The organism is Chlamydia felis Fe/C-56 (assembly GCF_000009945.1).
In the GTDB taxonomy this organism is placed as follows: domain Bacteria; phylum Chlamydiota; class Chlamydiia; order Chlamydiales; family Chlamydiaceae; genus Chlamydia; species Chlamydia felis.
Genome location: NC_007899.1, coordinates 403,422 through 864,794 on the forward strand (window position 1 = coordinate 403,422; position 461,373 = coordinate 864,794).

The following is a 461,373-nucleotide window of genomic DNA, read 5'->3' on the forward strand; positions in this document are numbered from 1 at the left end:
AACATTATCTAAGACAAATGTACGAAATACGTATCCTTTGATTCCTTCAGGAGCTGAAACAACGTAGTAGTCTTTACTTTCACCGATAACGGCGATGTAGTCACCTTTGGAAAGTTCTTTAACAATGGAACTATCAACATGAGGAGCTAAACGCAAGCGCACCCGATTTCCTTTGATTTCTCCCGTAAATGGAGCAAAGGAAGTTTTGTCTGTTTGCACAACAGGTGTCTTTGAAGAAGAAGATGCAGCGTGTAAACTTGCTGAACCTATTCCAGACCCGATGGCAAACAAAAGCATAGAAATCGATAACGTTCGCATGCTTTACTCCTACAATGTGTTCACATTAGAAATCGATACAAGGATGTGATCTAGTCCTCTAGGGGATGCTTCCCCTAGAAAAAAGAATTATATCGACTGCAGTGAAAAAGTCAATTATCTTACCAAACGAGCTGAACTAGGCTATGCATTAAGTATAGAGAACAGCTTTTACATGTTCACAATTTAACTTGCCACAGGTACATCCAATAGGTGTTCCTAAATATACGCTAAACTGTTCATTTGGATTTAAAGGATCGGTAACAAGATAAAGTTTATTTCCACTTTGACTAATATCCCATGTGCGGAAAGATAAATCTTGATCGGACACTGTTGCCTCTTCTTCTTCACTAATGGCTCTACCAATCTGGCAATGCATACAGTTGCAATGAGGCTCTGCTTTAGGCAGAAGGTTTTGATTATTTCCTGCTAGCGTACGAATCATGGTAACCATTTTTTCTAAAACATCCGCAGGCGCATCGGGATGATCTTTATGCTCGGGAATATGCTGCAAGATCATTTCCATGGGGCTAGCTCCAGAAAATAGCGGAGACATGAGGGTGTTAGGTGAGAACATTTGAATGTCGGTATCTTTAGATAATTGCTGAAGTACGTTCATTAACATACCCAGCTTGTCATCCTCTCGACCGGATTCAGTGCGGAGCGCTTGAGAAGATTCTAGATGAAGAAGATGCTCCTGGAAAGCAATATCGATAATAGCTTGGTCTAAATTGGGAATGGAAATAGTTTTCCCATCAATTAAATGTAATTTGAGGGTGGCCTGTCCCTTAACTTCTCCTTCCTGAGATTCAATAAAGGCTATTTGGTTCCATCGTGCAGAAATATAAGGAGGGATGCAAATCAATTGGTCATTAATTTTCACTTTCATGGCGACCTCCAATGGTAAACTCTACTGTTATTGCTTAAACGTTATTGTAGAGGAGCTTTGTTTTTTTTGACAATCGAATTAGCAGTTGTTGTTGTTGATTGCTAGTTTCTAGCTTAACCTCTTGAAGGTGTTAAGCAATTTTTCTTTGTTTGGCGGAATAACAATAGAGTTTTTTTTACTTAGAATTATATAAAAGGGTCAAGAGGTTTCTAATAAATTTTTGTCAATATAAGCACAGATTTTCAGGGTATTTATTCGCGCATTTTCTGAGTTTTATTAAGAAAGCTATTTTCAGATATAAAGTGTCTTGATTGGGGTAGGAGCCCTGTTTCGTTAGGAGTTTGCTAAATGAAGAAAACAATGGTCATTGATACGAGTGTATTTATTTATGATCCTGAGGCCCTATCATCTTTTGAGAATACGAGAATCATCATTCCTTTTACGGTGATTGAAGAGTTAGAATCGTTTGCTAAAGATCGTGATGAGTCAGCAAAAAATGCTTCGCGAGCTTTGAGCAACATTCGTTTATTGCTTGAACGGTCTGGCAACCACGCAGAGGGCATATCTCTTCCTAATGGTGGTGAGTTGCGTATAGAAGTTTCTTCCATTGCCAACCTAGCTAATGATGACAAGCGTAGAAAACTCCTCACGCTAGAATTACTACAAGTGATCGCTCAACGTGAACCTATGGTTTTCGTGACAAAAAGTCTAGGACGTAGGGTGCGAGCCGAAGCTTTAGGAATAGAAGCTAGAGATTACGAGAACAAGAGATTTTCTTTTAGATCATTGTATCGTGGGTATCGCGAGTTAAAAGTCTCCGCTTCCGATGTAGAAAATTTTTATACACATGGGTATTTAGATGTTTCTTTGGATATCGCTCCATCACCCAACGAGTACTTTTTTATTTCTGGAGGAGAGAATTATTTTGCTCTAGGTCATTATCACGATGCTGAGGGAAGAATTGTTTCCTTAAAAACTCTTCCAGATAAAATTTGGGGAATCAAACCTTTAAATACTGAACAAAAATGTGCCTTGGATCTTCTTTTGCGAGACGACATAAAATTGGTTACTCTTGTGGGACAGGCAGGATCAGGAAAAACAATTCTAGCTTTAGCGGCAGCTATGCATCAGGTGTTTGATAAGGGGAATTATAATAAATTATTAGTAAGTCGTCCTATTATTCCTATGGGAAAGGATATAGGATTTCTTCCAGGGCTTAAGGAAGAAAAACTTCTACACTGGATGCAGCCTATCTATGACAACATGGAATTCCTTTTTAGTATTAATGGTATGGGGGATTTTTCCGAGGCTCTGCAATCTTTAATGGAAGCTAAAAAATTAGAGATGGAAGCGCTCACCTATATTCGTGGAAGGTCTTTGCCAAAAGTATTTATGATTATTGATGAGGCTCAAAACCTCACGCCCCACGAGATTAAGACAATTATTTCCCGAGCAGGAAAGGGAACCAAAATTGTTTTAACAGGAGACCCCACGCAAATCGATAGTTTATATTTCGATGAAAACTCCAATGGTTTGACTTATTTAGTAGGTAAGTTTCACCACCTATCTCTTTATGGCCATATGTTCATGACGCGTACAGAACGATCTGAACTTGCTGCTGCTGCTGCAACTATTTTGTAGCTTGACAGTTTATCAGCCTAAGAGATCATAGAGTTCTTCTTTTGCAGTTTTTGGGGGAAGAAGGGGTTGCTTTGTGGGATCAATATCTGAAGATGCTGGTGTTATATTTCCGCATACCTTCTTAAAGTAGCCCATAACCAAATGCAGCACTTTGAGAACAGCTTGGTAAATAATTAAAAGGCCTTTGATTCCAAAAAGTTCAAACCAGGCATCCTTGCGAATTCTTGGCAAAACTTCGTTGATTTCTAGGCATGGGGAAATGGAGCATATTGCACTATAACCTCCAGTCGGGAGTAGCACGGCTGTTTCAATACGGGAAGTTCCTAATAATGCGCGCGTTCCTGTAAAAGTACTAAAAATTGGTAGATAGCTTAAGAAGGATTCGAAACGATAATGATCCAGCAATCCGTTTGGAGTATGTTTGTGTCGGATTACTAAAACCGTTTGTTGTGTAAATCTCATACTTTTCTTAAGCTTGTATAATTGTGAGGTTTGAATAAAACTATTACTCAAAAACAAGTTTTTGAATAGATACTGATGAAAGTCCGCATGTGATTCAAGAAATTATTTATTTTTTTGATAAAGAATGAAATGGAGCCGCAATACGGAACTTCTAAATAGTCGGGGAAATGGAGGTGGAGAGACTCGAACTCTCGTCCTTGGTAAACTCCCTGCTAACCTCTACATGCTTAGTCCCTAGTAGTAATACATTGAATTTCCTCAGCTAAGAACATCTATGGAAACCAACGACTCTCAGTGATCTCGAATAAACCTCCTTGAGAATTAGAGAAGGTGAATTCCAACCAGATAGATGACGGCACTTCACAAACCTCTGGTGGAGTCCATGAGTACCGGGTTATCTAGAAGTTATCTAAATAACAACTTGTGCTAATTAAGCAGCTAATCTTTCCTGAGTTAGGTCAGAGAAACTGATAATTTCGCATTCAGCCTTAGGTTCGGCATTTATTGTTTTGTCGGCTTTTTAGGAGGCCAGCCAACGCCCTCCGCATGCAATTAACACTTTATTTCCAAGTCGAAACCTATACACCCCCAGAATATATTTTAAGTTTTTCTTCGCTTTTGTGCAATTTAAGTATCCCTCTATTTTAAATGTTGTCAAGAGAAGGAGAATTTTTCTCAAATTCGAGGGGAATGTGGACGAAAACCAGGGAAATCTTTATTTTGGAGGAGATTTTACATCTATAACGCACGCAATAATTAGAGCATGAATACAGAGGGTGAAGGAAGCAAGGAAAGCCTTGCTAACCGAGAAGAAAAAATATTGGATTTTTGGAAAACACAAAATATTTTTCAAAAATCGTTGAAAAACAGAGAAGGGAAAACCCTGTATTCTTTCTACGACGGTCCGCCGTTTGCTACAGGTCTACCTCATTACGGCCATCTTCTTGCAGGGACAATCAAAGATGTTGTTGGGCGTTTTGCCACCATGGATGGGTATTATGTTCCTAGGCGTTTTGGTTGGGATTGTCATGGTGTTCCCGTAGAATATGAAGTGGAAAAATCCTTAAATCTCACGACTCCAGGAGCAATTGAGGACTTCGGTGTGGCGAAGTTTAACGAGGAATGTCGAAAGATTGTTTTCCGTTATGTGGATGAATGGGAGAGTTACGTAACTCGTTTGGGAAGGTGGGTAGACTTTGCCTCTACGTGGAAGACCATGGATGCTTCATTCATGGAAACCGTCTGGTGGGTATTCCGTTCTCTTTATGATCAGGGTTTGGTTTATGAAGGAGTTAAAGTTGTTCCCTTCTCCACCAAATTAGGCACACCTTTATCAAATTTTGAAGCAGGTCAAAATTATAAAGAAGTTGACGATCCTTCTGTAGTCATTAAGTTTGCTTTGCACGGAGATCCTGCATCTTTATTAGTATGGACGACAACACCCTGGACTCTGGTGTCTAATATGGCAACTGCAGTGGGTCCTGAAATTACTTATGTTCGTATTGCTGATAAAGCTTCCGGAGAACAATGGATTTTAGGCCAAGGATGTCTTGAACGCTGGTTCTCAGATGTAGATTCTTATGAAGTTTTAGAAAGCTTTCCAGGAACAGCTCTAGTTGGAAAAAGTTACGAACCACCCTTTAGCTTTTTTGAACATAAACGAGCAGAGGGGGCTTATAAAATTCTTTCCGGCTCATTTGTAGAGGAGAGTGAAGGAACGGGAGTTGTCCACATGGCTCCTGCTTTTGGTGAGGCAGATTTCTTTGTCTGTAAGGAGAATCGGGTTCCTATAGTCTGCCCCGTGAATAATCATGGTTGCTTTACTGAAGAGATTCCTGAGTATCAGGGGCAGTACATTAAGAGTTGTGATAAGGGAATCATCAAGTCTTTAAAAAATCTTGGAAAGGTTTTTTATCATGGCACTGTGATGCACCGCTATCCTTTCTGTTGGAGAACGGATACTCCATTAATTTATAAAACAGTGAATTCTTGGTTTATTTCTGTTGAGAAGATCAAGGATAAAATGTTGCGAGCGAATAGGAAGATCCACTGGGTGCCAGAGCACATTAAAGATGGTCGTTTTGGCAAGTGGTTAGACGGAGCTAGGGATTGGGCAATTAGCAGAAATCGTTACTGGGGCACTCCAATTCCTATTTGGAAAAGTAAGGACGGAGAAATCTTAGTGATAGGCTCTATAAAAGAGCTTGAGGAGATTACCGGAACGAAGGTCTCTGATCTACATTGTCATTTTATTGATCAGTTAAAAGTTGAGAAGGACGGAAAGTTATTCCAGAGAGTGCCTTATGTGTTTGACTGTTGGTTTGATTCTGGAGCGATGCCCTATGCCCAAAACCACTATCCTTTTGAAAATCAGAAGGAAACAGAAGCTGCTTTCCCTGCTGATTTTATTGCGGAAGGTTTAGATCAGACTCGAGGATGGTTTTACACTCTTACTGTAATATCCTCAGCCTTATTCGATCAGCCAGCCTTTAAAAATGCGATAGTCAATGGTATTGTTTTGGCTGAAGATGGCAACAAGATGTCAAAAAGGCTAAATAACTATCCCAGCCCTATAGGGATCATGAATACCTATGGAGCTGATGCTCTACGGCTGTACTTATTAAACAGTGTTGTTGTGAAAGCCGAAGATTTGCGTTTTTCTGATAAGGGCGTTGAATCTATTCTTAAACAAATCCTCCTACCTTTAACAAATGTATTATCATTTTTCAAAACTTATACGGATTTATACGGTTTTGATGCGGATATGTATGGTAAGGAAGAGATTGCCTATAGTGAGATTGACAAATGGATTCTCTCCGATCTCTATACTGTCGTTGGTAAAGTTCGTGAGAGCATGAACTCTTACAATTTAAATACTGCCGTAAGCCCATTTGTCTCTTTTATTGATGATCTAACAAATTGGTATATTCGCCGTTGTCGTCGACGTTTTTGGGAATCTGAAGATACTCCCGATAGAAGAGCAGCTTTTGCTACACTTTATGAAGTGCTTACAGTTTTCTGCAGGGTGATTGCTCCCTTTATTCCATTTATCTCTGAAGATATCTATCAGCAGATCAAAACAGACAAGTCCGAAGAATCCGTGCATCTCTGTGATTTTCCTCATGTTGATCTTGCTAAGGTATTTCCAGATTTAGAGCAGCGTATGGGAGATGCTCGTGAGATTGTTGGCCTAGGGCATTCTTTACGTAAAGAACATAAGTTAAAAGTTCGTCAGCCTTTAGCCCATTTCTATATAGTGGGTCCTAAAGAAAGATTGGATGAATTGGCTTCTTTTGAGCAGCTCATTGCAGAAGAGCTTAATGTAAAAAATATTGTATTTTATAAAGAGACGCCAAGTTTTGTAAAAACAACCGTAAAACCTAATTTCCGCTCTTTAGGTAGAAGAGTAGGAGAGAAGATAAAGGATGTGCAAAGAGCTCTTAGTACTCTTTCTCAAGAACGAATACAACAGTTACTAAAACAGCAATTTATCTCTCTTGATTTAGGTTCCGAAGAAATCACTCTAAGTATTGATGATATATTGATTTCCTGGGAAACAGATCCCGGATATGTTGCACGTAGTTCTTCTTTGTTTACTGTTGTGCTTGATTGCCAATTAACTGAAAGCCTTATTGTTGAGGGGATTTCACGAGAACTAGTGAATAAAATTAACACAATGCGTCGTAATCGTAAGCTTCATGTTTCAGATCGTATTGTTTTGCAAATAAAGACATCCGAAGATGTTGAAAAGGCATTTTTACATTACGAAAATTATATTTGCGAAGAGACGTTAACTACTCAATTTGAGTTTACAGATGCTGTTGAGGGAGAGGAGTGGGATATTAATGGTCATCCTACGGTTATCTCCCTTAAGATTGCCTCCACATCAAACTAAAATGCCAAATTTTTTAGTAAGTGTGAAAAAGAAGACTCCTAGTTAACAAGGGTCTTCTTTTTATTGTTTTTTCTCATTCCTTGGAAATAAACGTCGGTGTCTTTGGTAGTACATGTGTCCAAAGAGACAGATAAAGAATCCCAGGGCCAAACCGTTAACTAAGTAACCTGGTAACGTGGTTGGAGCGGGAACATTTTTTAAATGTCCAAAATGACCCAAAGGCCAGAAAATCCATAAAGGTGACCCTAAAAGATTTTCTAAAGGAACAAAACCAAATTCTCTACTGTCGGCACTCATTGGGTAATTATCTCCCAAAACCAAGACATGGCCCTCAGGAATTCGTATTCCAAAATTGCGAATAAACTCTGAGAATTGTTCTAAATCTTGAGGTGGCGGTCCTCTATCGATAAAACCTATGTAGGGACGTTCTTCTGAAGAAGCTTCCTGTTTAGCTTTCTCAGATTCTACGAATTTTTGCAAAGCAGGATCATTTTTAATGAAAATCGGGGAGTCCATAACATAGAGATTCCCTTGATTATAGAATGCATAACGGCTTGGTAAAGGATTGTATTTGGGATTTTTAGGAATGAAGAAAGAACTAAAATTAATGCCACAATTGAACAAATCAATGACTTGATTGTCATTTAACTGCATTAATGCATGCGTCGGTTTTAGCTTCTGGCGCATGCCTCCAAAACCTATTTTATAAGCTTCTCCTTTTGAATACTCATAACAACCGTTATCGACTCCAGGGAAAGGAAGTGCAAAAAGTTTAGCAGTTCTCTCTGCACCCGGAGCAAATGGCTGATACTTGTAGGCAACACCGTCAGAAATAATAAATCTTGAAGTAGTTAAATTGTTCCTAATAAGATGGATGTGCTCTTGTCGTAAAGGAAGAAGCGTTTTCATGGGTTGGATTGTAGGAACTATCTGATTGTTGTAATGTTGAAGATGGGGCTTAGGATAGGAAACATTTGGAGTATGACATATTTCTAGGTATGTTTGAGCTGTTGGAGTCTGCAGTGTATGACATAGGCTAGCTTGTTTGTGTGTGAGAATGCGCACCATTGCGTAGTTGCCCATTCCAAAAAGATCAGAATAGCTAACAGGAGAGGGATGAGGAGTTTTTAATCCATTGGGGATGTCATTATGCCAGGCATTATTGTGGAAAAATTTCCCATAGGTGCCTTCTTGAGGTAGGGAAATCTTCCCGCAAGGTTGATTCATTTGCTTAAAATAAGCAGAAGATTTATCGCTATTTACGATTTCTACAGAGCCATCAAAAGATATATAAGGAACGTGATAGAGATTCTCAAGTCCAAAAGTCGTGGGGAAATGAATAATTTTGTTATCTTTATCTAGGCCGTAAATCTTCCCTCCATAAAAGTAGAGAGTGTCTCCGGGTTTCCCCATGCAGCGCTTAATATAACGTTTTTTCCCCGGAATGAATCCAAAATACTTGGTATCGGAGTTGGGGATGGGCAGGTCGCCAACAGTAAAAACTACAAGCCCCCCGCGAGTTACAGCTTCGGGGCGAAATCCCCAGGGTTTTTTATTAAAAGGAAAATGTAGGCCAAATGTTGTTTTAGAAACAATCATCCGGTCTTGTTCTAAAATAGTTGGTCGCATGGATCCAGTAGGAACTTCATAAAGTTCAAACCAAAATTGGCGAATAAGAAAAGCTACAACAGCAGCAAAAAGAATGGCTTTAGTGAGTTCCCAAGACTTTTTGGCAAAAGATGCTGGGTAGTGCTTCGCAAATTGTTGCGCTTGTTTTGCAAGTTGGCTTGCAGTTTCTTGATCTTGTTGAAAGATGGCATCTTCAAGTTGTTCCAATAACGTTTGCAGTTCTTTTTTAGATTCGGGGTGTTGAGAGAGTTTTTTGTTTTTAAGTAATTGATAGGTTGAACGAAGTACTTGACGACTTTTATTTAAGGAATATCGATATTTCATGAAGATGCCTAAAGAAACTCTTAATTACTTTCTGAGTTTGATTTTTCCCACATTTATTGGGAAATCGAAAAGGGCGTGTCCCTAATCGAAGTTATGGCTATACTTAGCGCATCTAAAATAGACAAAAGCTATACGCATATTTTAATTGTAGTGTTAAAAATTAAAATACGAGCGTCTAAAAAGCCTTGGTTACTATTTTACTGTATTAGATTTTTCAATCAAAAATATTTTCTAGACAGGTTTAAGAATTTGGTGTTTTTCAAAATTTCATCTAAAAAACGTCTAGGAGTTATGTTAGCATAGGTTTTGCCTGTCTGATTTATTCCTTAATATTCGGAAGACTATAGGAATAAGGAGATACGGCGTTATGACCCACATCTATTGTTCTTAAAACAATCGTTCCTTTCGGAGTTTCTATACTAGTCCATAAAGGGAAAACAGAAATTTCTGGGGCTGTAAAATACATTAGCACATTTTTCTCTGATAAAACAGAAGAGTCCTTAGGCCATTTTGCATGCCAAGCTTGCGCAGGCGCTTTAACTGAGCCATTTCCTTCTATAGTAATTTTAGGGGACCATGGACTTTGATTGTTCCCCTGTTTTTTTATTAAATGCGCCGGAGCTTCGTTTAAAGAAAGTTGTAGAAGGGTAACGAACATAGGAAGATCGTTCGTTTGCATGCGACGCAATTCTTGGGTTTTGGGGTTCAAACAAAAAATACATATGTCTTGTTTTGTCAGGGAAATTAAAAAAATTCTTCTAGGTGAAAGGAGCTTATTAATTAGACTTTTCCACGGAGTGTTTTGTATTAATGCGCGGTCTTGTTGAGATAAATGTGGAAATTCTGTCATTTCTATCCACATAGATTCCGGAGACGCAGATTTTACAAACAAAAAAAACTTTTGAGAGCCCTTGCTAAAAACCGCATAGTCTCCAGTTTGAGCAAGAAAAATATTCTTTTTTAAAGAGTGTGAAAATTCCGAGAAAGCTGAACAGGGAAAGAGAAAAATCACTAAAACAAAAAGTCTTTGGAACAGAGAAGATAAGCGTGTTTTTTCTTGCTTTTTCATAAGGTATTTCTGTACACTTTTCCTTTAGTATTTCATAATGTGTTTCCCACATACCATAAGATGGTGATTTTGGAGTTGTCAATATGAAAAAGAACACTCATCTTGACTACAAGCAAGTTTTATTCGTAGATTCTTCTACGGGATATAAGTTTGTTTGCGGATCTACATATCAAAGCGATAAGACGGAAGTTTTTGAAGGACAAGAATATCCTGTGTGCTACGTCAGTGTGTCTTCTTCTTCACATCCTTTCTTCACAGGAAGTAAGAGATTAGTGGATGCCGAAGGCCGGGTAGATAAGTTCTTAAAACGTTACAGTAATGTAAAGCCTGCGCAACCTGTTCAAGTTGCTGAAGAACCTGTTGCCAAAGGCAAGAAAAAGCCTTCACTAAAGAAAAAGAAATAGTCTTCTCTTTTTAAGTTTTAATGTTTTTATAAACACGTTGTCATTCTCTATTTTAATTGGGTATTGAAGCGTGTTTTTTTGTGTAAAGCTTTAATCTGAAATATTCACGCCTTATGACAAACATATTCTTACACCCACACCCACAAATAGCTGTTAGTAATTTTTGTGTGTTTGCAGTGACTCATATTGATTGGGTGTGATAAAACTATAACTCATGGTACTGATTTGCAAAGCAATCAAAGGCTTTGCTTGCAGTCATTTGATCCGAAGATGCTTTTGTAGTATCGCTGTGAAAGCTTCCATTGGCGGCTACGAGCCCCCAGAAGTTAAATAATTTGAATATAAGAGCTTCTCGTTCTCAAGTCGAGAAGTTTGTCAGAAACTCTCGATTGAGAAGTGGTGCATGGAAAAAAAGATTCTAGAGTATTTGAAGCGCCTAGAGGAAGTGGAAGTTAAGATTTCTGATCCGGAAATTTTTAATAATCCTAAAGAGTATAGTAGTTTGAGTAGGGAGCACGCACGTCTTACTGAATTAAAAAACGTGTATGATAAGGTTTTAAGACACGAAAAAATTCTCAATGATGATAAACATGCTCTGGCTCAAGAAAAAGATCCTGAGATGATTGCAATGCTAGAAGAGGGTATTCAATCAGGAAAATCTGAAATTGAAAAGCTTTATAAAATTTTAGAAAATTTATTGGTGCCACCCGATCCAGATGATGATTTAAATGTGATCATGGAATTGCGCGCGGGTACAGGAGGAGATGAGGCGGCCCTGTTTGTGGGGGATTGTGTGCGGATGTATCATCTGTATGCTTCTGCTAAAGGATGGAAATATGAAGAGCTTTCAGCTTCTGAATCTGATATCGGCGGATATAAAGAATATGTCATGGGTATCTCAGGAACTGGGGTAAAGCGCTTGCTTCAGTATGAAGCGGGAACTCACCGAGTTCAAAGGGTCCCCGAAACCGAAACTCAAGGACGTGTTCATACGTCTGCGATTACTGTGGCCGTATTGCCAGAACCAGCAGAAGACGATGAAGAAGTCTTTGTCGATGAGAAAGATTTAAAAATAGACACTTTTAGAGCTTCCGGCGCTGGCGGCCAGCACGTAAACGTTACAGACTCAGCAGTAAGAATTACTCACTTGCCTACGGGTGTTGTTGTTACTTGTCAGGATGAACGTAGTCAGCATAAAAATAAAGCCAAAGCTATGCGTATCTTAAAGGCTCGTATACGTGATGCTGAGATGCAAAGACGTCATAAAGAAGCTTCGGCTATGCGCTCGGCTCAGGTGGGTAGTGGAGATCGATCGGAAAGAATTCGCACCTATAACTTCTCGCAAAATCGCGTGACCGATCATAGAATAGGCCTTACTCTGTACAATTTAGATAAAGTTATGGAAGGGGATTTAGACACCATTACTTCAGCATTAGTTAGCCACGCTTATCACCAGCTCTTTCAAAATGGAAACGAAGAGAATTCTTAGCAAAGCTTCTGCATATTTAAAATATCATGGCGTTGCTTTCTCCGATAGAGAGGCTTCTGATATTTTGATGGATTTTCTTGGAATAAGTTCTCGGGCGCAATTAGCGTCTGTAGTTCTAGATGCAGATTCTTTAGAAACTTATTGGAAACGTGTTCAACAAAGGGCAGCGCGAGTCCCTACGTCCTACATTCATGGTAGCGTGAGTTTTTTAGGTCTGCATTTAGATGTGGATTCTCGCGTGCTTATTCCTAGAATGGAAACAGAATTGCTTGCTGAGCGGATCATAAAGTATTTAACCCAGCATCCTCATATTCGGACGTTTTATGACGTGTGTTGTGGTAGTGGGTGTCTAGGATTGTCTGTAAAAAAATATTGTCCTGAGATTCAGGTTGTTCTTTCAGATATTTGTCCAAAAGCTGTGGCTGTAGCTAAGGCAAATGCTTCTATAAATAATTTAAAAGTGGAAATTCTTCTTGGGGACTTATTTTCTCCCTACTCTTATCCGGCAGATGCTTTTGTCTGTAATCCGCCCTATCTTTCTTTTAGTGAGATCATGTACGTGGACCCTGAGGTGCGTTGTCATGAACCATGGAAAGCTTTGGTTGGAGGAAGTTCTGGAGTCGAGTTCTATGAAAGAATAGCTCAAGATTTAGACCTTGTTTTATGCCCCGGAGGTGTGGGATGGTTAGAAATTGGCTATCGGCAAGGAGAACTAATAAAAAAAATTTTTGCAGGCCGTGGTGTTTCTGGAACTATATACCAAGATCTCTCAGGTTGCGATAGGATTTTTTTTCTTGAAAATCAAGCAAGTGATGCTGTATCCTCATGAGATTATTCTTGATTTTTGCTGAGTAGATGATCAGTTCTTTATCGCAAAAACTATCCTCGATTTTTTCTTCGCTGATTTCCTCTCGTAGAATTACTGAAGAAAACATATCTGAAGCGATCCGAGAAGTCCGCTTGGCTTTGCTAGATGCTGACGTGAATTACCATGTCGTTAAAAGTTTTATTGCTAAGGTAAAGCAAAAAATTCTTGGAGAGGAGGTGTGGAAACACGTTTCCCCCGGACAACAGTTTATACGACATTTACACGAAGAATTGACAGAATTGCTCATCAGTAGTGAAGCTGATTTAACGACTTCAGGAAACCCTGGAGTGGTTTTGCTTTGTGGTTTACAGGGAACAGGGAAAACTACGACATGCGCTAAACTCGCAGCTTATGTTCTAGAGAAACGTAAGGCAAAGAAAGTGTTGGTTGTTCCTTGCGATTTGAAGCGCTATGCAGCAGTAGATCAATTAAGAAATTTGATTTCAAAAACCAAAGCAGAGCTGTATAATAGCGAAGCGCAAGACCCTGTAAAGGTTGTTTCTCAAGCTTTAGATTATGCAAAACAGAACGGTCATGATCTTGTTTTAATTGATACAGCCGGTCGATTGCATGTGGATGAGGCTATGATGGAAGAATTGGCTTCCATACAAAAGGCCTCTAAATCCTGCGAAAGGCTATTTGTAATGAACTTGGCTATGGGGCAAGACGCTGTTACTACAGCCAAAGCATTTGATGATTGTTTAGATCTTACTGGAGTTATTATCTCCATGACGGATGGCGATGCTCGCGCAGGTGCTGTTCTGTCAATGAAAAGTTTATTGGGAAAACCAATAAAATTTGAAGGGTGTGGTGAGAAAATCCAAGATCTTCGACCTTTTAATGCGGAGTCTATGGCGGATCGCATTTTGGGTATGGGAGATACTATGCATTTTGTTCAAAAAATGCGCGAATGTATCTCAGAGGAAGAAGACGAAGAACTTGGGAAAAAGTTAATAGAATCGACCTTCACTTATGAAGATTACTATAAGCAAATGAAGGCGTTTCGACGTATGGGTCCACTCAGAAAGCTTATGGGGATGATGCCAAGTTTTGGTGGCATGAAACCTAGTGATAAAGAGATTGCGGACTCCGAAGAACATATGAAAAGAACAGAAGCTATTATCCTCTCTATGACTCCTCAAGAGAGAAGTGAAAAGGTAGAGTTAGATATGAGCCGCATGAAAAGAATAGCGGCTGGCTGCGGATTGACTTTAGGTGATGTAAATCAGTTCCGCAAGCGTATGATGCAATCTAAAAAGTTTTTTAAAAATATGAGTAAAGAAAAAATAGAACAAATGAAAAAGAAAATGTCTGGAGGAAACCTGTGGCGTTAAAAATTCGTTTACGACAACAAGGGCGAAGAAATCACGTAGTCTATAGATTAGTACTTGCTGACGTAGAGTCTCCTCGTGATGGTAGATACATAGAATTGTTGGGTTGGTACGATCCTCACAGCACAGTGAATTATCAATTGAAAAGCGAACGGATTTTTCATTGGTTAAATCAAGGCGCCGAACTTACAGAGAAAGCTGCTGTTTTGATTAAACAAGGAGCTCCGGGGGTTTACAGTGAATTAATGGCTAAGAAAATGACGCGCAAGGCTGTTATGTGCCAAAAACGCCGTGCTTATCGCCAACGTCGTTCTTTAAAAAGAGCTGAAACCGCACAAGCTGTTTCTAAATAATTTTTAGGATTATGGGATGGAGATCGATATACTTTCTTTATTCCCAGATTATTTTGATAGCCCTTTGCGATCCAGTATTTTGGGTAGGGCTATTAAGAACGGGCTGTTGAAAATCCAATCCAGAGATATACGAGAATTTGGGTTGGGGAAATGGAAACAGGTAGATGATGCCCCTTTTAATAATGATGGAATGCTTCTTATGGCAGAGCCTGTGGTGCAGGCAATAAGATATGTTAAAAGAAGAGAATCCAGGGTAATTCATCTTTCACCACAAGGAGTGCCTTTAACAGCTCAAAAAAGCCGAGAATTAGCAAAGTGCTCACATTTGATATTCTTGTGTGGACACTACGAAGGCATTGATGAAAGAGCCTTAGAAATTGAAGTGGATGAAGAGATAAGTATCGGTGATTATGTATTAACTAATGGGGGAATTGCTGCCTTAGTTGTAATCGATGCCCTATCTCGTTTTATTCCCGGAGTTTTGGGAAATCAGGAGAGCGCAGAAAAGGATTCTCTAGAAAATGGGTTGTTAGAAGGACCTCAATATACACGTCCTCGAGTGTTTGAAGGTAGAGAGGTTCCTCAAGTGCTTCTTCAAGGAGATCATCAAGCAATTGCTCGATGGAGAAAGCAAGTAAGTTTAGATAGAACCCGGGAAAGACGGCCTGATTTATATGTTCGCTATCTTTATGATCGAGAGAGTGAGGATGTTCCCCAGATGGAAGCCGATCCAAAGCAGTCTGCCTTTGAAGGAGAGTGTGCTGTAGTTTTGGATGTTGAAAACATAAATCGGTCAAAAAGATTTTATTCTAAGGTATTTAAATCAAATCAGCCTATTGGTGATAAGCTATACATCCCAGGGAAAACGCAGATGGTACTACATTTGCAAGAAGTGGGGTTAAAAAATAAAAATACAGCCGTTTTGTCGCTTCGACTAGATTGTGAAAACGATTTTTATAGTTTTTTAGGACGATGGAAAATGCTTGGAGGGACTCTAGAACAAGCTGACGATCGTGGAGCGGTGAGATTAGTTCGTGATTTTGACGGCCATTTATGGGCAATCTCTTGCAAAAAGGCAAAATAGAAATAGAGAATTTAGGTGAAGTATATGGGGAACTTAATTAAGGAATTGCAAGACGAACAACTTCGAAAAGAAGATTTGGAAGATTTTCGTGTTGGAGACACCATTCGTGTAGCTACAAAAATTGTGGACGGTGGTAAAGAACGTACACAAGTATTTCAAGGTACTGTGATGGCTCGTAGAGGTGGCGGAGCAGGAGAAACCGTTTGTTTGCACCGAGTAGCTTATGGCGAAGGTATGGAAAAGAGTTTCTTACTTCATAGTCCTAAGATTGTAGGTATTGAAGTAGTGAAACGTGGTAAGGTTTCTCGAGCTCGTCTGTACTACTTGAAAGGTAAGACTGGTAAGGCTGCTAAAGTTAAAGAGTATATTGGTCCTAGATCTTCTAAAAAATAGTTATAGCTATTGAATCTAGCTGATTCCTGATTTTATTTAAGACATACCGATCTATGCATACCCTAGTTGAAGAACAGCTGTTTTTGTCTAAGACTATCTTTGAAGAAGAAGTTTTTAGTGAGGGCTTTTCCATTATAGCTGGTGTAGATGAGGTCGGTCGAGGCCCATTAGCAGGACCTGTGGTTGCGGGAGCCTGCATTCTTCCTCGAGGAAAGATATTTGCCGGAGTGAATGATAGCAAGAAACTTTCCCCCAAGGAAAGAGGCAGAATGCGCGATATTCTTGTGAATGATCCGGATGTATATTATGGAATCGGAGTTGTCTCTGTAGAAAGAATAGATGAGATCAATATCCTTGAAGCGACCAAGGAAGCTATGGCAGTAGCTATAGCCAATCTACCTGTTCATCCTGATTTTCTTCTTGTGGATGGTTTGCATCTGCCCCATAAGATTCCTTGTAAGAAGATTATTAAAGGGGATTCAAAAGTAGCCTCCATTGCTGCAGCATCGATTATAGCTAAAGAATATAGAGATGATTTAATGCGAGAGCTTCACCAGCGTTATCCTGATTATGGTTTTGATAAGCATAAGGGTTACGGTACTGCTGCTCACTTGGCAGCATTGAAGGCTTTCGGTCCCTGTGATTGTCATAGGAAGAGTTTTGCTCCCATAAGGCGCAGGTAGTCTGATATTTTATGAAAGATAAAGTTAGTTTCCCCTTTTCTCCCGATCGACCTCTGTGTGTACCGAAGCTATTTACTATTAGTGCTCCTGCCGGAGCGGGGAAAACTACGCTAGTGCGTATGTTAGCAGAGGAATTCCCGGATTCTTTTCAAAAAACTGTGTCATTAACAACGCGATCGCCTCGTCCTGAAGAAGTTCACGGTGTAGATTATTATTTTGTTTCTCAAGAAGAGTTTCTGAAACGATTAGATAGTGGTGATTTTCTAGAATGGGTAGCTCTTTTCGGAGAATATTACGGAACTAGTCGTTTAGAAATTGATAAAATTTGGAAATCTGGAAAACACGCGATTGCAGTGATTGATGTGGAGGGAGCTTTAGCTTTACGGAGTAAAATTCCTACCGTGACTATTTTTATTTCCGCTCCCTCCCTGGAAGAATTAGAAAGGCGTTTAAAACATAGAGGATCTGAACAAGATGCTCAAAGACAAGAACGGTTGCAGCACAGTCTCATAGAACAAGCTGCTTCCAGTAAATTTGAATACGTCATTATCAATGATGATTTGGAAAAATCTTACGAGATTTTGAAAAGTATTTTTATAGCAGAAGAACATAGGAACGTATTATGACCAACAAAGATCGTTTAACCAATGAAAAGTTAAACCAATTGTTTGAAAGCCCATTTAGTTTGGTTAATTATGCAATCAAACAGGCAAAAATCAGGATAGCAAAAGGCGATGTTCGTTCTTCTAATGCTGCTATTGAGGCTTTGGTTTTATTAGAAAGAGACGGCGTGCAGGCTGATTTTGCAGAAGAAGATGTAGAAAATATCTCCGCTCCCGTTACTGAAAGAAAAAGAGAAAGTTCTACTTCAGGAAGAAGAAAAGATCCTTCAGCTTATACATGGAGTGATGTGAAATAATGCCTTCGCGAGTTCTGATTACCTCGGCATTACCTTATGCTAATGGACCTTTACATTTTGGACATATAGCCGGGGCCTATCTACCCGCAGATGTCTACGCTAGATTTCGTAGGTTATTAGGGGACGACGTCCTTTATATTTGTGGTTCTGATGAGTATGGAATCGCAATCACACTAAATGCCGAACGCGCAGGTTTAGGCTACCAAGAGTATGTGAATATGTATCATAAGATACATAAAGATACTTTTGATAAATTGAAGATTTCCCTCGATTTCTTCTCACGTACAACAAATCCTTTTCATAAAGCCCTTGTTGAGGATTTTTATACGCAGCTGAAGTCCAAAGGTCTTATAGAGAATCAGACTTCTCTTCAGTTATACTCTGAAGAAGAAAACCGTTTTCTCGCAGATCGTTATGTAGAAGGTACGTGCCCTAGATGTGGGTTTGATGGAGCTCGTGGTGATGAGTGTCAAAAATGTGGGGCTGACTATGAAGCTACTGACCTAATACATCCACGATCTAAATTGTCAGGATCCGAACTCGTTCTGAAAGAGACAGAACATGCCTATTTTCACTTAGAACGCATGGTCGAACCTTTATTGGATTTCATAGACAAGAGCTATTTACCAGAGCATGTCCGAAAATTTATTGTAGATTATATAAAGAATTTACGCCCACGCGCCATTACCAGAGACCTATCTTGGGGAATTCCCGTTCCTGATTTTCCTAATAAGGTTTTTTATGTCTGGTTTGATGCCCCTATTGGTTATATTAGTGGGACTATGGATTGGGCGGCATCTGTAAATAATCCTGAAGCTTGGAAAGACTTTTGGTTGGAAGAGTCTACAGAGTATGTACAGTTTATAGGGAAGGATAATATTCCTTTTCATGCTGCGATATTTCCCGCAATGGAACTGGGACAGAGTATTCCTTATAAAAAGATGGATGCCCTAATATCTTCTGAATTTTATCTTCTTGAAGGAGCACAATTTAGTAAATCCGAAGGGAATTACATAGATATGGATGCCTTTTTGGATACCTATTCTCTTGATAAATTACGTTACGTGTTGGCGGCAACAGCTCCAGAAACTTCTGATAGCGAGTTTACCTTCTTAGATTTTAAAACACGCTGTAATTCGGAACTTGTGGGTAAATTCGGGAATTTTATTAATCGTGTTCTTGCTTTTGCTGAGAAAAATGGATTTAAGGAATTAGTATATTCCGAGACACTTTTAGAAGATAAAGATAAAAAGTTCCTAGATGATGCGCAAAGAATCGTTCAGGAAGCTCGGGAGCATTATAGTAAGTATAGTTTGCGCAAGGCGTGTTCTGCGATTATGGAGTTAGCGGCATTAGGAAATATATACGTTAATGATCAGGCTCCATGGAAATTGCTTAAAGAGGGATTAGCCCATCGTGTAGAGGCGGTACTCTTTTGTGCATGCTACTGTCAGAAATTGCTGGCGTTGATTTCTTATCCTATTCTTCCTGGAACAGCTTGGGAAATATGGAATATGTTATCTCCAAAATCTTTGGATCTTGTAAATCAAGACAAAGATCGAGTGAAAAACCTATGGAATTCGGAATTTTTCGATGTTTCTGATGAGGTTTTTTCACTAAAAACGCCACAGCTGTTATGTGCGATTGTAGATTAGGCTTTCTTATTCGTGAAAATGGGCAAGCTTGATATTGGGTTGGGTAAGTTGCTCAAGAGCTTGCCCAAGTCCTGTGCAGCGGTGTTGTACCTTATCGTTTCTTGTAGCTATAGCAATAGCTTTTTTTGTTCCTACTAAGACAACAAGCTGCTTTCCTCTCGTAATGGCGGTATAGAGAAGATTCCTATAGAGCATCATGAAGTGGGACGTGTGTATGGGAAGGATAATACAGGGGCTTTCGCTTCCTTGGTATTTATGTACTGAGGTAGCATAAGCTAAAACGAGAGCATCAAGCTCCGAGAATGAGTACACGACGTACTTTCCTTCCATATTGACTACCACACGTTTGTTTTCAAAGTTAATCATAGAGATGTAGCCGATGTCTCCATTGAATACCTCTTTATTATAATTATTGCGGATTTGCATAACTTTATCTCCTACGGCATAGGAATGAAATCTACCGTGAAGAGTTGCTTGCTTTGGGTTTAAAGCTGATTTTAAAACCTTATTGAGATTATGAATTCCCAAAATGCCTTTTTTCATGGGGGCGAGAATTTGAATATCTTTAGGATAGATGTGGTATTTCTTCGGGATAAATTGTGTGACTAGATGAACAATATGATCCACGGCTTCTTGAGGATCTTCTTTTTGGAAAAACAGGAAATCCTTACGGCCTGATTCAGAGTGGAGTATAGGAAACTCGCCCGCGTTGACTTTATGAGCATTGGTAATAATATTAGAATCATGTACCTGACGAAAAATCTTATTTAGCTTCGTTACAGTAATCTTTCTAGAATTGATAATATCTTTGAGGATGTTTCCTGGGCCGATACTAGGTAACTGATGAACATCTCCAATGAATATAACGATAGCATGATCGGGAAGTGCTTTTAGAAAATGATACAACAGATATGTATCCATCATTCCCGATTCATCAACTATGATAAGATCGCAATCTATTGGGTTTTCATAGTTTTTTCGAAAAGATCGGGTTTTAAAATCGTACTGTAGTAGCGCATGAATAGTTACCGAGTGCTTGCCAGTAATTTCTGTCATGCGTTTAGCTGCTTTCCCTGTGGGAGCAGCTAAAATGATTTTATAGGTAACCTGCTCGAATATCTTTAGTATTGATTTAGTAATGGTACTTTTTCCAGTTCCTGGTCCTCCGGTAATGATATGGATTTTCTCTGAGAAACACGCGCGAACAGCCTCTTTTTGATTCTGCTCTAGATGAAGGTTTAGGTTATTCTCAACCCATTGAATGGCTTTATTTCCATCTATAGAGCGGATTTTTCTTGAGGAAAATAAGATCCTTTTTAGATCAGAAACCACAGTCTTTTCCGCAAGGTAAATATGCTTTGTCCATACGTGTGGGGTGGTTTCCAACTCTTGAATATGTAAGATATTTTTCTCTTGCATAAGATGCACTTGAGAAATAATCTCTTCAATTTGTATGAGTTTTTCTGGAATATCTTGATTAAGGAGTTTTTCTACAGCTTGAGCGAGACCTTGTAGAGGATAGCAAGTATGTCCATCTTCTTGAAGTTCTTCAAGGGCATGTTGTATTCCTGCAAATAATCGACTTTGCGAATTTAAAGGCACGCCTAGGCGTGTTGCAATAAGATCCGCGGTTTTAAATCCGATTCCCTCCATTTCTCTAGCTAAAAGAAAAGGATCTTCACAGATTTTCTCTATAGCGTGCTCTTTATACTTTTTAAAAATTTTTACACCGTAGTGGATAGCAATATCGTATTGCTGTAGGAATAGCAATGTTGTTCTAAGATCTTTTTGTTCACGAAGTTGTGCGCAGAGATTGTCGCAGCGGTTTTTGCTGATTCCAGGAACTTCTATTAATCTTTCGGGATGATTATCGAGGATATACGCAGTGTCATTTTGGAATTTTTCGAGGATTTTTTCGGTAATTTTTGGTCCGATACCCTTGATAAGCTTAGAGGTAAGGTAATTGATTATACCTCGATTATCTCGCATTTCTTGAGAATCACAGCTATATACTTGGAAATATTGTCCTAGATTAGGGTTTTCGGACCATTTTCCATATAAATGTAGCTGCATGCCAATCTGTAGAAAAAAATCTGGGAATTGGCCTTTTATGACAACGAGCGTACCCTTATAAGGTATTCTTATACGTGCAACGGTTTCCTTTGAATCGTGATCTTCAAAAAGTACGCCTTCTAATTTTCCGGAAATTTTCTCCATAGAATTCTTAAAATCTACTTTCGGGGGACGAGTGTCGTAGGAGAATGAACTGACGTGTTCCCACAATCACAACTTATGAGATTCGGGGGTGTGACTTTTTTCAATTTGCTTGCCTCCTAGGGCAACGCCAGCTACTCTTCTCCAATATTTTGGAGACTGAAAAACTCCCTAGTGCTTAAGCGTAATAATGCAAGACGCCTATACACTAGTGTTGCCAATGTGTCCATAAGAACACTTACGTAGTTTCTTTTCTCTCACTAAGATGTCCGCACTATGAATTTTGTTTCGTACTTTCAAACGCGAGATTTTAATTTAATCTTTATCAAGTTTTGTTGATTAAGATAGTAAGGTGAGTGTAGCTGAAGCTAAATTTTTTATTCGATGAGTATTTTTTTAGGATGAGCTTTTATTTTTAGAAGGAGAAAAGCTTCTGGGCTTTCTAAAAAAGGATGTAAGATGAGAAGAACGTGTTAATCTTTGAATGCATTCATGGGGTGAAGCTTGATTAGTCCGCAGAGGGAAGAATCTTGGATTCTTCTGTTTCTTTTTTGTTCGACTTCCTTCCGAAAAGAATTAGACAAATAAGGCTTCCTCCTAACATTAGAAAAATACCAATACCTTCTTGTAGTGTGGGCAGAGTCTTTTCATAAAGGTAGGATAAGATTAGTCCAAAAATCGGTTCAAAGATTAGCAAGGCTCCTAAAAGAGCTGGGGAGAGGTGTAGGCTGGCCTTATTCCATGCCGTAATGGCTAGTGACGAGGAGAATATTCCCATAGCGGAGCAGAGAACAATGAATAAGACTCTCTCTGTTGTGGGGGTATGAGAAATAAAGGCTCGAGCAATATGTGTAATGCCCAGACTATCGAAAATGACGATCAGAGGTAGACAAATCACTAGTGAGGCTATTCCTAACATTACACACCACAAATCTGGGGAAATGTTAGGGTTTCTTTCCAGGAAGTCATAATTGCAGATAATGTAGGCAACCCAAATGCCTGTGGAAGCTATCACACAGGAGAGACCCAGGAAATATTGTAGTGGGTTTGCGACTGTTGTTGAATGAAATTCTGAAACATTGGTTAGGACGACTCCAAGGAATATTACGGAGCTAATAGTAGAGAGTAGGGTGTAGGAGAGTTCTTTTTTCTTTATATTTGAATGAAAGAGGACAGCTATAGGAGCCAATCCGGCGATGATAATGGTTATTACGGAACCTATGTAACGAATGGCTAGGGTTACGCCAAAGTAGTAAACTATGTCTACGAGGAAGGCCCAAAGGAATCCTTGAGCCCAAACAGACCAAGAAGTATTTTTAAAGATATTTTGTCTTTTCCAAAGAACAGAAAACAGAGAAAAAATCCCGAAAATGGTATAACGGGTTAAGACGATATCAAGTTCGTGAAAAGATCCTAACAAATTTGGGATTACAAAGACTATTCCCCAATAGAGGCAGGCCAGAAGGCTGTGGAAAATTCCTAAAGGAACACTACGAGCTTGTTTTGTTTGGGAATTACTAGCAAACATATCGGCCTGAGCAAAATTAAATGGTTTTTATAGGCAGTACAAGAGATATTTTGCCATAAATAACATTTTTAATGAATTAAACACTTTATAATACTTGGGACATTCTAATCCAAGTATTAATCTTAAGTTTTTTATTTTCTATGAGAACCAAAATACTTGTTTACTCTGATGAGGGAGTTTCTCCTTATTATTTGCGCCATTTGATTCGCTGGTTAAGAAGCAGTCTTTCCTCTGAGGAAAATTTGAAAATCAGCCTTGTGGATGGAAAGTTCCTGCTTTACGATCCTTTATGGGAATTTACAGCAAGACTGCTAATTATTCCTGGGGGGGCCGATCGCCCTTATCACGGAACTTTACACGGCTTGGGAACTGCTAGGATCGATAATTATATTCGTGAGGGGGGGAATTATTTAGGGATTTGTGCTGGAGCTTATTTTGCGTGTAAGAGCTTGGGTTTTAATGAGCCCGATGGTTCTTTTTATGTTGCTGATAGGGGATTGGGTTTTTTTCCTGGACGGGCTTTAGGCCCCGCCTATGGTAAGGTTTTTTCTTATACAAGCCCGATAGGTGTTCGAGCCTCTCCTTTGCTTTTCTCTGATCTTAATGCTAAGGGATGGGCTTTATTTAATGGAGGTCCTTATTTTGAACATGCGGATGCTTACTCAGAAATTTGCATAGAAGCACGGTACGAAGACCTTCCTAATCAGCCTGCTGCGATTATTTCTCGAAGATTAGAAAAAGGGTTGGTTATTCTTTCCGGGTTACATATAGAGTATCTTCCTGAGCATTGCCATATGTCAGAGGATAATGTAGTAAAAACACGTGAAATTTTAACAGATGCTAGAGTGTTGAATCAGTATCGTACGTCTCTTTTATCACGTTTATTGAGCACAGAGATGTCTATAAATGTGTAATAAGCATAGTTGTTAAAGAAAGATAACTGAGAATAATAAGCTGAGAGGGGAAATTTCTGAACAAAACTCAGCCATAGAGCTTGCTTTCTTCTATGCCGTATGACCTAGTAAACAAAACTCCGGAGGATGGGTTCGAACCAACGACCAATGGATTAACAGTCCACTGCTCTACCGCTGAGCTACTCCGGAACATCCTTAAAGAAAACAATTTTAAGTGAAATAGCAAAAAAGTCAATAGGTTTTCTGTAAAAATATGTTCTTGAGAAGAGGCATAGGCGGGATTTATTTAACTAGTGTAATTGAAAGAGGGTAAGCGTGTTAGTTCTTTTTATTTCTAATGAAAGAAAAGCTCTCTAACAAACCCAACAATTTCATCAGTAGACTTTTTTGAAGATCTCGTAGTCTCTGGTTCGATCTCTATTAATACGGGGTAAGCAGAGTTGAAATAGGTATGAGATTGGTTAGATAAGGCTTTAACAATATCTCCAGGGACATTTACGTGATATAAACTTTCTTCTACGGCTAGGTAGAGAATTGAGGTTAGTGCTGTGGCAAGGTTGGGCAGAGATTTGTTTTTACTTACGTTGCTATGGAATTCTAAGGACGGTACGGCAAGATAGGGAATTTCTTTATTATTTGATTTTATTCCGTGAAGGCGGGTGTTTACGAATAGGCAGCGTTTAATTAATACGGGAATATCATCAAATTTTGATGAAAAGGAGGATGATGAAAAAGGCAAAGTATTTTCCTGACTTTGCGGAGTAAAGTTTTTCCATAGTAACGACCAATTAGTTTTTGATGACTGATTGTCATAGGGAAGTATGGTGAAGTTTGCTCCATGAACCAGAAGATCCGAGATCTCTATTTTCTTAGATAGAAGCATGGAAACAAGAGAAAAACGTAGGTTTATATATTCGATTTCCAAGGCGTAGGGGAAGCGTTCCGATGGCATGGGATTGTGAATACATAGGTGACGAATTTTTATTCCTGAAGTTCTAGGAGAAACTCGTCCTACAGTCACTTGAGTATGTAATTTTTTAGATAACCAATGCTCAACAATGCTTTCTTTACGAATCCAAAAGTAAGCGGTAATGCAAAAAGCTAATAAAAATAAATTCTTTAAAAGTTTAATCATGCATGATGAGACTGTTTATCTTAGTTTATAACATAGATGAAGAAAGAAATATTAGAAAATAGAAAAGGTCTCCTTTCTTTTTTGAGATAGATGAAAGGAGACCTTATAACGATAGAGAGAAAGTTCTCTAAATTAGGGATTAATAATCCATACCTGCGCCTGGCATTGCTGGAGCAGAAGAGGATTTGTCTTCAGGAATGTCAGCAATTAAAGCTTCAGTTGTTAATAGAAGTCCAGCTACAGAAGCTGCGCTTTCTAAAGCACAACGTGTGACTTTAGTTGGATCGAGAATTCCTGCTTCGATCATGTCGGTGTAAGCATCGCGTAAAGCGTCGTAGCCTTCGTTAGAAGAACGTGCAAGCACTTGTTGACAGATGATAGCACCTTCTTTACCAGCATTTGCTGCGATTTGCTTTAATGGAGCAGACAATGCTTTAAGAACAATACGAGCTCCAATTTGCTCATCTTCGTTTGTGAGAATAGGAATGAAAGCTTCTAAAGTAGGGATACAACGAACTAAAGCTGTACCACCACCAGGTAGGATACCCTCTTCAACAGCAGCAAGAGTTGCGTGTTGAGCGTCGTCTACTCTGTCTTTTTTCTCTTTCATTTCGATTTCAGTAGCAGCTCCTACACGGATTACAGCAACGCCTCCAGAAAGTTTTGCTAAACGTTCTTGGAGTTTTTCTTTGTCGTAATCGGAGGTGCTATCTTCGATTTGCTTTTTAATATTTTCGCATCGAGCTTCGATGTCTTCTTTGTTTCCAAGGCCTTCAACAATCGTTGTATCTTCTTTGGAAACAATGACTTTCTTAGCTTTTCCAAGCATGGATAAAGTTGTGTTCTCAAGCTTCATCCCAAGTTCTTCGCTGATGAGTTGACCGCCAGTTAAGATAGCGATATCTTCTAACATAGCTTTCCTTCTATCTCCGAATCCAGGAGCTTTTACTGCGCAAACTCTGAATCCAGCGCGTAGCCTGTTTACTACTAAAGTAGCTAGAGCTTCACCTTCGATATCTTCAGCGATGATAAGTAGGGGACGTCCAGATTCTGCTACCTGTTGTAAAACTGGAAGGAAGTCTTTAATTCCGGAAATTTTTTTGTCGTAGATAAGAACAAGAGATTCTTCTAAAACACACTCTTGTGTTTCAGGATTTGTTGTGAAGTAGCTGGATAGGTATCCTCGGTTGAAATTCATACCTTCGACAACATCAAGAACAGTTTCGAAACCTTTAGCTTCTTCAACAGTAATAGAGCCGTTTTTGCCCACTTTTTCCATGGCTTCGGCGATAAGATTTCCGATTTCAGCGTCGTTATTAGCAGAAATAGTTGCTACTTGAGCTATTTCTTTGTGATGTTGTACGGGTTTGCTAATTTTTTTGATTTCATCGACAACAACTTTAACAGCTTTATCGATTCCTCTTTTAAGGTCCATGGGATTAGCGCCAGCTGTTACGTTTCTTAATCCCTCACTGTAGATAGCTTCAGCAAGAACAGTAGCAGTTGTGGTTCCGTCACCAGCTTTATCAGCAGTTTTGCTAGCGACTTCTTTAACCATTTGAGCTCCCATATTTTCATGTTTGTCTTCGAGCTCAATTTCTTTGGCGACAGTTACGCCATCTTTTGTAACTTGAGGAGATCCGAAGCTTTTATCAATAACCACGTGACGTCCTTTAGGACCCAGGGTTACTTTTACAGCTTCTGCGAGAGTTTTAACTCCCTTGTGGATTTTCTTTCTGGCGTCTTCGTTATATTTAATATTTTTTGCTGCCATTGTTTTTATGCTCCTTAACTTTTTGCGATCTATAAATAATTATCTATCTTAATTGAGAACAGCCATAACTTCGCTTTCTTGAACAATGACGTACTCTTCACCTTCGATGGTAAGCTCTTGTCCTGCGTATTTGTCTATTAAAACAATATCGCCAACTTTAACTTCGAAAGGTAGGATTTGACCATCTTTATCGCGCTTCCCTGTTCCTAGGGCAAGCACTTCTGCTCGGTCTTGTTTTTTCTTTGCTGTATCAGGTAAAATGATGCCGCCGTGCGATGTGGTGTCCTCTTCCTCTCTTTTCACTAAGATTCTATCTCCCAAGGGCTTAATCTTGAGGGCCGTTGCTTGATCTGACATGTTATAAGCTCCTTATGTTTTATGTTCTAAGAGACTTTGTCGTTTCTCGAAGACGATAGCAAAGTCCTCTGTTTTTGGCAATGATTTTAGCACTTAATAATATCAAGTGCTATTTTTTTTAGTTGTTTCAAATTAAAGATGATAACTCTTGAATTTTTCTTTCGATAAAACAAAAGGCCTTGTGAATGGGCTCACTTGTAGTCATATCTAACCCAGATTTTTTTAAGATTTCTAACGGGAAGTCGGAGCCCCCGCTTTTCAAGAAGCTAAGGTAAGAGCTAAGGACATTATCTTCTTTAGAAAGAATTTTTTCCGCAAAGCATAGAGCCGCTATGATACCTGTAGCATATTGATATACGTAGAAAGTGTAATAAAAATGAGGAATTCTAGCCCATTCTATACTGGATAGGGTATCGAAAGTTATGATTTCTCCGTAAAACTCTGTTTGCAAGTTTTTATAAGTTGTGGATAAAAACTCTTCTGTTAGAGGAATCCCTTGTTCTGCTGCAGAATGAGCCTCATATTCAAAAGATGCAAATAGAACCTGACGAAATAGGGTGGCAAAAATCGTGTCTAAGCATCTTGTCAGAATAGCAATTTTTTCTTCTTTTGAAGAGCTATTGTGAAGCAGAGCGTCCATAAAAAGCATTTCATTGAGCGTAGAAGCTATTTCAGCAAGGAAAATAGGATATTGTGCGTCATGGAAGGGTTGGTTATTGCGGCTGTAATAAGAGTGCATGCTATGACCACCCTCGTGGGCAATTACAGACACGTCATACAGGGTCCCTGTGTAGTTTAACAAAATATACGGATTACTGTCATAACATCCGGAGGAATATGCTCCAGAGCGTTTATTAAGATTTTCGTATTTATCTACCCAGCCATCGGTAGTTAACCCTTTTCTCAGAATATCAACATACTCCGTGCCTAGTAGAGAAAGACTGTCGCAAATAAGATTGACAGCTTCTTCATAAGAATACTTTTTCTCTTTTGTCTGATTTAAAGGAGCATATACATCGTAAAAATGAAACTCTTTTAAATTTAGAGCTTTTTGTTTTAAGGAGTAGTATTTGGTAATTAATGGAGTATGCTTTTTTACTATATCAATAAGATTTGTATAAACTGTTGTGGGAATATTATTATGGTATAATGCTGCTTCTAAACACGAGCTGTATTTTTTACTTTTAGCATAAAACCAGTGCGCTTGGATTTTGCCATTAAGTAGATTTGCAAATGTATGTCGGTAATTGTGATATCTTTCACTTTGTCCTAGGTAGGCAGTTTTTCTTAATTCTCTATCTGGAGAGCTCATGTATAAGGATGCTAAAGCATGAGATAGAGGATGAGAGTTTCCTTCAGAGTCTGTTGCCTCCCCGAAAGGAATTTCTGAATCGCTTAAAGAAGAGAAGGCTTTGCTTGCTACTTCAAGGGGAGCAGATGCTGAGGCTAAGATTTTTTCTTCTCCAGGAGTTCCTGTGTGAGTGGAAAGTCTAAAGATTTTTTCTAAATAGAATCTATAAGGAGATAAACAAGGAGCAGATAAATGCTGAGCTATGACAGACTCTGGAAGAGAAATTAAGGCGGGTTGTATCCAAGATATCTCTTCAGAAAACAATGTATATAAGTGTGTTATAGATTTAAGGTCAGCTGTTGCTTCTTGATTTGTAATTTCTTGATCATGAACAAGATGGGCATAGGTGTAAAGCTTGTCCAACTTTCTCTCAATAGAAAGCAATTTGACTAATAATGATAACAGAGACTCTGAATTCTCGATTTGATAATGGTTGGGCTCTAAATCTGGCCATGTTAAAGATCTGTCTGTTTTTAATTTAAAAGAGTCAAAATCTGCCTTCCATGCATCTCTACTTGGATATAGAGAAGTAATATCCCAACAGTCTTTAGGGGAAATTTGGTGTCTTGGGAGAACTTCTTTCTTGTCTAGGTCTACGGTCATGATAATCTTTGTATTTTTGGTCAGAAAGAAATTACTATAAAGAAAGAGCTAAGAAAAATCCAAGAAGGATCGTGAGCATTTTTATAGGTTAGAAGGGGTTGCAAGTGTCTATAAATATTGCAGGAACGGGCAGTTGTGCTTGTAAATGTTCAGCAAGAGCCTTTGGTCCTACTTTTTCTGTGGCTGTATGTCCAAAGGCTAGAAAATGGATGTGATTTTCTAAAGCTGCGGACCACGCAGGTTCATCAAAATTTCCTGTAATGAAACAATCGATTTGAGCAAGGATAGCGGCTGAAAGCTCTTTATAAGCTCCACCTGAAATTAGTGCTGCGGAGGAAACTGTTTCCTTGCCTCCAAGAGCTTTAGCTTTTATTGGTGCTTGGTAGTAGTTCGAGAGCTTATCTATCAAAGTTTCTATGGATATCGGAGAAAAAGATCCTTGGACTCCAAGATAGGGTAGAGAACTTCCAAAAGGTTGAAGATTTTTCCACTTTAAATCGTGGGCTACTTTCCAATTGTTTCCAATGCTTGTATGAGCATCTAGGGGTAGGTGGTAGGCGATTAATTGTACATCGTGCTTAATAAGATACTGCATTCGATTGTATAACATTCCTGTAATGGGGTAAGGAGAACCTTTCCAGAATAATCCGTGATGGACAATCAAGACGTTAGCATCGTTATCAATCGCTGCGTGTATTGTCGCTAAATCTGCAGATACTCCCACGGCAATTTTTTGAACAACTATCTGAGGGTTTCCTACCTGCAATCCGTTGGGACCGTAGTCAGAAAAAGATTCTGGAGACAACAGAGTGTTTAAGTGAACAAGAAGATCCGCGACTTTCATATTGCATCACAAGCATTATTTAGAATGTACCATTAATTCATAAATAAAAATTCCTTGCAATCGTTACCAGGTGAGTTAGGTAGTGGGTATAAGCAGAAGTTTGGTTTGAAAGTGCTTTGGAGCATGGCTCATATATACTGGGGTTAGCTTTGGCTTTATTTCTCTATTTTTTCTGTGTTAATTGAATCTGATTAAAATTATTTCACGACAAAACAACAATTGGATTATTTATTAATAATTTAGTAAAATGTTTGCGCTCATTTATAAAGGGAGGATATTTCTAAAGTTTCCCCGCTATTTGAGAAGACGAGTCTATAACTCTGGTTGATATTCTTAGGCGGTGGTGATGAGTTTATTGAAAACATATTCTTGTGATGTCGGTTCTTTCTGCATTCGGGGAAATAATTCTTCTTTTTTAGAAAAACGAGTATGCAAAGGGGTTTTGCTTATAGGAAAAGTTGTCTTTGCCTCTCTTTCTATAGCATTCGCTTCGGTTCTTATTTGTGGGCTGACGGAGCCAGTATTTATTGTGGGTTTAGCATTATCTCTCGCCCTGTTGGCTATAATGCTTTCCATTCAAATATATGGCTATGCAAAGTATCAGAGGTTGGGGACTGTTCATAAGCCCGCCTTGGATTTAAATTACAAAGCCAGCCCCATCCCAGGACATATTCTTTATACAATAAAGCGGTGCTATCCTGATACAGTTCTCCAAATATGTTTAAAGCAGAATTTAACTATTCAGGAGGTGCGCCTTCTTATAGATGGATTGATTCAGGGTTATGTCTTAGAAAATTATCTTCCAGATTTTCAAGAAAAGATTCGAGATGACTATGAGGGGGTTAAAGTAGATTGTCAGTCCTTTTCTATGACTCCTTTGGATAATGTTTTACTTTGTGAATGTCCTTTTTATTTTATAAAACAGTTCATTGACTTGGGTCCTAAAGAGTTTCCAGAGGCAAAAAATTTGCCTCCGGAAATTTACTGGATGTCTCGTATGGGACTATCAGAAAACTCAAGTACTGTTTTTCATCCAAGTATTTGGCTGTTATCCCGCATTGTATCAGAAGTCGAGTATCAGACTCTTCTTAATCACGCTAGAAACAATACTTGGGATCAAGCACAAGATTTAGTGGCAGATTTGAAAAGACGCATGAAAGCTTTCTTAAAAGAAGATTTAGGCCACGTAGTCTCGCAAGCAAAAGTAAATCTGAATTTGAGTATAGGATCTTGTGATTGGTTGTTTCGCTTATGTACACATGGTGTGTGCTGGGAGCAATTGAGGTTGTTTGAATTTGTGCATTTCGGATTTATCAGTTTCATATCGAATTTAGAGCAACAATCCGGGGAGAGCGGTTTTTTAGCTCAAAGCACGGCCTCTGTTTATCCTTATCTTTTTGAATCACAAGAAAACTTTGATCCTGGGGTTGCTCTACTTTCTTGGAGGGAATGGGTAGAGAATTATACAGCAGCAGGAGAAAAAGATAGACAATGTGGAGCGCGTCAGGGTATTTTAGCCATTTTAAAAAAATGTAGTAAGAATGCCGCTTTAAAAGAACGTCTTGATGAAGAGTTGTCAGCTATTTCCGCGTCATCGAATTGATTCCGGTACTCGAGATATGTGTTTAGATCTTAAGTTTTTGGAATTCTCTTAATGGATCTCCGCCTCCTTGATTGACTTAAATTCTGTGTCAGAGGATCTACCTTTTGTGTGTTGTCTTTTTGGGTTTTTAAAGCACGGTTTCCTATGGCTGCATACAGTTTTCTCTATACTCTCTTTAATAATCTCTTCGGTTCTTGTGGGGGGGTATGTTTTTATCAAAGATAGATTTGCGAACTGAGAGGGAGGTAGTTTTCCTTAGGACTTTTTGTTTTTTAGGGATTCTTTCCTTGGGGAATTTATGGGACTGTTGTTGGAGAGAATGCTGTAACTAACACGTGTCCCGTGCTTATTACATGTTATTGTTCAAGCTTCTCTTTGTTTATTAGGTACAGGCGTAAGATCAGGTGCCAGACGAGGATAGAGTCTTTCTTTATTTTTTTTGTTCGCGAAAACTGTCAGTGCAAACGCGTAGTAATTATACATCTAGCCATATTAAAAAACCCTTCTTGCAGTTTAATGAGGTCGATTGCTTTTATCCTGTTGTAATGGATACATCCATATTTGACCTTGCAGTTGCCATTGTATTAATATGCCTCAGGCTTTTAGTTTTTATACGAAAATATAGAGATTGTGTGAGCCAAAGGATGGAGAGAAGTAAAGAAATAGAGGTGTTGTGAAAGAAGATCCCTATTTAGATGTGAAAAAGCGTTTAGCTCGTGAAGCAGCAGCTTTAGTAACTTCTGGAATGCTTGTGGGACTGGGAAGTGGTTCTACATCTAGAGAATTTATTAAAGCTATTGCTGAAAGGTTGGCGAAGGAAAACTTAGATATTTGTGCGGTAGCTTCTTCGCAAGAGTCTTATTCTTTAGCGAGTAGTTTAGGAATTCCCCTGATTGATGATGAAAATTTTACTTCTGTCGATCTTGTTGTTGATGGAGCCGATGAGATAGATCCCCAACTGCGTATGATTAAAGGTGGTGGAGGCGCTATTTTTAGAGAGAAGATTCTGTTGCAATCGAGTCAACGACGTTTGATACTTGCTGATGAAAGTAAAAGTGTTAAGGTTTTAGGGAAATTTGGTCTTCCCGTAGAGATTAGTCCTTATGGTAGATCTTCTATTATAGCTGCCTTAGAAGCTATAGGATATTTGGGAAATTTAAGAAAGAATTCTCGAGGGGGATTTTTTATCACCAATAATGGAAATTATATTTACGATATTCATACACCGAATATATATCCTCATCCCGAGGAAGATCTTTTGAAGCTGTTACAAATTCATGGTATTATTGAGGTCGGGTTTGTTATAGCGAATGTTGAGGTATGGTTTGGTTATACCAATGGTCAGATTTGCAAAGAGAACACCGGCATAGTATGAGTATAGAGAAAGAGCTGCTCCAGGATACCCCTTTAGTTTTGCTTAACTTTTATAAGTTAGTAAGCTTTTGTCACTACGCAGGGATTATCCTTGGTACCGAAGAGAAAAAGTTTGCGATATACGGGCATGCCTCTATGGGCCAGGCTTTTCAAAATTCTGATCCGGCACATTTTTCTTTATCGAGACCGCTGACTCACGACCTTTTAAATTTTGTTTTTTCGGGTTTTGATATCCATGTATTGCGTGTAGTTATAAGTGACTACAAAGATAATGTTTTCTACACACGTATGTTTTTAGAACAAAAACAGGGAGATTTTCTCTATATCACCGATGTTGATGCTCGTCCTAGCGACAGCATTCCTCTAGCGCTTATACATAAAATTCCTATTCTTTGTGTGAAGTCTGTATTTGATGCTGCCGTAGCTTATGAAGAATAAAATAAAATACCACGGTATCTTATGGAAAAAATTCCCTATGCTATTTTAGAGAAAGGTTCGTTATTATTAGCCTCTCCTGATACTGATCAGGGAGTATTTGCTCGTAGTGTAATTTTACTATGCGAGCACAGCCTTAATGGTTCCTTTGGGCTAATTCTAAATAAGACATTAGGGTTGGAGCTTGCTGACGATATCTTTTCTTTTGATAAAGTAACAAATAATAACATTCGTTTTTGCATGGGAGGCCCTCTACAAGCAAATCAAATGATGTTGTTGCATTCATGTTCAGAAATTCCTGAACAGACTTTAGAAATCTGTCCTTCTGTATATTTGGGAGGGGATTTATCTTTTTTGCAAGAGATTGCTGCTAGTGATGCTGGACCAATGATCAACCTGTGTTTTGGGTATAGTGGTTGGCAAGCAGGACAGCTAGAAAGAGAATTTTTAGATGGCAATTGGTTTTTAGCTCCTGCAAGTTATGATTATGTATTCATGGATAACCCGGAAAACCTGTGGTCTAAGATCCTTAAAGATTTAGGCGGAAAATACGCGTCTTTATCAACAGTTCCAGAGAATCTTTTTCTAAATTAACTTGGGTTATTTATTTAATCCCTAGCGAGTCTTTTCCTAGGTTTTAAAATGGCTATGGCTCAGAATAATCCCGGATTTAAATAGGGGATTATTATGCCGGTTATTGATGAGTCAACAATGACATATGCTGAAGCTTGTCGCTATTTTCCTGGAGGAGTCAATTCTCCTATACGCGCTTGCCTTCCCGTGAGGATTGTTCCTCCTATTGTTTCTAGCGCCTGTCGTGATATTTTCATAGATAGTTTTGGAAATAATTTTATAGATTTCTGCGGATCTTGGGGATCGTTAATTCACGGTCATAGCCATCCGAAAATTTTAGATGCTATTTGTAATGCAGCATCTCATGGAACCTCTTATGGACTTACTTCCGAAAATGAAATTTCTCTAGCATCTACCCTGTTTTCCTGTTTGGATCTCGAGGATTATAAATTGCGATTCGTCTCTTCTGGTACAGAAGCGACAATGACTGCCGTACGTCTTGCCTGCGGGGTTACAAAATGCTCAATAATTGTTAAATTTTTAGGTTGTTATCATGGACACGCCGATGTCTTGTTAAAGGGGATTTCTGTAGATGAGAATAACCTTCAAAATGTTGCTCACATTGTGGATACCTATTTCGCCGGGCAGCCCTGCTTACCCCTAACTTTAATTTTACCTTACAACGATGTGATGATTTTTGAAGAAGTCATGCATCAGATAGGAGAACGTGTTGCTTGTGTGATTTTTGAACCTATCTGCATTAATATGGGCGTTATTCTTCCAAAACATGGATTTATTGAGAGTATTTTAGCTATGTGCCGGCGTTATTCAGCTTTATCCATTATGGATGAAGTTGTTACTGGATTTCGCATGGGAATTCGAGGTATGCGGTCTATAATGGATGTAACTGCCGATATTACTGTATATGGGAAAATCCTAGGTGGGGGGATGCCTGTTGCAGCGCTTCTAGCGCATCAAAATATTATGGATCATTTGCTTCCTTTAGGCACGGTATTTCAAGCAGGCACTCTTTCCGGGAATCCTGTTGCTATGGCTGCAGGAAAAGCCTCTATAGAGCTTTGTTGTGAACCCAATTTTTATTCTAAATTAGAAAATCTGACAGAAGGATTCTTATCTCCTATAGAAGAAATAATTCGTTCTAAAGGATTTCCTGTATCTTTAGTAAGATCTGGTTCTATGTTTTCTTTTTTCTTTAGGGATACTCCTCCTGCTAATCTTAGTGAGGTGCAACAATGCGATCAGGAAAGATTTGGGTTATTTTATCGCCAGGCGTTTTCTCTAGGAGTGTATTTGTCCCCCGCCTCTACTGAAGCGAGCTTTATTTCTTCTGTACACAGTAGAGAAAATCTAGCCTATACGCAAAATGTGCTTATTGATAGTTTGGTGAAATCTTTCGACAACGTTTAAGGTAAGGGATTTTCTCAAGGTTTTGAGGATACTGACATGGAGGCAAAAAAGCGTTCTCGTATTTTCCGCATACTTTATACATTTCCTTTGGAATTAGGTAGGTGGATGGGATTTACCTATGCGGTAATCAAAAGCTTTTCATGGAAAAAGAGCTTATTACGATCGACAAGCATGCAGGGTTACGATATCGGAGTGGCTTCTTTGCCAGTAGTTATGCTTACTGGAGCAGTTACAGGTATTGTTTTAGCCTTGCAGTCCTATTATCAATTAGGAATTCATGGCTTATCCTGCGCTATAGGATTTTTTGTTGTAAAAAGTATTTTGGTGGAGATTGGTCCAGTTCTTACTGCACTTGCTCTTTCGGGAAGAGTAGGGGGAGCAATCTCCGCCTTTTTAGGCACCATGCGCATGACAGAACAAGTGAGCGCTATGGAAACTTTAGGAGTGAATCCTTTAGAATATTTTGCTCTTCCTAGAATCATTGCGGGTATTATTGCCATGCCAGCTTTAGTCATTGCTGCGGTATGGGCTGGGATCTTTTGTGGGTATTTGCTGTGTCGTTGCGCATTTCAATTACCCGCGCATGTGTATTTACACATGGTATCGGGAAATGTATTGATATCCGATATTGTAATGGTCATTGTTAAGTCTTTAGTATTTGGATTCATTATCACATCTTTGGCTTGTTATCAGGGGTTAGGAAAGCATTGCCGTATTATGGATGTGGCAAAGGTAACCACAGCAGGAGTTGTAACTTCGTACATTTCCATTTTATTTGCAAATTGTGTGATTACAACATTTTTTCATCTTCTAGGCTACTAGGGGGAGGGATATGGTAGAGCCCTGGATTTCTGTAGATCGGATTTATAAGAGTTATTACGATAACGAAGGTCAGGGTCATACGGTATTACATGGGATTTCTCTCCAGGTATTTCCTGATGAATTGTTAGTGATTTTAGGGAAATCCGGAACAGGAAAAAGTGTGCTTCTTCGTCATATTATGGGACTAGAAGTCCCTGATTCTGGAAAGGTGCGTTATGCCAAAGAACTCACATATAAAGGGCGTTTAAAAGACCTCACCATTAGTATGGTATTTCAAGGGGGAGCTCTTTTTGATTTTCTTTCTGTTAGAGAGAATGTTGCCTTCGGTCTTCATGCTTATAATGAACGTTATAAGGTGTTTTCTCAAGGAGAGATAAATGCTAAAGTAAATCAGGCTTTATCCAATGTGGGATTAAGTTATGCTGCAGATTTTATGCCGAATAAGTTGTCGGGCGGTATGGTGAAGCGAGTCGCTTTAGCGCGTTCTTTAGTCTATTCTCCAAAACTTGTTCTTTATGATGAGCCTACGGCTGGTTTGGATCCTATGACAAGTCGAGAAATGACGCAGTTAATTTTTCGATTGCGTAAGGAGCAAGGAATTGGAGGGATTGTCATTACTCATGATATTACATTAGCGTTAGCTCTTGCTGATCGAATTGCAATTCACCATCAAGGAACCATACCGCGTATCTATACAAAGGAAGAATTTATACAGACAAATGATGCTTTGGCGAGGCAATTTTTTGCCGGACAGTATTATGAAATGCCGATTAAGGAGGGCTAGTGTCTAGAGAAGATCGTAAAGCAATATTTTTTGGATTATTTCTTTGTATAGGGATTCTCGGTTTGTTTTCTATAATGTTATTCACGCCAAAGAGTCGAGGTAATGGAAAGCAAGAAATCCATGTGGCCTTCACCCATATTAGTGGAGTGAGCAAGGGAATGAATGTTTGCTTAGCTGGTAAGGTCGTCGGTTCAGTGGCTTCCGTGCATAATATTATGGATAAGGGCATTGTTGGAGATTCTGGGCAATTATATTGCTATGAGTTGGTCTTGAAAATTGACTCAGGAATTTCTTTATATAAAGATGACACTTTTGCAATGTACTCTCCCAAGATCATAGGAGAATCTATTGTGAATATCATTCCGGGAAGGATAAGAGATGAAAATAACCGTCTTTATGCTCAGGATTTAGTCTATGGTAATAATATTGATCCCATAGAGAAGTTAGTCCAATGTGTGGACAGGGCGGACAAGGTCTTGGGAAAACTAGAAGAAGAAACCTCGAACGTTTATTCTAAATTATTGACTTTGCTTGATGAAGAGAAGGATGCTTCTTTAGTGAAGCAAGCGCGATTGGCAACCGAGTCAATACATAAAAGTGCTGATAGGCTGTCAGAATGCTTGGGGAAGGGGCGTGTTGAACGTATCGATGGATTAATGAATGATTGCCGAGACATTGCCTCCAACGTTAAAAATTACGGATTATTATATCAATACAACTCACGGTGGAAAAAACAGCAAAAAGCTAAAGATAAGAAAAAACTGAGTGAGGAACAACAACAAGTTGCTCTGGAAAATAGGTAGATTTTTTGTTTTCTCTATGCAATGAATAAAATGTTTTCAGCAGAGTGTTAAGGCTGTTTTATGGATAAGATTTCGGATGCGGTAAGCGAAGCTCTAGAAAAAGCTTTTGAGCTCGCTAAATCAGCAAAAAATCCTTATGTAAGTGAAAACCATTTTCTTAAATGTCTTTTAGAAAATACTGAGTCATTATTTTATTTGATAATAAAAGACATACAAAGCAACCCCAAATTACTTATTACTGCAGTGGACGAGGCCCTTTCTCTAGAGCCCTCTGTTGTCAGTGGAGATGCTATGCCTAAGCCTTCTCCAGGGCTACAAAGTCTACTTTTAGATGCTAGGCAAACGGCTAAAGATCTCGGAGATGAGTACCTTTCTGGAGATCATGTACTCCTAGCTTTTTGGAAATCCAATAAGGAGCCTTTCGCTTCTTGGAAAAAAACGGTAAAAGTATCCTTAGATGATCTCAAGAAACTCATTATTAATATAAGGCGTGGAAATCGTATGGACTCTCCTAGCGCAGAAAATAATCTTCGGGGCCTAGAAAAGTATTGTAAGAACTTAACCTCGTTAGCAAAAGATGGAAAATTAGATCCTGTGATTGGTAGGGACGAAGAAATTCGTCGTACAGTTCAAGTTTTATCACGAAGAACTAAAAATAACCCCATGCTTATAGGTGAGCCTGGAGTTGGGAAAACAGCAATTGCTGAGGGGCTGGCCCTGCGTATTATTCAGGGGGATGTGCCAGAAAGCTTAAAAGGTAAACAGCTCTACGTTTTGGATATGGGAGCATTAATTGCCGGAGCAAAATATCGCGGAGAATTCGAAGAGCGCTTAAAAAGTGTGCTTAAAGATGTAGAGTCTGTGGATGGTGAGAGTATTTTATTCATTGATGAAGTGCATACTCTTGTAGGTGCTGGAGCTACTGATGGTGCTATGGATGCTGCAAATTTATTAAAGCCCGCTTTAGCAAGAGGTACTCTGCATTGTATCGGAGCTACAACTCTTAATGAATACCAAAAATATATAGAAAAAGATGCCGCTTTAGAACGGCGTTTCCAGCCTATTTTTGTAACAGAACCTTCTTTAGAAGACGCCGTGTTTATTCTTCGCGGTCTTCGTGAGAAGTATGAAATTTTCCATGGCGTGCGTATTACTGAGGGAGCATTAAATGCTGCCGTTCTTCTTTCTTATAGATATATTCCCGATCGTTTTCTTCCAGATAAGGCGATTGACTTGATAGACGAGGCTGCAAGTTTAATTCGCATGCAAATCGGAAGTTTGCCCCTGCCTATCGATGAGAAAGAGCGGGAACTCGCTGCTTTGATTGTTAAGCAAGAAGCCATAAAACGTGAAAAAGCTCCTTCATATCAAGAAGAAGCGGAGGCTATGCAGCAGTCTATAGATCAGCTTAAGGAAGAGTTGGCAGTTTTGCGTCTGCGTTGGGATGAGGAGAAAAAACTTATCTCAGGCCTTAAGGAGAAAAAGAATTCTTTAGAAAATATGAAGTTTTCTGAAGAAGAAGCTGAACGCGTTGCTGATTACAATCGTGTAGCAGAGCTACGCTATAGTTTAATTCCTGCTCTTGAAGAAGAAATTCGTCAAGATGAAGAAGCTTTAAATCAAAGAGACAATCGCCTTCTTCAAGAAGAAGTGGATGAGCGTCTTATTGCTCAGGTAGTGGCAAATTGGACAGGAATTCCTGTTCAGAAAATGTTAGAAGGCGAAGCCGAGAAGCTTCTCGTTTTAGAAGAGTCTTTAGAAGAGCGCGTTGTTGGTCAGCCATTTGCTATTGCAGCTGTTAGTGATTCTATACGTGCTGCCCGTGTAGGACTTAGTGATCCTCAACGACCTTTAGGAGTTTTCTTATTTTTGGGGCCTACGGGAGTGGGGAAAACAGAACTTGCTAAAGCTCTCGCAGATCTTTTGTTTAATAAAGAAGAGGCGATGGTACGCTTTGACATGACCGAATATATGGAAAAACATTCCGTATCCAAATTGATAGGATCGCCTCCAGGTTATGTAGGTTACGAAGAAGGGGGAAGTCTTTCTGAAGCTTTACGTCGACGTCCTTATTCCGTCGTGCTGTTTGATGAAATTGAAAAAGCAGATAAAGAAGTATTTAATATTCTCTTGCAAATCTTTGATGAAGGCATTCTTACGGATAGTAAAAAGCGTAAGGTAAATTGTAAAAATGCCTTATTCATTATGACTTCAAATATAGGTTCTCAAGAACTTGCCGATTACTGCGCTAAGAAGGGAAGAGAGGTAAGTAAGGAGACTGTATTATCGGTAGTTTCCCCAGAATTAAAGAAATACTTCAGTCCAGAGTTTATCAATCGTATTGATGATATTCTTCCTTTTGTTCCTTTGAATACCGAAGATATTGTAAAAATTGTCGGTATTCAGATGCGTAGAGTGGCTCAACGCTTGTTAGAAAGACGTGTAACATTAACTTGGGATGATTCTGTGATACTCTATTTAAGTGAGCACGGTTATGACAGTTCCTTTGGAGCACGGCCCTTAAAACGGTTAATTCAACAGAAGGTAGTCACCTTGTTATCAAAAGCTTTGCTTAAAGGCGATATTAAATCAGATACGTCTATAGAGCTTACAATGTCTCGGGATGTCTTGCTTTTCAAAAAAGTTAGCGGTTAGTCATTAGTATAGCCGTTTGTTACTGTGATTCTAGATCCTCTTGCTCAAGTATTTTTTTTAGAGCAGAGGGTCTTTTTTTATGCTTCAAATACATAATGTTTTGAAAGAAACTGAGAGAGGCCCTGCCCCGGGATGGGGCAGGGGAGGTGGATGAGACTAGAACTGGATTTTAGATCCGAGATCTACGTTGTAGGTTCGAGAAGAGCCTCTGAGCTCGAAACCAAACTGACTAAAGATTTCAAGGTTGGATGACAGGGATAGATAATTTCCTGCTCTTACAATGAAAGCTTGTCTAGCTAGGTTAGAAGCTTTAGTTAACCAAACAGCAGTGGTTGGGCTAACTAATAGAGACGTGGCACAATCAGGATTACTTCTTGCAATGTCTGGGGCATAAGCCAGTGTCAGGTTGTAAGAAGCCCTGTCATTTTCAGAAAATCTCTCAAACTTCACACCGATAGGCATAGACAAGTTTGTGAGATTACTACTCTCAAAGTATCTTCCTTCGGTACTACTGTTTTCCTTAAAGTCTTCTTGATGAGCATGAACAAGTTGGAACTTTAGGAATGGGGAATATATATCGAAAAGGGAAGAGTATTGAGATTCGATAGGCACAACAGCTCCGAGTTCTATGCCGAAACAATCATTACCCCAATCACCCTTGATCTCTGAGTAAACGACATTACGGGGAGCATACTTAGTAGTCATATTGGTCTTCATATCGTTAGACATGTGACTATAAGTTAACTGTGCATTGAGTACTAACGGAGCTTGCGCACCGAGAGTATTTTGTAGCAGTCTATCCCAAGCGTTCCAGAAGGAGGTATGTTGGTAATAGATAGAACCTGCGTAGATATGCGCATTGTTTTTGGCTACTAAGTAATCCTTATCTTTTCCAAACAATTGGCAGAAAGCGGCAGAGAAGATGTCATCGGAAGGAGTATGCGCGAATACCCCTAGAACATATCCAGCACTATTGTGACGGAACTTACGTTTGGTTGCTGATCCACTTTTATGTAAAAAGTTTGCTAATCCGGATACCCAGAAGCCTCTTTGATAATCCGCACCTTTGACGCTAATATCCATAAGATTTTGGATAGCTCTTATATCGGAGAAAGATCCCCAAAGAGTGTTAGGAACTAAAGGTCCTTGACGTTCTGGGTTAGGAAGATAACCAGTTTGTTTCCAGTCTAGAGTAGCAGTTTGTGTAGCGCTTGTGGTTCCCGGTTTCCAGTTGATAGACCAATTTCCTTGATAGCCATAGTGAGCTGGTGGGACATAGTTAGTTAGCTGATCAGCTGGTATTGTGGCCTTACCATTGCCACTAGCTTTAGCTTCTATTGCTGAGAAGGATTGTGTTGTGGAGAAAACGGGATATTCGTAACCGTTTCCGTCAGAATCGACTAGATTAACAGCTTGGATTGTAACATTTTTGTCGGTTGTGCCAGCTGAGATTTGTGCCGGAAAGGAACCCCCCCCCAATGAGGCGGTGTTGATGACGAGGTTCGTTAAAGCGATATCTTCACCTGCAGTGCTTGTGGCTAGTAGGCTGGTGCCACAATCCATCACAACAGCGCCACCGGTTTGTGAGACTTTCTTTGCTTCTACTGTTGCTCCATCTCTAAGTACAAGAGAGCCGGACACTATTTTGATGGGTTGTTTGAAAGTGGATTTCAAATTGTCCGCAACTTTTCTTTCATCTTCGGTTAGCTTTTCTCCAGAAAAGACAATACGACCTGAATAGGTTGAGGTTCCTTCAGTTTTATTGATTTCTAATTCTGTGGCGGTATCCCCATTTTGTTAGCGATAGGGTCGTAGAAATAAATCCCAAAGCCTTCCTTGGCATTTAATTTCATAAATTTTCCATTCGTACCCAAGTCAATAGCATTTCTTTTTGTTGAAGGGCTATTGCCTGTTGTTATTATTTTATTCCCTTCAAAAATAATGTTACCAAGATTTGCCGTTAGACTGCATTCACCTCCTGTATCTTGTAGACAAATTGCTCCACCTTTAGGAGAGTTGTCTTTGGAAACTGTGTTATTGGAAAATACAGTGGTCCCTCCAGAATTTATGGTTAGCTTATTGGTATAGATAGCTCCACCGCTGGCTGATGACGAATTTTCAGAGAAAATGAGTTGGGAATTACCTTCAAATTTTAACTCAGCACTATTTCCTGTGTTAGTGCAAGAGATAGCTCCACCACTATCTGTCGAGCTGTTTTTAAGAAAAATTAATTTTATATTGTTGCTGAATGTTGAATTTCCCTGGGTTTTAATGGCTCCTTTTTGACTGGATCCTGGGGGACAGAAAGAACAGGAAAACAGAGAAAAATCATTAACAGACAATGTCTTGTCATTAACATTTACATCAATAGCTCCCGGTTTGTTTGTAGAGGTAATATTCTCAAAGCATAGAGAGCATTTATTGCCTATAAAAGAAAGGTTTCCCGCAGTTTGAGAGAAACAGCTTTCTGTTAAAGCTTGGCTCGCTCCAGCATAAGCAATACATACATCTCCAATACATGTGTACGTTGTTCCATTTGCGTTGGAGCTGGTTTTGGGTTTAAAAGCTGTATTTCCTGCTGCATTTCCGTCATAGCTATCGGAAGGTGATAGTGTTTGATTTTCTGCTTGAGCAAAGCTCAGGGTGGTCGAGGTAATTAACCCCGAAGATATTAGAAACCAATAAACTGGGTGTTTCATATGTTCATGCTCTGGGTGATTTGAGTTTGCTTAAGGCGATCACAAAAATAATTAAAAGTCAAGTGTGATGGGAGAGGGTTGGAAGAAAAAAACTTCTCCGGATGCGTTTGTGATTGCAAAGATAGGAAGGCTTTTAGAAGATCATGAAATAGTAACTATCTACTATTTCTTTTCATGATCTATTTACGAGCTAAACATTTAACAAATAAAAAATCAAAATATGAGAGGATCTCTGCTATAATTCTCTCGTCAATAAACAATATCTAGGAAAGAACTTATGATGCCAAGGTTGCTTTGTGCTTTTCTTGTGTTTGTTGTTGGTACGGTGGGGATTAGATCAAAGGTTGTTTGTGAAATCGCAGTTATATCACAAAACAAACATGAGGATTTTTGGAATCTTGATCCCTACTGTTTGGAAAGTTTGTGTGCGTATTTTGTAATACACAATGATCATGAAAGTAGGCAGAAGCTTGCAAAATTTTTCCCCCAACTCACAGTTGATGAGTTGGCTACTCTGTCTAACTGCGTTCTATTATCGAAAAGTTCTGATTATGTTTTTTCTGATGAGGATGTCTCAGTTATGAAAAAACTGTCTCTTCAGGGAATCATTTTTCTGTGTAATAGGGACGGAGAACCCGTTCTTCCTGAAAAAGATCTAGCCCGCGCTCTTGTGCTTGCTGAGTTTCCTGGAGAAGAAGGAAGGTGCAAGGCAGAGCACTATACACTCTATCTAGATATTCTAGCGCTGCGAGCGCATATCGAAAGACAAAGATATTTGGATCAAGAGCATTATGCGTTGGGTTCTGAGGCCTACCATAGGGCGACTATAGAGGCTCTGAATACAATTTTATTTTATGAAGAGGGAATTCGTTATCCCTCGAAAAATGAAATGTTTTCTGATGAATTTTCTTTTCTATCTTCAGTTGCAGATAGAAAATTCGGGGTTTGCTTAGGGGTGTCTTCTTTGTACTTATCTCTATCTCAACGTTTAGATCTTCCTCTAGAATCTGTCACGCCCCCAGGACACATCTACTTGAGATATGGGGGAGGAAAAGTCAATATTGAAACTACCGCCGGAGGAAGACATCTTCCCACAGAGCATTATTGTGATTGTTTACACATTGATGAGTTGCGAATTCGCTCAGAAAAAGAATTGATTGGCCTAACTTTTATTAACCAGGGATCTTTTGCTTTGCAAAAGCAACAGTATCATGAAGCCGATCAAGCTTATGAAAAAGCTAGGAAATATATAGATGACGATGAGTTAGAGGAGCTTCTGGGGGTTGTGAAAATCTTAAAAGGTCAGAAAAAGGCCGGGGAGGCGCTTCTCAAAAATTCTCTTCAGTCACAATCCGAGGGATCCGTGTCCTATGATTATTTACGGGGAAATATTGACAAGGCAACCTTGAAATTGTTGTTTACCGACCCGGGTTCTACTTATGATGAGATAGTTTGCTATCAAGAGGCTTTAAAAAAAGCTTTGCAACGCTCTCCAAAATGTTGCGAAACGCGTCGTAGACTCGCCTCGGTATTGTTACATCTTGGAAAAACTGCAGAGAGCGTTTTTCTTTTAGAACGATGTGCTGAGGAATCCCCTGAAGATATTGTTCTTCATTTAAAGTTGTGTAAGGTCCTTTGCGATCGCCATGACTACGTAAAAGCTCAAAAATATTTTTTAATAGCGGAAAGTCTCTTAAAGGATAGGGGACTGCGCAGCGAGGATAAAAAGTCTTTCACTCTGTATTATGAAATTCGAAAAAAAATGTTTCTAATCGCTCCTTAGTATTAATATTTTGATTTATTGAGATTAATTGTAGTTCAATATATAATTAACTAGTTTTTTATTTATGAATAGCATGTTTTATGAGTACTAGCGTGGAGAGACCGGAAGCCCCTGCGCACATGACTGCCCAGCAGTTTCGCGATAGGTGCAATAATCTTACATTAGAAATGAATACTGTGCTCGTAGTCCCCTTAAGTAGGCTCGTTATGGAAATAGCAACTGCCATTTTAGGGGCTGCGTGTCTTGCTTTATCTGTGGCTATGGCAACAGGACTTTTGGCTGTTGGCTGTTGTTATAGTGTATGGCTGGTTCCTGTAGGATTTGCTTTAGGCGCAGCCTTGCTAACCTCCGCTGTTATGTCTGCAATTTTGAGGCAAGGTGAGCTCAGACGTGAGAGAAGCTGGAGAAGTCATGCATTGCGTTGGAATAGTTTTGCGCATGATTTGCAGCGTAGTCTTGCGGCAAAGTCAAAACATCGCCGTCATAAAACATCAGATCTCACGACCTCTTCGACGAGTGAGAACTCCCATTAGGTAGTTGATAACTCGTGGTTGGTGTATATTTGTTCCCCAGCCGTAAGATGAGTCGAAGGAATTTTATTAACCAATGTTTTAGGTGTTTTATGTCTTGTAGACAAGTTATGGCCGACGTATGCAACGGTCTGGGGTTTGGTGGTTTTAGCAGAATTCATGCTGTAAAACATAAACTTTCTGTGAATATTGTTCGTGTCATTATGACGCTTGGGGCATTGCTTCTTGGGCTCGGATCTTTAATCTGCGGTATTGGTACATGTACTGCTGCATCATTTATGGCTATGTCATTGTCCGGAGGTGCTGCCATAGCTCTGGGATTAATTTTGCTTATGTTGGCAGCGTGCTGGGGGCATGCGGTATTCTCTAGTTACAGTAAAAAGACTCTAGTTCAAGAAGAGGTCCGCTCCTAGCATAGTCTCAAAATATTTATTGGGTAAACAACTGAGCGTTGTAAGAAACCGTTCTATAATCTCCATGGTTGTAGAATGGTTTTTTTTATGAGAAAAATTCTCTCGACAGACAGGTAGGAAATAGGTTTGATTGATTCAGGATCTCCCATTTCTTATTGTCTTTAAAAAAGACCTTGCAGTCGGTTGTGTCTGTTGTTTTCATATACCTAAAACTGAGCATTCTGTATCGTTCTCCCTTAAAATTAAAAAGTAGGAGATTGTCATGAGTGTTATGGCAATTTTGAGAGATGTCTTTGGTGGTTTAGGAAGAATTGATGTTTCTAACCAAGCTATTCCTTCTTTTGAAAAAAATCAGAAGCTATGTTCAAGCATAACTAGGGTTGTTATAAGTATCTTGGCTTTTCTTTTAGCTTTTGTATCGCTGATTGCTGGTTGTGTTTGCTGTGCTAGTGGCGGATTGTCTCTATACTGTGGTTTGGTTACTATTATTGGATCGGTCCTTGGAGTTATTTGGTCTTCTATTGTATTTAAACGGATGTTTGAGAAAAAAGTTTCATAGATTCTTGTGACTTGCTCAGCAGGAACAATAGAGATTTGTCATGGATTAGGAGGAGCAAGCATGTCAGGAAGTGTCTGCTCTTCTTTGGATAGTGGTGGATTTATATCCGAATGTCTAGGGCGAGTTTTATTAATAGGAATCTTTGTCATCGCAACGTGAATCGCAGCTTATGCATATTGAGTTGTCAATAGTACGTCCTTATTTTACAGATTATGCACTACAATTTTTGCATTGGTAGGAGTATCTTAGTCCATCCTTATGGGGCTTAAGGTCTTAAGTGAAGAATCTTACTTCTGCCTAGAGGTTGTGTAGGGAAATAGCTCGCTGTCGTAGACAACTCGTTGAAAATGTTTCCAAGTGATAGTCTCTTTCAAGAATGGCTTCAAGTAAGATAATTTTTCCTAAGTCGGATACTTTTGTTTTTATGCAGAGCCTCTAAATAATAAAAGTCTTGCATTCACGACTGTTTGTTGAAGGTTCCTTTTTTCTTGTTATTTTATAATCAGAGGGGAATCTCTGATTGAATGTTTGAATCCTGTGTATATAATCTATAAGCTGTCTCTAAAAAATAGAGGGGTTCTGATGCCTTTTATTGAAAATGTAAAAGATGTTTTTGGTGGTTTAGGGAGCTGTGATTTATCTATAGAAAAAATACCTGCTTTTAGAGCAGATCGTAAATGTGTGGACATTAGCCGGTGTATCATTGCCGCTGTTGTGGGTGTGTTTGCCCTTGCTATTTTAGTCCTTGGAGTTACAACTTTAATTTTATGTTGCCCGACTTCAGCATTAGCAGGTGGGTGCTCTATTGTCTTTGGTATCCTCTTGTTATCTTGGGTTGTTGTGATGATTATTCGTTTATGCAGCGTTGGGAAAATAATCAAAGAATCTCAGGAAAGAAATAATCTTATAGGAGAATCTACTACCCAGAACCAATCTGTTGTTGGTAACTAGACTTAATTAGAATGCGGTTTTAATGATAATCTGATGTAACTAATTATAGTTGAGAAAGTATTGTAAATAAAAAAATCTCTTGGTGAGTGATTTATTCTTAGAACAAAGAAGGGCTTTAGGCGGATCTTCCCCAAGTCCTTTTTTGTTGTTCTTTGTGTGTTGCAATCATCCCCTTCCCTTACTATAGTTAGCTCAATGTAAGCAGAAGATAGAAAATCTAAAAAAAGGCAAGGAGTTTGCTCAATGGTAAACGAGCAAGATATAGGGGTTGAGTTTTTAGGTGATTATAAGATTCTCTGTTATTTGCGAAGGGGCTTATGGTGCCAAGATATTCTTGCCGAGCATCGTTTTATAAAAAAACGTTATATTTTAAAAATACCCCACGCTGAGCTTACTTCATCAGAAGCGTTCATGAATGCTTTTCATGAAACTATTGTTAAATTGGCAACCATAAAACATCCTGGGATTATTTCTATAGAAAATGTTTCACAGGTAGATGGAAGGTACTTTTTAGTAACTGAAGAAAGAGAGGTGCCTACTCTTTCTTTAACGCAATATCTTGCTAGTCGCCCTCAGGGATTATCAGAATTAGAAATTCAAGACCTTGTCTGTCAGCTTGCCGAGATTTTAGATTACGCGCACGCTAGAGGATTAGTTCATGGCGGACTAAGTTTGGATTCCGTGCATGTAGACCTTTCTGGACCATCCCCGAAAGTATTTTTGCCTGAGATTGGATTTTCTTTTTTACTTAAGGATCAGTATGCCCAGCATCTTTTAGCAGAGTTATCAGAGAAATCTTCTTTCGATAAGTTAAAGCAGATGTTGTTGTTTCAGGCTCCAGAACCCACATCAGGAACAGTTGTTGAAGATATTTATGCTTTCGGGGTAGTTGTTTATGTTCTGTTGCTGAGACAGTTTCCTCAAGGCGTGTTTCCTTTGCCTTCTGAAGCGTTCCCTAATTATATTTATGATTGGGATTCATTAATTAAATCCTGCTTGAGTTATTCCATTAATCAAAGGCCCAAGAAGCTATCTCCCTTACTTGTGAAAAAAACTGCGGGAGAACTGTTTGTTACTGCTAAAGCACAATGTGTAGAAGAAGAATTAAGAGAAATAGGTGAGGAACCCCAAATTCCGAGCGTAGCGAATATTATTCAAGAGAGTGAGAATCAAATAATCGAAGAATCTTCTGATCATTTAGCATTTGTCCTTGTAGAAGCAAAATCTATAGATGAGGCCATGAATACTTCCGTAGATTCTACGGAAGAAGTCATCAGAGAAGATGAAAGCTATTCCAATGCTTTGCAGTCTTTATTAATACGAGAACCTGTTGTTAGCCGTTATGTAGAGGAAGAAAAGGAAGAAATCAAACCTCAACCCTTATTCACAGAAATGGTGTTTATTGAGGGAGGCGGATTTTTTCGAGGGGGGCGCGAGGGACAACGTGATGAACATCCCGTGCATGAGATTTTTCTAGAGAGCTTTTTCTTAGATATTCATCCTGTGACTAATGAGCAATTTGTTCGTTATTTAGAATGCGCGGGTAGCGAGCAGGATAAATATTACAATGAGCTTATCCGTCTTAAGGATTCGCGAATTCAACGACGTTCCGGAAAGCTTGTTATAGAACCAGGTTATGCTAAACATCCCGTGGTTGGTGTTACGTGGTACGGAGCTTCCGGCTATGCTTCCTGGGTTGGAAAACGTCTTCCCACAGAAGCTGAATGGGAGGTCGCTGCTTATGGAGGGATTGCTCAACAACGTTATCCTTGCGGCGAAGAAATAGATAAAAGTCAGGCAAACTTTTTTAGTTCTGATACAACAGCAGTGATGAGTTATCCCGCAAATCCCTATGGATTATATGATATGGCGGGAAACGTGTATGAGTGGTGTGAAGATTGGTATGGTTATGATTTCTATGAAATTTCCGCTCAAGAGTCTCACTGCCCTCGTGGTCCTGCTCAAGGTGTTTATCGTGTTTTGCGAGGAGGATGCTGGAAAAGTTTAAAAGATGATCTTCGCTGTGCTCATCGTCACCGAAATAATCCCGGTGCGGTAAATAGTACCTACGGATTCCGCTGCGCAAAAGGAGTTAAGTAGACACTGTATGCACAATATGTATACCAGGGAACAATATTTAGCTCTGTGTAAAGATATCGAAGAAGATGATTACCGCTATTATGTTCTTCATGATCCTATAATCTCGGATTATGACTATGATATGAAAATGCAAAAGCTTCTTTCTATAGAGGCTCAGCATCCTGAATGGCGGGTATTGTGGTCACCGTCTATGCGTCTTGGAGATCGCATCTCGGGAAGTTTCCCCGTTGTTACGCACTCTCACCCCATGCTCTCTATTGCTAATGCCTATACTTTAGAAGAGCTTAATGATTTCTTTTCCCGTGTAGAGAAAACTTTAGGGTATACCCCTACATATACCCTAGAGCTAAAAATTGACGGTATTGCCGTAGCTATTCGTTATGAACAGAGGGTCCTTGTTCAAGCTTTAAGTCGTGGGAACGGACGTCAAGGAGAGGATATTACAACAAATATCCGCACAATACGCTCTTTGCCTTTGCGCTTACCAAAAGAGGCTCCGGAATTTCTTGAAGTTCGTGGAGAAGTGTTTTTTACGCGAGCAACTTTTGAACAGATAAACTCTATACAAAGGCAGTCAGAAAAACCGGAATTTGCTAATCCCCGAAATGCTGCAGGGGGTACTCTGAAGCTTTTATCTGCCAAAGAAGCTGCTCAAAGAAATTTAGAGCTCTCTATTTATGGGGCTTGGGCAGAGGAGAATACGGAATCGCATTATGACAATCTTATGTTGTGTCAGAAATGGGGGTTCCCTGTTTTTGGACGGCCACGACAATATAAGAGTGTAGAGGAAGTTGTAAAAGCTCTTCATGAGATAGCGAAGATCCGAGATCAGTTACCTATGGAAATCGACGGTGTAGTGATCAAAGTGGATAACACCGAAGATCAAAAAGTTTTGGGAATGACAGCGAAACATTATCGCTGGGCGTTAGCGTATAAATATGCTCCTGAACAGGGAGAAACTATTTTAGAAGACATTCTCATTCAGGTCGGTAGGACAGGAGTATTAACTCCTGTGGCTAAGTTGCGTCCTGTATTTTTGTCGGGGTCGAAAGTTTCTCGAGCTTCTTTATATAATGAAGAAGAAATCGAAAGAAAAGACATTCGTATTGGGGATACCGTATACGTAGAAAAAGGCGGGGAAATTATTCCTAAAGTTGTTGGAGTATGTTTGGAAAAGCGCCCGGAGGGTACGAAGCCCTGGGTTATGCCAGAATACTGTCCCGTTTGCCACGAAAGGGTATCTCGGGAATCCGATAAGGTTTCCGTACGCTGTACAAATTCTTCTTGTTCTGCGGGAACTATAGAAAAAATTCGCTTTTTTGTGGGCAGAGAAGCTCTAGATATCGAGCATCTTGGGGAAAAGGTGATCACAAAGCTATTTGATCTAGGATTAATTCATCGACGCTGTGACATTTTTCAAATTACTGAGGAGGACCTTCTTCAAGTCCCGGGTTTCAAGGATAAATCCATAAAAAATGTTCTTAAAAGTATTGAGAAGGCTAAAAGTGCTCCGTTAGAGCGTTTTATTGCAGCGCTTGGCATTCCCTATGTGGGGATTGGCGGCGCTAATGCTCTTGCTCAACACTTTCTCTCTTTGGATGCTGTGATGAGCGCTTCTTTAGAAGAACTGAAGGTTATAGATGGAATTGGATCTAAGGTTGCGGAGTCTATAGTAGACTACTTCCATCAATCAGACAATGTCGAAGAGATCCAGAAAATGCTTTCCCTAGGGGTGAATGTGCTTCCATACTCTAGGGCAAGCGCTTCTTGCCAAGGGAAAACCTTTGTGATTACTGGAAGTCTTGAAAAAATGACCAGGTCTGAAGCCGAGGCTTCTATTCGTAATTGTGGAGGGAAAGTCGGTTCTTCCGTATCCAAAAGCATCAATTATCTCGTCGTGGGGAAAGATCCTGGATCTAAATTAAAAAAGGCCCAGGAGCTCCAAATCCCCATTCTTAATGAGAGTGATTTATTAAAAATCCTTTACCCAAACTAATCCCCTCTTAGCTTTTTCTATTTTTGTTAAGTTCTTTACCTTAACTATTAAATAAATAGCAAAGGTGTTCTGTTCTTATATTATTTAATATAAATTCTTTTGGGGTTATAATGTTTATCTAAAACTAATTTTTTTGAAAATATTATTACATCCTGAGGTTGTCAGTGTCTATTTTCCTCGCCAATGGAGATGCTAATCAAAATTCTCAAGGGACCTCTCCGTCCCTAATTCCCCCACCATCTCCTTTGAGTTCGGAAGCTACCGGACTTCGTGCTTCATTAACTACTCAGCAAGCTCTTTTGGATACCGTGGAAGCAGAGCTGTCCTCTATGGAGCAGACGGATCTGAAAAAGTTACGTTTGTATAAGATTGCTCTTGTTATTTTGACTGTAATTGGTCTGGCGATTCTCTTTGTTATTCCTGTAGCCATGATTTTCAATGTTTCCCTATGGATTCCTGTCGTTATTACTTTAGGAGTGGCTGTATTCTCTGGGGCTATTAGTGGTAAATTACGCTCGTGCTGTCAGGAAATAAGATTAAAATATCGTTCGCTACAAGTGTATCGTAGGCACCTTTATAGTAAACACCCTGATTTAAGAAGCTCAACACTGTCTAAGTATCGTATAGAGTTTCCTAAAAACAAGTCTTTAAAAGATAAGATGTTGGCTAAACTAAGGCCAGATGTACATCAACACACCTATGATGGTGGTGCCGCTATTGATAAGAGTTTGGGGTTGTCTGGGGATCTTAACTCACGTTACCAATGTGAAGCTCTTATTGGTATAGACAGTGTTCAAGATAGTGTTTGGCAAAAACGCCTTGAAGAAGTTTTAAAAGCAAAAGTGGAGTTATTAAAAAGTACCCCTGCTTACGAAACCTTACGCACGATCTCCAATTCTGCTTTGCAGGAAACAGGAGTGGATTTGCCCGCTTTGCTACCGGGGATGGATTTCATAGATCTTGCTAAGTCTCTAATGAGTATCTGTGCTTTTGGAAATAAAGTCGGTTTAGAAATTCGTCAGTCTATAGACCAATATGAGCGTACATATTTACACAGTAAAACTCTTACGTCTTTGTTATGTGAAGTCTCTCCATCAACACGCTTATACTTATCTAAGGAACGACAAACTGTTGACATTACGTTAGATATGTTTGCTAAGCTGCAAATGCATATAAATAGAGTGCAGCTAGTTGATTGGTTGGAGAAATTTGCCGATTGGAAAACCGATGTTTACTCCCTAATTGAAAATCCCACGTTGCTAGGTTTTCATCAAAAAATCATAGCAAGCGCTAACAAGTTGAATATTCATGAAGGAATAAACAGCTCTCGTCAAACCTTGGTCAGAAATGTTTTGATGCAGATAGAAAGCATCATTACGGAATATCGGGCCGGAAATTGTGACCGTGTTGATAGAATAAAAGCAAGTCTTCAAGAGTCTCTTGAGAAAGAGTTTAAAAATATATGCAAATCCCTGGGGGATAAGCGCGCCCACCCAGCAGATTTATCTGATAAAGTGCAGAAGGAATTTATTGGTTATCTTTCCAGCTTAGGGAATTTGTGCCCGCTTTTTGATAAGATTCATAAATGTATACAGCTTGGAAATTTTGTTCGTGCGGATCTGGAAAAAGCTATCCAGAGACATCCTGATAATCAACGTGTTCGAATTTTAAGTTCTATAGATCAGTTATTAAGTTTAGTAAATAAAGATGATTGGGGAGCCGTTTCTACGAAATCCGTAGAGGAGATCCTCGGGGAAAAGAATGCAATTATACAAGAATTAGGGAAAATACGACAAAAGGTTGAGCATTGGAGTGAGAAGTATAACGACTTTAAATCTCAAAAGATGACCCGAATCTTGATGAGTGATTTTTCAGAAAATTATTCTGCAGTAGAGTCTGCTATCGGTAAATTGTGGAAGACACACCACAGGGCCTGTGATGTAGAAACTTTTATAGTTGATTGTCGTACATTTTTAAATTCCACTTATACCTCTCTTAAAGATTCCCTATCTCTTCCTACTAAAGAAGAGGTTGCCGAGTGGTCTGGGGAGTTTAAAACTCTTCTCAGTGAGTTGGAGAGTGTTATTCCTGAGATTCAGGCTGCAGGGCAAAGAATTCAAAGCGAGGGGATTACCGGCTCAGCCATATTAAAACAGGCGATTACAAGTAAAGAGTCCTCGCTAAAAATTGAAGCTAAGAAAAAAGAAGCAGAGCTTATAGCTGCAATTAGAGGAAAACGTTCTGAGACAGAGCAAAATATCAATATTTTGCTTGATGAGGGGATTGATTACATGCAGTCTATCCTTTCTAGAATGGGAGAGTTAGAGCAGTCTTTAAATGATCCTAACAACATTACTGTTGAGGAGATAATTCGTGCATCTAATCAGCTATTTTCAGTTATGCACGATCCTAGATCTTCAAAGTTGGCAGATCTAGAAGAGATCTTGTCGGCACGTGGTGAGGGTGGTGTCGCTACAGCAGTTACAGAACTAGGAGAGATTACAGATAGCACTACTCAGACGGTTAGTGATGCTCAACAAGTCTGTAAAGGTTTCTGGGAGACAAGGAATAAAGATCTGGACGGCTTTTTAAAACAGGTACAAAAAATTGCCCAGAAGTGGAACTTAGGACAATCTATAGTTCTGTTTGTCCTAGGATTGATTTTTCTTATTGTCAGCTTATCATTACTATCGTTGCAGATGGTATGGATTCCCGTAGGTCTCAGTGCGGCTGTTCTCTTTATGCAGCTTGTTCCTATGTTCTTTAATCGTGTGATTGAGAAAAAGACTTTTGATGTACGCGCAGCAGCGTTAGCGAAAGATTTGTTACCCGCGACGAAGATCTTATCTTCAGAATTTGACAATCCGAATCTTCAACGTCTTTCTCAGATTCAAGATATTTTACAACTTGAGGGGTATGAGCAAAGTTGGGCTAAGGAACTTATTCGCGATTTAGATGGATCTCCTACGGATAAGAAAGAGGACTTTAAAAGGACGGTTAACGAGTTAAAAAATGCCTCGAAGTCCTTAGATAAAAATATTAGGAAGCGTTTCGGGACTAACAATCTTCAAGACCTTATAGATCGCAAAAAATCTGCAGAAAAAATCTCGACAGTGAACCCAACGAAATCCTCAAGTTCGCAGGCGGTCTCTGTTGTCGATAAGGTTTCAACAACCCCCTTAGTGTCTGCAAGAGAGGTTTCTACATCCGCTCGTCAGCGTCGTTTAGATGAGCTTGTCGTAGGGATTGCTCAAATAGAAGAAGAGGAAAATAAAATCGTAGCTTATCGTTTACGCTACGATAATGAGGTATTGCGCTATCAGCAGCAGAAAGCCTATAGGAAGCAGTTGCAACAGCAGTTTAATGAAGTTAAAACGCAGTTTCCAGGTTTAGAAAAAGAGATTGTTGAGAGCCAGGGAATGGCAGACATTCTCTCTCAAGCAATTTCTCAATTACCGGACTCGCAAGCTGATTCTAAGGAAATGCTTGAGAAAACGGAAATTCTTACCCAGCTGATTTTTAAAATCCACGACCCGCAGTTATCTCGCGAAGATATAAAAGAGGCTAAACAGATTTTTGATGGATTAGTTAAAGAAGTTGCTAATGCAGGGACATTGCAAGATCTTCAGGAAGTGTTGGAGTTGTCAGCTTGTTTAGGAAGTAACAATGTAAGGCTAGATCAAATCCGTAGGGAGCAATTGTCTCGTCTGCAACAAGCTAGAGCTGCATCTCTACCTGAGGAAGATACAAGAGATCAGCTAAATAGGGTGTCCCAAAGAGCAGTCATTGGCGAGCAGGAACTAGAAGTTCGTAAAAGAGCTTTAGATTTCTTAGGCGTTGGCTACGTCTCTCCATTTTTAGAGTTTTCCTTTTCTTCTGTCCCTGGGAAGGGAAATTCCCAAGCTCAAGATGCTTTAAAGGAATTACGTCTCCTAAAGTTAAAAATAACTTCTAGTGGCGAAGTTTCTTCTGAAGAGTACAGGAAGGCAAAAAGACTGCTCTCATCTTACTTAGAATTAGAAAAGCAATTGTCTCCATTAGCCTATGGAACATTATTAGGGGATGAGAACTTTGTTAAAAGTACGCAAATAATGAGGGAGAAACAATCTCTTCAGGAAATTGTAGAGATAAATACTACTCTAGGCCTTCATAATCTATGTTCTTTAGCAACGCAGAGAATTAGTAACTGGATTGCTAAGAGGGCAAGTAAGAGAGATAATGAACGAATTATTTCCAGTTTACTAGAAAGCATCCGTGTTTGTGAGAGTTCTGGTTCTCAGAATCAGGAGAAATTACAAGAGCTGTATAACAAACTACTCAAACTTCCGAAATATATCTTATTATACTTTGCGAGAGAGTTCAAAGTGAAAGCGTTAATGGCTACCCAAAAGATGCAAACAGCTAAGGAGATACAGAAACGGCTTGCTACAGTCTCTAGTGTGGTTGAAGAAAAGGATAAAATGTTTGCCCAGAGCCGTGCTTCTTGGGAAGGAGAACTACATAACTTATCTCAAATGCTTCAAAACCTACAGATAAGAAAACATCAGCTGGTTCAAGAGAAAATTGCTCTTCGCAATCGATTGTTCTCTGATGATGAGATCAAAAACTAGAGAGAATTGACTGTATCTAGAAATTCTCGTGATTTTTCAGATACAGTGTTCTCTATCTCTAATCTACCTTTTCAGCAGCGAATATCCGTAATAGATACGAGATAAGTTCATGTAATTTGAACTTATGAGTTCTATAGCCGATATAGCAATCAGGACGGATAATGAATAACGAGTCCGGGTTCGCATGGTAAAGACTAGAAATCTTTTGGTCTTTAGTAACCACGACCTCTAGCCATTCTCCATATTCTTCTTTAAGAGCTCGCTCTAAGTCATCGCGTTCTTTAAAAAAGATTAGAAGATGCTTAGTGCTCTTTAAACCGTCTAATAAATAACTCCCATTTTCAAGCTGAGCGTTAATAGCACGCATTCCTGGGCCGGGACCAAGAATCTCTTTATCTTGAGAGGACATCTTAATAATATCGCTATTTTGATATTTCAATGCCCTATGCGGTGGATAGTAATAGTCGCCTCCAGAAACATCTAATTGACGGCAGCCCCTAAGGAAATAATACATCAGTGCCGGAGCATAGAGACTGGAGAGTAACAGATTCTTCGCACGACTCTGTCCTTTTTCACTAAAATGAGGAAGGATATTCCCACTTTCAATTTCTTTAGCTGCTATGAGATGTTTTGATGCAGCTTTTTTTACTACAGGTATGAGCTTCCATGTTAAGTTGAAGGCCGCATGGATATTTGAATTGATTCCTGTAAGGTAGGACAAGTTCAAGTTATTGGCTAAGTTACCAACAAATAGAAAGTTGTTATAATCCGAAGGATACTGGTGAAAAACCGATTTTATGTGGTAATGCTCATCAGCAACAGCAAGATTATAATTGTAGAGGAGCTTTTGCTTGTGTTTGATCGATAGGGGGGGGCAGGTATTGCTAAGATATAACTGCTTGGTACCCTTTTCGTGATTATAAAAGACAAAATTTAAAAAACTTTTTGAACTTGGGACAAGATGTATATGGCTCTCTTCAAAAGGTTCTCCTTCATCACAATGAACGAATAGGACCTCTTTAGCCAACTTGCGTGGTTTTAACTGGGTTTTAAATAGGTCTTTGATATCGGGATCGCTATCGGCTTCGCTGGCAATAATCCATTTAGGGTTATAAATTTCTCGATTTTCAAAATTTTGAGAAGTCTTAGTGCTCTCAATGAAAATGCTATTGTCTACCAGGGTAACAGGACGTGTTCCCCAGTGAATTGTCCCACCATTTTCTTCAAACTTGTGGATAAGATGCTTGGTTAATTCTTGATAGGAGGTTGATAAAGCAAAGGGAAAACGAGACTCTGATGCTTGGCTAAATTTAAACAAGACAGTGCGTTTTTTCCAGTGATAGCGAGCTCCAAAGAGTTTATGTCCTTTCTCTACGAAATCTTCCAACAAACCAGCATTATCTAGAAGTTCTAGAGAAGAACAGGATAAAACAACCGGCAGCTCCCTGAAGTCTACGAAACCTGGAGCATCAGGAGAATCTCGATGGTCAATAACTTTTGCAAGAATTCCATGCTGAATGAGCATGTTTGCTAAAATGAGACCCGTGGGGTTTGCACCCATGACTAATACATCTGTCATATCGATCTCTATAAGTAAAAGACGTGAATAAAAATCTAGTATAGGGGAAAAGACATGATGAATCAAGCAGGTAATGTTTAAGGAAAATCTGCTAATCCGTTTCTTCCCAAGAAGTCTGTTTAAATATGTCTAAGCGATTTACAGAAGTTTATAGATGGGATTGGAAATACTCGACCATGTCATTGATAATCATCTTTAGATGTGGGGAAGAACCAAGATTGTGATCCGTATTATCATAGGTATTAAATCGTGTGTTTCCTGGAGCTGTGTTTTTAAATAAATCTCGTTGGGTTAAAGAAACTATGTTATCTTCAAGTCCCTGTAAATGTAAGATTGGTATTCTTGTAGGAAGAGAATTTAAAACGATGTGATCCTGAAGAGAGAGAAAATCCTTCACGTCTTCTTCGCATATTACCAAAGGAGCTGGACCAAATCCAAAATCTTTTCCTATGTTGTCAACAACAGTACTGTTGTCTTTTATAGATTCATACATCTCTTTAAATAAAATTGCTCCATCTGCAACAGGAGCCCAAATACTTATTGCACGAATCTGAAATTGCTTAGGGCTGTAAAAACGAGCGAGATGGAAAGCCGTGTGACATCCTAAAGAAAATCCGGCGATTCCCAATCTACGAGGATTGACTTCAGGATACTGTGTTATCGAAAAAAGAATATCCTCACCATTTCTTAGATAGGTTTTAATGGGTACTTCGGTAGTAATGCCTTCGCTATCACCACAACCTGCCATGTCAAAACGCACACTTGCAATGCCAGCTTGAGCAAGAGATCGTGATAGCTTTCTATAAGATCCCGTTAGTCCCCCAACTTTATTGCCGCGAAAACCGTGAAATAAAATGACAGTAGGATAACCATCTTTAGGCATGGGAGTCGTTGGTAAGTGTAGAGTTCCTACAAGATTATGTTCCCCACTTTGTACATTAACTGCTCGGCAGATTTCATCCTTTGGAGTTTTAGTCTCGTTGATAACGAGCAGACTATCGGGAATTTCAGGGAAGCCTGGGACTTTAATTGCTGCAGCGTGAGATGTGTTTGCTATTATGAAAAATAAAGAAATAAATGCGGATAATTTGCGCATTTTAACTAACATGAAAAATAACCCAATTAAAAGATAACTAAAATAGGATTTTGTATTTTTTCTGTCAATGGGGCTGAAAGCCAAGGGCGGGAGAAACCATAACACAAGTTGGTTTTTTATAAAAATTTTAATCTTTTAAGAACTCTGATTAGAAGATTCTTGTGTTTTCATTGAGTGAGAGATACACTAGCCTCTATTTTATTTTAACAGATCTCTTTGTCAGGATATTATGCGGTACGATCCTAGTTTGATAGAAAAGAAGTGGCAAGAATTTTGGAAGGAACACAAGAGCTTCAAGGCGAACGAAGCTGATGATAAACCTAAATATTATGTATTAGACATGTTCCCTTATCCATCGGGAGCAGGACTGCACGTCGGACATTTAATCGGTTATACCGCCACGGATATTGTCGCTCGCTATAAGCGAGCTAAAGGATTTTCTGTTTTACATCCTATGGGGTGGGACAGTTTCGGATTGCCTGCGGAACAATATGCTGTCAGAACGGGAACACATCCTAGAGAAACAACTCAAAAGAATATAGAAAATTTTAGAAAGCAACTTTCTGCTATGGGATTTTCTTATGATGAGGGTAGAGAGTTCGCTACGAGTGATCCCGAATATTATCGTTGGACGCAGAAACTTTTTCTTTTACTTTACGAAAAAGGCCTAGCTTATATGGCAGATATGGCGGTCAACTATTGCCCAGAGTTGGGGACTGTCTTATCCAACGAAGAGGTGGAAAATGGCTTATCTATAGAGGGAGGGTATCCTGTAGAGCGCCGAATGTTGCGTCAATGGATTTTACGGATCACAGCTTATTCTGATCAGCTTTTAGAAGGTCTAGAGGGCTTAGACTGGCCAGAAAATGTTAAGCAGCTTCAAAGAAATTGGATAGGGAAGTCTGAAGGGGCTCTCGTACGCTTTAAAGTGAATAATCAAAACTTTTTGGAGGTATTCACAACACGTCCTGATACTTTATGTGGTGTATCATTTTTGGTCATTGCTCCAGAGCACCCTGAGGTTGGTCAATTAATTGCTGAGGATCGGAGAGAAGAAGTAGAGGCTTATATTTGCCGCGCTCAAAGTAAAAGTGAAAGAGATCGTATAAGCGAGAGCAAAATAAAAAGCGGAGTATTTACAGGAACCTATGCTAAGCATCCTATCACGGGAGCAGATATTCCTATTTGGGTTTCCGACTACGTTATCCTTGGTTATGGCTCTGGAGTGGTTATGGGCGTTCCTGCTCACGATGAAAGAGACAGGGAGTTTGCCGAAACTTTTTCTCTGCCTATTTATGAAGTTCTTGATACAGATGGATATTGCATTCATAGTAATCACGGAGACTTTCTTTTAGACGGTCTTTGGGGGCGGGAAGCTCAGGATTATGTCATTGCTTATCTGCAGAAAAAGAATCTAGGGGAGTCTAAGGTTGCGTATAAACTGCGCGATTGGCTGTTTTCTCGTCAAAGATATTGGGGAGAGCCGATTCCTATTATTCATTTTGAAGACGGTACGTGTCGTCCTTTGGAAGACGATGAGCTTCCTTTACTTCCTCCAGAAATTCAAGACTACCGTCCCGAAGGTTTTGGCCAGGGGCCATTAGCAAAAGTAAAAGAGTGGGTAGATATTCACGATAAGAAAACCAATCGTCAGGGGAGACGCGAGACGCATACCATGCCTCAATGGGCTGGGTCTTGTTGGTATTATTTGCGTTTTTGCGACGCGCTGAATTCGCAAGCACCCTGGTCTAATGAAAAAGAAAAATATTGGATGCCTGTAGACTTGTATATTGGGGGGGCTGAACATGCTGTTTTGCACTTATTGTATTCCCGTTTTTGGCACCGAGTGTTTTATGATGCAGGCATGGTTTCCACTCCAGAACCATTTAAAAAGTTGATAAATCAAGGCTTAGTGCTTGCAACTTCTTATCGGATTCCTGGTAAGGGATATGTCTATCCTGAAGATGCTCATGAGGATAATGGGGTATGGATGAGTACTTCCGGAGAGGAACTAGAAGTTCGTCAGGAAAAGATGTCTAAATCAAAGTTAAATGGAGTTGATCCTCAAATTCTTATCGAAGAATTCGGAGCAGATGCTTTGCGTATGTACGCTATGTTTTCTGGTCCGCTAGATAAAAATAAGCTTTGGTGTAATCAAGGCGTTTCTGGTTGCCGACGCTTCCTCAATCGTTTTTATGAATTGGTCACGTCGTCTTTAGTTCAAGATATTGATGATCCTAAGGGAATGTATTTAGCCCATAGATTAGTACATCGCGTAGGGGAAGATATTGAAAAAATGTCTTTAAACACCATCCCATCTTCTTTTATGGAATTCATAAATGAGTTTGTGAAGCTTGATATTTATCCTAAATCTGCTTTAGCTATGGTTGTGCGGGCTTTAGCACCTATAGCACCTCATATCAGTGAGGAATTATGGACTATTTTAGGCAATGCTCCTGGTATAGATCAGGCTGGATGGCCAGAGGTGGATCCTAAATATTTGGAAGATACTTCGGTAACATTTGTCATTCAGGTAAATGGGAAGTTACGAGCGCGTCTGGATATTAGTAAGAACGCGGCGCGGGAAGAAGTTTTATCTTTAGCACGAGAGGCTGTCTCTAGGTATCTAGAAGATAAAGAAGTGAAGAAGGAAATTTTCGTTCCAAATAGATTAGTGAATTTTGTGCTATGATCAAACGACGACTAACTAAGTTACATACCTTCCTATACGATTGCTTTTTGATCTTGGCGTTTATAGTTGCGCTTCCTAGGATTCTCTATAAAAGATTGGTTCATGGAAAGTATGCTAAGTCGTTAAAAATTCGTTTTGGATTGGAGAAACCAAAATTGCCAGGAAAAGGTCCTGTAGCATGGTTCCACGGTGCTTCCGTGGGAGAGACAGCGCTGTTGGTTCCCTTTATTCAACGATTCATGAAAGAGTATCCCGAATGGCGTTTTCTTGTTACATCTTGTACAGAATCTGGATATGAAAATGCTCGCAGATTGTTTGAACCTATGGGAGTCGCTACTTGCATTTTACCTTTGGATTTAAGCTTAATTATTAAACCAGTTGTCAGAACAATATCACCCTCTTTATTAGTTTTTTCTGAAGGGGATTGCTGGTTAAACTTTGTCGAAGAGGCAAAGAGGATTGGGGCTACTGCAGTGGTGATTAACGGGAAGCTTTCTGCAAATTCTTGTAAGCGGTTTACGATTTTAAAACGTTTTGGCAGAAGCTATTTTTCTCCTATAGATGGATTTTTACTTCAGGATGACCAGCATAGAGAACGTTTTTTACGTCTTGGCGTTAGTGAAGAGAAAATAGAGGTTACAGGAAATATTAAAACCTATACAGGAGCCTCCTCTGAAAATAATGAACGGGATTATTGGAGAGAGAAATTACAATTGTCTCCAAATACGGAATTGCTAGTTTTGGGCTCCACGCATCCTAAAGATGTTGATGCTTGGCTTCCTGTCATTCGCGGGATTCACCACAGAAATTTAAAAGTTCTTTGGGTGCCTCGTCATATTGAGAGATCTAAGGAACTTGAAAGCCTTTTAGTTAAAGAAAATATTTCTTATGGCTTGTGGAGTCGGGGAGCGACTTTCAAGGAGAACGACGCCATTATAGTGGACGCGATTGGCTGGTTAAAACGGTTGTATTCTGCTGCCGATCTAGCTTTTGTAGGCGGAACTTTTGACGATCGAGTTGGGGGACACAATCTGTTAGAGCCTCTTCAGTGCGGTGTGCCACTGATGTTTGGTCCCCATATTAAATCTCAATCAGACTTAGCGGTTCGTCTTTTATCCATCAAAGCAGGTTGCTGTTTAGATGAAACAACTATGATAGAGGTAGTTTCATTTTTACTTGATCATCCTGAAGAAAGAGCTGCCTATGTTCAAAAGGGTAAAGAGTTCTTACATGAGGAAAAAGTGGCTTTTGATCGTACTTGGGAATCTTTTAAGAAATATATCCCTTGTGTAAAAATATAGAGATCTGCTAAAGTCTCTTACTTATCGCGGGATAGAGTAGTGGTCATCTCGTTGGGCTCATAACCCAAAGGTCGGAGGTTCGAATCCTTCTCCCGCTATTAATTTTCACCATCTAGTGTGGCGGTATAGCTCAGATGGTTAGAGCAGCAGAATCATAATCTGCGAGTCGTTGGTTCAAGTCCGACTACCGCTATTTTTTCTTCTATAAGCATCTTTTGAGTAGTTTTTGAAGTAGCCAGCAATGTTGCCTTAAAGGGTGCTTATTTCTTTCTACTCTCCCACAGTAGGGTTAAAGGTCGCTGGTCAATCAGTTGTTCTTCGCTAAAGTATTGTAACGGTCCAGGGAAACAATAAAGGTCTTCCATTAAGCAAGTGTCACTTTGATTTAAAAGATACTGTACTTCTGCAGCATTGGGATTTACAGAATCTGTTTTAATTACAGGAGTATCCTCTCCTAGACGATGTTCTAGTTGCATCATTTTATATAGAGGAGTAGCCCCCCCAATCCATTCGTTATAGGGACGTGCAAGATTATTAATAGTCACCATATAGCCCGTTCGCTGTCTGACAATGAAAAGCGCAGAAATAATCCCCAAGGCTAGTCCATAATTTGCATCAAAGTTGGAAGGAAATCCAGCCCGAGATTCATAACCAAAAAAGTGATTCACAGGTTGGAATTCCATTTGGGGTTCTATCTTCTGGATTTCCTTTTTTATTAGCGCCGCTAAAAGTTCTTCGGTGGCAATTTTAGATACACGAACATTTCCATACGAATCTCTAGCAATGAGTAATTGACGAGCAATTTCTGTAGGTAGGGAGGAAAATGTCTTCAGAGACTCTGGAGAGAGTTTTTTATTAATAATATCCAAGTTCGGATTGTTATTTAAAAGTAGAACATTAAGTTCATTTATAAGTTTTTTTGTATCGAAAACATGTTCTAGCAAGCCTTCAGGAATGAGTATCGTGCTATAATTTTTCCCCGACCTATAGCGGTTTACTAAACCTAAAGCGATATGCTCACTCAGTTTTTGTAGGGAAATCTTTCTCATGGCGATATGTTCGCTGATGAGGGTAACATTGGGTAGTGTTTGTAAACCGCATTCTAAAGTTGTGTAAGAAGCTCTTTGTCCCATGAGACGGACAAAATGGTGGTATTTCTTTATAGATAAAGTGTCTTTTTCTAAATTTCCGATCATTTCTGAATAAATACGACAGGATGTATGGAATCCTAAGGATGTTTCAATCCAGAAATTTTTAAGATCTCCATCAATAGTTTTAGGAACACCTACAACAGGAATTTTGCAGTTATGCTTGAGGAAATATTCGGCGAGCATTGCTGTATCAGTGTTAGAGTCATTTCCTCCTATGATGAGTAAGCCGTCAAGCTTTAGCTTTTTTACAGTAGCAAGAATCGTGCTTTTTTGTTCTTTGGTTTTGATTTTCTCTTTACTCGAAGAGAGCATGTCAAATCCCCCGACATTGTAATAATCATAAATTACAGAAATATCGAGATCTTTATACAAACCACGAGTTAATCCTAAAGGACCTTGAATAAAACCATAGAGCTTTGTTTGGGGATTAAAAGCGCGTAAACCTTCAAATAGTCCTATGACTACGTTATGGCCTCCTGGGGCTTGTCCTCCAGAAAGTAAAACACCAATTTTCAATTGTTTTGATGGTGTAGCTTCTCCCGTTTCAATAATCACTTCAGGAATGCTACATAGATTAGGAATGTGTTCTTGAAGATCTTTGGGGATAGAAGGAGACTTTGTAGAGTCTACAATGTGTAGTGAGGTGATATTATTTAAGAAGCTTAGAGTTTCTGGGCGGTAATGCAAACGCTGTAATTCGAAGTAGCTTTTATTTACAGAGAGGAGTTCCACGGGTGGTCCCTAGGGAATAAGTTGATGTTTTAACCATTGTACAAGTTCTGCAAACATAGAGCAAGACTGAGGAATATGATGGCCGGTATTCGGATACGTACGTATCTCACAAGGATTGGGCCTGCAGCTCATAGCTTCAGAGAAGATTTTCTGATGGCGTAAAGATACCGTAGTATCCTCTGCTCCTTGCATATGGAGAATCGCTAGGGAATCAGAAAAATTGGGGATTTCTTTGGTAACGTCCATCTCAATAAATTGAGAACAGAAAGTTTTATTGACTGGCATGCCTGCGTAGAGAATATCTTCAGAGTATGGGTCATGGGCTATTATGTGATTAGAAGAGTTCACGGTTTCTTGTAACCATACAGCACCTTGAATTGTGGGTGCCCATACAGCTAGACTTTTGATATAATGCAAGGTAGGCATATTCAATAGAGCTAGTGTTGCTCCTAATGAAGAACCAAAAATAGCCATGCGGTTTGTATCGATATTCTGTAGTCTATAGCCTTGGGATATAATTTCGTGAGCGCTAGTAATATAATCACTGAAAGAAAAATCATATAGGGAACCCTCTGCATCACCGTGCCCAGGAAGATCAACACGTAACACGGCTATGCCACATTCTGTCAATTTTTCAGCAAGTTGTACGTGAGTACGTCTAGAGCCGATTTTACTAGAGGCCAAGCCATGAAGAGTAATAACTAAGGGATAGGGAGAAACTTGTACTGGCGTATGGAGGATGCCGAAGGTTTTAATATTATTCAGAATGTTAAATTCAATAATGTGGCGTTGTTCACGCTTGTGGCATGTAGTGCTCATTCGGCTCTGAGTCTCTTCTGTTTATAGAGGGGGTTTTCATATTAATTTAATTTTTTAAAACGAATTCGTCGAGAACAAATTCCAGTTTTTTCCTTATACTCTCATGTAGGTGCGGATAGGAACTTAATAATCGCAGTCAGGGATTTCCATACAGATAGAGCATCTTTTTTGCCATTCGTTATGATTGAGAAGAAGAGTTAGTGGAGGGAAATGATCGGAATGAGAGTCCGGTGGAGTATCAATTTGTAACGGTCCTAGATAGCGGTAAGAATCTTCAAGAGCCCAGATTTTTCTGTATAATTTAAACTTAAGAAAAGCAGGACTACTGATATCGACTAAACTCTTCTTGATTAGAGGTTTTATTGTTCCGTCTGATTTTTTCTTTGCAGTAAACATTTTTACGATAGGTATGGCACGTAACCGCCATTTATCTACTATATTGATAAGAGATTCGATCACTGTTAGATAGCCGTTACAACGGTTATACGTAAGTACTCCAGCACCGTATCCTAGAGCATAGCTGTAGGTATTATCAAATTTCGTCGGTAAACAGGATCTTCCCTCATAACCTAAGAAATGAGAAACCGCGTTAAAGGGAACGTTTTTAAAGTGCTTCTTTAGGTGGTTGTCAACAAGATGTATGAGCAACTTATCTATGCTAATTTTAGAGACATAAACATTTCCGTGAGCATCTCGATCATAGAGCAGCTGATTAGCAATAGCTTCTGGGAAGCTCTTTAGCAATTTCTGAGATTCTTGAGATAGCAAAGAGAATTTATCCGAACTTTCGGGGATTCTTTCAATTTCTTTTACAAGATTATTAATCTCTGGGATGAATTCAATCATGCCCTCAGGAATCAGAATTATCCCGTAGTATTTTCCCATAGATGCTCTATCAGAAATTATCGAGCATATCTTGTGGATTATAGTTTTCAAAGGGACGTTCTTTTCTGCGATTTCTTCGCCTATAAGGGTAATATTGGGATGTGTTTGTAGGGTGCACTCTAAAGCAATATGAGAAGCAGAACGTCCCATAAGTTTTATAAAATGGTAATGAGCTTTGCAAGAAAGAGTATCTCTTGAAATATTGCTAATGATTGATGAGTAAAATTTTGTAGCAGAATCAAATCCGAAAGTAAGGTCTAAAAATAGGTGTTGGAGATCCCCATCAATAGTTTTGGGAACACCAAGAACACATGTTTTAGGATGATGTTGAGCAAAGTATTCTGCAAGGATAGCAGTTGCTGTATTCGAACCATCACCACCAATAATTACCAAACCATCAAGATCCAAAGCTTGTACCGTTTTTAAACATGCTGCTTTATTTTCTTCGGTGATGATATTTGTTCTTCCTGTTCCTATGCAGTTGAATCCTCCAGAATTTCTAAAACATTCCATGAATTCTTCGGTAATTTCTATGGTATTGTTATTGAGAATGCCCTGACCATTATTGAGAAAACCTATTAAAGAACTATCGGGATGGACCTTTTTTAAGCTATGTAGAAGTCCCCAAATCACATTATGCCCTCCAGGAGCAGGACCTCCGGATAGCATAACGCCGACTTTTAATGGTTGCGAAGACTTAGGAGATCCCGAAGTGAATTTTAGATAGGGACTATCGTAGGTTTTAGGAAAAAGCTTAGCGATATCGGCATCAAACTTAGGAGAAAAACGTTGGTCATTAATAGGAATTAAAGAAGGAAATTTTTGTAGTTCTCTAGGCAGGGTAGGCCTGTCAGGAATAACCACACCACGGAGATCACTAAAATTTGGGTGCATAACAATTAATGGATACGGTTGTTTTCGTAGGTTAACTGTGTTTTTTTTTATCGACAATGAGAAAACCTTCTTTTCAGAAGGTTTATTTCATGTTCATTGCTATCAGAGGCTTAGATGAGACCGAGAAGTTTCCACCACAAGCTGCCAATACCTACCCAAATGACAATATTGATAACACTTAGAATAAAACCAGACCTCCACCATTCTTTCACCGAAACGAGTTGTGACCCAAAATAAAGAGGAGCAGGTCCTGATCCATAATGAGTAAGCCCTCCGAATAGGTTGCTTGAAAAAGCAAGCACTAAGCAGGCAAAAATAGGGTTGGTTCCTAATGATATAGATACCGCTAGGAATACGGGGAACATGGCCCCGATATGTGCTGTGTTACTTGCGAATAGGTAGTGAGAATAAAAGTACATGAGGAAGAGTATGGGAAAACCTACTTTCCAAGATAATCCTGATACTGCCGCAGCTACAGAATCACCAACTAGGGGAATAAACCCGAGTTGATTAAGGAAGGACGCCATCATAATAAGAGCGCCGAACCAAATAAAGGTCTCCCAGGCAGTTGTGTTTGCCATAACATCTTTATGCCAATCTAAAATATTTGTCAGGATAAGTAAAGACAAGCCGATTAAAGCTGCTGTTGTTGCAGATATCCGAAGTAAGTCTCCAAATGTCCATAAGACTACTAGGAGAATGAAAATCATTAGGATGATCCTTTCACCCTTTTTCAAAGGTCCCATCTCTTTGAGACGTAATTTTGCTGTGCGAATAGCTTCTTCACAAGATGTAATTGTAGGTGGGTACAGTTTATAGAGAACTATAGGCATGAGTACCAAACTAAGCAGCCCTGGAAATACCGCAGCCTTTGCCCATGTTGCCCATGTTAATGCTACGCCTGCGTTACTTGCTAAAGCTGCTAGTAAGGGGTTCCCCGCCATAGCTGTGAGAAACATAGCGCTAGTAATTACAGAACTTTGATACGCCACTTTAATTAAGAAAGACCCGATAAGGCTTTCTGTTCCTTTTTCTGCAGAGCTTCCAAAAGATTCTGACAAGCCCATAACTACAGGATAGAGAATTCCTCCAGATCGTGCTGTAACACTAGGAATAGCTGGGGATAATAGACAGTCTGTAATTACCAGACCGTAGCTTAATCCTAAGGGGTTTTTCCCTAGGATGCTTACGAAAAAATAAGCAACGCGTTCTCCGAGGCCTGTTTTGATAATCCCTTTTGCTATGGAAAAAGACAAGAAGACTAGCCAGGCAATAGGATCATGGAATCCTGATAGACCTTGCTCTAAAGTTAATGTTCGTGTGAGTAGTAATGTAGAGATCCCGATAATGACTATGGCTCCCATAGGCACCGGTTGTAGGATAATGCCTAAAATTGTCGTTGTGAATACCGCGAATAGATGCCAAGCATTAGGATTTATCGCTTCCGGGTGAGGACAAAACCATATGCCTAAGAGTGAAAAAGTGAGGAATAAAAGAGATAGGAAACGTTTTTGTTTATTCACTTAGGACCTCTTTGCGTTACGGTCTGTTGGACAATCCCAAGAGGGTTAGGGCTCTATTGGAAAGTCTTCGAGCCATTTTTCCATTTCTTCTAGGGTGTCGTTGATGAGTTCTGGTGAAAACAGAAGTTCTTGAAGGCAGGACTCAACAGTTTCTTCATTTATGATATTTGTTACGTCTTCCATGCTTATAAAGGTTACATCTACTAGACCAGCGTTAAATGCCTTGCTAATCGGATAGAATAATTCTCCAGGATATAATGCACATATGGCAGCTATGAGACTATCCCAAGCAAAAGAAGGACTTTTTTCTAATCTATAGTTTAGCAGTTCTCCAAAATAACGGATAGTTGCGTCTCTAGAGATTTTTTTTATTCCTACAAGATGCACAAGGCTAGAAATCCCTGCAGCTTTTACGTAGGGGTTAATTCCCGGGGACTCTATGAGATCCTTAATTAACGAGTCATCGTCACATACGCTAGCTAGAATTCTTGAAAGATCTTCGGTAAGAACATCACCAGCAATAGCATGTGGCGTATCGCCTGTATGGGAAAAGAGCTTTATAATAAGGGGAAGAGCTCGAGTTTCTCGGAACTGCGCTAGTAAATACATTGCGTAGAGGTGCCCTTGATAACTGCCGTCATTGATTAATTCGGGAACGCGTTCCGTAGCATCTTCAAGAATTTGAAGTAAGTAAGGAGTGATTTGCGTATGTTTGACAATAGCAGCTTCTATAGCTTCTCTGGGAAGAATCCCTTCGTCGTAAGCGAGGTCTTCCAAGATATGAGAAATTTCCATCGTCAATGACGCTCCATTTCAACGGCTGTTAGTTTGGTTCGTAGCATGCTCAACTTCTTCCTGTCAATGATTTACACATAATGCCTAAAGCACTTAACAGCCATTTTTGTATGCTGTTGAGAACCGGTTCTTTAGGTGTGTATGTGGTCGTATTTGTTTTTACAATTGTTGCTTTACAAGCACGTGGTTTAAGACAAATGTAAGATGAGTACGCACCGCAGTATACATAACTCTTCACATACTACAAAGAACTTTAGGTCTTTGGTTTGAGTCTAAAGTAGTTTTGTTTAGGTTAAACAAGAGCTTTCTCTTGAGGAACATAAGTTTGGTGAAGTTCAGTATCTTCTAGGGAAAATATCGGTATAGCATCGAGTAACTCTTGGGTTTTTTCATGTTTAGGATTCAGGAAGATTTGTTCTCTAGGAGCACATTCTACCAGAGATCCTTTATCCATAACGGCAATGGTATCTGCAATATAGTAGGCTGCAGACATGTCGTGGGTAATAAAGAGAAGAGTGCTTTCACATTGCTGTTTTATTGTTTGAAAAAGCTCTAAGATGAGTGATTGGTTGAGAGTATCTAGAGCTGATATCGGTTCATCACAAATAATAAGATCGGGTTCACATACTAAAGCTTTTGCAATTGCCACACGTTGTTTTTGTCCCCCACTAAGTTTATGAGGTTTTAACTGTAGTATTGATAATGGTAGGTTAACAAGCTGTAAAACACGGTGGATTTTTTCTTTTTGTTTTTCTTTAGAGTAAGTTCCTATGATATGCAAAGGTTCTAAAATGAGATCTTTGACACACATTGTAGGATTTAGACTTGAATGCACATCCTGCCAAACAATTTGCACTGTTTTTGCTTTTGGTTTTTTAGGATCAACATGAAAAGTAATCGAGCCTTGATCGTGTTTCATTAATCCTAGAATTGCCAGAGCCAATGAAGACTTTCCTGATCCACTTGCACCAACGATTGTCAGACATTCTCCCTTTTTCAATTGTAGGCTAACGTCATTGAGAATGACTTGCTTCCTAATTGAAATGGATAGGTTATTTATAGTGATTAAATTAGTCATGAATTGTCTGTAGGGTATCTGTATTTCTTAAAGTTTCAAGTTTCGCTTTTAAAATAGGCGATGAGGAAGCTGTTAAAGGAATTTTCGATACGGCTTTAAGAAGACGTTTTGTATAGGGGTGTTGTGGAGAGGAGAAAATGTTTTTGACACTTCCAGTTTCTACAAGTTGACCGTCTTTGATAATTGCAATATCGTCACAAAGCTCCGAGACTAGTGCCAGATTATGGGTCACCAACAACATTGCTGTGTTGTTTTCTTTATGCACTTTACGCAGTATGCGCAGGACCTGCGCTTGGGATACAGAATCCAACGCTGTTGTCGGCTCATCGGCAAGAATAAGCTCTGGTGAACTTGCTAGGGATATGGCAATGACAGTTCTTTGTCGCATGCCTCCACTTAATTCAAAAGGATAGAGATGAAAACACCGTTCAGGATTGGGTATGCGTACGCTTGTGAGTAGTTCTAGAGCTCTTGTATAGGCTTCTTTTTTTGTTATAGCATTATGTTGTCGTATGGTTTCTACAATTTGCGCTCCTATACGCATAGATGGCGTAAGAGATCCCATAGCATTTTGCAAGACTGTAGCGATTTTCCTTCCTCGGATTTTTTGGAAGTTTTTATACGACATGGTTTTCAAGTCTTTATCTTCAAAGAAGATATTTCCTTCTAGGATTTCGCAATTATCTGAAAGAAAGCCGAGAATTGCCTTGGTAATTGTTGTCTTCCCCGAACCATTCTCTCCAACTAAAGCTAGGCTATGCTGTTTTTTAATTGTGAGGCTAAGATTGTTTATGAGCAATTTTCGAGGGTTTTTGGACGCTATGGTGAGATTTTGTATATTCAGCAGGGTATTAGGCATGAGCGTTTTCCTCTATGAATAGGGCCTTTGCTCCCTCTCCGATAAGGTTAAAGCTGATCGAGAGCGTAATCATGAAAAATGAAGGAATAAAAAATAGCCAAGGATAGTAGTCGATGGCATTGATACCTTCTTTTACCAATGTTCCTAGGCTAGCTTGTGGAGGCTGAATTCCTAAACCTAGAAAGCTAATAAACGCTTCTGTATATATAGCTCCGGGAATGGTAAAAATTAACGTGGAAATAATTGGAGTAAGTGTATTGGGAAGAAGATGTTTCCTTAGAATATGAAATGTGGAGGCGTTCATAGTCTTGGCGGAAAGTACAAATTCCTTATTTTCTAAAAGTAAAAATTGCCCGTAGATAATTCTTGCTATAGGTATCCATCCTGTAAGTGTCATGGCAAGAATCAGAGGAAGAATCCCATGGTCGAAGATAACAAGAAGAAGAATGATTACAGGAATTCTCGGAATTGAAAATAGGATTTCTGTAATGCGCATCATAAGGAAGGCAACTTTTTTCCCTGCAGATAAGGCTACTGTGGACCAAAGCAATCCTACGAAAACATCTATGAGAGTTGCTGTTACTGCGATAAGAAGCGACAAGCGAATACCTTGAGTCGTTCGCGCTAACATGCAACGTCCTAAAGCATCTGTTCCGAAAGGAAATTTTCTTCCTGGTTGAGTTAGGGTATGTTCTAAGGATGTTTGTTCGTAATTAGGATAGAGTAATGGAAGAAGAATAGCTCCTAAGATTAAAATTCCAAGTATAGAAACTCCTACCATAAACATGGTATTTCCTTTCATACGTTGCCAAAGAGAGGGATAAGAAGATTTTAAAGGAATATCCATGAAGTTTGTCAATTGTCCTGTTTGTTTCTTTTAATTCTGTTTATTCGTCACCCAAATTCGATAGATTGCGTTAGAGACGTTCACTTTTTTGAGAAAGGATCGTTTCTTTTTCAGCTCCTTTGTAGGAATAACGAATCTGAGGATCTATCATGGCTTGTATGAGATCAGACAATAGGGAGGAGAGCATAAAGAAAGCTCCGTAAAATACTGACAGTCCTAGAGTAACTGGATAATCGCGTTGTTTAATACTACAGACAAACCATTTTCCTAACCCAGGTATACAAAAAATATTTTCTATAGCAAAAGTTCCTGTCATGACAGTAGTTACGAGAAATGCTGCGTAGGAAATCGTGGGGAATACCGCATAGGGAAGAATGTGTCGGAGTATGATTTTAATTGGGGAGAGTCCTTTAGCGTAGGCAAGTAACACGTAGTCTTTATTTATGACTGAGGATACCGAAGAAAAGGTTAGTTGCGTGATGAATGCCATAGGAGTTATGGCTAAAGCTAGAGATGGCAAAATCGTATGCGAGAAATTTCCCCAGCAAGCTATGGGGAAAATCGGTATTTTTACAGCGAAAATGTATTGCAGCATAGTTGCTAGAACAAATGCCGGAATGGAAATTTGTAAAATAGAAGAAAGGAGAATATAGCGTCCTTGTTTCTTTTTTCTTAATGCAGCTAATGTTCCTAGAGAAATACCTCCAGAAATAGAAAGAAGAAGACTTTCAATCCCCAAAATTGCCGACGCTGGAAAAGCTGAGGAGATTATGCTTGTTACGCTACGATCCTTGTAAACTAGGGAATTTCCAAAGTCTAAAGTGACTAAAGATTTTAAATAGTGTAGGTATTGCTGATATAAAGGTTTATTTAGTCCGTAACGCGACTTAAGAATTTGTAGAGTTTCTTGTGACAGAGCGTTACTACTTTCATCATTGAATGGATCGCCAGGAATGGTTTTCATAACCAGGAAAGTTAGGGTCAGGATGATCCATAAAGAAAGCAGGTTAAATATAAGGCGTTTCTTTATATAACGGAACATTACTAACACCCTTAATCTCTTTGATAACTTGGTAAGTATTCATGATCTAGGACCTTTCCCAAGCCAAAACATTATATCTTCGATTTCTCGAGGCTTCAATATAAAATAATTCATTGCTTCGTGAGGAGGGTCGCCTTTGAGATATTTTTTTTCAAGGTTAAGTCAATATTTTGTTTGAATTAAGTAAAATGTAGGGAATTTATCAGAATATTGAGAAAGGGATGTTACGCTGTAAGTTCTATTTCTTTCAAATCAATATGCCCGAGTAATGATGTGTAGGCATTGTGAATTTTAGGGTTGGCAGCGTAGGTATAGTTGAAGTGGTATAGTGGAATGATTGGATTTTCTGCATCGATAAGTTCTTCAGCTAAGATTTGATCCTGAATTTTTTCCTCTTGAGAAAGAAGCTCTGTAAGGATGCGATTATATTGAGCATTTTCCCATTTCGTTGATTCGTTATTTTTAAGATTTCCAAGAAAAGTAAGGAAAGATGAGGGTCTAGGATACTCTGCTATCCATCTTCCTGTAGCCAGAGTAAAGTCTTCGCGACGCCTTTTATCTAAGAAACAATGATATTCCAAGCCTTGGATGGTGAGATGAATTCCAAGTACATTTTTGATTTGTTGTTGTATTTCTTGAACAATGGCGTTTAGGCAAGTAGATTCTATGGGATAGATAATAGATAATTCTGAAATTTGTTTTTGAGAGAGCTCTTTTTCTGCTTCTTTAAAATAAGCGTAAGCTTGTTGTTGGCGTTTTTCTGGTGATTGAGCGGATATTCTTGGCATTTTAGATAGCTCTGGGGGGAGGAAATGGTTAGCAACTTTCCCGTGGCTGACAAACTGTAGTAAGGATGGTTTATCAATAGCGTAGGCAAGAGCTTTTCTTAGGAAGATGTTATTTGTAGGACTATTTTTTAGATTGCATATTAAAGATGTTGTCCCAAGTACCGGATAAGTATGCAGTTTATCTTTAGAAATATGATGTTGCTCTTCTTTAGAGATGGGAGAGCTCCACGGGGACCCTACCCAATCGACAAGATGTTTTTGAAAAAGTTGCAAGGATGTGTGTGCGTCGGGAACAATTTGAAATGTGATTGTTTCGATGTGGACCGAATGCTTGTCGTGGTATAAAGGATTCTTCTTAATAATGAGTTGAGTTTGAGGATGGTAGGAGTCAATGATAAAAGGGCCGTTAGATATATACGGAAGTTTTTCTCCTCCTGACGAGGAAAATTCTCTCAGGGATTTATGTACGGGAAAGAAGATAGGGGCGGCGAGAAGTTCTAAGAAATGGGGAATAGGTTTTTCTAAAGTAATTTCTAATTGCAATGTGTCTATAGCGCGAATTCCTAAAGATTCGATGGGCAATTGCTTGCTCATCACAGCTTGGTAGTTTTTAATCACTCCAAGGAGAGAGTTAGAAGAACAGGCTGCTCCAAGATGCAGAATTTGTTTTATAGACTCTTCAAAATCATGGGCTGTTACAGGATCTCCATTACTCCACGATGTGTCTTTAAGGTAAAATGTATAGATAGTTTTATCATCGGATACGGTATAACGCTCTGTCAGAGCGAGCTCAGGATGGTTAGGGCGTTCTCTTACCAGACCTTCGTAAAGAGCTTGTGCTATAGAAATATCCTTACTTAAGCTGACGTTTCTTGGGTCTAAAGACATTGGGTCATGGCTAATCGCTATGTTTAAAGAGTGTTTATCTCTAGAAGTATTCGTATGACAGCTTGTTGTACACAGCAGCAAAACTCCACAGAAAAGAATCGATGATAAGATAAGTATTAAGAACTTATTCGATTTTCTTGTCATATGTTTAAAAGCATGTCTCATGCTTGCTCGAGGTGTTTAATCCCTGTTTAATTTTACCCAGTAGTGTAATAGAGTCGCAGAATCAACTTATCTGTTGGTTAACTATCTTAAACCTCTGCGTTTGATTTGTACATATTTTGATTTTGAAAAAAATATTTATACTTTGGGGTCGGAGGTTATGATTTCAACCTCTTTAAGATCGACATGACCTAAAGGGGAAGTATAGAGATTTTGTATGTGAGGATGTGCTATATAGATATAGTTAAAATGGTAGAGGGGGAATATAGGGAGTTCTTCCTCGATAAGCCTTTCTGCCTGAATTTGATCTTCCTTAGAGAAAGTTTGAGTATGGTATTTCTCTAGGATTGCATCAAATAGTTTATGGTTCCACTTCCCTAGCTGGTGGCTGGTTTCTTTATTTTCGGGATTCCCTAGTATGGTAAGAAAATTTCTGGCATTAAGGTATTCTGCAATCCAACCTCCTACAGATAAGTAAAACTCGCCTTTGTTTCTTTTTTCTAGGAAGCAAAAGTATTCAACACCTTGAATAGGTATATGAATGCCGAGGACGTTTTTGAATTGTTGCTGAAGTTCTTGAACCACGAGAGAAAAAACGCTGGATTCCTGAGGGTAAATAAGAGAGAGTTCAGAAAGATCTTTGTTTGATAGGGTTGCTTTTGCCTCTTCAAAGTATTCTCGGGCTTTTGTTTCTCGTTGTTCTTTGCTGAGTTCTTCTGGATAAATTTCGGATAATTCTGGAGGTACAAAGGAATTTGCGACTCTTGCTGAGTTGACAAGGGGAACTAGAGCTTTCTTATCAATAGCATAAGCCAGGGCTTTTCTTAGAGCTTTGTTTTGTAGCACAGGCATGTGCAGGTTATAGATCAATATAGAAGTTGAACACACGGAATATTCGTGTTTTATTTCTTGAGGAGTGTTGATTAGCATTTCTTGGGGGATTTTCGCTATCCAAGGATTGCCTAGAATATCAATGAGGTTATTTTTAAAGCATTTTGTTGCGGTTTGAGAATCTGACATGATTTTAAAGAGAAGAGTGTCAGTTTTCACCTTATCTGCATCATAGTAGTACGTGTTTTTTTGTATTTTCAGATGTTTTTGAGGTTGAAAATCGCTCAGGGCAAAAGGCCCATTAGAAATATAGATAGGTTTAATTTTTTGATCGGAGTAATACTCTCTTAAAGAGGTGTGAACAGGGAAAAACAAAGGGTGAGAAACAATCTCAATGAAATTCTCTGAAGGGTGTTCTAGAGTAATTTCTAAAGTACGGGCATCTAGAGCTTTGATGCCTAGCTGTTCTATTGGCAACCGCTCCTCTATAATTTCTTTGGAATTTTTGATGATATAGAGAAGATTATGGTAAGATATGGGAAGATTTTTTGTATGAATTTGTTTTATAGATTCTTCGAAATCATGTGCGGTTACGGGATCCCCATTACTCCAATGTGAGCGTTTCAAATCAAATGTATAAACAGTACCTTCATGAGACACGGTATAATTTTCCGCCATTCCTAGAATAATCTGGTCATTCGAGATGCGTTCACGCACTAATCCTTCATAAAGGGCTTTTGCTAGTGAAATATCTTTTTTTAAATAGGTGCATCTAGGGTCCAAGGAGAGGGGGTCATACGACATTCCAATTCTCAAGCATTTCCCTTCATTTTTGGGAGCGGGTTGATGACATCCAGATAGAAACAAACTAGCAAATAAGGGAAGATAAATGCCAAAGGATGTTCTGAATTTATTTGCCATGAAATTATCCTAAGCTTGAATAGTGAGAGAGTTAGGTTACTTTTAAAAAAAATAATATCCAGTCTTGGATCTACATACAGTCTGATTTTTACTTGTCCCTACGCTGTGGATTGGTTTTAAGGCAGATGAGCATATTTAAGATCTACAGCTCCAGAGGCGTTGTGGAGAATTTTTTCTATCGGAAATATTGTAATATAATCGTAGTTCATGTGGTAGAGGGGAATTATTTCCAAATTTTTTACAAGTCTTTCTGCTTGCGGTATGAGTGAAGCACTTGGGTAGTAGGCCACTCCTGTTGCTGTAGCTATAGTAAAATCACCCATCTGTCTTTTGCTTAGGAATACATGATATTCCAAGCCTTCAAGAAATAGATCAAGACCCACGGATTTACACTGTTCTTTCAGAATTTCTGCAACGCTTTGGCATCGTAAAATGTTCGAAGGATATGAGAGAGTCAGCTTTTCTGTAGGAGAAATCAATTTTTGCTTTTTATACGGATAATGAGGGGTGGAATTTCTAGATAGTGTGTAGGCAGGCTCCTGGCCTCCTTGTAGAGCGTGATTGATAATTTCTTCTCTATTAATAGCTGCTGCTAGTCTATACCTGTTATTAATTTGGGATAAGAAAGGATCTTTTGTATTGAGTATAAGCCAGAAAGCCCCTTCTACGGGGTAGCAGGTATAGTGGTATGGGGTATTTTCTTTGAGCTCTTTAGTTAGTCCTTGATGCCAAGGCTGTCCTAACCAGTGGATTTTTTCACGATTTAGTAAAAGAGATCCGGTGTATAAATCAGGAATAACGAGTAGACTAATATTGGTGATATTAACCTTGTCTTTATCATAGTAATGCGGGTTTTTTTCTAATAATAGGCAGTGGCCGTGATTATAGGTTATTATTTGGAAAGGCCCGCTAAATACGTTTAAATTGTCAGGATTGAAAATGGCAAATGCTGGGAATGCCAGCAATTGAAGTAGCTTGGGATTCGGAGAATCTAGGGTAAGGGTAATGCTTGACGGTGAGCAGGATTTAAAGTTAATCCCTTCGAATGCTCGATGGTGGGGTGAAAATGTTTTTGCATGTTCCCAAGCTCGGGCAATATCCTGAGATGTGATTGGAGTTCCATTGCTCCATGCAGCGTTATGCTTTATGAAAAAGGTGTAAGTTTTTTCGTCTGCGGATATGGTATAGTGACTTGCTAAAGCAAATTCCACATGATCACTTTTATAAGGATTTTCTCTTGTAAGTCCTTCAAAAATGAGCTTAGAGATAGAGAGATCTAAAGCGCGTTTAGCTTGCTCAGGAGATAAAGAGGCGGGATCATCATAAATAGCAATAGAGAGGGGTTTGGACGACCTTAAGGCAGTTGGGAAACAGCCTCCTAAAAGCGAAGACCCAAAGACAACAGCAATCAACCACCATGCGTACATCATAAAAAAGGAAAATACCTTTGTTATCGTTTTTTACAAAGAAAGACACAGGATTTATTTCACCATGTGTCCGAACGATTTTATTGAAAATCTTTCCGAGTACAAGCGAGGTGCGCAACTTTCAAAGCTAGCAGGTTAATTTGTTTTGGGTTTTTGTTCAAAGTAATTCTATTCAGTTTTGAATTTAAACGATTTATATCTTAAAAAAGAATAGGAGTAGTACTTTTTAGTATGGTAAAAAATCAATTTGATAATTGATTTTGGGAGGGGTTATGTTAAAAGCGTATTGAAGGAGAACTCTCTAAAAAGTTCGTAAGAATAAGTGTTGCAGCGACACTATCGGTCTTTCCTTTTCTTTGTTTTCTACTAAGACCACAATCACATTTTAGCATGCGTTCTGCTTGTGCTGAGGATAGCCTCTCATCCCAAAGAACAACATCAACATGACAAAATTCCTGAATTAAAGAAGAAATTTTGAGGATTTCTTCCTGTAGAGAAGATTTTTGCCCTATTTGCATGGGAATGGGGTTTCCTAGAACAACACAGGAGACTTCGCGTTCTAGAATGATTTTAGCAAGACTTTGAGCTGTAGCTTCTAATGTTTTCCCAGCTTCTATAAACCCTATAGGCAAGCTGATGAATAGAGGAGAGGCTGCATAGGCAAGGCCTATACGCCTCTGACCGTAGTCTACACCGAGGAAAATTTTTTTTGCCTTAGGCTTGGACATAACTTTTATTCCTAGAATATAGAATAGCAGCTTGAATAAAGCCTACAAATAATGGATGGGGAGCTATCAATTTTGAAAGAAACTCTGGATGGAACTGTACACCTATCATCCAGGGATGATTTTCGATTTCTACGATTTCGCACAGACCTTGTTGAGGGCATGTTCCGACAACATTCAAACCGAAATCTTTGAATTGCTGAACATAGTCAAAATTCACCTCATAGCGGTGACGGTGGCGTTCCATAACCTCAGATTCTCCATATGCTTCATGCACTTTGGTTCCTGGAGATATTAGGCAAGGATAAGCTCCAAGGCGCATTGTTCCTCCCGTAGCGACTAGAGAGGCCTGGCCATCCATCATGCAGATAACGGGATCAGGTGTCTCTGCATCCATTTCTGTGGAATTGGCTTTTTCTAAGCGCAATACATTGCGGGCATATTCAACTACAAGAACTTGCATACCCAAGCAGATGCCAAAATAAGGAATTCCTCTTTCTCTGCAGAGCTTTGCTGCGGTAATTTTTCCTTCCCAACCTCGAGATCCGAAACCTCCAGGAACTAAGCAACCGTCGCATTGCTCTAGAGTTTCAAGAAAATGAGGATCTTCAGAATCTAAGGGTAGAATTTCTACAGAGCTATTTAAGCTTAGCGCTGCGTGGGTAAGTGCTTCAAAAACAGATTTATACGCATCTTTATGCTGAACGTATTTACCTACCAAGCCTATGCGCACCTTATCAAGAGAAGGGTTGCGTAAGCGTTCTACTAAGGTCTTCCAGTCACTTAGGTCTTCTTGCTTTGTAAATAGTCCTAATTTTTCTGTAATAAATGTAGAAATGTTTTCTTGAGACAACATCAAGGGCATTTCATATATTGAATGTTCAATATCAACAACATTAAACACTGCATTATTAGGAACATTACAAAATAAACTGATTTTCTTTTTTACATCGGGGCTTAAAGATGACTCAGACCTGCAAAGGATAGCATCGGGAATAATCCCAATACTTCGCAAGCTTTGAACAGAGTGTTGCGTGGGTTTGGTCTTTACCTCCCCTGCAGCTTTTAAATAGGGTACATAGGTCATATGGATGCTGAAGCAGTTTTCAGCGTGTTCGTAACGAAATTGCCGGATAGCCTCAAGAAAGGGTAGTGATTCTATATCTCCAACAGTACCACCGATCTCTACAATTAATACATCGGGCTGATTTTCTCTAGCACACTCTAAAATAACTTCAATAATTTCATTGGTAATATGGGGGATAACTTGAACTGTGCTTCCTAAATAAACCCCCTCGCGTTCTTTCTTAATTACTCGAGCATAGATTTGCCCAGAAGTTGCTGTAGAATATTTAGATAGTTTTACTGAAGAAAACCGATGATAGTGACCAAGATCTAGATCCGTCTCTATTCCGTCGTTAGTAACATAAACCTCACCGTGTTCGTAAGGATTCATAGTTCCTGGATCGACATTAAGATAGGGATCTAGTTTTAACATAGAAACTTTAAGGCTTTGACGCTCTAGCAATAAAGCTAAAGAGGCTGCGGTTAACCCTTTGCCCAGGGAGGAAACGACTCCTCCTGTTAAAAAGATGCACTTGAATGACATGTTAAGTATTTTTCCACCTTATTTATGTCTTCTGGATAATCAACTGAAGGACTTTTAGCTTCCACTACACATATATGGATAGATCCACCATGTTCTAGTATGCGTAGTTGCTCAAGATCTTCGGCTTGGCTTAAGGATGTTGGGGTAGATTCAATGTAACTAAACAGTGCATTCCTTCTAAACGCATACACACCAATATGAAGATATATTGGAGTCTCTTTCTTCAAGATGTGTGGAATAGGACTTCTGCTAAAATATAAAGCCTTTCCATTTTTATCGAAAACACATTTCACTTTTTGATTAGTTAAGATTTCATGAGAGTCTGTGGTCTTGGCAGCTGGAGTAACCACTTGAATCTCTGGGGATTCTTCAAGTTTGCGGACAAGAGTATCGACAACGGTGTGTTGTAAGCAGGGCTCATCCCCTTGAATATTTACAATGATCTCGGCTTCTGGAAAGTAACGCGATATAGCTTCTGCTGTCCGCTCTGTGCCGTTAGCACACTCCGGGCTGGTCATCACGCAATCACCGCCAAAGTCTAAAACATGGTCCATAATGCGTTGATTATCAGTGGCTACAACAACCTTATCCAGCGTTGTGCTTTGACTAATGTTCTCGTAAGTTCTTTGTATCAAAGACTTTCCAAGGATGTTTGCTAGGGGCTTTCCAGTGAATCTGACGCTACCCCATCTTGCTGGTAAAACTCCAACTTTCTTACTAGCAAATACTTGTTCTTCCATATGCCGAAATAACTCTTAATTTCTAAGATTTTTAACAAGCAGGATTATCATTATGGTTTTTATAAAACACAAGGTTTTTTGGTGATTTTGATTTTTTGCGTTTTATTTATAATAAAAAGTCGAAGAAGTTATATCATTAAATTAATAAACGTATTTTATTTTTATTATGCTTTCAAAATTAAGTAAGTTCCTATTAACCGTATTAATATCTATTCAGTCCCTAACGCCAGCTTCATTAGTCGCAGGGGAAACAAAGTCTGGTTTTTTCTCTAAGATGAAAAATTGGTTCTCCAGCAATGGGATGGGGGGGAATGACGTATCTGTTTCCAAGATTAAAGATAGCCTAAAGTGGAAACGGTATGACTACACAAAAAATTGTGGGTTTTCTGCGGAATTTCCTGGGGATCCAGACCATTCGGGTCAGATCATAGAGATTCCTCAATCCGAACTTACTATACGTTACGATACATACGTTACAGAAACACAGTCGGACAATACTGTTTATGTGGTGTCTGTTTGGGAGTATCCTGAAAAGGTAGACGTTAGTCGTCCAGAATTAAATCTTCAGGAAGGATTTTCAGGAATGTTACAAGCTCTTCCGGAATCCCAGGTTCTATTTATGCAAGCAAAAGAGCTGCAGGGGTATAAAGCTTTAGAATTTTGGATTTCCTGTGAGGATATTTATTTTCGAGGAATGTTGGTTTCAGTAAACCATACATTGTATCAAGTGTTTATGGTGTATAAAAACAAAGATGCCAAAGCTTTGGATAAAGAATATGAAACGTTTACGAAATCGTTTAGGATTACCAAAGTTCGTGAGGCTAGAGCTATCGATTTAAAAAAGAAAGTCAGACTTTGAAAATGAGTATTTCTCTTGAGTTATGAATAAAAGTTCATAGAAGAGCTGCTCTTTCGGGTCTAGTTTTTCGCTACCTCTAGAGTCGAAAGAGCTATCTTCGTTTTTAGCTTTTTAATTCTCTTTAACAGTGTATTTTTCTATAAGGAGCCAGAGTTCTATAAGTGGGATTTTTATGGTTCCTCGCGTTTTTTTTACCGCCTTTTTTTTCTTATTTTTAAAAGCAGAAGCTGAGGATATTTTCAGTGAAAAAAACGCTCCTTTATCTCGCATAGGAATTATTTTTTCTCTTCCCGAAATTTCTAAATCTTCAGATGCAGAGTGCCCCATACCTTGGTTTGCCAACAGCAAAAAGACTGTGGAGGGGAGAAGAACATATTATTCCGGAGATTATTTCGGGAAATATCTAGTTATGTCTTCTTTTTGGCCTAATAAGGTCTCTGCGGCTGTAATTAGCTGTAACATGATTCTCAAGCATCGTGTGGAGCTTATTTTAATCATAGGTACATGCTATTCACGTTCAGAAAGTGGTCGTTTTGGAAACGTACTGATTTCCAATGGTTATGTGAATTATGATTCTGATGTGCGTCCTTTTTTCAAAAGATTCGAAATCCCCGATATCAATCAATGTATTTTTTCTACAAGCGAAGCGTATAGGGAGGCTGCGAAGATTGGGGGAGGGCAATTTCTTAATACTCATAAAAAAGTTATTGAGGATTTATTAAAAATTCATGGCTATTTGAAACCTACGACCTCTACAGAACATGGTCTTACGGAGGGCATCATTGCTACCGGCGAGGCCTTTACAATGTCTAAAAATTACTTTCTTTCTCTTCAAAAAGTTCATTCCGAAATTCAAGGATTTGATAGTGCTGGGGGAGCTGTTGCTCAGGTATGTTATGAATTTAACGTTCCCTGTTTGGGAATAAATATTCTTATTCCTCATCCTTTGGAGTCTTCGAGTAATGAGTCTTGGCTACAGCTTCAAAGTGAAACTAGCAAGTTTTACATGGATTCTCTCTTAAAAAGTGTCCTCAAAGAAATCTGTTTAACCCATTGATTGATCTTTTTCTTAATTCTTTAGTTGAGGTTAAATCTCTTAGTCATTAAGATAACTTTTTGTTTTTCGATCGAAATAAGAGAAGAATAAACGGGGACTTAGCTTAGCTGGTAGAGCGTCTGATTTGCATTCAGAAGGTCAGGAGTTCGACTCTCCTAGTCTCCAACTCTTCGCGGTTATAGCTCAGTTGGTTAGAGCGCGACACTGATAATGTCGAGGTCCCAAGTTCAAGTCTTGGTAACCGCAAGTCGTCTTCTTTTCAAAAATTATGGTTTCTACATGTTAGAAGTCAAAAATCTTAGTTATTCTTATTCGGACAAATTAATATTAAAAAAGGCTTCTTTCACGTCTTATCCGGGAAGGATCTCTATTATCTTAGGTGTATCTGGGATAGGGAAAACTACATTATTTCGTTTAATTGCGAGTTTCTTATCTCCTGATGGAGGAGAAATTTTATGGCAGGGTCAGCCTATTCAGCAAACAGATGTAGCCTATATGCAGCAAAAGCAAACTCTACTGCCGTGGAGAACTGTGCTGAAAAATATTTACCTCAGTTCTGAATTAGGAATTAAAAGTAAGCGCTTTTCTATATTTCCCGAGAAGTTAAGTGAGGTAGTAGAGAGCTTTAATATAGGGGATTTATTAGATTGTTATCCCGATGAGCTTTCTGAAGGACAAAAACAGAGGGTATCTCTGGCTTGCCAGTGTCTCTCCCCAAAACCTATAGTGCTTTTAGATGAGCCATTTTCTTCTTTAGATATTACGACTAAAGAACTGTTATATAAGTACATTTTGCGATTGGCAAGACAAGAAAATAAAACTGTTGTACTTGTTACTCATGATTTTCGAGATGTAGCTTTTCTTGGAGATGCGTTTTATGTACTTAAAAATCTTGAGCTCGTTCCTGTATTTTTTAATGACACCATGCGTTCTTCCGGTAATGTCCATATGCTTATAGAGGATATCCGGGAGTGTCTTTTAACATGACATCATTGCTAGCTAATATAGAAAATTCACAGCTAGGATATAACTTACTCACTTCTGAGGAGAAGTTAGCTCTGTATAATGGTATTCATGCACACCGTTGTAAGGGCTCTCCTCTTGTGCTTATCGCTACGATTGTCTTTGTGATTTCTGCTGTGCTTTTATTGATAGGATCTATTTTGACAGGATTTCCTCTTGAGGGATTTTCTTTTGTTCTAGATATATTTCTTCCTTTTCTTCTTCCGGGAATTCTTTCTTTAGTTCTGATTTCTGCTCCTTTAGTTATGTATGCTCTTCAGCATCATAGGGGAGCATTAAGCAAACATAAGAAGTTGGCAGAAAGCAATTACTTGCAAATTTTAAATTATTGCCAAAGTCAAAAAGACAATGTTTCAAAAAAGAATGTAGCAGAATTTATAGAATCTCAGGTTTTCCTCTCCGAGTATACGAAGAGTTTTTCTTATGTTACGTTATTGCAGACTATGAAGGTGATTCCTGGGAAAGATTCTCCAAATGCTTCAGTACATGATTCTCTCATTGCAGATGGGGTAGATCTCGCTAAAGATAATATTTATGCCAGCGAGTATGACAAAGAAAAACGAGATCGGTTAGAAGCTGAAGAGGAAGAAAGAATAGAGCAGAAGCAAGCACCTTCTTCTGCCGTTAGCTCTATGCTTACGTAATTGACGACTACTATTTCTTAGGGGTTAGTTTCCCTATGGATAGGACAATCAACGTTATTCCCGTGATTATTGTGGGAATGAGTATAGGAGAGTGTAGGGGAATATGGAAAAAAACTGGGGAAAGTAGGATCGCTACTGAAAAAATCAAACATAACCATCTTAAACGGCGAAGGCTCTCAGCAAAAGATAGGATGGATAATACAATAATGAACCAGCAACAAATATTGATATAGTTTCTTAGTGTATCTGCGATCGCTAACTCATCGCTAATTTTGATAAATCCTATAGCTACGCATACAGCAATTAAAAGATTAATAGGGAAGGATATTCCCTGAAAAGCTTGTTTGCATGCTTTTATAAAAGGAAGTACTGTGCGTTCTTCCCAAAATAGAGAATCTCTGTAGTATTCTGATCCAAAAAACGACATGCGAATCAGTTCGCGTTTTTTCCCAATAAACTGTGATAAGTAAATAAAAGTAGCCCTGAGTTCGTCATAAGCAAAAACAAAAGCTAAAGCGGGTTGTATTGTTTGGGATAAGCATATCCAGCAATCCAGGCTAAGTTGTTTTAACACGATGGGTATTAGGGTAAGGACAATGGTAAATAGTAATGTAATTGCTGTTGCTATTACGATTTTTGGTCGTGTATGCCAACGACGTTCTCCTCCTGATAAAGACAATACGATAAGTAGGGAGTATGCGGTCATCATGGATGCATAAACAAAGAAATCTCCTTCGAAAGCTGTTTTAGAAAGACCTAAAGCAGATGCTGTTAAATAACGAGATTGTATCCAAGATATTAAACTTAATAATAAAACAGCGGCGCGGCGTCCTCCTGATGAAGGGTTATAGGAAATGCCTTCTGGAAGGGTGGGGCCGACTTCTAAGGCTTCCGGACGCGTAGGGGGGATACAAACAACAGCAAAAATAGCAAAGCCTATGAGTGTATCATTAGCGAAAACAAGAGAAGAACGTTCTGGAAAACAGGAGAACAGGGTGACCCAGATACCTACGAACACTCCGAACCAAAGAACAGAGCGCTTATAAAAAGATGCCAGGGCTAAGATAATCAGCAGGCTGCCACAGATTCTATCTGAGAGAATAATACTAGGTTCTTGATAGTTCAGTGTGTTAGGAGTAAATATTAGCAGCAATCCTAAGAAAGCAGGAAGAATACTTAATTTAAAAAAACGATAACGGAAGTGCTTATAAATATTTTCTAGGGCTTCTTTGTCCATAAAAAGAAAAATCCTTGGATTTTTCTTTCTAAATAGAATGAGTGTGATAAAACTAAAAGTTTTTTTATCAATACCAACCTGTTCGTAAAATTAAATAAGGAACTAAAAAGACGTACTCTCTCCTTTCTGGAGTAAAAAAATGTTTTAATTTTTTATTTTTTTATTTTATTTCTCATTTCTGGATGAGTCATATAATAGAAGAGAACGATCATTGAATAAAAAGATACTCGTCATAACTACCAGCATTTTTTTTGTACTGTGCTTCGGATTAATGATATACAAAAAGCAAACGCTATTGCCTCCGAAAGCTCATATCCCTACTAATGCCAAGCATTTTCCAACTCTTGGCAATCCTTATGCACCGATTAATATTACAGTTTTTGAAGAGCCCTCTTGTTCTGCATGTGCAGAATTTAGCTCAGAGGTTTTCCCATTATTAAAGGAGCACTATATTGATACTGGTGAGGTGTCGTTTACATTAATCCCGGTATGCTTTATTCGGGGATCGATGCCAGCGGCTCAGGCATTGCTTTGTGTATATCATCACGATCCTCGGCAGCCTGATATAGAAGCATATATAGAATATTTCCATCGCTTACTTAATTATCCTAAAGAGGAAGGAAAACGTTGGGCAACCCCTGAGGTATTAACTAAGCTTACTGAGAACTTGAAAACGCATTCTGGCCGCACTATCAATCCTAAGGGATTAATACAGTGTGTAGATTCCCAACAGTATGAAGAGCAAATTAAGAAGAATAATATTTATGGTTCTCGCGTTCTTGGAGGGCAATTAGCAACTCCGACAGCTGTTGTTGGAGATTATCTTATAGAAGATCCTACGTTTGATGAATTAGAGCGTGTGATTAAACAAATCCGCCATTTACAAGCTGCAGAGGAAAACGATGATTAGATTCATTCGTAATTATGCTTTATATTTTGCATGGCTGATTTGTTGTACAGGCACTGTGATGAGTATTTATTACAGTTACCTATTAAACGTAGAGCCTTGTGTTTTGTGCCATTATCAAAGGATTTTCTTATTTCCTTTATCGATTATCCTGGGAATTGCCACATATCGTGAGGATAGTTTGGTAAAAATTTATGCCTTGCCGTTATCTATTATGGGTATGTTAACCGCTGTTTATCAGATTTGCCTTCAAGAAATTTCCGGAATGACGATAGACATTTGTGGTCGAGTATCTTGCTCAACAAAGCTATTTGTTTTTGGATTTATTACCCTGCCTATGGCATCAGCATTTGCATTTTGTACTATTTCTTGCTTATTGATTTTATCCAGAAGTAAGAGAAAATAAAGGGGCTATCGGAGGACAGGGGGCTCTTCTCTTATATTTGGAAGTTTATCAAAAGGATAATACAGGAGAAGAGGGGAAGGAGTTTAGAGTTATTTAGTCACAGTAGGTGTTATTTACGAAGGATCTGTTGTATTTTCTTTAGAAGTTTCTTCTTGTGTAGTCGGTAGTACGAAAGTTGTTTTGTTTTGTGTAATTCCTTTCACTAAATTTTGAGTTGTAGAAGAAATGCTGTTTACTACGTTCAATCCTTCTTGCAACTCTTCTTGAACCTGTGAAGGTTCGGTATTTGTTAGCAACACAGTCGTATTGTTTATTAGCTTCCCTGTTTGTGCAGTGTTTTCTATCTCTGTTTCTGTCTCTGAATCTGAATCTGAACTTGTTAAACTATAATGACCGCTTTCTAAATTTTGATAGCGATTACAGAAACAACGGGGGCCGATTTTTTCACATAAAGTCGTAATTGCAATACGTGCAATCTTCGCAATTAGGATAATAATTCCTAATCCCAAAGTTTCGATAACCCCTGTCAAAGTGTGTAAGAATAGCCGTATCTTGCTTGATTTGTCGTCTTTGGTTGACCACACGCTGTACAGTCTACCTAACCCCAAGATTGTTCCTATAATAGGCAGGGTTTTCCCGATTTCATGCATATTGGTTTTAGAACAAATCCCCCTTGCTATGGAGAGATTCCATTCACCCTTCAGGGATCGAAGGCCTCGCAGATCACGAACGAAACCCGAGCGAAATAGGAAAAAATGATCTTTCGTGCCCTCACAGAAATTATAATTATTTGAATATCTATCAATCAACATAAACTATCTTTTTCACTGTTAAATATTAAGTGCGAGATAGTTTATGTTCTGTTTGAAATAGTTTCAATTATAAACATTAATCGTATTTACATGTTATTAACATGTAACGACTTAACATTTTGTTGTTTTGGAAATCTTTGTTTTTTAATGATTTATTATCATGATGCTTGGAAAAGCAGTGAGATTATAGCCCGCAAGTAAATCTATCGATTAGGTCGTCTCGAAAATGTTCTGCTGCTTCCTTGTCTTTTCTTATATAGATGATAAAGCTAGACAACTCTGTTATGATAAATGCTAAAGCGAAGTAGAGAATCTTCAAGATTAAGGTAACGAGTCCACATCCACAGATTTCGATAAGACTCATGAATGTATGAACTATCTTATCTATATGTCTATCATCCAAGGTATCTGTAGACCATACACTATAAAGCCTACCCGCGCCTAGAATTGTTCCAGTGAAGGGTAAAGCTCGTAAGATTTGTGTGACAAGACCGTCCGCATCTAAATCGGTAATATCATTAGAAAACATCCAATCGTAGGGCCATGCCTTGAGTCCAAATTGATTACGAACGAATCCGAGTCTAAAGATTTGGGAATAATTCTGTGTAGCTGTATTAAATTCTGAATTGTCGTGATATATATTTACAAACATTAATAAAAATCTCTTATTTTATTTTGCGGCGAACCATTTTTTAGTTGTTTGTGAATAAATTCAATACAAATTTTATTAGCATCTATGATTATGCGTAATTTAAATAAAAACGCATGCTGTGAGAGTACGGGATATTTAGATTTTTCATTCTGGGTTTTAATTTAGGTTGAGGAGAGAAAATCTTTCTGAAGATGGAATGTACGGAAGAATTAAAGATGCAATGTTAAATAAAAGGACCTCAAGGAGTTCGAAGAAGTAGAAAATCATTGTTGTCACTACTTTTAAAATTAAAGCGACTATGCCTAATCCTAGAGACTCTAATACTCCTGATAGGGTATGAAATAGGATATCTTTATATCGATCTTCAGGATCTTTAGTGGACCATAGGCTGTAAAGTTTCCCTAACCCAAGAATATTTCCGATTATGGGGATACAACGTATAAGAAGCTCTTTGATTTCATCAGCGTTGGTAATATCGATTTCCCAGTCGATAGTGTAGGGTAACATCTGGGTTTTTGACCTGATAAAGCCCTCTTTAAATAGCCAGAAGGCTTTTTGGTTGTTGAAAAAAAAGTCCTCGTTATCTGTGTACTTATTGATAAAACAATCCATCTTCATACTTGGAATAATAACTTTGTTAAGTATAGGGGTCTTTATTTTTGGAATTTATTCAGAAACCGTAGTGCTTTTATAGTCGGCTGTTAGGAGGTTTCCTATCTAGAAAACTTGGGGGAAAAATTTAAGATTATTTTTAATAAAAAGCAAACTTCTCTAGAGTTTTTTTCGACGTATTTTTGTGAATAATTCAATGTAAATACATGTCGATTCTACAGAAAAATAACGTCTTAGATCTCATCATTTAAAATTTGTTTGCGGATATTTTTCATTACTTCTTGCATGTGGTGCAGATTATGAATAGAGGCCCAAATTCCCGCATTAGGTTCATGAACTTTGAATAGATGACGAAGATAGGCTCTTGATAGATTTGAAGAGCATGTGAGACAAGTGCATTTTGGATCTATAGGAGAAAGGTCATTCGCATAAGCCTGGTTGGCAATTTTAATGGGGCCTTGAGATGATAAAATCAATCCATGTCGTGCAGCTTTAGTAGGGTAGGAACTATCGAAAGAATCTATGCCAAACTTGACTGTAGCTTGGATGGATGGTAGATCTCCTATACCTAAAAGATGAACAGGACGATCTTTAGATAAATGCGAGGTTGTTATATCAACAACAGGCACCATTTCATTTAAATTTCTTCCTAAGCTACCTCCAATAGCAAATCCATCGAAGGGGTGATCTTCAACAAATTGGCAACCTATTTTTCTTTGTTCAGGGTCTATACCCCCATGAATCACTCCATACATAGACTGGTGTCTAGGATCATTTCTATGATAATCCAAAGAGCGTTTTTCCCAGACATAGGTTCTTGAGCATGAGGATAAGAAGTATTGTTGATCAGAGTGAAAAGGTAAAAGTTCATCCAGGGGAATAATAATATCGGCACCTAGGTCCTTTTGGGCCTGTACAGAAACCTCGGGGGATAAAAAAAGTTTATGCCCGTCGCGGTAGGATTTAAACCAGACTCCCTCATCAGTAATTTCTAATATGGATGATGAGCCCTTCTTTTTTCCATGGCTTTTGATTTCTTCTGCTACAGAACCATAAGCAAGACTAAAGATTTGGAATCCCCCAGAATCCGTAATTATAGGAGCATCTCTGTTTATAAATTTATGAAGACCGCCCATAGCGGCAATAGACTCTGTTCCCGGATGAACCAAGAGGTGGTAGGTGTTACAAAACATTAGTGGAATGTTGCTATGATCCACGACACCTTTTAAAGCGCCGTTAGTTGCAACGGGAACAAAAGCGGGGGTGTCTATAATTCCGTGGTCAGTTTCTATTCTGCCCACTCGAGCCCGTGATTTTTTAGATTGATGGATGACGTGAAATTTTAATGCCACGGTTAGAAACCTGAAATTGAATTCTCAGGAAAAAGCTTCTGTTTTTCCATCTCGTTTGAAAACAGGAGAATAAGCGTATCGGGAGTATGTTTTCCTGTAAATAGAATTTATAGAGAGTGAGGGGAATTTTCCGTTGAGGTAGAGAAAGCTTCTTGAAATAGACAAATACGCAAATAATTTTAATTTTTAACCGTCCATACGGATTTTATCGGATTGCGCTTCTTTCTGCTTTTTTAAGTATTTCCCAAGAACGACGATGGGCACTGACATGACAATCGCGCAAATTTTAGTGATCAAAGAGAATAGTATTACGTGAGAGAGATTGGATACGATTCCATAGAGCCCCAGGAAAGAGAATAGGAGGGTATCTAAAATTTGAGAAGAAACCAAAGATACGGCTGATCGGGTGCCAAAAGCTTTATTTTGGAAAAGGTGCTTAAGGTAGGAGAAGAGTTTAAGATCCACAATTTGCACAATAATTAAGGTAATTAGAGATGCAAAGGTTAATCGTAGAGTAGGTGAGAAGAGTGCTATAAAATGACTTTGTGAAGAATCGGTAGGAGAGGGTTTAAGAGCGAGATGTAATTGTGTTAAAAGGAGGAAAGCAATGGTTATAATCCATGAACCCACCATAGCCTCATTGACTTTATTTTGCCCATAGATCTCTCTAGAGAAGTTTAGGCAAGACAAAAGGCCGATCATATAAACATCGGCGGAGGTAATTTCTAGATTGCATAGAACGATTTGCTTTAACACAAAAACATTCATAATTACCGATAGAGTGGTTATCCACCCTGTCAGCCATCCCGTACTTCTAGAAGAAAAAAATATACCAGCAAGCACGACAAACGTGGTTTGTGCTATAAAAATCATTTCATTGTGCAAGGCGGAATCTCCTTGAATCGGGTCTCACGGATCTAGGATTTTTAGAATATAAGACTGCAATCATTGAAAAAGGCCAATAAATAATCCCTAAGTATAGAGGGAGGGGAACTTAATTTGTATCTATTTTGCTGGCAGTTGTTTCAATAAAAAATCCTTTTTAAATTATTGGGGTTATAAGGAAAATTTTTAATGCCTCCAGAATAAGATGAATTAGAACACATAAAGACAGAGATCGGAGGAGTTTCTTAACTTTTCCAATGATTAGATTTCATCCCATCAAATCAGAATCTTTGCGGTGCGGGGTTGGAGCGGGGAATCAGTTTCGTAACACAATAGTGCGCTAGGAGGAATAACACGATGAACATGCCAACTAAAATTGCAAGAGCAGCAAGAACAATACATAGAGCAAGATAGACCACGCCTAGCCCCAAGGTCTCTAGAACACCGACTGTAGTGTGTTTTATAAGTCTTGCCTTGGAATCCTTACTTCTGTCTTGAACAGACCAGATACTATAAAGACGAGCTAAACCTCGGATTGTTCCTAAAATAGGAATGGAGCTCAATATTTGGGGTATTATGTTCTCTTCTTCTGTGAGACGTCCGTCTGGGTAAACACGTGAATAAGCGCTTGAAATTAAGCAATTATGGTGGGATACTGCGTTTACAAAATCTTCAGGTGTTTTATACGTATGGATAAACATAGTGTTCCTCATTTAAAAATACTTATAATGGGAGAGCCTGCTACGCAGAGGCTGTTATTTTTAATTCGTTAGCAGGGGAGGAGAATACCGAATAATGAGAAATAGCTCAATAAGTAAGTCTTTAAGAATAAAGATTATAAATGTTTTTTTTAAGGGAAGAACAAAAGACCAATCATATAAACATCTCCGTTAGTTATTCCGTACTTGAAGCCTCCCCGCTCCTTATCGAACGGGTAATGTAGAACATATAGAGGCTGAGATTGGAGGAGTTTCTTAACTTTTCCAATGATTAGATTTCATCCCATCAAATCAGAATCTTTGCGGTGCGGGGTTGGAGCGGGGAATCAGTTTCGTAACACAATAGTGCGCCAGGGTGTATAGCATAAGGAACATACAAGCTAAAATTGCAAGAACAGTAATGACAATATCTAGCGCAATGTAGACCACGCCTAGCCCCAAGGTCTCTAGAACACCGATTATGGTATGTTTTATAAGTTTTGTGGTGGGATCCCTACTCCTGTCTTTAACAGACCAGATACTATAAAGACGAGCTAAACCTCGGATTGTTCCTAAAATAGGAATGGAGCTCAATATTTTGGATGTTAGACTCCCTTCTCCAGTGATATGTCCGTCTGGAAGAACTCGTGAATAGGCACTTAAAATTAACCCATTATGGTAGCGGGCTGCATTTACAAAATCTTTGGGTGTTTTATACGTATGGATAAACATGATGTTGCTCTTTTAAAAATATTCATGGTGGGTGTGTTAGTTACATAAGGGGGTTATTTCAATCCAGTTAGCCGTGGCAGATTGATTACAACAAGCATTTTCTCCCCGTCTTAATGAATCCCGAATAGTGTCTCGGCGGGATGAGACAACAATGAATGTGAAACGTCTTAACAAGGAAGTCTTTAGAGAATTAGCAGAGGTTTTTTTATTAAAAAATTTAAATCGTTTTCATATACGAGAAACATCATCTTTTCCTAACAAATAAAAACCATCCTAACACGTTAGGAGCAAGCATAGTAAATGTATTTTTTTTTAAGGCAAGAACAAAAGACCAATCATATAAACATCTCCGTTGGTCATTCCGTACTTGTGAGGTCCCCGCCCCTTATCGAAAGGATAAATTAGAACATATAGAGGCGGCGGTCGGAGGAGTTTATCAACTGTTGGATAAGAAACATCTCCCTAGTAATTAAACTTCATCCTGGTAGGGGAGCAGCATTGCAACACAAAATTGCATAGCATGCCAGATAAAATTGCAAGAACAGTAAGGACAATACATAGAGCAAAGTGGATGATACCTAATCCTAAGGTCTCTAGAACACCGATTATGGTATGTTTTATAAGTTTTAAGGTGGAATCATCACTTCTGTCTTTAACAGACCAGATACTATAAAGGCGTGCTAAACCTCGGATTGTTCCTAAAATAGGAATGGAGCTCAATAATTGGGATCTTATACGTACGCCAGTTGCGATATGTCCGTCTGGGTAAACACGTGAATAAGCACCTGAAATTAACCCGTTACGGTTGTGGATCGCATCTATAAATTTTTCGGGAGTTTCATACCTACGGATACACATAATATTTCTCCTTTAAAAATATTTATGATGGGAAAGCTAGTTATGCAGGGAGGCAATCTGGTACACATCTTTTTTTCTAACATTCTTGTCATTTTAACATATTAAGAGTAAGTGTTAAAGATATATTTTTTTCAAAATCAAGAACAGAGTAGAGTGGGGGAGTAGGAGGGGTGTTTGTATAAAAAAACCCCGCAAAGTGGATTTGCGAGGTTTCTTAGCTGTAGTCTTAAATTAATATTAAATTATTTATTATGACTAGATAATGGTGGAATTAAAGAGTTAATGGACTCCCCATCAGCAAGAAATGTTGTGTTGATGTAGTCCGCTGGGAATTGCATTCCATACAGACTGGTAACATCCTCCGAATTAATGCTATTCCATATACTTAAAAAACGCTCTCGGTTAGGTAACACGTCTTGTGGGGTGAGTAAGTCTGGGTTTGTTACTGAGAACATAAATCCAAGGCTGTAGACAGTAGTGTCATTGTTTTGTTTAGACACGACTACAGGCACTAAACCGTGGTGGGCATAATGTTTGCATAGAGAAGAAAAAGTTTTTTGGTCTACACCGTATAAAACAGCAGAAAAATCGGAGTCTTCTTTGGAGTTTCCTAAATCAAGGGAAAGAGCATTGAGATCAGCATAATTTTTTGCCGTTTTGTCTTTTTTATCCTGACGAGAATCGTAATTGAAAATACGCTTCGCTCGATCTACGTTTACAGCAGTATTCCAAAGGGATTTTCCGAGAGTTTCGAAATTGCGAGGATTCATGAGATCATCATAAATTACTACAGGGACGCAATTCATTTGATCAGATAATCCCCAAGCTGTTTTTACATTATCCCAGATCGAGTTAGGATCAATAGAGTTGTTAAAAAGAGGAGCCGAACTTTTAGCTTCTTCAACCACGCTTTTGTCGGAAGTAAATACATCATCAGCTGCACATCCAGCAATTAGAACTGAAAGGGAAGCTAGACATAAAGCACCCAATAATCTAATTTTCGATAGAAAGAAGTTTTGTGTTCTCATATCCTTGCCTCATTCGCAATTTTTAGTGTAAAAGCAAAAGACCGTAACAACTTACAACTTTGTTTGCGATAAAAACATTGTAAAAAACAAAAAAATGTTGCTCATATAGTTGTGGAAAGACGATTTGCGATAACCTTATGGCCTCTAGAAGTTTGTATAAGTTTTTGATTCTTTACCGTTTATTTTTTTGTGATGTTTTTTGGAGTTCATAACTAAGCGTAGTCTTTAATTGTTTCGTTCAATGATTTGGTGTATCGCTTGGATTTTGGATTTCTACAACGGGCTCAGAACTTGTTTCTTGAAGAGACGATGTTTTTGGAGCTTCTTCTGCGGGGGCGAATGCTTGGTTAAGTTCGTAAATTTGAAGTTGACTTTTCAGTTCTTTTACTTCTGTCTCAGCTTGCTTTAAACGTTTTCTTAAAACTCCATAGAGTCCCTGTTCTATATTGTTCACAAAGAAAAGTACTCCAATACTGATAAAGACAAAGCCTATAAGAATTAAAGATAAAGAGAGGGCAATGGTTGTTGCGTTTAGCATGTTGAGTCCGTTAAGAAAAAAAATAGCAACAAAGATGGAAACTACAGTAGAGAAACCTAAAACAATCAGCATTGTATCTAGGAATAGTCTGAGGGATGTCTGACGTTGAGATAAATTCGTGTTTATCTCGGTAGGAAGTGGTGTTAAGGGAAAGGGAGAAATATTTTGGTTTTGTGTGGGTATTGGATTTGACATGCCGAATCCCTAGTTAGTTCTTTAGTTTTGGTTGAGCAGAATATATAAATTTTTTTTTAACAGCAACGGATCATCTTAATTCCTAGGAAAGATAAACAATTCATTAGAATCTACGATTAAATAAAAGACATTTAATCTCATGGGGATACTGGTTTGCTTCTTGTTTAATTGTTGTAAAAAATTTTTGACAAAACGCTCTTGTCGGTTCATCGGAATACGGTTGAGAGTTCTATGTGGGTGGGAAAAGATTTTAATTGTTCTAGACGCCTATTAATGAAAAATTAATCCGGCGGCATTATTCGTGTTTTTGTTTTGTTTGTAAGGGAGTTTATGCATAAATTAACGAGTTTGTTTTTGTGCCTACTACTTGTGCTTAGCGGGTGTGCTGAAACTGTTTCTTCACAGGGAGACGCTATAGATCAAGCGTTTTGTATTAAACTTCCTATTTCTGAGTTTTCATCCTATTCTGCGGCATACACACCGGCTCAATGTCTCTCCAAAGAAAATAAAAATCCTAAGGTTATTGAGAAAGTAGATCAAGAATCTCTCAAGATTTGGAAAGAGATACATGAAAAAATGCATCTAACGACTCCTTATGTTCCTATAGTCGTTTATGGAAGTTTAATGAACCCAATTTCAGCGAAAAACACACTTCAGGAGTACCATTCTCATGCTGTCTGGATTCATGATTATGTTAGAGTATTTAACTTAGACACACGTCTTTTTGGAGGTTCTTCTAGAGTGACAGATGTGGATGGTGAAGATAATCGCGGGGCTCTCAATTTGAATTTCTCGCAAGGAGAAAGTTGCAACGGGATTGTTTTAGCTATTAGTGAAGACGATTTTGTCTCATGTCGTCGTCGTGAAGGGGTTTACAACTGTGTTCCTGTTGTAATTTCTGATTATGTATCTTCAGGACAATGTCATCGTAGTGTAGCCTACGCCTGGGTTGCTGGAGATCAGGTTTGCTCTAACTATGTACTTCCTTTAAAAAGTTACTACTCCATGATTTGGGAAGGAATAACAGCAGATAGCGTTCGAGAGAGTTTTGGTGATAACTTTTCTCAGGAGTATTTAAATACAACTTTTTTAGCCGATGGACGGTCGATAAAGACAATTCATGATGAATATAAAGACGCTCCTATTCATTACTAAATTTCTTATTTTCTATAGAATTAAATGCCAATCTTTTGTTCTTGGGGATCTTTTTATAGGACCCTGGCTTTAATATATCATCTCGATCACGATTGCCCACTTTTATTCATCTGTGATTTTTTCACGAGGTTCTCTCAATAATGCTCTAAACTTTTGTAGGGAGAGGTTATTTAGAAAGAATCTTTTCTAAAAATTATTAAATAGTTCTTGAAGATTATTAGAAAAAAGTAATACCGTTCCCTAAAATTTTCCTAGGTTGGTTCCTAGGTTGGTTCCTAGGTTGGTTCCTAGGTTGGTTCCTATCGACCTCTTTTGTGTTTGGTGCCGATGAGAAGAATAAATTTCTCAATCAGGCGTTACTCTTAATCGTTTTCCTTTATTGAGAAGCACATGCGTGAAGCCTTGACTTTTGATGATGTTTTATTAGTTCCTCAATATTCTGAAGTTCTTCCTGGAGAAGCTTGCTTATCTGCTTCTGTTTCGGAATCTTTGGATCTAGCTATCCCTATTTTATCTGCAGCAATGGATTCTGTTACAGAATTATCTATGGCTATAGCTATGGCTGAAGCTGGGGGACTTGGAGTTATCCATAAAAATATGGATTTGGATGAACAAGTTAGTATGGTAAAACACATAAAATCACAAGCCTCTTCTCTGGCTGTGGGGTGTTCCGTAGGCATTGGTCAACAAGGTTTGCAAAGAGCCGATGTTTTAGTTGAGGCTGGTGTAGATGCCGTAGTTGTAGACACTGCTCATGGACACTCAAGATTGGTTCTCGATACCGCAAAAACCCTTAAAAAGCATTATCCTTCGGTGACTCTTATTGTGGGAAATATTGTCTCAAGAGAGGCAGCTCTTTGTTTAGGAGAAATTGGCGTGGATGCTGTGAAGGTGGGTATTGGTCCAGGATCTATATGCACAACGCGGATCATCTCAGGTGTAGGATTACCCCAATTAACAGCTGTTATGGATGTTTCTGAGGCATTGCGTGATTCTTCCGTTCGAGTCATTGCTGATGGAGGAATGCGCTATTCTGGCGATATAGTTAAAGCTCTTGCTGCTGGAGCGCACTGCGTTATGCTAGGTAGCATGCTAGCAGGAACGAATGAAGCACCAGGAGAAATAGTTCATGTTAATGAGCAAGCTTACAAGATGTATCGAGGTATGGGCTCTCTAGGCGCCATGAAAAGGGGTAGCGCTGAGCGCTATTTTCAAGAACATAACGCCAAGAAATTTGTTCCAGAGGGTGTTGAGGGGCTTGTTCCTTACAAAGGCTCTCTTCATGATGTGCTTTATCAAATCCTAGGAGGGATTCGATCTGGTATGGGCTATGTAGGGGCCCGTAATTTGGAAGAATTGCGGAAGAATGCTGTATTTGCACGCATTACTCATTCTGGAAGAACAGAAAGTCACATTCATAATCTGCAACATATTCAACAAGCTCCAAATTACCTAGTCTCTAAATAATAAGAGGTATTCTATTTTGAGTAAGATTCTTATTCTTGATTTTGGCTCTCAATATACGAATGTTTTAGCCAAAAAGATACGCTTACTTTCCGTATTTTGTGAGGTACTTCCTTGGAATACACCTCTAGAAGACATTCTTCAAGAGTCTCCTTCAGGTCTAATTTTTTCTGGAGGGCCTCATTCTGTTTATCAGGAGAATAGTCCAAAAGTTGATAGAGAAATCTATAACGCTAACATCCCTATACTTGGGGTATGTTATGGTATGCAACTTATCGCTAGAGATTTTGGAAGTGAGGTAAGGGGAGGAGAGAATGAGTTTGGCTATACCCCTATAGTTTTTTATCCGGGAAAACTTTTTCAAGGCCTTGTGGATAAGGACGCTTTTCATACTGAAATTCGTATGAGTCATTGCGACTCTGTTACAGTCCCTCCTAAAGATTTTTTCATTACTGCAAGTTCACAACATTGTCCTGTTGCAGCCATAGAATACCCTGAGAAAAAACTTTTCGGTCTCCAATTTCATCCGGAAGTTTCAGATTCTCAAGGAATAGGTGATACAATTTTATCAAATTTTGTTAAGCATATCTGTCGGGCTTCGGAAACTTGGAAAATTGAGACAATAGAAAAACAACTTATTCAAAGGATCAAAGAACAAGTAGGAGAAAAGGAACGTGTATTACTAGGCTTGTCTGGAGGGGTAGACTCTTCTGTTTTAGCTGTTTTACTTCATAATGCCTTGGGTGATCGTTTATCGTGTGTCTTTGTTGATACGGGGCTATTGAGGAAAAATGAAGTTGAAGAGGTTAAACAGCAATTTTTATCTCTAGGGCTAGAGATAATAGTGGAAGATGCTTCTGAAACATTTTTCTACGAGTTATCCGGAATACAGGATCCCGAACAGAAACGTAAAATCATTGGATCTACCTTTATTGAAGTTTTTGATAAAGTATCTAAAAACCTTGAGGTTCAGTGGTTGGCTCAAGGAACTATTTATTCCGATGTTATTGAATCGGCAAAATCTTGTGATGCAACGCAAGTAATTAAATCTCACCATAATGTTGGCGGACTTCCAGAAAAATTAAATCTGAAACTTTTAGAACCTTTGCGTTTTCTTTTTAAGGATGAAGTTAGAGCTTTGGGCAAAGTTTTGGGCTTACCAGAAGTCTTTATATCCCGACACCCCTTTCCTGGCCCTGGTTTAGGAGTCAGAGTTCTTGGAGAAATCCGTAAAGAATATGTAGAAATAGTAAAACATGCTGATAGTATCTTTATTGAAGAACTAAAAAAAGCTAATTTATACGACAAGGTTAGCCAAGCATTTGCTGTTTTCTTACCAGTAAAGTCGGTTGCTGTAAAAGGGGATTGTCGTCATTATGGCTATACGATAGCTTTACGTGCAGTAGAGTCTTCTGATTTCATGACAGCATGCTGGTCGCCCCTATCTAGAGAATTTCTTAACCGTTGTTCATCACGCATTATTAACGAAATCCCAGAAGTTAGCAGAGTGGTTTACGATATTTCCGATAAACCTCCAGCAACTATTGAATGGGAATAGGATTGGGCACAAAAAATAAGATATGATTGATAAGAAGCTTTTTTTTATTGCTGAAAGGTTATCACAGTTGTCCTTCGATCTGGACGATAATAGGCCTTGTACAAGTCAGTTTATTAAAGATCTGCCTAAAGCAGATATTCACGTGCATCTCCCAGGGACTATTTCGACAGAAACAGCTTGGGAACTAGGAGTCAGAAATGGTCTTATAAAATGGGAGAACGGACGATGGATATCTCCTCCTTTGTCTAATGGAAATCCCCATAAGAGTTATTCTGAAATATTCAAAAATTTTGAGAGCATTCGCTACGAGAGGGATCCCGATCTTTCTTTGTTAAAATATGCTATTGTTTCTCGTGATTTTGCCAGCTTTGATCGGATTATGGCTACCGTACAGGGGCATAGACACCCTCCAGGAGGAATCCAAAATGAAAATGATCTTTGGCTTGTTTTGCAAAATTATTTAAAACAATGTCTAAAAGACAATATCATTTACACTGAAGTTCAACAAAATATTCGAATAGCTTATGCAATTTATCCTTTTCTAGAACCTCAGGAAGCTCGCTTACGCCTGTACGATCTGTTTTCTAGAGCCTCTCAACTCTTCCAAAGTCAAGGAATTTATCTTCGTTTTCTCAATTGCTTTAATAAAACAGGTTCTTCTCATTTGCAACAATCTACACAACAACGATCAGAAGAAGCCGCGCATTGGCTTGATGAAGCACAGAGTTGTTTTCCCGATCTCTTTATTGGATTGCAATCCGCAGGAGCAGAAACCTGCCCGGAGGCTGTACCAATAAAATTAACTTCAGGATATCGCCATGCATATGACAAGGGATTCGGATGCGAGGCTCATGCAGGAGAGGGAACAGGCTTTTTATATTTAAGACAAACACTGCAAGCTTTACCTGTGCAGAGAATAGCGCATGGGTTTCAAGCAATCGAACACTTGCCAACTATTCATGAAATCCAAGAGAAAAATATTACTTTAGTTATGGCTCCAGCTATTAATCTTATACTTGGTGCTTCACTACACCAGTATGCGGGGCTAAAAAAAATAGGTAAAACGACAATTGATAGTTTTGATAGTCATCCTTTTTTTGCATTGTTCAGGAATCATAAACTTAGCGTAACATTGAGTTCCGATAATCCCCAAATGGGGGGAACTTCTTTGCAAAATACGATGCTGCTTTTATCTGGTCTTCCTACTGATGAAGATTTACAATTAAATTGTGTTAAATCTTCACCTCTTACCCTTAAAGAGATCATACAACTGAATATAGAGGCGATAGTTTCTTCATTTTCGGATACCAAAACAAAAGTAATCCTTTTAAATAGGATCTTTGAATATTTATCCGAATACTTATCAGAAAATGATAAGAGAGTGTTGCCGGCTTTGCGGTGATATTAGAGGAATTTGAACGATAGTTTTTCCCGGGATAGATATTTAATGAGCTGCATTATTAAATGCTATTCGTGATGAATACGAGGCCGCTCATTTTTTCTATTAAGTTTTCCTCGAGTTGATGTAAGCAATAGCTTGTGCCTGGAGTTTGTGTATTAAACTCCAGTCTTTTTATTTTGAATTCCGAAGAGATTCTCCTTATTTACATTCATGATCTCGCGTTTTTTCTCATCTCTAATTTTTTCACATAGCTTTATAAATGATCTTCCTAAGTTTGGCATGGGGAATGGTTATTTGGAATCTTTAGCTGAGAGGGTGGATAGACTACTTCAATTTCGGAACGGATCTAGTGTTTTATATATTGATAGGATGAACACAAGAGGACAACTTGTCTATGTGAACATTCAGATCCCTTTGTTTTTTGAAGAAAGGATAAGAACTATTCTTCTCTATTTATTGCTTATTCCTGTTATCGTTATGTTGGTTATTAAAATTATTGCTCGTATAGCTCTGTATTATAAATACGGGGGATGGGAAAGGTGGTCCGAACAAACAGATATCTTACATGATTCTCCGCAGACACCAAGTGCTAAGCCTCCCATATTCACCGAAACTCAACTCAAAAACATAGATTTTCATCTTCCTCCACTGGACCAGGAGAGTTTTGATCGAATTTTAGAGGAACATCAGCGTCTTAGAAGAGCTAGGAGCATCAAATCTAAAGTGGATGGCCGTAGTGATATCTTAGGGGAGAAAGATGATATTTTTTTCACACACCCTGATTTTTCTCGCTTAGAATTTCAGTCTGTTGGACCTGCTAGAATCAATAATTCGGTCGGGTATTCTTCTCAGGAGTGGGCGGATCTAATCGTTCGAGATTACTTGACTTCTCAAAAAGAGGAGTTATCCCAGTTGCGAGGATTTAATCATCCGTGGACTATCGGTATTCGCCGGATACGCACAGATCCCGTGGGTAATCGTGTTTTGATTATTCGAGAGTGTTGAGATTTTTAAAAATATTGTCCGGAATTCTTATAATTCTTTGATCAAAAGATGATTTTCACCTTAGAAAATTATTAATCTTAAATACAATAAATACTAAAGTTATGATCTTTTTTGTTTATAAATAGTGTGGGATAATGAGCGTTAGTTTTTTCACTCCTCTGGGGTTTTCTCAACAGTGTTTGGGGGAAATAGCTCAAGCTGGTCAAACTGTGTTTCTAGAAAGGCTAGCTGGATATCTGGACATGTTGTTTATACAAAGATCCGATGGCCTAAAAATTAAAGCTTTAGGGCATAATAAACGATTATTAGCTGAGAGGGTTAAGAAGGTTGATTCTTTAGTCTCTCTGTATTTGAAAGTACTTCTAGTGCTTCTCATTGTTCCGATAATCATTGCACTAGTATTAAAGATTATCGTGAGACTGTGTTTGTGTATAAAATATTCGGGAGGTATTCAGGAGGTACAGGAGGTAGTAGTTCCTATCGTTGAAGAGACAGATGTTGTTGGAGAGGCAACTGTATTTCCATCCCGTCTTCTTTCTCGAGAAAAAATTGTAGAGAAATTTGTAACTCTGCCTAAATTATCTGAGGTACAGAGAGATCTTCTGATTAAGTCTATTGAACTACTCTATTCTCGAGGTTGTGCAACCCCAAAAGATTATGCAGATAGAGGTATTCTTGTCCGATATATGCATACATATACTTCTCCTATCATATTTGAGTTAATAGGAATTCCGGGGATCACATGTACTTATTGCCCTGATTATCTACGCGAAGAAAATAGAGGCCGAAATATTGTTAGATCATCGGACAGGGCTATTTTTGTTTGTGAAGAAAGGAGAGATCTAACTTCCAAGTTCCTAGAGTCTAGATCCATCACAATGGATACAACACAGGAAGAAGTTGAAGAACTTCTAAAAGAAAAGAGAAAATCCGAACCTTTATTGGGAATTTTTAGAGTAGAGACCTTCTTTATTAAGGGACAACCCGTTGGGGTCTTGCTTGCGAAGAAATTCGATTAAGAGATTACCCCAGTTGTCAATTTTCTAGGATGCTTTTCAAGTCCCTGCTTGATTGATTGCTTAAAGTAGGGTAAAACATATCGTGCAATCTTCAAATTTTCATAGCTTTATTGGGATTAATCCGTGTCTAAACGGATTAATTAATAGAATTATCGTTTGAAAATTAAATATTCTGAAAAAACTATCAACACTTCTTTTGAGAGAACAGAGCATGAAAAAAACAAAAATAGTGATTACTTTATCGTGTGCTCTGTTGATTGGAGCAATTTGTATTTTTTCTACACTCAAACCTGCTGTAACTTGTATGAACGATTCGCGATCTCTAGTAGAAGAGGTCAAGGCTTTTACCCTTGCGGGGGACAGTTCATTTCAAAATCCTGTGTCTGAACTGCTTGATGAGTTAAATGCTACTTCTTTTATCTCGCGTGAGGGGACTGATGCAGACCAACGGCCAATTTTTGTGAATGCTCAGGCAGATTTTGAAAGGGCGATTGTATATTGGCTTAAGTGTAATCGGGTTATAAGTTGTGTATGTCTTATTCATACTCCTTCTCCTGCAACGCCTTTGTGTACGAATGGGGAGATTTCTAGGGGACTTGTAGATTCTGAAGTTCAGAATGATATAGAACGATTGCTGACAGTAAAAAAACGCCCCGATATTATTCGCGAGTATTTGCAGAATGGCGGCACTCTTTTTACAATATACCCTAAGAAAGGGCGTGAGTTGCGTTCCATAGAGCAGCTAGAAGTTTTGGATCATCTAATACAAAGATATTCTCTTCATTTGCATGCGATTGAGCTCAATTCTGACACAATTCCTCAAGATTTAATAGGGGCCACGTACCTTATTACGTTTGCGGACTTATCTACCTATGTTCTGTCTTTAAGAAGCTATCAAGCTAATTCTCCTATTAATGATAAATGGGCTATTTGGTTTGGGTCTATTGAGGATTCTATTGTAGCAGAGCGTCTTCGAACAGTGGTCTCATTTCTAAGAGATCATGGATTTTCCCTAGATAATCTCTGCTTAGTTCCATGTGATAAAAAAGAACCTAGCCGGGAAAATTTAAGGGGGAGTAAAGCTTGACTTCTTAAACTTACCGCTGGGGTTTAGGGCATTTATATAAGGTCTGATAATATTCATTATGTTGCATGAATAGTGGAGTCTTTAGATCCTAAAGACATCTCAATCAGAAAGATACCGTTTCTCTAATTGCTGAAGCGATCATTGGAGCTGTTGATAAAGTCTTTATGCATTTTGAAACACTTTGTAAGTGTATCGTATCAGTAACAAAAAGACTCTCTAAAGCGCTTGCCTCAATTTTTTGTATAGCGTCACCAACAAAAAGACCATGAGTCACCGTAGCAATAATTTTTTTTGCTCCTTTTTGCTTACATAAATTTGCAGCTTCAACCAGCGTATTTGCTGTTGAGCATAAATCATCAATAATTACGACGTTTTTATCCTGCACGTCTCCTATTAATTTCATGCGTACTTCGAACGAATTTAGACGTTCTTTTTTAATCACAGCCAGTGCGGTATCTAACATCCTTGCCGTCCTTTCTGCGATTTTAATACTCCCTATATCGGGAGCCACCACAAGGCAGTCTTGGCTTATATAGCTTTTTATAGTGTCTATAAAAAGCTGTTGGCAGTGCAAGTGATCCACATGTGTTTCGTAGAAGCCTTCTATTTGATCAGCATGCAAATCAAATGTGATAAGGTTTGTAATACCTGCTGTAGTGAGTACATTAGCTACAAGCTTGGCTGTAATAGGTACCCCAGTCTTATTTCTTCGATCTTGGCGGCAATAGCCAAGATAAGGAATAATTGCTGTGATACTCTTTGCGGAAGATCTCTTCACGGCATCGGCAATAATAAGCAATTCGAATAAGTAATGGTTTGGTTGACCTACAATCGATTGCAATATAAAAACATCACGCCCTCGAACATCTTCTAAAACTTTAACGTGAGTTTCTCCGTCAGGAAACTGATTCAACTCCATATGTCCAAGTTTTATTTTCAGCTCAGAACAAACATTTTGAGCTAATATTACGTTAGAAGAACCTGACAATAAAATAGGTTGTTTATTCATAATTTTATCTCTAAAACTTCAAGTAACTTACAGGTAAATTGGTAGATTTCACTGAAAGTATTATAAAGAGGTGTTGGTGTTACTCTAATGATATCTGGTGGTCGCGAGTCACAAGTTATCCTTTGAGCTTCCAGTTTTTGTAAAACCTCTTCGCTATGTTGTTGAATGCGAACAGACAGCTGACTCCCCCGCAACTCCGGGTCTCTTGGAGTGATAATTTCAAAATACGAAGAAGGAGCTAACTCGAGTAATTCTAATAGGAAAGCTGTCATCTGTTTTGATTTGTTTCTTACCCTCTCCATACCGGCTTCTTCAAAAACTTCCAGGGTTGCAAGAAGAGGCATGAGAGATAATATAGAAGGAGTACTCACCTGCCAGCTATAAGCACCGCCGTAAGGAACAAACTCTGGTTGTAGTTGCATTTGAAAACGTGTTTCAGGATCATTTCCCCACCACCCACTGAAACGCGGAAGTTGTTCATCATGATGGGATTTGTGAACATAAGCAATACCCGGTCCTCCCGGTCCTCCACAAAGGTATTTATAGGAACATCCCAAAGCAAAATCCACTCCCCATTCGTGGAGTTTAAGAGGAATATTTCCTGCAGCATGTGCTAAGTCGCAACCAACTATGCATCCTTTTTCTTTTGCTAAGTGTGTGATGGCTTCTACTTCCAGAACTTGTCCTGTTAAAAAGTTGACACAGTTCATAAATACAAGGGCTATAGATTCACCCTGTTCTTTCAAAATCTGTTGAAAATCTTCATAACGAAGTAAATCTTCATCTGCGCGGGGCTTCAAAATAATTAAAGCTTCGTCAGGATTTCTCCCATGAAAACTCAGATGGCTTTTTATCGCATATAAATCAGAAGGAAATGTGGGACCTTCGATTAATATTTTATATCTTGTGTCGGTTGGTCGGTAAAACGAAACCAGCAACAAATGTAAGTTCATAGTGAGGCTATTCATTACGATGACTTCCTCATATTCCGCGCCTAAAATCTTGGAAAGAGGTTGTCTTAAAGGCCTATCAAAAGAACGATACCAGTTTCCTGTCCCCTCAAACCATCCATTCACTCCTACGTCTGACCAGCATTGCAATAGTTCTTCTATTTTCGTAAAAGCGCTTACTGCTGGAAGACCTAAAGAATTATTACAGAAATAAATAGCATTGGGATCTTTCGGCAGGGAAAAACGTGCTCTCAAATGTTTCAGACAATCCTGTTCGTCCAATTGCGTGGCTTTTTTCTGATAATTTTTTAAAATTTCATTCATTTTTGCTTCTCTTACTGGCGGGGATCTATGGATTGAGCAAATGTTGTAAGTTCTTCAGGAGATATTTTCTTTTCTAATTTCTCCACAAAAGCGGAACCTACAACAAAGCCATCAGCATGTTCTAAAGCTGCTATAGCACTAGCTCGGTTAGCTATTCCAAATCCAGCAACAATCGGAATTTGAAAATATCGACGTAATCTCGCTATTTGTGTAGAAAAATCATCAGAGAGTTTGCTTCTTATTCCTGTAGTTCCTTTATGAGAAACATAATAGAGAAAACCTTTTGCTAACTTACTGATTTGTAATAATCGTTCTTCCTGGGTAGAAGGTGTGACTAATAATATGGGGAACAACTTAGCTTCCATTAAAGCTTGAAAGAAGGATTCTGATTCATTTGCATTCCTAGGAATGGGTAGGTCTACAGTTAAAACAGCATCAAATCCTGCGGCTTTTAACTGATGCAAATATTGGGGGCCTTTTTGCAAAAGCGGATTATAATAGCTAAATAACACCAAAGGAATGTCAGAAGTTTGACGCAAAGCTTTTGCGATTTCTAAAATGGTAGTAGAGTCGGTCTTTTCTTTTAATGCTCTTGTGTGAGCTTTTTGGATTATAGGACCGTCTGCAACAGGATCTGAAAAAGGGAAGCCTATTTCTAAGATGTCAACACCTCCCCGAAGTAAAGCGTGAGCACATGCAACGCTGTAGTCAAATCCGCCATCCCCTCCTGTCAAATATCCAATGAAGGGTTTTGTATTTTTAAATGCTGTTTCAATTCTATTCATTGTTACCAGCCTCTATTAGATTGCTTATTTGCTCTAAATCTTTATCCCCTCTTCCGGATAGATTAACGACAACAACGCTCTCTTTTGGAAGAGTAGGAGCCATTTTAATCAATCCTGCAAGAGCATGAGATGATTCTAGAGCTGGAATAATGCCTTCGAGTCGTGAAAGAAGAAAGAAAGCTTCTAAAGCAGCTTTGTCTGTTGCTACGGTATAGGAAGCTCTTCCAGACTCGTATAATACTGCGTGATCGGGACCTACTGCAGGATAATCTAAACCTGCAGAAATAGAGTGAGTGGGTAAAACCTGCCCCTCGTTATCTTGTAAAAGGTAGGAGTAAAATCCGTGTAAAACTCCGGGACGACCTGTGGCAAATCGAGCAGCGTGATGACCCGATTCAACCCCTAATCCTCCTGCCTCAACTCCAACCAGTTTAACGCGTGTATCGGGAATAAAATGATGGAAGAACCCAATAGCATTTGATCCACCTCCAACACAAGCAATAAGAAGATCGGGAGAGCAGCCTATTTCATGCAGCTGAGATTTCACCTCTAAACTTATTATCGATTGGAAGCTGCGCACGATCTCGGGATAAGGACTGGGTCCGAGAGCAGATCCTAAGCAATAATGCGTAGATTCATAATTTTTGGACCAATCTCTAAGAGCTTCGTTAACAGCATCTTTTAGGGTTTGGGAGCCCTGGTCAACGGAAATAACTTCCGCGCCTAATAAGCTTATTTTGTCTACATTGGGTTTCTGTCTTTCAATATCTTTAGTACCCATATAAATGACACATTCGAGACCTAAGTAGGCACAAGCAGTTGCTGTTGCAACTCCGTGTTGCCCAGCTCCTGTCTCTGCAATAATTCGTGTTTTTCCTAGATGTTTAGCAAGTAAACATTGACCTAGAGCATTATTAATTTTATGAGCTCCAGTGTGTAAAAGATCCTCTCTTTTTAGGAAGACACGCGGTCCATGGATTGCTTTGGCAAAGTTTTTAATTTCGGTTAGCGGTGTCGGTCTTCCTGCATAATTTTTTAAAACCGAATCCAACTCATTTTTAAAGTCACTTTGATCTCGTAGGGACTCCCAGCTATTGCTTAAATCTTGAATAGGAGCCATCAATATTTCTGGCATAAATTGCCCACCAAATGGGTAAGGATGTTTCATATTTTCTCCCCTAAAATTTTTGCAGACTGGATGAAAGCTTTGAGTAAATCTGGATCTTTTCTTGTCTTATTTGGGAATTCTACACCTGTAGCAACATCAACCCCATTAGGGTGCAAAGTGGCAATGGCTTCTTCTATATTTGCAGGGTTTAATCCCCCAGCTAGCATCCAAAAGGTATCTCTTGGTGACGAGAAAGCTTTCCAGTTAAATTGTTTGCCGGTTCCCCCTTTTTCAGTGTCGTATAAAGGAATGACTTTAGGAGGCAAAGATTGTGGGTGACAAACATCTCCATTTTCTCGGACAGAAATTGCGTAAATGATGGAATAATCTCTTAAGAGCTTTTCCAGAGATCCCGAAGGAAAAGAGTTGTGTAATTGAACGGTCTTGATTCCTGTTTGCTCGCAGATAGCAATAATCTGGTCTGTAGTTTGTTCCACAAACACACCTACAGGCTCAGCACCCAGGCGTTTTGTTGTGTTAGTAATGCTTTTTGCCATGGATAACGAGGTCTTGCGTTTTGATTTCTCAGCAAAGATCATTCCAATATAATCTGCCCCTAAAAGAGCGGCATATTCCGCGTCCTCAGGATGTGTAACTCCACAAATTTTAACTTTCATTTTCTTCCCCTTTCATTTGTTTAATTAACAAAGCAGGGTCTTTAGATCGCACAAGAGCTTCTCCGACCAAAACGGCGTCAAATCCAAGCTCACGCATCCGTTTGGCTTGTATAGGGTGATGGATTCCTGATTCAGCTACGGTAATGATCTGAGGAGGGATAAAGGGTTTTAGGCTCTCTGATAGATTGAGATCGATTTCAAAAGTTTTAAGATTACGGTGGTTAATGCCAATAATGGAAGCTTCTGCTTCTAAAGCTAATTCAAGTTCTGAAAAGTCATGAATTTCGGTTAAAACTTCTAAACCTAATCTATGCGCTTCTTGTATGAGAAATTTTAAATTTTCTCCAACAACGCTCACGATTAAAAGAACTGCGTTTGCTCCGAAGAAAATAGCTTCCGCTAGTTGTAAAGGATCTAGGATAAAATCTTTTCTTAATACAGAAACATGAGAGTATTGTGATTGGAGTTTTTGGCTTACCTGTTGCATATCTAGAAAAGATCCACCGAAGCCTCGGGTGTCAGTAAGAACTGAAATAGCAGCAGCCCCCCCGCAACAATATTTTAATGCAAGATCTGCTGGATTATCTATGCATCCAATCTTTCCACGTGTTGGAGATTGTCTTTTTATTTCGCCAATAATGGATAAACCCGGTCCTTTTAGGGCTGTGGCAAAATGCTCTCTTCGTAAATGATTTTGGTTTAGAATTTGACTCAGATAATGATCCGGCTGTGTGCAAACTTCTTCTTTGAGCCGTTCTACTTCTTGTTTTTTATAAGCAACGATGTTTGCTAAATGATGAGCTAATTGCATGATCCCCTCTTCAACTTTAGTTGTTGTGAAAATGCTACCCACTTTTCTAGTACTCTTAATGCTTCTCCTTCCATCAGTGTTTGCCGGGCAATCTGTATTCCCTCTTCTAAAGTTGTAGCATTGCCAAAAATCCAAACGGCGGCTCCAGCATTGAAAATAAGAGCATCGGCAATAGCGCCTTGCTGGCCTGAGAAAGCTTTCTTCAAAATAAAAGCATTCATCTTGGAATCGCCGCCTTTTAGTTCTTCGATCTTACAAGAAGCAAACCCGAAAGACGTTGGATCTATTTCAATGCGAGTTTTTTTGCCTTGTTGAATATCATAGCCAACGACTTTCCCTAGAGTAGTTAACTCATCAAGACCACTTCCATGAAAAAGAAAAGTTCTCTGAGTGTTTTGAAACTGGAGGCAAACTTCGCTCATAAGTTCTAAAATAGGCTCATTAGAAACCCCTATCAAAGAGTACTCAGTGTTTGCGGGATTGAGCAATGGGCCTAAAATATTAAATGTGGAAGGGATTTTCATCCCTTTTCGTATAGGAGCCAATTTCTTCAAGGAGGGGTGGTAAATAGGAGCAAACATAAATCCAATACCCACTTCTTGAATGCAAGACAGCAATTCTTCCGGAGTCATTTCTATTTCTATCCCGAGTGCTTCTAAAACATCTGCAGACCCGCTTTGACTAGAAACAGAACGATTTCCATGCTTTGCAATAGGAATTCCGCAAGCTGCTGATAATATGGCTGATCCTGTGGAAATATTGACTGTATTAGCTAAATCTCCCCCTGTGCCTACAATGTCTAAAGCTGGAAAAGGTAGATCTACAGATGTTGCCTGTTTTTGTAATGCAGACACCATTCCAGCAATTTCTGTGGGTGTTTCCCCTCGATATTTTAACACAGCCAAAAAGGCTGCTATTTGATGCGGATCAGACCCATTTAACATGAGATTAGTAACGGATTCCGCCTCATCGTATGTTAAATGTGATTGATTCATAATTGATTGCAAATAAGTTTGTAGCATGGCAACGCTCAAATTAATTGGATGTAAAATGATATCCAAGAATTTAAATTTTTTACCCTCATTGACAGCATTAATATATGGCTTTCAAAGGATGTTCTACCGTCTTTAAGGACAAAGTTTTCGAATTAGGAAAATAGGAAATAAAGAAAATTATTGGGCGAATGCCCACCAAAGAGAAAAGAAGAAGGGCGCAGAGGAATATAATGCGCATAAATTATTCAATAAGGCTAAAGCATTTGTAGAAAATGTATCGGCTTTATTGATTTTCATATCTTCCACTTGAGTGTTTTAAAAATTCTTTAAATTCAGGATCAACAGCTTTCAAAGCGTTTGAGCCTCTTGTAATTTGCGCGATACTCACCCCATATTCTTTGGCAATTTCACGTTGTGTTAGCTGATCTGCTAGCAGCGCTTGGATAATTAAATAACGAGAAGCCATAGATTCTCGCTCTCCAAAAGTAAGAAATAACGCAAAGAAATCACGAAATGCTTCAGGAGTCTTAATTTTAGAGCACAGCTCTAAAAAATCACTCCAACCGTTTTCATTACTTGCTTGCGCCATTTCTTTTCCCTTTAATTGTTGTAATGTTACAGCAGTACAGATTATTTGTCACTCTTTTATGTTCTGCGGTACTGATTTCTCCTTACAGAGGCCACCATGACTCCAATAGAAACGCAAATCACGATGAATCCTAGTATGAGGGAGACAGTTGCAGATACAGCAAACCAATCACCTGATACCCACGATCTAGAAGGATTTCTTAATATATCTCCATCAAATATCCAAGTTCTATTTTCGGGCAGGTTATTGGCTGTTGCATTGATAGGATTATTCAGGGCGCTCGGTATAGAACATCCGTTTAGTATTCCAGCACCTAGTCCAGCGACAACCCCCGCGCACATTACGGGCAGAGCTTCAGCAACTCCTCGCCTTGCGGCATCAGCAACGCGAACAACCCTCCTTTCACCATTACCATCTTCCGCTTGTTCATGCTCTCCCATAAGTCTTAGCCCAAGTCTTTGGGCTCTTGCACGGAAACGGGTTAAACACGTGTTTCCAATAGCCAAAACTACCCAAGTTCCACTCATTACTGCTCCGCCAAAATAAATTGCTTGTAGGATGGGGACAGGTCTTTGCAGTCTTTGAGCATAATTTATAGATTCTGCAGCAGAAATTAACAGCATAGGAGCTGTAAGAGATCTAGCTAGTAAGCGTGCCCTCCTATGACCGAATCTTACTTCCCTACGGTTTGTGAACATTAACACGAGTCTTTGAACTAGTCCTGCAGTGTATCCAATATGAGTGATCCAATAAAAATTTCGGTCTTCCACTGGTAACATACTACGCACAAAAACGTCCTGCATTATTGCAACCACGCTAGGAATAAGAAAGATTCCGGAGAGTAGGATATCAGGACACGTAGAAGGATGAGGGTTAACCAATGCTTCGTGAGGATTATCCGTATTATTGTATTCGGCTTCTCTTTGAGTAAAATCTCGCATATCCGATCCCATTTGTATCAAGGACATGGCAACTGCAGGATCTGTAATCGGACCTCCGTTTAACTGGAAAAGATTCCGTATTCCCAGAACATATTGATAGGAAGGATCTCTCAATCCGGGTAAAATAAGGCCTTCGGCCCCAGCGGAATATCCTAAAGTGCTAACATTAGAATGATTATAACCATAGCGATCTAGTAAAGTTGTTAAATCTCCAGTAACACGAAAATGATGAACGCTTGGATGCCCAACGACATATATTGTCGGAGCAATCCCTATACAATCCACTCGATTAGAGAATCTGCAATAATCCAGGGCTTGCTGAACATAGGCTCCTCCATCGCCATAAAATATAATAGTATGTCTTGAGCTAGCGTTTTCTGAATGAGAAAAAAAGGAGTTTAAAACCTCCAATAAAGCAACGCATAAAGGATGCGTGGGACTAACTGAATTACGTCGGTCTAAAAATCCTGAAGTTGTGAGACCGCTTCCAGAATTATACAAAACTCGTACGGGTTCTCCTCGAAGTCCGCTAATATGCATGCCTTCTAGCTGAGATTCTGTTTCTGTTTGCCAACTGCCATTAATATATGTCGTTGAAACCTGGTAGTCCGCAGGCTCCTGGGTATTCGTATCAGCAATACATAAAAACTCAGAAATATTATTCCCTCCTGAATGGCCATACATACCGTCGTTACCCACTAGATGTATTTCAGATCCTAAAGTTGGGTCAGTACTAGAGTTGAAATGTACAATAGCTTGTTCTACTCGAATAGCGACAGTATCGACATTATTTCCTCCTTCTTCCGAAATATCATTTTCTTGGTTCTCATTAGTTAAATTATGCGTGGGAATTCGAACAGGTGTTACCATTGTATCTCACTTTATTCAGACAAACATAAACAAAAGAAATGGCCCTCAGCCATATCTCTGATGCAAATTCAAAAAACAATCCCTAAAAGAGAAAAATAGACAGGAGAAGAGACTAGTTGCTATATAGAACTTCTCTTCATTATCGAGTTCAATGATTAAACTGTGGGTGGCGATGCAGTTTCTTCGTTAGACTTTTCTAAATATTTAGAAACGAAGAAATAAAAAGACCGAGAAATACACCATCGAAACTATATCTTTGTGCATAGGTATGCATCACGAGCATAGCATGTTTTCCCCCAAGATAGCTCTATAGGCATAGTGTTTTGCCGTAAAAGCATTTCTAAACTCTAGCTCTATGTAATTCTCTGTTAGCGTACTCCATTTTGTTTCGTGTGCTCAACATGTTGCCAAATGTAAGAAATTTTATCTAGTTTTTGCAAAGGCCTTTCTAAGGATAATTTGTTTAATTAGAGGCATTTTCGATAAATTTTTTTTTGTGTTTTGACAAGCTTCTTGTGGTTTCACAACTTGCGTCCACATACAAAGTTAAACGTCCTTCCCATAATGATGTTGATTTTTCAACAGTACAGTAGTTGAAATAACCTCTCTATCGCTATTTTTTCGTTTATTGTTCCCTATTTCTCCACCAGGAATGACAATTACGTTTTTATCAGCTTGGAGTTTGCGAGTTTCTTCTGAAGTCATTTCTGTCACTACATAGATTCTTTTTTTGTGGTATTCACTTTCATCTATTTTCTTCACTGTGAGAACAGTGTCTTTATTTACATCAACCAACATATTTCCGGGTTGAGTATGTGTTATGACATGTTTGTTTAAGCCTAATATGATGAAGTAGATGTTGTAACCAGATCCCGATTTACGAGAAAAAATCTCATTTTGTGTGGTGATTAATGAAATTTTAATGCTGCCTGCAGGAACTTTCATACGTGTGCCTACACGCATGTGGTAACGTACCCAATGAGAAGTTTGTGCTCTGTAATAGCCTGCAGCATATTCTAGCATGCTTTCGGGAACTTTCCATTCAGGATTTTTATCGTATATATGCATAGCAGATTCTAACAAATAGTTATCGTATGCTTTAGCTCTCTTAGATCCTTTCGCTCTGTCTCGAAGATTCCATAACACATAATCGAACCATGTGTAGAATTGGGCATTCACTCGAGGATCATAATGTACGACTTGATCATTGGGTGGGAACACTAAACCAGATCTAGAAATTACCGATTCTTTCAAGAAGGTTGTCTCTGTAATATTCTTTGGAAAATCAATTTCTAAATGACGCAACTCAGGACCAACAAACGTCACCATAGTTCCACTAGATGTTATAAGTTTCGTATGTTCTCCTGAGATGAGAGTGTTTTTAAACGCATCCCAATCGCGTTTAAATCCTTTCAACTTAATGACAAATGCTTGATTCTTTGTTGTATTTTCCAGAATGCGCGTTAAATAAAGATCTCCAGTTACTGGATCCAAGTAATACGAGCTTTCCACGATTGTTGGCAAAGGCAGCTTGTATTCTTGCATTTCTTTATCAATGATCTTCAATGTATTTTTGATCGAAGTGTTATTGTTTTTAGGATTTATCGTATAAGTTAATACAACTAGGTTTTCGGCACGATATTTCTCAGGAAGAGCCAAAAGATGATGCGTTTTGTCTTCTTTCAGAGGTAAAATATGCGAGGAGGAACTGAATTCTTTAGCAAGTGTAGCTAAGTTAAATTTCTCTTCTCCTAATGTTAGTTCTAAATAGTTCCAATAAGCTGAATCAATTAATTGGCGGGGATTTGCTGCCAGAATTGGTTTTGCTTCTTTTTCTAATGTGGACTCGTGAATCTCATCCATGCTTGGAACAAAGAAGTTTTTAAATACCAAGCGTATGGCGCCTATACCTACCCCCTCTCTGATATAGAAGAATTTTAAGATGAAGTCTCTGTTTGATATGCTGACTAAACCTTGAGCATACATTAATTGTCTTGAGAGAGCCTCATTTTCTGATGCTATGCGATAGCGATTGAAATCTTGAAGATTCAATGAGGTTGCGAAGACTCGAATTTCATCATAGTACTTCCAATGATGGCGAGAGAGTTGTGTTTGGGGTTTAACTTTAGCTTCAAATGGGTAGGATTCTAGTACACTATGGAACAGGATATTATCACCACTTCTATCACTGCCTTCGAAAGCAAGATATTGAAAATGATGTGGACGTATTGTAATGTCAAATTTCTTTAGATTTCGGAAATTTTTAAACATTATCCATCGTAGATGATGTGGAAGTGCTCCTTTGATATATCCAGACCAGAGCGTTCCCCATATCTTTAGATTCACCTCCCCTCTATTTTCCACACCAAGAATATGTTCTCTGTTTTTTCGTGATTCACTTAACATCAGAACGGCCGTGTTGTTCAGGCTCATTATGCCTTCAAATCTTTCAGGAATTAGGGCACTGTGGTGGTAAAGGGTATGCCATTTTGTCGGATTTTCTTGCAGAGTACGATACCATTGACCCAGTGTAGGACAATCGTGTGGATTAATTTCTACCACTGTTTGCCAAGGGGGTTCTTCTGGATTCCATTGTAGAGTTAGAGGAATCTTGTATCTTGGGGAAGAAACCTCTAAATCTATACTCGAAGTATTTGCAGTGCCATTGGTTATTTTACCTAATACTAAACTTGGAACAATATTGCTCATGTCAAGAAGTTGAGGAGAATCTCCATCATCTGCTAGCTGTATTGTGATGCGCGAAGTATTTGTATTTGGAGAGGAAGAGAGAATATATGAAACACCTACAGCACCTTCGACTTTTGTTTGATAGGTATCTTGAGCCCTGATAACCAATTCCGTATAGCTAGCAGGTTTATAAACAAGAAGTTTTTCATAATCAAAATAAGATACCTCACTTTCTCTCTGAATAATGGATACTTTAGGAGCAAACCACCAGAGATTTTTTTTCATATATTGAATAATATTTTCAGGGAATCCAGGTTCTTCAGGATGTTTTAGTGCCCACGCATGTTGATCACATGTTTTAAATCCTAAAGTAACAGTACTTGTAGTGTTTTCTGGAGTTGCTTTTTCGATAGCTTGTACTGTAATACCATCCGTAAACTTCACTCTGAAACAATCTGTCCAATGATTGTAGGAAGTACTGTTGTCCGCATTCTGAATATATATTCCCGTGCTGTTTCCATTCAGCCCCACTAAGTTTAAGTTGTCTCCGCATGACTTCATTTCAAATGAATTCATATTGAGATAAAGATTATGCTCAGTAGAATTCGTAGCGAGTACAATAGTAAGATTCCCATTTAGCTTTGGAATGTGGTACTGATTTTTTCCCGTTCCAGAATATATAGTTCCTCCTCCAGGACTCAGGTAGAATTTTGTATTATGATTTCCCGCTAAAGTATCCTGACCAGAAGAGGAACCTATGATTGTCGTGAATCCCTTTTGTCTAATTTTTAAAATATTTAGTTTCGTTCCATTAGATCTTATTAGAGGAACTTCTTGTTCTAATTTTGTTAGGTTAAAATTAACAGAAAATGGCTGAGGAATAGCGCGGAATGAAATAGTGTTTTCTGTTCGTGGATCTCCTGTAATGTTATAATAACCTGCTCCTCCGATTTGAACAGTTAAACCTCCCATACCCCCGACAACTGTAATTTTATAGTCCTTATACATTGAAGCGGTCGCAATTCTTTCATCAGAATCTTCATCTAAAAGACGAACAGGAATTACAGTTAGCGGTGTTGTCCCAGCTATGACCGTGCTTAACTTATTCTGAGCCGACAGGGGAGGTTCATAGCGGCGACTCTCAGGCTCTAAAACAGCTTCTCTCCAAACTACCCTGTTAGAGAGATAGACAACCTCGGTTACTGCTTTATATGTAATTCCGTATCCCAGAATGACGGTATTATAGGTCCCTCTAGGAACTGTAGGAACATGAAGCGGCCACCAACTATTTGCATGTCCTTTTGCTAAAGCTCTTTCTGGACTAATCCGGTAGCCATAGCCCAACCTATCTCGAACCTGCCAGTCTGACCAAGTCGGTTTATGCCCCAGCCATTGGTTGAAATTGTATGAACGCTCTCCTGTCAGTGTGGGTGGATTTTTCCCTAGGTCTAGCTTTATATTTCCTAGGACAAGATTTCCAGAAAAATCAAGCAATCCTCTTTCAGGAATGGCTGTAAGAACTTTTTCTCCTCCTTCCTGAAGGAACTGTTTATATTGTTCCCATTTCCAGTGACGTTCTTCTGTTTTAGCTACGTTGCGAGCAATTGATGCTGCTCCCATGCCAATAGCAGCAATAGGCCCTACAGCTAGCATCGCGGCTGGGGCAACGATAGAAGCTCCTGTTAATGCAAGTGTAATGACATCGAAGGCGACTTGAACACGTGCAGACATCAGATCACTATGTGAGGACGCGTGCAGTAGTTCGTCCACACTATTATACAGGCCCCAAACACCAGCAACAGCTTCTAGAATAGGAAGCTCTAAAACCTGAGCTGCTCTAGCAAGTGCTTTTCCTGCAGTTCCTCCAACTCTATGAGAAGCTTTTATAAGTTGCTTGGACAAGACAGATTCCAACCGAAATCCATCAATTCCTTCAGAAGTGATAAATTTTCCAGCTACTCCTTGGATAATCGCTCCTAAAGTCATTTCAGAAAGTTCTTTGACCTCCAATAGAAGATCAAAAGTTGCCAGCGGGTCTCCAGATTTCCCTGCTTGCACCAGGCGTACATACTGTACAATAGAAACTATAGACATCCCCAGTTCTAAGTCCATGACCCCTGTAGAAGCAAGATCATTTAACATGGAGCCAAATTTTTTAAATGTTGAAACTAGGCCATGGCTTTTAATTTTGAGCTTTTTTAATAGAGATTCTCCAAGCTTAAAATCGAAGGAGATTTCATCGCCATCAGTAACCTCTATGTTTTGAACAGATATTTTTTTATCTTTAGAAGGGTTTAACTCTTGGATCTTTTTTGAAATCTCGCCCATGATGTTTTGTAACATGGAGCGAGCCCGAGAAGCCCTTGCTTTTATAGAGAGCAATAAAGGGGCAAAATCATTAGGAGTTTCAACAATAGCTCCTCTGCTGACCTGCTTAGTTCCAGGCTCAACACCCCGAGTTTCTAAAAGATGTGAGATTAATTTGACGCTTTCAGCATCAAGAACATTCTTAGAAAGAAATTCGGATAAAATGTCCCCATTTAATTTCAAACGGTCGAGGTCAGCTTCACGGGTGGTCTCATCAATTCGTTTATTGTTGATAGATCCACCAATGGAGTATAATTTATCCCAAGTTGTTCTTATGTGATTTATTGTTAGCTCACTTTTTAAAATCATTTTTTCCCAAGTAGGATAATGATGCTGCGATATTAACCCCGCTTCGGTAGAAGGAAACCAAGTATGTTGGGCTTGTTGGGTATCAGCAGAAAAGACTTTTATTTGTTGTTGTATCGGTTGATCGTCAGATATTCCGTAACGAGCTTTTATTTTGTCTGATAATTGTACAGAAAGTTCTAAGAAATAGAGAGCTGCTTCCATAGAGGGAAAGTCGACATGTCCAAAGTTGGGGTCTGTGACTCTATAAGTAGAGCCAAGTGGTTGCAAAACCATGGAATGGGATGGCGTAGTAACTAACAAACTTTTAACATTTGGGTGTGTTTCGAAGAATTTAGATAACGTAGGGATATCCCAATTATGTGGGGTTAATATTCCAGAGGCTTTTAGATTTTTATTTCCCTGATATTGTAACCAGTCGACTAAATTTAAGGTTTTAGAGAGAAATCTATCGTCAGACCAAGTTAGTGGTAGACGTTCTATCTCTTTTGTTTGAAATAGAGCTCCCGCAGTCATAAGGTTTTCCACTAATGTGGCATATGTAACAACGTCAGTCGCTGACATATAAAGCATAGATAGACCCATACAACGTCCTTCTAATTCATATAGAAATGTTTGCGGGTGTATCTGAGTTTTCTCACTACCTAATCGTGCTGCTACAACATCCCAGAGGGCGACATGACTTTCATAAAATTCTTTCCAGGAAAATACTGTATATTTTGCTTGCTCTACGACAGATTGTATTGTGGGTATATCGGGCGGTGTAGAAAACAGATCTTTACTTAGTCCTACCCCAAGGTAGTCATAGGAATTGATGGCGGGCGAATCTGCCATTACTGTTGCTAAGGGACGACCGAAATCTGCCTCTCTTTGCAAGATTCCGTTGGCTCCAGGCAAAATTCTTGATAATAAAGATGACGTTGCTTGTGCTAAATTCTTTTGATTAGTAAGAATGCGATGAATTTCGGTTAAGGAAAGATAATCCTTACTTTTCGCTCGTTCTATTAGGTCATTGATACCCGTTTCGTGCGTAAAACAGTAGGCCCCCTCATCTTTAAGTAATTGTTTTGCTTTTTCTGCTGTTAAAGAGCCGTTATGAATTTCTTTATGTAGTACATATAGAGCTTCTAAATAATGAGCCATAGTGTAGCTTGATGGATTAAGAATTCCAGGAATTACACTGGTCATGACATGCTCGGACTCTAAACCATTCTCTGTTCCATATTGCATGCCTAAGGCAGATACGCTCGCATCAACTGCAGGCACAAGTAAATCAGAAGGCAAAGAGGTTTTTAACTTCTCTCTCAAGTCGTCTGGAATATTCTCTAGGGCCTGCTGTGCTTCCGAACTTTTCGGATCCATAGCTAGGTAATCATATATAATCGGAAGAGCTCTTGCTGCTTCATCATAATCTTCTCCCAGAGAGGTTTTTATAATGTCTACGAGTTGGTTGGAAGGCTTAGGGAAAATACTGTCAGAAGAAAAGATGCCTGAAATACCTCTATCAGCTGCCATAAACTTATAGATGTCTTTGAGGTCATTAAAAGAGTAGCCGTCCTTATACATCTGTGCGAATAAGGGCTTGTCATGCAACAATTTATCCAGATCTTCTATTTTGACGCGATTAGTATCTTGAAACTTTTGGAAAACCTTTTGTAATTTATTCTTAGGATCTATGACACGTTTTTTATATGCTTTGTCATAAAGTTCATCATACCATTGCTTTTTATTTTTTTGGTCTTGCTTACCCTTCTCCCCGTCTTTCTCCATTTTTTTTATGCGCTCTAGGACTTTCTTTTTTCGCTTGTCTTCTGAGAGCTTCAGCCAGGATTTCATTGTGTTTTCTAGATCTTTAAAGAAATGACCCGAAGTGATTTCAGCTTCAAGAGTTTTAATCTTAGTTGTAATATCCTTGTTCTCTGATAGCTGGAGTGTTAGTTCTAGGAATTTATCTGATTCTTCTGGTGTAAGGATATCTAAACTGTCTTTAGATTTTAGCTCTGAGTATTGTTCTAGAAGAGCAGCGACTTCAGTAGACATAGCTGGTTGTTCTGTAGAACTCACAAGCTTATGGATAGCTTGTTTTCGAGCAGACACAGACATTATATCCTTTAAGAATAATGATAGATCACTAGTTTCGCTATGCCAGAATATAATTTTTGTCTGAGGGTGACTATTTAGATATAGTTGGATAGATTTTTCTATATTGGATTCAAAATTTTTATAAGTATCCAAGAAAAAATTTACCTGATTGGAAATGGGAAGATGAGTACTACGAATCAGATAGGCTATTTGTAACTGTAGAGAAAATATGGATGCTGTTGCTGCTGCATCGTTTGATATCTTTGTCTTTAAAATATAGGCATCACGATCCCATTCGGATATCTGTACAATATCTACGTTGCTACTCTCAATGAGGAGATTAAATCGATCTAATAAATCATTAGGGAGATGTTTTTTGGAGTCTTCAGACCATAACTTAGTGAACTCGTCTGTAGAGACGCGAGTACGCTCAATCTTTTTGGGAGATTCTGTACGTAGTTTGGAAGTGTCAGAAAAAAGTAGCTCAGCGGCACATTTTTGTTTCGATACGCACCACGTACTTTCATCTGCGGGAGTGACGTCATTGGCTCCTACAGATATTGGATTCGACCAATCGAGTGTAACTATCTTCCCATTCTCATCTCTTATCTCTTTATAGGTGCCTATGTAAGCTGCTGTATTTAATTTTTTACCCTTCATCCTAAGATAATCTTGCCCAAGTGTGCCCAGGTCTTGGAAGTATTGGACCATCTGTTTCGTGATTAAGTCGGGGCCAGAAATTCCCAAAGTACTTAAGGCATGTGGAATAACAGTATCCTGTCTAAAATCATGAAACAAGCTTCCTGCAAGGTAGTTTTCAACTAAATGGCCTCCTACCACAGCCTTGTGGTGAAATTGTTTTAGATCATCTAGGGTATTAAAAAATTCTCCGCTAAGAACTGTTTCCCTTAAGTTCCTCACTTCGTTATACGCTTGCTGTTGGCCTTGAATTACCCTATCAACTACTTCGCTGCCTTGATGAGCTAGCATAAAACCATTTAATCCACGAACATTCCACTCACCGTTTGCGCGTTTATGATATCTTCGTAAAATAGGCATGTGATCTCGAATGACTTCGAGATTGAACTTTTGAAAGAAATGGTGTACGTGTCTTTTCCTAGAGTCTGTATTTGAGCCTGTACTCATGCTTTGGAAAGAAGAAATAAGATTGTTTAGTTTGGTCTTATCCTCTGCTGTAAGTTTGCTGATATCAATGTCCTCTCCAATTTTATCTATAGTAACTTCTTGTCCGCTTGCCATTCGTAATACCGCAGCAGAAACTGCTCGTCTATTAGGCGTTTCATCCAAAAACCTAGAGCCGCCCTTCTCTTGAATTAGCTTCACTATTTCTTGGGAATATGGAGGCATCATGTCCAAATCTGTGTAAATTCCCCCGTATTCTTTAAGCATATACATTCTGATCTGGTCCGATGCTGCAGGATAATTCCACCTCAAGAACATCTCTAAATCGTAATTGAAGCGGTTAGTTCTATCCTGCATGGATTTCAGTTCTTTGATGTCTTTAATATGGACTTTTTCGGATCCTAAACCTTCATTAACTTTAGCAACGATATCTTGGATTTTCTTTTTATTAGTCTCGATAGTTTCTTTATATTGTTTAACCTCGTCTTCAGACAGCTTCAGTTCTTTTTCAAGGTATTCGATTCGGTTCTCATCAGAAATTCTATCGACCCCCTTAAGCAGACACCAATTAAAGAAACTGTCCTGATAGGTAACCATGTTCTTTAAAAACAACACATCAAATTTTTCTTTAATGTCTTTGTTTATCCTTGAGTAGCTTGTATAGAGATCTAATAACTCGCGGTTATAGGCTTTCTTTTCCCGAGGATTTTTAGTTTCGGCGTGTTTCTGCTTTAAATCGTCGTATTTTTTGATAAACTCTTGATCAGCTGCAGGTATTTTATTTCTTAATTCTACAAGAGCTGCGTCAAAAGCTATTTTTTTCATAGTGGACGTAAATTTAGCAGCTCCATAAGCCTTTTCATCAACCCAGAATAAAAAATCGAAATCAGGGTGTACTTCTAAGAATAATTTAATATAGGTGTCTACTCCATCTGGCGGAGACCCTGCAATCCAAATACCGTGAAAATGCTTGTCTACGAGAACACGATGTGATGAATACTCAGCTTTAATGGAAGATAATACCTTGGTACTTTCGTGATCCTGAGTTAGTTGGGCTGTTTTTTGAATAGAAGATAAAGCGTTAGCTTGTTTAGCTAGTAGGTTTTGTCCTTCTCTTGAATTTTTGTCTTCCAAGAGATTATAGAGATTTATGGACTTCTTTAAGCTATTAATCGCTCTCTGACATTTCTGCCTCTGCTCTTCTGTTAGTTTTAATTTTTCAAGAATATTGTTAGAGGTAAGATCGTAACTCGAGCTAACCTTCCCTTCTGCCTTTTCTTCTAAAGATCTCCGCTTTCTAGAAAAAGAACGTAGTTTTTCTGCGCGTAAGTTTCGAGAGGACACCGTTCTTGATTTTGTTGAGGGGCTTACTCCAGGAACCCCCCCCCCCAAACGTGGGCGCTGTTGACTTGAAGAAGTGCGCATGTGTTTATTGGTATGCTGGGCTGGAGTTTTTGTGGGTGTCTTCTTGGGTTCTTCAGGTGTAGGTGGGGGCGGGGTGGTAGACTTGATAATCTTAGCCGGAATCACTTGCACCTGGAAAAGATTAGCGACTAGCTGGGCTAAATTATATAATAAAGAAGTTTTCCAATTTCCGGTATGATTGGCTGGTGATGCAGCGAATTCAGTGGTATTCGACTGTGTCAAATTATAGAGATCTTTCTGAATCATCTCGCCTATTTTAACGACACCTTCCGTTGAGTTATTTTGATTTACGGCTTCATCATAGAGGGCAAGCCTATCATCTAGTGAGGTAGACGCGAGAGAGCTTTGATTAAGATAGGAGGAATTAGCGGTAGATTGGCTTGTATAATTGAATTGCAATGAGGCGGATGTTACGTTTTCTGGCAGAGTCATGATCAACGCACACAAGTTGTTTTTAATAACCCACTACTAACCCCCTGAATGTTAATGAGTTCGGAAAAATGTTGGTGAATTTTAAAGAAAATTTAAAAAAAAATCAACAAGCCTGCGTCATAACCATATAATTTACAGAAAATTAAGGTTTATTAGACTAGGTTGTTCTATAAAAGAAGATGTAATTATAGTCGTTTTTATTCATAAAAAATCTTTCTATAATACTTGTGTTTTTAATAAAAAACTTAAGAGATATTTAATATCTCATGTTTTAATATAAGTTCCTTTTCAGCAGACTTTTGGGAGCAAATAGGCTGTTAAAGTTATTGAATCGTGTGGTGTTATTAAAAAAAATACAATACTGTAGTAGCCGTAGTCATTAATTCGAAGGATTTCTCCATGCCCAATTCGCAATATTTGTATCTTGTGCAACCCTATACTGTATTTAATCCCCGCTTAGGGCGCTGCCCTTTACCGTTAGACTCCTATATGGAGGAAGAAAATCGTTTAGCGTCCTTTATTGAGAAAATTCCTTCGGATGTTTTCGAAACTCAAAAATTTGTTGAAAACAATGAGTCGCCATACATTTTGTCTCTTAGTTCAGTAAAGAACGGAACGCTCTTTCAGATTGTAGAACCAAGACTTTCAGCTTGCGCAGCAACTTGTATTGTCGACTTAGCTATTGATCTTCGTGATAAAAATCCTGAAATTTTAGAAGAGATAAAACAAGCGTTACTCAGAAGTGCTCTCGATGGTGTGCAGTACCTAATCACGCAAGAATCCCCTCCAGAAGGATCTTTTGAGCCAGAGCTCTCTCTCGTTGGTGATGAAATTGAATTGGTGCGTAATGTCTCTTTCTTAGGAAGAGCTGTAGATATTGTGAAGTTAGATCCTTTGAATATCTTAAATAGTATTAGCTCTGAGAATATTTTGGACTATTCTTTCAGTCAATCAACAGCACAACTGAGTTCTGATGGAAGATTCGGTATTCCTCCAGGAACTAAATTATTACCAAAACCATCTCTAGATGTAGAAATCGATACATCAATATTTGAGGAGACTACTTCCTTTACGAAGAACTTTTCTACTTCTGTTACCATTAATGTACCTCCCCCCGCTCTGTCTCAAGTGGACAGTTTATCTTTGGGTAGTCCTGCTCCTCTTCAATCAGGGCAAACGGAAATTCTTGTTACTCGCAAACAGCTTTTTCCTAGTTATGAACCGAAGCTCCTTGATATTGTTAAAAAATACAAAAGAGAAGCCAAGATTCTCATTAATAAAATCACTTTTGCAAATATTTGGAGAAATCAAGCTAAAAGCCAAATTCTTACAGAAGGTAAAGTACGCTTGGATCTTCAAGGATTTGATGGCGCTAAGTATAACTATCAATTACAGGTAGGTAGTCATACTATATCTGCTGTACTAATTAATCGAGAGATTGCGAATATCAAATCTCCTTCTGAGCAGACATATGCCATAAGAAAAATTAAATCAGGTTTCCAGAAAAGTTTAGACGATTGTCATATTTATCTAATTGAATTGAAAAAGGGAGTAAGCTTACTTTCTGGAGCTCCAGAGGTTCCTCTCGTGGGCGGTGATGGTGATGAGGAATCAGATGGTGATTTAGCACAAGGTGCAGCTTTTTCATTGAGCGTGACTTATGAATTCGTACAGAAAAGTACGCACCAAGCGAAAAACACAGTTACTTGCTCTACAGCTGCTCATTCTTTATATATTTTGAAAGAAGATGAGGGAAACAGTCAGAAAAAATTAGACTCAGGTTTCCAGTCTTGGGTAGAAACAAAGTTAAAAGTGAATGATCCTTCTTCTTTTGAAGCCTTCATACAACGCTTTGGAACTCATTACATCACCTCCGCCACATACGGTGGAATGGGCTTTCAAGCTTTAAAACTCTCTTTCCAGCAAGTAGAGGAATTACAAAGTCAGAAAATTTCCCTGGAAACCGCTGCAGCTAACTCTTTAATTAAAGGATCTGTATCCAATCAAGTTGAGTCCGGCTATTCTTCGTATGATTCTAAGTCTTCATCGCACACAGTATTTTTAGGAGGCACCGTCCTTCCTTCTATGAAAGATGAACATTTGGATTTCACAGAGTGGTCAGAAAGTGTGCGTTTAGAGCCAGTGCCTATTCAAGTTTCTCTTTTGCCTATTGCCGATTTACTTACCACAGACTTTTTCCCTAAGGAAAATCAAGATACGTTAGCACAGAAGAAAAAGTCTCTTAAACAAGCTGTTCGTGTCTATCTAAAAAAGCATAAAACTAGTGAAAGAAAGGAAAGAGCAGTATTTACTTCAGGGGCTAACGTAAATACAGCTTGGTTTACCTTAGAAGCTGCTCACTCCCCTCTGGTTGTTAGTAATCCCTACATGGCTGTTTGGTCAACATTGCCCTACCTATTCCCTACATTAAAAGAAAGTTCAGCGGCTTCGCCGATAGTTTTTTACTTCTGCATAGATAACAATGGATCGGTTACGCAAAATATTTTACATAATACCTATTGCTTTTTAGGATCTGTAGCTATTCAAAGAGGGTTTTTGGGTCAAGAGTTTACGGATTATCCATTCTTATCATTTTATGGAATTGCTGGGGAAGCTTATTTTGACAGCGGAGATTATTCTGACCGATGTGGCTGGATAGTTGAGAAGCTTAACACAACAAAAGATCAATTTTTGCGAGATGGAGATGAGGTCCGGTTAAAGCACAGCGCAAGCAAAGAATATTTAGCGACAACACCTCTTAAGGATAATCATCGGACTTTATCTAGAACTTCAGATATGAACGATGCTGTTTTCATTATCCGAATAGCTAATTTCTATTAGATCTGTATCGTTGATTGATCAGAGGTTCCCCTATCATGAGGTTATACAATAGGCCTAAAATCCTTGTTTCGGAGAAGATGTGAATCATTTAGAGACAGAAAATTTCTTAGGGTGCTTTATTACTGGATTAGTACGCGGCTATTTTCTTTTAAGAGAGGTTGTTAGTGCTATACCCTCTGTAAGAATAGGCTATAATAGTCTTCTAGTAATCTCTGGAAGTCTTTCCTCGTGTTCGGGGGGGGGGGGGGTAGGTTATGGTTTCTCCTGCCTCCCCTGTTAGGGTCTATGACTTGAGAGAGGGTTCTAGATCATGTTCAAATGAGATTCAGGTAAGTCGCGAGCAGTTATTTCCAGGCTACTCATCCAAAGTTAGTGATATTGCAAAGGCGCATAAACGCGATGCAAAAATTCTAGTCAATAGGATGACCTACTCCAATATTTGGAGGAATAAGGCCAAAAGCCAAATTCTCACAGAAGGAGAAGTACGCTTGGATTTGCAAGGATGTGATGGTACTAAGTATAACTATCAATTACAGGTGGGTAATTATACAATAGCCACTGTGCTAATCAATCGCAATATTGCTCATATTAGATCACTTGCTGAGCAAGTCTATGCTACAAGAAAAATTAAATCAGGTTTCCAGAAAAGTCTTCACGATAGTCACATTTATCATGTGAGCTTCAAATCTTCTATTTCAGGGAAAAGTTCTACTACTACGGACAAAGATAAGAGCGTCTCTAGCTCCAAGCTTTAATAAGCAACTGTGAGAGCCAAGTGTTTACACGGGGAAGTTTGTCTGTCTGGATAAGGTGAAAATGTCTTGCGAGATTTATAGTTTGTGCTAAGTCTTTGTCCCCTCGTTCGGAAAGGTTAACAATGGCAATGGTATCCTTATCTATAGAAGGAGCAATGTTGATTGTATGAGCCATTGTATGAGTAGATTCTAGGTATATTGAGCGCGTCTGGATTCATACACTTTTTCTGCGTATCGGTCCCACACTTATGTAATCTAATCCCGCAGAAATAGAGTAGGTATCCGTATAATTTCCGTTTTTATCTTGGAGTACATATGAATAAAAACCATGAACTATGCCAGTCTTCCCCGTAGCAAATCTTGCAGCATGTTTTTCGGATTCAAATCCAAGACCCCCTTCTCTACTTCTACAAGTTTTATCTAAATCCGATGAAGACTTTCTATCATCTTCGCGAGTATATTTTTATAGGTAAAGAGTTCTTAACATGTATGCAGAGACGTCAGAGGGGACCTCTCGGATGAACAGAGGAGAATGATTATCAGTGTTTTAATTTTTTTGTGGTTTGGTGTAAAATACTTGAAAATTTGAAAGCTTTTTGTTGTCTAGGGGGAAAATGCCGCATATCATTTTTTCCGACTATTCTAAGCCATCATTTCTCGAGAAAACCGTTTCTTTTCTAGATTCTTGTTTTTACCTGGAAGGAAAGCAAACCTATGTGGTTGCTAGAGACCCCCAGGACCGATTTTTATCTGTGACCGTTCCAGGAAAAACTTTGTCTACCTGTGAGAAAGTCTTAAAAATCATTAGTTGGGTATTAATCCCATTGACAATTATTGCTTTAGCTCTAAGAAACCTTTTGCACGCATATCTATCTTATAAAGGTCGTATTGTTTGCTTGGATAGCCTAGTCTCTGCAGAGGAAAGACAATTACTTATCTCTTGTCCAGATGTGCTGCAAAATATACGTCGTCTTCCCCTTATCTACCGCTTTTTGCCTTTGGAAGATTGTTTTATATCTTTTGATTCAACAGACTCTTCTAAATTGAAGAATATGAGCTTTTGGGTTAATTACCCCAAGCTATCGAGTAAAATAAATCTTTCTGGGATCCAAATTCCTCTATATAAGCGCAAGAAAGTGAAGAAAAGCCCTCAAGGCGATCCTTCCGATTTTCCCATAAATTTCCCCATGCTTTGCCGAGAAATTCTTAAAAATGAGTCGGACAATATTCTCAGTCACGGGGGTATGGAAAAGTTAACCAGACTATTTTTAGCATTCTTAATTTATAAATCTCAAAAAAATGCAGACGGTACAATACAGACTGCTATTCCTCTAGGCCGCCCCGACACTCTGTGGGCAAAACTCTTGTTTTTTGATTATTCAGACGAAGACCCCCTAACACAGGGATTGCTTGGATCTCGGGTATTAAAAGAATTAGAAAGATTAGGAATTCTAGGAAGCGCTGAAAAACACTTTTACTCAGCGAATAAGGTTATTATTTATTGGCCCCCTCGCAAGGTTTAACAAGACACTCTTGAAGATAAGAGGGTGTTTAATAACTATTCTCTCTACTAGCACGAGATTAATAAAATATCTTCTTTGTTTTAATTATTTTTTTGTTTAAAATATTTCGGTTTATTTTTTAAGTTGGTCGGGTTGTGGGGTATTCCGGTAGTATATCGAGAGGTATTTTTCATTTAACAAATTTTGAACCTAGGAGAACTTGTCTACATTCTAAAGCTGTGCAGATATGTGTAAATATTATCGGAATCTCTATTCCCATAATTTTCGTGGTGCTTGGAGTTTTAGGTTTGGCCGGAAGCGCTAGCTTTCCGTTATTGCTTATAGGTAGTGTGGGTCTTGGGATGTCTGGCTTGGGACTGGTCGCATTTGCTGTGCAATTTATCGTATTAAAATGGTATCAGTCTAGATCCTATCATCTTGTAGAAAACGAGCCTGTATAAAATTCAAATTTTTGGATTCTCAGATTCAGAGTCTATACTTTTAGGAGAAGTTCCTGTTTGTGAGCAAACAATAGAATGGGTTCTAAATTTTAATTATACCGAAGACTTTATCTTTTTGTTTCATTTCGAAATCTTGGGAGCATCTATCAGGATTCTAAAATCGCTACTCTATAAAACAACATACCTTACTCTCTGGCAAGGAATACGCGAAGTTTAAGTTGTTTTGGGAGCCGGGGAAAGAAGATGGTCAGAGTTTGTTTAATTTTAGGAATGAGATTTTCAAGTTGCTTTTAACTTAACTGGTGTTATACCTTCTTTGGGTCAATTTTTAATTTGGTTTTATATATGCTTAGTTTGAGCAGAATATGCAGCTGCGTAAATTTAACACAAAACAATACACCAGTACAAGGAGGTTTTTGGTGTAAAATATCAAAAAGTGCTTTTGTTTTAGGCATAGCCCTTTCGATTATTTTTATAGTTCTCGGGGCTTTACTCCTGGCAGGAGGGGCGAGTTTTGGATTGTTAGTCTTTGGTGGAGTAACATTTGGTCTTTTATCTTGTGGATGGGTTGGATCTTTGATCGTTCAATGTAGACGGCAAAAGTTATCAACTAATCTGGTCAGTAATGCGTTAAGGTTTGTAAAAGGCGGGATTCCTTCCTTGAATGCGCAAGGCGAGGCTGCCTTGGCGTATGCAACGCAACTTCTTGAAGATAACAGAGGCAACCTGGAACCTCTTCCCTGGAACTATCTCCGTCCTCCTATCAATGAGGAACTTTCTTGCTTATTCGATTTGATGTACAACAAACGTTCTGAAGTTATGAATATATTGAAAGACGAGGAAGGACGGATTGTATTCTCTAATAGAGAAAATGAGCAGTTTTTTGTACTTATGACGGAATACCTGCAATTGGCTTTCGCTGTAAGTATTTATACTCTAAGGGATCTGGATGCGTATATGAAGAAATATGCAGATACCGCCTCTTACGCACAGGCTTTATCTAGACAGAACTCATATAATTATAAAACATTTTATGCGATGTCTATTGCATATAGCTTGGCAAGATGGTTAGACAGACGTTGTGATAGTGGTGCTCCCGAAGATATGGTAGAGCGTAGTATTTCTAGATTCTATCAAGAAGGCACTCAAGAGTTTGCTTGGAGAGCTTTATTCAATAATTTCTGCGAGCGGGCTCGATGGTATCTGGGTGATGAACAAGAAGCCGAGAATCTAGATGAGCGCATGATAAAGCATTCAAGAGCAGACAATGGTCGCGAGTTTAAATTCGCCGGAACAGTCCCAACTTAAAATCTAGTCTATAAATGCGAGTATAGAAGAAAATAATGAGCATACTGTGTTCAGCTACACGGAAACCAGCTTTTTCTTCTATATATTAGAAAATAAGAAGAACTCCTGTTTGTAGAAGAGATATGGGATTTATAAATCAAAGGTTTTCTTGTGTAATCTTAAGGCGCGTGACTTCCCCATACTTTTCTTTCTAAATCCTCGATAACATGCTTTTGGGGTTTTTGCATAAATACGAAGATCACCCATTGATTCTTATCGAACCAGGAAAAATTCCCAGAAAGTTATCAATTTTGTGTTTTCCTAACTTTTTCTTTTCCCCAATCCATACTTATAGTTAGAAGATTCCCGGGATTTTTGTAGATTTGTAAAAATATAAATATTTTAGGTATAGAATTTTTGATTTGATTTTAATTGGTGTGTTTGCTTAGAATTTTTCGGTCGATTTTTTAATTTGGTGCTGTATGTCTAGTTCGAACGGAATAGACAATTGTTTAAGTTTTACACAAAACACTGAAACAGGGCGAAGGGTTTTACAGTCTAAGTTTTTGAAAATAAGTGCCTCTATTGTTGGGGTCGCACTTCCGACTATTTTTATACTTCTCGGAGCTTTAGGTCTTGTAGGAAGTGCCAGTTGTGGATTGTTAATCTTTGGGAGCATATCGTTTGGACTTGTAATTATTTGTTTAATTAGAGCAGCCCTTTGTAGAAGACAAAAATCCTCATCAGAGGTTCTTGAAATGTCCCTAGAGGGTTTTGAAATGTCTTCAGTTAATCTTGCAGAAGTCGCTTTACCGGAGGTGGCTTTGAGGTCAGCTGCAGAAGGTGCGTGCCCCCCTTTAAACACTCAAGGCATGGCTGCTATGGAATTTGCAGAGCAGTTGCTCCGGGATGAAAGAGGAGACTTGGAACCTATTACTTGGCTACGCTGCATTCCCCCAATTAATGAGGATATTTCTTATTTATTTGTTTTAGTAGAAAAAAAACGACAAGAACTTTTGGGTGCATTGATAAACGACGAGGGGCGCATTGTACTCCCCGAGGAAGAAGATGAGTTGTTTACACTTCTCATGACGGAATATCTTCAAGCATCTTTCGCAATTAGTATCTATACTTTGAGGGATTTAGATGCCTTTAGAGAACGAGAAGGGCAAGCTTTATCAAATTTAGATAGATTAGTTAATAGGCGCTTCTATCATTATAAAACATTTTATGGAGCATCAGTAGCTTATTCTTTTGCAAGATTCCTACATATATTTTGCGATCGCAGCCTTCCCTCAGATGTGGTTAATCGTTGGTCTGCTAGATTTTATCGAGAGGGTACGCCTGAATTTGAGTGGAGAGCTCTCTACAATAATTTCTGCGAGCAGGCTTGCTGGTATATTGGCAATGAACAGGCTGCTGAAGCAAGAGAGGATCGTTTGATTAAGCACTCAAGAGTAGATACCGGTCGCGGATTTCAATATTCGGGTACTATCCCCTAAAGTCTGGTTTCTAGATTCATATAGGACAAAGATATTAGGCGTCCCCTGTTAAGTGTTACAAAGGACGCACGGTTCTCTATTTGCGAATGTATAATTGTGAATTATAGGTCTATTTGTCTGGTATTAAGGCGTACATGTAATCCGCACTTTACTTCCGTAAACCCTTCGAGAATATGCATTTCTACCAGTTGTAAGAGTATAGAGTTTGTGAAACTGTCTTTTGTCGAACCGGCAAGGATTCCCCATAAGGTTAGTGGAGTCTCGGAGCTAACACAGCTTTGTTCTCTGTAGGGAATGAAAATTCCTTCTGTCCTTGGCAATATCGAGGGTACAATTTCTGCGATGAATTCGATAGCTAATTGTAATTTAATTTGTTTATCATTCAGAAGTCTTAGGTGTTGTTTTTTTTGTAAGATGTGCTCCTTAGGAATCGTAATTCTATTTAAATTCAGAGAGCGTGCTATCTTCTCGCGATCTAGTGATCGTAGTGCTGACGCAACCTCTTGGGGTGTTGCTTCTTTCAATACATCCCCTAGAAAGGCGCTAGGGACTTGTCTGAGGAAGGCAGTCATCACGTGTTGTCGACTTTCGCATGAGTCCATTGGTAGGCGGCTCCCCGACTCATTCATAATCAGTTGGTATTTGTTTTGATGGTGTTTGAATGCGGCATGCTCCCCTAATACGTAAGGAACCATATGCCCTTTTTTCATATTCTTATAACAATCTATAAACGCTTGTGACGAGAAGAATTTAAGGTTTGCCTCGGTATTACCCTGAGGAGTTGTAGTTATTAACTGTTTATTTTCTTCTTCATCATCTAAAATAACAACCCCGGAACTCATGTCACAGCCAATATACTTAGGCCAGGATATATAAGAGTGACTCTCTTTTTTCTCTAGATGGCGTGCCTCTAAAACATTACGCACAAATCTTGCTACATCGACTTCTTTGAACTCATCTTGATACGACCCTGCGACATCATGCAGGCTTATGGTGTTATCCTCGAGAGAACAAACATAACTAGGATAGTTATCGAAGTAGAATTCTGCTTTTAATCCTCTGTATAATGCTTGTTGATTTTGATTAGGAAGGTTGGTAATTTTTGCCGCGATTCCTAGCCGAGTTCTTAAGAGTTTTTCTATAGATTTTTTATCGTTCTTTCCTGTTAATTCGAATTCAGAAATAAGATTTTTTCCCTTTTGAATTAGGTGATAAAGATCTAGGCAATGCGTATCAAATTGATCTCGTTGCCCTAATAAGTAAAATGTATGTGATTTACGAGAATCCAAATAAAACCTTACAGGAAGAGCTGTAGAAAACTCTCCTTTAGGCTTTTCTATAGAGATGCCTTCAGCTTTAAGTTCTTGGTATTTTTCCTCTGGCATAGTTAAAATTGTACTCGAATTAAGGGTACGTGATATTTTCTGGCAGGTTGTAAAAACGTCTTTTTGCAGGGCTTCGGGTAGAGGTGTATCGAGATATACACACGGATAGGCAATATGTAAGTATAGATGCAAGGCTTGGCGTAATATCCAGGCAACGATAACAATAGGAATAAAGATCCAGGAAAGTACTTTGAGAACTTTTTCAGTGGTAGGTACAGAATGTCCTTGATGCTGAACAGCGAACCTCAGACCTAATTCAGTGGATTTGTCTATAACCTTAGTTTTCTTACCCTGCAGATAAAAATATGAATCTAGAACGGCAGAAAGTTTCTCTACTCGACTAGGAGAATATGTTGGTGTAAATGTTACGGAATTTAACATGATGTTTTTGGGGTGGTCCCCCCGTAATCTACTCAGGGAGCGCCCATAAGTATTTGAGAGAGGGTATTGTTAAAGCTGCTTGTCTTTAAGAAAAAGCAGCTTCACGATTTATATAATTTTTTGTATTTTTACTTCACAGCACCTCTGGGACTAATCGAAATATCCGGAAACCATGTACTCAGTGTTGGTATATTCAGTAAAGATACCTAGATCCACTAGCTGATCCATAAGGCTCTCCCCTAGACATTTCTCCTGTGTATTATTAGGCTTATAGAACAGAGCTCCGCACTTAGTATAGCGCTTAAGCATATCCTCCTCCCCCTTTACGAGAAAAAAGTATTCAAGGTGGCAGAAGTAGACGAGCTGACGACCCTGATAATTCAGAACATTTTTTCCAGAGAGGAATTTTAAGAATTTCCTTACGAGACGTTCTTTCGCTTGCGGAGATAGAGAAGCTTGCTCGGGGTGCGATTTAAATAGAGGGGCTTTGATTTTCTCGGGGTTTTTTGCCCATTCCTTGGGTAATATAGACCTTAGCTTATTAATCCTAGATTGCGCAGTTATTTGGGGCTGACTTGTCAGAGGTGTCTGATGCGTCGTGGGTTGGGGACGGGTATTTTGAAGAACCCCGTCTTGAGAACTTGTTCCTACAAAAGGGGTAAAAAAATCCTGTTGAGTATCGGATGTTTTTATGTTCATGAAGTTCTTTAGGTGTGTCATTACACCTCCCTGCACATCTTCGATGTTGGATACACTACCTCCTAGGAAGGAAGCTGCAAATTGAGAAGCTTTACCGATCTCTGTTTTTATGGCGTTTTTGAAATGGGTGGCGCACGCTGCACCAGGGTCCTGACTGTCAAGAAGAACAATTTTATGATTATGTATAGCCCTGTGCAGTAGGAGGCGTACGAGTAGGACGGTTAGTACAATAGGAAAGAGAAGGAAGTAGGAAAGTATTTTTACGATTTTTTCGGCAAGGGGTACGGGTCTTCCTTGGTTGGAAGAACAAATAATGTCTTGGTTTTCACTTCTAGAAATGATTTCTATGCGTTTACCGCCGAAATAAAAATAATTGTATAGACTAGATAAAATTCTATCGGAAAAGCAATGTTCTTTATTCAAAGAACTTAAGCAAAAAGATTCTGATACTCTCATAAAGATTAATTTAAGATAAAAAAACTCAAATATTTTAACATAAAACGCTTATTAATAGAATTATTTAAATATAAGCCGTTATTGTTAAAATTTCTTAATTGCGAGCAAAGAAATAAGTCTAGAGATAAAATCTCTAGACGTATGAAGAATCTTAAAATAGAGAATTGCCCTGGGACAGAAGATGATCAACATAGTTGATATCGTAGTCCGAATTAATGAATTTAGGGTTATCTAACATAAATTGATGGAAAGGAATCGTAGAATGTACCCCTCCAATATGAAACTCTTTTAGGGCGCGTTTCATAATGGCTACGGCCTCTTTTCGGTTCTTTCCTTTAGAAATTACCTTGGCAATCATGGAATCGTAGTAGGGAGGAATAGCATAGCCGCTATAACAAGCTCCATCAACACGTATAGAAGGACCTGCAGGTGGAAGATAGTAATCTAGCCGACCCGGAGAAGGAGAAAAGTTATTGCTAGGATCCTCAGCGTTAATTCGACATTGAATTACATGACCCGTGAAAACAATGTTTTTTTGTTTCCGGGTGAGTTTATTCCCCATGGCTACATAAATTTGTTCCTTAAGAAGATCTATTCCCGTAACTTCTTCTGTGATCGTATGTTCGACTTGAATTCGAGTATTCATTTCCATGAAGTAGAACTTCTTATCCTTATCCAATAGGAATTCTACTGTACCCACAGAGTGATAGTTGGCACTTTTTGCTAGGTCCACAGCTACCTTCCCTACCTTGGCTCGCAGTTCGGGAGTTAGTATAGGACTAGGAGTCTCTTCGATGAGTTTTTGTCGACGTCTTTGTACTGTGCAGTCTCTTTCTCCAAGATGCACATAATTTCCGTGTTTATCTCCGAGAACTTGCACTTCTAGGTGTCGGGGATTTTCGATGAATTTTTCAATATAGACATCGGGATTATTAAATCCTGCCTCTGCTTCAGCTCTTGCTGCTGAAAAAGCTCGGAAAAATTCATCTTTTTCTCTAACGATACGGATCCCTCGACCGCCACCGCCAGCGACTGCTTTAATAACTATGGGAAAGCCTATTTTTTCGGCAATTTTTAATCCCTCTGTTTCGTCTTTAACAACGCCTTCAGAACCGGGAATCACAGGACATTTAATTTTCTTTGCGAGCTGTTTTGCCGCTATCTTATCTCCCATTGTTGCTATAGATTCTGAGCTCGGGCCTATAAAGGTTAATCCGCAACTTTCACAAATGGAGGCAAAGTTAGCGTTCTCGCTTAAGAAACCGTAGCCAGGATGAACAGCGTCGGCTCCTGTGATTTCACAAGCAGCTAGAATATTCGATATTTTTAAGTAGGACTTGGAAGCCTGAGGCTCCCCTATACAAACAGCTTCATCAGCTAATAACACATGCAAAGCTTCTTGATCAGCTAAGGAATACACTGCAACTGTGGCTAATCCAAGATCATGACAAGCACGGATAATACGTACCGCAATTTCCCCTCGGTTAGCTATTAAGACTTTTTTCATTATTCAGCTTTAACTATACGAAATAACTTGGATCCAAATTGTACAGCATCGCCGTTGGTGATTAATACGTCAACAACACGACCAGACATTCCGGCTTTAACTTCATTCATGACTTTCATTGCTTCTACGATACAAACGATAGTATCTTCAGAAACCACGTCTCCGGGTTTTACGAAAGGAGGAGAATCGGGAGACGGAGAACTATAAAAAGTTCCTACTAATGGAGAGCTAATAAAATCTCCGGAAGCCTGTTGGGATTCTGTTTCAGATTGTTCCAAAGAAACATCCTTAGCCATTGTTTTATTGGGATCAGTGGGAATGGGGCGTTCCTGAGCAAAACCTGCAAACAACCTACTATCGTAAAATACAGGTTCTTGATTGGGTTTTTCTCCTGTGTCTTTTTCTAATTCAAGCTCTAGACCTTCTCGTTTTATCACAAAACGCTTCATGCTATTACGTCCCATAGCAATCATGAGCTTTTCTATTTGCTTTAAATCCATACCTGTATTCTCTTATCTTCTCAGCCTGAAGTTAGACGCGTTGAATATATTCACACGTACGTGTATCAATTTTTATAATATCTCCGATTTCTACGAAAGGAGGTACTGTAATTTCGACGCCAGTTTCTAATAAAGCTTTTTTTGTGCCACCAGAAAGTAAAAGCGAGTCTCCAGGGAAATCTGTTTTAGAAACCATCAATTCTAAAAAGTGTGGTAGCTCTATAGAAAACACTACATCGTCGTAAACCATGGCAGAGACGGTCACCCCCGCTTTTAAGAATAAAAAATTATCCTTCATGATTTCTTTTGAGATATAAATTTTTTCGTAATTTCCCAAATCTAAGAAAAGAAAGTTCTCGCCCTCAACATATAGATATTCAAGATTCCTTGATTCAAACTGTGCTTCCTTTATCTCTTGGCCAATTTTAAAATTTCTTTCAACAATGACGTCAGAATCAGCAGCTTTTAATGAAGCCTTGATAAAGGTCTCACCTTTATTTCCCGTGACTTTAGAAACCGCTACGACTTTATACAAACCGTCTTTTGTGGAAATAAACATTCCCACAGAGAGTTGGCTACTTAATACCATGACTTTCTCCTCGAAGTAGCAAAACTTTTTCTTCCATAGTCAGTTCATCTTGTTGGAACATATAGGAGGCTGCAACTAAAATATCTGCACCTGCTTCGCGACATATTTTAGCGGAAGCTTCGTCAATGCCACCATCCACTTCAATCAAACAAGAATCTTCAAGACCCATGGTCTTTATTGCCTGTTTTGTAAAACGAATCTTATCTGGAACATCAGCAATGAAACTTTGACCACAAAATCCTGGATGTACAGACATTAAAAGTACAACATCACAAAAGGGTAGGAGTGGAGGGATAAATTCGATAGAGGTTTCTGGGGAAAAAGCTAGCCCCGCTTGTATTCCACATTTTTTAATATAAGATAATAGTTCTTTAAGATTTTCAGAAGCTTCAAAATGTACGATGATACGATCTGCCCCTGATTTGACAAAGGCCTCTATAAAATCAAAAGGTGTGTAGATCATAGCGTGCACCTCTAAAAAGAGGTTTGTAGATCTATTGATTGCAGCAATCACGCCGGGGCCAAAAGTCAGGTTAGGGACGAAGTGACCATCCATGATATCAATATGAATGAGGTCTGCACCTGCTGCTTCAATACGTTTTGCCTCTGTGCCTATGCATGCAAGATTTCCTCCCATAATTGAAGGAGCTATTAAAGTCTTCTGACGTTGTTTCTTATTCACCTATTTCCTTTTGCGAACACATCAAAATTAAAGAAGTCTCTTAAGGTGTAGTTAGCAAAGCATTTATCCCACCATATCCTTTGAAATAGGATAACCACAAGAAAAACTTCAAAGAGATAGATTCTTACATCTTTTGATTAAAATTCATAGAGATCTTGTAAATACAGGGAGATTTCTGTCGTCTAAAATAATCCCTGGTATTTTTTTAGGGATGTTTTTCAAAAAAAAATTCACCTTAGTTTTTTAGGTAACTCATAGAGAGTACTTACTTTTCTTTGTATGCGAATATCAATAGCATGTCTTTTATAAAGAGATTGATTTTATAGTTTTATGTAATTAGCCTCCTCGAATTTAAATTATGAAAATGGAAACAAATCTATGTCAGCACCAGTGGAAAATCCCTCACCAATGTTGTCACAAGTCCCTGATATCCGTTCTGGAGAGCGAGAAATACAAGAAAGAAATACAGGCACAACTCTAGTCCCTGGGCATTCACAAACCACAACGACTCTTGCTAAGAGAACCCCAGTTTCAGAAAAGGGTACTTTTCTTCAAAGAGCCCTTCATTTTATGAAAATTATTTCTGCTGTTGCCCTATTGGCTGTAGGGATAGCGGCTTTAATTTGTTTGCAATTTGGGGTGGTAGTATCAACTTCATCGCTCATTTTAATGATTGCGATTCTGCTTGTCTCATTTATCGTTGTTATTATAGCGATTCAAGGTAGCTTACCATCTCAAATAGCCCGACAAATGAAACAGCAGGTTCAGCAACTGGGCCAAGAAAACGATCGTCTACATGCAGAAGTTGATACCCTACAACAAGCTAATGTGGAGCTTTCTGAGCAAATTACTCAATTGCAACACTTGCATACAAAATTATCAGATTTTGGTGATAAGCTAGAAACTCACACTGGAGATTTCAGAGATCTTATTGTGGATTTCAAAAACAGTTTAGAAGGGTTTAAGTCTATAGGTGATAAAATAGAAAATTTTATTTCTCCATTTGAGAAATTAGCTAAATCTCTACACGATACATTTTCTAAAGAAGGTGTTCAGGAACTTGTGGTTTCTGTGGGTGCTCTGAGAGATAGTTTGGGGAATTTCAAAGGGCTTATAGAAGAGAATAAGCTTATTTTAGCGCAGATGAAAGAGGACGCAGAGCGCAGGAAAACGCAAATACGTTTCTTAGAGAGTCGGAAACAAGAGTTAGAACAAGTGTGCTCAACATTAACAGCTTCTATTGCTTCTTTAAGAACTTCTACAGAGAACTTAAAAAATGTAGAGGGGCGTATTACTAACTCTATAGCAAATGACAGAGGGGCCTCACCATCTTCTACTACAGTCTCTGCAGAAACTGACCTAGATGTTTCCGGAGATCTGGAGGACAACAGTGATCAACAAGAAGATGAATCGCAGCTGTAAAGACGTTGTGAATATTAGGTTATAGTGAATCTAATCTGTATTCTCCCATCATATGAAAATCATTAAAATTTTTAATCGCAAAAGGCTGGAGGGTTTCTCTTGCCTTTTTTTTTATCTCCGTATAAATTTTTCCTAATGTCTCACTATACCTTCAAAAAAAAGCGCTCCCGTTCTTCTGGGAAAGCATATGAAAAGTCAACATCTTGGGAATCCATAGCTGAAGATTATCATAAAATCGTTCAGAATAAAGGGCATTTTTATCATAAAGAAGTCATAATTCCTAAACTGCTTCCTTTATTAGATTTAAAATCAAAAGACTCCTTAGTGGATATCGGTTGCGGTCAGGGAATTTTAGAAAGAGTGATTCCCAAGGAATGTGGGTATCTAGGTTTAGATATTTCTCCTAGTCTGATTTCTATTGCAAGGAATTTGCGAAAATCACGCTCCCACGCATTTGCTATTCAAGATCTTACAAAAAATCTTGAAGTAGAGAATATTCGGTCTTTTTCTCATGCTGTAGCTATTTTATCTCTACAAAATATGGAGAACCCGGATCAGGCAATTAAGAACACTTCTAAGCTTCTTTGCGATAAGGGAAGGTTTTTAATGGTGTTAAATCACCCTTGTTTTCGTATTCCTAGAGTATCCTCGTGGCATTATGACGAAGATAAAAAGCTTCTTTCTAGAAAGATTGATCGTTATCTTTCTAAAATGATAATTCCGATAATTGCCCATCCAGGAAAAAAGCAGTCGGAATCTTCTATTTCTTTTCACTTTCCCTTAAGTTACTGGACCCAAGCATTAGCGAGGTTTGGGTTTGTTATTGAGAATATGGAAGAGTGGATCTCCCCTAAAAAATCTATAGGAACACGTGCCAAAGCAGAAAACGTTTGTCGCGAAGAGTTTCCATTATTCTTATTAATCTCTTGTATTAAGATTAATAATATTTAATAAAATAAAGTTTATAAAACTTGGCGTCAAAAAGCATTTTTTTATTAAAATAAGTAAAAACGCTTTTTGATTTAATATGTTTCGGAAGTTCTCACTATTTTCTAAAAAAAAAAAGAATCCAAAGTTGGGATTTCGAAATAGTCGAATCGTTAGATCTTTCTTACTTGCCCCCAAGGTTTTATTGAGAAATGAGGTTTCTAAAGAGGCCTGTGTTTTGAGTTATTACGGTTTGTTTAGCTGCATACCGATACTCGTCTTTTTTTTAAGGCTATCCCAGCATCTTTTTGTAAATTTAGATTGGAAAGAGTGGCTGCTTGTTAAGTTCCCTGATTATAAAGGACCTATCTTAGCGATTGTTGAAGCTGCTTACCGTTCTACAACGAGTAATATCGGCTTGGTATTGGTAGGAAGTTTCTTTGTTTTTTGCTGGGCTGGGATTCTTATGCTTTTATCCTTAGAAGATGGTTTGAATAAGATCTTCAGAACTGGATGGACCCCAATATCTATTCAGAGATTGGTTTCTTATTTGATCATTACGTTAGTAAGCCCAATGATTTTTATTATTGTGTGCGGCTCATGGATTTATATCACCCAAATTATGCCAGTGCAGTATGCACGTCTATTTTCTCTAAGCCATTCCATTACAGCATTGTACGTATTTTCAAGACTGACGCCCTATTTATTCATCTATTTGGCTTTATTTTGCTTTTATGCATTTTTACCTAGAGTTTCTGTGCAAAAGACAGCAGCGTTTATCTCAGCTTTAACGGCAGGAACACTGTGGATAATTTTTCAGAAGGTTTTCTTCTGCTTACAGTTTTACCTATTTAACTATAGTTTTACTTACGGAGCTTTAGTGGCTCTGCCTTCGTTTTTGCTGCTTCTTTATCTCTATGCAATGATTTATCTTTTTGGAGGGGCTTTTACTTTTCTTATTCAAAATCAAGGATGTAACTTTGTTTTGCCTGCAGAACAGTACTTGACCAATTGCTATATAAAGCTTGTAGTATGCACTTATATTCTTTCTGTGGTATCGAGAGATTTTAATCAGGCCTCCACACCACCTACCGCAAAGACCATAGCTAAAAATTCTAAAATCCCTATTGGAGAGATCTCCCAGTGTTTAGATATTTTAGAAAATGAAGGCTTCATTCTTTCTTATAAGAGAGCTTACAAGCCAACTTATAACATTTCAGGACTCACTATTAAAGATATAGTCGAGCAACTACTCCATTTAAAAACTTTCAGTCAAGTTCATCCAGACGCAGCCTTAAGTTTAATACAAAGTTGTTTGAAAGACATGTTTAATCAAGCAACAAAAAGCTCTTATAACCTAACTCTTACAGATATTGCCGGAAAGATAAAATGAAACGAAGATCCTGGTATAAGACTCTAGGGATAAGTATAAGTTTAGGAGTTTTCCTGACTTTTGTTTATTTTCTGCCTCCGCTACTTTCTCAAGGATCCGGGAAATATCTCTTTCTTTCTTTAATTCATAAGGAAACAGGACTGTCTTGTGATGTCGATGATTTAAGTTTGTCTTGGTTGGGTCCGCAAGTAGCTAAGAAAGTCAAAGTTATTGGGAAGGATAAAAATAGCGAGATTTTCTCTGCAGAAAAGATAGAAATCGATGGATCTTTGCTCAGACTACTTCTTTATAAGCGTCCTAAGGCCATATCCCTCTTGGGATGGTCTTTGCAAATTGACGAGTCGTTAACTATAGACCATCCTTCGGTGGGGAATCTTGATCCTGGAGTGTTTCTTTCTTATTTGGTGCACAGTTCCATACTCTCTGAACATGGGTCTATAGTCATGAAGACAATTAAGGGATCTACCCTGGTACTGTCTGGATTTTATGTGGAAAAGACACCAGAAGTTCTATTAGTTAAGGGCGTTGTTACAGAAGACAATGTAACTGGAAGAGTTTTCATAGAGAGTAGACTTTCCCCAAAGGTCAATATTACTGCAGAACTTAACTCGGTCCCCGCTTCATTTTTTAAGCTTTTCATCACCTCACCAATTATAGATCGTGTTCTTTCTGAAGAAGATTTTATCGATCTGCAAGCCGAAGCTGCTCATAGTAACGGAAAAATTCTTATGACAGCAACTGCTAAGGGAAGTCAAATTCAAGCTAAACTTCAGGGTTATATCCATCAATCTAACTTTTATATTGTAGAAGGTAGTCCATCATTTATAGAGCTGCAGCCGAAAATCTCTTCACTCTTATGTTCTGAGATTCTTGCTTTGCCTGTGAAGATTTCCAGTGAACATATCCGAACACGCATCTCTAATGCTAAAATTCCTTTGGACCTCACCCGATGGGGAAGTATAGAAGCTAACCTACAGACAAAACTTCCTATGGTTTCTCTATCACCAAAAGATCCAAATCTTTCTGTGCAAATGAGAAATATAGAAATAGGAATTAAAAAGACTGCTCAATACACCTATATTCGTGGGGCTTCTGTATCTGTTTTTGGAGGCGCTGCACAATCTTATGTTAATGGCATAGTAACTGTTGATAGTAAAAAGAAACGCACAGAATTTTTGTTGCAACAAACTATGTTGCCTCATACGTATTTACGAGCCCTATTTCCGCGTCCATTTGTCGTTAATATACCTTTAGAAGTCCCCTACTACTCCTTGGAAGTTCGAGGTGAGTATAAAAATTCCCAGATAAAAGCTGAAGCTGATCTGGATAATTCCTTGCTTAAGGTGAATTTTTCTTCTTCAGGAACATTGCAAGCGCTGTTATTTCAGGGAAGTGCCACCTACTATTTAGAAGAAAACCTAAAGAAGAAACTTTCTCAGCAATTTTCTTATGCTGAAGCTTCCTTTTCAGGAAAAGTTCATCTGACGCAAAAGCACCTCTATTTTCCTAAGTTTTCTGGAAAAATTACTGCGGGAGAAAATGAGATTTTCATACACGGAAAATTTGGGAAACCTAATGAACCGATACGTCCTGATACCTGCTCAACATTAGTTCACGGTAAACTATGCTCACTACCTTTAAGTATGGTATCTCCAAGGCTAATTCCTTTGCAACTTACCAAAGCCAGTTTCTCTTTTCATACTGATGGAGCGAGATCTTTAACAAAAGGAAACTTACAGCTCATGATTGAGGATCCCGAAGATCCCCAGCTTCCTCCTTCACGCATTCTTATCCCCGATGTTTTGGTTTCTGCTATAGATCCTGAAAAATCTATAGATATCAACAATGTTAAGATTCAAGGGGCGGGGGAAGTCATTGACTTCCCTATCGATAGGATGCTCAGAATTCAGCAAAAGACAGCGTGCTTATCTACCTATATTGGACCTACAGGAGACATGACCTTTTCAGTATTGTATAATCCAAAAGAAGAAGACAGACTAGTTCTTCGTTCATCTTTCAAAACAGAAGCTCTTAAAGGTGATATAAAGCTCATTATGGACGATAGCCTAACCCTTTCTTCTAAAACTCAGGGGACTTTACAATTGGAAATCACCCCAGAGCGTTATTCGGGCTTTTTTGCAAATTCCTCATGTTTCCCCTCATGCACGCTTCATAGAACGGCTACTGCTCGTTTAGATATATCTAAACTGTCTTGTGCTCAGCAACAATCCGGCCTTTCCTGCCTTTCTTTACTTACAGAAGGAGGATTCGAAGGGGCTTTATCAACAAATCCCCTAATTTTCTACGATCATGTATCGAAGGAAACCTTCATTATCAACAACCTATCTGGATCTCTATATTCTAGTAATTTAGATGCGAAGGTGCAGTATGATCTTCAGGGTAGCTGTTTAGTTCCTAGTCAGGATAGTAAAATTTCTGCAGAATTTCTTATACAAGGTTCTATTGATCACCTGCTAGATCCTTTACAAAGGCAATTCGAACAAACAGCAGAATGGAAACACATTCCTTCATCATTTATTACGGGAATCTTTCCTATTTCACCAAGTGTGAAAACTAAAGTGTCTTCTCTTGCAGGACCAAGAATAAACGTGGATATTAAAAATCGCTTCCTCGGTGATGAGGGGCTTATAAGAATAAAAGTAGATTCTGCAAATCTTCAAGCTTATATTCCGCTAATTTTAAAAGAAAAGGCCATCCTTTTAGAAGATGATCTTGTAGCTACCTTGCACATTAACGAAGAAATCAATAAAGCATTCTTTCAGGAGTTTAACCCGTTAATTTCAGGAAATGCCTATTCCCAACACCCAGTATTACTTCAGGTAAGCAAAGAGAATTTCTATCTCCCAATCTCTCCCTACTCTTTCGAAGAGTTTCATATCCAGGCAGCGAGCTTAGATTTCGGGAAAATTTCTATAGCAAATACAGGGACCATGTATGACTTGTTTAAGTTTCTTGATATTGAAGAAAGCAAGCAGTTTGTCGAATCGTGGTTTACTCCTATTTTCTTCTCAGTACAAAAAGGAAGCATTATCTGTAAGCGCTTTGATGCTTTAATAGATAATAGAATACGCCTTGCTTTATGGGGGAAAACGGATATTATCAAAGATAGAATCTCCATGACATTGGGAATTGATCCCGAGGTAATCAAGAAATACTTCCACAATACTTCTCTAAAAACTAAGAATTTCTTCCTCATAAAAATTCGAGGATCTATCTCTTCTCCAGAAGTCGACTGGTCTTCAGCGTACGCACGTATCGCCCTTCTCAAAAGCTATACAATTGCTAGCCCATTTAGTGCGCTAGCCGATAAACTTTTCTCTTCTTTAGGAGATTCTACGCCTCCACAAACAGTTTCTCCCTTGCCTTGGGAAAAACCACGCGATTCACAAGAAAACAACTAATTTAATAAAACGTCTAATTTTTTAACTATTTTTAATAATTAATTATATTTTTTTAATTTAAATTGTTTTGTTATACGCAAATTTATGATTGATTATTTGCATAGGATAAAACTATGAGAAAGCGACATTCTTTCTTTCACCCCACACCCAGTAAACCCGAACCCTTGGTTTCTATGATTCAAAAAACCATAACTATGGTGGAAAGGATCCAAGGTAGAACTGGGGATCCAGTGAATTTAGAACTAAATAAGATTTGCGCAGATATTCAAGAAATCAAGATGATTTTAGTGAAACAGGCTAAGGATATAGATTGTTTATATACAAAAAATACCGATGAGCAAATTCAGAATTTAGAAACGGATATGAGTTTTGTGAAGACATCCCTGCACAACCTTTTAGAAGAATTGAAAGGATTAAAGATTGTGGTAGAGGAAGGAATTGATAACTCACTAAATGATCATAGTCACTTGGTTAGGTCTGTTTTAGTAGAGATCTATCAGAAGTTCCTATCTACATCTGGAGGAACGATCTCAGGAAATATCGATATGAATAATCATGCGGTTTTGGGGCTTGAAATGCCCCAAAATCCTACAGATTCCTATGCAGCATCTGTGGGGTATGTAGAATCTCAACTACGCCCTATTGAGGCTAAACTTGTTGAAATATGTGAAAAAGTGAAAAGCCACGATAGTGTCATAACTTCTATGAATTTTCAAATGATGCCGGTTTCTGGAGGGAAATTTCGTGGAATCGTAGATATGGATGGTCATAGACTCACTGGGATTGCATATCCTAGAGAACGTTCTGACGCGATATCTCTAGATTATCTTCATAGTTATCTAGAATCGAAAAATCTTTCTGAAGGTTCTGTAACAGAATCTGTATTACAGTGTCCAACTGCTAATGTGGAAGCATGCAGCCTCTATTCCATAGGAGTAAGTCACAAGGTAGATTGTCCTCTTCCTATAGCACTTCTTTCTCAAGGAATGATAGGATTTACCTGGAGAGCAAAAAGTCCAACCTCCTCTGGGAAATTCCCTATGAATGCTCTTAAATACGCATTGTCTGATCAAGATCAACGGTGTTTTGTACTTAATAACAACATTTTATACGGGAAATATGCAGGAAGCTACACTTGGGATCTTACATTGAAAGCTTTAATCCCCTCAATTTTAGAACAGAAAAGCCCGAAGATAAGGATGAGAGTATATTACGATCAATCTTTTTGGAATCATAAGGAAGAGCTTCGAGGTAATGCCGGCTATATAGAAATGCCTCTAATTTCTGTGGGACGAACAAGTCTAGGCGGCCATAGCTACGATATTGTAGAATTACCTGCAGGAAATGCGCGAGTATTGGTCGTTCCTGAAAATTGCGGCGGAGTGACTATACATTTGGAAAATGACCAAGAGGGACTCCCCCCTCAAGATCTTTATATTGTGCAAGCTGCTTACTCGTGTAGCTGGCGACGTTATTAAGACAGGCCACAGCTGTATTCTTACAGCTGTGTGTTCTAACTATTGTTTTACAGAGTTTAAATAGAGACTTAGAGGATGATTGTCATCCAAATCTCCGCAGCTCTTGTCATAGGTGCTCACAATCTTTCCTTGATCTACAAGATATACCCGGTCTAGACAGTTTTGAACAAAGTGCATATCGTGGGTGGATACCCCCAACGTGAGGTTTTGATCCCTTAAGGATTCTAATAAACGCCTAAAGGTTAGGGAAGAAAAAGGATCTAAAGCTGAAGTAGGTTCGTCAAAAAGTAAGGTATGTTTATCCATACATAGAGAACGAACTATAGCTACTCGTTGTTTTTGTCCGCCAGAAAGATGACAAGGGAAGCTTGTGGCAATGTCTTCAATGTCTAAAAGCCTTAAAAGATCGTATGCCTTATCTTTTGCTTCTTCCTTGCTTCTGCGCTTAACGATAATTTGTGGATGCATACAGTTGTCTAAAACTGTCATATGGGGGAAAAGCTCTGGTTGTTGGAAAACTAGTGCTGGGGGTTCTCCTTCTATAGAAATATCCCCACTTATAGTTTCCACTAAGCCTACAAGTGCACGCAGTATTGTTGTTTTCCCTGAGCCGCTCTTGCCGACAAAGAGAGTGATGTGCCCCTCTTCTAAAGAGAACGATACTTTAGATAAAATGTGTTTGTTATTTACGGAATACGTAAGATCCTTCACCCTAACAGTCATAACCTTCCCTCTTTTCTAGCAATCTGGAGACATAAGAAAATAACGATGTCATAAACAAATATAGGCCAGCACAAATACTATACATTTCCATGGGGTTGAGTTCTCGAGAAACAATGTCCTTGCTTACTTTGGTAAGTTCGGGAACACCTACAACCATCAAAATGCTGCTTTCTTTAATCAAAGCAACAAATTCATTAGTTAAAGAGGGTAGTATGTTTTTAAAAACCTGGGGATAGATAATATAAAAAAAAATTTGTGATTTCTTGTAGCCTAAAACCTTAGCAGATTCCCACTGACCCACGGATAAGGCATTGATTCCTCCACGGATATTTTCAGCAAGATAAGCGGAGGAATTAATGCTTAAAGCTATTAATCCCGCCATCAACGGCGTTGGATCCACGCCGATGATTGAAGGTAGCCCGAAATAAAATATAAGAATTTGAATAAATAGTGGAGTCCCACGAATTACCGTGACATAGAGATTTCCCATCCATCGTGTAATGCGACAGGGAAAGTAGCGCGACGTCATCGTTCCGATGACCAGACCTAATAGAGAGCCGCAGAGTATGGAAATTCCGCTAACAAATAACGTATAACCACAACCGCGTAGCAGCACCTTTGCTGTAATAACCCAATGTCCCATAAATTAGTCGCGCATATTTATTTGATTCTAAAGCGTAATCATGCAACTAATCCGAAAAAACTAGCAAGAAGTTTTCTATGTCTTTGGCTATAAAAGAAATTGTTGATTCTGCAATTGGAGTGACAAAAATCGTATCGTCCCCAGCTAAAGTTCCTAAAATGCTTTCCGAAAACTTATTGTCTATTAGGCTGGCGATCCAGGAGGCTGAGCCTGGAGCTGTGCGAATAACAATTAATGAAGAATTATATCTAACGGAAAAAACCAAACCTTTAACGCTAGATTCGTCTATTGATGTGGGAAGAGAGTATCGGGCCCCCTTTTCTCCGGGAATTTTTATCGCATGAACTTTTCTTAACCAACGCGATACCGAAGACTGGGTCATGGCAATCCCCAATGAAGAGAGTTTTTCACAAATTTCTTCCTGGGTTGAAGCTCCTTCTTTGTTTAAAATTTCTTTTAAAGCCTCATCAACTGCGACATTTTTTTTCATTTGGCCTCTCGAAGTTTTCCTTGCTGATATTCAGAAGAGCACTTTACTATAGAGTACTGGTTTATATTTTTCTTTGGTTTTTATGCTTACCCTTGGGTTGGAAAGCTCTTGTGATGAGACGGCATGTGCTTTAGTAGATGCCGATGCGCAAATTGTGGCTAATGTAGTCTCCTCGCAACAGTATCACGCTTCTTACGGGGGCGTTGTCCCTGAGCTGGCTTCTAGGGCCCATCTCCAAATGCTTCCTTCTGTGGTAAATTCTGCTTTAGAAAAGTCCGGAGTTTCTTTGGACGATATTGATCTTATCGCTGTGACGCATACTCCAGGATTGATAGGTTCCTTGGCCGTAGGCGTAAATTTTGCTAAAGGATTGGCTATAGGATCTCAAAAACCTATGATCGGAGTTAATCACGTTGAGGCTCATCTTTACGCGGCTTATATGGAAGCAAAAAATGTAGAATTTCCTGCATTAGGATTGGTGATGTCCGGAGCCCACACCTCCATGTTTTTGATGGAAGACCCTTTAAGTTATAAGTTAATAGGGAATACCCGAGATGATGCTATCGGCGAAACTTTTGACAAAGTGGGGCGATTTCTAGGACTTCCTTATCCAGGGGGGGCCTTAATAGAAATGATGGCATCTCAAGGATGCGAAGAATCTTACCCTTTTTCTGCTGCTAAAGTTCCTGGGTATGATTTATCTTTTAGTGGATTAAAAACAGCGGTTCTTTACGCAATTAAAGGGAATAATAGTAATAGCAGATCCCCTCTTCCGGACCTTTCTCAAAAAGAAAAAAACAATATTGCAGCCTCTTTCCAAAAAGCGGCTTTTATGACAATTGCACAAAAACTTCCTAAAATTATAAAAAATTTTTCTTGCAGGTCCATCCTGGTTGGAGGAGGGGTAGCAAACAATAAGTATTTCCAGACCTTATTGCAAAATACTTTAAATTTGCCTTTATATTTTCCTTCTTCTAAGTTATGCACGGATAATGCTGCGATGATTGCAGGATTAGGAAGAGAGCTGTTTCTCTCAAGAAAAACTACCCAAGGAATTACTCCATGCGCAAGATATCGTTGGGAATCTGTTGCGGACTCCTTATCTCCTCATCCCTAACGATTCATGGATGTAAAAGCCTTCGAACATCACAAGAACGTATCTCAATAAATATAAATATGAAAGACGATCCGAGGTCTTTTGACCCTCGCGAAGTCCGTTTGCTTTCTGACATTAACTTGATTAAGCATATTTATGAGGGATTAGTTCAGGAAAATACACAGACAGGAGATCTAGAACCAGCTCTTGCTGAAAGCTATTTTCTATCCGATGATGGAACAACATATACCTTTCATTTAAAGCAGGCGTACTGGAGTAATGGTGATCCCCTAACTGCTGAAGACTTTATTGCCTCTTGGAAACAAGTTGTAAGCCAAGAAGTTTCTGGGATTTATAATTTTGCCTTTGACCCTATTAAAAATGTTAAGAAAATTCAACAAGGAAAGCTTTCTCTAGAACATGTTGGTTTTCGCTCCGAGGATGATAAAACTCTAGTTATTGAGTTAGAATCTCCTACCTCTCACTTCTTAAAACTTTTAGCATTACCGATTTTCTTCCCAGTACATAAAGATCAGCGATGTTCGGAACCAAATCTACCAATTGCTAGCAGCGCATTTTATCCTAAAAAAATAAAACAGAAACAATGGCTGCGTTTAGAGAAAAATCCCTACTACTACAATCAGGAGCAAGTTAAAACTCAAACAATTACAGTACATTTTATCCCCGATCCTAATACCGCAGCTCTATTGTTTAATCAAGGAAAGTTGCATTGGCAAGGGCCTCCCTGGGGTGAACGTATTCGCACAGAAACCCTATCGCATTTGCAATCTCAAGGGAATCTCCATTCTTTCGAAGTGGCGGGAACCTCTTGGTTAACTTTTAACGTAAATAAATTTCCTCTTAATCATATCAAGTTAAGAAAGGCACTAGCCTTAGCTTTGGATAAGGAATCTTTGGTTTCTACGATATTTTTAGATAGAACTAAGCCTGCTCAACATTTGTTGCCTAATAGTTTACATACTTACCCAAGTTTAGAGGCTCCTTCTAAAGAACAACGTAAGTATCTAGCTAAACAACTCTTTCAAGAAGCTTTGGAAGAACTTAATATTTCAGCAAAGGATTTGGAGAGTCATTCCCTCGTTTTTTCTGCGGGTTCTTCAATAAGCGCTTTGCTTGTTCAGATGATTCGCGAACAATGGAAAGACTCTCTGGGATTCTCTATTCCTATAGCAGGAAAGGAATTTGCACTTTTGCAAACGGAACTAGCTTCAGGACATTTCTCATTGGCAATGGGAGGATGGTTCGCAGATTTTTCCGACCCTATGGCGTTTCTAACAATTTTTGCTTACCCCTCGGGAGTTCCTCCTTATGTATTAAACCATAAGGATTTCATAAAACTTCTAACAACAATTCAAGAAGAAAGGGATCTAAAAAAACGTCGTGAATTGGTTTCTCAAGCATCTCTATATCTAGAAACATTCCATATTATTGAGCCCATTTATCACGATGCTTTTCATTTTGCTCTAAATAAAAAACTGTCGAACTTTAATTTTTCTCCGACTGGAGTTGTAGATTTTCGCTACGTTAAAGCTTCATAATCTTTTTCCTAATACAAGTAGATCAAACAGAATTAATGTTCGTAGAATAAAAACTATTTTTATCTGTGTTGTTCCCAAGAGAAATGACCTGTTTTTGCTTACACTTAGATGTGCGTGGGAAAATAAGAATGTTTCTCCGTAGTTACTTTTATTCCTTTTTGTTATCCTAAATGTTTTTAGCTATGTCAAAGAGGTCCTAAGTACAATGGAAATGACGAGTCAAGAAAATAAAGATGGCGGGAGATCTCCACTTCCCTGTCCTCCCTGTGTAATGGTGATTTTCGGTGCTACTGGAGATCTAACAGCACGCAAGTTATTTCCAGCATTGTATCATCTGATTAAAGATGGCAGGCTATCCGAAAATTTTGTTTGTATAGGATTTGCTAGAAGAAAGAAAAGTCATGAGCAATTTCGAGAAGAAATGAAATTAGCCATACAGAATTTTTCTCGTGCTCAGGAGATTGATATCCGCATCTGGGAAGAATTTGAATCTCGTATATTTTACCATGAGTCTAACTTCTCCTCTCCCGAAGGCTATGACTCCTTGAGAGAGAGGCTGGAAGATATTGATAAAAAGTTTGGAACTCAAGGTAACCGGCTATTTTATTTATCAACACCTCCAGATTACTTCCCCGAGATTATCGAAAATATCAATAAGCATGGTCTTTTCTATCACGATCAAGGAGAGGGAAAACCCTGGTCGCGGGTGATTATAGAAAAGCCTTTCGGTGTGGATTTGCAAAGCGCTCGGGTTCTGCAAAAGTACATAGATGATAATCTAGATGAAAAGTTTGTCTATCGTATAGATCACTATTTGGGGAAAGAAACCGTGCAAAACATCCTTACGATACGTTTTGCTAATACCCTATTCGAGTCTTGTTGGAATTCCCAATACATCGATCACGTGCAAATAAGCGTTAGCGAATCTATAGGCATAGGCACACGAGGGAACTTCTTTGAGAAATCAGGAATGCTTCGTGATATGGTACAAAACCATATGATGCAGCTCCTGTGTTTATTAACCATGGAACCTCCTTCGATATTTAATTCTGAAGAGATAAAGAAAGAAAAGATCAAGGTGCTTAAGAAAATACGCCCATTTTCTAAAGAAAGTATTGTTCGAGGTCAGTATGGCCCAGGAGAAGTGCAAGGGGTTTCTGTTCTTGGTTATCGAGAAGAGGAAAATGTTTCTCCAGAGTCTTCAGTAGAGACTTTCGTGGCTCTAAAAATGTTTATAGACAACCCCCGTTGGCTTGGGGTTCCTTTTTATCTTCGAGCAGGAAAGCGTCTTTCTAAACGTTCTACAGATATTTCTATTATCTTTAAAAAGTCTTTCTCTACTCTATTTGAATCAGAATCATGCCCCGTATGCCCTTTAGAGAATGACCTTTTAATTATCCGTATACAGCCGGATGAAGGTGTAGCCTTGAAGTTCAATTGTAAAGTTCCCGGAATGAATAATATCGTGCGTCCTGTGAAAATGGATTTTCGCTATGATACCTACTTTAAAACGACTGCTCCAGAAGCTTATGAAAGACTACTTTGCGATTGTATTTTAGGTGATAGGATCCTATTTACTTGCAGTGATGAAGTGATGGGGTCCTGGGAGCTCTTTACTCCGATTTTAAAGCAATGGGAGCAAGATTCTTCAGATGTCTTCTTCCCTAATTATGTTGCCGGATCTTCAGGCCCCAAAGAAGCTGAGGAATTACTACAGGCAGATGGAAGGAATTGGCGTCCTCTGTAATTTAACTTTATTATGAGATGTTTATGGCAACATTAGTTAACTTTAATGATACGAACAAACTACTCCTCACAAAAAAACCAGAATTGTTTATTGATTTGGCTAGTAAAGATTGGATTGCTAGTGCGAATAAATCGATAAGGCAGCAAGGAGCTTTCTATGTTGCGCTTTCAGGCGGGAGAACTCCTTTAGAAATTTTTAAAGACATCGTAACGAATAAAGAAAAACTTTCTGATCCCACGAAGATCTTTTTATTTTGGGGAGATGAAAGAAATGTCCCCCACACATCTTCAGAAAGTAATTATGGTCAGGCAATGAGTATACTTCGGGAGCTAGATATTCCTGAAGAGCAGATTTTCCGTATGGAAACTGAAAACCCTAACGGGGCTAGGAAATACCAAAACCTTATAGAATCTACAGTCCCAGAGGTAAGTTTTGATATGGTTATGCTGGGTCTTGGTGAAGATGGTCATACCCTATCTCTCTTTCCAAATACACAGGCCTTAAATGAACACGAACGCCTAGTCGTTTTTAATGAGGTTCCTCAATTAGAAACAGAGAGAATGACACTCACACTCCCCGTTGTGCATAAAGCAAAACATGTAGTTGTTTATGTCCAGGGGGAAAATAAAAAAGCTATAGTAAAGAGCATTTTTTTCCCAGAAGATAAAAAGGCTCAGTCTTATCCTATAGAACTTATTGGACAAGCAAGAACCCCCTTGTTTTGGATTCTTGCTGCAGATGCTTATGATTTGAAAGACTTCGACCAGATTTCTTCTCTCTATAAATTAGACATTATCTAAATTTATAGGTTCAGTAAGATATTCAAAGATCAGGAAATATACCTCTCCTAGTTAAGTTTGCGAGGATCGTACTACCTCGTCATAACTTGGTGGGGGCTCCTCATCATAAGGCGGTGGAGGAGCACTCGGAACTGAAGGCGACATTTGAGTATTTAAATTATGGGAGAATAATCCAGCATTTAGATATGAGCGCTCTCTGTAATTAAACACTGTTATTGGGTAATTTGCAATACACTGTTGTACTACGGTCTGGCTTATCTCATTTCTATTATACTCATTAGCGTTATGAACCATTTGATCAGCGATCATGGTGTACAGCATAGATCTATTTAAATGGCCGACAGCTGCATTCTGTTTTTTAGACATATAAACAGAAGCTATCATAAAGCTAATCAACCCGGTTAATAGAAGCCCCCCTCCTCCGGCACAACAACCGATAATCGCTGCGGGGATAATAGCTGCTGCCATCGGCCCAGAGAAGAAAATAGATAGTATAGCTCCTGCAGCAAGTGCTAGTAGGGCTAGGGTGCAAATGATAGCGCAGATTAGGAAACTAATCTTAACAGCTCTGTAATTTTTATAAGCTGATATTAAATGTTTATTTGCTTCTACAGAAACAATAGCAACGGCTTTTGATTTGGCTTTTTCCTGGCTGTCAGCCTGGAAAGAGGCTACATTCAAGTAGATGTCCCTATTTCTATGTTTTAAGTTAGAGATCTCGTTGGAGGCTTTATGGATTTTTATAGCGCTTAAAATCGCAGATCCTAAAGAAGAACCGAATATTCCTAGAACTAAAGCAGCGAGAATCCCAAGGATAAAAACAACAATAACAAATTCCCCACCGCTGCCGGATCCCCCGCGATATAAACTTCCTCCATCACAGCAAGTACGACATAATAGACTTATCCAGCAGAGGTGCTCCACACAATGCAGAACAGCACCTGAAGTTGTCATGATAGAAAAAGCTGTATCGATTTCAGGAGCTGATCTTGAAGGGTAGAGAGCCGAATCTGTTGTTGCTAATTTATTTATTGATCTAGAAGTTGCTTGTGTTTGATTTTCTAAAAAATCAGCATACTCACAACTGGAGTCTAGATTTGTAAAGTTTAACTTCCCTCTATCCGTAAGGTTTAAAATTAAGTTGCGGGTAGCCGAGTTGGAGGAAGCAACCCTATTGTTTAAGGAGGAAACTGTCATGATGGTAGTTTTTCAATTAAAAATAAACCAATGAAGCACTAATTATAAATTATTTCGAATTTTAATTCGTTATTATTTTTGTGTTTAATAAGAGGGTTCTTTACAAACCATTTATGTTTTAAGAATCCTTTACCAATTGATTACGTGTTCCAGGTATGCCGGAGTGCCCGACGCGAAGTTGACTACAGAGTCTATGGATCCGAAACTTGCGTAATTATTTAGATGCCCTTTAAACACGAGTGCTAACCCATGTAAAATGGATCCTATTAAAGGAATGAGAATTAGATGTTCTGTGATTATCTCTGTTGGTATTCTCCCAAAAGATTCGCTTAAAGATATGCCGCTTTCTCCTCTTTGGATTAGAAATTTTAGGGTTTTAGCAACTATTTTTATAATTAAAATAGACCAAGCTAAAATACTCGCAATTACCGAAACTGCAGGAAAGGTAATAAGATCAAAAACTACGCATACGACCTTTTTAGAGGTTGAGTAATCGCTAAGATCTTGCTGTCCAAAATTTAAATAACACGTCATGGTATAACCTCATACTGTAAAAGTGTTAGTGTCTATTATTTTGATTTCTTCTTCGATCTTCTTCTAGAACTTCTGCGTAAGTTGGTGGGGGGGCTTGTGTATAGGGTGGTGGCAAAGGCGGCATGATGGGCTCAGGGCTGTTAGGAGGAGCTGTCGGAGAGGTAAAAATCTCTTCTTCTCCTATCTGAAGAACATGTTCCATATGAGCTAAAGTACGCCCTCTTAACCGCTCTTCGGAATATGTGAAAAGTGGAAAGACGTTGGGGTCTAAAAGTTCGCTGTGAGGACTTAAACAGTTTCTGGCTACTACAGAAGCGATATCGTTAGAGGTTTGTGGAGACCGGATTTGCTCACTGATATAAAGGCTAAGTAGAGAGCGATGAATAGAATCAACCGCTGATTGACGTTGTCTCTGACTGCATTTTGAGTGGGGAATAGAAAGTAAACCTAAAATTAAGAAGGCTAAACCACCCGCTCCAAGAGACCATGCCGCTGGAGACATAAAAAATGTGTTGGAGAAAATACCTCCGGAATTAAAGGCAAACACACTTCCTACAACAAACACTATTATGGCTAGTACGGAAAGTATGGCTATGGCTAGAGAAACAATTTTCCAAGCAAGTAACTATAATGCTGATTTTTTTGCGTGATTTAGGGCTGTTGCAGAAGCTATATAACCACCCTTTTTAAAGGGTGAGATATGACTATTTTTAAGAAGGCTTAAGATTTTTTTCTCTTGTCTGTGGAAAAGCACACTTTTGTGTACCAGATGGCAGACGCTGACAGCGCTTCTTATTACATTTCCAAGTGTATTTTGATAGATAACATTAACTATGGTGCATATTTCTTGAACGAATATTAAAAAGAAGTTAGAGCTTTCCGAAAAGTTACAACAAGGACTTCTTTGCGACGAGAACCAGGGAGAGCAGTCGGAGGTGAGCTGAACAGCTGGAGTTGGTCTTTCTGGAAAAAGAGGAGCAGCCTCGGATAAGAAGATCCCATTTATAACGGCAAGATTATTAATAGTTGGATTACTATTAGTGACTTCAGAATTTATAAGTCGGGTTAGGGAGCTATTTTCGCATCTTGAAATTTCATAAATTGTAGATTTATTCCCCGTGATGGTGTCAAAAAAAACCAGGACCCGGCTATTAGAATGAAGATGGTCTAGGGAAGCGGTCATCAGATCCACAGTCTCAATAATTACCGAAGGAGTATATTTGGACTTCTCTTTTTATTTCAAACCATTTTAATGTACTAACACAATGCAATCCGTTGCAATTATTGAGATCTAACTTGTAGCTTAATGATTGCTAAGTAGATCGTGATTTTTCTACTCTGTTTTTAATTTTTTTCATAGAATATACTTCTTTGATGCTATTTACAGCATCAGAGATGAACTTCTGAATTTATATAGGCGTCTTTTTTGTAGGCGAATTTTCGACTATTGTTATGTTAAAGAATATTTTTTATATCATTATGGGCCCTCCAGGATCTGGAAAGGGAACACAATCGCAATGTCTTGCTGAAAAATTGGGATTACCACATATCAGTTCGGGAAATCTTTTGCGATCTGCTATAAAAGCATCCACTCCTTTAGGAATCAAAGCATCGGAATACATAGATGAGGGGCAGCTAGTTCCAAATGGTCTTGTTTGGGAAATTGTACAAGAAACTCTAAACAAGTCAGAATGTTTATCAGGATGTATTATTGATGGTTTCCCCAGAACTTTAGATCAGGCAGTTCTTTTGCATGATTTTTTGGTAAAAGCTAATGCTGATTACCGAGTGATACAATTAGACGTTGCTGATGAAGAAATTATTCGCAGAATCTACTCCCGATTTATTTGTCCTTCATGTAATTTCGTCTATAATCAGAGTCAGGGTTTTAGAGAATGTCCTACGTGTCATAGTGAGTTAGTCCGTCGTTCTGATGATACCCTCGAGGTTATTCAGAAGAGGCTGGAAAGTTATAAGAATACTACGGCTTCTGTAATTGACTATTATGCAGATTTAGGGAAACTCACATGTGTTCCTGCTGAAAAATCTCCTGATGAGGTTTTCCAAAGTATCTTGGCTTGTATAGAAGATTAAGCTTTGCTCTCCTTTTAGGCGTTTTAAAAGCAATTTTTTGATGTAGATAAGAAAGATGAAACATTATCAACTTTATGCGCCTGTTTCTGACCTCTCATCTATACATGGTGATTTAGAAACACAGCTATTATTTGGAGAGCGCCTACTTTCTGGTAAAGATGCCCACTATGCCTACTCTCAATTAGTCTACAATGGAGATTTTTGGCGTCCCTACCCAGTCAAAAACATCTCATCAGAAGCCTCATTTTTTCACCTACTTCAACACATTTCACCTAACGCTGCAGTCAAATCTTTTGATGCTTTTTTAGAACCCTGGCATATTCCCCTACCCTATGGCACGCCACTAACCATAGATTCTCGGGGAAAGGTCTTCTTGCCTGAAGAAGTTAGAAAAGGGATCAGATTCCCTCTTGATAAGGAAGAGCCTTTTTGTAAATTGACTCATGTGCGTTTTTTGAATACTCCCCTTTCTATGGATCTTTTACTTAAAGAATCCGAGAATTTTTTAGATATCCCTTATGTATGGGGAGGACGTTGTGTTCATCGCTCTTTAATAGATTGTGGTTTAGATTGTTCTGGTTTTATAAATATTTTGTTTCAAGCTCATGGATTAAGCATCCCTAGAAATGCAAGAGATCAATACAAAGATTGTGATTTAGTGGATAGTTTTGGAAGTCTTCCTCCAGGAGGATTTGTCTTTTTACAAAATGATCAGGGGTTGCGAATTTCTCATGTGATGTTGAAGAAAAGTTCAACATGTTTAATTCACGCAGCTCAAACTCTGGGGAAGATCGTTCTTTTTTCTTTGGGAAGAGATATAGTATTTAGTAAAAACAGTTTTCGGGCTCAGAATGCTCAAGGAAAAGCATTTTTTGGAGTGCCAAGAAAAAGAAAAGTCTTCTTCTAGACGAAAGACAAACTAGATTTAAAATATTTTCTAGATTCAGAAAATAAAAAAGCAAGCGAGTTGAACTTTGAAAAAAATTTCGCTTGCTCTGGATAAAAGAACAGATCTTAACGCTTAGAGAACTGGAAGCTTTTACGTGCTTTCTTATGGCCGTATTTTTTACGTTCTTTCTTTCTAGGGTCTCTAGTAAGAAAACCACGGCTCTTTAATTCTTGTTTAGAATCACCGTTCTTCTTTAATAGAGCTCTTGCCAACCCTAAACGTGTTGCGATCACTTGTCCTTGAATTCCACCACCATTTATACGAATAATAAGGTCGAATTCTTCAGTATGGCCAAGAACTTTTAACGGTGAAAGGATGGTAGCTCTTTGAATTTCCAAGGGAAAGTATTCATCAAAGGCTTTTCCATTTACGTCAATTTTACCAGTTCCTGGACGAAGGCGGACGCTAGAGACTGCTTGTTTTCTTCTTCCAGTAGCTACTGATTCTTCTATTGTACTTTTTACCACAATTCACCCCAAATTAAACATCTAATACAATCGGCTTCTGAGACTCGAACGTCTTGTAACAATCCCCTTTTAATATTCTTAAGGATTTGAATTGACGTTTACCCAAACGAGTTTTGGGCATCATACCTTTAATGGCGTGCTCGATAATATAAGATGGTTTTTTAGCCAACATATTCTCGAAAGGAACTTCGCGCATTCCGGAAATATATCCTGTATAGTAGCGATATATTTTTTGATTTTTCTTAGCGCCTGTCAAATGCACTTTTTCAGCATTGATAATGACAACACCATCGCCCATGGCTACGTGAGGCGTATAAGTTACCTTATGTTTCCCTCGTAAGATTTTTACAACCTCTGAAGAAAGTCTTCCCAAGGTTTTCCCCGTAGCATCGATAACATACCAAGACTTATTCTGAGATTCAGATGCTTTAGCAATGGTTGTTTTCGTGTCTTTTCTTTTTTCCATAGTAATATAACCGCCTTGTCAGAAGGGGGATTATAAATTTGTGCAATTTTTTTTCCAAATAAAAAGCAACAAAAGCAATCGAGAGCTGCTTTCCCAAAAGACAATTAATATAAATAGATAATCTTTAGAAAGGCAAATCAAATCTGATTTATTTTGTTTATATGACCGTGTGGAGTCATTTTCCTATGTGTTTTTCAGGCTATAAGATTAGATTTACTCTAAATGAGATAACTTTATTTTTTATTTGGAAGAAAAATCAAAAAACTGATGCTAGTCTTTTTTTTAAGAATCTTATTTACAAATTCATAACAAACAGAAAGATTTCATTGTTGCAATAAAGTTTTTAATAGAACTGTCTGATTGCTAATGCCTGGGATAGAAAACACGTCTTAATTTCTATGCGTGTTCTTACAGACGTCTAGATCATGGGGTTTCTCTTCAACCCTAATTCATCATCTAAATCATAATGTTAATTATCAAAATCTGTGTGTTTTAGGGTGTTTTTTATGTCAGGAATTATTTTACATTCCCTTTTTAGAAATGACTGTCGTTGTCATGCTTCCTATTCATTTGATAAGCGAATTCACGATCGTGTGACAATAGCCATAATTATGACCGTTATTTCTGCTGTTAGTTTGATTATAGCGCTTATTCCAGCCATTATAATGGCCACTCCTATAGGGTTTATTTGGGCGGGGATTTTTGGCGGAATAGCTCTCGCGCTGTTTGTTTTTGCGATTCTAACAAATTATTTAAGAACAAATATTCCTGAAGGGCTTAAAAAGGTTTTTAAAGAAAACTATCCTCCGGACTTTTGTAGTTTTATTGAGAAAAATCAGCTTACGGTTCAAGAAATACGCTTATTACTTAATGCTTTAGAAGAAGCTGGTGCTGATAGGGACATTTCTTTTCATAAATATTCAGTAGCCTTACCTCCAAAGTTAAAAACAGCATTAAAAAGATACGGTATTTCTGAGTTTGTCGATGGGCTCGAACAAGGAGATCTTGTTTCTTTAGACTCAGTATTGATTAAAAATTGCCCGCTGTATTGGTTGAGAAAATTTATAAAAGCGGCGCCGGAATTTCCTGTTAGAGGGATTATCGATCCGTCTTATGAAGAAGTCGCTTCTTATTGGTTAGGAAGATCTGGGGGATGTAGGAATGCAGGAACTGTTTTTTCAGATAACGTTTATTTTATTTCTCAAAAGATACAAAAGGAAGATTTCGAGAAGTTGTCTTTATGTATTCAAAGCAATGACTGGCTAAATGAGGAATTAGTTGCTGAAAAACATAGAATAGCAGAAGCGTGCTTGGAATTAAAAAAACAGACTCTTGAGGATAATGCTGGTATTGATGTTGCGAATTTCTTTAAAGAAATTGAGAACTCTCTTTTAGAATTATGCACGCATGGAGTTAGTTGGGGTCAATTAAATTTAATTAGTTCTATGAATTCTGATGAGTGGAATTTTCTGTGTGCTCTTGATGGAAATAAACAGGGAGTCCAAAGGTTTGCAGTCCCCTGTCTTGAAGAAGTTTCGGATGAGAGACATCATTTATACGAACCTATGATTTCTCTGGTGACTTGGAGGGATATTCGTGGGCTAGGGTTGGATGTGGAAGCTCTTCTTAATCAACAAATACGCGATCCCCAGGATAGACTTGTTAAATACTTTACAAGGCAATCGCGTTATCATAGAGCTATAGATCTAGTCCCTAAGGAGGCCTTAGAGCGTTTACCTAGGTATACTTTAGATTTTTCAACGGGGAATAGGGTGGGGTGATGTCTTAAAAAACAAGTTCGCCATTTTGTAGAATCCCCTCACGATGGCATTGACGCGCAAGTTGCTTATTGTGTGTTACTATAAGCACTCCGCGCGAGTTGTGCGATTGAGACAGAAGAAGATGGTGAATATATTTAGAAGTTTTGTCGTCTAAATTGCCAGAGGGTTCATCTGCTAATAAAATTGAGGGATTATTTATTAAAGCTCTGGCAATAGCTACGCGTTGTTTTTCTCCCCCAGAAAGAAGGCTGCATTGTGAATGCGTTCGATGAGATAGTCCTACAGCTTCTATGAGTCCTAACGCTTTGTTATAAGTAGAAGATCCTTTGGCTGTGGTTTGTCGAGCAATACTTGCGGGCATTAAGATGTTGTTTATTACAGTATCATCTTCTAAGAGATAGAAATTTTGAAAGATGAAACCAATATGCTGGTTTCTAAATGCAGATAGATTATAACTTTCCTTTTTTTTTCCTAGGAATATGAGTTCCCCTGAAGAGGGAGTGTCTAGTGTCCCCAGTAGATGAAGTAGCGTGCTTTTCCCATTTCCAGAAGCTCCTGTAATGGCAACTATTTCTCCTGGGTATAAGTTGAAGTTTACATTGCGAAGTATCTCTATATTTTGATTGCTTTGTTGGACAACTTTAGAAAGATTTTTAGCTTCAATAAGAGGTAACATGGTTATTCTGCTTTTAAAATATTAGAGACATGCATTTTTGCCACTTTTCTGGCTGGCAAAGCTCCTGAAATAGTTGCTAAGATTAAAGTTCCCAAGCCTAGAATAAAAATAGTAGGCACATGGAGTTCTTGAGGTAGTCCTTGACCAAAGAATGTGGAGTTAAAAGCTTCTCTCCCTTGTAGATAACTTAATCCCCTGGTAATCACTGAGAGGTTTTTCATTGTTAAAATAGCAAAAGCGGTTCCTAAAATAACGCCGATACTCCCAGAAAATGCTCCACAGAAGCCGAAAATCATTTTTAAGCTGCGAGAAGAAGTCCCCATGGCTTTAAGAATCCCTATTTCTTTCTTTTTATTATTAACTAAGAGAATAGACATGGTTACAACATTCGAACAAGCAACGATAAGGATGATAATAGAGACTAATAGAAATAAGACTTGATCACTACGTAGCTGATCTAAAATAGGTTTGAAGTATTGATAATCATAAAGAGATGATACTTCCCAGTATTGGTGTATTCCAGATTGACTTAGTAGGGCTTCAATTTGATTTTTAATCGGAATGATTTGTTTTGTATTTTTGAAGAATACGTGCAAGCCATTGAGCATTCCTAGTCCTGTGGATTCTGAACGGATTTGAGAGGCTAGGTCCATATCAATGAATACAATTTTACTTCCCAAGGGAGATAAACCAGGATTATAGAAACCTATGACATATACAGGGTGTTTGATTTCCTTTTGAGTTTCTGGAGAAAAAATACTAAGACTCCCCTTATCCCCTACTCGATATCCAATGTCTCGATAGTTAACAGGTAGAATTATCGAAGACCCGCCGTATGTATCTTTTAGTCTTACAAAATCTTTTTCCCAGCCTTCAGGAGATCTATTGAAAGGATTTAAAATTTCAGAGCTATAGTCTGTTTGTTCGTAGGGAAGAACCCGGTCTTTATATGCCAGATCTGAGGGATAGGCAATGAACTGGGAAAATGTTCGGGATTCAGATGTATTGGGATTTGCAATCCTATCCATTTGAACGTAACCCACGCCTTCTTCAAATTCTAGAAGTTGAGCTTGATTTTGTTCTAGATAGGGAGAGAGCTTTTCAAAAGCAATTTTTACAGGATCCCTTAATTCTCCCCCCGAGGTATTGTCGGGCATGGGAAAATTGTCTGGTAGAGAGTAGTCCGAATTTGGATCATAGGGATTTGTACAAGATGAGCAGAGCTTTTCTCCTATAGTTTTAGTTGTGTATTGAGAAAGATCGGCGTGCCTATCTATTTGATAGTAGTAGGAGTCGTAATAAATAGAAGAAGGAAGAATTTTTACTGGAGAATGAAGCTGGGAAAGATCATGAATCCAACGTTGTTCCAAACCATAAATTACGGAAATAAAAACAATGGATAACCAAGTAACTAAAGAAATGATGCCTATTGAAAATATAGAAACAATGGCAGATGACAATCTTTTTTTTCTTGGTATTAGATACTTAAAGGCAATTAGAAGTTCTAATTTCATGACCTACTCAACAACTTTGGATAGAAGCTAGCAGGTAAATAGAATCTTTTACTTAGCTTCTTTGAAAATTACGTGCCTACGCAGTTTTCTATCATATTTTTTGAGTTCTAGTCGACCTGTTGTTTTTCTTTTATTTTTCACAGTCCAGTACATATCGGAACTTTCAGTGCTTTTTAATTTGATGATTTCACGATTCTTACTAGCCATTGATGAATCCTTTTAAGAAAATGATAAATCGCTTATGATACTATATTTATTTTCAAAAAGAATCAAGAAAACTTCCCCATCATTACAAGAGAATCTTCATGAAAATTAAGGAACAGTTTTTTTTTAAACAGGAAGCTTCTAAAAATAAAATTCATTTTATTAGTTTGGGCTGCTCTAGAAATCTTGTGGACACGGAGGTAATGCTCGGGATTTTATTAAAGTCTGGGTATGAAGCCACCGAATCTCTTGAAGAAGCCGACTATTTAATTTTAAATACTTGTGCATTTTTAAAAGCTGCTCGCGATGAATCTACGGACTATCTTCAACGTATAATTAAGGCAAAAAAAGAAACAGCTAAGATTATATTAACGGGCTGCATGGTTTCTAAACATAAGGAGGAGTTGAAACCCTTGCTTCCCCATATACACTATGTCTTAGGTTCTGGGGATGTTGAACATATTCTATCTGCTATTGAATCTAAAGAATATGGGGAAAAAATCTCTTCTAAAAGTTATTTAGAAATGGGCGAGATTCCGAGAAAGTTGTCGACACCCAAACACTATGCTTATTTAAAAATAGCTGAGGGATGTCGCAAGCGCTGTGCTTTTTGCATAATTCCTACTATTAAAGGTGCTTTAAGAAGCAAGCCTCTGGATCAAATTATTAAAGAGTTTCGCCTATTGTTAAAAATGGGGGTTAAGGAAATCATTTTAATCGCTCAAGACTTAGGTGACTATGGCAAAGACTTCTCTGCGGATCGGAAATCTTGTCTAGATAAAGTACTAAAAGAGATGCTCAAAGAGCCGGGGGATTATTGGATTAGGATGCTCTATTTATATCCTGACGAAGTGGATGATACTATAATTGATCTTATGGAAAGCGATCACCGCCTTCTCCCCTATGTTGATATTCCTCTTCAACATATCAATAATCGGGTCTTAAAAAAGATGTTGAGAACAACGTCTAAAGAGCAAATTCTAGATTTATTAACCAAACTTCGCACACGGATTCCACATATTTATATCCGTTCATCATTTATTGTAGGATTCCCTGGAGAAACCGATGACGAATTTCAAGATCTTGTAGACTTCGTTAGAGAGGGATGGATCGATAATCTAGGTATCTTTTCCTATTCTCAAGAAGAAGGTTCTGTAGCAGCTGACATGCCCGATCAAGTATCTCAGAGTGTAAAATCCAAGAGATTAAAAATTCTTTCTCAAGCTCAAAAGCAAAATGTTGAGAAACATAATCAGAAGCTTGTGGGGCAAGTTGTTGAAGCTGTCATTGATGGGTATCATCCGGATAGTGAGCTTTTATTGACAGCACGTTTTTATGGACAGGCTCCAGAAGTTGATCCTTGCATTATTGTAAACGAAGCTCGTTTAGTTTCCGGATTTGGTGAGCGTTACTTAATCGAAATTACAGGTTATGTAGGTTATGATCTTATAGGTCGAGTTGTGAAAAAGGCGCCCGGAGAATAGTTTCCGGGCAAAATAGGATTCGGTATTTTATTCAAAATAAGGTAATTGAACTACATTCCAAGAAAATGATGCAGCACGCCATGAATAGGTTATATTTTTTAATCGGAAAAATCCGTTCTGTTTGGCTACGTATGTAGTTGCAATCCATTGCATAGGTCTGGCTCGATAATAGCTTGTTCCAGAACACGTGCAGCCTTGTAAAAATATTTCTCGTCCACCAACTACAGCTATTAAACAACACTCTCCTCCGGTCCCATTGTCTAACCATCCTCCGTGTTTTTCCATAACAACACTAATTCGGAAAAGCTTAGGGTTAGATGCAGATGCTGAAAACGTTAATTCTGCAGCATTACGTGTGTTGATGGAAAGACCAGGGATTCCGTTTAGAGATTCGACTACTGTTTCAAATCGATTCCATGGAATATTCCAAGACCATCCTCCGACGTCTCCCCATCCTACGTGTCCTCCAGACTTGGCAGAGCGCATGGCAACAGCTGTTTTAGTTTGTTTGAAACGTCCATAGGAAACATACTGTTGAGGACCGGTTTGGTTATTATTAAAATTAGAAGTATATCTTATCGTATGGTTGGTTAAATTTACTTTTCCATGGAAATTTGCTTGTTGGTTAGCCCCGACTGTAATATTCATATTACCACCAACGAACAAATCTTTTTTACAATTGAGTTGCCCGTTGGTGCAGTTGAGATTTTTAACAATAGTGTTCTTTGATGTTATGCCTTCTGATACAGTAAGAGCGGTTGTTTGTTTTTCAGCTGATAAATTTTGGGAGTAGATATTAAAACGAACAAAGGTAGGAAAACTGATATTAGTTTTAGGTGTTGCCATAAAGTTTAGTCCTCCTCAGAAAATCTTGATGCAAATGGGAACCAAATTACGCTTATAGAAGAAAATAAAATTGACATATAAGCGCTTGAGAATACGCTAATTTTAGGCTGATTGTTCTCTTGAGTAGAAATATTTGCGACCGAGAATATTGAGTATAATGAGATGGTTGTTCTATCTCTAGGGTAGCGCCCGCGAGTATCGGCTGTGCATAAGTTTTCGTATTGTTCCCCAGAACTGAGTCTTAAAAATAAATTTACCTCGTCATTTCCCGAGTGCTGACCAGAGTATCTTGTTGTCTGAAAAGTTACCTGATAAATTCCCGGGGCTTTAATTTTTATATATTGTGTATCAACATTGAAGTAATTTCGATACAGTTGTGTGTAATTTTCGAAATCCTTTGAAGAAAAGGATTTTAAAGGTAAGTTAGAGTTCTCCCGAATACTTACGAAGCCTCGATTATCTATCATACATGTATAAGCTTGTACGCAACTTTTTTTATAATAATTAAAAGTAAGGGCATCGTATGGAGCAACGGGGTCTGCGATATTATTAAGATGCAGAGAGTTATTGGAGTTTGGTGATAGAGTAATGTCTCCATTGAGGGTGGTTTCTTTTAATGAGAATCCAGACTGTCCCGTAAGATCTCCTCCAATAAAAAAGTCACAGTTTGAATTCACGTCATTAGTGACGGTCAATTTGTCTGCGTTAAACTCGTCTTGTATATTTAAACCACCTTCTATGTTTAAAGTGGCATTATCCATGTAAAGATTTTGATCTTTAACTCCTGTTGCATCAAATTCTTCCGCTTGTTTTGTGGGCTGTGATGGCGTCGAGCTAGAAATAAGTTTGTTTTGCTTGTTCATAGTTAAGTATGGGCCTCCGGGAAGAAAATGATTCCGAAATAAAAAGCACCTAAAACAGCGTCATTTTCTCTAAGGAGAGTTCTGAAAATTTGCTTTTTTCCTACATCTGTTAGATTGTCGTTGGGGTTGAGCATTACTTCCTTAATGTGTACAGAGGTAGATAGGCTTGCTTGTCCAGAATATCCTCCCCCACTATAAATCGTATTGCTACTATACATTGTGTCGGCACCATCTAGTAAGTGAATACTACCTCCCCATCCATTGTCCCATCCCCAACGTTTATTGAGTCCAACATCTATCATGTAAAAACCCTTGGACAATAGTTGTACGGCTTGTGTTCCTGGGTATGTAACAGTGGATTGCTTATTGTTGTAGTCAACAAATCGTATGTGCGAGAATATGTCGTGTGTTTGGTATGAGGTCCTAGCGGGACCTAGTATAGGCACTGGGCTTGACGAGTTGATATTAATTCTTCCAAACACCTTGAGAGAACAGAAAAAATATTCAGGGGAACGCAGGTAGTTTGCAGGCACAGGAGAAGAGTCATCCTTAGGCTGAGCAACGTTGCTTAGTCTATTACCATTCAGATTTATAGAAGCAGAGTTTTGCTGACTACTTATTGTGAGTGCGTTAACTGATGTAAGACCGGCAACGTTTATAGAGCCCTTGAAAGCTGCTGTTCCCGGCGTGGTTATAGAAAAGCTGTCTGTAGATTCTATGGACTGTGCGCTGACATCATTTGTTTGTACGTTTCCAGCAGCAACATTTCCTTGAAAAGTAGAATCTATAGAGAAATAACAATTGTTATTATTGTCATTAGAATTATTCATTTATTATTCCGATTTTTTTTTAATAAAAATCAAATAATAAAATATAGGTCAATTTTTAATATGCTTATTGTTATTAAATTAATTAAGTTAACGATCAAAAAACAACAATAAAAAGATGAGGGAGAAACAAAGAAAAACTAAAGAAAATTTTGGGGGTGGCTGGATTTGAACCAACGTATCCGTAAGGAGTCGGATTTACAGTCCGATGCAATTGACCGCTATGCGACACCCCCAAAAGAATGCTGGAGAAAGGAATTGAACCCTCAACCGTTCGATTACAAATCGAATGCTCTGCCAATTGAGCTACTCCAGCGAAAACTTTATTAACCGACAGGAAGTTAACTTATACGCTATTGGTTATTTTCTTCCAAGTCAGAATCAATATTTTTTGATATACGGTAGTCCTCTTGAGTTGGAATAAATTCCTCAGAAACAAAATCTGTATCAAGATTCACCTGCTCTGTCGAAAGGTCTAGAGGGGTGTTTGTGTCCATTACTTGAAAATTATGTTTTTTAAGCTGTTCAGCAACCAAACGGTCTTCTTGAGACTTAGCTTTTTTCATAGTTTTCTTGCTCAGAGTTGTTTTATTTTTGGTAATTTCATGATACTTATCAATTGCTTGCTTTTGATCAGATGTTAAGTTCTTAGAAAGACGTTGAAATAATTGCGTACAGCTATTTCCTGTTTCACCCGAAGTAACGACCTCTGCGGAAAATTTGAATTTTCCTTCGGAAGTATAACGAGCAGGTTGACTATCTTTTTTAAGACAGCACTGCTTGTATTTCTTGTTGGAACCGCATGGGCACGGATCATTTCTATTAACTTTTTTTGACATAGAATCCTTCTTAAAGAGAAGCGTTTAAAGGAAAGTTTAAATAAGCTGGAGATAAAAACCAATTACAAGTTTTTCGACAAACTAAGATTGTATTGCCAGCTTTGTTCCATCCTTTTACTATTCTTTCATGTCTATTTTACATTTACACCCCCCTTGGATTAAATCTGGTAAACGTATAGAAAGTTTGGTTCGTAAGGCTTTGTATACGTATTGCATGTTGGAAAATCATACTAAGATTGTCGTAGCTCTTAGCGGAGGGAAGGACAGTCTTACTTTGCTTTTAATGCTCAAGGCTATTTCTGGGAGAGGATTTCCAGAACTTGATCTTTATGCTGTGAATATTGGGGGAAAGTATTCTTGTGGATCAGAGGTTAGCCAGAAATATTTAGCCAATATTTGTGATAAAATTCAGGTCCCCTTCACTTCTATTGCCTCCCCCTATTCTCCTGAGGTTCCTGAATGCTATTCTTGTTCTCAAGTTAGAAGACGCTTATTATTTCAGGCGGCGAAAGAAGTAGGAGCCTCAGCCGTAGCTTTTGGACATCATCGTGATGATGTCGTACAAACAGCTTTAATGAATCTCTTGCATAAAGCTGAATTTGCAGGGATGTTACCTGTTTTAGGCATGGTACATTTCGATATCACTATCTTACGTCCTTTAATTCTTACCCCCGAATCGTGGATACGTAAATTCTCAAAAGAAAGTGGTTTTGCTCGTGTTACCTGTCGTTGTCCAGTTGTATCTTTGAGAACAAAAACGGAAGCGGCATTGAAATCATTAGAAGAAGTTTTTCCTCAAGCTAGACATAACATTGCTCTTGCTATAGAACAGCATGGATTGTCAAAAGCTCAAAAAACAAAAGCTAGTTAAACATGTTTTTTTTATGGATAAAAAATAAAAACTAGTTGAATGTTCTTTTCATGGATTAACCTCGCTTTTTTTTAATTATGGTGATGTTTGTTTTTTTGGTAATGATATGAATAAAAAATTAAAGGTTTTGTTAACTAACGATGACGGGATTTTTGCGAAAGGGATAAGTCTGTTAGTTTCTAACTTACTAAAAGCCGATTTTGCTGATCTGTATATAGTTGCTCCTAATACGGAACAGTCGGGGAAGAGCATGTCTTTTTCTTATACAGAACCCGTCTCTATCGAACGCGTTGACTACCACCAACCTGTCGCAGGTGCTTGGGCAGTTTCTGGCAGCCCAGTGGATTGCATCAAGCTTGCTCTTGGAGACTTATTCTTAGACTCATTACCAGATATTGTCTTGTCAGGAATTAATAACGGATCTAATGCAGGAAGAAATATTTTTTACTCCGGAACTGCGGGAGCGGCTATGGAAGCTGTTATATCAGGTATTCCTGCAATAGCTTTTTCTCAAGAAGAGCACATATCCTGCTTTCAAGAAAAAAAATCTTGTGAACTAATAAAAATGCTAGTTCTTTATGCTTTATCCAGGCCTTTTCCTCTCCTGACTGGGTTTAATGTCAATTTCCCTGCATGTGAAAATAATGAAGAATGGCAGGGTATGAAGCTTGTAGCCACAGGAAAAGAGTTTGCCTATGGTGTGCCAAGACTTCTATGCGATGACGGAAAACGCAAGTTCTATTCTTTAAATGATTGTCAAAGATTGATGGACGAAGATCTTTCTGAGGAGTGTCACTCTCTTTTGACAAAAAAAATTACAGTAGCACCTTTATTGGTAAGAAATTCTCCTCTAGGTTTAATGAGTGAGGAAGAATTTCAACAGTTACAACAAGAGTTTGAGGATTTTATTCACTCTGAAATCCGGAGTTAAACTTTTTGATCGTTAATATGAATTCTTTGATCTAGTCCCTATTAAGAGAACATCAGTCCCCTGACATGCGATTAATTTCAAACATTTGGAATGAACAAGATCGCATTGAAGTAGAGAAGTTGGGTGGTGTTTTCTTTAAAAGGATTTTTTATAAAAGGTTTCAAGCTAATCCATTTCCATAGATTCTTTACTTGTTGAACAGTAAAGCCTGCACAACACTTAATTTTGGTCTATATTTGTAAATATTTGTGAGGTCATCTAACTTTCTTTTCGTGGCTTAGTTAGGGAGAAATCAAATTTTTTTAGCGATTTCTTTTTCTCTTAAGAAGAAAAAATATCGCGACTTCAGCACCGAACAAATAGCATATGATCAACTGACTATTTTTCTTTAATGCAGGGTTCTCTTGTCGAATCAGAAATATACTGTAAAGCACCCTGGCATATATCTTTGGAGAAAATTTGCTGCGTACAGAAAATTCTCCTAAAAATCACAATCTTTCTTAATTGTTAGAGTAAAAATGATTGTGATTAAACTATTTCTTCTGCTAATCTATGCACCTAATCTTGTTTGGATGCGTAGCTCAGCGGTTAGAGCACCTGTCTTACACACAGGGGGTCATAGGTTCAAATCCTGTCGTGTCCATTTGCGGGAGTAGTTCAATTGGTTAGAGCACCGCCCTGTCAAGGCGGAAGTTGCGGGTTCAAGCCCCGTCTCTCGCGAACTTTCAATCAGAGGTTGAAAATGCCCCATGGAGCTCGTTTAACGAAGTTTAGCTTTCCTCTGTACTTTTCCAAGACTCTAAGTTGGTTTATTCTTGGAGGATTTCTAGCCGCTTGCGGCGTTCAAATGGTCTTAGTTCCTAATGAGCTTATTGATGGTGGTATTGTAGGGTTATCCCTAATTGCTTCTCATTTCTTTGGCCATAAGTATCTTCCTTTCTGCTTAATCCTATTTAATTTGCCCTTTGTTATTTTAGCCTTTAAACAAATCGGTAAGTATTTCGTAATTCAGATGATGACAGCGGTTCTCGTCTTTTCCTGTGCTCTATGGCTTATTGATTCCCTGCCAATATGGTTTGGATTCAGTCCTATAGTCTTTAAGGGGTCGGAAATGGAAACCGTAGTGTTGGGCGGAGCCATCATTGGGGTGGGGTGCGGTTTAATTATCCGTCATGGAGGATCCACAGATGGTACTGAGATTCTAGGTATCATCATAAATAAGAAAAGGGGGTATACTGTTGGGCAGGTTATCCTTTTTGCTAACTTTTTCATTTTTACATTAGCTGGGATTGTCTATCGGAATTGGCATACAGCTTTTGTGTCTTTTTTAACTTTCGGTATCGCCACGAAAGTTATGGACATGGTGATTTTAGGGCTGGAAGATACGAAATCTGTTACTATTATCACCTCTTCGCCAAGAAAATTGGGTAGTATCCTTATGGAAAACTTAGGGGTGGGTCTTACCTATATTCATGCTGAGGGGGGGTATTCTGGGGAACCTAGGAATGTTCTTTATATTGTTGTAGAACGTTTGCAGCTTTCTCAATTGAAAGAAATCGTCCACAGAGAAGATCCTCACGCGTTTATTGCTATTGAAAATCTTCATGAAGTAATTAATGGTAGACGAGCTAATTAGGTTGGGTTTCCCCAAACTTTCTGTAAATTACTCTCTATCTCTAACAACGAAAGAATTTTTCCCACTATAGCATTAGTAATCTCTTCCACAGTTTGAGGTTTGAAGTACCACATAGGCATGGGCGGAAAGATTATAGCCCCGTTTTGAGATAATTTGAGTAGGTTTTCTAAATGAATGGCATGTAGGGGGCTTTCTCTGGGAACTAGGATTAATTTTCTACGTTCTTTTAAGGCGACATCAGCAACCCTTCTTAAGAGATTATCTCCCAACCCCATTGAAAGAGCTGCGACTGTAGCCATGCTACAAGGAACTATAACAGTACCGTCTACATGATAAGACCCCGAAGCTAGTTTGCTTTCTATAGATTTGATATTGTGTTGATGAATGTAGGGATGATTTTCTTCAGGAATTAACGAAAGTAAAGAAGAGGCTTCTAATTCATAGTAGAGAGTCTTTATGGCTGCGGGGGAAAGAATAACCTCAACATTATGCTTCATGTTAGATAGTTCTTGAATAAGTCTTACGGCTAATACAATCCCAGAAGCTCCGGAAATGCCTATAACATAGCGTTTCATCGGCATCCAATTAATATTACAAAATGAATAAACCTACCATAACTACGAAAAAGGATAAAGCAAGGTAAACGTTTCCTCTAAAGAAACATTTCTCTAGTTTATCGTTCCCCTCACCTATCTTGTGATAATTTTTAATAGTTTTACCAATGACTAGGACCGGGAAAATAGATAGCATAATTCCCCACTTCGTGAAAGATGCAAGTAATATCACAGCCATATATGATAATAAGCTCATTATTAAGCATGCCGAAGCAATGCGAATTGCTTTTTCCTCACCAAAACAGGCGGGAATACTGTATAACTTTTCTTGCTTATCAAAATCCAAATCTTGAATCGCATAAATAATATCATTAGCAGCAATGATCATTGCTGCTGTTAGTCCCCATAAAGAAGCTATACTGAACATCTTTAAGGAGAGGTAGCCTGCAGACAATGCATAAAAATTCATAAGAATTGCTAGATAATAAACAAGACCAAGCATCCAATGACATAAATAGGTAACACGCTTTGCATAGGCATACACAATCATAAGAAGAATAGAAATAAAGGATAAGCCAAAGCATGTCTTATTTAAATACATACTTAGAATCATAAAAGAAAAAGCTGAGAGTATCGTAATTAACAATACAAAATGGAAGGGAAGTTTTTTCCCAGGGAGAATTCTGAGGTGCGTCCTAGGGTTCTTTGCATCTATCCTAAGATCAATTATCTGATTTGCTAATATACCTACTGTTCTAGCGCACAGAAAAGCGAATCCACCAATGAATAGGATTGACCACCTGTTTCCCGAAAATTCCGCAGAAATCTCAGGGAATGTCAATGCTAGCGTTGTGGTTGCTGAAAGAAATATAGCCGAAAATAAGGCATGTTTCACGTTTAATAACTGTCTAAGATGCTTTATTTTCACGGCGAAACTTTTTTTAATTGTTAAACTTATTGGTTAATAGATTTCTAAAAGATATCTCCGATTATGACTCGATGAGCTTTAGAAATGTGAGCGAAGAGAACACGCTAATGTATAATTAAAATACTGTAAAGTTTATAAGAAGGGTTTTTTCATGTAAACATTTCCATACAATTACAACACTTGGATTTAGATGCAAATGGCGTGCTCGTCCGTGAGATTGATTTTGTATAAGACACGGTTTCTTTGCTTCGCACTGTTGACTAGTGTCCTTACTTTAGAGGCTGCTGTTCAAGATTGGGATGCTCAGCATATTCATGATTGCGAGCAGATTATTTCTTCAACTCAATTTCACAGTGATTACGGTCCTTGGGTTGTTGTAGTTGGTGGATGCTCTCCTACGGATGAAAATTATAAAAAGGCTCAACATGCAGGTCTTTTACTAGCGATGAATGGCTATTCCGTTGTTACAGGATCAGGTCCTGGTATTATGGAAGCTGCCAACTCAGGAACTGTACTAGCTGGAGGAATTTCTTTAGGATTTATTCTAAAAGGTGAAGACCTCAATGAGTATATTCCTGAAGGAAATTATCTACAGGTTTCTCATATTTCCCATCGTCTGGAAGGAATGATTGGCAATTCTTCTGGATGCATAGCTTTCCCCGGAGGATTGGGGACGCTAGATGAGGTGGTTTTTGCTTTAGATAACTTTAGATACCAGGCAGTCCCCAGGCCTGTTGTTCTCGTGGGATTTCGGTTTTGGGGAACTCTAGTGGAGTGGATGAAAAATTTGCACTACACTCATACATGTCCACAAAATTTATACTTAGTTGATTCTGAGGAAGAGGCTGTAGAGATCATTTTTTCTCATTATAGGAGTCAACCCTGTTCTCTTATTTCTAACTAAAAACTAGGGAGCGCTTTTGCTCAAAAATGAACAGATTTCTCCCTCTATTTCTCTTTTTTTTAAATTAAAAAAAAGAGTGTTATTTTGTATTCGTTATATTATTATACCAACTCAATTTAGTTGCTTGTTTTTAAAGAAAATTAGATTTACATGATTTATTATCAAATGGTAGCATGTTTTTTTTAATTTTTTTTAACTTATGACTACTCCTGCTGAGATTCAACTTAGGAATTCAGAAAATCAAATAAAAAACATTGCTGTACTGGCAAATAACCGTGATTTCATAAAAACTGAAAGACAAACTCTGCTTCTCACCATCTCCATTTTTGTTCTTGGGATTATTCTGCTTCTTACTGGCATAAGTATGGTGATTCTTCCTTTAGGAGGACTTCCTTCAGCTTTAACTATCTCTTTAGGGGTTTCAGGAATTGTTTTAGGATCTGTAGTCATTGCTTATTGCCTTAAGATTGTCTATTCCCACAATGCTATCTGGAGACAAAACTATCTAGAGATCAGAAATGCTCTGAGAAAACACGGCCTACCCGTACCGAGGGAAAAGAATTCAGAGCCTGTTTTATCTTTACTTTTCCCTTCCCCTGTAGACGTTTTAACATACGGTAAGGTGCATTGTATGGGGAAAACAAGAACTATTATCGCCATGGGAGAAATTGTTCTTGGTATAGGTTGTATAGTCGGGGCTTTAATTTCAGAGCTTCTTTTAACTATGTGGTTCCGTCCCGGAATTAGCATCGGTTTAGGAATTGCGGGAGCAGCTTTATTTGTCGGTGGTCTTCAAGATATTCGTGCTTTTAGTTTAAGTGCTCAAGGAATTACCCACCTCTACTTGATGCAGCACGAGAGGGGGAGAAGAAAAACAGAAAGAAACCTTTTAGAACAATGTTTAAAAAATACGGAGACCTCTTCAGCTCTATTAAAAGATCGCCTTCAGGAAATGAATGCTAAAAATATAAATTTATCTGCAGAGCTTTCCTTAAAAACAGAGAAACTTGCTCAGCGTGAAAGTAGTATTTCAGTTTTCAATCCGGAAACAGCAGACTTAGAAGAGGAAAAATTAGACAATCCAACTCCCCCCGTAGGTTCATCTTGGATGAACACTCTTTCTTCATCGATTTCATCTGGAGCTGGCCTTCTAGCTTCTCTTCTTTTCCCTACAGTTTCTTCGGAGAGGAAAGACAGCAGTCCCTCTTCTTTACCAACCCCTCCCCATCCCCTATTCTCTGTCGTTCAGGAAACGCAACTCGATACTGAGCCGTTATCCCCTAATAATGATGATGAAGAATCCGATAAGTTTGAGGATGCTGTAGAAATAATACAGTAGCTGATTCCCTATAAGAGAAATTTAATTCTAAGGGATTTCTTTGATTGTAAAGAAAATTTCATATTTCCCGTGTTCCGAGAGATTGGGTGGGAAGGGTTAAACATTTCTTTTCCTAACTTTATTTTCAGAAATTGAAAAAGTTAAAAATATTTTATATGCATAAAACATGTTTTTAATTTTTTTTCTAAGAAAATAACAACAAACTTGTTATAATTTTACAGATTTTTATTGTTTTTCAAAATAGCAGGGGTATGAGTACTTCTATATCGCGTTCCTCTTCACACGAAGAGGCAATAGAAAAGGTTTCCATGTTAAAAAGGGAGTGTCAAAACTCTCGTCTTAGTCGCAAGATTGTTAGCTTGACTCTTGTGGCTACGGGTATCATACTTCTAATATCTGGAATTCTTCTTTTAACGCTTACAATTACGAGTTTACCAGCAGCATTCTCTATTGCTTTAGGGGCAACAGTTATTGCTATAGGGACAAGTTTGATCTCTTTTGGCGTGGCTATGCGTCTTCTTAAAAGGCCTCCAACTGGTGAGGGGGAAGAAGTTCTGGCCGGTGAAATCATAAAGGTTAGAGAAATAGCCCAGAAGAAAACAGAAGAGTCTCAGCAGCAACAGTTAAAATTAACAGAATCGCAAAGACAACTTAGCGAAATAGCCTCTCAACTTGATACTGAAAGACAAACCATTGCTAGCTTGCGCGCACGTCTAAGCGAAGTGGAGGAAGCACAAGAAAAAATTCAGGAAGAAAATATAGATTTTCGGACTCGTATTCATGATGCTGAGACTAGTGTTAATCAAAAAGATTTGCGAATTCGATGTCTAGAGACTGAATTGGGTACCGAGAAAGGAAAAGTCGAGACTCTTAAGAATAAAGTTCAAAATTTGCAGACGGGGGCACAGGATCTACAAGCTTTAAAAAGTGATCTTGATCGAGTTCTTACACGTGAGGCAGAGGTCTTACAACGCGTAACCGAAGAGCATAATAGAGAACGTGAACAGTTATTTTTACAATTAGAGGCGGTGACACAAGAGAGGAATAAAGCTTTGGAAAAAATTGCTACGATGAACGAGGGTTCCTCTTCTGGACTTAGGAGACGAAGCTCTTCCACGCAATCATTAATTTCTTCTAGTGGTGCAAGATCCTCTAGAGGGACTTTCTCTTCTTGGGTGAAAGGTTTTCAAAAACATAAAAGAAGCTCTTCGTCAGAAACAATATTTAGTCCTGTGTTGGGTAGCGATTTCTCTTCGGAAGAAAGAGCACGACTTGATTCACAAACCACATCAGATATTGAAGAGGCTGAGGAAACTGCTGAAGAAGCTAGTGAATAATAGAATTATAAATTTTTTACACATCTAAACGTGTTTTTCTTTTTTCTTTTTGAAGGAGGATAGTCTGATTTAGAAATTGCAGAGCAGATTGCCAAAGCACTTTGTCAGCGTCCTCCATTTTTAAATTCTCCCGTAAAATACTGTGAATATTCAGGTGGTCTTTAGCTGTAGTACAATTTGGGAAGAATTTTTCATTTTCATCAGAATAAAAGAAATCGGTTCCCAGGACTAGTTTGTCAAGAATCCCCAATTTTTCAGCATGTCGAATATGTTGCTTTAAATCTTTTAAAGAAGATCCTACAAAGTAATTTATGGTATTTAAACCAATTATCCCGCCCCGAGCTGCAATTTCTTTTGCGTGGGTATCAGTAAGATTTCTGGGGATGTTTTGTACCTCTCGGAAGTTAGAATGACTAGCTAGGATTTGCATTTTAGGAAGTTTATCTAAAGTGTAGTCCAAAATATCATCGGCAAGATTATCACAACAATGACTGAGATCTACAGGAATGGCTAACTGATCCATAATCTCTAACAAACGTTTACCATCAGTAGTTAACTTATAGGGATCAAAAACACCTCCTCCAAAGCGATTTCTTCCGTTCCAGACAAGGCCTAAGTAAGCAATGGGGCCTCTAGAAAATAGATCTAGAAGCTTACTTAGAAGTTCGCTGAGATGCTGGTAATCCGAGCCCAATCCAGAAGCATTTTCTATACTGCGAATAATAGAAAGTGTGGGCTCTTGTTTGTCCTGGTTTAAATTATCAGAATCAAAAGTAATTAGTTGAATACGTTTATCAGATTTAGGAAGATCGAAAAATAGTTGATTCTGTTTATCAGCGCTCGGGTTGCTAGCGCTATGCTCAGTAAATATAGCACAAACTTGCTTACTAACCCCTCCAGCTAATAATTGACTTGGAGAACAACGAACACGGGGATCCTGATCTGAAAGCGTTTTGTGAGAAAGCAGGTCGCAGTGCATATCTATGATCATAAAAATTACCTAGTGCGTGGTATTATAGCTAGCCATAGGGTGTTAGATAAGGCTTAAGCTCTGGATATTCAGAGGTTTGCTGATCATAAATAAACACGGCCATGGGATCAGAACATTTTAAAGCCTTTCTTAATGTAGGATAGAAGTCACAGGGGCGCGGATTATCGCATACGATACCTTGAAATTCCGGATGAGCTTGAAGAAACCTTTCCAAGGAATTTTTATCTCTTAAAGAAAGAATTTTTACATTCTGGGAAAATGCATGGTGTCTTTGTAAGCAGGACTCTATCTTTTCTCCTAAGACCTCTTCAATATGTTGAAGAGGAATTATTCCTTCACGGTATATTTTTAAAGGATTTACAGAAACTATTGTGGACTCTAACCCGTATGTACATTTTCCTGGAATTACAAAAAGATCTTCTTTAGAAAAATCCTCAATTACCTCTTCAGAGGTAATTGCTGGAGGAAAACTAGAAATGTTTGCAGAAGTTCCAAGTAAAGGGCCTGTTATATGGATAAGCTTTTCTATTATGGGAAGAGAAAGAATCCTGAATCCCAATTTTTCCTGGGTAAATCTAGGATTTTTATGATCAACAAGTAGGGTTAAGGGGCCAGGAAGAAATTTCTGAGATAGTTTCAAAGCACTTAAAGATAAATTATGCCCCGAAATTTTCTCAATGTCCTCAATTGTATTTACGTAAACAACAAAAGATTTTCCCCTATCTCGCCGCTTTAAAGCATAGATTTGTTCTTCGGCATTTGGATAGTTTAAAGCTACTCCCAAGCCATAAACTGTGTCTGTGGGGAAAGCTATGACCTTGCCTTTATGTAAGTAATCTTCAGCTTGTTGTAAAAAAAAATCAGGATCAATACCAGACATAAAAGCTCCAGAATTCATAACTCTCTGTACTTTCTCAGAAGAAATCTAATTGTTAACTTCAGTAAAAAACTGGCCTAATTTTTTCCTGAGAGAAACTTTAACATAGGGTTCCTTCTAAATCCAAGTTTTTTTAAATATAAATTTTATTCTGCACAGAAGAATAAAGCTATTTAATATAAATGACATTAATCATTCGTTTTATAGAAGAATAATAGATTTTTCTATAACTATTGTGGCTCACAATAAAATCTTGATCTCTAAAATTAATCTGACTAACTTGGTCTAAAATTTCACCATAAATTATTTTTGAGTGCCTTCATGGAGTATTCTTTTTTTCGTCGTAAGTTTGCTGGATTAGACGCTATAGTATGTCCTGGGGATCCTGATGATCCCGTGATTATTTTTTGTCATGGCTATGGAGCTGATGCAGACAACCTAGCATTTTTCCCTTCAGCATGCCCTTTCAAGGAATGCGCCCTTCATGGATATTTCCTCATGGGATTGAACAGCTTCCCCATGAATTTGGCGGAGGAAGAGCTTGGTTTCCTTTAGATGTTCCTTTATTTCAGAGTTTGATTTCTAATCCCGATATTACTCCAGAAATAGAACAGCAATACCAAACCCTATTTAATATAGATTTTAAAAAACCTAAGGAAGCTTTAGAAAACCTTATTGAAGAGTTAGGTCGTCCTCGATATGACATTATTCTGGGAGGTTTTAGCCAGGGGGCTATGATGACTACGCATCTTGTTCTTTCCTCAAAAATTCCCTATCGAGGGGCTTTGATTTATTCCGGGGCTCTACTTTTAAATAAAGGTTGGGAAAACAATATACATCTGTGTGCTAAGGTTCCCTTTATTCAAAGCCATGGATACCAAGACACTATTTTACCCTATTATCATGGTGAAAGGCTAAATCAACTTTTATCTTCGCGCTTACAGGGAGAACTTATTTCTTTTCATGGGGGGCATGAAATTCCTGCTCTTGTTTTACAGAAAATGCAGGAAACAATTCCCCTATGGACAAATTCTTTAAACTAACATAGAAGAACGATGACTCAGAGAAGCAAGCTGTAAAGCCACCCACTCCATGCAACTTGTCGCTGATGAAGAGTTGTCTAAGGATCGATAAGCCTTTTCTATAACGATCAATACTTTTTCAAGAGGAAGTGCGGGCAAATTAAGAATATCCTTAGCGTATTGAGGATATGTCATTGCGCTCGCGCTCATGTTTAAAGATAGCATAAATCTATCTCTAAATAACATAAGAAGAACTTCCAAAAGACGTTTTGCTTTATCTCGTAGCATTTGTTTATCCGCATCCGCCCCTCCTTTAACTATTTGCCCAGCTTCTGTAATTTTCATTTTCCCAGAGGCATACTTTAGGAGGTAGGCAACATCTTCTTTATTTGGGTCTCGGTGTTCTTCGCCTTGGATGTATAGGGAAAAGCTTCGAGAAAGAATCGTGGCTGGGATGCGCTGAAGCTTTGTAGAAGTGAGTATAATCACACTATGAGGTGGGGCATCTTCAAGAACTTTTAAAAACGCAGAAATCGCAGGCAAGGTCATACGATCTACTTCGTGAATAATATAGATCTTATAGCTGGCTTCGTATGGAAGCACTCCTATTTGTCTTTTGATATCTCTAGGAACCTCTATTGAGTGTAGTCTTCCCTTTCCTTCTGGTACAAGCTCGTGAATATCAGGGTGGATTTTTTTGGAGATTTTATATTGTGCTTCAGGAAACTCTTTGACAAGGATATTTGCGGCTAAATTATACGCATATTGAGAAAGCATGGTTAATGAATTACCATGCAATAAAATGGCATGAGGGATTTTTCCTTGATTTACACTATCAAGAAGGACTTCCCAGGGTTCGTTAATAACATTTTCTGTTATTTGCATAATGCCAGTTCTGTATAGGCGGTCATAACTTTATTCAAGGATGCTTCTAGAGGCTGTCTTCCATCTAAAATAAGATAATTTTCAGGATTTGCTTCGGCAAGAGATAAAAATCCTTCGCGGATTTTGTTATGGTATACCAAAGGCTTATCTTCAAATTTATCTAAAGATTTTTGCTGCTGTTTTCTTTTTATTCCAGTGTCAACGGGAATATCTAATAGGCAGGTAAGATCAGGAAGAAATTTTTTTTCTCCAACCACATGATGACAAAGATTTGTCACATATTCTTTACCTAATCCCTCAGCTATCCCCTGATAGACAATCGTAGAATCATGAAATCTGTCACAGATCACAATTTTTCCAGATTCTAATGCTGGTATTATCTTTTCAGTAATGTGTTGCGCGCGCGATGCAAGAAATAAAAAGAGCTCCGTATAGGGAGAAATTCCTGGTAAGGATGGGTTCAAAATCCAATTACGCACTTGCTCTCCTAAAGGAGATCCTCCGGGTTCTCTTGTGGCAATAACAGATTTTCCTTCAGTTATAAGCCTATTTTTCAGCAGCTCGGTTAGAGAACTTTTTCCCGATCCCTCACATCCCTCAATGACTATAAACACGGCCCTAATCCCCTTACACTTGTGGTGAGGTGCTCTCTTCTTCTATACCTGATAGAGTCTCTTCTCCATTTAAAGAAAGTTTTTCCATGGCAACAAGAGTATCGCCGTCTTTGACGAGGACTAGGCGTACACCTTGAGTGGATCTTCCCATAACGCGTACATCCTGCATATTGATACGAATAGCCTGTCCTTGTGCCGACATCAGCAAGATGCTATCGTGATCGGTAACAGAAATCGCTCCAAGAACATCCCCATTCCTCTCGTTAATGAGAATAGAGCGGACACCTACGCCTCCACGATTAGTCTCTCGGAAATCTTCTACCTGAGAGCGTTTCCCGAAACCGTTATCACACACAACAAGAACGGATTGATCGTCTTTAACAATTTGGCAAGCAACTACGCGATCTTTTTCATTTTTCAACGAAACTCCACGCACCCCGCGAGCAGTTCTTCCCATAGGACGTACTTTATCATGAGGGAAACGAACTGCCATGCCCAATCTAGTAAAGAGCATGACTTTCTCTTCCTCACTAGTAATGCGAACCGCAGCAATAAGTTCATCACCTTCATCAATTTCTAAAGCGCGAATACCTTTCTTTCTAGGATTACTGAAAGCATCAAGAGAAACTTTCTTAACAACACCTTGTTTTGTAGCCAGGAATAAGAATCCAGCATTTTCAAAGTTTTTAATGTTAAGAACAGCTGCTAATTGCTCCCCAGGACGAATACCTTCGAGGAAGTTGATTATTGGCTTACCTTTAGCCCGTCTTTCCCCCTCGGGTAATTGCCAGACCTTAAGCCAGTAACATTGGCCAAAATTAGTGAAGATAAGTAGGTAGTCTTTTGTGGATGCTGAATATACGGATTTTAAGAAATCAGAGCCCTTCTTCATATCGAATCCAGAAACTCCATGACCACCACGCTTCTGTTCCCTAAAGACTTTGATTGGCATTCTTTTTACGTAATCGTCACCAGATATAGTAATAATCACAGGTTCATTAGTTATGATATCTTCAATATCACGAACATCATCAGCATCAAACTCTATCGTAGTTCTACGAGGAGTTTTATGTAGTTTTTGAAGATCCTGAAGTTCATTTCTAATAATATCTTTGACTAAACCTTCATCAGCAAGAACACGTTTGTAATAAGCAATTTTATTTATTAACTCGTCGTATTCTTTTTGAATTTTCTCGGATTCTAGTCCGGTAAGTTGGTATAAACGTAGTTCAAGAATAGCCACAGATTGTTGTTCGGTAAATCCAAAATTCTCAATCAATTGATGTTTAGCATGTTCTTTGCTATCGCTATTACGGATAGTACGAACCAGATCGTCTAAACACGAAAGAGCCTTTAAGAAACCTTCAAGAATATGGGCACGAGCTTCTGCTTTATTTAACTCATAGCGAGTTCTTCTACGAATAACTTCGGTACGGTGGCGTATCCAAGCAGAAATCATTCTATGAATGTTCATTGTCCTTGGAAGGTTTTTATCCAAGGCCAGCATATTTGCCCCGAAAGTTACTTGAACATCAGTAAATTTGTAGAGGCGGTTAATAACAATTTCTGATGACTCCCCTTTCTTAAGCTCAAGAACGACGCGGATACCATCTTTATCTGATTCATCTCGAACATCATGAATTCCTGCTAAAGTTTTATCATTAACAAGATCGGCAATTTGCTCGATTAATCTAGATTTATTTACATTGTAGGGCATCTCTGTGAGAATAATATTCTCACGGTGCTTATCTGCATTCTCTTCTATATGAAGTCGTGCTCGGAGTTTAATTTTGCCTCTTCCCGTATAGTATGTGGAACGGATTCCTTCACTACCACAAATCAAACCTCCTGTAGGGAAATCTGGACCAGGCATTACCTCTAAGATTTCTTCAATAGAGGCATCAGGCTTACTTAATACCAATAGTGTGGCTTCAATTAATTCTCCAAGGTTATGAGGAGGAATATTGGTTGCCATACCTACGGCAATACCTGAAGAACCGTTGCAGAGAAGATTTGGGAACTTTGAAGGGAAAACCACAGGCTCGTGTTTTGTTTCATCGTAGTTGGATACCATATCTACAGTATCCTTATCCAAATCTTCCATTAGGGAAATAGCACTGTGAGTTAAACGGGCTTCCGTATAACGCATAGCAGCTGCAGGATCTCCATCAATAGAACCAAAGTTTCCTTGCCCGTCAACTAGTGGATAGCGCATTGCCCAGTTTTGAGCCATACGTACTAGTGTGGGGTAAATAACACTTTCTCCATGAGGATGGTAATCTCCGGAGGTATCACCGCAAATTTTAGCGCATTTACGATGTTTAGCTCCGGGTGTGAGGTTTAATTGTTTCATCGCAAAAAGAATGCGTCTTTGAGAAGGTTTCAAACCATCACGAACATCGGGAAGAGCCCGAGAAATAATTACCGACATAGAATAACGAAGGTAGCTTTCCTTCATTTCTTCTTCTAGATTTTTAGGGACTATGATTTCTTCTTTATTAAACATAATGATAACCGTCTCCTAAATATCCAAATTATTCATCTTAACTGATAGGGCATGATTTTCAATAAATTCTCTTCGTGGGGGAACTTCTTCTCCCATAAGCATAGTGAAGACATGATCTGCCTCTACAGCATCTTTTAATGATACACGTACTAGAGTTCTTTGTTCTGGATTCATAGTTGTATCCCAAAGCTGATCTGCATTCATCTCTCCAAGACCTTTATAGCGTTGAATTTCTATTCCCTTTCTTCCAAGAGCTTTAAGATGATCGATAACCTCTTTTAAAGTATAGCAGGTGTAAGGTAGCGTTTTTGAATCTTCGTTTGTAATTACCATTTCAGAATCTTTCGGATTGAGATAATGACGAATATCCAAACCATAGTCTCGCAATTCTTCTTGAATTTCTGCGAAAACAGAAGTTTTGTACAATTCCACAACTTTTACAGAATCGACATCCTCGTTCAACTGAACTTCATTTTCTTTTTCTTCTGAAGAATAGAAATAACGCCCTCCTTGCTTGCCGCTTTGGGGAGGACAATAATATAGAGGATATCCCGACACTTCCTTATGCATTTCTAAAAACTCAGAAAAAGGAACAGCCTTTTTCTCTAGAGCAACAATAAAGTTCTCTATATTTAAGATCAGCTTTACAAAGTTATCTAAAGCTTCTCCGTTAATTTCACGACCACTATTTTTGAAAACAAGCGTACTATCTTCTACTCCTAAAGTTAATAGATAGTCATCCATTTCCTTTTCCGAAAGGATGTAACGGAAATCTTTTTTCTTGCTTACCTTGTACAAAGGAGGCTGAGCTATATAGACACACTCATTTTCAATTAACGCTGTCATATGACGATAGAAGAAAGTTAATAGTAGAGTTCGAATATGAGAGCCGTCCACATCGGCGTCGGTCATGATAATTATACGTCTATAACGTAGCTTACTTAGATTAAAATTATCCGATCCAATTCCACAACCTAGAGCTGCAATGATTGTTCCAATTTCTTGGTTTTGGAAAATCTTTTGTAAACGCGCTTTCTCTACGTTTAAGATTTTACCACGGATAGGTAAAATAGCTTGAAAACGATGATCCCTACCTTGTTTGGCAGAGCCCCCAGCAGAATCACCTTCTACAATGTACATCTCACATTTTTCTGGGTCCTTTTCTAAGCAATCAATAAGTTTTCCTGGAAGCCGAGCACTGTCTAAAGCACTCTTGCGTAGAGTTAGCTCTCTAGCTTTTTTTGCTGCTTCTCTAGCTTGAGCCGCAATGAAAACCTTCTCTACAATCATCTTTGCAATTTGAGGATTCTCATCAAAGAATGTTGTTAACATTTCTCCTGTGATTTGCTGAGCTACAGACCCCACATCACTATTGCCTAATTTTTGTTTAGTTTGACCTTCAAATTGAGGATTTGGGACCTTTACAGAAACAACAGCAGTTAATCCTTCGCGAATGTCTTCTCCTGTTAAGGATAGCTTATCATTTTTAGCCAAATTATGAGCTTTAATATACGCGTTAAGTACACGAGTTAGGGCTGTAGAAAATCCTGTAAGATGGGTTCCTCCTTGACGCGTAGGAATGTTATTCGCATAGGAGTAAATTAATTCAGAGTAACCAGAATTCCACTGAAGAGCAGCTTCAAATTCAATCTCCCCGTCATCTCCTGTTCGAGTCCCAGCAATATAAATGGGCTCGGGGAAAAGACTTTCTTTATTTTGATTTAGATAGCTAACAAAGGATTGAATCCCTCCCTCATAGAAAAAGACCACCTTATCAAAACTAACATCACGATCATCTTCAAAAATGATAGTCACACCGCGGTTCAAGAAGGCAAGTTCTCTTAATCTTTTAATTAAGATAGAGCGGTCGAAAATACATGAGGAAAAGATCTTATCATCGGGGTAGAAAGTGATCTCTGTCCCCTGCTTATCTGTAGCCCCTAAAAATTGTAAGCTTGTTAAAGGAATTCCTCTTGAGAATTCCATCTGATAGGTTTGCTTATCTTTATAGACTGTTGCTACTAATTTTTTAGCCAAAGCGTTAACGCAGGAAACTCCAACCCCATGCAGCCCCCCAGACACTTTGTAGCTGTCTTTATCAAATTTTCCTCCAGCATGCAGTACCGTAAGAACAACTTCCAGGGCAGAAACATCTCTACCTTGTTTTTTGGATTCTTTTTCATGGACCTGTATCGGAATACCTCGACCATTGTCGGATATGGTAATACCCCCGTCCTCTAAAATCCTTACGTGGATTTCAGAGCAATAGCCTGCCATGGCTTCGTCAATACTGTTATCTACAACTTCATATACCAAATGGTGAAGTCCTGTAATTCCAGTATCTCCAATATACATTCCGGGACGCTCACGAACGGCTTGAAGCCCTTCTAAAACGGTAATAGCTGAAGCGTCGTAACTTTTTTCTTTTGCGTCCATAAATTATCCTAACAAAAACTGTATTTCCTTGATCTTGGCTTGAGGAACTACTTGGTGCAAGCGAGCGATTAATTCGCCTTGATGCATTTGCTTTATCGAAGCGTACAAAGAAGAATTATAAATCTTTACTGATAGAATATGATCCTTGAATCCTAAAGCTTGGAACATGCCATTATACTTGGTTCCCAACATTTCATTCCACGCTTCTATTACTTCTTTAGGATTAGCAGCAATAATATGCTCTATTTTCTTTAGATATCCATTTAAGTAATGCCTTGCATGCTTAATTGTCGAAGCTGTTTTTTTAGAAGTTTTCGTTTTGTGTGGCTCTCGATTTTTGAAGCAAGGAAACATAAAATACCTAAGGAAATACAACAGAAATGTTTAATCATACGTTGCATTAAAAGAATGCCTTATATCCAGCAACACGAAAAAAGTCAACACAGCTTTAAGAGTTCTTTGGAGCTGTCTTGAACAGGCAACACTATGACTTGTTCATGACGTTTTCTTAATAAAAGTTAAACAAGAATCCAACAAGATGGACTAGGGACTATAGGGTTTTTCTTTCAGAATATTCTTAAAGAGAGAAAGCAAGGCAATAGGCTGTTCTAACCAGTTTTCTTTATCATTTTTATCTGAAAAATCACTCGCGTTTTTTTCTTTTTTTAAAACGTCCAAATTAATAATTTGTTTTCTTGGCAGTCGATCTAAAATTGCAGCGCAAGCGCAAGCGATTGGTACAGCAGTAATAAGTGTAAGAATCGTCGTCAATACGAGAGTAAGTACAACAAGAGTCCGAAGAATACTTTCCACGCATTCTAGAACTATCAAAATAACTCCCAAACCTAGAATTTCTGCAACACCTCTGATATAGTGACCTTGTTTATAAGAGGATAGACTTTGAGCAACATAAGAACCATTACCCAGATCTTTAACAGCGACCAGAGATACTTCTCTACCAAGAGCTTTACTGTATTCAGAAACTGCAACTATGCGTTTGACCAACAAATATGCCTACTATAGGAATAGAACCCAAAAAATTCATTCCCGCGTTTTTTGGGAAAAAAGAAGATTCAAAAGGGGACCCGAAAGGAGCTTTAGGACCTAGAATACAAGACATAGACACTCCCTGACCTCTGTACGAACGGCCAATAATTAGGAAAAGAGGTTAGGGTATAATAAAAATGCTTTCAAGAAAAATATTATCTCAGAAGAAGGACTTTGTATTAAATTTTTAAGTTGTTTTTCGATTTTTCCAAGATTGTAGAGCTTAATATGTTACTGGAGTAAAAAACTTCCTTTGTATTTTGCATTAAAGAAATCCCGCACACTCTCACTCTGAAATAATTGACGTAATTTTTGTATTCGTGGGTCATTCATATCTTCAGCACGCACCACCAAGACATTCGTATACTTAGAAGTATGAATATCTTCTAAGCAGAGACTATCTTTATGAGGATAAAGTCCCGTGGCAATAGCAAAATTTCCAGGAATAACTGCGGCATCTACATCAGGTAGAGAAGACGCCAACAAAGGAGCTGCGACCTCTATGATAGTAACTTTATTATCCCCACAACCAAAGACATCTTTTGCTGTGGCATCTATGTGAGAAGCTTCTTTATAAGCAATCAAGCCGCAGTCTCTCAATAGATCAAGAGCCCGTTGCTCATTTGTTTTATCCACAGGAACAGCTATACGTAGTTGCTTCTTGTTTTTAAGTTCCTCGAGAGATCGGATTTTATTAGAGTATAGCCCCATAGGCTCTAAATGTACTTTAGCTAGAACAATAAGCTTCCCTTCACATTGATAACGCGTGCACTCATCTTTTAAAAAATCTTCATGTTGAAAATAGTTTGCTTCTATTTGTTTATCTAAAAGCAGTCGGTTAGGTACGCGATAATCATCTACAGAAAGTACCTTAAGTTTTAGTCCCATGGATTTGGCTTCATTATCTAAACTGTAAAGAAGCTCTGCGTGTGGTGTAGGCGTTGCAGCAATACGCAAAGAATCTTCCGAAGATTTACTACAGCCTGTTAGTGAAGAAATTAAAACAAGCAGAGGTAGTATTTTTATTTTTTTCATAAAATCCCTCGCCGACGCAATATACGTCTGCCAAAAGTATCCCCTAAAATTCTGATACCTTCAATGAAAAGTAAAGTAATAATCAATACGGATAGAGTTATAGAAAAATCAAAACGATAATAACCGTATTGTAATAAAATTTGCCCCAATCCTCCCCCTCCCACAAATCCCGCAAAAGTAGAGCAAGCAATTAAATGTACGACAAGTGTTTTTATTGAGAAAATCAACTGGGGGAAAATCTCGGGGAAAAGAATATCTTTTATTATTTTTATTTTAGGGATCCCTAAAGCAATGGCTGGTTCTATACAAGTTAAAGATCCTGTGCGCAAAGCGTCGGATACTAAAGAAGCTACCAAAGGCAGAGCCCCTAGAGTTAGGGGAACTATAGATGCTGTGGCTCCTAAGGAAGTACCTACAATCAACCGTGTTATTGGAAATAAAATAACTATTAAAATGGCAAAAGGAATAGCTGTAAGGAAACTAAGAATGACAGAAACCACCGAGTGGAGACTCTTCATAGGTTTTAATCCATAAGGAGCAGTTAAGAATAATCCCAGCCCTAAAAGTCCACCTAATATAAACGAGAAAAAAAAAGAGGTTGTCACCATGTACAGAGTGCTTCCCGTTTCTTTAATCAACAGATAAACCATGTCAGCTTGCATATTCCTTTTCCCCGCTATCTTGACTTTTGGAATTTCTGGACTATCACACCTTTACCTATGAGAATATCTTTTGCCCTATCTCTGAGTTTTTTTTCTCCAGATAAAACAATAATAAGAAAGCCTAGGGGAATCTTACGAAATAGATTAATATCCCCTGAAAGGATATTGATAGATATCTGACCACCTTGAATTAGCTGAGAAATCATTCCCTGAACCGCCAAACCTTTGGGAAAGCCTAATCTTAAAATTTCCTCGTTCTCATTATGATCATAGATACCTTTGGCAATCGAGTTCATGTGGAAAAGCTCTTCGGTAATCGAGCTGTAAGGATTTAAGAAAAGCTTATCAGCAGGTCCTAGCTCTTCAATATTGCCTTGATGCATAACGAGAGTATGGGTACAGAGTTTTTTAATTACTTCGATCTCATGAGAAACAAACACCTGCGTAATGCCTCTCTCCTCGTTCAATTGGAGCAATTTATCTGTAATGTCTTCTGTTGATCTGGGATCCAAGGCTGAGGTAATTTCATCGCAAAGCAAAACCTGAGGATCGGAGACAATAGCTATGGCAATAGCAGCTTTTTGTTTTTGCCCCCCACTTAATCTACTTGGGTATGCATGTTTTCTCTCGTAAAGATTTAAAAAATGCAAGGCTTCGTTAACCTTTTCCTCAATCAGAGATTTTGTCATTTCTGGATAACGAATTTTCAAAGGATAGGCGATATTTTCAAAGACCGTTTTTGCTAAAAACAATCCACCGTTTTGAGAAATATAAGCAACACGCTTAGCAAAGTCTGAGCGGGAAATTTTTTCTTTAGCACTAGAATTATGAAAACCCGCTATAGAGATGGATCCCGAGGTGGGGGAGATAAGAAAATCAAGACAGCGCAGTAGTGTGCTTTTCCCAGAACCGCTGTGACCTATGATCCCCAAAATTTCACCGGAACAAACAGAAAAAGAAATATCATTTAAAATACGATGATTCCCTATTTCCTTGTTTAAATTTTTCACAGAAATAACGGGATTTTTCTCTAACACAAAGCGAACCTAAAAATCAGAAAAAGTACTGTCTGCCTTATTAATAATGGTCAGTTGAAATCAATATTAATGTGTGAAATATAAAAAGTGAATAGGGATTACAGTTAGATAATCCCCTACTTTGCGATATCTTTTAATGCGTGAACTGAAACACATTTTTATTTTAAAAGGTTTGGCAGAATAGTCTCTGCAATTTTTCCAGATTGAATGAGGCGTATGAGTTCTCTGTCAGAGATCCCTAAAGTGCCACACAACCCATCAATTTGTTTATAGGTAAATAGTCCTAAAGTATACCCTCCCAAGATGAGGGTTGACAAAATAGAGCCCACAGCCTCCTTCCCTGCATAAGGAAGGTATGTTTTAACACAGGACTGCAGTTTGGGAGCTTCACGTATAGCTTGTAGGAAAGAGAAAATCATTGATGTAGATGTTGGCGGGTGTTCGGCAAAGAATTCTAATGTTTCTGCTAAGGTCTTCCCTGCATCGCCTTTTTGGAATAGATAAGCGGCTAGGCCTAGTAGGTTCCCCGGCAATTGATCTCCCAATTGATTAAGAATTCTTCGGGCTTGCACGGCAAGATCTTCATCACCTGTTTGTCCTCTTTCGGCCAAATCTCCTATTACTGTAATTGCTCGCACACTATAAGGATCGATAGCTTCAAATAACATATCAGGACCTCTCTGAGAACTGTCCCCAGCATCTACATCATCAATGCACATAATAGACTTTATCTCTGGATTTTTGTTCCCATGTAAAAGTACTAAAGCCCCAAGAACGTTTCCAGAATTCAACATTTCACAAACAAGCATTTTAATTTCATTAGACACTGGTAATACTTGTATGGAACCTACTATATTTTCTGCCAGATTCTGATTACATAAACACCAACCTGAAAGCAGTATGTTTATACTTATTAAAGTCGCTGTGTAGGCTTTTCTTCGATTTTCGGGATCCTCTATGTTTTGATTCGATTGCTTTAATACATGAATAATCCGAAATAGATCTTCTAAGTTTCCAGGATTGTTTAAAGAATCATGCAACCAAAAAGCTCCCCAAGTGGGAGAAGAAAATATTGCTTTTGCGTTGCAGGTAATACGGAATACCGGGTGGTTATTCTTATTCCTACAGAGAATCGGCGTAACCAATAAAGACATTTCTTTTGTGGTTAAAGGGTTTTCGCCTTTTTTCAATTTTGGGTATATATTGAATATTCCTTGGCAAAGATTGGAAAAAGCCTTGCAACTCTCCCTGTGTTCTTTTTGATATTTGGGATGGCGTTCTAGAGAGGGGTATCTATTTCCCGTCTCGGCAAGATCTAGAAGTCTTAACAGGTTCCTTTGAAATAGAGCGTTGACATCCATAACCTCGGGTTCCAATACAGCAAATTGAGGCGCTGCAGATTCAATTGGATCTGAGAATTCAAGAGAAAGAGGAGTATCTCCTCTGGAGACTGCCTCAGGTAGAACTGGAGTGAGTTCTCCTTCCACAAGAGTTTCTTCGGAAGTAGCCCCCCCTAATTCGAGGGTTTGATCGGAAATCGTTTCCGGGGGAATTAAGGATGGTATTAGGGAGTCGGGGGCTGGTGTTGTCTCTCGAGTGACAACTAATCCGGCACCTGTGGGCCAAGTTCTTAACCCATATTTCGGAGGTCTTGTGATTTTTTGAGGCTCTATGCTTCGTATTAAATCTAAAGAGAAATTAGCAAAAGCATCTCTTAGTTCTGCAGAAGCATTGGCTAATTCTAGTAGTACTTTTCTAGTTCTGAGAAAATGGGTGGCGAAAGATACTAAAGATACTACTGCTGCAATAACAATACCCATACCCAAGACCACACTAAAGGCTATAGAAACCCCGGGAGCGAACTGAAGAACGAGAATGGCTAATAGTAGGATGGCTGCAACCAGCGCTGAAATTAAACTAATAACTTGAAATCGTCTTACTTCACAAGCGCTACCCCTACCCCCAGGAATAATAGTCCCTACTTCAATAAAGGTACTTGCAGGATTGTCCTCTCGGGAGGGCTGGTTGATTGTGGGTGGTGACATTAATTTTTACTCTAAAACAAACGAAGTGCTATTCTATTTTAAATATTTAAAGATTTAAAAAAGTATAATTTTTTCTTTTTTAATCTCATCTTTTATAAAGATTCTTGACAAATCTTTCCGATTCCCCCCAAACTGACTGTTGTTACCACTTAAGGAGTCTAAACTATATGTCGAAGATATATGATTTGCTAGGAGATGACGCGGAAAATTTATTAAGATACGAATGCAGATGTATCCTTAAAGAAAATCTAACCCTCCCCTCACCAGACTTTATCGATAAAGTTTTTGTCAATTCTGATAGAAGTAATCTTGTATTGAAATCTTTACAGGCTATGTTTGCTCACGGAAGATTAGCAAACACTGGGTATCTGTCGATTCTTCCTGTAGATCAGGGAGTGGAGCATACAGCGGGAGCCTCCTTTTCTCCAAATCCAATCTATTTTGATCCGGAGAACATCATTCGACTGGCTATTGAAGGTGGTTGTTCTGCCGTGGCTTCTTCTTATGGAGTGTTAAGCATACTTTCTAGAAAGTATGCTCATAAAATTCCTTTTATGTTGAAGCTCAATCATAATGAACTATTATCTTATCCAACAACCTATCATCAAATTTTCTTTAGCCAAGTAGAAAGCGCTTACGATATGGGTGCTGTTGCTGTCGGAGCCACAGTTTATTTTGGTTCTGAGACATCTTCGGAAGAAATCGTGGCGGTTTCCCAAGCTTTTGCAAAAGCCAGAGAACTGGGCATGGCTACTGTATTGTGGTGTTATTTGCGAAATTCTAATTTCGTCTCTAATGGGATAGACTATCACACCGCTGCAGATCTAACCGGTCAGGCAGATCATTTAGGAGCAACATTAGGTGCGGATATCGTAAAACAAAAGTTGCCTACATGCCAAGGCGGTTTTAAAGCTATTAAATTTAGTAAAACAGATGATAGAGTATATTCCGAGCTCTCTTCAGATCATCCAATTGATTTATGCCGTTACCAAGTACTTAATAGCTACTGTGGCAAAATTGGACTCATTAATTCCGGAGGCCCTTCAGGAAAGGATGATTTTGCAGAGGCAGCAAAAACAGCTGTGATTAACAAGAGAGCTGGAGGTATGGGTCTTATTTTGGGAAGAAAAGCTTTTCAAAGACCTCTTACTGAAGGCGTACAATTATTAAACTTGGTTCAAGACATTTATTTAGATCCGAGCATCACAATAGCGTAATCTAAAGAAAAGGCTTTTATGCATACCCATACAAAACCCTCAAAACCTCTGGGAACATTTACTGTTGGAATGTTATCTCTAGCAGTAGTTATTAGTTTAAGGAACTTGCCCCTAACAGCAAAACACGGATTATCGACTCTTTTCTTTTATGCTCTAGCCGTGGGCTGTTTTATGATCCCCTATGCGCTTATTTCAGCTGAATTAGCGTCTTTTAAACCCCAAGGAATTTATATTTGGACTCGCGATGCCTTGGGAAAGTGGTGGGGATTTTTCTCTATATGGATGCAATGGTTCCATAACATGACATGGTACCCTGCAATGCTCGCATTTATTGCAAGTACGCTAGTGTACAAAATTAATCCAGAACTAGCCCATAACAAAGTCTATTTGGCAATAGTTATTCTTGCCGGATTTTGGGGACTGACTTTTTTTAATTTCTTTGGGATTAGTACATCAGCTTTATTTAGTTCGATTTGCGTTATCGTAGGAACTTTGATCCCAGGAGTAATTTTAGTTGCCTTGGCTATTTTTTGGATCATGACGGGAAATCCTATAGCCATTTCCTTGTCGTGGAGAGATTTACTTCCTGATATTAATGGTATGTCTTCCTTTGTATTACTCGCAGGAATGCTTCTAGCTCTCTGCGGATTAGAAGCCAATGCGAACCTGGCCTCGGATATGGTAAATCCTAGAAAGAACTACCCTAAAGCTGTACTTATTGGAGCGATTTCTACATTAGCTATTCTAGTTTTGGGATCGCTGTCTATAGCCATTGTGATTCCGAAAGAAGAGATCAGTTTAGTTTCTGGGCTAGTCAAAGCTTTTTCTCTATTCTTTGATAAGTATAATCTTTCTTGGATGACTAGCATCATTGTTGTTATGACGATTGCTGGATCTTTAGGAGAGCTTAATGCTTGGATGTTTGCTGGAACCAAGGGCTTATTTGTTTCCACACAAAATGACTGCCTCCCTAGAATGTTTAAAAAAGTAAACGCAAAAAATGTCCCTACAAACCTAATGCTATTTCAAGCAATCGTAGTGACTTTATTTACTTTGATATTCCTATGTCTAGACTCTGCAGATCTGGCGTATTGGATTCTTAGTGCATTGAGCATACAAATGTATTTAGCTATGTACATTTGCTTATTTATTGCAGGTCCAATTTTGCGTATTAAAGAGCCAAAGGCTCAACGTCTCTATTCTGTTCCCGGAAAATTTTTCGGCATCTGTCTACTTTCTATCTTGGGAATACTTTCTTGCTTATTTGTTTTATGGATTAGCTTTTTACCTCCTCAAGGAGTCTCTTTGTTATCTGGAGCGGGTAAAATAGGGTACTCAGCCTTTCTACTATTGGCTTTCTCTATAAATTGTATGATACCTTTTGGCATCTACTACGCACATAAAAAACTCGTCAAATAAGCCTGATAGAAAACATCGAAGCAGTTCCTTAAAAATCTTTTAAGAAGCTGCTTTGATATTCTTCAAAAAAGCAAGGTTGCTCCCCTAAAGAATGAAGGAACTTTAGCCGGTAAATGGCGTGCCTAAACAAAAATCATTGCGAATGGAATTCTGAACTTAATTCATCAAATAGTAAAAGGATAACTAACTGAAAAAGAAAAAATTCAAGAATCCCGTTATCAAGAAGAATATAACCATCGACATAATATCATTCAGCGCCGTAACAATAGGTCCCGAAGCTAAAGCCGGATCTACACCTAATTTTACAAAGAAAAACGGAGAAAGAACTCCTAAGGTTGTAGCCGTTAACGACGCTCCCAACACTCCGGTAGCTACAGTAACTCCAAGTTGCAATCCCCCTCCAGAAAAAAGATTCATTCCCAAGAATCCCATAAGATAAACAACAATACCACAAAGAATACCCAAAGCCACACCTGTTAATAAACCAATGCTCATCTCTTTGAATATAGTTTCTCTACGACGTCCAAATGAAAGCGTTCCAGTGGCCATACTGCGGACTAAAATCGTGCTACACTGAACACCTACGTTTCCAGACATACCATTAATTAAAGGAATGAAGAAAATTACTAGAGCCAACAATGACGGAGCAATTTTCTGAAAATATGCCATAACCGAAGCGCTAACCAATCCCGCGCAAAGAGTAACCAATAACCAGGGAGCTCTGAGTAAAAATCTCTGAACCACATGACAACTGTGGTACCCAACGTCCTCCGTAGTTCCCGCCATACGTGCTATAGTTTCATCGGCAATATCTTCAATAGCTTCTACAACATCTTCATAGGTAATTGCGCCTATTAAAAAGTTCTCTTCGTCAACAACTGGTAAAGCTGCAATTTTATAGCGTTCTACTAAATCTACAACTTCTTCTCTAGTTGCGTCAGGCAAAACCTTATGCTCTACCTGATTCATAATCTGCTTCAAGGAGATTTCTGGGGGATTAATTATCAAACTTCTATCAGTAACAACGCCTTGAAGTTCTCCTTTAAAATCTAAAACAAAAACTAGACGCGTTAAATCTATTCCGGGGTTATTTCTAATACACGCAGAAACATCTTTCACAGTAGTTTCCATTAAGAAGGCGAAAAACTCATTCGTCATGAGTCTTCCAGCAGTATTGCGTCCGTGTTTTTGTAAATCGCGAATTTTCAACGCTTTTTTAGAATCTATTAATTCTAAAATTCTACGATAACGTCGATCAGGAATATCGTCTAATACCCATACGGCTTCATCAGGAGGCATTTGATCAATTAATGCGCATACTTCTATGTCTGTTAACTTACGGAAAATAGCCCACCGAGAAGCCGAATCTGTGTTAATAATAAAAGCAACTCGAGAGGCTATACATGATAGATTTTTATAAAGAATAGCACGTGAGTCTGGAGGAAGACAAGACACTGCATAGGCTAAATCTATAGGATTATATTCACTAACAATCTTTGAAAGATCGTGGGAATGTATATCCGTAGATAAACACGTAAACGCTTTTTCCAGTTTAAAACTTAGCTCATCATCTAAATGGCTAGTTTTCGAATCCATTAAGTTTCCCGAACCAAGAGCCGTGTCTAGTTTCTCTTCGCCTCTGTTTTGCTCGCCCACCATAGTTTACCTCTTTGATTAGCCACGACTTCATGAAACGCATGTCCATCTCGCAAATTTGCTAAACAGGGATCTTTCTGCCATCGTGATTCTGTGATTTTAAATCCAAAATCTACAGAACGCATTATCATAGCCCAGGCTTGACTGATATCTTTTTTAACAGCGTAAAATTTACCTAGAGTGTAATAGGCTTCGCTACACCCCAGGACTATAGCCCGTTCTAAATACACCCTAACTAATTCTTCGGATTCGAAACAATGCCGTTTCCAAAATAGAAATAGCCAGGCCTCACCTAATAAGAGTAATAAATCCTCTTGATCAGGATATTCGCCTACTAACGAATTTAAAATAACTAAAGCTTCTTCAACTAGGGTCTCATCTTGCAATAGTTTCCCTTTTCTTAAAAGAGTGGAAGCGAGAATAATCTTAGCTCTAAAAGACAGTCTATCTTCATCTATACTAGATAATAGAGCATAAGCTTTATCATAATAATCCAAGGATTCTTGAAGATCAGCTAATAAGTAGCAGGAATGCCCCCACAATTCTAAAATCTCCATGCGGTGAGAAAGATCCCAAGCTCTACGATAGTACAACAAAGATTCTTCTAAATAAATTTCCTTATAAGCAAGATCAGTAGATGCTTCAGCTAAGCATTTTAGAGCGAGGCCTCGATCACTCCAAAATAAAAATACCTCGGGGCGCAAAGAACACAGTCCCTTTGCTACACTAACAGCTTTCTGAAGTAATCTCACATTCTTTTTTCTTACTCCCCACGCAAAGTATACATCAAATAACTTTTGTCTACTGTTAATGTTATCTGCTTCCCATTCAATACAAGATTTAAAACAAGAGGCCGAAGCTGCAAACGTCGCATCATCACCAAAATATAAAGCAGAACAAAGCTGTATCACCCCTAATGCCTGAACTAAATAAGCATTTCCAGGGAAAGTTTTCATGGCCATCACTAGTCGCGAACGGCTTTCCCTAAATAAATTTGGCTCCTCTAAATATAGGCCTAATATCGCTATACCATTAGCTAGAAGAGCTGAAAGCATAATGGGATCAGCTCCTTTTTTTTGAGCCGTGGCCAGCTTATCCAATCCTATCTCTATGTGTTTCATATTGCTGTTCAGCCAACCAGAACGAATTAACAACTCTCCCCATACCACCCATAATTCAGCAATATGAGGACACGCCTGAACAGTTTGATACAGTATCCTATTAGCTTGATGAAAATGCTCTTTCTCATAAGTAACATCGAATAATCGCACTACAGCTACGGCATAGCTATAGCGGTAATTCTCATAAGAGATATTATCAAAACGGCGATTGAAACTAAGAAAAATAGCCTGAGACAAATGATCTATAGCTTGCTGTATATAAGAAGATTTCCCAAATAGTAAGCCAAAAATTTGTAGACATTCAGCATAATCTGCATGAGCACTTGCTCGATTTGAAACCAGGGTTAACACCTTAGAAAAATACTGAGAACTGCGCACGAGAACTTCGGTTTCTTTGCTCTTATAATACAATGTAAGATACGTCTTACCTAGAGCTTCATATACATACGCAGAGACTAAATGAGAAACTTCCTCATGTTTGTCTCCCTCGCAAAAATGTCCCCAACCTAGTCTATCATGCAAATGAGGATTAATCTTCAGCAATTGGTCTAAAATGTGAGCATTTTTGACAACTTTATCAAGAAATGTAGCGTCTCCGGTTAGGGAAAATAATTCATAATTCGCACATATTTGAGCAGAACACAGGGAGACCCTATCCGAAGAGCTTATTCCCAGCTTTTTGAACAAGAGATCCATGTAGGTTAAAACATCAATCAAAATTTGAGAGTTTTTTTTATTAATACCGTATTTCATTCCATAGAAAATCACTTTTTTCAAGACCACAATATGGTCTCGAGCAAGCATTAATAAGCTCTCAGATATTGATAGGTAACCCTCGCTAATCTCCGAACTTTCTTCTAGATCAATCAACTCAGAAATAAGAAAATTTATCGAAGCCTCAGAATAGCCGAATTCATCAAATGTTTCGGATTCTCTATAGAATTGTTTAGAAGAAATGAAAGGTAAGGATGATCCCATCTTGTGACTGCTTTACTGCCATATTCTTTTCCTCATATAATCTACAGAGGAGTTTCTAAAAGATTAAGATTCTACCCTTAACTCCGGATACAATCCCAAGCAATATATTATGTTTAAGATTTTCTGAGAAAAAAGCCGAGGATTTCGAAACTGATACTCAGATGTTCAATACTAAAGTATCCACCAGAAAAACTTAGGGACCAGTCTAACGCATTTAAGTTTTTCATCAAAAATATTTTACATGAGAAAGTTCTAAACAAACCATCATGTACAAATTAAAATATTGTGCTGATTGGCTCTTCCCCAGGATTCTCACTATCATCCAAATTGGGAGCAGTAACGACAGCTATTCCAGGATAAACAGGCAGATTCAAATCGGGGTAGTATTGAGCAGATGTATGGGTTCCTGAAACAATGTGCCCATTTTTAAATAAGAACATACTTATAGGCTGAAAACACCCAATTAGATATTGACTAAACTGCCCTAGCCCTTGTCGTGTACCCCCACCCTCAAATTTAAAATTGCGTTGGGGAGCACATAACCATAAGCCACGAGAACGAATGATATCATCATTCCAATCTCTTTCTACGCAGGCGTAGGCAACACGACCTCCTAAAGGATTCAGCAATCCATAAAAGACTGTCATCATTGAAGCCGTACCATAGAAAGGCGCCCTAAGAAAATTAACCAAAGACCTCGCCATCTCTCTAATAATATCTTTAAAAATAAAGCGGTCTTCTTGTGGTATTTTATTTTGAGAAAAACACTGGATAACCATTTGCAGAAGTATATGAAAAGGAATCACGATAAATCTGATCAAATTATAAATCATCTTAATAAGAACTAGAAAAGGAGCAGCGATTAAAGGAAAAACAAAAGTAGGAATTCTATAATCTACGCCTTCCGGATAGTAATACACTAGTGCCACACCAGATCCTGTTTCATCTAAAGTCGACAAATCTATGTGACTTTCCTGAACCCTTTCTTGTATACGCTCCTTTTCCCCAGCTTTTGGTTTAGAGTAATAACATACTGGCATAGGCGCCCAAACCCTGTTTCCAAAGGGTTTAATTACTGAACCTGAAAGGATATCGACTTTTTTACTAATTCTGTGTAAAACATACATCCCTCCTGAGAGCAGAAGAGTCGGAATAGCCACAGCAACAACAACCGAGACCCAAGTCATAACAAAAGCTTGAATTTGTAAAGTCCCAAGAAGCATCGCCAATAGAATTAAAGTTATCAATACAGACAACGCTAATAAAGCTACACGTGTTTGACGATTTGCTTGATACTTCTCTAAATCCAAATGGGTGCGAGCGTTTTTTGTGATCTTGGATTGAAATACACTTTTCCACTCTTTTTCATCTGGAAAATTACTGGGGCCTACGGGGGTTAATTTTTCATTAACCGTGGGCAAATTAAAACAAGACATGTTACACTTTTAAAAAGTTTTATTTTATTTCAATTTCAAAGAAAAGAAATGCTCGAGCTAGTATACTCGCATTACGCTTTTATTAAAAATTTTTAGTGCCAATCATGAAAAAGAAGCTCGCAAAATCGAATTACAATCTCCTGTTGTTAGGAAGCATGTTGTTAGGGTTGGCTCTAGCCTCCTTTAATTCTCCCCTGGTATTTCAAAGCGCGGAAATCATATCAGGAATTTTTTTAAAGTTGTTAAGATTTTTAAGCCTTCCCCTAGTATTTTTTGCTATCGGATCAACAATTACCTCTATCAAAAATTTTCAAGTAATGTTGTCCGTTGGGAGAAAAGTATTATACTATACGCTACTTACTACAATTATATCTGCAACAGTTGGCCTAGGATTATTTATTATTATTTATCCCGTTATGCCATTAGAAAACGCTGTGGGGTCTTCTTCAACAGTTTGTTCAACTGGTTACCTAAAGATATTGTCAAACACAATTCCTGCAAATATTTTAGAGCCTTTTCTAGACAACAATGTTATCTCAGCCACATTTTTGGCTGCCTTACTAGGAATAGCATCCCTTTTTCTTCCTGAAAAAGAAAAGAACTTCACCCACACCCTATTTTCAACTTTTTTCTCTATACTTTTGAATGTGGCTAAAGGAGTTCTTAAATTACTTGTTCCAGCAACACTGGCCTTCTCCGTTCTATTTTATAAGGAAGTCTCTCAGGGCCAAGACAACTTAGTCGTTTTTAGTAAATATCTTCTTTGCGTAGTGGGGGCCAACTTAATTCAAGGGTTTATTGTCCTACCGTGGCTTTTGAAAGCAAATAAGCTTTCACCCATCAAAATTGCCAAGGGAATGTCTCCAGCTTTAATTACGGCTTTCTTTTCAAAATCTTCGGCATCTACGCTTCCCCTAACCATGGAGCTGGCTGAAGAGGAGATCAAAATCAAGCCCGCACTATCCAGACTTGCTTTTCCTCTATGCTCTGTAATCAATATGAATGGTTGTGCTGCCTTTATTTTAATTACCGTGCTTTTTGTTTCCGCATCAAATGGTATTAGTTTTTCTCTTTTTTCAATGATTAGTTGGATATTCATTGCGACTTTATGTGCTATTGGAAATTCTGGTGTGCCTATGGGATGTTTTTTCCTGGCATCCTCGTTAATTACTTCAATGCACATTCCTTTACATTTGTTAGGGCTAATCCTACCCTTCTATACTGTCTTAGATATGATTGAAACAGCTTTAAACGTCTGGTCTGATTGCTGTGTTGTTAGTGTAACCGACAAATATTTTTCAAATAAATTTATTGAATTAGAACAAGTATAATGAACAAACATCAAAACCAATTCTCTTCTAGACTCGGATTTATTTTTTCTATGATGGGCATCGCTGTCGGTGCTGGTAATATTTGGCGCTTCCCTAGAATTGCAGCACAAAACGGCTCCGGAGCATTTATTTTAATTTGGCTTTTGTTTTTGTTTATCTGGTCAATTCCCCTGATTATTATAGAACTTTCTCTAGGAAAATTAACGAGAAAAGCCCCTATAGGCACGTTAATTAAGCTTGCCGGATCAAAATACGCCTGGTTAGGAGGATTTGTCACTCTAGTAACAACTTGTATTCTAGCCTACTACTCTAATATTGTAGGATGGGGGTTAAGCTATTTTTACTACTCAATTTCAGGGAAAATCTACGCAGGAAATAATTTTTCTCAATTATGGGAAACCCACTATCAGAGCTCCTTCCCCCTATTGTTTCATTTTCTATCCCTATTTCTAGCCTACATGATCATTCGCAAAGGTATCGTGCAGGGAATTGAAAAATGTAATAAAATTCTTATCCCCTCATTCTTTGTTTGCACCCTAATACTACTCCTTAGAGCTATTACCTTGCCTAATGCTATGCAGGGGATCAAGCAACTCTTCTCCTTTGATCTAGCATCTTTGTCTAATTACAAATTATGGCTGGAAGCTCTGACTCAGAATGCTTGGGATACAGGAGCCGGTTGGGGATTGCTTTTGGTATATTCAGGTTTTGCCTCAAAGAAAACAGGGGTTGTGAGCAACGGGGCCCTCACCGCAATATCGAACAACATTGTTTCCCTAATTATGGGAATCATTGTATTTTCCACCTGTGCTTCCCTGGATGTCTTAGGGACAACACAATTACAGCAAGGTGCAGGATCATCGAGCATTGGTATAGCCTTCATTTACTTGCCAGAGTTATTTACAAGAGTGCCTGGGCCAGACTATTTAGCAGCCGTCTTCAGTTCTATATTTTTCTTAGCCTTTGCAACAGCAGCTCTTTCATCGATGATTTCAATGCTATTTCTATTGACTCAAACACTTTCCGAATTTGGAATAAAAAAATGTACAGCAGAGCTATCAGCCACAATTATTGCCTTTATCCTTGGAGTGCCTTCATCTTTAAGTCTTGCGGTGTTTGCTAACCAAGACACAGTTTGGGGAATAGGACTAATTATTAACGGTCTTATTTTTATTTATGCCGCAATGCACTACGGACTTTCTCATTTAAAAAAGAAAATCATTAACTCTGTTCCGGGTGATATTCGCCTCAACAAATCTTTTGATCTCATGGTAAAATACCTACTTCCTGTTGAAGGAATCGTTTTATTGTGTTGGTATTTTTATGAAGGTCTTTTTCCAGAAGACGGTCACTGGTGGAATCCCATATCCGTTTACAGTCTCTCTAGTCTAATTTTACAGTGGTCTACGGGATTAATTATTTTATGGTGTTTTAATAAAAAACTTTCTAAATGCTTTTCTTTGCACAACTTAGAAAACTAAAATCTTATATCTTGATATATTTCCCTAATCTAAGATATTCTGTCCTAAGTTTTATTGTTTTTCCCAGACAACTTAAGGAATCGCATGTCAACACCACTATCTTCTTCAAACCAACCCCAAGATTCGGAGGGGTTAAATAGAGTTTTATTAAGCTTCGACGGAAGAATAAGTAAATTAGAAAAACAGGTGCGACAATTTGAAGAAAAAGTTAATCAAATAGAGAAGAACTCCTCCCTATCTCTTACCACAGGAAATAATGTGGCAACAGATATGGTCCATTTAAAAGATAAAATAGGTGAATTAGAAGAAAGTCTAGCTGCAGTTGTACAACTGACAATTCAATCAGCTTTAGAACGAACTTCAGAATCAGAATCCACCTCTAATTCAGCCAGTTCCGGTTATGTAATAGGGCGTGCTAAACCCTCTCCATGTGCCAAGCTTACAGCCATAGCATTAACCATTTTAGCTCTAATCGCTATCACAATGCTTATTATTTGCGTCATTGCTGTTTGCGGAGGTTTCCCACTATTTATTTCTGTGCTTAATATGTACACAGTTGGCGCCTGTATATCCTTACCCATTATTTCGTGCGCATCGGTTTCCATAATGATTCTTTGCTCACTATCTATCACCTCTTTATTAAAAAACAGGTTAGCAATCTATAAGGCCAATTTGGCTTAAATAGAAACTTAATTGTTGCAAAAAAATGTTTAGGAGAAGTTAAGCATCATGACCTCTGTAAGAAACGAAAATCCAGCCGATACCACGCTGTCGTCTCCTTTATTAAATGCTAGTGATCTTTCATCGCAATTGGCTGCTCTTCAAGCAGGTCTAATGGGTCTACAGCAAACTTGGGGGGCACACCTCCCCGTTCTTCCTTCTGCCAGCAGCCAAGATCACAATTATCTCATGCGCATAATGCAGTCTCATATGGCAGCGACTTCTGGCACGGTTTCTGAATTAAGAACCGAGGTTACAGCAATGAAGACAAGACTTCAGGGATTGTCCTCCCCTACTGGAGTATGTAGCGGTCCTATGGCCCTAGCTGCTTTCCTTCTAGCAATATCCTTTGTTGCTATTATTATTATTGTTCTAGCTTCCCTAGGTCTTGCCGGTGTACTTCCCCAAGCCTCTGCTCTCTTAGTCAATACATCCAATACTATATGGGCTATTGTAAGCGCCTCTATAGTCGCTGTTATTTGCCTTGTTAGCGTACTTTGTGTGACCCTAATTCGACATCACAGGCCCCTGCCTATCGAAGTCGTGTCAACAGGAAATTAAAAATAAAAGTATATAAAAAATTTATTATTCTTTAATCCCTCACACCCACATTGAAATTAATTAATTTTATCAGTTAATATATTATTTTCTTAGGTGGGTTTGTCATGCGAAAAGCCCTTCGTTTGCTACTAAATTTACATCACGGGGAAGAGAGAAGAGCGTTTTTATTCCTGATTTTGGGATTAATCTGGGGTATTGGTTGCTACGGATCTCTTGCGTTAAGCGAAGGGCTTTTTCTAGAAAATGTAGGCACGGAAGGGCTCCCATCTTTTTATCTGGGATCATCGTCCATTCTGTGCCTCTTTTCCTCGCTAATTCTTTACAATTTGTTCAAAAAAAGAGTTTCACCAAAAACGCTATTTTTAATACCAATAACTAGCATGATTGCGTGTAACCTTTACCTCCTTTGTTACGCAGCAACGTGCGCAGAAATTCCACCTACACCACTACTTATTTATCGCATGTTATCTTGGAACTTAATCATACTAGCGTATACGAATTTCTGGGGATTCGTAGATCAGTTCTTTAACCTTCAGGATGCTAAAAGACATTTTAGCGTATTTAATGCTATCATATTTTTAGGAGATGCTATTGGTTCAGGAATCGTTAATAGAATTCAATACATAGGAATCGAAAGAATTCTGATACTCCTTATAGTAATTCTACTATGCTGTTTCCCACTAGTGCACTATGTATCTAAAACTCTAAAGGAACTTTCGGAAGATCATGACCACTTCTTAGATACGGGCCATCCCCCATCCATATCCAAAGCTTTTAAGCTTTGTCTAAAGGATAGTTACACCTTTTACCTGCTATGTTTTTACTTTTTAATGCAACTGCTCGCTATAGCAACAGAGTTCAACTATTTAAAAATTTTCGAGGAGCACTTCGCTGATAAGAATACATACGAACTGACAGCTCATATAACCAAGTGGTCGTCGTGGATTTCTTTAACAAATATGTGTTTTGCTCTATTTGCCTATAGCAGAATTGTTAAAAATATCGGCGTAAATAACATTATTCTCTTTGCTCCACTATGCTTCACCAGTCTTTTTCTCTGTTGGTCTTGCAAAACTTCAGTAGGAATTGCCACTATAGGTATGGTAGCAAGGGAGGGTCTTACCTACGCCCTAGATGATAATAACTTGCAGCTGCTAATCTACGGTGTTCCCAATAGAATCCGAAACCAAATTAGAATAGGGATCGAGTGTTTTATTGAACCCATAGGCATGTTCACATGGGCTCTCGTGTGTTTCACTACTTCCGCCCAATATAAAGTTTGTCTTATCATATCCATTATTACGGTAGTTCTAGCCTATTTGTTGCGCTCATATTACGCCAAAGCTATTCTAAGAAATCTGTCTTCTCAAGCCATCTATCTGAAAAAGACCATGGTAGAATGGATAAAAGCTATGACTTTAAAGGAGAAAAGACAGACCGAGCTTCTACTACTTTCTCATCTAAAACATCAGCACGAAAGACATCAAATCTTGGCTTTCCAACACTTACTTAATCTTGGCAGCCGTAGTGTTCTTCCTAGTTTATTATCCCATATGAATAAACTTAGCCTGCCCAGCAAGCTAAAAACTATGGAAATGTTAAAAAATAGTCTTTGGGCTAAGGATTTTCTTACTCTAGAGCTTTTGAAGCGATGGTCATCAACCACCCCTCATCCCTCAATAGCTACAGGAATACATCTCTATTTTGCAAAACATGACTTATTAGAAATTTCTGATATCTCTGAAGATCTTTATGACGATCCCGGTGATAGACTTCTAGCAGCAATTCTTACTGTTCGTCGCCAGGAAATTACAGGACAATATCGTGATATTGCAGATTCACGACTCAAAGAATTGCTCTCTTCTCCAGATCTTCAAGTAGTATCCATAGGACTTTCTATTCTAACTCTAGAAAAAAATCCAGATAATTTCCCCTTCTTAATGGAGTTTTTGGATAACGCAAGTCATGAGATTTTTATTCAAACATGTAAAGCTCTACAGGCATCAGTAAAAGCCTCTCATAAACCCTATTGCAAAAGACTGATACAAATTCTAAAACATCACGTTCATAACGAGGAAGCTTGCTATTATCTATTAAAAACCATCGCAGTTATCTTAGACGTTTCATTAGTTAAAGAGTTCCTGATTACCACATCATTATTAAAAAGTTCCTCTAGGAAATACGCAGAGTCTATCATCTTAGATCTTCCTAAAGAAACAGCTTCCTCACTTCTTCAGATTCTTTCTGATAATAACGTACACAATCGTTGTCGTATTCTTGCAGCAAAAGCTCTATGTAAAATCGATAATAAACTATTTAAGAAGCACGCTTATAGAATTGTAAAAGCCAAAGCTTTGAAGGCTATTTTTTACGACTATCATAAAAATTATATTCAAAAATCCTATCCAAAGTACAATCTCAGCCTATTAGTTAATACTTTAGAATCCAATTATCAATCAGAAGTGAACTTCATGTTTGAATTCTTAGGAATTTTAGGCTCCATAGAACACTCAGATATTCTTATAAGAGCTCTGACTGGGAAAAATAAAAAGGCAAAAGCTCAAGCTCTAGAATCTTTAGAAAAGAGCTGCGAAGACTACTTATTTTCTCTGCTAGATCCTTTCATTAACGATACCGGCAATCGCAGTGAAAAATATTACTTAAAATGCGGGGTTATTCCTTTAACTTTAAAAGAGTTATTGAATATGATGGAAAACTCTCCATCATATTTAAGTAAACTTACATCCAGACAGCTAAAAGAAGAACTAGCAAGCTGTGATGCAGATTTTCAACCCACGCCACCGTATTCGACTTTAGATGAAGAAAATGAAAATCATAATCAAAACGACTCTACAAGTCTAGTTCACTTCTTTACTATTTAGCCAGGAGTCTCTTGATGAATCTAATAGACCGCGCTTTCCTTATAAAGAAAAATCCTATTTTCAACTCTTTAGATATGGATGTTCTCCTGGCTATTTCAGATAAAACTGAAGTTATGATTTTCAAGCCTGGGACAAAAATATTTTCTAAGGATGAACCAAGCTTTAGCCTATATATTATAGTAGAAGGCTATGTCAAAATTACGGATAATAATTCTTCCCTATCCGTTACAATTTCATCACAAGAATGTTTTGGAGAAGAAAGCTTATTCAGCAATAAGCATCGAGAATATAACGCTGAGGCTATAACCCAAGTTCGAACTTTAATTTTAAGTAAGGGACAATTTCTTAGTATTGTTGAAGAGTGTCCTTCTGTAGCTCTGTCTCTTTTAGAACTCTACGCAAAGCAGATTAGTTTCAGATACCCTGTATCTTAAACCCGATTCTAAAAGAGAAACGTTTTATATAAGAATATAAAGAAAACGGTGCGCTATTTTAGTGAAAAGATAATACACTAAGAAGACAAACGCACCCCAAAAGGATAATAGAACTACTCACCCTGACGTGTTTTAATATATGTGATAACGTCGCCTACAGTACGTAACTTCTCCGCATCTTGTTCTGAAATTTCAAAGTCAAACTTTTCTTCCAAAGTCATTATCAACTCTGTTAGGTCTAAACTATCAGCATTAAGGTCTTCGATAAATGAAGAATTCTCATTTACTTCACTTGCATCTACGCCAAGCTGATCAACTATAATTAACTTTACATCATCTTCTAAACTCATTGCTATATCCTTTATGTTTTATCTAAATTTTCCTGAAAAAAGAAGGACAACCTGAATCTAATTTTTCAAGTTAGATCGTTTGTAACCTATTTAGTGAGTCATACCCCCATCAACACTCAATACTTGAGAAGTTATATAAGAAGATAAGGGAGAAGCCAAAAATAGCGCAACATTAGCAATTTCTTCAGGTAACCCCATCCTTCCCATAGGAACATTCTTTAACCACTCAGTTTTTAAATTATCATTTAACACCTTGGTCATATCGGTATCAATACATCCTGGGGCTATACAGTTCACTCGAATATTTCTAGCTGCCACTTCCTTTGCTAAAGCTCTACTAAACCCTATAATACCCGCTTTTGCAGCTGCGTAGTTCGTTTGCCCAGGACTTCCCATTAAACCAACAACAGAACTAATGTTAATTATGGACCCCGAACGAGCCTTAATCATAGAACGAATCACACTTGAACAGACATAGTATAGGGAATTTAAATTAGTATTAATAACAGAGGACCACTCTTCTTCAGACATACGCATTAAAAGATTGTCACGAGTAATCCCAGCATTATTTACTAAAATATCAATATTACCATGTACAGAAATAAAATTCTGAACAGCATCTTTTACAGAATGATTATCACCAACATCAACCTTAGCAAAAGTCGCAGATCTTCCTAATTTGGATAGCTCTTCAGCAGCCTGCTTGCCTCCTTCAGCATTTATCCCCCATATTTCAACATCAGCACCTTGCTCAACAAAAAGCTTAGCTATGGCAAATCCTATGCCTCTAGATCCTCCCGTAACGATCGCTTTTTTCCCAAACAACACAGCATTCATATCTATAGCTCCGTCAAAAAATTATTGATGCTTTCTACTGTCCCTAAACTCTTAATAGGTTTAGTTAACCCTATGGAACGATTTAATCCCGCAAGAACCTTTCCCGGGCCTATTTCTAAAAATTCATCAACTTCTAAATCCATCTTAGAACAACTTTGATACCATAAGGTAGGAGAGGTCATCTGCTTCACTAAACACTGACGAATTTCATCATTATTTATTAAAAAATCTGCCACGACATTAGAGACAAACGGGACTTCTGAATCATGCATGTCCAAATTATATAAATAAGAAGCCAATTCATTTTCTGCCACCTGCATTAATGGCGTGTGAAAGGCTCCAAATACTTTTAATAAAATCGCTCTTTTCGCTCCTAAATCTGTAAATAATTTAACAGCTTCTTCTATTTTTTCTCTCAAACCAGCAATAACAAGTTGTTTAGGAGCATTGTAATTAGCAATCCAAATCCCCTCCCCTAAACTTTCTAGATTCTGTTCAACAATATCGGCTGTTAATCCAAGAATCGCAGCCATCGCTCCGGGACTTTGTTGACAAGCCTGATTCATAAACTGAGCGCGTTTACTAATAATATTAAAACCATCAATCGGAGAAATACGACCAGAAGCAACCAAAGCCGTATATTCCCCTAAGCTTAATCCAGAAACTGCTGCAGGGGTTATAGAAGTTCTTGAGACTAGAATCTTCACTATAGCTAAACTATGTAAATATATAGCTAATTGACTGTATGCTGTTTCAAGAAGTTTCTCTTCCGGTCCTTCAAACATAATAGAAGACAGGGAAAAATTTAATGTTTCATCCGCCAAAGCAAACACCTCTGCAGCCTCAGGATAACTCTCAACTAAATCTTTACCCATACCAACATATTGACTACCTTGGCCAGGAAATAAGAACCCTATTTTTTTCTTCATTATTAAACTAACCTTCTACCTGTTGTAAAACAACTGCTCCCCAAGATAATCCACCTCCAAACGCAACTATAAGTAAATATTCTCCAGAATTAATTACATGTGATTGTAATAATTCATCTAGGGCGATGCACACAGAAGAAGCCGCCGTATTTCCATACTTTGATAAAGTTTTAAATACTTTAGCCTCATCGATTTCGAAACGCTTAGCTATTGCGTCAATAATTCTTTCATTAGCCTGGTGAGGAACTAACCAATCTATATCTTCTTCTGCTATCCCAGCATCAGAAATACATGCTTTAGCAGCAGACTCCATGCGTCTTACTGCATGCTTAAACACTTCTTTACCTTCCATAGAAATAAAATGCTTCCCAGCCTCTAGAGTCTCTAAAGAAGCAGGAAGACGACTGCCTCCGGCAGGAAGACTCAATAAATCCGATACACTGCCATCAGCTCCTAAATTCACATTAGTGATTTCTAAAGCTCCAGGACGACTCTCTCCAACAACACAGGCTGCGCCTCCGTCACCAAAAAGAACACATGTATTTCTATCCTGATAGTTTACAAAAGAAGAAAGCTTATCTGCTGCAATCAGCAATACATTATTGTACATTCCAGATTCTACATAAGCCTTAGCCACTGACAAACCATATAAATAACCCGTGCAAGCAGCCATGCAATCAAATGCTGGGATTTCTTTTATTCCCAAATAAGCTTGAGCCAAAGCTGCGCTTGAAGGGAAAATATGATCGGGAGCCGAGGTAGAAAAAATAATACATTCTATTTGGTCTTTAGTTAGACCTGCTTTTTCTATGGCCTTTTCAGCTGCTTTCGCTCCCATAATAGAGGTATACTCATCAGCAGCAGCAATACGCCTTTCTTTAATTCCGGTTCTTGTTACTATCCATTCATCAGAAGTGTCAACCATCTGTTCTAGGTCAGAATTAGACAGGATTTTTTCAGGTAAATAAGAACCCGTGGCCCAAATAGATGCTTTTCTTGTTTTTTTCACACACAACCATAAATAAAGAAAAAAGCTAGTATACTATTCAAAGAGTTTATACCCTAACTTTTATTTTAGGTATTTAGGCTCCTTCTGCAACTCTACAGCATAACAAAAAAAATATAGATAAGTTCTAAAATGTTAAAGTATCCAGATTATCTATCCAAATTAATCTCTTTTCTTAGGAAACTTCCAGGAATAGGATTTAAAACAGCCGAAAAGTTGGCTTTTGAACTTTTAGACTGGGAGCAAGATCAATTAGAAGCATTGGGTAAAGCCTTTTCTGAATTATCTATAGCACGTAGTCACTGTCCCTGTTGTTTTTGCTTAAAAAATTTTCCAGAAAGTCAGTGCGAATTTTGTCAAAACAACCGCGACACTTCCACATTATGTATCGTAGCCAGTCCTAAAGACATTTTTTCTTTAGAACGTTCTCAAGTTTTTAAAGGTCATTACTATGTCCTGGGGACATTGCTATCACCTTTAACAGGAAAACATATTGAAGAAGAAAGAATGCGGTTATTAAAACAACGCATAGAATTTTTAAACCCCAAAGAAATAATTCTAGCTCTGGATGCCACTTTGGAAGGAGATGCCACTGCTCTTTTTTTAAAACAAGAGTTAGCCTATTCCCTAGCTTCTATTTCACGTTTGGCTTTAGGTTTGCCAATAGGATTGTCTTTTGATTATATAGACTCTGGAACTCTTGCTAGAGCATTTTCTGGAAGAAATCCATATTAAACTTGAAATAAATTTTTTCTATTTTTAATTTTTTTGGGGTTGTAAAAATATAAGCAATCTCTAGAAGCTCTGTCTATGTTCAAGATAGTAAGATCTTGTTAAAAAACATCCTACTCCTTATTTTTGTGCTTACTTCAAAAAACTAATTTTTCTGTCCTAGGGGAAATTCTTTCGAATGTTCATAATGCGAAATAAAGTTATTCTGCGATTTACTGTTTTGGCTCTAATCCAAGCCCCAATAGCTCTAACAGCTAAGGCTACAGAAACAGTTAAAGAAGGATACACAATAGTTGAATCTATTACGATTACAACAGAGGGTGAAAATTCTATAAACAAACATCCACTACCGAAATTAAAAACGAAAAGTGGAGCTTTGTTTTCTCAAGCAGATTTTGATGAAGACTTACGCAATCTATCCAAGGATTACGATAGAGTAGAACCAAAAGTTGATTTTTCCAATGGAAAGACCACTATTTCCCTACTTCTTGTGGCCAAGCCCTGCATTCGAAAGATTTGCATTACGGGAAATGAAGCCGTTCCTAATCACAAAATTCTTAAAACTCTGCAAATCTACGAAAATAGCGTATTCGACAGAGAAAAGTTCTTGAAAAACTTCGATGAACTTAGAGTTTACTATCTTAAACGTGGCTATTTTGAATCTAATCTCTGTTATGACCTAGATCATAATGAACATCAGGGCTATATCGACATAACTGTTCGGGTTCAGGAAGGTTCTTGCGGAAGGATTAAAACATTTAAAATTAATGGCCTCAGCAAAAGTGAAAAGGCTGACGTCCAAGAAATCATTCTCACCAAGCAGCATTCCAAAACTACAAGTTGGTTTACAGGAAGCGGCTTATATCATCCTGATATTGTTGAACAGGATGCTCTAGCCATCACCAACTATCTACATAACTTAGGTTATGCAGATGCAACAGTTACCCCACGACGAGAAGTCGATGAGTGTGGAAATATTGTACTCTACATGGATGTAGAAAAAGGTCCTCTTTATACCTTAGGCCACGTACATATTGAAGGATTTGATGTTTTGCCTAGACGACTTGTAGAAAAACAATTGTCGGCAGGTCCTAATGACATATATTGCCCTGAAAACATCTGGGACGGTGCTCAGAAAATTAAAAATACATATGCTAAATATGGCTATATCAACACCAACGTTGACATAACATTCTCCCCTCATGCATCACGTTCTGTCTATGATATAACTTACCAAGTAAGCGAGGGGTCCCCTTATAAAGTTGGTTTAATCAAAATCACGGGAAACACTCATACAAAGCATGATGTTATCTTACATGAGAGCAGTCTCTTCCCAGGGGATACTTTTAACAAGTTAAAACTGGAGGATACAGAACAACGTTTAAGAAATACTGGTTATTTTCAAAGCGTTAGTGTTTACACAGCACGTTCTCAATTAGATCCTTTGGATAATGCTGAAGAATACCGTGATATCTTTGTAGAAGTTAAGGAAACCACAACAGGAAACTTGGGATTGTTTTTAGGATTTAGTTCCTTAGACAATTTATTCGGGGGAATAGAACTTTCTGAAAGCAATTTCGATCTTCTAGGTTTCAGACACTTGTTTTCTAAGGGATTTAAATGCTTAAGAGGCGGTGGAGAATATCTATTCTTAAAAGCCAACTTTGGGGATAAGGTCACTGACTATACCCTAAAATGGACCAAACCTCACTTTTTAAATACTCCATGGATTTTAGGTGTGGAACTTGATAAATCTATCAATAGAGCACTTTCTAAAGATTATTCCGTTGAGACTTATGGTGGAAATGTCAGCACTACATATATCTTAAATCAACAACTGAAATACGGAATCTATTACCGTGGCACTCAAACCAGTTTACATAAAAAGAAAAAGGATCAAGAGGGACCAGATATCGCAGCCAATAAAGGTTTCGTATCAGCTGCTGGAGTAAACTTAAATTTCGACTCCATAAATAACCCAAGAAATCCCACTACAGGAGTACGTAGTGGAATAAACTTCGAAGTTTCTGGTCTTGGCGGCACATATCATTTTACAAAACTTTCAGTAAACAGCTCGATATATCGAAAACTAACAAGAAAAGGCGTTTTAAAAATCAAAGGAGAAGCTCAATTCCTTAAACCATTTGGTAATACAACTATAGAGGGTATTCCCATTAGCGAGCGCTTCTTCTTGGGTGGAGAAACTACTGTTCGTGGATATAAGCCATTTATTATTGGTCCCAAATTCTCTCCTACGGAACCTCAGGGCGGTCTATCCTCTCTTCTACTTACTGAAGAGTTTCAGTACCCTTTAATCAATCAGCCTAGTGTCAGTGCTTTTGTCTTCCTAGATGCGGGATTCATTGGACTTAAAGAATACACTATCCGCTTAAAAGATCTTTGCAGTAGCGCAGGATTCGGCTTACGTTTTGATGTAATGAACAACGTCCCCGTTATGTTAGGATTTGGCTGGCCATTCCGTCCCACAGAAATGTTTGACGGTGAAAAGATCGATGTTTCTCAACGATTCTTCTTTGCCTTAGGAGGTGTCTTCTAGGTATAACTGGGAAAGAAAGTAAGCGAAGCTCTAAATCTTTGGTTGTCTTCAGAGAGGGCTTTTGCTAATCTAAAGTTCTTCATCTCTTAGATCTTATAAAGGTTAATATGAAAAAATCATTACGCCCTGTCTTTCTAGCTTTTTTAACTTTAGCGGGTACGCAGCAAGCTTTTGCAGATGACGACCATCTTAAGGGTGGTTTAGGTGTTGTTAGCTTAAAACGCTGCTTAGAAGAATCTGCTTTTGGGAAAAAAGAAACAGAAGAACTCGAAAACATGAAAGAACAGTTCTCAAAAAATTCCGAAAAAATGGAAGAAGAACTGTCAGCACTTTATAATAAGCTACAAGACGAAGATTACATGGAGAGTCTCTCCACTTCAGCTTCAGATGAACTAAGAAAGAAATTCGAAAATCTTTCTTCAGAATATAATGCTTTGCAGTCTCAATATTATCAGATGTTGAATCAAAGCAATATGAAAAGAGTTCAAAAGCTCATAAAAGAAGTAAAAAAAGCTTCTAATATAGTACGAGAACAAACAGGTTTAGCAGCAGTCTTGAATGATGAAGTGGTTCTCTCTATTGATTCTAGCGCTGATATAACTAATGAAATTATCAAAATTCTTGATGAATCTTTCAAAAATAATTAAGATACCTCAAGAACCAAGGAGTTTTGTATGCCTCAAGAACTGGTCTATACTCTTCAACAGTTAGCAGACTTATTAAAAGTTGAAGTTCAAGGAAATACAGAAACTCCTATTTCTGGAGTTGAAGAAATAAGTGAGGCTCAATCTCATCACGTCACTTTTCTGGATAACGAAAAGTATTCGCGTTTTATAAAAAATACCGAAGCTGGAGCGATTATTCTATCAAAAGCTCAGGCTCAAAAGTACGGTCATTTAAATAAGAACTTTCTTATAGTTTCTGAGTTCCCTTCAATAGCTTTTCAAAAATGTATAGAGTTATTTATTCCTCCCATTGATTCAGGATTCCCGGGAATTCATCCTACAGCAGTTATTCATCCCACAGCACATATTGGCAAAGATGTTTTTCTTGAACCCTATGCTGTAATATGCCAACACGCGCAAATTGGAGATTCTTCTCATATTGGAGCAGGAAGTGTTATAGGCGCTTTTTCAACTCTTGGGGAACATTGCTATGTTCATCCTAAAGTAGTAATTCGCGAACGTGTGGTAATAGGTAAGCGTGTTATCGTTCAACCCGGAGCTATTATCGGCGCTTGTGGTTTTGGTTATATCACCAATGCTTTTGGGCGTCATAAACATCTCAAACATCTAGGCCAGGTAATCATTGAAGACGATGTCGAGATTGGAGCAAACACTACGATAGATAGGGGCCGCTTCAAGAATAGTGTTATACGTGAGGGCACTAAAATCGACAACCAAGTTCAAATAGCTCATCATGTGGAGGTTGGAAAACACAGCATGATTGTTGCTCAAGCAGGAATCGCTGGTTCTACGAAAATCGGAAACCACGTAATTATTGGAGGTCAAACAGGAATTACGGGTCATATTTCAATAACAGATCACGTAATCATGATGGCTCAAACAGGGGTTACAAAATCGATTAGTTCTCCAGGAATCTATGGAGGAGCTCCTGCTCGTCCTTATCAAGAGATTCATCGTCAAGTTGCGAAAATCCGCGGCCTACCTAAATTAGAAGAACGTTTGGGAATGCTAGAAGAAAAAGTTAAGGGATTATCTGCACAATCCGAAGAAGCTCAAATAACCCCTTAATCAAATTACACGTACACGGATTTAAAACGCCTTTTCAAGGTTAAAACCTTGATTACGCTTTTGTTAACGATTGCAGGGCTTATTTTCCCTGCTGAAATTAATTGAGCTAGAGTTTTTATTCCTTCTTTAAGTTCTTTAAGATTAGAAAAAGTAAAGCAATCAACTCCGTAGTTTAATGCTTTAATTGTATTCTCAACATTCGCAAGTATTGAACATCCTATAAACTTTATACTAGAAAAGTCTACGTCAATTGCTAGACCTCGAATAGTATTTGCTAGGCTGTAGCGTAAAGCTATAGGGAGGGGTGTGGTCGTCGTAGAAGCAAAATCACAATGATGCAATTTGCCCTGTATACTACCTGCATGTTTCACTCCCCTAACAAATTCAGAATAATTGTTCATATCCATATCGACTATTTCTTTATAAATTAAAGAAATAACCACTCCATAATCTTTAAGGAGCTTCCCTAAGCCCATCCCCAAGTCATATAAGTTCTTGCAATCCATCAAAGACAAATCTTGATATGATAAATAAAACTGTAAACTATGGCTTACAGAGCATCCTAAAAGTAGGGGGATTGTCTGAGATTTGTTGAAATCGCGAATATATCTACATTGTTTTTCAAAAGAACCACAAGAAAATAGTACCCCGCCTAAACCACAACTATGTTCAAGCTGAACAACTGCTGTTATAAAATCATCCCCCTCTAATCCACAAGAAGGGACAAAAAAAAATAATTGAGCCAATTTTCTTTCTATTGAAGTAAGTAATGAAAATAGCTCCTTGGTTTCTTCTAACTCCTCATTTTTATAGGGCATCCACTGCGTTTTTTTTAGATAATTACACGCCTCTTCTCTCCCTCGTTGGAATTCTTGAGCTGAGGCAACAACCCTTTTAGTTATAGTTAATAACTTTTTTTTAAGTTCATTACCTTTCTTATTATTGTTGTCATCAAAAGATCTTGGATCTTTCATGACACCATCTATCTGTTCCACATAAAAACTATCCCGACAATTTAGTCTGCTAAAAACGTCCATGTGTCCACAGTCCTTTGCTTCTTGCTCGGAAATATACAAGTAGGAAGATATTAAAGATTTTTCTTTTTTTTTTAAAAACTTAATTACTTTTTTGGTCTTGTCTTTTCAAATCCATGATTTTATAATGGGGAGGAACTTAATCCTTGACGCAACTCACGTATCAAGATATGCCCGACTCTTTTCATTACAATATAGCCTCTAAAGAATCAGATGAATCTTCTGTAAAAAATATTATTGATGTATTCGGCGCCCCTCGCTGTTTAGAGCTCTTAAAACAAATGTTATTGATTCGTGAGTTCGAAACTCGTGGTGAGGAAGCTTATCTGGAAGGATTAGCTGGAGGTTTTTATCATTCCTATAGTGGTCAAGAAGCTGTTGCCACCGCAGCTTTGGCCAACACAGGATTAGACCAATGGTTTTTTTCTTCATACCGTTGTCATGCTCTAGCCATATTACTAAACATTCCCTTGCGTTCACTTGCTGCGGAATTATTAGGGAAAGAAACGGGCTGTGCTTTAGGCAGAGGTGGATCTATGCATATGTGTGGTCCAAATTTCCCTGGAGGTTTTGGTATTGTAGGAGGACAAATTCCCCTAGCAGCTGGAGCCGCATTTGCAATAAAATATCGTGGTGAGGATAAAATTTCTCTAGGTTTTATTGGAGATGGAGCCGTTGCTCAAGGAGTGTTTCACGAAACGTTAAATTTTGCTTCGCTTCATAACCTTCCGCTTATGCTTATTATAGAGAATAATGGCTGGGGAATGGGAACAGCTCTTAAGCGTGCTATTGCTAAACTGTCTATAGGAGAATCTCAAGGGTCTTCTTACGGAATACGCTCTTTTACTTTGAATGGTTTTGATCTATTTAACTGTCTCACAGGCTTTAAGGATGCTTATGAATATATGTTAAAGACTCGCCGACCAATTATTATTGAATGTTTATGTTCGCGATTTAGAGGCCATTCTATTTCAGATCCTAACCTCTATAGAAGTAAGGAAGAAATGCAATGCCTTATAAAAAAAGATCCCATTATTTTTGTAAAAAACTGGTTAATCCGTTTAGGAGTGCTTTCAGAAGAGAATTTCCAAGCGATGCGACAAGAGTGTAGGAGTGAGGTCGTGAAAGCGTTCACCGAAGCAAAATCAGATCCAGAACCAACGATTGCCACATTAGAAGAAGGTGTTTATGCCTAAGCACGTTACATTGGAAATCCGAGAAGCTATTAGAGAAGCCATAGACGAAGAGATGGCCAGGGATCCTAATGTATGCATACTGGGAGAAGAAGTCGCCGAGTACAACGGTGCCTATAAAGTAACAAAAGGTCTTTTAGACAAATGGTCGTCATCACGGGTTATTGACACACCCATTAGCGAAGCTGCATTTGCAGGAATTGGCATTGGAGCTGCGTTAACAGGTCTTCGTCCAATTATAGAATTCATGAGCTGGAACTTCTCTTTAGTTGCTGCGGATCAAATTATCTCGCACGCCGCAAAAATGCATTACATGACTGGTGGAAAATTTTCTGTTCCTATTGTATTTCGCGGTCCCAACGGAGCTGCGGCCCAAGTATCTTGTCAACACTCTCACTGTGTAGAAGCTCTCTACGCTAACATCCCCGGCTTAATTGTTGTTTCCCCCTCTAATCCTTTCGATGCTAAGGGATTATTAAAATCTGCAATTAGGAATGATAATCCCGTACTCTTCTTAGAAAATGAGTTGGAGTACAATCTCAAGGGTGAAGTCCCCATTGAAGAGTACCTGGTTCCTATTGGCAAATCTCGTATTATCGAGGAAGGTAAAGACCTAACGATCATTACTTATGGTCGTATGGTTTCTATTGTAAAACAAGCTGTAAACATAGCTAAACAACGCTATGGTCTTTCTATAGAAATTCTTGATCTGCGAACAATTAAGCCTCTAGATATCTCTGGAATATTTTCTTCAATAAAGAAAACAGGAAACTGTATAGTTGTAGAAGAGGGTCACTATTTTGCAGGAATTTCAGCGGAAATCATTACTGAAATTATAGAACATGTTTTTGATTACCTAGATAGTCCTCCTTTAAGAGTGTGTCAAAGAGAAACTCCTATGCCCTATAACAAAACTCTAGAGCAAGCAACTCTCCCGAACGTGCATCGTATTTTAGACACTATCGAAAAAATCATGAGGTAAATTTGTGATTTCTTTATTAAAAATGCCAAAACTCTCTCCAACAATGGAAGTAGGAACAATCGTAAAATGGCATAAGAACAATGGCGATAAGGTAGAGTTTGGTGATGTTCTCGTAGAAATATCCACAGACAAAGCTGTGTTAGAACATACGGCTACTGAAGATGGTTGGTTCCGAGAGAGCCTTGTTAAAGAAGGAACAAAAGTACAAATAGGCATACCTATAGCTGTGATATCTTCCGAAAAAGATGAATCTTTTAATTTAGAGGAACTACTTCCTAAATCTCCTGAACCTCAACCTTCTGCAGAAAATATTCAACAAGTAGAAGAAGTTGCATCAAGCGCGCCTCGTTGCGAGTCACCAGCTATAGCAGTTTACGGGTTTAAACCCGAACCCCCTCTTTCCGAACCCCTATGTTTAAAACAAGATTCTTCAAAATCTCCAATTTCTCCTCTAGCTAAACGCTTAGCCAAGGAAAAGAATCTTGATATCTCAGGAATCAAAGGTAGCGGCCCAGGCGGACGTATAGTTGAAAAAGATCTTGCGAAAGCACCGCCTAAAGGTATCGCCGGTTTTGGCTATCCAGAAGCTCCTGAGGTGCATCCAGGATCATATCATGAAGAATCTCTCTCCCCAGTTCGAGAAATCATTTCTCAAAGATTACAAGCAGCTAAAACTTTTATTCCCCATTTTTATGTACGACAAAAAGTATACGCCTCACCATTATTAGCTTTGCTTAAAGAGCTGCAAATCCAAGGAATAAAGCTTTCTATTAATGATTGTATTGTTCGTGCATGTGCCCTAGCTTTAAAAGAATTTCCAGAAGTCAATTCTGGATTTAATAGCGTCGACAATAAAATTGTACGTTTTGAAACTATAGATATTTCTATTGCTGTAGCTATTCCCGACGGTGTAATTACTCCAATTGTACGATGTGCTGACCGTAAGAACATTGGAATGATTTCCGCAGAAATAAAAAGCTTAGCATCCAAAGCTAAGTCTCAATCTTTAAAAAAAGAAGAGTACACGGGAGGATCTTTCTGTGTTTCTAATCTAGGCATGACAGGAATTACAGAATTCACAGCAATTATTAATCCTCCTCAGGCAGCTATTCTTGCTGTAGGTAGTGTACAAGAAGAGCCTACAGTTATTAATGGAGAAATTGTCATCGGCTCTACATGCATGCTGACATTATCCATAGATCACCGTGTAGTTGATGGATATCCTGCAGCAATGTTTATGAAACGGTTGCAGAAAATCTTAGAAGCACCTTCCGTTCTTTTATTAAATTAAAAAACACCTCTGCAACTATGCACAATGAGAAAAAGCGTTTCTAACAAGGAAAGCTCTCGCAAAAAGAAGCGCCTTTTTCTTAAAATTTGTCATTTGTAGGGACGTTCCATATATCTTTAGCATAATCTGTAATAGCTCTATCGCTAGAGAAAAAGCCCATACCACCCACATTATAAATGGATTTTTTCACCCACTCGTCAGTTTGAGTGAATAACATTGCGGCAGATTCATGAGCTTGAATATAAGATTCTAAATCTGCCAAAACAAAGAAGGGGTCCCCTTCATAAAGCAATCTATGCACTATGGGTTTGAAGAGGTCTTTATCTGAAGTATTAAAAAATCCTTGATCTAGCAATTGTAATACATGGGCTATCTTGGGATGACTATCACACACTCCCTGTGGATAGTATTCTCGACGTATTTTTGCGATTTCTTCTTCTAGCAAGCCAAAAATGAACATATTGTCCCTACCAATATATTCTGACATTTCTATGTTGGCTCCATCCATAGTTCCTATCGTTAGAGCACCATTTAAAGCAAATTTCATATTTCCTGTTCCGGAAGCTTCCATACCAGCTGTAGAAATTTGCTCAGAAAGATCTGAAGCTGGCATAATCATCTCTGACATCGTCACGCGATAATTTGGCAGAAAAAGAACTTTCAAGACCTCGTTAACTTGAGGGTCATTATTTACACGATCCGCAACACTATTGATAAGTTTAATGATTAACTTTGCGAATGCGTATCCCGGAGCAGCCTTCCCTGCAAAAATCACTGTTGTAGGAACAATACTAGAAGAAGAATTTTCCTTAAGGTCGTTATAAAGATAGATAACCCTAAGGATATTCATTAGCTGACGTTTATATTCATGAATACGTTTTACATGAAAATCAAAGAGCGAGTTAGGATCTATTTTCTCTCCAACTTCTTTTTTGATTCTTAATGCGAAGTCCTGCTTATTATTGAGCTTAATTTTATGCCACTGCTCTCTAAAACTCGCATCATCAGCAAAAGGTATGACCTTATGAATCTGAGAAAGATCTGTAATATGTGCATCTCCAATTGTCTGATCTAACAACGCGTTTAAACGCGGATTACATAATGCTAACCATCGTCTAGGAGTGATCCCATTGGTCACGTTAATAAATTTATCAGGGAAGAACTCTACGAAATCTTTAAATAATGTTGTTTTTATCAGATGAGAATGGAAAGCAGATACACCATTAACTTTAGCAGAACCTACAACAGCAAGGTTTGCCATGTTTACATGTTTATCGCTTCCTTCTTCAATAATAGATAATGCTCGACGTTTATCATCATTCCCAGGAAATCTATGAGAAACTTTCTCGAGCCATCGAGCATTAATCTCATAGATAATCTCTAAGTGCCTTGGTAACAATCTTGAAAAAAGATCTATAGACCAACGCTCTAGCGCTTCTGGTAATATGGTATGATTCGTATAATTGAATATTTTTGTTGTCATATCCCAAGCAGTATCCCAAGGCAGCTCTTCTCTATCAATAAGGATATGCATCATTTCCGCTATGCCTAGTGCTGGATGAGTATCATTCAGCTGTACCGATACTTTTTCAGGAAGATTGTCTAAGGAAATATGTGTTTTAGTATATCTACGGAGGATATCTTGAATCGTTGCAGAAACTAAAAAGTACTCTTGCTTTAATCTAAGCTCCTGTCCCTCAGAAATAGAATCATTGGGATATAACACTCTAGAAATATTTTCTACTAATGCAATATCTTCTATCGCACGGATGTAGTCCCCATGATTAAAATAGTTGAATTCAAACCCCTGTGGAGATTGCGCCTGCCATAAACGCAAGGTATTTACTGTATCTATTCCATATCCTGGAATAGGCACATCATAAGCCATAGCCAGGACTTCTTGAGTATCTACAAGATCGGCTACTTCCTTCCCGCGAGCATCGGTATAATGAATCACCCTGCCATAAAAACGAACAGGATACAAGTATTCCCCCCTACATATCTCCCACGGGCTTCCGTAGCGCAACCACTCATCAGGAGCTTCTACTTGATATCCATTGACAATTTTCTGATCAAAAATACCATAATCATAGCGAATTCCATATCCATAGGCAGGAATTCCTAGAGTTGCCATGGAATCTAGGTAACATGCGGCAAGTCTTCCTAAGCCTCCGTTACCCAGTCCGGCATCTGCTTCCATTTGCACTAAACTATCAAAATCATAGTTTAGCTCCGCCAATGCCTCTCGAACAAGATCCAGAATTCCCAAATTCAAAAGATTACTCTTTAAGCTTCTACCAAGTAGAAACTCCATTGAAATATAATAGATTCGCTTAACATCTTGTTCGTAATAACTATTTTGAGTTTTTAGCCAGCCTTTAGCTAACCACTCCATGACAGTCTTTGAAACTGCTGTAAATATATCTCTGGCTGAAGCCGATTCTGGAGACTGTACCACACCAAAATATAGACGATTTAAAATCGCCTGCTTCATAGTTTCTATATTTACTAAATTCTTATCAAAACTCATAAGTCGTCCGAATCAAGGGAATAAAGTAGGAAGGGATTTTTGTGTTTCCATAAGAAAAATCTAAAAAAAAAGAAAGAGTTTAGAAAGAAGTCTTATCGCAACCAGAAAACACACAAGAAATTCTGTTTCGAAAAATTATTTTCAATCGACCACAAAAACATCCTATTATAAAAAATTGATAACCAGAGAATTAAACCTGTTTATTTTGATGTAAAAACAGCAACGTGCTAGATTTTCTAAGTATTTTTGCTTGCGAGAATGTTATGAAAGCACATGAATATGGTGAATTTTCCCATCGGCCTGGTAGAAATATTTTTACTCTAAGCGATATTCAAACCTCTACGAACTCTGAATCTCAAGAGTGTACCTTTTCCTCACATACAGTAAGTGGAGGTTCCTCTCGCTTCTCATTTCTTTCGGCTCCCTCAGCTCTATGGGTGGTTTTAGGATTGCTCGCCACGCTATCCTCTTGTTGCATACTGGAAAGCGGATATCATTCTGTTCCCGTACTTATAGTTGCGCTAGTCGTACAAATAGTTTTGGCCGTTGTATCTGTTGTATGCTTGATTATTAAGCATAGAAAAGCAATAGCGTCCAACTTCTGCAATTAAATTAATTTTGATTCTAGCAGGGAATTTCTTCTTCTGGAAAGAACTCAAGACTTTTATATGCCGAAGTTAAATACTTCATTAAGTCTTGCGTAGCAATGCCAATGTCATGTCCTCCTTCCTCCACCTTTTGGGAAATAGCTCGGATAGATGAAATAACCGTAGAATGGTCTCTAGAGAATACATCTCCTATGCGCACGTAGGATAAAGACAATTTCTGACGACATAAATACATAGCTACCTGTCTAGGCAATACATGTTCTCTAGATTGAGAACGCCCCAAAATACTTTCAGGAGATACTCCATAGTATTTTGCAACAGCACGAACAATTCCTGAAGGAGTTAAACGGACACTTTCCGCAGCTTCCAATATATCGTGAAGCAGAGATTGAATATCGTCCTCGTATAATAGTTGCTGGGCCAATTTCTTATAAGCAACACGTTTTGAAAGTAATGTTAATGCGTGAATTAACGTTTTTACATTCGAAGATAACGCGCGAATTAAGAAATCTAATGCTGTATCTTCAATACGAATAGATAACTGTTCAGCTTGTCGCTTCAGAAAACTTCTTAATCCTTCTTTGGTTAAAGGATGAATAGGAACAGCTACCCCCCATTCAAAACGACTAATTAAACGCTCTTCCATTGCCTTCAAGTCTGCTGGAGCATATGCCGAGGAAATAACAATTAACTTCCCTTCCATTTGCAAGGAATTAAAAGTATGGAAAAACTCTTCCTGAGTAGCTCCTTTACCAGAGAATACTTCTATATCCTCTATAAATAAGGCATCAACATTACGATAAAAAGAACGAAATCTTTGTACTTCTCCAGAGCGTATAGCAGAAACTAAGTGCTCAGTAAATAAATCTGAAACAACGTAAAGAATTTTGCCTCCAGATTCTCGAAGAGCACTTACAGCAGCCTGCATTAAATGGGTCTTGCCAGAACCCTCTGGTCCAAAAAGATATATAGGATTAAAAGGAAAACCTGAAGAATCCTCTGCGGGCTTAGTAAACTCCTGTAAAATACGAAATGGCAGATCATTTTCTGGAGTTACAAGGAAATTAGCGAATGTCATTTCAGGATTTACGTTGCCATACTGCATAGTGAAGTAGGCTGTTTTCTCCTGCTGCATCTGCTTTTCTTTATAAAAAGAAGTAGTTTTATCAACAGAAGTTATGTGAACACGAATTAATTTCCCATTATTGTTCACTAAACTAGTCTTTACCTTATGACGTATATGCTCTTCAAACCAGGTCACTTGAAAAGAATCCTTGGCTTCAAGATACAAATTACACGCGTCAAAACACAGGACTTTTAACGACCTTAACCATTTGTCTACAGTACTTGTACCAATTTCTTTTTCTTGCAGCAAAAGAAAGTCTTCCCACGCCCGCATAAAACTATCTCATCTAAATAGTTTTCTTATATCTTTTTTAGTATAAAAAAGCTTTTTTTTCAGTTGTTACCGTTGCTTTTTCTTACTTATAGAAATTTCATTCTTAAGATGTTTACTATCTAAAATCTTATTAGTAGCCCACTGCTGGATTAATCCCAGAAGCATAGAAGAAAACCAATAGATATTTAAACCTGAGGGGAAATTATAAAACATAAAGGTAAACAATAGAGCCATCATCGTCCCCATTGCTTCCTGTTGTCTTTGTTGATCTGTAACAGGTGCCTTCCTCTTCAAAGCAGAAAGCTTTTGCTGAGCAAACATCACAATCCCTAGTAGAATAGGAAGAAGATGGAATTCATTCCCAATAAACCACACTGGTGTAGTCCACGAGAATAGAACATCAGGAGCTGTTAAATTATCAATCCATCCTGGAATAAAAGATGCCCCTCTCAGTAAGAAAGAAGACTTCAATAAATCAAACATAGCTATAAGGAATGGCAACTGAATCAGTAAAGGCAAACAGCCAGTAATAGGATTCACTTTATTCGTCTTATATAAAGCCATAACTTCCATTTGAGCTCGTTTAGGCTCTTTCTTATATTTCTGTTGAATCTCCTGAATATAGGGCGATAGTTTTTGCATACGTCTCATAGAACGTATTGACCAAGCATTCAATGGATACAGTAATAATTTTAAAAATACTGTAAGCAAGATAATAGAAATCCCCCACGAGCCTGTTATCATTCTGAAAAACTTCATAATAATGAAAAGCAAAGCTGCAAAAGGTTCGGTAATGAAAGCAAATATCCCTCTAAAAGTGATACAATCGAGATATTGAGGGCTTTCTCCCTTAGAATTCGTATAAGCTTGATCCAAAGCTCGTAAAGTAGGCTCCGCTAAAGGTCCTGCATAAACAAGAAAACGATACGTTCCTTCTTGCTTAGGCAAAGGAAGTAACGTTTCATATCCAGGATACTTAGACGCAGGATACGCCTGATTCTTAGGAGATAGTAAGGATAGACGTGTGGGAACAGAACTTCCTGGAACGTAGGAAGCCGCGTATCCTGCAGGAATATCTGTAAGTGGAGATAAAATAATGCCAAAGTATCCATTAGAATTCAGTATCCACTGAGGATATACTCCACTACGCAATGCCAAAGGATCTTTAGGCTTAGGCAATTTCACCTTATCCAGTTGTCCTTTATTCTTTTTAATCACGTGATACTTAATAGCTGGGGTAAATGCATTGGACATAATCTCTACTTCTGGAATTCCAGAAGTTATCCATAAGTCTTCATTAGCTTGCGTTAAACCGACAGAAACTTCAAACGAGTAAGGCTGCTGCTCAGGTAATTTATAGGTTTTCTTAATCGAGCCGTCATTGCTTTCTAGCTCTAGCATATTACTGTTGAAAACAGAAACTCTGTATCCAGAAGCCACTGGATTTACAAGATCTCTACCAGAAACAACATTTAAAGCATGATAACTCATAGGTGTTTGCTTCTTAGAATCAGAAAGAATCCCCCTACGCAATAAGGGATAATATCCCCCTACAGAGTCAGGAATAGCTTGATTATTTGCTCCTATAGAAGGAAGTCCTGGGAAGGATGCCTCACTAGGCACCTGGGATTTCAAATCTCTATCAAAACCAATTTCATTTACTATGCTTCTATTATTCTCAGAAGAAAATGGAAGGTTGATTCCCTCTATAGACCCACTTTCTTGAGAAATCACTAACTGCATATATTCATTGGACAACACAAAACATTGCCCTGAATTTGTATCTACATTAGCTGATTGAGAGTCTCTAAAAATAGCAGCTTTTGTAATAGGAAGATCTAAAGATTCTAGTCTTTCTTCTCGTGAATTATAAATACCTAAAAGAAGGTATTCATTACCTGATCTCCAAAATACTAAGGATGTTCCGTAAACAACGCTATCCTTATTATAAATCTTCCCCTGATCTTGTTTATACTGCCCCAAGAAAACTACAGGCTCTTGATTATTACGAAACTCCACGACTAAAACAGGAAGCCCCTCTTTAGTTACAGGAAGAAATACTTTTCCTGTACTTAATGATGCTAAGGACTCACCAGCTTCGCGATACAAAGCCACATGAATATTATCGCAAGCCGTTGTTTCTTCTATAAAATCCCAACGAGTTCCTGAAGAATAAATAGAATTAGCCGATCCCCCTTGGTTTAAAAGGAGTAGCCTATCTCCAACGCGCACTGCATATTGACTCTTGCTTGTCTCTTCACCAAGAGATGTAGTCCAGGGGGCAACACTTAACCCCATAGACTTTGTTGCAGGTAATACTTGTTCCGTTATTGTTTTTTGTTTCTCCGTAAGAGCTTTGCAAGAGCGGAAATCATTATAACCAAAAAAGATTTGACATCCCAAAAAAGCTGCGCCAACTAAAGAAACAAACAACAATGAACGTTTATTCATCTGATAAACTCTGAAAAATTAAACTAAAAAGCTAAAATACCATAGCATCTATTTATCTCCCATAAAAGATTCCTAAATACGTACGAGTCTCTTTCTATTTTACGGAAGAAGTTGAAGAAGCATCCTTTTTACTTTTAATAAAACACGCTATTCCTAAAGACAAACCAAAGACAAACAAAGGCAATGACAATATTTGACCCATTGTTAATAAACAATTTGGACCTATGACTTTACCTTGGTGGCTCTTGAAAAATTCAGCAAAAAAACGAATTAATGAAATACCTACTAGCCCTAGGGATGTGGACCAACCGGAGCCTAAACGAAAGTAACGTTTATAACTTAAAAAAAACAAAACTGCAGAAAGCAATAAATAGCTTACTCCTTCATAGAGTTGTACGGGATGCACAGGCACCCCTAAAATTCCTTGAGCTGGAGACGAAAAAATGATCCCCCAAGGCAAGCTCGTGGGTTTTCCTAAGATTTCTTGATTCATAAAATTACCAATACGAATCATAAAAGCCGCACATCCGAACACGGAAGCACAAAGATCACAGAGAAATAAAAAGGTTAACACCGGAATTTTCTTTCTATATCTCCAAGAAAAAATGACCGACCATAAAATCAAGCCCACCATGCCTCCGTGGCTTGCTAATCCACCATTCCAAATCTTGAGAATTTCTTGAGGATGTTTAAAATAAAAATCACCGCCGTAAAACAAAATATAAGCTATGCGTGATCCGGGGATGATAAATAAGAGAGAATACAAAGCAAAATTCTCTAGAGCCTCACGAAGCTGCTCCTTAGAAAATCTTGTTTTATCTTTTTCACTATAGGAAGATAGAGCAAGATAAATTCCCAACAAAGAAGCAAGCAAAATGCCCATGGAAAAACATACCCCGTACCAAGGAACTCGGATAAGCCATTTATCTGAACCCCACAAAAATTTTGAATGATTCCAATATATTGCTGATAAGAAGACTCTCATTATTCAATCCAAAATAGAAAAAAATCTAAATTCCATATAGAATGGCTAAATTGCACAAGATAAAAACATATGACTAATAATAAAAACCATTTACTTATTCATCTCCCAGGCCTTCTTTGGTTATCTGCAGGAGTTAAACTACTTTTAAAAGCCTCTGCGGTTGTTTATCAACCAGACTTTTCTTTCACAGTTTTTGCTCCCCTAGCTATGGGAGCATGGGTGGTAGCTTCTTTGAAGTACCGCTTTTTATTGTTAAAATCCGTGTCTTCTCAAAACGAATTGTCCCGCCAATTACTCTCAGAAGCTGTATCAAAAAAAAATTACATAAAAAAATCTTTTCTTTCCAAACGCTTCTTAGTTATGGCTACAATGATAGCCTTCTCACTACTACTACGTAGATATATCGACAACTCTGCCACCCTATTCTTTATTCGCTCCACTATAGGCTATGCTCTTATTAAAACAGCTTTGACTTACTTCGCTAAATCCCACAAAACACTCTTAGAAAGCCTTTAACCTCAGATATTCATTATGCAAATGGCTCATATTGGAACAGATATTATTGAAATTGCTCGAATCCGCAAAGCAATAGAGACCCACAACCAAAGAATGTTAAATAAAATTTTCACTAAAAAAGAACAGGAGTATTGTTTAAGGCTAACAAACCCCTACCCCTCCTTTGCTGCAAGATTCGCAGGGAAAGAAGCCGTAGCCAAAGCTTTGGGGACTGGAATCGGAAAAGTCATTGGCTGGAAAGATATAGAGATTCTTACATCACCCAAACAACCCAAAGTCCATTTACCCCCAAGAGTATATAAAGAACTAGGAATTTCCAAAGTCTTACTATCAATCAGCCATAGCCGCGAATACGCTACAGCCATGGCTGTAGCTCTAGTCTAAAAAACGCTCAGCTTCTAAAGCTGCCATACAGCCACTTCCCGCTGCCGTGATGGCTTGCCGGTAATATTTATCTTGAACATCCCCAGCAGCAAATACCCCAGGAATAAAAGTTTTGCACGTTCCTTTTTCAGTAATAATGTATCCATGTTCGTCTAAAGCTAATTGACCGGCCAAGAAATCTGTATTTGGTTTATGTCCAATAGCAAAAAAGACCCCAGCAGCATCATGGGTAGAGATTTCGTTCGAAACGTTATTTAAAATATCAACAGAGCGAACAACAGAATCTCCAGAAATTTTTATCACTTCACTATTCCAAAGAAAAAAGATCTTTTCATTGGCCTCTGCTTTTTTAATCATGACCTTAGAAGCTCTTAAAGCATCTCTTCTATGAACAACATACACACGCTTCCCATATCGAGTTAAAAACATCGCCTCCTCTAAAGCAGAGTCTCCCCCTCCGATCACATACAAATCTTTGTTTTTAAAAATAGGAGAAGCTCCGTCACATACAGCACAAGCTGTAACGCCTTTTTGCCAAAATTCGTTATCACCCGCTCCAGGAATTTCTAAACGTTTTGCAGAAGCTCCCGTTGCTATAATACATGTATCACAGGTATATTTTTCTTCATTGGACATTACCACAAAAGGACGTGCAGAGAAATCTACCGAAGTGACATCTTTTGGAAGAATCTGAGTTCCAAAACGTGCAGATTGAGCCTTCATATTATCCATTAACTTTTGACCTAATACGCCCTCAGGGAACCCAGGGAAGTTTTCTACATCAGTAGTAGTCATTAATTGACCTCCGGAAATACCAGAAAAAAAACCCTCAAATAAAATAGGACTTAAAAGTGCTCTTGAAGCATAAATCGCCGCAGTATAACCTGCAGGACCAGAACCAATAATAATTACTTTGGTGTGAGTCATTTATTTTTACCCTACTGAATAATTTAGAAGTCAAATCTAAAACAAATAAAAAATTTTTAAGCAACAATTTAGAATAAAAAACTGCTGCAAGGGAGATCTTGCCTTTTTTAAGGTTTATATTTACACTATCTTTTTTGACTTTGTAGTTTTTAGGAGAATAACATTAAATGCCAAAACAATCCGAATACACTTGGGGATCCAAAAAAATTCTTGATACTATAGATTGCCTCGCGGAAGACGTTGTTGAATTCAAAGATCTTCTCTGCTCAACACACGGAATTACTTCAAGCGACGAGGAACCTACCAGTGAGATACAACCTGGCGCCATCCTAAAAGGTACTGTAGTTGATATCAATAAGGACTTTGTAGTCGTTGACGTTGGCTTGAAATCCGAAGGGGTCATTCCAATGTCAGAATTCATAGAATCTTCTGAAGGCTTGGTTCTCGGAGCTGAAGTAGAGGTGTATTTAGACCAAGCAGAAGACGAAGAAGGAAAGGTTGTTTTATCTAGAGAAAAAGCTACTCGTCAAAGACAGTGGGAACATATTTTAGCTCACTGCGAAGAAGGATCTATCGTCAAGGGACAAATTATACGCAAAGTCAAAGGTGGTCTTATTGTTGATATTGGGATGGAGGCTTTTCTACCCGGATCACAAATCGATAACAAGAAAATTAAAAACTTGGACGATTATGTGGGCAAAGTCTGTGAGTTTAAAATTCTCAAAATCAACATAGACAGAAGAAACGTTGTTGTTTCAAGAAGAGAACTCCTAGAAGCAGAGCGAATTTCGAAGAAAGCAGAACTTATCGAACAAATTACCATTGGTGAACGTCGCAAAGGTGTTGTTAAAAATATCACCGATTTCGGTGTATTCTTAGACCTAGATGGTATTGACGGTCTTCTTCACATTACAGATATGACGTGGAAACGTATTCGTCACCCATCCGAAATGGTAGAGCTTAACCAAGAACTAGAAGTCATTATTTTAAGCGTTGACAAAGAAAAGGGACGTGTTGCTTTAGGGCTTAAACAAAAAGAGCACAATCCATGGGAAGACATTGAGAAGAAATATCCTCCAGGAAAACGTGTCTCCGGTAAAATTGTTAAGCTTCTTCCCTACGGAGCCTTTATTGAAATCGAAGAAGGCATTGAGGGGTTAATCCACGTTTCTGAAATGTCTTGGGTGAAAAATGTTGTTGACCCCAGCGAGGTTGTAAACAAAGGCGATGAGGTTGAAGCTATTGTTTTATCCATTCAGAAAGACGAAGGTAAAATTTCCTTAGGTCTAAAGCAAACAGAACACAATCCGTGGGACAATATCGAAGAAAAATACCCTATTGGTTTGCATGTACATGCAGAAATCAAAAACCTAACCAATTATGGAGCTTTTGTTGAACTAGAACCCGGTATTGAAGGTTTGATTCACATCTCTGATATGAGTTGGATTAAAAAGGTTTCTCACCCTTCGGAGCTCTTCAAAAAAGGCAGCACCGTTGAGGCTGTTATTCTATCTGTCGATAAAGAAAGTAAAAAAATCACTCTTGGAGTCAAACAACTAAGTTCCAATCCTTGGAATGAAATTGAAAAAATGTTCCCCACAGGGAGCAACATCTCTGGTGTGGTAACTAAAATCACTGCATTTGGTGCATTTGTAGAACTACAAAACGGTATTGAAGGTTTGATTCACGTTTCAGAACTTTCAGAAAAACCTTTTTCAAAAATCGAAGATATTATCTCAATTGGCGACTCTGTATCTGCAAAAGTTATCAAGCTAGACCCTGATCACAAAAAAGTATCTCTTTCTGTAAAAGAATACCTTGCTGACAAACAAAACGATCAAACGGATGCAGATTTAAATAATTTGGACCTAGAAGATTTAGTTGGTTCAGATAAAAAGAAAAAAGGGAAATAATATTACTCAAGAGGTTGGGCTTATGTTTCTTGCAACATAAGCTCGCCTTGGTTTAGCACTCTGTCTGTTTCCTTATTTATAAGAGGAGTATAATGAATAAAGATCTTGTAGCTATTTTTGACTACATGGAGAAAGAAAAAGGAATTCAACGTCCTGTTATCATAGGCGCAATTGAATCGGCCTTAAAAATTGCAGCAAAAAAAACACTAAGAGATGATGCTAACGTTTCTGTAAATATTAATCCTCGAACTGGCGATATAGAAGTCTTTTGCGAAAAAGAAATCGTAGAAGTATGTGAAAATCCCAGCAAAGAGATTCCCTTAGACAAAGCTAGAGAGTACGATCCTGAATGCCAAATTGGGCAATACATGGATGTTCCCTTTGTTTCAGAGCATTTTGGCAGAATTGCAGCTCATGCGGCTCGGCAAATTATAGGTCAAAAATTACGTCATGCTGAAAGGGATGTTATCTATGAAGAATATCGGCATCGGGTCAATGAAATCCTTTCTGGTGTTGTCAAGCGCTTTGCCAAAGGATCAAATTTAGTCATAGATTTAGGGAAAGTTGAAGGTCTGTTACCTGCTCGTTACTATCCTAAAACAGAGAAGCATAAGGTTGGCGATAAAATTTACGCCTTATTATATGAAGTTCAAGAATCTGAAAATGGTGGTGCTGAAGTTATTCTTAGCCGCAGCCATCCAGAATTCGTTAAACAACTTTTCCTACAAGAAGTTCCTGAATTAGAAGATGGCTCTGTAGAAATTATTAAAATTGCTAGAGAAGCTGGTTATAGAACTAAATTAGCTGTAAGTTCAACCGACCCCAAAACAGATCCTGTAGGAGCGTTTGTTGGGATGAGAGGTTCTCGAGTGAAGAATATCATCCGAGAATTAAATGACGAGAAAATAGATATTGTAAACTATTCTCCCGTAACCACAGAATTATTACAAAATTTGCTTTGCCCCATAGAAATTCAAAAGATTGCGATCTTAGAAGATGACAAGGTTATTGCTATAGTCGTTCATGACGCTGATTACGCAACAGTAATTGGCAAACGTGGAATTAATGCTCGATTGATTAGTCAAATTTTAGACTATGAGCTCGAAGTTCAACGTATGAGCGAGTACAATAAACTATTAGAAATTCAACGCCTACAGTTAGCGGAATTTGATAATCCTCAGTTAGATGAACCGCTGGATATGGAAGGCATTAGTAAGTTGGTTGTCCAAAATCTTGTACACGCAGGATACGACACGATCAGAAAGGTATTGTTAGCCAGTGCTAATGATCTTGCTTCTGTTCCTGGAATCAGTTTAGAACTTGCTTATAAGATCCTTGAGCAAGTCAGCAAATATGGAGAAGGCAAAGTTGACGAAAAACCTAAAATTGAAGATTAAAAACGCTCAATTAACGAAAGCTGCTGGATTAGATAAGTTAAAACAAAAATTAGCTCAGGCAGGATCTTCAGACACAAAAAATTCTTCAGAAAAGCCTTCTGCTAAGGTTGCTGAAAAGGTTGTAAAGAAAAAAAGTGTTGTAGATCCTAGCGTGTCTGCTACGCCTGAATCAGTCTCTTCAGAAACTTCTCCACGTAGAATTCGAGCTAAAAATCGTTCATCGTTTGTATCTGAAGATTTAGAGGTTTCCTCTCCGGTTCCTGTAGATTCTGACACAACCTCTTCTATGCCTCCTGTAGAAGAAGAAATTGCTTCTTCTACGGACTCTGAACCTGAAGTCATAGAAGTAACGCAGCCCCCTATAGAAGAAAAATCAGAAGTGGTTACCAAGGTCCCTCCAACTCCTCTAAAAGAGCCTGAAGTCGTAGTAAAAAAAGACCCGCCTAAAAGTGTTGTAGGCATAAAGTCTAACTTTGGCCCTACGGGGAAACACATTAATCATTTGTTAGCCAAAACATTCAAGGCTCCCAAAAAAGAAGATAAACCTGCGCCAAAAGAACGCTCTGGACAAGCTCAGGCAAAACCTCAGCAGTCTTCTGAAGCTTCAAGTGAAAACAAACCGCATTCTCCAAACAACAATCGGTCATCTCAACCTTTTTATCGTAGAGATACGTCAAAGAAACCTGGATCTGACTTTAGAGATCGTGCGAAAAAAGACGACAACCCTAAAGCCTTTACTGGAAGGGATCGTTACGGATTAAATGACGGCAGCGACGACGATAAGTGGAGAAAAAAACGCGTTCAAAAAACTAAAAAACATTATGACGAACACACTATACAACGTCCTACACATATTAAAGTTCCTCTGCCTATCACGATCAAAGATCTTGCAGCAGAAATGAAATTAAAAGCTTCTGAGCTTATCCAGAAAATGTTTATTCACGGTATGACTTATGTTGTGAACGATGTTTTGGATAATGAAACAACGGTACAGTTTATTGGTTTAGAGTTTGGTTGCACTATCGATATTGATTCATCCGAACAAGATAAGCTTTGTATTGAAAGTAATACTGTTAAAGAAGAAATACAGGAAACTGACCCAAGTAAGCTTATCATTCGCCCCCCTATTGTAGCCTTTATGGGTCACGTCGATCATGGAAAAACTACTTTGATTGACTCATTAAGAAAAAGTAACATAGCAGCTGTAGAAGCTGGAGCTATTACCCAACATATGGGGGCTTTCTGTTGTTCTACACCTGTGGGAAATATCACTATCTTAGATACTCCCGGTCACGAGGCTTTTTCTGCAATGAGAGCTCGTGGAGCAGAAGTTTGCGATATCGTTGTTCTTGTCGTTGCCGGTGATGAAGGTATCAAAGAACAAACTCTGGAAGCTGTTAAGCACGCTCGCGCTGCAAACATTACCATTGTTGTTGCCATTAACAAATGCGATAAGCCTAACTTCAACGCTGAAACTATTTATAGGCAGCTTTCCGAGATTAATTTGTTGCCAGAAGCATGGGGTGGTACAACAGTAACAGTTAATACCTCAGCAAAAACTGGCGAAGGTTTGCCTGAGTTATTAGAAATGCTCGCGCTACAAGCAGAAGTTTTAGAACTTAAGGCCAATCCATCAGCCCGTGCTCGAGGAATTGTTATTGAATCCGAGTTACATAAAGGACTAGGTGCTGTTGCAACTATTTTAGTGCAAAACGGAACCCTACACCTTGGCGAAGCATTAGTTTTCAATGATTGTTATGGTAAAGTTAAAACAATGCATGACGAGCACAATCGGTTAATGAAAGTGGCCAGCCCTTCTGTTCCCGCTTTAATTACTGGATTATCTAGCATGCCTAAAGCAGGGGATCCTTTCGTTGTTGTTAAAAACGAAAAAATAGCAAAGGACATCATTGGTGCTAGACTTGCTGGTCAGCAGAAATTTGCTTTGCAGAAAAAACGTCCTAATTTCGACGCTATGCTGCAAAATAAAAAGATCTTGAAACTTATTATCAAAGCCGATGTTCAAGGCTCCATTGAAGCTTTAGCAAGCTCCATCTTAAAGATAGTATCCGATAAAGTAAGTGCGGAAATTCTTTCTAATAGTGTTGGAGAAATTTCTGAGTCAGACATCCGTTTGGCTGCAGCGTCTAAAGCGGTTATTATTGGTTTCCACACGGGAATAGAAAGTCACGCCGAATCTCTGATCAAAAGTTTAGGAGTGAAGGTACAACTGTTTAACATTATATATCATGCAGTAGATGCTGTTAAAGAAATGATGACAGCATTGCTTGATCCTATTGCCGAAGAGAAAAATCTAGGCTCTGCTGAAATTAAAGAAACCTTTAAGTCCTCACAATTAGGTACGATTTATGGTTGCTTGGTTTCTGAAGGAGTTATGACTAGAAATCAAAAAGTTCGTGTTGTACGCAACAACGATGTTCTCTGGAAAGGCACCCTATCTTCTTTAAAACGTATTAAAGAAGACGTTAAAGAAGTTAAGAAGGGACTTGAATGTGGTATTTTATTAGAAGGATATCAGAATGCTCAAGTAGGTGATATTCTACAGTGTTATGAAGTGATTTATCATCCACAAAAGCTTTAAAGGATTATGGCAGAAAACAGACGCATACAAAAAGTTAATTCACTAATTCGTGAAGCGATTGCTAATGTGATCTTAAAAGATGTAAAACATCCTAAAATTTCCAATCGTTGGATTACGGTTACTAGGGTATGTTTATCTAAAGACTTACATACCGCACGTGTCTATGTTTCGATTATGCCTCACGAAAACACCTCTGCAGAAACTTTAAAAGCATTGAAAGCGTCCGCAGGATTTATTGCTTATAGGGCTTCTAAAGGTGTTTTTCTTAAGTATTTTCCTGAGATAAGTTTTTACCTCGAAGACATTTTTTCTCCACAGGATCATATAGAAAACTTGCTTTGGAAAATACGCGAGCAAGATAAAAATTAATTCATCTGCCTAGAAAGATCTAACATTAACGACATCATTATGGAACTTGCTACAGAACTTAAAGAAGGAATTCTTCTAGTAGATAAGCCTCAGGGTAGAACCTCGTTTAGTCTCATTCGCACTTTAACAAAGTTAATCGGGGTCAAAAAAATCGGTCACGCAGGGACCCTGGATCCTTTTGCTACCGGCGTGATGGTTATGTTAATCGGTCGTAAATTTACACGGCTTTCTGATGTTCTATTATTTGAGGATAAGGAATACGCTGCAATTGCTCATCTAGGGACAACCACAGATTCCTACGATTGTGATGGTAAAATTGTGGGGAGATCCAAAAAAGTTCCTACTTATGAGGAAATATTAGAAGCAGCTTTGTATTTTCAGGGAGAAATCCAGCAAATTCCCCCAATGTTTTCTGCGAAAAAAATTAACGGAAAAAAGCTCTATGAGTATGCCCGACAAGGATTATCCATAGAACGTCGCCAATCTACGGTTCAGGTAAGCTTACAAATTACAAAATACGAGTATCCCCTGCTATACTTTTCTGTACAATGTAGTAAAGGAACATATATTCGTAGTATTGCTCATGAACTAGGAAACATGTTAGGGTGTGGAGCTTATTTAGAAGAACTTCGACGTTTACGTAGTGGGAGTTTTTCTATAGATCAATGTATTGACGGGTGTCTTTTAGATCGGCCAGACTTCGATGTATCTCCTTATTTAAGAGATTTCAATGGAAACATTCTATAGTTTAACATCGATCCATTCTTCCGTGGATTCTATAACTATAGGTTTTTTTGATGGATGCCACTTAGGCCATAAGAAATTACTCTCTGTATTGTCATCCTATCCCGGATCATCGGGAATTATTACCTTTGATTCACATCCTCGGGCAATTTTACAGTCCCCCACCCCTAAACTAATTACGAACACAAAAGAACGCATCCTTCTTTTACAAGATTTCTCCATAGACTACCTTTGTATTCTTCCATTCACACAGAGCTTTGCTGACAAATCCGCAGAAAGCTTCATACTTTCCCTTCATCAAACGTTAGGGTGTAAACGTCTAATATTAGGGTATGACTCTAGACTTGGCAAAGGAGGAGAAGGAAACGCACAAACGCTGCAACCTCTGGCTGATTCCCTGGGAATAGAAATTATAGAAGTCCCCCCCTACAAAATAGATAACGAGATTGTCTCCAGCAAAAGAATTCGTCAATTTCTAGTTCAAGGTGATTTAGATAATGCTAACCGTCATCTTGGACATTCCTATAAATATGTAGGAAAAATTGAGACTGGTTATGGCTTAGGAACCCAGCTAGGAGTAGCCACAATTAACCTTCCCCAGGAGCAATGTTTACTTCCTTACGGAGTATATGCATGCGAAATAGAACACCAAGCCAAGGTATATCAAGGTATTATGAATATCGGAGAAGCTCCTACAGTAGAAAGAAATTCTTTATGCTTAGAAGCACACCTCTTTGACTTCTCCGGCGACTTATATGGAGAAATAGTGTCTGTAATTCCTAAGAAGTTCCTTCGTCAAGAAGAAAGGTTCCCTTCTCAAGAAGATTTATCACAAGCTATTCGTACAGACATTAACAACGCAAAAGCATTTTTTTCTACTAGTTGTGCAAGAAAAGCATAATATCACCGTCTTGAACAATATAGTCTCTACCTTCTGCTCGTAATTTACCAGCCTCACGAACTCCTGCGCGTCCTTCATAAGCTATCATGTCTTCAAGAGTGACAACTTCCGCTCGAATAAATCCTTTTTGGATATCAGTATGAATCTGCCCTGCAGCCTCTGCTGCTGTAGATCCTATAGGAATAGTCCAAGCTCTAGTTTCTTGAGGCCCAGTTGTAAAATAGGAAATCAACCCAAGTGTATGGTAAGCAGAGCGCACTAACCGATTTAATCCAGATTCCTGAAGTCCAAGGCTCTTTAAAAAATCCTCTCGCTCGTCAACAGGAAGAGAGATTACTTCTTCTTCTAGCCGTACACAAATAGGAACAACCTGAGCATTTTCTTTCTTAGCGATCTCCAAAACAGTAGCAACGTACTCATTATGCATGGTTTCTAAAGAATCCTCGCCTATGTTTGCTATGTAAAGCATAGGCTTTGCTGTTAAAAAGGGATAAGGCCTTAGCTGTATACGCTCTTCGGGAGACAAGTCTAACGTACGTACAGGTTGACCGCTTTCTAAATGCTTTATTACCCTATCTAACAAAGGCAAAATAGCACCAAGATCTTTTTTCCCCTTGGCCTGCTTTTCTAATCTACTATGAATACTTGTTGCTGAAGAAAAGTCAGCAAAGATTAATTCTAGATTAATCACAGAAATATCATCTCTAGGATCTATTTTCCCAGACACATGGGTAACGTCATCGTTATCAAAACAACGAACAACATGAGCTATAGCATGAGTCTCGCGAATATGAGAGAGGAATCTATTTCCTAACCCTGCACCATCCGAAGCTCCTTTTACCAAACCTGCTATATCAACAAATTTCATATCGGCATAAATAACCTTCTGACTTTGACTCATTTTAGCCAAAATATCTAAGCGGTTATCAATAACCGGAACAATACCAATATTCGGATCAATTGTACAAAAGGGATAGTTACAAGAAGCTACTTGTGCTCCAGTAAGTGCATTAAATAGCCCAGACTTACCTACGTTAGGAAGTCCTATGATCCCACACTCTGTGTGTCCCATATGTCATCTTTTGTAGATAATTTTAATATTCACCTTTAGCAGGCAAGAAATCCCACAAACATTAGAGTCATTACCCCTACGCTTGTGGGAGTGTACCGAATTCTTTTAGTACTTTGAACCCAGCACCTTTAGTGTGATCACCAAAGACAATATAGGATTAAGTGTTTCCTGACTAATATTTTCTTAGCAACTTATTATTAGATCTTTCTAAATTCTATCTTAGAAAAGCTATTTCATCACAATAAGACCAACTTATAATAATTAAGGCTCAATCCTCTAGGCTTCTCTCTTGTGAAAAACACGCTTATAGGGTAATTTGCAGATTATTCCTATTTAATAGCTCTTTATCTAACTTTGGCCAAGCGATGGGTGAAAAAACAGAAAAGGCGACCCCGAAGCGTCTTAGAGACGCTAGGAAAAAAGGCCAGGTGGCAAAATCTCAAGATTTTCCTTCCGCAATCACCTTTATTGTTTCGATGTTCACAACATTTTACCTATCGTCGTTTTTTGCTAAACATCTTGGAAGTTTTCTAGTTTCTATTTTTAAAGAAGCCCCAATAAATCATGATCCTAGAGTCACGTTATATTATTTACAAAACTGTTTAACTCTTATTTTAACGACTTCCTTACCTTTGCTTGGAGCAGTAGGATTTGTTGGTATTATTGTCGGATTTCTTGTTGTTGGTCCGACTTTTTCTACAGAAGTTTTCAAACCAGACTTAAAAAAGTTTAATCCGATTGAAAACCTCAAACAAAAATTCAAGATGAAGACTTTGATTGAATTGTTAAAGTCTGTTTTGAAAATTTTTGGCGCGGCCTTGATATTGTATGTTACGTTAAAAAACCGCGTGCCATTGATCATAGAAACTGCGGGTGTATCTCCTCTCGTCATTGCCGCTATCTTTAAACAGATACTTTATAAAGCAGTTACATCCATTGGTATTTTTTTCTTAGTCGTTGCAGTTCTTGACTTAGTGTACCAAAGAAAGAACTTCGCGAAAGAACTAAAAATGGAAAAGTTTGAGGTTAAACAAGAATTTAAGGATACAGAAGGTAATCCCGAGATTAAGGGACGCCGTCGCCAAATCGCACAAGAAATCGCTTATGAAGATACCTCTTCTCAAATCAAACATGCAAGCGCGGTAGTCTCAAACCCTAAGGATATTGCTGTGGCTATCGGTTATATGCCAGAAAAATATAAAGCTCCGTGGATTATTGCTATGGGAATTAATTTGCGTGCAAAAAGAATCATTACAGAAGCTGAGAAATACGGCATTCCCATAATGAGAAATGTTCCTCTGGCGCATCAGCTTTGGGACGAAGGAAAAGAGTTGAAGTTTATTCCAGAATCGACTTATGAAGCTATTGGAGAAATCCTTCTCTACATCACTTCTCTTAATGCTCAAAATCCTAACAACAAAAACATTAACCAACACGATAATCTATAATGAACAAGCTACTCAATTTTGTCAGTAGAACCTTTGGGGGAGATGCCGCCCTAAATATGATCAATAAATCGAGTGATCTCATCCTTGCCTTATGGATGATTGGTGTCGTTTTAATGATCATCTTGCCCCTACCTCCGACTATTGTCGACTTGATGATCACGATCAATTTGGCTGTTTCAGTCTTCCTGTTAATGGTAGCTTTATATATCCCCAGTGCTCTGCAATTATCAGTTTTCCCGTCCCTACTCTTAATTACAACAATGTTTCGCTTAGGAATTAACATTTCTTCCTCGAGACAGATTCTTCTCAAAGCTTATGCAGGTCACGTTATTCAAGCTTTCGGAGACTTCGTTGTTGGAGGGAATTACGTTGTCGGATTTATTATCTTTTTAATCATTACAATTATTCAATTTATTGTTGTTACCAAAGGTGCTGAGCGTGTTGCTGAGGTTGCTGCGAGATTTAGATTAGACGCTATGCCTGGTAAACAAATGGCTATTGACGCTGATTTGCGTGCAGGCATGATTGATGCGCAACAAGCTCGCGATAAACGAGGCATGATTCAAAAGGAAAGTGAACTTTATGGAGCCATGGACGGTGCCATGAAGTTCATTAAAGGGGACGTTATTGCAGGTATCGTGATCTCCTTGATTAACATCGTTGGTGGTTTGACTATCGGTGTAGCTATGCATGGCATGGACTTGGCTCAAGCTGCTCACGTGTATACTCTTTTATCTATCGGTGACGGATTAGTTTCTCAGATTCCTTCGCTCCTCATCTCTTTAACTGCTGGTATCGTTACAACTCGAGTTTCTAGTGATAAAAACACGAACTTGGGTAAAGAGATTTCCTCTCAATTAGTTAAAGAACCTAGAGCCTTGCTCCTAGCCTCTGCAGCAACTTTAGGTGTGGGCTTCTTTAAAGGATTCCCTCTGTGGTCATTCTCAATTCTATCTTTTATCTTTGGTCTTCTTGGAGTTATTCTTCTCGCTAAGAAAAATAGCACAGCTAAAAAGGGGGCTTCCGGTGCATCGACAACAGTCGGAGCTGCTGCAGATGGCGCCGCTACAGCTGGAGACAATCCTGACGACTACTCTCTTACTCTGCCGGTAATTTTAGAATTAGGAAAAGACCTCTCTGCTCTAATTCAGCATAGAACGAAATCAGGCCAAAGCTTCATTGACGATATGATCCCTAAAATGCGTCAAGCTTTATATCAAGATATTGGTATTCGTTATCCAGGAATTCATGTACGTACCGACTCTCCTTCCTTAGAAGGTTTCGATTACATGATCCTTCTTAACGAAGTTCCTTATGTTCGAGGAAAAATTCCTCCGCACCACGTCTTGACTAATGAAGTAGAGGAAAATCTTAAGAGATACAATCTTCCTTTCATTACGTATAAAAATGCTGCAGGCTTACCTTCTGCATGGGTTAGTGAGGATGCTAAAACCATTTTAGAAAAAGCAGCCATTAAGTACTGGACTCCTTTAGAGGTGATCATTCTTCATTTATCTTACTTCTTCCACAGAAGCTCTCAAGAGTTCTTAGGAATTCAAGAAGTACGCTCTATGATTGAATTTATGGAACGTTCGTTCCCAGATCTTGTTAAGGAAGTCACGCGACTTATTCCTCTACAAAAACTTACTGAAATTTTCAAACGTTTGGTACAAGAGCAAATTTCTATTAAAGATTTGCGCACCATTTTAGAATCCTTAAGTGAGTGGGCTCAGACAGAAAAAGATACCGTATTGCTTACCGAGTACGTACGTTCCTCTCTCAAACTCTATATTAGCTTTAAATTTTCTCAAGGGCAGTCAGCAATTTCTGTCTATTTATTAGATCCAGAAATCGAAGAGATGATCCGTGGAGCAATTAAGCAAACTTCTGCAGGATCTTATCTTGCTTTAGATCCAGATTCTGTAAACCTCATCTTAAAATCTATGAGGAATACGATCACGCCAACACCTCCAGGAGGTCAACCCCCTGTGCTGTTGACAGCAATTGACGTAAGACGATATGTAAGAAAATTAATAGAGACAGAATTCCCTGATATTGCTGTGATTTCTTATCAAGAGATTCTCCCAGAGATTCGTATCCAGCCATTAGGAAGAATTCAGATTTTCTAAGTATCTGTCGATTCTTAAAGAGGATATATGTCAGCATCCGGAGGAGCTGGGGGCTTAGGAGGCTCACAAGCTGTTGACGTTGCACAAGTGCAAGCTGCGGCAGCGAAAGCTGATGCCCAAGAAGTTGTAGCTAGCCAAGAGCAATCTGATATCAGTATGATTAAGGATTCCCAGGATTTATCAAATCCTCAGGCAGCTACACGCACCAAAAAAAAGGAAGAAAAATTCCAAACCCTAGAATCTAGAAGAAAGAACGCCACTCAAACAGAGAAGAAATCTGAAGGCACTGAGGATAAATCCGACGCAGATCTTTCTGATAAGTACACTGAAAACAATGCCGAAATCTCTGGTCAAGATTTACGTAGTATCCGAGATTCCTTACATGATGACGCCTCTGAAGAAGATATCCTAGACTTGGTAAAATCCAAGTTTTCTGACCCCGCACTTCAAAGTATCGCCTTAGATTATTTAGTCCAAACAACACCTGCCTCTAAAGGAGCTTTAAAAGACTCCTTAGTTAAAGCTCAACAAAGCCATTTACAACAGAACCGTCAAGCCGTTGTTGGGGGTAGAAATGTTCTATTTGCCTCTCAAGAATATGCAACCGCATTGAATACTTCGGCTCCAGGTTTAAGAGAGCTTTATCTGCAAGTTACTTCTGACTTTCATTCCTGCGAACAATTACTGCAAATGCTTCAATCCCGCTATAGCTTTGAAGAAATGGGGACTGTAACCTCATTCTTTCTTAAAGGTATGTCCGCGGATTTAAAATCCGAAGGATCTTCTGTTCCCGCACCAAAATTACAAGTAATGATGTCAGAAACGCGTAATCTTCAAGCGGTGATTACTGGTTATGATTTTTTCCAAGCAAAATTACCCGTCCTTACTGCTTCTTTAAAAGCTGATGGAGTGACGCTTCCTGAAGATCTTAAATTTGATAAGGTCGCGGACACTTTCTTTAAGTTAATCCACGACAAGTTCCCTACTGCTTCAAAAATGGAGCGTGGGGTTCGTGATCTTGTTGGAGATGATACCGAAGCCATTACCGGGATGCTTAACCTCTTCTTTGTTGCCCTAAGAGGAACTTCCCCAAGATTATTTGCTTCAGCAGAAAAGCGTCAGCAATTAGGCACCATGATGGCTAATGCTTTGGATACTGTGAATATCAATAACGAAGATTATCCCAAAGCTTCGGACTTTCCCAAACCCTATCCCTGGTCTTAATTTTTACGGATTAACATGCAAACTCAATTCGAACAACTTCTGGAATCTCTAGGAACAAAACTGAACACAACTTTAGTTCCTGATAAAAACCAAGCATGTTTGATTCGCTTTAGCGATACACAGGTTCCTGTACAACTTGAAGAGGATGGTAATTCTGGAGATATGGCCGTAGGTACAATTCTTGGCATACTTCCTGAAAACGTATTTCGTGAACGTATTTTCAAAGCCGCTCTTTCTGTAAACGCCGCTCCTCTATCTAATATCAAAGGTATTCTCGGCTATGGAGAAATTTCCCAGCAGTTGTACCTATCCGATGTATTAAATATGAATTATCTAAATGGAGATAAGCTCTTTCATTACTTAACTCTATTTTCAATGCATGCAAAAATTTGGATAGCAGCTTTAGAAACAGGCAATCTTCCTGATCTACACGTCCTAGGTATGTATCATTTATAATATTACCAATATAGTGGACATTTGTCTCCACATGTGCGCCTGCTCGTATGATTTATGACTCCATTTTCTAAAGCTATACGCTATATCCAAGACTCTCCTGCTAAGCATAGCTGGAAAATACTGGGAACCATGCCAAAGCATGGTATTTGTACTCCCTTATTTTCCCTACATACTCAAAATAGCTGCGGAATCGGGGAATTTTTAGACCTTATTCCTTTAATTTTATGGTGTAGAAAACACAAATTCCAAATCTTACAAATTCTTCCTATCAATGATAGTGGAGAAGATTGCAGCCCCTATAATAGCATATCTTCAGTAGCCCTTAATCCTCTTTACCTTTCCTTATCAAGTCTTCCCCACGCCCGGTCTATTCCCTATGCTGATGCCAAGATAAGAACTATGCAACAGCTATCTAAGCTTCCTTATGTACACTATCCTCAAGTCAAAGCCGCAAAATGGGAATTCCTCCGAGATTATTATCAGTATGTAATAAAAATAGGAGTCTTGAAGGAAGAAGATTTTCAGATCTTTTGCGAAAAGGAAAAGTATTGGCTACATCCCTATTCAGTATTTCGTTCCATAAAGCATCACCTAAAAGGAGCTCCGATAAATAACTGGCCAAAAGCCTATACAGACATTAAAAACTTCACAGAATTTGAGAAACAATTCCAAGACGAATGTAACTTTTTCTCTTATTTACAATTCCTTTGTTTTCAGCAAATGTCACAAGTGAAAGCCTACGCTGATGACAATCAGATTTTCCTTAAAGGAGATCTCCCTATTCTTATTAGTAAAGATAGTTGCGATGTTTGGTACTACAGGCAGTTCTTTGCTTCCTCAGGATCCGCAGGCGCTCCTCCTGATATTTACAATACAGAGGGGCAGAACTGGCATCTTCCTATCTACAACATGCGCAACTTAGCCCAAGATAATTATAGCTGGTGGAAAGCGCGTTTACGGTATGCAGAAAACTTTTACTCTCTTTATAGACTTGATCACATTGTGGGATTTTTTCGCCTCTGGGTGTGGGACTCTTCTGGAAATGGAAAATTTAAACCGGAAAATCCAGAGGAATACATTAGCCAAGGGACAAACATTCTTACGCAGATTCTACGTTCCTCTCGTATGCTTCCCATAGGAGAAGATTTGGGAAGTGTGCCTAATGATGTAAAACGTACTTTAGTAAAACTAGGAATATGTGGAACACGCATTCCTCGTTGGGAGCGCAACTGGGAAGGAGATGGAAGCTTCATCCCCCTAGACCAATACTCCCCTCTCTCAGTAACATCATTATCCACTCATGATTCGGATACACTTGCTCTTTGGTGGCGACACGCTCCCAAAGAAGCTCAAAAATTTGCTAAGTTTTTAGGAATGTTTTTCACTCCTCTTTTATCCACAGAGGATCAAAAACATATTCTCAAGTTATCTCATAAAACTTCATCGATCTTTCATATTAACTTAATTAACGACTACCTTGCTCTCTGTCCTGATTTAGTATCCGATAATCTAAAATACGAACGCATAAATATGCCTGGCACAATGTCAAAAAATAATTGGGTGTACAGAGTAAAGCCTTCTATTGAAGAAATGCTTTCTCACGACGCTTTAAATGCAAATATAGCTGATATTTTATCTAGTCTTTAAGAGATCGGTCTTACTATTCTAAGTAAATTCAAGAAAAAATTCTTTTTAAGTGGCTATAATTAAAAAATTTTGAAGAAAAAATCTTTCAGATATATCAGAAAATGTCTAACATAGGTTCTTTTCAATTATATATGTCTTATTCTTGCGATAACGACGAAGTTAATGTAGGGAAATCATGTCAAGAAAGTGTCCACTTACTGGGAAAAGACCTCGCCGTGGCAATAGCTACACCATCAGAGGTATTGCAAAAAAGAAAAAGGGAATTGGTTTAAAGGTTACAGGGAAAACTAAGCGTCGTTTCTTCCCTAATATGGTTACCAAAAGGCTTTGGTCTACCGAAGAAAATAAATTTCTTAAACTTAAAATCTCAGCTTCAGCCCTGCGTCTTATCGATAAACTTGGCTTAGAAAAAGTAATAGCAAGAGCTAAAAGCAAAGGCTTCTAATCTTTAAAAACAAGGGGAAATAGTTATGTCTTCCTTGAGACGTCTTGTTTCCCTTTTGCGTTCCCAAAATGACCTTGTTGATGTCTTTGCTCCCGTTGATCCTTATTTAGAGCTTCCTGAAATTCATCGCAGGGTTATCGAAGGCCATGGGCCAGCCCTTTTATTCCACAATGTTCACGGGGCCTCTTTCTCCGTTCTTACAAACCTGTTTGGCACTCAAAAACGAGTGGATCAAATCTTTTCCAGTGTTCCCGAAGACTTAATCCCCCAAGTTATTCATTTGCTTGCTTCCCCACCTAAACTATCTCAATTATGGAGAAACCGTAGCCTGTTGTTTCGAGGGTTATCTTTGGGTTTACGGAAAGCTCGTTTCTCAAAACTTCCCCATAAAAAGATGCCATTGGTTGATTTACACCGATTACCTATGCTGACAAGCTGGCCTGAAGATGGCGGAGCTTTTCTCACCCTTCCCTTGGTCTATACAGAATCCCCAAATTCTAAAATTCCAAATTTAGGGATGTATCGGATGCAAAGGTTCGATAGAGAAACTCTCGGCTTGCATTTTCAAATCCAGAAAGGTGGAGGAATGCATTTTTATGAGGCAGAACAAAAAAAACAAAACCTTCCGGTAACGGTATTGTTATCAGGCAATCCTTTCCTGATACTTTCTGCAATAGCTCCATTACCTGAGAATATCTCAGAGCTCCTTTTTTGTACCTTTTTACAGGGATCAAAACTACTCTACAAACAAGATCCCGATACCACCCATCCCTTACTTTATGATTCAGAGTTTATCCTAACAGGAGAGGGTATCTGTGGTGAGCGCAGAGCTGAAGGGCCTTTTGGCGATCATTTTGGCTACTACAGCCTTCAGCACGACTTCCCAATTTTTAAATGTCGGAAAATCTATCATCGAAAAAATGCTATCTACCCCGCAACAATTGTTGGCAAACCCTATCAAGAAGATTTTTATCTAGGGAACAAGCTTCAAGAATACCTATCCCCACTATTTCCTATGGTCATGCCGGGAGTTAAACAATTAAAAAGCTATGGAGAAGCTGGTTTTCACGCACTAACAGCGGCCGTGGTTAAAGAGCGCTACTGGAAAGAATCCCTAGCTTCGTCTTTAAGAATTCTTGGAGAAGGTCAGCTATCTTTAACCAAATTCCTTATAGTCACAGATCACCATGTAGATCTAGAGAACTTCCCCGCACTTCTACAAGTATTGTTATCCCGTATGGTTCCTGAGCGTGATTTAGTAATATTTTCAGAAACATCCAATGACACGTTGGATTATACAGGGCCTAGATTAAATAAAGGGTCTAAAGCAATTTTCATGGGAATAGGTCCGGAAATTCGAGATCTCCCACATAAATATCAAGGAAGATCTATTCATGAAGTCACCAATATAGGAAGTTTCTGTCCTGGTTGTCTCGTCCTTGAAACTTCTCACCACGTTAATATAAATGCGCTACTCAATAACCGGGATTTGCACTCATGGCCGTTTATTGTTCTTACAGAAAATCTACAAGAAACATTAGCAAGCTCTAAAGATTTTCTATGGAGAACCTTCACTCGTGCTGCTCCAGCAACAGATCTACACGTACGTTTCAATAAGGTCTCTAATCATAGGCCAGATTATAGTTTCCCCATCATACTCAATTCTCTAATGAAGCCCCACTACCCTAAAGAAGTTAGGGCTGATGAAGAAACCATACAAAAAGTTTCCTCCAGATGGAATGAGTATTTCCCTAAAAATTGATCCATTCTATTCCGACTGATTTATTGATTTTATTTTAAACTATGATTTTATAGTACAAATTTTATTACTAAAATTAAATATAAAAACAACAAAGATAATTAAACTTGTGAAAAAGAAAACTAATTCGAGATTAAAAATCATATTCACTTTAGGATCACTATTCTTCTTCGGTGTACTTACAAAATCTCACACTCCCGACACATTTCAAACTTTTATCTCTTCACAAGAGCCTGTAATTTATTCCAAACAATGCGGGGATAATTCTCTTAAAGTGCTCTGTGATGCTATAGACTCTGCAAAGAAAAGCATATTTCTTCGTATTTATCGTCTCAGTGCCCCCGAAATTTTTACAAGCCTTGCTAATCAAGCTAATGCTCAACTTAATGTTACTATTCACTACGAAAAAATGGCTAAATCTCAGGAGTTTCCCAAAAATCATAATGTACTACTTGTCGAGCATCCTTCTGTAGGAAGAAGGCTTATGCATAAAAAATCCCTCGCTATAGATGACAAATACGCCTGGTTAGGATCAGCAAACTATACCCATTCCTCTTTTCTTCAAGACAGCAACTTAATTATTGGTTTGAAAAGCAAAGAGTTGTGTCGATATATCAGGAATGAATCTTCAGGAACATGCGTTATTCACGATCAGAATCTACGGTATTTCTCCTTACCTGGAGATCAAGGTCAGGCCCTATCACCAGTATTACAAATTCTAAGAACTGCGCGAAAGACTGTGCGTTTAGCGATGTTTGCCCTAACCTATCCCCCGGTTTTTCATGAATTAAATGAGGCAAAAAAACGTGGGGTAGACGTGAAAATTTTAATTGATAAAGACTATAAGAATTTATCCATAAAGCAAATACAGTCTTTAAAAGATTCTAATTTAACACTACATACGAAAACAACACGCTACCGCCTACACCATAAATTTGCGGTAATAGATCAAAAAATCCTGATAGCTGGATCAGTAAACTGGTCGGAATCTGGATTTTGCATAAATTCCGAAGATATGATTATTCTTGATAACCTTACAGACAAACAGATAAAGAAGCTGAATAAAATCTGGGAAGATTTAGAAAAACAAAGCGTTCTAACCTATCCGTCCGGAGGAGAAGAGGAAAAAGTCATCGATCTATATAAGGAAAAACGAGCGGCCTAACTTTCATCATCCTTATGCCAGAACAATAGGGAGGCCATGTCTAACACTCCCCTATTGCGAGCTATAACCCAAGCTTCTGCGGCATTAGCAATTGCCTGAGCCGCAGATGCTCCTATCTTCACAGTCTTTTTATTTTTGGCAACATTAAAAGACCTTTCTTTTTTAGAAGACTCTTGACTATCGTCCTCCTGATCTTCCTTTTCTTTGTATCCTTTATTTTTCAATCTTCTAAAATCTAAATCCACATGGCGTAGTTGAGACAAAAGCACCCGCGCCTGTTTGCGGTTAAGTATTTTAATACGGTGCTGTCTCTGTTTTTCTCCTTTTTCTTGATCAGCAATAGCCAACAACGCCAAACGCATTGCCTCATTCCTGGCTATTTCATCAGAGATCTTCTGATTTAAAGGTGTCTGGCTGTGAGGATCTTTGCATGTTCCCTGCGGGGGAAAAGCTCCATAAGGATCAAAAGGTATTATGCGCACGTTAATCCCCCTAATCTAATTTTCTAGATTTGCCTTTTTCGTCTTTGACGGAAAAACGTTTGTTGTCTTGCCCCTGGTTCTGTCCAGAGAATCCTCCGCCGCTATTTCCGCTTCCATCATCATGCACAGAAGCTGCCTCGGGCTTTCCTTGTACTCCAAGACGCGATGAGGCTGCAAAAAGTTGCGGACTACGAAAAATCAGAGGTGGGTCTATAGCAACATTACGGTATTGATAAATCAAAGGATCTGGAGGTGCTCCAGGACCTTTCTTATCCTCTACCTCTTGTTTATATTCTGATAAAGAACGAGGTAAAGGTGCCAGCAAAGACACTCCCTGTTGTAGGGAAAACATATAAGCAGAACTTACAGTATCGTATCCAGCAGATCCTGCAGAGGCACCGTATTTAGGAGAGGGATTTTCTTCAGGAACCGGAGAAAATACAGAATCACTATTGGATAAAGAAGAAAAGCTTGTCTCTTTCTCAGAACTTACATCTGGAATACTATCACTAGGAGTGGGATTTGCGGGAAAACGGTAGGGATTCTCATTATGATCCACGGATAAAGAAGAAGTTTTTACCTCTCCGCCAATTTTATCCACAGAAACAAACCTTGTATTTGATTCATTATTAGAGATTCCTATGGGGGCGTGCTCCGGTTTATCATTATAACTGAGCGTAAGAGTTCCAGAAAATTTCGGAGGAGGAAAACTCGTATTTCCTCCAGCCCAAACGGATGCCCCTATAGGGGCATAAACAGAAGCAGAAACTCCTGAAGAGAGCAAACTTTCCATCATTTTTGCCAAAGCAAGTTGCTCTTTTAACAGATCTTCTTGACTCTCCTTTTTCTCAGCCTCTTTAGCAGAATTCTGTAAAATCCCGGATCCCTCTACATCCAAAACTTCGACCTTGCCTGCATTACGTCCCGAATCAATAATTTTTGTATTTTTTGAGGAACTCTCAGTTCTCGTATCCGTACTCAAACCGCGATTATCCAAATCAGACAGATCTACCATGCCCTCATTGCCAACAAGAGATGCCCTGCGCAATAAAGATGAAGTCTCAATATTTGGATCTAAAATAGTACTAACCATCTCCCCGCCCAGGCGATTTATTGTCCAAGCCGCTACTTCGGATTCTGTTTTCACAGCCCTATCCATGTGAAATACACTAAATGAAGCTAGTGCAGATTTTGCCGCAGCATTGACATTCTCCCCTGTTACCTGTAGGGAAGGTAAGGATGTGGATCTTAATGAATCTAGGGAAAGCTTGGAAATATCCGAAGAAGAATCACTAATCCCTGAGGCATCTAGATAAAAACTTTGCATCTCTGGAGAAATACGATTACCCTTCCTGCTGACCATTTCCATATCGCTAGGCAACATGGATCTCCCCTCACCATTAGCTTCTGCTTGGCGAGCAGAAACTCTCGAAGCTCTTGTTCCAAACCCTAAGAGAAATCCTTGAAGACTCGCTCGAACTTTAGAAAATGATCCTTTCAATTTTTCTTTCGGAGATGTAGAAGCCTTTTCCTGAGTTTTTTTATACTTTCCCTCGTTAATCTGCAGCTCTGTCTCATAATTCGCTGCAACCCCAGATTGAGTCATGCTCTCTAGTTTCTTAGAAAAGGTCTCCTTTGTCTCAGAAAAAACCGTTTCTTTGGGACCTGACAACGACTCCGGTTGTTTCCCCATAATCGTTGGGTCCCATTTACTAGGTCCAGAAGGAGAAATATTGCTATTTCCAGAAACTGCCATAATTTATTCTCAGAGTTTTTATAAAAAACACCACTAGTTACATTCTAATTTTAAAATAAAAAATAATTAATTCAAAAAAAAGAACTTAAGAAACAATTAAAACAAAAAAATGGCAAAAAAAACGCAAGGTGGCGGCACCTTGCGAAAAAAACTAGGATAAGGGGAAGGGAAAAAAGCGGGTAGATGCAAGAAAGTGCATCGCTATCGCTCCAGACAGGTATTCGTACCAAACTATACAGCAATATTAAGATTGTGGAGATCTTATATTGCCACAGCTTCTGGAACGCTAAAAATTAGCCCAGGCCATCCCAACCCTTATTACGGGTTTGTCCCGTTCTGCAAGTTTTTTTAGCTCTTAAAGTTCAACCTCATAGCTTTATGGAATATCTTCCAAAATTGTTAATATCAGTAAAAACAAAGCCATCCTGATAGTTAAAAATTAATACATGATTAGAATCATGAATTTGTCTATCTAATAGGGAACGTACTAAATTGTCATACTCTTCAGCGCGATGACGAAGTTGCTTTTGATCCTTAGAAATAAGGAACTTAGATTTATTTTCTTTTAATTTTTTGGGCTTATTCAGAAACTGCTCGGTCTTTTTTTGAATCAACCGAGACAAATCTCTTTTATTTCTTTTCTTCTTTGTCCCACTCATAGAAATAAAACTTTTCTAATTAAACCCTAAAATTAATTTTAGTTAAAAACTTATAATTAAACAAAATATTTAATTCGATTAATAGAAGGTGCAAGCTAACAAATGATTTGAAAAAAATTAAAATAATAAAGAAAACATTAAGAAAGTAAGAGCAAAAAATCTTAAATCTTGCTATGAACCTTAGTGAATTTATCCTAGATCAGCTCATGAACCAATCGGTATCTTTTCAATGCCTTTGTCTCTCTATATTGAGTTTCTTTATCTGTTCTCAATACAGTCCTGACTTACGCCCGATTTTCTTCTCACCTTATTTAGTGGCAAGTTTTTATAGACTATCCAAAGAAAGAGTCTTGGTTCACGCGTTAGTTATTGGCCTATTTTGCGATATTGGATCCTCGTATCTATTTGGGATTCATACATTTTTATACGTTATAACAGCTGCTCTTCTCTATAGAATGCATACGATCTTCCTTAAGGATAAATGGCTATCGATACCCCTCATTAATTCTGTGTTCGCCCTGTTATTCTCTTACTTCTCCTATCCAACACTTGCCTTCTTTAATCATAAAATTAACTGTAGCCTCTATTCTCTTCTATTAGATGCAAAGCACGCCTTCACAATCGATTTCATTTATAGCGGAATAATTTACCTCCTCCCCTGCATACTCACTCAAGGGATCCAAGAGACCAGAGGCTATCTAAGGAGTCGCTCATGTTATTAAAAGGCACCCCCGTTGCCGAGAGGATTTTAGAAAAACTCAAACAAAAAATCTCTCAAAGTCCAACACCTCCAGGTCTAGCAGTAGTACTCATTGGGAATGATCCTGCATCCGAAGTTTATGTCGGAATGAAGGTAAAAAAGGCTATGAATCTAGGAATGGTGTCTAAAGCACATAGACTACCTTCTGATGCAACCCTTACAGACATTCTTAAGCTCATCGAACGATTAAACAACGACCCTACAATTCACGGTATCCTAGTTCAGATCCCTCTGCCAAAGCATTTAGATAGTAATGTAATTATTCAAGCAATCTCTCCAGAGAAAGATGTGGACGGTCTCCATCCCGTAAATATGGGAAAACTTTTATTGGGACAATTAGGTGGATTTTCTCCGTGCACTCCGGCTGCGGTTATTGAGCTACTCAACTACTATGATATTCCGCTTCAAGGACGTCATGTTGCTGTTGTGGGAAGAAGTAATATTGTTGGCAAGCCATTAGCTGCAATGTTGATGCAAAAACACCCCACTACGAATGCAACAGTGACTTTGCTTCATAGTCAATCACAAAATTTCACGGAAATTTTAAAAACAGCTGATATCATCGTGGCTGCCGTTGGGGTGCCCCTATTTATTCAAGAGAATATGATCTCTCCTAATGCTGTCATTGTTGATGTAGGTATATCGCGGGTCGCAACAAATAATGATAAGGGCTACATGCTAGTCGGAGATGTAGACTTTAATAATGTTGTCACCAAGTGTAAAGCAATCACTCCTGTTCCCGGAGGTGTCGGACCTATGACAGTGGCCATGCTAATGAAAAATACATGGGAAAGTTATCAAAAATCCTCCTCATAACTCTCTTATCCTGGATTCTTCAGGGATGTTCTCCTAAGCTTACAACTTTAGAAGGCGAAAGGATGACCATACCCTACCGCATCGTCATAGGAAAACGTCTATCAAACCAGGAGACAGAACAGTTAAAAAAAGAAGTCAATACAGTATTTCATGTCATCGATACTATTTATAATAACTGGAATAGGGAATCAGAATTATCTAAAATCAATCGATCTCCTGCAAATGTAGCGATTCCCCTCTCTAAGGAATTATTAGCATTCCTAAAACAAGTAGATACATTTTACCAATTATCAGGAGGAAGATTCGACCCCACCTTGGGTCCATTAAAAAATCTGTGGCTATTGCATCTTAAACAACATTCTCTCCCCAATGAGCAAACTTGGAAAACCTATTATGAAAACACAGGGTGGGAGCATATCTCAATAGATTTTACTAACCAAACAATTACGAAACAACATGCTGATATACAGCTTGACCTTTGCGGCGCCGTAAAAGGTTTCGCTGTTGACTGTCTATTAGAAACTTGTCAGAGATTTTGCACGAATAGTTATGCTGAGTGGGGAGGTGAAATTAAAACCTCTGGACGCCACCCCACAGGAAGACCCTGGCGTATAGCTTCCTCTGCAACAACAAAAATCATAGAACTCAATAACACTGCAGTTGCTACAAGCGGAAACTACCACCAACAATGGTCTATAGAAGGGAAGATCTATACTCATATCCTAGATCCTCGTACAGGGAAACCCCTAGAACTTCACGATTATCCCATAGTATCCGCAACTGTTATTCACTCCAGTTGCGCTTTTGCAGATGCCATGGCGACAGTACTCATGACATTTTCAACAAAAGCGGAAGCTTTAGCTTGGGCTCAAAAAAATAATATAGAAGCTTTTATCAACGATAACGCTTCATAGCAGATTCGACTTCTCGTTGCTTCTCCCTCGCTATAATCGTTTGTCGCTTATCGTGAGCTTTCTTACCACGACAACAACCAAGACGAATTTTCACATAACCTCGAGACAGAAACATTCCTAAAGGAATAATCGTTATCCCTTTTTGAGAAACTTTACTCTCTAATTTTTGAATTTCGTATCTATGAAGCAAAAGCTTGCGCTTCCTTCGCTCTTCATGATTATAAATATTCCCAAAACGATAGGGAGCAATACTAGCATTCAATAACCAAGCCTCTCCTTTAGAGATAGTCACATAAGCATCACCGAGATTTCCTCCGTGATCACGCAAAGACTTAATTTCGGTTCCGGTAAGTACAACACCAGCATCTACAGTATCCAAAACCTCATAATTACGTAAGGCTTTGCGGTTAGAAACAATTTCCTTACTGGACATAATTTTTACCCTTTCCCCACCTAGAGAGTTGAGCAGGAGTATAACAAAAAAACTGATTTTCTTTCTTGAACTTAGCAAGTGACTATCATAGAAAAATCCTAGCAAATATCTAGAAGACCATAAAATCCCTTTATAGTAATATCCTGCTTTATCCTAAGGAGGCTCCAGCGAAGAGATCCCGAGGATCCCCCTATTCTCTTAGGGGCAAGATTGAATTTAATGGCTTACAGTTGTAGGAAAATATGAAGTTCGTCGTATCCCGAAATGAGTTAGGAAACCTTATAAAAAAAATTCAAAGCGTTGTTCCTCAAAATACTCCTATCCCTGTGCTTACTCATGTACTTATTGAAACATGCAATGACGAGCTCGTTTTTACTGCTACGGATCTTACTGTAAGCACCCGCTGTGTAGCCCAAGCAAAAGTTTATGAATCAGGAGCTATTTCTATTCCTTCTAAAAGATTTTTCCAGCTAGTGAAGGAATTAACAGAGGCGAATCTTGAAATCTCTGCAACCACCGGAGAAATGGCAAAAATTACCTCGGGATCTTCTTGCTTCCGTCTACTAAGTATGGGGAAAGAAGACTTCCCTATGCTTCCTGACATCCAAAATTCTATAAGATTTACTCTCCCCGCAGAACAGCTTAAGGAAATGCTACAGCGTACTTCATTCGCTGTTTCCCGAGAAGAAAGTCGTTATGTTCTTACTGGGGTTTTATTAACGATTGCGGATGGAATGGTTACCGTAGTGGGTACAGACGGGAAACGGTTAGCAAAAACTGATACAGAAATTTCTTTAGATAAAAGCTTTGCTGGTGACTATATCGTTCCTATTAAAGCTGTCGAAGAAATGATTAAGCTCTGTTCTGAAGACTCTGAAGCTACAATCTTCTTAGATCAAGCCAAAATTGCTGTAGAATGCGGCAATACATTGTTAATTACAAAATTACTTTCTGGAGAATTTCCTGACTTCTCTCCTGTAATCTCTACAGAAAGCAGTGTGCAGCTAGATCTTCATAGGGAAGAACTCATTACCCTATTAAAACAGGTAGCTTTATTTACTAACGAGTCTTCTCATTCTGTGAAATTCACCTTTACTCCTGGAGAGCTCACCCTAACAGCTAACTGTACGAAAGTCGGCGAAGGGAAGGTCAGCATGGCAGTAAATTATTCCGGAGAATTACTGGAAATTGCATTTAATCCTTTCTTCTTCCTCGATATCTTAAAGCATAGTAAAGATGAGTTAGTTCGATTAGGCATTTCAGACTCTTATAATCCTGGGATTATTACTGATTCCACACGCAGCCTATTCGTTATTATGCCAATGAGATTGCATGATGATTAATGAATATTCTTTCCCTGCGTCTTAAGAATTTCAGAAATTATAAAGAAGCCAAGATTTCTTTATCTCCAAATATGAATTATATTTTTGGAGAAAATGCTCAGGGGAAAACTAATCTTCTTGAAGCTCTTTATGTTTTGTCTTTAGGCAGGTCATTTCGGACTTCCCATCTAACGGAAGCGATTTCCTTTGGCTCTGCATACTTCTTTTTAGAAATGACCTGTGAAAAAGACGGGTTTTCCCATAAATTATCCATCTATGTAGATAAGCACGGGAAAAAAATCCTCAGCGATCAATCCCCCATAAAAACCCTGTCACAATTAATAGGCATGGTGCCTATAGTTCTATTTTCCTCCAAAGATCGCTTGTTAATTTCTGGATCTCCTTCTGATCGAAGGCTTTTTCTCAATTTGCTTTTATCGCAATGCGATCCCCAATATAAGCATACCCTTTCTTATTATCATCGAGCTTTACTACAAAGAAACTCCCTACTTAAAACTAAACAAATCTCTACATTATCCGTTTGGGATGAGCAACTTGCCACTCTAGGTGCTTATCTAACACTAAGTCGGTTTACTTGTTGCGAACAACTGAATCAGTTAGTTCAAAAATTATGGAATAATTCTTTATCCGAACATATACGTATAAAATTTAAAAGCTCGCTAATTAAACAGGACAAGCTTTCTAAAGAATCTATTATTGAAGAACTTCGCAAACAGCTAACATCTTCTCTTCATCGCGATTTAGAATTAGGAAGCACATCTGTTGGCCCACATCGAGAAGACTTTACTTTAATGATTAATGACCTTCCCGTATCACAATTTTCCAGTGAGGGTCAAAAACATAGTCTGCTTGCAATTCTTAGACTCGCAGAATGTCTCTATATAAAAAACATTCACAACGTATGTCCCTTATTCTGTATGGATGATATTCATTCAGGATTGGACAATCACAGAATCTCTCAATTATTAGATCTAGCTCCTACTCTAGGACAAACTCTAATGACGTCTACACACCTTCCTCATCAAACATTATCCAAAAATAGTCGGATATTTTTAGTTAATCAAGCTCAAGTATCTATTCATTCGCATTCCATTATTAAATAGTCGTGTTTTTATTAATTCATAATTAGTCGGTTAATTATTTTTTAAAATAAGTTAATTAACGCGCTGGTTTTTAATAAAAAACTTATTAAAATAATTATATCGGTGTGCAAATGAATAAATTTTTATTAATTTTACTGTTCTTAATATCTGGGACGTCGCTTTTAGCAGATACCTCTATAATTCAAACACTTCCTTCAGGAATTGGTGGAATTAAAGAAACATCTCAACAAAAAGAGTCCGTAATCTGTGTTCACGCATTTTTAAGATCTTACAGATCATTAAAACCTATTGGTAATGTCTTAGAAAAAGAAAATTACGACGTATTTATTTGGAACTACGAAACCCGAAAGTTTACATTAGAAAGACACGCAGATCATCTTGTTAAGCTTATTAAAAAAATTGCGGAATTAAAACCTGGAGTCCCTATTAACTTTGTAACGCACTCTGTTGGAGGAGTTATAGTCCGTGTTGCCCTGGCTAAGCCAGACTGCCCTCAAGAAGCAAAATGTGGGAAAGCTATACTCATGGCCCCCCCAAATGCAGGATCTACATTAGCAAGACGTTATAGATCCTTAGCCATCGTGCAGTTTATTTTTGGAGGAAAGCTAGGTAGACAGTTACTTACCTACGGACCTCAAAAAATGCTAAGTGTTGCCAAACTTCCTTCAACAGTAGATGTTCTTATACTTAGCGGGAACAAACGTAGCAGGTTTCTTCCTTTCCGTTTAGAGTGTGAAAATGATGGGAAAGTATGCACCGTAGAGACCTGTTTAGATACTCCGCACAAAGGATATGTGATTAACACCAATCACACTTATATCATCAATAATAAGAAATCTATTTTCCTCATGAGAGAGTTTCTAAAACACGGAAGTAAAACCGAAGCTATAGAACAGGTCCCTGAGGAAATAGAACAAAAAGTAAAGGAAAACAAACAAAAGAGCTCTAGGTTAAATACAAGCAAAAACAAGGATATTTACGTTATCCATTGTTTTGGCTCTCATCCTTATAACCTCTATGGTTTTCCAAAAACTTGGTAACCTAGCTCGCAGCAAAAAAACGAATCAAATCTTGAAACGTTAGAAAAATAAAAAAGGCTATCAATAATAGAGAAAACGGAATTAACAGCTTCTCAATAAGGTTCATATTTAAACGCCGTCTTGAAATCATCTCCCAGAAGCAAAGGACAATGTAGCCTCCATCCAATACTGGAATGGGAAGAAGGTTTAAAACAGCTAAATTGATACTTACTAGCCCAACCCAAAATAGAGCTTCTGAAACCCCTAGCGACCATCCTTTATGTAGCATTTGAACAATACCCACGGGTCCTGATAACCATTGAGGACTCAGTCTGCCCACAACTAACGCTTTCATGGTGCGTAGACTATCTTTAGAAATATTAGCAATTAAGACATCGGGTCTAGGATTATATTTTATAGTCATATCCTTCAAAGGAATTCCAAGGGATAATCTTTGCTTTTCTATTTCTATTCTATCTAAATAATAGCGCCTCTGATCTTGATTCTTAAATTTTTTCGCTATTTCACGACGTTTATTTAAAAGATCATCAGAATAAATGCTAATCCAAGGCTTAGGCTGTACTGGGGGCAGCAAACGATATTGTCCCGACTCGCGCACTTCTTGAGCACTGCCTATTGAATTAATAATTGCTAATAGATCCTTAGCCTCATAAGAGCGAATAAATCGGTCATCAGCAATCGAAGAATCTACTTTCTCTAATTGCTCGGGAGCCATTTTCTGAACAATTATAGATACCTTATGGCTTTGGACTAAACGTAAAATATCTGTACTACCACTCACAGGAGTGCCGTCTATAGCCAATATACGATCCCCTAATTCTAACTTTTCTTCCATAGAAGGAAATGGAGATTCAGGATCTATAGGCTGTAGCTCTCCTTCTACATAACCATAGCTGTTAATCACATAAGGTAAGATATATAAAGAAGACCACTTACCTTTAATCCCAGCTTCATACTGATTATCAATAAGTTCATTCCTTACGTAAGGAGATAGATACAGCGTGCTTGCTAATATTCTAGGAATACGTAATGACACTTCCTTATCGTTACGAGAAATCTTAACAAAGGCATAGGCTTCATTAAGCATCTGCGATACTTGCATCGGAGAAAATAGCAGCTTCCCGTCCATCCATACTAATCGATCCCCAGGAAGGATATTAGCTGAATACATAGGAGATTCTTTTAAAATGGGCTCCTGAGAGCGGTATAACAAATAGCTAGCCCCTGCAAGAGGAACTCCGTTTGTATTCACGTCAAATTCCGTATCAAAAGAAAACTCGCTAGGAGTAGTTGAAAGGTATGCAGGACGCTCTACTTTAAGGGATAGATGTTTGTCTAATACAGCAGAGGTAATTGCATCTTTATCCGAGTAATAAGGCTTACCGTTACAAGTAAGAATCTCATCCCCGAGTTTTAGCCCCTTCTCTTTTAAAATAGGATTGACCCAACCAACAATACGAGAATACTCAGAATAAGCCTTACTTCTACCGCCTGAAATATACAAAGCACCAAAAGCAACAAAAGCTAATAAAATATTAGCTATAGGACCTGCGGCAAGAACTATGATTCTTTTCCAAGGAGATTTACTGAAAAACCCTTGGGGAACATCATAAATAGAACCTTGTTCTGTTCCCTTTTCTCTTTTGTCCATACCTTTAATGCGAACATAGCCCCCAAAAGGGAAAATACCTATACGATATTCGATGTTTCCAATTTTCTTTTTATATAAAGCCGGACCAAAACCAATACTAAAACTATCAACAGCCATACCTACAGACTTGGCTGCCAGTAAATGACCCAATTCATGGACCAATACCAAAACCCCCAAAGCAAGGGCTGCAAGAATAAAATATACTATTGTCATATACGTACCGGGTTATATCTCCTGAGCAAGGGCTCGAGCTTCTTCATCAACAGCAAGGACATCTTCTAACGAGGTGCATGCAAAAACTCTATAATTTTCCATAAGCCTTGTTAACTTATCTAAAATATCGCACCAAGCAATTTCCTCTGCTAAAAATCTTTGAACCAAGACCTCATTAGCAGCATTAAAAAATGGTCCCGAGGATCCTTTATTTTTTAACACTTGTCGTGCCAAACCAATACTCGGGAAACGCTCTTCGTCTATAGGGAAAAATTCTAACGTTTGTTTTATAGAAAAATTTATCCCCTTATGAGGCGCTGGATAACGTTTGGGGGTGGTTAATACGTGCTGTATGGGGAAGAGCATATTAGGCGGATTCATTACAGAAAGCACCGTCCCATCCAGAAACTCTACCATACCATGAATTAAACTTTGAGGGTGAATTACAGCGTCTATCTCCGCGTTCTCCAATCCAAACAACCAGTAAGCTTCTATTATTTCTAAACCTTTATTTACTAATGTCGAAGAATCCACGGTAATTTTGGCTCCCATATGCCATATAGGATGTTTCAATACATCTTGAACAGTTACATGAGCCAATTCTTCTTTAGTTTTATGTAATAAAGGGCCTCCAGAGGCAGTTAACAATAACTTCTTTACTTCTAAAGCATTCCTCCCCTCTAAACATTGGTACAAGGCATTGTGTTCGCTATCTACAGGGAAAATCTCTGTTTGATATTGTTTAGCAAACTCCTTGATGATTTCTCCGGCAGAAACTAAAACTTCTTTATTTGCTAATGCTAGGACTTTTCCAGATTTCATAGCCTCTATGATTGCCGGTAAAGCAACAACGCCCGAAGATGCAGCTACAACCATATCAATTTCCTCAGCTGTAGCAGCAGCCATCAATCCTTCTTCACGAAGAAATGCCTGAATTTCAGGGAACTCCTTACGAATTTCAAAATAAAGCTGTTCATCATAAACAGAAACAATAGAAGGAGAAAACTCTCGAATTTGTTCAATAAACAAATCTTTATTATTACCGTATGAAGCAAGAGCGACCACATTGAATAGGTGAGGGAGAGACCGAACAATTTTCAAGGTCTGTTGCCCTATGCTTCCAGTGGATCCAAAAATAGATAAATGTTTCAAATAACAACCTTAACAAGTTGAAAAAATCATAACTCCTAGGTTAAAGAGTTGTCAATTCTGTATTCTGGCTATTTTTAGAATAAAGTCTTTTATAAGCCAATTTCTTACCATAATGAAATAAAGAAACTACGACATAAAAAGCCATTAATACAAAAACTGAAATCCCAGAAGTTGATAATCCCACATCGTAGGATGTTAAAATAGCCCTAGAACAGGCTGGAGCAATTAGCGCGGCAAGGGCTCCAAAAATCAAAGACCAAAAAAGCATTCCACGCACAGAAACAACAAAAATCTTAGCAATAAGCCCCGGAATGAGTAAGAAAGCTAAAGCCATTAGCACTCCGACAGCTCTAAATGCTCCTACTAAGCTTGCAGACAACTGTAAAATAATCAAATAATCAATGATTTTTACAGGAATTCCTACCGCAGCAGAGAATACCGAATCAAAGGAAACACAAACAAAACTACGAAACCCAATTAAAGACACAGCTAGATTAATTAAAAGGATTGCATACACCGCAAAAATATCCCCACAAGATAATGAATCAGCATTACCCATGATAAGTTCGGTTCCTATATGAGCATTACGTGTTAGAAATACTAAAAGAAGTAAACTCATAGAAAATAATAAGGAGAATACTAAAGCTGTACTAGCCTCCTCAGGGACACGAAAGACATTTCTTATGGCGTGAATAAGAAAACCAGTAAGTAAAGCTGTAGAAATAGAAGCTAAGGTAAGAGAACCTAAAGACAGTGTGGTTAATTGATGAGTGAATAGGCAAATGCTCACTAATCCAAATAATACCGTATGAGAAACAGCATTGGCATACATTGCCATTTTCTTTAAAACTAAGAAACTCCCTACAAATGCTCCAGATAAAGCTATACCCAAGAACACAATAACTTGAATGTCGTCAACAAACAAATGACTGCGAAACAGATCTCCTGAGAAGAATCTTGAGAAAAACACAATAAAAAATTGAATAAAGGACACCCCGTGATATGGGGAAAAAGCTCCTATCATAGCTCCTCTTTCTTATTTTCTGTTTCCGGGATTAGTTTATCATGTGGATCGTAATCAGGATTATCTAACATCTCAGTAATAGCATGATCTAATTCATCAGTAAGAACATGCTCCATCTCCTCTGCAAAACTATGCACATCTTCTTCCTTAAACTCTAAAGAACGCACGAGATAACATTCCCAAAGTCTATGAGCTCGAACTAATTTTTTGGCTTTAGTTTTTCCTTTCTCACTAAGACTCCAGAGATAATTTCTATGCTTTAAAAAACCCTGACGCTCAAGAAGCCAAAGTCTAAATCTTGGGAAAGGCTTGGGGCCAAAATACTCTTGATATTTACGCGAACAAACAAAATCTCGTGCTCCAACTTCAAACAATTGATCTTCTAATAAATACCAAAATACCTTCAGCAAATGTTCCTGATTCTTGGAGAAGGAAAAACGTTTCCTACGTATAGATCGTATCACCCATCCCGATTTGGGAGAAAACATTAAGCAAAGAAAAGACAAACATCCTGAGATAACAACAACTAGAGGCCCTGTAGGTAAAGTAATTGCACCTACATGTCCAGAAACACGACAACTGAAAGCTACAGAAACATAACTTCCAAGAGCACCGCATATCCCCCCAAACAAACAAGAAAGAAGAAAAATGATATGTAATCTATCGGACAATTGACGCGCTGCCAAAGACGGAGCAACGAACATAGAAGATATTAATACAATACCCACAGAACGCACACCGCTTACAATAACAAGAGAAATAAATATAAGAATAATACTTCCAGAAACGCGCGTGCTTAACCCACAAGTAGAAGCATAGTCTTTATCAAAGATTGTCACAACAATTTGACGATACCACCACCATAAAGTCGCTAAAGAGATAAGAAAAACAAATGCTGCGAGTTTAGCTTCTGTATAACCCAGTGTAGCAGCCTGGCCGTATAAATAAGCATTAATGCGATTGTATAATAAAGGACAACAATCCTTCACATAGCTAGCTAAAATAACACCTAGACCAAAAAAAACAACAAGAACAAAACATTGAGAGGCGTCTTTATGGACTCTCAAAATTTTTTCTAAAAAAACTATGATTCCATAGCCTAAAATAGCTGCAAGACAACCAAAAACAATAACTAAAATAATCGAGTCTGTGAAGAAAGAAACTTTATAGCTCAATAAAGCTCCCAAAAGCAGTCCTGGATACGAAGCATGCGAAAGGCTTTCACTTAAAAGAGGCTGTTTGCCCACAAGAAGCAAAGTTCCCCATAAAGCTGTTGTCATGCAAATTAAAGTAACCGCCAGGAAACTTGATAAAAAAATAGAATCAATAAAAACGCAATTGAGCATCTAATACGCTCCTTGTTGCTTTCCTCTAGATAATTTAAGAGTGCGATCTAATAGTTCTAACTCACAACCATAAGCTTGAAAAATATTTTTGCTGGTTAAACACTCATCAACAGGACCGGAACAAATAAGATGTTTATTTAATAAGATAATATGATCAAATAATTGTCGCACATGACTGAGATCATGATGCACCACAACAATAGTGCGCCCTTGTTCCTGCAGTTCTTTTAATACATCCACTACAGTCTGATATGAAGCCATGTCTATGGCTGCAAACAATTCATCCATAAGATAGAGGTCTGCCTTTTGCATAAGAGCCCGAGCTAGAAATGCTCTCTGCTGCTGTCCACCGGAAAGCTTCCCTATTTGTCTATTTGCAAAAGCAGTTAAACCTACCCTGTCTAAAATATTATATGCTTCTTTACGATCGTCAGACGTAATTCTACCCCACATCCCCTTATACCCATAGCATCCCATGAGTACAAGATCTAGAACTGTCATGGGAAAATCCCAATCCACACTAGCCCTTTGAGGCATATAAGCAACACGTTGATGCACTTTTTTAAACTTATTGCCGAAAAACAAAGAGAAACCAGAAGAGGGTCGTATTAATCCTAATGAGGTTTTTAAAAGAGTGCTCTTACCCGCACCATTCGGTCCCAAAACCGCAGTTAACGATCCTTTTCTTAAAGAGAAGGACACATGACATAAAACATCTGAGTGATCGTAGTTCACGCATAAATCGTGCACAGACCAAGCAATTTCATTTTGTCTATTCAAGAGTTCCTCCTAGTTCCTCTGTAATTATACTAACGTTGTGTTTAAACGTATTAAAGTAATCATGTTTAACGTTATCACTATACAAAGGACGGTTCGCTAATCGAATACTGTGCCCCTGCTTTAAACACGAAGCAATTTTTTTCAAAGCATCTTGATTTAAAGTATCTTCAGGAAACATGACAGAAACATTATGCTCATGGATATAGTCTACAACAAGCATGATATCGCGAATGCTAATTTGAGCCTCAGGAGCTATGCCTTCAGGAGAAATACATCGTCTACTCCAAGTATTTGCCTTCACCTCTTCTGGTGTCGCTAAATAACGTCTTGTAAAATAACTAAAAGCATTATGACCGGAAACCAAATACCTAGATTCTTCGGGTATTGTATTTATACACCTTTTAGCCCAACTATCTAACATGAGCATTTCTTCTACTAGTTCTTTGGAATTAGCAGAAAACTCTTTCTCATACTCTGGGAACTCACTAATTAAAGCTGAGGTTATCTCTTTCACCCCCTCGGCCCAGATGCTCATGTCTGTCCAAATGTGTGGGTCACAACAACCATCTTCCTCCAAAGGAGAAAATACTCCATGCTTTATTAATCGCTCCCCTATATTTATAGTCTTCGGGTTTCCTTCCAAATGCTTGCGCAAGCTTGCGGTATGCTCCAAACCAAGACCATTGCAAAAAATAAGTTTACTCATAGCCATTTTATCCTCATCCCCTTTGACCATCTCATATGCATGAGGATCTATAGATCCTTCGATGAGAACTAATGGAAAAATCCTATCTCCCACAATTCTAACTACACAATCATGTATCATTCGATTCATAGATAATACATAAACCCTATCATCGCTATTGTGCATCTTAGAAGAAGAGCATCCAGAAACAATAAAAATTAAAGCCAAGCAAATTGAAAGTTTTACTCTTTTGAACAGATGTGCCAACAACATATGCCTCCGTTGGAGAGATTAGTTTTGAGAAATTAATAAAAGTCGGAACAACGAAAGGCATAAGGTATATAAAAGAGAGAAAAAAATCTCGTTATTTATTTAGAAAACCTTGTGGAAGGATAATAAACATCGAACAAAGAAAAGAAATCGGAAAAAGGAGTCTTTACTTCTTGTCATGTTTTTATAAAAAAAACAAAAACAAGTTTCATGACAATGAAATGGCTTTTAATTATAAAGAAACAAATGTTACAGAAAAAGTCTTCTTGTCCTTATGATTGTTTCTTTTAAAGTTATTTATGAAACAAAACGATCTTTTCCTGGAAAATAACATTGCGAAAAAAAGCAAAATCCAACATAAATTACGTCTCTAAATAAACAGAACTTTAATTTTATTTTTCTAAACGTTAAATCGAAAGTATGCCAAATTCTTTCTTATAAAATTTGTAAAGTAAACATCGATTAATTTTTACGAAGATTTAGCAAGTTATAAAGGTGGTTTCATGGCCGTAGAGCAGTCGAATATAAATGAAGAAATAGAAAAACTGATCTTAAAAGCTATTAGAAAAGTCTGCGGGAATAAAGAAAACGATTTATGTCGCTATCTTCCAGGACCGAGTGGTGGCTATATGCACCATTTTACATTAAAAAAGATGAAAAGCGCTGCTCCCGAACAATTTCTAAAAATGTTAAAGACATTTATCTTGGAATCTGATTCACCACGAGCCATTAATCCAAAACCTCGAGCACCTAGAGGGTCTAAAAAACGAAGGGACTTTATTAACTTCACGAAAACTGATATAGAACGCGTTCTAGAATTAGCCAGACAAGTGGGAGATAAAGATCTTTTGGCACGTTTTAGCCCTAAAAAGCCCCTTCCCTCTTTAAAAAGAGAGCTTATTCGATCTATCCGCAACGGCATAGTTAGCGTTGAGCTGTGGAATGCCTATGTAGAGGCTGTAAAAACTAATTCTTCAAATATAGATTCTCCTCAATCTTTCGTTTAAAAAAAAAGCTTTATGATCGGCTAAGTAAAACAAATATTTTAGCCGATTTACCTCAATCTCTCGAGAACGTAGCAGAGACTCTGAGCCTCTCCCCTCCTTTTTTCTTGTCAACAGAGAAAAAAGTTGGTATGCTAGAAAGCTAAAAAAACTCAATTTTAATCATTTTAAATACCAAATTATTAATAACTTATAAACTAAGCTATTTCAGAGGGCAAATATGACACAAACAGCGGAAAAACCTTTTGGAAAATTGCGCTCCTTTCTTTGGCCAATACACATGCATGAGCTAAAAAAAGTGCTGCCGATGTTCCTAATGTTCTTCTGTATTTCGTTCAACTATACCGTGTTGCGAGATACAAAAGACACTCTAATTGTAACGGCTCCCGGCTCTGGTGCAGAAGCTATACCCTTCATCAAATTATGGCTCGTCGTTCCTTGCGCTGTTGTCTTCATGCTTATCTATGCCAAGCTGAGCAACATTTTAAATAAGCAATCCCTCTTCTATGCAATTACTATCCCATTTCTCGTATTCTTTGCTTTATTCCCAACAGTAATCTATCCATTCCGACACGTATTACACCCAACGGATTTTGCGGATAGATTACAATCTATCCTTCCCCAAGGATTAATGGGTTGTGTGGCTATGCTTAGAAACTGGACATTTGCCATGTTCTACGTTCTTTCTGAGCTATGGGGAAGCGTGATGCTTTCTTTAATGTTTTGGGGTTTTGCTAATGAAATTACCAAAATTAGCGAAGCTAAACGTTTCTATGCCTTATTCGGCGTTGGAGCTAATGTTGCTTTATTAGCTTCTGGTCGTTCTATTATTTGGGCGTCTAAGCTACGTGCTAGCGCTTCAGGAAATACGGATCCTTGGGGTCTTTCTCTATATCTCTTAATGAGCATGACTATTGTTGCCGGCTGCGTTATTATTCTATGCTACTGGTGGATGAATAAATATGTTCTTACTGATGCTAGATTCTATGATCCTAGAGAACTACAAAAATCCAAGAAATCCAAACCTAAAATGAGCATGAAGGAAAGTTTTGTTTATCTTGCAAAATCTCCTTACATGTTACTACTAGCTCTCCTTGTTATTAGCTACGGGGTTTGCATTAACCTTGTAGAAGTTACTTGGAAAAGTCAGTTAAAAATGCAATACCCAAATGCTAATGACTATAGCCAGTTTATGGGTAACTTCTCATTCTGGACTGGAGTTGTTTCTGTTTTCGTCATGCTGTTCATCGGCGGTAACGTTATCCGTAAATTCGGCTGGTTAACAGGAGCTCTTGTTACTCCGGTTATGGTGTTGTTAACAGGAACGCTTTTCTTCACTTTAGTTATCTTTAGAGATCAAGCTTCTGGAATCGTAGCAATGTTTGGAACCACACCATTAATGCTTGCTGTTGTTGTTGGTGCAATCCAAAACATTTTATCTAAATCCACAAAGTACGCTCTCTTTGATGCAACCAAAGAAATGGCCTATATTCCATTGGATCAAGAACAAAAAGTTAAAGGAAAGGCTGCTATTGACGTTGTTGCCGCTCGCTTCGGAAAATCTGGAGGTTCTTTAATTCAACAAGGTCTTTTAGTAGTTTGTGGAAGTATTGGAGCAATGACTCCTTATCTAGCAGTAATACTCTTTGGTATTATTTCTATATGGTTAGTCTCTGCGAAAAAACTTAATAAACTATTCTTAATTCAATCTGCAATCAAAGAACAAGAACTTTCAGGAGAAGCTATTGCTTCTGAGCCTGTAAGCTCCTCCTCAATTCAGGGAACACCTGCTGTTGAGAACGCTTCTTCGTAACATTGAATTAGGGATCTTATAGTAGAAATCCTCACTTGGAAACAGGTGAGGATTTTTTTTTGCCTTTAAAAATTCAATGCTACACGCCACATCCAGGAGAATTCATTTCCTTATTTAAGTAGGTATCAACATTCATTAGTTTCTTATGAAATTTTGTTTGATGATTAAAGTAGAAACAAATAGTCCTACAAGCATTAGTAAATCTTTGATTCATCAACTTTTTATACTGAGTCACATTCTTAAGTTCAGAATAGGTTGATAAAGCTATGCTGGGTTCGTAATTAAGGCTAGATTCGTTAATAAAATCTCCTAGAAAACGTCTCGCTAGTTTCTTCATACCTCCTCCCCCCAAGAAAGATTCATCTATCCAGGATAAAAATAGCCAAGAAGAAATTGAGACTGATCGAATAAGTTGTAATTGATCCCAAGAAAATCCATGCAAACATATACGCAAAAGAAGGTTCCTTAACTCCTCTTCTGTAAACTCTACACGTAGGTTTCCAGAAATAACTTGCTCCTTATCTTTAGTATACCTGCTATAGTCTCCCTGAGAGCTAATGATCAATCTATCAACTATGACAGAGACATCCTGGTGATCCCAAGTATTATTCCTGGCGTGAGTCATCAAGCAGGAATAATCTTTTTCATTTAATTCCTGAACTACTCCATACATATGAAGATTGAAAATCGTTGATGATTTCTTCCCATCTAAGGACTGATATATGAAACCTATGTCAGAAAACCAGTAGTCTCCTAAATATCTCCTATCCTGTTTCTCGTTTTTCTCGTAACTTTTACTTAAAACATCATTGCTGCCTAGCTCTATAAAATGTTTCATCCAATATAGAGGACTGTTGTCTATTAATAATTTATCTAAATCAGGGAGCTCCTGAAGGTTGGTCTCTATATCAAAGTTATCAATACCAAAAGCCTCTAGATTATTCCTTAGTTGTGGAGATAACTTGTGTAAATTTTTCTTGATCAATGAGTTTTGGCTCTTTCCGAAATTATCCATAAAACACACCAACTCTCTTAGCTTTATAATACTTAGGTCCTGATTACTTACAAGATCATAAAAAACTCTGGGGAAGTTTGCTTTTATAACTCGGCGAAAACCCAAAGGAATTCGAAGATTTTTTGGTTGCGAATACTTAATTATAATTTGAGCGGTAACAAAAGATAGAATACACCACCCTAAGCTAGCAAGAATTAGTGAGACAGTTAAATTTATAGATGATGGTAAAACTGATAAACAAATAAGACCTGAAATAATAAATAAAATACTCACAACAATTAATACGATTAATTGGTATGTTTTCGGTCTCTTTGAGTGCATGTATCGACAAACTGCTTCTTGCTTCGGAAGAGCTTGAGAAGAAAAAAGATCTGAAGCTTTCATAATTTATACTAAATAAAATAAGAACCTAAATATTAAATTTTAACTATAGAGTTTCTATATTCGCTAAAATAAATGTATAAAATATGCAAATTGCAAACACAAGAATTATTCTAATTTTATTTTCTCAAATAAATTAAACTCATCTTCTTATATTCTAGTAGTATTGACAACTAACTATTCTCAGTCTAACATGGCTCTCTGTGAAATTGACAAAACATCTGCCGTATTTTGAAAGAGTATAAATTAGAAAATATTCGAAACTTTTCTATAATTGCGCATATTGATCACGGAAAATCCACAATTGCTGATCGCCTACTTGAAAGTACGAGTACCGTTGAGCAAAGAGAGATGCGTGAGCAGCTTCTTGATTCTATGGACCTTGAAAGGGAGCGTGGTATCACCATCAAAGCACATCCCGTGACTATGTATTATAACTACAACGGTGAAGTCTATCAGCTTAACCTCATAGATACGCCGGGCCACGTGGATTTTTCTTATGAAGTATCGCGATCTTTAGCAGCTTGTGAGGGAGCTCTTCTTATTGTTGACGCAGCTCAAGGTGTGCAAGCTCAGAGTCTAGCTAATGTGTATCTAGCCTTAGAACGAGATCTAGAAATCATCCCCATTTTAAATAAGATTGATCTACCTGCTGCCAACCCTGAAAAAATCCGAAAACAAATAGAAGATTACATAGGTCTGGATACAACTCATGCAATTGCTTGCTCAGCAAAAACTGGTGAGGGAATTTCAGAAATTCTTGAGGCAATCATTAACCTGATTCCTCCGCCAACTCCCCCTCAAGAAACTGAATTAAAAGCTTTAATTTTTGATTCCCATTATGATCCTTATGTAGGAATTATGGTGTATGTTCGTGTGATCAGCGGAGAAATTAAAAAGGGTGATCGCATTACTTTTATGGCAACAAAAGGATCCGCTTTTGAAGTATTGGGTGTTGGAGCTTTTCTTCCTGAAGCCACTTTAATTGAAGGGTCTTTACGAGCCGGTCAGGTGGGTTACTTCATAGCCAATCTTAAAAAAGTTAAAGATGTAAAAATTGGTGATACTGTAACTACTGTAAAACATCCGGCTAAAGTACCTTTAGATGGGTTTAAGGAAATTAATCCTGTAGTTTTCGCTGGTATCTACCCTATCGACTCCTCAGATTTTGATACTTTAAAAGATGCTTTAAGTCGTTTGCAACTAAACGACTCAGCTCTAACAATCGAGCAAGAAAGCAGCCATTCTTTAGGCTTTGGCTTCCGTTGTGGCTTTTTAGGATTGCTACATTTAGAGATTGTCTTTGAAAGAATCATCAGAGAATTTGATCTTGATATTATTGCCACAGCGCCCAGTGTGATTTATAAAGTCGTCTTAAAAAATGGAAAAACACTGCTCATAGACAATCCAACGGCCTATCCTGATCCTTCGATTATCGAGCATATGGAAGAACCTTGGGTACATGTAAATATCATCACTCCTCAGGAGTACTTAAGCAGTATTATGAACCTATGCTTGGATAAGCGTGGTGTATGCTTAAAAACCGAGATGCTCGATCAACATAGGCTAGTTCTTTCTTATGATCTTCCTTTAAACGAAATTGTTTCTGATTTTAATGACAAGTTAAAATCAGTAACCAAGGGTTACGGATCTTTTGATTATCGTTTAGGAGATTATCGCAAGGGAGCTATCATAAAGCTTGAAATTCTAATCAATGACGAGCCAGTCGATGCTTTTTCTTGTCTCGTACATAGGGATAAGGCAGAGGCTCGCGGAAGAAGTATCTGCGAAAAGTTAGTTGATGTCATTCCTCAACAACTATTTAAAATTCCCATCCAAGCTGCTATTAATAAAAAAGTGATTGCTCGGGAAACAATTCGCGCTCTTTCAAAGAATGTCACAGCAAAGTGTTATGGTGGGGACATCACTAGAAAACGCAAGCTTTGGGAAAAACAAAAAAAGGGTAAAAAGCGTATGAAAGAATTTGGGAAAGTCTCTATCCCAAATACAGCTTTTATTGAAGTTCTAAAAATAGATTAACCCTACTCCAATAAATTAGAGCGCTTTTCTATAAAGGGAGCCCGGTTCCCTAGCAAATCTCTACTTCTTTTTATTACTCCAACAATCAAGACCCTTGAGGGAAGGCCGGGGAGAAAAAAAGGATATCGAAATACCCCCAAAGAAATACCTACCATGTCTATGTCAAATCGTCGCGCTTTATAAAAATCATTCTACTAGCGTTGTAGTTTTAGTCCCTATCCAATCCGTATGGTAGAACTCCCCTCGAGGTCTATCCTTACGTTCATAAGTATGCGCTCCAAAATAATCTCTCAGTCCTTGTGCCAGAGCTATTGAGGAGTCTTTGGTTCGATAACCATCATAGAATGTCAAGGCAGCTGCTAAACAAGGAACAGGGTATCCCGAACCAACTGCGTACGCGACTGTTCTGCGCCATCCCGATTCAGAATTTTGCAACGCGGATTTGAAATAGGTCTGTAAAATTAGCGAAGGAGATTCTGGTTCTTTTTCAAATCCTTTATGAATAGCATCCAAAAAGACACTTTGGATTATACATCCCCCTCTCCATAATAAAGCGAGTTCTCCAAAATTAAGATCCCATTGATGCTCTTCAGAAGCCTGTTTTAATAGCATAAATCCTTGAGCATAACTAACAATCTTCGAAGCGTATAATGCCCGGAATACATCTTCAATAAAAAGATGAGGATCTCTAGGTTTTTCAAAAACTATAGGAATTCCGGGAAGTTCTCGAGCTGCTTGCTCACGAATAGTTTTCCATGAGGAAAGAAATCTAGCCAATACGGATTCAATGATTAGGGAAAGAGGAACACCAGAATCAATAGCATCCAAGGCTGTCCAGCGACCTGTTCCTTTTTGTCCCGCAACATCTAAAATTGTGTCAATCACGGGGAAACCATCAGAATCTTTTAGAGAAAGAACTTCTACAGCAATTCTCATTAGGTAACTTTCTAACTCACGAGAATTCCACTCAGAAAAAATCGATGATACAGCCTCGGGAGATATATCTAGGCGCGTTCTTAACAATCCATAAGCTTCGCAGATTAGCTGTATGTCTCCGTACTCAATGCCATTATGTACGGTTTTCACATAATGACCCGCGCCCCCTGGACCAACCCAACTACAACAAGGATTCCCATTAACCTTTGCGGCGATTCCTTGAAAGATGGAAGCTATGTGTGGCCAAGCATCGCTATTACCTCCAGGCATAATAGAAGGTCCATATCGAGCCCCCTCTTCACCTCCAGAAATTCCCATACCTATGAACAGTATACCCTTGCCCTTAAGGTCTTGGCACCGTCTCTCAGAATCCCTATAATAACTGTTTCCTCCGTCAATAATAATATCACCAGCTTCAAGATAAGGTAATAATGACTCGATACTCTGATCTACAGGAGCCCCTGCCTTGATCATAAGCATAACTTTTCTGGGACGTTTTAAGGAGCGAACAAAAGCTTCTAAATTTTCGTGTCCCTGAAGACTTATGTTGTGAGAATGATCCTGAAGAAATTCTCGAGTTTTCTCGGGGCTCCGATTGTAGACAGAAACAGAAAAACCATGATCTATCATATTTAATACAAGGTTCTTCCCCATCACAGCTAAACCAATTAGTCCGATATCTGCTTGCTCTGCCACCGATCCTCCTCAACACTTAAATTAGACGCAAAACTAACTTTTTCTTTTTTCCTTGTGCTAGTAAAACATATTGATCGAAACAAATCTGAGCTTCTTCAAAAACACTCTGCTCATCAGCTACGGGATCACTATTTACATAAAGCCCCTTTTGCTTGACCAATCTTCTAGCTTCTCCTTTAGAACCACAAACTCCAACATCAACAAAGAGATCTACCCATCGCTTACCGATAGTTTGAGATCTTTCTAAAGATACTCCCTGTCCCATAGAAATAAGGTCTTGGAAATCTTTCTCAGAAATAAAAGATACTCTTCCGGGATGCATACTTTGAGTAACAGCCAGAGCTTCTTGCAGCCCCCCTTCTCCATGTATAGAGGCTACTATAGTCTCGGCAACAAACCTTTTCACAGCTATCGGATCCAAGAGAAACTTCTGATCTAAATCAAAGATTTCCTCATTACTCAATAAAGTTAGCATGCGCGCTATTTTAGGAGTCTCTTGATCTGGCAATCTTAAAAAGTACTGATACAACTCATAAGGAGAGGTTAGATTAGGATCTAACCAAATAGTTCCCGTCTCCGTTTTGCCAATCTTTTTCCCCTGGCTATTTGTCAATAACGGATAGGTCAAACCATAGGCCTGTCCTAATCCCCGACGACGAATGTAATCAATTCCTGAGGTAATATTCCCCCACTGATCACTTCCTCCACATTGCAGACTTACCCCATGCTTTTCAAATAGGTGGGCAAAATCATATGACTGAAGGAGGATGTAGCTAAATTCCGTATAACTGATTCCTTCTTCGGATTGAATACGCTGTTTAATCGTATCCTTACTTAGCATGGTTCCCAGTCGAAAATGCTTTCCTACATCTCGAAGAAAATCAATCACCGTTGTGTCTTTAAACCAATCTAAGTTATTAACTATTTGCACTTCGGGCAAGTAATGAGAAAGACATTCTGAGAGCTTCTGGCTATTATAAGCTACCTGATTCCTTTCAAGTAAACTACGCTCCACGCTTTTCCCCGAAGGATCTCCTATCATTCCTGTGGCAGAGCCTACTAGGGCCATGGGAGTCACGCCAAATGTGGCCATCCTACGCAAAAAACATATACCTAGCCAGTGTCCGATATGGAGAGAGGGTGCTGTAGGATCAAAACCAATGTAAGCAGAAACAGGAGAGATCACATTGTCCAGTCCCGAGGAAAAATCCTCCAGGATTCCCCTATCTTTCAAATATTTTATGAAATCCCGCATTGCAATAACAAAAAATCTTAATAATTGAAGTACTATCTTAACCACCAGTCTTCTTATATGCAAGATTCCCTTCTCAGCTTTGGAGACCGGCACTGAAAACAATAGAAGTTAATTCAATTTTGATTTAAAATAGATCAATTTTTTACTTAAAGGTTCCCAATTATGGTGGCTCCAACTTCAGAAAACACTCTAAATATTACCCCAGAACAAAGAGGCGTATGCAAGTTTACTCCCTCTACCAAGTTAATTCGCATTACTTCTGTGGTTCTCATAATACTTGCGGTTTTAGCTGTAGTCGGAAGCTGCTCGGCTTTAATACTTACGACAAATATCTGGTTCTTACTACTTAGCGCTGTCGGTGGACTATGTTTAAGCCTTGGAATTATTGTAAACTTCATTGGTCCCGTTAAGAAAGAAGTGGAACAATTAGAGAAAAGCTGATAACGACGCCCGAAGTTTAATGAGGGCCTTCGAATGAATCTGAGATACTCGTGATTCGCTAACTCCAAGAATTTTTCCAATTTCCTTAAGAACTAGCTCTTCGTAATAGTACAGGGCCATGACTTTTCGTTCCTTTTCCTCAAGGCCCTCTATAGCGTTTGCTAAAAACGAGGAGAACTCTTTTCTATCTACAATATCATACCCTGTTTCAGCTCGTTCATCAGGAATACGCTCCTCTAAAGCCACTCCGGACTCACCATCAGATAGCAAGGGCCTTTCCTCATTTAAGGATATAATCAAGGCAGGACGTGCCGAAACGAACCAGCCGGAAAGCTCTTGCTGAGAGATTTGAAAATATTCACAAAGATCACCATCCGTGGGTTCTCTGCCTAATGACTGCCGTAAAGTATCCATGGCATCAGAAAGCTTATTGGCCTTTTGATGCACGCTTCTTGGCACCCAGTCCTGTTTTCTTAGATCATCGATAATTGCAGCTTTGATTAAAAATAACGCATACCCTTCAAATCGACGACTTTTTTCAGGATTAAAGCGTTCGACAGCACGCACTAACCCCTCAACCCCGGAAGCGTAAAGATCCTCGGTTTTTATATGGGAGGGCATACCTGAAATCAAGCGATGTACAACACACTTGACTAAATGCAGATAAAGATCGATCAAAGTATCACGATACTCGATCTTTTGAGTTTCCCAATATAATTCCCAAATCTCAGAAATGTTTTGCGTATTTTGTGTTTTCACAAATTTTTTCTTATGTAATTATTTTAAGATTAAATTAAAAAAACATTTTAAACAACACCCCTATTAAAAGAATTTTCTTCTTGTAATTAGACTAATTCTACAACTAAAGAGCCAAAACCTCGTCGGAAACAGACCCCAGCAAGGAAATGGGTATTTCTTCAGGAAGTTCGTTGTGCGATAAAACAAGAAGATCTGGAAAGTGAGGTTCAATCATTTTCCTTAACTCGAAACGCGATTCACATCCGGTAATGATAGCTCGGAAACCTCCATCTCCGGATTGCGTAAGAATCGACCGCACTTGGTGAACAACCTTATCGCACATCATCGGGTTAGATTTTGAGTACAAGTCACCTATCATTCTCTCTACATGCGAATCTACAGTAATCACCTCTAAAGTATTTTCCTTATCCCAAAGAGCCCTTCCTATATGCTTTCCTAGATATTTTCTGATCTTCTCGGAAAGCATCTCCTGACTATCCTCCGGAGACCCACACAATGCTATCGCTTCCAATATCTTAGGAAATAACCTTATAGATATGCGTTCCTTAACTAAAGCTTTGAGCAAAAAGAGAAGCGAATTTTCTGAAATCTTTTTCGGAATAATTTCGTCAACGGAGATGCCCAAAATATTTTGCGCATCTCTTATAAGAGCTTTAACAATCTTTCCATGAATAGCCTCTGGCACTAGATTTCTTAAGATCGGCAACAGATGAGTTAGCGATACTTCTTCAAGATAAAAATGCTGCCCACCACCACTTAAAGATGCCTTTTTCTCAGATCTCACAATTTGCATCTCTTGAGGCAATAAAATGCCTGTTTCATTGAAAATCTCCTCACGAGCAAGAAGGTACATCTCACGAGGGCTTTCTCCTGTGTAATCTACGGGTAGGTTTAGGTATATTTTTTGGAAGCCTTCAGATACAAGCGAGTGGTTTTGGATATCTTTTTTCTGTTTATGTGAAATGAATAATGCAATGACACAAGCAAGCACAGGAGCTTTAGGGACCCCGGGAACAAACAACAATGAAGAAAGTAAAAGAGCAATGATTCGAAAATGGATCCGTGCTTGTTCGTAATAATCCATAATATGTTCAAGTAGGGATTCTTTTTGTCCAACCTTAGATATCAATGTAGCAGCAGCACACGATGTCAATAGTGCGGGCACTTGACTTACCAAAGCATCTCCAACCACTGTTAGCCATAAGCTATCCGTAGTGCAATCCAAAGAGCAAGAAAAGTAGGTGGCAGATAAAAAGTTGACGATCAGAAGAATACATCCAACAACCGCGTCTCCCTTGACAAAGCGAAAAACTCCCTCCATTGCAGAAAAAAAATCACTCTCCTCAAAAAGGTCTTGTTTTTGTTTTTCGATATCGAACCCCGAGGCTCTTCCATGCAAGAGATCAGCATCTAGAGACATTTGTTTTCCAGGAAGAGCTTCTAAAATAAATCGCGCACGCACTTCAGCGACTCTTTCTGATCCCTTAGCTATTACAAGAAAATTTACCAAAAAGAACAGACAGCAGGCTGCGATTCCTGCTCCTAAATTCCCTGAAGAAAAGAAATTTCCTAAGGAAAAAATCATAGGAGATGCCCAACCCGAAGATAAAATCAGTCGGGTTGAAGCAAGATTCAATCCCAAACGAAATAAGCAAAGGTATAAAAATAATGAGGGAAAGAGCTTAGCCTCAAGACTAGATTTTACTGAAAACACCCAGAATACAACAGTTAGGGATAAGATAAAATTGATACACAGACCGGCGTCTAACAATGCTTGGGGCAAAGGAACTAAAAAAGAAAAAAGAATGCCCAAGGGAATGAGAGCCATTCGCCATAGTGTCTCTTGTTTGCTTGTCACCAAGCGCCTCCCTTCTGAGCCTCTCCTGTTTTCTTCAATAATGACAAAAAATATATATCTTCAAGAAAAACTCTTATGTCCGAAAATCGCTGATTTTCATTTATGTTTATCTTGTAGACTATTTTCTTCTATGCTAAGGTCTTTATTTCTTAAAGACATTTGTACGGAGTATAGCGCAGCCTGGTTAGCGCGGTTGCTTTGGGAGCAATAGGTCGGGGGTTCGAATCCCTCTACTCCGAACGGTTAGGTTCTTTATAACAAAAGATTTTCAGGAAATCATAAATGGCGAAGTTGATCATTTCATCCGATGACGAAACGCAAGAGTTTGAGCTGGAGGAGGGTTCTAGCATTGCCGAATCTTGTGAATCTTCAGGTGTGCCTTTTGCTTGCACAGAAGGTGTATGTGGTACATGTGTTATTGAAGTTTTAGAAGGACAAGAGAATCTTTCAAGCTTTACCGAAGAAGAAAAAGACTTTCTTGGTGATCCTGAGGATTCCAATGAACGTTTAGCCTGCCAATGCAAAATCAACGGTGGTTGCGTTAAAGTCACTTTTTAAATCCTATCTTCTTAGAAGAATGAGAAAGATTAAGATATTTACATTTGCATAGTGTAAATATCTTGATCTTTTCTATCTCTTAAATCAAAAAACAAAAATTCCCCCCTCTTCTCTGGGGATTTTTTTCTTTTGCGATCTTTCAAAGACAAATTACTTGAAAAAAAAAGCCTACATCTCAGGAAAGATATGCTGTAAAATATTAATGTTTATCTTTTAAAACCCAATATTTTATGTCACTCCCTATCAATACCCAGAGGACGTCTTATTCTATTCCTAAGACACTCCCCTCTATAACGCAGAGCGGCCAGAATAAATCTGGGATTGCTTCTAAAAAAATAACACTTATTGCTGTTTCCGCCTTGTCCATCGCAGGGCTTGTGATAGCCCTAACTCTAGCCATAACTCAATCAATCCCATCCTTGGCTGCTCTCTAGTGGTTGTCTTTTCCATTATTGCTGTAGCTTGCTGCGTTCTTCTCAATAAGAAACCTTCAGGTCTTCCAGAAACTCCTAAGATAGAAGAAGGGGCTCCAGAAAACCCAAAACTTATGATTCCAGAAATCACCCAACCAGCACTCCCTCGTCCAAGCGAAAAATTACCCACTATCCATTCCGAGTCCCTCTCCGAATCACTACTCCCTCCATCTCCTGATGTACCAAGCCCCTTAATTCCTCCAACTCCATCTCAATCTATCGATATCCCCGTATCTCTCATTACTATTCCAAGCCACGAACACCTACTTACCGGATGGACGCAACTTGCATCCCCAGGTGATGTCGATACCACTCTATTTGATCCTGTTAACGCTACGGCTCCATTCTCGGGATGGAAGTTGGCAAATACAAGAACTACTCTGGTGTCTACCACCGGAAGTGTTACTAAACCTAGATTTACCACACAGGGTCTTTCCCCTATGTTGGTAAACGCCGCCAATAGCGCAATGCATGCCGGGGGTGGTGGAACAAATAGAGCATTTTCAACAGTAGTACATCGTCAAGGATGGTTAAACTCAAGAGAGGACAAAGAACAATTAGAAGTTGGTGAATGTACTGCAGGAAAATGGATAAACCGTGATGGTTCGAACAACGATATGGCATCCGGACAACCTGCGTTTTTCGCGCAGCTTCTAGGACCCATGGCCAGCTCTCTGAACAATGACCCAGAAAAATGCTTCCAGGTAGTTAGTAAAGCCTACGAAAATTGCTTTAATAAGGCTCTGGAAAAAGGATCTAGGTATGTTCAGCTTCCCTTAATATCATCCAGTATCTATGCCCCTCCCCATAATATAGTTAAAAATGGTCACAATGTTCGCGAGTTATGGATAAACGCTGTAAAAGCAGCTTTGGTAACAGCTGCCCAAAACTTTGCAACGAAAAATCCCAACTCTGAAATGATTATTGTTGTTACTGATATAACAGATTCTCCTTTAGGTTAGAGACATAATTACATTAAAATAGGAAAGCTTGGCGCATAAAATAAGTGTATTATTTTATGCGCCAGGCAATTTGCTTCAAACCTCCCGCGGATTCTTATAAGAACATCCCGACCGGTCCCACTCTCATATTGTCGCAAGACAGGGGATAACATTCCCCCGCTCATCCAAAACACATGTAAATACTGTCTTTATTAGAACATTTAAATCATGATTTCTCTTATAAACCTAAACACCACAAAAATCTGATTTTCAATGACAAACAAAATAGTTAAAATAAAAACAGACAAAAAGAAATTACTTTATTCTCATTTTTGTTTAAAATTTTAACTATGTCACCAAAAAAAAATTTCTTCGGATAACAAACCGTTACCGCCACACCAACCGTTTTATTTAGCTCCGAAACAGCGTTTCCCCATAAAAGGATACATAAATGGAGTTTTACACAATCCTCGCGTACGAGAGACTTCTCAAAAGATCATTGCGATCCTTGGAGGTCTAACTCTAGTTGCAGGGATGGTTTGCGGGATTACTTTAGGAGCACTTGGAGCGCCAGGCCTAGCAGTTGCTACAGCCGTAGGGATTACTCTGGGAGCAATTTTATTAGGAACTTCTTTAGCCTTGTTACCAGAAAGTACCAAGACAAATGTTAGAAAAAGAATTCAAGGAACTTTTGAAAAAAGCAGATCTTATAATTTTCTTTCCTCGGGTCTTGCCGATGCCCTAAAAACAAACTTCAAAGAAAGCACGTCTCTACCTAAAGATATGCAGTCTCCTGCAATTGAAGATGTCAATGTCTTTACAGCAAAAAACAACTCTAAAGTTCGGTTAGTGACGTTTAAGATTCCGTCTCTTTTCTCTCCAATTCTAGATAACGGTAAGGGTGTATCCAGAGCTTGTTTTATACCCCCAGAAGCAAATCTCACCAAGCCTAGCACCGTTAACAATAGTTCTTTAGAAATGTTTAAATTAGAACTTGGGGACCATAACTGGAATACAAATCTCGCAGAATTTTCCCAAAAAACTAAACAACCCGCTGGATGGTCTCGCACTGCGTGGAATAGTTCCGTAACGCCCTCCTCAGAAGAGAGCCCACAATATCTTATTAATATCTGGAATCCCTTTGGTCACTATCCCAAAACACCAAATGAACAACCCGGGGATAGGCGTCACCCCCTTTATGGGAAAAGAAGCTTAGAGGATCAAAAAGAGATGTTTGTTGGTCTCTTTAAATCTTTAATGACTGAGGGTATTCATAGTATAGGAATTTATGGGCACGATCTTCTTTTTCCTAAAGGTAATAACAATGACTTTTATATCGATATGTTCGCACAATTTGACGGAGATTTTGACAGTAGAGTAGGAGAGGCCCTATCCTTGGCGCTAACAGAAATAGCTCAAAATAAAGATAGCAAATTCTCTGTTTGTTTTTATGGTATGGGCGGAAATCCTTTGCGAAAACCTAAGCCTATGGACTTCGGTCAAACTTATATCGATGACACTATTGACGATGAGGATTTTCCAGACATCTTTTAAATAATCGTTATCTTAAATTTTTCTATCTTTCCCACCCTTAGAGATTGGTCCGAAGAAAATCCCGGACCAATCTAAACCCATAAACATAAAGATCATAGACAGAAAACACACGAATGTTAAAAAACAAATACTCTTTAACAACTCGTCTGTTTTTATTTTCTTTAAGATTTTCCTTTACTCAATCTATTTTTTTCTTTTTGATGAATGCCTTCAAATAGGTTAAACTTTACCGTCGACTTTATTCTATGGATATTTTTCTCCCACTTCCAGGTAATGATTCTTCATTCCCGCAATAAAATTATTTTAGGTTTTTATGATTATTTCTCCCTTTAAAAAACAAACTGCTAGACGTTATACGCACTCAGTTAAAATTGGGAGTCTTTTTGTAGGCAGTGAACATTCAATAAAAATGCAATCTATGACAACAACACCGACCTCGGATGTTGATGCCACAGTTGCTCAGATTTGCTCCTTAGTAGAAGCTAAATGTGATATTGCTCGTGTTACTGTACAGGGAGTTAAGGAAGCTCAGGCATGTGAGCATATAAAAGAACGCCTGCTAACTATGGGTCTTGATATTCCTCTTGTTGCGGATATCCATTTCTTTCCTCAAGCAGCGATGCACGTTGCAGATTTCGTAGATAAAGTACGTATCAATCCTGGGAACTTTGTTGACAAGCGCAATATGTTCTCAGGAAAAACTTATACGGATAAAAACTATGCTGATAGTCTTCTTCGATTAGAAGAAAAATTCTCTCCTCTTGTAGAAAAGTGCAAACGTCTAGGAAAAGCGATGAGAATCGGCGTGAATCATGGTTCTCTTTCTGAACGCATTATGCAACGTTATGGAGACACCATTGAGGGCATGGTAGTTTCTGCTCTTGAGTATATCAAAGTATGTGAAAATCTTGGCTATCGCGATGTTGTTTTTTCGATGAAATCGAGTAATCCCAAGGTTATGGTTGCAGCTTATCGCCAACTTGCAAAAGATCTTGATGCTCGGGGCTGGCATTATCCCCTACACCTAGGTGTTACAGAAGCTGGAATGGGAATGGATGGGATTATCAAATCTGCTGTGGGTATTGGCACGCTGCTTACAGAAGGTTTAGGAGACACTATTCGTTGTTCGTTAACAGGGTGTCCTACTGAAGAAATCCCTGTTTGTGAAAGTTTGTTAAAGCACACAACAATATATCTTAATCTTCCTAAACAGGAAAATCCCTTTGCTTTAGAAAACTCGGAAAGTTTTGTCAATGCTTCTAAGAAAATTACAAAAACAACCCCATGGGGATCTGTTTATGGAGTATTTATCAAGCTACACGAGCATCATATTTTAAACACGACCGCGGAAAGGCTTCTTGAACAACTTGGTATAAACCCTACTAACGGGAAAAAAGATGCCACTGCACCCGAAGGCGTAGTTATTCCCAAAAGTTTTTTGGGAACCTCTATTATTGAGAAGTTACAAAAGCACATGAGCGTTTTCCATCACCACGAAGTTCCCTGCCTGTATGACTATAATGAAGAAATCTGGAATAACGAGCAGGTTTTAAGCGCTCCCTTTGTACACTGTCACGCAACACCTCCGTTTATTCACAGCGTAAGATCTTTCTTTTCTAAAAGACAGTGTGAAGATCAGCCTGTGAAATTGGTATTTTCAAAAGATCTCGATGACGAATATGAAGCGACAGTATCTATAGCTACAGAATTTGGAGCTCTACTTCTTGATGGTTTAGGAGAGGGTGTAATTTTAGACCTTCCCAATATTCCTCTACCCACTGTTCGAGAAATAGCCTTTGGCACTTTACAAAGTGCTGGCGTGCGTTTAGTGAAAACAGAGTACATCTCATGTCCGGGATGTGGAAGAACTCTCTTCGATCTTCCCGAAGTAACAACACGAATTCGCAACAAAACAAAACATCTTGTAGGATTAAAAATCGCTGTTATGGGATGTATAGTTAATGGTCCTGGAGAAATGGCAGATGCTGATTTTGGATTCGTTGGATCTAAAACAGGAATGATTGATCTCTATGTAAAGCATACGTGTGTAAAAGCACATATTCCCATGGAAGATGCCGAAGAAGAACTCTTTCGTCTTTTGCAAGAACATGGTGTATGGAAAGATCCCGAATAATACGTTTTAGCTATGACACAACCTATTTCTGACTATAGTTTAAATAAACTGACTTTCCCCGAACTCTCTGGCTTACCCTTACGGCATGGATTGTTTCCTAAACAAAAAGATGCTGAAGGTTATGTCTATGTTCCTAAAAATGAGCAAATTCGCAAAGATCTAGGTGCTGAGAGTTTTTGTGATCTTCATCAGGTACACAGCACAAGTTTACGTCACGCCACATATACAACCCCTACAGGATGTCCTGCAGACGGGTTATATACCAGTGATCCTATGCTTTCCCTACATATTCGCCATTCTGATTGCCAGCCAGCGATCTTCTATGATCCGGAAAAACACATTGTTGCTAATGTACACAGTGGGTGGCGAGGACTTGTTGGGAATATCTATGCAGTAACGGTGTCCACATTAAAACGTGTGTATAATTCCCGTCCTCAGGATTTGATCGTTGTTATAGGACCTTCTCTAGGCCCCGACTACGCCATTTATCCTGATTATAGAGAACTATTTCCCCCCAGCTTTTTTAACTTTATGCCAAAGGAAAATCATTTAGATTTTCGTGCTATCGCAAGAAAGCAACTGCGAGATCTTGGAATTTCTGATTCTAAAATTACTATTTCTGAAAGATGTACGTATACCGAACATGAGATTTTTTTCTCTTCTCGCTACCGCAATTCCCATCCAGAACCTAATGTGATAGACACTCCAATAAAAAAGAACAACGTTACTGCCGTTCTTCTTCTTCCTAGAGAATGATTTTAAAAATCGATAAGAGTTTCAGGCTGCTCTATTGCATCTTTGATTTTAATAAGAAACCCTACAGCTTCCTTACCATCAATAATGCGATGATCATAGCTAAAAGCTACATACATCATATCTGCAATGGCAATTGTATTATCAATAACTACTGGGCGCTTTTCTATTTTATGCATCCCTAATATCCCTACTTGCGGAGGATTAATAATAGGCGTGGAAAGTAGAGAACCATAGACACCCCCATTAGTAATAGTAAAACTTCCGCCTTCTAGTTCAGGAACAGAAATCAGTCCATCACGAGCTCTACTTGCTAAATCAGCAAGTCTCATCTCAATGTCTCCGCTAGAGAGTTTATCGCATTCACGAATTACTGGAACAACAAGACCACGTTCAGTCCCTACAGCAATAGAAATATCGTAATACTGACGATAGACAATTTCATCTCCATCAATGTATGCGTTTACACGAGGATATGATTTTAATCCTTCAATAACAGCTTTTACAAAGAATGACATCAATCCTAGTTTCACGTTATAGCGAGAGAAAAAGGCTTCTTGTCTTTCCTTGCGGAGTTGCATAAGAGGCGTCATATGAATCTCGTTGAATGTTGTTAACATTGCCGATTCATGAAGAGCAGTAACTAAACGACGAGAAATCGTTTTGCGTATTGACGACATACGCTCACGAACTTCATTCTTAGATCCTGAAGATTGTGGGACATTTTGGATTTTATCCCGTAAAGGAACAAAGGTCTTCCCTTCTGCGGGGGGCTCATGAGCTTTAGATCTCGGGAAACAGATAATTTCCGCATCTACAGTCGCGTCTTTAGGAGATTCTTCCATAGAGCCTACGGAACTAGATTCATGAGCATCAGAAATTTGAGCAACGACACCACCAACAGAAACAACATCTCCTTCAGCAACAGACCAAATGATCCTTCCGGATACGGGGGCATAGATAAGCTGATTTACCTTCTCGCTTTCTATTTCCATAATGCCCTGATTCTCCTGAACCAAACTTTCTGAAGCCACTAACAGAGAAGCTATCGTCACTTCACTTATTGATTCAGCGACATTTGGAATGCGTACTTCTGTAATCATATATTACCTAAAGAAAACAAAGTTTCCATTAACGTTAAAAATTCTTGTTGGCTGAGGCGTGCGGATCCTGTAGCTGTAGAACTACTTCTCGGTCTGCTAATACACTGAAGCTTTTTAGGAAAAATCTCTTCTGTCGCCATGAATATATAGTCGTAAGCACCCATATTCCGAGGCTCTTCTTGAAGCCATACGTAATGTTCGACTTTAGAATATTTACCAATTAAGCAAAGTAAATCTTCAAGATACAATGGGTACAGACTTTCAATACGCAAACAAGCAAAGTCTTTATTACGCTCTTTAGGTAAGGCCCCTTTAAAATCGTAGTAAACTTTTCCAGAACACAACACTAAAATTTTGGCATCATAATTAGGATCCGCGTCTTCAAGAATAGGGCGAAACCCTCCAGGCACAGTAAACTCGTCTATAAAGCTTGTACATTCAGGATGACGCAGAAGTAATTTTGGAGAGAAGACTACCAAAGGCAGGGATAGATCTCTCTTAGTATGCTCGCGAAGTATACGGAAATATTGTACGGGTGTAGAAGGAATCACTACTTGAAAATTCCAATTTGCAGCTAGCTGCAAATACCTTTCTATACGTGCTGAAGAGTGCTCTGGTCCCTGACCTTCATATCCATGAGGGAGAAGAACAACAAGATCAGAATGTAAATCCCATTTCTGTATGGCTGAAGAAATATACTGATCAAAAATGATCTGCGCCCCATTGGAAAAATCTCCAAATTGAGCTTCCCACAAAACTAAGGTACGTTCTGCTTGCTGAGCATACCCATACTCAAAGCCTAAAACAGCATATTCTGATAATGGAGAGTTGTAAATATCCACAGATCCTTGATCAGGAGATAAGTGATACAACGGCGAATAGGTATCTCCAGATTTTACATCACTCCAAAGCAAATGTCGCTGACTGAATGTTCCACGAATGGCATCTTGCCCCGAAAGACGTAAGGAAAATTTCTCTATTAACAAAGAAGCAAAAGCGAGCTCTTCTGCCATTCCCCAATCATAGCCGATTTCTCCTGCAGCCATTTTCATCCTCTTCTCCAGTAGAGCTTTAACCTTGGGATGAGGTGTGAAATGCTCAGGAATACCACATAATTTAGAGCTTATATGAAATACTGTGTCACGAGTTAAAGACACGTCGATATCATTCACCAATAGCTCACCGAGATCCATACGATCACAATGTCGGCAATCTTTTTTAGTTAGAGTTCGATTTTCTTCCTGTTTTAATAATTGAAATTCCTTATTGAGGTTATCCTGAATGTTTTGTTCAATTTTTACTAAACTATCTTCAGAAATCTCTTCAGAATAATTTTCTAACAGATACTTCCTATAAATCTCACGAATTGTGGGTTTTTTCTTAATCTCATCGTAAAGCAAAGGAGATGTTATCGACGGATCATCACTTTCGTTATGTCCGTATTTACGATAACAGCAAAAGTCAATAATCACATCGCAATGAAACTCTTCGCGAACCTTAAGAGAATATTCAATAGCCTGCAAGCAAGCGGTAACATCCTCAGCGTTCACACGAAATACAGGAATGCCTAGCATCTTAGCAATATCTGTACAATATGGCGTAGAACGCGATTCCTTAGGCTGTGCGGTAAATCCTATATGGTTGTTTATAACAATATGCAGAGTTCCTCCGGTGGAATATCCTGGAATCTGACTTAATTGCAAAGTTTCGTAAACAACTCCTTGCCCTGAAAATGCTGCATCTCCATGAATGAGAAGTGCTAAACAAGAGTGGTCTTTTCCTGAATCTACTTGATGTTGTAAAGCAGCAACAACTCCCTCAACAACGGGATCAACAGCCTCTAGATGGCTAGGATTTGGCAACATAACAAATGTTATTTCCTTATCTGCTCTACTATGAGATCTAGAAACATATCCCTTGTGATACTTCACATCACCGACAGAGTCTAAACCTCGGGATTCGGGATTATCCTCAAACTCCATGAAAACTTGGGAGTAGGGCTTCCTTAGTACATTTGTTAAAACATTCAATCGGCCACGATGCGCCATTCCAAGAATATAATTCGTGACGTCAAGAGAAACACCATAATGAACAAGATGTTCAAGCATAGGGATTAAACTTTCTGCTCCTTCTAAGGAGAATCGTTTTTGCCCTGTAAACTTTATTTGCAGAAATTCTTCAAAGAATGTTGCCTTACACATATCTTGATAGACACGTAAAAGCTCTTCTGGGGATCGTTGAGGAGGCTTGCTCTCCATAAGCTTCCAGACATATTCTTGTAGTTGAGGAGAACACGTAAGAGTTTCAACAGAAATACTTCGGCAATAAAAGTTTTTTAATGCTTGGATCAAATCACATACAGGAACTTTAGGACGGGGAAGAACGCCTAAAGAAGGGACGGTTTCGTTAGGATCTATATTTTTAATTTTTTCCTGAATCAAAGAAGAAGGACGAACAGGAGATATAGGAGAAACGTGACTTTGTAGATATCCGTAATAACGGTAAATCATACAAAGAAACTGTGCTTTCTTTTCTTGCAAAGCAGCATAGGCTTCTTCGTTGCCAGAAGATGTTGAGCTAACTCCCTCCTGACCCAATTGATACCCTTCAAAAAAATACTTCCATGAAGAATCCAGGGTTTCATGATTTAGAAACCTTTGAAACATAGCTTCGATCCAGTCCATATCCGAAGAATGGACTTGTCCAGCAAACTCAGAATCCATATGATATTTGTTCTCGATAGATGCGATCTGAATTTCGTTTCATAGCAAATTTTTATTTTTCAAAAAAAACAATCTTTGTTTTTTTTCTATGGTTGAAAAAAAGCAAGGGATACATTACATCTTCTCTCTAGAATACAGGATGGTGCCCACTAGATGAAAAGTGAACGTCTAAAAAAACTCGAGTCTGAACTACGTGACCTAACCCAATGGATGCAACTGGGTTTAGTGCCAAAGAAAGAAATCGATAGACATAAAGAAGAAATGCGCTCTTTAGAAAACAAAATCCTTGAGGAGAAGGAGCGTTTACAACTACTAAAAGAAAGTGGCGAAGTTGAAGAATTCGTCACCCCAAGACGCAGCCCTGCAAAAACCGTCTATCCCGATGGACCAAGCATGTCAGATATGGAATTTGTTGAAGCAACAGAAACCGAAATTGATATTGATTCCGGGGAGACAGTAGAAATCGAGTTGCCCGATGAAGATCGAGAAGAGGGTGCTGTAGAAATCGACTATTCTAACGATGACGATGAAGATCCTTTTAGTGATCGGAATCGTTGGAGACGCGGGGGAATTGTTGATCCCGATGCTAATGAATGGTAAAACCCCTTTAGCTCTCTACATCCATTTTCCTTTTTGCTCAAAGAAATGCCACTATTGTAACTTTTATACGATTCCTTATAATCCGGAATCCGTGGGTTTGTATTGCAATGCAATTCTTCAAGAAGGATTGCATAAGTTGTCTACAATTACGGACTCGTATTTCATCGATACTGTATTTCTTGGTGGAGGAACCCCTTCATTAATTCCTCCCCATCATCTACATAATATCATTAAAATTCTTGCGCCTCATGCTCAAGAAATCACTCTAGAGGCTAATCCGGAAGATCTATCCGAATCCTATTTAAGAGATCTTACCCAGACTCCTATTAATAGGATTAGCATTGGAGTACAGACCTTTCATGATCCCCTTCTAAAAGCTATAGGAAGAATACATTCTTCATCAGCGTCTATAGACGCTGTACAGCGTTGCCACGAACACGAATATCACAATATCTCAATAGATCTTATTTACGGTCTCCCCACCCAGTCTTTGTCAGATTTTATTGCTGATCTTCATCAAGCTTTATCTCTCCCCATTACGCACCTCTCTCTTTATAACCTTACCTTGGATCCCCATACATCGTTTTATAAGCACCGACGGATTCTAGAACGTTCTATTGCTGACGATGACATACTTGCAGCTATGAGTCTCTCAGCTGAAGAGCTCCTCTCCTCTCATGGGTTTTCTCGTTATGAACTTGCCTCATACGCAAAATTTCAAGCACAATCAAAGCATAATCTCTATTACTGGACAGATAAGCCATTTTTAGGATTAGGAGTCTCTGCTTCACAATACTTCAATAAAATACGCTCGAAAAATCTCTCAAGAATCTCTCACTATCTACGCGCGCTGCGTAAAAACCTCCCTCTTCAAGAATTCACAGAATGCCTACCTGAAGAAGAACGTATTAAAGAAGCTTTAGCTCTAAGACTACGTCTTACTAATGGAGCCCGATGGAAAGATTTCCCTGCTCCACTCATGCAGGCTCTAGTTTCCCTTCCTCAAATTCAAGAACTCTTCGACCAAAACGATGAGTTTCTATTCTTAAACAAACAAGGCCGATTATTTCACGATACTATCGCTGAAGAAATCATGAATCTTTCTTTTTAATTTAATAAAACAAGAACAATTGTTATTAGTTTTTAAAAACAATTAATTGTTATTAAAATATGAAAGATAAAATCAATAATAAAGAAAACGAAGATTCAATATCAATTAATATGGGAAGCAGAGCACAGTTGAGAGCAACTCCTGACCCAGCTCTATTTACCTTAACAAAAACAGGGATCACATCAACGAAACCCATTAATATGAGCAACCAGAATATTACTGGTTTGGCAAATCCTCAAAAAGATTCTGACGCAGTGTCTTTGGATTACCTACAATCAAACTACGTATCAAAGACAGACCCCAATTCTGGATATCTACAAACAAAAGGTGGAACCATGTCTGGGGACATTAATATGGGTGGTCACTCAGTCACAAATATAACAATTCCAAATACAAATGGAGCCAACGGCACATTGGATCCATCATCTGCAGCGACTGTACAGTATGTTATGGATACAGCTGATAAGGTAACGAATAATCCCGAAATTAATAAAGCTTTGGAAAAAATCTCTGCGATATCTACAAAAGTCAGCACAATTGAAGCCGCTTTAGGAATAGTACAGGCCCAGGATCCAGTCCCACCCCCTACACAACCGTCCTCACCAACAACAAGAATCTCAATAAGCCCTGCAAGCTCCACTCAGATGATGAGAATTAGAAGATGCAACAAGACCAGCACTTCATCTCTGCGAACAGGAAACAATACAGCAACTCCCCCTCAAACTGATACTTCAACAGACCCTACACAAGAAGACACTTCACAATTTGTAAGAATTACAGGAAGCTCCATGTCAGGAGATTTAGACATGTCCCAACATACTGTGAAGAATATACGAACACCGGGAGATTCAGACACTAAAGATGCTGCAAATGTTGAGTACTTGCAATCTAAAATCACCACTCCACAAATTGGACTGTTAGGAAATACTATCAATACGACCACTACAGTTACCGATGATTTTGACTGGAAAAGCTCTTCGACAACACCTCCTGTCCCTCCAGCTCCTTCACCATCTCAGCCCATCACAACACTTACAGAACCTACACCCCATTTTCTAACTTCAACTACCACTACTACTACACCTACGACAAGCCCAACAACAACGCCCACGACCCCACAAAAAACTGATAATATGATTACAACTCCGGTAACGGACAAGTATTTAAAAATCGATGACTCTGATTCAAAAGTAATTAAAGTGCTTGCTCCGGGAATTACAACACTGTCTGTAACAGCTAATTGGGATGGAGATACAGCCGCTAATATCAGTGTAATATTAAATCCATCCACAACAAGAACTACGAACGGTAACACAACTACCGCAAATGATACTACGGTCTATAACGTGTTAGCATTGAAATCAGGACAAAACCTATTCTGTCAGATTCCTGTTACGCAACCTTCTGATCTCAAACTCAAATTCACTCCGCCAACAACAGGAGGCGGCAGTGGTGGTGGCACAGGAAACAACTCTCTTACAGTTACTTCATGGTCGTGGCAGGTCACACTACTTCCATCTATCTTCCCAACTACAACTAATCCGTAGTTTTATCTAAAATAAGGCTAAGTTTATTCTTAGCCTTATTCCATAATTTAATAAGCAGCCCCTATAAAAGATACGGTCCATGTACGTGTAGTAACTGCAGGAGACGAGGTAACATCGAAACTCAGTATGGTTGAAACAGATGCTTGAGAACCCTCAACAAAAATATAAGTGTTCCCTATCAATGTGGAATCTGACTTACCCTCTATTTTATAGCACTCTTTTTTCGCACCACCATTAGGCGTAAGAGATAGAGAACAACTAACATTTGCAGCTGCTAAAGCGGGATTCTTTATTAGAGAGAGAGTCTCACTCGGATATGAATCCCCTGATAAACGACAATATCCTGATGGGCTAATTCCTGGAGAAGTTACTGTTGATTGAGAGAAATCATAGATAAAAGAAACTAAATAAATACCTCTACGCAATAAAGTAACGCTACTATTATCTGTGGTTGTGATGTAGTTTTCAGAATTTCTAGACTTTTCATAATTCGGAGTCGAAGATCCATTAGACGTCTGTTTTAAACTAACAAATGGGATTTCCATTCCAGACCAGTTCGGATATAAGGAATTGTGTTGACTTATACCAGCAACAGTCTCCAACACGTCTTTTACAGCTAGGATTCTTTGAAGATTTTCTTTACCTGTACCAGTAGAAACAGCCCCTAAAGCTGCAGTCACTCTATTTTTTGTTGTACCGCCTGTTATTATAAGATTTTTAATCGTAGGATCCAGGTCTGTAGGCGCACTCTGCTCGCTTTTCTTAAATCCTAAATCTCCTTGCATGGAATTCCCCCCACCTCGTACTAACCATTTAGCATTTTGAGGGTTTTTAAGCGTCCCTTTATCTCCCTCTGGAGTTCCTAAGTCTTCTATGAGCTTATCCAAACCATTCGTTGAGACTAGATCATTTATACGATTAATAAGATCAGTTACGTTATTAGCCAGAGCACCAATATCTTCTGAAACCATTCCCACTGAAGCCATATCTGTAGAATTCACAGTAGAGGTTTTATATGATGTAGGCAAACCAACTACAGTAGACGATCCCCCCATATTGATATTACCAATCATTAAGCCACCGGCAGTCCTTAAAAAGGTCCCGGTTGTAGTGATATCTCCTTTTTGCAGGTAATCTTTGAGATCACTTTTTAAAGCAATACTCCCAGTAGATGGTGTGCCATTAGCATCCCTAACTATGTTTGCAATTCTTTGGCCAGAAACATTCCACGGTTGGTACATAGAGTTTTCGTTACTACCACAGGAAAATAGATTCTGATCAGTGGATGTAGTATCACGAGAATTTTGTGCTTTTACAGATTTAAAAAAATTTTTCATTTTTTAATTTATTAAAACTCATATTGATCAATTTCAAACAAACAAATAGAATAAAAAAATTTTTTTAAAAACAAAAACTAAATTAATAATAAAAATATCGACGGATTTACATAGGAAAAGCTAAGGTATATTGATTGAAAAACAAGGAGAATGTTGTGCCCCAACAAAGTATTATGTCGACGATAGCGAATTTAATCTTTTTTCTCTCACCATCCATACCTGTATTAATTTTCTATCGAATTTTGTTTAAAAATGAACCCTTAGCTCCTAAGAAGCACTTTAGAAAGTATAGGAATCTTTTATTCCTATGCGCTTTCATCATCATAGCTACGCCAATCTTATGGAACGTGATGTACGTCTTTGCCATGGCTTCTGGCAAAATAAGAATACGTAAAGTACCCTCTATGGATCCATCCTACATAAAATTGATGGGTATGCCGATTCTTGTTCTAGGCATTTGGTCTATGATAGAGCCATTCATTCTTTGTAAGAAAATGCGCGAGGTAAAAAACCACTACGCAAAGCTTGCTAAAGAAGCAGAAAAAGCAGAGAATCCAGTGCATGCTCCTGCTGTTGACGGGTGTTGCTCAAAAGGCTATTGCTGCAGCAATTCCCAGTCTTCAAACGTATAAGGAATGCGTATTAAGGAACCCTAATTTAAAGGTTACTATCCTCTGTCTAACTCTGAGATTATTTCGGAGTATGAAATAGAAAAATCACCGGTGTTTTTGTAATTTTCTGAGTTACCCTATCGAGATCCTTAGATTGCTTCCAAGCATCTACTGATCTTGTAGAAACAAACTCCTGATCACCGGTGAGATCTATACATACACACAAATCAGAGTACCCCGGTAAAAATGCTAATAACGCTTGGAAAGTATGAACATTACGGTAGGGTGTTTCGATACATACTTGCGTATTCTGTTTTCCGGAACTACTCTTTATACAGCGATCTCTATCTTTAGGATTTTGTGGAAGATACCCTAAAAAAGTAAAATTCTGCCCCGGTAATCCTGATAGCATCAAAGCTAAAGTTATAGAGCATGGCCCAGAAAATGCTTGGATAGGTAAATTAAGAGAGCGAGCACGCCGCACTAATCCAGCCCCAGGATCCGCAATACAAGGGAGACCGGCATCAGAAACCAATCCCCAATTTTCCTGTTTTTTTACAATAGGCTCAAGATAGAAATCCCAGGCTTTTATGGATCTATCATTTTTATTTAATACAGCTATGGGAAATTTATGTGTTTCCGGAACTTTCCATAAACTAAGAAAGGCCCGCCCACCACGATCACTTTCAGCAATTAAACCTTGAATCCTAGGGATAACCTCACCAATAGCCGCGGGTAGAAGATCTACGCGTCGATTACCTAAAGTATTTGGGAAAATATATAAAGTCATGAATGTGTCATCCTAATTAGCAAGGTTTCAACAGCTATTATAGGGTCTTGATCATTATTCTTAATAACACTCTCGGCATAAAATAAATGACTCAGGGCTTGATAAAGCCGTTCTTTCCCATAGGCAACAAAAAACCGATGCTTCCGATCTCCTACTTCTTCTTCCAGGCTACGCAATCCATACAAACACTGCCCACGAAGAAAAGCTATCAATCCCAGGGGATCTTCTCCTTGTTCATAAATCAAAGATTGAAGCAAAGCCTGACTTTCACTGGCATTCCTCTGAAGCACCGCATCGCGTAATTTCCATAAGGATACCTGCTCTTTTTTCACAACGAAACTTTCAATATCGCTATATTCTAGCGTTTGCTTTTTCCCCATGCAGCAGAGCAACTTATGAAACTCTCCGAGAAGATTATGCATTTCTTCCCCTTGAGGGAATTTTTTAATAAATGCAGAAGCTAAAGCTAAAGGGCAAGAAATCCCTAAAAGTGATGCTCTTTGAGATAGAAGAACCATCATACGTTTTTCTCTATCTGATGGCCATTCACCAAATAATGATAAAAAAATTGCCGAAGAGAATTCCTTCCTTAAAGATTGGTAACAAGATTGCTTTGTAGTAAACAACAATACAGTAAGATAGGGGTGGGGATTTTTAGCGTAGCGAATAAGAAAATCCCGAGTTTGCTGCGATAGCTTCTCTACTTGGAAAATAGTAATTACTTCTTTAGAGGGGAATAACCCGTAAGCTTCTGTCCATTTTGATAAGTCGCTAATCGTTAATCCTGAAGCATCAAACTCTTGAGTTTTCCCAGAAATAAGCAGCTCTATGCATACATCCTTATCCTCTTCAGAATTTGAACCAATGACTGTAAAAGAAGGAGTATTTTCCTTGTAAACTTTAGAAAAATCTTGGAAGCAAGTGTAGTCTTGCATCTCCTGAACCTCTTAGCACAGACATATTAGAGAACTTACTATACCTGTTGCCATTCTAACTGTACAGAGAGAGTCTATAGAATCCTAAGATGGAGACAAAAAAAAACGGTAAGAGAAGCATCTTCTTACCGTTCACCATCGCCTAACGAATCTTGTTCCTATCGAGCAACGAGTTTCATTAACTGTTGACGCCAGCCATGAGCTGTGCGAACACGGCTTTTAGAACCACATCTTCTTGTAGCAGAAGAAGAACACACACGCTTGCAAGCAGCTGTGTGTTTATGATGCTTGTGGCAAGTAGACAGTGCTGGTTTTGCTACTGCTTTTCTAGCAGCTGGCTTACGAGATGCTGCGGCTTTTTTAACAGCAGGCTTTCTAGTAGTAGCTGCTTTCTTAGCCACAGTTTTACGAGCTGTTGTAGTTTTTCTAACTGTTTTGCGAGCTGTGGTTTTCTTAGCAACTGTCTTACGAACTGTTTTTCTCACAGCAGGCTTGCGAGTCGCAACTTTTTTAGCAACTGGCTTGCGAGTTGTAGCTTTCTTAGCAGCTGGCTTACGAGATGCTGCGGCTTTTTTAACAGCAGGCTTTCTAGTAGTAGCTGCTTTCTTAGCTACAGTTTTACGAGCTGTTGTAGTTTTTCTAACTGTTTTGCGAGCTGTGGTTTTCTTAGCAACTGTCTTACGAACTGTCTTTCCAGCAGCAGCTTTTCTAGCAGGTTTTCGAACAGCTTTAGTAGCTGTTTTCTTGCTGCTACGTTTCTTTTGTACTCCTAACATTTTCATTTCCCCTAATTAGACAGGTAATTACTTATCCCATCTATCGGCAGGAAATTGAAAAAACTTTAATAAAACTCGAATTTATTTTTAATAATTTAAAAACAAAAACGAGTTATTAAACAGAAAGCGCTTAAAAAACAATTACTTAGACAAAAACTTTTCTATGTAATAAATAAGACAACGCACTCCAAAACCTGAAGCATATTTAGGATAGGGATCTTCATCCTTTTCACGATACGCGGTACCAGCGATGTCTAAATGAGCCCAAGCTACCGGCTGATCTTCAAGAAAACGTCTTAAGAAAAGAGCCGCAGTAATAGCCCCAGCACGGTTACTACCGATATTCTTCATATCAGCAATATCGGACTGCAAAGCTTTGTCATACTTTTCAACCAGTGGTAATCGCCATAAAGCTTCGCCAGTTTCTGCGGAAGCCTCGGAAAGATCCTGAGCTAATACATCATTATTAGAGAAGAAACCAGCAACACTCTCTCCCAAGGAGACAACCATTGCCCCTGTTAAAGTGGCAAAATCAATAATTCTTGTAGGCTTACAATATTTTAAAGCATAAGTTATTGCGTCTGCGAGTATTAGACGACCTTCGGCATCTGTACTTCCAATCTCTACAGATAATCCCGACATCCCTATATAGACATCTCCCATCTTATAGGAAGCACCGTCTATAGCATTTTCTGTAGCTGGGATAATCGCGGTCACATTCACAGGAAGTTCTAATGCGGCTACCCCAGAAAGAATTCCTAATGCTGTAGCAGCTCCTGCCATGTCTTCCTTCATGGTCAGCATAGCCTTGCCAGGTTTAAGGTCTAAACCACCAGAATCAAAAGTCACTCCTTTTCCGATAAGAACGGTATGATCTTTTGATTTTGGCTTACCTTGATAACTTAAAACAATAAAACAGGGGTCGACAGCTGATCCCTTGGCAACAGCTGCCAATAGCCCCATTTTCTCTTTAAGAATCGCATCTTTATTTAAAATCTTAGCGTCAACGCTTGGGAATTCCTTAGCCAATCCTTTTGCAATATTTGCCAATTTCTGAGGAGTCACCTCATCAGCATTACCATTCACGAGATCACGCGTCAAGTAAACGCCCTCAAAGATACTCTCTTCTTTTCTAAAGATTCTATCGGCAATCTTAGGGACTATTCCCAACACAGTGACCTTAGTCAATAAAGGCTCAGAACTTTGGCATTCCTTAGTATACTTAGGATAATTGTAATTTAAAGACAGAATTCCCGAAGTTAGATTAGATAAGAAATCCTCCGCAGAAATGCGCAACTCGGAAATTACAGGAAGCACGATATTTACTGTTGTACATTTTGCCTTACGCAATATACGAGTTGCTTTAGCATAAGCCTCTAAAACATCTTGAGAAGACAGCTCTTCGTTTTTTCCTAGTCCAAGAAGTAAAATACGCTTTTCCTTTCCCTGACCGTAGCTATAGATAAGCTCAGCCTCCCCAGTTTTCCCTGCAAAGTTTTCCAGAGCAACTTGATAAAGAGGTTCGTATTCTTCTACGATTGAAGCTGCACACCTAACCTTATCTTGAACCTGCCAAAAAGGAAGAACAATCGCATCAGCTTTAACACGTTTGCAACAAGACGCTTGAGAATGAAATAGAACCACGATTACCTCTTTATAAAAATCATTACTTTCGTTAGCCGTTAAAAAGGAACATCTTCAGACACGTATTGCTGACCTTGACCATAGCCGGCATACATATCCTTATCTGCTATAGCTTCAACATCTAAACTTTCTCCTTCAAATCCTACAGACACATTATCGTAAGATGTTTGAGAAGAGTGATCCTCAGATGATGGTGAACGAGTTTCGTTCCTGCTAAAAGGACTAAATTTAATTGTATCGACACTTATTACCAAAGAAGATTGAGGCGTTCCGTCCTTGCTCATGTAGCTCTCTACAGAGATATCCCCAGCAACAATTACTCCTGATCCTTTTTTTAAATAAGGGAGCATTTTGTCATAACGGTTATGCCACACATTACACTTGCACCATACAGTTTCGTCTTTGGTTCCCACACGAGATTTTACGCCTAAACGTAACACTACCACGCGCTTACCTTTTGAAGTCATTCTTTCTTCGGGATCTGCTCCCAAGTAACCGATAAAATAACCAAACATCATAAAATCACCTATTGAATTTCCCCTAGACCCCACGCTTCCTTACTTCTGCGAGCAGAGGACTTGTTGTCATTTTAATATTACGGAAATCTGCTACCCTAATAAAGGCCAAAACCTAAAGTTATTGAAATCAGATTTCATTCAGAAGCCTTTTTATAAAGCTCCTCTAAACACCTCAAAGATACAATAAAAGACGCCCATACACACACCAAGAATGTACTGAGAAAATCACGCTACGCGCAATCTTATCAATAGATTCAAACTTCCCCCTGGAGTTCGTTCAAAAAGTTCTTCTTTGAGTTCCATCAATATGGGAAAACACAAACATAAAGTACTTCTTTTAATACCTAGTTGGGTATAGCCTATAACCTAAACATCAATATTAAAATCTTGGTCAGCTTGTCTTAGAAGCTAATATCACGAGACCATGTGTTATACATCCGCCACGTAATATCGTCAATATGCGTCATTGGAAAACCAGAAAAAGAACGGATAAAAATCCTTAGAAAACTACAAATGAATAAGGACATCCATTTATGATTTACATCACAAAATTGTTCTAAGCGGGGAAAATACTTAGAGTATACTGATTGCGCTCTCTATTTATAGAAAGATAAATAATTATTGTTTAGAACAAGGAGCGTCTTTGCCGTGTAGAAAAAGACGTGTGACGCGCCCTGGATCAAGCTACGCCCGAATTCCTGTAGGAGGAGGTTGCATTCCACCACCACCAGATTGAGGCATTTGAGGCATAGTATCTACAGAAGGTTCTCTGCCAGCACAAATATCAGCACAGACAGTTCGCCATTTCACCACAGTTTCAATAAACAACTGAGCAAAAGCTTTTAAGAGATTTGTTTCAGCATATTTCATATCTAAAACACAGTGCATCAAAATGAGCTGTTCTTTTGTAGCAACTCCAACGCCGCCCCCAGCCATTTGTCCGCCAAGCATAGAACCTTCTAAAAGCTTTTCGTAGAGAGCTAACTTTCTTTGGGTATTATCTGGCAACCCATCTAACAAAGGTGCGTAAACATACAAACGATCAGAATGTTCTTCGTAAGTGAGGTGAAGGGAAAATTCGCCATCCACAAACAAAATGCATGTATTGTTCTGATCAAAAGCCACGTCGGGAAGCTTTAATTCCCTAGCAAAATTTTTTAGATTTTCCTCAGCATTTTGCCTGGACATGAGGGAATCTCCTTGTGATAATTGTTATTTTCTTTAAGTTAACACATTGTAGATTTGTTAGTAAACGATTTCAAAGACTTAAAATCAAAAACTTTCTTGTTTTTCTCAACCTTTTATGCTATCGGTTTAGCGATGGGCAAAATCAGCTTTTATCCAGGTTCTCCGCTACCTTTGGGAGCAACTCAGCTTTCTTCTAGTCGTTATCGTTTTGCGCTATTTTCTTCACAAGCCACTCAAGTAGTTTTGGTTCTTGCTGACAAGAATTTTCGCATCCAAGAAATTGCATTGTCCAACAAAGAAAACCGCACAGGAGCTATTTGGCATGTAGAAGTAGAAGGGATTTCAGATCAATGGTCTTATGCTTTTCGTGTAGATGGCCCTATAAGCGAAACAACTAAGTTTGATTTTAACAAATACCTTTCCGATCCTTATGCAAAAAACCTTCGTTCTCCTCAAACTTTTGGCTCTACAAAAACTTCTGGAGACTATGCCTTTAGTTATTTAAAAAATGAAGAGTTTTCTTGGGAAGGAGATCGCTGTCTTAATTTACCTAAAGAAGAATCAATCATTTATGAAATGCATGTGCGTTCATTTACTTGGAATAATTCTTCAAAAGTGCGTTATCCGGGAACTTTCTTAGGAATCATTGAAAAAATAGATTATCTGAAAAAACTTGGAATTACCGCTATAGAGCTTCTCCCTATTTTCGAATTCGATGAAACATCTCATCCTTTTCCAAGGGCCGATTACCCATATCTTTGCAATTATTGGGGATATTCTTCTGTAAACTTTTTTTCTCCCTGTCGACGTTATGCCTACGGTTCAGATCCCTGCGCCCCAATCAGAGAATTTAAAACTCTAGTCAAAGCTTTACATCAAGAAGGCATTGAGATAATACTTGATGTTGTTTTCAATCATACTGGAGAAAACACCACCTGTCCCCTACCATGGATAGATCTTCCCTCTTACTACATGATAAATTCTCAAGGGGAGCTAGCTAACTATTCAGGATGCGGCAATACAGTGAATACCAATCACACGCCTACAACACAATGGATTTTGGACTCTTTACGCTACTGGGTTCAGGAAATGCACGTAGACGGTTTTCGCTTTGATCTTACTTCTATATTCTCTCGAGATCCTTTAGGGAATCCCGTTCCCTTCTCTCCTATTCTACACACCATTAGCTATGATCCCATACTTTCTGAAACAAAAATTATCGCTGAGCCTTGGGATGCCTCGGGTCTTTATCAAGTAGGATATTTCCCCACCTTAAACCCACGTTGGAGTGAGTGGAACGGACCATATCGCGATACAGTAAAGTCCTTTTTAAACGGAAATGAACATCTTATTGGATCTTTTGCCACAAGAATTTCAGGATCCCAAGATCTCTATCCCCAAGGTTCTCCGTGTAATTCAATTAACTATATTTGTAGCCATGACGGATTTACTCTGTATGATACAGTCTCCTATAACAACAAACACAACGAGGAAAATGGCGAGGATAATCACGACGGAAGCGATGCGAACTATAGTTATAATTTTGGAGAAGAAGGAGAAACACAGAATCCTAAAATCATTGAATTACGCCAACGTCAGATGCGTAATTTCTTATTAACTCTATTCCTGTCTCAAGGAATTCCTATGTTGCAATCTGGAGATGAATATGGCCATACAGCAAAAGGAAATAACAATCGTTGGGCATTAGACACCCGTGCCAATCACTTCCTTTGGGATGAACTATATAAAAATACTTCTCTTGTAAATTTTGTTCGTAGCGCTATTCGCTTTAGAAAACAGCATCAGGAAATCTTCAATCAAGGATTTCTCACCCAAGAAAATATTACTTGGCTTGATGCGAATGCGACTCCCATACAGTGGAACCCCAGCAAATTTTTAGCCTATGAACTTAAATACAAAAATTATAGTTTATTCACAGCGTTTCATGCAGGAGAAGGGTCAGTCCAGTTCACCCTACCAAAACTACGAGAGAACTTTCTTCCCTATCAAAAAATTGCGGACAGCTCTTCAGGCTTCGCATCGCAAAGCCTATCAGAAACAACCACTTTAGACTCTTATATGATGCTAGTAGCTATTAGTTATGCAAGTCACTCTAACTAATTTCATGAGTTTCTTCACTCCAGGACTCTATAACAACGAAATCAGCATCTTTATAGAATTTTTCTAGGATTTGGCGCGCGTTATACCCCTCGATAGCAAGACGATCTACATTAGCTTTAAGCAAACCATCAGCATCAATGATTAATCCTTCGGGATTATCAACGACCAATCGAGCAGTCCAATCTACAGCATCTTCAACACCATAGAATTGTCTAGTGGCTCCATAGCCCGAGTAATTATCTTCATCTCCTGTAACGTGCCAGAAGTTTTGAGGATTTTTAGCCAGAAGCCTTTCATATAAAGCTGTTCTTTCTAAAATTACACAGGCAGACAAAGCTTCTTTATCTAACTCTCTGAGGTATTTTGTAGAGAGAATAGATTTGAGATACTCTTCAACAGTCAGTTCGTTAGTTACAACAATACAATGTTTATCCGTCTTATGAATGTACAGAGCTCCCTTATATTGGAGGCCATTCACAAATAAAGATGCAGAATCATCGATGGGTTCTATTTTCAAACACTGAATCCCAGGAAAATTTTCTCCCCAGCGAACTCCACCATAAAGAGCGTGTGCTGCACAACGCAAACCTTGAGGCGATTGCTGTAACAATACATTATCACCATAGAGACGATAAGGGCCTTTAGCTTCTACCAAAGCTGTCGTACATTCTTTCAGAAGAAGAACACGAATTTTAGGTTCGGAAACAATAGGTTGAACCATAAAAGTATCAGAAACCTTAACTTCTGTGTATCCGGCCACACTCATACTGAAGGAAAGTCCTAAAAGGATGCACTTCAATATCTTCACTTTTCTTCTCCTAAAATCTGTAAGTTATCAGAACATCTTTTCAAATGATTATACGCAAGTTGAGTAACCATTCTTCCTCGAGATGTTTTCTTTAATAGGCCTTTTAAAATCAAGAAAGGTTCGTACACATCTTCTAGGGTTTTGATATCCTCTCCGACGGCCACTGATAAAGTTTTGATTCCCACAGGGCCACCCTGATAATAGTCTATTATTGTGGTGAGGAGTTTAATATCAATCTCATTTAACCCCCAATCATCTATTAATAGCATAGACAAAGCTTTTTCGGCTACGTCACTATTAATCCGATTCCCCTCACGCATCTGAGCAAAATCGCGCACCCAGCGCAAAAGGTTATTGGCTAATCTAGGTGTCCCTCTAGATCTTCGAGCAATTTCATATAACGCTGCTGCATCTGCATCAATTCCCAATAAATTAGAAGATCGTTTAAGAATAGTTGCCAGATCTTCGTCGGAATAATACGACACCCTACCAGAAAAAGAAAAACGTGCACGCAAAGGCTCGCTTAACATCCCAGAACGTGTAGTTGCTCCAACTAAACTAAACGGAGCAAGATCTACAGAAATAGAACGCGCACCGGGACCAGAGTCAATGGTAATATCAATCTTATAATCTTCCATTGCGGAATATAAATACTCTTCAGCCACTTTTCCCATACGATGAATTTCATCAATGAAGAAAACGTCCCCTTCTTGCAAACTCGTGAGCAACCCCAACAGATCAGAAGGTTTAACAAGTTGAGGTCCCGAAGCAACAACAAGCCCTTTTCCCACGGTACGAGCAACGATATGGGCTAGCGAGGTTTTACCTAGTCCGGGAGGACCAAAAAAAAGACAGTGTCCGGGAACTTCTCCTCTTTGCAAAGCGGCACTAAGAAATAATTCTAGCCGTTCTGTAAGCTGCGCCTGACCACAGAACTCCCTCAATCCTTTAGGCCTTAAAGCGATATCGAACTTTTTATCTTGATGTAAGACAGATACCTGATGTGTCATATGTTACCGCATTTTCCATAGTCTCACAAAGGATAGGAATTTCTGTCTTCTAAGAAATTTACATTCACTCGGTTATTACCATCTTTTTGAAGTAATCTTTCAGACAAGTTTTGCTTTTCTTTTTTTTGAAATTGCACAGTGTGTTTCGTTACCACAAGAAATGTCGTTATACCCAAGCGAATTCTATAGAGTCAATACAACTCATCCATGAAAAAAATGAGAATAATAAACTTAAGTAATCTAGAAAAAAACTAATTAAAAAAACTCTCTCGAAACAAAGTAAACTTATAAGACAAGAGTTAATCGTTACAGGTAATTAAAAAAATCTTAAGAAAATAAGATTTGCCTTTTTCTTATAGCATTATCTAACATCGATGTAGAATCACATTACATACAAAGTCCTTCTCTTTAGAAAGACCGGGTATTTTGCTTCAAAATTCAATAACTTTTGAATTTTTATATATTTGCATATACCGGCATAAAGATGTATTCTATTACCTTATAGAAAACTGCATTTCAAGTATGGCGAAAAATCGCAGTTTCTATAAATTCAAGATACTAAGAAAACGTTCTATAGAATCTAACGACTAAGGTTTCTAAATGAGCATTAAAGAAGATAAATGGATCCGCAAAATGGCACAAACTCATGGAATGATCGAGCCTTTTGCTGATGGTCAAGTAAATATAGACGCTGAAACGGGAGAAAAATTAATTAGCTACGGTTTGTCTAGCTATGGTTATGATCTTCGTTTGTCTCGAGAATTTAAAGTTTTTACTAACGTTTACAATTCTCTTGTTGATCCCAAACATTTTACAGAAGATACATTTATTTCGATTACTGATGACGTTTGTATCATTCCTCCGAACTCTTTTGCTCTTGCGCATAGCGTAGAGTATTTTCGCATTCCAAGAAATGTCTTAACAATGTGTATAGGAAAGTCCACATATGCACGTTGCGGGCTTATTGTTAATGTAACACCTTTTGAACCTGAGTGGGAAGGGTATGTTACCATAGAGATTTCCAATACCACTCCCTTGCCAGCAAAAATTTATGCTAACGAGGGAATTGCGCAAGTCTTATTCTTTGAAGCCGATGAGATGTGCGAAGTTTCTTATGCTGAAAGAAAAGGCAAGTACCAAAAACAGCAAGGAATTACCGTTCCTTTTGTTTAAAGTTTTACTATGCAAAAAGTTCACTGGCAGAGATTCTTAGAAGAAATCGTGGTTAATTCTTGGTGGTTAATCCTCTGCATGCTTATTAGTGGGTTTACGTATGATCGCGCTATTCATCAGCTAAAGCAAGAAGAGATGCGTTTAAAAAATCGTGTATCAGAACTTCAAGCCAAAATTCTTTGCGCTGAAGAAGAGCAGAAAGAACTTCGTTTGCACATTCAACATTGGGATAATCCTGCGGTAATTGAATCTGCTTTGATTCGTAGGCTGGGTTTAATTCCTAAGGGTTATACTAAGGTGTGTTTCTCTCCGGTTATAGAATCGAAGAGCACAGATTGAGACAAGAGCATGATTTCTACTCTACTGATCTTTTTAATCATTTGTTTCACTTTGTGTTCTGGTTTTGTTTCATTATCACAGATAGCACTTTTCTCTCTGCCTACATCTTTAATTTCTCATTATAAGCGCTCTAGGCATAAAAAACAGCAGTTAGTAGCCTCGTTACTTTCTCATCCTCACCATTTATTAATCACGCTTATCTTTCTTGATATTGGATTAAATATTGGAATACAAAACTGTGTTGCTATACTTGTTGGAGATAAGGCTTCGTGGTTAATCATTGTCGGTTTCCCTTTAGCTCTTACACTTATTCTTTGTGAAATTTTACCTAAGGCAGTAGCTTTACCTTATAACACACAAATAGCCTCTTTTGTCGCGCCTCTCATTTTAGTATTTACGAAAGTCCTTCGACCGCTACTTTACTGGGCAATTAGCGGGATTAACTATGTTGTTCAATGGATTCTTTCATCTCAGAAAACAGATATTATCCAACCTCAAGAATTGAAAGAAGTTTTACAAAGCTGTAAGGACTTCGGAGTTGTCAACCAGGAAGAAAGTCGTTTGTTGTATGGTTATTTATCGCTTAGCGACTGTAGTGTTAAAGAACGTATGAAACCCCGTCAGGACGTATTGTTCTACGACATTCAAACTCCTCTTGACAATCTCTATGATTTATTTTCTAGGCAACACTGCTCTCGAGTTCCTGTATGCAATGATAATTTACAAAATTTACTAGGAATCTGTACTGCGAAGGCTTTGCTACTTTATGGCAAACCTTTACAATCCTCAGAAGATCTTTTACCCTTATTGAATAAACCTTATTACATGCCCGAGACAATATCCGCAAAAACAGCCTTATGCCATCTTGCAGCTGAAGATGAAACTCTGGGTATGATTATTGATGAGTATGGGTCCATTGAGGGATTGATTACCCAAGAAGATCTTTTTGAAATTGTTTCTGGAGAAATCATAGATCAACGAAGTGAAAAAGTTCTTTATACAATGTCAGGGAAAGATGTTATTATTGCAGCAGGAACTTTAGAGCTAAGTGATCTTAGTGAGATTTTTAATATTAATCTTCCTACCTATACCAATAGTGCAACTTTAGGAGGATGGCTAACGGAACAAATGGAATCTATTCCAATCACAGGAACAAAGCTCATGTGGAAGAATCTTATGTTTCAAGTTTTAGATGCGGCTCCCAATCGCATACGCCGAGTCTATATAAGGAAAATGCATGACTGATTCTCCTTTCTTTTGGCTTGGGGTTAATTTTCTATGTATTGTCCTTCAGGGATTTTATTCTATGATGGAAATGGCATGCGTTTCTTTTAACCGCGTACGTCTGCAATACTATCTAACAAAAGATCATAAGAAAGCTCGCTATATTAACTTCCTTATTCGTCGTCCTTATCGTCTATTCGGAACGGTGATGCTTGGTGTGAACATAACTCTTCAAGTGGGTTCTGAATCTTCTAGGAACTGTTATAAAGCTCTAGGTTTCTCTCCAGACTATGCTCCTTTTACGCAAATCTTTCTCGTGGTCATTTTTGCCGAACTTCTGCCTTTAACAATATCTCGTAAAATTCCTGAGAGATTAGCTCTTTGGGGCGCTCCTATCTTGTATTACTCTCACTATCTCTTTTATCCCTTAATTCAGTTTATAGGCAGCCTCACAGAGGGAATTTACTACCTTTTAAAAATAAAGAAAGAAAAGCTGAACTCAACATTAAGTCGTGATGAATTCCAAAAGGCCTTAGAAACACATCATGAAGAACAAGATTTTAATGTTATTGCGACAAATATCTTTTCGTTAAGCGCAACATCTGCAGAGCAAGTATGCCAACCTTTAGATCAGGTTACGATGTTGCCTTCTACGGCAAATGTTAAAGATTTACGCCGTAAGATTAAAAGCACTGACATGGAATTTATTCCTGTCTATCATAAAGTGCGTAAAAATGTGATAGGGATAGCTCTTCCCAAGGATTTTGTGAATAAGAGTCCTGAGGATTCTCTAATTCATAATCTCCATTCTCCATGGTTCATTACAGCGAAATCTAAATTGATTCGTATACTAAAAGAATTTCGAGATAACCGCTCTAGCGTTGCTGTTGTCTTGAATTCTTCTGGAGAACCTATGGGGATCCTCAGTTTAAGCGCGATTTTTAACATCTTATTTAATACATCTAACATCGCTCAACTAAAACCGAAAACGGTTTCCGTAATAGAAAGAACATTTCCAGGAAATACCCCCCTAAAGGATCTACAAAAAGAACTGGGAATTGAGCTAACTCGTTATGGGGTAGAAACCTTAGCCCAACTAGTTTTACAGTTGCTAGATACTCCTGCGGAAATTGGGACTTCTGTAATTACTGATAACCTTCTTTTAGAGGTTAAAGAAGTGTCGTTATACGGGATTAAAAGCGTCTCCATTAAGAATCTACTTTCATAAAGTCTACCAAGCACTTTTTAAATGAGTAATTACCTTGACGATTTTTTCTAGGGCTAAATCTAAGTCTTCCTGAGTGAGTAAATGAGAGAAAGAAAATCGCAACGTAGCCGCAGCTATATCTTGATCTACTTGCATCGAGACTAAAGATTTAAAAGCTGTAGTAGCTCCAGAAGAGCACGCTGATCCATAACCACAGGCTACGCCTTCGATATCTAAAGCTATTTGCATCACCTCGCCCTCTAATGGAGGAAAAGCTATAGCAGAAACATTGTTCACACGAGGTTGATGCTCACAATGAATGCTAATATCAGAAATATGCTCCTTCAGACATTTCTCAAAATAATTACGGTAACGTAAAATTTTCTCTGAGATTTCTTCTTGTTTTTTATCTAGAAGATTAAAGATATAGTATAACGAAGCAATTCCCCATAGGTTCTCTGTTCCAGAGCGTATTCCCCCTTGCTGCCCCCCGCCTCTTAGCAAAGGAGCCACCTTCACTCCTGATGAGATAAGAAGAGCCCCTATTCCTGAAAGAGCATGAAATTTATGCCCACTAAAGGCAACCATGGTGACCCCCTTAGGAACTGCTACTTTCTCCCTACCGATAATGGCTGTTGCATCTACAATGAACTGTAAATTGTGCGCTTTGGCCACATGCGCTATCGCCTCTATATCTATTCTTGCGCCAATTTCGCTATTTACCCATCCTAAAACAATTGCTGTAGTTGCAGGAGTGACAGCAGCTTCTATTTGCTCTGGGCAGACCACACAACTTCCCTGTTTAGGATCTAAATAAGACACAGAAAGATGGGCGTTTTTTAAAGGTTCTATTATAGCGGGATGTTCGCAACTACAAGTAATGACGTGGCTTCCCTTTGGGAGACTTGCAATGGCCAGATTTAAACTTTCCGTTGCACTTGCAGTGTAAATTACCTGTCCAGAAAAAGACAGGGTCTTTTGAATTAATTCTGTGGTTTCCAGCACTAGCTTTCGGGATTTTTTCCCAGCGCTATGCACACTCGAGGGATTAGCGTAAACACCTTGGCGAAAAAGTTGCTGTAAAAATTCTAAAAGACCAGGCTCTAGAGAGGCCATGGCATTATTATCCAAATAGATCATTACAAAGTTCCTTAAATCGGATACTATTGTATTCGGACTAACACCACGGTAACGTTATCAGATCCCCCTCGACTATTTGCTAGAGAAATTAGTATATTCCCACTTTCTTCTAAAGTCGTAGTCTGAAGTAAAATATCCCGCATATCTGCATCGGAAACCATATTCGTCAGGCCATCGGAGCAAAAAACAAATAAGTCTTCCTTCTCGTAAGAAATATCCCGAATATCAGGGGTAACTTGGGGACGACTTCCCAAAACATTAGTCAGAATATGACGATAAGGATACATCTTATCCGATTGTTTAGAAAGCCCATAACGATTTTTCAACTGATTTGCTAGAGAATGATCTTCGGTCAAACAAGAGAGTTTTTCACCGCGCAAACGATAAATCCGACTATCTCCCACATGAAGTACCCAGGCTTTTTCCTGAAAAAATTGCATGAAACTCAATGTGGTTCCCATCCCCTGAAGATGCGAATCCATAAGTCCATGCTCATAAATCAAACCATTAACTTCAGAGAGTATTACCTTTAATGCCTCTCGGTATCGATCGTCCTTAAACTCTGCCAGCTGAGACTGCCTGGCATCAATAAGCTCCATTAAACTAAAAATGGCTTCATGAGAAGCAACGTCTCCTCCCGAGCATCCCCCCATGCCATCTGCGATAGCTACAGCCTTGGAGTAAAGATTGACCTGCCAAAAATCTTCATTTCTGGAGCGAACCATCCCTATATCACTTAAACCAAAATAATCAAAATCTACAGTATTTTGCATGAAAACTATAAATCACTTACGGCTACAATTAGAGACTTTCCGATACTGAACAGTTCAATCAATAAAAAATTATAACTAGTAGTTCTCTCCGGGATATACCAAAACCTCCATATTTAGAGAAATTTTTATATTTTGATTTTTCCGATTCTTCACACACAAGCGAATACTAATTAGCTAAAATAGAAATAATTAAGTTATAATTATTTTCAAAACAAACAACCTAATTAAATTCAAAAATCTTTCAAAATAAAACCTGTAAAATAACACAACATACAGCAATCTAGAACCGAAAATGTCCGCTATACAGATCTCACTACCAAACTCAGAAGTTTCGACACCTCCTGTTGATTCATCCAAAAACTGTGCTAAACTTTTATCCAAGCACGAAAAAATCTTTGTCGCATGCATCCTCGGGCTTGCCGGAATTTTGACCTTATCGGGAATTACTCTCGCTATTATTTACCCATCTGCAACACTGATCATAGTTTTATCTTTGCTCTTTTGCTTGACGGTCCTATCTTGCCTCTTAGACTGTATAAACACACAATCGGCGTCCCCAGCACCTGCTCTACTACAGCAGCAAACTCCTTTTATCCACCCAAAACTCTATCTAAGAGAAAATAGCCCTATTACAGACTCTTCTAGAATACCAAGCACCATGCCTCAATATCCTAATCTATTATCAACCCTATGGACAGAGTCGCGCTGGAGCAATCTTCCCCACCAAATACGTCCCCAGCCATCTAGCATACAACAAACCGTGTGGCGACTAAATAGCAATCCAGGAATTATCCTAATCTCCACTGTGGGAGATATTACCAAGCCGAGAACTATTTCAGAGTGTACATTAATTATGGTAAACCCCGCCGATGAGACTTTGACTGGGGACGACCCATTCGAGGAACTCTACCCCTTCTACGGAACTGTAAGCACTAGGTGTTGGGAAGAAGCAAAACAGACGAGAAATGGTAAACCCTCCTTAACTCCCGGATCCTGCTCGATAAAATTCCGGTGGGAATCTGTAGAAGGTGATAGCTACTATCCAAACAGCGGCCTCCCCTTCTGGTTCTCCCATGTATATAATCCTCCGCTCCTAGACCAATATGATCCGGTAGCGGCTTTTCTCCTATGTAAAGAAACCTATACAAACTGTTTCGAAGAGGCTATTTCCGGAAACATTCCAGCCACTATGGTCCAAATTCCCTTACTATTCTCTGAGACAATGCAAGAGGACTGCCTTGACGACGAGAATCTCCAAGCCCGTCTTTACTTAAAACACTCCCCAAAAACAGCTCTTGTGGTTGCCCTGCAAGAATTTTCCGAAAGACATCCCCACATAAGCTTAACAGTAGTCGTAGTTAAGGATCGGGAAATGCCCATAGAATATTCTTATTCTTTCCCTAAACAACTAAAGTATTTTAAATAAGCATAAATAAATCACTTAAAAGCAAATTTATGTTAAAATAATAGACATAGTAATTTTTAATTTGTCTGGGTAGGCACATGTCACCACCTCCAGTATCTTCAACACCCCCCAGCGTAGTGGCGAAGCCGGAGAAGTTTCTCTCTCCTCAGTCCTACGAAAAAGGGGTAAAAAGGGCAAAAGCACTCGCAATTCTTACGGTTGCTGCTGCTGCGTTAATTACAGCTGCTGGGATAGCGGCCGCTGTTGTTTCCGGGCTCCCTGTTCTATACGCCATCCCGGTAGCCGCATTAGTTCTTTCTGTGGTTCTGCTTCTAGCAATTTATAAAACTCGCCCGACACCTCCTCCCTTCCTACTTTCTAAAGGCCCGCTCCTAGGGTTTGCAAATACCGAACAAGATTTTTCTGAGGGATTAGGAGCAGAACTTCTTAGACAACACTAAGACCTCTCTCCAAATCAAATTGAGAATAGCAGGGAATCTGAGATCTTCTCTCCGGCTCCTTGCTATTTCATGATTCTTTGAAAAAAGTCTATTAATCTAATATGCTATTCTCATCTTTCGCCAACTTCCCTAACCACATAGGGTTATTAAAATATTAAAAAATATTTTCAACGGAAGATGCGCTCTCCGAAAAAGGTTTTTCGAACACCCTAACTTACACTAAGTAAAAGACTTATATTAAGCCTTCCTTTAGTATGTCTGACAACAACACTAATCAAGGTAAAAATTATGGTAACATTTCCATCTTCACAACCTGCTCACACACCTGATTCTTCCCGTGTAAATTTGCCTGTTGTAGGCGTATCAGTAAGAGCAGCCGAAGCTCTACTTCTAGAAGCAAAAGAAAGAACAAACAAAGTAAAGGCTCAAGCTATTATTGCGCTAGTAGCAGCTGTATTACTATTCGCTATTGGTGTAGCCTGTGCTTTAGTTGGTTGTCCTATTCTTTGCATTCTTCCGATAGCTGCGGCTATTCTTTCTATTGTTGCACTAGTGGTATGTAGTAAATACTATCGTAAAATTGCACCATGGTTTACCAAACCAGAAGACAAAATTGACACCAGCACCACCAAACCAGAAGCTTCCCAGCAGATTACTGATTCCACAAGTGTTGAAAATGGTACAGAAGAAGCAGAAGAAGCAGAAGAAGCAGAAGAAGCAGAAAAATCAGATATAGTAGAAGGAGTTAACAGCTACCACGAGATTACTAACGACTCTACCTCTACTCAAGATATCGACTAGGTTCTTAGAGACACCGTCTAAGTTTTTCTTTTTTGCCCGCCCCCAGCGGGCATTCCCTATTCCTTTAGATTAAATCCTATATACATCAAGAAAACCTTATTCTCTTCTAAGCAAATGCATAAATAGATTTTGCATAAAACCGTTCTTGCCATTATGAGCCAGTAGAAAAAGACTGTATAAGGAAGTATGGCAATGAAATGGTTCCTTTTTATTCTTGCATTCTCATCTCCAGCATTATTAATCCCAGGATGCACATTAATTCCTAAAGAAGGGAATAGCGCCTGTATGCGATGCTCGTTAATTTCCAACCCTCTGTCACAATAATAAGGAATCTGGGGTAATTGGCTCAGAGTTTGCAGTGATTTTGAATCGAGACTTGTTTTTATTTATTTTTTTCTTTGTTATAACTTAACTGAAAACAAAAGGTCCGCTCTATTCAAAAGAAAGTAAGGATCCTTGTACAAAAATTTAGCACGTAAAAAAATACATGCCCAGGCGCATCGTATTCGTTAATATAAGGACAGCAATTATGCGAAAACTACTTTTATTAGTTTCTTGTGGACTTATGTCAATCAACCTAACTAGCTGTTCTCTACCAGCATCTGGGAGTTATCATCCTAAACTTTACAAATCTGGAAGCAAGGCCAAAGGCGTTGTGGCTATGTTGCCGGTATTTTACCGTACAGGCAAAGTTTCAGAAGCTCTCCCATGGAATTTACAAGCCGAGTTTACTCAGGAAATTGGAAAGAGATTCCATTCTTCTGAAAAAGTATTCTTAATTAAACATTCTGCATCACCACAAATCATCTCACAATTTTATTCTCCTGTGGTTCCTGAATTTTCTCCTCAAGCGGTAGCTGAGTTTCTCCCTGCAGAATTTGTCGTGGCCACGGAATTGTTAGAGCAAAAAATATCACAAGATATGTCTGGTCAAGACTCTATCATAGCCTCTGTGCGTGTACGTGTTTTTGATATTCGTCACAATAAGGTTTCCTTAATCTATCAGGAAATCATTGAATCTAGCCAACCTCTAGCTACCACAACTAGCGATTATCATCGTTACGGATGGCAAACCAAAAATTTCGAAGCAACTCCCATGGGTCTGATGCACCAGCGTCTATTTCGAGAAATTGTCGCTAGAGTTGAAGGCTATGTTTGTGCTAATTATTCGTAATTTATGATGCATTCCTGGTTGTTCTTTCTTGTGTTTCTAGCTTTAGCAGCTATTTCCTCAAGAAACTTTTTTACTTGGCCAAAACCTTCAGAAAAAACCCCACTACAGCTAAAACATATTCTTGTTGGGGTTGTTCTTTTGCTTCTTCCAGGATTAATTCCACTTATTACAGGATCTCATTCCGATATTTCTTGGCGTTCTTTCCATGGGATATTTTTAGCCTGCGCCTTCATCTTTTACCTTTTAGGCTTACCCATTGAAATCACAAGAAGCGTGTTTTACTCTGGAAATAAACCTGGGGTAACGTTTTTAAAAGCGTTATTTTCAGCCGTAAGGATGTGGATCATTGTTATTCCCATTACACAAATTATTGGTACAGTTCTTAATAAAGGGCTCACACTAATCTTACCTTTAGAGGCCATTCAAGAACAAACTCTCACTCAAGAAGTTCAGGACACCCTAACATCCACAGTGTACGATTACGGGTTTATTTTCAGTTTAGGAATTTTGATCCCCATTGCTGAGGAGATATTCTTCAGAGGTTTTCTGCAAACCTTTCTGAAAAATAAAATGAATAGGATTTACGCTCTTCTTTATTCATCAGTAATCTTCGCTCTTACTCACGTAGAGCATTCCTGGGGAAGTTTAGTCTTTGTCCCTGTTCTTTTAATTTTTTCTCTATTTACGGGATTTCTTTATGAAAAAGAACGCCACATCGCTGCGCCCATAGTATTGCATATACTATTTAATGTAACAAACATTGGAATGTTGTCTGTATAAAACACCAGAAAAGAAAAAGAGTAAGTTGGAGAAACTCTTCTAGCAAAAGAAAACGCTTCTTAGGGCTGCTACCTTCCAGTCCTGACCCGGTTCGTAGGCCTCTTCTCTTAAAAGGTCCCCAACTTACCGCTCTTTCATATCATACTCTGAGAATTTTACTAAAGAGAAAAGCCGTTAGTAAACTTTCTACTTTTCGCTCTTTTCTTCAAGTTTGGCCAGGTCCCACGCTTTTCTAGCCTCCTCATAAGAAATGGTTTTACTAGAATCAAAAACATGAGGAGCACGGCGTCGCATTTTAGCAAGAGACTCATCAATAATTGCGTCTATAGATGTCATCCCAAGGAATTCCATCTTAAAACATAACAATAGTGCGAGAGTAAGGACATCTCCTGCTTCAGAAGTGACCGCCTCTAAAGAATGTCCCTCATGAACAGCTTCTCTAAGCTCCTGACACTCTTGATGGATATGACTTAGTATAGAATCGAAATCCTGGCTGTCTGTCCAAGGACAGACACCCTCTGTCACCTTTTTTCTAACAAGCTCTATCAATTGCGAAAAATTTATATTTTTCATGAACTTAAACCTTTACAAGTTCAGGATTAGAAATAACACAAGGATTCTCTAACAACCAATCCTTTATTTTCCTGTGACCAGAAGAAAAAGGTAAAGAATCGATAGTATTTAAGGGATACAATAGCTCTGATTTTGGTTTAGATCTAGCGTAGAAAATTTTTGGAATCAAACGAACCTTATAATGAGTAAAGGAGTGACGTTGTTCTTCTAATTCTCCACAAAAAATTAACGAGGATCCTACATAACATTCCATTTCTTGAACAAGTGCGTTTATATCGGCAAGATCATCCAAAGACCCGACCTCGATATAGGGAAATTCATACAACCCCGCCATCATCTCCTCAGGTTTTCTCTGTTCAAGAACAATAAAATCTTCATAAAGGATAATCGCTACCCAGCGAAATAGAGAAACGACTTTTTTTCTAGCATGACGTATAGGAAGAGATTTTTGTTTCTTCTCTTTAAAAGCTCCGCAAACAGAATTCAAAGGACAGATTTCGCACTTAGGAGAACGTTTACAAACACAAGCTCCTAGTTCTATCAAAGCCTCAGCCACTACTTGTGGATCTTTAACCGGCAGAATAGACAGAGTAATTCTAAATATCCATGTTTTTGTAGATTCTAAATCTATGGAAGCATCTATCAAAAAGACCCTACTGATCACACGCAACACATTGCCATCGACCGCAGCGGTTCTTCTTTTAAAAGCAAAAGCCAAAATTGCGTGTACCGTATAAGGACCCAAACCCTTTATCTGCATTAAATCTAAGGGATCATCCGGCAGCTTGCCTCCAAAATCCTTCATAACCATGCGCGCGCCAAGAAGAAGATTTCGAACTCTAGTATAATAACCCAAACCCTCCCAGGCCTTAATCACTTCCTCTTCGTTAGCTGTAGCTAAAGATTCTATAGTGGGGAATCTCTTCATCCACTCAAGAAAATACTTTACAACAACCTCTGCTCGAGTCTGCTGGAGCATAACCTCAGAAACCCAGACATTATAAGGTGAAGGATCATCCCTCCAGGGGAAGCTGCGCTTATTATCTATAAACCATTGTTTTAACTTTTCTACAGGAAATTTCTTCGCTCTTTCAGAAAAAGCTATCTTTGCCATACCAATTCTCGTAAAATTTTACCTGGGTTTTAAAATTCGATACTTTATGAAAGAATTCTCTTGGGTTGCTAATCGCGTAGAGAGATTATCATCTTTTCTACGTTCAAAGCTGCCCGATTATACAAAGCAAATCATTTTCGATTCGATTCGTTATCACGGTTGTCGTGTAAACGGCCGTTTAGAAAGGTTCGAGTCTTATAAAGTTCAACCAGGAGATTGCATTGCTCTTACCTTACAAATAAGGTCAGAGCCAAAAATTCTTTGGGAAGATCAGCACTGCTGTATTTATGATAAGCCTACGCACACCACTACGGAAGATCTTGCAAAAACAACAGGACTCCATATAGTCCATAGACTAGATAGAGATACCACAGGATGTATTCTATTTGCTAAAAACACCAATTCTGCTCATGCCCTCTCGGAACTGTTCAAGAAACGAAAAATACATAAACAATACACCGCTTTAGTTTTTGGTCATCCAAAAAAATCTTCTGGGACGTTAATTTCTTATACAGCTCCCAAATCCCGTCGCTGCGGTGCTGTGATTTTTGGAAATACTGACAAACATTCGGGGAAACTGACAATTACACATTGGTCTGTGCTTCATTCCTACAAACATTATACTCTGATGCTCTGCCAACCTTTTACCGGAAGAACGCATCAGATTCGTCTACACATGCATATGCTGGGTAACCCTATCGTCGGCGATCTAGATTACGGCAGGAAAGAACAACCAAAAAATATATTTCGTCCGTTATTACATGCTCATTCCCTAACATTTACATCGCCTCTATCTCAAGAAAAGGTGGATGTCGTAGCTTCCTCTTCTGGAGATCCTAGAAAAGTTGCTCCCCACCTACTTATAGATTAAACCATCGTATCCAAATCCCCTTCATCTTCACTGTCACTTCTGCCATTGCCTCCGCGTCTAGGACGAGCGCCCTCTAAATCATAATTACGAGCTCCTCCCATGTTTCTTCCCGCTCTAGAATACCGCGAAGCTCTTGGTCCAAGAACGGTGCTTGCTTCTAAAGGTTGTGTTACAACAGGAGAAGAGAGAATTCCCGCAGCTAGCATCCACCGGCTAGAAAGATCCCTTAAAAGCTGATTTCTTGATTCATCTCGAGGATTTCTCAATCTCTCAGCACGCTGAGCATTTTCGCTGAAGCACCTTACTGCAAGTTCAATATACGGGTTGTGTATAGGAGCAGAAGGAATAGGTCCACGAAGACGCTCTTGAAATCTACGACGCCCCTCCACTTCGGCCATTAAATTTTGCATTTCTTCTCCCTGATAGATCCTGGTCTGAGTAAGAGAAATTGTTTCAGAATAGATACTATGACCTTTTGATGCTAAAATCATACACACTAAAGTCATTAAGTCCTCTACACCTATCCAAATCTGTCTTTCCCCTTGAGTTGCTTTCATCAAAATCATTCCTAAAATCTGCATCACTGATGCGGCTGTCATTGTACCTAAAGCACATGGTGTGCGGTGACCACGTGGCATAATTGTAAGATCCGGAAGGGTACGAGCTATTTTTTCCATATTAAAAGGCGCTGCACAGACAACACCCCTATCACCTCCCCACGGGTACACAATACGGACAAGTCGCTCTAATCGACTAGGATTAATATCACAGAAACTTGTCAATCCTGAAACAAAACATCTTCTTAAAAACCCATTTCTCGTAACCTGACTAACCCTTTGTGCTGCGTTTGCCCACATAATACTTGTTTGGCTTTGCAAAATCCTCGGCAGATCTCGAGAGCAGTACGTACATTCCCTTCGAATGAGGTCCAAAGGAGGAACTGATATGGATGTGTCTCCTGCTAAAAGCCCCACAGTATTTGTTCCCAAATTACTTAAGGCGATAAGCAATACCGTATCACCGTACTCCTCCTCTATTTCTTTCAGATCTTTCTCTAGAGCTTTTCTAGCAGCAACCTGCACACCACAACAATTGCCATATATTCCACATAACCAGTGTCCAAAACTTCCGCATCCACATTGCCCGAATGCGCATCCACATCCGGGACACCCGCAATTCCCTTCACAGCAAGAATGACAATTATCATAGCAGAAGCGGCCACTACGCTGAACTGCTTCACTAGATGCTGCGGCTGCAAGCAATGATGCTATAGAACTAACAGCAACACCTGCTGGGCCCGCTAATCCAGATAATCCACTTATAGCCGTTATTACTGATGATAGATTAGATGAAGACGCCCCCCGACCCGCCATTAATCCCGCTAGCCCCGCAAGCCCTTGTTGCAATCCTCCTCCGCCTTGTCCCTGAAATAGACTACAAATAGCTTGCAAAAGAGGATTATTTCCCGAAGCATTTTGAATCTGGCCTAAAAGCCACTGCAAATTCTGGCCACCGTTACCTGATACAATTGAGCCTAATAGAGATTGTAATGCCTGTGGGTTCATATTTCCTAGAGGGAAAGGCCGTGGAACAGGATTAGGAGTCGTCCCTCCAGAAAGCAATCTTAGCAACGCCTGCGTCTCAGGATTCATACCAGGCTCCGGTATAGGAGCTGCCTGAACCTGACTCGTAGGTTGCGTAACAGGACTTGGAGTCGTCCCCCCAGAAAGTAATCTTAGCAACGCCTGCATCTCGGGATTCATACTAGGCTCCGGAACAGGAGCTGCCTGAACCTGACTCATAGGTTGCGTAACGGGACTTGGAGTCGTCCCCCCAGAAAGTAATCTTAGCAACGCCTGCATCTCGGGATTCATACTAGGCTCCGGAACAGGAGCTGCCTGAACCTGACTCATAGGTTGCGTAACGGGACTTGGTGTCGTCCCTCCAGAAAGTAGTCTTAGCAACGCTTGCGTCTCGGGATTCATACTAGGCTCCGGAACAGGAGCTGCCTGAACCTGACTCGTAGGTTGCGCAGAAAAACCCGAGTTAGAGGCTTGCGCAAGTAAATTTAAAAGGGGTTGCAAATTAGAATTCACAGGAGCCAATGGGGATTGCGCACAGATTGGGGTTTGTTCTGAGGCTGAACGGGGAAAAGTATTTCCACCATTCTGACCCGAGGGATGCAAGCTACCCTGTCCTAAGAGAGAATGCGCCCTTGCACTAGAACTCGGCTGGGTCGTAATCACAGGAAAATGTTGCCCCGCCCCTGTATCCGTAGTATTAGATCCATATGTTCTGCTGGATTGAAGAGCAGATAGAACCACTTCAGATAAATTTCTTCTTACTGTGCCCGACAATGCCCCTTGTTCTTCTTCCTCACAAGAAGTTCCAATATTATCTGAAATAAAACCGTTGTTTATATTACCCGAACCTGTAGGTGACGTCATTTCCCTTCTCCCAAACTACAAACAAAGAAAAAAATAACCTAGCCCTTTAATTAAGAGGGACTAAAGCTTATAAGATTAGAAAAATAGAACAGAATTGTTAAAAAAAAATTGATTTTTTAGACAAAGAGCATGCAATAGACACATTTGGTTTGTCCTAGAGTATCCCTTTTAACCTTTGGACCTAGGAACAATACTTTAGTTGAGCTATTACACGCTCAAGGTTTTAGATTTTCAAAACAGATAAAACTATTGTGAAAACCACTTAGAAAAGTTTAAGCTACACAGATGTTTCTCGATACACCTGGGCAACGTGGACACTTCTCGAATCTCTAAGAGATCTTTCAGCAGGACGATCAACCTCATCACGCCCTTGTGGTGCTGTGTTCGTTAATACCAATCCCGCAGCTCTCATCCATGGCATAGACATCTTGGTCACAAGATTATTTCGCACCTCAGTTCTTGCTCTGTCTTTTAAGGGTCTGTAAGAGGTTTCTCTTCTAGACGCGTTTCTCGCTATTTGACTATATAAAACAGAAGCATTCAAGCTGGATCGTATGTCTCTTTGCTGATTCCTTTCTACTCTAACGAGATTCTCTTCAACCGCAGAAAACAGATCCTTGATTTCTTGAGAATCTTGTATTCTCGTCATATCAGAACCCTGACCATCAACTACGGAAAGATTCTTATGTGCTAAAACAACACAAACTAATGCCATGAGATCTTCGGTAGATAACCAGATGCTATCCCCTGTAGATATTGCCACAGAAAGAATTCGTGATATGTTAGTCATAACATCAGAAGCATCGGCAGCACCCAATCTACAGAACGCGGAACTTCCTGCTCTCTTAACTGACAGAGAAGCAAGAGAACTGACCAATCTTTGAGAATCAAAAGGTTCATGTGTAGAGATAAATCCTTCGGATCCCCAGGAACAGTCGATAAAGACGCGTCCTCGCAATTTATTATCATTGACTGTCATGTATCGATTAGACAGCCCTCCTATGATCCCTTCCTTAAGAAGAGGACGAGACAAAAGGCTGGGGTAGCGACAAGCAGCTTCTCCCCAAGTCTCCCTACTCTTACTCTTAATAATTTGATTAAGACCATTTGATGCAGACTCACACTCAGCTTTAACCTCCTCTAAAGTAGGCAAACCCAAACGCTTACCAGAAAGAAGATCCACGTTATTTACACCTAAATTATTTAACGCAATTAAAACAACAGCCGAACTGTATTTTTTCTCTAACTTTTTAAAACTTTCTTCGGTAATTCCTCCTCGGTTAGTATTCAAATGGAAACAACTAGCAAACAGACCACAGAAGAAAGAACCAAAGCCTCCACAACCAGAAGCACCATCAGCACAACCGCAACCTACACATCCACAATTTCCTGCACAAGAATCCGCACAACCATCATAACAGGACTGCATAACACGTTGTGTTGTCTCACTTTGCAATACCCCAGAAACTAAAGAAACCAAAGAAACTGCAGCCTCCATATTAGACGTCCCATTAGGATGCGTGGTTTCATATAAATTTTTCAGAGCATGTAAGAAAGAACTTAAACCTGAAGGAAGAGGCAAACCAAAAGTTCCCGTCAACACTCCCATTAACTCCTGCAACAAAACTGAAGTCACAGCTCCTCCCTCGCCTTTAAAGAACGCAAAAAGTGTCTGCAACCCTTGTGAAGATTTGAATTTAGGTGTCGACATAAATATATTGCAAAATTTAGCAATGTCCTGTGTAGATGTAAAATCTCCTTCCTTAATCAGATCCAATAATTCTGTATATTCTTGACGACTCATACCTCCTGATACTGCATCAAATAAATCTTTGACCCGTCCCCCACTAATATTGTCGTGGAGCAAATCTTGCTTTACAAGATTGATAAAAAACCCGAATAACTGAGTGCGCAATACAGAAGTGTTTTGTATTTTCTCTTCCGTTTCTTCATGAAGAGATATTTCAAGATCATCTAATAAAGAAATATCATCCAAACCTTCCATACTTGCACGAGGAGGCCTTGAATTTATCTGTGAATTTATTGAGGTTGAGGATCTGGCAAAAAGATCTGCTCCATATGTAGTAAAACGCTCTCCAACGGGCTTCCTTAAAAGAACTCTTTGAACATCTGGATTTTCCCACATTTCTCTTAGAAATTCTAAGCCACTTAACAAATCTGTTTGAGATTCGCTATCCTGTCTTACTGACGCCATATCTACATAAACATCTTCTAAAACAGTATCTAAAGCTGATAGTGCTGCAACGGAAGCAGCGACTGCTGCCTCCCCCGCATCAGAAGTAAACGTCGCTCCTGAAATCTCCGAGCTCATAGTGTCTATCGATATTTGTGAAGTTTGGGTTGTCGTTGAACTTGCCAACGCTGTTTCAGCAACAGTAGAAACCAATGATGTGTTCTCTGTAACATTAGACGCTTCTTGAGGATCTTCAAACCCTAAAGAAGCACGTGTATTTCCTATTGGAAATGTCATGACTTTTCTCCTATTTTTAATTTATCCTATTCACTTACAGATCACACCGAACATAGGATTTACCTTGCAAACTGGCGCAAGGGGCGGGGAGTTTAGGATTGAAAAACTAAAATGTAAATAAAAATTTGAATTTGAATTTTTGGAAGCAAAGAACTAAATCTATGCAGATAGGCTTGTGAGCGCGGAATTGGCAAAGAGTTTCGTAATAATAAAGAAATCTGCTAACCTCCTCTTATTATCAATATGAATGTAGACATAGGATTGGCGGATGTTAAAGATCGATTTAACTGGCAAAGTAGCTTTTATAGCAGGGATTGGTGACGACCAAGGCTATGGCTGGGGAATCGCTAAAGTTCTGGCTGAAGCTGGAGCTACCATCATTGTAGGAACATGGGTACCTATTTATAAAATCTTCTCTCAATCTTGGGATTTAGGGAAATTTGATGAGTCAAGAAAGTTATCCGATGGGAGCCTCTTAGAGATTAAGAAAGTCTATCCCATGGATGCAAGTTTCGATAAACCAGAGGATGTTCCTTCAGACATTGCTGAGAACAAACGTTATAAAGGGATCTCAGGATACACGATTTCAGAAGTTGTTGAGCAAGTGACTAAGGATTTCGGTCATATTGATATTTTAATCCACTCTCTAGCTAATAGTCCGGAAATTTCTAAGTCGCTCTTAGAAACCTCACGCAAAGGTTATCTATCAGCATTAAGCACATCGAGCTATTCTCTAGTAAGCCTATTAGCTCACTTCGGCCCCATTATGAATCCTGGAGGCAGTAGCATTTCATTAACCTATTTAGCTGCTTCACGAGCTGTTCCAGGCTATGGCGGAGGCATGAGTGCAGCAAAAGCTGCTTTAGAAAGTGATACAAAAATGCTTGCTTGGGAAGCAGGAAGAAAATGGGGAATTCGTGTAAACACCATCTCCGCAGGGCCTCTAGCTAGCCGTGCAGGCAAAGCCATCGGATTTATCGAGAAGATGGTGGATTATTACTTAGATTGGTCCCCTATTCCCGAACCTATGACAACAGAACAAGTCGGAGCTGCTGCTGCATTTTTAGTTTCTTCATTAGCTAGTGCAATTACCGGAGAAACACTTTATGTAGATCATGGAGCAAATATTATGGGAATTGGCCCTGAAATGCTTCCTAAGAACTCTTAATCCTGCGATACTGCTCAACGCCAGCCTCCCATGCCGAAAGTATTCCTAAATCTTTCGCTGGGGAGGCAAGAAAATCTGCTATGCCGTGCATATGTTGGGGAGCAGAATTCATTACTATCTTAAAATCCCCGTTCTCTATCAAACCAACATCATTAGCATCGTCCCCAGAAGCCATTATAAACGGCCTTTGCCCCTCATAAACTAAATCCACGATACGGTTCACAGCATAACCCTTAGAGACTAATTTATCCGTCATGAATAAGATCGCATAGTCAAAATCAAAAGGCCAGCGCATTAACGTCATAGCCAAGTTTGAAACTAATTCCTTCGATTGGTTCATTCTTTCTTGAACCTTTTTGACTTCATTTTTTTTCCCAAAGATTTTTGCGACAGCAAACGTTTCGTGGGGATAATCTCTGGAAAGATTTTTAGTCTCTATTAATCTCTCCCTCTCCCTTGCATTAGGAAAATATATAGGATCCAGCTGAAGTAGTAAGTCCTTTTCAGCAGGGCAAGACGCAAATCGATAGTATTGATCCTGATTCATTGCCCCAGCTTCTACGGAGAAAATCACGTCTGCATCTTCCACATACGTCTCTAGGACGGGCAAAATCTCACTAGGAATATCTTGGAAATAAAGAAATTTATTCTCCTCAGAGGACCAAACACAGGCACCATTTTGACATCCCAATAAGTAAGGAACTGACAGATCTCTAAAGAGGTGATTCGCATAAGAAAAATACCTTCCCGTAAGGAAAAATAACTTCCATCCAGAATGATACAAATGCCGCAAATTCTTAATAATTTCAGGGTCTAAATGATGTGGAAGATGCGTAATCGTACCGTCTATATCCGTAATCAGTAATCTATCCATAAAGAACCTTGCGCTCCCATAAACTTATTATGATGTTTCTCTATACTTCATTCCAGGGTAGTAATGATAGATGAATCACGAGAAAAAATTACATCTATTCTAAATAACAAAATCAACTTAAAACAGTATAAAGAAAGAAACTATTAAAAACCCTTCAAGATCTCTCTGAGTATATTCTCTTAAAATTAATATTAGTCAGTTAATTACATCGGTCTTGCGGAATATACACAATTGCAGTTTAATTTGTTCTTGAAGCACATCAAACATTATCTTATAAAGAGCCGATCGAAAACAATTCTCTAGTAAAATGTCCCAAAATCAAGTTGTTTCCTATGTTGTTCTATGACTATAGAAACACAAAAAGGTCTTAAACATGCCTCATAAAATTTTTTCTTATTTCGCATTTTGTTCAGACGACCTAGCTCTGGCCGATACTTCTAGCGAGCAAATAAATCTCCAACGAATGTTTCCAGAAAATATGAGGCTGGAAATGTTTAAAATTCTAGGATCTTTAATATTACTTCTTACTCTATTCGGCATTGGAGTTTGGGCATTTAAAAAATTCCTAAAATCTAAAGGTCAAGGTTTTGGTAACTCTTCGACAATCAAGATTCTTGATAGACGCTCCTTAAACCCCAAAACTTGTATCTACATCATTCGGGTAGTAAATAAAACTCTTGTCATTGCAGAGTCCGGAGAGAAAATCACCCTGCTTTCAGAATTCCCTCCAGATACAGATATCAATGAACTCCTACAACAAAACGAAAAAAAAGGACCTTCATCTACTTCTGATTTTCTTAGTAAGAGCATACGGAAATTTTATAAAACTAAGAAGATGGACGACGCACGAGTTTCTAATCTGACTGACAAAGAATTTTAAGCATCTTTTATGAACAATTTGGAGTGTTTAAATGACAACATGGTCTTTAAATCAAAATAACCTATCAAAATACCTTACGAATGCAGGGCTAGAACCTCTTTTAGAAAGAGAGAGCGGGTTAACATATATAAATATCCAAGCCGAAGATCACGAACTTCCCCTATTTTTTGTGATTCGCAGTGAAGGAGAAATCCTTCAAATGATTTGTTACTTCCCTTATCAACTATATGACAATCAAAAAGAAGCTACAGCCCGACTTCTGCATTTGCTGAATAGAGATGTGGACATTCCTGGATTTGGCATGGATGAAGAACAGGGGTTAATTTTTTATCGTTTAGTAGTTCCTTGTCTAAAAGGTGAAATTAATGAAACATTATTGCGCGTATATATCGACACCATTAGATTGGTTTGCGATAGTTTTTCCCATGCTATAGGTTTGATATCTTCAGGAAATATGAATCTTGATGAGTTGAAAAAACAAGCGCGTAAAGAAAATAAAAATTAGGAAAAGTTCGATGACAGCACTTATTTTTTATGATACGGAAACTACAGGAACACAGATAGATAAAGATCGTATTATAGAAATTGCTGCCTTTAACAATGTAACTAAAGAATCCTTTGTAACTTATGTGAATCCAAAAATTCCTATTCCAGAGGAAGCATCAAAAATTCATGGAATTACTACATCTACAGTAGCTTCAGCTCCTGATTTTCCAGAAGCCTATAAGCAATTCCGTGATTTTTGTGGAAATGAAGCTGTCCTTGTTGCACACAACAACGACGGTTTTGACTTCCCTTTACTTGAAAAGGAATGTCGTCGGCATTCCTTGGAACCTTTAACCTTACGAACCATAGATTCTTTAAAGTGGGCGCAAAAGTATCGCCCCGATCTGCCTAAACATAACTTACAATATCTGCGTCAGGTGTATGGCTTTGCTGAAAATCAAGCCCACCGAGCTTTGGACGATGTGATTACTCTCCACGATGTATTTTCTGCGCTGATTGGAGACCTTTCCGCAGAGCAAGTGCTCGCTTTAATGGAAGAGAGCTGTCACCCTAAAACATTTAAAATGCCTTTTGGCAAATACAAAGGCAAACCCCTTACCGAAGTTCCCGCATCTTATATCCAATGGTTGGAAAATCAAGGAAATCTGGATAAAGATATGAAAGCAGCTATCGACTTAATGAAACAAATGACATGATACTTTCCGCGGCTTTTTCCCCCTGTCCTAATGATATTTTCTTATTTCGTTCTTTTTTAGAACGTCATGATGGTTTTTCATTATTAAATCAAATTACGATTGCTGATATTGCCACCTTAAATGAATTAGCTTTACAACATCGGCATACACTAATAAAAATATCTGCAGCGTTATTTCCAAAAGTTACAGATAACTATACCCTGATGGAAGTAGGAAATATTATTGGTTGTGGTGTAGGTCCTCTAGTTTTAGCTTTAGACCCAGAAGCTCCTTTAAAAACTATAGCTACTCCTGGAGTAACAACAACGGCCCATCTATTGTGTAAAGTATTCTATCCTGATGCGGAGCTTATTCCCATGATATATAGCGATATTATCGCAGCGATTCTTCGTGGCGATGTAAGCGCAGGAGTCATTATTCATGAGGAAAGATTTAGTTATGACTCTCAACTTTTTCTACGGGCAGACCTTGGCAAATTATGGGAAGAGAAAACCCGGCTTCCCCTACCTTTGGGCTGTCTAATTATATCCAAAAAAGTCCCTGTAAATACGAGAGAAGCTTTAACTTTAGAGTTGAAAAAGTCGTTATTCTTAGCACTCAAAGACTCTAGAAACTCTGAACATAAAGCTTTAGAGTACTCTAGAAATAAAAATGCTGAGGTCATTCGAAAGTTTATTTCCACCTATGTTAATGATGAAACTCTTGCATTATCTCATGCTGGGAAACAATCTCTTTACACACTATCAAATTATGCCGAATACACTGTCTAACTATCTCTGCAAACTTCTTCTTGTCCTAGCTGATATAAATGAAGCAAAATCTCTAATCCAGGACTTTACCTTCTCTCAGACTGCGAATAATTTCTATCAATGTCGGGATTCTCATATGTCCATAGCTATGGATATGATCATTCTTGATCAATGGGGAGAAAATGGCGTCTTACAGGCATTAGAAAATATTAAACTAGAAAATTATGATTCCTGCGTGAACATTGGTTTTGCAGGAACCTGTTCTCCTCATCTTCCTTTACAAACCTGTTATACTATCGATAAGGTATCTCTATTTCGCGAAGACTCCCCCACACTTTGCAACTTGACAGAGGAAACATCAGAACTCACAATTACCACTATTCCTAATCTTCTGCAAGCCAACTTAGTTTCTGTTCGTGCTCCATACAGACAGGGATTTCATGATACACTCCAGCTTGTGGATATGGAGGGGTATTCTATTGCCAAGTTATGCAAACATCATAATCTACGTTGTATGATGATTAAAATTGCTTCCGATTACACTACGAAAGAGGGCGGAGACTATCTTAACCAGCATAAGAGCGTGTTGGCTAAAAAGTTATCTTCTGCGTTTAGTTCTTCCTTCTATAATATTATAGAAAGCTCTATCCCAAGCCAAATCTAATCCCTAACTAATAGCAAGAGGTGGAACTAACTCTGAATTTGCAGACGAAGAAACTTCCCAATCTTTAGTTCCTGATAATTCCCACATTTTTAAAAAAGACGGGCATGAAGATAACAACTCATCTTTCATTCCCTCTGCGACTTTCTCACCATGTTCTAAATAAATTACCCGATCCACGTGCTCAAGAGTAGAGAACTTGTGCGCAATGATTATCTGCGTACACTGCCCCTTTAACCGCCCTATGATCTCTTTAATGTAATTTTCACTAATCGGATCTAATGAGGAGGTCGCTTCATCTAGAATTAAAATAGAAGCATTTTTCAATAATGCCCGCGCTATGGTTAATCTTTGCTGTTGCCCTCCAGAAAGATTTTTCCCTGATTCTTCAAGAAGACTATGCACTCCCAGAGGCATCCTTTGAACAAATTCGTAAGCATGAGCCTGCTTCAACGCGTGGATCACATCTTCCTCGGGGATATCCTTACCACAGGTAAGATTATTCCAAATAGTATCGTAAAACAGGAAAGGATGTTGTAAAACACAACCAATATGATTTCTAAGGGAAGATTTACTGTATTCCTTAATCGAAATCCCATCTAAAAGGATCTCTCCTTGAGAAACCTGGTATAACCTAGGGAGTAATTTACTCACGGTAGTTTTTCCGCTTCCTGTAGAGCCAACAATTCCAATGGCCTCACCTTTATTTATTGTGAAGCTAAGATTTTTAAGAACCGTCTTCTCATTATCATAGGAAAATGAGACATCACGAAATTCTACGCTTCTTGCCAACCCTAGGAACTCTCGACTATCTGCAGATTCATTATACTGATCGGGATGAGAAAGCACTTCATAAAACCTCTCCGCAGCAGCACATCCCTTCATAATGGTAGTGTTTTCGTCTCCAAATTTCTTCACGGGATCATAGATAAGATACAATAACCCACAAAATACAATAAGCTCCTCGGGAGCAATATTAAACTTATACAAGCCAATGATCACTACAAAAGCAAAAAATAAAGAAGCTATCGTATGCAATAAAGGACGGGGAAGCAAGCCGTAGGCCGCACTCTTCTCTTCTAAGGCAGCTATTTGGCTATTTTGATCGCAATACTTCTTAAAAGCAAAAGACTCCGTACAGAAGACCTTTACAGTAACAATACCCGCAAGAAAATCTAAAAGTACGGAGGAAAACTTATCTTGGTTTTTTTGTATTTTCTTCGCCAAGGCTTTGATTTTCCTTGCAATGATTACTATTGGAAGAATCAACACAGGGAAGGCAATACAAACTAAAAGAGAAAACTTCCAAGATATCGATAAACAAACGGCTAGAGCTAATGTCAAGGTTATCGGAGCTTGAACATAATTAACCATTAAAGAATTCACTGCTTGAGCAATGCTTGTGGAATCAGTAATGACACGGCTACTAAGATTTCCCATATCGTGAGCATGGAAAAAAGTCATGGGCAGCTTTTGCAGTGCTTGAAAATAGTCTCTACGAAGATCGCAACTTACACGAATCGCCACTACCTGAGATAAAAATCTCTGAAAAAACAATGTTATAGCCTTGAAAATCGCCACAAAGACTAGAAACAGAGCTAACGAGCCAAAACGCGATAGATCTATGTAGTGAGAAATAAAACGCGACAATTTGCTAGTTATGGACGTGGCTCCATTTCCATACCGAGAAATATAGGCATTAGCCTGTGCTGTTGTTATTGGTTCGGAATTAGGAGAGATATCCGACCATCTCTCTAAAATTTGTTCTTGGCTTAACTGAGAGGCCTTTACCAATCGATTGTTTTCTTTCCGAGCAAAAAGAACAAAAGCATCGGGTCCAGTTTTTGCAATAAGCCCTAGGGAAAAAATCTCTGCTTGAGAAGATACGGTTAATCCTAAAATCGCCAGTAAAGAAAACCCTAACAGCGTAAGATGTTTTTTATGCCTCAGGACCGCTTTCAGAAGAAGTTTCATAAAGACCTATAGTTCGAAATTTCTGATATCGCTTTTCTAACAAATCTTCTATCGATAGGTCTTTTAATCGTAACCATTCTTGAAGTATGAAATTTTGAACATCGCGATATACAGCAGATGGATTGTGGTGTGCCCCACCCACCGGCTCCTTAATTACAACATCCACAATAGCAAATTGCTTGAGATCCTCACCATGCATTTTTAACATAGCGGCTGCTTCGCTATTCTTTTTAGGGTCCTTCCAAAGAATAGAAGCACAACCTTCAGGAGAAATTACAGAATAATAAGAGTGTTCAAGCATAGCAATCACATCACCGATTGCCATTCCTAGAGCCCCCCCAGAACATCCCTCTCCAATCACAAGAACAATGATCGGGGTTTTTAATCTAGCCAACTGGAAAAGATTATTAGCAATTGCCCATCCTTGACCGCGTGCTTCTGCAGTAAGCCCGGGGAAAGCTCCCGGGGTATCCACTAAGAAAACAATAGGAAGACCAAACTTCTCTGCCATTTTCGCTAAACGTAGTGCCTTACGAAAGCCTTCAGGACAAAGCATCCCAAAGTTTCTATGCATACGAGAAGAGGTATCGCAGCCCTTTTCTTGACCAATAAGCATAAATCTCTGGCCATTGATCTTAGCCAATCCCCCAACGACGGCGGGGTCATCACGAAAAGTACGATCCCCACAGAGCTCGACAAACTCTTCACACATCCCCTCAATATAATTCACAGAGCGAGGACGCGAAGGATGTCGGCATATCTGCACGCGTTCCCACGGAGTCAAATCTGAGTAGATCTTCTCTTTTAACTTATCTAAGCGCCTTTCCAATTTTTGTATCTCTGAGGAGGATAGTAAAGAATTTTTTTTATTTTTTTCTTTGAACTCGGCTATTGTTTTCTCGTACTCTACCACTTGTTTTTCGTGGGGAAGAAGCTCCATAATAATGTTCTCTCCTATTACAGAAAGGATAATTTTAATACAAAAAATTCTTAAAAAACAATTATAAGATTATTTTATTGTGATTTTTCAAAAAAACAATAAACTATTAATTGCATTTTTCAAAACCAACAGAGACGCGGGCGTCCTGATAAGGAATATTAATCAAAAAATTACTTCCCCAAAACCTTTCTTTTCCTTGTAAAGAAAAAATTTCCATGCGAGGACTCGAGGACAGTATCCGCAAAGAATCCCGCTCTCCTTGAATAAGTATATCATTAGTTGGTCCTTTATAAGAATCCAGAGAGCTCGACCGCAATCTTGGGCCTTCAACAACCTGACAACTTTTTCCCCTACAGAAAATTAAGAATGTCGATTTGCAAGGATCTTCTTCTATTAAAGAGAGCACCTTGCATTGCCTTTCAGAAATAGCGATATGATGACGGATTTTAGACCCTAAATAAGCATCTTTTAAATAAGAAAACCCTGTAAATCTTGGGCAAGGCACAGCTGTAGCAGAGAGAAAGGAGATATTTGTCTCTCCGTGATTTTCTATAGAAGAAAATTCTTTAACCATCCCGCAAAGACCGAATCCTTCGCAATCGCTAATATCTCCGTAGCAAGGACCGTAGTTTACTACGCCAACATCTCCAGAATAATAGGCACCCACTCCACTTTTACATCCAGATCCAGAAACAAAAGTAGAAGCAGATCGTGTTCGTTGCATCCAAAAGCCTAAATTAGGATCGGTAAACTTATACTCAATTGCGACCTGTTGATCTAACTGATATAGGAAAGATTTACTCAAAGAGGTCTTTTCCTTTATAGATCGAGTACGCTCCTGGCTCCATAAAGAGGGAAAAATCGTAGCTTCATGTGTAAATAATGCCTGCTGAAAAGAGTTCATCATTTTCGCAGGTTTCAAGCTTTCATCATAAAACCGAGAAATTTGTAAAAGTAGAAGTCCCAGCTCCGCATGTTCTCCGGGATAAGGAAGACCTTTCCAAGGAAATCCCCCAAAACAAAATAAACGTGCAGCTCCTGAAAGCTCTTGATCTAATTTCAAGAAATCTAATCCTAAATCTTGTCCCTCTTCTAAAGCCATAAGCAAATAAATAGCCCGTGCAATATCGTGAACTTTTAATAAAGGATGATATCGGAAAATTTTAAATGCGAAATTGCGAAGCTTCTTATCCTGACAAGCGTAGATTAATTGCTTAACCTGAAAATCAAAATTCGAGTGAGGAAACACTTCGATACATTCTTGCAATCTTAGCCCTGATCCCATCACTATTCACAATTTTACTCAGAAACGGATTGCGTTCAGACGATAATAATATAAAACTTTAGAGTCAAGTCCCTAAGCAATCCTAAAAACTTGACCCCGATAATTAGATAAAAGAGAAAGGCACGAAATTAGGAATGCTTCGAAGGAGTCTCGATTAAACGTTTCATTCTTTTTCCTGGAGTAAATTTTACGGCACGTCTCGCAGGAATGTGGATGGGAACAGTTGCGTTTTTAGGGTTGCGACCTACTTTAGGTTTTCTTTCTACAACCTGCAAAACACCAAAATCTCTAAACTCTAACCTATCACCTTTGACTAGAGCATCTGTCATTTTATCCAAAAAATTTTGGATTACAGTACGCACATGATTCGGATGAATCTTGTGATCCTGTGATATTGTACTGATCAGTTTTTTCTTGGTCATGGTAGCCATATTAGCCGTTGCCTCCTAATTAAAGTGCCCTAAAGTAACTTGTTGAGTAGCCCTAAATAATAAACTTTTGAGGTATAAGCGTATCATATCTATTCATCCTTTGGATTCAAGACATTTTTTAAAAATACGTAATTGTTCTATATCGTTATAAATAACGAAGATTCATATTTGTCAAAACTTATGATTGCTGAATCTTAAAGTCCGACAAAAAATTTCTCAGCTTTCTTATAATTTAATAACGGCAAACGCGTGACTTCTTTAATCTAACTTGATAAAGTACTAGGCCAGGTGTCCTCGTAGCTCAGAAGGATAGAGCGGTTGCCTCCTAAGCAGCAGGCCATGCGTTCGAATCGCATCGAGGACGACCCTTTCTACTTTATTCTTTTTATCTCATTAGAAATTTAACTCGCCTTTGCAGAAAGCTTTTTAGCCTTAATATTCGCTAAACTAGTTTTTTGAAAATTAGGACCAGTAAGAAACGTATGGATGCCTTCGGCTATGCCTTTGGCTGTGTGCATTCGATAACGCGCATCTAAAAGCGCAGCTCGTTCTCTAGGGTTAGAAAGGAATCCAGTTTCAATTAAAACCGCAGGCATTGTTGTTTCTCGAATAACAGCGAAGTTCCCGTTCTTCACCCCTCGATTTTTCAACGCCCCGTTTTTTTGCATTGCGTTTAAGATATCCTTAGCTAGAGCTTCCGAAGCTTGGCTTCTTGACACAACATTATTTTTACCGTTATAAAAATATACTTCAGTACCAAAGGCTGATGAATTAGACGAATAGTTACAGTGAATACTGACAAAAATATCAGCTTTGTTTTGATTGGCTAAAGCCGCTCTTTTCCCTAAATCTACAAATACATCCGATGTTCGGGTAAGAACTGGCTTGTACCCCATTCTCTTGAGATAACTCTGAACTGAAAACGCAAGAGATAAGGTTAAGGACTTTTCCTCATAATGAAACTCTTTACTCGCAGTCCCCTGATCCTTACCCCCGTGACCAGGATCAATAAAGATCACTTCGCTACGACGCACACGCTGAGGCGGGGCACTTTCAGCTGCAATCCCCCCTATTACAGTTCCAAAGACACAGAGGGTAAGCAGAGTATAAAGACTAGACATAAGACGACAAAACCTCATGTACAACTTCCCTATCATCAAAAGCGATGGTTTGGTGCTTGAAAATCTGGTACGTCTCATGCCCTTTACCTGCCACTAACACTATATCCCTATCTGAGGCAATGGACAAAGCATATGTAATTGCTTGTTTTCTGTCGATTTCGATAGAAAAATTTCTTTTTACAAAGCCTGAACAAATTTCATTAACGATAGTTTCTGGATCCTCACCTCTGGGATTATCTGAAGTCACAACAGCAAATCCGTATTTTTCGACTACTTGAGCCATGATTTTTCGTTTGCTCCGATCTCTATCCCCTCCGCACCCAAAAACAACGATGAGTTTTCCACCCGAAGGAAGTAGAGTACGTAGTGTTTGGCACACATTATCTAAAGCATCTGGAGTGTGAGCATAATCAATATAAATTGGACAAGGTCCAGACTGAATGGGTTCTAATCGACCTCTCGGGGATTTTACACTCGCGACTAAAGAAACCAGCTGTTGCAAATCACAGTTTAATCTCTGGTGCGTAACAGCTATAGCAGCAAGAACATTATAAACATTATATTGCCCTATTAAAGGTGAGTGACACGGAAAAATCTCACCCTTATGTATCAAATCAAAGTCCGCTCCAAAAGGAGAAAATCGCAAATTAGACGCCCTATAATCGGCTAGCTGTTCTATCCCATAAGTAACAGGAACAGCTCTAGTCGCCTCTAGAAACTGCTTAGCTTGGGGCAAATCATTATTCACTACAGCTAAACCTGAATCTGAAAGCTGAGCAAATAACTGTAGTTTCGCTTTTATATATTCTTCGAACGAATCATGAAAATCCAAGTGATCTAGAGTCACGTTAGTTAAAACACCAACATCAAACTCTACGTTGGCTAGCCGATCTAAAACAAGACCTATAGAAGAAGTTTCTATAACCGCAGCCGTAAGATTACTCTTCACCATCTCGGCTAAATATTTTTGCAATAAACAAGACTCGGGAGTGGTAAATCCATCTTGAATACGGTTGTTTCCCAGAATGTGCTCAATCGTCCCTATTAAGCCCGAAGGCTTATCGCACGCATCAAATAAGAATTTGATCAAATGAGAAACCGTAGTTTTCCCGTTAGTTCCTGTAATACCAACAACACAGAGTTTTCGAGAGGGGTAATTATAATACTTTGCGGCAAGCTGAGCTTCAAGTAGAGAAAGATTTGGAGAAATGATCTGAACAACAGATAAAAACGGATTGTAGATAGAAGAAACTACTGCAATGGCTCCATTTTCAACAGCAAGAGACGCAAAATCATTTCCATCACAGCGTTTGCCCTTATTAGCTATAAAGATATCCCCAAAACCAATATTTCGGGAATCTTTAGTAAGATTTCTTACCTCTATAGGAGAAATCTTCCCGTAAACTTTAGCATCAATATCTATATTGTGAAGGAGTTCTTTTAAATTCATTTTTTAGCCTAAGGCTCTTTTTCTAGGGAATGCCTACTTTCTTATACAAAATTGTTTCCAATATGTCTGTAGGCAAGCTTTTTCCAGAACAAAGAAAAAAGAGCCACTCGCATTCACAAAGTTATAAATAACCCTTCAAATATCGGTGATAGCTCAAAATTTTTGCCGCCGAACTAGTTTACTTACAGCACTTAAAATAGTCCATCTAATTTTTATAATGAATAAAAAAATATATTGTTTTTAGTGAAAATAAATTATTTCTTAATGCAATTTTTCACCTTAACCCCAAAGACACAATCTCTTTGAGAGCAGAGTATCACAGTGTTTACTGCAAAAAGAGACTCTTTCGTTATACTAAAATTCAACCCTCTCGATTCAACCGAGTCTCCTTTCGTCTCAAACATTCGGGGATTTCTTAATCCTATGCGATACGGCAATGTCAGTCTACTTTCCCGAACGATTCCATTCCTCATACAGAGATTTCATAGAAGCAACTTCCTTTTTATAATCGTATTTCTGCTTATCTTCAGGAACCCCTAAATAAGCCAGCACACGATCAGCAACCCTTCCGAATACAGGAGCTGCGCATCTTCCTCCCATATAATTTTTTGTTCCGTCTTCGCGCACACCATGATCGGGATCATCTATAGAGACAAGCATAACGAGAGGAACGCAAGCTTCTTCTGAAGGATATATAGGAGTAATCCCTATAAATGAAGAAATATGGCGATGCTTATCATACTTTCCATTCACAAGTTTTTCTGTTGTTCCCGTTTTCCCTGCACTCGAATGGTTTTTAGGAGAAGCTCGAAACCCTGTCCCTCCAGGATATGTGGTAAAACGCGTCGCTTTCAATACCTCATCGACGATATCTTGAGAAAGAATCCTTTCTCCTCGCACTTGAGGATGCAAAACGTATTCCTTTCCAGAATTCTCGACTATTTTCTTTATTAAAGTAGGGCGCACATCATAACCACCGTTAGCAAGAATTGCATAGGCTCTGACCATCTGAATTCCTGTAGCAAGAATGTTGTATCCCATAGCAAGAGAATAAGGGGTCGCCAAAGACCATTCAGGAACCCCATTTGCATGAAAACGCTTGGGTGAAGGGACCAACCCCGAAGCCTCTCCTGGCAATTCTATCCCTGTCTTCTTTCCAAATCCTAATAATAACAACTTCTCTTCATACCAATGACTCCCCAAGTTTTGCACTATACGATCGGCAAGTTGCGCAACATAAACATTGGAAGATTTTTGAATCGCCATATACATGTTTAAACGCCGATTCGAAGAGATATCCTTAAGAGGGTACTGTTTTCTTCCAGGGAAAACAGTCCGAGTAACATCAATAGGTTCAGCAGGATCAAATAACGGTTTACCAAAACGTTTTATCATCTCTTCATTGGCAAGCAATGCGATAGCAATCGTGATAGGCTTCATGATAGAACCTGGCTCAAAAACATCGCTCACTGATGTGACTTTCGTGTGTTCTATTTTCTCCTTATCATTGAAAAAATCCCTGTACTCAGCGGGATTAAAGAAAGGGTATTGCGCCAAAGCAAGGATATCTCCTGTATAGGCATTCATTAAAATCAAGCGCCCACCGTTAGCTCGAGCTTCTTTAACTCCCTTTTCTAATTCCTCTTCTGCTATAGTCTGTATACAAGGATTCACCGTAAGATAGATATCCGATCCGTCTCTAGGAATTTTGGTGATTTTATCAAGATCCAAACGATTTAAAGGAGAACGAAGAAATTTTCTTTCCCCAACCTCCCCTTCAAGGATATGATTAAAATATGCTTCTAAGCCACCTGTGGGAAAAGCTTTTCCCGTTTTCTCATCTTTTACATCTCTAAGAGTGTGGAGAACTTGTCCTAAAAGTTTTCCGAAAGGATAAGACCTTTGATAGTCTGTCACAAAAAACAACGCGTTTGAAGGTATCTTGGATTTTGATGCGTAACCCCGCCACCAAGAGAGAATGCGATCACGCTCTGCACGATCTAACCAGAGAAACAGTTTCCTATGCCGAGACTTTTTATCAAATTCCCCTCGCAATTTATCGTAATCTCCATCACCAATTAGATGAAAAATTTTCTCTGCAATAATATCACGATGCTCTTCAAGAATTGCTACTGCGTCTAAACAAAGATGAAACTTGGTAATGTCAACAGCTAGGGGTTGTCGTTGTTCGGGGTCACCTTTACGTACATTCATTAAAGAAAAAAAAGTCCCCCGGCGAAAAGGGTCCTTCACTCGAAATTCATGCTGCCCCAAAGCTTCCGCAGCCCAACGTTTTCCCTCACAAATCTGAATTTTGTAATAGCGTATGATAAGAAAAGAGTAGGAAAGCAACACCCCACAGGTGATTATGGTTAAGTATTTACGATGATTCATAAGGTATAATACAAACCCTATCTTCTGCAGGATATTGAAGGTATTGATATTCGGGAAGATCTGCTATATGCATGAGATGCTCGGGACTTTCTATCTTATCAATAAGAAAACCCAGAGCTATGTTTTCTTGTTCTTTTTGTCGCAACGTCGACCATAAGGAGGGAATTTCTAATCGCAATTTAGTCAGATCATTTTGTTTGTTAATATAGGAATAAAGCAAACTCCCTAAAAAACAAAAACAAAAGGACAGACGCAAAAAACGATATTTATTCATGAAGATTTCTTTTCAAAACAACGGAGTTTGGCCGATCTACAACGAGGATTTTTTCTAGTTTCTTCGTATGTAGGCATAACAACTTTCTTAGTAAGAATCTTTCCTACCCCCATAGCCTCAGCTTCTCTAAAGAACCATTTCACAGGACGATCTTCGGAACTACAAAACGAAATAATGATCAAACGCCCTTCAGGAGCGAGCCAACGCATAGCAGATTCTAAGAATACTTTCAATTGTACGTCCTCTTGATTTACATACACACGTAGGGCTTGGAAAATTAAAGTTAATGGATGAATCTTCTTACGCAAACGATAAGAAGGGAAAACCCTAGTCGTAGCCTCTTTTAAATCTCTAACGGTAATTATTTTCTTATGTCTTCTAAACTGCACTATAGCCTTGGCTGCATTTTTCCATTGCGGTTCCTCTCCATATTCACGAAAAATTCTTCCAAGATCTTCTTCGCGCAACGTATTTAAAACTTCACTCGCAGTGGTCCCCTTAGAAGTATCCATACGCATATCTAAATCATGATCATCCCCTTGAAAACTAAAACCTCGGGATAAAGTATCTAGCTGCATAGAGGAAACTCCAAGATCAGCAAGTATACCATCATAGACATTTTCCCTAGGATTTTGAGCAAGATCTTCAAATGAAGCGTGATGAAGATGCACGCGATTGCCAAATTTTTCTAAACGTTCTTTGGCTAAAGATAACGCCATGGTATCTCGATCGGATCCATCATAAGAAACTATAGATGGGTAAGCAGAAAGAAAAGCTTCAGCATGTCCACCAGCCCCCAATGTGACATCACAGAAAAATTTTGGATTGCGATCAGCAAACAAAGACAAACACTCATTTACTAATACAGGAATATGTTGGGGGGCCTCTGACACAAAAATGCCTAAATCATTCTAAAAACAATAATACAAGAAAATATACACCATTATAGAGAATGGGAAAAGATTTCTATCATGTACCTTGATCGATTTTAAGAATAATTAAGACTATTGACTTTTTCCTTTACCCTACTATGATTTAAAAAAGTAGGGTTTTACAGGCTGTATTATGGTAGAAATTTTTAATTACAGTACCTCTGTTTACGAAAAGCACGCGTCTAACAATAAAGTAGTGAATGATTTCCGTAAGGAAGTTCACATGGAAGGTTTGGCGATCCGCGATGTAGCCAAACATGCCCAAATTTTGGACATGATGCCAAAGCCCTCGGCTCTGTCTTCTCTAATGCAAACGAATAAGAAGACCCATTGGGCTTTCTTCTCCCCTCCCAATAACTTCTATAAACAACCATTTTCCACTCCCTATTTAGCTCCTTCACTAGGATCTCCTGATCAGCAAGATGACGATTTAGAAAAAATTTCTTCCTATTTAAAAGTCCTGACTCGAGGAAAATTTTCTTATCAAAGTCGTGTAACCCCCTTTCTCTCTTACAAAGATCAGGAAGAAAGTGAAAAAGAGGAAGACGAAACTTCCGATTTTCAAGAAGACGAGATCGTTCAAGAAGGAAAAATCTTACTCAAAGCTATTGATTTAGGATTAAAATCTTCTAATATCATGATTGATTACGTTATTTCTCGTATTTTTCAATTTGTTCAAGGCTAAAACATGTTAGATAACGAATGGAAAGCCATCTTAGGATGGGGTGATGAAGAACTTGAAGAGATGCGCATTGCAGGATACTCATTTCTTCGTCAGGGACATTACCAAAAAGCAATCCTATTTTTCGAAGCCCTAGTCATTTTAGATCCTTTAAGCATTTATGATTTCCAAACTCTCGGAGGATTGTATTTGCAGGTGGGAGAAAATGCCAAAGCTTTAGGCGTCTTAGATCAAGCCTTACGTATGCAAGGAGATCATCTCCCTACATTACTAAATAAAACTAAAGCTCTCTTTTGCTTAAATCGGATTGACGAAGCCTCTGCTATAGCTGTCTATCTTACATCTTGTGATGATTCTCTAATCGCTAATGATGCCGAGGCCTTGCTTATGAGCTATGCCAAAAAAACTATTAAAAAGCCTGCGGCTCTTTCTCGTTAATCCCGCGCTCTCGCATTAAAGAGCGCTTAGCGCCTAGTTTATAATAATTCCTCCTCTATTTGAAACTCTCTGCTGTTTTTTTTCAGAAAAACTATTGATTGCTTATCAATAGCAATGGTACATTGGCACTTTCTTCCTAATCGAGCACCAGTTGCGCTCGTCTGTAAGAAAATTCTCGACACATAAAAGAGAGCAGCATGTTAACCTGTAACAATTGTAGTACTTGGGAACAGTTTGTGAACTATGTTAAAACACGTTGCTCCAAAACGGCTTTTGAAAATTGGATTTCTCCTATTCAAATTATAGAAGAAACACAGGAAAAGATCCGTTTAGAAGTTCCCAACATCTTTGTTCAAAACTACCTTCTTGATAATTATAAACAAGACCTGTGTTCTTTTGTTCCTCTTGATGCCCAAGGAGAGCCGGCTTTAGAATTTGTTGTTGCAGAAATCAAAAAATCTCCTGTGCAACCTGTCGCACCTCGAGAACAGAAAGAGAGCCCTGCAGAAACTTTTGAAGGATCTAAAGACTTTGAACTAAAGTTAAACACAGCCTATCGTTTTGATAATTTCATAGAAGGCCCTTCAAACCAATTTGTCAAATCTGCAGCTGTAGGTATCGCCGGGCGCCCAGGACGTTCGTACAATCCTCTATTTATTCATGGAGGTGTAGGGTTAGGGAAAACACATCTGCTCCATGCCGTAGGTCACTACGTTAAAGAACATCACAAAAATCTCCGAGTGCACTGCATTACTACAGAAGCTTTTATCAATGATCTCGTACAACATCTACGATTGAAATCTATCGACAAAATGAAAAATTTTTATCGATCTTTGGATCTGCTTCTTGTCGACGATATTCAGTTTTTGCAAAATAGACAAAATTTCGAAGAAGAGTTTTGTAATACTTTTGAGACGTTGATTAATTTAAATAAACAAATCGTCATCACTAGTGATAAACCACCGGGACAATTAAAACTTTCGGAGCGCATTATTGCTAGAATGGAATGGGGATTGGTTGCTCATGTAGGTATTCCTGATTTAGAAACTCGGGTAGCAATTTTACAGCATAAAGCAGAACAGAAAGGCTTACATATTCCTAATGAAATTGCTTTTTATATTGCAGATCACATCTATGGAAATGTTCGCCAACTTGAAGGAGCTATTAATAAGCTCACAGCATACTGTCGCTTATTTGGAAAAACACTTACAGAAAGCATTGTTCGAGATACTCTAAAAGAGCTTTTCCGTTCTCCCTCTAAACAAAAAGTCTCTGTAGAAAGCATATTAAAAAGTGTTGCTACTGTTTTCCAAGTAAAATTGCAGGATCTCAAAGGAAATTCACGTTCTAAAGAACTTGTTTTAGCCCGCCAAGTGGCTATGTACCTTGCCAAAACCTTAATTACAGACTCTTTAGTTGCTATAGGTTCTGCTTTTGGAAAAACGCATTCCACGGTACTTTATGCTTGCAAAACTATAGAACAAAAAATAGAAAAAGATGAAACTCTAACACGTCAAATTAGTTTGTGTAAAAACCACATTGTTGGGTAATCTAGGAGAATTTCTAATGTTCCGAAGAACTGGAAAAAGTCCCTTTGAAGATGTTCAGACATTATATGAAGAAGAAACACCGGCTCATTCAAATTATTCTTCTTACTCCCGATCTGACCGTTTAGATTCTCCTCCAAATCTTTTTGATTCTCCTAAACCTCCGGAAACGCGTCCTCTGTCTCCATATCCTATAAATGAAGAATCTCAAAAATGGGCTTCTTCATCTTCAGAAGTTGATTCTTTATTATCATTTTCTGAAGAACCAGAAACTACTCTAGGAGAGGGTGTCACATTTAAAGGTGAATTAGCATTTGACCGTTTACTACGTATTGATGGCACCTTTGAAGGTATTTTAGTTTCTAACGGAAAAATCATTATAGGCCCTAAAGGTTGTGTAAAGGCTGATATACAGCTTCAAGAAGCAATTATTGAAGGTGTTGTTGAAGGCAATATCACGGTAAGTGGAAAGCTAGAGCTGCGCGGCGAAGCCATGGTTAAAGGCGATATTCAAGCCGGAACCTTGTGTGTTGACGAGGGTGTGCGACTTTTAGGTTATGTAGCTATTGTTGGGATTAGTGAAGAGTCTCGGAAAAAAGACTCATAAGAACTGCAGGTTGTGGAGCATACCTCTCAATAATATCTTGCCAATCACGAGATAAGGGATAGTCTGACAAGATGCATATAGGCCCTGTATCTATATGGCTTTTCAATTTGCGCAGCTGCCCTGTCAAAGGAAAAATCCCCTGGTAAACAATCCCTGTTTCCTTGGATAACTGTCTGGCAAAATCCCTGGGAAATTTCGATATGAAATAAAAAATCTTCTTAGGACGAATTTCATAAAGATCCCATTGTTTTCTTATCCCCCTAGTAAAAAATTTGATAGCCGGTAATTTCCCAAGACAAGCTTGAGAATATAGGGAAAGAGATGCCCTAGAGGGAGTATAAAGGCAAAAAGATTTCCTAGAAAATGATGGAAGACAATGACTGCAAGTCTCTGTTTCTTCTATTCCTAAAGTATTAAAACAATGCGGGCAACGTCCTGTAAATTTCTCTAATTTTAAGGTTTCAGAGCAATCTCGACATAAAAATTCTCCGGGCTGTCGACAACTGTAACAAAGCTTAGGGAAAAGCAAATTAAGAAAAAAACTCAAGAAACTCTGAATCACGGAAAATTTTTATTCCTAAATTCCAAACAATTTGTTACGTTCTTAAACGTGTAGGAGCTTCAACTTCCCTCTCAATAGCAATGCTGAAACGATTTGTTAATTCCATCTGGGAAATTTGTCAAAAGGACAAATTTCAACGCTTTACTCCAGTTGCAGACGCTATCGATACGTTTTGCTACGAACCTATTCATAAATCTTCATCCCCTCCTTTCATTCGCGATGCTGTAGATGTCAAACGTTGGATGATACTTGTTGTTGTTGCTCTATTCCCAGCAACGTTCTCAGCCATATGGAATTCGGGAGTGCAATCTCTGGTCTACGGTTCGGGAAATGCCCAGCTTATGGAGGCATTTTTACACATCTCGGGTTTTCGTAGTTACCTCTCTTTTATCTTCCATGACGTCGGCGTATTCTCCGTTCTTTGGGCAGGATATAAAATTTTTTTGCCCCTACTAATAATTAGCTATTCGGTAGGAGGTGCTTGTGAAGTCCTCTTTGCTGTTATTCGCAAACATAAAATTGCTGAAGGATTGCTTGTTACAGGAATTCTCTATCCTCTAACTTTACCTCCAACCATTCCCTATTGGATGGCCGCATTAGGAATCGCTTTTGGCGTCGTCGTTAGTAAAGAGTTGTTTGGCGGTACGGGAATGAATATTCTCAATCCAGCCCTATCGGGAAGGGCTTTTCTATTCTTCTCATTTCCTGCAAAGATGAGCGGGGACGTTTGGGTAGGAAGCAACCCGATGAAAATTAAAGAAAGCCTTCTTGCCATGAATTCTACAGCAGGAAAATCAATTATAGATGGCTTTTCACAATCTACCTGCCTCCACACATTAAACTCTACGCCTCCTTCTGTAAAAAGAGTCCATGTAGATGCTATAGCATCTAACATTTTACATATGACACATGTCCCTACACAAAATGTGATACAATCACAATTTTCAATATGGACAGAGTCTCATCCTGGATTAATGTTAGATAAACTCACTTTAGAACAACTGCAAAGCTTTGTAACCTCGCCTCTTAGTGAAGGTGGTCTCGGTTTACTCCCCACGCAATTTGATTCCGCATATGCGATTACTGATGTTATCTATGGAATTGGGAAATTTTCTTCAGGGAATTTATTCTGGGGAAACATTGTTGGCTCCCTAGGGGAAACTTCAACATTTGCCTGTTTGCTTGGTGCGATATTTCTCATTGTCACAGGCATTGCCTCGTGGAGAACAATGGTATCATTCGGTATAGGAGCTTTCGTCACAGCATGGCTGTTTAAAATTGTCAGCATCCTTATTGTCGGAAAACATGGTGCTTGGGCTCCTGCAAGATTTTTCATTCCTGCCTACCGACAGTTATTCCTTGGAGGTTTAGCCTTCGGTCTTGTATTCATGGCTACGGACCCCGTCTCATCGCCAACCATGAAATTAGCAAAATGGATTTATGGGTTGTTTATTGGCTTTATGACAATACTTATCCGACTAATAAATCCTGCATATCCCGAAGGAGTTATGCTAGCCATTCTTCTAGGGAATGTATTTGCTCCTCTTCTTGATTACTTTGCTGTAAGAAAGTATAGACGAAGGAGAATTTAAACTATGTCTTCAGGGAAATCGAAGCGCCATCTGAATCAAACCTGGTACGTTATCCTTTTCATCTTTGCGTTAAGTTTATTCTCTAGCGTTTTCCTTTCTACCATATACTATATTCTTGCTCCTTTCCAAGAACGAGCTGTTGTTTTTGATCGCGACCAGCAAATGTTAACTGCAGCGCGAGTATTAGACTTTTCGGGTAAATTCCAAATCTATGAAAATGATGCTTGGCATCCTGCTACATACGATAAGAAATCCCATCTGCTTAAAATTACAGAGAAAGCACCTGTTGTCACAGGCTCTGTTTTAGACTCCTATACTCAAGGTTTTGTTCGCCCCCTACTTGCAAATAGACGCGGGGAGATGTTTTCTTTCAAAGAAAAAAATCTCAATGTTGCAGAGTTTATAGAAAAACATCAAAACGGCCATTTTTACCAACAGCCTCTACTTCTATTTTACGTAATCTTAGAAAATACAGAAAAAGCCAGAGCTATGAGTGATGCAGAAGTCATTAAAAATCCTTCTGTAATTCGTGCTATTATTATTCCTATTTCAGGATTTGGTTTATGGGGGCCTATTTATGGTTATCTCGCTGTGGAAAATAACGGTGATACGGTATTAGGAACAGCGTGGTATCAACAGGCAGAAACTCCAGGATTAGGAGCAAATATCGCTAATCCACATTGGCAAAAGCAATTTTATGGGAAAAAGATCTTCTTGGAGGCTGCTTCAGGAACTACAGATTTCGCAACAACCCCTCTGGGACTTGAAGTAATTAAAGGATCGGTACAATCAGTATTTGGAACATCTCCGAAAGCACGGTCATCAATTGATGGTATTTCCGGAGCTACATTAACATGTAACGGCGTTACTGAAGCCTACGCTCTATCTCTGGCTCCTTATCGTAATTTGTTAATATCTTTCGCTCAGCTTAATAATCAGAGAGATCGTAATGGCAGACAATAAACCCTATAAAAGTTATTTCCTTGATCCTCTTTGGAACAACAACCAACCCTTAATCGCTATTTTAGGGATTTGTTCTGCCCTGGCTGTAACAACAACGGTAAAAACAGCGATTACCATGGGTCTAGCCGTAAGTTTTGTTACGGGATGCTCTTCATTCTTCGTATCCTTACTGCGAAAAATTACCCCCGATAGCGTACGTATGATTACGCAGCTAATTATCATTAGCTTATTTGTAATTGTAATTGATCAGTTCTTAAAAGCTTTTTTCTTTAACATTTCAAAAACACTTTCTGTGTTCGTTGGATTAATCATTACCAACTGTATCGTAATGGGAAGAGCAGAAAGTCTAGCTAGAAACGTCCCTCCCATTCCAGCATTTTTAGATGGCTTAGCCTCGGGATTAGGCTACGGTTGGGTTTTAGTTTTTGTCAGTATAATACGAGAATTCTTCGGTTTTGGAACTCTTCTTGGATTACAACTCATCCCAAAATGTTTCTATGCTTCCGAAGCTCATCCTGATGGCTATGAAAACTTCGGCTTGATGGTTTTAGCTCCTTCAGCATTCTTCCTTTTAGGCATTATGATTTGGGTAGTAAATATTCTTAGATCTAAGAAGGCAAAAAGGTAGCTCTATGTGGTTAGGCGAATATACATGGCTAAATGTCTTTGGTATCTTTTTACAAGCAACCTTTATCCAAAATATCCTTTTATCTAATTTCCTTGGAATGTGTAGTTATCTTGCCTGTTCAGGCAGGGTCTCTACAGCTAACGGTCTAGGAATGTCCGTAGCATTAGTTCTTACCATCACCGGCAGTATTAACTGGGCGGTGCATGCGTTTATTACAGGACCTAAAGCTCTCACTTGGCTATCTCCAGCATTAGCTAATGTAAATTTAAACTTTCTTGAGCTTATCATCTTTATTGTTGTTATTGCAGCTTTCACGCAAATCCTCGAATTGCTTTTAGAGAAGATATCTAGGAATCTCTATCTTTCTTTGGGAATCTTCCTACCATTAATTGCTGTAAACTGCGCCATCTTAGGAGGGGTATTATTCGGAATCACCCGCAACTATCCATTTATTCCTATGATGATATTTTCTTTAGGAGCCGGATGTGGGTGGTGGTTGGCTATTGTGTTATTTGCGACTATCAAAGAAAAGCTTGCCTATTCTGATATTCCTAAAAACCTTCAAGGAATGGGAATTTCCTTCATTACTACAGGGCTTATAGCAATGGCATTCATGAGTCTAACAGGTATTGATATTTCGAAGCCTTCGGTAACAACGTCGGGATCTGATACAGAAATCTATGACATCTCTTCATCAGAAATAAAGGATTTCAAATCTGAGACAAAAATGAACACAGCGCCATCACAACACGCTACCAAGGTAAAAGCAATAAATAGGAAAAAGGGAAAAGCCTAGAAAACTAAGAATGTTCGATAGTGTCTCTAGCAATTTGGGGGAACTGGCATAGCACATGTTTCACCATAAACATAGCTATACATACCAAAGCACAACAAGCAAAGAAAATTGCGGTATATAATGCCGCAGGAGTAATTACTTGGGATTGAACTGTAAAGACTATCATAACGAGTATCGCCAGAGCCGTCAGAAGTGCTGACAGTACCCTGCGGAAAGTTCGTAGTCCCTCAGATTCCTCCAAGGGCTCTTCGTGTAAACGATATAATAAAGTTATTGTGTTTGGAGTTTCTGGGGAGGGGCGTTGAAACCTTTGGATGTTATTCGTCATCATAAGTCATAATTCCTTTATCTATTCTTGGATAGGCTCCCCTCTAGCGAGTAGCGTTTTTTCATAACGACGAAGAAGATGGTATTTCGCACACGAACAAATTAAGGCTAACAGAGTCATGGAAGCACTCATAATCCATATCATCAATTGAATAGCTATCAATGGCGTTCCAAAAAGTCCGTAACAGGAAAATCCTATAACAGCTAAAACTAACAATACCGTTACTACGGTTAACCCTTTAAGCTGTCTGGAAAGCTTTAATCGAGCACTTTCCATCTCTACGGGAGTAGACACAGTGCTAACCATTAACAAAGACATAGTAAAATGGGTGTTTTTTAAACTCTTCGGAAAAAAATTTTACTCCTTCAGAAAATAAAAAAAAACTCTTATCCAGATTCAAAAAATATATACAATGCAATATTTTTTTTAAAACAAGAACCCAACTACTCTTTAAGAGAAAGATTTTCGATATTTAATTTTTGATCAAGTTTAACGATGACAAACCACCCAGCCTCCTCAGGAGAGTGATTCAGAAGTTGAATATCCTCTTTGAGACTCTCATTAATCTCAATAATTTCCCCAGAAACCGGGCTTAAAACCTCAATAGCAGACTTTGAAGACTCTAGGATAACCAGGACCTCGCCCTCTTTGCAGAAACCTCCCACTTCAGGCAAGTCGATGTGAAGAATTTTCCCCAAATTCTTCCCCATTTTATCTGTCAGCCCGAGACGCACAACATCACTGTGAATCGGCTGAATCCACACATGACAATCAGAATACCACATTACCTGACTCCCTTATCAATAAAATGTTCTATATAGCTACCAAGGATCTCTTCATTTAAATGCCCCTTAGCAAAGAACAATTTCTCCACACTCGCGGGGTCAATACATGTCTGATGTGATAAACACCTATAGAAAAATGGGCCTTCTTCAGAATTAAATTCAATACCCGATAAGGTTCCCTCTTCCATAGAAGCTAGTACAGAATAAGGCTTAGGAATACTCCGATCCCCACGAGTAAATATTTTTATAGATTTTTCAAAATTCCAAGGTAGGGTTCCTGCTTGGTAAGTTCCTTCTCTATGCTCTTCCATGAGTGACCAAAGACGCTTTTGCCATAAATTAGCACTCTCCTCCTCTTGATAGCGAGATTTTAAAGCGGAAACAACCTTATCCATATGTGAGGAATTTCTATGCGAAGAAACTAGGGTTTTGGCAAGCCCCTTGCGCAATACTTCACGATAAGGAATAACCTCCTCAGCTTCAAAGCATGTATCAACAATAAAAGAATAGTAGTGCTCGCCATCCTGACTATAAGCTTCTAAGCTTTCGTTTTCCAATAGGAGCATAGCTAACTCATTCCCATCTAAAATCCCTTCTAAGATGCTATCTTTCCCAGAAGATAGGAAAACTTCATGACTTTCATGCTTACTTTGCGCTAATCCCTCTAGAATTCTTTCCGGATGTGCTCTAAGTATTTCTTTTCTCGTAAAGGAATGGATCTTTTCAATAAGAGAAGGTTTAAGGGATTGAAAATCCTTGCTCGAATTACATGTTTCAATTTTCGGAAACTGCTGAAGTAGAACTTGGAAATTCTCGGGATTTTGTTGCCATTGATGTACCTCAACCATAGGAACTTTAGTTTCTAAATCCCCGAGTTTTATACTCTTATAAGACACTAAAAATCTTCGTCCCACTAATCTTGGTTCCTTTGCTTTTATAGTTTTAATAGGTAAAACAAATCGAGGAACATCAAGACAATTTTGTACGGGTACTCCTACAAGGCTAATATAAGTTTCAAAAGCTTCCAAATCGTCTTTACTTTTAAACTGATATTCCCGAGGAAGCTTGACCATTTCCACAGATGTAGAGTCTTTGCCCATAGAGAAGAACTCTTGCAAAGGACGGTAATCAAAAGTCACACTACCTTCCAAGTGCAAGAAGGCTCTCTTACATAAAAGAATCTCTCGGTACATATTGAAAAATTCAGGTTCACTTACTCCAAGAAAGTCGAAGTAAGAGGCAACGAATTCATCAAAACTTAAAGCTAGACCAGCATGTTTACTCAATTTAGTAAAAGCCTGCTGGGCTTTGTCTTGAAAATCTTGACGAGCTTCTTTTAAAGAAGGCATGGCTATATTTTTTTTCTGCTCATTGACAAAGCGCAGCAGAGCTTCAACAGCGGCAGATACATAAGCTTCCCCAAACCAATCAGAGATATTCCTATAACCAAATAAACGGAGGTCTTTTCCCTGAGCCAAAACCGCGTCCTGAGGAAGGTTAAACATCTGCCTGCGATATTCAAGCATTTGTTTAAGAATGTAATGAGGAAATTTTTTCTCTTCTAAAAATAATTGAACCCTAGCGACAAATCCTTCAGGAGATACGGGATTCTCTATTTCCTGCAAAGTAGTTAAAGCTTGGTATAAACGAGGGGCCGAAGATTTCCAGACTTCTTCAGAAGAAATAAATGGAGAGTCAAAGCGTCGATAAGGCTGATAACGCTTTTCTTTTTTAAAAGCAGGATAGTCTTGAGAATATACTTTTAAAAACAGCTTTTCTCCAATTTTATTTGTTAAAAAGCGCTCTGTAAGCAACCCCTCGTTTAAAAAATTCCATTCCGTAGGGTTTCCTGTAAAAGGATAGGCTTCATTCACGAAGAATCTCTTAATAGCTAAGAATTCTCTCTCAGAATACCTTTTCCCCGGCACTGAAAAAACAACTTTATTAGCTCCTTTACGCGTTGCTTCTCCTGGATAGCGTCCCCAGCCTACACCTATTCCGGATATACATACCCCGACAATAACTAAACCCATGAATTTTTTCTGATGCTTATAAAAGAACGCTAGCAAAGCCACCCTCAGGAATAAACAATAAAAAGCTTAGTGTAAACTATTGATCGGAAAAAACCAAGAAGGATCCCCTGAGAAACAGAAAAGAGAAGGTCTACTCTCTTTTCTCATAAAGAAGGTAACTTACCTATCTAAGCAGGCATAAAGTTAATTTGCAAATGACCAATAAGATTGTGAATGGGATCGAAATACCATTGAAAAATCTCAGAATTCGCAACAGGTTTGGATAAACTCAAATCTTTTTTAAAGACAGTATCTGCCCTTTCAGCAACTTCTGGAGAATCAATGACCACTATACTTTCATAATCAAAAAGATCGCTTTTCTTTCCAAAATTGTAGCTACCTATTACAAAGAAACGTTGATCCACAATCATACATTTTTTATGTAGCTGCGTATCGCGCACAAAATATTCACTTATAGAAAGAGAACTACATGGTTGCTTTTTAGAAAAGGCGTACTTCTTCCATAACGAGGGGCGCTCGCCATAAGCTAAAAAGAAATAGTTCATACGATTTCCCCAAGCATATACGGCTGTAAGATCGGGACTATTTTCAGTACATCCATTGGTGAGGATTTCTGTGCGTACTCCACGATGACATGCTGATTTTATTCCCTCAATAATTTCATCTTTAGGGATAAAGTACATGTTCGCAATTTGGATAGATTTCTCTGCCCCGGAAATTAAACGTACATATTCTTGAGTAATAGCATTTATGCTCTCATCTGGGCCTGAAAAAATGACGCGGATATTTTTAAGATCTGTTGTTATAAAATCGACGTGATCCTCTATTTCACGGCAATAGGTAGACTCGGCCTCTTCAACGGAGAGCTCAGGGAAAGAAAGCGCTCGAAAATCACTGAGATTCTTATTAAACCACGGATTATTTGCATAAGCACTCCAAAGAGCGTAGTGCGCATGAAATTCTTTTCTTAACTCGCTCCCAAGTTTTGCCGAACAGAGAGTAACATCCTGATCACGAAACGCTCGGGGTCTTTGAATTCCTCCAATAACTAAACGGGGAGATTCTACGGGGTCGGGAATCGCATCCCCTCTAGTACACATAAAGTCTTCGAAATTCGTTCCTCCCATAAAAATGAACTTACCGTCCACGATAGAAAGCTTTATATGACTCTCTATTACATTAGGAGCTAGAATACTCGATCCTGGAGGACAGCCGGTAAACATATAGAAGAACCTATCAGGCCAAAGGGATCTCATATGTTCAAGAAGTTGCTTATCCTTGCTATCAATAAATGTAGGCTGAATGAGGATATAGGCACGCAGCTCGGGAACCTCAGACATACGAGCATCCAAATGCTCGATAATCTCGGTTAATAGGTCGCCCCCGGCCATACAGGGACATAGTTCAACATAATGATTAGCGACATCGATGGCTGATAGAAGTTTTTCGTAAACTTCCACACTATTCTCGTGAACAAGGACTCCGGCCTGTTCTTGATAGGAGGGGAAATGCACTATGAAAGCGCAAGCATCTTTTGTTATAAACGAACAGAAGATAGCAATAACTAAACCCCAATGTATCTTTTTCATAGAAGTCCTCTTGAAAAGATCTGAATTAACCCCTCTTTAATTGCCCTTCTCGCATCAAAAAGATCTGAAGAAGATGCAGACAAGCCTAGGGGGAAAAAAGCTCGTTTTTCAATTGCCGGAACTATAGTATCTATAACATCTGGCAAAAGAAACTTTTGATAAAACTCTAAAGGACTCCCTGATAAAAATACGGATCCCTGGTGGAGGAATCCATGTTTCACAGTACGCTGGGCAGCTCCCCCAACCTTCCTATCCCCCATCATAACATCGTATTTTGATGCTCTAGCCATACAAAAATTCGAGGTTTGCGGATGATGCGCGTCCTCGTTGAAAGCTAGGGTTCCTTCTATACGAAAAACTTTACTCAAAACCTGTAGCACGATCTGATTTACCGAATGATAATTCTCTAGTACAGTAGGTGCGTACAGAGGATGTTCTGATGACACTAGCAACGAAAAAGCATAGTCCCCGTGATGAAAAACAAAGCCTCCCCCCGTGGGCCGAATGGCAGAATCCATACCAAGAGCAGCTCGATCGTCAATTAAAAATTTTTCTGGACGCATGAAATAGCCGTAAGTGAGGGGATATAGACCGCTCCACTCGTAGAGGTGAAGAATTACCTCCCCCTTTTTCAGGTTCTCTAGCAAATACTTATCCCTAGCCATATGGGCTTCTGAGCTTCCTTTTCCGGAATCCACTATGCGAATGGTCATAACTTAAGAGGGGGTGCATTATTTGTTGAAAAATGTAGAAACAGTATAACACAGGGAGAGGATTCTTTACTATTTCGCAAAAAAAATTCTTTAATCTCTGTAATACCACATCTATTTATCGAAGAGTTGCATCATTATTTTAAATGTCGTATATGCTTAAGGAAAGTTCTACCCGGTCTTTTAGGTTTTTATGTTTGAGAAGTTTACTAACAGAGCAAAACAAGTCATTAAATTGGCTAAAAAAGAGGCTCAGAGGTTAAATCATAACTATCTAGGCACAGAGCATATACTCTTAGGCTTACTCAAACTAGGTCAGGGCGTAGCCGTAAATGTACTGCGCAACTTAGGAGTAGATTTTGACACTGCGAAACAAGAAGTCGAGCGTCTGATCGGTTATGGACCTGAAATCCAGGTCTATGGTGATCCTGCCCTTACTGGAAGAGTAAAAAAATCTTTTGAATCTGCAAATGAAGAAGCTGGGGTTTTAGAACATAATTACGTAGGTACTGAACATCTTCTCTTAGGCATCTTAAATCAAGCCGATGGAGTTGCTTTACAGGTTTTAGAAAACTTACATATTGATCCCAGAGAAGTTCGTAAGGAAATTCTTAAGGAATTAGAAACATTCAATCTTCAACTTCCCCCATCATCATCTTCTTCTAATCCTAGAGGAAATTCATCTTCATCCTCTAAATCTTCTTCCCTAGGTCATACTCTGGGAGGAGAAAAAAATGATAAGTTATCGGCATTAAAAGCTTACGGTTATGATTTAACCGAAATGTTTCGTGAGTCTAAGCTTGATCCTGTCATAGGTCGTTCTACGGAAGTAGAGCGCCTGATCCTTATCCTATGTCGCAGAAGAAAAAATAACCCTGTACTTATCGGGGAAGCTGGTGTAGGTAAAACGGCTATCGTTGAAGGATTAGCGCAAAAGATCATTTCCAATGAAGTTCCCGATACTTTACGCAAAAAACGTTTAATTACCCTAGATCTTGCCTTAATGATTGCAGGAACTAAATATCGCGGTCAATTTGAAGAACGTATCAAAGCAGTTATGGATGAAGTCCGCAAACACGGAAACATCCTTTTATTTATCGATGAGCTACATACAATCGTAGGTGCGGGTGCTGCTGAAGGAGCTATTGATGCTTCTAACATCTTAAAACCAGCTCTAGCACGTGGAGAAATTCAGTGTATTGGAGCCACAACAATTGATGAATACCGCAAGCATATTGAAAAAGATGCTGCTTTAGAACGCAGATTCCAAAAAATTATTGTGCACCCACCTAGTGTAGATGAAACTATAGAAATTCTACGTGGGTTAAAAAAGAAATACGAAGAGCATCATAATGTTTCTATTACAGAAGAAGCATTGAAAGCTGCGGCCACTTTATCTGATCAGTATGTTCACGGTCGTTTCCTTCCAGACAAAGCTATTGATTTGCTTGATGAGGCTGGAGCGCGTGTACGTGTCAATACCATGGATCAGCCTACAGAGTTAATGAAACTCGAAGCTGAGATTGAAACTACGAAGCTCGCTAAAGAGCAAGCGATTGGCACACAAGAATACGAAAAGGCGGCAGGATTACGCGACGAAGAGAAAAAGCTTCGAGAACGTCTCTCCAACATGAAACAAGAATGGGAAAATCACAAAGAAGAGCATCAGATTCCCGTGGATGAGGAAGCAGTTGCTCAAGTGGTCTCCTTACAAACAGGTATTCCTTCCGCAAGGCTTACTGAAGCTGAAAGTGAAAAGTTACTTAAGTTAGAAGATACTCTACGTAAAAAAGTCATAGGTCAAGATCAGGCAGTAGCAAGCATTTGCCGAGCTATTCGTCGTTCAAGAACTGGCATTAAAGATCCCAACCGTCCAACAGGCTCATTCTTATTCCTAGGCCCCACTGGAGTAGGGAAAACGTTGCTAGCTCAACAGATTGCCATCGAAATGTTTGGTGGTGAGGATGCTTTAATTCAAGTAGATATGTCTGAGTACATGGAGAAGTTCGCCGCCACCAAAATGATGGGATCGCCTCCAGGGTACGTTGGTCACGAGGAAGGTGGTCATCTTACGGAACAAGTACGTCGTCGTCCTTACTGTGTTGTTTTATTCGATGAGATTGAAAAAGCTCATCCCGACATTATGGACTTAATGTTGCAAATTCTAGAGCAAGGACGTCTTACAGACTCGTTTGGTCGCAAGATTAATTTCCGTCATGCGATCATTATCATGACTTCGAACTTAGGTGCGGACTTAATTAAAAAGAGTGGGGAAATTGGTTTTGGCACTCGATCGAATTTTGATTACAAAGTCATCCAAGAAAAAATCGAAAATGCTGTGAAGAAGCATTTAAAACCGGAGTTTATCAACCGTTTGGATGAAAGTGTCATCTTCCGTCCTTTAGAGAAAGATGCTTTATCTCAGATTATCCATTTAGAAATTAATAAACTGGATTCCCGTTTGAAAAATTACCAAATGGCTTTAAGCATTCCAGATTCCGTGATTTCTTTCTTAGTTACGAAAGGCCACTCTCCAGAAATGGGAGCACGACCCTTACGTCGAGTTATTGAGCAGTATCTTGAAGATCCTCTTGCGGAGCTTTTGCTTAAGGAGTCTTGCCGTCAAGAAGCGAGAAAGCTTCGTGCTAGTCTCACAGAAGATCGAGTAACTTTCGAGCGCGAGGAAGAACAATCTGAAAGTATTCCGGCAACTATACCGACTGGGGAGTCATAGAAATCTCTATGACCCCACCGCCTAGGCACCGCTCTCCGTCATAGAAGGCAATAGCTTGCCCTGGGGTGATTGCCTTCACGGGTGAAGCAAATCGCACGAGAACTTCATCTTCTCCTCTAAGTAGAATTTCACATTCCTCGTCATTGGAACGATAGCGCACTTTTGCGCTGCATGTTGTTATCGATTTTGGAGAAACAAACCAATTCAATTCTCTGGCTGTAAGTTCTGTTTGATATAGCAAGGGATGATCTTCTCCTCGTACTATATACACAATGTTTTTCTCCATATCCTTACCAACAACGTAACATGGTTTTTCTGACCCCCCAAGATCCAATCCTCGTCGTTGGCCTATAGTGTAGTAATGCGCGCCTTCGTGATGACCTACCACCCTCTGAGAATCATAATCCACAATATTACCTTCTAAGTTGGGTACAAACTTCTCTAGGAAACTTTTAAACGGCCGCTTCCCAATAAAACAGATTCCTGTACTGTCTCTTTTTTGAGCTGTAGCCAGGCCTGCTTGAGCAGCAATAGAACGCACTTCTGTTTTTGTCTTATCTCCCAGGGGGAAAATCACATTCTCTAAAGATTCTTTTCGCGTTCCACATAAAAAATAGCTTTGATCTTTTTGGGGATCAATTCCACGAAGTAAATTCACACCATTTTCATCTGGGGATACCCTGCAGTAATGTCCTGTAGCCAAGAAATCACCCCCCAACTCACGAACCTTTTTCTGAAGCAAATCAAATTTGATTTCACGATTACAAAGAACATCGGGATTCGGCGTATAACCTTCAGAATATCCTGTAAGAAAACGGGAAAAAACCCTCTCTCGATATTCTTTAGCAAAAGATACTGTGTAGTAGGGAATATCCAACTGCCCAGCAACTTTTTCAACATCTTCATAATCTTTAGCTGTAGAACAAAGACCTTCACCGTCTTCTTCTTCCCAGTTCTTCATAAAAAGTCCCAGGACCTTATACGAAGTATAATTTTTTAAAAGATAGGCGACTACAGAGGAGTCTACTCCCCCCGACATAGCAACAACAACAGTTTTATTCATAATCAACTAAAAAGCAAAAGACTATAGAAAGAATTACTTTATGTTACGCATGGAATATTTTTTTTTAATTTTTACCACTATATTTTAGGGAATTCCTTAGTATTAAGTCTTTCTAATTCTTGAAGTTTTTACCTCTATACTGGTGAGCTTTATGAATAGGAAAAGCAATCCCTAAAGCTCCTTATAAGATCATGTATTATAACAAACTATTGAAACATTGGGGATTCATTTGAAAAAAAAGGCTCCCTATAAAACAGGGAGCCTTAGAATTATGATTTCAGTGATATTTTACCCTAAGAAAACGGTTAGCAATATTAGTTCTAATTTCCTTCATAATCTATCATTGCCAGCAGACGCATCTGCATTACCGATAGTTGGTTAAGAATGCGGGTGCAGTCACTACACGTATCAGTCCAAATACCAATGATATCATCTGAACAACGATCAACTCGGAGTTTCCCTTCTTGAAGATCTTGGAATAGAGTCTCAACGCGATTAATATCTTTTTTCAAAGTCCGTATATTTTTTCTATAAGAATCCAGTTCCTGATTTATATCTTCATATAAGGCGAGATAATCTTCTTTTTTCATGATCCTGGGACGGGCATCCCACATTTTCTCAATAGCACGTTTCCCTGAAGGCTTCCATCCTTTGCTGAACTTCAGGTCTTCTTCTCCTAAATGCTGTTTGTAATCCCCTATAAAGAGATCTCCTGCTCTGTCCCTTTGTCGTCTCTCTCTAGAAGCCTGTACACCTCTAGCAAGAATCTCATCAAATTCATCGTCATCACTTAATAAGTCGGAGCTCTCGCTAGGTAGATCCTGAGGATGGAGGGTATCATCCTCTTGAGCAAATTGTGCGTCAGTTGCTTCAACGATTTTTTGTTCTAAGTTTTGAGCATCCTGCTGCATTTTTGAGCTTAAATGCCTATACATAAATTCCATCTCATCAAGCTGCTCATTCAAGGTCTGCAAACTATTCTGCAAAGTATTGTAGTGTGTATAAAAGTCTTCGCGATCCAAAGCCATTGTTTGATCAGCTTGTAGTGTAAGTTTCAACATACCCATTAGAACGTCTTGATGACGGGTCATGTCTTTAAGGAGATTTATATCGATCGAGGATTTCAGATCATTCAGTAACTGTTTTTTGTTTGTCTTTGATCTCTTTAGTATTGCCTTTATCGCATAGGACATACTTAAAACTGCAATCCCTATACCTATAGCAGCAGCTACAATCATAGGTAAAGCAAGAAGCCCCCCAGGAATTAATGCAGCAGCAACTGCAACAGAGGCAATGCCCCCAGCGACTAATCCTAAAGTTATTCCGGCATGAACCTTCTTCATCGTCTTGCTTAGAGTTTGCATCTTTAAAGAAAAGACACCGCCACTCTTGGATAATCCGGAGATAATGTTGTTTCCTAAATTGACAAGGATCTCTTTTTTTCTAACGACACTAGAGTAACTTTCATCACGCTGAGAGAATTCCTCCTCGGAATGCACGGATTGCCATTCCTTCAGTAATCTTGAGCAATACTGATAATTGTCAGTAATCTGATTGAAACTTTCAAGAAGCTCAAGACCCTCTTCTCTATCTATTTGCTCTAGAATGCTCTGTTCATTCTTTCCCAACTTCATATTTAAATGGGAAAATTTATCCACCATAAGGTTATATTTAAGCCCGATCTCCTCTGGAGTCCCATTACTTGGGGATATCTCTTCACTCCTCCAAATCGTGCGGATATTATTCAGGCGCTTCTTATCAATAGCACCCCTCTTCATGTTGTTCGCCAAGGAGTGTACGGAAGCAAACAACATGCTTCCCCCAAGGCCTAGCAATGCGCCTCCTAAGGCTAGAGATATAGGCAAACCGATTGGAGTTCCCACGAGAAGAAAAATGGAAGCGAAAACAGATAAAACAGCTAGGACAATTCCCACAACCTGCAAGGCTCTAGCAGTTTTCGGATTGTTATCTAAGAATGACTTTCCAATCTCTACCCGATTCAAGTTGGGACTTTGATATATAGGCTTTAACTCAGACATAATAAAAAAGAAAAAAAATGAAACAACTTATTTATATAATAACTCTTTTGTTTCAATTAATTATAAAAAAAGATCTGAGAGATATTAAAAGAAAAAGTTTTCATCAAAAAAAAGAGACAGAACCCTATAAGGCTCTGTCTCTTATGTTTTTCTTCTTTTTCTTAAATACATTTTAGGGAGTCGGCTTGGGTGGGGGCGTCGTTCCTCCTGTAGAGGAGGTAGAATCTGAAGCATTGGCAATAATGATGGCTCCAACGATCATGGCGATAACTGTAACGACCGTGGTACATACAGAGATACTTGTATGTGTACGACGTTTAGCAACGCAGGATGAACAAGGCCAATCAGTCTCTGAGGAGTCACAACGGTATTGCTTGGCAGAAAGATAGCTTTTTACGTTTGTATTTCCTGCAGATGCAGCTACACCGTAGTAGTCATCTGTAACTAAGTTGTTAGCAACTTGATTTTGCTTATCAGAAGAATCCGACTTAACGTTTTGAGAAGGCTCTTGAGCATTTTGTTCGTTGCGGGCACTTCTTCGAGTATTCGATGCTTTCTGAGCACGCACTTGAGGATTTACTGAAGAATTACGTTTAACCTTAACAGCTGCAGCTTTTTCAACATCATAACGTAATGTTGAAGTAATTTTCCCGCCCCGAGCAATTTTATTTTCTTTTACTCGAGCTTCAAGAGCCTCTCTGGAAGACTTTCTCTTAGCTATTCTTTGTTCTCTAGCCAGATCTTGGATCAGTTTATCTCTTTCTTTTAAAGCAACAGCTTCTGCATCAGGACGAACAAAAATAGGCAATACAGGCCCGTCCTTAAACTCACGCACAACTTGATTTTCTTCTTTGCTTTCAGAGAGGATTTTAGCTTCTCTATTCACAACCATCGTTTTCAAGAAAGATCTAGGCGTCTTACTGGAAGATTCACGAACTCTTGCACCGGCTTGCTCGTGCATTTCAGTTTTTTCTCTAGCAGATAGATCGGATGTACTTATAGCCGAATCATTAACAACGAGGTTATCAAAAGCAGGTTGATCACCCTCTTTAACAATTGTTGTTTTCAGGAACCACCCCGGTGTCTCATTACTAGGAGTTCCGATAAGCATACCGGTTCGTTTTTTCATCTGATTGCTTACAACAGCATTTTGCTCGCAACCACGGGCTTTTTTGCATCTTCGAGAATACTGTCCCCCACGAGTTAGGAGAGCTAGAGCTCTATTTTGAACAAAGCTTTCACAAACACCGATACCTTCATGAATTTGTTGATTAAGAGAGACCTGTTCTTTCTTTCTCTTTTCTTCCCTCAGACGGCGTTTCTCTAAAAAAGAGAGGCTTTGTTTTTGACGCTCTTGTCTTCGATCTCGTTTCTCTTGATTAAGCTTACTGACTAATAGAAGGGAGGATCTATTGACTTCTTTATCCTTTCCGGCTTCTTTTTCTTTTTGTTGTGCAAGTCTATGTTCTTGAATCTTTTGCAATCGTAGCTCTTTCTTGTTTGGCCTACTTTCCAAAGCAATTAAAGATTCATCAACATACGAGGAGCTAACTTCAAAAGGAGAAACCGCAGCACTTGCGTAACTGACAGAGTGGGAAAAAGTTAACAAAATGGAAAGCATTGCAAGTTGCGAAGTGCGCTTAGAACTCATCATGCCGCTATAATCTCCTAGATCAGCCTATGAGATCACCATAACAACAATAGGACTTTTTTCACAACTTGGAGTTGCAAATCTTTTATAGAGATTGATTGTTAATGGATTTGCGATTCCCAATTCTTAATATAAGCAAGAAGTTGTTCTTTTTCTGGATGGCTTATCAGAAAATTTCTTGCTTCTAAAGACATTCCAAGATGGACTATCTTATTTACTAAATTTAAATGACTTTTATCCTGGGATGCAAAAAGGAAAAATAGGATATTCACAGGTTTTCCATCCAGTGCTCCAAAATCAATACTTGTTGATAGGAACATAGGAACAACAACATCATAATATGCATTGAGAAGAAAATCCTTTGCATGAGGAAGAGCAATGCCCCCTCCGATACCTGTAGACATGAGGCTTTCTCGATAAGTAAGCATTTCGAAAAGCACGCTGGCATCAAGATTAAATTTCTCTGCGATGTAAGAAGATGCGTATTGCAAAGCTTCAGCTTTGTTATTTACTGAAATGTCGCGGATAATCCCTCCACGATAAATCGCTTTATATAGGCTATATTTTAAAGAGAGATCTCGGAAATCCTCGTCTTTCTTCTCATCTTTTTCTAATCCCACAAGAACTTGATTATTCAGAATCCAATCTTCTATTTCTTCTCGATTGAATCTATGTTCGTTATTCATCCTGTAACTAGGGATAGCCCCTTCTTCTAGCCATCTACGAACCGTATTTTCAGAAACATCCAACAAGGATGCTAGCTCTTCTAATTTTAAATCCATAACCACTACATTCCCAAAAACACATTCATAACTTCTTCAATCGTTGTCACTTGCAGCAGCTTTTGACGTCGAGATTCATCTCTAAGAGAAAGAGTCAATGTAGATAACAGCTTGAGATACTCAGCTTGAGCATTATCAGGTCCACCGATCAAAAATACCAGACGCACCAATGCCCCGTCTATGGCATCCCAAAGAATGCCTTGAGAATGAATCCCTATAGCAATGAAAAAGTCGGAACAACTATTCAATTTACCGTGTGGAATAGCCACGCCCATACCGATACCTGTGGACATGATATTTTCACGAGCAACTAGTGCTTGGAAGAATTCTTCTTTATTCTCAAGTAGGCCTGCGGCACTAGCAAGATCGGTAAGATCTTGAAGAATCTCCTCCCGAGAGTTTTTATTTAAAAACATAACGAGATTAGGAGATAAAAGAGAAAACAAGGAAAAATCGGGTTGACTCTCACAATAGAAAGGCATGTCACTTCTCTCCGGTATGCCCAAAACCTCTACTTCCCCGAGATGTTGTCGTTAATCCTTCTTCTTGATCCACGACTATAAACTTTGCCTGGACTACAGGAGCAACTACAGCTTGAGCAACGCGCATTTTGGGCTCAATAATAAAAGTACTTTCTCCAAAATTTGCCAGTATAATGCAAACTTCGCCACGATAGTCGGCATCTATTGTTCCCGGAGAATTAACAACCATAATCCCGTGTTTTAGCGCTAACCCGCTACGTGGACGCACCTGAACCTCGTAACCCTGGGGAATCTGCATTTTTATTCCCGTAGGAACTAACACTCGTTGCCCTGGCAACACAGCAATAGGTTCTTCAATATTAGCTCGAAGATCGGCTCCAGAAGCGCCTTCTGTGGCATATTCAGGAAGATCCACTCCAGATTCTAACTCACAAAATATAGTCATAAGAACAGTGCCGTGGTTACTAAGAATCTCGGGTATGATGTGTCATTCACCGTCATCTGTCAATAAAAAAATTTCTTTAAGTGTCTTGGATAGATCCCTAGGAGCTTTGTCCTGGCCGCCAGTGTATTCTTGAGCACAAAAGTAATCAAGTAAACTCTGCAAAGTATTCTTCAATTGTTTTCTCTCAACCACTTTATCAATCATACCGTGTTCGAGAAGAAATTCGGATTTTTGAGCACCTTCTGGGAGATCTTCACCTATAACTTGGGCGACTACTCGAGGACCAGCGAAGCAAATAAGAGCTTTAGGCTCTGCAATAATGACATCACCTAAAGAAGCGAAAGAAGCTGTAACTCCCCCAGATGTAGGATTGGTCAATACGGAGATATAGGGAAGGCCGGCTTCATGTAATTTGGCTAGGGCTGCGGACGTTTTTGCCATCTGCATCAAAGAGAATACGGATTCCTGCATCCGCGCGCCGCCAGAAGCGCAAACGATAATGACAGGCAGCTTAGACTCTATAGCCTTTTCCACAAGGCGGGTAAGTTTTTCACCAACCACCGCCCCCATAGAGCCTGCCATGAAGCTGAAGTCCATAACAGCTAAGGCTACAGGATGTTCTCCTATGGTACAGATACCAACAAGAACCCCCTCACTTTCCGGGTTGTCCTTCCTAGCCTTAGCCAAACGGTTTGGATAGGTATCGGTATCGACAAACTTCAGTGGATCTTGTGATTTTAGATTTGTATATAGAGGCCGCCAGGAATCTTTATCCGCAAGCAGTTTTATCCTCTCAGCTGCGGTAATCCGGTAATGGTACGAGCATTTGGGGCAACAATTGAAGTTTTGTCCTAGTTCATTGGCATGAATCATCTCATGACAATGCGTGCACTTTAACCACCCGCTAAAACCGTCAGCTTTTATCTTTTGCACTTTAATCTTAGGTTTGTCGTAAGAAAATAAACGCACAAGCTACCTAACCCAAATTTTTAGCATAAGCAATTTTAAAATAAATCTATTAAGCCTTCAATTAAAAATACTCTTTTATTTAGTTATTTCAGAAAATCTTTTTTCAATATATCCCCAATTAATCACTCGAGGAATTGCTTTTAAATAATCTAATCTAACGTTTTTATACTGGAGATAGTAAGCATGCTCCCAAACATCCACTCCGAGAAGAGGCACCTTTCCAGTGGTCGCCTCTAGGGGATCCTGGTTTACCGTTGCTTGTAACATAAGCATCTGTTTTTTGGGACAAAAAGCTAGCCAAGCCCATCCCGACCCTTGAATTGGCGCTGCAAATTCAATAAATTCCTTTAAAAAATTGTCAAAAGTCCCCCAGAATTTTTCAATAAGCTTGAGTAATTCGTGTTTTGGGGGAACTCCACCACCGCGATCTATGGGGGCAAGCATTTCCCAAAAAAGAGAGTGATTGATGTGTCCCCCGCCATTAAAACGTATGGAGGGCTCTAGGGAAATAAGACGCGTAAGGTCTTGCTGCACACCGGCGACCTCTGCTTTCTTTAAAGCATCATTCAAATTATTTACATAAGCTTGATGATGCTTTTGGTGATGTAGGTGCATAATCTCGGCACTAATCACAGGTTCTAGAGCGTCGTAATCGTAGGGCAATTCGGGTAAAGTATAGGGTACAAGGGTCATAAAGAAGTCCTTCTTGAGTCTATCAAGAGCATTATTTGGAGATATTCTAATTTCATGGGTGCATTTTGCTCCTTAGTTTCTTATAGGCGAAGATAACATAAGAGCAAAAATCTAGTCCCTTTCTGCAGCATCAGTGTAGATGTGCTAAAGATATTACTACAAGCGGATTTTAAATTTATTATTCAGACTCTATAGAGAAGAATTTGTCTTTAAAATTGGCTATAAATAGCTCTAATTTCTTCAAGCTTTCCTTTTCTCTTTGTCTCTGTTCTTGTTTATTCTCTGCTAACGAGTCGTAATGATTTGCAAGTTCAAAATATAGTTTTATTTTTGGTTCTGTTCCTGAAGGACGAACAATGATTTTCCCACCATTTTGATAGTAATAGCATAGCATGGACATCTTTGGCAGGGACAATTTGTATGTAGTTCCTGAGGAAATATTCACTCCCATTCCCTGATGATAATTTTCAAATATTTCCACGGCATGCCCTGGAAGAGACATTGTAGAAGGATCCCGTGATGCCAGTTTCTCTATTTGAGACTTCATAAAACTTTCCTTTCCAATTTCAAAAGACAAGGACTGCGTTTTATTCATGAAATACCCGTGAGTTTCGTATAGATCTAAGATAGCATCTCTAAGAGTTTTTCCTTGGAGCTTTTGATGCAAAGCAGCTTCTGTAATTAATGCTGAAGCAATAACAGCATCCTTGTCACCTGCATGCGTTCCATAAAGATAGCCAAAGGATTCTTCAGCGCCGAACACAAACCTTTCCAAACTTCCTTTCCAAGCTTCTATTTTCTCTCCGATATATTTAAAACCCGTCCCGACATTAACGATACCGCAACCATAAAACTCTGTAATAGCTGCTAGCATTTCTGTAGTTACCAAACTTTTAACAATCTTATCTCCTTTACCTAAAGGAGAGCGATTTGACCACGCACGCAAAATATGATCAGCAAGCAGACAAGCGATTTGATTTCCGTTAAATATGTAGGGTTGACTCTCATCCAAACACACCACTCCTAGACGGTCTGCATCAGGATCTGTGGCTATAAAAATATCATCCTGATTTTTCATCATTTGCTCAATTCCCAAGGTGAGAGCTTCGGGATCTTCGGGATTTGGCAAACATACCGTGGGAAAATCTCCATCAGGAATTGCTTGCTTTTCAACAAGTTTCACCATAGGGAAGTTCCAATCGCGTAAAACGCGAGGCACCATGGAGATGCCTGTACCGTGTAGTGGAGAGTAACTTACATGAATAGACTTTCCAGAAATACGATTGTCTTCGGAATAGAGCTGGAGCTTGTTCACTGTTTCCGTATACAATGTTTCGTACTCTTCTCCTATGAGATGAATGTAAGGATGTTTCATAGAGTCGACGAGAAAAATCTCGTCTACGTTTGCCAATTCTTGAATAATTTCCTGATCTAGGGGAGGCAAGACCTGCCCTCCAGAAGCCATATAGACTTTGTATCCGTTATATTCAGGAGGATTATGAGAAGCTGTAATCATTACTCCTGCCAAAGCCTGTTCAGATTTTAGAGTAAAGGAAACAACAGCCAAAGGTTCGGGATTCTTAAACACGAGAGCATGAATATTATTTCCGGCTAAAACCCTAGCAGTTTCTTGAGCAAAATCGTAAGAGTGATGACGTGTATCGTAGCCTACCACCACCCGAATGGGATCCCCGGGATGAGGATTGTGTTTTTTTAATACTTGAACTAATCCCTGAGTCGCTCGTCGTATAGTCAAGACATTGATTCTATTGGTCCCCCATCCCATAGGACTACGCAATCCCCCTGTGCCAAAAGCAAGAGTTTTGCCAAACAACTCCTCAAGACGCTTTGGATCTTTGTTTAAAAGCTCAACTATCGCCTCTCTATCGTCTTTACCAAAATCACAAGACAGCCAAGTCAGGATATTCTTTGCTGTTATAGAGTTGCACTGAGATTCTATTTGCTTCTGAAGACGCTCCATACAAAAATCCTAAAAACAAATCGCGATCTTATGCTGTCATAACATAAAAACAGCTCTAGGCAAACAATTTCGTGTATTTATCTAGAATAAAGAAATTTTTTAAGAAATCGGGATCCCTACTGATGAGAAAACAAGAAGAAGAGCAGTTTCTTGTACTTGAGGAAAATAAAGATCCGTAGGATAAGGTCCGACAAAAAAAACGCCTTGCCCGGCCCTCTCTCCTGATAGAGCTAAAAGCAACTGACAATCCTCTTCTCTATCGGCAATTGTATCTCCGGGGAACACCCAGAAATCTCCGACCAAAGATAATTTAGGTCTATGCACAAGATCTGCGGCAAAAGCATCCAGGCGTCGTTTTTTAACCAAAGTTAATACTTCGGGGAGGGAACGGAAAATATTTTCTCTCCAGCGCACATCGAGTGTATTTTTAGATACTGATGTCACGAAGTTTCTTATTTTTTTTCCCAAAAAGAAACAATCGCTGGTAGACACCAGATCTTCGAATAATATACTACCTTGATTTTGAAAATAGCGCAGGTGTTCTAAGTGTAGAACATGCCTCATACTTATCCATTTAAGAGAATGCAATCAAAAGCACTATAGACTTTAAGCCCTTTTCCGCCTATAAAAAAACTCCGATAACTAATGTGTTATATTGTAATAGGGCAACATTTCATAATTTTATGAATAATCTGATCAACATTAAAGAAGTTGAAGCTAAATTAAAATTTACTTTTACTCAACCGCAACTCTTAGTTACAGCTCTCACCCACCCTTCATATAGGAATGAGACTGTAACTATTACCGAAGATAGCGAGCGTTTAGAATTTTTGGGAGACGCGGTATTGTGCTTAATTGTCACCGAACACTTATTCCTCTTATTTCCTTCTATGGATGAAGGGACTTTATCTACTGCGCGAGCAGCATTGATTAATGCAGTTTCTTGCTGCCAATACACTGATGCGTTAGGATTAGGAGAATATTTGCTTATAGGTAAAGGAGAAAGAATTCAAAATGAGCGGGGGAGAACTTCTGCTTATGCGAATTTATTTGAGGCTATTTTAGGCGCTGTTTATCTCGATGGAGGTTTAGCCCCAGCGAGACAAATCACAGTTCCTTTACTACCATCAAAAAAGGATATCCTTCCCCTTATGTTAGGAAATCCCAAAAACCGCCTACAACAGCTCACGCAAAAACAACTACGAACGTTACCCGTATACCAAAGCACACCGTGGATATCACCACAAGGCGCTCCAGGTTACCACATTCGTGTGATAGTAAATGATGAGATCTGGGGAGAGGGATTTGCCTTATCGAAAAAAGAAGCCGAGAAACTTGCTGCTCAAGAAGCTTTAGACGCCAATGACTACAAAGATAAAAACACAGTGGACCTGTAATGAGTGTGGGGCTAGCGCGCCTAAATGGTTAGGCCAATGTCCGGGATGCTTACAATGGAACACTCTTATTGAAGAACACATCTCTCCTTCTCAAAATGCAAGAAGGCTGCGACCGCAAGCAACTGCGGTATCTTTAAATACCGTGGAGCTTCGCGAAGAGGAGCGCTTGTGTATAGGAGAGCCTGGCTGGGATCGCATTTTAGGTGGTGGAGCTGTTCGTGGAAGTCTTACTCTGTTGGGTGGAGATCCCGGTATCGGTAAATCTACTTTGCTTTTACAAACCTCGGCAAAGTTTGCCAGTCGAGGTTACAAAGTCCTTTATGTTTGCGGAGAAGAATCTGTAACACAAACATCGCTAAGAGCACGTCGTTTACAAATTTCCCACGCCAATATTTATCTTTTTCCCGAAACGAACCTCGATGACATAAAGCAGCAAATTACAACGCTGCATCCCGATGTTTTAATTATTGATTCTATTCAGATTGTATTTAATCCTACCCTACATTCATCCCCAGGATCTGTGGCCCAAGTACGAGAAGTTACTTCTGAGCTAATGCACATTGCCAAGCAATCACAAATTACGACTTTTGTTATTGGTCACGTAACAAAATCAGGAGAAATTGCTGGCCCCAAAGTTTTAGAACATCTTGTAGACACCGTTCTTTATTTTGAGGGCAATTCGCATGCAAACTACCGTATGATACGTTCTGTGAAAAATCGTTTCGGCCCAACGAATGAATTACTTATTTTATCTATGCATACTGAGGGATTAAAAGAGGTCACTAATCCTTCCGGACTCTTTCTACAAGAAAAGATTACCGAAACCACAGGTTCCACTATCATTCCTATTATCGAGGGATCTGAAACTCTGCTTGTTGAGATGCAAGCTTTAGCCTCATCTTCTCCTTTTGCCAATCCCATTAGAAAAACCTCTGGGTTTGATCAAAATCGATTTTTATTACTCTTAGCTGTTCTAGAAAAGCGTGCTCAAATAAAATTACATACTTCTGATGTATTTCTTTCTATAGCTGGAGGGTTAAAAATTACAGAACCAGCTGCAGATTTAGGCGCTGGATTAGCCGTAGTTTCCTCACTATACAATCGTCTCTCTCCTCAAAAATACACATTTACCGGAGAAATAGGCTTGGGAGGGGAAATCCGTCACGTCACCCATTTAGAAAGACGTCTTAAAGAAAGCAAACTTATGGGTTTTGAAGGAGCTGTTATTCCTGAGGGACAAATCTTGGGTTTATCCTATGAAATTAAAGATCTCTTAGATATTCGAGGGGTGAAAACTATAAAAGATGCTATCCGATTGTTACACTGATCCCTTTCTCTCTGATTTTTGCTTAGGCAGACGCCCTCTACGCATAGCTTCTAGAAAATCCACCCTAGCCAAGGCTCAGGTATATGAATGTGTTCGGCTTCTTCGCTCATGGTTCCCCAAACTTTGGATTCAAATACAAACAGTCAATACCCAGGGAGACAAGGATAAAACAACCCCCTTACGTCTTATAGAAAATTCCCAATTTTTCACAGATGCCGTTGATAAGCTTGTTCTTTCCGGCAACAGCCATTTGGCTGTACACTCTGCTAAAGACCTTCCGAATCCTCCGGTCACCACTATTATTGCCATAACCCAAGGTTTAGATCCTGCGGATCTTTTAGTATATGGGAACCGCTACCTATGGAAACGTTTTCCAAAAAATCCTAAACTAGGAAGCTCTTCTTTGCGTCGTGAAGAAATACTAAAAAAACTATTTCCTGCAGGGAAAATTCTCCATATTCGCGGAACTATAGAAGAAAGATTGGAGCAACTGGAAAGCGGAAAATATGACGCTATTATTGTTGCAAAAGCGGCAGCACTCCGACTACACTTGAAATTACCGTACACAGAAGAGCTCCCCCCTCCCTACCATCCTCTTCAAGGACGTTTAAGCGTTACCGCAGCAAAAAACATAGAATCTTGGAAAAAGCTTCTATACCCTTTGAACACTTCAGACATCACTCAAGAAAATACCTTGAGCCTCATTTAATCTAAAAACATGACTTGCTTCTACTTTTACAATGATTTTAATAATAGAAATTAAAATCTATCCTTGATTACTGAAAACAAACTCCTCATACATTAATAAGCAACATACCTATTCCATTCATACATATTCATGAGGTCAGATGATGTTTTCGGTATACATTACCCTACCCACCCACATGCACACCTCTGAGAAGAATACGTTTATATTTGTTCCGGGAACAAAAATCTCAGTATGCAAAACTGCATATTTTCCGGAACTGAGCATGCGTTTCTTAGTTACCCCACTCATAGGACTTATTTTTACTATTTTCTTAATCTATCGTAGATTCACGATAATGCGCGCCGCATATTCAAAATTAGATTATACACCAAATAAACACTGTGAGGATAAACTCTGTTCTCGCTTACATCCAGAATATTACATTCCTCTAGTAACTACCGGGATTTTAGGGGGAATAGGAGCCCTAATTCCCCTACTTGTCCTCGGAATTGTTATGTGTATGATTATGAAAATTTTAAAAAAACTCTGTATTTTTATTTGAGTACATGAGAAAATTTTTTAGTTTGTTTTCCTCCCCCGCCCCAAAATTTCTGATTTTTTGAACTCTAGCTCTGAAACAACGAGAGAAAATCGTCCTGGATATGGTTCTAGGCAAACTTATGAAGCTTAAATTTCAACCCAGGTAGTTTCTTATGCTTAAGGTTTTTATATACATTCCAGCACACACCCACTTAGATACAAACGGAACAACTTCGGAACAACCCAAATCTACTTCACTCCGTGTCCCTCAAGATGTGATAAATCCCAGCACGGGGACCCTCTACTTAATGAGAATTCTCTCGTCTCTCCCACTCATAGGACTGTTCATGGCTAGTTATTTCCTCTATCAAAAACATTGTGTGATGAAATCACAATATGCCAAATTAGCATATGAACCGAATAGCGCATGTTCGAACACGACCTGTTCTCGACTAGCCCAAAGTCACCTCAACTCATTTATTCTGATGTCTACGTTGGGAGGACTGGGCCTTCTAATCCCAGCCCTAGCAATTCTGTTCTTGGTTGAACAACTCCTAAATTGTTGTTGTTGTTAACACTCCCAAACTCGAGAACAATTGTAGAAATATCTCCCACATACGATTCTCTACCTCATACCTATGGGACAATGCGAGCATTTTCTTTAATAAGAAATAACGCATCTGCTCACTATCCCCGGGTATGAGGGCAAAGTCTTAATCGAAACTCTTTATTTACAAATAAAACTCCTTTGAAAAGCATTATTTTAACTCATCTCGTCCGAAACTATTTCCTTTAATAAGTAAAGGTTTAACAAAGCTTAGTTTAATCAAGTTAAGATTTCTTTGCTTTAATAAAAGCCGTAGAACTAATTTAGCCGTGATAATAAAATAGATTCTGTTCGGAATTTTTTTAGTTGAAGTAAAGTCAAATACAACTGGTTTAGGTCTAATTTAAACAGATAGGGGGCATTTATGGGGATTATTCAGATTCCTCGACACACACACGTCAATAAAGACGGGAGTGTTTGTGAAGCTGCCGCCTCTATGTTCCCAGAGGCCATCCATGGTTGCCCCATGGCTCCAGAATCCATGATGAATAGGCTGCAACACATTCCCCTAGTCTTAATCCCTTTGATTGGTCTGATCTATGCGGGGGTATTCTATTATAGATACACTAAGGCTTTGACTGCTCTTAAAGAGATTAATGACTTCACCCCAAATACCAAGTGTCCTCCATGCCGAGAAACAGCCTACGCCATGTGGTCACCTATAGTCATTTCTTTGTGTGGAGGTTTAGGACTTCTGTTACCTCTGCTTATTCTACTTATCCCGATTCTTTTAATTATTGGCCTAGCTAAAGCCGTTATAGGCATGGGTCAAGGCATTATCAAGGGAGCAAAACATTGTCTGGGAAAATAAGCCGAATTTATAACGCCTCCTCTATATACAAGGCTTTAAAGCTATTTCGGGATACTTTGCTCGAGAGTGCATAGCGCTATACAATGTTTTGACCATAGTCTCACAAATTGTTGTAAGCTCATCTAAAGTTACTGGGGATTCTGCAAATTGCCCATCGTGCATTTTCCCCGCTACAATCTTATCCACAAGTTCTCGTAAGTCTACCATGCTTGTTCTCTCCAAAGAACGTGCCGCCGCTTCGAATGAATCAGCGATCATGATAATTGTAGATTCTTTAGAAGAAGGTTTCCTTCCCGAATAACGAAAAAGTTTCTCATCCAAAGCTCCTGTAGTAGGGTTATTTTGCAAATGTAGATGGTAAGGAGCAAGAATTACAGAAGTTCCATGATGTTCTTCAATAACTTGAATAAAAGAATCTGGTAAACCAGCCTTTTTTGCCAACTCTACTCCCTCAGGAATATGTTGTTTTATCATTTTCACACTTTCTAATGGGGAAAGATTATTTTGTTTCGTCCCGAGCATTTGATGATTTTCTAAGAAAAATCCCGGATTAACTAACTTACCAATATCATGATATTGTGCTGCAACACGACAGAACAGCCCATCAGCATGAATAGCGTTAGCTGCAGATTCCGCAAGAATACCCACCAATACAGAATGCTGATAAGTACCCGGGGCTTCTTCAAAGAGGCGTTTTAATAAGGGATAATCGGAGTCTAGATATGCCAGTAAATGATTATGCGTACAGGCACCAAAAAAGGACTCAAAGACAGGGATCAACGCCCCAACTCCTAAAGCTGTAATTAAACTGTAGACAAAGCTCCCTATGCAATCGATGCGGAAAGTTTTGATAGAGGCAACTCCGCAGAACAAACGCAATCCTGTTAAAATTAATGTGGATACCCACCACAGCCTCATACAACACCAAAATATTGAGGATAAATGCGTCACGCGTTTTAACGTGAATAAGATTCTCCAGGAACTTAGAAGATTTACAGCTATGAATAAGTTATGATTCCAAATGTCAGACTCTAGGGTATAGAGAACTCCTAGGAATGTGCAAGAAACCCCGGCAAGAGGAATTCCCACAAGATGACCAAGGAGAATGGCTGTAAAAGGAAGAATAAGAGGGCAAACCAGATAAGCTTCCCAACTTTGAGGACCTAGAGCATAGAGAGTCTCTGTAATCTTTACACCGATTAAAGACAGTGAGAAGATTGCAATATAAAGCATAAAACGTTTTGGAGAGATTAACAACTCTGGACAAAACATAACCAAAGAGCGGTATCCCCAAATTAAAATGACCGCAACCAATAAGAGAACACCTAAAAATCCACGATAGGAAAACAGAGTTGTTGAGGAGGCAAGTTGGTGGCGTAAACAACGAAGAATTTTAACGTCTCTTTCACTAATTCTTTGATATTGTTTTATAATAGGACGTCCCTTAGGGAAGTACTCTGTGCGTCGTGTTCCTAATAAGTCTCCCTTAATGTAGCCGGATTTTTCTTTATCAACGGCAATATCCAAAGATTTTTCTTGTAAATTATTTATAATGTACGTTCTGCAAGATGGGGGACAATTTTCAGATTTTAGAAAATTATCCACGTGTGCGAGACATTGATGTATAACGTCTCTCAAATCTGCGCTTACATGAATTCTTAGTAGACTATCTCTTTCTTTTAGAGCCGAGGGACGCAAATGTAGATCTTGAAGGCATGTTGCTGTAGAGTTATCTATAAATCCTACAGCCTTAAGAAAATCTTGAGTTTTTTTTAGCCATTGGCGTGTTTCTTCTTCTTCGGGCTCTTCAAAATATGTGTGGTTACAAATACGATAGACTTTCCCGAACACCTCGGGCACTTGTGCAGTTTTACTATAAAACGCGTGCACATTCCAACTTATAGAAAAGTCAATAGGAGAGTTAATGGACACCTGAGCGATATCTCCATCCTTATACATAGGAATGTGAAGAACTCTCAGATAAATAAAAAAGAACAGCACTAGGCCAGAAAAAACTGTAATGCCTAAATAGCAAAAGCACCTCAACCAATGTCGCCCTACTTCAGAAGTAGAGCTGTCATGATGAGTTTCCCGACCATCTTCCATTTGCTTGATCATATGCTCAATACAGGATACATCTATTAGTTTCAGCTATCACACCAAAGAACAAAATACCGTGGTTATTAAAAAGGGATACTTCGTCCTTTTCACAAATAAACTCTGTCACTTGCGAACAAGAAAACTCTAAAAATTTCATAGCAAATGACATTACCTAAAGCACATTATCATGATTCACGCACTTTGCTCTATTTTGATTAAGAATTTCATACTATTGACTATAACTTGATATATGACAAAGAAAAATGACTCTCTATCGAAGGATTTCACTCTTCTAAAAAACATTATCTTCTACCTAATGCGCGAATATTTTCATTAAAGGAGGACAATTTCCATAGCTTTATACTATAGTGGACATAGAAAAAATCTTTCCCAACTGCAAATTTGTTAACGAGAACATTTCTGGGACAACCAATCTAAAAATCTCAGAAAAAATAGTCACCTGAATTAAATAAAAATATCCTCGTAATAAATTTTATAGGAAAAACAAATGACGCCTGCAACATACCAAGTTTCTTCTAGAAAGTATCGTCCCCAAACCTTTTCCGAAATTCTTGGGCAAGATGCTGTGGTTACTGTTTTAAAAAATGCCCTGCAGTTTCAACGTGTAGCGCATGCGTACTTATTCTCAGGAATTCGAGGAACGGGAAAAACAACCTTAGCAAGAATTTTTGCAAAAGCGTTAAATTGCACAGAGCCAACTGCGAATAATGAGCCTTGCAATCGTTGTTGTATATGTAAAGAAATCTCTTCAGGGACCTCTTTAGACGTTATAGAAATAGATGGAGCTTCACATAGAGGTATCGAAGACATCCGTCAGATCAACGAAACAGTTCTTTTTACTCCTGCCAAATCGCAATATAAAATCTATATCATAGATGAAGTGCACATGTTGACAAAAGAGGCTTTTAACTCCTTGTTAAAGACTCTAGAAGAGCCTCCCAGCCACGTAAAATTTTTCCTAGCAACTACAGAAAATTATAAAATACCAGGGACTATTTTAAGTCGTTGTCAAAAAATGCACTTAAAAAGAATTCCTGAGACGATGATTGTGGATAAGCTAGAATCCATATCTCAAGATATTTCTCTAGAGACTTCTCGAGAAGCTCTTCTTCCTATTGCTAGAGCGGCTCAGGGAAGTCTACGCGATGCAGAATCTCTTTACGATTACGTAATAGGGTTATTTCCCAAATCTCTATCTCCGGAATCTGTTACAGATGCGTTAGGTTTAGTATCGCAAGATACCCTATGCAATTTAGCAGAATGTATCCGCACACAAAAATATGTCGATGCTTTACTTCCCATAACTACAGCGCTAAATTCTGGGGTTGCTCCTACTGCTTTTCTTCATGATCTTACGGTTTTTTATCGCGATATACTCCTCAGCAAAGATCAGGAAAATTCCCCTCTAGCGGCAACAGCAAAGCTCTATTCCAGAGAGTGTTTGCTAGAAATCATCGATTTTCTTGGAGAATCTGCGAAACACCTACAACAAACCATTTTCGAAAAAACATTTTTAGAAACAGTAATTATTCATCTAATTCGGATATGCCAACGTCCTTCTTTAGAAACGTTGTTTTCTCAACTTAAAGCCTCAGCTTTTGACGCCCCGAGAAATACTTCCCAGCAGCAAGAACAGCCTAAACCTATTATACAACCAGAAAAGCGTTATGAAGAGCAGAGTTTCTTATCCTCATCTTCGAAGTCCTCTGATCCTCAAGACCTACCTAAAAAAGAAGCTTCCACTTCTTTAGTGGGATCGGCTACTATAGATACTCTTTTACAATTTGCTGTTGTTGAGTTTTCTGGAATTTTAACTAAGGAGTAAATGCATGGGCAGTGGATATGCCAAAAAGAAAAAAGAAGCAAAAATCATGGAGCAACAATTCTTAGAAATGGAAGCTTCTCTAGAAAAAAAACGCTACGAAGGACAAGCTGGGAATGGACTTGTTTCCGTGGTAATCAATGGTAAATGTGATATTGTTTCTGTGAAAGTACAGCCTACCTGCCTAGATCCTGAAGAACCCGAAGTTATTGAAGATCTCTTTCGTTCAGCATTTAAAGAAGCTAAAACCGCTATGGACCAAGAAATGTCTGTAATGCGTGCAGGACTGCCTTTTTAAGTTAACAGGACCTGAACTTCTTCACAGGTCCTTGCTCGTAGTAATTTCTCAGTGTGTTCTACACAATCATTTAGATTCAAAGAGGCAATCCTTTCTCTCAACTCTACAATTGCTGGCATAGCAACTGCTAGTTCTTGAACTCCTAATCCTAGGAAAAACGGAGTTAAAGAAAGATTAGCAGCAGCCTCTCCACAAATAGAGGCGTGGACATTGCGTTGTTTTGCTTGAGAAATCACATGATGAATCATGCGCATTACCGAAGGATGAAGTGGATTACCCAGATAACGGGGAAGAACAGCCTCTCTATTATTTCCTAGGGTATACTGCATAAGATCATTGGTCCCGATAGAAATAAAATCGCACTCCTGAAGAATCTCATCGATCATCAATACCGCTGCGGGAGTTTCTATCATGCTTCCCCAGGCAATATTTTCAATAACATGATCTTTGTTAAAAGAGCGACGGATGTTTTCTAGACGACGCTTGACTTCTATAATTTCTACAACGTCAGCGGTTCCTGGAATTAAGACTTTTAAAGGACCTGATGCCGACGCTGTTAAAATAGCCCGAAGCTGATCATCGAGCATCAAAGAACTTTTCAATAAATAGCGTATTGAGCGTTCTTTGATAGGATCAAGCCCGGGGCAAGGCTTATCCTCTCCAAAATCAAATAAACGCAACACGGATGCTTTCTCATCAGAAAACAGAGCTAAAGATTTATACACACCCTCTTGTTCTTCTACTGAGGGCAGCCTATCTTCAGCAATAGCTAGAAATTCAGAACGAAATAGCCCAATAGATGTTTGTGGAAAGAACTCAGAGAGCATACGCAACTCTTCAAGGCTTGCTGCATGAGAAGACACCGTAGCATGTGGAGTTGCTTGAGGATAGGATTTTACTCTATAAGACGAGCTTTTTTGCTTATAACAACTTTCGAGAGTTTTGGATTTAGGATTAAAGATAATCTCTCCACGAATACCATCGATAAGCACGAGTCGTCCAGAATACTCTTGAATACGCTCCCAATTTTCCTGAGAAAAATTCGCTAAATAGGGAATATTTTTAGCTCTAGAAACAATAGCAGTGTGTGATGTCGGAGCCCCAACTAAGGATACGAATCCTCGAATATAAGAAGGATTCGCACTAGCTACTTCTGAGGGAGTAAGTTCTTTAGAAAAAACTATAATATTTTGACCAGCATCCCCTAAAGAGCTCTTATACTGACAGCATAAATGACCAATCACTCGATTAGAAATGTCATGAATATCTTGAACCCGATCTACAGCTAAAGGAGTACCTTGAACAGCTGTAAGCGATTCTTCTATTTTCCCCATCACAGAAGAAAACACGTATTCGGCATTTTTACGATCCTTTCTGATAGTATTCACAACCTCTTCTGTCAAAATAGGATCTTTGATTATTTCGAGATGCGCTTGTAGTATAGAAGAGATCTCTTGCTGACCTTGCTTCCCTTGAGCTTCTTTCTCCAAAGCAACAATATCAGATTTAGAACGATTTAATGCTTTATAGTAGCGATGTATCTCATGCTCCACCTCTTCTTGAGGCAAGGTAAGTTCACGAATTTGCAAAGGAGAAGTTCCTAGGAAAAAAGCTTTTCCTATAGCCACCCCAGAAACTAAAGCCATTCCAGGAACTCGCCATTCTTCATTTTTCTCTACAGAAGGCGTGGGCATGTTCATCTACAACTCTCCAAAACCTGAATCAAAAGCATCTCGCACTTTCTGCAACACTCGATTCGCATCTCTTCCTTTAATGCGCACAAAAATCTCTCCGTTTTGTGGTGCTCCTAACATAAGTATGCTCATAACACTTTTGGCATTTACTGTTTTCCCTGCATAGGTAAAGCTGGCTTCGCACTCTTCACCATCAAACAGCTTAACAATGGATCCTGCAGGACGAACGTGTATTCCAGAAGTATTTTTCACCACACATACGCAGGTTAATTCTTCTTCTTCATTATGAGAATTTACTAAAACTTCCGCATTCTCGATATCGAAAACACTTTCTCTACATTCATCCACCATATACCTCTTCACTATGCAAGTAGTTTTCCAACCAAGACAGGAAGGAAGGATAATGACTTGTGGTTAAATGTAAAAGCTCAATACTTTCTAGAGTTCTATAGCGCAGGCTTTCTTCGCTCAATAATATATTCGGTGAAGGGAAATCCCTACGCACTTCGGGATCAAAAAGGAAACATTGATAGGTTAAGGGTTCTTCATAACCATAAAAAGGGAAAATCCCTAAAGATGTGCAGTTATCTTCAGGAAAAATCTTTTTCAACCGGATCAAGAGCTCCCGCAACTTGTGTTGAACTTTGGCTAAAGAACGCTGGGAGAAAATGCCTTCATCTTCCCATTTTCCAAATCCATTATGAATCGTGAAAAACTTATGGTAACCACCATCTCCTAAAATGGGGAAACAAAGACCGTCCATATCTAATAAAGGGGGTTCGCCTTGAAATCCACACCGTCCATCACCGAAAGTATAGAGCATCTTAGCACCATAGGGCTCCCTAGCAGAGCGATAAATATATACATCTAAGCTATCTAGCAGAGAAAAAAAACGACAAATACCGGGGAATTGATTATCATCAATGCCTAAAACTGTAAGCCAATACTCGTGATAAAAATCTAACCGGTCTTTTTTTGACAATCCCATGAGCTCATACCAACCTCGGGGCAAACGCGGAGCCTTTTTAGAAATCTCTTCCCAAGACATTTCCTCGCGTAATTGTTCTACAGAATAGACTTCGAGCTTAGGGAAAGAATGAACCGATGCTAACACGTTTTGAAACTTTTTCATTCTCCGACCTTTTCCGCTCCTTATACTCCCTTTGGACACAGCTAACCCTTTCTTGCCGATACTTTCAACAACAACATCCTTTGTTGATTTGTGCGCTTTACTGGTTAACAGGGATCCTATCGCGTCCGTACCCTCTATGTGGAGTCATGTTACTTTTAACTCTTCACCCTTTTATTCCCCAAAAACAACCTAAACAACAACTATTTATTGGGGTTTGCTGGCTCATTCCTTTAATCACCCTACCGGGATTTTCTGTTATTCATGAAGGGCCTTCATCGGGAAGCTTTATCATTAAATCGGGAAGAGAAAGTAGATATTTCGGAGAAGCCATTCACCTGCAATATCCCTGCGGGAAACACTACCGTCATGTTCCCTGTACTATTTTTATAGACGCCCATTTAGAACCCAATAAAAAATACCATCTACAGGGAACGACGTTAGATCATACATCCCAAATTATTTTTAAGTCTAATGGTTGCTATCAAGAAATACAGCTCTCAAAAATAGCACGCATTCATCTTAAATTACGAGAAGCATGTCACGAGCGCATCCTAAATCTATTTTCTTCAGGAGAATCCGGAAAATTTGCTTCTAGCCTTATTCTTGGCACTCCCCTACCCAAACACTTAAAAGAAATTTTCAAAAACAAAGGATTAGCCCATATATTTGCTATTTCTGGATGGCATTTTTCTCTATGTTCCTCAGCTTTGTTTTTCCTTTTAGGCATCTTTCCAACAAAAATAAAATATTTTCTTACATTTATTGTGCTTTTGGCATTAACATTGCTATTTCCCTGGTCCCCTTCTGTATGGAGATCATGGATTTCCTTATCACTCGTCTGCCTGTCTCCTTTTTCTTCAGGGCTATGCTCAAGTCTCAATCGTTTAGGACTAAGCTGTATTCTTTGTTCGTTAGTATTTTCCCCGTTATCTCCAGCCTTTTCTCTAAGCTTTCTAGCCACTCTAGGAATTTTGCTTTTCTTTCCCCCCATATTTCGATTTTTCTACGCCCCCTGGACTCAAATAGTCCCGTCTTGTTTTCTTCCCTTTCTTCGCTATTTATGGGGTACGCTATCTTTAACCCTCGCCTCACAAATGTTTCTATTTTTCCCCGCAGTGCATTTTTTCGGGTCTCTTCCTCTAGAGGGTCTAATCTTTAATCTTTTCTTCCCCCTGCTCATTCTTCCGATTTTCTTTCTAATTCTCTTATCTCTTGTTCTACCATTTGTTGCCCCCGTGACCAAATTAAGCATCTCCTGGCTAATTTCTCACCCTCTTCTTTACACTTCCAACTTCCTAACATTCTTATCCCCAATTCCTTTGTCTCCTTGGAAGCTCACCCTATTTCTCTTTTTTTTATTCCTTACAGGGGTTCTTCTGGGAAAAACAAAAATCTTAGAAGAAGATCCTCTATCCCGTTCTATTTCTGAATTATAGAAAATTTTTACACCGAAACTACCCACTTTACTTAAAACACTTAAAACCAAGAAAGTATCTCATTGATTACATTCAATTTGAGGTGAACTCATGTCCATTGCACCTACGAACGATCAAAATATGCACCTAGTTACGGAAACTCCGGCAACCCACGTTAAACTAGGGGGGGTGGAGATACGCATTACTCGAATACTCTATACTATTTCTACTTTAGGAATCATTTTGAGTATTGGGGGTATTGCTGCTCTGTGTTTAGGATCCTCATTAACGCTTTCTCTTCCTCTGATTCTGGTGGGAATGGCTCTGTTAATTCTTAGCTGCCTACTTCTAGCAACACATATGAAAAAAACTGTAGTCCTACAATTAGAGCCCATTCCTATTACACCACAGCCGCCGACTCCCACAGTTTTTCCACTCCATCCAGAAACTCCTCCAGAGTCACCTGTGGTTACTTCTCCAGAACTTCCTGAAACAAGAGAGTGTCTTGAAATACAGATTCCAGGATTTTTAGACTTCACTCCACAATACATCGCCAAACTATTAAGAACGCGCTTGAGTATAACTCGGGTACATCCATCTGGACGTATAAACAAACACACGCAATACATAACCGCACGTAGTAAAACATCAGATGTTCAACTATGTTTCTTGAAAGGACATCCTCTTCATGATCCGTTCTTAAAACCCACGAATTCCGCTATGCTTGTTCTGACAAATTCTGAAAGAGAGCATTATCTGTTACTGGGTAGATCTGCAGCCTTAGCCCCACTTATAGAAAAAAAATGTTGGAATGAAATTACACAACCCGAGTCTTTGAAATTCCCCCCAGGATCTATTATTTCTGGACTCTGGAAAAACCAATCACCGGCTACTCCTCCAGCGAGTCACATCATTTGCATGAATCCCCCAACCATTAAACTTAAACGCGATGTGTATCGTAGAGCCATTAACTTTTATGATTTCGACTATCAACAAGAATTCGAAACAGCTGTAAATATGTATCAGGACTGCTTCCGCATCTGTCGAGAAAATGGTTTGACTTCTCTCCAAATTGAGATTTTAGGACTAAATCATATCGGACCGGATCAAGAAGAATATGAAGCCTGGTATTCTGGATGTGCTCTAGCTCTATTAGAAGCTATCCGCCTCGAAGAAGAAAATGAAAACAGAACTCTTACACATATTACTGTAAACCACAGAAGCCAGCTGCCTCTATTAGCAAGCTTACAGCAAGCATACGAATCTTAAATACAGGGTTCTCTAGATCTCTGAGGTTTGGAGAACACTTCCTTTTATTTGAAAAATATTTTTCACAAACATTTCTGATTATCAAAATTTTATTGTGAAGGAGTTGTGTATATCTTACAATTTCTATCTCTATATTACTGATTATACTTATCTTAGATTGCTCGATGTCCTTGCTTTCTTTCTCGCCCCATACGAATATTCTTTTAAATACGGCTAAGATCGGTGTGGACTTATGCTGTTTCAAAACAAAAACATCTCGTGTTGTTTGGGAAATCGCAATTTTAGGCGTATCGTTTTTACTTGGAGGAGCATTAGCCGTAGCTTCCGGACAATCTTTTGCGTTTTCCTTTCCCCTACTTATTGCAGGAGCAGTTTTTTTAGTTCTTAGTGCGATAATCTTAATAGCTTTAAAATGGCCCCGATCTATTTCCTCACCAGAATTTTTAGAGCTTACTTTACCTGGCGTTTCCAGTCGCTTGAGAAGCGCTTTCGCATTAGACCAAGTTTTTCCTCTATCAAATAAGATCAACAATGATGCGGCATATGTACTGATTCGCAGTAAAAAGACAGATCTTCAACTATGCTTTTACAAAGGACATCCTCTAAATGATCCTCTATTAAAGAAGAAAGAGTCTGCTATATTGCTGTGCACAAACTCTGACAGAAAATACAATGATGTAATTCACAGATCATTAGCTGTAATCGGACGTATAGAAAAAGATTGCTGGAACGCAATTGTAAAACCTGACTCTATGAAATTCCCTCCGGGATCCATAGCACATGGACCTTGGGTCAATAAATCAAAAGAAACAGCACCGGTTTCTCATCTAATCTTTATTAATCCACCTACTATCGAAACTCTTATTCATACCAGAAAACCGCATTATAAAACGGTTACCTTCCAGGACTTTAATCACAAGAAAGCTTTTAAAAATATTGTTAATGCTTACCTAAAATGCTTCCGTGCTTGCAGAGAAAATCACATCACATCCTTACAACTAGAATTCTTAGGATTAAACGATATAGGATCGCATCAAGAGGAATACGAAATATGGTATTCCCTATGTTCTTTAGCACTACTTGAAGCAATACATATAGAAGAACAGAACGAAGACAAAACATTAAAGCAAATTACTGTGAATCACCAAAAAGAGTTTCCCCTATTGTCAGTCTTACAAAAGGCTTACAACGAAAAAATGTAACTAAAATTCTGCAAGGCTTTTTGCAGCTTGGAAGATTTTCTCTTTTTGAGGAAGAACTTCGTTTTCTAGTATTTTTGAATAAGGAACAGGAGCATGTAATCCCGCGACACGTCGAATAGGAGCATCGAGATACGAATACGCCTGCTCTCCCATAGTTGCGGCCAACTCACTACCAAATCCACAAAACTCTGAAGCCTCGTGAGCAATGAGCAGCTTTCCGGTTTTCTTAACAGACTCTAAAACTGTGGCGAAATCACAAGGAACTATAGTACGTAAATCTATTACCTCTACAGAAATATCTAAAGCCGCTAGTTCTTTAGCCACTTCCATACTCATAACTAGGGACATACCCCAGGAAACAATTGTCAAGTCTGTACCTGAATGGGTAATAGCCGCTTTACCAAAAGGCAAAACATAGTCTGAGGAAAACACAGGACAGGCGCTAAAAATCCGGCGTTGATACAACGCCTTATGCTCTAAAAAAACCACAGGATTGGGATCACGAATAGCTGCTTTTAATAATGCTTTTGCATCTGCAGCATTAGACGGATACGCGACCTTTATTCCCGGACAATGGGCTAAGAAAGCTTCTATACTTTGAGAGTGATAGGGCCCACCCTGTATATAGCCACCACAAGGAGCCCTAATAACTAAAGGAACTTCCCACTCTCCGGCTGAACGATAGTAAATGCTGGCAGCTTCGGAAAACAACTGGTTAATGCCCGGCCAAATGTAATCCGCAAACTGGATTTCTGCAACAGGCTTGTGGATACCATCCACAGCCATACCAATAGCTGTTCCGATAATTGTAGCTTCAGCTAAAGGTGTATTAAAACAGCGTTCTTTACCGAACTTATCTGTAAGATTTCTAGTAACGCCAAAAACCCCACCTTTATTTCCAGCAACATCTTCACCAAAAACAATCACTCCAGAATCTCGACTCATTTCTTCAACTAAAGCTTCTGTAATAGCATCGCGCATCACTTTTGGCTGAGTGTCACGTAAACGCTGGGCTTCTAAAGAGTCCTCATAGTCAATTAGAGAAATCGTATGCGGAGAAAACACATCATGCCCCGTAGACCCCTTACTGGGGAAGGGCATTCCCTCAGCAATAGCACTGGCATGAATTACCTCAGCCTCAGCCATAGCCTTGATTTCTAATATCTCAGAAGGAGAGATCTCATACTCTTCTATCATCAGGCGTTCTAAACGAATGAGAGGATCATTATTCAGACAGTGATCTAAATCTTCACGGCTACGATATTTCTCATGATTGTCAGAGTTGCTATGAGGTTCTAAACGCATAACGTTTATCAAGACTAAAGCGGGAACCGAAGCATTTCTAGCTTGATCTACAGCTTTAGAAAAAGCTTCCACCAAACCAATGTAGTCACCACCATCTACCTCATAAACAGAAAGCCCGCGATAACATTCCCCTAAACGAGCTAGATCCGCAGAACATTGATCTATAAAGGGAACCGAAATAGCCCAAGCGTTATTTTGTACGACCGTAATTAACGGCAATTGATGCAAGGCTACATAGTTTAACATCTCATGAAATTCGCCTTGAGATGTGGATCCGTCTCCACCAGAGACATAAACTATTTCATTAGACCCTGTATGTTTCGCTGCCCAAGCACGTCCTGCAGCCTGAAGAAATTGCGTGCCTACAACACTAGACTGACAACAAATACGTAACTTTTTATGAGAATAGTGGTAGGGCATCATCCTACCAGAAGAATGGTTAGGAGTTAATCTTGCAAGGAAGGAAGCAAAAATTTCGCTGAGATCACATCCCAAACCAATAGGGAACCCTTGGTCTCTGTAGTAAGGAAAAGACCAATCTTTCCCCGGAATAAGACTTTTCCCGGCAACTACTCCAGCAAGCTCATGACCAGCACAAGATAACTGGAAAGTCCCACCGGAACCACTTTGCCGAGAAAGAAGGAGCATTTTGTTTTCAGCAAATCTTAAACTCCAGACTAACTTCAGAACTTCCTTAATAGAAGATCCTAATTCACGCTGTATTGCTACCATATCTGCTCCTCGGATAGACCCGTGCTATCCTTTATCTATACGGTGAAGTCGGAAAAAAAACCTTTTATTTTATCCAAGAAGCCTCGCTTCTTAGGAAAATTTTCCGCTTTTTCCGTACTTGAGAACTTCCTGAGCAATTCCTTTTGTTCTTCCGATAGATTTTGTGGTGTTTCTACAGAAACCCGAACAAGCAAATCTCCTCGTCCTCTACCATGAACATTTGGAAACCCTTGATTTTTAACCTTGAGGATGGTTCCACTTTGGATTCCTTCAGGCACTGTAAGACGGCAAGTTCCTTCCTTCAATAATGTAGGAATTTCTTTTTTCATTCCTAAAGCAGCATCAACAAAGCCAATAGGAAGCTCTAAAATCAAATCATCCCCGCGTCGTTCAAAAACTGGATGCGGTTCTACATCAATAAAAACGTAAAGGTCTCCTGAGGGAGCCCCGTTTTGACCAGCATCCCCATAACCTTCCATCTTTAAACGCATTCCAGAATCGACACCCGCAGGAATTTGTACATGAACATTACGTTTGTCTTTGACTCTTCCCTGTCCTCGGCAGTTCGAACAAGGATCCGTAATAATACGACCTTCTCCTCCACACTCCGGACATGTTGACGCCATGGAAAAGAATCCGCGACTTTGAACGATTTGTCCAGATCCCTTACATCGTTCACAACACTTGATGCCCCGTTCATTAGCAGCACCGCTACCTGAGCAAGTTGTACAAGTTTTGTATCCAGAAACGAGAAGTTCTTTTTCTACACCCCGAGCAGCTTCTTCAAACGTTAGAGTGATGTGAACTTTCTTACTCGCTCCCTGACGGGCACCTGCAGGATCTCCTCGCATGCCAAAAGCCTCTCCAAGACCTCCGAATAGGCCCTCGAAAAAGCTTCCGCCACCACCAAACTCTCCACCAAAAGCTCCCATGAAGGTACGTAAAGCATCTTCCATGTTGCCCATGCCCGCACCACCGAAACCTCCGGCTCCGGCAAATGGGCCATCCTTACCATAACGATCGTAAGATTCGCGCTTTTGAGCATCGCTCAAAACTTCATAAGCTTCCGAAACTTCTTTGAAGCGTTTCTCTGCTTCAGCATCTCCAGGATTTTTATCAGGATGATACTTAACAGCCAACTTGCGATAAGCTTTTTTAATTTCTTCGGGAGAGGCAGTTTTAGAAACCCCTAAAACATCATAGTAATCCATAAATCAAACACCACTAGATGGCTATTTTTCTAACGACTGCGGTATTTAGCTGCGGCTTTAGATTTCGCTCGTTTCTTTACTGAGGGTTTATCATAAAATCTGTGTGCTTTAGCGGCCTTTAAGATCCCCTCTTTGTCAACTTTCTTTTTCAAAATTCTCAGAGCTCGATCTACAGGCTCACCAACTCTAACTTTAACACTGGGCATGCATTACCTTATTTCGCATAATAATCACTGTTAAGCCTAAAACAACATAGCGACACAATTCTCTTTGCTATGTTAGAGGCGCCCCGATTGTAACATCAGATCTATTACCCTTCAAGAGTTAGTTGACGCTTAGCACGCCGAAAAGGTTTCATGGTTAATTTTCATCTACTGCCCCTATAATCTGAAATAAGTTTAAGCTTAGAAAAAACAAGAGCAGCTACGGTAATCTGGTGTCAATTGTCGACCACACTCTAAAGGCATAAGTTGAGAAACAACATGTCTCCTGATACAGTTAATAGAAGGCGCAACCTTTTCGATACGAATTTTCTTTGAAAAACTATCAATAAAAAGCTGTGGATTTGGAGAAATAACGTGGTAGTAGTTATTTGCTAAGCAATATTCAGAAGCTTCTCCATAGGGCAATAAAATTCCAGGCCCCACGCCGTTCTTTTCACAAATAAATCCGTCTTCCGAAAGATCCGAGCTAAGGGTTAACACTCCACCTTTCTTTCCTAAAGGAAGCATCAAAGCCTTACCTTCATCCTTTGGAGTCAAATATCCCTCCAAAGAACTATAGCCAATCATGGGCACCTTTTTAGACAAGGCCAGTCCTTGAGCAAAAGACAACCCAACACGAGTTGCTGAAAAATTTCCCGGGCCTGCAGCCACTCCAATGCCCTGAAAACATAAAAAACTATTTTTAAAAATAAATTCTAGAACTACACCTTGATCTGGCCCAACAGGCAGTTGCCAATGTTTTAACACCTTCTGATGGTCTACATAAGCTAAAAATGGCTGATACCCAGACGTATCAATAATAACGTATCTATGAAAATGCATAACCCAAATTAGAATCGAACAGGTAAAACTATATCAATTAAAAAACTTTTAATCAAAAAAATAAAACAACAAAAACAGAAAACAAGCAATTATAAAAAGTGAAATTATTTAAAATTGCAAATAAACACAAAAAACTCACAACAAGCTTCTTATGCCTAAAGGGCCTTCAAAGTTTTTCTTCAATCCATAACCGTCATTACTTGAAGAGCGCGCGAACACTCCCTGCCGCAAGGAAAGTTCTCAGTTCCCTTATAAACCAGAAAACCAACAAAACCCCTAGTCAAGAAAAAATTTTAGAGATGCTTGTCTTCCAAATCATTGGCAACAAAGGCGATCCCAGGGTCGCAATAGTCATTCTAATTTAAAATCCGATAAAAAAACATGAGAAACTATTTAATATGAAACATATAGACGAAAATGTTTTGTGTTTGTTTTTTTTCACAAATCAAGAAAAACGATTTGCGTTAAACCCTCTTCTTTTTTAATTCTTATTCCCTGGCTCTGCTATTTCTCTAGCAGTTGTGTAGGTGCACTAATTTCGATTATTTTGTAGTATATCGAAAAGAGGATCTTTATTGTTGAAACTGCTGCCATCAATAAGCTATCAGAGCAACTTAGACAAATGTATCCGATGATTTTAGTATAAGGACAATAGTGGACTCTACAACAAACAACGACTCTCAGATCTTGGATCCCAATCCCGAAGAAGTAGAAAAACTCTTGGATGAATCCGAAGAAGTCGAAGAAAAATCAGATGATCGCGCTTTACCTTCCGAGTTATTTATTCTTCCACTGAACAAGCGTCCTTTTTTCCCCGGCATGGCAGCTCCGATTCTGATAGAGTCGGGTCCCTACTACGAAGTTTTAAAACTTCTTGCCAAATCCTCCCAAAAGTACATAGGTTTGGTTCTTACGAAAAAGGAAGATGCCGACATTTTAAAAGTGGGTTTCAACCAACTTTATCGTGTAGGGGTGGCTGCGCGTATTTTACGTATTATGCCTATAGAAGGAGGCAGCGCACAAATATTATTAAGCATAGAAGAACGCATTAGCATCGTAGAGCCTCTTAAAGATAAATATCTCAAAGCACGCGTTTCTTATCACAAAGACAATAAAGAGCTCACTGAAGAGCTAAAAGCGTATTCTATCAGTATTGTTTCTGTAATAAAGGATCTTTTAAAGCTTAACCCTCTATTTAAAGAAGAGCTGCAGATCTTCCTAGGCCACTCTGATTTTACCGAACCAGGAAAGCTTGCTGATTTCTCCGTAGCATTAACAACTGCTACCAGGGAAGAGCTTCAAGAAGTTCTTGAAACAACAAACATGCATGATCGCATTGATAAGGCTTTGATTCTGCTTAAAAAAGAGCTAGATCTTAGCCGATTGCAAAGTAGCATCAATCAGAAAATTGAAGCAACGATCACCAAAAGCCAAAAAGAATTCTTCTTAAAAGAACAGCTAAAAACAATCAAAAAAGAGCTGGGACTAGAAAAAGAAGATCGAGCTATTGACCTAGAAAAATTCATGGACCGGTTAAAAAAACGTCAGGTTCCTGATTACGCTATGGAAGTTATCCAAGATGAAATGGAAAAGCTCCAAACTCTGGAGACGTCGTCAGCAGAGTACACTGTTTGTCGCAACTATCTCGACTGGCTAACCATTATTCCTTGGGGAATTCAAAGCAAAGAGTACCACGATCTTAAAAAAGCAGAAGTAATTCTTAATAAAGACCACTACGGATTGGAAGATATTAAGCAACGCATTTTGGAACTCATTAGCGTTGGCAAACTATCTAAAGGTCTTAAAGGAAGCATCATTTGCCTAGTAGGCCCTCCAGGAGTGGGTAAAACAAGTATTGGTCGTAGCATAGCAAAAGTTTTACATCGCAAATTCTTCCGTTTTTCAGTAGGCGGAATGCGTGATGAAGCTGAGATCAAAGGGCACCGACGCACCTATATCGGCGCAATGCCAGGGAAAATGGTACAAGCTTTGAAGCAAAGTCAAGCTATGAATCCCGTCATTATGATTGATGAGGTTGATAAAATTGGTGCGAGTTATCATGGCGACCCCGCATCAGCTTTGTTAGAAGTTTTAGATCCAGAACAAAATAAAGACTTTCTAGATCATTATCTAGACGTACGTGTTGATCTATCCAATGTTCTATTTATTCTCACAGCAAACGTATTGGATACCATCCCCGATCCCCTCTTAGATCGTATGGAGATCTTACGTCTTTCGGGTTATATTCTAGAAGAGAAGTTGCAGATAGCAACGAAATATCTTGTTCCTCGAGCACGTAAAGAGATGGGATTAACAGCTCGTGAAATTATGTTCCATCCTGAAGCTCTTAAGCATATGATTAACAACTATGCTCGAGAAGCTGGTGTGCGCACGTTGAACGGGAATATTAAAAAGGTTTTAAGAAAAGTTGCTCTTAAAATAGTTAAAAATCAGGAAAAACCCAATCCAAAACCTACTCAATACAAGATTAATGTAAGTAACCTTCAAGACTACTTAGGGAAGCCTGTTTTTTCCAGCGATCGTTTCTACGATAATACGCCTGTAGGTGTGGCTACTGGTTTAGCTTGGACATCATTAGGAGGCGCCACTTTATATATTGAAAGCGTCCAAGTTCCCTCCATGAAAACTGACATGCATCTTACAGGACAAGCTGGAGATGTTATGAAAGAATCTTCTCAAATTGCTTGGACATATTTGCACAGCGCTTTAGAACGCTACGCACCCGGTTACAGCTTTTTCCCAAAATCTCAGGTACATATTCATATCCCTGAGGGAGCAACGCCTAAAGACGGTCCTTCAGCAGGTGTAACGATGGTAACATCCTTACTTTCCTTGCTTTTGGATACACCGATTTTAGAAAACCTAGGCATGACAGGTGAGATCACCCTAACTGGTCGAGTGTTAGGAGTGGGCGGAATCCGAGAAAAGCTCATAGCAGCTCGTCGCTCTCGTCTTAATGTGTTAATCTTCCCTGAAGATAACCGTCGTGACTATGAAGAACTTCCTGCTTATCTCAAAAAAGGACTGAAAATTCATTTTGTTGCACATTATGACGATGTCTTCAAAGTTGCTTTCCCACACATTAATTAACCCTTACAACACAGTTTAGAGCTGGTTTATTTATAAATAAACAGCTCTATATTCTTCTTGCAAAAAAAACTGTATATTTACAAACGTTTCCAAAATTTCTAAACTGCACATTTTAAAAATGAACTTACACAGCAGTTTTTCATGACTCTCCCAGGATCAACTTTCGATGTTTCTGTCACCAAAAATCCGACTCAACATTCTATAACAACAGATCTAGCTAAAAAATCAGAAAAGAAGAAAGAGGGTAGTCTTATTGCTCTGATTGGCATGATAGTCTTAGCTCTACTAGCTGCAGTGATGGCAGGAGGATTTCTTGTGACGCCATTTTTTCCTGAGGGAGTTTATATTGGCATCTCAGCTCTCGCCTCACTTCTCATCAGTATTTTGCTGTTTCCTATATTCATAAGCAGGTTTTCACCTTCCACTCTTCCTACACGCCCTAAAGATTTAGATCTCTCTAAGCTCGACACACGATACAATCGCCTACTCCACGAGATCATCAAAGAAGATGAGAAAAAGTACGAACAGGAACAGAAAGAAAAAGTCCAAAGAAAGCCAAGAAGTTTAAGATGCCGCCCAAAACAACAAACTAACGAATCTTCTTCTGATGAAACACCGAAACCACGAAGAAAAACATCAGGCATCTTAAATTTAATTCGCCCCAAAACTTCCTCGTCGAACATGTCTTCTAGTTTATCCTCTCACGATTCGGATTCCTCTGCTACAGAATCCCCACCCCAACCTAAAGTTATGATTAGTTCGAGTCTCCCTACTAGGCATCGCTAAGCCCCCAAATGCATAGATTAAATTAAAAATAAAATTCACAATACTTGGCAGTAAGTTCTAGTAGAGTATTTTTAGTAGATTGGTTTATTCTATTTTTTTGTTTTTCCCATAAAAGCTTTCTTCTAAATTTATGAGCTGTAGAGAATTAATTGTTTTGGGTTGTTCCAGTCAACAGCCTACGAGAACACGCAACCAAGGGGCTTACCTATTTCGATGGAATAACGAAGGCTTGCTTTTTGATCCCGGAGAGGGAACTCAAAGACAATTCATTTTCGCTAATATTGCTCCTACCGTAGTCTCCAGAATCTTTATTAGCCATTTTCACGGAGATCATTGCCTAGGTTTAGGCTCTATGCTTATGAGGTTGAACTTAGATAAGGTTACTCACCCCATACATTGCTACTATCCAGCTTCAGGGAAAAAGTACTTTGATAGGCTACGCTATGGCACTATTTACCATGAAACAATTCATGTTATCGAGCATCCTATAGATCGAGAAGGTATTGTTGAGGATTTTGGAAGTTTTCGTATCGAAGCGCGTAGGCTCGACCATCTTGTTGATACTTTAGGATGGAGAATTACCGAACCCGACACTATAAAATTCATTCCAGAGAAAATTAAAGCCTGTGGACTACGTGGACCCATCATGCAAGATCTCCTTCGTGACAAGCAGATAACGATAAACGGAAAAACTCTATACCTTAAAGATCTAAGCTATGTGAGAAAAGGAGATAGCGTTGCTGTAATTTCTGATTCCCTTCCCTGTCAATCGGTTATAGATTTAGCTAGAGACGCCAGAATAATGTTGTGTGAGAGCACATATCTTGAAGAGCATCGCCATTTGGCAAAGAGCCACTACCATATGACAGCAAAGCAAGCAGCCACACAAGCTTTAGCTGCAGGTGCTCAACAGCTTGTGCTGACACACTTTTCCGCTCGCTATTTAAATTCTAGAGAGTTTGAATTAGAAGCGAAGGAAATTTTCCCAAATGTGTTTGCAGCTGAAGAATTTCGTAGCTACTCCTTCCCTAAAAATCCTCCTTCTAAATAAATCTCTATAAGGAGATACTCTAGAAAAGTACTCAGGAACACCATGGTCTCAGCTTTTTATGCTTTTCTAGATTACCTAAAAAACATAAAAGCAGCGTCTCCCCATACTCTAAGGAACTACTGCATAGATCTAAATAGCTTTAAAGTCTTCTTAGAAAAACATGGAAAACTCTCTCCCTCCATGCCCATTTGTTTATTTTCCAAAGAAAGACAAGAAACGAATCTTCCCTTCTCTCTATTTACGAAAGATGCTGTACGTCTCTACATACTAGAATTAATGCAGGAAAACAAAGCGAAACGCACAATAAAACGTCGCCTCTCAGCTATTAAAAGCTTCTCACATTATTGTTTAAAACATCGCATCCTACTTGAAGATCCAACAGAGACAATTCACGGCCCCAGATTACCCAAAGAATTGCCCTCACCTATTACCTATGAGCAAGTAGAAATACTCATGGCAACTCCCGATCTCTCAAAATATACAGGATTACGTGACCGCTGCTTATTAGAATTATTCTACAGTTCAGGATTGCGTATTAGCGAAATTGTCTCTTTAAACCACTGGGACATCGATTTTAACTCTAACCTCATTCGCATCCGTGGAAAAGGGAAAAAAGAACGAATTATTCCTATTACTACTCTAGCTGCCCAGTGGCTAAAACAGTACCTAAATCATCCAGAAAGAGCAGGTGTTGCAAAAGACAGTCAAGCGATTTTTTTAAATTGTTTTGGAACAAGATTAACCACGCGCTCTATTGATAGGAAATTTCAAAAATATCTTCGTCTTTCGGGTTTATCAGGAAATATTACTCCCCATACAATCCGCCATACAATTGCCACACACTGGTTAGAGAACGGTATGGATTTAAAAACTATTCAAGCTCTTCTTGGACATAGTTCTTTAGAAACAACAACAATCTATACCCATGTATCTATGAAGCTTAAAAAGCAAACACACAATGAGTCTCATCCACACGGCTAAACCTTAGGCAAACCTCTTGTGCTCTAAGATCCTCTTTGTTATGCTGTCTGCTATGAGCATCGTACTTGATAAAATCGGCAAAACTTTAGGCACACGCGTACTGTTCGATGACGTTTCCGTCGTCTTCAACCCTGGAAATCGTTATGGATTAACAGGACCTAACGGTGCGGGAAAATCTACCCTCTTAAAAATTATCACAGGTGTCGTAGAGCCTACTCGTGGATCTATTTCTTTACCTAAAAAGGTGGGTATCTTACGCCAAAATATCGACAGCTTTGGCAATATTTCTGTTTTAGATTGCGTTATTATGGGTAACGCTCGGTTGTGGGATGCCTTACAACAAAGAGATGCTTTATACTTGGAAGATTTCACCGACGCCATTGGCATTAAACTTGGCGAAATAGAAGAGATCATCGGCGAGGAAAATGGTTATCGGGCAGAATCTGAAGCTGAAGAGCTTCTCACAGGGATCGGGATCCCCGAAGAATTGTTTAACAACAAAATGTCCACGATTCCCATAGATTTGCAATTTCGTGTTCTCCTATGCCAGTCCTTGTTTGGTCATCCCGAAGCTCTTCTTCTGGACGAGCCTACAAACCACTTAGATATTCATTCTATTAACTGGTTAGGAAACTTTTTAAAAGATTACGATGGAACAGTGATTGTTGTTAGCCACGACAGGCACTTTTTAAATACCATTACTACCCACATTGCTGATATCGATTATGATACCGTCATTATCTATCCTGGAAATTACGATGCCATGGTAGAAATGAAAACAGCTTCTAGAGATCAAGAGAAGGCCGATATCAAATCTAAAGAAAAGAAAATCGCCCAACTTAAAGAATTTGTAGCTAAATTTGGGGCAGGTTCTCGAGCTAGTCAGGTACAATCTCGTTTAAGAGAAATTAAAAAGCTCCAACCTCAGGAATTAAAGAAGTCTAACATTCAGCGTCCTTACATACGTTTTCCTTTGTCAGAAAAAGCTTCCGGGAAGGTAGTCTTTTCTATAGAAAGTATTACAAAAAGTTACAATGGCGAAGAGCCTATATTCCAGCCCTTCTCTTTGGAGATATATCAAGGAGACAAGCTAGGGATTATCGGAAATAACGGTCTTGGGAAAACAACATTAATGAAGCTCTTAGCCGGTGTAGAGAGTCCTAATCAAGGGGCTATAAAAATTGGTCATCAGGTTGCTTATTCCTATTTTCCTCAAAATCACTCTGATGTTTTAAAAGACTGTGGAAATGAGACTCTGTTTGAATGGTTACGCAACCGAAAAACAGGGATCAACGATCAGGAAATACGCAGTGTTTTAGGGAAGATGTTATTTGGAGGAGATGACGCTTTCAAACAAATTAAGGCGTTATCAGGGGGAGAAACAGCTCGTTTGCTGATGGCGGGAATGATGCTGGAAAATCACAACGTGTTGATTCTTGACGAAGCAAACAACCATTTGGATCTAGAATCTGTTTCTGCACTGGCCTGGGCGATTAATGATTATAAAGGCACCTCTATCTTTGTTTCTCACGACAGAACATTAATCGAAGAGTGTGCAACAAAATTGCTTATCTTTGATAAGGGCAAAATTACTTTCTTTGATGGGACTATGGCTGACTATACAAGCAGCAGCAAGCTATAAGCCTAAGCTGCGTGGCGGTTTGGGACATATTTTACTGAGGTCATATGGAACCACAATTAATCTTGGGCTCTTCTTCTCCACGAAGAAAATCAATCCTGCAGTACTTCCGTATTCCTTTTACCTGTATTTCACCAAGTTTCGAAGAACGTTCTGTTCCTTATCAGGGTGATCCTGTTGCATATTCTCAAGAATTAGCTGTAGGAAAAGCAGAATCTATAGTACAAGACCACAATCCTGAAGGAGTGATTCTTACAGCAGATACCGTTGTTATCTATAAGGGAAAAGTTTTCAATAAGCCGGGTTCTCATGATGAGGCTATTGAAATGCTAAAAACGTTAAGTGGTCAAACGCATTCTATAATTACAAGTGTTGCTCTTCTTCAACAAAAGAAATTGATGGTTGGCCAAGAAACAACACAGGTGACCTTCAACAAACTTCCAGAAGAGTATTTGGGAAGATATGTCGAGGCATTTTCCACGTTAGATAAGTGTGGGGGCTATAGCACTCAAGAAGGTGGAGGATTGATTATTCATAATATCCAGGGTTGTGCATACAACGTCCAGGGTCTTCCGATTAGAACATTGTATCATCTCTTGCTGGAGTTCGACATTAACTTATGGGATTATCTCGTTTAATTATATCCCTAGGAATACTTTTAGGTTTTCCCAGTGTAGTATTTGGTAACTTCCCCGATCCAGTAAGCCATAAGATTCTTTATATTAGCCAAAGATCTGTAGAAAAAGCTCTTACATCCTACTTAGAAGCTTTAGAAACTCACGGAGATCATGACTTTACTTTATTAAGAAAAATCTCTGAGAATTGTTTAAGGCAGGGGTTACGTTCTGACGACCCGTATATTCGAAAAAGTACCATTATCGGAGCAGGTATTGTAGGTTCTTCAGAAGCTTTGGAGATTCTTTCTCAAGCTATGGAAACGGAAGATCCTCTTCAGCAACTGTTAGTGTTATCTGCTTTATCCTCCAATCTAGGGAAAACATCGGACGAGCTTTTATTTAAAGCGCTAGCTTCTGCCTATCCTGTGATCCGTTTAGAAGCCGCCTATCGTCTAGCGGGACTAAAAAATATTAAAGTTATCGACCATCTTCATTCTTTTATTCATAAACTTCCCGAAGAAATTCAATGTCTTTCCACAGCAATCTTTTTAAGATTAGAAACTGAAGAGTCTGATACGTATATCCGCCAGATGCTTTCATCGACAAGAAGTGCTACAAGGAATTACACAGCTTTGCTCATTGGTGAATATCAACAAAAACGGTTCTTGCCTACATTAAGGAGTTTATTAACAAGTGCCTCCCCTTTAGATCGTGAAGCAGCTGTTTATGCCCTAGGAATGTTAAAAGATGGTCAGAGCTATACTACCATAAAAAAGCTCTCAGAAAGAAACGATCCGGATCTATCTTTAGCTTCTGCTCAAGCATTAATTGCGATTGGGAAGGAAGAAGATGCTCTTCCTATTTTTGAAAAGCAGATTGAGGAAGAGCGCTCAACAGCTCTTTATACAGCACGATTATTATCTAAAGAAACAGGAATTCCGCTATTACTTCCTGTATTTTTAAATACGAAAAACAGCGAAGCAAAATTAAATGCTGCTCTGGCTTTGATACATTTAGGATGCGACCACCCCCTTCTTCTTGAATACATCACGGAGTGGTTAGTACAACAACACTATAGCCAAGCATTAATTCCCACATTTTCTAAGGGGCGAGCTACACAAGCATGGAAATGCAGAGGGATTATCCTTCCTCAAAATCCTACAGAACGTGCTAAGGCCTTATCGATCATCCAAAATGCTGAAGAGCAGATTCTTGTTACTCTATTGCGGTTGCCTAAAGAAGCCTATCTTCCCTATATAGAGAAGATCTTATTAAGTCAGAAAACAGCTCTAGCTTCTAAGGCAATTACCTTTTTAGCGCATTCTTCTCATCAACAGGCTTTAGAAATCCTTTCCCGAGCCTCACAGCTTCCTGGAGAGCCGATAATCCGAGCTTATGCTGATTTAGCTTTATATAATCTCACTAAAGATCCTGAAAAAAAGTTATCCTTACATCGTTACGCTCAGGATCTCATTCAAGAAACACTATTGTTCATTGATACCGAAGACAGACAGCCTCATCCAGATTCTCCTTATCTTCGTTATCAAGTTACTCCAGAAACACGAGCAAAGCTCATGTTAGATATCCTAGAAACTCTCGTGGTATCGAAGACACATGAAGATATTCGCTTTCTTATTCAGCTAATGACACAGGCAAAAGCCAAAAACTGTCATATTTTAGCTGGGTTATTGATGAAAATTGTAGAATAACGGGAGACATATGAATCGTTACTTCCCCTACCTTATTCTATCAGCTCTACTAGCATTTTCTTCTTCTGTAAAGGCATTAACGCATAAGGAAGCCGCAAGAAAAAAAGTCTCCTATCTAAGTCATTTTAAAGGGGTCTCTGGGACATTAGACATTGAAGATGGTGTATTAAACATTCATAATAATCTGCGCATACAAGCCAATCGCGCGTATGTGGATAATGTTCCTGATCGTGGTATGAAGTTAATTGCCCATGGAAATGTCATGGTCAATTACCGAGGAAAGACTTTAGTTTGTGATTACCTAGAGTACTACGAAGACACTGATTCTTGTCTTTTGACTAACGGTAGATTTGCCATGTATCCGTGGTTTTTAGGAGGATCAATGATGACATTGACTCCGGAGACCTTGATTATCCATAAGGGATATATATCCACCTCTGAGGGACCTAAAAAACATATTTGCCTCTCCGGAGATTATTTAGAATACTCTTCAGATAGTGTGCTTTCTATAGGAAAGACAACATTTAGCATTTGTAACATTCCGGTGTTATTCTTTCCGCAATTTTCCATTATGCCTATGGAAATTCCCAAACCTCCAATTAATTTCCGTGGGGGTACTGGAGGATTTTTAGGTTCCTATTTAGGGATTAGCTACTCGCCAATTTCCAAAAAGCATTTCCAATCTACATTTTTCCTAGACAGCTTTTTCAAACATGGCATTGGGGTGGGCTATAATATGCACTTCTCCCAAAAAGAGAATCCTAAAAATGTCTTCAACGTGAAAAGTTACTATGCTCATCGCCTAGCGATTGACATGGCAGAACCTCGAGATCGCTATCGTTTCCATGGGGATTTTTCTCTTTCGCATAAACAGGCAAGTTTATCCGGAGAATATCATGTTAGTGACAGCTGGGAAACGGTTGCAGATATTTTCCCAAATAACTTTTCTTTAAAAAATACTGGCCCTACGCAAGTTCGCTTAACTTGGAGTGATGTGTTATTTGATGGTAGCCTATCCTCTTCTGTGAGAGTAAATCCCTTCCAGAATGTGAATCAAGAGCTTCCCTATCTATCTTTGAAACAACGTCCAGTGAGCATTAAAAATACGGGGATTTTTATTGAGAACCTATTTGAGTGTGGATACTTGAACTTTGCCTTTAGCAATAACATTCCTGGTTCTAACTTCTCGTCATTACGTGCATCAGCCTCTCCTAAGATCTATCGTTCGATTCCCTTATTTATAGGAACTCTGACTCCAACGGCTTCGGCCTCTGCAATTTACTACAGCAGTGTCCCGAAAACATTCTCGCGTCATTGCCAAGCTTCTGCGAAAATAAATTTAGATTATCGTTTCTCCGCATATAAGAATTACCTACACACGAGACATATTGTAGAACCATTTGTTTCTTTTACTTCGACAACACATCCTTTAGCAAAGAATCATGAGCATTATATCTTTTCTATAAACGATGCCTTTGCTTCCCTACATTTAGGTAAAATTGGTATAGAATCTTTCATATACAGTAGAGTTTCTCCAAGCGCGCCTCGAGTCTCGGCAAAACTTTGGACAACGCAAATCTTTAAAAATACCTTTGCCAGATCGACATTTCCTAAAACGGCATGTACGATTTCCCTCCCTTTAGACCGTAAGAACACTCTATCTTTAGATGCTGAATGGATTTGGAAAAAACATTGCTGGGATCATATGAATCTCCTTTGGCAATGGATAGGAAGTGATAATATAGGCCTAACCTTAGAATTTCTGCATCGAAGTAAATACAGCCTTCTTAAATGCGATAAGGAAAATTATATTTTAGATGTGAGTCGCGCACCTGAGGAGCTTTTCAATTCTCCATTATCGGATCGGCGCAACCTCATTTTAGGAAAAGTGTTTGTTCGTCCTCATCCTTGCTGGAATTACCATTTAACATTGAGATATGGCTGGCATAGATTACATACACCAAGCTATCTCGAATATCAGATGATTTTAGGAACAAAAGTCTTTGAACATTGGCAGTTATATTCTGTGTATGAGAAAAGAGAAGCGGACAACCGCTTTTTCTTCTACCTCAAGCTCGATAAGCCTAGACGCCTACAGAATAAATAATTTGTTTCCCTAGAATTCATTAAAGATCCTTGAGAGCTTGGAGAAACCCTACAATAAAAAAACGATTAGGAAGCTCTATCTTCTGGCTTTACGTGAGCATGATAACGACGTCGTATCTTTTCTAGAGAAGCCTTAAACTTCTTAATGTCTTTAGGCTCTTCCATCTTATCGATATATAACACACCATGAAGATGGTCATTTTCATGCATAATGATTCGTGCGGGGAATCCTTCCAAATGTTCTGTGAATTCTTGACCATCAAGATTTAGAGCCGTTACGGTAATACTTTGTGGACGATAGACGTCAGCACGAAGTCCAGGAATAGATAGACATCCTTCCCGACCAATAACGAGATCCTCAGAAGCGTTAGAAAGAACAGGATTGATATACACCTTTGGGAAATCACAAAAGATCAAGTCCCCGTCTTCGGTTTCTCCCTCAACACACACGACGAAAAGACTCAGACTTTCTCCCACCTGAGGAGCTGCTAAGCCAACGCCTTTATGAGCTACCATAGTTTCGTACATATCTTGAACTAACTGACGAATCGTGTCAGTAATTTCAGGAATTATATCAGCCTTTCTACGTAGAATATGGCTGCCGTAATATTCTAATTCTCTAATCATGATTTACACCCGAAGATTAAGCCGTTAATTAGCTTCTTCTACATTGAAAGGACAAACCGTAGGTGACGGAGCAGGTTGCTCTATCTCCCCTTCTTGAACTTCTTCTACAGAAAATATTGTAGAGACGGGCAGTAGACTACAAAGGCAAAGTATACAAAAGAATTTTTTCACAAGACCATAACTGGTTAAAATTTATTTCCGGAGAACACTGGCTTTTAGTAAAAATCGCTAGATCTTTACCAAAGCGTCCTATTCCGTAGGAATTTCCTCTCCATCTGGAGAAACTTGTTCTAGAGCATTTATAGGCAGCTCTTGAGATTTTTTTCCTAAGTGTGTTGTTGCAAAGGAAAGAAACAGACAACTAAAACAAAAAGCGACAGCAAGCCAGGCTGTGACTTTCTTTAAGATATCTGGTGTCGACACACCAAAAACAGAATCTCCTGAATCCACACCAAAGGAAGAACCTAGTCCCATGCTCTTGCTTTCTTGAATCAAAATCAGTCCGCACAAAATTATGCACAAAAGAAGAAAAATAAATAAAAACGAATAAAACAAAGCTGTCACAATGCTTCTCCTAAATCAATAAACCTACTTGAGGTGAATTCCGAACCCTTTCATCTATCACCTTCTTTCCTACACTCTATAGAAAAAAACGGAGCAGTACTCGGGATCTTAAAAATCTCCTTTATGCAGCATTTTCAACAGAATATAAAAATCCCTAAAAAGGCTCTGGCAATATTCTCGTATAAAACTAAATTAATCACCATATTGAAAAACATTTTATTTCTTTGAAACGCTATTCTTAGACAGAACCTTGCGTAGTTTTATGAAAAACTTTTTACTCTGGTAATATTCAAAGATTAAAATTGCCTACAACATTGGCAAAAACTTGAGGATCTAAAGAGGCTCCTCCTACCAATAAACCATCCACATCGGGGCAGCGAGCAAATCCTTCAGCGTTGTCAGCTTTTACAGATCCGCCATAAAGAATAGAAATTGTCTCAGATTTTTCTTTAGAAAATATACGAGAGAGAACCTCGCGACAAAAAGCATGGACTTCTTGCACATCTGCGGTTGAAGCGACTTTTCCCGTACCGATTGCCCATACAGGCTCATACGCAATAATCACAGAGGCTGTTTCGGGAAGCTGAGCAAGCCCCAATATCAATTGGTTAGATAAAACATCTTTAGTCGTACCACTCTCTCTAGTTTCTAAAGTCTCGCCAATACATAAAACTGGAACCACTCCCGAGCGAGCAGCAGCTCCCACTTTAAGAGCTATTGTAGAGTCTTCTTCATGAAAGATATGACGACATTCCGAATGTCCTAGAAGAACAAAATTCACATGAAATTCTTGAAGCATAGGCAAGGAAACTTCCCCGGTAAAGGCTCCGGAAGAATCCTGATGGACATTTTGCGCTCCTAGCCAGATGGAAGAGTCCATCTTTTTTATAGATTCGCAGCAAGCGCTTAATGTTGTAAATGAAGGGGCTATACCGACTATGGATGCGGGAGAAATTTCCTTAACGAAAGGGCAAAAAACAGATAAAAAATCTTTAGCCTCCTCAGCTGTCTTATGCATTTTCCAATTACCAAAAACATAACTCTTACGTTCCATCTATGTCCTCAAATTGTTACTTAACCCTTATGTCTCACTATAGACACTGATTCACGATTCTTGCTAGTTTTCTACTAAGTAAGGTACTTTATTCTTCAAATAAATAGAACTTGAAACCTCCTGGAAATCTAAGGATATGACAACTTCATCTCCTCCCCAAGCAGTCACGACGCTCACAGAATCTATAAAAAATCTTCTGGAGTCAAACTTTTGTCATGTTGTGGTCAAAGGAGAGTTAAGTAACGTCTCACTACAACCTAGCGGACACTTATATTTTGGAATTAAAGATAGCCGATCCTTCTTAAATGGGGCTTTTTTCCATTTTAAAAGTAAATATTTTGATCGTCGCCCTAAAGATGGCGATTCCGTAATCATTCACGGCAAGCTCACGGTTTATGCCCCACGAGGTCAATATCAAATTGTAGCCCATGCTTTAGTCTATGCTGGAGAAGGAGACCTACTACAAAAATTTGAAGAGACAAAGAAACGCCTCGCTGCTGAGGGGTATTTTGCTCTAGAGAAAAAGCAAACACTACCCAATATTCCCCAAAGCATCGGTGTGATTACCAGCCCTACGGGGGCGGTAATCCAAGATATTTTGCGCGTTCTTTCCCGTCGGTGCTATCAGTACAAAATCCTTATTTATCCTGTAACGGTTCAGGGAGCTACGGCTGCAAAAGAAATCTCACGAGCTATCGAAGAAATGAACAAAGAGAATCTTGCAGATGTTCTTATTCTAGCTCGTGGCGGCGGAAGCATCGAAGATCTTTGGGCTTTCAATGAAGAGATCGTTGTCAAAGCCATAGATGCCAGCTCCATCCCCATTATTTCTGCTATAGGTCATGAAACGGACTATACGTTATGTGATTTTGCTGCTGACGTACGTGCTCCCACGCCTTCTGCTGCTGCAGAAATCGTTTGCCAAAGTAGCGAACAACAAATTCAAGTATTTAAAAGTTATTTACGCTACCTGAACGCACATTCGCAACAGCTTCTTTCGGGAAAAATCAAACAAATTCAACAATGGAAGCGTTATTTAGACCACGTAGATTTTTTCCGTTCAGCGCATCAGTCTCTAGATTATCTTTGCTTATCTGTAGAACGGTCAATTCAAACAAAACTTTCACAATACAAACAGCGCTATATGCAGTATGCACGCTGGTTGCAAAGTGATGTTTTACAGAGAATGACTTACCGCCTTCATGATCTTTGGAAAATGATCGTACAGGCCTTCCACAATCGCCTGACTGCAGCAAAGCATCTCTGTATGCAGAAGAAAAAAAATCTAACATTTCATAATACGCAGCAATTTATCCAGAAATTGGATCTTTGGAAACAACAACTCCATAGAGCTCTGACGCAACGTCTAGGATACTGTAGCCAATCTCTAACTCACCAACAAACATTATTAAAACATTTTACAATCAAATTAAATCAGCAGTTTACTAAGGGAAAACACACCTTGAATCTTTTACAGAAACGGCTGACGAGAACTTTTGCCAATACAGTAGACGAACATAGAGAAAACTATGTTCGTTCTAGGGAAAACTTAATATTTTCCTTACATCACCTTGTAGAAAGAAACCGAGAAAAATATTATACGCTTTCTAAGCAGCTTACCCTATTAAACCCTAAAAATGTTTTCAAACGTGGGTATGCTATGCTCTTTGACTTTAATGAAAATTTCGCTATCATTTCCGCAAAAAGCTTACACAAACACAGTTGTGTAAGGGTACGACTGCAGGACGGGGAAGCCACTCTTACTGTAACGGATATTCAGAATTTTGAAACTCAAGAGTCCTAAATTATGGAAGAAATTCCCTTTGAAAATGCTATGGAAAGGTTGGAAGAGATCGTAGATCTTATGAATCAACCCTCAACGTCTTTAGATTCTTCTTTAAAACTTTATGAAGAAGCTGATGCTTTAATGCGTATTTGCGAATCGCGCATTCGTAAAGCAGAAGACCGTGTACGCGAGTTATCCGAAAGGCGAAATGAAACTCTTCTTTCTGAAGAAGAATCTTTTGCGCATTAACTGTAGAGTGAGTAATGTCCCGTAATGATTTGGATTCCCTAGCTCAAGAGCTGAGTTTTTTACAAAATCAATTAGACTCTCTTGACTCTTTGGATGATATTTTAGTTACGTATGAAAAAATGTTTTCCCTGATACATCAGGGTTTAAACGAGATCTTAGTCAAAGATCAACAATGTTACATTCTTTCTGTGCAATCTAATGGAACCATTTTAAAGGATGCCTTAGATCAGCCTGTTTTACAAACATTTGCGATGACTATAAGACTATGACTTCCCAAGTTTCTTCTATTTTAAGTCGAATTTCTTCCCCTACAGATTTAAAAAATCTTTCTCTTGCTGAGCTTTCTCTTCTTGCTGAGCAGATGCGTCATAAAATTATTTCTGTTCTTACCAATACTGGAGGGCATTTAGCTTCTAACTTAGGCATCATAGAAGTAACTATAGCTTTGCATTATGTTTTTTCCTCTACTGAGGATAAGTTTATTTTTGATGTCGGCCATCAAGCCTATCCGCATAAATTACTCACGGGACGAAATACTGAGGAGTTTGATCGGATTCGCCACGATGGGGGTCTGAGTGGGTTCACCTCACCCTCGGAAAGCATGCACGATCTATTTTTTTCTGGTCATGCAGGTAATGCCCTATCTTTAGCCTTGGGGATGGCTAAAGCTACTGAGGATTCTAGAACTCACATTCTTCCCATCCTTGGTGACGCAGCTTTTTCCTGTGGATTAACTTTAGAAGCTTTGAATAATATCAGCTCGAATCTATCTAAATTTATTGTTATTTTAAATGACAATAACATGTCGATTTCGCAAAACGTTGGCGTCATGTCTAAGAATTTGTCGCGATGGATTCACCATCCCAAATTCAGTTTATTTTCTCGAAAGATAGAAAAATGGCTAACCAAGATCCCACGTTATGGCAATGGTATATCTAAGCGTTCTCATAAGCTATCTACCTGCTTAAAATCTTTATTTTGTCCGATTCCTATTTTTGAGCAGTTTAACTTGGCCTATATGGGTCCTGTAGATGGTCACAATATAAAAAGGCTTATCTCTGTATTTCAAACTGCGCGAGATTTACCATTTCCAGTTCTTATTCATATTTGCACAACTAAAGGTAAGGGTTTGGAAATCGCTCAAGAAAACCCAGAAAAATATCATGGGGTGACAGCGAATTTTAACTCTTCTGAAAAAAATAAATTACTTCCAACTATTAAGCCTCAGCTCACTTACCCGGATGTTTTCGGACAAACAGTGTGCAAACTTGGAGAAACTTCTCCGAATTTACATATTGTTACTCCTGCGATGTCCTTAGGATCTCGCTTAGAAGCATTTAAAGAAAAATTTCCTAAGCGTTTCATAGATGTGGGGATTGCCGAGGGACATGCTGTGACTTTTTCAGCGGGCATTGCCAAAGCTAAATCTCCTGTTATTTGTTCCATCTACTCGACATTCTTACATCGTGCTTTAGACAATGTTTTCCACGATGTATGTTTACAAGGTCTCCCTGTAATCTTAGCGATAGATCGTGCAGGTTTAGCCTATGGGGACGGCTGCAGTCATCATGGCATTTACGATATAAGTTTTCTTCGTGCCATGCCTAATATGATTATTTGCCAGCCGAGAAGCGCGATTGTTTTACAGCAGTTACTTCAATCGTCTCTACAATGGAACATGCCTTCGGCGATTCGTTATCCTAATATTGCTGCGATTCAAAGAGATCCTATTGCTACGGATGTGAATATGCACAGAGATCCGGGATTAGGAGAAATCCTCAGTCAGGGAGAGGATATTTTGATCATAGGTTTGGGTCATATGTGTAATACTGCGCTATCTATCAAACTGCAGTTGCTCACCCATGGGATTTCTGCAACTGTGGTAGATCCTGTATTTATCAAACCTTTTGATAACAATCTATTTAGCATTCTATTAATGCATCATTCTAAAGTCATTATTATAGAAGAGCACTCTATTCGGGGTGGGTTAGCTTCAGAATTCAATGATTTTTTAGCTACGTACGGCTTTAAAGTTGATGTCTTACACTTCGGCATTCCTGATGCGTTCTTTTCTCATGGGGACAAAGAAAGCTTATTAAAAAGAGTGGGCTTGGATACTGAAAGCATGGTTAAACGTATTCTCACACACTTTAATTTCCGGACAAAAACCTCCCCATCTAACAAGTTAAGCATTGTTTAACACTGTTAGATTCAGATGTGTTCTTTAAGCCCCTCTATTACCCTATTACAGACGCTACAAATGTAGTTTTCCTACAACAGCGGCTAAAAGGTGATAAATATAATGTAGGAAGGCACTGATCTGCTTGCAGCATAACTGGGGATAGCATTGGAAGGCAGGGAATGTAATAATTACGCGTACGTACTTTAGAATAGTATAACCAAGTCTCCATAAGAGCTTCCTAGAGTCTTTATTGTATTATAAAAAACCAGAATTCCACAGGGTTCATCCCCTATTCTTCTGTTAATCTCGACGGAAGATAATATCACATTGTGTTTTCTATTTCTTTCTTTTTTGTTCAAAAAACATTTCTATAAAAAACAAATTAAAAGCTTATGCATTTAATTTATATTTTAAGTTTGCAAATCAAAAAATACTTATTAGAAGATTCTAAGTTCTGACTAAGAGTTCAAGGAAAGGAGCTGGAAAAGTTTAAGATATTCATCGAGAGAAAGGGTCTCTGGACGGGTTTTTTCAGAAAAGTTTAACTGGTTTAGAGCAGAGAAAACTAGATCTTTAGGATAAAGGTTTTTAAGAGCATTAGCTAATAATTTTCGTCTTTGTCCAAAAGCAGCTCGAGTTAAAGAAAAGAATTTCTTATGTAGAGATTCTTCAAGAGGAAATGTGTCTTTAACTGTCATATGAACAACAGCTGAGGACACTTGAGGTTTTGGGAAAAAACATCCTGAACTAACTTTAAAGGCGTAGCGTACGTCAGCAAAAAATTGTAAAAATATAGTTAGAGATCCGTATTCCTTCCCTCCGGGTTGTGCGGTAATACGTCGTGCGACCTCGTCTTGCATCATTACCGTGATAGTTTTCCATTGGTTAGGGACTTCTAAGAATAATTTCGTTAATAAGGGAGTTGTAATATGATAAGGTAGGTTCGCAACGACTCTTCCCTTCCCTTGCCAACCTTTCTCTTGCAACTGAGATAAGGGATACTTACACGCATCTGTGATTTCTAGATCTATAGGAAGTTGCTTTAGTGTTTCCTCAAACATGGGATCTTTTTCCAAAGCAACGACATGAGCACCTTGATTAACAAGAACTTCAGTAAGAGCTCCGAATCCGGGACCGATTTCCAGAACCCAATCCCCTGCTTCTACGCAAGACACAGCAAGGATTTTTCTTAGAATATTCCCATCTATCAAAAAGTTCTGTGATAGGCCTTTTTTAGGATGACCGTGGACTTGAGCTAGGAAGCGGGTAAGTTGATCAGGGGAACTGCGTGACAAGAGATCTCCTAAAGCCATGAAAATAGAGGAGGAGCTTCTTCAGAAAGCAGTTTAGCAATCATTGAAGAGTCAAATCCATAGCGTGCGCGCAATTTCATCTTATACTGACTTTCTATAGTCTCGGCATAATTCATAAATAGCGTCTGCTTAATCTGAGTTTCTATTTCTTCTAGGGGTTGCATGGTCATTGCAGATTTATCAAGAAGCACATAAAGCTTATATCCTGACTTATGAGCTTTAGGCTGGCTACAAATAGTTAGTGGATAGTTTACAGTGGATAATTCCATTTTATGAGCTTCGGACAACTCTTTGTCATTGCGTGTAAACTCCTCGGAGCAGACAAACTGCCCTCCTTGAGAAAGAGCAAGAGCAGATAAACGTTCTTTATTCCAGCTTTGTGTTTCATTTAACCTAGCGCAGACTTTATCAGCAATTTGACTCGATAACGACTCTGTAGCTGCTTTAATCGTAACGACTCTGTATTTCCATACAGTAGTTTTTGCTGCATCTTCAGCCAGCTGATTATAATGTTCGCGAATTTTTCCTGGGGTAACTTTCAACATTACCTTAGAACGCACCATCATACCCATAACTCTCTGAGCAATCAGGGTGCGATTTACCACGTTGAAAATATCTTCAGGAGTCATCTCAAAATGTACATAAAACTGAGATAAGTCCCTACCAAACATCGCTTCAATTTCTTGATTCACTGTCGTAGAATCCACCTGGATTTTTTTAGCCTTAGCATCGGCAACCATAAGAAACTCGTCTATTACAGATTCCAAAACGACTGGCCACATGGCTGTGTAGTATTGCGAACGCGCAGGATAGGAATCTACAAGCTGGGGATAGGAAGAAGCAAAAAGAAGATTGAGCTTATGGATAACATCTAAAGTGGTAACAACATTATCTTCATCGACTTTAAATAACACACGATCATGAATAGCAATTCCTGCAGGATCTTCAGGGATTTTTTCTGCAAGACTTGGATACTCGCGTTGTGCAGGGAGAGAACTTTCATGTCCTGGTAAAACTCCTACCGAACAAACCAAACCCACCAAAGAGAAAACGCTTAGTGTTTTGTTCTTCATGATTTGCTACTCCCTAATGGTTGACATGTCTAGGGATTAACTATAAGAAATTAACCAAATTTTGGCCACTTAGAGAAAAATCTTCATGAGAAAAGCATGAAAGACAAAGGGTTAATTTGAATGTAGATAGGTGCGAAATGCTTCAATATTAGAAAATTTCCTTCCCACTCCTGATTCTAAAAGACAAATTACCGAAGACGTTTGACCTTCCTTAGGGATCAAGCTGTGTTCGTATTCAGGAAGAATTGCTTCTAAAAATTCTCGATCTCGCGCGCTCATCCAAACAAGGGAAACTTGAGGAAGAAACAATCCTGCAAAGCAGGATAGGATGGCTTCACGGTCTTGCTCGTTAGCTAAAGAAATAAGAATTTTTTTATGTTTGCGTGAAAAATAAGATTGCGCAGCTATGAGACTCCCTAAGGAAGAAAACTTATGGGTATGCCATCGAGCTTGAGCTATCTGCAGAATGTCTTCAGCATAAGTAAGGTAGTGTTTTTTTTCTGTAAGCATATGCAATTTTATCAAAGCCTGGCACACAAGAGCATTTCCTGATATAGTCTCCCCATCAGAGAGATTCTCCTGTTTTAAAAGCAATGCGGCATCTCGACCGTCTGTGGTGTAAAATCCCCCACTTTCGGAACGAAAGGATAAGATCACCTCTTTCATGAGATCTTCTGCCAATAGCAACCATTTGGCTCCGCAGCCCGTCTCATACAGAGCTAGGGCCCCTAAAATAACTCCTGCGTAATCTTCTAGGCCTCCGGCATATTTTGCTTCTCCATCACGCCATCTACGCAGTACCGTAGAATGTTTGCATAAATTTTCACAGATAAACTCTCCGCATTTCTTTGCTACATCGATATAGTAGGCATCGCCGAGAATTCTTCCTGCATAAGCTAATGTGTAGACCATCCAGCCATTTTGGAATGTAAGAGACAGGTCATCTTTAAATGGTCTAACCTTAGTCGCCCTATACATGCGTAACTTTTCCTTAAGCCTGTCGATAATCTCGTGGAATTCTTCAACACTACAGCCGTACTTATCTGCGATCTCTTCGGTATCGATATTCGAAGGAATATGTAGGATATTTCTTCCGTTACAAAACCCTTCTCGAGAAATCCCATAATACTCGCAAAAAATTGTGGCATTCTCTCCAAGAACTTCGCGAATTTCTTCTCCTGACCATGTAGCATACCCTCCTTCAAAATCTCCCAAATGTTCTCCATGTTCTGAGGTATAAAAAGCTCCCACGGCGGGATTGTATAGCTCAGAAAGGATATAACGGAGAGTTTGCTTAGCCACAGAGCCATACTCAGGTCTTTTCATACAAACCCAAGCGTCTAGATAGTCTAATACTAAGAAAGAATTATCCACGAGACGCTTCTCAAAACAGGGAATTAACCATTTATCATCTATGGTGTAACAGTAAAACCCGCCTGCCAAATGATCGAAAATTCCCCCATGGGCCATCATGTGTAAAGAACGGTCTACAAAGAACAAACTTCTGTTATCTTGATACTCTACCCCATAGCGTAAAAGAAATTGACTAAGCAAGGCTGGTGGGGTTTTAGGGAAAGCTTTTACCCCTCCATAATGGGGATCTACATCAAGGTATAAGGCTTCGACTGTTTTTCGAAGAGAGCTCTCTTCCAGCATCTCTTTCCTTGCACATTTTTCTATAAATGAAGCTATTTCAAGAACTTTATGAGCCTGATGAACAAGCGTTTCTCTTTCTTCAGGATCCTCCCACATCAGGTTGAGTCTTTCTATTGTCTGTGAAAATGAGGGTATACCTAGTTTTCCTTCAGCTCCCAAATAATTTGCGGAGAAAAAAGGAAGAAGATCTGGTGTTAAAAAAACATTTAATGGCCATGAGGGAGAACTTTGATGCTCCCCTGAGACCGATAACATTTGCGCAAGATCAAAATAGAGATTAGCCACATGAGGTAACTCTTCTTTATCTACTTTGATATTAATAAAATTCTCATTTAGCATCGCAGCAACTTCAGGATTTTCAAAGCTTTCCCGAAGCATCACTTGACACCACCGAGAATGAGCACACCCTATAGAGAGGAAAATTGGTTTATCTTTTTCCACAGCAAGATCAAAAGCCTCACTACACCAAGGATACCAATTTACCGGCGTATGAGCATAAAGAAGAAGGTACGGAGATTTTTCACTAATAAGTCTATTCGTATACAACGGCTGCGTCATGATAAAATAAAAAAAACAAAAGTCTATACTCCATTTTAAATCAAAAAACACACTTTTAATATGATTTTTATCCCAACACCTTTATTAACTTACTTATCTAGAATCTCATAATTCTAATTAATTTTGTTTTAATTTCCCCTCCAACAAAAGAGCTTCCCAGCTCTTTTATTTTCAACGAGTTGTTATCTAACATGTAAATTTAGAGAGACTAATTGCAATAGTGCGGGAAAGAGTTTTTGATCTTGTCGTTAGTGATTTAGGAGTCGTGAGAAAATTATGGTTGAGCTTGATTTCCTAGTAAGGAAAGCCTAAACTAGTGTATTCGCGGAAGAGTGGCAGAGTGGTCGAATGCATCTGATTCGAAATCAGAAGTTCTCTTACAGGAACCGGGGGTTCGAATCCCTTCTCTTCCATTGTTTATTTCTACACGATTAAAAAGTAGAGAATACACCCCACACTTTATAGTGAGGGTATTCTCTAATTTTCTTAAGATATTCTTCCTTAACCTTCTGGTCCAATGACATAGGCAAGTAGAGACTGAAAGTGGTCATCAGAGAGATATGCGTGCATTTGTAACCACTGCGCGTCAGCAATAGCGGGTTTATACCCCTGTAGGCGTTGCACTGCAGGACTATAATGCATGCCTATAAATTGAATATTCGCTTGTTTGCATGCGGCTTCTGCAGAAATTAGGTTATCGTGATTTGCATCTAAATAGATCACTTGTTCTGGAAGGGCTCCCACCGTTGCGAATAGGGTAGGCAGAACTTCCTCCATAGTAATTCCATTAATGAGTCCTCCGGTAAAGAGCACTTGATCTTCTATAAACATAGCGTGTTGAGGTCTAGCAAGCGTTTTCGGATGCCGCACCCATCCGTCTGCACGCATAGATAGACATGAGGAAAATCCGACTCCCAGATCTACAGAAGATTGAAGAAAATGTTTTGCCATAGGAATAGGAAGTTGAGAAACTCCCAATACCCAGGCTTGTGACAAAGATAAAGCTTCTATAACTTTAGGAATATCTGGGTGAATCAGCTCATAGTCTACAGCGAAAGACACTGCAATTCTTTCGCCAAAGGCTTTTTCAAAGGGATCTGCAACAGATTCTTTGTTTTTCAAACTTTCTAAACGCTGGTGAAACCAGGAAGAGTTTCCTACCATTTGCTTAGGGAAAATCACAGTTTCTTCTAACGCTAGTAAAACTAACGATTCTTTCTTTGCATATTTATTGACAGCCTGCACGTTAGAAACTTGGATAATACTTGCTTCTAAGGAAAATACGGAAAAGATAGCTAGGATAAAAAATATAACCTTCATAGCAACTCCCTAAAAAAATTAGTTTATTTTACAGAGCACCCCTTTAGGAGGAAATATTTTTTTATATACGATTGTCTATAACGTTTTGACTATATTGGAAAGGAATAAAAAGGGCCCTAAGCACCCTCTCAGGGGGACAGAGAGGATACTATAAGGCTTGTTTCAGATAAATAATATTAACTCTTTTGATTAAGAGAATCTAGAGATAATTGCGCTGCAGCATCGGGGATAACCGTCAATGCCTGTTCCTCTTGAATCCCTACTGCTGCGGAATAAGGATCTACATAAAAAAATAAGCTCTCTGCAGCAGGGTAATATACGAAACCTTGAAATGAGATTCCCCACCCCAGGCACTCTCGCCCTAAAGCTTTAATTTCCTCGGGATTATCAGTTAAAAACATGATGTTTTTTGGAACTTTATTTTCATAGGTAAATAGCAACTTCATAGCTTCTGAGATCTCTGAGGCTCCACAAAATAAAACCCCCTCCTGTACCAATGCGGATTCACTACATTTTGTGTTAGTGTCTAAGAAAAAATCTTGCTTAGAAAATGCCTGGGAATGCAATTCTATACCCAATTCTTTAAGGCTCTTTAATGTTGAAGAAACAGAATCGATACCCAATAAAGAAATCCCTAACAAGGAACAAGGGTAATCAGAAAGTATGCGAGCAAACTGCTCTACGAAATTTGGCTCCAAACACTTTTTTCTTATTAATGTATCTAAAATGACCTGTTCTTCATCTACACGTCTCTTAGCCTTAAAAAAATCTCCTAAACGCGTAGAAAGCTTCGATAACCTACTTTGATACCAACCTGGAGAACCTATGTACTGATGCTGAACAACGGTATCCACATTGATGCAAAATAAAGTTTCCTCTCTGTTTTTTTCTAAATGATCAAAAATATCACCAAGAGAATAGGCCATTGTCATTGGCACAAATGGTTTCTTTGCTGCTTCAGCTGGAGACAATACTCCTAAGACTGCAAAAGCAAGTACCGACATCTTAGGAAGGTATTTCAGCCGATTGATCACGTTTACCACACCTTGGTTAAAACAAGAGCAAAGTGATAATAATTTTTTGAAATAAAATCAATAAGAAAAATTTTATCCGCAAAAAAAAATTCTCCACTCTCAATCATTCTTCCTATCTAATCTCACAATAAACTCTCCTTCTCCCGAGCCTCGGATCCTTTTTGTACCCCTAAACAGGAGTAAAGTATTTTTTTGAAAAACAATAGATTTAAAAAAATTACTTTATAACAATGCCTCTGCTAAAGCGCTGGTAGTCAGAAATAAGGGCTTTACGGACAAGAAACTCTCCTAACTCTCGCTAATCAACGCTACAAAACTTAAAAAATCAAACTTCGAGAGTGAATTCGGGATACGGATTTCATCCGTAGTACAAACGCGGGATTAGAATGCACCAGAATTCACTGTTTAACCTCTTAAATAGGGTGATATTATGTGTTTTCCCGGTTGTCCTAATTTTCCTAGCATTTCATGCACTTTCACTCGAACGACTGAAACCACTAAGAATCAGAAGGAAAATAATCAAGACAATGGTAGTACTGCATCTGCACCGGTAGTGGTTACAAAACAACCGAGCCCATCAACAGTATCCACAACAGAAGTGAAATTTCTATTAAACCAAACTGAGGATAGTGGTGTTTTGGAAACTGCTGAACGTATTCAACGTCTGGTAGAGGATTCTCAACGGGTAATTCATAATCCTCAAATACAACAAGGCTGTTTAGTCTGTTACGATCAGTGTGCGCCACGCTGTGACCATCGTTGCGGATGTTTCGGACACTGGATCTGCGCCTGCTTTAAAGCCTGTTGTATTTTAGAAACACCAATGAAAACGAATATCCCTGATGTTATGCAACAGATGGATAAGCTTCATGGGCCTTTAAGTCTAGCTATGGCATTGCATGAACTGCAATGGAATATTACTGACATGGCCGTCAATAACTGCCACATATCACAAGAAGAAGAAGAATGTCTTGAGGAGACCTGTAGAAGAGCTAAAAAGAAACTTTCTGGATCTTTCATCCATTTATCTCAACAATATTTCTACGATACTACCAATGCTCTCCCGGAAGATAAACTCACGGAATCTATTCTTCCCGTCATACTTAAAATTATGAGAGAAAAATCTTGGAAACAACCTCTTTATCAAAAAGTGCCTCTGAAATGTTGGATCTTAGAACCCACATCTGACGTAAACTTACCTCAATCGCGGTTAAGTCTAGATAGGTCATCACTATCGCCTTCAACTGAAAAAAGCATGTATACGAATCCCACCCGAGCAATCGCAATAAGATACGACAAAAAGAAAATGACAAAGTTTCTCTCTAACCTAGAGGTTCTTTCTCTAGAAAGCGGAGCTACAGGAAAATTAGGGGCAAAAGAAGCGCATTTAGTAGTTACGATATTTGATGTTCTACGCATTATGAGCGCGGGAGAAGATTCCCCCCTAACAAAAACTGGTGGCTCTTTAAGTTATGAAATGGACCTGTTCATCAAACTCTTTATGTTAATTTTAACCGCCTGCGGTTATGTTCCTTTGGATGAACAAGGAAAGACTAACGTTCAGTACGACGATAAGAACAATAATCTTGTAAGCATATATCAACTAGCAATGTCCAATTATAACCAACCAGGAGATACAGAGAGCACTCAACCACCTCAACCATTAGCAACTACAGAAAAATACTCATCATATGAATCCCTCGGTGCACGCCCTAAAACAGAAAAATCTGTAGCATTTTCCTCAATTGTATCAGTTGGGTATACCTCTTCCTCCCTCACGTCTCAATCATCAATACCCCCGAGTCCCCATTCCCCCAAAAGAGGACCTCTTGTACGTCAAAATAGCGTACGCACCCGCTCCACTCCTTCGGATGATTACCGACCTCCAAATGACGAAGAATGGTTGCTAGCAATGATCAATGGAAACGATGATAGTAGTGATGATGAAGAAGATGTTGCACGTCAACGTCAACTCCTCAACAGTTCTCATAATCTAGGAAAATTGTTTGCTGCCATGAAAAAAGACTATGGAGACGTGTAATCCTTTCATGTTGAAGAGACCTTCACTTCATGTAGGAAGGTCTCTTAAATTAAAAAATATTTTATAGACTTATAATAATTTTTTTTAATAGCATGTGTCCGCCTAAATGCTTCTTAGCACACAAATGAGGATGATCCACGCTTTGGTTTCTTAAAAAATTCTCCGAACTTAGCAATGTACCTTCTATTTTCGTAAGGGCAACAGCTCTTATGAACTCATTCCCCAGTAGTATTAAAAGTGCATAAAGCCATTTAGCGAAGGATTAAGAATCGTCAACCGTAAGAGGATTCTTAGTAAAAAACATTGTTATTTATGGAGTAAATTATGTGCTGCCCTGGAATTAACGCGAGCTGGCGTTCATCTCAAGATGCCTGCTCAGAAGAAAGCCTTGCTTTAAACGGAATTTCAAAACAACCCGGATCCTCTTCAGAATTTCATCTGAAAATTGGGGATCCTTCACTATTAGACACAATTCGAGCTGCTGGAGATCTTGTTTCAGATGCCTTGAATTCTGCAAGAATTCAAAGAACCAGCCAATTCTGCCAAGATTCTTGCAGACCCTGGTGTGCTGACTCTTGCTGGAGCCCGTGCCTATGCTTTTTCGATTGTCTTTGCGCATGCATGATCACCCCAGAAGATCAAGCGGGCTCTCAAGAAAAACAAGACGAGCTATCTGAGTTTATCCAAAATCAAAGAGAGATGTTTGGACCCATTTGCGTGGGTATCGCCATGAAAAATGGTCCTTGGGACGTCTCTAAACTACTAGCTGAGGGGCATACTCTATCCGAAGAGCAGAAACAACTATTTTCTGAGAAATGTCAGGAGGCAAAAGAACAGCTAGGAAAATGCTTAAAAGGAGGATCTCAACAAGAGCTCTTTAAAATTGCCAACGCTTCTCATCATCTCCCTTCCAAAGGTTCTACAGAGATAGAAAATGTGAAAAAATCCCGCGAGGAATTTACTAGCTCCAAGACCCCCCCATCTCTTCCCACATGTTTGATTCTTTACCCCGCCGAGAATGCTGAAGGCGCTTCTAACGAACAAAGGTCAGGATATACTTTGAATCTTCAAAGATTACAGCAGCAACTCAGCCAATTGGAGGTCGTAGATTTGAACTCTAGTGAAACAAGTTGCTTAGGATTTCAATCCCGAGAAGCTGTAAGTATTTTGATTTTCACTTTAAACAAGTACGTTGATGAAGCAAAAAATACCTTTGACTCTCCGGGATTTGGATTAACTCTTGAAGAATCGAAATATCGTATTTTGCTTCTTCTTTCTTTACTCTCTTTGGGATTCGCCCCTATAGGTGCGGATCAAGAACTGCCTACATGCTTAGAGCAATTACAAAACACGAGCAAAGAACTATACAAACAAGAGAAAAACGCTCCCAAAACCTCTATCGATACACGATCCTTAATAGGAACGGAAGTAAGAGTAAGTTCTGGATCAGGATTCACTCTACCCAAGTATGGGCAGAGATCGATTATTAGCGGACGTATACCAGCGTGTGCTAATAGTGATGCTGAGGAATCATGTGTTGACGGAGTAGTACACGATACCATGAATAATGCTGAGCTTTGGGATCCTACAAATCCTAAATCTCAAGAAGCCCTTCTCAAAATGGCCAAAAACATTACAGCAATGACTTCAAGTCTATTTTTAAGATAATTATCAACACACGATTTAGAGGCGGATTTTTCCGTCTCTTCCCACAAGCTCTTCAAGTTATACATAGATCAAACAATCTTGACACGAGAAAAAAATCTTTTTCAACTAAGACAAAACTTTTCTCCTGACAAATCCTCGTCCTTCACTCTCACTCTATCCAACACTTTCTCAATGCTTGAAAAAATATCTAGAAAAAAAGCTGAGAACTCGAAATCATGTAAGTCCCTTATCCTCAATAGACAATTCAATAAGTTTAGAAGATTGCCGTAATAACGGAGAGAAAGATGTGTGCACCAATTGCTTCGTGTGGTTTTAATTGCTCTGCTGGAGCAGAAGGTAGTAGTGAAGGTAGTCAATCATGTAGCAACGGGGTATCCCACCCAATAACAACGCAACCAAAGAGCAAACTTACCCTAGAAGTTAAGTTTGGTGAAGACGGGATCCTTGACACTATCGCAAAAGCAGGAAACCTTCTAGAATCTGTGTTAAGCAGCCCAAGAACGCAACGTGGCGCCACTTATTGTCAACAACATTGCGGCCCCTGGTGCGAATCACATTGTCCTAATTGGCTTTCGCATTGTTTCCAATGTCTTTGCACTTGCGTGATAGATGAACCAAGTCCTTCATCGGATGATCCAGATCTTTCTCTTTTTTTATCAAGCATGAGACAAAATCATGGCCCTATTGTTTTAGGATTAGCTTTACAACAGTCTCCGCACAATTTTCCCCAACTCTTGGCTGAAGGGAGCACGTTAAATCAAGAAGACAAAGATGATTTTAACGATCTCTGTTCCAGAATAGCTGTACTCTTTGCAAACAAACTCATGGGAGGAATCCAAGAGGAGTTGTTTAATCTAGCTAATGACCCTGGGAGTATTCCAGAAAAAGGTTGTACAGATACCTTGATGGCAAAACGTGGGTACAATCAGTTTAAACATGGAATAAAAAATGAACCCCCTCAATGTTGGATTAGTTATCCCTCTATAACTGAAGAAGAGTCGACAGGGACAGCTTCTACAGTTTGTCATGTTAAGTCCCTAGATTTTGTTAAGCTTAAAAAACAACTGGCTCATCTAGAGGTTATCCCCGTTAATGATCAAGAAGTATATCCTCTAGGGAAGGAGTCGGAAAAAGTAGTTTCTATACTAAAAAACACCCTATTTAGCCTGTCTGCCGGAGCAGAGTGTTTCAGCTCTAGCGAAACAGGTTTTGGTTTAACCTTCACTCATACAAAGCTGTTAGACTTGATTCTTCTTTCTCTTTTAGCTGCAGGTTATGTTCCTACAGACAACCAGGGTCTCCCTCCATTAACCTTGGGCTTGTTAAAAGAGTTATCGCATTATTTAAGGCGGCAGGAGCCAAAGAGCGCTACCCCTCAAGAAGAGCAGAGTTCTGGTTTAAAAGAACTCTCAGAAACTGAAATGGATGGTGGCTCTCCCCTTAGTTCAGAGATAGATCCGTCCACACAGAATAATACCGACTGGTTCACAAGTCAGAATCAAGAAGATCTATTAACCCTAGCTAGTAAAGTGAACAGCCTTTCTCAGTTACTAGGATAATTTTTTCGAGAAACATAGGAACTAGAGGAGGTCAAGCTGCGCCTTCTCTACATGAATCTGGTTTTCACGTTTTATAACTAAAAAATAGAAAGCAAAGATCCCAGCCACCAAATGGCCATACCGCTAATGGTGATAAGACCCACCCACCAAAGATTAGACCAAGTACGAATAGCTTTTTCTGGGGAGTTTCTTCCTCCCATAGACTCTAAATCTAGTAACATTTCCATATTATGTTCTGAAAACTCTTTAAAGATTTTCATTACATAAGGATGTTCTTGAAGAATACGCTCGCCGTCCAATCCTAAATACGCGGCATACTTTTTTATAAATCCTTGAGCATAAATTGGAGAAATTAGCTTACCCAAACAGCCATTTTCTATAGCTTCTAGGCAGGAATAACGTATAGACGTTGCTGCTTCTACATCTTTTAATGATAGGAGCTGTTCTTCGCGTTTTGTGCGAAATACCTCTCCTAAATGTACTAACTCTTTATGAATTTGTTCTGCCATAGAGATCCCTTTTGCAAGGTCACTGAAATGAAAAACTCTGGATTTTCTAGAGACTTCCTAACCTCAGTATAGGGGAAAATAAAAAATTCTCCCAATTTTAAAGCCCTGCCCACTTGTAGGAATATACGGAATTAACATTTAATTTGTATTTCGAAATCCACATATACACTATATATCCTTATGCTATGTAGGGTATGATGATATATGTGCACAGAAAACAGAAATTTTCTATCCTTAGTACGCCAAGATAATTCGTCGTTTTTTTTATGTCTACACCATTTGTGACCACGCTCTCATCCTCTTTATACGGCTTGCTTAAGGATCGCCTTGAGGAAAAAGGCTTTATTTTAACACAACCGCAATACACTATTTTCCAAGCACGCTCTCCCTCGGTAATGTGTACTCTCTATTCCTCTGGAAAGCTTGTTGTTCAAGGGAAGGGATCTAAAGAATTTATCGAATTTTTCTTAGAGCCTGAAATTCTGCTAACATTTACTCATAACCGTGTAGAAGCAGATCTTCGTCCTCGCTTAGGTGTTGATGAATCTGGAAAGGGAGATTTTTTTGGCCCTCTATGTATTGCTGGGGTCTATGCTCGCGATGAAGAGACTCTGAAAAGTCTCTATAAAACAAAAATCCAAGATTCAAAACTACTCAATGATGCGCAAATCCTCTCCTTAGCAAAAACTATTCGTTCCTCCTGTACCTACGATGTTATGATTCTTTATCCAGAAAAATATAATGAGCTTTATGGGAAATTTCATAATCTCAATATTCTTCTAGCCTGGGCACACGCAACAATCATTGATAAACTTGCTCCACGTCCTTCTGGAGAAGTTTTTGCTATTTCCGATCAATTTGCTTCCTCAGAAAGTGTTTTACTCAATGCATTAAAAAAGAAAAATACCGATATTTCGGTAATTCAAAAAGTACGCGCAGAACAAGATATCGTTGTCGCTGCAGCGTCTATATTGGCTAGAGAGGCCTTTATTACAACAATGACAAATTTAGAACAGCGCTTCTCCTTAAAGCTACCTAAAGGAGCCTCTGCGCAGGTAAAATCTGTAGGAAAATCTATTTTAAACAGCCGGGGAAAAGAGGTTTTATCTCTTGTGTGCAAAACACATTTTAAAACCTTCAATGAAATTTGTGACTCTGCCTCTGCTTAAAAATAGCGTAAACAACCTCTGGGAATTCTTGAAATAAAAACCGGAGTTATTGCTAATTCCCATGAAAATAAGTAGTAATCTATCCTATGAAAGTATAGTCTAATTTTTATTAAGATAAGTCAAAATAGCTAAGACTCTTTTCCGAGAAAACAGGGCGATATCTCTCCCCATTTAAAACTATATTACCGAGGGGATCTTGTCCTGCTGGAGTTGTAAATAGAGATATGTTGAAGTTGTTATTTCACGTGATGACTCTTGCTGGTCATCTGCTCTCCACTCCCATTTATATTGTTTATGATGCTTGCGGCATCGATAAAGAAGCGTTAGATGCTCGCCCTAAACAACATCCTTTTTCTCTACAAACACAATATCTACAAGTAGAAAGCGCCGACTTTAAGAAATTACCAAATCAATCTCTTGGCTATCGTCAATTCGATACGACTTTCCTTTGTACGCTTCCTATAACCCCACAATCAGGAGCTCTCTTCTCCATGGGTTATGTGGGAGCTAATATCCTTTGGGATAATACGCAGCCAGTCGTTGGAGACCAGAATTCCCTAGGATATTATACATTCGAAGATAAGTCCTACTACAGCTATGTACTGTTATCCACAGGTTTCTACACCTTGTCATTAAAAAATTGGCAGTGGTCTGTAGTTTTCTCTACTCTCCTTGATCCAGAAAAGATAGAAGCGGGTTATGGGCTATACCAAGCCATACTTTCTGGAAAATACCAAGCTACCCCGCAGTTATCAGTGATTTTTGGGATGATTAATGAAACGGGATTGCATCAAGAAAAAGCCTGGCCTTTATTGGGTGCTACCTATAAGCCTAATGATAAGATCACAATCAACTGCATTTATCCAATAAACTTCTCTGTGGAGTATAACTGCACTTCTGTGTGTGACTTTGGAGCTGCTTACCGCCTGACTCGATTCAGAAAGAAACTCCACTCCAATAAGCTTTCTTCCTCCAAAGGGATTTTTGAATATCAAGGCCGAGAAATCGAGGGCAATGTTAAACTCAGCCCCTGGCCGGGCAGTTTTATTAAGCTATTTTACGGGTTATCTATAGGCAGCGATATCTCGCTAGCAGATAGCCATAATAATAACCTGACAAATTATCCTTTCAAATCCTCGACATTCTTTGGCGGATCTGCTGCGCTTTCTTTCTAAATAAAAAAATTTTTAGTGTGTTTATAGCGCAAACTATTAATTCTAATTCTAATTTCGATTGTACTAAATTTTACAACTCCTTAAACTTTTTAAATTCTAATGTATAAGTTCATTTTTTAAAGACAAAATGAATTGTCGTGAAGTTTGTAAAAAAAGCGCACAGATTTATTTCGATTGTACTTTTCCTGAAAGGGTTGTAGCACGTCACTGTCAAGATAAGGCGAAGCTTTATCCCAAAACAGCGATGGCTATCGAGGTATTCGTGGCTGTTATTTTCGGCACAATCAAAATTATCACCTTCCCATTAGCGACATTCTCAGCTATGGGGTTACTCCCCCTTACCTGCGCGGTAAAAGGCATTTCTTCAAGAAGCTGCGCTCATTTTCTTGCTTACCTTGGCGCTTGGTTCATCAGCCTATTAGTCTCTGCTCTTATTATTTCAGCGATTTTTGGCTTAGTTATGATTGCTCCCGAAGCCGTCTTCTTTATGATTGGTGTTTGTGGAGCTGCGGGAGCTAGTGCAACTTTGTTGAACATCCACAGGGAATTATTTTCTTTAAGATCTTTATAAACTCAAGATATTAAAAAAAATCTAGTTTCAGATGCGAGTTCTGCGTCTTCAATTTCCCTTTCTCCCCCCTCCTGCCGGAAAGGCATCTCTGAAAAGACAACCGCTGGTGTGGAAATTTCAGACAAAGAAAATTCATAATTTTCTATCCCACTGCCACTCCATCTCGGTGAATCGTCTTCTAAAGACTGGGGAAATACTAAAATCTTTACGGAACACTAACTTAGTCAAAAATAAAACCATCACAACTAAACAACAATAACTTTTATAATATAAGCTAGTATTCATGAAACAATAGTTTTTAAAACCTTTGTTTTCGCATCTAAAAACAATATAAAAACAGAGCTTACGTGCATGAGTAATCCTATAGATCCTTTAGGGCAATCACCCCGATCCACTCCGAAAAGTTCAGTGCCCACGCCACGCACAGGCCCAGGAAATCGTATTCTTGCGACTTCCACGGGTTTTTTTGGAAGGCTTCTCTCCATCCCCGATCGCAATCCCAAGATGCGTTATGTCTTTGATATTGCGATTATTGCGATTGCTGTTATCTCTATGGTTGGTATTCTTGTTGCCTCCCAGGGACAAGGATTACTGCTATTTGGGTTAATTCCCGGGTTTATTTTTGGTACTTTGGGAGTGATTATGCTCATTTCCGATGTCGCCAATACACCTAGATCACAAAAAATTGCCGATACCATTACAGCCATTCTATTACCGTTTATTCTTCTGGGAATTGCTTCTGCTTTAATAGCTTCGGCATACTTTTCTGTTGGAGGAAGCGCTCTTATTTTTGCTAATCCTCAATTCATTATGGGCTTTATGACCATAGGTCTGGCTCTAGTGTCATTGAGCAAGGTCACATTCCAGCATTTTAAAACTGAAGCATTGATAAAGGCTCAGCAAAAGGTTAGCGAAATTTCTGAACAATCCCTAACCTCTGGAGCTCCCTCTGAAAAAGATATAAAACGTGTTGCTCAAGAGAGAAAAAGAGATTTTGTCTCAGATGCGCGACGAGAGCATGAAAGTCAAGAAAGCCGCACGTATGCACGTCGTAGACATATTTCCAGAAGCTCTCAAGGAGAACTGCAGCATCGTCCAAAAAATCAAGTAGAAGCCGAGAGAGCGGATTTAGACTACACACCTGAATATGATGAGTATTCAGAACTTCTACAAGGCGACTTCTCGTTTTTACATGATACATTCAATCCGTTCTCTCCTGCCTATGTACCTCCGCAAACTCCTGATGTCCCTGTGTCTTCTGCACCAAAAGTTCCTTTAAGCCAGACCTCTCCTAGCGAATTTTTGGGAACAGGCCCCATCACCCCAACACCACGCAAGGTACATCGCATATCCTCGACATCTTCATCATCGCGATTTCGCAATAGTGATGAAGAGGAAGAAAGACAAGAAAGAGAGAGTCAAGGAGATGACGAATCTTCAGATGTAGAGAATTCTGATTCGCAGGGAAAACAAAATAGGAAGAAGAAAAAGAAGAAAAGCTAAGCTTCTTAAAAATATCCTTACGGATAAAAATAAAAGGGCTCTTTTGATGTTTTTCAACCTCAAAAGAGCCTTTTCCCTTAGACTGCCAATAGCATACGAAAAACCTTTAGATTTTTCAACTATTACTTATCTAATTCTACAAGCAATATCTCATTCACCCTATTTGGTGGGGCCTTTCCTTGAGTACGCTTCATAATCTGCCCGACTAAAAACCCTAAAGCTTTTGTCTTCCCACTCTTATAGTCGACTACAGATTGTGGGTTAGCACTGATCACCTCAGAGATAATTGCTACCAAGGCGCTTTCATCTGTCATTGGCAACATTTCAGGATTTTCTTTAAGGATAACTTCAGGACTCTTGTCTGGAGATTCCATCATCATATCGGCAATATCCTTAGCAATCTTTCCGGTAATCACCCCCTTATCAATAAAATTGACAAGCTGAGCTACGCCACTAGGAAGAATTCCTGAAAAGGCAAGATTCTTGCCTTGTGTTTTACAGCGCCCGGCAAACTCTACAGTTACCCAATTAGAAAGAGCTCTGTAATTTTTACATTCTTTAGTAGCTAACTCGAAGAAGTTTGCAATGTGCTTATCACTAATCAAAATCGCAGCAATATCTTCTGCGAGAGCATACTCACGCAGATATCTTTGGTATTTGTCATAAGGAAGCTCGGGAAGCGTCTTGCGGATATCATCAATATAGGCTTCTGTTAGTTGCAATACAGGAAGGTCTGGCTCTATGAAATATTTGTAATCTTCAGCGCGTTCTTTAAGACGCATCAATACGGTTTTTTTCTTTTCAGGATCCCAACGATAGGTTGCTCCGGGGATAACCGTTTTCGGATCCTTATTAGGATTTTCTAAATAAGCCTCTATTTGACGGCAGCGTTCTGCTTCTAGAGCTTGTGCCATAAAAGCAAAGGAATTCATGTTTTTAATCTCTACCTTATTGCGTAGTTCTTCGCTACCTTTAGGGCGCACAGAGACGTTTACATCAAAACGCACCGAACCTTCTTCCATATTGCAGTCAGAAATTCCTATGTAATCGAGTAAAGATACCAGAGCTGTAGCATAAGCAACAGCATCGTCAGCACAAAACATACAGGGCTTAGAAACAATTTCTATTAAAGGTACGCCAGCGCGGTTATAATCCACTCCAGCAAACTCTCCAAAATGTTTTAGCATTCCAGCATCATCTTCAATATGCGCTTGAGCGAGTTCAAAATAACGTTCTTCACCTCGGACAATAGCTTTAACATATCCTCCACGCACTATAGGATGTTCGAATTGGGTAATTTGAAAATTCCTGGGACTATCGGGATAGAAGTACGATTTTCTATCAAACCGGCTAAGTAAAGCCACCTCTCCTTGAACAGCACAAGCGAATAAAATCGCTTTATTCACAGCTTCTTTATTTAATACAGGAAGAGATCCTGGCATTCCCGTACATACAGGAGATATATTTGTATTAGGTTCGTCCCCAAAACGATTTTGCGCAGAGCTGAATAACTTTGATTTTGTATTTAATTCTACGTGAACTTCAAGACCTATGACGGATTCCCAATCAGCATAAACATCGCTCATTACTTCACCTCTCCATCAAAAAGTTTGTTACATCCCTCAGGGCATATATTCTTAATCCCCGAATGTTCCTGGAAGCTATAACCCACCTGGCATACCTGCTGATCCCTACCTTGTTGTCCGATTATCTGAAGCCCTAGAGGAAGCCCTTCTTTAGAAAATCCTGAGGGTACGGCAATAGCGGGTAGGTAGGCAAGATTCATAGCAACTGTATAGATATCTTGTAGGTATAGAGATATAGGATCGAGAATCTCTCCATCAGCGAATGCGGGGCAGGAACAGACTGGCATAGCAATCACCTCACATTTTTCATAAGCCTTTTGGAAAGCCTGAATAATTTTTGCCCGGATTGCTGTACCTTTTTTGTAGTATACACTTTGACGTTCTGCGGATAATACGTAGTTTCCTAAAAGGATCCTACGCATAACTTCCTTCCCAAATCCTTGAACACGAGAAAGTGTGTAGACATCCTCCATACTATGCGCTTCTAAGGAACGGTATCCGTAACGGATACCGTCAAATCTTGCTAGATTTGTAGCGGCTTCAGCAGAGGCAACAATGTAGTATACAGAAACTGCATGGTGTAAAATATCAAGATCTATATCTACAATATGACTTCCCTGACGTTCTAAAACATTTAAAGAAGCAAAAAAGTTTTCTTTAATATCGTCTCGCAAGCCTTCCAAAAATCCCATAGGCACCCCGATCAAACTGGGGACTTCTAGAGATAAGGCATCTTGAAAAGATCCTGTGAAAAACTCCTGGGTAGTAGCATCATTCTTATCCTTCCCAGCGAACACATCCATAGCCAAAGCGACATCTTCAACGACAGTTGTTAAAGGGCCAATTTGATCTAAAGAAGAACCAAAAGCGACCAAACCATAACGCGAGACAGCTCCATACGAAGGCTTGAATCCGACAACACCGCAAAATGCTGCGGGCTGACGGATGGATCCTCCCGTATCAGAACCCAAAGCCATGGGGCAAAACCTTGCAGAAACCGCGGCGGCAGATCCTCCTGAAGAGCCTCCGGGAACACAAGATAAATCCCAAGGATTTTTCGTGGGATGAAAAGCAGAATATTGAGTTGTTGATCCCATAGCAAACTCATCCATGTTGAGTTTGCCTAAAATAATCCCATCTTCAGCTTCTATACGTTTAATTACTGTAGCGTCAAAGGGAGCTATGTAATTTTCCAACATCTTAGAAGCACAAGTGGTGCGCAATCCCGTAACATGGATATTATCTTTTATCCCTATGGGGACACCGGCGAGCTTCCCTAAAGGCTCTCCCCTTTCTCGTTTTGCATCTACGATAGCAGCTTTTTCGTAAGCTCTTTCCTTGCAAAGAGACAGAAAAGCTCCTATGCGGCTATCTTCCGTTTCTATTCTATTATAAAAATACTCTGCTATCGCTGTAGCTGAAGACTCCCCACTAACTACAGAATTTCTTAACTCTAAGGCACTCTTTCGATACATATATTCCTAAAACTGCGATCTCTACTTAATTACTGTGGGTACTTTTACTAACCCGCCCAAAGATTCGGGAACATTGGTAAGAAATTCCTCACGTGAGAAATTTGAGATAACGTCATCTTCTCGCAAATCTTCAGGACTAATGACATGTTGTGATAAACCGACCTCAACAATAACGTCCGTGACATCCAAGGAGATAGATGTTTTCATAATTCCAATGACTTCATTTAAAGAAGTTTCGTATTCTTGAATAAGCTCTTCGCTTAGTTCCAGAGCAGAACTCTTCGCCAAAAGTAAAATTTCTTCTCTAGTTACGTAGGGTTGTGTCATTTTCTAATCCCGATATTGTATTCTGATGAAGCTAATATCTATAATTTGAGCTTTTATGAAAAAACTTCTCGCTCAACTTAACTCCTTGTATGCAAAAAGTCAATGCCTCCCCAACAATCTAAAAACAAAAAAAAACTTTATTAAATTGTAAAAAAGATTAAAAGATGGAATTAAGTATACATCACTTAGGAGAAAAGCAATGCTAGGCAAACTCGTTCGGGGACTATCCTCTCTTATTGTTGTTCTTGGTGCATTGAACGTAGGAATTATAGGATTAACTCATCATAAAGTAAACCTTATTGCTCGACTATGCGGAGGCGCAAGCACAACAGCAACACAAATCACTTATATTATCATTGGAATTGCAGGAATTATTTCCCTGGTAAGTTTTTGTAGTTGTTGTTCTAAGAAACATCAAGGTAAAGACTGCTGTTCTAAGGGTCACACATCTCATCATTGCGATCCTAAAAATTAGATCTTCTCTTCTCAAGAAAACCTGAGATTTCTTCCTAAAATAGTTCTCCTAGTTTTATAGATATCGACTAGAAAATCAAAAGCCATGTGATTTTACGTGGCTTTTGATATTTTTGTTCCCACCCACCTAGATCCCTTCTCTAGTTTTACTCCACTGTTGTTTCTTGATTTTTTAATTTCTATTTCCTATTGGGAAAAAGTAATCTTTCATACCAACCAAAAACCCTTGTTATGAAGCCTTCTCTTCCTTGGTTGTTAATTTCCTCTGCAATTACACTTCCATTATCGTCTATAGTTGCTGACGAAACATCCCTAGCAGCTAACCTTCCAGAATCCCAGGTTCAAGAACAAAATGGGGAAAAAACCTTAAGTTCTAACGATAATTACGATGGGAGTTCTAAACCAGATACGCCTTTCACGCGTAAAGATTCTTCTACTGCAGGAGGAACCACTTACACACTTCAAGATGATGTATCTTTTGTAAACGTAAGTAAAACGCAGGCGCCGTCTGCATCGAGCAAGAAACCAGAGGCTCAAAAAGAGACGAAAGACTCTGCCCCCACTGAAGATTCAGAAACTACTAATGAAAAACACACAGAGAAAACAACGCCCACAGAATCTGGTACCGAAGGTGCTACTGATGCTGGGCATACTATAGAGAAAGGTCCAGAAACTTCAAAAGAATCAAGTAATGATACCGGTGCCACAACTTCTCCCGTTTCGGCAAATATGCTCAGAGTTAATGCAGTATCTTTAAGTAGCGACACCGCATCTTCTCAAAACCAAAACAAGGAAAGTCAAAGTTCTTCTGCATCTCAGGAAACAGACAAAAGCTGTTTTTCAAATACCGAGGGTCCCCTAACCTTTGTTGGTCAAAACCATTCCTTAACCTTTAAGAATATCAGTGTAACAGCGTAAGGATCTGCCATTAACAATAGTGCGGGATCTGAGTTAACATTTTCAGGATTTAGCAATTTAACCTTCTCCAGTGCCACAAGTCAAACTCAAGATAAAGCAGACAGTGCTATCTATGTAGGGCCTAAAACCACAGTAACTCCTCCCATCCCGCCTCCAGCAAACTCGGAAGCAAGTGGTGGATCACAAGATTCTTCGAGTGAAAATACAGAACCTAAAGGCGAAGAAAATCAAAGTGAAGATCGGGGATCAGAGTCCAAAGTTAACGGTGGTGAATCAACAACCACCGTTGTAGAACCAGCAGCTTCAGCGACCCTCTGGAGAATAACTTCTGATACATCTGTGGCAAATGCTGACGTTAGCGACAACCCCAGTACAACAGGAGTTAATTCCGCAGGCAATTCAGTTCATCCTGAAATCAAAGTAGGAAAAGATGCTGGAGAAAACAGCATTTCCGAGGAAAAAACTAAAGAGGCTTCTGCCCCTGCCACTACTAGCCCAAGCATTACTTTCAAAGACAACGTTGATATTACATTTGAGAATAACTCCTCTAAGAAAGCTGGCGGAGCTATTAATGTTAATGGTGGAACAGGAAAAATAGAAAACAACACCGGGACATGCACTTTCTCCAAAAATAATGCTAAGGAACAAGGTGGTGCTATATCTATTACAGGTAATTTCGATATTACCGGTAACAAAACCGTCGTCTTTTCTGGGAACAAAGCTCAAGTCATTTCCTCTCCAGCACAAGAAACGGAAGGAAAGGCAGCTGAAGTTACGGAGCAAGAAGTCCCGGCAGTCACAACAGGAACTGGGGGTGCTATCCATTATTTAGCTGCCCCAACTACTTCTGAACCTGGAATTTCGGGTCAGCCCTCTGGTCAAACTGAAATTCCTTCTTCTTCTGTACAGGCTATATTGTTATCAGCAGATATCCCAGCACCTACTCCTGTAAAAAAACAACAAGAACCGGCTCCTGCAGAGGATCCATGTTTAACGATCTCTGGTAGTACTTCAGTGACATTTACGAATAACTCCTCTACTACTAGTGGTGGGGCTATTCACGCTAAAAAATTAGTTCTATCTTCTGGTGGAGACATCACCTTCTCTAATAACTCCTCAGGAAAAGGCGGAGCTATTTTCATTACCGATGGCGGAGATATCAGCATCACAGCTGAAACAGGATCGATTACCTTCCAAGGAAACACCGTTACATCTGCCGATGACATTATCCTTCCCAGTAAAACTCCAGAAACTGGTGAGAAAGCAAATAAAGAACAACCTAATGCTGCTCTTGCTCTAATTGCATCTAAGGCTAGTGCTAAAGCTGTCGCAGCCAATCAAAATCAAAAGCCTACACACAATGCCATTCATTTAGGCAGCGGAGCTAAAATTTCCCAATTACGCGCTGGAACAGGTCAAACGATCTTTTTCTATGATCCTATTACAATGGCAACAGCAAGTTCATCAAGTCAATCTCCTGCTAAACCTTCTATCCCAGATTCTTCAATAAGAGCTGCTGCTGTTTCTGCACCAGCACCCGCAGTAACTCCTAAAACTCCACTAAAAATCAACGCTTCAGATTCAAACGCAACTACCGTGTATAACGGTACAATTGTATTTTCTGGGGAGAAGTTATCCACAGAAGCTGCTGCGAATCCATTGAACGCAACAAGTGTTTTTGACACAAGCGTGTCTCTTGAAGCAGGAACTCTTGTTTTAAAAAGCGGAGCGGGTCTGATTGTAGATTCCTTTACACAGCAAGAGGGTTCTTTAATTGTTATGGATGGCGGAACATCAATAATAACGCGTGTCCCTACAACTGCCAGCCCTGCTCCAAAAGCAACACTAGCTGCTGAGGCACTGCCTGTTGTAAGAGCATTAACCAAATGCACAGATCCTAAGGTTGTATCTGAGTTAGTAGCCTCCTCTTTAATGAACTTTAAGCAAAGAGGTCCTTCAGCCGCAACACCTGCAAACCCTGGGGTATCAGCTTCCCAAACACAAGCTGCAGATGGATCTATTACCATTACTAATCTTGCTGTTAACCTAGATTCTTTAGGTGATGGCAAAATGATTACCCTTACCGCTTCGGGAACAGGTAACATCACTTTATCAGGAGATTTACAATTCCAGGATAGTAGTCAGAACTTCTATGACAATCCTTTATTAAATAAAAACTTCTCTGCAAACATTTTAGACATTTCTACGAATGGCTCCGGAAAAATCGAGACTAATAACTTCAATATGATTCCTCAGGGATCTACAAGTTCTAATGTTGGTTATCAAGGAAAATGGGAAGTTATTCAAACTACAGATACAAGCGGAAAGGTTTCCTTCGAGCTTAAATGGATAGCCTCTGGCTATACACCTCCTCCTACCCGTAACGCACCTCTCGTGCCCAACAGCTTATGGTGTTCAGCTATTGACATGCGCGCTATTCAGAATCTTGTTGAGGTTAGCGCGCAAAACTAAGCTCCTCGCAAAGGACTCTGGACTTCTGGAATATCTAACTTCTTCCACAGAGACGCTACAAAATTACAAAAAGGATTCCGCCATATAAGCTCCGGATATGTTGTGGGTGCAAGCACTCAACCTATCTCTGATAAAGTTGTGGATTTTGCTTTCTGTCAAATGTTTGGAAAATCTAAGGACTACCATCTTACAGAGTTGTCCTCTCATATCTATGCAGCATCTGTGCACACAAAATATGAAAAGCTACTCCATCGTTTTAAGTTCTCAAATAAGAAAGGATTTATCCTTACCAAACTTCCTGAACAAATCCCTGTAATCCTTGATGCGCAGCTTAGTTACAGCTCAAGTCGTAACTCTATGACGACAAAACATGCTCCAAATCCTTCATCAAGAGGAAAATGGAACAACCATTGCGTTGCTGGTGAAGTTGGTGGCTATGTTCCGATGGTTATTGACAATCCCATGCTTGATGAGTTCTCCCCATTCATGAAACTTTGTCTTGTGTTCGTCCAACAAGAAGATTTCAAAGAAACAAAAGGAGGAGATGAAAATAGAAACTTCCAAAGTGCGCACTTTGTCAACCTTTCCCTACCTATCGGCGTGAAGTTTGAAAAAACAAACAAGTACAACATTTACAATGTCAGCCTTGTTTATCAACCAGATATCTATCGTGATGCTCCGAAATCTCGAGTATTCCTCCCCTCAAAAGATACTACGTGGTCTACAGGAGCAACAAACTTAGCCCGACAAGCTTTGATACTCGATGGTTCTAACCATCACCATCTCACAGATAGTTTCGAAGTCTTTTGTCATGGAGCTTTTGAACTGCGCGGGTCATCTAGAAATTACAACATTGACCTAGGAGGTAAGTACAAATTCTAAAAATCCGCTTTCTATAAGACGGCAGGGCCTTTTATCAAAAATGAAAAAAACACGTCAAGTCTTTTCTATATTCGACTTGCTTTCTTTTGTACCAATGAGTATTTAACGAAACTGTTTTTTTCATTTCACCACAAGTGTATAAAATGAGGCCTTCTTTATATAAGATTTTAATATCGTCATCTCTGACGATACCAATATCTTTTCACTTCTCGCAATTACATGCAGAAGTGGCTTTAACTCAAGAATCTGTTCTCAACGCAAATGGAGTATTCAGCCCGCTATCTACAAGCACTGCGGGAGGAACCACTTATAACGTTGAGAGCGATATTTCTATTGTAGATGCCGGGCAAGCTACGGCTCTTGCTTCTGCAGCTTTCGTTCAAACTGCTGCTGATCTTACTTTCAAAGGAAATGGGCATAGCCTATCCCTAGCAAACATTAATTCCGGAGCTAATACTACGGGAATTAACGTTTCTACTGCAGATAAAACTCTTACTCTAACAGATTTTTCTAAATTGAGCTTTACGAAGTGTCCGTTTTTTACAACGAATACGGGAAAGGGAGCGGTACAATCTGGAGGAGCGTTAAACTTAGCGAATAACGCGAGCATCCTTTTTGATCAGAACCATTCCGCAGAAAATGGTGGAGCGACCTCTTGCAAAGCTTTGTCCCTAACTGGCTCAATCAAAGAAATCAGCTTCACCACTAACTCTAGCGCGAAAAAAGGTGGTGCGATTGCCACTACAGGAGTTGCTAACCTTTCAGACAACCCGGGAACCGTAGTATTTTCTGGAAACACTGCCGTTAATTCTGGAGGAGCAGTATATGCAGAAGGTGCTACGACTATCGCAGGAAACGGCCGTGTTGTTTTTAGCAACAATAGCGTTTCTGGATCTAACGATGGCTGCGGTGGTGCTATCCATTGTAGCAAATCAGGTACGACACCGATCCTTGCTATAAGAGATAACAAAGTTCTGATTTTTAATGAAAATACTTCTGCAGAAAAAGGCGGGGCTATTTACGCAGATAAGCTCAATCTCTCCTCTGGCGGACTAACAATATTTACAAAGAACAAAGCGACTAATGCCACTCCTAAAGGTGGAGCTATTGGGATTTCTAGTAGCGGAGAGTGTAGTTTAACAGCTGAACTCGGGAATATTACTTTTGAAAATAACCTTATAGCAACCGCAAACAATTCTTCGATAAAAAGAAATGCTATTACTATTGAAAGCAATGGTAAATTCACTAATCTACGCGCAGCCTCTGGAAAGTCTATTACTTTCTATGATCCTATTGTTTGCGAAGGCGCTTGCGCCGATCTCCTTACCTTAAATAAAGCCGAGGGCACTAAAGTCTATAACGGGAAAATTATCTTTTCTGGGGAACAGCTTACTCCCGAGCAAACAGCGATTGTTGATAACTCTAAGACAATATTCACCCAACCGATTACGTTAGCGGCTGGCGAGCTTATCCTAAGAAATGGTGTTGAAATAGAAGCGAAAACAGTTTCGCAAACAGATGGTTCTTTAATCCTCATGGATACAGGAACAAAGCTGTCAGCGAAAACAGAAGATGTTACTCTGACAAATTTGGCTATTAATCCTAATTCCTTAGATGGGAAAAATCTAGCCATTGTTGCAGCCGCAGCAAGTGCGAAAAACGTAACTCTATCCGGAGCTATTGGCGTTATTGATCCTACAGAAAAGTTTTATGAGAATCATAAACTAAATGATAGGTTAGCTTTAGAGGGAATAAAACTTTCAGCAAAAGGTGCAGTAACAACAACCAACGTACCCGGAGCCACTATTGGCACTCCTGAGAAACATTATGGTTATCAGGGACACTGGACAGTTTCTTGGGTCTCAGATGATACATCGGATCCAAAAACAAAAGTCGCTGTCTTTAACTGGAATAAAACAGGATATGTTCCAAATCCTGAACGTCGCGCTTCCCTAGTACTAAATAGTCTTTGGGGATCCTTCATGGATGTGCGCTCCATTCAAGAAGTGTTGGAACGTAGCGTAGATAGCCTCCTTGAGACACGCCGCGGCCTTTGGATTTCTGGAGTTGGTAACTTCTTCCATAAAGACAAAAGCGCCGAAAGCCGACAATTCCGTCACATTAGTGCGGGATATGTGTTAGGTGCCACAACAAATACTTCTCAGGAAGACACGCTTAGCGTAGCTTTCAGTCAGTTATTTGGAAAAGATAAGGACTACCTCGTAGCAAAAAACTCTGCCAACGTCTACTCAGGCTCCCTCTATTATCAACATGTGGGTAAGTTTGATAATCTGACACGGTTATTTAAAGGTCCTAACTCTTGTTGTTCAGGATATTCTAAGGAAATTCCTATTTTCCTAGATGCACAAGTCACCTACTGCCACACCAGCAACAATATGACAACAGCCTATACAGATTATCCTGAAGTGAAAGGCTCTTGGGGTAATGACACTGTTGGTATAGCATTATCGACAAGTGTACCTATTCCTGTATTTAGTTTTTCTCTCTTTGATAGCTACGCACCATGTGCAAAATTGCAAGTTGTCTATTCTCATCAAGAAGACTTTAAAGAACCAACAACAGAGGGTCGTGTTTTCGAAAGCTGCGATCTCCTCAATGTTTCTGTACCTATGGGTATAAAATTTGAGAAGCTCTCCTTCGGAGAGAAAACAGCTTACGATCTTACACTGCTGTATGTACCTGATGTATATCGTCATAATCCAAGCAGCATAACAGGATTAGCTATTAATGATGTTTCTTGGTTAACAACAGCTACGAATCTTTCTAGACAAGCTTTCATAATTCGTGCCGGCAACCATATTGCCTTATCATCTGGTTTTGAGATGTTTAGTCAATTTGGCTTTGAATTGCGAAGCTCTTCAATAAACTATAACGTAGACCTTGGAACTAAGGTTTCTTTCTAAAAGCATCCCCTGCTCATCTCTGGGCAGGGCTTCTTCTTTTCAGAACTCCCAATCCCCTTGACTTTTAATCATTTTTATGATCGTTTAAGGCTATCTCAAATCACCCAGAGCATGAAATATGAAACATCCAGTTTACTGGTTCCTAGTATCTTCGGGGTTGCTAGCCTCGACCTCATTGAGCTTTGCTCAAGCAGTTAAAGAGAATTTAAATCCCTCTCATAGTTATGATGGAAATACAACAACAGGTGCATTCCAAACTAAAGAAACATCAACAGGCGCTGAATATACTTGCGAAGGGAATGTATGCATTACTTATGCAGGGAAAGGTACTGCATTAACAAAGAGTTGTTTCTCAGATACAACTGAAAACCTGACCTTTATAGGGAATAACTATTCTCTTTGTTTCGATAATATTAATACAACAGCTAAACCTGCTGCTATTGAAGTAACACAAGCGGATAAAACCTTATCCATTTCAGGTTTTTCATCATTTTCATGCTCTTATTGCCCTCCAGGAACTACTGGACAAGGCGCTATTAAGTCAGGAGGAGCGGCTACTTTCGACAACAACTCTAACGTACTTTTCAATAGAAATTGTTCAACGGCAGAAGGCGGCGCAATTAACTGCAAAAGTCTAACACTTAAAAATTCATCAGGATGTGCAAATTTTATACAAAATTCATCCGATAAAAAGGGTGGGGCTATTTACTGTAGTGATGGTGAACTCCGATTAGAAAATAACGATCAGATTCTTTTCTCTGGAAATACTTCCAAAGAAGGTGGAGGAGCTATTTATACAAAAAAGTTTATGCTAACCTCTGGCGGGACCACAATATTTTCTAATAATTCCGTAACTCATAATACTCCAAAGGGTGGGGCCATCTCTTTAGCAGATGCAGATAGTACATGCAGTCTATCTGCTGATCGTGGCGACATTATTTTCGATGGGAATAAAGTAATAACAAGTGGGGGTAACACGACAACGAAAAGAAATTCTATAGATCTAGGTTCTGGAGGAAAGTTCACTCAATTAAGAGCAAAAGATGGTTTTGGCATCTTCTTCTATGACCCGATTGCTAATAATGGGGATACCGCCACAGAATTAGAAATCAATAAAACTGAAGGAACCTCAACCTATTCAGGTCGTATTGTCTTTTCTGGAGAAAAGCTAACCGAAGATGAAAGAAAAGTTGCGGACAATTTGAAATCCACTTTCAAACAACCCATCAAAATAGTGTCCGGGTCTCTTGTACTTAGAGATGGAGCAACAGTAGAAGCAAAGAAAGTCTCACAAACCGGTGGCGCTGTTGTGATGGATTTGGGCACTAGCCTAACCACAGCCACTACGGGTGAAGACATCACTTTAAGTAATCTCGTCATCAACATCGCCTCATTGGGGGGGGGGGGTCCTTCTCCGGCACAAATCTCAGCTGGTGCAACCAATAAAAGCGTTACAATCCAAGCTGTTAATCTAGTCGACTCTGATGGCAATGCCTACGAATACCCCGTATTCTCTACCACAAAACCCTTCTCAGCAATAGAAGCTAAAGCTAATGGCACTGGAACAGCCACAACACCAACTGATAAACTAACTAACTATGTCCCATCCGCTCATTATGGCTATCAAGGTGTCTGGACAGAAACCTGGACACAAGGAGCAACTACGGCCACACAAACTGCCACTCTAAACTGGAAACAAACCGGCTATAATCCTAACCCCGAACGTCAAGGCCCCTTAGTTCCTAATACCTTGTGGGGATCTTTCTCAGATGTACGCGCTATTCAGAATCTTATGGATATTAGCGTCAATGGTGCGGATTATCAAAGAGGCTTCTGGGTATCTGGATTAGCAAACTTTTTACATAAAAGTGGATCAGCAACCAAACGTAAGTTCCGTCACAATAGTGCAGGATATGTTCTAGGGGTATTCGCGCATACTCCTTCTGATGATATCTTCTCCGCCGCCTTCTGCCAGTTGTTTGGAAAAGATAAGGATTATTTAGTCTCTAAAAACAATGCGCATATCTACGCGGGTTCCGTCTATTACCAGCACACCTCCTTCTGGAACGCTTGGGATAGACTGCTACAAAATACTCTCGGCGCGCAAGCTCCGTTAGTACTCAATGCACAGTTAACTTATAGTCACACGTCTAACGATATGAAGACCAATATGACTACTAAATACGCTCCTCACAATGTCGTTTACCCAGAGATCAAGGGTGATTGGGGTAATGATTGTTTTGGAGTAGAACTCGGAGCTACTGTGCCTATTGAATCTCCATATTCTTCCTTATTTGATATGTACTCTCCTTTCTTGAAATTCCAACTTGTTCATGCTCATCAAGAGGACTTTAAAGAAAACAGCAGCGCTGAAGGAAGATACTTTGAGAGCAGCAATCTCACAAACCTCTCTATGCCTATCGGCGTGAAGTTTGAGAGATTCTCTGACAATGATAATGCTTCTTACAACTTAACTTTGGCTTATGCTCCGGATCTTGCAAGAAGCAACCCCGATTGTACTACGTCTCTATTAGTGAGCCCAACCACAGCTGTTTGGTTAACTAAGGCTTCTAACCTAGCCCGACAAGCTTTCATTGTAAGAGCAGGAAATTATCTATCCCTGTCATCCAACTTTGAAATCTTCAGTCAGTTTGGTTTCGAGCTCAGAGGCTCTTCTCGAACCTATAACGTGGATCTCGGATCTAAAATCCAGTTCTAGTCTCATCCACCTCCCCTGCCCCATCCCGGGGCAGGGCCTCCCCACCCATTCCCCTTGACTTTTAAATATTTTTGTGATCGTTTAAGACTATCTCAAATCACCCAGAGCATGAACATATGAAATATCCAGTTTATTGGTTCCTAGTATCTTCAGGACTAATTGCCTCAAACACACTGAGCTTTGCTGCTGCTCAGCAAGAAAATCTATCCTCCTCGGATAGCTATAACGGCAATACAGCGGGCAATGCAACATTCACGCCAAAATCCACCTCTAATTCGGATGGAACGGTTTATACTTGCACAGGAGACGTATGCATTGCTTATGCGGGGAAAACAACTCCTCTATCGGGAAGTTGTTTCTCTCAAAGTGCGGGAGATCTTTCTTTTATAGGTAATGGGTACTCTCTTTGTTTCGAAAGCATCACCGCCACAGGGAAACCCGGAGCCATTGAAACTACTGTTAATGATAAAAACGTATCTATCTCGGATTTCTCTATGTTTAACTGCTCCTTCTGTCCTCCAGGAGTAACTGGATCAGGAGCCATTAAATCAATGGGAACAACCACTTTTGACAAAGACGTCAATATTCTATTTCAGAAAAACTGTTCCTCAACAGCCGGGGGAGCTGTTAATTGCAAAGGACTCGTATTAAAAGGAACTTCGGGAATCGCTAATTTTATAGAAAATAAATCTTCAGACAATGGCGGTGCAATAGAGTCTTCGGGAGAAAGCTTTATTGAAAACAATACTGGAATCATTAGTTTCTTAGGAAACTCTTCTGAGAAACAAGGTGGGGCCATCCATTCGGAGAACAGTATTACTGTGTCCAACAATAATAGTGTCGTGTTTTCTAAAAATACAACTACAGGAAGCTCAGGCTCTTCTGGAGGAGCAGTTTATTGTAATGGTAACTCGCAAACCCCAAAACTAAAGTTCGAAGGAAACAAACAACTATCTTTTATTGAGAATACATCTACAACTAGTGGGGGAGCTATCTATGCAAAGAAGCTAACCATAAATTCTGGAGGCACCACAGTATTTTCTAATAACTCAACAACCAACGCCAATCCTAAAGGAGGTGCTATTTGTTTAGATACAAGTGGAGAATGTAGTCTAACCGCAGAGCTTGGTGATATCATCTTTGATGGGAATAAAATAATAACAACTGGCAACAGCTCTTCAATAAAAAGAAATGCCATTGATTTAAATACTTCCGGTAAGTTTACCAAACTAAGTGCCAAGGAAGGCTTTGGGATTTATTTCTATGACCCTATTGCTGATAGCGGAGACAACACCACAGCAATCGAGCTCAATAAAACTGAAAATGCGATTAATTACACAGGAAAAATTGTCTTTTCTGGAGAAACTCTATCTGCCCAAGAAAAAACTCAAGCAGATAACCTAACTTCAACGTTTAAACAACCGGTTACTCTATCTGCGGGATCTCTCATTCTTAAAGATGGTGTTACTGTAGAAGCCAAGTCCTTTACTCAAACTCAAGGATCCGCGGTTATTATGGATGTGGGCACCACTCTACGGACTCCGTCCAATGACGGTGATGCCATTACATTGCCCAATCTGAGCATAAACATCGCCTCGCTGGGGGGGGTACTCCTTCTTCTGCTAAAATCCAATCTCAAACAACAGGTAAGCAAGTTACCGTTACAGATATAAGTTACGTAGATGAAGACGGACATGCTTACGAATATCCTGTTTTTTCTAAAACTCGCGATTTTGCTTCCGCTATAACTCTCCTGGCTGCTAATGGAACCCAAGTAACCGCACCCACTCACCCTGCAACTCCTCTCACCCCAGCCCCCCACTATGGCTATCAAGGAAATTGGTCCATCTCTTGGAAACAAGGTACTGGAACCAATGAACAGAATGCCACTTTAAGTTGGAAACAAACCGGTTATCTTCCTAACCCCGAACGTCAAGGACCTTTAGTTCCTAACACTCTTTGGGGATCTTTCTCCGATATAAGAGCTATCCAAAATCTTATGGATGTAAACGTTAATGGTGCGGATTATCAAAGAGGCTTCTGGGTATCCGGATTAGCAAACTTTTTACATAAAAGTGGATCAGCAACCAAACGTAAGTTCCGTCACAATAGTGCGGGATATGTTCTAGGGGTATTCGCGCATACTCCTGCCGATGACATCTTCTCCGCCGCTTTCTGCCAATTGTTTGGAAAAGATAAGGATTACTTAGTAGCCAAAAACAATGCGCATATCTACGCAGGTTCTATCTATTACCAACATACCTCCTTCTGGAGTGCTTGGGAGAACCTACTACAAAACACTATCGGGGCCCAAGCTCCTTTAGTCCTCAACGCACAACTCACTTATAGTCACACTTCAAACGATATGAAGACCAACATGACTACTAAGTATGCTCCCCGTAATGTCGTTTACCCAGAGATCAAGGGTGATTGGGGTAATGATTGTTTCGGCATAGAACTCGGAGCTGTTGTGCCTATCGAGTCTCAATACTCTTCCCTTTTCGATATATATTCCCCATTCCTAAAGTTCCAGCTTGTTCATGCTCATCAAGAAGACTTTAAGGAAAACAGTAGCACGGAAGGAAGATACTTTGAGAGTAGTAATCTCACAAACTTATCTATGCCTATCGGTGTGAAGTTTGAGAGATTTTCTGAAAATGACAGGGCTTCTTACAACCTGACACTGGCTTATGCCCCAGACATTGCAAGAAGTAATCCTGATTGTGCCTCGTCTCTATTAGTTAGCCCAACCACCGCTGTTTGGTTAACTAAAGCTTCTAACCTAGCTAGACAAGCTTTCATTGTAAGAGCGGGAAATTATCTTTCCTTATCTTCTAATTTTGAAATCTTCAGTCAGTTTGGTTTCGAGCTCAGAGGCTCTTCTCGAACCTATAACGTAGATCTCGGATCTAAAATCCAGTTCTAGTCTCATCCACCTCCCCTGCCCCATCCCGGGGCAGGGCCTTTCATTCCCTTCAATCTCATTGACTTTTAATTATTTTTGTGATCGTCTTAAGCCATCTCAAATCACCCAGAGCATGAACATATGAAACATCCAATTTATTGGTTCCTAGTATCTTCAGGGTTGCTAGCCTCGACTTCATTGAGTCTGGCAACCCCAGTAGAAGTAACATTGCCTTCAACAGATAGCTACAACGGCAATAATTCAGCAAGCACCCCCTTCACACCAAAAGATACGTCTGATAGCACGGGAACACAGTACAATTGTACTGGAGATGTTTGTATCGCTAATGCCGATACCAATAGTAAAAGTTGTTTCTCTCAAAGTGTTGGAGATCTTTCTTTTATGGGTAATGGGTACTCTCTTTGTTTCGAAAGCATCACCGCCACAGGGAAACCCGGAGCCATTGAGACTACTGCTAGTGATAAAAACGTATCTATCTCAAATTTCTCTATGTTCAACTGCTCCTTCTGTCCTCCAGGAGTAACTGGATCAGGAGCCATTAAATCAAAGGGAATGACCACTTTTGACAAAGACGTCAATATTCTATTTCAGAAAAACAGTTCCTCAACAGCCGGGGGAGCTGTTAGTTGCAAGGGGATCGTATTAAAAGGAACTTCGGGAATCGCTAATTTTATAGAAAATAAATCTTCAGAAAATGGCGGTGCAATAGAGTCTTCGGGAGAAAGCTTTATTGAAAACAATACTGGAGTTATTAGTTTCTTAGGAAATTCTTCTGCGAAACAGGGCGGAGCCATTCATTCGAGCAATAATATTACTGTGTCCAACAATAATAGTGTCGTGTTTTCTAAAAATACAACTACAGGAAACACAGACTCTTCTGGAGGAGCTATCTACTGTAAAGAAAGTAGCGGAAATACTGCAGAACTAAAGTTCGAAGGAAACAAACAACTAACTTTCTCAGAAAATGCATCCTCAACTAGTGGCGGAGCTATCTATGCGAATAAGCTAACTATAAATTCTGGAGGCACCACAGTATTTTCTAATAACTCAACAAACTCAACAACCAATGCCACTCCTAACGGGGGTGCTATTTGTTTAGATACAAGTGGAGAATGTAGTCTAACCGCAGATCTTGGTGATATCATCTTTGATGGGAATAAAATAATAACAAGTGGTGGCGCTTCCACAACAAGAAACGCCATAGATTTAAATACTTCCGGAAAATTTGCCAAGCTAAGTGCCAAAGAAGGTTTTGGTATCTACTTCTATGATCCTATTGCCAATAACGGAGACACTAGCACTGATCTACATATCAACCAACAAGAAAACGCTGCTACTTATACAGGAAAAATTGTCTTTTCTGGGGAAACTTTATCTACCCAAGAAAAAACTCAAGAAGAAAACCTAACTTCAACGTTTAAACAACCGGTTACTCTATCAGCGGGATCTCTCATTCTTAAAGATGGTGTTACTGTAGAAGCCAAGTCCTTTACTCAAACTCCAGGATCCTCGGTTATTATGGATGTGGGCACCACTCTACGGACTCCGTCCAATGACGGTGAGGCTATTACATTGCCTGATCTGAGCATAAACATCGCCTCGTTGGGGGGGGGGGGGGTACTGTCTCCTGCTAAAATCCAATCTCAAACAAATGACAAACTAATTAACGTTACAGCAATTAGTTACGTTAATGAAGGCGGAAATGCTTACGAATATCCCGTATTCTCTATAACTCGTGATTTCGCATCCGCTATAACTCTAGTTGCGGCTAACGGAACACAAGCAGCCCCAACTATTCCTGCCACTCCCTATACACCAGCTCAGCACTACGGCTATCAGGGAAATTGGTCTATCGCCTGGAAACAAGGTACTGGAGCCAACCAACAGAATGCTACTTTAACTTGGACTCAAACCGGTTATCTTCCTAACCCAGAACGTGAAGCACCGTTGGTTCCGAACACATTATGGGGAACATTTACAGATATTCGTGCCCTACACCAACTTATGGAAATAAGTGCTAAAGGTATAGAACACGAACGTGGCCTTTGGGGATCTGCGATCACAGACTTCCTACATAGGAAAAAAACAAATACGAGCAGGAAATACCGTCATATCGGCGTGGGTTATGCTGTAGGTGCTAGCGCACAGACACCAACAGAAGATTTATTTTCTTTAGCCTTTTGTCAGCTCTTTGATAGAGATAAAGATTATATGATATCTAAAAACCGCACGCATGTCTATGCGGGCTCATTGTTCTTCGAACATTTTCATATGCTGCATCCTCAGACTTACCTTACTCAAGCAAGAGCTAAAATTCCCTCTTCCTTTTTATCAAAGCTTCCTGAGAATGTTCCTGTGATTTTCAACATCCTGTTTAGCTACAGCCATGCTGAAAATGATATGAAAACTCGTTACACCCAACGCTATGCGCCTAAGAATATTATTTATCCTGAGGTTAAAGGCAGTTGGGCAACAAATTGCTTTGCTGGAGAAATTAGCGGTAGCCTCCCTATAGAGCTTTCGGACTCTTATGTCTTGGATAAATTTGTTCCTTTCCTGAAGGCACAGATGATCTATGGAGAACAAGAAAGCTTCCAAGAGCCAACAAGTGAAGGACGTGCTTTTGAAAGTAGCCATCTTTTGAACTTGTCTTTACCTATTGGTGTGAAGTTTGAAAGTGTATTTGGAAATGACCAAGATACTTTCGATCTTATGCTTGCATATTCTCCGGACGTTTTCCGCGTGAATCCACATTGTACAACTTCATTAGTTGTTACAGGAGCTGCTTGGGAAACCAAAGCTGCACCTTTAGCTAGACATGCTTTAGTCGTTCGTGCTTCTAATAATTTTACCTATTCTGACTATGTAGAATTATTTGGACACGGTGGATTCGAACTTCGCGGATCTGCGTACGGCTATAATTTTGATCTTGGTGGAAAAATCCGCTTCTAAGATTTCTTCTCTCTTCCCCGCCTAGTTCCAAGCGGGGAAGATCCTCCGCATTTCCTACATCACTGCATAGCAACTCTTGCTTTATTTTCCTCTTTCCCCTATGTCGTATAGAGCCGCAAAATATGCAGGGAATACTAATGAAAAACTCTATTTATGGAGTTTTGCTGGTTTCCTCTTTTGCCTTATCCATTGCTACCGAACTTCTCGCAGACGCCGATACTGTCTCTCTTGCAACTGGATTCAACGGCTCCTCTAGTAAAACTTTCACTGTCAAACAATCAAGTAATGTTGATGGAACTACGTATAATCTCACAAACGCTGTTTCCTTTTTAAATATAAATGAGCTCAATCCAGCAAATACGAGCTGCTTCGCAAATACCGCAGGGAACCTGACTTTTAATGGAAACCATCGACTCCTGTATTTCGATGGCGTCAAATCAACGGCAAAGGGCGCTGCGATCAGCACGACTGCAGATGCGAAGACGCTCACACTATCGGGATTTTTGAATCTTATTTTTTATATGTGCCCTAAAGAAGAGGTCGGTAATGGAGCGATTTACTCAAATAGCTCTATATTACTAAAGAACAATAGCGAAGGAAGTTTTGGATACAATAAATCTGCGGGGAAAGGAAGTGTTATTTGTTGTGAGAAAAGCACTAGTGTTGGAGCCACCTCTCCGACATTAACCATGCAGAATAATGGGGATCTCACTTTCCTAGCAAATGCGTCTAAAGCTTCTGGCGGAGCAATTTATGCTGAAAAGCTGCTTTTATCCTCCAAAGGAGTTGTCTCGTTTCGTTCTAACGTTACTGAGGGCAAAGGAGGTGCTATCGCCATTGCTGCCAATGGGGAAATTAGCCTATCTGCAGATAGTGGAAATATCTTGTTTGAAAGAAATATCCTAGTTGAAAACAATGAGAATATTCGCAATGCCATTCATTTAGACAACAATGCGAAGTTTCTTCAGCTACGTGCTTCCGAAGGACGCTTTATCTATTTCTATGATCCCATTACATCTACAGGATCTGTAGCTGATGGGCTTACAATTAATGGTAATAACGGAGGCCCAGCTTATGAAGGCACCATTGTATTTTCTACAGGAGGGGACCATACCTATTCTTCTTCACCACTTTCTAAACTCACTACATTTTCCCAAGACCTTACCTTAGCTTCAGGATCTTTGATCTTAGCAGATGGTGTGACAATAAGAGCGAAATCGTTCGAACAAAATCGCAAATCTCTGCTTCTTATGAATCCGGGGACCCAGCTAGAGACAAGCGGAAACATTTCCATAAAGAACCTGCATCTAGATCTTAATAACATGGAAAACGATCCCGTAGTAATCACGACGACAACGGATGGTTCCAGTGTCGATGTTCATGGTTCTATTGTGATGCATACCGATAACGAGATATTTTATAATCAAACAGCTTTAGCTCAGGAGCTTTCTTTTGAACTTCTACATATTAATGCGCCACAATTAAACAACATTTCTCTTAGTGATATTCCCGAAGTCCCTCTTTCCACTCTGGAATCTCACCGTGGGTATCAAGGAACATGGAAAATTTCTTGGGCAGATCAAGATCCAGCTAACATTGGGGGTATCTCCGTTCGTTCCAATAAAAAAATGTCTCTAAATTGGAAACCTTCAGGATATATTCCTGTTATAGGAGGCACTGGAGAATTTACCACATCCTTGGTTCCTAATAGCTTATGGAACCTCTTTGTCGATACACGCTTTGCTCAACAAGCTATAGAGACAAACGCTATATCATCAAATAATGGCGTTTGGATTTCCTCCCTTACAAATTCTTTCCTGAAGGGATCTACCAACAACAACCACGGTTTTCGTCATAAGAGCTCGGGATATGTTGTGGGAGGAAAAACTGAAACTCTATATGATGACATATTTAGCGTAAGTTTTTGTCAGCTATTTGGAAGATCCAAAGATTTTGGATCAGCAAAATCTAAGGATAAGTTCTTTTCGGGGTCTTTCTATGCTCGTCATTCCCGATGTCTTCTTCCTATTATGAGATTCCTTGCAGGAACATCGCGATTTAGACCAAGATTTTTATTACAAATCCCCCGTGATTTTCCTATCAACTTGGATGCTCTCGTTAGTTATAGTTATAATAGAAATCACCTAAGAGCAAAGTATTCCGATCGCTCACAAACTACAGGCGCATGGAATACTTACGGCTACAGTGCGCAGATTGGCAGTTCCCTACCTTTTGCTTTGGACGTTTCTCATATCTTTTTCCAATCTATCTCTCCATTTATCAAGCTGCATTGGCTTTATGCTCATCAAGTCCAGTTCCAAGAACAAGGAATAAAACGACGTTCATTTAATAATAGTAATTTAAAAAATCTCTCCTTACCCATTGGTCTGAAAATCCAAGGACAATCACTACATCATTTTTCTTATGAACTCACTGGGATGTACATTGCTGATCTCTATCGCTGCAATCCTGAGAGTGTGACTTCATTAATCTCCGGAGGTTTGCTCCCCTGGGCAACAACAGCGACGAATCTTGGCAAACAAGCGGCTCTGTTGCAAGGATCGAGCAACCTCTCTCTCACCTCACACATCAATATCTTTGCTCAAGGCACAGTAGAATTCCGCCGTTCCTCCTATAGCTACAACATGGATTTTGGCAGCAAGGTGCATTTTTAACAGAGAGCATCCTGTCTGCAGACATGTACTCTAGTAAAATGCATCCCTTGATACCGAGATAATCTGCTTTTTTGCGTAGGCATAATTTACAAAGTTATGCCCACGCCCACAAGCAGCAACATTTTTTCCTATAACAAAACAGGGAATGTACTATGAAAAACTCTCTCTACGGGTTTTTAATCTTTTCTTCTTTTACTGCATCTATAGCGTTTCATAATTATGCAAACGCTGAAGACCTAGCTTCTTCGGCAAGCTTCGACGGTTCCACAGGGAATGGGCAATTTACTGCTAAGCAATCATCAGCTGGAGGGGGCACCACATATACTCTCACTGGGGATGTAAGCATTGCCCATGTCAAAACCATAAACCCGGCCAATACGAGCTGTTTTAAAAATACTACAGGGAATATCACATTCACAGGAGCTGACCATTCCTTATTGTTTGAGGACATCACTTCTACAGCTCAAGGAGCTGCTATCAGTACAAATACTGATGGGAAAACACTTACGATGTCAGGATTCAATGTCCTATCATTTATCTCTGCGCCCAATGCTGCTACGGGAAAAGCAGCTATTTATGGCATTGCATCGATAACTATCAAAGACAACAAGCAGTTAGTCTTTGATAAAAATAGTTCTACAGCAGCTGGCGGTGCTATTCACTGCGCGAAAACAGGGGCAACTGTAGCAACGCTAACCTTACAGAGCAACGAATCTATGACCTTTAGGGACAACTTCTCAGCGACTACGGGAGGCGCTATCCATGCAGAGAAGCTTATTCTTAAAACGGGAGGCACTACTATTTTTGAAAATAACCATGCCACACAAAAGGGCGGAGCTATTTCCATAGTTGGATCTGGCGAGATTAGCCTACTTGCAGAAGATGGAAATATTATTTTTAGAGGGAACACTATCACCGATGCTGGCAATAAGGTAAACAATGCGATTCATGTAGCAGCAAACGGTAAATTTTCAAAACTTGGAGCTAAAGAATCGCAGTCTATCCTATTTTATGATCCTGTTGTTGTTGAAGGTACATCTGCAGAGAATCTAGAAATCAATAAAACAGACGGAGGCACAAGCTATACGGGTTCGATCATCTTTTCAGGAAGGTATATCCCTAGTACTCAAGAAATAATGAAGCATGTTTCTAAATTTTCCCAACCTATTACCCTATCCGCAGGATCTTTAGTTTTAGAAAAAGGAGCCCATCTAGAGGCTAAATCTCTAACACAAACGGCTGGATCTAAAGTTATCTTAGATCAAACATCCAGTATAGAAACAAAAGAAAACCTAGATATTAAAGAGCTTTGGTTACGTCTTGAGGATTTCACCAACCCTACAGCCACAAAAATTTCTACAGCCGGCAATGCCCATACTGTTACGGTACAAGGACCTTTGGGAATCTTTGCTGATCATGAAACCTTCTATGCCAATCAATCTCTTGCTCACAATGTAGATCAAGAATTGCTAAAACTGGTAGATAAAGACATCACAAAAATCACGCTCGTTGATGTTCCTGAAGATGTGAGGAAAAACATGGATTCTCATCGTGGGTATCAAGGAAGCTGGACTGTAGATTGGAAAAGCGTTCCAGGATCTTCAGATGGAGGAGTTGAAACTCCAGGCACGAAAACAGCCTCTATTCATTGGAAACCTACGGGCTATATTCCTTTTGGAGGATCTCAAGAAATTACCACTCCCATTGTGCTTAACACTCTATGGGGAAATGCCTCAGACATGTGTAATTTAGAAAGAGTGGTAGGATCTTTAGCTGTAAACTCTATGTTCTCCGAAGGCTTTTGGGCTACAGGAATTAAAAGCTTCCTACGTTCTAACGGCCCGGCAACAAATTATGATTTCCAACATAGCAATGCGGGTTACGTCATTGGCATGAGTAAGATTTCACCTTTAGGGAAAGTCTTTTCCGCCGCATTTTCTCAGTTATTTGGTAAGGACTGTGATGGTGCCAATGGTCAGGTAAATCATCAAACACTTGCGGGATCCTTATATGCGCATCACGTAGGTTCATTACCTATGTTACGCTTCCTTTGTGGAGGATCTACAGACTGCCCTCCTGAACTTCAAGTAACTCCTTCTATCCCTGTTATTATTAATGCTCAGATAAGCTATAGCCATAGCCATAACCACATGACAATCAGCCATGAGGACAAAACGAAAACTACTGGATCCTGGTCCAATTACTCAGTAGCTTCGGAATTAGGATCAACATTCGAGTATACTTTGAACCGATGTCCCTCGCTATTAAGGCATGTATCTCCATTTATTAAGCTTCAGGGAGTGTACTCTGAGCTAAGGAAATTTACAGAACAAGGACTACGTTGTTGCATGTTCTCAAACACATATCTAGCCAACCTAGCCCTTCCTTTAGGGGTCAAGATTCACGGCGTATGCCCTAAAGAGCTATTCGCTTATGATCTCTCTGCTATGTATGTTTACGATGTATTCCGCATCAATCCTGAAAGCATGACGTTATTCTTAATAGGAGGCTTAACTCCGTGGTCAACACCAGCAACAAACCTCGACACTAAGGCTATAGTTGTTCAAGGCTCCGGAATATTTGCTGTACGACCTAATATTGAAATTTTCGCTGAAGGCAACTGTGAACTACGCTCCTCATCTCATAGTTACAACTATGATTTTGGCGCTAAAATACATTTTTAGATCTCCCTTACTCCCTGTTTCTTAGAAGTGGGGAGTTTTCCTTTTACATCTAAAGTCTCTATGACAATCTTGAAATTTTTTATTTTTTAGGTTATTGCGCGGAATATTCCCTCATAACCCAAGATCCTGTCATGAAACTCTCTTCTTGTGGATTCTTACTCACCTCTTCCTTGTTATCTACCTGTTTAATATTTGCTGATGCTGCCTCACCGACTCCTAAAGCAACAACAGATCTATCCACAGGATTTGACGGTTCATCACAAGAATTTACTTCTAAAACGTCTAACGATAGTAACGAAACGACTTACAACGTAACGGCTGATATTTCTTTTGAAAATATCTCGACTATTACTGCATCGCAACCGCCGCCACCACCACCACCGGCAGGAAATAAATCAGTTACCGAAGGCTGCTGCTTTAGTAACACCGCTGGGGACCTGATATTTACAGGAAATTCTCACTCTTTATCATTTAAAAATATTTCCCTAACCGGGAAAGGTGCGGCTATTAGCAATACCGCAGATACCAAAACTACTACGTTATCGGGGTTTAGCCATCTTACGTTTTCTAGTTCCCCATCCTCTACCGTTGCAACTGGTAAGGGAGCAATTTTTTGTCAGGGATCTTCGCTAAATATAAGTAACAACACTCTTGTTTCTTTTACGGATAACCATTCTACGGAAAATGGTGGGGCGATTGGTTATGAAACCACCCCAACACCGCCCACACCTCCACCTACACCTCCTTCAAGTCCTAACCCATCGCCACAGGCAACCCATCTATCCTCAGTTTCATCCGGCACTCCTGTACAAAGTGCGCAAGCGACTGTCACGTTCCAAGGAAATACAGAAGTCTTATTTTCAGGCAACTCCTCAGGAAAAAACGGTGGAGCTATTTATGCTCAAAATCTAGCCATAACCTCTAGCAGTGGTACAATCTTATTCACTAACAATACTGCCAAGGAAAAAGGTGGGGCTATTGCCATTGCTAATAGCGGAACCCTGAGTTTATCAGCTGAAGGCGGAAACATTATTTTTCAAGGAAATATAGCTAAAGATGGCTCCAACGCTATAGATCTAGGAACCTCAGCGAAAATTACGCAATTGCGTGCGACTCAAGGGAGTTCTATCTATTTCTATGATCCCATAACTGGAAACGGAGCTAATGTTACTGATAAGCTAGTTATCAACAACCCAGACACTATTTCTGGGGGGGGGGGTTCCTCTGGACCAGGAGGAGCTATAAGATCTTCAGCTGCCCAGCCCTCGCCTAAAACCTATACGGGTACCGTAGTTTTTTCAGGGAAAAATAATAATACTAAAGCATTAACTAACGTCACTAGCTTAACACAGCCCGTGGAACTCGCTGCAGGAACTCTTGTTTTAGAAGATGGTGCGTTATTCGATACTAAATCTTTCACCCAGAAAGATGATACCTCTAAAGTTTTACTAGAGCAAAACTCACAACTACAAGCCTCTGAAAATATAGATTTAAAAAATCTGTGGGTAGGTGTTTCAGACCCCACCACGAAAAGAGTTGCAGGAGTTAGCACTTCTGGATCGGGAAGTATCACGATTTCAGGCCCCATTACCCTAGCCCTTTCCGATCCCAAATTTTATGAAAATCCAGATCTTGCGAAGGATCTAAACCAAGAGTTCATAAAGATAGCCGCAGCTAAAGGGACAATTACTCTTAATAATCAGTCAGATCCTGTCCAACAAGATATTGGAGATCACTTAGGATACCAGGGTGTATGGAAACTCACCTGGGCAGATTCTCCATCAGGAAAAGAGAAAGTCGCTACATTAGATTGGAAGCCGCAAGGTTATATTCCTCCTAGTGGGGATACACACAGCCAAACCTCTTTAGTTCCTAACAGTCTATGGGTCATGGCCTTTGATGTTGCCGCTATTCAACGTCTTATCGAAGAAGAAGCAAAATCTGCAACAGGAGGAGATATCTGGGGAGCAGGATTGTCGAATTTCTTACAAGGAAAGAAAACAGATAAAAATCGTAAGTTCCGTAATATAAGCTCTGGCTATGCTGCAGGCATAAGCTCAAAGTCTCTGCATGATTTTAAATTCAGCTTTAGTTTTAGCCAACTATTTGGCAGAGCTAAAGATTACGCGGGTGCAAGGATTCATGAAAAAATCCTTTCAGGATCCCTCTATGCGCAATACGATACAAAACTCTTACCTATTTTAAAATTCCTTTCTGGAACTTCTGTTTTCAGGCCTAGTTTTTTAACGCAAGTCTCTGAAGATTTCCCCATAAGTTTCCAAGCACAATTCGGGTATTTTTATGGAGACAACACCATGAAAATAAAATACCCTGATACAACGCAAGCAAATAGCTCTTGGGAAAATCATTGCTGTTCTGGAGATATAGGAGCCTCGATAACCATCCCCATGCAAAGCAAGGACGGTCTGATCCAAAAGGCTTCACCATTTGCAAAATTGCAAAGTATCTATGTATATCAAAAAGGATTCCAAGAAAAAGGACTAAGACGAAGAGCCTTTGATCACACATATTTAATAAACATTTCTATCCCTCTAGGATTTAAAGTTCATGGAGAATCTTCATCTAAAGATCTTTATTATGAAGTTTCTGCAGCCTATGTAGGCGATGTTTACCGTCACAATCCTCAAAATACGACAACCCCGATAGTTGCAGGTGTTGTTGCCACCCCGTGGCTAACAACAGCGACATATCTACAAAGACATGCGGCAAGATTCCAAGGTTCGGGAAGCTACGCTTTAACCTCTTACATCCATCTTTTTGCTCAAGGAAGTGTTGAGCTACGTAAATTAGCAAGCAGCTATCACGCTAACGCTGGCAGTTCTATTCACTTCTAAATGTTTTCCCTGCTCTGTATGAGCAGGGAAAGTATTTCATTAAAATTTACAAAAACAGCTTTTATCTAATCCGCTAGATAAGAATATCTTAGAAAAAACCTCGTTTTATTGATCTTGATTAATTTCAAACATTTTTCTATGAATTAAAAGGCTTTTCTTCTCTTCCCCTTTCCAAAGCACAAAATATTCTAAACATACACGTTTGAAATATCATATGACGCAAAGACCTAATCTATGGATTTTTTGCTGCTGTGCTATGTCCTGGTTCTATTTTTCCTCGGCATATTCTGCTGTGTTAAAAACTCTAGACTCTACGGATAATTTTAACGGCATAAATAACGCAGCCTTTACAGTTAAAGCTTCGGACAATGCTGAAGGAACCACCTACATTTTATCCGACGACATTTTTATTCAAAATGTTTCCGCGACAAACCCTGCGAATACCAGTTGTTTTAAAAACACCAAAGGCGATCTGTTCTTTAACGGAAATAACCGAAGTTTGATTTTTGATAAGATCCACATGGAAACTGAGGGGAAAATCGTGTTCAATGCTGCAGAAAGCTTTTTCACGATGTCGTGTTTTTCCCAACTCAAGTTTTTAGAACCTACGAGTTCCCGAAAAGGGAAAAGTGTCCTTCTCTCTAAAGGATCTCTCATGTTTAGATGCAATGATGAGCTCACCTTCGAAGGATGTTACTCAGCGAATAAAGGAGGGGCTATCTTCTGTGTCCCTGATCCAGGATCACGCCGATCTTCTCTAACATTTTTCCGCAATCGCAAGATCACCTTCTCCAATAATCTGTCTATAAATAGAGGCGGAGCTATCTATGCTAAGGAGATGCGTCTAACTGCTATGGGCCCGACCCTATTTATCAACAACACGGCTTCTGGAGGAGTCAATGCTCGACCTGGTGGTGGCGCCATTGCTATTGCTCCTGACGGAGAACTCTCTCTATTTGCAGAAGAAGGAGATATCACCTTTGCCGGAAATACTACAGTGAGAGGTGGTCATGTCGAAAAAAATGCTATTCACCTCGAACAAGATGCCTTCATAAGCTACATAGGTGCTAGAAAGGGAAGAATTGTTAAGTTCTATGATGCGATCACTGCAACATCTCCCTCAACAGTTCCTTTACTTATCAATCAAATCACTGACGGAGGTATATATCAAGGGACAGTTTTATTCTCATCAACGGATTGTATTAGCTCCTGTTCTTCCCTAAAGTCCACCAATATGTCTAGAATTCTTCAAGACATCATATTAGTCGGAGGAACTCTAGATTTAAATTCGGGAGCGATTCTTTCCGCTTTAAATTTTATCCAACGTCCTGATACCACATTTGTTCTAGATCAAAGCACCATGTTAAGAATTCAGGAAAATGCGGAATTCTTAAATATCACGGTACCAGTAAAACTGAAGCTCTTAGATATTCGACCCAAACATTGGAAAATCAAATTTCAAACGTTAGCATCTCGCGAACCTGGTCAACTTTTACTTTTATCAAGAGATAAAAAACTTGCACTATTGGGTTCTATAAATGTCGATTTCCAAGATGAAGATTTTTATGAAAATCTAGAATTAGCAAAATCTGTAAAAATCCCCCTAATTAAAATCGAATCTCGAGAGTTAACTGACGTAAACGTAGAACTAGAGCATCTCAATGTGCCCTCATCACCTTATGGCTACCAAGGATCTTGGCATCTTGAATGGCAGGACACCCCGCCTCAGCAGATAAGCTCAAGATCAACAATAGATGCTCAAAAAATTGCTCAGCTGGTATGGACACCTTCGCATTACCGTCCTCATCTTATTGATTCTCAAGGGAACTCTCTAGTTCCTAATAGCCTGTGGAATGCTTTTGTGAACCTTCGAGGAATCCACGATCTTATGGATACGGTTTCTGATGGCAGCCTATACCGCAACGGCCTATGGGTTTCAGAAATTTCCAGATACTTTCATAAGGACAATCATAAGGATGATCGAGGATTCCGCCATACTAGCGGAGGCTATGCCTTAGGATTATCACAACAAACCCCCTCCACAAATATCTTTAACTTAGGTTTCTTTCAAATGTTTGGGGTTTCTAAGGATGCCTCCCTAGCGAAAAATCACGAAGCAATCCTTGCAGGATCTGTATATATTCAACATAGTACACCGATAAAACCTTTGATAAACTGGTCTTTAGGGAACCTATTTTTTCATACAGATCTCCCTTCTAAAGTTTCTGCGGATCTCCCGCTAATTTTAAATCTGCAAGCTACATATAGCCATAGTAAAAACAAACTGACAGTAGCTCGACAATCTTCAGAAATTACTCATGGGTATTGGAATACCCATTGTGTGGGAGCTGAATTAGGATCTTCTTTATCCTTTGATTTCTACGAAGAACATAATATCTTTCATCAAATCCTTCCTTTTATGAATCTTCAAGGCGTCTATGCCTACCAACGAAAATTCCAAGAAGAGGGAGAGAAAAGACATGACATCAGCAGCAGTCAATTAGGGAATCTTTCTCTACCTATCGGAGTACGTTTAGAAGGACATGCTTCTCAATGGCCCGTGTTCTATTCAACATCTGTAGCCTTTATTGCCGACGTATTTCGCAAAAATCCCTGTTCTATCATCACTGCTACTTACGATCCCTTCGCCCTATGGACAACCTCAGGAACAAATCTCTCAAGACAAGCTCTATCGGCACAAGTATCTATGCACTGCGCTATTTTAGATAACATCACTCTATTTTCAAAATTCTGCACAGAACTACGCAAATCCTCGCAATACTATTCAGGAGATATCGGCGGTCAGTTCCTCTTCTAATGTTTCCTTAGAAAATTCCCTCTTCAGAAATTCAGAAAAATTTTTTCTACAGATTTTTCTGAATTTCCCCTATAGAAAGCGTATGAGCCTTCTAGAAGATCTTCTCTATTCCTCGGGTACAGATCCGCAAAACTCTCAGCAAGAGTCCTTTTACGACACTGCTTCCCTATCTAGTTGATATTTTAATTTCTTTTATTTATTAGCCAAATCAATCTTGTTTCATCCTCTTGAGCAAATGAAAGCGTCTTTTCGTAAGTTTCTAATTTCTACAACGCTAGCCATTCCTTGTTCATTCCAAGCCTTTTCTTTGGAAATCATAGTTCCCAATGGGACATATGATGGCAATCTTAAACAAATATTCCCCTATACAAGCATATCAAATCCCGAAGGAACAACGGCGATATTGTCAGGAAACCTATCTCTTTTAAATCTTGACAATTCGATGATGGCGACACCCTCAAGTTGCTTTTCGAACACCATTGGCCCCATGACAATTGTGGGGAAAAACCACAATATTACATTTACAAATCTTCGCACATCGGCAAACGGTACTGCTCTCAGCTCAACTCCCTCAGCAAATGCTGATACGAGCCCCTATACTATCACGGGGGTAAATACCCTATCCTTCGTTAACTGCGCAGCCCTAACAGCTCGCATCATTACCCCAGCTTCAACAGTTTCCCCAAAAGGTGGAGCTTTATACACCTCGTGCCCCTTATTCTTAAAAGATATTCAAAACCTGGATTTTAAGAACAATAGCGCTGCGGATAATGGGGGGGCTTTATGGGCAAAAGAAGCTGATATTAGCAATATTAAAAAATCGATGCAATTTCTTAGCAACGTCGGAGCCAACGGCGGAGCTATCGGCTCATCTACAAGTGTGAGCGTTACGCAATGTCCTACAGTTCTCTTCAGATCGAATTCTGCTGAGAAACTTGGAGGTGCTATCCACACGGAAGATACAGCAACAACTAACCAGAAAAATGCTAACGTTAGCTTTGCAGGAAACGGCTCTGTACAATTTGATGCCAACAATGCTAAATCCGGTGGGGCCATTTATTCCAAGGGGAATATCAACTTCTCCAACAATACACAATTGCTCATACAGAATAACTCTGCTTCCCCTGAAGTTGCTCCTAATAATGAGGTCTTAGGACAAGGTGGAGCCATTTATTGCACAAAGCAAAATACTACCCCTCCTGATTTCACAGGACTAACCATCACAAAGCAAAACGATATCCTCTTCGCGAATAACTTCGCTGCAACTTCCGGCGGGGCTATTTATGGAGAGAAAGTCAGCATTACCTCCTGCGGGAAAACAGTATTTACAAACAACATTGCCAAGGATGGCGGTGCTATCTATATTCCTGCTAGCGGGGATCTCACGTTAGCCGCCGATTATGGCGATATGATTTTCTATGAAAATTTCAAAAAAGATGGTTCTACCACTACAAGAAACGCCATTACCCTAGAAAAGGGAGCAAAAATCAATCTGTTAGCAGCTTCTGGAGATCATAAACTCTGTTTTTATGATCCTATTGTGACTAATCTTCCCGGTACAGCTCCTAATAACAATCAATTAACTATTAACCAAGATAGAACAGCCAATACGCCCTTTACTAATTACATTGGAACAGTTCTTTTTTCTGGAGCTCAGGTAGATAGCCAAAGCGCTGCACAGCCTACCAACTTCGAATCAACGATTTATCAAAACGTTGTTCTTGGCGGCGGAAAACTTGTTTTAGCAGATAAAGCAAGCTTATCTACTGTTTCCTTTTCTCAAGAAGCAGACTCTATCCTCTTAATGGATAACGGAACCACCCTAGCAATTACAGAACATTCCCATCAAACAAACGGTGGTAACCCCTCTTCTCAAGCTAATGCTACCGGAACTATTTCTATAAAAGATCTTCATATTAATGCGAGTTCGCTTACACAAACCGGCGAGGGAGCTAAAATAGAAGCAAAAAACGCGACGGGAACTATTACTTTAGAAGGATATGTATCTCTAGATGATATCTCCGGAACAACTTACGAGAATCACGCTCTGTTTAATCAAAACTCCGTCTCTTTTAACGCTCTAACTCTATCTACAAAAGAGGCCAGCAAAATAACCACCACAAGCCTCCAGATGACCCCTAGAGGCGATACAGAGCCGAAATATGGTTATCAGGGTTCTTGGCAATTTGCTTGGGAAGACTCCGCTGATCAGAAAAAGAAAATCCTAAAGGCCACCTGGACAAAGACGGGATTCATCCCCAGCCCAGAACGTGAAGCTTCTTTAGTTCCTAATAGTTTATGGGGAGCTTTCATAGATCTACGCTCTATGAATTCCCTGGCCACAGCAAGCTGTGATGGCTTTGGCTATGGCAAGGGATTATGGATCGCTGGTCTCTCCAATGTTTTCCACCATGATCGCAACGACGTATCTCATGGTTTCCGTCGTATTAGCGGTGGTTATGTTATCGGAGCAAATTCTCAAACAATTTCTGGCTCTGTATTTGGAGTGGCTTTTTCTCAACTATTCGGAAAATCTAAAGACTACGTAGTCTCTACGACAAAATCACAGGCTGTAGTAGGAAGTGCTTACTTATCGATCAAGCACCCCTTAAGCAATACGATCTTCACTTCGTTTTCAGCAAGAATAAACTACAGCTATACGCATGAAGATATGAAAACACGCTACACCTTCATCCCTGAAGAAGATGGCAATTGGAATAACAATTGCTGGCTAGGAGAAGTTGGCGGAAGCTTACCTATTATTTTACCAACGACTAAATTACATCTAAATCAGTTCGTCCCTTTTGTGAATATTCAGATGGGTTATGCTGAGCACGGCTCCTTTAGAGAAAAACTCACAGAAGCAAGATCTTTCTGCTCCTCTCGTTTGATTAACCTCGCCATTCCTTGCGGTCTTAAAATTGATAGGCGTTCTCACTCCCATCCGGATTTTTACAGCCTAGCGATAGCGTATATTCCTGATGTATGGCGAAGAAATCCCGGATGCAATACCTTGCTACTTGCAAACGGATTTACTTGGAAAACACCAGCGACAAACCTAGATAGACAGGGTCTGCTTATACAAGGATCTACCCATACTGCAGTGAACAACCATATAGAAATTTTTAGCCATGGTAGTGCGGAGCTACGCAAATCCTCACGCAACTACAATATAAACGTAGGAAGTAAATTTCGATTCTAAATATTATTAACGATAGGGTTGAGGCATGCCTCTTTCTTTAAGGTCTTCTTCTTTTTGTTTTTTGGCTTGCTTATGCAGCTCGGGGTGGGTTTCTGCCCAAACCATAAATCAAGCTAAGCTTACGCCTCCTTTGTATGACATAGGAGAAGCTTTCCACCTTACTTCGAATTGTTTCATTGAAGATACCTACGGAGCTAAGTTCCCCTCATCTTTCTTAGGATCAAGCACGAACTTCACTATATTTGGGAAAAAGCGCTCCTTAACATTTTCGCAATGTCATGCCCCAGTACAAAATAATGCCTCATTAATCTCAGCAACAGAAACTCTAACATTAACAAACCTTGCCAAGCTTGTTCTTAATGAAAACGTCTCTACAGGACAAAGTGGACTTATCTCAGGGAAAAACATCTCCCTTACCTCTTCAAGGTCTATCGTAGTTACCAATAACAGAACTCCTTATTCTCCTGTGGTAACTACAGTCACAACTCCTAACAACTCAACTACGGTAAACTGTTTCTTTGGTTCTGCGATTCACACAGCAACAAGCTTAGATATTAACAAGATTCGCAAGCAGATTACCTTTGATAGTAACTCTGGGAACTTCGGAGCCGCTCTTCTTAATGACACAGCAGCGACATGTTCTATTCAGAATAACTCCGCTACCATTTCCTTCTCTCAAAATTTTGCGGCATGCGGTGGTGGAGCAATTTATGACGGGACAATCTCTATTAAGAATAACTCAGGACCTATTACTCTATCAGGAAATACCGCAGCAAATGGATTGTTAACTACAACTCCTGACCCTGCGAAAGTTATTGGAGCAGGTTGTGGAGGAGCAATTTGCGCACCAACAAAGTCTGTGACATTTGCTAACAATACAGGTATTTGCAATATCAATTATAACCTTGCTGAAAAAGATGGCGGGGCTATCTACGCAACAATATGCGACTTTTCCACGAGATCTCCTGTATATCTGAGTAAAAACTCTGCTAAAGAAAACGGTGGGGCAATTTGCGCCAAGGTCCTTACGGTAAATGCCAACGGTCCTATGATGTTCTTCAATAACAGAGCTCAAAAAGGTGGAGCTATTTATGTAGGTTCAACTGTTGGTGATTCTACAAATCCTGCTACATCTACGTTAAGCTTAACGTCAGCTAACGGAGATATGATCTTTCTAGGAAATACGATCGACAATCGCCCAGGGATACGTAATTCTATCTGTGTTGAGGGAGACGGTAAAATTACTTCTCTTAATGCTATAGGAACATCGAGTCTGATCTTTCATGATCCTATTGCAAATAAAGGACCAGCTACTACAAATCCAGCAACTTTAGATACAATCAATATCAATACTCCAGGGTGTTCGGGATCCGTAAAATTCTCTGCAGAAACTCTGACTATATCGGAAAAATTAAATCCCGAAAACGCTACGTCTGTGTTGTTTGGTAAAGTTGTGATTGGAGATGGTCAGCTTATTGTAACAAATAACGCGACTTTAAATGTCCTTGGATTAACAGCAGAAACAGGACGTCTAACTTTAGGTTCTGGAGCTAAAATTGGTTTGGCAACAGTCACTGGGAATCAACCTACTCAAGAAAACTTTGTCATTAAAAACCTTGGCTTTGACGCTCAATCCTACCTAACTCCTAGTTATGCTGCAGCAAATGTCACCACCACTAATAGCAAAACAATTACTTTAGAGGGTTCTTTAAATCTTGCTTCCGAAGATGATGCTGAGCTTTATGACAATCCCCTATTGCATAGCTCATTGTCATTCCCTGTGGCAACCTTTGTAAGTAATAACAATGATCCAACAAAAAATAACTTTTCAGTAGGGGATCTCAGCATACCTGAGCACTACGGCTATCAAGGTCTCTGGTCATCGTCCTGGACACCACCACCATTAGCTCCTACACCTGATGGCGGCATCCCTACAGGAACCAACAACCGTACTCTTTATGTCTTGTGGAAACCAGATCCTGCTTACCAAGCGCCGTATGTTTTAGATCCCGAACGTCGTGGAGAACTTGTCTCCAACACACTATGGACCTCCTTCTTAGCGACACAAACCTTCTCTGAAGCTTTACAAGAGTCCCTACTGTGTGAGGAAGAGGGAGTTCTTGTTTCTGCAAAAGCTATAGGAAGCTATATCCGTCATCCTTCACGAAACATGCATGAAGGCTTCAAGGGAAGATATGGAGGTTACCAAGCCTCTATTGGCGTCCATTATCCTGACGATGCTTCCCTAGGATTAGCTTTCGGTCAACTTTACGGCCAGGTAAAGAGCTCTCCTTATGATGCACAAAGCACAGAACGTATCAATGTAGTGTCTTTCTTTGGAAAATTCCCCGTAGCCACAGAAAAAACACTAACAAATGTTTCCTGGGAAGCCTCATATGGTTACACAGTCAACCTTATGAAAACAAATTACCAAAATCCCAAAACACAACACACACGAAATTCTAAAGGACGCTGGCATAATAACACCTACTATGCTTTGGTATCTGTAGAGCATCCGTTCTTAACTTGGTGCCAACTCACACGTCAATTTGCTCGTGACTTGGATCTTTCAGGATTTATCTCTGCCGAGTTTATGGGTGGCTGGCAAAATGCTTTCGCAGAAACGGGAGCCCTAGTACGAAGTTTCTCCAGAGGTCGCGGACACAACATCTCCCTACCTATAGGACTGACCTCAGATTGGCAAACACCATTTAAAAAAGCTCCTTCCACGCTCACATTGAAGATAGCTTATAAACCTGATGTTTATCGGGTAACTCCTCATAATGTAGTCACTATCCTTGCCAACGGTGAACGCATTCCTATAAAAGGAGCACAACTTGCCAGAAACGGATTTTTCCTACAGCTGCACGACAGTGTGAAACTATCCGAATATGCCACAGGATTCTTAGATTACGTCCTTGATACCAAAAAATCCTATGCAAGCCATCGTGTAATCACAGGATTGCAAGGAAAATTCTAAAACCCTTTACCGAGAGAAATTTTCTTTGCCCTAGGGGAATTTCTCTCTTTTTTCTCGTCTTATCTATCCCCACACAACAAGCATGTTTTTCTTAGATCTTTCTGTAAAAGCTCGTATTTTCAAAAGGTCCTAGACAAAACACCCCAAAAATCTTTATCGATCACACCATCAAATTCTTGTAATCCAAAAGCAACAATCTCGCTAAAATCCTAGACATTCATAATCCATGAAAAATGGCTTGAGAATCTATTGTGAATAAAAAACAATAACTTCTAACAACACAGTAATCTAGTTAAAAAATTACAATAAAAGAATCCATTTAGAAGAAACAAAATATAATCTATATATTCCCAAAATGTTTGATTCTTTGTAGATTATTTAGAGAAAATCCCCAGACTCAACTATATGACGACTCTACACACTACGGGGATTATGTTTGTAATCTACATAAGCCCCGAGAAAATGATATGGGATCTAAAATCACAAAATACTTAACATCTATAAGTCTTACCTTTGCATTATTTGGCAATTTATATGCTGATGATGAACCACAACCTCCTGCAGATCAAACAACTCAAGAAGTTAAAATAAAAACAGACCGCAAGGGAGATTTTGTTGCAAATATCTTATGGCAAAACACCTATGCAACAACATCTGGAATGAATGCCTCTAGAATCTCTCTAGAATCTCTATGCGATACATCTGTGTATTTCGATCTTGAAGGCGGAGCTTTAGGTCTCTGTCTCAACCAACACAATATGGAAGAAAAATCAGGATTCCATATGGACGGTTCGGGGTACTATGCAGGAATTTCCTGTGGCTCTCCCTCCCTTTACAAAATTGGTGTTAAGTTTGTCTCTCAACATACAAATGCTAAGGCTCATCTTGGTCATGACGAAGTAGCAACCGATTACCTATCTCTAGGGGGATTCTGGGAAGTGCATGGCTTTAAAGGAAGGCTCATCGTAGTAGGAAACTACCTCTATACTCACGGCTTTCATAACCTAAACCACACACATCGTCAGCTCATAGGAGCTTGTCATGCTTCTTTCGAAAGCCAAACAGTAGGCAGTGCTCTGTCCTTTTACTTCCCTCTCAAAGCCAGAACAAATAACCGCCTGACCGTCATCCCATTTTTCCGCTATCAAGCCTTTGCCTCTAAACAAAACGACTTTAAGGAAAAAGGAGCCCGTGTGCGCTCTTTTGTAACACCTGATAGTCTTGTGGATATTAGCGTGCCTTTTGGATTACATAATAAGTTAGCTTTTCATGGATACTTCCCATCACTCTGGGAATTAGAGGTTTCCTATAAACCTACACTCCTACGCCAAAAACATTTAGTAGGCTCTGTATTGGTTGCCGATGATGGTACTTGGATTTCTTCTCCAACAGAGGTCTGTTATCACGCCTTTTCTATAAATCTAAAAAATGAAACTCAAGTATTCAAACACCTACATATCAACTTTGATTATCAATGCGACGCATCTTCATCGACATGCAGTCATTACATATTGGCAGGTGGAAAACTCGTTTTCTAATCATTTGGCCATTGCAAAGAGGGAGTTGTCTCTCTTTGCAACAAAAGGCAGTTTTCAAAACCTCGCTTTATCTCTGACGACAGACGGATAGTTAACTACCCCGAAATTGATCTTCCGAGTTCTATACTTTCTCTCTGCCTATGTGCGCCTAAACTCTAGACAAAGATACAAGAATTATTTATAGGATCGGCAAGTCATATCCTTACTATTTTTTAGATATGCTTCCGAAGTCTTTGTGTTATTCTTTTGTCGGATTCTTATGTGCTAGTCATGTTCTTTCCTATGGAAAAGAGCACTGGATATCTCCACTAGATATTCCCATACAATTGCCCAAGATTCCTACAGATTTTACAACCCCGGAATCTTCAGATACCCCATGTGGGTTAACACATAATCCCAGACATGATTTCGTTCTAATCCGGGATAAACAAACAAAAACATTTACATACCAATCAAACGCTGACAACGGCGGAGCGGTTACCTGTAAATCTTTTAATCTTACTAAAAATAAGAAACCAATTTTTTTCGGAGAAAATAAAACCGCTCGAAACGGTGGGGCCATTTTTTCTACAGAAAATGTCGCGATAGAGAAAAACTTTCGCGTGATTTTTTATCAAAATAGTGCCATTAGCCCAGGCTCTTCCAATCAAAACAATCTGGGAGGAGCTATCTCTGCAACAAACTTTGTAGCCTCTTTCAATGATAACGAAGTAAATTTCACTTCTAATATAGCTATACAATCTGGTGGAGCGATCTACTCCTCAGGCTCTTGCAGGCTCTGCGATAATTCTGCCTCTCTACTCTTTGACAATAATCAAACGGTTAACATGAATGGTGGTGGTGGAGCCATTCACGCACCCACCCTTGAACTTTCAAATAATACAGGGACAATCCACTTTATCAACAATCAAAGCTCTGCAGGGGGGGCAATTTTTACCCAAAGATCTACACGTATTACCGAGAATCACGCTCCTATCTTGTTTTTCTGCAACTCGGCTTATGGTACTACAGACAGAGGAAACGGTGGCGTCATTAGTAGTCCCTCCATCGTTATAGAAAATAATACCCAACCCATTGTATTTGCTAGAAACTCTGCCCCCCACGCTGGTGGAGCCCTGGCCTATACTCACTTAACCATACAAAACAACGGGCCTATCTATTTTTTAAATAATACCTCGAGTTGGGGCGCCGTTTGTCGCGCACTAGAAAATGGCTCCACAACGATTTCTGCTGATTACGGAGACATAATTTTCAATAATAATGTTACTAGAGACCGGAGCGGAGAAACACGGTCTTCTATGTTTTTTCACGAAAATCACTCTCTATCTCTCGGGGCAACCTCTAAACACAAAGTCTGCCTGTTTGGCATCATACACTCCCCCAGTTCCTTTACGATTAATCCCGAAGCCAAACATACGGGTGCTGTTGTATTTTCAGCAAAACACATCCCGCATAATTTAGTTAACAATCTTAGATGTATCCAAACTGACTATCCCAATACTCTTGCTATTCAACACGGCACTCTATCTATAGAAAGTGGAGCGCGTCTCGCAGCATATAAACTGACTATGGAGCAAGATACACACCTGTGCTTAGGAAACAATGCTGTTATTAGAACTCTACAAAAAAGTAATTCCGCTAAAGATAGTAACTTACAAATCAAAAACATAGCCATTCTTCTGCCGGAAATATTACAGGACAATGTTCAAACGCCCAAAATCTGGATCTATCCCGAAAGCAATAATACAGAAAATACCCTGGCTAAAATTTCCCTATCCGGCACTCTATCTCTATGGGATGAAAACTATAGCGATCCCTATGACAGTATAGACCTATCCGCCCCTATGAATAAAGTGCCTCTGCTATATCTTTCTGAAACAAACGCAAATAAAATTACTACAGATCAGTTCGATATCGCATCCATCAATGCGGGGAAACATTATGGACATCAAGGAACCTGGTCTCCCTATTGGGAAGAGTTCTCAACACAAACAAAAACAAATCCGGTAGAGGCTGTTAACACCAAACACCGCTACCTCTATGCTGACTGGAGACCCTCAGGATACAGTGTCAATCCCCAACACCGCAATGACCTCCTCCCCAATACTCTCTGGCAAACTGCTTTCCTCGCTTCATCAATAGCAAGGCCCCCCCCCCCAAGGGGGAGGGAAAACCCCTACATAGCGGCTTACTGGGAAGCGGCTTAGGTTTCCACACGCATCAAAAAAGTAAACAGGACCTCCACGGATTCTCTTCCAGAGCTTTCGGATACAGCACGCAAAGCCTACTTTCTTCAGAAACTCACCACCTCATCTCGCTATCCTTCGCTCAAGTACTAGGAAAAATCAAAGAACTTAAATCCCAAAACAAAGTTTCGTCCCACAACTATTCCCTCGGATTAGCTTTGCAATTCCCTTGGCTAGATGAAAACTTCATAACTTCAGCCTCCTTAGGTTACTGTTACGGAGCTCATCACATGACAAGCTTCTATCCCCAAAATAAAAAATCAGAAACTCATTTTAGAAACCAGGCTCTTAGCGCT

The 461,373-nt window shown here is 39.0% G+C and carries 373 protein-coding genes, 12 tRNA genes, 2 other RNA genes and 5 pseudogenes (2 of these 392 running past the window's edge); 204 read left to right on the forward strand and 188 right to left on the reverse strand.

Annotation, left to right across the window (positions count from 1 at the left end):
- Together CF_RS01735 and CF_RS01740 are read right to left on the reverse strand one after the other, a co-directional pair.
- A protein-coding gene (locus CF_RS01735) for an SH3 domain-containing protein (RefSeq protein ID WP_011457895.1) crosses the window boundary here: on the reverse strand, positions 1–318 show its beginning. Its footprint begins 912 nt before the window's first position; only the first 318 of its 1,230 coding nucleotides appear in the window; it begins with the start codon at positions 316–318; its stop codon lies beyond the left edge, outside the window.
- 148 nt (positions 319–466) lie between these two features.
- Positions 467–1,204, reverse strand: a complete 738-nt coding sequence (locus CF_RS01740; protein WP_011457896.1) for a hypothetical protein — start codon at positions 1,202–1,204, stop codon at positions 467–469.
- A 348-nt stretch (positions 1,205–1,552) separates the two neighbouring features.
- On the opposite strand from CF_RS01740, the gene CF_RS01745 reads away from it, so the two are divergent.
- Positions 1,553–2,845, forward strand: a complete 1,293-nt coding sequence (locus CF_RS01745; RefSeq protein ID WP_011457897.1) for a PhoH family protein — start codon at positions 1,553–1,555, stop codon at positions 2,843–2,845.
- A gap of 12 nt (positions 2,846–2,857) precedes the next feature.
- On the opposite strand, the gene CF_RS01750 is transcribed toward CF_RS01745, so the two are convergent.
- Positions 2,858–3,307: a hypothetical protein gene (locus CF_RS01750; RefSeq protein WP_011457898.1), complete on the reverse strand. Its 450-nt coding sequence runs from the start codon at positions 3,305–3,307 to the stop codon at positions 2,858–2,860.
- Positions 3,308–3,472: 165 nt separating this feature from the next.
- Positions 3,473–3,897: a transfer-messenger RNA gene (gene ssrA, locus CF_RS05155) on the reverse strand.
- Between the two features lie 173 nt (positions 3,898–4,070).
- On the opposite strand from ssrA, the gene ileS reads away from it, so the two are divergent.
- Complete coding sequence (gene ileS / locus CF_RS01755; RefSeq protein ID WP_011457899.1) at positions 4,071–7,202, forward strand: isoleucine--tRNA ligase; 3,132 nt, start codon at positions 4,071–4,073, stop codon at positions 7,200–7,202.
- 60 nt (positions 7,203–7,262) lie between these two features.
- Here ileS and lepB read toward each other — a convergent pair whose 3' ends face one another.
- Both lepB and CF_RS01770 read right to left on the reverse strand, forming a co-directional pair.
- Positions 7,263–9,155 (reverse strand): signal peptidase I, encoded by a 1,893-nt coding sequence (gene lepB / locus CF_RS01760; protein ID WP_011457900.1) that lies wholly within the window; start codon positions 9,153–9,155, stop codon positions 7,263–7,265.
- Positions 9,156–9,474: 319 nt separating this feature from the next.
- Positions 9,475–10,224, reverse strand: a complete 750-nt coding sequence (locus CF_RS01770) for a hypothetical protein (RefSeq protein ID WP_011457901.1) — start codon at positions 10,222–10,224, stop codon at positions 9,475–9,477.
- Between the two features lie 83 nt (positions 10,225–10,307).
- Between CF_RS01770 and CF_RS01775 the strand changes: the two genes are divergently transcribed.
- The 11 genes from CF_RS01775 (at position 10,308) to metG (ending at position 19,403) form a co-directional block, all read left to right on the forward strand.
- Positions 10,308–10,628, forward strand: coding sequence for a type B 50S ribosomal protein L31 (locus CF_RS01775; RefSeq protein WP_011457902.1), 321 nt, complete (start codon positions 10,308–10,310; stop codon positions 10,626–10,628).
- A 403-nt stretch (positions 10,629–11,031) separates the two neighbouring features.
- Complete coding sequence (prfA, locus tag CF_RS01780; protein ID WP_011457903.1) at positions 11,032–12,117, forward strand: peptide chain release factor 1; 1,086 nt, start codon at positions 11,032–11,034, stop codon at positions 12,115–12,117.
- Positions 12,095–12,946 carry a peptide chain release factor N(5)-glutamine methyltransferase gene (prmC, locus tag CF_RS01785; protein WP_011457904.1) on the forward strand — a complete coding sequence of 284 codons (852 nt, stop codon included), beginning with the start codon at positions 12,095–12,097 and terminating at the stop codon, positions 12,944–12,946. The genes prfA and prmC overlap by 23 nt, the downstream gene beginning before the upstream one ends.
- A 26-nt stretch (positions 12,947–12,972) precedes the next feature.
- Positions 12,973–14,319: a signal recognition particle protein gene (ffh, locus tag CF_RS01790; protein ID WP_011457905.1), complete on the forward strand. Its 1,347-nt coding sequence runs from the start codon at positions 12,973–12,975 to the stop codon at positions 14,317–14,319.
- Positions 14,310–14,669, forward strand: a complete 360-nt coding sequence (locus CF_RS01795) for a 30S ribosomal protein S16 (RefSeq protein ID WP_011457906.1) — start codon at positions 14,310–14,312, stop codon at positions 14,667–14,669. The genes ffh and CF_RS01795 overlap by 10 nt, the downstream gene beginning before the upstream one ends.
- A 16-nt stretch (positions 14,670–14,685) precedes the next feature.
- Entirely contained in the window at positions 14,686–15,753 is a 1,068-nt protein-coding gene (gene trmD, locus CF_RS01800; protein ID WP_011457907.1) for a tRNA (guanosine(37)-N1)-methyltransferase TrmD, read from the forward strand.
- 24 nt (positions 15,754–15,777) lie between these two features.
- Positions 15,778–16,146, forward strand: coding sequence for a 50S ribosomal protein L19 (rplS, locus tag CF_RS01805; protein WP_011457908.1), 369 nt, complete (start codon positions 15,778–15,780; stop codon positions 16,144–16,146).
- A 53-nt stretch (positions 16,147–16,199) separates the two neighbouring features.
- Positions 16,200–16,829, forward strand: coding sequence for a ribonuclease HII (locus CF_RS01810; protein WP_011457909.1), 630 nt, complete (start codon positions 16,200–16,202; stop codon positions 16,827–16,829).
- Positions 16,830–16,840: 11 nt separating this feature from the next.
- Positions 16,841–17,455 (forward strand): guanylate kinase, encoded by a 615-nt coding sequence (gene gmk, locus CF_RS01815; RefSeq protein WP_011457910.1) that lies wholly within the window; start codon positions 16,841–16,843, stop codon positions 17,453–17,455.
- A complete protein-coding gene (locus tag CF_RS01820; RefSeq protein WP_011457911.1) occupies positions 17,452–17,748 on the forward strand; it encodes a hypothetical protein in 297 nt (98 codons plus the stop codon). Before gmk ends, CF_RS01820 begins: the two co-directional genes overlap by 4 nt.
- On the forward strand, positions 17,748–19,403 hold the full coding sequence (gene metG / locus CF_RS01825; protein WP_011457912.1) for a methionine--tRNA ligase: 1,656 nt from the start codon (positions 17,748–17,750) through the stop codon (positions 19,401–19,403). The genes CF_RS01820 and metG overlap by 1 nt, the downstream gene beginning before the upstream one ends.
- Positions 19,404–19,409: 6 nt before the next feature.
- Here the strand turns inward: metG and CF_RS01830 are convergent, their stop codons facing one another.
- Positions 19,410–21,620 (reverse strand): SF1B family DNA helicase RecD2, encoded by a 2,211-nt coding sequence (locus tag CF_RS01830; RefSeq protein ID WP_011457913.1) that lies wholly within the window; start codon positions 21,618–21,620, stop codon positions 19,410–19,412.
- A 505-nt stretch (positions 21,621–22,125) separates the two neighbouring features.
- Positions 22,126–23,145: a DMT family transporter gene (locus CF_RS01835; protein WP_011457914.1), complete on the reverse strand. Its 1,020-nt coding sequence runs from the start codon at positions 23,143–23,145 to the stop codon at positions 22,126–22,128.
- Positions 23,146–23,285: 140 nt separating this feature from the next.
- Between CF_RS01835 and CF_RS01840 the strand changes: the two genes are divergently transcribed.
- Entirely contained in the window at positions 23,286–24,059 is a 774-nt protein-coding gene (locus tag CF_RS01840) for a BPL-N domain-containing protein (protein WP_011457915.1), read from the forward strand.
- 117 nt (positions 24,060–24,176) lie between these two features.
- On the opposite strand, the gene CF_RS01845 is transcribed toward CF_RS01840, so the two are convergent.
- The 6 genes from CF_RS01845 to CF_RS01870 form a co-directional block, all read right to left on the reverse strand.
- A tRNA-Asn gene (locus CF_RS01845) sits at positions 24,177–24,248 on the reverse strand.
- A gap of 145 nt (positions 24,249–24,393) precedes the next feature.
- The gene (locus tag CF_RS01850; protein ID WP_011457916.1) at positions 24,394–25,194 is read right to left on the reverse strand and encodes a hypothetical protein; all 801 of its coding nucleotides are present in this window, start codon (positions 25,192–25,194) and stop codon (positions 24,394–24,396) included.
- Between the two features lie 139 nt (positions 25,195–25,333).
- Positions 25,334–26,968 (reverse strand): chaperonin GroEL, encoded by a 1,635-nt coding sequence (groL, locus tag CF_RS01855; protein ID WP_011457917.1) that lies wholly within the window; start codon positions 26,966–26,968, stop codon positions 25,334–25,336.
- 48 nt (positions 26,969–27,016) lie between these two features.
- The gene (locus CF_RS01860; RefSeq protein ID WP_011457918.1) at positions 27,017–27,325 is read right to left on the reverse strand and encodes a co-chaperone GroES; all 309 of its coding nucleotides are present in this window, start codon (positions 27,323–27,325) and stop codon (positions 27,017–27,019) included.
- A 127-nt stretch (positions 27,326–27,452) separates the two neighbouring features.
- Positions 27,453–29,279 carry an oligoendopeptidase F gene (gene pepF / locus CF_RS01865; RefSeq protein ID WP_011457919.1) on the reverse strand — a complete coding sequence of 609 codons (1,827 nt, stop codon included), beginning with the start codon at positions 29,277–29,279 and terminating at the stop codon, positions 27,453–27,455.
- An 88-nt stretch (positions 29,280–29,367) separates the two neighbouring features.
- Complete coding sequence (locus CF_RS01870; RefSeq protein WP_011457920.1) at positions 29,368–30,123, reverse strand: Nif3-like dinuclear metal center hexameric protein; 756 nt, start codon at positions 30,121–30,123, stop codon at positions 29,368–29,370.
- A 346-nt stretch (positions 30,124–30,469) separates the two neighbouring features.
- On the opposite strand from CF_RS01870, the gene CF_RS05115 reads away from it, so the two are divergent.
- The 9 genes from CF_RS05115 to CF_RS01915 all read left to right on the forward strand — a co-directional run bounded on the left by CF_RS05115 (position 30,470) and on the right by CF_RS01915 (position 40,600).
- Positions 30,470–31,726 carry a DUF1389 domain-containing protein gene (locus CF_RS05115; RefSeq protein ID WP_011457921.1) on the forward strand — a complete coding sequence of 419 codons (1,257 nt, stop codon included), beginning with the start codon at positions 30,470–30,472 and terminating at the stop codon, positions 31,724–31,726.
- Positions 31,727–32,399: 673 nt separating this feature from the next.
- Positions 32,400–33,101 (forward strand): ribose 5-phosphate isomerase A, encoded by a 702-nt coding sequence (rpiA, locus tag CF_RS01880; RefSeq protein ID WP_011457923.1) that lies wholly within the window; start codon positions 32,400–32,402, stop codon positions 33,099–33,101.
- Positions 33,098–33,538 (forward strand): bifunctional nuclease family protein, encoded by a 441-nt coding sequence (locus CF_RS01885; protein WP_011457924.1) that lies wholly within the window; start codon positions 33,098–33,100, stop codon positions 33,536–33,538. Before rpiA ends, CF_RS01885 begins: the two co-directional genes overlap by 4 nt.
- A gap of 21 nt (positions 33,539–33,559) precedes the next feature.
- A complete protein-coding gene (locus CF_RS01890) occupies positions 33,560–34,129 on the forward strand; it encodes a YqgE/AlgH family protein (RefSeq protein ID WP_011457925.1) in 570 nt (189 codons plus the stop codon).
- Positions 34,130–34,222: 93 nt separating this feature from the next.
- Positions 34,223–35,536, forward strand: coding sequence for an aspartate aminotransferase family protein (locus CF_RS01895; RefSeq protein ID WP_011457926.1), 1,314 nt, complete (start codon positions 34,223–34,225; stop codon positions 35,534–35,536).
- Positions 35,537–35,572: 36 nt separating this feature from the next.
- Complete coding sequence (locus CF_RS01900; protein WP_011457927.1) at positions 35,573–36,358, forward strand: MlaE family ABC transporter permease; 786 nt, start codon at positions 35,573–35,575, stop codon at positions 36,356–36,358.
- 10 nt (positions 36,359–36,368) lie between these two features.
- A complete protein-coding gene (locus tag CF_RS01905; protein WP_011457928.1) occupies positions 36,369–37,142 on the forward strand; it encodes an ABC transporter ATP-binding protein in 774 nt (257 codons plus the stop codon).
- A complete protein-coding gene (locus CF_RS01910; RefSeq protein WP_011457929.1) occupies positions 37,142–37,945 on the forward strand; it encodes an MlaD family protein in 804 nt (267 codons plus the stop codon). Before CF_RS01905 ends, CF_RS01910 begins: the two co-directional genes overlap by 1 nt.
- Positions 37,946–38,005: 60 nt before the next feature.
- Positions 38,006–40,600 (forward strand): ATP-dependent Clp protease ATP-binding subunit, encoded by a 2,595-nt coding sequence (locus CF_RS01915; protein ID WP_011457930.1) that lies wholly within the window; start codon positions 38,006–38,008, stop codon positions 40,598–40,600.
- 156 nt (positions 40,601–40,756) lie between these two features.
- Here CF_RS01915 and CF_RS01920 read toward each other — a convergent pair.
- A pseudogene (locus tag CF_RS01920) lies at positions 40,757–43,299 on the reverse strand (autotransporter domain-containing protein).
- A gap of 277 nt (positions 43,300–43,576) precedes the next feature.
- On the opposite strand from CF_RS01920, the gene CF_RS01925 reads away from it, so the two are divergent.
- The 9 genes from CF_RS01925 to CF_RS01960 all read left to right on the forward strand — a co-directional run bounded on the left by CF_RS01925 (position 43,577) and on the right by CF_RS01960 (position 56,241).
- Positions 43,577–45,082 (forward strand): transglutaminase family protein, encoded by a 1,506-nt coding sequence (locus CF_RS01925; protein ID WP_011457933.1) that lies wholly within the window; start codon positions 43,577–43,579, stop codon positions 45,080–45,082.
- 80 nt (positions 45,083–45,162) lie between these two features.
- A complete protein-coding gene (locus CF_RS01930; protein ID WP_011457934.1) occupies positions 45,163–45,615 on the forward strand; it encodes a hypothetical protein in 453 nt (150 codons plus the stop codon).
- Positions 45,616–45,704: 89 nt separating this feature from the next.
- On the forward strand, positions 45,705–46,025 hold the full coding sequence (locus CF_RS01935) for a hypothetical protein (RefSeq protein ID WP_041467949.1): 321 nt from the start codon (positions 45,705–45,707) through the stop codon (positions 46,023–46,025).
- A 271-nt stretch (positions 46,026–46,296) separates the two neighbouring features.
- Positions 46,297–46,584: a hypothetical protein gene (locus CF_RS01940; protein ID WP_041468076.1), complete on the forward strand. Its 288-nt coding sequence runs from the start codon at positions 46,297–46,299 to the stop codon at positions 46,582–46,584.
- A gap of 6 nt (positions 46,585–46,590) precedes the next feature.
- Entirely contained in the window at positions 46,591–46,743 is a 153-nt protein-coding gene (locus CF_RS05260) for a hypothetical protein (RefSeq protein ID WP_158296340.1), read from the forward strand.
- A 423-nt stretch (positions 46,744–47,166) separates the two neighbouring features.
- The gene (locus CF_RS01945; protein WP_011457937.1) at positions 47,167–47,535 is read left to right on the forward strand and encodes a hypothetical protein; all 369 of its coding nucleotides are present in this window, start codon (positions 47,167–47,169) and stop codon (positions 47,533–47,535) included.
- A gap of 243 nt (positions 47,536–47,778) precedes the next feature.
- Positions 47,779–49,635: an SUMF1/EgtB/PvdO family nonheme iron enzyme gene (locus CF_RS01950; protein WP_011457938.1), complete on the forward strand. Its 1,857-nt coding sequence runs from the start codon at positions 47,779–47,781 to the stop codon at positions 49,633–49,635.
- Positions 49,636–49,642: 7 nt separating this feature from the next.
- Positions 49,643–51,631, forward strand: a complete 1,989-nt coding sequence (gene ligA / locus CF_RS01955; protein WP_011457939.1) for an NAD-dependent DNA ligase LigA — start codon at positions 49,643–49,645, stop codon at positions 51,629–51,631.
- A gap of 164 nt (positions 51,632–51,795) precedes the next feature.
- Entirely contained in the window at positions 51,796–56,241 is a 4,446-nt protein-coding gene (locus tag CF_RS01960; protein ID WP_011457940.1) for a hypothetical protein, read from the forward strand.
- Between the two features lie 58 nt (positions 56,242–56,299).
- Here the strand turns inward: CF_RS01960 and CF_RS01965 are convergent, their stop codons facing one another.
- Both CF_RS01965 and CF_RS01970 read right to left on the reverse strand, forming a co-directional pair.
- Positions 56,300–57,820, reverse strand: coding sequence for an FAD-dependent monooxygenase (locus tag CF_RS01965; RefSeq protein ID WP_011457941.1), 1,521 nt, complete (start codon positions 57,818–57,820; stop codon positions 56,300–56,302).
- Between the two features lie 148 nt (positions 57,821–57,968).
- A complete protein-coding gene (locus CF_RS01970; RefSeq protein WP_011457942.1) occupies positions 57,969–58,916 on the reverse strand; it encodes an alpha/beta hydrolase in 948 nt (315 codons plus the stop codon).
- A 229-nt stretch (positions 58,917–59,145) separates the two neighbouring features.
- Between CF_RS01970 and leuS the strand changes: the two genes are divergently transcribed.
- The 4 genes from leuS (at position 59,146) to CF_RS01990 (ending at position 63,102) form a co-directional block, all read left to right on the forward strand.
- Entirely contained in the window at positions 59,146–61,608 is a 2,463-nt protein-coding gene (gene leuS, locus CF_RS01975; RefSeq protein WP_011457943.1) for a leucine--tRNA ligase, read from the forward strand.
- A complete protein-coding gene (gene waaA, locus CF_RS01980) occupies positions 61,605–62,909 on the forward strand; it encodes a lipid IV(A) 3-deoxy-D-manno-octulosonic acid transferase (RefSeq protein WP_011457944.1) in 1,305 nt (434 codons plus the stop codon). The genes leuS and waaA overlap by 4 nt, the downstream gene beginning before the upstream one ends.
- A 25-nt stretch (positions 62,910–62,934) precedes the next feature.
- Positions 62,935–63,007: transfer RNA gene (locus CF_RS01985), tRNA-Met, on the forward strand.
- A 21-nt stretch (positions 63,008–63,028) separates the two neighbouring features.
- A tRNA-Met gene (locus CF_RS01990) sits at positions 63,029–63,102 on the forward strand.
- A gap of 67 nt (positions 63,103–63,169) precedes the next feature.
- Here the strand turns inward: CF_RS01990 and CF_RS01995 are convergent.
- The 15 genes from CF_RS01995 to kdsB all read right to left on the reverse strand — a co-directional run bounded on the left by CF_RS01995 (position 63,170) and on the right by kdsB (position 81,625).
- Positions 63,170–64,792, reverse strand: coding sequence for a diphosphate--fructose-6-phosphate 1-phosphotransferase (locus tag CF_RS01995; protein WP_011457945.1), 1,623 nt, complete (start codon positions 64,790–64,792; stop codon positions 63,170–63,172).
- A 9-nt stretch (positions 64,793–64,801) separates the two neighbouring features.
- Positions 64,802–65,611 carry an alpha/beta hydrolase family protein gene (locus CF_RS02000; RefSeq protein ID WP_011457946.1) on the reverse strand — a complete coding sequence of 270 codons (810 nt, stop codon included), beginning with the start codon at positions 65,609–65,611 and terminating at the stop codon, positions 64,802–64,804.
- Between the two features lie 123 nt (positions 65,612–65,734).
- Positions 65,735–67,390, reverse strand: a complete 1,656-nt coding sequence (locus CF_RS02005) for a diphosphate--fructose-6-phosphate 1-phosphotransferase (protein ID WP_011457947.1) — start codon at positions 67,388–67,390, stop codon at positions 65,735–65,737.
- Positions 67,391–67,500: 110 nt separating this feature from the next.
- Positions 67,501–68,913, reverse strand: a complete 1,413-nt coding sequence (locus tag CF_RS02010) for an anion permease (protein ID WP_011457948.1) — start codon at positions 68,911–68,913, stop codon at positions 67,501–67,503.
- 45 nt (positions 68,914–68,958) lie between these two features.
- Positions 68,959–69,714 (reverse strand): DUF1186 domain-containing protein, encoded by a 756-nt coding sequence (locus CF_RS02015; RefSeq protein ID WP_173023625.1) that lies wholly within the window; start codon positions 69,712–69,714, stop codon positions 68,959–68,961.
- A 286-nt stretch (positions 69,715–70,000) separates the two neighbouring features.
- On the reverse strand, positions 70,001–70,786 hold the full coding sequence (locus CF_RS02020; protein ID WP_011457951.1) for an ABC transporter ATP-binding protein: 786 nt from the start codon (positions 70,784–70,786) through the stop codon (positions 70,001–70,003).
- The gene (locus tag CF_RS02025) at positions 70,779–71,645 is read right to left on the reverse strand and encodes an ABC transporter ATP-binding protein (RefSeq protein WP_011457952.1); all 867 of its coding nucleotides are present in this window, start codon (positions 71,643–71,645) and stop codon (positions 70,779–70,781) included. The genes CF_RS02020 and CF_RS02025 overlap by 8 nt, the downstream gene beginning before the upstream one ends.
- Positions 71,638–72,492: an ABC transporter permease gene (locus tag CF_RS02030; protein WP_011457953.1), complete on the reverse strand. Its 855-nt coding sequence runs from the start codon at positions 72,490–72,492 to the stop codon at positions 71,638–71,640. Before CF_RS02030 ends, CF_RS02025 begins: the two co-directional genes overlap by 8 nt.
- 70 nt (positions 72,493–72,562) lie before the next feature.
- Positions 72,563–73,534: an ABC transporter permease gene (locus CF_RS02035; RefSeq protein WP_011457954.1), complete on the reverse strand. Its 972-nt coding sequence runs from the start codon at positions 73,532–73,534 to the stop codon at positions 72,563–72,565.
- 224 nt (positions 73,535–73,758) lie between these two features.
- Positions 73,759–75,354: a peptide ABC transporter substrate-binding protein gene (locus CF_RS02040; RefSeq protein ID WP_041468078.1), complete on the reverse strand. Its 1,596-nt coding sequence runs from the start codon at positions 75,352–75,354 to the stop codon at positions 73,759–73,761.
- Positions 75,355–75,510: 156 nt separating this feature from the next.
- Positions 75,511–77,124, reverse strand: a complete 1,614-nt coding sequence (locus CF_RS02045) for a peptide ABC transporter substrate-binding protein (protein WP_011457956.1) — start codon at positions 77,122–77,124, stop codon at positions 75,511–75,513.
- A 116-nt stretch (positions 77,125–77,240) separates the two neighbouring features.
- On the reverse strand, positions 77,241–78,554 hold the full coding sequence (locus tag CF_RS02050; RefSeq protein ID WP_011457957.1) for an ABC transporter substrate-binding protein: 1,314 nt from the start codon (positions 78,552–78,554) through the stop codon (positions 77,241–77,243).
- A 272-nt stretch (positions 78,555–78,826) separates the two neighbouring features.
- On the reverse strand, positions 78,827–79,279 hold the full coding sequence (gene ruvX / locus CF_RS02055; RefSeq protein ID WP_011457958.1) for a Holliday junction resolvase RuvX: 453 nt from the start codon (positions 79,277–79,279) through the stop codon (positions 78,827–78,829).
- Positions 79,266–80,885, reverse strand: coding sequence for a CTP synthase (locus tag CF_RS02060; protein WP_011457959.1), 1,620 nt, complete (start codon positions 80,883–80,885; stop codon positions 79,266–79,268). The genes ruvX and CF_RS02060 overlap by 14 nt, the downstream gene beginning before the upstream one ends.
- Complete coding sequence (gene kdsB / locus CF_RS02065; RefSeq protein ID WP_011457960.1) at positions 80,861–81,625, reverse strand: 3-deoxy-manno-octulosonate cytidylyltransferase; 765 nt, start codon at positions 81,623–81,625, stop codon at positions 80,861–80,863. Before kdsB ends, CF_RS02060 begins: the two co-directional genes overlap by 25 nt.
- A gap of 166 nt (positions 81,626–81,791) precedes the next feature.
- On the opposite strand from kdsB, the gene CF_RS02070 reads away from it, so the two are divergent.
- From CF_RS02070 to CF_RS02095, 6 genes are all read left to right on the forward strand, one after another.
- Positions 81,792–82,484: a hypothetical protein gene (locus tag CF_RS02070; protein ID WP_011457961.1), complete on the forward strand. Its 693-nt coding sequence runs from the start codon at positions 81,792–81,794 to the stop codon at positions 82,482–82,484.
- Positions 82,485–82,656: 172 nt separating this feature from the next.
- On the forward strand, positions 82,657–83,541 hold the full coding sequence (locus CF_RS02075; RefSeq protein ID WP_011457962.1) for a 5'-methylthioadenosine nucleosidase: 885 nt from the start codon (positions 82,657–82,659) through the stop codon (positions 83,539–83,541).
- Positions 83,542–83,633: 92 nt separating this feature from the next.
- A tRNA-Ala gene (locus tag CF_RS02080) sits at positions 83,634–83,706 on the forward strand.
- Between the two features lie 7 nt (positions 83,707–83,713).
- Positions 83,714–83,787: transfer RNA gene (locus CF_RS02085), tRNA-Ile, on the forward strand.
- A gap of 33 nt (positions 83,788–83,820) precedes the next feature.
- Positions 83,821–84,528, forward strand: a complete 708-nt coding sequence (locus CF_RS02090; protein WP_011457963.1) for an ATP-binding cassette domain-containing protein — start codon at positions 83,821–83,823, stop codon at positions 84,526–84,528.
- Complete coding sequence (locus tag CF_RS02095) at positions 84,525–85,208, forward strand: hypothetical protein (RefSeq protein WP_011457964.1); 684 nt, start codon at positions 84,525–84,527, stop codon at positions 85,206–85,208. Before CF_RS02090 ends, CF_RS02095 begins: the two co-directional genes overlap by 4 nt.
- Positions 85,209–85,218: 10 nt before the next feature.
- Here the strand turns inward: CF_RS02095 and CF_RS02100 are convergent, their stop codons facing one another.
- Positions 85,219–86,445 (reverse strand): SPW repeat domain-containing protein, encoded by a 1,227-nt coding sequence (locus CF_RS02100; protein ID WP_011457965.1) that lies wholly within the window; start codon positions 86,443–86,445, stop codon positions 85,219–85,221.
- Between the two features lie 271 nt (positions 86,446–86,716).
- Between CF_RS02100 and CF_RS02105 the strand changes: the two genes are divergently transcribed.
- Complete coding sequence (locus CF_RS02105; protein ID WP_011457966.1) at positions 86,717–87,355, forward strand: thioredoxin domain-containing protein; 639 nt, start codon at positions 86,717–86,719, stop codon at positions 87,353–87,355.
- Positions 87,348–87,758 carry a disulfide bond formation protein B gene (locus tag CF_RS02110; RefSeq protein ID WP_011457967.1) on the forward strand — a complete coding sequence of 137 codons (411 nt, stop codon included), beginning with the start codon at positions 87,348–87,350 and terminating at the stop codon, positions 87,756–87,758. The genes CF_RS02105 and CF_RS02110 overlap by 8 nt, the downstream gene beginning before the upstream one ends.
- A gap of 113 nt (positions 87,759–87,871) precedes the next feature.
- Here the strand turns inward: CF_RS02110 and CF_RS05120 are convergent, their stop codons facing one another.
- The 10 genes from CF_RS05120 to CF_RS02160 all read right to left on the reverse strand — a co-directional run bounded on the left by CF_RS05120 (position 87,872) and on the right by CF_RS02160 (position 96,120).
- On the reverse strand, positions 87,872–88,570 hold the full coding sequence (locus CF_RS05120) for a hypothetical protein (protein WP_011457968.1): 699 nt from the start codon (positions 88,568–88,570) through the stop codon (positions 87,872–87,874).
- 184 nt (positions 88,571–88,754) lie between these two features.
- The gene (locus CF_RS02120; protein WP_011457969.1) at positions 88,755–89,222 is read right to left on the reverse strand and encodes a hypothetical protein; all 468 of its coding nucleotides are present in this window, start codon (positions 89,220–89,222) and stop codon (positions 88,755–88,757) included.
- A gap of 156 nt (positions 89,223–89,378) precedes the next feature.
- Positions 89,379–89,834: a hypothetical protein gene (locus CF_RS02125; protein WP_011457970.1), complete on the reverse strand. Its 456-nt coding sequence runs from the start codon at positions 89,832–89,834 to the stop codon at positions 89,379–89,381.
- Positions 89,835–90,067: 233 nt separating this feature from the next.
- Entirely contained in the window at positions 90,068–91,186 is a 1,119-nt protein-coding gene (gene tgt / locus CF_RS02130; protein ID WP_011457971.1) for a tRNA guanosine(34) transglycosylase Tgt, read from the reverse strand.
- Positions 91,187–91,372: 186 nt separating this feature from the next.
- Positions 91,373–92,071: a queuosine precursor transporter gene (locus CF_RS02135; RefSeq protein WP_050711608.1), complete on the reverse strand. Its 699-nt coding sequence runs from the start codon at positions 92,069–92,071 to the stop codon at positions 91,373–91,375.
- A 281-nt stretch (positions 92,072–92,352) separates the two neighbouring features.
- Positions 92,353–92,772 (reverse strand): hypothetical protein, encoded by a 420-nt coding sequence (locus tag CF_RS02140; RefSeq protein ID WP_041467955.1) that lies wholly within the window; start codon positions 92,770–92,772, stop codon positions 92,353–92,355.
- Between the two features lie 309 nt (positions 92,773–93,081).
- On the reverse strand, positions 93,082–93,501 hold the full coding sequence (locus CF_RS02145; protein ID WP_011457974.1) for a hypothetical protein: 420 nt from the start codon (positions 93,499–93,501) through the stop codon (positions 93,082–93,084).
- A 462-nt stretch (positions 93,502–93,963) separates the two neighbouring features.
- Positions 93,964–94,359: a hypothetical protein gene (locus tag CF_RS02150; protein WP_011457975.1), complete on the reverse strand. Its 396-nt coding sequence runs from the start codon at positions 94,357–94,359 to the stop codon at positions 93,964–93,966.
- Between the two features lie 242 nt (positions 94,360–94,601).
- Positions 94,602–95,387, reverse strand: a complete 786-nt coding sequence (locus CF_RS02155) for a hypothetical protein (protein ID WP_011457976.1) — start codon at positions 95,385–95,387, stop codon at positions 94,602–94,604.
- Positions 95,388–95,625: 238 nt separating this feature from the next.
- Positions 95,626–96,120: a membrane protein gene (locus tag CF_RS02160; RefSeq protein WP_011457977.1), complete on the reverse strand. Its 495-nt coding sequence runs from the start codon at positions 96,118–96,120 to the stop codon at positions 95,626–95,628.
- A gap of 330 nt (positions 96,121–96,450) precedes the next feature.
- Here CF_RS02160 and CF_RS02165 point away from each other — a divergent pair, with 330 nt between their 5' ends.
- The 7 genes from CF_RS02165 to CF_RS05295 all read left to right on the forward strand — a co-directional run bounded on the left by CF_RS02165 (position 96,451) and on the right by CF_RS05295 (position 104,810).
- Positions 96,451–97,275, forward strand: a complete 825-nt coding sequence (locus tag CF_RS02165) for a gamma-glutamylcyclotransferase family protein (RefSeq protein WP_011457978.1) — start codon at positions 96,451–96,453, stop codon at positions 97,273–97,275.
- 390 nt (positions 97,276–97,665) lie between these two features.
- Positions 97,666–98,742 (forward strand): IMP dehydrogenase, encoded by a 1,077-nt coding sequence (locus CF_RS02170; RefSeq protein ID WP_011457979.1) that lies wholly within the window; start codon positions 97,666–97,668, stop codon positions 98,740–98,742.
- Between the two features lie 16 nt (positions 98,743–98,758).
- Entirely contained in the window at positions 98,759–100,297 is a 1,539-nt protein-coding gene (guaA, locus tag CF_RS02175; protein WP_011457980.1) for a glutamine-hydrolyzing GMP synthase, read from the forward strand.
- Positions 100,298–100,319: 22 nt separating this feature from the next.
- Entirely contained in the window at positions 100,320–101,699 is a 1,380-nt protein-coding gene (locus tag CF_RS02180; RefSeq protein WP_011457981.1) for an adenosine deaminase, read from the forward strand.
- A gap of 279 nt (positions 101,700–101,978) precedes the next feature.
- A complete protein-coding gene (locus CF_RS02185; protein WP_232500668.1) occupies positions 101,979–102,704 on the forward strand; it encodes a hypothetical protein in 726 nt (241 codons plus the stop codon).
- Between the two features lie 134 nt (positions 102,705–102,838).
- Positions 102,839–103,723: a hypothetical protein gene (locus CF_RS02190; RefSeq protein ID WP_011457983.1), complete on the forward strand. Its 885-nt coding sequence runs from the start codon at positions 102,839–102,841 to the stop codon at positions 103,721–103,723.
- A 211-nt stretch (positions 103,724–103,934) separates the two neighbouring features.
- Positions 103,935–104,810, forward strand: a complete 876-nt coding sequence (locus CF_RS05295; RefSeq protein ID WP_011457984.1) for a hypothetical protein — start codon at positions 103,935–103,937, stop codon at positions 104,808–104,810.
- Positions 104,811–104,913: 103 nt separating this feature from the next.
- Here the strand turns inward: CF_RS05295 and CF_RS02200 are convergent, their stop codons facing one another.
- From CF_RS02200 to CF_RS02245, 10 genes are all read right to left on the reverse strand, one after another.
- Positions 104,914–105,819, reverse strand: a complete 906-nt coding sequence (locus CF_RS02200; protein ID WP_011457985.1) for a ribose-phosphate diphosphokinase — start codon at positions 105,817–105,819, stop codon at positions 104,914–104,916.
- Positions 105,816–107,093, reverse strand: coding sequence for a kynureninase (gene kynU / locus CF_RS02205; RefSeq protein ID WP_011457986.1), 1,278 nt, complete (start codon positions 107,091–107,093; stop codon positions 105,816–105,818). The genes CF_RS02200 and kynU overlap by 4 nt, the downstream gene beginning before the upstream one ends.
- 11 nt (positions 107,094–107,104) lie before the next feature.
- Entirely contained in the window at positions 107,105–107,878 is a 774-nt protein-coding gene (trpA, locus tag CF_RS02210) for a tryptophan synthase subunit alpha (RefSeq protein WP_011457987.1), read from the reverse strand.
- Positions 107,871–109,046, reverse strand: coding sequence for a tryptophan synthase subunit beta (gene trpB / locus CF_RS02215; RefSeq protein ID WP_011457988.1), 1,176 nt, complete (start codon positions 109,044–109,046; stop codon positions 107,871–107,873). Before trpB ends, trpA begins: the two co-directional genes overlap by 8 nt.
- The gene (locus tag CF_RS02220) at positions 109,043–109,663 is read right to left on the reverse strand and encodes a phosphoribosylanthranilate isomerase (protein ID WP_011457989.1); all 621 of its coding nucleotides are present in this window, start codon (positions 109,661–109,663) and stop codon (positions 109,043–109,045) included. The genes trpB and CF_RS02220 overlap by 4 nt, the downstream gene beginning before the upstream one ends.
- A complete protein-coding gene (locus CF_RS02225; protein ID WP_232500669.1) occupies positions 109,653–110,516 on the reverse strand; it encodes an indole-3-glycerol phosphate synthase TrpC in 864 nt (287 codons plus the stop codon). The genes CF_RS02220 and CF_RS02225 overlap by 11 nt, the downstream gene beginning before the upstream one ends.
- Positions 110,465–111,496 (reverse strand): anthranilate phosphoribosyltransferase, encoded by a 1,032-nt coding sequence (gene trpD, locus CF_RS02230; protein WP_011457991.1) that lies wholly within the window; start codon positions 111,494–111,496, stop codon positions 110,465–110,467. Before trpD ends, CF_RS02225 begins: the two co-directional genes overlap by 52 nt.
- Positions 111,497–111,752: 256 nt before the next feature.
- Positions 111,753–112,058, reverse strand: a complete 306-nt coding sequence (gene trpR, locus CF_RS02235) for a trp operon repressor (RefSeq protein ID WP_011457992.1) — start codon at positions 112,056–112,058, stop codon at positions 111,753–111,755.
- A gap of 56 nt (positions 112,059–112,114) precedes the next feature.
- Entirely contained in the window at positions 112,115–113,869 is a 1,755-nt protein-coding gene (locus CF_RS02240) for a DUF687 domain-containing protein (protein WP_011457993.1), read from the reverse strand.
- A gap of 546 nt (positions 113,870–114,415) precedes the next feature.
- On the reverse strand, positions 114,416–124,312 hold the full coding sequence (locus CF_RS02245; RefSeq protein WP_011457994.1) for a LifA/Efa1-related large cytotoxin: 9,897 nt from the start codon (positions 124,310–124,312) through the stop codon (positions 114,416–114,418).
- 399 nt (positions 124,313–124,711) lie between these two features.
- Between CF_RS02245 and CF_RS02250 the strand changes: the two genes are divergently transcribed.
- A complete protein-coding gene (locus tag CF_RS02250; RefSeq protein ID WP_011457995.1) occupies positions 124,712–127,153 on the forward strand; it encodes an MAC/perforin domain-containing protein in 2,442 nt (813 codons plus the stop codon).
- A 254-nt stretch (positions 127,154–127,407) separates the two neighbouring features.
- Complete coding sequence (locus tag CF_RS02260; RefSeq protein WP_011457997.1) at positions 127,408–127,908, forward strand: hypothetical protein; 501 nt, start codon at positions 127,408–127,410, stop codon at positions 127,906–127,908.
- Here the strand turns inward: CF_RS02260 and CF_RS02265 are convergent.
- Together CF_RS02265 and CF_RS05340 are read right to left on the reverse strand one after the other, a co-directional pair.
- On the reverse strand, positions 127,892–128,083 hold the full coding sequence (locus CF_RS02265) for a tryptophan synthase subunit beta (RefSeq protein WP_011457998.1): 192 nt from the start codon (positions 128,081–128,083) through the stop codon (positions 127,892–127,894). The two genes, CF_RS02260 and CF_RS02265, sit on opposite strands and share 17 nt — an antisense overlap.
- A gap of 60 nt (positions 128,084–128,143) precedes the next feature.
- Positions 128,144–128,305: pseudogene (locus tag CF_RS05340) on the reverse strand (tryptophan synthase subunit beta); the annotation flags it as partial.
- Between the two features lie 217 nt (positions 128,306–128,522).
- Here CF_RS05340 and CF_RS02270 point away from each other — a divergent pair.
- The 4 genes from CF_RS02270 (at position 128,523) to CF_RS02285 (ending at position 132,660) form a co-directional block, all read left to right on the forward strand.
- A complete protein-coding gene (locus CF_RS02270) occupies positions 128,523–129,431 on the forward strand; it encodes a DUF648 domain-containing protein (protein WP_011458000.1) in 909 nt (302 codons plus the stop codon).
- A 266-nt stretch (positions 129,432–129,697) separates the two neighbouring features.
- Entirely contained in the window at positions 129,698–129,871 is a 174-nt protein-coding gene (locus CF_RS05265; protein WP_158296341.1) for a hypothetical protein, read from the forward strand.
- A 345-nt stretch (positions 129,872–130,216) separates the two neighbouring features.
- Complete coding sequence (locus tag CF_RS02280; protein WP_011458002.1) at positions 130,217–131,179, forward strand: hypothetical protein; 963 nt, start codon at positions 130,217–130,219, stop codon at positions 131,177–131,179.
- A 461-nt stretch (positions 131,180–131,640) separates the two neighbouring features.
- Positions 131,641–132,660: a hypothetical protein gene (locus CF_RS02285; RefSeq protein WP_011458003.1), complete on the forward strand. Its 1,020-nt coding sequence runs from the start codon at positions 131,641–131,643 to the stop codon at positions 132,658–132,660.
- 101 nt (positions 132,661–132,761) lie between these two features.
- Here CF_RS02285 and CF_RS02290 read toward each other — a convergent pair whose 3' ends face one another.
- From CF_RS02290 to rpe, 6 genes are all read right to left on the reverse strand, one after another.
- A complete protein-coding gene (locus CF_RS02290) occupies positions 132,762–134,426 on the reverse strand; it encodes a DUF648 domain-containing protein (protein WP_011458004.1) in 1,665 nt (554 codons plus the stop codon).
- A gap of 150 nt (positions 134,427–134,576) precedes the next feature.
- The gene (locus tag CF_RS02295) at positions 134,577–135,581 is read right to left on the reverse strand and encodes a DUF648 domain-containing protein (protein WP_011458005.1); all 1,005 of its coding nucleotides are present in this window, start codon (positions 135,579–135,581) and stop codon (positions 134,577–134,579) included.
- Between the two features lie 151 nt (positions 135,582–135,732).
- Positions 135,733–137,088, reverse strand: coding sequence for an acetyl-CoA carboxylase biotin carboxylase subunit (accC, locus tag CF_RS02300; RefSeq protein ID WP_011458006.1), 1,356 nt, complete (start codon positions 137,086–137,088; stop codon positions 135,733–135,735).
- Complete coding sequence (gene accB, locus CF_RS02305) at positions 137,088–137,588, reverse strand: acetyl-CoA carboxylase biotin carboxyl carrier protein (protein ID WP_011458007.1); 501 nt, start codon at positions 137,586–137,588, stop codon at positions 137,088–137,090. The genes accC and accB overlap by 1 nt, the downstream gene beginning before the upstream one ends.
- 31 nt (positions 137,589–137,619) lie before the next feature.
- Entirely contained in the window at positions 137,620–138,177 is a 558-nt protein-coding gene (locus tag CF_RS02310) for an elongation factor P (RefSeq protein ID WP_011458008.1), read from the reverse strand.
- The gene (rpe, locus tag CF_RS02315) at positions 138,164–138,859 is read right to left on the reverse strand and encodes a ribulose-phosphate 3-epimerase (RefSeq protein WP_011458009.1); all 696 of its coding nucleotides are present in this window, start codon (positions 138,857–138,859) and stop codon (positions 138,164–138,166) included. Before rpe ends, CF_RS02310 begins: the two co-directional genes overlap by 14 nt.
- A 378-nt stretch (positions 138,860–139,237) precedes the next feature.
- Here rpe and CF_RS02320 point away from each other — a divergent pair, with 378 nt between their 5' ends.
- The 5 genes from CF_RS02320 to CF_RS02340 all read left to right on the forward strand — a co-directional run bounded on the left by CF_RS02320 (position 139,238) and on the right by CF_RS02340 (position 147,501).
- The gene (locus CF_RS02320) at positions 139,238–140,281 is read left to right on the forward strand and encodes an IncA family protein (protein WP_011458010.1); all 1,044 of its coding nucleotides are present in this window, start codon (positions 139,238–139,240) and stop codon (positions 140,279–140,281) included.
- Between the two features lie 135 nt (positions 140,282–140,416).
- Positions 140,417–141,232, forward strand: coding sequence for a class I SAM-dependent methyltransferase (locus CF_RS02325; protein WP_011458011.1), 816 nt, complete (start codon positions 140,417–140,419; stop codon positions 141,230–141,232).
- Positions 141,233–141,308: 76 nt separating this feature from the next.
- On the forward strand, positions 141,309–142,601 hold the full coding sequence (locus CF_RS02330; protein ID WP_011458012.1) for a YihY/virulence factor BrkB family protein: 1,293 nt from the start codon (positions 141,309–141,311) through the stop codon (positions 142,599–142,601).
- A complete protein-coding gene (locus tag CF_RS02335; protein ID WP_011458013.1) occupies positions 142,598–146,023 on the forward strand; it encodes a hypothetical protein in 3,426 nt (1,141 codons plus the stop codon). Before CF_RS02330 ends, CF_RS02335 begins: the two co-directional genes overlap by 4 nt.
- 113 nt (positions 146,024–146,136) lie before the next feature.
- Entirely contained in the window at positions 146,137–147,501 is a 1,365-nt protein-coding gene (locus CF_RS02340; protein WP_011458014.1) for a hypothetical protein, read from the forward strand.
- Positions 147,502–147,540: 39 nt separating this feature from the next.
- On the opposite strand, the gene CF_RS02345 is transcribed toward CF_RS02340, so the two are convergent.
- From CF_RS02345 to argR, 3 genes are read right to left on the reverse strand one after another with little or no spacing between them, the layout of a single operon-like run.
- Positions 147,541–148,224 (reverse strand): ATP-binding cassette domain-containing protein, encoded by a 684-nt coding sequence (locus tag CF_RS02345; protein WP_011458015.1) that lies wholly within the window; start codon positions 148,222–148,224, stop codon positions 147,541–147,543.
- Positions 148,214–148,867, reverse strand: a complete 654-nt coding sequence (locus CF_RS02350) for an amino acid ABC transporter permease (RefSeq protein ID WP_011458016.1) — start codon at positions 148,865–148,867, stop codon at positions 148,214–148,216. Before CF_RS02350 ends, CF_RS02345 begins: the two co-directional genes overlap by 11 nt.
- Positions 148,868–148,913: 46 nt before the next feature.
- The gene (argR, locus tag CF_RS02355) at positions 148,914–149,357 is read right to left on the reverse strand and encodes an arginine repressor (RefSeq protein WP_011458017.1); all 444 of its coding nucleotides are present in this window, start codon (positions 149,355–149,357) and stop codon (positions 148,914–148,916) included.
- Between the two features lie 82 nt (positions 149,358–149,439).
- On the opposite strand from argR, the gene tsaD reads away from it, so the two are divergent.
- From tsaD to pgl, 4 genes are all read left to right on the forward strand, one after another.
- Positions 149,440–150,474, forward strand: a complete 1,035-nt coding sequence (tsaD, locus tag CF_RS02360) for a tRNA (adenosine(37)-N6)-threonylcarbamoyltransferase complex transferase subunit TsaD (protein ID WP_011458018.1) — start codon at positions 149,440–149,442, stop codon at positions 150,472–150,474.
- The gene (locus tag CF_RS02365) at positions 150,420–152,012 is read left to right on the forward strand and encodes a peptide ABC transporter substrate-binding protein (protein ID WP_011458019.1); all 1,593 of its coding nucleotides are present in this window, start codon (positions 150,420–150,422) and stop codon (positions 152,010–152,012) included. Before tsaD ends, CF_RS02365 begins: the two co-directional genes overlap by 55 nt.
- Before the next feature lie 205 nt (positions 152,013–152,217).
- Positions 152,218–153,759 carry a glucose-6-phosphate dehydrogenase gene (gene zwf, locus CF_RS02370; protein WP_011458020.1) on the forward strand — a complete coding sequence of 514 codons (1,542 nt, stop codon included), beginning with the start codon at positions 152,218–152,220 and terminating at the stop codon, positions 153,757–153,759.
- Between the two features lie 23 nt (positions 153,760–153,782).
- Positions 153,783–154,559 (forward strand): 6-phosphogluconolactonase, encoded by a 777-nt coding sequence (gene pgl, locus CF_RS02375; RefSeq protein WP_041468085.1) that lies wholly within the window; start codon positions 153,783–153,785, stop codon positions 154,557–154,559.
- Positions 154,560–154,610: 51 nt separating this feature from the next.
- On the opposite strand, the gene garD (CF_RS02380) is transcribed toward pgl, so the two are convergent.
- The 4 genes from garD (CF_RS02380) to garD (CF_RS05305) form a co-directional block, all read right to left on the reverse strand.
- Positions 154,611–155,756, reverse strand: coding sequence for an inclusion membrane protein GarD (garD, locus tag CF_RS02380; RefSeq protein ID WP_011458022.1), 1,146 nt, complete (start codon positions 155,754–155,756; stop codon positions 154,611–154,613).
- Positions 155,757–155,885: 129 nt separating this feature from the next.
- Positions 155,886–156,290, reverse strand: a complete 405-nt coding sequence (locus CF_RS02385; RefSeq protein ID WP_011458023.1) for a hypothetical protein — start codon at positions 156,288–156,290, stop codon at positions 155,886–155,888.
- 25 nt (positions 156,291–156,315) lie between these two features.
- The gene (locus CF_RS05300) at positions 156,316–156,792 is read right to left on the reverse strand and encodes a hypothetical protein (RefSeq protein WP_232500670.1); all 477 of its coding nucleotides are present in this window, start codon (positions 156,790–156,792) and stop codon (positions 156,316–156,318) included.
- Between the two features lie 123 nt (positions 156,793–156,915).
- The gene (gene garD / locus CF_RS05305) at positions 156,916–157,473 is read right to left on the reverse strand and encodes an inclusion membrane protein GarD (protein WP_011458025.1); all 558 of its coding nucleotides are present in this window, start codon (positions 157,471–157,473) and stop codon (positions 156,916–156,918) included.
- 269 nt (positions 157,474–157,742) lie between these two features.
- Here garD (CF_RS05305) and CF_RS02395 point away from each other — a divergent pair, with 269 nt between their 5' ends.
- Positions 157,743–158,384 (forward strand): adenylate kinase, encoded by a 642-nt coding sequence (locus CF_RS02395; protein WP_011458026.1) that lies wholly within the window; start codon positions 157,743–157,745, stop codon positions 158,382–158,384.
- Positions 158,385–158,439: 55 nt separating this feature from the next.
- A complete protein-coding gene (locus tag CF_RS02400; protein WP_011458027.1) occupies positions 158,440–159,291 on the forward strand; it encodes a C40 family peptidase in 852 nt (283 codons plus the stop codon).
- A 107-nt stretch (positions 159,292–159,398) separates the two neighbouring features.
- Here CF_RS02400 and rpsI read toward each other — a convergent pair whose 3' ends face one another.
- Complete coding sequence (gene rpsI, locus CF_RS02405; protein WP_011458028.1) at positions 159,399–159,800, reverse strand: 30S ribosomal protein S9; 402 nt, start codon at positions 159,798–159,800, stop codon at positions 159,399–159,401.
- 13 nt (positions 159,801–159,813) lie between these two features.
- Positions 159,814–160,266 carry a 50S ribosomal protein L13 gene (rplM, locus tag CF_RS02410; protein WP_011458029.1) on the reverse strand — a complete coding sequence of 151 codons (453 nt, stop codon included), beginning with the start codon at positions 160,264–160,266 and terminating at the stop codon, positions 159,814–159,816.
- Between the two features lie 506 nt (positions 160,267–160,772).
- Here rplM and CF_RS02415 point away from each other — a divergent pair.
- Positions 160,773–162,047, forward strand: a complete 1,275-nt coding sequence (locus CF_RS02415) for a DUF1389 domain-containing protein (RefSeq protein ID WP_011458031.1) — start codon at positions 160,773–160,775, stop codon at positions 162,045–162,047.
- Between the two features lie 4 nt (positions 162,048–162,051).
- Here the strand turns inward: CF_RS02415 and CF_RS02420 are convergent, their stop codons facing one another.
- From CF_RS02420 to rpmG, 3 genes are read right to left on the reverse strand one after another with little or no spacing between them, the layout of a single operon-like run.
- Positions 162,052–162,723 carry an ABC transporter ATP-binding protein gene (locus tag CF_RS02420; RefSeq protein WP_011458032.1) on the reverse strand — a complete coding sequence of 224 codons (672 nt, stop codon included), beginning with the start codon at positions 162,721–162,723 and terminating at the stop codon, positions 162,052–162,054.
- Between the two features lie 2 nt (positions 162,724–162,725).
- A complete protein-coding gene (locus CF_RS02425) occupies positions 162,726–164,237 on the reverse strand; it encodes an ABC transporter permease (protein ID WP_011458033.1) in 1,512 nt (503 codons plus the stop codon).
- 48 nt (positions 164,238–164,285) lie between these two features.
- Positions 164,286–164,444, reverse strand: coding sequence for a 50S ribosomal protein L33 (gene rpmG, locus CF_RS02430; RefSeq protein ID WP_020370150.1), 159 nt, complete (start codon positions 164,442–164,444; stop codon positions 164,286–164,288).
- 98 nt (positions 164,445–164,542) lie between these two features.
- On the opposite strand from rpmG, the gene rimO reads away from it, so the two are divergent.
- Positions 164,543–165,925, forward strand: a complete 1,383-nt coding sequence (gene rimO / locus CF_RS02435) for a 30S ribosomal protein S12 methylthiotransferase RimO (RefSeq protein ID WP_011458034.1) — start codon at positions 164,543–164,545, stop codon at positions 165,923–165,925.
- Between the two features lie 27 nt (positions 165,926–165,952).
- Here the strand turns inward: rimO and CF_RS02440 are convergent, their stop codons facing one another.
- From CF_RS02440 to CF_RS02465, 6 genes are all read right to left on the reverse strand, one after another.
- Positions 165,953–166,771 carry a hypothetical protein gene (locus CF_RS02440; protein WP_011458035.1) on the reverse strand — a complete coding sequence of 273 codons (819 nt, stop codon included), beginning with the start codon at positions 166,769–166,771 and terminating at the stop codon, positions 165,953–165,955.
- A gap of 5 nt (positions 166,772–166,776) precedes the next feature.
- A complete protein-coding gene (locus tag CF_RS02445) occupies positions 166,777–167,634 on the reverse strand; it encodes a hypothetical protein (RefSeq protein WP_011458036.1) in 858 nt (285 codons plus the stop codon).
- A 2-nt stretch (positions 167,635–167,636) separates the two neighbouring features.
- Positions 167,637–168,464, reverse strand: a complete 828-nt coding sequence (locus CF_RS02450; RefSeq protein WP_011458037.1) for a hypothetical protein — start codon at positions 168,462–168,464, stop codon at positions 167,637–167,639.
- A 150-nt stretch (positions 168,465–168,614) separates the two neighbouring features.
- A tRNA-Tyr gene (locus CF_RS02455) sits at positions 168,615–168,697 on the reverse strand.
- Positions 168,698–168,704: 7 nt separating this feature from the next.
- Positions 168,705–168,777, reverse strand: a tRNA-Thr gene (locus CF_RS02460).
- A gap of 37 nt (positions 168,778–168,814) precedes the next feature.
- Positions 168,815–169,300 (reverse strand): YecA family protein, encoded by a 486-nt coding sequence (locus CF_RS02465; protein ID WP_011458038.1) that lies wholly within the window; start codon positions 169,298–169,300, stop codon positions 168,815–168,817.
- A 127-nt stretch (positions 169,301–169,427) separates the two neighbouring features.
- Here CF_RS02465 and CF_RS02470 point away from each other — a divergent pair, with 127 nt between their 5' ends.
- The 5 genes from CF_RS02470 (at position 169,428) to CF_RS02490 (ending at position 172,738) form a co-directional block, all read left to right on the forward strand.
- Positions 169,428–170,171: a tRNA 2-thiocytidine biosynthesis TtcA family protein gene (locus CF_RS02470; protein ID WP_011458039.1), complete on the forward strand. Its 744-nt coding sequence runs from the start codon at positions 169,428–169,430 to the stop codon at positions 170,169–170,171.
- A gap of 106 nt (positions 170,172–170,277) precedes the next feature.
- Positions 170,278–171,102 carry a 5'/3'-nucleotidase SurE gene (gene surE, locus CF_RS02475; protein ID WP_011458040.1) on the forward strand — a complete coding sequence of 275 codons (825 nt, stop codon included), beginning with the start codon at positions 170,278–170,280 and terminating at the stop codon, positions 171,100–171,102.
- 570 nt (positions 171,103–171,672) lie between these two features.
- A tRNA-Val gene (locus CF_RS02480) sits at positions 171,673–171,745 on the forward strand.
- A gap of 3 nt (positions 171,746–171,748) precedes the next feature.
- A tRNA-Asp gene (locus CF_RS02485) sits at positions 171,749–171,822 on the forward strand.
- 22 nt (positions 171,823–171,844) lie between these two features.
- On the forward strand, positions 171,845–172,738 hold the full coding sequence (locus CF_RS02490; RefSeq protein ID WP_011458041.1) for a YitT family protein: 894 nt from the start codon (positions 171,845–171,847) through the stop codon (positions 172,736–172,738).
- Here CF_RS02490 and CF_RS02495 read toward each other — a convergent pair.
- Entirely contained in the window at positions 172,735–173,313 is a 579-nt protein-coding gene (locus CF_RS02495) for a flavin prenyltransferase UbiX (protein WP_011458042.1), read from the reverse strand. The two genes, CF_RS02490 and CF_RS02495, sit on opposite strands and share 4 nt — an antisense overlap.
- A 16-nt stretch (positions 173,314–173,329) precedes the next feature.
- Positions 173,330–174,220 (reverse strand): 4-hydroxybenzoate octaprenyltransferase, encoded by an 891-nt coding sequence (locus tag CF_RS02500; protein WP_011458043.1) that lies wholly within the window; start codon positions 174,218–174,220, stop codon positions 173,330–173,332.
- 190 nt (positions 174,221–174,410) lie between these two features.
- Between CF_RS02500 and CF_RS02505 the strand changes: the two genes are divergently transcribed.
- From CF_RS02505 to CF_RS02515, 3 genes are all read left to right on the forward strand, one after another.
- Positions 174,411–175,124, forward strand: coding sequence for an LOG family protein (locus CF_RS02505; RefSeq protein WP_011458044.1), 714 nt, complete (start codon positions 174,411–174,413; stop codon positions 175,122–175,124).
- Between the two features lie 199 nt (positions 175,125–175,323).
- Complete coding sequence (locus CF_RS02510; RefSeq protein ID WP_011458045.1) at positions 175,324–176,463, forward strand: CPSIT_0556 family inclusion membrane protein; 1,140 nt, start codon at positions 175,324–175,326, stop codon at positions 176,461–176,463.
- A gap of 251 nt (positions 176,464–176,714) precedes the next feature.
- A complete protein-coding gene (locus tag CF_RS02515) occupies positions 176,715–177,800 on the forward strand; it encodes an IncA family protein (RefSeq protein WP_011458046.1) in 1,086 nt (361 codons plus the stop codon).
- Positions 177,801–177,816: 16 nt separating this feature from the next.
- Here CF_RS02515 and CF_RS02520 read toward each other — a convergent pair whose 3' ends face one another.
- Both CF_RS02520 and CF_RS02525 read right to left on the reverse strand, forming a co-directional pair.
- Complete coding sequence (locus tag CF_RS02520) at positions 177,817–178,791, reverse strand: membrane dipeptidase (protein WP_011458047.1); 975 nt, start codon at positions 178,789–178,791, stop codon at positions 177,817–177,819.
- A gap of 28 nt (positions 178,792–178,819) precedes the next feature.
- Complete coding sequence (locus CF_RS02525) at positions 178,820–179,671, reverse strand: L-threonylcarbamoyladenylate synthase (protein WP_041468087.1); 852 nt, start codon at positions 179,669–179,671, stop codon at positions 178,820–178,822.
- 318 nt (positions 179,672–179,989) lie between these two features.
- Between CF_RS02525 and CF_RS02530 the strand changes: the two are divergent.
- Positions 179,990–180,711, forward strand: a pseudogene (locus CF_RS02530) (alpha/beta hydrolase).
- On the opposite strand, the gene CF_RS02535 reads toward CF_RS02530, so the two are convergent.
- The 10 genes from CF_RS02535 to CF_RS02580 all read right to left on the reverse strand — a co-directional run bounded on the left by CF_RS02535 (position 180,703) and on the right by CF_RS02580 (position 192,957).
- A complete protein-coding gene (locus CF_RS02535) occupies positions 180,703–181,575 on the reverse strand; it encodes a DNA polymerase III subunit delta' (RefSeq protein ID WP_011458051.1) in 873 nt (290 codons plus the stop codon). The pseudogene CF_RS02530 and the gene CF_RS02535 sit on opposite strands and share 9 nt — an antisense overlap.
- Positions 181,566–182,189 carry a dTMP kinase gene (gene tmk / locus CF_RS02540; protein WP_011458052.1) on the reverse strand — a complete coding sequence of 208 codons (624 nt, stop codon included), beginning with the start codon at positions 182,187–182,189 and terminating at the stop codon, positions 181,566–181,568. Before tmk ends, CF_RS02535 begins: the two co-directional genes overlap by 10 nt.
- A 13-nt stretch (positions 182,190–182,202) precedes the next feature.
- Positions 182,203–184,695: a DNA topoisomerase (ATP-hydrolyzing) subunit A gene (gene gyrA, locus CF_RS02545; RefSeq protein ID WP_011458053.1), complete on the reverse strand. Its 2,493-nt coding sequence runs from the start codon at positions 184,693–184,695 to the stop codon at positions 182,203–182,205.
- A 15-nt stretch (positions 184,696–184,710) separates the two neighbouring features.
- Positions 184,711–187,131: a DNA topoisomerase (ATP-hydrolyzing) subunit B gene (gyrB, locus tag CF_RS02550; RefSeq protein WP_011458054.1), complete on the reverse strand. Its 2,421-nt coding sequence runs from the start codon at positions 187,129–187,131 to the stop codon at positions 184,711–184,713.
- Positions 187,132–187,134: 3 nt separating this feature from the next.
- Positions 187,135–187,485 carry a DciA family protein gene (locus CF_RS02555; protein ID WP_011458055.1) on the reverse strand — a complete coding sequence of 117 codons (351 nt, stop codon included), beginning with the start codon at positions 187,483–187,485 and terminating at the stop codon, positions 187,135–187,137.
- Positions 187,486–187,674: 189 nt separating this feature from the next.
- Positions 187,675–188,136 carry a hypothetical protein gene (locus CF_RS05125; RefSeq protein ID WP_148174336.1) on the reverse strand — a complete coding sequence of 154 codons (462 nt, stop codon included), beginning with the start codon at positions 188,134–188,136 and terminating at the stop codon, positions 187,675–187,677.
- Between the two features lie 273 nt (positions 188,137–188,409).
- Positions 188,410–189,213, reverse strand: coding sequence for a MetQ/NlpA family ABC transporter substrate-binding protein (locus CF_RS02565; RefSeq protein ID WP_011458057.1), 804 nt, complete (start codon positions 189,211–189,213; stop codon positions 188,410–188,412).
- Complete coding sequence (locus CF_RS02570; protein WP_011458058.1) at positions 189,210–189,875, reverse strand: ABC transporter permease subunit; 666 nt, start codon at positions 189,873–189,875, stop codon at positions 189,210–189,212. Before CF_RS02570 ends, CF_RS02565 begins: the two co-directional genes overlap by 4 nt.
- A gap of 14 nt (positions 189,876–189,889) precedes the next feature.
- The gene (locus CF_RS02575; protein WP_011458059.1) at positions 189,890–190,912 is read right to left on the reverse strand and encodes a methionine ABC transporter ATP-binding protein; all 1,023 of its coding nucleotides are present in this window, start codon (positions 190,910–190,912) and stop codon (positions 189,890–189,892) included.
- Positions 190,913–191,070: 158 nt separating this feature from the next.
- The gene (locus tag CF_RS02580; RefSeq protein ID WP_011458060.1) at positions 191,071–192,957 is read right to left on the reverse strand and encodes a CT214 family putative inclusion membrane protein; all 1,887 of its coding nucleotides are present in this window, start codon (positions 192,955–192,957) and stop codon (positions 191,071–191,073) included.
- 167 nt (positions 192,958–193,124) lie between these two features.
- Between CF_RS02580 and CF_RS02585 the strand changes: the two genes are divergently transcribed.
- Together CF_RS02585 and CF_RS02590 are read left to right on the forward strand one after the other, a co-directional pair.
- Positions 193,125–194,174 carry a class I fructose-bisphosphate aldolase gene (locus CF_RS02585; RefSeq protein WP_011458061.1) on the forward strand — a complete coding sequence of 350 codons (1,050 nt, stop codon included), beginning with the start codon at positions 193,125–193,127 and terminating at the stop codon, positions 194,172–194,174.
- 18 nt (positions 194,175–194,192) lie between these two features.
- Complete coding sequence (locus CF_RS02590) at positions 194,193–195,593, forward strand: amino acid permease (protein WP_011458062.1); 1,401 nt, start codon at positions 194,193–194,195, stop codon at positions 195,591–195,593.
- 183 nt (positions 195,594–195,776) lie between these two features.
- On the opposite strand, the gene mgtE is transcribed toward CF_RS02590, so the two are convergent.
- The 3 genes from mgtE to CF_RS02605 all read right to left on the reverse strand — a co-directional run bounded on the left by mgtE (position 195,777) and on the right by CF_RS02605 (position 200,784).
- Entirely contained in the window at positions 195,777–197,189 is a 1,413-nt protein-coding gene (mgtE, locus tag CF_RS02595) for a magnesium transporter (protein WP_041468088.1), read from the reverse strand.
- Positions 197,190–197,215: 26 nt separating this feature from the next.
- On the reverse strand, positions 197,216–199,348 hold the full coding sequence (locus tag CF_RS02600) for a tetratricopeptide repeat protein (RefSeq protein ID WP_011458064.1): 2,133 nt from the start codon (positions 199,346–199,348) through the stop codon (positions 197,216–197,218).
- Between the two features lie 275 nt (positions 199,349–199,623).
- Positions 199,624–200,784 carry a hypothetical protein gene (locus CF_RS02605; protein ID WP_011458065.1) on the reverse strand — a complete coding sequence of 387 codons (1,161 nt, stop codon included), beginning with the start codon at positions 200,782–200,784 and terminating at the stop codon, positions 199,624–199,626.
- Between the two features lie 104 nt (positions 200,785–200,888).
- Here CF_RS02605 and CF_RS02610 point away from each other — a divergent pair, with 104 nt between their 5' ends.
- The 6 genes from CF_RS02610 to CF_RS02635 all read left to right on the forward strand — a co-directional run bounded on the left by CF_RS02610 (position 200,889) and on the right by CF_RS02635 (position 208,193).
- Entirely contained in the window at positions 200,889–202,115 is a 1,227-nt protein-coding gene (locus CF_RS02610; protein ID WP_011458066.1) for a dicarboxylate/amino acid:cation symporter, read from the forward strand.
- A complete protein-coding gene (locus CF_RS02615) occupies positions 202,115–203,596 on the forward strand; it encodes a sodium-dependent transporter (RefSeq protein ID WP_011458067.1) in 1,482 nt (493 codons plus the stop codon). The genes CF_RS02610 and CF_RS02615 overlap by 1 nt, the downstream gene beginning before the upstream one ends.
- Before the next feature lie 84 nt (positions 203,597–203,680).
- Positions 203,681–204,277 (forward strand): inclusion membrane protein IncB, encoded by a 597-nt coding sequence (gene incB, locus CF_RS02620; protein WP_011458068.1) that lies wholly within the window; start codon positions 203,681–203,683, stop codon positions 204,275–204,277.
- Between the two features lie 48 nt (positions 204,278–204,325).
- The gene (locus CF_RS02625; RefSeq protein WP_011458069.1) at positions 204,326–204,877 is read left to right on the forward strand and encodes a hypothetical protein; all 552 of its coding nucleotides are present in this window, start codon (positions 204,326–204,328) and stop codon (positions 204,875–204,877) included.
- A 104-nt stretch (positions 204,878–204,981) separates the two neighbouring features.
- Positions 204,982–207,759 (forward strand): hypothetical protein, encoded by a 2,778-nt coding sequence (locus tag CF_RS02630; protein ID WP_011458070.1) that lies wholly within the window; start codon positions 204,982–204,984, stop codon positions 207,757–207,759.
- 14 nt (positions 207,760–207,773) lie between these two features.
- Positions 207,774–208,193, forward strand: coding sequence for a cyclic nucleotide-binding domain-containing protein (locus tag CF_RS02635; protein ID WP_011458071.1), 420 nt, complete (start codon positions 207,774–207,776; stop codon positions 208,191–208,193).
- A gap of 113 nt (positions 208,194–208,306) precedes the next feature.
- On the opposite strand, the gene acpP is transcribed toward CF_RS02635, so the two are convergent.
- From acpP to CF_RS02655, 4 genes are all read right to left on the reverse strand, one after another.
- Positions 208,307–208,543 carry an acyl carrier protein gene (gene acpP / locus CF_RS02640; RefSeq protein WP_011458072.1) on the reverse strand — a complete coding sequence of 79 codons (237 nt, stop codon included), beginning with the start codon at positions 208,541–208,543 and terminating at the stop codon, positions 208,307–208,309.
- Between the two features lie 90 nt (positions 208,544–208,633).
- Positions 208,634–209,380 (reverse strand): 3-oxoacyl-ACP reductase FabG, encoded by a 747-nt coding sequence (gene fabG / locus CF_RS02645; protein ID WP_011458073.1) that lies wholly within the window; start codon positions 209,378–209,380, stop codon positions 208,634–208,636.
- Between the two features lie 2 nt (positions 209,381–209,382).
- Entirely contained in the window at positions 209,383–210,309 is a 927-nt protein-coding gene (gene fabD / locus CF_RS02650; RefSeq protein ID WP_011458074.1) for an ACP S-malonyltransferase, read from the reverse strand.
- 7 nt (positions 210,310–210,316) lie between these two features.
- Positions 210,317–211,318 carry a beta-ketoacyl-ACP synthase III gene (locus CF_RS02655; RefSeq protein WP_011458075.1) on the reverse strand — a complete coding sequence of 334 codons (1,002 nt, stop codon included), beginning with the start codon at positions 211,316–211,318 and terminating at the stop codon, positions 210,317–210,319.
- Positions 211,319–211,447: 129 nt separating this feature from the next.
- Here CF_RS02655 and recR point away from each other — a divergent pair, with 129 nt between their 5' ends.
- The 4 genes from recR (at position 211,448) to lpxD (ending at position 216,358) form a co-directional block, all read left to right on the forward strand.
- On the forward strand, positions 211,448–212,050 hold the full coding sequence (gene recR, locus CF_RS02660) for a recombination mediator RecR (protein ID WP_011458076.1): 603 nt from the start codon (positions 211,448–211,450) through the stop codon (positions 212,048–212,050).
- A 175-nt stretch (positions 212,051–212,225) separates the two neighbouring features.
- Positions 212,226–214,604, forward strand: coding sequence for an outer membrane protein assembly factor BamA (gene bamA / locus CF_RS02665; protein ID WP_011458077.1), 2,379 nt, complete (start codon positions 212,226–212,228; stop codon positions 214,602–214,604).
- 107 nt (positions 214,605–214,711) lie between these two features.
- Positions 214,712–215,251, forward strand: coding sequence for an OmpH family outer membrane protein (locus CF_RS02670; protein WP_011458078.1), 540 nt, complete (start codon positions 214,712–214,714; stop codon positions 215,249–215,251).
- 27 nt (positions 215,252–215,278) lie between these two features.
- Positions 215,279–216,358 (forward strand): UDP-3-O-(3-hydroxymyristoyl)glucosamine N-acyltransferase, encoded by a 1,080-nt coding sequence (gene lpxD / locus CF_RS02675; RefSeq protein WP_011458079.1) that lies wholly within the window; start codon positions 215,279–215,281, stop codon positions 216,356–216,358.
- Positions 216,359–216,363: 5 nt separating this feature from the next.
- On the opposite strand, the gene CF_RS02680 is transcribed toward lpxD, so the two are convergent.
- A complete protein-coding gene (locus tag CF_RS02680; protein ID WP_011458080.1) occupies positions 216,364–217,395 on the reverse strand; it encodes a hypothetical protein in 1,032 nt (343 codons plus the stop codon).
- 167 nt (positions 217,396–217,562) lie between these two features.
- Between CF_RS02680 and pdhA the strand changes: the two genes are divergently transcribed.
- The 3 genes from pdhA to CF_RS02695 are packed head-to-tail and all read left to right on the forward strand — an operon-like array spanning position 217,563 to position 220,858.
- Complete coding sequence (pdhA, locus tag CF_RS02685; RefSeq protein ID WP_011458081.1) at positions 217,563–218,588, forward strand: pyruvate dehydrogenase (acetyl-transferring) E1 component subunit alpha; 1,026 nt, start codon at positions 217,563–217,565, stop codon at positions 218,586–218,588.
- The gene (locus CF_RS02690) at positions 218,581–219,567 is read left to right on the forward strand and encodes an alpha-ketoacid dehydrogenase subunit beta (RefSeq protein WP_011458082.1); all 987 of its coding nucleotides are present in this window, start codon (positions 218,581–218,583) and stop codon (positions 219,565–219,567) included. Before pdhA ends, CF_RS02690 begins: the two co-directional genes overlap by 8 nt.
- Positions 219,568–219,571: 4 nt before the next feature.
- Positions 219,572–220,858, forward strand: a complete 1,287-nt coding sequence (locus CF_RS02695; protein WP_011458083.1) for a pyruvate dehydrogenase complex dihydrolipoamide acetyltransferase — start codon at positions 219,572–219,574, stop codon at positions 220,856–220,858.
- Between the two features lie 79 nt (positions 220,859–220,937).
- Here CF_RS02695 and CF_RS02700 read toward each other — a convergent pair whose 3' ends face one another.
- A complete protein-coding gene (locus tag CF_RS02700; RefSeq protein ID WP_011458084.1) occupies positions 220,938–223,388 on the reverse strand; it encodes a glycogen/starch/alpha-glucan phosphorylase in 2,451 nt (816 codons plus the stop codon).
- A gap of 263 nt (positions 223,389–223,651) precedes the next feature.
- Between CF_RS02700 and CF_RS02705 the strand changes: the two genes are divergently transcribed.
- Positions 223,652–223,999, forward strand: a complete 348-nt coding sequence (locus CF_RS02705) for a hypothetical protein (protein WP_011458085.1) — start codon at positions 223,652–223,654, stop codon at positions 223,997–223,999.
- 13 nt (positions 224,000–224,012) lie between these two features.
- Here CF_RS02705 and dnaA (CF_RS02710) read toward each other — a convergent pair whose 3' ends face one another.
- From dnaA (CF_RS02710) to CF_RS02720, 3 genes are all read right to left on the reverse strand, one after another.
- Positions 224,013–225,395, reverse strand: coding sequence for a chromosomal replication initiator protein DnaA (gene dnaA / locus CF_RS02710; RefSeq protein WP_011458086.1), 1,383 nt, complete (start codon positions 225,393–225,395; stop codon positions 224,013–224,015).
- Between the two features lie 66 nt (positions 225,396–225,461).
- The gene (gene yidC, locus CF_RS02715) at positions 225,462–227,846 is read right to left on the reverse strand and encodes a membrane protein insertase YidC (protein WP_011458087.1); all 2,385 of its coding nucleotides are present in this window, start codon (positions 227,844–227,846) and stop codon (positions 225,462–225,464) included.
- Positions 227,847–227,940: 94 nt separating this feature from the next.
- Entirely contained in the window at positions 227,941–228,831 is an 891-nt protein-coding gene (locus CF_RS02720; protein WP_011458088.1) for a prolipoprotein diacylglyceryl transferase, read from the reverse strand.
- 69 nt (positions 228,832–228,900) lie between these two features.
- Here CF_RS02720 and CF_RS02725 point away from each other — a divergent pair, with 69 nt between their 5' ends.
- Together CF_RS02725 and acpS are read left to right on the forward strand one after the other, a co-directional pair.
- Entirely contained in the window at positions 228,901–229,347 is a 447-nt protein-coding gene (locus CF_RS02725) for a hypothetical protein (RefSeq protein ID WP_011458089.1), read from the forward strand.
- Positions 229,348–229,362: 15 nt separating this feature from the next.
- Positions 229,363–229,731 carry a holo-ACP synthase gene (gene acpS / locus CF_RS02730; RefSeq protein ID WP_011458090.1) on the forward strand — a complete coding sequence of 123 codons (369 nt, stop codon included), beginning with the start codon at positions 229,363–229,365 and terminating at the stop codon, positions 229,729–229,731.
- Here the strand turns inward: acpS and trxB are convergent.
- Complete coding sequence (trxB, locus tag CF_RS02735) at positions 229,723–230,658, reverse strand: thioredoxin-disulfide reductase (RefSeq protein ID WP_011458091.1); 936 nt, start codon at positions 230,656–230,658, stop codon at positions 229,723–229,725. The two genes, acpS and trxB, sit on opposite strands and share 9 nt — an antisense overlap.
- A 167-nt stretch (positions 230,659–230,825) precedes the next feature.
- On the opposite strand from trxB, the gene rpsA reads away from it, so the two are divergent.
- From rpsA to CF_RS02765, 6 genes are all read left to right on the forward strand, one after another.
- Entirely contained in the window at positions 230,826–232,571 is a 1,746-nt protein-coding gene (gene rpsA, locus CF_RS02740; protein WP_011458092.1) for a 30S ribosomal protein S1, read from the forward strand.
- Positions 232,572–232,663: 92 nt separating this feature from the next.
- Positions 232,664–233,968, forward strand: coding sequence for a transcription termination factor NusA (nusA, locus tag CF_RS02745; protein WP_011458093.1), 1,305 nt, complete (start codon positions 232,664–232,666; stop codon positions 233,966–233,968).
- The gene (gene infB, locus CF_RS02750) at positions 233,925–236,570 is read left to right on the forward strand and encodes a translation initiation factor IF-2 (RefSeq protein WP_011458094.1); all 2,646 of its coding nucleotides are present in this window, start codon (positions 233,925–233,927) and stop codon (positions 236,568–236,570) included. The genes nusA and infB overlap by 44 nt, the downstream gene beginning before the upstream one ends.
- A gap of 6 nt (positions 236,571–236,576) precedes the next feature.
- Positions 236,577–236,939, forward strand: a complete 363-nt coding sequence (rbfA, locus tag CF_RS02755; RefSeq protein ID WP_011458095.1) for a 30S ribosome-binding factor RbfA — start codon at positions 236,577–236,579, stop codon at positions 236,937–236,939.
- A 39-nt stretch (positions 236,940–236,978) separates the two neighbouring features.
- Positions 236,979–237,686 (forward strand): tRNA pseudouridine(55) synthase TruB, encoded by a 708-nt coding sequence (truB, locus tag CF_RS02760; RefSeq protein WP_011458096.1) that lies wholly within the window; start codon positions 236,979–236,981, stop codon positions 237,684–237,686.
- Positions 237,670–238,584 carry a bifunctional riboflavin kinase/FAD synthetase gene (locus CF_RS02765; protein ID WP_011458097.1) on the forward strand — a complete coding sequence of 305 codons (915 nt, stop codon included), beginning with the start codon at positions 237,670–237,672 and terminating at the stop codon, positions 238,582–238,584. The genes truB and CF_RS02765 overlap by 17 nt, the downstream gene beginning before the upstream one ends.
- Here the strand turns inward: CF_RS02765 and ychF are convergent.
- Positions 238,562–239,656 carry a redox-regulated ATPase YchF gene (ychF, locus tag CF_RS02770; RefSeq protein WP_011458098.1) on the reverse strand — a complete coding sequence of 365 codons (1,095 nt, stop codon included), beginning with the start codon at positions 239,654–239,656 and terminating at the stop codon, positions 238,562–238,564. The genes CF_RS02765 and ychF overlap by 23 nt on opposite strands.
- Positions 239,657–240,021: 365 nt before the next feature.
- Here ychF and sctU point away from each other — a divergent pair, with 365 nt between their 5' ends.
- From sctU to CF_RS02810, 8 genes are all read left to right on the forward strand, one after another.
- Positions 240,022–241,104, forward strand: a complete 1,083-nt coding sequence (gene sctU / locus CF_RS02775) for a type III secretion system export apparatus subunit SctU (RefSeq protein WP_011458099.1) — start codon at positions 240,022–240,024, stop codon at positions 241,102–241,104.
- Complete coding sequence (gene sctV / locus CF_RS02780; protein WP_011458100.1) at positions 241,104–243,233, forward strand: type III secretion system export apparatus subunit SctV; 2,130 nt, start codon at positions 241,104–241,106, stop codon at positions 243,231–243,233. The genes sctU and sctV overlap by 1 nt, the downstream gene beginning before the upstream one ends.
- Before the next feature lie 27 nt (positions 243,234–243,260).
- The gene (gene sctW, locus CF_RS02785) at positions 243,261–244,457 is read left to right on the forward strand and encodes a type III secretion system gatekeeper subunit SctW (protein ID WP_011458101.1); all 1,197 of its coding nucleotides are present in this window, start codon (positions 243,261–243,263) and stop codon (positions 244,455–244,457) included.
- A gap of 15 nt (positions 244,458–244,472) precedes the next feature.
- Entirely contained in the window at positions 244,473–244,913 is a 441-nt protein-coding gene (locus CF_RS02790) for a CesT family type III secretion system chaperone (RefSeq protein WP_011458102.1), read from the forward strand.
- Positions 244,914–244,967: 54 nt separating this feature from the next.
- A complete protein-coding gene (locus CF_RS02795; RefSeq protein WP_011458103.1) occupies positions 244,968–246,560 on the forward strand; it encodes a 4-alpha-glucanotransferase in 1,593 nt (530 codons plus the stop codon).
- Between the two features lie 175 nt (positions 246,561–246,735).
- Positions 246,736–247,005, forward strand: coding sequence for a 50S ribosomal protein L28 (gene rpmB / locus CF_RS02800; protein ID WP_011458104.1), 270 nt, complete (start codon positions 246,736–246,738; stop codon positions 247,003–247,005).
- Between the two features lie 25 nt (positions 247,006–247,030).
- Positions 247,031–248,767: a menaquinone biosynthesis decarboxylase gene (locus tag CF_RS02805; RefSeq protein WP_011458105.1), complete on the forward strand. Its 1,737-nt coding sequence runs from the start codon at positions 247,031–247,033 to the stop codon at positions 248,765–248,767.
- A 106-nt stretch (positions 248,768–248,873) separates the two neighbouring features.
- Complete coding sequence (locus CF_RS02810; RefSeq protein WP_011458106.1) at positions 248,874–249,929, forward strand: phospholipase D-like domain-containing protein; 1,056 nt, start codon at positions 248,874–248,876, stop codon at positions 249,927–249,929.
- Here CF_RS02810 and CF_RS02815 read toward each other — a convergent pair.
- From CF_RS02815 to ltuB, 3 genes are all read right to left on the reverse strand, one after another.
- Positions 249,926–250,411 (reverse strand): hypothetical protein, encoded by a 486-nt coding sequence (locus tag CF_RS02815; protein ID WP_011458107.1) that lies wholly within the window; start codon positions 250,409–250,411, stop codon positions 249,926–249,928. The two genes, CF_RS02810 and CF_RS02815, sit on opposite strands and share 4 nt — an antisense overlap.
- Before the next feature lie 10 nt (positions 250,412–250,421).
- Positions 250,422–252,167: a hypothetical protein gene (locus tag CF_RS02820; RefSeq protein ID WP_011458108.1), complete on the reverse strand. Its 1,746-nt coding sequence runs from the start codon at positions 252,165–252,167 to the stop codon at positions 250,422–250,424.
- A 368-nt stretch (positions 252,168–252,535) separates the two neighbouring features.
- Positions 252,536–252,826 carry a late transcription unit protein LtuB gene (gene ltuB, locus CF_RS02825; protein ID WP_011458109.1) on the reverse strand — a complete coding sequence of 97 codons (291 nt, stop codon included), beginning with the start codon at positions 252,824–252,826 and terminating at the stop codon, positions 252,536–252,538.
- A gap of 206 nt (positions 252,827–253,032) precedes the next feature.
- Between ltuB and mreD the strand changes: the two genes are divergently transcribed.
- The 3 genes from mreD to CF_RS02840 are packed head-to-tail and all read left to right on the forward strand — an operon-like array spanning position 253,033 to position 255,316.
- Positions 253,033–253,548 carry a rod shape-determining protein MreD gene (mreD, locus tag CF_RS02830; RefSeq protein WP_041468090.1) on the forward strand — a complete coding sequence of 172 codons (516 nt, stop codon included), beginning with the start codon at positions 253,033–253,035 and terminating at the stop codon, positions 253,546–253,548.
- Positions 253,539–254,402, forward strand: a complete 864-nt coding sequence (gene folD / locus CF_RS02835) for a bifunctional methylenetetrahydrofolate dehydrogenase/methenyltetrahydrofolate cyclohydrolase FolD (RefSeq protein WP_011458111.1) — start codon at positions 253,539–253,541, stop codon at positions 254,400–254,402. Before mreD ends, folD begins: the two co-directional genes overlap by 10 nt.
- Positions 254,372–255,316 (forward strand): FAD:protein FMN transferase, encoded by a 945-nt coding sequence (locus CF_RS02840; protein WP_011458112.1) that lies wholly within the window; start codon positions 254,372–254,374, stop codon positions 255,314–255,316. The genes folD and CF_RS02840 overlap by 31 nt, the downstream gene beginning before the upstream one ends.
- Here CF_RS02840 and smpB read toward each other — a convergent pair.
- Positions 255,297–255,749 (reverse strand): SsrA-binding protein SmpB, encoded by a 453-nt coding sequence (gene smpB, locus CF_RS02845; protein ID WP_011458113.1) that lies wholly within the window; start codon positions 255,747–255,749, stop codon positions 255,297–255,299. The two genes, CF_RS02840 and smpB, sit on opposite strands and share 20 nt — an antisense overlap.
- Before the next feature lie 242 nt (positions 255,750–255,991).
- Between smpB and dnaN the strand changes: the two genes are divergently transcribed.
- The 3 genes from dnaN (at position 255,992) to CF_RS02860 (ending at position 259,235) form a co-directional block, all read left to right on the forward strand.
- Positions 255,992–257,092, forward strand: a complete 1,101-nt coding sequence (gene dnaN / locus CF_RS02850) for a DNA polymerase III subunit beta (protein ID WP_011458114.1) — start codon at positions 255,992–255,994, stop codon at positions 257,090–257,092.
- Positions 257,092–258,195 carry a DNA replication/repair protein RecF gene (gene recF, locus CF_RS02855; RefSeq protein ID WP_011458115.1) on the forward strand — a complete coding sequence of 368 codons (1,104 nt, stop codon included), beginning with the start codon at positions 257,092–257,094 and terminating at the stop codon, positions 258,193–258,195. Before dnaN ends, recF begins: the two co-directional genes overlap by 1 nt.
- 110 nt (positions 258,196–258,305) lie before the next feature.
- Positions 258,306–259,235, forward strand: coding sequence for an esterase/lipase family protein (locus tag CF_RS02860; protein WP_011458116.1), 930 nt, complete (start codon positions 258,306–258,308; stop codon positions 259,233–259,235).
- Between the two features lies 1 nt (position 259,236).
- On the opposite strand, the gene CF_RS02865 is transcribed toward CF_RS02860, so the two are convergent.
- Genes CF_RS02865 through CF_RS02890 form a run of 6 tightly spaced genes read right to left on the reverse strand, consistent with a single transcriptional unit; the run spans position 259,237 to position 266,359 of the window.
- Positions 259,237–261,099, reverse strand: a complete 1,863-nt coding sequence (locus CF_RS02865; RefSeq protein WP_011458117.1) for a site-2 protease family protein — start codon at positions 261,097–261,099, stop codon at positions 259,237–259,239.
- Between the two features lie 12 nt (positions 261,100–261,111).
- Positions 261,112–262,251 carry a 1-deoxy-D-xylulose-5-phosphate reductoisomerase gene (gene dxr, locus CF_RS02870; RefSeq protein ID WP_011458118.1) on the reverse strand — a complete coding sequence of 380 codons (1,140 nt, stop codon included), beginning with the start codon at positions 262,249–262,251 and terminating at the stop codon, positions 261,112–261,114.
- A gap of 40 nt (positions 262,252–262,291) precedes the next feature.
- Entirely contained in the window at positions 262,292–263,275 is a 984-nt protein-coding gene (locus CF_RS02875; protein ID WP_011458119.1) for a metal ABC transporter permease, read from the reverse strand.
- Positions 263,272–264,621, reverse strand: a complete 1,350-nt coding sequence (locus CF_RS02880; RefSeq protein ID WP_011458120.1) for an iron chelate uptake ABC transporter family permease subunit — start codon at positions 264,619–264,621, stop codon at positions 263,272–263,274. The genes CF_RS02875 and CF_RS02880 overlap by 4 nt, the downstream gene beginning before the upstream one ends.
- Positions 264,622–265,401, reverse strand: coding sequence for a metal ABC transporter ATP-binding protein (locus CF_RS02885; protein ID WP_011458121.1), 780 nt, complete (start codon positions 265,399–265,401; stop codon positions 264,622–264,624).
- Positions 265,394–266,359, reverse strand: coding sequence for a metal ABC transporter solute-binding protein, Zn/Mn family (locus tag CF_RS02890; protein ID WP_011458122.1), 966 nt, complete (start codon positions 266,357–266,359; stop codon positions 265,394–265,396). Before CF_RS02890 ends, CF_RS02885 begins: the two co-directional genes overlap by 8 nt.
- A 500-nt stretch (positions 266,360–266,859) precedes the next feature.
- Here CF_RS02890 and CF_RS02895 point away from each other — a divergent pair, with 500 nt between their 5' ends.
- On the forward strand, positions 266,860–267,363 hold the full coding sequence (locus CF_RS02895) for a DNA binding protein DdbA (protein WP_011458124.1): 504 nt from the start codon (positions 266,860–266,862) through the stop codon (positions 267,361–267,363).
- Positions 267,364–267,580: 217 nt separating this feature from the next.
- Positions 267,581–269,173, forward strand: coding sequence for an NTP/NDP exchange transporter Npt1 (gene npt1, locus CF_RS02900; protein ID WP_011458125.1), 1,593 nt, complete (start codon positions 267,581–267,583; stop codon positions 269,171–269,173).
- A gap of 79 nt (positions 269,174–269,252) precedes the next feature.
- On the opposite strand, the gene CF_RS02905 is transcribed toward npt1, so the two are convergent.
- Complete coding sequence (locus CF_RS02905; protein WP_011458126.1) at positions 269,253–270,572, reverse strand: DUF1389 domain-containing protein; 1,320 nt, start codon at positions 270,570–270,572, stop codon at positions 269,253–269,255.
- A 228-nt stretch (positions 270,573–270,800) separates the two neighbouring features.
- Here CF_RS02905 and lepA point away from each other — a divergent pair, with 228 nt between their 5' ends.
- Positions 270,801–272,609, forward strand: coding sequence for a translation elongation factor 4 (lepA, locus tag CF_RS02910; RefSeq protein ID WP_011458127.1), 1,809 nt, complete (start codon positions 270,801–270,803; stop codon positions 272,607–272,609).
- Positions 272,610–272,795: 186 nt separating this feature from the next.
- On the opposite strand, the gene gnd is transcribed toward lepA, so the two are convergent.
- Both gnd and tyrS read right to left on the reverse strand, forming a co-directional pair.
- A complete protein-coding gene (gnd, locus tag CF_RS02915; protein ID WP_011458128.1) occupies positions 272,796–274,241 on the reverse strand; it encodes a decarboxylating NADP(+)-dependent phosphogluconate dehydrogenase in 1,446 nt (481 codons plus the stop codon).
- A 16-nt stretch (positions 274,242–274,257) separates the two neighbouring features.
- Positions 274,258–275,496, reverse strand: a complete 1,239-nt coding sequence (gene tyrS / locus CF_RS02920; protein ID WP_041468091.1) for a tyrosine--tRNA ligase — start codon at positions 275,494–275,496, stop codon at positions 274,258–274,260.
- A 162-nt stretch (positions 275,497–275,658) separates the two neighbouring features.
- On the opposite strand from tyrS, the gene CF_RS02925 reads away from it, so the two are divergent.
- Positions 275,659–275,937 carry a hypothetical protein gene (locus tag CF_RS02925; protein WP_041467974.1) on the forward strand — a complete coding sequence of 93 codons (279 nt, stop codon included), beginning with the start codon at positions 275,659–275,661 and terminating at the stop codon, positions 275,935–275,937.
- On the opposite strand, the gene CF_RS02930 is transcribed toward CF_RS02925, so the two are convergent.
- Positions 275,923–276,696 (reverse strand): FliA/WhiG family RNA polymerase sigma factor, encoded by a 774-nt coding sequence (locus CF_RS02930; RefSeq protein ID WP_011458131.1) that lies wholly within the window; start codon positions 276,694–276,696, stop codon positions 275,923–275,925. The genes CF_RS02925 and CF_RS02930 overlap by 15 nt on opposite strands.
- A 103-nt stretch (positions 276,697–276,799) precedes the next feature.
- The gene (locus CF_RS02935) at positions 276,800–278,524 is read right to left on the reverse strand and encodes an EscV/YscV/HrcV family type III secretion system export apparatus protein (protein ID WP_232500672.1); all 1,725 of its coding nucleotides are present in this window, start codon (positions 278,522–278,524) and stop codon (positions 276,800–276,802) included.
- A 194-nt stretch (positions 278,525–278,718) separates the two neighbouring features.
- Between CF_RS02935 and CF_RS02940 the strand changes: the two genes are divergently transcribed.
- From CF_RS02940 to pgeF, 6 genes are all read left to right on the forward strand, one after another.
- A tRNA-Pro gene (locus CF_RS02940) sits at positions 278,719–278,793 on the forward strand.
- A 43-nt stretch (positions 278,794–278,836) separates the two neighbouring features.
- Positions 278,837–279,112: a 2Fe-2S iron-sulfur cluster-binding protein gene (locus CF_RS02945; protein WP_011458133.1), complete on the forward strand. Its 276-nt coding sequence runs from the start codon at positions 278,837–278,839 to the stop codon at positions 279,110–279,112.
- A 433-nt stretch (positions 279,113–279,545) separates the two neighbouring features.
- Entirely contained in the window at positions 279,546–280,547 is a 1,002-nt protein-coding gene (locus CF_RS02950) for a macro domain-containing protein (protein WP_011458134.1), read from the forward strand.
- A 513-nt stretch (positions 280,548–281,060) separates the two neighbouring features.
- Positions 281,061–282,080 carry a hypothetical protein gene (locus CF_RS02955; RefSeq protein ID WP_011458135.1) on the forward strand — a complete coding sequence of 340 codons (1,020 nt, stop codon included), beginning with the start codon at positions 281,061–281,063 and terminating at the stop codon, positions 282,078–282,080.
- Between the two features lie 313 nt (positions 282,081–282,393).
- On the forward strand, positions 282,394–284,214 hold the full coding sequence (locus CF_RS02960) for a 4-hydroxy-3-methylbut-2-en-1-yl diphosphate synthase (protein WP_011458136.1): 1,821 nt from the start codon (positions 282,394–282,396) through the stop codon (positions 284,212–284,214).
- A 12-nt stretch (positions 284,215–284,226) separates the two neighbouring features.
- Positions 284,227–284,970, forward strand: coding sequence for a peptidoglycan editing factor PgeF (gene pgeF / locus CF_RS02965; RefSeq protein WP_011458137.1), 744 nt, complete (start codon positions 284,227–284,229; stop codon positions 284,968–284,970).
- A gap of 2 nt (positions 284,971–284,972) precedes the next feature.
- Here the strand turns inward: pgeF and sucB are convergent, their stop codons facing one another.
- Together sucB and CF_RS02975 are read right to left on the reverse strand one after the other, a co-directional pair.
- Positions 284,973–286,070 (reverse strand): dihydrolipoyllysine-residue succinyltransferase, encoded by a 1,098-nt coding sequence (gene sucB, locus CF_RS02970; RefSeq protein ID WP_011458138.1) that lies wholly within the window; start codon positions 286,068–286,070, stop codon positions 284,973–284,975.
- Positions 286,067–288,793: a 2-oxoglutarate dehydrogenase E1 component gene (locus CF_RS02975; protein ID WP_011458139.1), complete on the reverse strand. Its 2,727-nt coding sequence runs from the start codon at positions 288,791–288,793 to the stop codon at positions 286,067–286,069. Before CF_RS02975 ends, sucB begins: the two co-directional genes overlap by 4 nt.
- Positions 288,794–288,946: 153 nt before the next feature.
- Here CF_RS02975 and CF_RS02980 point away from each other — a divergent pair, with 153 nt between their 5' ends.
- From CF_RS02980 to CF_RS02990, 3 genes are read left to right on the forward strand one after another with little or no spacing between them, the layout of a single operon-like run.
- Positions 288,947–289,393: a hypothetical protein gene (locus tag CF_RS02980; protein WP_011458140.1), complete on the forward strand. Its 447-nt coding sequence runs from the start codon at positions 288,947–288,949 to the stop codon at positions 289,391–289,393.
- A complete protein-coding gene (hemW, locus tag CF_RS02985; RefSeq protein WP_041467979.1) occupies positions 289,383–290,504 on the forward strand; it encodes a radical SAM family heme chaperone HemW in 1,122 nt (373 codons plus the stop codon). The genes CF_RS02980 and hemW overlap by 11 nt, the downstream gene beginning before the upstream one ends.
- 59 nt (positions 290,505–290,563) lie before the next feature.
- On the forward strand, positions 290,564–292,051 hold the full coding sequence (locus CF_RS02990) for a hypothetical protein (RefSeq protein ID WP_011458142.1): 1,488 nt from the start codon (positions 290,564–290,566) through the stop codon (positions 292,049–292,051).
- Positions 292,052–292,098: 47 nt separating this feature from the next.
- Here CF_RS02990 and CF_RS02995 read toward each other — a convergent pair whose 3' ends face one another.
- On the reverse strand, positions 292,099–293,388 hold the full coding sequence (locus tag CF_RS02995) for a hypothetical protein (protein ID WP_011458143.1): 1,290 nt from the start codon (positions 293,386–293,388) through the stop codon (positions 292,099–292,101).
- Positions 293,389–293,561: 173 nt separating this feature from the next.
- Here CF_RS02995 and CF_RS05310 point away from each other — a divergent pair, with 173 nt between their 5' ends.
- Positions 293,562–294,020, forward strand: coding sequence for a hypothetical protein (locus tag CF_RS05310; RefSeq protein WP_041467981.1), 459 nt, complete (start codon positions 293,562–293,564; stop codon positions 294,018–294,020).
- 58 nt (positions 294,021–294,078) lie between these two features.
- On the opposite strand, the gene CF_RS03005 is transcribed toward CF_RS05310, so the two are convergent.
- From CF_RS03005 to CF_RS03030, 6 genes are all read right to left on the reverse strand, one after another.
- The gene (locus CF_RS03005; RefSeq protein WP_011458145.1) at positions 294,079–294,789 is read right to left on the reverse strand and encodes an SAM-dependent methyltransferase; all 711 of its coding nucleotides are present in this window, start codon (positions 294,787–294,789) and stop codon (positions 294,079–294,081) included.
- Complete coding sequence (locus CF_RS03010) at positions 294,786–295,724, reverse strand: DNA polymerase III subunit delta (protein ID WP_011458146.1); 939 nt, start codon at positions 295,722–295,724, stop codon at positions 294,786–294,788. Before CF_RS03010 ends, CF_RS03005 begins: the two co-directional genes overlap by 4 nt.
- Before the next feature lie 158 nt (positions 295,725–295,882).
- Positions 295,883–296,500: a histone H1-like repetitive region-containing protein gene (locus tag CF_RS03015; protein WP_011458147.1), complete on the reverse strand. Its 618-nt coding sequence runs from the start codon at positions 296,498–296,500 to the stop codon at positions 295,883–295,885.
- A 141-nt stretch (positions 296,501–296,641) separates the two neighbouring features.
- The gene (locus CF_RS03020; protein ID WP_011458149.1) at positions 296,642–298,144 is read right to left on the reverse strand and encodes a leucyl aminopeptidase; all 1,503 of its coding nucleotides are present in this window, start codon (positions 298,142–298,144) and stop codon (positions 296,642–296,644) included.
- Positions 298,145–298,182: 38 nt separating this feature from the next.
- Positions 298,183–298,662, reverse strand: a complete 480-nt coding sequence (locus tag CF_RS03025; protein WP_148174338.1) for a single-stranded DNA-binding protein — start codon at positions 298,660–298,662, stop codon at positions 298,183–298,185.
- A 684-nt stretch (positions 298,663–299,346) separates the two neighbouring features.
- Complete coding sequence (locus CF_RS03030) at positions 299,347–299,850, reverse strand: type III secretion chaperone Slc1 (protein ID WP_011458151.1); 504 nt, start codon at positions 299,848–299,850, stop codon at positions 299,347–299,349.
- Between the two features lie 132 nt (positions 299,851–299,982).
- On the opposite strand from CF_RS03030, the gene CF_RS03035 reads away from it, so the two are divergent.
- Complete coding sequence (locus tag CF_RS03035) at positions 299,983–301,971, forward strand: glycogen debranching protein (protein WP_011458152.1); 1,989 nt, start codon at positions 299,983–299,985, stop codon at positions 301,969–301,971.
- Here the strand turns inward: CF_RS03035 and CF_RS03040 are convergent.
- Complete coding sequence (locus tag CF_RS03040; protein WP_041467983.1) at positions 301,964–302,779, reverse strand: SpoIID/LytB domain-containing protein; 816 nt, start codon at positions 302,777–302,779, stop codon at positions 301,964–301,966. The genes CF_RS03035 and CF_RS03040 overlap by 8 nt on opposite strands.
- Positions 302,776–303,789 carry a Holliday junction branch migration DNA helicase RuvB gene (ruvB, locus tag CF_RS03045; RefSeq protein ID WP_011458154.1) on the reverse strand — a complete coding sequence of 338 codons (1,014 nt, stop codon included), beginning with the start codon at positions 303,787–303,789 and terminating at the stop codon, positions 302,776–302,778. Before ruvB ends, CF_RS03040 begins: the two co-directional genes overlap by 4 nt.
- Before the next feature lie 600 nt (positions 303,790–304,389).
- Between ruvB and dcd the strand changes: the two genes are divergently transcribed.
- Genes dcd through CF_RS03065 form a run of 4 tightly spaced genes read left to right on the forward strand, consistent with a single transcriptional unit; the run spans position 304,390 to position 307,753 of the window.
- Positions 304,390–304,962 (forward strand): dCTP deaminase, encoded by a 573-nt coding sequence (dcd, locus tag CF_RS03050; RefSeq protein WP_011458155.1) that lies wholly within the window; start codon positions 304,390–304,392, stop codon positions 304,960–304,962.
- 9 nt (positions 304,963–304,971) lie between these two features.
- Positions 304,972–305,301, forward strand: a complete 330-nt coding sequence (locus CF_RS03055) for a hypothetical protein (RefSeq protein WP_011458156.1) — start codon at positions 304,972–304,974, stop codon at positions 305,299–305,301.
- A gap of 9 nt (positions 305,302–305,310) precedes the next feature.
- Positions 305,311–306,546, forward strand: a complete 1,236-nt coding sequence (locus CF_RS03060; protein ID WP_011458157.1) for a hemolysin family protein — start codon at positions 305,311–305,313, stop codon at positions 306,544–306,546.
- Positions 306,539–307,753 (forward strand): CNNM domain-containing protein, encoded by a 1,215-nt coding sequence (locus CF_RS03065; RefSeq protein ID WP_011458158.1) that lies wholly within the window; start codon positions 306,539–306,541, stop codon positions 307,751–307,753. The genes CF_RS03060 and CF_RS03065 overlap by 8 nt, the downstream gene beginning before the upstream one ends.
- Before the next feature lie 3 nt (positions 307,754–307,756).
- Here CF_RS03065 and CF_RS03070 read toward each other — a convergent pair whose 3' ends face one another.
- Positions 307,757–308,872: a cysteine desulfurase family protein gene (locus CF_RS03070; RefSeq protein ID WP_011458159.1), complete on the reverse strand. Its 1,116-nt coding sequence runs from the start codon at positions 308,870–308,872 to the stop codon at positions 307,757–307,759.
- A 23-nt stretch (positions 308,873–308,895) separates the two neighbouring features.
- The gene (locus tag CF_RS03075; protein WP_011458160.1) at positions 308,896–309,645 is read right to left on the reverse strand and encodes a PP2C family protein-serine/threonine phosphatase; all 750 of its coding nucleotides are present in this window, start codon (positions 309,643–309,645) and stop codon (positions 308,896–308,898) included.
- Positions 309,646–309,937: 292 nt separating this feature from the next.
- On the opposite strand from CF_RS03075, the gene CF_RS03080 reads away from it, so the two are divergent.
- The 6 genes from CF_RS03080 to CF_RS03105 all read left to right on the forward strand — a co-directional run bounded on the left by CF_RS03080 (position 309,938) and on the right by CF_RS03105 (position 314,266).
- A complete protein-coding gene (locus CF_RS03080) occupies positions 309,938–311,071 on the forward strand; it encodes a hypothetical protein (protein WP_011458161.1) in 1,134 nt (377 codons plus the stop codon).
- Positions 311,072–311,148: 77 nt separating this feature from the next.
- Positions 311,149–311,511, forward strand: a complete 363-nt coding sequence (locus CF_RS03085) for a hypothetical protein (protein ID WP_011458162.1) — start codon at positions 311,149–311,151, stop codon at positions 311,509–311,511.
- Between the two features lie 288 nt (positions 311,512–311,799).
- Positions 311,800–312,312, forward strand: coding sequence for a hypothetical protein (locus CF_RS03090; RefSeq protein WP_011458163.1), 513 nt, complete (start codon positions 311,800–311,802; stop codon positions 312,310–312,312).
- Positions 312,313–312,504: 192 nt separating this feature from the next.
- A complete protein-coding gene (locus CF_RS05320) occupies positions 312,505–312,636 on the forward strand; it encodes a hypothetical protein (RefSeq protein WP_269763304.1) in 132 nt (43 codons plus the stop codon).
- A 205-nt stretch (positions 312,637–312,841) separates the two neighbouring features.
- On the forward strand, positions 312,842–313,486 hold the full coding sequence (locus CF_RS03100) for a CT253 family lipoprotein (protein ID WP_041467986.1): 645 nt from the start codon (positions 312,842–312,844) through the stop codon (positions 313,484–313,486).
- Positions 313,487–313,489: 3 nt separating this feature from the next.
- Positions 313,490–314,266 carry a CPBP family intramembrane glutamic endopeptidase gene (locus tag CF_RS03105; RefSeq protein ID WP_011458166.1) on the forward strand — a complete coding sequence of 259 codons (777 nt, stop codon included), beginning with the start codon at positions 313,490–313,492 and terminating at the stop codon, positions 314,264–314,266.
- 22 nt (positions 314,267–314,288) lie between these two features.
- Here the strand turns inward: CF_RS03105 and ffs are convergent.
- The 3 genes from ffs to mutY form a co-directional block, all read right to left on the reverse strand.
- Positions 314,289–314,389, reverse strand: an RNA gene (gene ffs / locus CF_RS05165) — signal recognition particle sRNA small type.
- Between the two features lie 63 nt (positions 314,390–314,452).
- Positions 314,453–314,839, reverse strand: a complete 387-nt coding sequence (locus CF_RS03110; protein ID WP_011458167.1) for a MazG nucleotide pyrophosphohydrolase domain-containing protein — start codon at positions 314,837–314,839, stop codon at positions 314,453–314,455.
- A gap of 4 nt (positions 314,840–314,843) precedes the next feature.
- Positions 314,844–315,953, reverse strand: a complete 1,110-nt coding sequence (mutY, locus tag CF_RS03115) for an A/G-specific adenine glycosylase (protein ID WP_011458168.1) — start codon at positions 315,951–315,953, stop codon at positions 314,844–314,846.
- Between the two features lie 46 nt (positions 315,954–315,999).
- On the opposite strand from mutY, the gene CF_RS03120 reads away from it, so the two are divergent.
- Positions 316,000–316,824, forward strand: coding sequence for an RluA family pseudouridine synthase (locus tag CF_RS03120; protein WP_011458169.1), 825 nt, complete (start codon positions 316,000–316,002; stop codon positions 316,822–316,824).
- Here the strand turns inward: CF_RS03120 and CF_RS05135 are convergent.
- Both CF_RS05135 and CF_RS03130 read right to left on the reverse strand, forming a co-directional pair.
- Positions 316,821–319,271 (reverse strand): hypothetical protein, encoded by a 2,451-nt coding sequence (locus CF_RS05135; protein ID WP_011458170.1) that lies wholly within the window; start codon positions 319,269–319,271, stop codon positions 316,821–316,823. The genes CF_RS03120 and CF_RS05135 overlap by 4 nt on opposite strands.
- Positions 319,272–319,548: 277 nt before the next feature.
- Positions 319,549–321,762, reverse strand: coding sequence for a hypothetical protein (locus tag CF_RS03130; protein WP_011458171.1), 2,214 nt, complete (start codon positions 321,760–321,762; stop codon positions 319,549–319,551).
- Between the two features lie 268 nt (positions 321,763–322,030).
- Here CF_RS03130 and CF_RS03135 point away from each other — a divergent pair, with 268 nt between their 5' ends.
- Positions 322,031–322,930 (forward strand): enoyl-[acyl-carrier-protein] reductase, encoded by a 900-nt coding sequence (locus tag CF_RS03135; protein ID WP_011458172.1) that lies wholly within the window; start codon positions 322,031–322,033, stop codon positions 322,928–322,930.
- Here the strand turns inward: CF_RS03135 and CF_RS03140 are convergent.
- Positions 322,917–323,804 carry an HAD-IIB family hydrolase gene (locus CF_RS03140; RefSeq protein ID WP_011458173.1) on the reverse strand — a complete coding sequence of 296 codons (888 nt, stop codon included), beginning with the start codon at positions 323,802–323,804 and terminating at the stop codon, positions 322,917–322,919. The two genes, CF_RS03135 and CF_RS03140, sit on opposite strands and share 14 nt — an antisense overlap.
- Before the next feature lie 373 nt (positions 323,805–324,177).
- On the opposite strand from CF_RS03140, the gene CF_RS03145 reads away from it, so the two are divergent.
- Genes CF_RS03145 through CF_RS03165 form a run of 5 tightly spaced genes read left to right on the forward strand, consistent with a single transcriptional unit; the run spans position 324,178 to position 327,299 of the window.
- Positions 324,178–324,684 (forward strand): FliO/MopB family protein, encoded by a 507-nt coding sequence (locus CF_RS03145; RefSeq protein WP_011458174.1) that lies wholly within the window; start codon positions 324,178–324,180, stop codon positions 324,682–324,684.
- 31 nt (positions 324,685–324,715) lie between these two features.
- Entirely contained in the window at positions 324,716–325,189 is a 474-nt protein-coding gene (locus CF_RS03150) for a YbjN domain-containing protein (protein WP_011458175.1), read from the forward strand.
- Between the two features lie 10 nt (positions 325,190–325,199).
- Positions 325,200–325,886: a putative quorum-sensing-regulated virulence factor gene (locus CF_RS03155; RefSeq protein WP_011458176.1), complete on the forward strand. Its 687-nt coding sequence runs from the start codon at positions 325,200–325,202 to the stop codon at positions 325,884–325,886.
- Positions 325,883–326,656 (forward strand): 1,4-dihydroxy-6-naphthoate synthase, encoded by a 774-nt coding sequence (locus CF_RS03160; protein WP_011458177.1) that lies wholly within the window; start codon positions 325,883–325,885, stop codon positions 326,654–326,656. Before CF_RS03155 ends, CF_RS03160 begins: the two co-directional genes overlap by 4 nt.
- On the forward strand, positions 326,637–327,299 hold the full coding sequence (locus tag CF_RS03165) for a hypothetical protein (protein ID WP_011458178.1): 663 nt from the start codon (positions 326,637–326,639) through the stop codon (positions 327,297–327,299). Before CF_RS03160 ends, CF_RS03165 begins: the two co-directional genes overlap by 20 nt.
- A 3-nt stretch (positions 327,300–327,302) precedes the next feature.
- On the opposite strand, the gene CF_RS03170 is transcribed toward CF_RS03165, so the two are convergent.
- The 4 genes from CF_RS03170 to CF_RS03185 all read right to left on the reverse strand — a co-directional run bounded on the left by CF_RS03170 (position 327,303) and on the right by CF_RS03185 (position 331,926).
- Positions 327,303–329,270 carry an ABC transporter ATP-binding protein gene (locus tag CF_RS03170; RefSeq protein WP_011458179.1) on the reverse strand — a complete coding sequence of 656 codons (1,968 nt, stop codon included), beginning with the start codon at positions 329,268–329,270 and terminating at the stop codon, positions 327,303–327,305.
- Positions 329,236–330,210, reverse strand: coding sequence for an acetyl-CoA carboxylase carboxyltransferase subunit alpha (locus CF_RS03175; protein ID WP_011458180.1), 975 nt, complete (start codon positions 330,208–330,210; stop codon positions 329,236–329,238). The genes CF_RS03170 and CF_RS03175 overlap by 35 nt, the downstream gene beginning before the upstream one ends.
- A gap of 106 nt (positions 330,211–330,316) precedes the next feature.
- Positions 330,317–331,501, reverse strand: coding sequence for a hypothetical protein (locus CF_RS03180; RefSeq protein ID WP_173023633.1), 1,185 nt, complete (start codon positions 331,499–331,501; stop codon positions 330,317–330,319).
- 122 nt (positions 331,502–331,623) lie between these two features.
- Entirely contained in the window at positions 331,624–331,926 is a 303-nt protein-coding gene (locus CF_RS03185) for an HU family DNA-binding protein (RefSeq protein WP_006344016.1), read from the reverse strand.
- 290 nt (positions 331,927–332,216) lie between these two features.
- Between CF_RS03185 and CF_RS03190 the strand changes: the two genes are divergently transcribed.
- Positions 332,217–332,290, forward strand: a tRNA-Arg gene (locus CF_RS03190).
- Between the two features lie 37 nt (positions 332,291–332,327).
- Here CF_RS03190 and CF_RS03195 read toward each other — a convergent pair.
- The 5 genes from CF_RS03195 to rsmH all read right to left on the reverse strand — a co-directional run bounded on the left by CF_RS03195 (position 332,328) and on the right by rsmH (position 338,058).
- Positions 332,328–333,047 (reverse strand): N-acetylmuramoyl-L-alanine amidase family protein, encoded by a 720-nt coding sequence (locus CF_RS03195; RefSeq protein WP_011458182.1) that lies wholly within the window; start codon positions 333,045–333,047, stop codon positions 332,328–332,330.
- Positions 333,040–334,497: a UDP-N-acetylmuramoyl-L-alanyl-D-glutamate--2,6-diaminopimelate ligase gene (locus CF_RS03200; RefSeq protein ID WP_011458183.1), complete on the reverse strand. Its 1,458-nt coding sequence runs from the start codon at positions 334,495–334,497 to the stop codon at positions 333,040–333,042. Before CF_RS03200 ends, CF_RS03195 begins: the two co-directional genes overlap by 8 nt.
- Before the next feature lie 444 nt (positions 334,498–334,941).
- On the reverse strand, positions 334,942–336,891 hold the full coding sequence (locus tag CF_RS03205; RefSeq protein ID WP_011458185.1) for a peptidoglycan D,D-transpeptidase FtsI family protein: 1,950 nt from the start codon (positions 336,889–336,891) through the stop codon (positions 334,942–334,944).
- Entirely contained in the window at positions 336,878–337,165 is a 288-nt protein-coding gene (locus tag CF_RS03210) for a hypothetical protein (RefSeq protein WP_011458186.1), read from the reverse strand. Before CF_RS03210 ends, CF_RS03205 begins: the two co-directional genes overlap by 14 nt.
- Entirely contained in the window at positions 337,162–338,058 is an 897-nt protein-coding gene (rsmH, locus tag CF_RS03215; RefSeq protein ID WP_011458187.1) for a 16S rRNA (cytosine(1402)-N(4))-methyltransferase RsmH, read from the reverse strand. The genes CF_RS03210 and rsmH overlap by 4 nt, the downstream gene beginning before the upstream one ends.
- A gap of 172 nt (positions 338,059–338,230) precedes the next feature.
- On the opposite strand from rsmH, the gene CF_RS03220 reads away from it, so the two are divergent.
- The 4 genes from CF_RS03220 (at position 338,231) to CF_RS03235 (ending at position 341,371) form a co-directional block, all read left to right on the forward strand.
- On the forward strand, positions 338,231–338,782 hold the full coding sequence (locus CF_RS03220) for a DUF5399 family protein (protein ID WP_011458188.1): 552 nt from the start codon (positions 338,231–338,233) through the stop codon (positions 338,780–338,782).
- Between the two features lie 3 nt (positions 338,783–338,785).
- Entirely contained in the window at positions 338,786–339,217 is a 432-nt protein-coding gene (locus tag CF_RS03225; protein WP_011458189.1) for a type III secretion chaperone, read from the forward strand.
- Between the two features lie 197 nt (positions 339,218–339,414).
- A complete protein-coding gene (gene dnaA / locus CF_RS03230; RefSeq protein WP_011458190.1) occupies positions 339,415–340,767 on the forward strand; it encodes a chromosomal replication initiator protein DnaA in 1,353 nt (450 codons plus the stop codon).
- Between the two features lie 16 nt (positions 340,768–340,783).
- On the forward strand, positions 340,784–341,371 hold the full coding sequence (locus tag CF_RS03235) for a bactofilin family protein (protein ID WP_011458191.1): 588 nt from the start codon (positions 340,784–340,786) through the stop codon (positions 341,369–341,371).
- On the opposite strand, the gene CF_RS03240 is transcribed toward CF_RS03235, so the two are convergent.
- On the reverse strand, positions 341,340–341,933 hold the full coding sequence (locus CF_RS03240) for a hypothetical protein (RefSeq protein WP_011458192.1): 594 nt from the start codon (positions 341,931–341,933) through the stop codon (positions 341,340–341,342). The genes CF_RS03235 and CF_RS03240 overlap by 32 nt on opposite strands.
- Positions 341,934–342,013: 80 nt before the next feature.
- Between CF_RS03240 and CF_RS03245 the strand changes: the two genes are divergently transcribed.
- The 4 genes from CF_RS03245 to nqrE are packed head-to-tail and all read left to right on the forward strand — an operon-like array spanning position 342,014 to position 345,912.
- A complete protein-coding gene (locus CF_RS03245) occupies positions 342,014–343,525 on the forward strand; it encodes a Na(+)-transporting NADH-quinone reductase subunit B (protein ID WP_011458193.1) in 1,512 nt (503 codons plus the stop codon).
- Between the two features lie 3 nt (positions 343,526–343,528).
- Positions 343,529–344,488, forward strand: a complete 960-nt coding sequence (locus tag CF_RS03250; RefSeq protein WP_011458194.1) for a Na(+)-translocating NADH-quinone reductase subunit C — start codon at positions 343,529–343,531, stop codon at positions 344,486–344,488.
- Entirely contained in the window at positions 344,475–345,116 is a 642-nt protein-coding gene (nqrD, locus tag CF_RS03255) for an NADH:ubiquinone reductase (Na(+)-transporting) subunit D (RefSeq protein WP_011458195.1), read from the forward strand. The genes CF_RS03250 and nqrD overlap by 14 nt, the downstream gene beginning before the upstream one ends.
- A gap of 4 nt (positions 345,117–345,120) precedes the next feature.
- On the forward strand, positions 345,121–345,912 hold the full coding sequence (gene nqrE, locus CF_RS03260) for an NADH:ubiquinone reductase (Na(+)-transporting) subunit E (RefSeq protein ID WP_011458196.1): 792 nt from the start codon (positions 345,121–345,123) through the stop codon (positions 345,910–345,912).
- 4 nt (positions 345,913–345,916) lie between these two features.
- On the opposite strand, the gene CF_RS03265 is transcribed toward nqrE, so the two are convergent.
- The 6 genes from CF_RS03265 to CF_RS03290 form a co-directional block, all read right to left on the reverse strand.
- Positions 345,917–346,240 carry a membrane protein gene (locus CF_RS03265; RefSeq protein ID WP_041468093.1) on the reverse strand — a complete coding sequence of 108 codons (324 nt, stop codon included), beginning with the start codon at positions 346,238–346,240 and terminating at the stop codon, positions 345,917–345,919.
- Between the two features lie 21 nt (positions 346,241–346,261).
- Positions 346,262–346,534: a hypothetical protein gene (locus CF_RS03270; protein ID WP_232500661.1), complete on the reverse strand. Its 273-nt coding sequence runs from the start codon at positions 346,532–346,534 to the stop codon at positions 346,262–346,264.
- A gap of 149 nt (positions 346,535–346,683) precedes the next feature.
- A complete protein-coding gene (locus tag CF_RS03275) occupies positions 346,684–347,025 on the reverse strand; it encodes a glycine cleavage protein H-like protein (protein WP_011458199.1) in 342 nt (113 codons plus the stop codon).
- Entirely contained in the window at positions 347,025–349,094 is a 2,070-nt protein-coding gene (locus CF_RS03280; protein WP_041467989.1) for a membrane protein, read from the reverse strand. The genes CF_RS03275 and CF_RS03280 overlap by 1 nt, the downstream gene beginning before the upstream one ends.
- Before the next feature lie 131 nt (positions 349,095–349,225).
- A complete protein-coding gene (locus CF_RS03285) occupies positions 349,226–350,647 on the reverse strand; it encodes a phospholipase D-like domain-containing protein (protein WP_011458201.1) in 1,422 nt (473 codons plus the stop codon).
- Positions 350,644–351,360 carry a lipoyl protein ligase domain-containing protein gene (locus CF_RS03290; protein WP_011458202.1) on the reverse strand — a complete coding sequence of 239 codons (717 nt, stop codon included), beginning with the start codon at positions 351,358–351,360 and terminating at the stop codon, positions 350,644–350,646. Before CF_RS03290 ends, CF_RS03285 begins: the two co-directional genes overlap by 4 nt.
- A 190-nt stretch (positions 351,361–351,550) precedes the next feature.
- Here CF_RS03290 and CF_RS03295 point away from each other — a divergent pair, with 190 nt between their 5' ends.
- On the forward strand, positions 351,551–354,091 hold the full coding sequence (locus CF_RS03295) for an ATP-dependent Clp protease ATP-binding subunit (RefSeq protein ID WP_011458203.1): 2,541 nt from the start codon (positions 351,551–351,553) through the stop codon (positions 354,089–354,091).
- Here CF_RS03295 and mnmA read toward each other — a convergent pair.
- The 10 genes from mnmA to CF_RS03345 form a co-directional block, all read right to left on the reverse strand.
- Positions 354,069–355,154: a tRNA 2-thiouridine(34) synthase MnmA gene (gene mnmA, locus CF_RS03300; RefSeq protein ID WP_011458204.1), complete on the reverse strand. Its 1,086-nt coding sequence runs from the start codon at positions 355,152–355,154 to the stop codon at positions 354,069–354,071. The genes CF_RS03295 and mnmA overlap by 23 nt on opposite strands.
- Positions 355,155–355,474: 320 nt before the next feature.
- Positions 355,475–357,193 (reverse strand): membrane protein, encoded by a 1,719-nt coding sequence (locus CF_RS03305; RefSeq protein ID WP_011458205.1) that lies wholly within the window; start codon positions 357,191–357,193, stop codon positions 355,475–355,477.
- 172 nt (positions 357,194–357,365) lie between these two features.
- The gene (locus CF_RS03310; RefSeq protein ID WP_011458207.1) at positions 357,366–358,847 is read right to left on the reverse strand and encodes a hypothetical protein; all 1,482 of its coding nucleotides are present in this window, start codon (positions 358,845–358,847) and stop codon (positions 357,366–357,368) included.
- 98 nt (positions 358,848–358,945) lie between these two features.
- Entirely contained in the window at positions 358,946–359,626 is a 681-nt protein-coding gene (locus CF_RS03315; RefSeq protein ID WP_011458208.1) for a PTS sugar transporter subunit IIA, read from the reverse strand.
- A gap of 5 nt (positions 359,627–359,631) precedes the next feature.
- Positions 359,632–360,108, reverse strand: coding sequence for a PTS sugar transporter subunit IIA (locus tag CF_RS03320; protein ID WP_011458209.1), 477 nt, complete (start codon positions 360,106–360,108; stop codon positions 359,632–359,634).
- Between the two features lies 1 nt (position 360,109).
- The gene (gene dut, locus CF_RS03325) at positions 360,110–360,553 is read right to left on the reverse strand and encodes a dUTP diphosphatase (RefSeq protein ID WP_011458210.1); all 444 of its coding nucleotides are present in this window, start codon (positions 360,551–360,553) and stop codon (positions 360,110–360,112) included.
- A 42-nt stretch (positions 360,554–360,595) separates the two neighbouring features.
- Complete coding sequence (accD, locus tag CF_RS03330) at positions 360,596–361,522, reverse strand: acetyl-CoA carboxylase, carboxyltransferase subunit beta (RefSeq protein WP_011458211.1); 927 nt, start codon at positions 361,520–361,522, stop codon at positions 360,596–360,598.
- Between the two features lie 75 nt (positions 361,523–361,597).
- Complete coding sequence (locus CF_RS03335) at positions 361,598–362,215, reverse strand: superoxide dismutase (RefSeq protein ID WP_011458212.1); 618 nt, start codon at positions 362,213–362,215, stop codon at positions 361,598–361,600.
- 178 nt (positions 362,216–362,393) lie between these two features.
- Positions 362,394–364,196 carry a phospho-sugar mutase gene (locus tag CF_RS03340; protein ID WP_011458213.1) on the reverse strand — a complete coding sequence of 601 codons (1,803 nt, stop codon included), beginning with the start codon at positions 364,194–364,196 and terminating at the stop codon, positions 362,394–362,396.
- A gap of 99 nt (positions 364,197–364,295) precedes the next feature.
- The gene (locus tag CF_RS03345; protein ID WP_011458214.1) at positions 364,296–364,760 is read right to left on the reverse strand and encodes a DUF5070 domain-containing protein; all 465 of its coding nucleotides are present in this window, start codon (positions 364,758–364,760) and stop codon (positions 364,296–364,298) included.
- 119 nt (positions 364,761–364,879) lie between these two features.
- On the opposite strand from CF_RS03345, the gene rnc reads away from it, so the two are divergent.
- From rnc to CF_RS03370, 5 genes are all read left to right on the forward strand, one after another.
- Positions 364,880–365,593, forward strand: a complete 714-nt coding sequence (gene rnc / locus CF_RS03350; protein ID WP_011458215.1) for a ribonuclease III — start codon at positions 364,880–364,882, stop codon at positions 365,591–365,593.
- Complete coding sequence (gene radA / locus CF_RS03355) at positions 365,559–366,920, forward strand: DNA repair protein RadA (RefSeq protein WP_011458216.1); 1,362 nt, start codon at positions 365,559–365,561, stop codon at positions 366,918–366,920. Before rnc ends, radA begins: the two co-directional genes overlap by 35 nt.
- Positions 366,898–367,629 carry a hydroxymethylbilane synthase gene (locus CF_RS03360; RefSeq protein WP_011458217.1) on the forward strand — a complete coding sequence of 244 codons (732 nt, stop codon included), beginning with the start codon at positions 366,898–366,900 and terminating at the stop codon, positions 367,627–367,629. The genes radA and CF_RS03360 overlap by 23 nt, the downstream gene beginning before the upstream one ends.
- Before the next feature lie 142 nt (positions 367,630–367,771).
- The gene (locus CF_RS03365; RefSeq protein ID WP_232500662.1) at positions 367,772–368,170 is read left to right on the forward strand and encodes a hypothetical protein; all 399 of its coding nucleotides are present in this window, start codon (positions 367,772–367,774) and stop codon (positions 368,168–368,170) included.
- Between the two features lie 949 nt (positions 368,171–369,119).
- Positions 369,120–369,566, forward strand: coding sequence for a hypothetical protein (locus tag CF_RS03370; protein ID WP_011458220.1), 447 nt, complete (start codon positions 369,120–369,122; stop codon positions 369,564–369,566).
- 21 nt (positions 369,567–369,587) lie between these two features.
- On the opposite strand, the gene CF_RS03375 is transcribed toward CF_RS03370, so the two are convergent.
- Positions 369,588–371,684 (reverse strand): HDIG domain-containing metalloprotein, encoded by a 2,097-nt coding sequence (locus tag CF_RS03375; RefSeq protein WP_041467990.1) that lies wholly within the window; start codon positions 371,682–371,684, stop codon positions 369,588–369,590.
- Positions 371,685–372,174: 490 nt separating this feature from the next.
- On the opposite strand from CF_RS03375, the gene dnaX reads away from it, so the two are divergent.
- Entirely contained in the window at positions 372,175–373,512 is a 1,338-nt protein-coding gene (gene dnaX / locus CF_RS03380) for a DNA polymerase III subunit gamma/tau (protein ID WP_011458222.1), read from the forward strand.
- 4 nt (positions 373,513–373,516) lie between these two features.
- On the forward strand, positions 373,517–373,807 hold the full coding sequence (locus tag CF_RS03385) for a YbaB/EbfC family nucleoid-associated protein (RefSeq protein ID WP_011458223.1): 291 nt from the start codon (positions 373,517–373,519) through the stop codon (positions 373,805–373,807).
- On the opposite strand, the gene ptsP is transcribed toward CF_RS03385, so the two are convergent.
- The 3 genes from ptsP to CF_RS03400 are packed head-to-tail and all read right to left on the reverse strand — an operon-like array spanning position 373,804 to position 376,633.
- A complete protein-coding gene (ptsP, locus tag CF_RS03390; protein WP_408609918.1) occupies positions 373,804–375,501 on the reverse strand; it encodes a phosphoenolpyruvate--protein phosphotransferase in 1,698 nt (565 codons plus the stop codon). The genes CF_RS03385 and ptsP overlap by 4 nt on opposite strands.
- Before the next feature lie 6 nt (positions 375,502–375,507).
- Positions 375,508–375,849 (reverse strand): HPr family phosphocarrier protein, encoded by a 342-nt coding sequence (locus CF_RS03395; protein WP_041468095.1) that lies wholly within the window; start codon positions 375,847–375,849, stop codon positions 375,508–375,510.
- On the reverse strand, positions 375,842–376,633 hold the full coding sequence (locus CF_RS03400) for a hypothetical protein (protein ID WP_011458226.1): 792 nt from the start codon (positions 376,631–376,633) through the stop codon (positions 375,842–375,844). The genes CF_RS03395 and CF_RS03400 overlap by 8 nt, the downstream gene beginning before the upstream one ends.
- Between CF_RS03400 and CF_RS03405 the strand changes: the two genes are divergently transcribed.
- The 3 genes from CF_RS03405 to CF_RS03415 all read left to right on the forward strand — a co-directional run bounded on the left by CF_RS03405 (position 376,606) and on the right by CF_RS03415 (position 380,519).
- A complete protein-coding gene (locus tag CF_RS03405) occupies positions 376,606–378,069 on the forward strand; it encodes a ComEC/Rec2 family competence protein (RefSeq protein ID WP_011458227.1) in 1,464 nt (487 codons plus the stop codon). The genes CF_RS03400 and CF_RS03405 overlap by 28 nt on opposite strands.
- A 90-nt stretch (positions 378,070–378,159) precedes the next feature.
- Entirely contained in the window at positions 378,160–379,317 is a 1,158-nt protein-coding gene (locus CF_RS03410; protein ID WP_011458228.1) for a hypothetical protein, read from the forward strand.
- 164 nt (positions 379,318–379,481) lie between these two features.
- The gene (locus CF_RS03415; protein WP_011458229.1) at positions 379,482–380,519 is read left to right on the forward strand and encodes a membrane protein; all 1,038 of its coding nucleotides are present in this window, start codon (positions 379,482–379,484) and stop codon (positions 380,517–380,519) included.
- On the opposite strand, the gene CF_RS03420 is transcribed toward CF_RS03415, so the two are convergent.
- The 4 genes from CF_RS03420 to CF_RS03435 form a co-directional block, all read right to left on the reverse strand.
- The gene (locus tag CF_RS03420) at positions 380,520–382,556 is read right to left on the reverse strand and encodes an alpha-ketoacid dehydrogenase subunit alpha/beta (RefSeq protein ID WP_011458230.1); all 2,037 of its coding nucleotides are present in this window, start codon (positions 382,554–382,556) and stop codon (positions 380,520–380,522) included.
- A gap of 35 nt (positions 382,557–382,591) precedes the next feature.
- The gene (gene dnaJ / locus CF_RS03425) at positions 382,592–383,767 is read right to left on the reverse strand and encodes a molecular chaperone DnaJ (RefSeq protein ID WP_011458231.1); all 1,176 of its coding nucleotides are present in this window, start codon (positions 383,765–383,767) and stop codon (positions 382,592–382,594) included.
- A gap of 29 nt (positions 383,768–383,796) precedes the next feature.
- A complete protein-coding gene (gene rpsU, locus CF_RS03430; protein ID WP_006343002.1) occupies positions 383,797–383,973 on the reverse strand; it encodes a 30S ribosomal protein S21 in 177 nt (58 codons plus the stop codon).
- Positions 383,974–384,171: 198 nt separating this feature from the next.
- Positions 384,172–384,813: a tRNA threonylcarbamoyladenosine biosynthesis protein TsaB gene (locus CF_RS03435; protein ID WP_011458232.1), complete on the reverse strand. Its 642-nt coding sequence runs from the start codon at positions 384,811–384,813 to the stop codon at positions 384,172–384,174.
- A 654-nt stretch (positions 384,814–385,467) separates the two neighbouring features.
- Here CF_RS03435 and lon point away from each other — a divergent pair.
- The 8 genes from lon (at position 385,468) to CF_RS03480 (ending at position 396,814) form a co-directional block, all read left to right on the forward strand.
- Positions 385,468–387,924: an endopeptidase La gene (gene lon, locus CF_RS03445; protein WP_011458234.1), complete on the forward strand. Its 2,457-nt coding sequence runs from the start codon at positions 385,468–385,470 to the stop codon at positions 387,922–387,924.
- Positions 387,925–388,065: 141 nt separating this feature from the next.
- On the forward strand, positions 388,066–388,710 hold the full coding sequence (locus tag CF_RS03450) for an IncA family protein (protein WP_011458235.1): 645 nt from the start codon (positions 388,066–388,068) through the stop codon (positions 388,708–388,710).
- Positions 388,711–388,840: 130 nt separating this feature from the next.
- Positions 388,841–389,761 (forward strand): ribonuclease Z, encoded by a 921-nt coding sequence (locus CF_RS03455; RefSeq protein WP_011458236.1) that lies wholly within the window; start codon positions 388,841–388,843, stop codon positions 389,759–389,761.
- 42 nt (positions 389,762–389,803) lie between these two features.
- Positions 389,804–390,742 carry a tyrosine recombinase XerC gene (locus CF_RS03460; RefSeq protein WP_011458237.1) on the forward strand — a complete coding sequence of 313 codons (939 nt, stop codon included), beginning with the start codon at positions 389,804–389,806 and terminating at the stop codon, positions 390,740–390,742.
- A gap of 52 nt (positions 390,743–390,794) precedes the next feature.
- Positions 390,795–392,384: an ABC-F family ATP-binding cassette domain-containing protein gene (locus CF_RS03465; RefSeq protein ID WP_041468098.1), complete on the forward strand. Its 1,590-nt coding sequence runs from the start codon at positions 390,795–390,797 to the stop codon at positions 392,382–392,384.
- A gap of 44 nt (positions 392,385–392,428) precedes the next feature.
- Positions 392,429–393,019: a Maf-like protein gene (locus tag CF_RS03470; RefSeq protein ID WP_011458239.1), complete on the forward strand. Its 591-nt coding sequence runs from the start codon at positions 392,429–392,431 to the stop codon at positions 393,017–393,019.
- The gene (locus CF_RS03475; protein ID WP_011458240.1) at positions 393,001–394,707 is read left to right on the forward strand and encodes a HEAT repeat domain-containing protein; all 1,707 of its coding nucleotides are present in this window, start codon (positions 393,001–393,003) and stop codon (positions 394,705–394,707) included. Before CF_RS03470 ends, CF_RS03475 begins: the two co-directional genes overlap by 19 nt.
- Positions 394,708–394,717: 10 nt before the next feature.
- Positions 394,718–396,814 carry a hypothetical protein gene (locus tag CF_RS03480; protein WP_011458241.1) on the forward strand — a complete coding sequence of 699 codons (2,097 nt, stop codon included), beginning with the start codon at positions 394,718–394,720 and terminating at the stop codon, positions 396,812–396,814.
- Between the two features lie 65 nt (positions 396,815–396,879).
- Here the strand turns inward: CF_RS03480 and def are convergent, their stop codons facing one another.
- The 3 genes from def to tpiA all read right to left on the reverse strand — a co-directional run bounded on the left by def (position 396,880) and on the right by tpiA (position 399,058).
- Entirely contained in the window at positions 396,880–397,440 is a 561-nt protein-coding gene (def, locus tag CF_RS03485) for a peptide deformylase (protein ID WP_011458242.1), read from the reverse strand.
- A gap of 249 nt (positions 397,441–397,689) precedes the next feature.
- Positions 397,690–398,004 (reverse strand): preprotein translocase subunit SecG, encoded by a 315-nt coding sequence (gene secG, locus CF_RS03490; protein WP_011458243.1) that lies wholly within the window; start codon positions 398,002–398,004, stop codon positions 397,690–397,692.
- 289 nt (positions 398,005–398,293) lie between these two features.
- A complete protein-coding gene (tpiA, locus tag CF_RS03495) occupies positions 398,294–399,058 on the reverse strand; it encodes a triose-phosphate isomerase (RefSeq protein WP_011458245.1) in 765 nt (254 codons plus the stop codon).
- Positions 399,059–399,194: 136 nt separating this feature from the next.
- Here tpiA and xseA point away from each other — a divergent pair, with 136 nt between their 5' ends.
- Genes xseA through CF_RS03515 form a run of 4 tightly spaced genes read left to right on the forward strand, consistent with a single transcriptional unit; the run spans position 399,195 to position 403,293 of the window.
- Positions 399,195–400,862 (forward strand): exodeoxyribonuclease VII large subunit, encoded by a 1,668-nt coding sequence (gene xseA, locus CF_RS03500; protein WP_011458246.1) that lies wholly within the window; start codon positions 399,195–399,197, stop codon positions 400,860–400,862.
- A 3-nt stretch (positions 400,863–400,865) separates the two neighbouring features.
- On the forward strand, positions 400,866–401,093 hold the full coding sequence (locus tag CF_RS03505) for an exodeoxyribonuclease VII small subunit (protein ID WP_011458247.1): 228 nt from the start codon (positions 400,866–400,868) through the stop codon (positions 401,091–401,093).
- A gap of 14 nt (positions 401,094–401,107) precedes the next feature.
- Positions 401,108–401,362 (forward strand): hypothetical protein, encoded by a 255-nt coding sequence (locus CF_RS03510; protein WP_011458248.1) that lies wholly within the window; start codon positions 401,108–401,110, stop codon positions 401,360–401,362.
- Complete coding sequence (locus tag CF_RS03515) at positions 401,359–403,293, forward strand: 1-deoxy-D-xylulose-5-phosphate synthase (protein ID WP_011458249.1); 1,935 nt, start codon at positions 401,359–401,361, stop codon at positions 403,291–403,293. The genes CF_RS03510 and CF_RS03515 overlap by 4 nt, the downstream gene beginning before the upstream one ends.
- A gap of 37 nt (positions 403,294–403,330) precedes the next feature.
- Here CF_RS03515 and CF_RS05270 read toward each other — a convergent pair whose 3' ends face one another.
- The 4 genes from CF_RS05270 to CF_RS03530 all read right to left on the reverse strand — a co-directional run bounded on the left by CF_RS05270 (position 403,331) and on the right by CF_RS03530 (position 407,875).
- Positions 403,331–403,504 (reverse strand): hypothetical protein, encoded by a 174-nt coding sequence (locus tag CF_RS05270; protein ID WP_173023626.1) that lies wholly within the window; start codon positions 403,502–403,504, stop codon positions 403,331–403,333.
- A gap of 229 nt (positions 403,505–403,733) precedes the next feature.
- The gene (gene rsmA / locus CF_RS03520; protein WP_041468099.1) at positions 403,734–404,570 is read right to left on the reverse strand and encodes a 16S rRNA (adenine(1518)-N(6)/adenine(1519)-N(6))-dimethyltransferase RsmA; all 837 of its coding nucleotides are present in this window, start codon (positions 404,568–404,570) and stop codon (positions 403,734–403,736) included.
- A gap of 8 nt (positions 404,571–404,578) precedes the next feature.
- Complete coding sequence (locus tag CF_RS03525; protein WP_011458251.1) at positions 404,579–405,661, reverse strand: hypothetical protein; 1,083 nt, start codon at positions 405,659–405,661, stop codon at positions 404,579–404,581.
- Positions 405,662–405,772: 111 nt separating this feature from the next.
- A complete protein-coding gene (locus CF_RS03530; RefSeq protein WP_011458252.1) occupies positions 405,773–407,875 on the reverse strand; it encodes a thioredoxin domain-containing protein in 2,103 nt (700 codons plus the stop codon).
- Positions 407,876–408,201: 326 nt separating this feature from the next.
- On the opposite strand from CF_RS03530, the gene CF_RS03535 reads away from it, so the two are divergent.
- Positions 408,202–408,288: transfer RNA gene (locus CF_RS03535), tRNA-Ser, on the forward strand.
- 88 nt (positions 408,289–408,376) lie between these two features.
- Here CF_RS03535 and CF_RS03540 read toward each other — a convergent pair.
- A complete protein-coding gene (locus CF_RS03540) occupies positions 408,377–409,195 on the reverse strand; it encodes a DUF2608 domain-containing protein (RefSeq protein ID WP_011458253.1) in 819 nt (272 codons plus the stop codon).
- 176 nt (positions 409,196–409,371) lie between these two features.
- Positions 409,372–410,229: a DUF2608 domain-containing protein gene (locus CF_RS03545; RefSeq protein WP_011458254.1), complete on the reverse strand. Its 858-nt coding sequence runs from the start codon at positions 410,227–410,229 to the stop codon at positions 409,372–409,374.
- Positions 410,230–410,659: 430 nt separating this feature from the next.
- Between CF_RS03545 and CF_RS03550 the strand changes: the two genes are divergently transcribed.
- The 3 genes from CF_RS03550 (at position 410,660) to CF_RS03560 (ending at position 415,497) form a co-directional block, all read left to right on the forward strand.
- Positions 410,660–412,270 (forward strand): hypothetical protein, encoded by a 1,611-nt coding sequence (locus CF_RS03550; RefSeq protein WP_011458255.1) that lies wholly within the window; start codon positions 410,660–410,662, stop codon positions 412,268–412,270.
- A gap of 324 nt (positions 412,271–412,594) precedes the next feature.
- Entirely contained in the window at positions 412,595–413,938 is a 1,344-nt protein-coding gene (locus CF_RS03555) for a hypothetical protein (RefSeq protein WP_011458256.1), read from the forward strand.
- Between the two features lie 284 nt (positions 413,939–414,222).
- Positions 414,223–415,497 carry a hypothetical protein gene (locus CF_RS03560; RefSeq protein WP_011458257.1) on the forward strand — a complete coding sequence of 425 codons (1,275 nt, stop codon included), beginning with the start codon at positions 414,223–414,225 and terminating at the stop codon, positions 415,495–415,497.
- A 77-nt stretch (positions 415,498–415,574) separates the two neighbouring features.
- Here the strand turns inward: CF_RS03560 and CF_RS03565 are convergent, their stop codons facing one another.
- A complete protein-coding gene (locus CF_RS03565; protein WP_011458258.1) occupies positions 415,575–416,006 on the reverse strand; it encodes a helix-turn-helix domain-containing protein in 432 nt (143 codons plus the stop codon).
- Positions 416,007–416,272: 266 nt separating this feature from the next.
- On the opposite strand from CF_RS03565, the gene rnhC reads away from it, so the two are divergent.
- The 4 genes from rnhC to CF_RS03585 all read left to right on the forward strand — a co-directional run bounded on the left by rnhC (position 416,273) and on the right by CF_RS03585 (position 420,424).
- Positions 416,273–417,175, forward strand: a complete 903-nt coding sequence (gene rnhC / locus CF_RS03570) for a ribonuclease HIII (RefSeq protein ID WP_011458259.1) — start codon at positions 416,273–416,275, stop codon at positions 417,173–417,175.
- 224 nt (positions 417,176–417,399) lie between these two features.
- Positions 417,400–418,350 (forward strand): hypothetical protein, encoded by a 951-nt coding sequence (locus CF_RS03575; protein ID WP_011458260.1) that lies wholly within the window; start codon positions 417,400–417,402, stop codon positions 418,348–418,350.
- Between the two features lie 127 nt (positions 418,351–418,477).
- Positions 418,478–418,921, forward strand: coding sequence for a DUF5422 family protein (locus CF_RS03580; RefSeq protein WP_011458261.1), 444 nt, complete (start codon positions 418,478–418,480; stop codon positions 418,919–418,921).
- Positions 418,922–419,272: 351 nt separating this feature from the next.
- On the forward strand, positions 419,273–420,424 hold the full coding sequence (locus CF_RS03585; RefSeq protein WP_011458263.1) for an IncV family inclusion membrane protein: 1,152 nt from the start codon (positions 419,273–419,275) through the stop codon (positions 420,422–420,424).
- Positions 420,425–420,546: 122 nt separating this feature from the next.
- Here the strand turns inward: CF_RS03585 and gatB are convergent, their stop codons facing one another.
- From gatB to gatC, 3 genes are read right to left on the reverse strand one after another with little or no spacing between them, the layout of a single operon-like run.
- Positions 420,547–422,010, reverse strand: coding sequence for an Asp-tRNA(Asn)/Glu-tRNA(Gln) amidotransferase subunit GatB (gatB, locus tag CF_RS03590; RefSeq protein ID WP_011458264.1), 1,464 nt, complete (start codon positions 422,008–422,010; stop codon positions 420,547–420,549).
- Positions 422,010–423,485, reverse strand: coding sequence for an Asp-tRNA(Asn)/Glu-tRNA(Gln) amidotransferase subunit GatA (gene gatA, locus CF_RS03595; RefSeq protein WP_011458265.1), 1,476 nt, complete (start codon positions 423,483–423,485; stop codon positions 422,010–422,012). The genes gatB and gatA overlap by 1 nt, the downstream gene beginning before the upstream one ends.
- Before the next feature lie 21 nt (positions 423,486–423,506).
- A complete protein-coding gene (gatC, locus tag CF_RS03600) occupies positions 423,507–423,812 on the reverse strand; it encodes an Asp-tRNA(Asn)/Glu-tRNA(Gln) amidotransferase subunit GatC (RefSeq protein ID WP_011458266.1) in 306 nt (101 codons plus the stop codon).
- A gap of 199 nt (positions 423,813–424,011) precedes the next feature.
- Between gatC and CF_RS03605 the strand changes: the two genes are divergently transcribed.
- The 15 genes and pseudogenes from CF_RS03605 to CF_RS05205 all read left to right on the forward strand — a co-directional run.
- A complete protein-coding gene (locus tag CF_RS03605) occupies positions 424,012–424,287 on the forward strand; it encodes a DUF378 domain-containing protein (protein WP_011458267.1) in 276 nt (91 codons plus the stop codon).
- Between the two features lie 230 nt (positions 424,288–424,517).
- Positions 424,518–428,558: pseudogene (locus CF_RS03615) on the forward strand (polymorphic outer membrane protein middle domain-containing protein).
- Between the two features lie 143 nt (positions 428,559–428,701).
- On the forward strand, positions 428,702–431,482 hold the full coding sequence (locus CF_RS03620) for a polymorphic outer membrane protein middle domain-containing protein (protein ID WP_011458271.1): 2,781 nt from the start codon (positions 428,702–428,704) through the stop codon (positions 431,480–431,482).
- Between the two features lie 118 nt (positions 431,483–431,600).
- The gene (locus CF_RS03625) at positions 431,601–434,201 is read left to right on the forward strand and encodes an autotransporter domain-containing protein (protein ID WP_011458272.1); all 2,601 of its coding nucleotides are present in this window, start codon (positions 431,601–431,603) and stop codon (positions 434,199–434,201) included.
- A gap of 116 nt (positions 434,202–434,317) precedes the next feature.
- A pseudogene (locus CF_RS03630) lies at positions 434,318–437,127 on the forward strand (autotransporter domain-containing protein).
- Between the two features lie 120 nt (positions 437,128–437,247).
- A complete protein-coding gene (locus CF_RS03635; RefSeq protein WP_011458275.1) occupies positions 437,248–440,079 on the forward strand; it encodes a polymorphic outer membrane protein middle domain-containing protein in 2,832 nt (943 codons plus the stop codon).
- 137 nt (positions 440,080–440,216) lie between these two features.
- Entirely contained in the window at positions 440,217–442,754 is a 2,538-nt protein-coding gene (locus CF_RS03640) for an autotransporter domain-containing protein (RefSeq protein WP_173023627.1), read from the forward strand.
- A 152-nt stretch (positions 442,755–442,906) separates the two neighbouring features.
- Positions 442,907–445,438 (forward strand): polymorphic outer membrane protein middle domain-containing protein, encoded by a 2,532-nt coding sequence (locus CF_RS03645; RefSeq protein WP_011458277.1) that lies wholly within the window; start codon positions 442,907–442,909, stop codon positions 445,436–445,438.
- A gap of 131 nt (positions 445,439–445,569) precedes the next feature.
- Positions 445,570–448,293: a polymorphic outer membrane protein middle domain-containing protein gene (locus tag CF_RS03650; RefSeq protein WP_011458278.1), complete on the forward strand. Its 2,724-nt coding sequence runs from the start codon at positions 445,570–445,572 to the stop codon at positions 448,291–448,293.
- Positions 448,294–448,507: 214 nt separating this feature from the next.
- The gene (locus tag CF_RS03655) at positions 448,508–451,111 is read left to right on the forward strand and encodes a polymorphic outer membrane protein middle domain-containing protein (protein WP_011458279.1); all 2,604 of its coding nucleotides are present in this window, start codon (positions 448,508–448,510) and stop codon (positions 451,109–451,111) included.
- A 235-nt stretch (positions 451,112–451,346) separates the two neighbouring features.
- Positions 451,347–454,313, forward strand: a complete 2,967-nt coding sequence (locus tag CF_RS03660; protein WP_011458280.1) for a polymorphic outer membrane protein middle domain-containing protein — start codon at positions 451,347–451,349, stop codon at positions 454,311–454,313.
- Between the two features lie 25 nt (positions 454,314–454,338).
- Complete coding sequence (locus CF_RS03665; protein ID WP_011458281.1) at positions 454,339–457,293, forward strand: polymorphic outer membrane protein middle domain-containing protein; 2,955 nt, start codon at positions 454,339–454,341, stop codon at positions 457,291–457,293.
- A gap of 467 nt (positions 457,294–457,760) precedes the next feature.
- A complete protein-coding gene (locus CF_RS03670) occupies positions 457,761–458,831 on the forward strand; it encodes an autotransporter outer membrane beta-barrel domain-containing protein (protein WP_011458282.1) in 1,071 nt (356 codons plus the stop codon).
- Positions 458,832–459,049: 218 nt separating this feature from the next.
- On the forward strand, positions 459,050–461,038 hold the full coding sequence (locus CF_RS03675; RefSeq protein WP_011458283.1) for a Pmp family polymorphic membrane protein autotransporter adhesin: 1,989 nt from the start codon (positions 459,050–459,052) through the stop codon (positions 461,036–461,038).
- A protein-coding gene (locus CF_RS05205; protein ID WP_232500673.1) for an autotransporter outer membrane beta-barrel domain-containing protein crosses the window boundary here: on the forward strand, positions 461,023–461,373 show its 5' portion. 462 nt of this gene lie beyond the right edge of the window; the window shows 351 of its 813 coding nt (coding positions 1–351); it begins with the start codon at positions 461,023–461,025; its stop codon lies beyond the right edge, outside the window. The genes CF_RS03675 and CF_RS05205 overlap by 16 nt, the downstream gene beginning before the upstream one ends.

Excerpts from the sequence above, each read along its gene's own strand:
- CF_RS01740 (WP_011457896.1), bottom strand. The coding sequence starts at position 1,204 with ATGAAAGTGAAAATTAATGACCAATTGATTTGCATCCCTCCTTATATT.
- CF_RS01745 (WP_011457897.1), top strand. The coding sequence starts at position 1,553 with ATGAAGAAAACAATGGTCATTGATACGAGTGTATTTATTTATGATCCT.
- CF_RS01750 (WP_011457898.1), bottom strand. The coding sequence starts at position 3,307 with ATGAGATTTACACAACAAACGGTTTTAGTAATCCGACACAAACATACT.
- ileS (WP_011457899.1), top strand. The coding sequence starts at position 4,071 with ATGAATACAGAGGGTGAAGGAAGCAAGGAAAGCCTTGCTAACCGAGAA.
- lepB (WP_011457900.1), bottom strand. The coding sequence starts at position 9,155 with ATGAAATATCGATATTCCTTAAATAAAAGTCGTCAAGTACTTCGTTCA.
- CF_RS01770 (WP_011457901.1), bottom strand. The coding sequence starts at position 10,224 with ATGAAAAAGCAAGAAAAAACACGCTTATCTTCTCTGTTCCAAAGACTT.
- CF_RS01775 (WP_011457902.1), top strand. The coding sequence starts at position 10,308 with ATGAAAAAGAACACTCATCTTGACTACAAGCAAGTTTTATTCGTAGAT.
- prfA (WP_011457903.1), top strand. The coding sequence starts at position 11,032 with ATGGAAAAAAAGATTCTAGAGTATTTGAAGCGCCTAGAGGAAGTGGAA.
- prmC (WP_011457904.1), top strand. The coding sequence starts at position 12,095 with ATGGAAACGAAGAGAATTCTTAGCAAAGCTTCTGCATATTTAAAATAT.
- ffh (WP_011457905.1), top strand. The coding sequence starts at position 12,973 with ATGATCAGTTCTTTATCGCAAAAACTATCCTCGATTTTTTCTTCGCTG.
- trmD (WP_011457907.1), top strand. The coding sequence starts at position 14,686 with ATGGAGATCGATATACTTTCTTTATTCCCAGATTATTTTGATAGCCCT.
- rplS (WP_011457908.1), top strand. The coding sequence starts at position 15,778 with ATGGGGAACTTAATTAAGGAATTGCAAGACGAACAACTTCGAAAAGAA.
- CF_RS01810 (WP_011457909.1), top strand. The coding sequence starts at position 16,200 with ATGCATACCCTAGTTGAAGAACAGCTGTTTTTGTCTAAGACTATCTTT.
- gmk (WP_011457910.1), top strand. The coding sequence starts at position 16,841 with ATGAAAGATAAAGTTAGTTTCCCCTTTTCTCCCGATCGACCTCTGTGT.
- CF_RS01820 (WP_011457911.1), top strand. The coding sequence starts at position 17,452 with ATGACCAACAAAGATCGTTTAACCAATGAAAAGTTAAACCAATTGTTT.
- metG (WP_011457912.1), top strand. The coding sequence starts at position 17,748 with ATGCCTTCGCGAGTTCTGATTACCTCGGCATTACCTTATGCTAATGGA.
- CF_RS01830 (WP_011457913.1), bottom strand. The coding sequence starts at position 21,620 with ATGGAGAAAATTTCCGGAAAATTAGAAGGCGTACTTTTTGAAGATCAC.
- CF_RS01835 (WP_011457914.1), bottom strand. The coding sequence starts at position 23,145 with ATGTTTGCTAGTAATTCCCAAACAAAACAAGCTCGTAGTGTTCCTTTA.
- CF_RS01840 (WP_011457915.1), top strand. The coding sequence starts at position 23,286 with ATGAGAACCAAAATACTTGTTTACTCTGATGAGGGAGTTTCTCCTTAT.
- CF_RS01850 (WP_011457916.1), bottom strand. The coding sequence starts at position 25,194 with ATGATTAAACTTTTAAAGAATTTATTTTTATTAGCTTTTTGCATTACC.
- groL (WP_011457917.1), bottom strand. The coding sequence starts at position 26,968 with ATGGCAGCAAAAAATATTAAATATAACGAAGACGCCAGAAAGAAAATC.
- CF_RS01860 (WP_011457918.1), bottom strand. The coding sequence starts at position 27,325 with ATGTCAGATCAAGCAACGGCCCTCAAGATTAAGCCCTTGGGAGATAGA.
- pepF (WP_011457919.1), bottom strand. The coding sequence starts at position 29,279 with ATGACCGTAGACCTAGACAAGAAAGAAGTTCTCCCAAGACACCAAATT.
- CF_RS01870 (WP_011457920.1), bottom strand. The coding sequence starts at position 30,123 with ATGAAAGTCGCGGATCTTCTTGTTCACTTAAACACTCTGTTGTCTCCA.
- CF_RS05115 (WP_011457921.1), top strand. The coding sequence starts at position 30,470 with ATGAGTTTATTGAAAACATATTCTTGTGATGTCGGTTCTTTCTGCATT.
- CF_RS01885 (WP_011457924.1), top strand. The coding sequence starts at position 33,098 with ATGAGTATAGAGAAAGAGCTGCTCCAGGATACCCCTTTAGTTTTGCTT.
- CF_RS01890 (WP_011457925.1), top strand. The coding sequence starts at position 33,560 with ATGGAAAAAATTCCCTATGCTATTTTAGAGAAAGGTTCGTTATTATTA.
- CF_RS01895 (WP_011457926.1), top strand. The coding sequence starts at position 34,223 with ATGCCGGTTATTGATGAGTCAACAATGACATATGCTGAAGCTTGTCGC.
- CF_RS01900 (WP_011457927.1), top strand. The coding sequence starts at position 35,573 with ATGGAGGCAAAAAAGCGTTCTCGTATTTTCCGCATACTTTATACATTT.
- CF_RS01905 (WP_011457928.1), top strand. The coding sequence starts at position 36,369 with ATGGTAGAGCCCTGGATTTCTGTAGATCGGATTTATAAGAGTTATTAC.
- CF_RS01915 (WP_011457930.1), top strand. The coding sequence starts at position 38,006 with ATGGATAAGATTTCGGATGCGGTAAGCGAAGCTCTAGAAAAAGCTTTT.
- CF_RS01925 (WP_011457933.1), top strand. The coding sequence starts at position 43,577 with ATGATGCCAAGGTTGCTTTGTGCTTTTCTTGTGTTTGTTGTTGGTACG.
- CF_RS01930 (WP_011457934.1), top strand. The coding sequence starts at position 45,163 with ATGAGTACTAGCGTGGAGAGACCGGAAGCCCCTGCGCACATGACTGCC.
- CF_RS01935 (WP_041467949.1), top strand. The coding sequence starts at position 45,705 with ATGTCTTGTAGACAAGTTATGGCCGACGTATGCAACGGTCTGGGGTTT.
- CF_RS01940 (WP_041468076.1), top strand. The coding sequence starts at position 46,297 with ATGGCAATTTTGAGAGATGTCTTTGGTGGTTTAGGAAGAATTGATGTT.
- CF_RS01945 (WP_011457937.1), top strand. The coding sequence starts at position 47,167 with ATGCCTTTTATTGAAAATGTAAAAGATGTTTTTGGTGGTTTAGGGAGC.
- CF_RS01950 (WP_011457938.1), top strand. The coding sequence starts at position 47,779 with ATGGTAAACGAGCAAGATATAGGGGTTGAGTTTTTAGGTGATTATAAG.
- ligA (WP_011457939.1), top strand. The coding sequence starts at position 49,643 with ATGCACAATATGTATACCAGGGAACAATATTTAGCTCTGTGTAAAGAT.
- CF_RS01965 (WP_011457941.1), bottom strand. The coding sequence starts at position 57,820 with ATGACAGATGTATTAGTCATGGGTGCAAACCCCACGGGTCTCATTTTA.
- CF_RS01970 (WP_011457942.1), bottom strand. The coding sequence starts at position 58,916 with ATGCGCAAATTATCCGCATTTATTTCTTTATTTTTCATAATAGCAAAC.
- leuS (WP_011457943.1), top strand. The coding sequence starts at position 59,146 with ATGCGGTACGATCCTAGTTTGATAGAAAAGAAGTGGCAAGAATTTTGG.
- waaA (WP_011457944.1), top strand. The coding sequence starts at position 61,605 with ATGATCAAACGACGACTAACTAAGTTACATACCTTCCTATACGATTGC.
- CF_RS02000 (WP_011457946.1), bottom strand. The coding sequence starts at position 65,611 with ATGAGCACTACATGCCACAAGCGTGAACAACGCCACATTATTGAATTT.
- CF_RS02005 (WP_011457947.1), bottom strand. The coding sequence starts at position 67,390 with ATGCACCCAAATTTTAGTGATCTCCGTGGTGTGGTTATTCCTGACAGG.
- CF_RS02020 (WP_011457951.1), bottom strand. The coding sequence starts at position 70,786 with ATGACTAATTTAATCACTATAAATAACCTATCCATTTCAATTAGGAAG.
- CF_RS02025 (WP_011457952.1), bottom strand. The coding sequence starts at position 71,645 with ATGCCTAATACCCTGCTGAATATACAAAATCTCACCATAGCGTCCAAA.
- CF_RS02030 (WP_011457953.1), bottom strand. The coding sequence starts at position 72,492 with ATGGATATTCCTTTAAAATCTTCTTATCCCTCTCTTTGGCAACGTATG.
- CF_RS02035 (WP_011457954.1), bottom strand. The coding sequence starts at position 73,534 with ATGTTCCGTTATATAAAGAAACGCCTTATATTTAACCTGCTTTCTTTA.
- CF_RS02040 (WP_041468078.1), bottom strand. The coding sequence starts at position 75,354 with ATGACAAGAAAATCGAATAAGTTCTTAATACTTATCTTATCATCGATT.
- CF_RS02045 (WP_011457956.1), bottom strand. The coding sequence starts at position 77,124 with ATGGCAAATAAATTCAGAACATCCTTTGGCATTTATCTTCCCTTATTT.
- CF_RS02050 (WP_011457957.1), bottom strand. The coding sequence starts at position 78,554 with ATGATGTACGCATGGTGGTTGATTGCTGTTGTCTTTGGGTCTTCGCTT.
- ruvX (WP_011457958.1), bottom strand. The coding sequence starts at position 79,279 with ATGTCCAAGCCTAAGGCAAAAAAAATTTTCCTCGGTGTAGACTACGGT.
- CF_RS02060 (WP_011457959.1), bottom strand. The coding sequence starts at position 80,885 with ATGTCATTCAAGTGCATCTTTTTAACAGGAGGAGTCGTTTCCTCCCTG.
- kdsB (WP_011457960.1), bottom strand. The coding sequence starts at position 81,625 with ATGGAAGAACAAGTATTTGCTAGTAAGAAAGTTGGAGTTTTACCAGCA.
- CF_RS02070 (WP_011457961.1), top strand. The coding sequence starts at position 81,792 with ATGCTTTCAAAATTAAGTAAGTTCCTATTAACCGTATTAATATCTATT.
- CF_RS02075 (WP_011457962.1), top strand. The coding sequence starts at position 82,657 with ATGGTTCCTCGCGTTTTTTTTACCGCCTTTTTTTTCTTATTTTTAAAA.
- CF_RS02090 (WP_011457963.1), top strand. The coding sequence starts at position 83,821 with ATGTTAGAAGTCAAAAATCTTAGTTATTCTTATTCGGACAAATTAATA.
- CF_RS02095 (WP_011457964.1), top strand. The coding sequence starts at position 84,525 with ATGACATCATTGCTAGCTAATATAGAAAATTCACAGCTAGGATATAAC.
- CF_RS02100 (WP_011457965.1), bottom strand. The coding sequence starts at position 86,445 with ATGGACAAAGAAGCCCTAGAAAATATTTATAAGCACTTCCGTTATCGT.
- CF_RS02105 (WP_011457966.1), top strand. The coding sequence starts at position 86,717 with ATGATATACAAAAAGCAAACGCTATTGCCTCCGAAAGCTCATATCCCT.
- CF_RS02110 (WP_011457967.1), top strand. The coding sequence starts at position 87,348 with ATGATTAGATTCATTCGTAATTATGCTTTATATTTTGCATGGCTGATT.
- CF_RS05120 (WP_011457968.1), bottom strand. The coding sequence starts at position 88,570 with ATGTTGATTGATAGATATTCAAATAATTATAATTTCTGTGAGGGCACG.
- CF_RS02120 (WP_011457969.1), bottom strand. The coding sequence starts at position 89,222 with ATGTTTGTAAATATATATCACGACAATTCAGAATTTAATACAGCTACA.
- CF_RS02125 (WP_011457970.1), bottom strand. The coding sequence starts at position 89,834 with ATGGATTGTTTTATCAATAAGTACACAGATAACGAGGACTTTTTTTTC.
- CF_RS02140 (WP_041467955.1), bottom strand. The coding sequence starts at position 92,772 with ATGTTTATCCATACGTATAAAACACCTGAAGATTTTGTAAACGCAGTA.
- CF_RS02145 (WP_011457974.1), bottom strand. The coding sequence starts at position 93,501 with ATGTTTATCCATACGTATAAAACACCCAAAGATTTTGTAAATGCAGCC.
- CF_RS02150 (WP_011457975.1), bottom strand. The coding sequence starts at position 94,359 with ATGTGTATCCGTAGGTATGAAACTCCCGAAAAATTTATAGATGCGATC.
- CF_RS02155 (WP_011457976.1), bottom strand. The coding sequence starts at position 95,387 with ATGAGAACACAAAACTTCTTTCTATCGAAAATTAGATTATTGGGTGCT.
- CF_RS02160 (WP_011457977.1), bottom strand. The coding sequence starts at position 96,120 with ATGTCAAATCCAATACCCACACAAAACCAAAATATTTCTCCCTTTCCC.
- CF_RS02165 (WP_011457978.1), top strand. The coding sequence starts at position 96,451 with ATGCATAAATTAACGAGTTTGTTTTTGTGCCTACTACTTGTGCTTAGC.
- CF_RS02170 (WP_011457979.1), top strand. The coding sequence starts at position 97,666 with ATGCGTGAAGCCTTGACTTTTGATGATGTTTTATTAGTTCCTCAATAT.
- CF_RS02180 (WP_011457981.1), top strand. The coding sequence starts at position 100,320 with ATGATTGATAAGAAGCTTTTTTTTATTGCTGAAAGGTTATCACAGTTG.
- CF_RS02185 (WP_232500668.1), top strand. The coding sequence starts at position 101,979 with ATGGGGAATGGTTATTTGGAATCTTTAGCTGAGAGGGTGGATAGACTA.
- CF_RS02190 (WP_011457983.1), top strand. The coding sequence starts at position 102,839 with ATGAGCGTTAGTTTTTTCACTCCTCTGGGGTTTTCTCAACAGTGTTTG.
- CF_RS05295 (WP_011457984.1), top strand. The coding sequence starts at position 103,935 with ATGAAAAAAACAAAAATAGTGATTACTTTATCGTGTGCTCTGTTGATT.
- CF_RS02200 (WP_011457985.1), bottom strand. The coding sequence starts at position 105,819 with ATGAATAAACAACCTATTTTATTGTCAGGTTCTTCTAACGTAATATTA.
- kynU (WP_011457986.1), bottom strand. The coding sequence starts at position 107,093 with ATGAATGAAATTTTAAAAAATTATCAGAAAAAAGCCACGCAATTGGAC.
- trpA (WP_011457987.1), bottom strand. The coding sequence starts at position 107,878 with ATGAATAGAATTGAAACAGCATTTAAAAATACAAAACCCTTCATTGGA.
- trpB (WP_011457988.1), bottom strand. The coding sequence starts at position 109,046 with ATGAAACATCCTTACCCATTTGGTGGGCAATTTATGCCAGAAATATTG.
- CF_RS02220 (WP_011457989.1), bottom strand. The coding sequence starts at position 109,663 with ATGAAAGTTAAAATTTGTGGAGTTACACATCCTGAGGACGCGGAATAT.
- trpD (WP_011457991.1), bottom strand. The coding sequence starts at position 111,496 with ATGCTACAAACTTATTTGCAATCAATTATGAATCAATCACATTTAACA.
- trpR (WP_011457992.1), bottom strand. The coding sequence starts at position 112,058 with ATGGCGCAAGCAAGTAATGAAAACGGTTGGAGTGATTTTTTAGAGCTG.
- CF_RS02240 (WP_011457993.1), bottom strand. The coding sequence starts at position 113,869 with ATGGTAACACCTGTTCGAATTCCCACGCATAATTTAACTAATGAGAAC.
- CF_RS02245 (WP_011457994.1), bottom strand. The coding sequence starts at position 124,312 with ATGACTCTGCCAGAAAACGTAACATCCGCCTCATTGCAATTCAATTAT.
- CF_RS02250 (WP_011457995.1), top strand. The coding sequence starts at position 124,712 with ATGCCCAATTCGCAATATTTGTATCTTGTGCAACCCTATACTGTATTT.
- CF_RS02260 (WP_011457997.1), top strand. The coding sequence starts at position 127,408 with ATGGTTTCTCCTGCCTCCCCTGTTAGGGTCTATGACTTGAGAGAGGGT.
- CF_RS02265 (WP_011457998.1), bottom strand. The coding sequence starts at position 128,083 with ATGGCTCATACAATCAACATTGCTCCTTCTATAGATAAGGATACCATT.
- CF_RS02270 (WP_011458000.1), top strand. The coding sequence starts at position 128,523 with ATGCCGCATATCATTTTTTCCGACTATTCTAAGCCATCATTTCTCGAG.
- CF_RS02280 (WP_011458002.1), top strand. The coding sequence starts at position 130,217 with ATGCTTAGTTTGAGCAGAATATGCAGCTGCGTAAATTTAACACAAAAC.
- CF_RS02285 (WP_011458003.1), top strand. The coding sequence starts at position 131,641 with ATGTCTAGTTCGAACGGAATAGACAATTGTTTAAGTTTTACACAAAAC.
- CF_RS02290 (WP_011458004.1), bottom strand. The coding sequence starts at position 134,426 with ATGTTAAATTCCGTAACATTTACACCAACATATTCTCCTAGTCGAGTA.
- CF_RS02295 (WP_011458005.1), bottom strand. The coding sequence starts at position 135,581 with ATGAGAGTATCAGAATCTTTTTGCTTAAGTTCTTTGAATAAAGAACAT.
- accC (WP_011458006.1), bottom strand. The coding sequence starts at position 137,088 with ATGAAAAAAGTCTTAATAGCTAACCGAGGGGAAATTGCGGTACGTATT.
- accB (WP_011458007.1), bottom strand. The coding sequence starts at position 137,588 with ATGGATTTAAAGCAAATAGAAAAGCTCATGATTGCTATGGGACGTAAT.
- CF_RS02310 (WP_011458008.1), bottom strand. The coding sequence starts at position 138,177 with ATGGTATTAAGTAGCCAACTCTCTGTGGGAATGTTTATTTCCACAAAA.
- CF_RS02320 (WP_011458010.1), top strand. The coding sequence starts at position 139,238 with ATGTCAGCACCAGTGGAAAATCCCTCACCAATGTTGTCACAAGTCCCT.
- CF_RS02325 (WP_011458011.1), top strand. The coding sequence starts at position 140,417 with ATGTCTCACTATACCTTCAAAAAAAAGCGCTCCCGTTCTTCTGGGAAA.
- CF_RS02330 (WP_011458012.1), top strand. The coding sequence starts at position 141,309 with ATGTTTCGGAAGTTCTCACTATTTTCTAAAAAAAAAAAGAATCCAAAG.
- CF_RS02335 (WP_011458013.1), top strand. The coding sequence starts at position 142,598 with ATGAAACGAAGATCCTGGTATAAGACTCTAGGGATAAGTATAAGTTTA.
- CF_RS02340 (WP_011458014.1), top strand. The coding sequence starts at position 146,137 with ATGAGAAAGCGACATTCTTTCTTTCACCCCACACCCAGTAAACCCGAA.
- CF_RS02345 (WP_011458015.1), bottom strand. The coding sequence starts at position 148,224 with ATGACTGTTAGGGTGAAGGATCTTACGTATTCCGTAAATAACAAACAC.
- CF_RS02350 (WP_011458016.1), bottom strand. The coding sequence starts at position 148,867 with ATGGGACATTGGGTTATTACAGCAAAGGTGCTGCTACGCGGTTGTGGT.
- argR (WP_011458017.1), bottom strand. The coding sequence starts at position 149,357 with ATGAAAAAAAATGTCGCAGTTGATGAGGCTTTAAAAGAAATTTTAAAC.
- tsaD (WP_011458018.1), top strand. The coding sequence starts at position 149,440 with ATGCTTACCCTTGGGTTGGAAAGCTCTTGTGATGAGACGGCATGTGCT.
- CF_RS02365 (WP_011458019.1), top strand. The coding sequence starts at position 150,420 with ATGCGCAAGATATCGTTGGGAATCTGTTGCGGACTCCTTATCTCCTCA.
- zwf (WP_011458020.1), top strand. The coding sequence starts at position 152,218 with ATGGAAATGACGAGTCAAGAAAATAAAGATGGCGGGAGATCTCCACTT.
- pgl (WP_041468085.1), top strand. The coding sequence starts at position 153,783 with ATGGCAACATTAGTTAACTTTAATGATACGAACAAACTACTCCTCACA.
- garD (WP_011458022.1), bottom strand. The coding sequence starts at position 155,756 with ATGACAGTTTCCTCCTTAAACAATAGGGTTGCTTCCTCCAACTCGGCT.
- CF_RS02385 (WP_011458023.1), bottom strand. The coding sequence starts at position 156,290 with ATGACGTGTTATTTAAATTTTGGACAGCAAGATCTTAGCGATTACTCA.
- CF_RS05300 (WP_232500670.1), bottom strand. The coding sequence starts at position 156,792 with ATGTCTCCAGCGGCATGGTCTCTTGGAGCGGGTGGTTTAGCCTTCTTA.
- garD (WP_011458025.1), bottom strand. The coding sequence starts at position 157,473 with ATGACCGCTTCCCTAGACCATCTTCATTCTAATAGCCGGGTCCTGGTT.
- CF_RS02395 (WP_011458026.1), top strand. The coding sequence starts at position 157,743 with ATGTTAAAGAATATTTTTTATATCATTATGGGCCCTCCAGGATCTGGA.
- CF_RS02400 (WP_011458027.1), top strand. The coding sequence starts at position 158,440 with ATGAAACATTATCAACTTTATGCGCCTGTTTCTGACCTCTCATCTATA.
- rplM (WP_011458029.1), bottom strand. The coding sequence starts at position 160,266 with ATGGAAAAAAGAAAAGACACGAAAACAACCATTGCTAAAGCATCTGAA.
- CF_RS02415 (WP_011458031.1), top strand. The coding sequence starts at position 160,773 with ATGTCAGGAATTATTTTACATTCCCTTTTTAGAAATGACTGTCGTTGT.
- CF_RS02420 (WP_011458032.1), bottom strand. The coding sequence starts at position 162,723 with ATGTTACCTCTTATTGAAGCTAAAAATCTTTCTAAAGTTGTCCAACAA.
- CF_RS02425 (WP_011458033.1), bottom strand. The coding sequence starts at position 164,237 with ATGAAATTAGAACTTCTAATTGCCTTTAAGTATCTAATACCAAGAAAA.
- rpmG (WP_020370150.1), bottom strand. The coding sequence starts at position 164,444 with ATGGCTAGTAAGAATCGTGAAATCATCAAATTAAAAAGCACTGAAAGT.
- rimO (WP_011458034.1), top strand. The coding sequence starts at position 164,543 with ATGAAAATTAAGGAACAGTTTTTTTTTAAACAGGAAGCTTCTAAAAAT.
- CF_RS02440 (WP_011458035.1), bottom strand. The coding sequence starts at position 166,771 with ATGGCAACACCTAAAACTAATATCAGTTTTCCTACCTTTGTTCGTTTT.
- CF_RS02445 (WP_011458036.1), bottom strand. The coding sequence starts at position 167,634 with ATGAACAAGCAAAACAAACTTATTTCTAGCTCGACGCCATCACAGCCC.
- CF_RS02450 (WP_011458037.1), bottom strand. The coding sequence starts at position 168,464 with ATGAATAATTCTAATGACAATAATAACAATTGTTATTTCTCTATAGAT.
- CF_RS02465 (WP_011458038.1), bottom strand. The coding sequence starts at position 169,300 with ATGTCAAAAAAAGTTAATAGAAATGATCCGTGCCCATGCGGTTCCAAC.
- CF_RS02470 (WP_011458039.1), top strand. The coding sequence starts at position 169,428 with ATGTCTATTTTACATTTACACCCCCCTTGGATTAAATCTGGTAAACGT.
- surE (WP_011458040.1), top strand. The coding sequence starts at position 170,278 with ATGAATAAAAAATTAAAGGTTTTGTTAACTAACGATGACGGGATTTTT.
- CF_RS02490 (WP_011458041.1), top strand. The coding sequence starts at position 171,845 with ATGCCCCATGGAGCTCGTTTAACGAAGTTTAGCTTTCCTCTGTACTTT.
- CF_RS02495 (WP_011458042.1), bottom strand. The coding sequence starts at position 173,313 with ATGAAACGCTATGTTATAGGCATTTCCGGAGCTTCTGGGATTGTATTA.
- CF_RS02505 (WP_011458044.1), top strand. The coding sequence starts at position 174,411 with ATGCAAATGGCGTGCTCGTCCGTGAGATTGATTTTGTATAAGACACGG.
- CF_RS02510 (WP_011458045.1), top strand. The coding sequence starts at position 175,324 with ATGACTACTCCTGCTGAGATTCAACTTAGGAATTCAGAAAATCAAATA.
- CF_RS02515 (WP_011458046.1), top strand. The coding sequence starts at position 176,715 with ATGAGTACTTCTATATCGCGTTCCTCTTCACACGAAGAGGCAATAGAA.
- CF_RS02520 (WP_011458047.1), bottom strand. The coding sequence starts at position 178,791 with ATGATCATAGATATGCACTGCGACCTGCTTTCTCACAAAACGCTTTCA.
- CF_RS02525 (WP_041468087.1), bottom strand. The coding sequence starts at position 179,671 with ATGTCTGGTATTGATCCTGATTTTTTTTTACAACAAGCTGAAGATTAC.
- CF_RS02535 (WP_011458051.1), bottom strand. The coding sequence starts at position 181,575 with ATGCAAATAACAGAAAATGTTATTAACGAACCCTGGGAAGTCCTTCTT.
- gyrA (WP_011458053.1), bottom strand. The coding sequence starts at position 184,695 with ATGTTTAATAAAGAAGAAATCATAGTCCCTAAAAATCTAGAAGAAGAA.
- gyrB (WP_011458054.1), bottom strand. The coding sequence starts at position 187,131 with ATGGACGCAAAAGAAAAAAGTTACGACGCTTCAGCTATTACCGTTTTA.
- CF_RS02555 (WP_011458055.1), bottom strand. The coding sequence starts at position 187,485 with ATGTTTCCTTGCTTCAAAAATCGAGAGCCACACAAAACGAAAACTTCT.
- CF_RS02565 (WP_011458057.1), bottom strand. The coding sequence starts at position 189,213 with ATGAAAAAAATAAAAATACTACCTCTGCTTGTTTTAATTTCTTCACTA.
- CF_RS02570 (WP_011458058.1), bottom strand. The coding sequence starts at position 189,875 with ATGCAAGCTGACATGGTTTATCTGTTGATTAAAGAAACGGGAAGCACT.
- CF_RS02580 (WP_011458060.1), bottom strand. The coding sequence starts at position 192,957 with ATGTCACCACCCACAATCAACCAGCCCTCCCGAGAGGACAATCCTGCA.
- CF_RS02585 (WP_011458061.1), top strand. The coding sequence starts at position 193,125 with ATGTCGAAGATATATGATTTGCTAGGAGATGACGCGGAAAATTTATTA.
- CF_RS02590 (WP_011458062.1), top strand. The coding sequence starts at position 194,193 with ATGCATACCCATACAAAACCCTCAAAACCTCTGGGAACATTTACTGTT.
- mgtE (WP_041468088.1), bottom strand. The coding sequence starts at position 197,189 with ATGGATTCGAAAACTAGCCATTTAGATGATGAGCTAAGTTTTAAACTG.
- CF_RS02600 (WP_011458064.1), bottom strand. The coding sequence starts at position 199,348 with ATGGGATCATCCTTACCTTTCATTTCTTCTAAACAATTCTATAGAGAA.
- CF_RS02605 (WP_011458065.1), bottom strand. The coding sequence starts at position 200,784 with ATGTCTTGTTTTAATTTGCCCACGGTTAATGAAAAATTAACCCCCGTA.
- CF_RS02610 (WP_011458066.1), top strand. The coding sequence starts at position 200,889 with ATGAAAAAGAAGCTCGCAAAATCGAATTACAATCTCCTGTTGTTAGGA.
- CF_RS02615 (WP_011458067.1), top strand. The coding sequence starts at position 202,115 with ATGAACAAACATCAAAACCAATTCTCTTCTAGACTCGGATTTATTTTT.
- incB (WP_011458068.1), top strand. The coding sequence starts at position 203,681 with ATGTCAACACCACTATCTTCTTCAAACCAACCCCAAGATTCGGAGGGG.
- CF_RS02625 (WP_011458069.1), top strand. The coding sequence starts at position 204,326 with ATGACCTCTGTAAGAAACGAAAATCCAGCCGATACCACGCTGTCGTCT.
- CF_RS02630 (WP_011458070.1), top strand. The coding sequence starts at position 204,982 with ATGCGAAAAGCCCTTCGTTTGCTACTAAATTTACATCACGGGGAAGAG.
- CF_RS02635 (WP_011458071.1), top strand. The coding sequence starts at position 207,774 with ATGAATCTAATAGACCGCGCTTTCCTTATAAAGAAAAATCCTATTTTC.
- acpP (WP_011458072.1), bottom strand. The coding sequence starts at position 208,543 with ATGAGTTTAGAAGATGATGTAAAGTTAATTATAGTTGATCAGCTTGGC.
- fabG (WP_011458073.1), bottom strand. The coding sequence starts at position 209,380 with ATGAATGCTGTGTTGTTTGGGAAAAAAGCGATCGTTACGGGAGGATCT.
- fabD (WP_011458074.1), bottom strand. The coding sequence starts at position 210,309 with ATGAAGAAAAAAATAGGGTTCTTATTTCCTGGCCAAGGTAGTCAATAT.
- recR (WP_011458076.1), top strand. The coding sequence starts at position 211,448 with ATGTTAAAGTATCCAGATTATCTATCCAAATTAATCTCTTTTCTTAGG.
- bamA (WP_011458077.1), top strand. The coding sequence starts at position 212,226 with ATGTTCATAATGCGAAATAAAGTTATTCTGCGATTTACTGTTTTGGCT.
- CF_RS02670 (WP_011458078.1), top strand. The coding sequence starts at position 214,712 with ATGAAAAAATCATTACGCCCTGTCTTTCTAGCTTTTTTAACTTTAGCG.
- lpxD (WP_011458079.1), top strand. The coding sequence starts at position 215,279 with ATGCCTCAAGAACTGGTCTATACTCTTCAACAGTTAGCAGACTTATTA.
- CF_RS02680 (WP_011458080.1), bottom strand. The coding sequence starts at position 217,395 with ATGGACGTTTTTAGCAGACTAAATTGTCGGGATAGTTTTTATGTGGAA.
- pdhA (WP_011458081.1), top strand. The coding sequence starts at position 217,563 with ATGCCCGACTCTTTTCATTACAATATAGCCTCTAAAGAATCAGATGAA.
- CF_RS02690 (WP_011458082.1), top strand. The coding sequence starts at position 218,581 with ATGCCTAAGCACGTTACATTGGAAATCCGAGAAGCTATTAGAGAAGCC.
- CF_RS02700 (WP_011458084.1), bottom strand. The coding sequence starts at position 223,388 with ATGAGTTTTGATAAGAATTTAGTAAATATAGAAACTATGAAGCAGGCG.
- CF_RS02705 (WP_011458085.1), top strand. The coding sequence starts at position 223,652 with ATGAAAGCACATGAATATGGTGAATTTTCCCATCGGCCTGGTAGAAAT.
- dnaA (WP_011458086.1), bottom strand. The coding sequence starts at position 225,395 with ATGCGGGCGTGGGAAGACTTTCTTTTGCTGCAAGAAAAAGAAATTGGT.
- yidC (WP_011458087.1), bottom strand. The coding sequence starts at position 227,846 with ATGAATAAACGTTCATTGTTGTTTGTTTCTTTAGTTGGCGCAGCTTTT.
- CF_RS02720 (WP_011458088.1), bottom strand. The coding sequence starts at position 228,831 with ATGAGAGTCTTCTTATCAGCAATATATTGGAATCATTCAAAATTTTTG.
- CF_RS02725 (WP_011458089.1), top strand. The coding sequence starts at position 228,901 with ATGACTAATAATAAAAACCATTTACTTATTCATCTCCCAGGCCTTCTT.
- acpS (WP_011458090.1), top strand. The coding sequence starts at position 229,363 with ATGCAAATGGCTCATATTGGAACAGATATTATTGAAATTGCTCGAATC.
- trxB (WP_011458091.1), bottom strand. The coding sequence starts at position 230,658 with ATGACTCACACCAAAGTAATTATTATTGGTTCTGGTCCTGCAGGTTAT.
- rpsA (WP_011458092.1), top strand. The coding sequence starts at position 230,826 with ATGCCAAAACAATCCGAATACACTTGGGGATCCAAAAAAATTCTTGAT.
- nusA (WP_011458093.1), top strand. The coding sequence starts at position 232,664 with ATGAATAAAGATCTTGTAGCTATTTTTGACTACATGGAGAAAGAAAAA.
- infB (WP_011458094.1), top strand. The coding sequence starts at position 233,925 with ATGGAGAAGGCAAAGTTGACGAAAAACCTAAAATTGAAGATTAAAAAC.
- rbfA (WP_011458095.1), top strand. The coding sequence starts at position 236,577 with ATGGCAGAAAACAGACGCATACAAAAAGTTAATTCACTAATTCGTGAA.
- truB (WP_011458096.1), top strand. The coding sequence starts at position 236,979 with ATGGAACTTGCTACAGAACTTAAAGAAGGAATTCTTCTAGTAGATAAG.
- CF_RS02765 (WP_011458097.1), top strand. The coding sequence starts at position 237,670 with ATGGAAACATTCTATAGTTTAACATCGATCCATTCTTCCGTGGATTCT.
- ychF (WP_011458098.1), bottom strand. The coding sequence starts at position 239,656 with ATGGGACACACAGAGTGTGGGATCATAGGACTTCCTAACGTAGGTAAG.
- sctU (WP_011458099.1), top strand. The coding sequence starts at position 240,022 with ATGGGTGAAAAAACAGAAAAGGCGACCCCGAAGCGTCTTAGAGACGCT.
- sctV (WP_011458100.1), top strand. The coding sequence starts at position 241,104 with ATGAACAAGCTACTCAATTTTGTCAGTAGAACCTTTGGGGGAGATGCC.
- sctW (WP_011458101.1), top strand. The coding sequence starts at position 243,261 with ATGTCAGCATCCGGAGGAGCTGGGGGCTTAGGAGGCTCACAAGCTGTT.
- CF_RS02790 (WP_011458102.1), top strand. The coding sequence starts at position 244,473 with ATGCAAACTCAATTCGAACAACTTCTGGAATCTCTAGGAACAAAACTG.
- CF_RS02795 (WP_011458103.1), top strand. The coding sequence starts at position 244,968 with ATGACTCCATTTTCTAAAGCTATACGCTATATCCAAGACTCTCCTGCT.
- rpmB (WP_011458104.1), top strand. The coding sequence starts at position 246,736 with ATGTCAAGAAAGTGTCCACTTACTGGGAAAAGACCTCGCCGTGGCAAT.
- CF_RS02805 (WP_011458105.1), top strand. The coding sequence starts at position 247,031 with ATGTCTTCCTTGAGACGTCTTGTTTCCCTTTTGCGTTCCCAAAATGAC.
- CF_RS02820 (WP_011458108.1), bottom strand. The coding sequence starts at position 252,167 with ATGGCAGTTTCTGGAAATAGCAATATTTCTCCTTCTGGACCTAGTAAA.
- ltuB (WP_011458109.1), bottom strand. The coding sequence starts at position 252,826 with ATGAGTGGGACAAAGAAGAAAAGAAATAAAAGAGATTTGTCTCGGTTG.
- mreD (WP_041468090.1), top strand. The coding sequence starts at position 253,033 with ATGAACCAATCGGTATCTTTTCAATGCCTTTGTCTCTCTATATTGAGT.
- folD (WP_011458111.1), top strand. The coding sequence starts at position 253,539 with ATGTTATTAAAAGGCACCCCCGTTGCCGAGAGGATTTTAGAAAAACTC.
- CF_RS02840 (WP_011458112.1), top strand. The coding sequence starts at position 254,372 with ATGGGAAAGTTATCAAAAATCCTCCTCATAACTCTCTTATCCTGGATT.
- smpB (WP_011458113.1), bottom strand. The coding sequence starts at position 255,749 with ATGTCCAGTAAGGAAATTGTTTCTAACCGCAAAGCCTTACGTAATTAT.
- dnaN (WP_011458114.1), top strand. The coding sequence starts at position 255,992 with ATGAAGTTCGTCGTATCCCGAAATGAGTTAGGAAACCTTATAAAAAAA.
- recF (WP_011458115.1), top strand. The coding sequence starts at position 257,092 with ATGAATATTCTTTCCCTGCGTCTTAAGAATTTCAGAAATTATAAAGAA.
- CF_RS02860 (WP_011458116.1), top strand. The coding sequence starts at position 258,306 with ATGAATAAATTTTTATTAATTTTACTGTTCTTAATATCTGGGACGTCG.
- CF_RS02865 (WP_011458117.1), bottom strand. The coding sequence starts at position 261,099 with ATGACAATAGTATATTTTATTCTTGCAGCCCTTGCTTTGGGGGTTTTG.
- CF_RS02875 (WP_011458119.1), bottom strand. The coding sequence starts at position 263,275 with ATGATAGGAGCTTTTTCCCCATATCACGGGGTGTCCTTTATTCAATTT.
- CF_RS02880 (WP_011458120.1), bottom strand. The coding sequence starts at position 264,621 with ATGCTCAATTGCGTTTTTATTGATTCTATTTTTTTATCAAGTTTCCTG.
- CF_RS02890 (WP_011458122.1), bottom strand. The coding sequence starts at position 266,359 with ATGTTGTTGGCACATCTGTTCAAAAGAGTAAAACTTTCAATTTGCTTG.
- CF_RS02895 (WP_011458124.1), top strand. The coding sequence starts at position 266,860 with ATGGCCGTAGAGCAGTCGAATATAAATGAAGAAATAGAAAAACTGATC.
- npt1 (WP_011458125.1), top strand. The coding sequence starts at position 267,581 with ATGACACAAACAGCGGAAAAACCTTTTGGAAAATTGCGCTCCTTTCTT.
- CF_RS02905 (WP_011458126.1), bottom strand. The coding sequence starts at position 270,572 with ATGAAAGCTTCAGATCTTTTTTCTTCTCAAGCTCTTCCGAAGCAAGAA.
- tyrS (WP_041468091.1), bottom strand. The coding sequence starts at position 275,496 with ATGCGGGATTTCATAAAATATTTGAAAGATAGGGGAATCCTGGAGGAT.
- CF_RS02925 (WP_041467974.1), top strand. The coding sequence starts at position 275,659 with ATGGTGGCTCCAACTTCAGAAAACACTCTAAATATTACCCCAGAACAA.
- CF_RS02935 (WP_232500672.1), bottom strand. The coding sequence starts at position 278,524 with ATGGCTCTCATTCCCTTGGGCATTCTTTTTTCTTTTTTAGTTCCTTTG.
- CF_RS02945 (WP_011458133.1), top strand. The coding sequence starts at position 278,837 with ATGGCGAAGTTGATCATTTCATCCGATGACGAAACGCAAGAGTTTGAG.
- CF_RS02955 (WP_011458135.1), top strand. The coding sequence starts at position 281,061 with ATGGTTTGCGGGATTACTTTAGGAGCACTTGGAGCGCCAGGCCTAGCA.
- CF_RS02960 (WP_011458136.1), top strand. The coding sequence starts at position 282,394 with ATGATTATTTCTCCCTTTAAAAAACAAACTGCTAGACGTTATACGCAC.
- pgeF (WP_011458137.1), top strand. The coding sequence starts at position 284,227 with ATGACACAACCTATTTCTGACTATAGTTTAAATAAACTGACTTTCCCC.
- sucB (WP_011458138.1), bottom strand. The coding sequence starts at position 286,070 with ATGATTACAGAAGTACGCATTCCAAATGTCGCTGAATCAATAAGTGAA.
- CF_RS02975 (WP_011458139.1), bottom strand. The coding sequence starts at position 288,793 with ATGGATTCTGAGTTTGCTGGACAAGTCCATTCTTCGGATATGGACTGG.
- CF_RS02980 (WP_011458140.1), top strand. The coding sequence starts at position 288,947 with ATGAAAAGTGAACGTCTAAAAAAACTCGAGTCTGAACTACGTGACCTA.
- hemW (WP_041467979.1), top strand. The coding sequence starts at position 289,383 with ATGAATGGTAAAACCCCTTTAGCTCTCTACATCCATTTTCCTTTTTGC.
- CF_RS02990 (WP_011458142.1), top strand. The coding sequence starts at position 290,564 with ATGAAAGATAAAATCAATAATAAAGAAAACGAAGATTCAATATCAATT.
- CF_RS02995 (WP_011458143.1), bottom strand. The coding sequence starts at position 293,388 with ATGAAAAATTTTTTTAAATCTGTAAAAGCACAAAATTCTCGTGATACT.
- CF_RS05310 (WP_041467981.1), top strand. The coding sequence starts at position 293,562 with ATGTCGACGATAGCGAATTTAATCTTTTTTCTCTCACCATCCATACCT.
- CF_RS03005 (WP_011458145.1), bottom strand. The coding sequence starts at position 294,789 with ATGACTTTATATATTTTCCCAAATACTTTAGGTAATCGACGCGTAGAT.
- CF_RS03010 (WP_011458146.1), bottom strand. The coding sequence starts at position 295,724 with ATGCAAGACTACACTTGCTTCCAAGATTTTTCTAAAGTTTACAAGGAA.
- CF_RS03015 (WP_011458147.1), bottom strand. The coding sequence starts at position 296,500 with ATGTTAGGAGTACAAAAGAAACGTAGCAGCAAGAAAACAGCTACTAAA.
- CF_RS03025 (WP_148174338.1), bottom strand. The coding sequence starts at position 298,662 with ATGATGTTTGGTTATTTTATCGGTTACTTGGGAGCAGATCCCGAAGAA.
- CF_RS03030 (WP_011458151.1), bottom strand. The coding sequence starts at position 299,850 with ATGTCCAGGCAAAATGCTGAGGAAAATCTAAAAAATTTTGCTAGGGAA.
- CF_RS03035 (WP_011458152.1), top strand. The coding sequence starts at position 299,983 with ATGGGCAAAATCAGCTTTTATCCAGGTTCTCCGCTACCTTTGGGAGCA.
- ruvB (WP_011458154.1), bottom strand. The coding sequence starts at position 303,789 with ATGACACATCAGGTATCTGTCTTACATCAAGATAAAAAGTTCGATATC.
- dcd (WP_011458155.1), top strand. The coding sequence starts at position 304,390 with ATGAGCATTAAAGAAGATAAATGGATCCGCAAAATGGCACAAACTCAT.
- CF_RS03055 (WP_011458156.1), top strand. The coding sequence starts at position 304,972 with ATGCAAAAAGTTCACTGGCAGAGATTCTTAGAAGAAATCGTGGTTAAT.
- CF_RS03060 (WP_011458157.1), top strand. The coding sequence starts at position 305,311 with ATGATTTCTACTCTACTGATCTTTTTAATCATTTGTTTCACTTTGTGT.
- CF_RS03065 (WP_011458158.1), top strand. The coding sequence starts at position 306,539 with ATGACTGATTCTCCTTTCTTTTGGCTTGGGGTTAATTTTCTATGTATT.
- CF_RS03070 (WP_011458159.1), bottom strand. The coding sequence starts at position 308,872 with ATGATCTATTTGGATAATAATGCCATGGCCTCTCTAGAGCCTGGTCTT.
- CF_RS03075 (WP_011458160.1), bottom strand. The coding sequence starts at position 309,645 with ATGCAAAATACTGTAGATTTTGATTATTTTGGTTTAAGTGATATAGGG.
- CF_RS03080 (WP_011458161.1), top strand. The coding sequence starts at position 309,938 with ATGTCCGCTATACAGATCTCACTACCAAACTCAGAAGTTTCGACACCT.
- CF_RS03085 (WP_011458162.1), top strand. The coding sequence starts at position 311,149 with ATGTCACCACCTCCAGTATCTTCAACACCCCCCAGCGTAGTGGCGAAG.
- CF_RS03090 (WP_011458163.1), top strand. The coding sequence starts at position 311,800 with ATGGTAACATTTCCATCTTCACAACCTGCTCACACACCTGATTCTTCC.
- CF_RS05320 (WP_269763304.1), top strand. The coding sequence starts at position 312,505 with ATGAAATGGTTCCTTTTTATTCTTGCATTCTCATCTCCAGCATTATTA.
- CF_RS03100 (WP_041467986.1), top strand. The coding sequence starts at position 312,842 with ATGCGAAAACTACTTTTATTAGTTTCTTGTGGACTTATGTCAATCAAC.
- CF_RS03105 (WP_011458166.1), top strand. The coding sequence starts at position 313,490 with ATGATGCATTCCTGGTTGTTCTTTCTTGTGTTTCTAGCTTTAGCAGCT.
- CF_RS03110 (WP_011458167.1), bottom strand. The coding sequence starts at position 314,839 with ATGAAAAATATAAATTTTTCGCAATTGATAGAGCTTGTTAGAAAAAAG.
- mutY (WP_011458168.1), bottom strand. The coding sequence starts at position 315,953 with ATGGCAAAGATAGCTTTTTCTGAAAGAGCGAAGAAATTTCCTGTAGAA.
- CF_RS03120 (WP_011458169.1), top strand. The coding sequence starts at position 316,000 with ATGAAAGAATTCTCTTGGGTTGCTAATCGCGTAGAGAGATTATCATCT.
- CF_RS05135 (WP_011458170.1), bottom strand. The coding sequence starts at position 319,271 with ATGACGTCACCTACAGGTTCGGGTAATATAAACAACGGTTTTATTTCA.
- CF_RS03130 (WP_011458171.1), bottom strand. The coding sequence starts at position 321,762 with ATGACATTTCCAATAGGAAATACACGTGCTTCTTTAGGGTTTGAAGAT.
- CF_RS03135 (WP_011458172.1), top strand. The coding sequence starts at position 322,031 with ATGTTAAAGATCGATTTAACTGGCAAAGTAGCTTTTATAGCAGGGATT.
- CF_RS03140 (WP_011458173.1), bottom strand. The coding sequence starts at position 323,804 with ATGGATAGATTACTGATTACGGATATAGACGGTACGATTACGCATCTT.
- CF_RS03145 (WP_011458174.1), top strand. The coding sequence starts at position 324,178 with ATGCCTCATAAAATTTTTTCTTATTTCGCATTTTGTTCAGACGACCTA.
- CF_RS03150 (WP_011458175.1), top strand. The coding sequence starts at position 324,716 with ATGACAACATGGTCTTTAAATCAAAATAACCTATCAAAATACCTTACG.
- CF_RS03155 (WP_011458176.1), top strand. The coding sequence starts at position 325,200 with ATGACAGCACTTATTTTTTATGATACGGAAACTACAGGAACACAGATA.
- CF_RS03160 (WP_011458177.1), top strand. The coding sequence starts at position 325,883 with ATGATACTTTCCGCGGCTTTTTCCCCCTGTCCTAATGATATTTTCTTA.
- CF_RS03165 (WP_011458178.1), top strand. The coding sequence starts at position 326,637 with ATGCCGAATACACTGTCTAACTATCTCTGCAAACTTCTTCTTGTCCTA.
- CF_RS03170 (WP_011458179.1), bottom strand. The coding sequence starts at position 329,270 with ATGAAACTTCTTCTGAAAGCGGTCCTGAGGCATAAAAAACATCTTACG.
- CF_RS03175 (WP_011458180.1), bottom strand. The coding sequence starts at position 330,210 with ATGGAGCTTCTTCCCCACGAAAAACAAGTGGTAGAGTACGAGAAAACA.
- CF_RS03185 (WP_006344016.1), bottom strand. The coding sequence starts at position 331,926 with ATGGCTACCATGACCAAGAAAAAACTGATCAGTACAATATCACAGGAT.
- CF_RS03195 (WP_011458182.1), bottom strand. The coding sequence starts at position 333,047 with ATGTCTAGTCTTTATACTCTGCTTACCCTCTGTGTCTTTGGAACTGTA.
- CF_RS03200 (WP_011458183.1), bottom strand. The coding sequence starts at position 334,497 with ATGAATTTAAAAGAACTCCTTCACAATATAGATATTGATGCTAAAGTT.
- CF_RS03205 (WP_011458185.1), bottom strand. The coding sequence starts at position 336,891 with ATGAATCATCGTAAATACTTAACCATAATCACCTGTGGGGTGTTGCTT.
- CF_RS03210 (WP_011458186.1), bottom strand. The coding sequence starts at position 337,165 with ATGAATAAATATCGTTTTTTGCGTCTGTCCTTTTGTTTTTGTTTTTTA.
- CF_RS03220 (WP_011458188.1), top strand. The coding sequence starts at position 338,231 with ATGGTAGAAATTTTTAATTACAGTACCTCTGTTTACGAAAAGCACGCG.
- CF_RS03225 (WP_011458189.1), top strand. The coding sequence starts at position 338,786 with ATGTTAGATAACGAATGGAAAGCCATCTTAGGATGGGGTGATGAAGAA.
- dnaA (WP_011458190.1), top strand. The coding sequence starts at position 339,415 with ATGTTAACCTGTAACAATTGTAGTACTTGGGAACAGTTTGTGAACTAT.
- CF_RS03235 (WP_011458191.1), top strand. The coding sequence starts at position 340,784 with ATGTTCCGAAGAACTGGAAAAAGTCCCTTTGAAGATGTTCAGACATTA.
- CF_RS03245 (WP_011458193.1), top strand. The coding sequence starts at position 342,014 with ATGCTGAAACGATTTGTTAATTCCATCTGGGAAATTTGTCAAAAGGAC.
- CF_RS03250 (WP_011458194.1), top strand. The coding sequence starts at position 343,529 with ATGTCTTCAGGGAAATCGAAGCGCCATCTGAATCAAACCTGGTACGTT.
- nqrD (WP_011458195.1), top strand. The coding sequence starts at position 344,475 with ATGGCAGACAATAAACCCTATAAAAGTTATTTCCTTGATCCTCTTTGG.
- nqrE (WP_011458196.1), top strand. The coding sequence starts at position 345,121 with ATGTGGTTAGGCGAATATACATGGCTAAATGTCTTTGGTATCTTTTTA.
- CF_RS03265 (WP_041468093.1), bottom strand. The coding sequence starts at position 346,240 with ATGACGAATAACATCCAAAGGTTTCAACGCCCCTCCCCAGAAACTCCA.
- CF_RS03275 (WP_011458199.1), bottom strand. The coding sequence starts at position 347,025 with ATGTGGTATTCTGATTGTCATGTGTGGATTCAGCCGATTCACAGTGAT.
- CF_RS03285 (WP_011458201.1), bottom strand. The coding sequence starts at position 350,647 with ATGAAAAAGATACATTGGGGTTTAGTTATTGCTATCTTCTGTTCGTTT.
- CF_RS03290 (WP_011458202.1), bottom strand. The coding sequence starts at position 351,360 with ATGACCATTCGCATAGTGGATTCCGGAAAAGGAAGCTCAGAAGCCCAT.
- CF_RS03295 (WP_011458203.1), top strand. The coding sequence starts at position 351,551 with ATGTTTGAGAAGTTTACTAACAGAGCAAAACAAGTCATTAAATTGGCT.
- mnmA (WP_011458204.1), bottom strand. The coding sequence starts at position 355,154 with ATGAATAAAACTGTTGTTGTTGCTATGTCGGGGGGAGTAGACTCCTCT.
- CF_RS03305 (WP_011458205.1), bottom strand. The coding sequence starts at position 357,193 with ATGTCTGAGTTAAAGCCTATATATCAAAGTCCCAACTTGAATCGGGTA.
- CF_RS03310 (WP_011458207.1), bottom strand. The coding sequence starts at position 358,847 with ATGATGAGTTCTAAGCGCACTTCGCAACTTGCAATGCTTTCCATTTTG.
- CF_RS03315 (WP_011458208.1), bottom strand. The coding sequence starts at position 359,626 with ATGGATTTAAAATTAGAAGAGCTAGCATCCTTGTTGGATGTTTCTGAA.
- CF_RS03320 (WP_011458209.1), bottom strand. The coding sequence starts at position 360,108 with ATGCCTTTCTATTGTGAGAGTCAACCCGATTTTTCCTTGTTTTCTCTT.
- dut (WP_011458210.1), bottom strand. The coding sequence starts at position 360,553 with ATGACTATATTTTGTGAGTTAGAATCTGGAGTGGATCTTCCTGAATAT.
- CF_RS03335 (WP_011458212.1), bottom strand. The coding sequence starts at position 362,215 with ATGACCCTTGTACCCTATACTTTACCCGAATTGCCCTACGATTACGAC.
- CF_RS03340 (WP_011458213.1), bottom strand. The coding sequence starts at position 364,196 with ATGGAGCGTCTTCAGAAGCAAATAGAATCTCAGTGCAACTCTATAACA.
- CF_RS03345 (WP_011458214.1), bottom strand. The coding sequence starts at position 364,760 with ATGAGGCATGTTCTACACTTAGAACACCTGCGCTATTTTCAAAATCAA.
- rnc (WP_011458215.1), top strand. The coding sequence starts at position 364,880 with ATGAATAATCTGATCAACATTAAAGAAGTTGAAGCTAAATTAAAATTT.
- radA (WP_011458216.1), top strand. The coding sequence starts at position 365,559 with ATGACTACAAAGATAAAAACACAGTGGACCTGTAATGAGTGTGGGGCT.
- CF_RS03360 (WP_011458217.1), top strand. The coding sequence starts at position 366,898 with ATGCTATCCGATTGTTACACTGATCCCTTTCTCTCTGATTTTTGCTTA.
- CF_RS03365 (WP_232500662.1), top strand. The coding sequence starts at position 367,772 with ATGTTTTCGGTATACATTACCCTACCCACCCACATGCACACCTCTGAG.
- CF_RS03370 (WP_011458220.1), top strand. The coding sequence starts at position 369,120 with ATGGGGATTATTCAGATTCCTCGACACACACACGTCAATAAAGACGGG.
- CF_RS03375 (WP_041467990.1), bottom strand. The coding sequence starts at position 371,684 with ATGATCAAGCAAATGGAAGATGGTCGGGAAACTCATCATGACAGCTCT.
- dnaX (WP_011458222.1), top strand. The coding sequence starts at position 372,175 with ATGACGCCTGCAACATACCAAGTTTCTTCTAGAAAGTATCGTCCCCAA.
- CF_RS03385 (WP_011458223.1), top strand. The coding sequence starts at position 373,517 with ATGGGCAGTGGATATGCCAAAAAGAAAAAAGAAGCAAAAATCATGGAG.
- ptsP (WP_408609918.1), bottom strand. The coding sequence starts at position 375,501 with ATGCCCACGCCTTCTGTAGAGAAAAATGAAGAATGGCGAGTTCCTGGA.
- CF_RS03405 (WP_011458227.1), top strand. The coding sequence starts at position 376,606 with ATGCTAACACGTTTTGAAACTTTTTCATTCTCCGACCTTTTCCGCTCC.
- CF_RS03400 (WP_011458226.1), bottom strand. The coding sequence starts at position 376,633 with ATGAAAAAGTTTCAAAACGTGTTAGCATCGGTTCATTCTTTCCCTAAG.
- CF_RS03410 (WP_011458228.1), top strand. The coding sequence starts at position 378,160 with ATGTCCATTGCACCTACGAACGATCAAAATATGCACCTAGTTACGGAA.
- CF_RS03415 (WP_011458229.1), top strand. The coding sequence starts at position 379,482 with ATGTCCTTGCTTTCTTTCTCGCCCCATACGAATATTCTTTTAAATACG.
- CF_RS03420 (WP_011458230.1), bottom strand. The coding sequence starts at position 382,556 with ATGGTAGCAATACAGCGTGAATTAGGATCTTCTATTAAGGAAGTTCTG.
- dnaJ (WP_011458231.1), bottom strand. The coding sequence starts at position 383,767 with ATGGATTACTATGATGTTTTAGGGGTTTCTAAAACTGCCTCTCCCGAA.
- rpsU (WP_006343002.1), bottom strand. The coding sequence starts at position 383,973 with ATGCCCAGTGTTAAAGTTAGAGTTGGTGAGCCTGTAGATCGAGCTCTG.
- CF_RS03435 (WP_011458232.1), bottom strand. The coding sequence starts at position 384,813 with ATGCATTTTCATAGATACGTTATTATTGATACGTCTGGGTATCAGCCA.
- CF_RS03450 (WP_011458235.1), top strand. The coding sequence starts at position 388,066 with ATGACTCTCCCAGGATCAACTTTCGATGTTTCTGTCACCAAAAATCCG.
- CF_RS03455 (WP_011458236.1), top strand. The coding sequence starts at position 388,841 with ATGAGCTGTAGAGAATTAATTGTTTTGGGTTGTTCCAGTCAACAGCCT.
- CF_RS03460 (WP_011458237.1), top strand. The coding sequence starts at position 389,804 with ATGGTCTCAGCTTTTTATGCTTTTCTAGATTACCTAAAAAACATAAAA.
- CF_RS03465 (WP_041468098.1), top strand. The coding sequence starts at position 390,795 with ATGAGCATCGTACTTGATAAAATCGGCAAAACTTTAGGCACACGCGTA.
- CF_RS03470 (WP_011458239.1), top strand. The coding sequence starts at position 392,429 with ATGGAACCACAATTAATCTTGGGCTCTTCTTCTCCACGAAGAAAATCA.
- CF_RS03475 (WP_011458240.1), top strand. The coding sequence starts at position 393,001 with ATGGGATTATCTCGTTTAATTATATCCCTAGGAATACTTTTAGGTTTT.
- CF_RS03480 (WP_011458241.1), top strand. The coding sequence starts at position 394,718 with ATGAATCGTTACTTCCCCTACCTTATTCTATCAGCTCTACTAGCATTT.
- def (WP_011458242.1), bottom strand. The coding sequence starts at position 397,440 with ATGATTAGAGAATTAGAATATTACGGCAGCCATATTCTACGTAGAAAG.
- tpiA (WP_011458245.1), bottom strand. The coding sequence starts at position 399,058 with ATGGAACGTAAGAGTTATGTTTTTGGTAATTGGAAAATGCATAAGACA.
- xseA (WP_011458246.1), top strand. The coding sequence starts at position 399,195 with ATGACAACTTCATCTCCTCCCCAAGCAGTCACGACGCTCACAGAATCT.
- CF_RS03505 (WP_011458247.1), top strand. The coding sequence starts at position 400,866 with ATGGAAGAAATTCCCTTTGAAAATGCTATGGAAAGGTTGGAAGAGATC.
- CF_RS03510 (WP_011458248.1), top strand. The coding sequence starts at position 401,108 with ATGTCCCGTAATGATTTGGATTCCCTAGCTCAAGAGCTGAGTTTTTTA.
- CF_RS03515 (WP_011458249.1), top strand. The coding sequence starts at position 401,359 with ATGACTTCCCAAGTTTCTTCTATTTTAAGTCGAATTTCTTCCCCTACA.
- CF_RS05270 (WP_173023626.1), bottom strand. The coding sequence starts at position 403,504 with ATGGAGACTTGGTTATACTATTCTAAAGTACGTACGCGTAATTATTAC.
- CF_RS03525 (WP_011458251.1), bottom strand. The coding sequence starts at position 405,661 with ATGAAGAACAAAACACTAAGCGTTTTCTCTTTGGTGGGTTTGGTTTGT.
- CF_RS03530 (WP_011458252.1), bottom strand. The coding sequence starts at position 407,875 with ATGACGCAGCCGTTGTATACGAATAGACTTATTAGTGAAAAATCTCCG.
- CF_RS03540 (WP_011458253.1), bottom strand. The coding sequence starts at position 409,195 with ATGAAGGTTATATTTTTTATCCTAGCTATCTTTTCCGTATTTTCCTTA.
- CF_RS03550 (WP_011458255.1), top strand. The coding sequence starts at position 410,660 with ATGTGTTTTCCCGGTTGTCCTAATTTTCCTAGCATTTCATGCACTTTC.
- CF_RS03555 (WP_011458256.1), top strand. The coding sequence starts at position 412,595 with ATGTGCTGCCCTGGAATTAACGCGAGCTGGCGTTCATCTCAAGATGCC.
- CF_RS03560 (WP_011458257.1), top strand. The coding sequence starts at position 414,223 with ATGTGTGCACCAATTGCTTCGTGTGGTTTTAATTGCTCTGCTGGAGCA.
- CF_RS03565 (WP_011458258.1), bottom strand. The coding sequence starts at position 416,006 with ATGGCAGAACAAATTCATAAAGAGTTAGTACATTTAGGAGAGGTATTT.
- rnhC (WP_011458259.1), top strand. The coding sequence starts at position 416,273 with ATGTCTACACCATTTGTGACCACGCTCTCATCCTCTTTATACGGCTTG.
- CF_RS03575 (WP_011458260.1), top strand. The coding sequence starts at position 417,400 with ATGTTGAAGTTGTTATTTCACGTGATGACTCTTGCTGGTCATCTGCTC.
- CF_RS03580 (WP_011458261.1), top strand. The coding sequence starts at position 418,478 with ATGAATTGTCGTGAAGTTTGTAAAAAAAGCGCACAGATTTATTTCGAT.
- CF_RS03585 (WP_011458263.1), top strand. The coding sequence starts at position 419,273 with ATGAGTAATCCTATAGATCCTTTAGGGCAATCACCCCGATCCACTCCG.
- gatB (WP_011458264.1), bottom strand. The coding sequence starts at position 422,010 with ATGAGCGATGTTTATGCTGATTGGGAATCCGTCATAGGTCTTGAAGTT.
- gatA (WP_011458265.1), bottom strand. The coding sequence starts at position 423,485 with ATGTATCGAAAGAGTGCCTTAGAGTTAAGAAATTCTGTAGTTAGTGGG.
- gatC (WP_011458266.1), bottom strand. The coding sequence starts at position 423,812 with ATGACACAACCCTACGTAACTAGAGAAGAAATTTTACTTTTGGCGAAG.
- CF_RS03605 (WP_011458267.1), top strand. The coding sequence starts at position 424,012 with ATGCTAGGCAAACTCGTTCGGGGACTATCCTCTCTTATTGTTGTTCTT.
- CF_RS03620 (WP_011458271.1), top strand. The coding sequence starts at position 428,702 with ATGAGGCCTTCTTTATATAAGATTTTAATATCGTCATCTCTGACGATA.
- CF_RS03625 (WP_011458272.1), top strand. The coding sequence starts at position 431,601 with ATGAAACATCCAGTTTACTGGTTCCTAGTATCTTCGGGGTTGCTAGCC.
- CF_RS03635 (WP_011458275.1), top strand. The coding sequence starts at position 437,248 with ATGAAACATCCAATTTATTGGTTCCTAGTATCTTCAGGGTTGCTAGCC.
- CF_RS03640 (WP_173023627.1), top strand. The coding sequence starts at position 440,217 with ATGAAAAACTCTATTTATGGAGTTTTGCTGGTTTCCTCTTTTGCCTTA.
- CF_RS03645 (WP_011458277.1), top strand. The coding sequence starts at position 442,907 with ATGAAAAACTCTCTCTACGGGTTTTTAATCTTTTCTTCTTTTACTGCA.
- CF_RS03650 (WP_011458278.1), top strand. The coding sequence starts at position 445,570 with ATGAAACTCTCTTCTTGTGGATTCTTACTCACCTCTTCCTTGTTATCT.
- CF_RS03655 (WP_011458279.1), top strand. The coding sequence starts at position 448,508 with ATGACGCAAAGACCTAATCTATGGATTTTTTGCTGCTGTGCTATGTCC.
- CF_RS03660 (WP_011458280.1), top strand. The coding sequence starts at position 451,347 with ATGAAAGCGTCTTTTCGTAAGTTTCTAATTTCTACAACGCTAGCCATT.
- CF_RS03665 (WP_011458281.1), top strand. The coding sequence starts at position 454,339 with ATGCCTCTTTCTTTAAGGTCTTCTTCTTTTTGTTTTTTGGCTTGCTTA.
- CF_RS03670 (WP_011458282.1), top strand. The coding sequence starts at position 457,761 with ATGGGATCTAAAATCACAAAATACTTAACATCTATAAGTCTTACCTTT.
- CF_RS03675 (WP_011458283.1), top strand. The coding sequence starts at position 459,050 with ATGCTTCCGAAGTCTTTGTGTTATTCTTTTGTCGGATTCTTATGTGCT.